Source organism: Mesoterricola sp. JemC181 (genome assembly GCF_055384585.1).
This window is the reverse complement of sequence record NZ_AP045076.1, coordinates 260,001-713,044: the sequence shown is the minus strand read 5'-3', so window position 1 is coordinate 713,044 and position 453,044 is coordinate 260,001. Positions and strand designations below refer to the sequence as shown.

General features: G+C 68.5%; 397 protein-coding genes, 2 tRNA genes, 2 rRNA genes and 3 pseudogenes (2 of these 404 cut by a window edge). 208 read left to right on the top strand and 196 right to left on the bottom strand.

The window, feature by feature from the left end:
- Positions 1-153 carry the 5' portion of a LytR/AlgR family response regulator transcription factor gene (locus tag ACZ5MC_RS03215; RefSeq protein ID WP_306598868.1) on the bottom strand. 585 nt of this gene lie to the left of the window's left edge, so the window shows 153 of its 738 coding nt (coding positions 1-153); its start codon is at positions 151-153; its stop codon lies off the left edge, out of view.
- Positions 150-1,430, bottom strand: a complete 1,281-nt coding sequence (locus ACZ5MC_RS03210) for a LytS/YhcK type 5TM receptor domain-containing protein (RefSeq protein ID WP_464517028.1) — start codon at positions 1,428-1,430, stop codon at positions 150-152. Before ACZ5MC_RS03210 ends, ACZ5MC_RS03215 begins: the two co-directional genes overlap by 4 nt.
- Before the next feature lie 197 nt (positions 1,431-1,627).
- Here ACZ5MC_RS03210 and ACZ5MC_RS03205 point away from each other — a divergent pair, with 197 nt between their 5' ends.
- A complete protein-coding gene (locus ACZ5MC_RS03205) occupies positions 1,628-2,797 on the top strand; it encodes a Fic family protein (protein WP_464517027.1) in 1,170 nt (389 codons plus the stop codon).
- Here the strand turns inward: ACZ5MC_RS03205 and ACZ5MC_RS03200 are convergent, their stop codons facing one another.
- On the bottom strand, positions 2,798-2,980 hold the full coding sequence (locus ACZ5MC_RS03200) for a hypothetical protein (RefSeq protein ID WP_306598865.1): 183 nt from the start codon (positions 2,978-2,980) through the stop codon (positions 2,798-2,800).
- 318 nt (positions 2,981-3,298) lie between these two features.
- Entirely contained in the window at positions 3,299-4,255 is a 957-nt protein-coding gene (locus ACZ5MC_RS03195) for a DUF3187 family protein (protein ID WP_306598864.1), read from the bottom strand.
- Positions 4,256-4,487: 232 nt separating this feature from the next.
- Here ACZ5MC_RS03195 and ACZ5MC_RS03190 point away from each other — a divergent pair, with 232 nt between their 5' ends.
- The 8 genes from ACZ5MC_RS03190 to ACZ5MC_RS03155 all read left to right on the top strand — a co-directional run bounded on the left by ACZ5MC_RS03190 (position 4,488) and on the right by ACZ5MC_RS03155 (position 13,685).
- Positions 4,488-5,267, top strand: a complete 780-nt coding sequence (locus tag ACZ5MC_RS03190) for a transporter (protein WP_306598863.1) — start codon at positions 4,488-4,490, stop codon at positions 5,265-5,267.
- 28 nt (positions 5,268-5,295) lie between these two features.
- Positions 5,296-5,523, top strand: a complete 228-nt coding sequence (locus ACZ5MC_RS03185; RefSeq protein ID WP_306598862.1) for a FeoA family protein — start codon at positions 5,296-5,298, stop codon at positions 5,521-5,523.
- A 4-nt stretch (positions 5,524-5,527) separates the two neighbouring features.
- Positions 5,528-7,711: a ferrous iron transport protein B gene (gene feoB / locus ACZ5MC_RS03180; RefSeq protein ID WP_464517026.1), complete on the top strand. Its 2,184-nt coding sequence runs from the start codon at positions 5,528-5,530 to the stop codon at positions 7,709-7,711.
- Complete coding sequence (locus tag ACZ5MC_RS03175) at positions 7,708-7,842, top strand: hypothetical protein (RefSeq protein WP_306598860.1); 135 nt, start codon at positions 7,708-7,710, stop codon at positions 7,840-7,842. The genes feoB and ACZ5MC_RS03175 overlap by 4 nt, the downstream gene beginning before the upstream one ends.
- Positions 7,843-7,948: 106 nt before the next feature.
- Positions 7,949-8,218 (top strand): hypothetical protein, encoded by a 270-nt coding sequence (locus tag ACZ5MC_RS03170; RefSeq protein ID WP_306598859.1) that lies wholly within the window; start codon positions 7,949-7,951, stop codon positions 8,216-8,218.
- 73 nt (positions 8,219-8,291) lie between these two features.
- Positions 8,292-9,467: a TolC family protein gene (locus ACZ5MC_RS03165; RefSeq protein ID WP_306598858.1), complete on the top strand. Its 1,176-nt coding sequence runs from the start codon at positions 8,292-8,294 to the stop codon at positions 9,465-9,467.
- The gene (locus ACZ5MC_RS03160) at positions 9,464-10,588 is read left to right on the top strand and encodes an efflux RND transporter periplasmic adaptor subunit (RefSeq protein WP_464517025.1); all 1,125 of its coding nucleotides are present in this window, start codon (positions 9,464-9,466) and stop codon (positions 10,586-10,588) included. The genes ACZ5MC_RS03165 and ACZ5MC_RS03160 overlap by 4 nt, the downstream gene beginning before the upstream one ends.
- A complete protein-coding gene (locus ACZ5MC_RS03155; protein ID WP_464517024.1) occupies positions 10,578-13,685 on the top strand; it encodes an efflux RND transporter permease subunit in 3,108 nt (1,035 codons plus the stop codon). Before ACZ5MC_RS03160 ends, ACZ5MC_RS03155 begins: the two co-directional genes overlap by 11 nt.
- A gap of 239 nt (positions 13,686-13,924) precedes the next feature.
- Here the strand turns inward: ACZ5MC_RS03155 and ACZ5MC_RS03150 are convergent, their stop codons facing one another.
- Positions 13,925-14,881 carry an alpha/beta hydrolase gene (locus ACZ5MC_RS03150; RefSeq protein WP_464517023.1) on the bottom strand — a complete coding sequence of 319 codons (957 nt, stop codon included), beginning with the start codon at positions 14,879-14,881 and terminating at the stop codon, positions 13,925-13,927.
- 240 nt (positions 14,882-15,121) lie between these two features.
- Between ACZ5MC_RS03150 and ACZ5MC_RS03145 the strand changes: the two genes are divergently transcribed.
- Complete coding sequence (locus ACZ5MC_RS03145) at positions 15,122-16,987, top strand: biosynthetic peptidoglycan transglycosylase (RefSeq protein ID WP_306598854.1); 1,866 nt, start codon at positions 15,122-15,124, stop codon at positions 16,985-16,987.
- Between the two features lie 11 nt (positions 16,988-16,998).
- On the opposite strand, the gene ACZ5MC_RS03140 is transcribed toward ACZ5MC_RS03145, so the two are convergent.
- From ACZ5MC_RS03140 to ACZ5MC_RS03115, 6 genes are all read right to left on the bottom strand, one after another.
- The gene (locus ACZ5MC_RS03140; RefSeq protein ID WP_464517022.1) at positions 16,999-18,288 is read right to left on the bottom strand and encodes an ABC transporter permease; all 1,290 of its coding nucleotides are present in this window, start codon (positions 18,286-18,288) and stop codon (positions 16,999-17,001) included.
- Positions 18,285-19,220: an ABC transporter ATP-binding protein gene (locus ACZ5MC_RS03135; protein ID WP_306598852.1), complete on the bottom strand. Its 936-nt coding sequence runs from the start codon at positions 19,218-19,220 to the stop codon at positions 18,285-18,287. The genes ACZ5MC_RS03140 and ACZ5MC_RS03135 overlap by 4 nt, the downstream gene beginning before the upstream one ends.
- A gap of 174 nt (positions 19,221-19,394) precedes the next feature.
- Positions 19,395-19,988, bottom strand: a complete 594-nt coding sequence (locus ACZ5MC_RS03130) for a hypothetical protein (RefSeq protein ID WP_306598851.1) — start codon at positions 19,986-19,988, stop codon at positions 19,395-19,397.
- Between the two features lie 10 nt (positions 19,989-19,998).
- Positions 19,999-27,060: an immunoglobulin domain-containing protein gene (locus tag ACZ5MC_RS03125; RefSeq protein WP_464517021.1), complete on the bottom strand. Its 7,062-nt coding sequence runs from the start codon at positions 27,058-27,060 to the stop codon at positions 19,999-20,001.
- A gap of 349 nt (positions 27,061-27,409) precedes the next feature.
- Complete coding sequence (locus ACZ5MC_RS03120) at positions 27,410-27,730, bottom strand: hypothetical protein (protein WP_464517020.1); 321 nt, start codon at positions 27,728-27,730, stop codon at positions 27,410-27,412.
- Positions 27,731-28,091: 361 nt separating this feature from the next.
- A tRNA-Met gene (locus ACZ5MC_RS03115) sits at positions 28,092-28,168 on the bottom strand.
- 81 nt (positions 28,169-28,249) lie between these two features.
- On the opposite strand from ACZ5MC_RS03115, the gene ACZ5MC_RS03110 reads away from it, so the two are divergent.
- Genes ACZ5MC_RS03110 through ACZ5MC_RS03085 form a run of 6 tightly spaced genes read left to right on the top strand, consistent with a single transcriptional unit; the run spans position 28,250 to position 34,032 of the window.
- On the top strand, positions 28,250-30,196 hold the full coding sequence (locus ACZ5MC_RS03110; RefSeq protein WP_464517019.1) for a M1 family metallopeptidase: 1,947 nt from the start codon (positions 28,250-28,252) through the stop codon (positions 30,194-30,196).
- Between the two features lie 48 nt (positions 30,197-30,244).
- The gene (gene pyrF, locus ACZ5MC_RS03105) at positions 30,245-30,964 is read left to right on the top strand and encodes an orotidine-5'-phosphate decarboxylase (protein ID WP_306598821.1); all 720 of its coding nucleotides are present in this window, start codon (positions 30,245-30,247) and stop codon (positions 30,962-30,964) included.
- Between the two features lie 3 nt (positions 30,965-30,967).
- Positions 30,968-31,528, top strand: coding sequence for a hypothetical protein (locus ACZ5MC_RS03100; RefSeq protein WP_306598820.1), 561 nt, complete (start codon positions 30,968-30,970; stop codon positions 31,526-31,528).
- Between the two features lie 3 nt (positions 31,529-31,531).
- Positions 31,532-32,041, top strand: coding sequence for a hypothetical protein (locus ACZ5MC_RS03095; protein WP_464517018.1), 510 nt, complete (start codon positions 31,532-31,534; stop codon positions 32,039-32,041).
- Between the two features lie 24 nt (positions 32,042-32,065).
- A complete protein-coding gene (locus ACZ5MC_RS03090; protein ID WP_464517017.1) occupies positions 32,066-33,160 on the top strand; it encodes a hypothetical protein in 1,095 nt (364 codons plus the stop codon).
- The gene (locus ACZ5MC_RS03085; protein ID WP_306598817.1) at positions 33,160-34,032 is read left to right on the top strand and encodes a hypothetical protein; all 873 of its coding nucleotides are present in this window, start codon (positions 33,160-33,162) and stop codon (positions 34,030-34,032) included. The genes ACZ5MC_RS03090 and ACZ5MC_RS03085 overlap by 1 nt, the downstream gene beginning before the upstream one ends.
- Positions 34,033-34,034: 2 nt before the next feature.
- On the opposite strand, the gene ACZ5MC_RS03080 is transcribed toward ACZ5MC_RS03085, so the two are convergent.
- On the bottom strand, positions 34,035-34,655 hold the full coding sequence (locus ACZ5MC_RS03080) for an outer membrane beta-barrel protein (protein ID WP_306598816.1): 621 nt from the start codon (positions 34,653-34,655) through the stop codon (positions 34,035-34,037).
- A gap of 162 nt (positions 34,656-34,817) precedes the next feature.
- Here ACZ5MC_RS03080 and ACZ5MC_RS03075 point away from each other — a divergent pair, with 162 nt between their 5' ends.
- Both ACZ5MC_RS03075 and ACZ5MC_RS03070 read left to right on the top strand, forming a co-directional pair.
- Positions 34,818-35,540 (top strand): Smr/MutS family protein, encoded by a 723-nt coding sequence (locus tag ACZ5MC_RS03075; protein WP_464517016.1) that lies wholly within the window; start codon positions 34,818-34,820, stop codon positions 35,538-35,540.
- 110 nt (positions 35,541-35,650) lie between these two features.
- Complete coding sequence (locus ACZ5MC_RS03070; protein WP_306598814.1) at positions 35,651-36,829, top strand: LysM peptidoglycan-binding domain-containing protein; 1,179 nt, start codon at positions 35,651-35,653, stop codon at positions 36,827-36,829.
- On the opposite strand, the gene ACZ5MC_RS03065 is transcribed toward ACZ5MC_RS03070, so the two are convergent.
- Entirely contained in the window at positions 36,819-37,373 is a 555-nt protein-coding gene (locus tag ACZ5MC_RS03065) for a 16S rRNA (guanine(527)-N(7))-methyltransferase RsmG (RefSeq protein WP_464517772.1), read from the bottom strand. The genes ACZ5MC_RS03070 and ACZ5MC_RS03065 overlap by 11 nt on opposite strands.
- Positions 37,374-37,723: 350 nt before the next feature.
- Here ACZ5MC_RS03065 and ybeY point away from each other — a divergent pair, with 350 nt between their 5' ends.
- The 3 genes from ybeY (at position 37,724) to ACZ5MC_RS03050 (ending at position 39,922) form a co-directional block, all read left to right on the top strand.
- Positions 37,724-38,368 carry an rRNA maturation RNase YbeY gene (gene ybeY, locus ACZ5MC_RS03060; RefSeq protein ID WP_306598813.1) on the top strand — a complete coding sequence of 215 codons (645 nt, stop codon included), beginning with the start codon at positions 37,724-37,726 and terminating at the stop codon, positions 38,366-38,368.
- A gap of 78 nt (positions 38,369-38,446) precedes the next feature.
- Positions 38,447-39,166, top strand: a complete 720-nt coding sequence (locus ACZ5MC_RS03055; protein ID WP_306598812.1) for a hypothetical protein — start codon at positions 38,447-38,449, stop codon at positions 39,164-39,166.
- 24 nt (positions 39,167-39,190) lie between these two features.
- Positions 39,191-39,922: a YebC/PmpR family DNA-binding transcriptional regulator gene (locus ACZ5MC_RS03050; protein WP_306598811.1), complete on the top strand. Its 732-nt coding sequence runs from the start codon at positions 39,191-39,193 to the stop codon at positions 39,920-39,922.
- A gap of 67 nt (positions 39,923-39,989) precedes the next feature.
- On the opposite strand, the gene ACZ5MC_RS03045 is transcribed toward ACZ5MC_RS03050, so the two are convergent.
- Genes ACZ5MC_RS03045 through asd form a run of 5 tightly spaced genes read right to left on the bottom strand, consistent with a single transcriptional unit; the run spans position 39,990 to position 43,912 of the window.
- Positions 39,990-40,655 carry an OmpA/MotB family protein gene (locus tag ACZ5MC_RS03045; protein ID WP_306598810.1) on the bottom strand — a complete coding sequence of 222 codons (666 nt, stop codon included), beginning with the start codon at positions 40,653-40,655 and terminating at the stop codon, positions 39,990-39,992.
- The gene (locus ACZ5MC_RS03040; RefSeq protein ID WP_306598809.1) at positions 40,648-41,418 is read right to left on the bottom strand and encodes a motility protein A; all 771 of its coding nucleotides are present in this window, start codon (positions 41,416-41,418) and stop codon (positions 40,648-40,650) included. The genes ACZ5MC_RS03045 and ACZ5MC_RS03040 overlap by 8 nt, the downstream gene beginning before the upstream one ends.
- A gap of 58 nt (positions 41,419-41,476) precedes the next feature.
- Positions 41,477-42,325, bottom strand: a complete 849-nt coding sequence (locus tag ACZ5MC_RS03035; RefSeq protein ID WP_306598808.1) for a tRNA1(Val) (adenine(37)-N6)-methyltransferase — start codon at positions 42,323-42,325, stop codon at positions 41,477-41,479.
- Positions 42,318-42,980, bottom strand: coding sequence for an SMC-Scp complex subunit ScpB (scpB, locus tag ACZ5MC_RS03030; RefSeq protein WP_306598807.1), 663 nt, complete (start codon positions 42,978-42,980; stop codon positions 42,318-42,320). The genes ACZ5MC_RS03035 and scpB overlap by 8 nt, the downstream gene beginning before the upstream one ends.
- Complete coding sequence (asd, locus tag ACZ5MC_RS03025) at positions 42,977-43,912, bottom strand: archaetidylserine decarboxylase (protein WP_464517015.1); 936 nt, start codon at positions 43,910-43,912, stop codon at positions 42,977-42,979. Before asd ends, scpB begins: the two co-directional genes overlap by 4 nt.
- 208 nt (positions 43,913-44,120) lie before the next feature.
- Between asd and ACZ5MC_RS03020 the strand changes: the two genes are divergently transcribed.
- The 8 genes from ACZ5MC_RS03020 (at position 44,121) to ACZ5MC_RS02985 (ending at position 51,237) form a co-directional block, all read left to right on the top strand.
- The gene (locus ACZ5MC_RS03020) at positions 44,121-44,693 is read left to right on the top strand and encodes a 4Fe-4S dicluster domain-containing protein (RefSeq protein ID WP_306598805.1); all 573 of its coding nucleotides are present in this window, start codon (positions 44,121-44,123) and stop codon (positions 44,691-44,693) included.
- A gap of 4 nt (positions 44,694-44,697) precedes the next feature.
- On the top strand, positions 44,698-45,552 hold the full coding sequence (locus ACZ5MC_RS03015; protein WP_306598804.1) for a CoB--CoM heterodisulfide reductase iron-sulfur subunit B family protein: 855 nt from the start codon (positions 44,698-44,700) through the stop codon (positions 45,550-45,552).
- Positions 45,553-45,562: 10 nt separating this feature from the next.
- Positions 45,563-47,554: a CoB--CoM heterodisulfide reductase iron-sulfur subunit A family protein gene (locus tag ACZ5MC_RS03010; protein WP_306598803.1), complete on the top strand. Its 1,992-nt coding sequence runs from the start codon at positions 45,563-45,565 to the stop codon at positions 47,552-47,554.
- A gap of 10 nt (positions 47,555-47,564) precedes the next feature.
- On the top strand, positions 47,565-48,002 hold the full coding sequence (locus ACZ5MC_RS03005) for a hydrogenase iron-sulfur subunit (RefSeq protein ID WP_306598802.1): 438 nt from the start codon (positions 47,565-47,567) through the stop codon (positions 48,000-48,002).
- A gap of 2 nt (positions 48,003-48,004) precedes the next feature.
- Entirely contained in the window at positions 48,005-48,796 is a 792-nt protein-coding gene (locus tag ACZ5MC_RS03000; protein WP_306598801.1) for a 4Fe-4S dicluster domain-containing protein, read from the top strand.
- Between the two features lie 6 nt (positions 48,797-48,802).
- Complete coding sequence (locus ACZ5MC_RS02995; RefSeq protein WP_306598800.1) at positions 48,803-49,804, top strand: 4Fe-4S dicluster domain-containing protein; 1,002 nt, start codon at positions 48,803-48,805, stop codon at positions 49,802-49,804.
- A 13-nt stretch (positions 49,805-49,817) separates the two neighbouring features.
- Entirely contained in the window at positions 49,818-50,657 is an 840-nt protein-coding gene (locus ACZ5MC_RS02990) for an FAD/NAD(P)-binding protein (protein ID WP_306598799.1), read from the top strand.
- 76 nt (positions 50,658-50,733) lie between these two features.
- Positions 50,734-51,237, top strand: coding sequence for a GNAT family N-acetyltransferase (locus ACZ5MC_RS02985; protein WP_306598798.1), 504 nt, complete (start codon positions 50,734-50,736; stop codon positions 51,235-51,237).
- A gap of 190 nt (positions 51,238-51,427) precedes the next feature.
- Here ACZ5MC_RS02985 and ACZ5MC_RS02980 read toward each other — a convergent pair whose 3' ends face one another.
- The gene (locus ACZ5MC_RS02980) at positions 51,428-53,536 is read right to left on the bottom strand and encodes a prolyl oligopeptidase family serine peptidase (RefSeq protein WP_464517014.1); all 2,109 of its coding nucleotides are present in this window, start codon (positions 53,534-53,536) and stop codon (positions 51,428-51,430) included.
- A 102-nt stretch (positions 53,537-53,638) separates the two neighbouring features.
- Between ACZ5MC_RS02980 and ACZ5MC_RS02975 the strand changes: the two genes are divergently transcribed.
- The 4 genes from ACZ5MC_RS02975 (at position 53,639) to ACZ5MC_RS02960 (ending at position 59,592) form a co-directional block, all read left to right on the top strand.
- The gene (locus tag ACZ5MC_RS02975; RefSeq protein ID WP_306598796.1) at positions 53,639-55,687 is read left to right on the top strand and encodes a dipeptidyl-peptidase 5; all 2,049 of its coding nucleotides are present in this window, start codon (positions 53,639-53,641) and stop codon (positions 55,685-55,687) included.
- A 176-nt stretch (positions 55,688-55,863) separates the two neighbouring features.
- The gene (locus ACZ5MC_RS02970; RefSeq protein WP_464517013.1) at positions 55,864-56,253 is read left to right on the top strand and encodes a PilZ domain-containing protein; all 390 of its coding nucleotides are present in this window, start codon (positions 55,864-55,866) and stop codon (positions 56,251-56,253) included.
- Positions 56,254-56,384: 131 nt separating this feature from the next.
- Positions 56,385-58,253, top strand: coding sequence for a molecular chaperone HtpG (gene htpG / locus ACZ5MC_RS02965; protein WP_306598793.1), 1,869 nt, complete (start codon positions 56,385-56,387; stop codon positions 58,251-58,253).
- Between the two features lies 1 nt (position 58,254).
- A complete protein-coding gene (locus ACZ5MC_RS02960) occupies positions 58,255-59,592 on the top strand; it encodes an alpha-amylase family glycosyl hydrolase (protein WP_464517012.1) in 1,338 nt (445 codons plus the stop codon).
- A 3-nt stretch (positions 59,593-59,595) separates the two neighbouring features.
- Here the strand turns inward: ACZ5MC_RS02960 and ACZ5MC_RS02955 are convergent, their stop codons facing one another.
- From ACZ5MC_RS02955 to ACZ5MC_RS02935, 5 genes are read right to left on the bottom strand one after another with little or no spacing between them, the layout of a single operon-like run.
- On the bottom strand, positions 59,596-61,131 hold the full coding sequence (locus ACZ5MC_RS02955) for a hybrid sensor histidine kinase/response regulator (protein ID WP_464517011.1): 1,536 nt from the start codon (positions 61,129-61,131) through the stop codon (positions 59,596-59,598).
- Positions 61,128-61,559: a response regulator gene (locus tag ACZ5MC_RS02950; protein WP_464517010.1), complete on the bottom strand. Its 432-nt coding sequence runs from the start codon at positions 61,557-61,559 to the stop codon at positions 61,128-61,130. Before ACZ5MC_RS02950 ends, ACZ5MC_RS02955 begins: the two co-directional genes overlap by 4 nt.
- Before the next feature lie 4 nt (positions 61,560-61,563).
- Entirely contained in the window at positions 61,564-63,525 is a 1,962-nt protein-coding gene (locus ACZ5MC_RS02945; RefSeq protein WP_464517009.1) for a PAS domain S-box protein, read from the bottom strand.
- Between the two features lie 30 nt (positions 63,526-63,555).
- On the bottom strand, positions 63,556-64,188 hold the full coding sequence (locus tag ACZ5MC_RS02940) for a CAP domain-containing protein (protein ID WP_464517008.1): 633 nt from the start codon (positions 64,186-64,188) through the stop codon (positions 63,556-63,558).
- 21 nt (positions 64,189-64,209) lie between these two features.
- Positions 64,210-64,929, bottom strand: coding sequence for a response regulator transcription factor (locus tag ACZ5MC_RS02935; RefSeq protein ID WP_306598787.1), 720 nt, complete (start codon positions 64,927-64,929; stop codon positions 64,210-64,212).
- Positions 64,930-64,988: 59 nt separating this feature from the next.
- Between ACZ5MC_RS02935 and ACZ5MC_RS02930 the strand changes: the two genes are divergently transcribed.
- The 4 genes from ACZ5MC_RS02930 (at position 64,989) to ACZ5MC_RS02915 (ending at position 69,251) form a co-directional block, all read left to right on the top strand.
- On the top strand, positions 64,989-65,951 hold the full coding sequence (locus ACZ5MC_RS02930; RefSeq protein ID WP_306598786.1) for a glycosyltransferase: 963 nt from the start codon (positions 64,989-64,991) through the stop codon (positions 65,949-65,951).
- A gap of 41 nt (positions 65,952-65,992) precedes the next feature.
- Positions 65,993-67,216 carry a response regulator gene (locus ACZ5MC_RS02925; protein ID WP_306598785.1) on the top strand — a complete coding sequence of 408 codons (1,224 nt, stop codon included), beginning with the start codon at positions 65,993-65,995 and terminating at the stop codon, positions 67,214-67,216.
- A 145-nt stretch (positions 67,217-67,361) separates the two neighbouring features.
- A complete protein-coding gene (locus ACZ5MC_RS02920) occupies positions 67,362-68,411 on the top strand; it encodes a YXWGXW repeat-containing protein (protein WP_464517771.1) in 1,050 nt (349 codons plus the stop codon).
- 63 nt (positions 68,412-68,474) lie between these two features.
- Positions 68,475-69,251: a BON domain-containing protein gene (locus ACZ5MC_RS02915; RefSeq protein WP_464517007.1), complete on the top strand. Its 777-nt coding sequence runs from the start codon at positions 68,475-68,477 to the stop codon at positions 69,249-69,251.
- 51 nt (positions 69,252-69,302) lie between these two features.
- Here the strand turns inward: ACZ5MC_RS02915 and ACZ5MC_RS02910 are convergent, their stop codons facing one another.
- From ACZ5MC_RS02910 to ppk1, 3 genes are all read right to left on the bottom strand, one after another.
- Positions 69,303-70,475 (bottom strand): ISL3 family transposase, encoded by a 1,173-nt coding sequence (locus ACZ5MC_RS02910; RefSeq protein WP_464517006.1) that lies wholly within the window; start codon positions 70,473-70,475, stop codon positions 69,303-69,305.
- A gap of 390 nt (positions 70,476-70,865) precedes the next feature.
- Complete coding sequence (locus ACZ5MC_RS02905) at positions 70,866-71,894, bottom strand: Mrp/NBP35 family ATP-binding protein (RefSeq protein ID WP_306598783.1); 1,029 nt, start codon at positions 71,892-71,894, stop codon at positions 70,866-70,868.
- Between the two features lie 51 nt (positions 71,895-71,945).
- Positions 71,946-74,081 carry a polyphosphate kinase 1 gene (ppk1, locus tag ACZ5MC_RS02900; RefSeq protein WP_306598782.1) on the bottom strand — a complete coding sequence of 712 codons (2,136 nt, stop codon included), beginning with the start codon at positions 74,079-74,081 and terminating at the stop codon, positions 71,946-71,948.
- Between the two features lie 188 nt (positions 74,082-74,269).
- On the opposite strand from ppk1, the gene ACZ5MC_RS02895 reads away from it, so the two are divergent.
- The 10 genes from ACZ5MC_RS02895 to ACZ5MC_RS02850 all read left to right on the top strand — a co-directional run bounded on the left by ACZ5MC_RS02895 (position 74,270) and on the right by ACZ5MC_RS02850 (position 82,750).
- The gene (locus tag ACZ5MC_RS02895) at positions 74,270-74,905 is read left to right on the top strand and encodes a 50S ribosomal protein L25 (protein WP_464517005.1); all 636 of its coding nucleotides are present in this window, start codon (positions 74,270-74,272) and stop codon (positions 74,903-74,905) included.
- A gap of 1 nt (position 74,906) precedes the next feature.
- On the top strand, positions 74,907-75,470 hold the full coding sequence (pth, locus tag ACZ5MC_RS02890; protein WP_306598780.1) for an aminoacyl-tRNA hydrolase: 564 nt from the start codon (positions 74,907-74,909) through the stop codon (positions 75,468-75,470).
- 100 nt (positions 75,471-75,570) lie between these two features.
- Complete coding sequence (gene rpsF, locus ACZ5MC_RS02885; protein WP_306598779.1) at positions 75,571-75,960, top strand: 30S ribosomal protein S6; 390 nt, start codon at positions 75,571-75,573, stop codon at positions 75,958-75,960.
- Positions 75,957-76,220, top strand: a complete 264-nt coding sequence (rpsR, locus tag ACZ5MC_RS02880; RefSeq protein ID WP_243329043.1) for a 30S ribosomal protein S18 — start codon at positions 75,957-75,959, stop codon at positions 76,218-76,220. Before rpsF ends, rpsR begins: the two co-directional genes overlap by 4 nt.
- A gap of 83 nt (positions 76,221-76,303) precedes the next feature.
- Positions 76,304-76,825, top strand: coding sequence for a DUF6677 family protein (locus tag ACZ5MC_RS02875; RefSeq protein WP_306598778.1), 522 nt, complete (start codon positions 76,304-76,306; stop codon positions 76,823-76,825).
- Complete coding sequence (locus ACZ5MC_RS02870; protein ID WP_306598777.1) at positions 76,822-78,012, top strand: MFS transporter; 1,191 nt, start codon at positions 76,822-76,824, stop codon at positions 78,010-78,012. Before ACZ5MC_RS02875 ends, ACZ5MC_RS02870 begins: the two co-directional genes overlap by 4 nt.
- A 30-nt stretch (positions 78,013-78,042) precedes the next feature.
- Positions 78,043-80,214, top strand: a complete 2,172-nt coding sequence (locus ACZ5MC_RS02865) for an LTA synthase family protein (protein WP_464517004.1) — start codon at positions 78,043-78,045, stop codon at positions 80,212-80,214.
- Positions 80,211-81,575 (top strand): metallophosphoesterase family protein, encoded by a 1,365-nt coding sequence (locus ACZ5MC_RS02860; protein WP_464517003.1) that lies wholly within the window; start codon positions 80,211-80,213, stop codon positions 81,573-81,575. Before ACZ5MC_RS02865 ends, ACZ5MC_RS02860 begins: the two co-directional genes overlap by 4 nt.
- Positions 81,572-82,453 (top strand): hypothetical protein, encoded by an 882-nt coding sequence (locus tag ACZ5MC_RS02855; RefSeq protein WP_464517002.1) that lies wholly within the window; start codon positions 81,572-81,574, stop codon positions 82,451-82,453. Before ACZ5MC_RS02860 ends, ACZ5MC_RS02855 begins: the two co-directional genes overlap by 4 nt.
- 75 nt (positions 82,454-82,528) lie before the next feature.
- Positions 82,529-82,750 (top strand): hypothetical protein, encoded by a 222-nt coding sequence (locus ACZ5MC_RS02850; RefSeq protein WP_306598772.1) that lies wholly within the window; start codon positions 82,529-82,531, stop codon positions 82,748-82,750.
- Between the two features lie 22 nt (positions 82,751-82,772).
- Here ACZ5MC_RS02850 and ACZ5MC_RS02845 read toward each other — a convergent pair whose 3' ends face one another.
- Together ACZ5MC_RS02845 and ACZ5MC_RS02840 are read right to left on the bottom strand one after the other, a co-directional pair.
- The gene (locus tag ACZ5MC_RS02845) at positions 82,773-83,309 is read right to left on the bottom strand and encodes a dienelactone hydrolase family protein (protein WP_306598771.1); all 537 of its coding nucleotides are present in this window, start codon (positions 83,307-83,309) and stop codon (positions 82,773-82,775) included.
- Positions 83,310-83,447: 138 nt separating this feature from the next.
- A complete protein-coding gene (locus ACZ5MC_RS02840) occupies positions 83,448-84,221 on the bottom strand; it encodes an SDR family NAD(P)-dependent oxidoreductase (protein ID WP_464517001.1) in 774 nt (257 codons plus the stop codon).
- 289 nt (positions 84,222-84,510) lie between these two features.
- Here ACZ5MC_RS02840 and ACZ5MC_RS02835 point away from each other — a divergent pair, with 289 nt between their 5' ends.
- From ACZ5MC_RS02835 to ACZ5MC_RS02810, 6 genes are all read left to right on the top strand, one after another.
- Entirely contained in the window at positions 84,511-84,714 is a 204-nt protein-coding gene (locus ACZ5MC_RS02835) for a cold-shock protein (protein WP_306598769.1), read from the top strand.
- Between the two features lie 225 nt (positions 84,715-84,939).
- A complete protein-coding gene (locus ACZ5MC_RS02830) occupies positions 84,940-85,143 on the top strand; it encodes a cold-shock protein (protein ID WP_306598768.1) in 204 nt (67 codons plus the stop codon).
- A gap of 129 nt (positions 85,144-85,272) precedes the next feature.
- Complete coding sequence (locus tag ACZ5MC_RS02825) at positions 85,273-85,476, top strand: cold-shock protein (RefSeq protein WP_306598767.1); 204 nt, start codon at positions 85,273-85,275, stop codon at positions 85,474-85,476.
- Positions 85,477-85,561: 85 nt separating this feature from the next.
- Complete coding sequence (locus ACZ5MC_RS02820; RefSeq protein WP_464517000.1) at positions 85,562-87,160, top strand: HD domain-containing phosphohydrolase; 1,599 nt, start codon at positions 85,562-85,564, stop codon at positions 87,158-87,160.
- 47 nt (positions 87,161-87,207) lie between these two features.
- Complete coding sequence (locus ACZ5MC_RS02815) at positions 87,208-87,765, top strand: type II secretion system protein (protein WP_464516999.1); 558 nt, start codon at positions 87,208-87,210, stop codon at positions 87,763-87,765.
- Between the two features lie 5 nt (positions 87,766-87,770).
- Positions 87,771-88,898 (top strand): D-alanyl-D-alanine carboxypeptidase/D-alanyl-D-alanine-endopeptidase, encoded by a 1,128-nt coding sequence (locus ACZ5MC_RS02810; RefSeq protein ID WP_464516998.1) that lies wholly within the window; start codon positions 87,771-87,773, stop codon positions 88,896-88,898.
- Positions 88,899-88,902: 4 nt separating this feature from the next.
- Here the strand turns inward: ACZ5MC_RS02810 and ACZ5MC_RS02805 are convergent, their stop codons facing one another.
- A complete protein-coding gene (locus tag ACZ5MC_RS02805) occupies positions 88,903-91,260 on the bottom strand; it encodes a PAS domain S-box protein (RefSeq protein WP_464516997.1) in 2,358 nt (785 codons plus the stop codon).
- A 329-nt stretch (positions 91,261-91,589) separates the two neighbouring features.
- On the opposite strand from ACZ5MC_RS02805, the gene uppS reads away from it, so the two are divergent.
- Genes uppS through ACZ5MC_RS02785 form a run of 4 tightly spaced genes read left to right on the top strand, consistent with a single transcriptional unit; the run spans position 91,590 to position 95,487 of the window.
- Entirely contained in the window at positions 91,590-92,276 is a 687-nt protein-coding gene (gene uppS / locus ACZ5MC_RS02800; protein ID WP_306598762.1) for a polyprenyl diphosphate synthase, read from the top strand.
- A gap of 11 nt (positions 92,277-92,287) precedes the next feature.
- On the top strand, positions 92,288-93,193 hold the full coding sequence (locus tag ACZ5MC_RS02795; protein ID WP_464516996.1) for a phosphatidate cytidylyltransferase: 906 nt from the start codon (positions 92,288-92,290) through the stop codon (positions 93,191-93,193).
- Positions 93,194-93,196: 3 nt separating this feature from the next.
- On the top strand, positions 93,197-94,366 hold the full coding sequence (gene dxr / locus ACZ5MC_RS02790) for a 1-deoxy-D-xylulose-5-phosphate reductoisomerase (protein ID WP_464516995.1): 1,170 nt from the start codon (positions 93,197-93,199) through the stop codon (positions 94,364-94,366).
- Positions 94,363-95,487 (top strand): M50 family metallopeptidase, encoded by a 1,125-nt coding sequence (locus ACZ5MC_RS02785; RefSeq protein ID WP_306598759.1) that lies wholly within the window; start codon positions 94,363-94,365, stop codon positions 95,485-95,487. The genes dxr and ACZ5MC_RS02785 overlap by 4 nt, the downstream gene beginning before the upstream one ends.
- Here the strand turns inward: ACZ5MC_RS02785 and ACZ5MC_RS02780 are convergent.
- Together ACZ5MC_RS02780 and smpB are read right to left on the bottom strand one after the other, a co-directional pair.
- Positions 95,484-95,804 carry a putative signal transducing protein gene (locus tag ACZ5MC_RS02780; RefSeq protein WP_464516994.1) on the bottom strand — a complete coding sequence of 107 codons (321 nt, stop codon included), beginning with the start codon at positions 95,802-95,804 and terminating at the stop codon, positions 95,484-95,486. The two genes, ACZ5MC_RS02785 and ACZ5MC_RS02780, sit on opposite strands and share 4 nt — an antisense overlap.
- Positions 95,801-96,256, bottom strand: coding sequence for an SsrA-binding protein SmpB (smpB, locus tag ACZ5MC_RS02775; RefSeq protein ID WP_306598756.1), 456 nt, complete (start codon positions 96,254-96,256; stop codon positions 95,801-95,803). The genes ACZ5MC_RS02780 and smpB overlap by 4 nt, the downstream gene beginning before the upstream one ends.
- Before the next feature lie 45 nt (positions 96,257-96,301).
- On the opposite strand from smpB, the gene ACZ5MC_RS02770 reads away from it, so the two are divergent.
- The 9 genes from ACZ5MC_RS02770 to ACZ5MC_RS02730 all read left to right on the top strand — a co-directional run bounded on the left by ACZ5MC_RS02770 (position 96,302) and on the right by ACZ5MC_RS02730 (position 105,285).
- Positions 96,302-96,949, top strand: a complete 648-nt coding sequence (locus ACZ5MC_RS02770) for a DedA family protein (protein WP_306598754.1) — start codon at positions 96,302-96,304, stop codon at positions 96,947-96,949.
- Positions 96,950-96,959: 10 nt separating this feature from the next.
- The gene (locus ACZ5MC_RS02765) at positions 96,960-98,375 is read left to right on the top strand and encodes a mechanosensitive ion channel family protein (protein ID WP_306598753.1); all 1,416 of its coding nucleotides are present in this window, start codon (positions 96,960-96,962) and stop codon (positions 98,373-98,375) included.
- Positions 98,376-98,418: 43 nt separating this feature from the next.
- Positions 98,419-98,700 (top strand): hypothetical protein, encoded by a 282-nt coding sequence (locus tag ACZ5MC_RS02760; protein ID WP_306598751.1) that lies wholly within the window; start codon positions 98,419-98,421, stop codon positions 98,698-98,700.
- Positions 98,697-99,785, top strand: coding sequence for a dual-specificity RNA methyltransferase RlmN (gene rlmN, locus ACZ5MC_RS02755; RefSeq protein WP_464516993.1), 1,089 nt, complete (start codon positions 98,697-98,699; stop codon positions 99,783-99,785). Before ACZ5MC_RS02760 ends, rlmN begins: the two co-directional genes overlap by 4 nt.
- 203 nt (positions 99,786-99,988) lie before the next feature.
- Positions 99,989-100,744 (top strand): class I SAM-dependent methyltransferase, encoded by a 756-nt coding sequence (locus tag ACZ5MC_RS02750; RefSeq protein WP_464516992.1) that lies wholly within the window; start codon positions 99,989-99,991, stop codon positions 100,742-100,744.
- A gap of 55 nt (positions 100,745-100,799) precedes the next feature.
- A complete protein-coding gene (leuS, locus tag ACZ5MC_RS02745) occupies positions 100,800-103,223 on the top strand; it encodes a leucine--tRNA ligase (protein ID WP_464516991.1) in 2,424 nt (807 codons plus the stop codon).
- A gap of 9 nt (positions 103,224-103,232) precedes the next feature.
- Positions 103,233-103,856 (top strand): orotate phosphoribosyltransferase, encoded by a 624-nt coding sequence (gene pyrE, locus ACZ5MC_RS02740; RefSeq protein ID WP_464516990.1) that lies wholly within the window; start codon positions 103,233-103,235, stop codon positions 103,854-103,856.
- A 7-nt stretch (positions 103,857-103,863) separates the two neighbouring features.
- Complete coding sequence (locus tag ACZ5MC_RS02735; protein WP_464516989.1) at positions 103,864-104,421, top strand: cob(I)yrinic acid a,c-diamide adenosyltransferase; 558 nt, start codon at positions 103,864-103,866, stop codon at positions 104,419-104,421.
- A 24-nt stretch (positions 104,422-104,445) separates the two neighbouring features.
- Complete coding sequence (locus ACZ5MC_RS02730) at positions 104,446-105,285, top strand: transglycosylase SLT domain-containing protein (RefSeq protein WP_306598741.1); 840 nt, start codon at positions 104,446-104,448, stop codon at positions 105,283-105,285.
- A 4-nt stretch (positions 105,286-105,289) separates the two neighbouring features.
- Here ACZ5MC_RS02730 and ACZ5MC_RS02725 read toward each other — a convergent pair whose 3' ends face one another.
- Positions 105,290-106,144 (bottom strand): DinB family protein, encoded by an 855-nt coding sequence (locus tag ACZ5MC_RS02725; protein WP_306598740.1) that lies wholly within the window; start codon positions 106,142-106,144, stop codon positions 105,290-105,292.
- A 14-nt stretch (positions 106,145-106,158) separates the two neighbouring features.
- Positions 106,159-106,566: an Hpt domain-containing protein gene (locus tag ACZ5MC_RS02720; protein WP_306598739.1), complete on the bottom strand. Its 408-nt coding sequence runs from the start codon at positions 106,564-106,566 to the stop codon at positions 106,159-106,161.
- 84 nt (positions 106,567-106,650) lie between these two features.
- Between ACZ5MC_RS02720 and gmhA the strand changes: the two genes are divergently transcribed.
- The 3 genes from gmhA (at position 106,651) to ACZ5MC_RS02705 (ending at position 109,043) form a co-directional block, all read left to right on the top strand.
- Positions 106,651-107,217, top strand: coding sequence for a D-sedoheptulose 7-phosphate isomerase (gmhA, locus tag ACZ5MC_RS02715; RefSeq protein ID WP_306598738.1), 567 nt, complete (start codon positions 106,651-106,653; stop codon positions 107,215-107,217).
- Entirely contained in the window at positions 107,198-108,364 is a 1,167-nt protein-coding gene (gene hemW, locus ACZ5MC_RS02710) for a radical SAM family heme chaperone HemW (RefSeq protein ID WP_464516988.1), read from the top strand. Before gmhA ends, hemW begins: the two co-directional genes overlap by 20 nt.
- Before the next feature lie 280 nt (positions 108,365-108,644).
- Complete coding sequence (locus ACZ5MC_RS02705) at positions 108,645-109,043, top strand: hypothetical protein (RefSeq protein ID WP_464516987.1); 399 nt, start codon at positions 108,645-108,647, stop codon at positions 109,041-109,043.
- Between the two features lie 413 nt (positions 109,044-109,456).
- On the opposite strand, the gene ACZ5MC_RS02700 is transcribed toward ACZ5MC_RS02705, so the two are convergent.
- On the bottom strand, positions 109,457-111,337 hold the full coding sequence (locus ACZ5MC_RS02700) for a DUF3999 family protein (RefSeq protein WP_464516986.1): 1,881 nt from the start codon (positions 111,335-111,337) through the stop codon (positions 109,457-109,459).
- Entirely contained in the window at positions 111,334-114,909 is a 3,576-nt protein-coding gene (locus ACZ5MC_RS02695) for a DUF2339 domain-containing protein (protein ID WP_464516985.1), read from the bottom strand. The genes ACZ5MC_RS02700 and ACZ5MC_RS02695 overlap by 4 nt, the downstream gene beginning before the upstream one ends.
- Positions 114,910-115,023: 114 nt before the next feature.
- On the opposite strand from ACZ5MC_RS02695, the gene pip reads away from it, so the two are divergent.
- Positions 115,024-115,998: a prolyl aminopeptidase gene (pip, locus tag ACZ5MC_RS02690; protein WP_306598726.1), complete on the top strand. Its 975-nt coding sequence runs from the start codon at positions 115,024-115,026 to the stop codon at positions 115,996-115,998.
- Positions 115,999-116,139: 141 nt separating this feature from the next.
- Here pip and ACZ5MC_RS02685 read toward each other — a convergent pair whose 3' ends face one another.
- The 3 genes from ACZ5MC_RS02685 to ACZ5MC_RS02675 are packed head-to-tail and all read right to left on the bottom strand — an operon-like array spanning position 116,140 to position 119,336.
- Positions 116,140-116,703, bottom strand: a complete 564-nt coding sequence (locus ACZ5MC_RS02685) for a thiamine phosphate synthase (RefSeq protein ID WP_464516984.1) — start codon at positions 116,701-116,703, stop codon at positions 116,140-116,142.
- Positions 116,704-116,710: 7 nt separating this feature from the next.
- Positions 116,711-117,688, bottom strand: a complete 978-nt coding sequence (locus tag ACZ5MC_RS02680) for an aldo/keto reductase (protein WP_464516983.1) — start codon at positions 117,686-117,688, stop codon at positions 116,711-116,713.
- Positions 117,689-117,725: 37 nt separating this feature from the next.
- Positions 117,726-119,336 carry a bifunctional metallophosphatase/5'-nucleotidase gene (locus tag ACZ5MC_RS02675; RefSeq protein WP_464516982.1) on the bottom strand — a complete coding sequence of 537 codons (1,611 nt, stop codon included), beginning with the start codon at positions 119,334-119,336 and terminating at the stop codon, positions 117,726-117,728.
- Between the two features lie 113 nt (positions 119,337-119,449).
- Between ACZ5MC_RS02675 and ACZ5MC_RS02670 the strand changes: the two genes are divergently transcribed.
- The 5 genes from ACZ5MC_RS02670 (at position 119,450) to yihA (ending at position 122,938) form a co-directional block, all read left to right on the top strand.
- A complete protein-coding gene (locus tag ACZ5MC_RS02670) occupies positions 119,450-119,917 on the top strand; it encodes a DUF6941 family protein (protein WP_306598721.1) in 468 nt (155 codons plus the stop codon).
- A gap of 65 nt (positions 119,918-119,982) precedes the next feature.
- Positions 119,983-120,984 carry a ThiF family adenylyltransferase gene (locus tag ACZ5MC_RS02665; RefSeq protein ID WP_306598720.1) on the top strand — a complete coding sequence of 334 codons (1,002 nt, stop codon included), beginning with the start codon at positions 119,983-119,985 and terminating at the stop codon, positions 120,982-120,984.
- Between the two features lie 4 nt (positions 120,985-120,988).
- A complete protein-coding gene (ftsE, locus tag ACZ5MC_RS02660) occupies positions 120,989-121,720 on the top strand; it encodes a cell division ATP-binding protein FtsE (protein WP_306598719.1) in 732 nt (243 codons plus the stop codon).
- Positions 121,721-121,992: 272 nt separating this feature from the next.
- Positions 121,993-122,289, top strand: a complete 297-nt coding sequence (ortA, locus tag ACZ5MC_RS02655) for a 2-amino-4-oxopentanoate thiolase subunit OrtA (protein WP_306598718.1) — start codon at positions 121,993-121,995, stop codon at positions 122,287-122,289.
- A 58-nt stretch (positions 122,290-122,347) separates the two neighbouring features.
- A complete protein-coding gene (gene yihA, locus ACZ5MC_RS02650) occupies positions 122,348-122,938 on the top strand; it encodes a ribosome biogenesis GTP-binding protein YihA/YsxC (protein ID WP_306598717.1) in 591 nt (196 codons plus the stop codon).
- Here the strand turns inward: yihA and ACZ5MC_RS02645 are convergent, their stop codons facing one another.
- On the bottom strand, positions 122,939-125,005 hold the full coding sequence (locus ACZ5MC_RS02645; protein ID WP_464516981.1) for an ATP-dependent DNA helicase: 2,067 nt from the start codon (positions 125,003-125,005) through the stop codon (positions 122,939-122,941).
- 156 nt (positions 125,006-125,161) lie between these two features.
- Between ACZ5MC_RS02645 and ACZ5MC_RS02640 the strand changes: the two genes are divergently transcribed.
- On the top strand, positions 125,162-126,601 hold the full coding sequence (locus ACZ5MC_RS02640; RefSeq protein ID WP_306598715.1) for a glutamine synthetase family protein: 1,440 nt from the start codon (positions 125,162-125,164) through the stop codon (positions 126,599-126,601).
- A 109-nt stretch (positions 126,602-126,710) separates the two neighbouring features.
- Here ACZ5MC_RS02640 and ACZ5MC_RS02635 read toward each other — a convergent pair whose 3' ends face one another.
- From ACZ5MC_RS02635 to ACZ5MC_RS02585, 11 genes are all read right to left on the bottom strand, one after another.
- Complete coding sequence (locus ACZ5MC_RS02635; RefSeq protein ID WP_306598714.1) at positions 126,711-127,919, bottom strand: hypothetical protein; 1,209 nt, start codon at positions 127,917-127,919, stop codon at positions 126,711-126,713.
- 46 nt (positions 127,920-127,965) lie between these two features.
- Positions 127,966-129,099 (bottom strand): methyl-accepting chemotaxis protein, encoded by a 1,134-nt coding sequence (locus ACZ5MC_RS02630; protein WP_464516980.1) that lies wholly within the window; start codon positions 129,097-129,099, stop codon positions 127,966-127,968.
- Positions 129,100-129,315: 216 nt separating this feature from the next.
- Positions 129,316-129,651: an SCP2 sterol-binding domain-containing protein gene (locus ACZ5MC_RS02625; RefSeq protein WP_306598712.1), complete on the bottom strand. Its 336-nt coding sequence runs from the start codon at positions 129,649-129,651 to the stop codon at positions 129,316-129,318.
- Entirely contained in the window at positions 129,648-131,393 is a 1,746-nt protein-coding gene (locus ACZ5MC_RS02620) for an FAD-binding protein (protein WP_464516979.1), read from the bottom strand. Before ACZ5MC_RS02620 ends, ACZ5MC_RS02625 begins: the two co-directional genes overlap by 4 nt.
- 13 nt (positions 131,394-131,406) lie before the next feature.
- Positions 131,407-131,640, bottom strand: a complete 234-nt coding sequence (locus ACZ5MC_RS02615) for a 4Fe-4S dicluster domain-containing protein (RefSeq protein WP_306598710.1) — start codon at positions 131,638-131,640, stop codon at positions 131,407-131,409.
- Entirely contained in the window at positions 131,637-132,344 is a 708-nt protein-coding gene (locus ACZ5MC_RS02610; protein ID WP_306598709.1) for a Crp/Fnr family transcriptional regulator, read from the bottom strand. Before ACZ5MC_RS02610 ends, ACZ5MC_RS02615 begins: the two co-directional genes overlap by 4 nt.
- Positions 132,345-132,351: 7 nt before the next feature.
- Entirely contained in the window at positions 132,352-132,972 is a 621-nt protein-coding gene (locus ACZ5MC_RS02605) for a hypothetical protein (protein ID WP_306598708.1), read from the bottom strand.
- Positions 132,973-133,040: 68 nt separating this feature from the next.
- Positions 133,041-133,535 (bottom strand): MarR family winged helix-turn-helix transcriptional regulator, encoded by a 495-nt coding sequence (locus ACZ5MC_RS02600; RefSeq protein WP_306598707.1) that lies wholly within the window; start codon positions 133,533-133,535, stop codon positions 133,041-133,043.
- 79 nt (positions 133,536-133,614) lie between these two features.
- Positions 133,615-134,514: a phosphate acyltransferase gene (locus ACZ5MC_RS02595; RefSeq protein ID WP_306598706.1), complete on the bottom strand. Its 900-nt coding sequence runs from the start codon at positions 134,512-134,514 to the stop codon at positions 133,615-133,617.
- A 10-nt stretch (positions 134,515-134,524) separates the two neighbouring features.
- On the bottom strand, positions 134,525-135,583 hold the full coding sequence (buk, locus tag ACZ5MC_RS02590; RefSeq protein ID WP_464516978.1) for a butyrate kinase: 1,059 nt from the start codon (positions 135,581-135,583) through the stop codon (positions 134,525-134,527).
- 3 nt (positions 135,584-135,586) lie between these two features.
- The gene (locus ACZ5MC_RS02585) at positions 135,587-138,094 is read right to left on the bottom strand and encodes a 2-oxoacid:acceptor oxidoreductase family protein (RefSeq protein ID WP_306598704.1); all 2,508 of its coding nucleotides are present in this window, start codon (positions 138,092-138,094) and stop codon (positions 135,587-135,589) included.
- Positions 138,095-138,440: 346 nt separating this feature from the next.
- On the opposite strand from ACZ5MC_RS02585, the gene ACZ5MC_RS02580 reads away from it, so the two are divergent.
- From ACZ5MC_RS02580 to ACZ5MC_RS02570, 3 genes are read left to right on the top strand one after another with little or no spacing between them, the layout of a single operon-like run.
- Positions 138,441-140,246 carry a 2-oxoacid:acceptor oxidoreductase subunit alpha gene (locus tag ACZ5MC_RS02580; RefSeq protein ID WP_306598703.1) on the top strand — a complete coding sequence of 602 codons (1,806 nt, stop codon included), beginning with the start codon at positions 138,441-138,443 and terminating at the stop codon, positions 140,244-140,246.
- Positions 140,247-140,254: 8 nt separating this feature from the next.
- Entirely contained in the window at positions 140,255-141,136 is an 882-nt protein-coding gene (locus tag ACZ5MC_RS02575; protein ID WP_306598702.1) for a 2-oxoacid:ferredoxin oxidoreductase subunit beta, read from the top strand.
- 12 nt (positions 141,137-141,148) lie between these two features.
- Complete coding sequence (locus ACZ5MC_RS02570; protein WP_306598701.1) at positions 141,149-141,676, top strand: ferritin-like domain-containing protein; 528 nt, start codon at positions 141,149-141,151, stop codon at positions 141,674-141,676.
- Here the strand turns inward: ACZ5MC_RS02570 and ACZ5MC_RS02565 are convergent.
- Positions 141,673-142,287, bottom strand: a complete 615-nt coding sequence (locus ACZ5MC_RS02565; RefSeq protein WP_306598700.1) for a MarC family protein — start codon at positions 142,285-142,287, stop codon at positions 141,673-141,675. The genes ACZ5MC_RS02570 and ACZ5MC_RS02565 overlap by 4 nt on opposite strands.
- An 11-nt stretch (positions 142,288-142,298) precedes the next feature.
- Positions 142,299-143,189 (bottom strand): LysR family transcriptional regulator, encoded by an 891-nt coding sequence (locus ACZ5MC_RS02560; RefSeq protein ID WP_306598699.1) that lies wholly within the window; start codon positions 143,187-143,189, stop codon positions 142,299-142,301.
- Between the two features lie 94 nt (positions 143,190-143,283).
- Between ACZ5MC_RS02560 and ttdA the strand changes: the two genes are divergently transcribed.
- Together ttdA and ttdB are read left to right on the top strand one after the other, a co-directional pair.
- Positions 143,284-144,183, top strand: coding sequence for a L(+)-tartrate dehydratase subunit alpha (gene ttdA / locus ACZ5MC_RS02555; protein WP_464516977.1), 900 nt, complete (start codon positions 143,284-143,286; stop codon positions 144,181-144,183).
- Positions 144,180-144,785, top strand: a complete 606-nt coding sequence (ttdB, locus tag ACZ5MC_RS02550) for a L(+)-tartrate dehydratase subunit beta (RefSeq protein ID WP_464516976.1) — start codon at positions 144,180-144,182, stop codon at positions 144,783-144,785. The genes ttdA and ttdB overlap by 4 nt, the downstream gene beginning before the upstream one ends.
- On the opposite strand, the gene ACZ5MC_RS02545 is transcribed toward ttdB, so the two are convergent.
- Positions 144,786-146,243, bottom strand: coding sequence for a glycoside hydrolase family 130 protein (locus ACZ5MC_RS02545; protein WP_464516975.1), 1,458 nt, complete (start codon positions 146,241-146,243; stop codon positions 144,786-144,788).
- Positions 146,240-148,525: a glycosyltransferase family 4 protein gene (locus ACZ5MC_RS02540; protein ID WP_464516974.1), complete on the bottom strand. Its 2,286-nt coding sequence runs from the start codon at positions 148,523-148,525 to the stop codon at positions 146,240-146,242. The genes ACZ5MC_RS02545 and ACZ5MC_RS02540 overlap by 4 nt, the downstream gene beginning before the upstream one ends.
- A gap of 347 nt (positions 148,526-148,872) precedes the next feature.
- Here ACZ5MC_RS02540 and ACZ5MC_RS02535 point away from each other — a divergent pair, with 347 nt between their 5' ends.
- The 7 genes from ACZ5MC_RS02535 (at position 148,873) to ACZ5MC_RS02505 (ending at position 156,606) form a co-directional block, all read left to right on the top strand.
- A complete protein-coding gene (locus ACZ5MC_RS02535) occupies positions 148,873-149,376 on the top strand; it encodes an outer membrane beta-barrel protein (RefSeq protein WP_306598694.1) in 504 nt (167 codons plus the stop codon).
- Between the two features lie 156 nt (positions 149,377-149,532).
- Positions 149,533-151,635 (top strand): PAS domain-containing sensor histidine kinase, encoded by a 2,103-nt coding sequence (locus tag ACZ5MC_RS02530; RefSeq protein WP_306598693.1) that lies wholly within the window; start codon positions 149,533-149,535, stop codon positions 151,633-151,635.
- Complete coding sequence (locus ACZ5MC_RS02525; RefSeq protein ID WP_464516973.1) at positions 151,632-152,432, top strand: response regulator; 801 nt, start codon at positions 151,632-151,634, stop codon at positions 152,430-152,432. Before ACZ5MC_RS02530 ends, ACZ5MC_RS02525 begins: the two co-directional genes overlap by 4 nt.
- Positions 152,433-152,605: 173 nt before the next feature.
- Complete coding sequence (locus ACZ5MC_RS02520; protein ID WP_464516972.1) at positions 152,606-153,064, top strand: hypothetical protein; 459 nt, start codon at positions 152,606-152,608, stop codon at positions 153,062-153,064.
- A gap of 9 nt (positions 153,065-153,073) precedes the next feature.
- Positions 153,074-155,074, top strand: coding sequence for an ATP-binding protein (locus ACZ5MC_RS02515; protein ID WP_464516971.1), 2,001 nt, complete (start codon positions 153,074-153,076; stop codon positions 155,072-155,074).
- A gap of 143 nt (positions 155,075-155,217) precedes the next feature.
- The gene (locus tag ACZ5MC_RS02510) at positions 155,218-155,697 is read left to right on the top strand and encodes an RrF2 family transcriptional regulator (protein ID WP_464516970.1); all 480 of its coding nucleotides are present in this window, start codon (positions 155,218-155,220) and stop codon (positions 155,695-155,697) included.
- 3 nt (positions 155,698-155,700) lie between these two features.
- A complete protein-coding gene (locus tag ACZ5MC_RS02505) occupies positions 155,701-156,606 on the top strand; it encodes a DMT family transporter (protein ID WP_464516969.1) in 906 nt (301 codons plus the stop codon).
- On the opposite strand, the gene ACZ5MC_RS02500 is transcribed toward ACZ5MC_RS02505, so the two are convergent.
- Positions 156,603-157,997: a sigma-54 interaction domain-containing protein gene (locus ACZ5MC_RS02500; RefSeq protein ID WP_306598687.1), complete on the bottom strand. Its 1,395-nt coding sequence runs from the start codon at positions 157,995-157,997 to the stop codon at positions 156,603-156,605. The two genes, ACZ5MC_RS02505 and ACZ5MC_RS02500, sit on opposite strands and share 4 nt — an antisense overlap.
- Positions 157,998-158,287: 290 nt before the next feature.
- Here ACZ5MC_RS02500 and ACZ5MC_RS02495 point away from each other — a divergent pair, with 290 nt between their 5' ends.
- The 9 genes from ACZ5MC_RS02495 to ACZ5MC_RS02455 all read left to right on the top strand — a co-directional run bounded on the left by ACZ5MC_RS02495 (position 158,288) and on the right by ACZ5MC_RS02455 (position 167,872).
- Positions 158,288-158,947 (top strand): CoA transferase subunit A, encoded by a 660-nt coding sequence (locus ACZ5MC_RS02495; protein ID WP_464516968.1) that lies wholly within the window; start codon positions 158,288-158,290, stop codon positions 158,945-158,947.
- The gene (locus ACZ5MC_RS02490; RefSeq protein ID WP_306598685.1) at positions 158,944-159,591 is read left to right on the top strand and encodes a 3-oxoacid CoA-transferase subunit B; all 648 of its coding nucleotides are present in this window, start codon (positions 158,944-158,946) and stop codon (positions 159,589-159,591) included. Before ACZ5MC_RS02495 ends, ACZ5MC_RS02490 begins: the two co-directional genes overlap by 4 nt.
- A 36-nt stretch (positions 159,592-159,627) precedes the next feature.
- Positions 159,628-159,969, top strand: coding sequence for a cupin domain-containing protein (locus ACZ5MC_RS02485; protein ID WP_306598684.1), 342 nt, complete (start codon positions 159,628-159,630; stop codon positions 159,967-159,969).
- A gap of 16 nt (positions 159,970-159,985) precedes the next feature.
- Positions 159,986-160,774 (top strand): SDR family NAD(P)-dependent oxidoreductase, encoded by a 789-nt coding sequence (locus ACZ5MC_RS02480; protein WP_306598683.1) that lies wholly within the window; start codon positions 159,986-159,988, stop codon positions 160,772-160,774.
- 22 nt (positions 160,775-160,796) lie between these two features.
- Positions 160,797-161,732, top strand: a complete 936-nt coding sequence (locus ACZ5MC_RS02475; RefSeq protein WP_464516967.1) for a 3-hydroxyacyl-CoA dehydrogenase family protein — start codon at positions 160,797-160,799, stop codon at positions 161,730-161,732.
- A gap of 45 nt (positions 161,733-161,777) precedes the next feature.
- Positions 161,778-162,962, top strand: a complete 1,185-nt coding sequence (locus ACZ5MC_RS02470) for an acetyl-CoA C-acetyltransferase (RefSeq protein WP_464516966.1) — start codon at positions 161,778-161,780, stop codon at positions 162,960-162,962.
- A gap of 14 nt (positions 162,963-162,976) precedes the next feature.
- On the top strand, positions 162,977-163,819 hold the full coding sequence (locus tag ACZ5MC_RS02465; protein WP_464516965.1) for a beta-keto acid cleavage family enzyme: 843 nt from the start codon (positions 162,977-162,979) through the stop codon (positions 163,817-163,819).
- A gap of 93 nt (positions 163,820-163,912) precedes the next feature.
- Complete coding sequence (gene gltA / locus ACZ5MC_RS02460) at positions 163,913-166,639, top strand: NADPH-dependent glutamate synthase (protein WP_464516964.1); 2,727 nt, start codon at positions 163,913-163,915, stop codon at positions 166,637-166,639.
- A gap of 357 nt (positions 166,640-166,996) precedes the next feature.
- Positions 166,997-167,872: a GNAT family N-acetyltransferase gene (locus ACZ5MC_RS02455; protein ID WP_464516963.1), complete on the top strand. Its 876-nt coding sequence runs from the start codon at positions 166,997-166,999 to the stop codon at positions 167,870-167,872.
- On the opposite strand, the gene ACZ5MC_RS02450 is transcribed toward ACZ5MC_RS02455, so the two are convergent.
- From ACZ5MC_RS02450 to ACZ5MC_RS02390, 13 genes are all read right to left on the bottom strand, one after another.
- The gene (locus tag ACZ5MC_RS02450) at positions 167,864-168,388 is read right to left on the bottom strand and encodes a holo-ACP synthase (RefSeq protein WP_464516962.1); all 525 of its coding nucleotides are present in this window, start codon (positions 168,386-168,388) and stop codon (positions 167,864-167,866) included. The genes ACZ5MC_RS02455 and ACZ5MC_RS02450 overlap by 9 nt on opposite strands.
- Entirely contained in the window at positions 168,367-169,473 is a 1,107-nt protein-coding gene (gene buk, locus ACZ5MC_RS02445; protein WP_464516961.1) for a butyrate kinase, read from the bottom strand. Before buk (ACZ5MC_RS02445) ends, ACZ5MC_RS02450 begins: the two co-directional genes overlap by 22 nt.
- Positions 169,474-169,481: 8 nt before the next feature.
- Positions 169,482-170,480, bottom strand: coding sequence for a phosphate acyltransferase (locus ACZ5MC_RS02440; protein WP_464516960.1), 999 nt, complete (start codon positions 170,478-170,480; stop codon positions 169,482-169,484).
- 143 nt (positions 170,481-170,623) lie between these two features.
- A complete protein-coding gene (locus ACZ5MC_RS02435) occupies positions 170,624-172,387 on the bottom strand; it encodes a CocE/NonD family hydrolase (RefSeq protein WP_464516959.1) in 1,764 nt (587 codons plus the stop codon).
- Positions 172,388-172,419: 32 nt separating this feature from the next.
- Positions 172,420-172,668, bottom strand: a complete 249-nt coding sequence (locus tag ACZ5MC_RS02430; RefSeq protein WP_464516958.1) for an acyl carrier protein — start codon at positions 172,666-172,668, stop codon at positions 172,420-172,422.
- A gap of 101 nt (positions 172,669-172,769) precedes the next feature.
- Positions 172,770-173,684, bottom strand: coding sequence for a LysR family transcriptional regulator (locus ACZ5MC_RS02425; RefSeq protein ID WP_306598672.1), 915 nt, complete (start codon positions 173,682-173,684; stop codon positions 172,770-172,772).
- 8 nt (positions 173,685-173,692) lie between these two features.
- A complete protein-coding gene (locus tag ACZ5MC_RS02420; protein ID WP_464516957.1) occupies positions 173,693-174,412 on the bottom strand; it encodes a DUF554 domain-containing protein in 720 nt (239 codons plus the stop codon).
- Positions 174,413-174,501: 89 nt separating this feature from the next.
- The gene (locus ACZ5MC_RS02415) at positions 174,502-176,526 is read right to left on the bottom strand and encodes an oxidoreductase (protein ID WP_464516956.1); all 2,025 of its coding nucleotides are present in this window, start codon (positions 176,524-176,526) and stop codon (positions 174,502-174,504) included.
- 10 nt (positions 176,527-176,536) lie between these two features.
- Positions 176,537-178,015, bottom strand: a complete 1,479-nt coding sequence (locus ACZ5MC_RS02410; RefSeq protein WP_464516955.1) for an FAD-dependent oxidoreductase — start codon at positions 178,013-178,015, stop codon at positions 176,537-176,539.
- Between the two features lie 24 nt (positions 178,016-178,039).
- A complete protein-coding gene (locus ACZ5MC_RS02405) occupies positions 178,040-179,323 on the bottom strand; it encodes an NADH-ubiquinone oxidoreductase-F iron-sulfur binding region domain-containing protein (RefSeq protein ID WP_464516954.1) in 1,284 nt (427 codons plus the stop codon).
- A 13-nt stretch (positions 179,324-179,336) separates the two neighbouring features.
- Positions 179,337-181,367 carry an FAD-dependent oxidoreductase gene (locus ACZ5MC_RS02400; protein WP_464516953.1) on the bottom strand — a complete coding sequence of 677 codons (2,031 nt, stop codon included), beginning with the start codon at positions 181,365-181,367 and terminating at the stop codon, positions 179,337-179,339.
- 63 nt (positions 181,368-181,430) lie between these two features.
- Positions 181,431-182,717, bottom strand: coding sequence for an MFS transporter (locus ACZ5MC_RS02395; RefSeq protein WP_464516952.1), 1,287 nt, complete (start codon positions 182,715-182,717; stop codon positions 181,431-181,433).
- 91 nt (positions 182,718-182,808) lie between these two features.
- Positions 182,809-184,062: a hypothetical protein gene (locus ACZ5MC_RS02390; RefSeq protein ID WP_464516951.1), complete on the bottom strand. Its 1,254-nt coding sequence runs from the start codon at positions 184,060-184,062 to the stop codon at positions 182,809-182,811.
- Between the two features lie 414 nt (positions 184,063-184,476).
- On the opposite strand from ACZ5MC_RS02390, the gene ACZ5MC_RS02385 reads away from it, so the two are divergent.
- Positions 184,477-185,871, top strand: coding sequence for a sigma-54 interaction domain-containing protein (locus ACZ5MC_RS02385; protein ID WP_306598664.1), 1,395 nt, complete (start codon positions 184,477-184,479; stop codon positions 185,869-185,871).
- Here ACZ5MC_RS02385 and ACZ5MC_RS02380 read toward each other — a convergent pair.
- The 4 genes from ACZ5MC_RS02380 to ACZ5MC_RS02365 all read right to left on the bottom strand — a co-directional run bounded on the left by ACZ5MC_RS02380 (position 185,868) and on the right by ACZ5MC_RS02365 (position 191,429).
- Positions 185,868-186,812, bottom strand: a complete 945-nt coding sequence (locus ACZ5MC_RS02380) for a flavodoxin family protein (protein WP_464516950.1) — start codon at positions 186,810-186,812, stop codon at positions 185,868-185,870. The genes ACZ5MC_RS02385 and ACZ5MC_RS02380 overlap by 4 nt on opposite strands.
- Positions 186,813-186,832: 20 nt before the next feature.
- Positions 186,833-188,107, bottom strand: coding sequence for an MFS transporter (locus ACZ5MC_RS02375; RefSeq protein ID WP_464516949.1), 1,275 nt, complete (start codon positions 188,105-188,107; stop codon positions 186,833-186,835).
- 270 nt (positions 188,108-188,377) lie between these two features.
- Positions 188,378-190,150 carry an anion permease gene (locus tag ACZ5MC_RS02370; RefSeq protein ID WP_464516948.1) on the bottom strand — a complete coding sequence of 591 codons (1,773 nt, stop codon included), beginning with the start codon at positions 190,148-190,150 and terminating at the stop codon, positions 188,378-188,380.
- A 22-nt stretch (positions 190,151-190,172) separates the two neighbouring features.
- A complete protein-coding gene (locus ACZ5MC_RS02365; protein ID WP_464516947.1) occupies positions 190,173-191,429 on the bottom strand; it encodes a porin in 1,257 nt (418 codons plus the stop codon).
- A gap of 239 nt (positions 191,430-191,668) precedes the next feature.
- Between ACZ5MC_RS02365 and ACZ5MC_RS02360 the strand changes: the two genes are divergently transcribed.
- The 5 genes from ACZ5MC_RS02360 (at position 191,669) to istB (ending at position 197,247) form a co-directional block, all read left to right on the top strand.
- A complete protein-coding gene (locus ACZ5MC_RS02360) occupies positions 191,669-192,667 on the top strand; it encodes an ABC transporter substrate-binding protein (protein WP_306598659.1) in 999 nt (332 codons plus the stop codon).
- Positions 192,668-192,683: 16 nt separating this feature from the next.
- Positions 192,684-193,358, top strand: coding sequence for a response regulator (locus tag ACZ5MC_RS02355; RefSeq protein WP_306598658.1), 675 nt, complete (start codon positions 192,684-192,686; stop codon positions 193,356-193,358).
- Positions 193,348-194,721, top strand: coding sequence for a sensor histidine kinase (locus ACZ5MC_RS02350; protein ID WP_464516946.1), 1,374 nt, complete (start codon positions 193,348-193,350; stop codon positions 194,719-194,721). The genes ACZ5MC_RS02355 and ACZ5MC_RS02350 overlap by 11 nt, the downstream gene beginning before the upstream one ends.
- Positions 194,722-195,325: 604 nt before the next feature.
- Complete coding sequence (istA, locus tag ACZ5MC_RS02345) at positions 195,326-196,465, top strand: IS21 family transposase (protein ID WP_464516056.1); 1,140 nt, start codon at positions 195,326-195,328, stop codon at positions 196,463-196,465.
- A 17-nt stretch (positions 196,466-196,482) separates the two neighbouring features.
- On the top strand, positions 196,483-197,247 hold the full coding sequence (gene istB / locus ACZ5MC_RS02340) for an IS21-like element helper ATPase IstB (protein WP_464517770.1): 765 nt from the start codon (positions 196,483-196,485) through the stop codon (positions 197,245-197,247).
- Between the two features lie 678 nt (positions 197,248-197,925).
- Here the strand turns inward: istB and ACZ5MC_RS02335 are convergent.
- Together ACZ5MC_RS02335 and ACZ5MC_RS02330 are read right to left on the bottom strand one after the other, a co-directional pair.
- Positions 197,926-199,032 (bottom strand): IS110 family RNA-guided transposase, encoded by a 1,107-nt coding sequence (locus ACZ5MC_RS02335; RefSeq protein ID WP_373432559.1) that lies wholly within the window; start codon positions 199,030-199,032, stop codon positions 197,926-197,928.
- Between the two features lie 380 nt (positions 199,033-199,412).
- Positions 199,413-200,729: a dicarboxylate/amino acid:cation symporter gene (locus ACZ5MC_RS02330; protein ID WP_306598656.1), complete on the bottom strand. Its 1,317-nt coding sequence runs from the start codon at positions 200,727-200,729 to the stop codon at positions 199,413-199,415.
- Between the two features lie 146 nt (positions 200,730-200,875).
- Between ACZ5MC_RS02330 and ACZ5MC_RS02325 the strand changes: the two genes are divergently transcribed.
- Together ACZ5MC_RS02325 and ACZ5MC_RS02320 are read left to right on the top strand one after the other, a co-directional pair.
- Positions 200,876-201,790: a 2-hydroxyacid dehydrogenase gene (locus tag ACZ5MC_RS02325; protein WP_464516945.1), complete on the top strand. Its 915-nt coding sequence runs from the start codon at positions 200,876-200,878 to the stop codon at positions 201,788-201,790.
- Positions 201,791-201,800: 10 nt separating this feature from the next.
- Positions 201,801-202,586, top strand: coding sequence for an SDR family oxidoreductase (locus ACZ5MC_RS02320; RefSeq protein WP_306598654.1), 786 nt, complete (start codon positions 201,801-201,803; stop codon positions 202,584-202,586).
- A 130-nt stretch (positions 202,587-202,716) separates the two neighbouring features.
- On the opposite strand, the gene ACZ5MC_RS02315 is transcribed toward ACZ5MC_RS02320, so the two are convergent.
- On the bottom strand, positions 202,717-203,085 hold the full coding sequence (locus ACZ5MC_RS02315) for a hypothetical protein (protein ID WP_306598653.1): 369 nt from the start codon (positions 203,083-203,085) through the stop codon (positions 202,717-202,719).
- 164 nt (positions 203,086-203,249) lie between these two features.
- Here ACZ5MC_RS02315 and ACZ5MC_RS02310 point away from each other — a divergent pair, with 164 nt between their 5' ends.
- On the top strand, positions 203,250-204,200 hold the full coding sequence (locus ACZ5MC_RS02310) for a LysR family transcriptional regulator (RefSeq protein ID WP_306598652.1): 951 nt from the start codon (positions 203,250-203,252) through the stop codon (positions 204,198-204,200).
- 51 nt (positions 204,201-204,251) lie between these two features.
- On the opposite strand, the gene ACZ5MC_RS02305 is transcribed toward ACZ5MC_RS02310, so the two are convergent.
- The 7 genes from ACZ5MC_RS02305 to ACZ5MC_RS02275 form a co-directional block, all read right to left on the bottom strand.
- The gene (locus tag ACZ5MC_RS02305; RefSeq protein ID WP_464516944.1) at positions 204,252-204,635 is read right to left on the bottom strand and encodes a response regulator; all 384 of its coding nucleotides are present in this window, start codon (positions 204,633-204,635) and stop codon (positions 204,252-204,254) included.
- Positions 204,636-205,007: 372 nt separating this feature from the next.
- A complete protein-coding gene (locus ACZ5MC_RS02300; protein WP_306598650.1) occupies positions 205,008-205,403 on the bottom strand; it encodes a hypothetical protein in 396 nt (131 codons plus the stop codon).
- A 156-nt stretch (positions 205,404-205,559) separates the two neighbouring features.
- The gene (locus tag ACZ5MC_RS02295; protein ID WP_306598649.1) at positions 205,560-206,315 is read right to left on the bottom strand and encodes an SDR family oxidoreductase; all 756 of its coding nucleotides are present in this window, start codon (positions 206,313-206,315) and stop codon (positions 205,560-205,562) included.
- A 109-nt stretch (positions 206,316-206,424) separates the two neighbouring features.
- Positions 206,425-209,679: a PAS domain S-box protein gene (locus ACZ5MC_RS02290; protein ID WP_464516943.1), complete on the bottom strand. Its 3,255-nt coding sequence runs from the start codon at positions 209,677-209,679 to the stop codon at positions 206,425-206,427.
- A 280-nt stretch (positions 209,680-209,959) separates the two neighbouring features.
- The gene (locus ACZ5MC_RS02285; RefSeq protein ID WP_306598647.1) at positions 209,960-211,006 is read right to left on the bottom strand and encodes a prephenate dehydrogenase/arogenate dehydrogenase family protein; all 1,047 of its coding nucleotides are present in this window, start codon (positions 211,004-211,006) and stop codon (positions 209,960-209,962) included.
- A gap of 27 nt (positions 211,007-211,033) precedes the next feature.
- Positions 211,034-211,408: a P-II family nitrogen regulator gene (locus ACZ5MC_RS02280; protein WP_306598646.1), complete on the bottom strand. Its 375-nt coding sequence runs from the start codon at positions 211,406-211,408 to the stop codon at positions 211,034-211,036.
- Positions 211,405-212,691: an ammonium transporter gene (locus ACZ5MC_RS02275; RefSeq protein ID WP_464516942.1), complete on the bottom strand. Its 1,287-nt coding sequence runs from the start codon at positions 212,689-212,691 to the stop codon at positions 211,405-211,407. Before ACZ5MC_RS02275 ends, ACZ5MC_RS02280 begins: the two co-directional genes overlap by 4 nt.
- Before the next feature lie 250 nt (positions 212,692-212,941).
- Here ACZ5MC_RS02275 and gltB point away from each other — a divergent pair, with 250 nt between their 5' ends.
- Together gltB and ACZ5MC_RS02265 are read left to right on the top strand one after the other, a co-directional pair.
- Positions 212,942-217,453, top strand: coding sequence for a glutamate synthase large subunit (gene gltB / locus ACZ5MC_RS02270; RefSeq protein WP_464516941.1), 4,512 nt, complete (start codon positions 212,942-212,944; stop codon positions 217,451-217,453).
- The gene (locus ACZ5MC_RS02265) at positions 217,453-218,856 is read left to right on the top strand and encodes a glutamate synthase subunit beta (protein WP_306598643.1); all 1,404 of its coding nucleotides are present in this window, start codon (positions 217,453-217,455) and stop codon (positions 218,854-218,856) included. The genes gltB and ACZ5MC_RS02265 overlap by 1 nt, the downstream gene beginning before the upstream one ends.
- 53 nt (positions 218,857-218,909) lie before the next feature.
- Here ACZ5MC_RS02265 and ACZ5MC_RS02260 read toward each other — a convergent pair whose 3' ends face one another.
- The 6 genes from ACZ5MC_RS02260 to ACZ5MC_RS02235 all read right to left on the bottom strand — a co-directional run bounded on the left by ACZ5MC_RS02260 (position 218,910) and on the right by ACZ5MC_RS02235 (position 224,506).
- Positions 218,910-219,347, bottom strand: a complete 438-nt coding sequence (locus tag ACZ5MC_RS02260; RefSeq protein WP_306598642.1) for a type II 3-dehydroquinate dehydratase — start codon at positions 219,345-219,347, stop codon at positions 218,910-218,912.
- 360 nt (positions 219,348-219,707) lie between these two features.
- Positions 219,708-220,157 (bottom strand): cache domain-containing protein, encoded by a 450-nt coding sequence (locus ACZ5MC_RS02255; RefSeq protein WP_464516940.1) that lies wholly within the window; start codon positions 220,155-220,157, stop codon positions 219,708-219,710.
- A gap of 102 nt (positions 220,158-220,259) precedes the next feature.
- On the bottom strand, positions 220,260-221,333 hold the full coding sequence (locus ACZ5MC_RS02250; protein ID WP_464516939.1) for an OmpA family protein: 1,074 nt from the start codon (positions 221,331-221,333) through the stop codon (positions 220,260-220,262).
- A 189-nt stretch (positions 221,334-221,522) separates the two neighbouring features.
- Positions 221,523-222,452, bottom strand: a complete 930-nt coding sequence (locus ACZ5MC_RS02245; protein WP_306598639.1) for an AraC family transcriptional regulator — start codon at positions 222,450-222,452, stop codon at positions 221,523-221,525.
- Between the two features lie 9 nt (positions 222,453-222,461).
- Positions 222,462-223,451, bottom strand: coding sequence for an aldo/keto reductase (locus ACZ5MC_RS02240; RefSeq protein WP_464516938.1), 990 nt, complete (start codon positions 223,449-223,451; stop codon positions 222,462-222,464).
- 2 nt (positions 223,452-223,453) lie between these two features.
- A complete protein-coding gene (locus tag ACZ5MC_RS02235) occupies positions 223,454-224,506 on the bottom strand; it encodes an NAD(P)-dependent alcohol dehydrogenase (protein ID WP_464516937.1) in 1,053 nt (350 codons plus the stop codon).
- A gap of 261 nt (positions 224,507-224,767) precedes the next feature.
- On the opposite strand from ACZ5MC_RS02235, the gene ACZ5MC_RS02230 reads away from it, so the two are divergent.
- Positions 224,768-225,334, top strand: a complete 567-nt coding sequence (locus tag ACZ5MC_RS02230; RefSeq protein ID WP_464516936.1) for a TlpA family protein disulfide reductase — start codon at positions 224,768-224,770, stop codon at positions 225,332-225,334.
- Between the two features lie 212 nt (positions 225,335-225,546).
- On the opposite strand, the gene ACZ5MC_RS02225 is transcribed toward ACZ5MC_RS02230, so the two are convergent.
- Positions 225,547-226,890 (bottom strand): outer membrane beta-barrel protein, encoded by a 1,344-nt coding sequence (locus ACZ5MC_RS02225; RefSeq protein WP_306598635.1) that lies wholly within the window; start codon positions 226,888-226,890, stop codon positions 225,547-225,549.
- Between the two features lie 238 nt (positions 226,891-227,128).
- On the opposite strand from ACZ5MC_RS02225, the gene ACZ5MC_RS02220 reads away from it, so the two are divergent.
- The 8 genes from ACZ5MC_RS02220 to ACZ5MC_RS02185 all read left to right on the top strand — a co-directional run bounded on the left by ACZ5MC_RS02220 (position 227,129) and on the right by ACZ5MC_RS02185 (position 235,754).
- Positions 227,129-227,461: an STAS domain-containing protein gene (locus ACZ5MC_RS02220; RefSeq protein ID WP_464516935.1), complete on the top strand. Its 333-nt coding sequence runs from the start codon at positions 227,129-227,131 to the stop codon at positions 227,459-227,461.
- Between the two features lie 74 nt (positions 227,462-227,535).
- A complete protein-coding gene (locus tag ACZ5MC_RS02215; protein ID WP_464516934.1) occupies positions 227,536-228,213 on the top strand; it encodes a pyridoxamine 5'-phosphate oxidase family protein in 678 nt (225 codons plus the stop codon).
- Positions 228,214-228,278: 65 nt separating this feature from the next.
- Positions 228,279-230,858, top strand: a complete 2,580-nt coding sequence (locus tag ACZ5MC_RS02210; protein WP_464516933.1) for a hypothetical protein — start codon at positions 228,279-228,281, stop codon at positions 230,856-230,858.
- A 120-nt stretch (positions 230,859-230,978) separates the two neighbouring features.
- On the top strand, positions 230,979-231,869 hold the full coding sequence (locus tag ACZ5MC_RS02205; RefSeq protein ID WP_464516932.1) for a pepsin/retropepsin-like aspartic protease family protein: 891 nt from the start codon (positions 230,979-230,981) through the stop codon (positions 231,867-231,869).
- Between the two features lie 67 nt (positions 231,870-231,936).
- The gene (locus tag ACZ5MC_RS02200; RefSeq protein ID WP_464516931.1) at positions 231,937-232,848 is read left to right on the top strand and encodes a maleylpyruvate isomerase family mycothiol-dependent enzyme; all 912 of its coding nucleotides are present in this window, start codon (positions 231,937-231,939) and stop codon (positions 232,846-232,848) included.
- Positions 232,849-232,852: 4 nt separating this feature from the next.
- Positions 232,853-233,563, top strand: a complete 711-nt coding sequence (locus ACZ5MC_RS02195) for a class I SAM-dependent methyltransferase (protein ID WP_464516930.1) — start codon at positions 232,853-232,855, stop codon at positions 233,561-233,563.
- A gap of 236 nt (positions 233,564-233,799) precedes the next feature.
- Positions 233,800-234,186 (top strand): BlaI/MecI/CopY family transcriptional regulator, encoded by a 387-nt coding sequence (locus tag ACZ5MC_RS02190; protein ID WP_306598628.1) that lies wholly within the window; start codon positions 233,800-233,802, stop codon positions 234,184-234,186.
- Positions 234,183-235,754, top strand: a complete 1,572-nt coding sequence (locus tag ACZ5MC_RS02185; RefSeq protein WP_464516929.1) for a M56 family metallopeptidase — start codon at positions 234,183-234,185, stop codon at positions 235,752-235,754. Before ACZ5MC_RS02190 ends, ACZ5MC_RS02185 begins: the two co-directional genes overlap by 4 nt.
- A gap of 51 nt (positions 235,755-235,805) precedes the next feature.
- Here ACZ5MC_RS02185 and ACZ5MC_RS02180 read toward each other — a convergent pair whose 3' ends face one another.
- Both ACZ5MC_RS02180 and ACZ5MC_RS02175 read right to left on the bottom strand, forming a co-directional pair.
- Positions 235,806-236,006 carry a hypothetical protein gene (locus ACZ5MC_RS02180; RefSeq protein ID WP_306598626.1) on the bottom strand — a complete coding sequence of 67 codons (201 nt, stop codon included), beginning with the start codon at positions 236,004-236,006 and terminating at the stop codon, positions 235,806-235,808.
- Between the two features lie 261 nt (positions 236,007-236,267).
- Positions 236,268-237,695 (bottom strand): tetratricopeptide repeat protein, encoded by a 1,428-nt coding sequence (locus ACZ5MC_RS02175; RefSeq protein ID WP_464516928.1) that lies wholly within the window; start codon positions 237,693-237,695, stop codon positions 236,268-236,270.
- Between the two features lie 133 nt (positions 237,696-237,828).
- Here ACZ5MC_RS02175 and ACZ5MC_RS02170 point away from each other — a divergent pair, with 133 nt between their 5' ends.
- From ACZ5MC_RS02170 to ACZ5MC_RS02150, 5 genes are all read left to right on the top strand, one after another.
- Positions 237,829-239,043, top strand: a complete 1,215-nt coding sequence (locus ACZ5MC_RS02170) for a S1C family serine protease (protein ID WP_306598624.1) — start codon at positions 237,829-237,831, stop codon at positions 239,041-239,043.
- Positions 239,044-239,202: 159 nt separating this feature from the next.
- Positions 239,203-239,715 carry a hemerythrin domain-containing protein gene (locus ACZ5MC_RS02165; RefSeq protein WP_306598623.1) on the top strand — a complete coding sequence of 171 codons (513 nt, stop codon included), beginning with the start codon at positions 239,203-239,205 and terminating at the stop codon, positions 239,713-239,715.
- Between the two features lie 10 nt (positions 239,716-239,725).
- A complete protein-coding gene (locus ACZ5MC_RS02160) occupies positions 239,726-240,412 on the top strand; it encodes a CoA transferase subunit A (RefSeq protein WP_464516927.1) in 687 nt (228 codons plus the stop codon).
- Positions 240,413-241,069: a 3-oxoacid CoA-transferase subunit B gene (locus ACZ5MC_RS02155; RefSeq protein ID WP_306598620.1), complete on the top strand. Its 657-nt coding sequence runs from the start codon at positions 240,413-240,415 to the stop codon at positions 241,067-241,069.
- A gap of 166 nt (positions 241,070-241,235) precedes the next feature.
- Positions 241,236-242,048, top strand: coding sequence for a class I SAM-dependent methyltransferase (locus ACZ5MC_RS02150; RefSeq protein WP_464516926.1), 813 nt, complete (start codon positions 241,236-241,238; stop codon positions 242,046-242,048).
- A gap of 6 nt (positions 242,049-242,054) precedes the next feature.
- Here ACZ5MC_RS02150 and ACZ5MC_RS02145 read toward each other — a convergent pair whose 3' ends face one another.
- On the bottom strand, positions 242,055-243,323 hold the full coding sequence (locus tag ACZ5MC_RS02145; RefSeq protein WP_306598618.1) for a hypothetical protein: 1,269 nt from the start codon (positions 243,321-243,323) through the stop codon (positions 242,055-242,057).
- Positions 243,324-243,486: 163 nt separating this feature from the next.
- On the bottom strand, positions 243,487-243,918 hold the full coding sequence (locus ACZ5MC_RS02140; protein WP_306598617.1) for a DUF7768 domain-containing protein: 432 nt from the start codon (positions 243,916-243,918) through the stop codon (positions 243,487-243,489).
- 70 nt (positions 243,919-243,988) lie between these two features.
- Between ACZ5MC_RS02140 and ACZ5MC_RS02135 the strand changes: the two genes are divergently transcribed.
- Positions 243,989-244,360 (top strand): metallopeptidase family protein, encoded by a 372-nt coding sequence (locus ACZ5MC_RS02135; protein ID WP_306598616.1) that lies wholly within the window; start codon positions 243,989-243,991, stop codon positions 244,358-244,360.
- A gap of 150 nt (positions 244,361-244,510) precedes the next feature.
- Positions 244,511-245,917, top strand: a pseudogene (locus ACZ5MC_RS02130) (MFS transporter); the annotation flags it as partial.
- Positions 245,918-246,413: 496 nt separating this feature from the next.
- Here ACZ5MC_RS02130 and ACZ5MC_RS02125 read toward each other — a convergent pair.
- Both ACZ5MC_RS02125 and cysK read right to left on the bottom strand, forming a co-directional pair.
- Positions 246,414-247,646 (bottom strand): ISL3 family transposase, encoded by a 1,233-nt coding sequence (locus ACZ5MC_RS02125; protein ID WP_464517769.1) that lies wholly within the window; start codon positions 247,644-247,646, stop codon positions 246,414-246,416.
- Between the two features lie 331 nt (positions 247,647-247,977).
- Entirely contained in the window at positions 247,978-248,907 is a 930-nt protein-coding gene (gene cysK / locus ACZ5MC_RS02120; RefSeq protein ID WP_306598611.1) for a cysteine synthase A, read from the bottom strand.
- A 130-nt stretch (positions 248,908-249,037) separates the two neighbouring features.
- Here cysK and ACZ5MC_RS02115 point away from each other — a divergent pair, with 130 nt between their 5' ends.
- Entirely contained in the window at positions 249,038-249,472 is a 435-nt protein-coding gene (locus ACZ5MC_RS02115; RefSeq protein WP_306598609.1) for an RrF2 family transcriptional regulator, read from the top strand.
- Positions 249,473-249,528: 56 nt separating this feature from the next.
- Positions 249,529-250,269, top strand: coding sequence for an acyltransferase (locus ACZ5MC_RS02110; protein ID WP_464516925.1), 741 nt, complete (start codon positions 249,529-249,531; stop codon positions 250,267-250,269).
- Between the two features lie 187 nt (positions 250,270-250,456).
- Here the strand turns inward: ACZ5MC_RS02110 and ACZ5MC_RS02105 are convergent, their stop codons facing one another.
- The 6 genes from ACZ5MC_RS02105 to ACZ5MC_RS02080 all read right to left on the bottom strand — a co-directional run bounded on the left by ACZ5MC_RS02105 (position 250,457) and on the right by ACZ5MC_RS02080 (position 258,990).
- Positions 250,457-252,793 carry an ABC transporter permease gene (locus tag ACZ5MC_RS02105; RefSeq protein WP_464516924.1) on the bottom strand — a complete coding sequence of 779 codons (2,337 nt, stop codon included), beginning with the start codon at positions 252,791-252,793 and terminating at the stop codon, positions 250,457-250,459.
- Between the two features lies 1 nt (position 252,794).
- Positions 252,795-255,173, bottom strand: coding sequence for an ADOP family duplicated permease (locus tag ACZ5MC_RS02100; protein WP_464516923.1), 2,379 nt, complete (start codon positions 255,171-255,173; stop codon positions 252,795-252,797).
- A gap of 135 nt (positions 255,174-255,308) precedes the next feature.
- Positions 255,309-256,634 (bottom strand): cell envelope integrity protein CreD, encoded by a 1,326-nt coding sequence (gene creD, locus ACZ5MC_RS02095; protein ID WP_464516922.1) that lies wholly within the window; start codon positions 256,632-256,634, stop codon positions 255,309-255,311.
- A gap of 78 nt (positions 256,635-256,712) precedes the next feature.
- A complete protein-coding gene (gene creC, locus ACZ5MC_RS02090) occupies positions 256,713-258,137 on the bottom strand; it encodes a two-component system sensor histidine kinase CreC (protein ID WP_464516921.1) in 1,425 nt (474 codons plus the stop codon).
- Positions 258,134-258,799: a two-component system response regulator CreB gene (creB, locus tag ACZ5MC_RS02085; protein WP_464516920.1), complete on the bottom strand. Its 666-nt coding sequence runs from the start codon at positions 258,797-258,799 to the stop codon at positions 258,134-258,136. Before creB ends, creC begins: the two co-directional genes overlap by 4 nt.
- A 114-nt stretch (positions 258,800-258,913) precedes the next feature.
- Positions 258,914-258,990: transfer RNA gene (locus ACZ5MC_RS02080), tRNA-His, on the bottom strand.
- Between the two features lie 210 nt (positions 258,991-259,200).
- On the opposite strand from ACZ5MC_RS02080, the gene ACZ5MC_RS02075 reads away from it, so the two are divergent.
- From ACZ5MC_RS02075 to ACZ5MC_RS02050, 6 genes are all read left to right on the top strand, one after another.
- Entirely contained in the window at positions 259,201-260,718 is a 1,518-nt protein-coding gene (locus ACZ5MC_RS02075; RefSeq protein WP_464516919.1) for a Do family serine endopeptidase, read from the top strand.
- Positions 260,719-260,804: 86 nt separating this feature from the next.
- The gene (locus tag ACZ5MC_RS02070) at positions 260,805-262,442 is read left to right on the top strand and encodes a response regulator (RefSeq protein ID WP_464516918.1); all 1,638 of its coding nucleotides are present in this window, start codon (positions 260,805-260,807) and stop codon (positions 262,440-262,442) included.
- 2 nt (positions 262,443-262,444) lie between these two features.
- Positions 262,445-263,734, top strand: coding sequence for a hemolysin family protein (locus ACZ5MC_RS02065; protein ID WP_306598602.1), 1,290 nt, complete (start codon positions 262,445-262,447; stop codon positions 263,732-263,734).
- Positions 263,724-264,554, top strand: a complete 831-nt coding sequence (locus tag ACZ5MC_RS02060) for an NTP transferase domain-containing protein (RefSeq protein WP_464516917.1) — start codon at positions 263,724-263,726, stop codon at positions 264,552-264,554. Before ACZ5MC_RS02065 ends, ACZ5MC_RS02060 begins: the two co-directional genes overlap by 11 nt.
- 9 nt (positions 264,555-264,563) lie before the next feature.
- Complete coding sequence (locus tag ACZ5MC_RS02055) at positions 264,564-265,562, top strand: phosphotransferase (protein ID WP_306598599.1); 999 nt, start codon at positions 264,564-264,566, stop codon at positions 265,560-265,562.
- 2 nt (positions 265,563-265,564) lie between these two features.
- Positions 265,565-266,074, top strand: a complete 510-nt coding sequence (locus ACZ5MC_RS02050; protein ID WP_306598598.1) for a GNAT family N-acetyltransferase — start codon at positions 265,565-265,567, stop codon at positions 266,072-266,074.
- A gap of 25 nt (positions 266,075-266,099) precedes the next feature.
- Here ACZ5MC_RS02050 and ACZ5MC_RS02045 read toward each other — a convergent pair whose 3' ends face one another.
- The 6 genes from ACZ5MC_RS02045 to ACZ5MC_RS02020 form a co-directional block, all read right to left on the bottom strand.
- The gene (locus tag ACZ5MC_RS02045) at positions 266,100-267,143 is read right to left on the bottom strand and encodes a PDDEXK nuclease domain-containing protein (RefSeq protein ID WP_464516916.1); all 1,044 of its coding nucleotides are present in this window, start codon (positions 267,141-267,143) and stop codon (positions 266,100-266,102) included.
- Between the two features lie 90 nt (positions 267,144-267,233).
- On the bottom strand, positions 267,234-268,715 hold the full coding sequence (locus ACZ5MC_RS02040) for a M16 family metallopeptidase (protein WP_464516915.1): 1,482 nt from the start codon (positions 268,713-268,715) through the stop codon (positions 267,234-267,236).
- Entirely contained in the window at positions 268,712-270,241 is a 1,530-nt protein-coding gene (locus tag ACZ5MC_RS02035) for a M16 family metallopeptidase (protein WP_464516914.1), read from the bottom strand. The genes ACZ5MC_RS02040 and ACZ5MC_RS02035 overlap by 4 nt, the downstream gene beginning before the upstream one ends.
- 8 nt (positions 270,242-270,249) lie before the next feature.
- The gene (locus ACZ5MC_RS02030) at positions 270,250-271,311 is read right to left on the bottom strand and encodes a TlpA family protein disulfide reductase (RefSeq protein WP_464516913.1); all 1,062 of its coding nucleotides are present in this window, start codon (positions 271,309-271,311) and stop codon (positions 270,250-270,252) included.
- Between the two features lie 171 nt (positions 271,312-271,482).
- A complete protein-coding gene (locus ACZ5MC_RS02025) occupies positions 271,483-273,033 on the bottom strand; it encodes a sensor histidine kinase (RefSeq protein ID WP_464516912.1) in 1,551 nt (516 codons plus the stop codon).
- Positions 273,034-273,059: 26 nt separating this feature from the next.
- Entirely contained in the window at positions 273,060-275,987 is a 2,928-nt protein-coding gene (locus ACZ5MC_RS02020; RefSeq protein ID WP_464516911.1) for a TonB-dependent receptor, read from the bottom strand.
- A 274-nt stretch (positions 275,988-276,261) separates the two neighbouring features.
- Between ACZ5MC_RS02020 and ACZ5MC_RS02015 the strand changes: the two genes are divergently transcribed.
- Positions 276,262-276,981, top strand: a complete 720-nt coding sequence (locus ACZ5MC_RS02015) for a response regulator transcription factor (RefSeq protein ID WP_306598591.1) — start codon at positions 276,262-276,264, stop codon at positions 276,979-276,981.
- Here ACZ5MC_RS02015 and ACZ5MC_RS02010 read toward each other — a convergent pair.
- The 4 genes from ACZ5MC_RS02010 to ACZ5MC_RS01995 form a co-directional block, all read right to left on the bottom strand.
- On the bottom strand, positions 276,942-279,284 hold the full coding sequence (locus tag ACZ5MC_RS02010; RefSeq protein ID WP_464516910.1) for an SPFH domain-containing protein: 2,343 nt from the start codon (positions 279,282-279,284) through the stop codon (positions 276,942-276,944). The genes ACZ5MC_RS02015 and ACZ5MC_RS02010 overlap by 40 nt on opposite strands.
- A gap of 750 nt (positions 279,285-280,034) precedes the next feature.
- Positions 280,035-280,496, bottom strand: coding sequence for a SprT family zinc-dependent metalloprotease (locus ACZ5MC_RS02005; RefSeq protein ID WP_306598588.1), 462 nt, complete (start codon positions 280,494-280,496; stop codon positions 280,035-280,037).
- A 141-nt stretch (positions 280,497-280,637) separates the two neighbouring features.
- Positions 280,638-281,381: a substrate-binding domain-containing protein gene (locus ACZ5MC_RS02000; RefSeq protein WP_306598587.1), complete on the bottom strand. Its 744-nt coding sequence runs from the start codon at positions 281,379-281,381 to the stop codon at positions 280,638-280,640.
- A 46-nt stretch (positions 281,382-281,427) separates the two neighbouring features.
- Positions 281,428-282,315 carry a LysR family transcriptional regulator gene (locus tag ACZ5MC_RS01995; RefSeq protein WP_464516909.1) on the bottom strand — a complete coding sequence of 296 codons (888 nt, stop codon included), beginning with the start codon at positions 282,313-282,315 and terminating at the stop codon, positions 281,428-281,430.
- 72 nt (positions 282,316-282,387) lie between these two features.
- Between ACZ5MC_RS01995 and ACZ5MC_RS01990 the strand changes: the two genes are divergently transcribed.
- The 4 genes from ACZ5MC_RS01990 (at position 282,388) to ACZ5MC_RS01975 (ending at position 285,883) form a co-directional block, all read left to right on the top strand.
- Positions 282,388-283,839 carry an MFS transporter gene (locus ACZ5MC_RS01990; RefSeq protein ID WP_464516908.1) on the top strand — a complete coding sequence of 484 codons (1,452 nt, stop codon included), beginning with the start codon at positions 282,388-282,390 and terminating at the stop codon, positions 283,837-283,839.
- Positions 283,840-284,032: 193 nt separating this feature from the next.
- Positions 284,033-284,494, top strand: coding sequence for a hypothetical protein (locus tag ACZ5MC_RS01985; protein WP_306598584.1), 462 nt, complete (start codon positions 284,033-284,035; stop codon positions 284,492-284,494).
- Positions 284,495-284,505: 11 nt separating this feature from the next.
- Complete coding sequence (locus ACZ5MC_RS01980) at positions 284,506-285,009, top strand: porin family protein (RefSeq protein WP_306598583.1); 504 nt, start codon at positions 284,506-284,508, stop codon at positions 285,007-285,009.
- Positions 285,010-285,040: 31 nt separating this feature from the next.
- Positions 285,041-285,883, top strand: a complete 843-nt coding sequence (locus ACZ5MC_RS01975; protein ID WP_464517768.1) for a DUF4339 domain-containing protein — start codon at positions 285,041-285,043, stop codon at positions 285,881-285,883.
- Here the strand turns inward: ACZ5MC_RS01975 and ACZ5MC_RS01970 are convergent.
- From ACZ5MC_RS01970 to hisS, 7 genes are all read right to left on the bottom strand, one after another.
- Positions 285,867-287,174 (bottom strand): glutamate-5-semialdehyde dehydrogenase, encoded by a 1,308-nt coding sequence (locus ACZ5MC_RS01970; RefSeq protein ID WP_464516907.1) that lies wholly within the window; start codon positions 287,172-287,174, stop codon positions 285,867-285,869. The two genes, ACZ5MC_RS01975 and ACZ5MC_RS01970, sit on opposite strands and share 17 nt — an antisense overlap.
- Positions 287,171-288,013: a glutamate 5-kinase gene (gene proB / locus ACZ5MC_RS01965; protein WP_306598581.1), complete on the bottom strand. Its 843-nt coding sequence runs from the start codon at positions 288,011-288,013 to the stop codon at positions 287,171-287,173. The genes ACZ5MC_RS01970 and proB overlap by 4 nt, the downstream gene beginning before the upstream one ends.
- The gene (proC, locus tag ACZ5MC_RS01960; protein ID WP_464516906.1) at positions 288,010-288,819 is read right to left on the bottom strand and encodes a pyrroline-5-carboxylate reductase; all 810 of its coding nucleotides are present in this window, start codon (positions 288,817-288,819) and stop codon (positions 288,010-288,012) included. The genes proB and proC overlap by 4 nt, the downstream gene beginning before the upstream one ends.
- Before the next feature lie 186 nt (positions 288,820-289,005).
- Positions 289,006-290,952: an aspartate--tRNA ligase gene (gene aspS, locus ACZ5MC_RS01955; RefSeq protein WP_306598579.1), complete on the bottom strand. Its 1,947-nt coding sequence runs from the start codon at positions 290,950-290,952 to the stop codon at positions 289,006-289,008.
- Between the two features lie 33 nt (positions 290,953-290,985).
- Positions 290,986-291,864: an MBL fold metallo-hydrolase gene (locus ACZ5MC_RS01950; protein WP_464516905.1), complete on the bottom strand. Its 879-nt coding sequence runs from the start codon at positions 291,862-291,864 to the stop codon at positions 290,986-290,988.
- A 45-nt stretch (positions 291,865-291,909) separates the two neighbouring features.
- Positions 291,910-292,380 carry a MarR family winged helix-turn-helix transcriptional regulator gene (locus ACZ5MC_RS01945; RefSeq protein WP_306598577.1) on the bottom strand — a complete coding sequence of 157 codons (471 nt, stop codon included), beginning with the start codon at positions 292,378-292,380 and terminating at the stop codon, positions 291,910-291,912.
- A 492-nt stretch (positions 292,381-292,872) separates the two neighbouring features.
- Complete coding sequence (gene hisS, locus ACZ5MC_RS01940; RefSeq protein WP_306598575.1) at positions 292,873-294,126, bottom strand: histidine--tRNA ligase; 1,254 nt, start codon at positions 294,124-294,126, stop codon at positions 292,873-292,875.
- Between the two features lies 1 nt (position 294,127).
- On the opposite strand from hisS, the gene ACZ5MC_RS01935 reads away from it, so the two are divergent.
- Positions 294,128-294,922, top strand: coding sequence for an N-acetylmuramoyl-L-alanine amidase family protein (locus tag ACZ5MC_RS01935; RefSeq protein ID WP_306598573.1), 795 nt, complete (start codon positions 294,128-294,130; stop codon positions 294,920-294,922).
- 160 nt (positions 294,923-295,082) lie between these two features.
- On the opposite strand, the gene ACZ5MC_RS01930 is transcribed toward ACZ5MC_RS01935, so the two are convergent.
- From ACZ5MC_RS01930 to ACZ5MC_RS01920, 3 genes are read right to left on the bottom strand one after another with little or no spacing between them, the layout of a single operon-like run.
- Complete coding sequence (locus ACZ5MC_RS01930; protein WP_306598572.1) at positions 295,083-296,375, bottom strand: ABC transporter permease; 1,293 nt, start codon at positions 296,373-296,375, stop codon at positions 295,083-295,085.
- A 12-nt stretch (positions 296,376-296,387) separates the two neighbouring features.
- Positions 296,388-297,614 carry an ABC transporter permease gene (locus tag ACZ5MC_RS01925; RefSeq protein ID WP_306598571.1) on the bottom strand — a complete coding sequence of 409 codons (1,227 nt, stop codon included), beginning with the start codon at positions 297,612-297,614 and terminating at the stop codon, positions 296,388-296,390.
- Entirely contained in the window at positions 297,615-298,832 is a 1,218-nt protein-coding gene (locus ACZ5MC_RS01920) for an efflux RND transporter periplasmic adaptor subunit (protein ID WP_306598570.1), read from the bottom strand. It abuts the gene before it with no gap.
- 164 nt (positions 298,833-298,996) lie between these two features.
- Between ACZ5MC_RS01920 and ACZ5MC_RS01915 the strand changes: the two genes are divergently transcribed.
- On the top strand, positions 298,997-300,220 hold the full coding sequence (locus ACZ5MC_RS01915) for an MFS transporter (protein WP_464516904.1): 1,224 nt from the start codon (positions 298,997-298,999) through the stop codon (positions 300,218-300,220).
- Between the two features lie 15 nt (positions 300,221-300,235).
- Here the strand turns inward: ACZ5MC_RS01915 and nuoD are convergent, their stop codons facing one another.
- Genes nuoD through ACZ5MC_RS01895 form a run of 4 tightly spaced genes read right to left on the bottom strand, consistent with a single transcriptional unit; the run spans position 300,236 to position 302,935 of the window.
- Positions 300,236-301,447 carry an NADH dehydrogenase (quinone) subunit D gene (gene nuoD / locus ACZ5MC_RS01910; RefSeq protein WP_306598568.1) on the bottom strand — a complete coding sequence of 404 codons (1,212 nt, stop codon included), beginning with the start codon at positions 301,445-301,447 and terminating at the stop codon, positions 300,236-300,238.
- A complete protein-coding gene (locus ACZ5MC_RS01905) occupies positions 301,440-301,937 on the bottom strand; it encodes an NADH-quinone oxidoreductase subunit C (protein WP_306598567.1) in 498 nt (165 codons plus the stop codon). The genes nuoD and ACZ5MC_RS01905 overlap by 8 nt, the downstream gene beginning before the upstream one ends.
- Positions 301,938-301,941: 4 nt before the next feature.
- Positions 301,942-302,550: an NADH-quinone oxidoreductase subunit B gene (locus ACZ5MC_RS01900; protein ID WP_306598566.1), complete on the bottom strand. Its 609-nt coding sequence runs from the start codon at positions 302,548-302,550 to the stop codon at positions 301,942-301,944.
- 1 nt (position 302,551) lies between these two features.
- The gene (locus ACZ5MC_RS01895; RefSeq protein ID WP_306598565.1) at positions 302,552-302,935 is read right to left on the bottom strand and encodes an NADH-quinone oxidoreductase subunit A; all 384 of its coding nucleotides are present in this window, start codon (positions 302,933-302,935) and stop codon (positions 302,552-302,554) included.
- Positions 302,936-303,020: 85 nt separating this feature from the next.
- Between ACZ5MC_RS01895 and ACZ5MC_RS01890 the strand changes: the two genes are divergently transcribed.
- The 3 genes from ACZ5MC_RS01890 to ACZ5MC_RS01880 all read left to right on the top strand — a co-directional run bounded on the left by ACZ5MC_RS01890 (position 303,021) and on the right by ACZ5MC_RS01880 (position 305,632).
- Positions 303,021-303,578: an SPOR domain-containing protein gene (locus ACZ5MC_RS01890; protein WP_306598564.1), complete on the top strand. Its 558-nt coding sequence runs from the start codon at positions 303,021-303,023 to the stop codon at positions 303,576-303,578.
- Positions 303,578-305,050, top strand: a complete 1,473-nt coding sequence (locus ACZ5MC_RS01885; RefSeq protein ID WP_306598563.1) for an HAD-IG family 5'-nucleotidase — start codon at positions 303,578-303,580, stop codon at positions 305,048-305,050. The genes ACZ5MC_RS01890 and ACZ5MC_RS01885 overlap by 1 nt, the downstream gene beginning before the upstream one ends.
- A 120-nt stretch (positions 305,051-305,170) precedes the next feature.
- The gene (locus tag ACZ5MC_RS01880) at positions 305,171-305,632 is read left to right on the top strand and encodes a helix-turn-helix domain-containing protein (protein WP_306598562.1); all 462 of its coding nucleotides are present in this window, start codon (positions 305,171-305,173) and stop codon (positions 305,630-305,632) included.
- 2 nt (positions 305,633-305,634) lie between these two features.
- On the opposite strand, the gene ACZ5MC_RS01875 is transcribed toward ACZ5MC_RS01880, so the two are convergent.
- The 3 genes from ACZ5MC_RS01875 to folD are packed head-to-tail and all read right to left on the bottom strand — an operon-like array spanning position 305,635 to position 308,833.
- Positions 305,635-306,675: a hypothetical protein gene (locus ACZ5MC_RS01875; protein WP_306598561.1), complete on the bottom strand. Its 1,041-nt coding sequence runs from the start codon at positions 306,673-306,675 to the stop codon at positions 305,635-305,637.
- 30 nt (positions 306,676-306,705) lie between these two features.
- Positions 306,706-307,893: a DegT/DnrJ/EryC1/StrS family aminotransferase gene (locus tag ACZ5MC_RS01870; RefSeq protein WP_306598560.1), complete on the bottom strand. Its 1,188-nt coding sequence runs from the start codon at positions 307,891-307,893 to the stop codon at positions 306,706-306,708.
- Positions 307,894-307,921: 28 nt separating this feature from the next.
- Entirely contained in the window at positions 307,922-308,833 is a 912-nt protein-coding gene (gene folD, locus ACZ5MC_RS01865; RefSeq protein ID WP_306598559.1) for a bifunctional methylenetetrahydrofolate dehydrogenase/methenyltetrahydrofolate cyclohydrolase FolD, read from the bottom strand.
- Between the two features lie 245 nt (positions 308,834-309,078).
- Here folD and ACZ5MC_RS01860 point away from each other — a divergent pair, with 245 nt between their 5' ends.
- The 5 genes from ACZ5MC_RS01860 to ACZ5MC_RS01840 are packed head-to-tail and all read left to right on the top strand — an operon-like array spanning position 309,079 to position 314,970.
- The gene (locus ACZ5MC_RS01860) at positions 309,079-309,645 is read left to right on the top strand and encodes a ribosome maturation factor RimP (protein ID WP_306598558.1); all 567 of its coding nucleotides are present in this window, start codon (positions 309,079-309,081) and stop codon (positions 309,643-309,645) included.
- Positions 309,633-310,946, top strand: coding sequence for a transcription termination factor NusA (nusA, locus tag ACZ5MC_RS01855; protein ID WP_306598557.1), 1,314 nt, complete (start codon positions 309,633-309,635; stop codon positions 310,944-310,946). Before ACZ5MC_RS01860 ends, nusA begins: the two co-directional genes overlap by 13 nt.
- 60 nt (positions 310,947-311,006) lie before the next feature.
- On the top strand, positions 311,007-314,009 hold the full coding sequence (gene infB, locus ACZ5MC_RS01850; RefSeq protein ID WP_306598556.1) for a translation initiation factor IF-2: 3,003 nt from the start codon (positions 311,007-311,009) through the stop codon (positions 314,007-314,009).
- Positions 314,010-314,062: 53 nt separating this feature from the next.
- On the top strand, positions 314,063-314,452 hold the full coding sequence (locus ACZ5MC_RS01845; protein WP_306598555.1) for a type II secretion system protein: 390 nt from the start codon (positions 314,063-314,065) through the stop codon (positions 314,450-314,452).
- 2 nt (positions 314,453-314,454) lie between these two features.
- Positions 314,455-314,970, top strand: a complete 516-nt coding sequence (locus tag ACZ5MC_RS01840; RefSeq protein ID WP_464516903.1) for a DUF4149 domain-containing protein — start codon at positions 314,455-314,457, stop codon at positions 314,968-314,970.
- Positions 314,971-315,125: 155 nt separating this feature from the next.
- Here ACZ5MC_RS01840 and ACZ5MC_RS01835 read toward each other — a convergent pair whose 3' ends face one another.
- Entirely contained in the window at positions 315,126-316,652 is a 1,527-nt protein-coding gene (locus ACZ5MC_RS01835; protein WP_464516902.1) for a methyl-accepting chemotaxis protein, read from the bottom strand.
- A gap of 230 nt (positions 316,653-316,882) precedes the next feature.
- Here ACZ5MC_RS01835 and ACZ5MC_RS01830 point away from each other — a divergent pair, with 230 nt between their 5' ends.
- Positions 316,883-318,721, top strand: coding sequence for a S53 family peptidase (locus ACZ5MC_RS01830; RefSeq protein ID WP_306598552.1), 1,839 nt, complete (start codon positions 316,883-316,885; stop codon positions 318,719-318,721).
- Between the two features lie 52 nt (positions 318,722-318,773).
- Here the strand turns inward: ACZ5MC_RS01830 and hflX are convergent, their stop codons facing one another.
- Entirely contained in the window at positions 318,774-319,910 is a 1,137-nt protein-coding gene (gene hflX, locus ACZ5MC_RS01825; protein WP_306598551.1) for a GTPase HflX, read from the bottom strand.
- A 93-nt stretch (positions 319,911-320,003) separates the two neighbouring features.
- On the opposite strand from hflX, the gene ACZ5MC_RS01820 reads away from it, so the two are divergent.
- Genes ACZ5MC_RS01820 through ACZ5MC_RS01810 form a run of 3 tightly spaced genes read left to right on the top strand, consistent with a single transcriptional unit; the run spans position 320,004 to position 324,476 of the window.
- Entirely contained in the window at positions 320,004-321,329 is a 1,326-nt protein-coding gene (locus ACZ5MC_RS01820) for a hypothetical protein (protein WP_306598550.1), read from the top strand.
- Positions 321,330-321,339: 10 nt separating this feature from the next.
- The gene (locus tag ACZ5MC_RS01815; protein WP_306598549.1) at positions 321,340-322,293 is read left to right on the top strand and encodes a DUF3187 family protein; all 954 of its coding nucleotides are present in this window, start codon (positions 321,340-321,342) and stop codon (positions 322,291-322,293) included.
- A 47-nt stretch (positions 322,294-322,340) separates the two neighbouring features.
- Positions 322,341-324,476: an NHL repeat-containing protein gene (locus ACZ5MC_RS01810; protein WP_464516901.1), complete on the top strand. Its 2,136-nt coding sequence runs from the start codon at positions 322,341-322,343 to the stop codon at positions 324,474-324,476.
- Here the strand turns inward: ACZ5MC_RS01810 and lpdA are convergent.
- From lpdA to ACZ5MC_RS01795, 3 genes are read right to left on the bottom strand one after another with little or no spacing between them, the layout of a single operon-like run.
- On the bottom strand, positions 324,473-325,879 hold the full coding sequence (lpdA, locus tag ACZ5MC_RS01805; protein ID WP_306598547.1) for a dihydrolipoyl dehydrogenase: 1,407 nt from the start codon (positions 325,877-325,879) through the stop codon (positions 324,473-324,475). The two genes, ACZ5MC_RS01810 and lpdA, sit on opposite strands and share 4 nt — an antisense overlap.
- Positions 325,880-325,931: 52 nt before the next feature.
- Positions 325,932-326,657 (bottom strand): lysophospholipid acyltransferase family protein, encoded by a 726-nt coding sequence (locus tag ACZ5MC_RS01800; RefSeq protein ID WP_306598546.1) that lies wholly within the window; start codon positions 326,655-326,657, stop codon positions 325,932-325,934.
- Positions 326,654-327,244: a peptidylprolyl isomerase gene (locus tag ACZ5MC_RS01795; RefSeq protein WP_306598545.1), complete on the bottom strand. Its 591-nt coding sequence runs from the start codon at positions 327,242-327,244 to the stop codon at positions 326,654-326,656. The genes ACZ5MC_RS01800 and ACZ5MC_RS01795 overlap by 4 nt, the downstream gene beginning before the upstream one ends.
- Positions 327,245-327,332: 88 nt before the next feature.
- Here ACZ5MC_RS01795 and ACZ5MC_RS01790 point away from each other — a divergent pair, with 88 nt between their 5' ends.
- Positions 327,333-328,247: a prepilin peptidase gene (locus ACZ5MC_RS01790; RefSeq protein WP_306598544.1), complete on the top strand. Its 915-nt coding sequence runs from the start codon at positions 327,333-327,335 to the stop codon at positions 328,245-328,247.
- Positions 328,248-329,309: 1,062 nt separating this feature from the next.
- Here ACZ5MC_RS01790 and ACZ5MC_RS01785 read toward each other — a convergent pair.
- The 5 genes from ACZ5MC_RS01785 to purH all read right to left on the bottom strand — a co-directional run bounded on the left by ACZ5MC_RS01785 (position 329,310) and on the right by purH (position 337,813).
- Positions 329,310-330,482 (bottom strand): ISL3 family transposase, encoded by a 1,173-nt coding sequence (locus ACZ5MC_RS01785; RefSeq protein WP_464516900.1) that lies wholly within the window; start codon positions 330,480-330,482, stop codon positions 329,310-329,312.
- Positions 330,483-330,848: 366 nt separating this feature from the next.
- The gene (locus tag ACZ5MC_RS01780; protein ID WP_464516899.1) at positions 330,849-332,987 is read right to left on the bottom strand and encodes a hypothetical protein; all 2,139 of its coding nucleotides are present in this window, start codon (positions 332,985-332,987) and stop codon (positions 330,849-330,851) included.
- A gap of 180 nt (positions 332,988-333,167) precedes the next feature.
- On the bottom strand, positions 333,168-333,629 hold the full coding sequence (locus ACZ5MC_RS01775) for a DUF6265 family protein (RefSeq protein ID WP_306598542.1): 462 nt from the start codon (positions 333,627-333,629) through the stop codon (positions 333,168-333,170).
- Positions 333,630-336,266 (bottom strand): alanine--tRNA ligase, encoded by a 2,637-nt coding sequence (alaS, locus tag ACZ5MC_RS01770; protein WP_306598541.1) that lies wholly within the window; start codon positions 336,264-336,266, stop codon positions 333,630-333,632.
- An 11-nt stretch (positions 336,267-336,277) separates the two neighbouring features.
- Entirely contained in the window at positions 336,278-337,813 is a 1,536-nt protein-coding gene (gene purH, locus ACZ5MC_RS01765; RefSeq protein ID WP_306598540.1) for a bifunctional phosphoribosylaminoimidazolecarboxamide formyltransferase/IMP cyclohydrolase, read from the bottom strand.
- Positions 337,814-337,943: 130 nt separating this feature from the next.
- On the opposite strand from purH, the gene ACZ5MC_RS01760 reads away from it, so the two are divergent.
- From ACZ5MC_RS01760 to ACZ5MC_RS01740, 5 genes are all read left to right on the top strand, one after another.
- Complete coding sequence (locus ACZ5MC_RS01760) at positions 337,944-338,282, top strand: hypothetical protein (protein ID WP_306598539.1); 339 nt, start codon at positions 337,944-337,946, stop codon at positions 338,280-338,282.
- Positions 338,283-338,343: 61 nt separating this feature from the next.
- Positions 338,344-339,771, top strand: coding sequence for an NADH-quinone oxidoreductase subunit G (locus ACZ5MC_RS01755; RefSeq protein WP_306598538.1), 1,428 nt, complete (start codon positions 338,344-338,346; stop codon positions 339,769-339,771).
- Complete coding sequence (locus ACZ5MC_RS01750) at positions 339,772-340,095, top strand: thiol-disulfide oxidoreductase DCC family protein (RefSeq protein ID WP_306598537.1); 324 nt, start codon at positions 339,772-339,774, stop codon at positions 340,093-340,095.
- 35 nt (positions 340,096-340,130) lie between these two features.
- Entirely contained in the window at positions 340,131-340,937 is an 807-nt protein-coding gene (locus ACZ5MC_RS01745) for a ferredoxin--NADP reductase (protein ID WP_306598536.1), read from the top strand.
- 154 nt (positions 340,938-341,091) lie between these two features.
- Positions 341,092-341,646, top strand: coding sequence for a hypothetical protein (locus tag ACZ5MC_RS01740; protein ID WP_306598535.1), 555 nt, complete (start codon positions 341,092-341,094; stop codon positions 341,644-341,646).
- On the opposite strand, the gene ACZ5MC_RS01735 is transcribed toward ACZ5MC_RS01740, so the two are convergent.
- Both ACZ5MC_RS01735 and ACZ5MC_RS01730 read right to left on the bottom strand, forming a co-directional pair.
- Positions 341,618-341,890, bottom strand: coding sequence for a hypothetical protein (locus ACZ5MC_RS01735; protein ID WP_306598534.1), 273 nt, complete (start codon positions 341,888-341,890; stop codon positions 341,618-341,620). The genes ACZ5MC_RS01740 and ACZ5MC_RS01735 overlap by 29 nt on opposite strands.
- Positions 341,891-342,076: 186 nt before the next feature.
- The gene (locus tag ACZ5MC_RS01730; protein ID WP_464516898.1) at positions 342,077-342,727 is read right to left on the bottom strand and encodes a hypothetical protein; all 651 of its coding nucleotides are present in this window, start codon (positions 342,725-342,727) and stop codon (positions 342,077-342,079) included.
- 145 nt (positions 342,728-342,872) lie between these two features.
- Between ACZ5MC_RS01730 and ACZ5MC_RS01725 the strand changes: the two genes are divergently transcribed.
- The 4 genes from ACZ5MC_RS01725 to ACZ5MC_RS01710 are packed head-to-tail and all read left to right on the top strand — an operon-like array spanning position 342,873 to position 346,716.
- A complete protein-coding gene (locus tag ACZ5MC_RS01725) occupies positions 342,873-344,294 on the top strand; it encodes a sigma-54 interaction domain-containing protein (protein WP_306598532.1) in 1,422 nt (473 codons plus the stop codon).
- A gap of 12 nt (positions 344,295-344,306) precedes the next feature.
- Positions 344,307-345,173 carry a 50S ribosomal protein L11 methyltransferase gene (locus ACZ5MC_RS01720; protein WP_306598531.1) on the top strand — a complete coding sequence of 289 codons (867 nt, stop codon included), beginning with the start codon at positions 344,307-344,309 and terminating at the stop codon, positions 345,171-345,173.
- Positions 345,170-345,961 (top strand): glutamate racemase, encoded by a 792-nt coding sequence (gene murI / locus ACZ5MC_RS01715; protein ID WP_306598530.1) that lies wholly within the window; start codon positions 345,170-345,172, stop codon positions 345,959-345,961. Before ACZ5MC_RS01720 ends, murI begins: the two co-directional genes overlap by 4 nt.
- A complete protein-coding gene (locus ACZ5MC_RS01710) occupies positions 345,961-346,716 on the top strand; it encodes a YiiX/YebB-like N1pC/P60 family cysteine hydrolase (RefSeq protein WP_306598529.1) in 756 nt (251 codons plus the stop codon). The genes murI and ACZ5MC_RS01710 overlap by 1 nt, the downstream gene beginning before the upstream one ends.
- On the opposite strand, the gene rsgA is transcribed toward ACZ5MC_RS01710, so the two are convergent.
- Positions 346,709-347,800: a ribosome small subunit-dependent GTPase A gene (rsgA, locus tag ACZ5MC_RS01705; RefSeq protein WP_306598528.1), complete on the bottom strand. Its 1,092-nt coding sequence runs from the start codon at positions 347,798-347,800 to the stop codon at positions 346,709-346,711. The genes ACZ5MC_RS01710 and rsgA overlap by 8 nt on opposite strands.
- The gene (efp, locus tag ACZ5MC_RS01700) at positions 347,800-348,375 is read right to left on the bottom strand and encodes an elongation factor P (RefSeq protein WP_306598527.1); all 576 of its coding nucleotides are present in this window, start codon (positions 348,373-348,375) and stop codon (positions 347,800-347,802) included. Before efp ends, rsgA begins: the two co-directional genes overlap by 1 nt.
- Before the next feature lie 136 nt (positions 348,376-348,511).
- On the opposite strand from efp, the gene ACZ5MC_RS01695 reads away from it, so the two are divergent.
- A complete protein-coding gene (locus tag ACZ5MC_RS01695) occupies positions 348,512-349,720 on the top strand; it encodes a serine/threonine-protein kinase (RefSeq protein WP_306598526.1) in 1,209 nt (402 codons plus the stop codon).
- Here ACZ5MC_RS01695 and mce read toward each other — a convergent pair.
- Positions 349,713-350,120, bottom strand: a complete 408-nt coding sequence (gene mce / locus ACZ5MC_RS01690; RefSeq protein ID WP_306598525.1) for a methylmalonyl-CoA epimerase — start codon at positions 350,118-350,120, stop codon at positions 349,713-349,715. The genes ACZ5MC_RS01695 and mce overlap by 8 nt on opposite strands.
- A gap of 57 nt (positions 350,121-350,177) precedes the next feature.
- Here mce and ACZ5MC_RS01685 point away from each other — a divergent pair, with 57 nt between their 5' ends.
- Both ACZ5MC_RS01685 and tpx read left to right on the top strand, forming a co-directional pair.
- Positions 350,178-350,525, top strand: coding sequence for a hypothetical protein (locus ACZ5MC_RS01685; RefSeq protein WP_306598524.1), 348 nt, complete (start codon positions 350,178-350,180; stop codon positions 350,523-350,525).
- Between the two features lie 48 nt (positions 350,526-350,573).
- Complete coding sequence (tpx, locus tag ACZ5MC_RS01680; protein ID WP_306598523.1) at positions 350,574-351,074, top strand: thiol peroxidase; 501 nt, start codon at positions 350,574-350,576, stop codon at positions 351,072-351,074.
- Positions 351,075-351,105: 31 nt separating this feature from the next.
- Here tpx and ACZ5MC_RS01675 read toward each other — a convergent pair whose 3' ends face one another.
- From ACZ5MC_RS01675 to ACZ5MC_RS01620, 12 genes are all read right to left on the bottom strand, one after another.
- A complete protein-coding gene (locus ACZ5MC_RS01675) occupies positions 351,106-351,510 on the bottom strand; it encodes a DUF2752 domain-containing protein (RefSeq protein WP_306598522.1) in 405 nt (134 codons plus the stop codon).
- On the bottom strand, positions 351,507-351,791 hold the full coding sequence (locus ACZ5MC_RS01670; protein ID WP_306598521.1) for a hypothetical protein: 285 nt from the start codon (positions 351,789-351,791) through the stop codon (positions 351,507-351,509). Before ACZ5MC_RS01670 ends, ACZ5MC_RS01675 begins: the two co-directional genes overlap by 4 nt.
- Positions 351,792-351,851: 60 nt before the next feature.
- Complete coding sequence (locus ACZ5MC_RS01665) at positions 351,852-353,081, bottom strand: MFS transporter (RefSeq protein ID WP_306598520.1); 1,230 nt, start codon at positions 353,079-353,081, stop codon at positions 351,852-351,854.
- Entirely contained in the window at positions 353,074-354,300 is a 1,227-nt protein-coding gene (locus ACZ5MC_RS01660; RefSeq protein ID WP_306598519.1) for an ABC transporter permease, read from the bottom strand. Before ACZ5MC_RS01660 ends, ACZ5MC_RS01665 begins: the two co-directional genes overlap by 8 nt.
- Before the next feature lie 34 nt (positions 354,301-354,334).
- Positions 354,335-355,828, bottom strand: coding sequence for an efflux RND transporter periplasmic adaptor subunit (locus ACZ5MC_RS01655; RefSeq protein WP_306598518.1), 1,494 nt, complete (start codon positions 355,826-355,828; stop codon positions 354,335-354,337).
- 129 nt (positions 355,829-355,957) lie between these two features.
- Entirely contained in the window at positions 355,958-357,445 is a 1,488-nt protein-coding gene (locus ACZ5MC_RS01650) for an NADH-quinone oxidoreductase subunit N (protein ID WP_306598517.1), read from the bottom strand.
- A complete protein-coding gene (locus ACZ5MC_RS01645; RefSeq protein ID WP_306598516.1) occupies positions 357,442-358,971 on the bottom strand; it encodes a complex I subunit 4 family protein in 1,530 nt (509 codons plus the stop codon). The genes ACZ5MC_RS01650 and ACZ5MC_RS01645 overlap by 4 nt, the downstream gene beginning before the upstream one ends.
- A gap of 7 nt (positions 358,972-358,978) precedes the next feature.
- Complete coding sequence (nuoL, locus tag ACZ5MC_RS01640; RefSeq protein ID WP_464516897.1) at positions 358,979-360,892, bottom strand: NADH-quinone oxidoreductase subunit L; 1,914 nt, start codon at positions 360,890-360,892, stop codon at positions 358,979-358,981.
- 7 nt (positions 360,893-360,899) lie between these two features.
- Complete coding sequence (gene nuoK / locus ACZ5MC_RS01635; protein WP_306598514.1) at positions 360,900-361,220, bottom strand: NADH-quinone oxidoreductase subunit NuoK; 321 nt, start codon at positions 361,218-361,220, stop codon at positions 360,900-360,902.
- An 11-nt stretch (positions 361,221-361,231) separates the two neighbouring features.
- Complete coding sequence (locus tag ACZ5MC_RS01630) at positions 361,232-361,720, bottom strand: NADH-quinone oxidoreductase subunit J family protein (RefSeq protein WP_306598513.1); 489 nt, start codon at positions 361,718-361,720, stop codon at positions 361,232-361,234.
- A gap of 9 nt (positions 361,721-361,729) precedes the next feature.
- The gene (locus ACZ5MC_RS01625; protein WP_306598512.1) at positions 361,730-362,293 is read right to left on the bottom strand and encodes a NuoI/complex I 23 kDa subunit family protein; all 564 of its coding nucleotides are present in this window, start codon (positions 362,291-362,293) and stop codon (positions 361,730-361,732) included.
- A 3-nt stretch (positions 362,294-362,296) separates the two neighbouring features.
- Entirely contained in the window at positions 362,297-363,349 is a 1,053-nt protein-coding gene (locus ACZ5MC_RS01620) for a complex I subunit 1/NuoH family protein (protein WP_306598511.1), read from the bottom strand.
- A gap of 184 nt (positions 363,350-363,533) precedes the next feature.
- Between ACZ5MC_RS01620 and ACZ5MC_RS01615 the strand changes: the two genes are divergently transcribed.
- Both ACZ5MC_RS01615 and ACZ5MC_RS01610 read left to right on the top strand, forming a co-directional pair.
- Positions 363,534-365,696 carry a nitric-oxide reductase large subunit gene (locus tag ACZ5MC_RS01615; RefSeq protein ID WP_306598510.1) on the top strand — a complete coding sequence of 721 codons (2,163 nt, stop codon included), beginning with the start codon at positions 363,534-363,536 and terminating at the stop codon, positions 365,694-365,696.
- A gap of 123 nt (positions 365,697-365,819) precedes the next feature.
- Positions 365,820-366,569 (top strand): transglutaminase-like domain-containing protein, encoded by a 750-nt coding sequence (locus ACZ5MC_RS01610; protein ID WP_464516896.1) that lies wholly within the window; start codon positions 365,820-365,822, stop codon positions 366,567-366,569.
- Here the strand turns inward: ACZ5MC_RS01610 and ACZ5MC_RS01605 are convergent.
- The 4 genes and pseudogenes from ACZ5MC_RS01605 to ACZ5MC_RS01590 form a co-directional block, all read right to left on the bottom strand.
- Positions 366,551-367,513, bottom strand: a complete 963-nt coding sequence (locus ACZ5MC_RS01605; RefSeq protein ID WP_306598508.1) for a hypothetical protein — start codon at positions 367,511-367,513, stop codon at positions 366,551-366,553. The genes ACZ5MC_RS01610 and ACZ5MC_RS01605 overlap by 19 nt on opposite strands.
- Positions 367,514-367,569: 56 nt before the next feature.
- Positions 367,570-369,276, bottom strand: coding sequence for a glutamine--tRNA ligase/YqeY domain fusion protein (locus ACZ5MC_RS01600; RefSeq protein ID WP_464516895.1), 1,707 nt, complete (start codon positions 369,274-369,276; stop codon positions 367,570-367,572).
- A 1-nt stretch (position 369,277) separates the two neighbouring features.
- Complete coding sequence (gltX, locus tag ACZ5MC_RS01595; RefSeq protein WP_464516894.1) at positions 369,278-370,729, bottom strand: glutamate--tRNA ligase; 1,452 nt, start codon at positions 370,727-370,729, stop codon at positions 369,278-369,280.
- Positions 370,730-371,085: 356 nt separating this feature from the next.
- Positions 371,086-371,658: pseudogene (locus ACZ5MC_RS01590) on the bottom strand (GTP-binding protein); the annotation flags it as partial.
- Between the two features lie 169 nt (positions 371,659-371,827).
- On the opposite strand from ACZ5MC_RS01590, the gene ACZ5MC_RS01585 reads away from it, so the two are divergent.
- The 3 genes from ACZ5MC_RS01585 (at position 371,828) to ACZ5MC_RS01575 (ending at position 375,137) form a co-directional block, all read left to right on the top strand.
- Positions 371,828-372,802, top strand: a complete 975-nt coding sequence (locus tag ACZ5MC_RS01585; protein ID WP_464516893.1) for an FHA domain-containing protein — start codon at positions 371,828-371,830, stop codon at positions 372,800-372,802.
- A gap of 110 nt (positions 372,803-372,912) precedes the next feature.
- Entirely contained in the window at positions 372,913-374,169 is a 1,257-nt protein-coding gene (locus ACZ5MC_RS01580; RefSeq protein ID WP_306598503.1) for a glucose-1-phosphate adenylyltransferase, read from the top strand.
- Between the two features lie 68 nt (positions 374,170-374,237).
- Positions 374,238-375,137 carry a class I SAM-dependent methyltransferase gene (locus ACZ5MC_RS01575; protein ID WP_306598502.1) on the top strand — a complete coding sequence of 300 codons (900 nt, stop codon included), beginning with the start codon at positions 374,238-374,240 and terminating at the stop codon, positions 375,135-375,137.
- 154 nt (positions 375,138-375,291) lie between these two features.
- Here ACZ5MC_RS01575 and ACZ5MC_RS01570 read toward each other — a convergent pair.
- Positions 375,292-376,203, bottom strand: a pseudogene (locus ACZ5MC_RS01570) (glycoside hydrolase family 5 protein); the annotation flags it as partial.
- Positions 376,204-376,504: 301 nt separating this feature from the next.
- On the bottom strand, positions 376,505-376,954 hold the full coding sequence (locus ACZ5MC_RS01565; RefSeq protein ID WP_306598501.1) for a single-stranded DNA-binding protein: 450 nt from the start codon (positions 376,952-376,954) through the stop codon (positions 376,505-376,507).
- Between the two features lie 198 nt (positions 376,955-377,152).
- On the opposite strand from ACZ5MC_RS01565, the gene ACZ5MC_RS01560 reads away from it, so the two are divergent.
- Together ACZ5MC_RS01560 and hrpB are read left to right on the top strand one after the other, a co-directional pair.
- A complete protein-coding gene (locus ACZ5MC_RS01560; protein ID WP_464516892.1) occupies positions 377,153-377,782 on the top strand; it encodes a gamma-glutamyl-gamma-aminobutyrate hydrolase family protein in 630 nt (209 codons plus the stop codon).
- The gene (gene hrpB, locus ACZ5MC_RS01555) at positions 377,779-380,178 is read left to right on the top strand and encodes an ATP-dependent helicase HrpB (RefSeq protein WP_306598499.1); all 2,400 of its coding nucleotides are present in this window, start codon (positions 377,779-377,781) and stop codon (positions 380,176-380,178) included. The genes ACZ5MC_RS01560 and hrpB overlap by 4 nt, the downstream gene beginning before the upstream one ends.
- A 24-nt stretch (positions 380,179-380,202) precedes the next feature.
- Here hrpB and ACZ5MC_RS01550 read toward each other — a convergent pair whose 3' ends face one another.
- Entirely contained in the window at positions 380,203-381,915 is a 1,713-nt protein-coding gene (locus ACZ5MC_RS01550; RefSeq protein WP_464516891.1) for an ABC transporter ATP-binding protein, read from the bottom strand.
- Positions 381,916-382,020: 105 nt separating this feature from the next.
- Here ACZ5MC_RS01550 and ACZ5MC_RS01545 point away from each other — a divergent pair, with 105 nt between their 5' ends.
- Positions 382,021-382,488: a peroxiredoxin gene (locus tag ACZ5MC_RS01545; RefSeq protein WP_306598497.1), complete on the top strand. Its 468-nt coding sequence runs from the start codon at positions 382,021-382,023 to the stop codon at positions 382,486-382,488.
- Positions 382,489-382,544: 56 nt separating this feature from the next.
- Entirely contained in the window at positions 382,545-384,164 is a 1,620-nt protein-coding gene (locus ACZ5MC_RS01540; RefSeq protein WP_464516890.1) for a hypothetical protein, read from the top strand.
- A gap of 95 nt (positions 384,165-384,259) precedes the next feature.
- On the opposite strand, the gene ACZ5MC_RS01535 is transcribed toward ACZ5MC_RS01540, so the two are convergent.
- On the bottom strand, positions 384,260-385,018 hold the full coding sequence (locus ACZ5MC_RS01535; protein WP_306598495.1) for an enoyl-ACP reductase FabI: 759 nt from the start codon (positions 385,016-385,018) through the stop codon (positions 384,260-384,262).
- A gap of 93 nt (positions 385,019-385,111) precedes the next feature.
- On the opposite strand from ACZ5MC_RS01535, the gene ACZ5MC_RS01530 reads away from it, so the two are divergent.
- The 15 genes from ACZ5MC_RS01530 to ACZ5MC_RS01460 all read left to right on the top strand — a co-directional run bounded on the left by ACZ5MC_RS01530 (position 385,112) and on the right by ACZ5MC_RS01460 (position 399,058).
- The gene (locus tag ACZ5MC_RS01530) at positions 385,112-386,191 is read left to right on the top strand and encodes a tetratricopeptide repeat protein (protein WP_306598494.1); all 1,080 of its coding nucleotides are present in this window, start codon (positions 385,112-385,114) and stop codon (positions 386,189-386,191) included.
- 34 nt (positions 386,192-386,225) lie between these two features.
- On the top strand, positions 386,226-387,353 hold the full coding sequence (gene rffA, locus ACZ5MC_RS01525; protein ID WP_464516889.1) for a dTDP-4-amino-4,6-dideoxygalactose transaminase: 1,128 nt from the start codon (positions 386,226-386,228) through the stop codon (positions 387,351-387,353).
- Positions 387,354-387,361: 8 nt separating this feature from the next.
- Positions 387,362-388,216 (top strand): class I SAM-dependent methyltransferase, encoded by an 855-nt coding sequence (locus tag ACZ5MC_RS01520; protein WP_306598491.1) that lies wholly within the window; start codon positions 387,362-387,364, stop codon positions 388,214-388,216.
- Entirely contained in the window at positions 388,213-389,148 is a 936-nt protein-coding gene (locus ACZ5MC_RS01515) for a lysylphosphatidylglycerol synthase transmembrane domain-containing protein (RefSeq protein ID WP_306598490.1), read from the top strand. The genes ACZ5MC_RS01520 and ACZ5MC_RS01515 overlap by 4 nt, the downstream gene beginning before the upstream one ends.
- On the top strand, positions 389,148-390,089 hold the full coding sequence (locus ACZ5MC_RS01510; protein WP_306598489.1) for a glycosyltransferase family 2 protein: 942 nt from the start codon (positions 389,148-389,150) through the stop codon (positions 390,087-390,089). Before ACZ5MC_RS01515 ends, ACZ5MC_RS01510 begins: the two co-directional genes overlap by 1 nt.
- Before the next feature lie 21 nt (positions 390,090-390,110).
- Entirely contained in the window at positions 390,111-391,637 is a 1,527-nt protein-coding gene (locus ACZ5MC_RS01505; protein ID WP_306598488.1) for an amino acid adenylation domain-containing protein, read from the top strand.
- A complete protein-coding gene (locus tag ACZ5MC_RS01500; RefSeq protein WP_306598487.1) occupies positions 391,634-392,458 on the top strand; it encodes a GNAT family N-acetyltransferase in 825 nt (274 codons plus the stop codon). The genes ACZ5MC_RS01505 and ACZ5MC_RS01500 overlap by 4 nt, the downstream gene beginning before the upstream one ends.
- On the top strand, positions 392,455-392,682 hold the full coding sequence (locus tag ACZ5MC_RS01495; RefSeq protein ID WP_306598486.1) for an acyl carrier protein: 228 nt from the start codon (positions 392,455-392,457) through the stop codon (positions 392,680-392,682). The genes ACZ5MC_RS01500 and ACZ5MC_RS01495 overlap by 4 nt, the downstream gene beginning before the upstream one ends.
- Positions 392,679-393,743, top strand: coding sequence for a 3-oxoacyl-ACP synthase III family protein (locus ACZ5MC_RS01490; protein ID WP_306598485.1), 1,065 nt, complete (start codon positions 392,679-392,681; stop codon positions 393,741-393,743). The genes ACZ5MC_RS01495 and ACZ5MC_RS01490 overlap by 4 nt, the downstream gene beginning before the upstream one ends.
- A 20-nt stretch (positions 393,744-393,763) precedes the next feature.
- Positions 393,764-393,985: a phosphopantetheine-binding protein gene (locus ACZ5MC_RS01485; RefSeq protein WP_306598484.1), complete on the top strand. Its 222-nt coding sequence runs from the start codon at positions 393,764-393,766 to the stop codon at positions 393,983-393,985.
- Positions 393,985-394,725, top strand: coding sequence for an SDR family NAD(P)-dependent oxidoreductase (locus ACZ5MC_RS01480; protein ID WP_464516888.1), 741 nt, complete (start codon positions 393,985-393,987; stop codon positions 394,723-394,725). The genes ACZ5MC_RS01485 and ACZ5MC_RS01480 overlap by 1 nt, the downstream gene beginning before the upstream one ends.
- Positions 394,726-394,734: 9 nt before the next feature.
- Complete coding sequence (locus tag ACZ5MC_RS01475; protein ID WP_464516887.1) at positions 394,735-395,583, top strand: AAC(3) family N-acetyltransferase; 849 nt, start codon at positions 394,735-394,737, stop codon at positions 395,581-395,583.
- 10 nt (positions 395,584-395,593) lie between these two features.
- Positions 395,594-396,328, top strand: a complete 735-nt coding sequence (locus ACZ5MC_RS01470; RefSeq protein ID WP_306598481.1) for a GNAT family protein — start codon at positions 395,594-395,596, stop codon at positions 396,326-396,328.
- Between the two features lie 228 nt (positions 396,329-396,556).
- A complete protein-coding gene (locus tag ACZ5MC_RS01465; RefSeq protein WP_306598480.1) occupies positions 396,557-397,054 on the top strand; it encodes a type II secretion system protein in 498 nt (165 codons plus the stop codon).
- Between the two features lie 63 nt (positions 397,055-397,117).
- Positions 397,118-399,058, top strand: coding sequence for a hypothetical protein (locus ACZ5MC_RS01460; protein WP_306598479.1), 1,941 nt, complete (start codon positions 397,118-397,120; stop codon positions 399,056-399,058).
- Here ACZ5MC_RS01460 and ACZ5MC_RS01455 read toward each other — a convergent pair.
- The 10 genes from ACZ5MC_RS01455 to ACZ5MC_RS01410 all read right to left on the bottom strand — a co-directional run bounded on the left by ACZ5MC_RS01455 (position 399,027) and on the right by ACZ5MC_RS01410 (position 413,151).
- Positions 399,027-400,883, bottom strand: coding sequence for a tetratricopeptide repeat protein (locus ACZ5MC_RS01455; RefSeq protein WP_464516886.1), 1,857 nt, complete (start codon positions 400,881-400,883; stop codon positions 399,027-399,029). The genes ACZ5MC_RS01460 and ACZ5MC_RS01455 overlap by 32 nt on opposite strands.
- Positions 400,880-401,641 (bottom strand): glycosyltransferase family 2 protein, encoded by a 762-nt coding sequence (locus ACZ5MC_RS01450; protein ID WP_306598477.1) that lies wholly within the window; start codon positions 401,639-401,641, stop codon positions 400,880-400,882. Before ACZ5MC_RS01450 ends, ACZ5MC_RS01455 begins: the two co-directional genes overlap by 4 nt.
- 78 nt (positions 401,642-401,719) lie before the next feature.
- Positions 401,720-402,154 carry a deoxycytidylate deaminase gene (locus ACZ5MC_RS01445; RefSeq protein WP_306598476.1) on the bottom strand — a complete coding sequence of 145 codons (435 nt, stop codon included), beginning with the start codon at positions 402,152-402,154 and terminating at the stop codon, positions 401,720-401,722.
- Between the two features lie 10 nt (positions 402,155-402,164).
- Positions 402,165-403,676, bottom strand: coding sequence for an Rne/Rng family ribonuclease (locus tag ACZ5MC_RS01440; protein ID WP_306598475.1), 1,512 nt, complete (start codon positions 403,674-403,676; stop codon positions 402,165-402,167).
- Between the two features lie 157 nt (positions 403,677-403,833).
- On the bottom strand, positions 403,834-405,693 hold the full coding sequence (locus tag ACZ5MC_RS01435; protein ID WP_306598474.1) for a tetratricopeptide repeat protein: 1,860 nt from the start codon (positions 405,691-405,693) through the stop codon (positions 403,834-403,836).
- A 33-nt stretch (positions 405,694-405,726) separates the two neighbouring features.
- Positions 405,727-406,134 carry an aspartate 1-decarboxylase gene (panD, locus tag ACZ5MC_RS01430; protein ID WP_306598473.1) on the bottom strand — a complete coding sequence of 136 codons (408 nt, stop codon included), beginning with the start codon at positions 406,132-406,134 and terminating at the stop codon, positions 405,727-405,729.
- A gap of 59 nt (positions 406,135-406,193) precedes the next feature.
- Positions 406,194-408,032 carry a tetratricopeptide repeat protein gene (locus ACZ5MC_RS01425; protein ID WP_306598472.1) on the bottom strand — a complete coding sequence of 613 codons (1,839 nt, stop codon included), beginning with the start codon at positions 408,030-408,032 and terminating at the stop codon, positions 406,194-406,196.
- Positions 408,032-408,913 carry a pantoate--beta-alanine ligase gene (gene panC, locus ACZ5MC_RS01420; RefSeq protein ID WP_306598471.1) on the bottom strand — a complete coding sequence of 294 codons (882 nt, stop codon included), beginning with the start codon at positions 408,911-408,913 and terminating at the stop codon, positions 408,032-408,034. Before panC ends, ACZ5MC_RS01425 begins: the two co-directional genes overlap by 1 nt.
- 9 nt (positions 408,914-408,922) lie before the next feature.
- Complete coding sequence (gene panB, locus ACZ5MC_RS01415) at positions 408,923-409,789, bottom strand: 3-methyl-2-oxobutanoate hydroxymethyltransferase (RefSeq protein WP_464516885.1); 867 nt, start codon at positions 409,787-409,789, stop codon at positions 408,923-408,925.
- Entirely contained in the window at positions 409,786-413,151 is a 3,366-nt protein-coding gene (locus tag ACZ5MC_RS01410) for an ATP-binding protein (RefSeq protein WP_464516884.1), read from the bottom strand. Before ACZ5MC_RS01410 ends, panB begins: the two co-directional genes overlap by 4 nt.
- A gap of 306 nt (positions 413,152-413,457) precedes the next feature.
- Between ACZ5MC_RS01410 and ACZ5MC_RS01405 the strand changes: the two genes are divergently transcribed.
- From ACZ5MC_RS01405 to ACZ5MC_RS01340, 14 genes are read left to right on the top strand one after another with little or no spacing between them, the layout of a single operon-like run.
- Positions 413,458-414,909 (top strand): cbb3-type cytochrome c oxidase subunit I, encoded by a 1,452-nt coding sequence (locus ACZ5MC_RS01405; RefSeq protein WP_306598468.1) that lies wholly within the window; start codon positions 413,458-413,460, stop codon positions 414,907-414,909.
- 10 nt (positions 414,910-414,919) lie between these two features.
- Entirely contained in the window at positions 414,920-416,128 is a 1,209-nt protein-coding gene (locus tag ACZ5MC_RS01400) for a cbb3-type cytochrome c oxidase subunit II (RefSeq protein WP_306598467.1), read from the top strand.
- Positions 416,129-416,135: 7 nt separating this feature from the next.
- Positions 416,136-416,300, top strand: a complete 165-nt coding sequence (locus tag ACZ5MC_RS01395; protein WP_306598466.1) for a hypothetical protein — start codon at positions 416,136-416,138, stop codon at positions 416,298-416,300.
- 9 nt (positions 416,301-416,309) lie between these two features.
- Entirely contained in the window at positions 416,310-417,278 is a 969-nt protein-coding gene (locus ACZ5MC_RS01390) for a c-type cytochrome (protein ID WP_464516883.1), read from the top strand.
- A gap of 9 nt (positions 417,279-417,287) precedes the next feature.
- Positions 417,288-417,923, top strand: coding sequence for a QcrA and Rieske domain-containing protein (locus tag ACZ5MC_RS01385; protein ID WP_464516882.1), 636 nt, complete (start codon positions 417,288-417,290; stop codon positions 417,921-417,923).
- Positions 417,916-419,490: a cytochrome b N-terminal domain-containing protein gene (locus ACZ5MC_RS01380; RefSeq protein ID WP_306598463.1), complete on the top strand. Its 1,575-nt coding sequence runs from the start codon at positions 417,916-417,918 to the stop codon at positions 419,488-419,490. The genes ACZ5MC_RS01385 and ACZ5MC_RS01380 overlap by 8 nt, the downstream gene beginning before the upstream one ends.
- Before the next feature lies 1 nt (position 419,491).
- On the top strand, positions 419,492-419,782 hold the full coding sequence (locus ACZ5MC_RS01375; protein ID WP_306598462.1) for a hypothetical protein: 291 nt from the start codon (positions 419,492-419,494) through the stop codon (positions 419,780-419,782).
- Between the two features lie 4 nt (positions 419,783-419,786).
- Positions 419,787-420,053 carry a hypothetical protein gene (locus tag ACZ5MC_RS01370; RefSeq protein ID WP_306598461.1) on the top strand — a complete coding sequence of 89 codons (267 nt, stop codon included), beginning with the start codon at positions 419,787-419,789 and terminating at the stop codon, positions 420,051-420,053.
- An 8-nt stretch (positions 420,054-420,061) separates the two neighbouring features.
- Entirely contained in the window at positions 420,062-421,294 is a 1,233-nt protein-coding gene (locus ACZ5MC_RS01365; protein WP_306598460.1) for a cytochrome b N-terminal domain-containing protein, read from the top strand.
- Complete coding sequence (locus ACZ5MC_RS01360; RefSeq protein ID WP_306598459.1) at positions 421,295-421,699, top strand: hydrogenase iron-sulfur subunit; 405 nt, start codon at positions 421,295-421,297, stop codon at positions 421,697-421,699. It begins immediately after the preceding gene.
- A 1-nt stretch (position 421,700) separates the two neighbouring features.
- The gene (locus ACZ5MC_RS01355; protein WP_306598458.1) at positions 421,701-421,835 is read left to right on the top strand and encodes a hypothetical protein; all 135 of its coding nucleotides are present in this window, start codon (positions 421,701-421,703) and stop codon (positions 421,833-421,835) included.
- 10 nt (positions 421,836-421,845) lie between these two features.
- Positions 421,846-422,019, top strand: a complete 174-nt coding sequence (locus ACZ5MC_RS01350; RefSeq protein ID WP_306598457.1) for a hypothetical protein — start codon at positions 421,846-421,848, stop codon at positions 422,017-422,019.
- Between the two features lie 9 nt (positions 422,020-422,028).
- Positions 422,029-422,214 carry a cbb3-type cytochrome oxidase assembly protein gene (locus ACZ5MC_RS01345; protein ID WP_306598456.1) on the top strand — a complete coding sequence of 62 codons (186 nt, stop codon included), beginning with the start codon at positions 422,029-422,031 and terminating at the stop codon, positions 422,212-422,214.
- On the top strand, positions 422,214-422,936 hold the full coding sequence (locus tag ACZ5MC_RS01340) for an NRDE family protein (RefSeq protein ID WP_464516881.1): 723 nt from the start codon (positions 422,214-422,216) through the stop codon (positions 422,934-422,936). The genes ACZ5MC_RS01345 and ACZ5MC_RS01340 overlap by 1 nt, the downstream gene beginning before the upstream one ends.
- On the opposite strand, the gene ACZ5MC_RS01335 is transcribed toward ACZ5MC_RS01340, so the two are convergent.
- From ACZ5MC_RS01335 to ACZ5MC_RS01305, 7 genes are all read right to left on the bottom strand, one after another.
- A complete protein-coding gene (locus ACZ5MC_RS01335; protein WP_464516880.1) occupies positions 422,933-425,131 on the bottom strand; it encodes an IPT/TIG domain-containing protein in 2,199 nt (732 codons plus the stop codon). The two genes, ACZ5MC_RS01340 and ACZ5MC_RS01335, sit on opposite strands and share 4 nt — an antisense overlap.
- A 194-nt stretch (positions 425,132-425,325) precedes the next feature.
- A complete protein-coding gene (locus ACZ5MC_RS01330) occupies positions 425,326-426,684 on the bottom strand; it encodes a M56 family metallopeptidase (RefSeq protein WP_464516879.1) in 1,359 nt (452 codons plus the stop codon).
- On the bottom strand, positions 426,681-427,058 hold the full coding sequence (locus ACZ5MC_RS01325) for a BlaI/MecI/CopY family transcriptional regulator (protein ID WP_306598452.1): 378 nt from the start codon (positions 427,056-427,058) through the stop codon (positions 426,681-426,683). Before ACZ5MC_RS01325 ends, ACZ5MC_RS01330 begins: the two co-directional genes overlap by 4 nt.
- 73 nt (positions 427,059-427,131) lie before the next feature.
- Positions 427,132-428,844, bottom strand: coding sequence for a M56 family metallopeptidase (locus tag ACZ5MC_RS01320; RefSeq protein ID WP_464516878.1), 1,713 nt, complete (start codon positions 428,842-428,844; stop codon positions 427,132-427,134).
- Positions 428,841-429,212, bottom strand: a complete 372-nt coding sequence (locus tag ACZ5MC_RS01315; protein ID WP_464516877.1) for a BlaI/MecI/CopY family transcriptional regulator — start codon at positions 429,210-429,212, stop codon at positions 428,841-428,843. The genes ACZ5MC_RS01320 and ACZ5MC_RS01315 overlap by 4 nt, the downstream gene beginning before the upstream one ends.
- 83 nt (positions 429,213-429,295) lie before the next feature.
- Positions 429,296-429,904, bottom strand: coding sequence for a Maf family protein (locus ACZ5MC_RS01310; RefSeq protein ID WP_464516876.1), 609 nt, complete (start codon positions 429,902-429,904; stop codon positions 429,296-429,298).
- A gap of 76 nt (positions 429,905-429,980) precedes the next feature.
- Positions 429,981-432,140 (bottom strand): glutamine synthetase III family protein, encoded by a 2,160-nt coding sequence (locus tag ACZ5MC_RS01305; protein WP_464516875.1) that lies wholly within the window; start codon positions 432,138-432,140, stop codon positions 429,981-429,983.
- A 185-nt stretch (positions 432,141-432,325) separates the two neighbouring features.
- Here ACZ5MC_RS01305 and nadA point away from each other — a divergent pair, with 185 nt between their 5' ends.
- On the top strand, positions 432,326-433,294 hold the full coding sequence (gene nadA, locus ACZ5MC_RS01300; protein ID WP_464516874.1) for a quinolinate synthase NadA: 969 nt from the start codon (positions 432,326-432,328) through the stop codon (positions 433,292-433,294).
- Between the two features lie 3 nt (positions 433,295-433,297).
- Here the strand turns inward: nadA and ACZ5MC_RS01295 are convergent, their stop codons facing one another.
- Positions 433,298-434,053: a hypothetical protein gene (locus ACZ5MC_RS01295; protein ID WP_306598446.1), complete on the bottom strand. Its 756-nt coding sequence runs from the start codon at positions 434,051-434,053 to the stop codon at positions 433,298-433,300.
- Positions 434,054-434,055: 2 nt separating this feature from the next.
- Complete coding sequence (locus tag ACZ5MC_RS01290; RefSeq protein ID WP_306598445.1) at positions 434,056-434,451, bottom strand: acyl-CoA thioesterase; 396 nt, start codon at positions 434,449-434,451, stop codon at positions 434,056-434,058.
- A gap of 34 nt (positions 434,452-434,485) precedes the next feature.
- Between ACZ5MC_RS01290 and ACZ5MC_RS01285 the strand changes: the two genes are divergently transcribed.
- From ACZ5MC_RS01285 to ACZ5MC_RS01275, 3 genes are read left to right on the top strand one after another with little or no spacing between them, the layout of a single operon-like run.
- The gene (locus tag ACZ5MC_RS01285) at positions 434,486-435,844 is read left to right on the top strand and encodes a lysostaphin resistance A-like protein (RefSeq protein WP_464516873.1); all 1,359 of its coding nucleotides are present in this window, start codon (positions 434,486-434,488) and stop codon (positions 435,842-435,844) included.
- A 58-nt stretch (positions 435,845-435,902) separates the two neighbouring features.
- Positions 435,903-436,304 (top strand): antitoxin Xre-like helix-turn-helix domain-containing protein, encoded by a 402-nt coding sequence (locus ACZ5MC_RS01280; protein ID WP_464516872.1) that lies wholly within the window; start codon positions 435,903-435,905, stop codon positions 436,302-436,304.
- Positions 436,301-436,909, top strand: coding sequence for an RES family NAD+ phosphorylase (locus tag ACZ5MC_RS01275; protein ID WP_464516871.1), 609 nt, complete (start codon positions 436,301-436,303; stop codon positions 436,907-436,909). Before ACZ5MC_RS01280 ends, ACZ5MC_RS01275 begins: the two co-directional genes overlap by 4 nt.
- 162 nt (positions 436,910-437,071) lie before the next feature.
- Here ACZ5MC_RS01275 and rny read toward each other — a convergent pair whose 3' ends face one another.
- The 9 genes from rny to thrS all read right to left on the bottom strand — a co-directional run bounded on the left by rny (position 437,072) and on the right by thrS (position 445,913).
- The gene (gene rny, locus ACZ5MC_RS01270) at positions 437,072-438,691 is read right to left on the bottom strand and encodes a ribonuclease Y (RefSeq protein WP_306598440.1); all 1,620 of its coding nucleotides are present in this window, start codon (positions 438,689-438,691) and stop codon (positions 437,072-437,074) included.
- A gap of 224 nt (positions 438,692-438,915) precedes the next feature.
- Entirely contained in the window at positions 438,916-439,275 is a 360-nt protein-coding gene (locus ACZ5MC_RS01265; protein WP_306598439.1) for a cell division protein ZapA, read from the bottom strand.
- Positions 439,272-439,508 carry a cell division protein ZapB gene (zapB, locus tag ACZ5MC_RS01260; RefSeq protein ID WP_306598438.1) on the bottom strand — a complete coding sequence of 79 codons (237 nt, stop codon included), beginning with the start codon at positions 439,506-439,508 and terminating at the stop codon, positions 439,272-439,274. The genes ACZ5MC_RS01265 and zapB overlap by 4 nt, the downstream gene beginning before the upstream one ends.
- A gap of 22 nt (positions 439,509-439,530) precedes the next feature.
- Positions 439,531-441,492, bottom strand: coding sequence for a phenylalanine--tRNA ligase subunit beta (locus ACZ5MC_RS01255; protein WP_464516870.1), 1,962 nt, complete (start codon positions 441,490-441,492; stop codon positions 439,531-439,533).
- Positions 441,492-442,586, bottom strand: coding sequence for a phenylalanine--tRNA ligase subunit alpha (pheS, locus tag ACZ5MC_RS01250; protein WP_306598436.1), 1,095 nt, complete (start codon positions 442,584-442,586; stop codon positions 441,492-441,494). Before pheS ends, ACZ5MC_RS01255 begins: the two co-directional genes overlap by 1 nt.
- Before the next feature lie 73 nt (positions 442,587-442,659).
- Positions 442,660-443,007 carry a 50S ribosomal protein L20 gene (gene rplT, locus ACZ5MC_RS01245; protein ID WP_306598435.1) on the bottom strand — a complete coding sequence of 116 codons (348 nt, stop codon included), beginning with the start codon at positions 443,005-443,007 and terminating at the stop codon, positions 442,660-442,662.
- Between the two features lie 88 nt (positions 443,008-443,095).
- Positions 443,096-443,293, bottom strand: a complete 198-nt coding sequence (rpmI, locus tag ACZ5MC_RS01240) for a 50S ribosomal protein L35 (protein ID WP_306598434.1) — start codon at positions 443,291-443,293, stop codon at positions 443,096-443,098.
- A gap of 25 nt (positions 443,294-443,318) precedes the next feature.
- Positions 443,319-443,933, bottom strand: a complete 615-nt coding sequence (infC, locus tag ACZ5MC_RS01235) for a translation initiation factor IF-3 (RefSeq protein ID WP_306602306.1) — start codon at positions 443,931-443,933, stop codon at positions 443,319-443,321.
- A gap of 66 nt (positions 443,934-443,999) precedes the next feature.
- On the bottom strand, positions 444,000-445,913 hold the full coding sequence (thrS, locus tag ACZ5MC_RS01230) for a threonine--tRNA ligase (protein ID WP_464516869.1): 1,914 nt from the start codon (positions 445,911-445,913) through the stop codon (positions 444,000-444,002).
- Positions 445,914-446,095: 182 nt separating this feature from the next.
- On the opposite strand from thrS, the gene ACZ5MC_RS01225 reads away from it, so the two are divergent.
- Positions 446,096-446,956: a hypothetical protein gene (locus ACZ5MC_RS01225; RefSeq protein ID WP_464516868.1), complete on the top strand. Its 861-nt coding sequence runs from the start codon at positions 446,096-446,098 to the stop codon at positions 446,954-446,956.
- A 489-nt stretch (positions 446,957-447,445) separates the two neighbouring features.
- On the opposite strand, the gene ACZ5MC_RS01220 is transcribed toward ACZ5MC_RS01225, so the two are convergent.
- Both ACZ5MC_RS01220 and ACZ5MC_RS01215 read right to left on the bottom strand, forming a co-directional pair.
- Positions 447,446-448,570, bottom strand: coding sequence for an IS91 family transposase (locus tag ACZ5MC_RS01220; protein ID WP_464516867.1), 1,125 nt, complete (start codon positions 448,568-448,570; stop codon positions 447,446-447,448).
- Positions 448,571-448,573: 3 nt separating this feature from the next.
- Positions 448,574-449,416: a tyrosine-type recombinase/integrase gene (locus tag ACZ5MC_RS01215; RefSeq protein ID WP_464516866.1), complete on the bottom strand. Its 843-nt coding sequence runs from the start codon at positions 449,414-449,416 to the stop codon at positions 448,574-448,576.
- A gap of 159 nt (positions 449,417-449,575) precedes the next feature.
- Between ACZ5MC_RS01215 and ACZ5MC_RS01210 the strand changes: the two genes are divergently transcribed.
- Complete coding sequence (locus ACZ5MC_RS01210) at positions 449,576-449,872, top strand: hypothetical protein (RefSeq protein WP_464516865.1); 297 nt, start codon at positions 449,576-449,578, stop codon at positions 449,870-449,872.
- Between the two features lie 73 nt (positions 449,873-449,945).
- Here the strand turns inward: ACZ5MC_RS01210 and rrf are convergent.
- Positions 449,946-450,061 (bottom strand): 5S ribosomal RNA (gene rrf / locus ACZ5MC_RS01205).
- A 95-nt stretch (positions 450,062-450,156) separates the two neighbouring features.
- Positions 450,157-453,044, bottom strand: a 23S ribosomal RNA gene (locus tag ACZ5MC_RS01200) (it continues 50 nt past the right edge of the window).

The window sequence follows — 453,044 nt, the reverse complement described above, 5'->3', positions numbered from 1 at the left end:
GTCGGCCCCCTCTTCTTCCAGGAAGGCCAGGGCCCGGGCCCCGTCGTGATAGACCCCCACCACCCAGGCCCACTCCTGGGCCTCCAGGAGGGTCTTGAGCTCGCCGCAGATCAGCGGCTCGTCGTCCACGATGACGGCCCGGAAGCGGCTCATGGCATGGCCTGGGCGGGGAGGGAGAGGCGGGCCACGGTGCCCCGGTCGGGTCCGGCACTGGAGAGCACCAGCCCCGAGGCGGGCCCGAAGATGAGGCGCAGGCGCCGGTGGACGTGCTGCAGGCCCAGGCCCAGGCCGGTCTCCGAAGGGGTGCCGCCCCGGAGGTTGAGGCGCTCCAGGTCCCTTTCCTCGATGCCCAGGCCGTCGTCCCGCACCTCGATCCAGGCGCCCTGGGCCTCCCGGCCCGCGCGAAGGGTGACGGTGCCCCCCTCGCGGCGGGGGCCGATGCCGTGCTTGATGGCGTTCTCCACCAGCGGCTGGAGGATGAACACCGGCAGGATCAGGCCCAGGAGCTCGGGCGGCACCTGGATGTCCCCCTGCACCCGGGTGCCGAAGCGGGCCTTCTGGAGGCTCAGGTAGAGCTCCACGGTCTGAAGCTCGTCGGCGAGGGTGGTCATCTCCTCCCCGCGGTCCAGGGACCGGCGCAGGAAGACGGACAGGTCCTTGATCACCGTGCGGGCCGCCTCGGGATCCGTGCGGGTGAGGGCGCCCACGGTGGTCAGCGTGTTGTAGAGGAAGTGGGGGTTCACCTGGGCCTTGAGCATCTGGAGCTCGGCCTGGGCCAGCAGGGCCTGCTGGGTGGCCTGGGCCTTCATCTTCTCCTGCTCCCGGTACACGTCGCGCACCACCAGGAGGAAGATCCCCACCGCCGCCGCGTTGGCGAGGATGGTGGGGATGGCGATGGTCCGCTCCAGCTGCCAGGCCTGGGCGAAGGGCTTGGACATGAGCAGGATGCACGCCTTGAGGTTGAGCTCGGCCAGCACGGCCGTTCCCAGCGCCACGGGCACGGTGATCCGCCGCGCCCCCAGGCGCCGGTAGACGAGGCCGCTGATGAGGCCCGCGAGGACGTTGGAGACCAGGGCGGCCAGGGCCGTGTAGCCCCCCATGGAATAGCGCACCGCCCCGCCCAGGAAGCCCGCCCCGATGCCCACGAGGGGCCCGCCGATGAGTCCCCCGGCGATGGGCCCCACGATGCGGGTGTTGGCCAGGGCGCCGTGCACCGGGATCCCGATGAAGTTGCCCGCCGCCGAGAAGGCCCCGAAGACCAGGGCCAGCACCAGCTGGTCCTTGGCCCGGTAATGGGAGTCGGTGATGGCCCGGCGCACGGAACTCAGCCGGGTCACCAGGTAGGCCCCGAGCCCGTTGAGGGCCAGGTTCCGGGTGATGTCCCACACCAGGGCCCCGTCCAGGAAGCCCAGCACCTTGCCGGTGGCCATGGACATCATGGCCGGCCCGGGAAAGCAAGGGGTCCGCGTGGAGGCATGTTGGATTATCCATTAAATGCGCTGGAAAATCTCCCATTGGGTTGGGCCGGGTGATTCGATTAGTGGCCAAAAACGACTCAGCATTTTACTTAAAATAAGATCGATCGCGATTCAATTAGGGGCCAGAATTGAATCAAGGCGGTTCAACCATGGCCAGGGCCAGGACCGGACACACGTTCATATGGGAGCTCCCGGGTTGGCCTGCGCTCGCGTGGGATTCCTTACGCTTGTCCGGCCCGCTGGATTCGGCCCGCCGCGCCCAGGCCGAGCTGCTGGGCGTCGTGAGGGCCATCGGGGGCTTCGCCGCGGGTGAAACGGCGGTGGAGGCCATGGCGCGGGAGGTGGTGAACAGCAGCGCCATCGAAGGTGTCAGCCTCGACCTGGAATCCGTCCGGGCCTCCATGATGCTCCGCCTGGGCGTCGCGACGAACCTCGCACAGGCCACCGGCAGCCTGCGGCGGGTCGACCCGGTCGTCAACATCCTGGCCGAGGCGGCGGAAGGCTGGCGATCGCCCCTCACCCTCGAACGGATCTTCGGGTGGCACCGGGCCCTCTTTCCCAGGGGCGTCCCGGACGGCCTCCGGACCCTCCCCGCCGGCGAGCTGCGAGGAGACTACCCCATGGTCGTGGCCACCCTCGGGCGCCGCCCGGGAGAACCGGAGACGGTCCACTTCGAGGCCCCCGGCCGCGCGGGGCTGGAATCCGGCCTCGAGACCTTCCTGGACTGGTTCAACCATCCTCCCGAGGGCCTGAACGGCCTTCTCCGCGCGGGCCTCACGCACCTCTGGTTCGTCACCCTGCATCCCCTGGCCGACGGCAACGGCCGGCTCGCCCGGACCCTGACCGACCTCGCCCTCTCCCAGGACGAGCGGCTCCCGCGGCGCTTCTATTCCCTGTCCGCCCACATCATGAGGAACCGGCAGGCCTACTATGACGCGCTGGAGCATGCCCAGCGCGGGAGCCTGGACATCACCGACTGGCTGGCCTGGTTCCTCGGGCAGGTGGAAGCCGCCACGGGCCAGGGCGTCCAGGAGGTGGGCCGGGTCCTGGCCCGGGGCCGGTTCTGGGCCGAGGTCCGCCGCCTCCCGCTCAACGAACGCCAGGAAAAGGTGCTCAGGAGCGTCCTTTTCCCCATGAGCGCCGACCTCGCCGTGAGCAACCGCCGCTACCGCGCCATCACGACGACCAGCCGCGCCACCGCCGTGCGCGACCTCGCCGCCCTGGCGGAGATGGGCCTGGTCGTGCCCTTCGGGGAAGCGCGGAGCGCCTCCTACCGGGTGGACCTGGACCGCTTCCTGCCGGAGGCGTTCAGAAGCTGATCAGACCAGCAGGCGGAAATTCCAGGCGTCCATCATCTCGGGCGCCTCGGTCTGCCGGGTGGCCGGGGACGGGGTGCGGGGGCCGGCTTCCGCCCCATCGCTTCCCGGCGTGCGGCCCTGGGAGCCCTGGCTGGCCTTCCGGGCGTCCATGGGGGCTGAGGTGCTGCGGAGGACTGGGGACATGTGAAACCTCGCTGGTGGGAATGGGATGAAAAAAAGCCCCGCGACCTTTCGGGTGCGGGGCGGTTGGGTTTCTTTCCTGTGCGTTCTAGAAAGCCCCCGCCCCGGGTCCGATAATTACGACCGTAATGAACAGGCTGGCAAGGGCGAGGACGGCCTCCGGCACGCGCGCTCCCCGGAGGCCGGCGTGAGCGGCGACGGGAGCGGAGGTGGAAGGGAGCTGCATCATGTGATTCAAGAAATAGGCCCTGCCTGGCCGCGTGTCAACGCGCGCGGGACATCCTGCGCGGAATGAATAGGTCCATAAGCAAAGCCAATGATTCAGGGCCGGAAGATGGCGAACACCGTGATATCGGGGTTGGTGAACGTGCCCGCGTCCTCGGAGAACCCGAAGCGCCACCTGGGCAGGGACCGGTGGCCGAGCACCCAGTGCTGCTGGACCCCGGGCCGGTCGATCCAGTCGACGCCCACCTTGTAGGGGCTCTGGTGGTACTGCAGGGTCACGTCCAGCGCGAAGCCCCGCCAGAAGCCCGGCCCGTCGTCCCGGAACCCGAGTCCCACCCAGGCCCGGCCCAGGGTGCGCCGGGGCATGGCCTGCCGGAAGGGGCTCCCCGCGGGCAGGCCCAGGTGCACGCCTTCGAGCTGGCCGTGCAGGGTCCAGCGGCCCCAGGCCCGCCAGCCGGCCACCCCGGCCATCTCGTTGATGCCCCCGTCCGTGGACCAGTCCCGGTCGCTGCCGGTGGGCAGCTGGACGCTGACCCCCACCCGCCCGCCGGCCTCGCGGTCCCCGAAGCCGATGGCGTAGGCCACGTCCGTGCCCAGGAGCCGGGTGGCCGGCCGCCGCAGCTCCGCCACGGTGCGCCCGTTCACCACCAGCTGGTAGTCGATGCGGTTCCGGGGCACCTGGTCCCGGCCCCCGTCGGGCAGCGCGAGGGCCTTGTGGAAGGTGGCCACGGCCTGGTCGCCGATCCCCCCGGAGCTGTTGACGCCCCTGAAGCGCACATTGACCCGTCCGGGTCCCAGGCGCCAGGCGAGGTCGGCGGTGAGCTGCCAGTCCTCGCCGTCCAGGGCCGCCCGGGACCGCCCGTCCAGGCTGGTCTCGTTTCCCGTGGCCAGGAACTGGCTGCTGGCCTCCACGGCGAACGCGTTCACGCCCTCGGGCAACGGCTCTGGGAAGATGCGGAACCACACCGCCCGGTTGTTCATGGGCGTCTCCTGTCCCGCCGCGGCCAGGCCCGCCAGGGTCAGGGCCGCAGCACGCACACAGGTCCATGTCATGGGCCACCTCCGCATCCGCCGACACCGGCCCGCGCCGGGCGTCTCGACTAGCAGGTTAACGGCCCGGGGCCGCGGATACGAACCCTCGGCGCGCCCCTTCGGGTGGCCGGGCGTGTGATTGGGAGCACAAGGCGACCTTTGGGTCTTGTATTGGAAACGGAAAGATGGTGAAGTTGAGATTCAGTCGCTTTGGCTTTCAAACACCAACCACTTTCATTCCAGGAGATGCGCCATGAAGCGCCTCGGCATCGCTCTGTCCGCGTTCCTCGCCGGAACCGCCCTGGGGGCCCAGGTCCCCGATCCCGCCCCCAAGGCCTGCCGCCCCCTCTTCAGCACGTCCGCGGGGCTCACGGACCCGGGCATCGTGGAACTGGAGCTGGGGGCCCAGCGGATCTCCAACCGGGACGGATCGGAGGACCGGTTCGTGCCGACCCAGCTGAACGTCGGGATCAACTCCTGGTTCGACCTCCGCCTCGGCTGGAGCGGACCGGCGCTGCGGAAGGACTCCCAGGGCGAACAGAAGGCGGGCGGCAGCGACCCGGTGTTCGGCGGCCAGGCCCTGTTCCTCAGCCAGGCCAGGTCCGGCGTGGACCTGGGCCTCGCCCACTGGCACAAGCTGCCCCGGGCCAGCGTGGCCAAGGGGATCGGCACCGGCAGGCACGACGACACCCTGCTCGTCACGGCCTCCCGCACCCAGGGCCGCTGGGCCCTGGACCTGAACGCGGGCGCCAACTGGATCGGGCGCAGGTCGGGCGAAGGGCGGGTCCGGCAGGCGGTCGTCTCCCTCGCCGTCACCTACGCCGCGACCTCCGAATGGAACCTCACCCTGGACACCTACGCCCTGGCGGGGACGGAGCTGGGGCCCCAGGCGCTCAGCAGCGTACTGGCGGTCAGGCGCGACCTGACGCCCAGCCTCTGCGTGGACTGCGGGGTGGAAGTGGGCCACACCCAGGGCGCGCCACGCCTGTCGCTGAACGCGGGCCTGGTCTGGCGCATGGGCAGGATTTTCTGAAGAGGATGACGTGATGGAGGTTGCAGCGATGGAACGCTTGAGCGGGTACCGGGTCGGCCAGCGGGGCCGGGTGGGCAGGGTGGAAGGGGAGGAGGCCGTCCAGAGGCGGCTGCTCGAGATGGGCTTCATCCGGGGCGAGGAGGTGCGCGTGGAAAAGCTCGCCCCCCTGGGCGACCCCATGGAACTGGTGATCAAGGGCTACCACCTCTCCCTCCGCCGGGACGAGTGCGCCTGCATCCTCATGGAAAAGGAGTAGTGGCATGGCGATCGTGGCCCTCGCGGGCAACCCCAACTGCGGCAAGACGTCGCTCTTCAATGCGCTCACGGGCGCCCGTCACCACGTGGGCAACTGGCCCGGGGTCACGGTGGAAAAGCGCAGCGGCACCTTCGACGAGGCCGGGCTGGCCATCGAGGCGGTGGACCTGCCCGGCACCTACTCCCTGTCCGCCCGCAGCGAGGACGAGCGCATCGCCTCCAGCTTCCTGGCCAACCCGGCGGTGGACGTCATCCTCAATGTGCTGGACGCCTCCAACCTGGAGCGCAACCTCTACCTGACCACCCAGCTCCTGGAACTGAAGAAGCCCATGGTGTTCGCCCTGAACATGATGGACGAGCTCACGGGCAGGGGCACGCAGGTCGACCTGGAGGTCCTGGCCGCGCTGCTGGGCGGGCCCGTGATCGCCACCGTGGGCAACCGGGGCGAGGGCATCGCGGAGCTGAAGGCCGCCCTCCACAAGGTGGCCACGGGCCAGGACCCCTCCCTGGATCCCAGCCTCTGGCCCCCCCGGGTCACCTACGGGGAGGACATCGAATGCGAAGTGCGCCGCCTGGCCGAGGAGGTGCGCCGGGATGAGAAGCTCACCGGCGACCTGCCCGCGCGTTGGCTGGCCCTCCGGCTCCTGGAGGGAACCCGGGACGGCCTCGAGCAGGCCCGGGCCAGCCATGCCAGCCAGGCCATCCAGCAGCAGCTGGACGCCAGCCGGCGCTTCCTGGAAGGCCACCTGGGCGCCGACTGCGCCACCCTCCTGGCCGAGCGGCGCTTCGGCTTCGCACGGGGGCTGATGAAGGAGGTCCTCACCACGACGGACGGCGGGAGCCGCACCCCCACGGACCGCATCGACGCCGTGCTCACCAACCGGTTCCTGGGCATCCCCATCTTCCTCGGGCTGATGGTGGCGATGTACACCCTCACCTTCGTGGTGGGCAAGATCCCCCAGGACTGGATCGCGGGCGGTTTCGCCTGGCTCCACGACGCCGCCGCCGCGCGGCTCCCGGCCGGCGAGCTCACCAGCCTCCTGGTGGACGGGGTCATCCCCGGCGTCGGTTCGGTGGTGGTCTTCCTCCCGGTGATCATGATCCTCATGGGCTGCGTGTCCTTCCTGGAGGACACCGGCTACATGGCCCGGGCGGCCTTCGTCATGGACCGGCTCATGCACCTCATGGGCCTGCACGGCAAGAGCTTCATCCCCTTGATCATGGGCATGGGCTGCAACGCCCCGGCCATCCAGGCCACCCGGACCATCGAGGCCCGCAGCGACCGCTTCATCACCATCCTGGTCTCCCCGCTCATCTCCTGTTCGGCCCGGCTTCCGGTCTACATCCTCCTGGCCGGGGCCTTCTTCAGTCCCTTCCACGGAGCCCTGGCCGTGGTGGCCATGCACCTGCTGGGCTTCGTGCTGGCGATCGTGGCGGGCAAGGCCCTGCGCATGAGCCTGTTCCGCAACGAGAACACGCCCTTCGTCATGGAGCTGCCCCCCTACCGCCTGCCGGTGCTGCGCACGACCCTCCTGCACATGTGGGAGAAGGGCTCGGTGTTCCTCAAGAAGGCCGGCACCTTGATCTTCGCCGGAGCCACCCTGGTGTGGTTCCTCAGCAACTACCCCGGCATCACCAACCGGACCTGGGCCGCCGAGCTGCGCGCCCAGGAGCAGGCCGTCCAGGCCCTGCACCTGCCCGAAGCCCAGGAGAAGGAACAGCTCGAGGACCTGGCCTTCGCCCACCATGGCCGGATCATGAACTCCAGCCTCGCCGCCCGCTTCGGCCACGCCCTGCAGCCCGTGTTCCGCCCCATCCTCGACCCCGACCGCAGGCGCCCCGAAGCCTGGAAGGACGGCGTGGCCCTCACCGCCGGGTTCGTGGCCAAGGAGATCGTCGTGGGCACCATGGCCGTCGTCCACCAGGCCAAGGCCGAGGCCCCCGAGGGCCAGGAGGGCAGCCCCCTGCAGCAGACCCTGCGGGAGCGCTCCGGCCTGACCCCCCTGACCGCCCTGGCCTTCATGATCTTCACCCTCGTCTACACGCCCTGCCTGGGAACCGTGGGCATGATCCTCAAGGAGACCCGCAGCTGGCGCTGGACCGGGTTCAGCGTCGGCTACGGGCTGGTCCTGGCCTGGCTGCTGAGCTGGGGCACCGTGGTGGCGGGCCGGGCCCTGGGGTTCGCATGAGCGCGCAGGCCCTGGGGGTGCTCCTCGTCACCGCGCTGGCTGTCCTGCTGCTCGCCAGGAAGGCCAGGCGCAGGGGATGCTGCGGGGAAGCCTGCGCCTGCGGGAAGAAGCAGGGCCGCCGGAGCCTGTGATGGGAACCTCCCCGCCCGGAAGGGACGCCGGCCGGCCTCCGTGTATCCTGGTGGGGATGGTCACGCCCTTTGGAACGCCCCGGCACCCTGCGCAGGTGAACGCGCCATGAGACGCTGGGCGGCGATCCTCCTCCTGTGCCTGGCGTCCTTCTACCTGGGCGCCACGAGCCTGGACCCCTGCGCCGGGGGGAGCGGCGACGACTGCGCCCCGGTGTGCCACATCTCCTGTCCCGACGGCTGCGCCTCCGTCCCGGGGCCGGAAATCCCCGCTCCGCAGGTCCCCGATCCCCTGCCCCGTCCCAGCTACGAGGCCGAGCGGGCCCTGGACCTGGTGAGCCAGGTCGTCGAACCCGAGAAGACGCCGCCCCGGTCCTGAACGATCCGACGCCTGAACCTGCGGCAGGGCTTCGCCCTGGCCGCGCCGTCCCATCGAACCGACCGAGGTCTCCATGCGAAAGCTGATCTTCGGGGTGATGCCCTGCCTGCTCCTGGCGCAGGCGCCGCCCCTCTCCTACCACGACATCCTCCCGCGGGCCCGGACCAGTCCCGGCCAGCTCCGGACCGAAGCCCTCCTCGCCGAGCGGGGCCGGGCCCTGGCCGGCACCCGCGGCTTCCTGCGCGAAGGGCCGGTCCTCGGCCTCTCCGCCGGGCCCCGCACGGGTCCCGGGGTCCCGTCCACCACCGACCGGACCGTGGACCTGGACCTGCCGCTCTTCCTTTCGCCCGGCCTCCGGAGCCGCCTGGAGGCGTCCCTCGGGCAGGCCGATCCCGCCCTCCGCGGCGCCGCCCGCGCCGAGGCGCGGTTCCAGCTGCGCCAGGCCTACCTGGACGCGTGGCTGGCCCAGGAGGTCCAGCGGCTCCGGGAAGCGGACCTCGCCACCGTGCGGGCGTGGTCCAAGGCCGCCCGGGCCCGCCTGGAGGCCGGCGCGGACCCGGCGTTCCAGGTGAACCTGGTCGAAGGCGAGGCGCTCCGCGCCCAGGCCGAGCTGGACGAGGCCGGACGCCAGCGGCTGAACGCGTGGGCCGTGCTCCGGTCCCTGGCCGAGGTGCCCCCCGTGCCCGCCGTGCTCGCGGCTCCCGGGGAGGTGCTCGCGCCCTCCGCGGACGGCCTGCAGGCCCGGTTCGAGGCCAGCGCCCTGCGCCGGGCCCTCCAGGCCCGCCTGGACCTGGAGGAGCAGGCCCTTCGGCTCCAGGAGGCCATCGCCACCAGCCGGTGGAGCCTCCGCGGCAGCTACGGCAGGGAGGGCGAGGAACGCGTCGGCAAGGTGGGCTTCGCCTACCGGTTCCCCCGCCCCGGCGAAACCCGCGCCGTGCGGCGGGAGACGGAGGCCGCCTTCCAGGCAACCCGGCAGGAGCTGACCCTGGCCCTCCTGGAGCTGGATGCGCGTTTCCAGTCCGCCCTGGCCCGGCTCCAGACCGCCGCGCCGCCCCTGCCCTTCACGGCCTTCGAGGCCTCCCTCGACGCCGTCAGCCTCCGGCTCAGCGAAGGCAGGGAACGGCCTTCCGAGGCCCTTCCCATCCGCCGGCAGCTGCTGGAGGCGAAGGCCGCCTCCTTCCGCCGGCTCCATGCCGCCCACCTGCTGACTGCCGAAGTCCAGGCCCTCACCGACGGGGTGAACCCATGAACCAGGTTTTTCGCTTTTCCATGCTGTCCCTCGCCCTGGTGGCCGCAGCCGCCTGCGGCCGAAAGGCCGCGGGGCCGGCGGAGGCCCACGGCCCGGAGGCCGCCCCGGGCGAAGAGCACCGGCACCTCCCGCTGAAGGACGTCCGGGGCCTGCGCTTCCTCGTCGTTCCCGAACCCAAGGCCGAGGGGGCGTGGTATCCCGCGGAGGCCATCGGCGACGAGTCCGCCCAGGCCATCCTAAGCAGCCCGGTGAAGGGCATCGTCGCGGCCATCCAGGTCCCCCCCGGCCAGCGCGTGGCCGCGGGCGCCGGGCTGTTCACCCTCCAGAGCCCGGAACTGGCCCGCCTGAAAGCGGACTGGCTGTCCGCCCGGGCCAGGCGCGACCGGGCCGAAAGCGAACGGGCCCGGGAACAGCGCCTCTACGATGCCCAGGCCGGCTCCCGGCGCGAGCTGGAAGCCGCCGGTAGCGAGGCGGCCACCGCCAGGGCCGACGAGGAAGCCGCCCGCCTGGCCCTGGAGGCCAGGGGCTTGAGCCCGGAAAGCGCAGGCGCCGTGATGCTCGTGAAGGCGCCGCAGGCGGGCGCGGTCACCGCCTACAAGATCCAGCCCGGCCAGGGCGTGGAGGCCGGCCAGGAACTGGGCAGCTTCCAGGCCGCCGCGGCGGCCATCGTCCGCCTGGAGCTGCCCCTCCCGGCTCCCGAGAACTGGCGGACCGGCGCCGTGACCGAGGCCCGCAAGGGCGACGGCCAGCGCTGGAAGGCGCGCCTGGAGGGCACGCCCATGACCCTCACAGCCGACACCCGCCGCCTCAGCTACCGCCTGCGCCTGCAGGGCGGCCCGCTCCCGATCCCCGGCACGCCGCTGGAGGTCCACGTGCCCCTGGCCAGGACGGTCGTTCTGCCCCAGAGCGCATTGCAGCAGGTGGAAGGCACCTGGGGCGTCTTCGTCAAGGTGGGGGAGGAGGCGGAATTCCGCCCCGTGCGCCGGGGCGCCGAACTGGGCACCGACGTGATGGTGCTCGACGGGGTGAAACCCGGCGAGACCGTGGTGGGCGAAGGCGCCTACCTTCTGAAATCCCTCCAGATCAAGCGCAAGAGCGGAGGGGAGGACCATGACCACTGAGCCCGGCGATTCCGCAAACGTCTATACCCCCCAGCACCGGACCCTGATCCGGCGCTGGTTCGATTGGATGCTTCCCCGCAAGGGGTGGGTCTTCGCGCTGGCCCTGGTGTGGGGGGTCGCGGGGCTGGCCACCTTCGCGACGCTCAAGCGCGATCTCTTCCCCGATCTCACCCTCCCCAGCCTCAACCTGCTCATCCAGAGCCCGGGGCGGGCCGCCACGGAGCTGGAGCTGACCGTCGCCCAGCCCGTGGAGCAGGCCCTGGGCGGGCTCCCGGGCGTCAAGCGCGTGGTGAGCACGGTGCAGGCCGAGGTCGTCCAGACCGTGGTGGCCTTCGAGGGCGGCACCGACCCCTGGCGGGCCCGCCAGCTCGTGGCCGAGCGCCTCGCGGGCGTCACCGGCGAATTCCCCGAAGGCACCCGGGCCCCCATCGTATCCAGCGCCGCCGGACGCCTGCAGGAGATCATGGAGCTCGTGCTGGAAGGACCCTCGACCGATCCCATGAAGCTGCGGGACCACACGGAGAAGGTCCTCATCCCCAGGCTCCAGGCGGTTCCCGGCGTGGCCCGGGTGGAACGCCTGGGCGGCGAGGAGCGCCAGCTCCAGGTCGTCGTCCAGCCCGAGCGCATGCGCCTCCAGGGCGTGAGCCTCGCCCAGATCCTGGAAGCCCTGGACGGCACGGCCCAGGACAGCGCCGCCGGGGTGATGGAGATCCAGGACAAGGGGTGGTTCATCACCGTGGGCAGCCTCGCGGCCCAGCCCGAGGCCGTGAAGAAGCTCCGCCTGAAGACCTCCCGGGGGACGATCCTCCTGGGCGATGTGGCCGAAGTGCGGGAGGGCGCCGGCTTCCGGCGCGGCCTCGCCCGGCACCAGGGCCACGAGGACGTGAGCCTGCGGGTCGTGCGCCAGCCCACGGCCGAGACCCTGGACGTGTCCCGGGAGACGCGCAAGGCCCTGGACGAGCTCCGCCAGAGCCTCCCCGAGGGCATGGAACTGACCCTCATGTACGACCAGGGGGGACTCGTCACCCACGCCCTGAACGGCGTGACCCTGGCCCTCCTGCTGGGGGGGCTCTTCGTGGCGCTGGTGCTCGTGCTCCTCCTGGGGAACCTGAGGGCCGCCCTGATCGTCATCGCCGTGCTCCCCCTGGCGACCCTCGGCGCGGCGATCCCCCTGCGCGCGGCGGGCATGGGCCTCAACGCCATGACCCTGGGCGGGCTGGCCATCGCCGTGGGGCTCCTGGTCGACGCCGCCGTGATCATGGTGGAGAACCTCGCCCACCGGCTGCACGAGCACCGGGAGCACCTGGAGCCCCGGAGGGTGGCCCTGACCCGGGCCGCCGCCGAAGTGGGCGTCCCCATCCTCACCGCGGTGCTCGTCATCCTGGCGGTCTTCATCCCGCTGCTGGCCATCGGGGGCCTCGCGGGCAGGCTCTACGCGCCCCTGGCCGTGGCCATCGCCACCGCGATGACCCTCAGCCTGGTGCTGAGCTTCACCCTCGTCCCGGCGCTCGTGGAGCGGTTCCTGCCGCCGGGTTCCATGCTCGAGGAGCCCCGGCCCGTCAGGGCCGTCAAGGCCCTCTACCGGCCGTGCCTGGACTGGGCCATGAAGCACGGAGTGCTGGTGCAGGCCGCGTTCCTGGGACTGACCCTCCCGAGCCTGTGGCTGGCCTTCAGCCTGGGGAGCAACTTCCTGCCCACCCTGGACGAAGGCGCCCTCCTCCTGAACAGCATCCTGCCCGCGGAAACGAGCCTGGCCGCCGTGGACGAGGCCAACTTCCAGCTGGAGCGGAAACTGGTCAAGCTCCCCGGCGTGGCCTCCGTCTATCGCCGCACCGGGCGGTCGGAACTCACCGAGGACCCCATGCCCCACACGATCTCCGACGTGCTGGTGGTGCTCGACGGGTCCCGGCGGACCCCGGAGGTGCAGAAGGAGGTCGCGGAACTGGCCGAGGACCTGCCCTACCCGGTGGAGCTCACCACGCCCATGCAGATGCGCATCGCCGAAGGCATCGGGGGCACGCCCGCGGATATCCAGGTCAAGCTCTTCCATCCGGACCTGGGCGCCCTCCAGGCCCGGCTCGCCTCCCTCCAGGAGGCCCTGGCCAAGGTGCCGGGGGTGGCCTCGGTCACGCCCGAGGGCGCCGGCTCCCTGCCCAAGTGGACCGTGGTGCCGGACGAGGATGCCCTGCGCCGCCTGGACGTGCCCCGGCCCCTGATCGCGAAGACCCTGAAGGCCGCCCTGCAAGGGCTCGACACCGCGCCCCGCTTCGACGGCCCCCAGCGCATCGAGCGCATCGTCCGCTTCCCGGACGACGGCCGCACCAGCCCCGAGACCCTCAAGCGCCTGCCCCTGGTGCTCGAGGACGGCCGCGTGGTGGAGCTGGGCCAGGTCGCCCGTTTCGAGGAGGCCAGCACGCCCAGCCTGATCCGCCGGGAGGCGGCGCAGCGGCGCCTCGCCTTGAACGTCCGCACCACGGGCGACCTGGGCGGCACCGCGGACCGCCTCGAGAAGGCCATCCGGGCCATCGACCTGCCCAAGGGCACCGTCGTCAAGCTCGGCGGCAAGATCGAGGACGCCCGCGAGACCCAGAAGCGCCTCCTGACCGCCATCGGGGCCGCCCTGGCGCTGGTGGTCGGCCTCCTCTACCTCGCCCTCGGGCGGTGGCGGGAAGTCCTCGTGGTCGTGGTCACCCTGCCCAACGCCTTCGCCGGCGGCCTCCTCGCGCTCTGGCTCGCGGGAGAGACCTGGAACATCAGTTCCATCGTGGGCGTGATCGGGCTCTTCGGCGTCGCCGTGCAGAACAGCCTCGTGCTGATCTCGCAGGCCAGGCACCTGGTGGACGCCGGGATGCCCTTCCAGGAGGCCCTCAGGGAAGCCAGCGTCGGCCGCGTGCGCCCCAAGCTCATGACGGCCGGGAGCGCGATCCTCGGCCTCATGCCCATGCTGCTCGGCATCGGCGGCAGCGAACTGGAGCGTCCCCTGGCCATCGTCATGGTGGGCGGGCTCGTCACGAGCACGCTGTTCACCCTGCTGGCGCTGCCCAGCTTCTATGCCTGGGTGGGCGGGCCGAAGGAGAGGGGGGAAGCCGCGTCCTAGGCGGCGTGGGGTCCCCGGCCCGCCGGGGCCGGGGACTCCGCGTGCCCGGTTCGCGGCGCCGGCCTTCAGCGCCCGGAAAGGACGAACGCCCCGATATCCACCATCCGGTTCGCCCCGTCCAGGCGGATGGTGGTGGGGCGGGGTTGCCCGCAAGCGAGGCCCGCAACCCGGTCCCATGTCATGGTCCTGTCGCGATCCTGTGAAGATCGGGTCAAGGCTGCCCCGGAGACGGCGGGGCTTCACCTGCCCTTGGGCCGCGGCTCATCCATGCGCGACGGGAGCGCCAGGACGCCCCACGTCTCCAGGCGGGACCGGGCCCAGGCGCTCCACCCGCCCGGAACCCCCGCCCCGGCCTCCGTGTGCCGTGCGCCATGGACGACGGTGAGGTCCGGGATGCTGGAGGCGATGGCCCGCACGCCCTCCAGGGGCGTGATGTCATCCGCGTCTCCGGCCAGCAGCGCGATGGGGGTCCTGAGGTGCCGGGAGGCGTTCAGGGGCGAAACGTCGGCGGGGCGGAAATGCGCCAGCCTCCCCGCCTTCGCGAGGGCAAGGCCCTCCCCGGGCCGCATGAGCCATTCGGCCGCCCCCAGGGTGCCCCGCAGATGGTTCCGGCCGGCCTCCTGGAGGGACTCGAACGGGGATTCCAGCAGGGCGCCTCCCAGGGGGCCTTCCGCTTCCAGCCGTTCCAGGGCCATGAGCCCCACCCCCGCGCCCTGGCTGGTTCCGACCAGGACGATCCGGTTCCGCTGCATCCCCTGGGACGCGAGGTGGCGAACCACCGCCGCGGCGTCCTCCCGTTCCCACCCCCCCAGCGTGGAGGGCGTGCCCGGCTCCAGGTCCCGGTTGCGAAACGTGAAGGTCACCGCGTCCAGCTCCGGCAGGTCCCGGAGCCGGGAGGCCCCGCCCCAGGCGTCGTCCCCGAACCCGTGCAGGAGGACGGCGACACCCGTGGCTCCAGGGCGGTGCAGGCGCCAGACGACGAGGGCCCGGCCTTCGCCCCCGGACACGACTTCCGAGGTCCAGGCGCAACCCGGCGGGCACAGCCCAGCCCGGATCGTGCTCCGCTCGGCTTCGGTCCGGGCCGGCATCGGGGCATCCAGGAGCATCGGCGGCAGGAGGGCCCAACCCACCACCAGGTTCAGGAGGATGACCCCCGCGGGGACCGAGATGCCGAACGCAAGGAGGAGGCGTTTCATGTACAGGGTTACGCGTGGGCCCGGAGGCCGCCTTAGTTCGATTCGGCCCGCCGGTTTGCGTGCTATGGTCGTCAGCATTGGAAGCGACCCCGCCCCCGTGCCGGCCTCTCCCCGCTTCGGGTCCCTCATCCGCAGAATCCCGTGCCTCACACCCCTTCCATCCAGTCGCCGCGACCTCGACCTGAACGCAGGTGGAAGCTGCGATCGGCAGGCGCCCCGAGGCCGAGGATCCAGCTCGCCGTGGCGCTGGTCCTCGGAGCCTTCCTCTACCTCTCCGTCCTGACGCTGCTCCGCTCGGCACCCGTCCGGCTTGCCCTCCGCGAACGGGTCGTCGCAGCACTCGCCGCCCGGCTCCCAGGCGCCCGCCTGGAGGGAAGGGTCTACGTCGATGCAGCGTTCCGGCTCGTGATGGGACCGGTCGTGGTCGGTCCACCCGGCGAAGGGACAGCGCTCCTCGTGGTCGACCGAATCACCGTCCGGCCCCGGCTGTGGCGCCTCGTCATCGGTCACCTGGAAGCCGGGTCGGTCACCCTGCACGGCATGCATGTCCACGCGGGCCGCCATGGGGAGCGACTCGCCGACCTCACGCGCGCCCTCCACCCGGGCAGGGCGCGAGCGGCCGGCTCCGGGCCGGGACACGATGCGCCAGCCCTGCCCGAGATCGCCTTCTCCGGGCTGGAGGTGGGTTTCGAGGGTTCGCCGTCCGGGCAGCGGCCCGTGGTCCTGGGCCCGCTGGGCGGACGCATCCGGCTGGATCGTCTCGGGGAGCGCACCCAGGCCTCCCTTGCGGCCGAGGGGCCAGGGCGATCCAGGGGCGCCATGGAGGCCGCATGGGGCGGCGGACCCGGCGCGCTGCACCTCCGCCTCCAGGGGCTGGGCGCCGAGGCGCTCCCGGAAGGCCTGCGCGCCGAGCTTCCGTTCGGGATCCGGGCCGGGGCGGTCGACCTCTCCTTCGAGGCGCCGCACCTCGAGACGCTGACCCTTGGCGAGGGCAGGCTCACGATTTCCACGCGCAACCTCGCGGTGTTCGCGGAACGCCTCGCCCCCGAGCCCGTGGGCCCGGTTTCGGTCCGCCTTGAGGGACGCCTGCGCTGGGACGCCGCCGCGGGGACCGGGGCCCTGGTGGACGCGACCCTGGCCCTGGACGACGCGGGACGGGCCGCCCTGAAGGTCGCGCTTTCGGTCGCCGCGCGCCCCGAGCCCCGCTTCGAGCTCGCGCTTCGCGCGACCTCGGTGGACTGGACGGCCCTCGCCGCGTCCCTGCCCCCGGCGCTCGCACCCCCGCGCGGGGCTCCAGGTCTCACGGGAGCGCTCGCCGGCGCGCTCACGATCGCAGGACCGCTTCACCAACCGTCCGAATGGCGGATCGACGGCGAGGTGGATCCGAGCCGCCTCGCCCCGGCACCGGCCAACGGCGGGCCCGACCTGACGCGCCCCTTCGTCTACGATGCGATCCTCGCGCGGGGCGGCAGGCGTCAGGTGACCATCGGCCCCGAGAACCCCGCGTTCGTGCCGCTGGGCGAGCTTCCCAGCCTCCTCGTGCGCGCCGTGCTTGAGAGCGAGGACGCCGGCTTCTACGGGCACAAGGGGTTCGACCTTTCCGAAATCCAGGAGGCCCTGTCCAATGGAGGCCGGCTGCGCGGCGCATCCACCCTCACCCAGCAGCTCGCCAAGAACCTCTTCCTGTCGCGGGACCGCACCTTCTCGCGCAAGGTCCGCGAGGCGCTCGCCACCGTCGCCCTTGAGGTGGCGGTGGGAAAGCGCCGGATCCTCGAGATCTATCTCAACCTTGCGGAGTGGGGCGAGGGCGTGAACGGCATCGGCGAGGCGGCCCGGCACTGGTTCGGCAAGGATGCCCGCGCCCTGAGCCCCAAGGAGGCCGCCATGCTCGCGACCGTGATCCCGAACCCCGTGCGTTATGAGATGTACCGAAGGCGGGGCGCGCTCACGCCCGCCTGGGAGGCGCGGGTGGCCGACCTCCTCGCCAAGCTCCACACCACCGGAGCGCTCGACGACGAAGGCCTGCGCGCGGCGGAGGCGGAGACGCTCACCTTCGCGTCCAGTCCGCGGGGGGCGTGGTCCAGGAGCGCGCCTGCCGGCCCCTGACCCCGGGACCTTCAGCCCTCCTCAAAGGGGAAGCGCCAGAGGGCGAGGAGGCCGAACAGGGCCGCAAAACCCAGCAGAACGGCCATGGGGCCCACCGCCGCGCCGAACCCGAGGCCGCGCCAGGTCATGGCGTCGAGGCCATCCACGGCCCAGCGGGTCGGCACCAGCAGCGTCGCCCTCTGCAGCCAGGCTGGAAAGACGAAGGAGGGGACCCAGGCGCCCCCCAGCATCACCATGATCAGCGTCCCGAAGATGGCCAGGCCCCGGGCGGCCTCCGGTGTGCGGCCCAGGGCCGCGATGAGCAGGCCGAAGGTGGCGGTCATGAGCGCGAAGGCGACGGTGACGCCCAGGAACCCCGCGAAGCTGCCCTGGATCCGCACCCCGAAGAGCAGCCGGGCCGCGGCGAAGATCACCAGCATGATGCCTGTGGCCAGAATGGCCGCGCTGAGGGCCCGGGCCAGGAGGATGCCCCGCCGCCCCAGGGGCGCGGCCCGGAGTCGCTGCCAGGTGCCGCTGCGGCGCAGGACCAGCAGGGCCACGCCCGCGTCGATGCCCATGAACAGGATGAACTGCACCCCCATGCCGCCGAAGCTGTGGGCGTAGCCGTTGTAGGCGATGCCCCTGCCGGCGGTGACCGGTTCCTCCTTCAGGGTGTAGGGCAGGCTGAGACCTCCACTGCGCTGGTTTCCGGGCGCCTCGGACTGCTTGGCGTTCCAGCGGTCCACGCTGCGAAGCAGATCCTGGAGGGGCGCCTTGTCCGCGGCGCTGACGCCGGACGTGTCCAGACCGGCAAGGGACCGCTTCACGGCGGCCCGGCCCGTATCCCCGGTGAACATCTCCCGGCTCACCACTTCCATGGCCGCCTGGGTCAGGAGCCCTCGCACGAGGCCCATCTCCATGCCGTGGGAAGGGTCGTAGAACACCGTCACCTCGGGTTTCCCGAGGCTGCTGAAGAAGGCGTTGGCGGCCGAGTCCCCGAAGCCCCTGGGCAGCAGCACCGCTGCCGTGGCCTTTCCCTTCCTGACCGATTCACGGGCCTGGGCTTCGGTTTCAGGGCGGACCGAGAGCAGCTTGTCCTCCGCCAGCCTGGCACCCACGGCGCGGCTGAGGGCGCTGCCGTCGAGGTCCACGAGGGCGACGGGGATCTTGGCGGTATCGTTCCTGCCGTCCCCGCTGAACAGGAAGCCGAAGAAGGCCCCGATGGCGATGGGCGCCGCCAGGCTGAGGATCAGCGCGCGGCGGTCTCCCAGGAACAACTTCAGATCCTTGCGGACGAGGGCCGTGAGTGCGGTGAGGTTCATGCGTCCCTCATGGTGCGGCCCGTGAGGGCGAGGAAGACGGTTTCCAGATCAGGCCGCTCCGTGTGGGCATGGGCGATGGCGATCCCGCGTGCCGTCAGCCATCCCAGGGCCGCAGCGGACCCGGGCCCCAGTTCCGCCAGTCCGAGGGTGAGCACCTCCGCCTCCAGCCGGGCCGAGACGATGCCCGGGAGCGTCGCCAGTTCATCCGCCCAGGCCCCTGGGGGCGGATCCTCCACTTCAAGCCTGAGGACGTTGCGCAGGGGAAGCCGCCGGGTGAGGCCCGCCACCGTGTCGTCGGCGATGACTTCGCCATGATCCACGATCACGATGCGGTCGCAGAGGCGTTCGGCCTCCTCCATGTAGTGGGTGGTGTACAGGAGGGTCTTGCCGCGGGCCTTGAGGGTCTCCAGGCCCTCGAAGATCGCGTTCCGGCTCTGGGGATCCACGCCCACGGTGGGCTCGTCCAGGATGATCAGATCCGGATCGTGCAGGAGCGCCGCGGCGAGGTTCAGCCGCCGCTTCATGCCGCCGCTGAAGGTCTTCACCTTGTCCTTCGCCCGGTCAGCCAGCCCCGTGAAGGCCAGGGTTTCCGCGGCGGCGCCCTCCAGCGCCGCCCCCTGGAGCCCGTACAGCGCACCGAACAGGAACAGGTTCTCCCGGGCGCTGAGATCCTCGAACAGCGCGAGATCCTGGGGCACCAGCCCGATGCGGGCCTTGAGCGGGTCCGTATCGCCGGCGAGGCTCCGGCCATCCAGTTTCACCTCGCCCGAATCGGGGGTGATCAAGCCCGCGATCATGGAGACCGTGGTGGTCTTGCCGGCGCCATTGGGGCCCAGCAGTCCGAGGGTTTCCCCCGCGCGTATGGCAAAGGAGATGCCCTTCACCGCCTGGCGGGCGCCATAGCTTTTCCGGACACCGTGAAGTTCGAGCATGGACGCCTCCCAACCCCGGGCTCGGCCCCAGGGCCGCGAGATGCCGCAGTTTACCCAATCCCTTGTCCAAGTCGACCTTTCGGATGAAGAACGGCCCGGGACAGGGGGTGCTCAGGGATCGGCTCCTTCAAGCTCTCCTCCCGTGGAGGTGCAGGGTGAAGCGTCCAATGGGGATCAATTTGCGATGAGGGTGCCGGTGGTAATGGAGATGGGCGTGGTGGCGATGGCGTTGGCGGGTGCGTTGAGGATGATGGCCTTGCCCGAGGTCAGGGTGACATTGGGGGGGTTGAGAAGCGGCACCTTGCTCTTGAGGTCGAGGGCCACGCTTGCCAGTACGGTGCTGGCGAGGACACTGGCAGCGGGCGTGGTCCCCTTTTGATAGACCCCAGCCTGGAGGGTACCGCCGCTGACCAGGCTCTTGACGATGGTGTTGCTGAAGATGCCGCTCTTGACCCTTTCAGGATCTTCAGGATCGACCAGGGTCCAGGTCACCTTGGTCTCGTCGGCAGTGAGGTAGAAACCCACACCGCTGACCTCTCCGGAGGGACCGAGGAGATCCAGGACGAGATGGCTGGGAGTGGATTTGGACCCGTTTCTCACCAGCATGTAGGCGCCGGAGGCGGGATTGGTGTAGGTGAGGGTGTCAGCGATGGTCTTGGCGGGTGGCGCGGGCGCGCTGCTGCCCCCGCCACCGCCGCCGCAGGCGAGAATGACGCCGAGGCCGAGGGCCGAGAGAAGGGGCAAGGTGATCTTGAATGGACGCGTCATGGGTCTACCCTCAAAGGCCGGCCAGGAACAGGGCAAGCTCGGTTTCGTCCACGTTGCCATCGCCATTGAGGTCCGCGGCAGCGTTCCAGTTCGGACTGGCAGGCGTCGAACCCCAGGCGCGCGCGAAGATGGCCAAGTCCAGGACATCGATAAGGCCATCTCCGGTGAGATCACGGGTCCTGACGGTTACCGTTGCGCTGTCGCTCTTGGTGCCGTCGGCCTGGCTAACGGCCGTGATCGTGGTCGTGCCAGGCGAGCCGGTTGCCGCATAGGTGATGGAACCGGGAGCGCCCGCAGACAGGGTGCCTTCGCCGGAGGTGATGGACCAGGTGACGCCTGTGTTGGCCGTGCCGGTCACACCTGCCCTGAGGATGACCTGGCCGTTTGTAACCACGGTCGCGGTCTTGGGTTCTACGGTCACGGTTATCACCGGGGCGGCAAGCACGGTCAGGGTGGCGCTGCTGCTGCTGGTGGCGGCCGAGGTCCCACTCAGGCTATTCGTCACCCGGCAGGCGTAGTCGCCTGCGTCCGTGGGCTGGACACTGGAGATGGTGAAGGTCGCGGAAAAGGCTCCACCGATGCTGCTCCCGTCCTTCGTCCATTGGTAGGAAAGGGTGCCCGACCCGGTAGCCGCCACCGTGAACGTCACTGCTCCGCCCACCGCAAGGGTCTGGCTGACGGGCTGGGTCGTGAGGGTCGGTCCGGCATTGACGGTGAGGGTGGCGCTGCCGCTGGTGGCGCTGGTCGTGGTCCCGTTCAGGGAGTTCGTCACTACGCATGTGTAGATGCCTGCATCCGGGACCTGGACACTGGGGATGGAGAAGGTGGCCGAGGTGCCTCCACGGATATCCGTTCCATTCTTCAGCCACTGGAAGGAGAGGGTGCCTGAACCGGTTGCTTCCACCGTGAAGGTTGCGGCGCCACCCACCGCCAAGGTACGGCTGGCGGGCTGAGACGTGAGGGCCGGTCCGGCATTGACGGAGAGAACAGCGCTGACGCTGTTGGTGCTGGCCGCGGTCCCCCCCAGGGTGTTCGTCACCACGCAGGCGTAGATGCCTGCATCGGAAACCTGGCCACTGGCGATTGAATAGGTGGTTGAGGTGGCTCCAACGATAGTCGAACCGTCCTTCGTCCACTGATAGGTAAGGGTGCCTGACCCGGATGCCGCCAACGTGAAGGTCGCGGTGCCGCCCAGCGCCAAGGTCTGGCTTGTGGGCTGCGTCGTGATGACGGGAGGCGCGAGTACCGTCAAGGTGGCAGGACTGGAGGTGGCAAGGGCCGTCGTCCCGCCCAGGGTGTTCGTCACCACACAGGCATAGATCCCCGCATCCGAGGCCTGGACCCCGGCTTTGGAGTAGGTTGCTGAAGTGGCTCCAGCGATCGTGGTTCCACCCTTCGTCCACTGATAGGAAAGGGTTCCCGACCCGGTCGCCGCCACCGTGAAGGTGGCCGTCCCGTTCACCGGCAGGGTCTGGCTGGCGGGCTGGGTCGTGAGGGTTGGCCCGGCATTGACGGTCAGAGTGGCACTGCTGCTGGTGGTGCTCGCCGTTGTCCCGTTCAGGGAGCTCGTCACCACGCAGGCGTAGATGCCTTCATCCGGGACCTGGACACTGGCGATGAAATAGATGGCTGAAGTGGCTCCAAGGACCGTCGAACCGTCCTTCGTCCACTGATAGGCGAGGGTGCCTGACCCGGTTGCCGCCAACGTGAGGGTCGCGGTGCCGCCCAGGGTCAGGGCCTGGCTTGTGGGCTGCGTCGTGATGACGGGAGGCGCGATTACCGTCAAGGTGGCTGGACTGGAGGTCGTACGGGCCGTGGTCCCGCCCAGGGTGTTCGTCACCACACAGGCATAGATCCCCGCATCCGAGGCCTGGACCCCGGCTTTGGAGTAGGTTGCTGAAGTGGCTCCAGCGATCGTGGTTCCACCCTTCGTCCACTGATAGGAAAGGGTTCCCGAACCGGTCGCCGCCACCGTGAAGGAGGCCGTCCCGTTCACCAGAAGGGTCTGGCTGGCAGGCTGGGTCGTGAGGGTTGGTCCGGCATTGACGGTCAGAGTGGCACTGCTGCTGGTGGTGCTCGCCGTTGTCCCGTTCAGGGAACTCGTCACCACGCAGGCGTAGATGCCTCCATCCGGGACCTGGATACTGGCGATGGAATAGATGGCTGAAGTGGCTCCAACGACCGTCGAACCGTCCTTCGTCCACTGATAGGCGAGGGTGCCTGACCCGGTTGCCGCCAGCGTGAGGGTCGCGGTTCCGCCCAGGGCCAGGGTCTGGCTTGTGGGCTGCGTCGTGATGACGGGAGGCGCGATTATCGTCAAGGTGGCTGGACTGGAGGTCGTACGGGCCGTGGTCCCGCCCAGGGTGTTCGTCACCACACAGGCATAGACCCCCGCGTCCGAGGCCTGGACACCGGCTTTGGAGTAGGATGCTGAAGTGGCTCCAGCGATCGTGGTTCCACCCTTCGTCCACTGGTAGGAAAGGGTTCCCGACCCGGTCGCCGCCACCGTGAAGGTGGCCGTCCCGTTCACCGGCAGGGTCTGGCTGGCGGGCTGGGTCGTGAGGGTTGGTCCGGCGTTGACGGTCAGAGTGGCACTGCTGCTGGTGGTGCTCGCCGTTGTCCCGTTCAGGGAGTTCGTCACCACGCAGGCGTAGATGCCTGCATCCGAGACCTGGACGCTGGTGGTGGCGCACGTGGCGGAGGTGGCTCCACTGATATTCGTTCCACCTTTCAGCCACTGGTAGGAGAGGGTCCCTGATCCGGTCGCTGCCACCGTGAAGGCCGCAGCGTCGCCCACCGCCCGGGTCAGGCTGGCTGGCTGGGTGGTTATGCTGGGAGGAGCGTTGACCGTAAAATCGGCAGCACTTGAGCCAGTCCCCCCCGGCGTCGTTACCGAGATCCTCCCCGTCGTCGAGCCTGCCGGGACCGTGGTGGTGATGGAAGTATCGGATACCACGCTGAAGCTAGCAGAAGTTCCGTTGAATCTTACGGTTGTGGCACCCGTGAACTGGGATCCAGTCAAGGTCACCGAAGCTCCGATCCGGCCAACCGCTGGACTGAAGGAAGCAATCGCAGGAGTTGAGGCGACCGTCAACGAAGCGGAACTGGTGCTGGTCCCGCCGGGCGTCGTGACGGTGATCCTTCCCGAAAGGGCGCCTGGAGGCACGGTGGCGGTGATGGAGGTATCCGAGGCCACGTTGAAGGTGGCTGGGATGCCATTGAACTTCACATAGGTGGCATACCGGAGCGCCGTTCCGGCAAGGGTCACTGGGCTCCCGACGGCAGCCGTTGCCGGAGAAAATCCAGCAAGGGCGGGTGCTGCAGGCGCGACCTGGACTCTGGCCAGGACGGATGAGTTCTGGGCATCCCGATTGATCATGGGCCAGTCGTTGAGGGACGCGTTGAACGCCCCCCCCGCACGAAGCACGGTGGCGGCACCCTGGCGTATCCAACCGCTGATGTCTCCCCCTTCCACGGTTGGATAGGTGACAGCGATCTCGGCGAATCCCTCCTTCTTGAAATCGCCCACGGCAAGGAGGGCACCGTCGATTGTTGGCTGATTCCCGGCCGCTCCCAGCGTATTCCAGGACCTCGCGATCGAACCATCCGGCCGATAGGCCACTACGGAGGGGGACCAGTAGTAGCTTCCTTCGAACATGGAGGGGCTTGTGCCGGCAGAGAAGGCTTGGGTCAACCGTTCATCGGAACCATTCCCCTGGGTTCGGAGGGATCCGGCACCAGGCACCAGATCGGGAGGACGATCCGATGCGGAATAGAGCCTGGGGTTGGACAACCATTTGATCGGGTTCCGTTGCGGGAGGATGATCTCCTGGATGCCATCTCCATCGATGTCTGCGAGGATCGCGGAACTCCGCAGTCCATCGGTCATGAGGAGCGGCCATGCGCTGGAGTAGGTGGTTCCGTCCGCGTTGAAAAGATAGATCCGGAGACCCGTCGTAACAACGATCTGTTCATGCCCTGTATGGGCAAGGTCTCCGATGGCGGCGGCAAATGCAAAGCCGACATTCCCGTTATCGATCGCCTGGGGCCATCCGGGGCGTTCCTGGCCATCCGGCTGAAAGACATGAACCACATTCCCGGAATCGATCATCACGGTTTCCAGCTTGCCGTTGTGATCGAGGTCCGCGAGGGCCAGGGCCGTCGGGCGACCGGTGAACACGGGAACGGCCCAGGGAATCGATGCGCCATCCAGGGCGAAGAGGCCCAAGGTATAGGTCGTCGAAGAGAGGCCTTCGGCAATCACGAATTCCTTGAAGCCATCCCCGTTGACATCACCCACCAGGACCCGGGGCACGCCATCGGTTCCGTACCTGATGTCCTGGTGCTGATCGGGAATGGATCCCGGCAGGTGCGGAAAGGGGGTGGAGCCATCGCCACGCCAGGCGTACAGCGAGGCCGTCCCCGCTGACCTGTCGCACCCCACGGCGACGATATCCAGAGGGGCCTCCGCCCCCTCGAGATTCGCCATGATGGGCGTTCCCGTCCAGTAATTGATGGAACCGTCGGCCGGCTTCGGCAGGAGCGCGAGGTGGGAATTGTCCCGCCGATAGGAAATCAGGAGGTTTGAGTCGGAGGTGAACACCACATCTTCACTTCCCGTTCCGGTCACGTCCCCGGCACAAGGATTGTTGTTGTTCCCGCCTCCGGCGAACCCGAGGGAACTCATCAAACTGCCATCCGGCGTAAACCTCAGGAACTGGCCGGTGGGAAAGAGCCCCGTGACGGGAGCGACCAGCGCAAGGGTGGTGTCTCCCCCGGAGGACTTCACCGGGACCAGCCCCCGGTGCCAGGAACTGCTCTGGCTTAAGGCCCGGGGCCAATTTTGAGACAGCAGGTCGGGCTCCAGGTACACAAGCGTCGAGGCGCTGCTGGTGTATCCGGAATTGACCACGGATACGCGGATCGTGTAGTAGTCCGCCTGGGCAATCGCCGCAGTGTTCCAGATGCCGAGGGTTCCGTTGGTTATGGGTGCAGCGCCGGATCCCGCCAGGGTCATCCCTGTCGTGGTCCACCCAATGCTGGGGTAGATGCCTTTGGCCCATTCGATCCTGAAGGCCTGGAAGGATGGTCCTACGGCACTCCCCGAAATGGCCATTTGGGCCCCGGGCTTCCATTCCTGGGCAAGCACAGGCACGGACGGATTCGGTGGACCTGTGATGGCGATATAGGAAACTTCCAGTTGGAGGCGTTCACTGAAGGCCTGCCCGGAGGCATTGAAGGCGGTGAGCCGGATGACATAGGTGCCATCAGGAAGAAGGAGGTAGCCGGGATCGAACGTACCCAGGGTTCCGTTCGCGACTGCCGAAGACCTGTAGGCGAACTGGGTCCAGGAAACCGGCGAAATGCCCGGGCCGTATTCCAGGACATAGTGGTGGAACGCGGTCCCCTGGGCGATTCCGGAGAGGGTGATGGGACCGTTGACGTGGGTTTGTCCCGCTGGTGATGTGAAATGGGCCTGGAGTGCATCCGTGAACGCAAGGGCGGCAGTGGCATCGACGAGCCCCGCCCCTTGTACGGGGTAGAACCCCAATCCGTCAATGTTGGCTGAAGCGCGAAGCGTCTGCCTGAGGCTCTCGATGGGGAAATCGGGCCGCTGGGAAAGGAGGAGGGCCGCCAGGCCCGACACGTGGGGTGCGGCCATGCTGGTGCCGTCCAGCCGGACGTAGCCTTGGGCATAATTCGGGTAGCCTGAGGCAACGACTGGACCAAGGGTGGTCCCTGAAGCCTGGAGTGACAATATGCCGACGCCGGGTGCTGCAACATCAACCTTTGTCCCATAGTTCGACCAGGACACCCAGTTCATGTTCGCATTGGGAGGCGGGGACGCCGCGACGGTGATGGCCTCGGGTGAATTGGCCGGAAATACGCCCCAGGCATCCACTCCGTTATTCCCCGCTGCAGCGACGAACACCACGCCCACGCTGTAGGCGAACTGGATCGCCTCCTCCAGGGCCTGATCCGAACCCAGGCCAGCGAAGGAAGCATTTATAACATCTGCGCCGTTCTTGGCGGCATAAATGATGGCTGGCACCAGGCTGGCATCCGTTCCATTACCGGAATCATCAAGCCCTTTCAAGTTCATGATCTTCGCGTTATAGGCCACACCGATGACGCCGCTGCCGTTGTTTCCCATGGCAGCAATGGTTCCGGCCACATGGGTGCCATGCCCATGAAGGTCGAGCGGATTGTTGTCCTGGTTAATGAAATCCCAGCCGCGGAAATCATCGATGTATCCATTTCCGTCATCGTCCATCCCGTTCCCTGCGATCTCCCGGGGGTTCACCCACATGTTCGCGGCGATGTCGGGGTGCGTGTAGTCCACCCCCGTGTCGATCACGGCGACGACCATGCCGCTCCCAGTGGACGTGGCCCAGGCCGCAGGGGCCTTGATGGCCCAGAGTCCCCAGAGATCCTGGTAGGCCTGCCCCCAGGAGCCCGAAGAAGCCAGGAATGGATCATTGGGCAAGTCGGTGGTGGTCACCCCATGGTTCGGTTCTGCATATTCAACATTGGGATCGAGCTTGAGCCGCGCGATGATCGATTCCACGCTCTCCGAGGCGCCTTCCTCGACCTCCAGGACGTAGGTTCTGGAGACCTCCGGGGTCGCATGGGAACGGCTCAGGTGGCCGGTCCGCTTCGGGAACGCCTGCCGGAGATGCTCGGCGATCTGGGCGTCCGACCAGCCGGTCTTCCTGCGCTGGTGAATGAGGCCAGGATGAAGGGGTGACAGTTTCTTCGGGGAATACTTCGCCAGAAAGGCATGTGCTTCGGGGCTGCGAAGGCTCGCATGCGCGATCTCACGCCCCTGGTCCGGCAGCGCCGACTCCAGATCCTTGGCCAGGGGCGCCTTCACCTTCACAAGAATCAGGCGAGGCCTCGGAACGGTGAGAGGTTGCGGATCCGCAACCCCGGCCCAGGCGGATGTGCCAAGGGTGATCAGCAGCCACGCCTGGATTGCGGTTGACATGGAATGGAGCCGAAAGGCCATGCCCTTCCGGCGGGTCGGATGAATAGACACGGTTACCCCGAAGGCTTTGAATATTTTTTCCATGTTGAGGGTTCTTATATTTTGATCTTATGGTGAATCGCCCTGTCTGTGAATGATTGAATTAATAGTATTATTTAATTTTATTGCTGATTATTTCATACTATTCCAGTCTCGGCCCCGCATGGAAACGGTAATGGAAGGAAGAGTCTGCGTCCTTATTGGGTCGAGCTCACGCACCCTGCACCTCCCAGCGCCACCTTCACGTTGTCAGCGCGGGGGACGTTCTGGGAGCCATTTCGCCCTTATCCTTGGGTCTTGTCCTTCGGTCTTTGAGAAGGGACCCCGGCAAACGTTCAAAGTGACCCGGCGCCAGGAAAGGGCGCGTTCCGGGTTCCAGTGCCTCGTTCGCGCGTCATGGAATCTCCGGATCAGCGGCCCAAACCTTCGCCCGCAATCTTGAGGCGAGTTCGTGCGCCAGACCGGCCCGGACGAAGATGAGTTGCAGGTCGCCGTCCTGGCTGAAGAACGCCTTTGCCTCTTCGGGAACCCGGTAGACGAAGAGATCGGCTGTGCATATGGTTTCCCGGTCGTCATCCAGATAGCCCAGTTCTTCAAGGAGGGCAAACCTCAGACGCTTCGATCGCATGAAATGTTCAACTTCGATCTCCCCGGCTGCTTCCCGGAATCTGATGGCTTCCTCTCGGTGGTCGAAGAACTCTGGTCCCAGGCACATGGTCACTCCAGGCTCGAGGGTGCGCCCTTGGAATGGACAGTGCTTGACGAATGCGGTCCCCGGAAGCGGAAACAAAGGCCGGAGCCCACAATGTTAGCCATCCGGTCGAGAGGCGAACTCCAAGCGGGTGAGAGCGTTTGGCGCGAGATTTCCCGAGTGCAAAACCGATGGCTCAATTTCTGCCTGAATTCACTGAAGAATCGCCGAGAACCTGGCATTGAGACGCCGGGTTCTTCAGGCAAATGGGTTGGGGGGGGCGATGTTCAAGTCCTTCTTAACCCCCCTCGTCCTGTGGGCCCGTAGAGCCTTTTGCGCTCTCGCAAGCAAACAAAAAGGCTGACTTGTAGTCAGCCTTTCCGATTGGTAGCGGGGGCAGGATTTGAACCTGCGACCTTTGGGTTATGAGCCCAACGAGCTACCGGACTGCTCCACCCCGCGCCGGAATAGTTAGCATATCACCGGCGGGGCACCAATGCAAAGACGGATTGCGCTAATCTCAAGGCCGATCCGAGGGAACACATGCAGCGACTGGTGAAAATGGCGGTGGTGGCGTTGGGGTGCTGGAGCCTGGGGGCCTTCGATCCGGGGCACTGGTTCGATAAGCCCAAGTCGTCCAGAATCGCAAATTATCGCATCGAGGCTGCGCTGGACTGGCCTGGGAAGGCGCTGGAGGGGCGGGAGACCATATCCTGGCGCAACACCGGCACGGCGCCCACGGCGGAGTTCCCGCTGCACCTGTACCTCAACGCCTTCAAGGGGCCGCAGACGATCTTCGCCAAGGAGGCCCTGGGCGATCCGGAATTCCGGGGGTTCGACGCCCGGGACCCCAGGAACTACGGATACTGCCGGCTGCGGTCGGTGGCCATGGACGGCAGGGCCCTGGACGGGCACTTCGGGGAGGACGAGACCGTCTACTGGGTGCGCCTGGGCCGCCCCGTGGCGCCGGGGGAGACGATCCGCCTGGAGGTGGCCTGGGAGAGCCGGTTCCCCAGGGCCCTGGCGCGCACGGGGTGGAGCGGGGACGGCACGGGGAACTTCCTCATGGGGGCCCAGTGGTTCCCCAAGGCCGGCGTCTACGAGGGCGACCGGTGGACCTGCTCGGCCTATCACGCCCGTACCGAGTTCTACGCCGACTTCGGCACCTACGACGTGGAGCTGTCCCTGCCCAACGCGCTCCTGCTGGCGCACGTGGGCGCCCAGACGAACTTCAGGACCCAGGACGACGTCACCCCGGACCCCAAGCGCAAGCTCAACGTCATCTGGAAGCTCCACGCGGAGGACGTGCACGACTTCGCCTGGGCGGTGATGCCCTCGCGCAGCTGGAGCTTCAAGAGCTTCGAGTACCGGGGCGTCCAGGTCTTCTGCTACTACCAGCCCGAGAACAAGACCAACCTCGAACGGCAGATGTTCGCCGCGCGGGTCGCCCTGCGCCACGGCGCCGAGTGGTTCTTCCCCTACCCCTACCCCGTGCTCACGGTGGTGGACGTGCCGAAGGAGGCCAGGGGCGCCAACGGCATGGAATACCCCACCCTGGTGACGGCCTCCTCGAAGCGCTTCGACCCCCTCTCGGTCCGGTTCGACCCGGAGATGACCACCGTCCACGAGATCGGCCACCAGTGGTTCTACGGCATGGTGGCCTCCAACGAGGTGGAGGAGGCCTGGCTGGACGAGGGGTTCACCACCTGGTTCACCCAGCGGGCCATGGAGCGCGGCTACCAGAGCATCCACAGCAGCCGCAGATTCCAGGTGGGCACCGACGCCGTCGAGCATCTCGAATACTGGCTGGAGCCGTCCATGGACCCCGTCTCCCGGCCGAGCTTCCTGACCCGGAGCTTCATGTCCTACGCGGTGGCCTCCTATGCCAAGCCCGCCATGGTGCTTGCCCAGCTCGAGGCCATGATCGGCCGGCCCCAGATGGAGCAGGTGATGCAGACCTACGCGCGGGAGTTCGCCTTCCGCCACCCCACGGGCCGGGATTTCCGGCGCGTGGCCGAACGCGTCACGGGGCGGGATCTCACCTCCTTCTGGAGGGACTGGCTGGACGGCACGGAGGTGCTGGACATCGCCATCGCCAAGGTCGAGGTGCGCGAGGTCCTGGAGGGCGGCTGGATGGATTCCCCCAAGGGGGCGGTGTTCGCCGCGCCCCAGCCCGCTGCGCCCGGAAGGCGCGGCGTGATCACGCTGGAGCGCCGGGGCGGGATCCGCGTCCCCGTCACCCTCTGGGTGCGGCTGGAGGACCGTTCCGAGCGGCGCCTCACCTGGGACGGCCAGGACCGCTGGGCGACCTTCGAGTTCGAAAGCCCCGTGACCGCCGCCGTCCTGGACCCGGACGGGAACTACCCCATGCTCAAGGACCGGCTCCATGCCAGCTATTCGGCCAAACCGCTGCGCCGGGGCTTCCACTACTGGGCCCAGATGGTGGTGGGCGCCATCACCGGGCTGCTGCAGGGGGCGGGGATCGGTTGATGCGGGCGCCGCGGGATCTGACAGAATGCTCCTAGCGGGGGTGAGTGCATGAACGTGGCCCAATCCATCATCGACCGGCTCGTCGTGGCCCTGGACGTCCCCACGGGCGCGGAGGCGCTGGCCCTGGCCCGGGCCCTCTCGGGCAGGGCCGGCATGTTCAAGGTGGGGCTCGAGCTGTTCTGCGCCGAGGGCCCGGGCTTCGTGCGGGAGGTGCAGAAGGCCGGCCCGGTGTTCCTGGACCTGAAGCTCCACGACATCCCCAACACCGTCCACCGGGCCATGGAGGCCCTGCTGCCCCTGGATCCGTCCCTGGTGACCATCCACACCCAGGGCGGCCCGGCCATGATCGAGGCGGCGGCCCAGGCCGTGAAGGCCCACCGCCAGCGCGGAGGGCGTACGAGGCTCCTGGGCGTGACCGTGCTGACGAGCCTGGACCGGGAGGCCCTGGCCCGCCTGGGCTCCACCGCCGAGCCCGGCGACCTCGCCCTGCACCTGGCCCGGCTGGCCAAGGAGTGCGGCTGCGACGGCGTGGTGTGCTCGGCCCACGAGGCCGCCCAGGTGCGCGACGCCTGCGGCGCCGATTTCCACCGCCTGACCCCGGGCATCCGCCCCGGGGGGGTCGCCACCCAGGACCAGGCCCGCGTGGTCACGCCCGCCCAGGCCCTTCGCGCGGGCGCCACGTGGCTGGTGGTGGGCCGGCCCATCACCCAGGCCCCGGACCCGGCCGCCGCGGCCCAGGGGATCCTGCTCGACATGGCCGGCGCCTAGTCCATGTCCACCACCTCCCCCCTGGTCTTCCGTCCCAGCGTCGCCCAGCGCGCCCTGGCCGTGCTCCTTTGCGCGGGGTCCTGGCTCGTGGGGCTGCGGGCCATGAACATGCTGGTGGACGCGGTGCAGGGGCTGACCACCATCCTCCACCAGGCCCTGGCCCTGGGCGAGCCCACCACGCGCATCTGGCTGGTGCTGATCATCTCGGTGCTGCTCTGCCTCCTGGGGGGGCTCCTGCTGCTCTTCTCCACCCTGGGACTCGTGCTCATCGAGGGCACCCACGTCCTGGTGGACGAAATGGGGGTCACGGTGGAGCACCAGGGGCTCCCGCGGCAACTGGCGCGCCGTCTGGGGGCAGGGCACCTGCCCTGGAAGTACGTCGCCCGCATGGAGAAGGGGCGGATCTTCTTCCTCCTCAAGGGGGGCCTGCCGCCCCTGGAGCCCCCCTCCGACCTGGCGGCGGCCAATGCCCGGACCACCCTGAAGCTGCTCATGGTCGACGAGCTGGAGCGGCTGGTCCTGGTCATCCTGGAAAAGAGCCCCAACCTGACCTTCAAGGACTAGTCCATGGACCCGATCCACCACCGCCGCCGATGGTACTACGCCCTCTGGTCGGCCCTCCTGGTCCTGAGCGCCGGGGCCCTGGCGCTGTGGGAGAACCCCTCGCGCACCGACCTGGCCTCCCTGCAGGTGGTGCTGACCGTCCCGGGCGCCCCCGGGGGGTCCCGGCTGCAGGCCTGGGCCGGCCCCCGGAAGGCGTGGCCGGGAGCGGCCTGGTCGGGCCAGGGGGCCTTCGCGGACCTTGCCCTTCCGGCCTCCGGAACGGCCACCCTGCCCCTGCTGCGCGTCCCCATCGCCCGCCGCCGGTGGATCCGCGACTACATTCCCAGGGGCACCTGGGACCTGGTGATGCTGAAGGTGGTCCCGCCCTCCGGAGCCCCCAGGTACTATGCCCTGCCCGTCGCCGAGGACATCCGGGTGGGCCTGCTGAGGCCCCGGTACCGGCTCACCGCTTCTATAGATGTTTCATGGGATAACCTCAAGGTCGATGCCGGACCGCCAAATCGGGTACCCTGATTGCTTCCCTTGATTGGAGCCCTCATGCGAATCAATCCGTTCCTGACCATGGCCCTGGTCCCCGCCGCCCTCGTGGCGCAGACCCCCGCCGCCATCGACTATGCTGCGGTCCTCAAGGCCCAGACGCCCGCCGTGGAGGACCTCCTCAAGGACTTCCATCCCGTCGAGGCGCTCCAGAAGGCCGAACCCCTCCTGCCCGCGACCCTGCCCGCCTTCGACAAGAGCGGCCCCGGCGCGGCGATGCAGGCCTCCCTCTCCTTCAGCGGCCTCACCCGCCTCTACCTCCTGAACGTCAAGGCCGCGGCCATGGCCGGGGAGTGGGAGAAGACCCTGGACTACCTCCTCAAGGCCCAGGCCTGCGCCAAGGTCAACTACGAAAGCACCAAGGAGGCCCTGACCCCGCTCCAGGCCAGCTGGACCCAGGCCATCGAGCAGGCCCAGAAGGGCGTGGCCGACGGCGCCGCCCGCATCGCCGCCATCAACGCCAAGGCCGGCCGGAACGCCGCCGAGGAGGCGGAGTACCAGGCCTTCCTGGCCAAGGACAAGGTCTACAACAACCCCAAGACCCCCGCCGAGAAGAACGAGGCCGCCAAGTACCTGAAGGCCAACCTCCCCCGGTTCCAGGAGCTGGAGGCCAAGTCCGTCACGCCCCAGGAGCAGCAGGATCTCGCGGCCTACAAGCAGTGGCAGGCCAACATCGCCAACGGCCCCAAGGCCATCAAGGCCATCCAGGAGAACATCGACGCCACCAAGGCCGAGTACGACGCCTGCGCCCCCAAGATCGCGTCCTTCCAGAAGAGCCTCAAGGACGAGTCCGAGGAGATCGCCAAGGGCGTCGCCGACGTCAAGGTCAAGGGCAAGGTCGTCAAGGAGACCAGCGGTCCCAAGTACGACGAGAAGCGCCTGACCTACTTCGAGAACGTCATGAAGACGAAGGCCAACTACGAGTCGCGGGCGTCCAAGCAGGACAAGCTGAACTTCCTCTTCCGCCTCCGCCACAACGTGATGGGCACGGCCACCGAGAGCAAGGTGAACGAGATCATCGACCGCGTCCGCGCGGACCAGGATCCCTTCCCCGCGGAGAAGAAGGCCGCCGGCAAGGGCAAGAAGGCCAAGTGATGGCGAAGGCCCAGGCCCTCCTCCCTTCCCTGCTGGCCCTGTCCCTCCCGCTGCTCGGCCAGAACCTGCCGGAGAAGTTCAAGGACAACCGCGCGGCCTGGGAGGAGAACCTGGCCAAGGGGGTTTCGGCCCCCGTGCGCAAGGCCACGGAAGCCGTCCTCGCCCAGGACGGCCCCGCCGTGAACCCCTCGGACTACAACGCCATGCACGCCATGGTGGCCGTCATGAGCCTCGCGGCCCGGTCCTGCGTCCTGGAAGGGGCCTGGGAGGACGCCGTGGGCCACCTGCAGAAGGCCTCCCGCGCCGCCGCGGACAACGTGGCGGCCGCGGAGGGGACCTTCGGCCGCATCCGCAAGCAGCATGAGGAGAACCTCAAGACCTGGCGCGCCGAAGTGGCCAAGCTCGACCAGCGCCTCGCGGACATGGACACCCTGGGCGGGCTCACCTCCGACCAGATCAAGACCCGCACCCAGATCCGGGCCCAGCTGGACGAGTACCGCAACGCCATCGCCTCGAGCGAGCGCTCCCTCAAGGAGATCGACACCCTGACCGAGCAGCTGCGCAAGGAGCAGGAGGTGTACGCCGCCTCCCTCGCCGAATGGCAGGGCTTCCTGGCCAAGGAGAAGGCGGACCTCACCCGCAAGGGCTCGGCCGAGGCCTACGTCGCCGACAAGCTGGAGCAGGTGAAGGGTGACGACGCCAAGCCGCTGCCCGAACGCCTGGCCTATGCCCGCAGGCTCCTGCGCCTGGATCCTGAGAGCAACGACTGCAAGCGGCTCGTGAACGGCCTCATGGGCAAGGACGAGGGTCCCCCCACCCCCAAGGCCAAGGCCGCGCCCCGCAAGAAGCGCAGGCCCAAGGCCAAGGCATAAAGCTAGAAGACGACCCCCGCGCCCAGTCGGATGAAGTCGGCCGCCGGCGGGTCGCCCGCGCCGGTGTCGTGGCTGGTCAGGGTCTTGTGGTAGGTGGCCTCGAAGTTCCACCGCCACCGGCCCACGTAGCGCATGCTGTGCCCGATGCCCACGTTCAGGCCCAGGCGGCTCTTGTTGGTGACGGTGTCGGCGTAGAAGCTGGGATCGTCGAGGCTGGCGGTGAAGCGCTCCAGGTCCAGCGCGAGGCCGCCGATGAGGTAGGTGCCGAGGTGCCGCTGGGCATTGCCTCCGCCCACGAAGATCTGCGCGTCACCGCCGATGCTGAACATGGCGTCCTGGGTGTTGACGCGGAACTGGCCCGGCTCGTCCACGTGGCCCGAGAAGGTCTGGCCCGAGAGGTTCAGTCGCCACGCCAGGGAGCGGTCCACGGGGAAGCTGGCGGTGAACTGCAGGCCCAGGGCCGAGTCGTATGACTCCCGGATGCCCGAGCCGTAGGTCGTGCTGTTGAAGGCGCCGGTGGGAACGCCCACCGTCACGCCGATCCCGAAATGGGGTTCCTGGGCGGCGAGGGGGCCGCCCATGGCCAGGGCGAGGGTCGTTGCTGCAGGGATCCAGAATTTCATGTGAGCCTCCAGGTGCTTAGAGCATCCAATTCCATGCCAGGTTGAATTTCCCACCAGCATTCAGGTTATCCGGTCCTCCTCCCCCGAATCCGTGGGGCATTTTGCTTCAGGTGTGGCAACTCTGCGACGGAGGGAGCTAACCTAGAAAAAATGGAGTCGGTCATGGTCTGGAAGAAGGATCTCGAAAAGCTGAAGAAATCCCTGGCGGAGGACCCGGCGCCCCCAAAGGCGCCGCCTCCCAAGCCCAAGCCGACGGAATTCAAGCCCATGGAGGAGGAGGATGCCGTCTTCCTGAGCGCCATGGGCAAGCGGCCCAAGGCCGCCCCCTCCATCACCGCCCCCGCCGCCCCGGCCCCCGCGGCCCCGCCGGCCCCGGCCGAGCCGGGCCTGGATTTCGCCTCCGCCATGGGCGAGCTGAAGGGCATGGTCGCCCTTCCGGCCAACCAGCTCGCGCCCAAACCGGCGCCCAGGCCCGAGCCGAAACCCGAGCCGCCGCCGGTGAAACTGCCCGCGCCTCCGCCGGCCCTGAAGGTGCCCGAGCCCCTGGAGACCCCGCTCCCCGAGCCCCCGCCCGCCCAGCCCGTGCAGATCAACCTGGCCGCTGGCATGGCCATCGACGTGGACGGCACCCTGGATCTCAAGGGCCACGGACGCAACGACGCCGAGGAGCGCCTCAAGGAGCGGATCCTCGACGGCCATGCCCTGGGCTGGCGCACCCTCCACGTCGTCCTGGGCCCCGCCGAGGACCTCCGGAGCATGTTCCTGGAACTGGTCGGACGCTCGGGGCGCATCGCCCGCTATGCCCAGGCGCCCATCCCCATGGGCGGGAGCCAGGCCTGGATCATCTATTTCCGCGGCCCCGGAGCCGCCCCCGAGGCCAATTGACGGTTTTTTCATTCGCCATTTTCCCAGGGGCCTGAAGGCAGTGCATAATATTAAAGGCACCAACCCATACCATGTCCTATAATCCCAACCAACCTTCCCGGGAGAACCTGATGCATAAGCGGACAAGGCTCCATGCGTTTGCGGTCATCTCTTGCCTGGCCATGGGGCTGTCGGCCCAGGAGCCCGCTGCCAAGCAGCCCGGCAAGACCACCGCGGAACCCATCAAGGTCGCCGCCCACTCCTCCCGCTGGGACTATCCCAAGGAGATCACCCCTCCCGAAGGCTTCAAGGTGCACATCGTCGAGAAGGGCGACACCCTGTGGGACCTGGGCAACAAGTATCTGGGCAACCCCTTCTCCTGGCCGCAGATCTGGGAGCTCAACAAGTGGGTCAAGGACCCGCACTGGATCTACCCCGGCGACCCCCTCATCGTCGACGCCTCCCGCTCCGCCGTGGCCCCGGGCAAGGAAAGCGACGCCGCCCCCTACGAGGTCTCCACCCTCAAGCCCGACCTGCGCAGCCGGCCCAAGCCGACGCTGGACGAGTACGCGTACTCCTTCCAGGACTTCATCCAGCTGCCCTTCATCTCCGCCAAGGGCGCCGACGCCTACTTCAAGAACGCCGGCGGCTTCCTCATCCACGGCCACCAGGACCGCACCCGCGGCATCCTCTCGGACGGCGACACGATCTACTTCAACGGCGGCTCCAACCAGGGCATCAAGGCCGGGGACAGGCTCGTGGTGACCAAGGTGCTCGCGAAGGGCTTCTACCACCCCGACGACATCACCCACCGCACGAAGATGGGCGACGTGCTCCAGCAGCAGGGGGTCATCCGCGTGACCACGCTCTACCCGGATTCCTCCGTGGCCATCATCGAGCACGCCCTCGACGGCATCTATGAAGGCGCCTACGCGGTGCCCTTCTCCGAGCCGGCCAACATCGTGGCCAACCTGCGCAAGGACGTGGCCAGTCCCGTGCCCCTCAAGGAACCCCTGGCCAAGATCATCTTCCTGCGCGAGGACCGCCCGGTCGCCGCGGCCGGGGACATGGTCATCATCGACCAGGGCGCCAACCAGGGCTTCAAGGTGGGCGACATCCTCATCACCGCCCGGCGCCGGCCCCTCGACAGCTCGACCATCACGGGCGACCCCGTCAAGGACGCGGCCCAGCCCTCCACCAACTACTTCCTGGGCCAGCTGATGGTGGTGCGCACCGAGGAGGGCACGGCCACCTGCCGCATCCTCCGCAGCAAGGAAGAGGTCTTCGTGGGCGACATCGTCACCCGCTGACGGCCCTGCGCAGCTCCAGCACCGCCCGCCGGCCCCGCGTCGGCAGGCGGTAGCCGTGCGCCGCCAGGGCGTACCCGGCCGGGGCCTCCTCGGGGGCGCCCTTGAGGGCCAGGAAGGGGGCCCCCGGGACGCCGTGGCGCTCCCACCAGCCCAGGAGGAGGTCCAGGGTGCCCACGGCCTTGGCCACGCCCAGGTGGGCGCCCAGGGGCGGGAGATCCTCCGCCCGGCCCGCCAGGGGCCGCAGGTTCGTCAGGCCCAGCTCCAGGGCCGCCTGCTTCACGAAGGCGATCTTCTTCCTGGACTTGTCCAGGGCGAAGACCGTCAGGTCGGGCCGCCCCAAGGCCAGGACGATCGCGGGGATGCCCATCCCCGTGCCGAAATCCGCGACCTTGCTCCCCGGCCCCAGGGTGTCCAGGAAGGGCAGGAGGACGGCCGAATCCAGGATCAATTCTTCAAACCGTTCTTCCATCTCCAGGGATGTCAGCGCGTGGGTACGGCTCCATCGATCCAGAAGATCCAGGTACTGTGTGACGGGTTCCTTCATCCAATCGGGGAGTAGCGGTTCCATTCCTACAAAATACACTTCTGCCTCGACACATGACCAGGATTTTGCCGTATTCACATTACTTACAGCATGGATCGCCTGGAAAATCCCTGGATAGCCCTTGGCTCATTGCGTGCGCAATTAGAGGTTTAGGTTCCCAAGATATTCAGGGGAAATTGTCAATTTCAGTGACGGTATTGACAATGGTATTAAGGGCACAAATACTGGACAGATCTTGAAGACTCTCTTTGAGCGAGGACCATATGAGCGCCGCACAAAAACCTTTTAAGATTGATTGGTCCAGCCGCAGCAAGCTCAGGGGCCCCGGTGACCGCTCCCTCGGGGATCTATTGCTCAAGCTCCGCGACCGCCTGGCACCGAAAGCCGAAGGCATATCCATCTCGTACCTCGACGACCGCGCGATGCGGAAGCTGAACAGGGAACACCGCGACATCAATCAGACGACAGATGTCCTCAGCTTCCCGGCAAACCCGGAAAAAGGCGCCTTCCAGCACCTAGGAGATCTGGTCGTCAGCCTGCCCATGGCCGAGAAGATGGCCAAGAAGCTGGGCGTCAGCCGGCGGCGGGAGGTCGAGACCCTGATCATCCACGGCTTCCTGCACCTCTGCGGCCACGACCACGAGCAGGACGGCGGCGAGATGCTGGCCCTGCAGGCCGAACTGGAGCGGGAGTTCCTGGAGGCCGAGCCCCTGCCCATGGCCGTCAAGCGCGGCCGCAAACCCGGCAGCAAGGTCAAGCGCCTCAAGGACGGCAGCCGGGTGGTGGTGACCGGCCGAGCGGCCCACGCCCTGGTCCGCAAGGAGGCCGCCAAGAAGGTCAAGCCCGCCAAGAAGGCGGAGAAGGCCCCCCGCAAGGCCGCCGAGAAGCCCAAGCGGGCCCCGGGCCGCCCCCGCAAGGCGGTCGAGGCGGCCGCGGCCCCCAAGCGGGTCGTGCGCCGCAAGCGTCCTCCCCTCCGGTCCGGCGTGCTGGGCTGAAAACCGAGCCTGGAAGAGGGCGCGGATCCCTTGTAAGATAGACGTTCGGCCGTTTTGCGGCCTTGGACTGGAGCCCCTGTGCTGAATCTTCTAATGGGCCTTGGCGCCGCCATCGGCGTGGTCCTGATCCTCCTCCCGCTCAGAGTGACGCTGTGGATCGGGGTCCCCCTGGGACTGGCGTGCGGGATCGCGCTCTTCATCTGGCGTTCGCGCCAGGTGCAGAACCAACTGGAGGCGATCTTCAACCGCGCCGGCGAACTCATGAAGAAACAGCAGTTCGACCCCGCCATCGAGGTGATGAAGGAGGGCTACGCCCTCTCCCGCTGGCAGTTCATGGTCAAGGGCTCCATCGACGGCCAGATCGGGGTCGTGCAGTACGTCCGCAAGAAGAACGACGAGGCCGAGCCCCTCCTGCGCACCGCCAGCTACCAGCACTACATCGCCAAGGCCATGCTGGGGATCCTCCAGTGGAAGCGCGGCGAGAAGAAGCTGGCCAGGGAGACCTTCACCCTGGCCCTCAAGGCCGGCAAGAAGGAGAGCCTCCTCTACGCGGTCTATGCCTACGTCCTGAACGAGATGAAGGACCGGGACAAGGCCATCGAGGTGGTCAACAAGGGCCTGGCGATCTGCCAAGGAGACGAGCGTCTCGCGGCCCAGCGCACCTGCCTTCAGAACAACAAACCCATGAAAATGAAACTCTACGGCGAACAGTGGTACCAATTCATGCTCGAGCGGCCCATCATCCGGCAGGAACCACCCCCCTTCGCCCGGATCTCCAAGCGCTCGATGAGAGGCTGACCTTTCCCTTTTTCGGAGTATTCCATGTCAGGCCACAGCAAATGGTCCACGATCAAGCACAAGAAGGGCGCCGCTGACGCCAAGCGGGGCAAGGTCTTCACCCGGATCCTCAAGGAGATCACGGTCGCGGCCCGCCTGGGAGGCGGGGATGTGGCCGCCAACCCCCGGCTGCGCCTGGCGGTGGATACCGCCAAGGGCAGCAACATGCCCAAGGACAACTGGGAGCGCGCCATCAAGAAGGGCACCGGCGAGCTTGAGGGCGTGACCTACGAGGAAGTGCTCTACGAGGGTTACGGCCCCGGCGGCGCGGCCATCATCGTGGAGGCCCTCACCGACAACAAGAACCGCACCACCCCCGAGATCCGCAGCTACTTCTCCAAGTTCGGCAACGAGCTGGGCGCGGCCAACTCCGTGTCCTACATGTTCACCAAGCAGGGCCAGATCGTCGTGGACGGCGAAGTGGCCGAGGACACCGTCATGGAGGTGGCCCTGGAGGCCGGCGCCGACGACGTGCAGGGCGAGGAGGGGGCCTGGATCATCAGCACCGACCCCGCCGCCTACCAGGCCGTGAAGGACGCCGTGGACGCCGCCAAGCTCCCCGTGCTGGAAGCCAAGATCATCCGCACCTCGGCGGTGCGGGTGGACATGAACAACGACAAGCTGAAATCCTTCCTGAAGCTCATCGACCTGCTCGAGGACAACGACGACGTCCAGAACGTCTGGACCAACGCCGACTACGACGAACCCGAGGAGTAGCGCCTACCCGCTCCCGCGCCAGGGTTCCCACGGCCGTTCCGCTTTCGCGGAACGGCCGTGGGACGTTTCAGCGTTCGGATACGCGCTGGAAGCGGAATTTCACCCGCCTTTGCAGGGCCCTGCCCTCGGGGGTGTCGGGGTTGCCTTCCAGCTGGGAGTCGCCGTGCGCTTCGGCAGCCAGGAGGGCGGGGTCCATGCCCAGGGCGACCAGGTGGCGCACCGCGGCCTGGGCCCGCTGGGAGCTGAGGTCCAGGGCGTCCTGGCCCTTGGCCCGGCCCTGCTCGTCCTGGGCGGTGTGGCCCTCGCACACAAGGGTGTAGCCGGGGTACTGGAGGGCGATCTCGGAGATGCGCTTCATCATGGGCTCGAAGCTGGGGTCGAAGGCCGATCCGCCCTCGCTGAAGAGGAGGCCTCCCCGGAAGCGCACCACCTGCATCTTCACGCCGTGGTCCTGGCCCTCGACGGGCTTGAGGTCGTTGAGGAGCTTCTCCAGGTCCGCGGCGCGCTCGGGGGCGATGCCGGTGTGGCCGGGGAGGACGCCCTCCCCCTTGGCGCCCAGCTCGTGCTGGAGGGCCAGGAGCACCTCCTGCACCTTGCGCTGGTCCTGGGAGGTGAAGGAATAGATCACGGCGAAGAAGGCCATGAGCTGCACCATGAGGTCCGCGAAGGTGATGAACCACAGGCCCTCGTAGTCGTCCTTCCGGCGCTGGGACCGGCTCAGGATCTTAGCCACGGGGGGCTCCGGCCCTGCGGGTCTTGAACCGGGGCGCCAGGGAGGCGTTGAGCTGCTCCTCCAGCTGGCCGGGGTTCATCTCGTCGGCGATGCCCAGGACGCCCTCGAGGATGAGGCGCTTGCGCTGGGCCTCCTCCCGGCTGCGGAGCTCCAGCTTGCCCGAGATGGGCAGGGCGAAGAGGTAGGCGATGACCGCGCCGTAGAGGGTGGACAGGAGGGAAAGCGCCATTCCCAGGCCGATGCCGCTGGGGTCCTTCAGGCTCGCGAAGAGGTGCACCATGCCGATGAGGGTGCCCACCATGCCGAAGCTGGGGGCGGCGGTGGCGATGAAGCGGAAGATCTCCTGGCCCAGGCCGTGGCGCTCCTGGGTGGCGAAGATCTCCTGGCTCAGCACGTCGCTGATGTGGTCCCGGTCCACCCGGTCCACCACCATGCGGATGCCGGCCTGCATGAAGGGGTCCGCGGGCATGTGCCGCTCCAGGCCCAGGACGCCCTCCCGACGGGCCCGCTGGGACAGGCCCACCAGCTCGTTGACGATCTCCTGGTGGGCGGCGGGGTGGGTGAAGAAGGCCTGGGTGGCCACGCCGAAGGCGCCGCGCACGGCTCCCAGGGGGAACCGGATGAGGGTGGAGGCGATGACCCCCCCGACCACCACGATCATGCTCTCCGGGTGGATGAAGTACCGGGGATTGGGCCCCAGGGAGATGGCCAGCACCAGCAGGCCAAGGCCCAGGAGCAGGCCGATCAGGGTTCCACGATCCATGGGGCGCCTCGGAGGGATTGATGACAGCTAGAGGTTACCAAGGAATTCCCGTGCCGTTTCACCCCAGGGCGAGGCCGGGGGGGAAGCCCATGGCCAGGCGGACCATGGCGATGGACGGATCCACGCTGCCGTCGCACCTGCGGATGGTCACGGGGGGCGCCACCACCGGGAACCCCGCGGCCTCCCCGAACCCCTCCGGCAGGTCACCTTTCCGGCACCCGGCGAACAGCGCGATGCCGTACGGCTCCCCCTCCTTGAACACCACGTCCTGCCGGCGCATGAGGAGGAGCTCCGCTTCCCGGTAGGCCTTCTCGGCGCGGTCGATCTGGTCGGAGGGGAACACGCACGCGAAGAGCCCCCCCGGCGCCAGGATGCGCGCGGCGGCCTTGGCGTAGTCCCCGATGTCCCCCCGCACCTCCAGCCGGGCCGGAATGGCCTGGGGATGCGCGGCCTCGGCCTTGGAGCCCACGGGCCAGTAGGGCGGCGAACCCAGCACCAGGTCGAAGGGTTCCTCCCCCGCGAACAGGTCCGGGTCCCGCAGGTCCCCTTCGTGGATGGTGTAGCGGTCCTGGAGGCCGTTGTAGGCCACGCTCTTGCGGGCCAGGCGCGCGGAGATGGCCTGGGCCTCCACGGTGTGGATCCGGGCGCCGGGGCAGCGCCAGGCCACGGAGGTGGCCACGCTGCCGATGCCCGAGCCCAGATCCGCCACCCGGGCCGGCCTCGGGCACCAGGTGGTGCCGTACCAGGCGGTGAGGATGTCGTCCGTGGAGAAGCGGTGGCCGCGCCGGTACTGGAAGAGCCGGTAGTGGCCGGTGATGAAGTCCAGGGTCTCGCCCTCCTCGGGCTCGACGCCCCCGGGGGGCCTGGGGCCGGGCCGGGTCCAGCCCTTGTAGACGTCGTCAGTCATCGGTCTCCCCGGGTTCTTCCTCGACGCCGTCGAACAGCCCGCCCTCGGGCAGGGGCGGCTCCAGGCGCGCCAGGGCCAGGGCCTCCAGGTTCGCCTCGCCGAAGTCCCCCAGCCGGGGCAGGTCGTTGAGGCTCCGCAGGCCGAAGTGGACCAGGAACTTCATGGTGGTGGCCCACATCATGGGCCGGCCCACCACCGCCTTGCGGCCGGCGGGGGTGATGAGCTCGCGCTCGGCCAGGCTCTTGACCTGGGTGGAGCAGCTGGTGACGCCGCGCAGCTCGTTGATCTCGGGGATGGTCACCGGCTGGCGGTAGGCGATGATGGCCAGGGTCTCGATCTGGGCGGGGGTGAGCTTGCCGCTGCGGGTGATGGTCACCAGGCGGCTGATCATCGCCTGGTACTCCGGCGCCGCCGCCAGGCGCCAACCTCCCCCCACCTCCAGCAGCCGCAGGCCCCGGGGCGGCACCAGCCGCTCCGCGAGCTTCTCCAGGCCCAGCCGGATGGTGCCTTCGCCCAGTCCCGTCAGCTCCTTCAGCCGCGCCATGTCCAGCACCTCGCCGCTGGCCACCAGCACCGCCTCCAGGGCGCCGGGCAGGTCCCCGCCGGCCTCCCACAGGGGCTCGGAATCCTGGAAGATCTCGTTGCCGTCCGTCACCGGAACAGCCCCAGGCGCTGGCCCACCCGCACCGGTCCCGCCGTCAGGGCAGGCTCCCACCGGGCCGCGCCGGGCCCGCCGATGAGCAGCACCACGGTGCTCCCGAACTGGAACGTGCCCAGGTCGTCCCCGGGGGCGCAGGGCAGGAGGTCCACGGGCAGCGACCCGTCCCGGGGGAGGGTCCGGCCGCTGAGCCACCGCCCGTCGATGATCACGCCCCCCACGTGGGTGGCGCCCACCGCCACCGCGGCCACCTCCAGCCCCTCGTCGGGGCCCGCGCCCAGGGCCACCCAGGTGGCCCGGCGGTTGCGCTCGTAGAGGCGGGGGACATGGGTGGTGCTGGCGTCGTTCACGGGCCAGAGCTCCCCCTCCACCCGGCCCACGGCGGTCACCAGCCCGCGGATGGGAACGTGGATGCGGTGGTAGTCCCTGGGGGACAGGTAGAGGGTCAGGTAGTGGCCCCCCTCGAAGCGGGCCGCGCCGGGGTCGTGCTTGAGGAGCTCGCCGATGCCGTAGGGGAGGCCCTTGGCCTGGATGGCCCGGCCGGCCTGGATGCGGCCGGAGGCGATGAGGAGGCCGTCCACGGGGCTGTTGACGCAGCCCGGGGCCTCCGGGGCCTGGGGCCTCAGGCCGGGCTTCAGGCGCCTCGTGAAGAGGGCCTGGAGGCTGGGGTAGTCGGCCAGGGGACGCTCGGCTTCGGCCATGTCCAGGCCGTAGGCCCGCACGAAGCGGCCCAGGACGGCCTCCCGGAGGCCTCCCGGGAGGGTGCGGCCGGCGGCCCACCCCGCCGCGGCGGAGCCGAGCTTCTTGGGGTAGACGCGCAGGAGGGAAAGGGAAAGGGGCCAGGAAGTCATTGCCAACCAAGTTATCACGCCCAGGGCGCAGCCCAGGATCAGGACGGCGGTCCGGCGGGACCTGGGGCGGAGCTTCATTTTCCACATAGTGACAAATTAACCTACCTGATTAGTCATGTTATATTCGATCTTTTTTTATTGATAGGGGTCACATTCCGGACTCCCGTGCCCGAATATCAGCGATAATCAAGGGTCCCCCCACCCCTTGATCCCTCATTCCCCAGGACGGATCCAAGCAGGTACTTGGGGAAAACGAAGTCATCTTCTCACGACGAAGGAGACGCCCATGTCCAGTGCTCACCATGCACCCGCCCCAGGGGATTCCCTCGCCTCCCGCCTGCGCCATGAGTTGGGCATCAACCTCAACCACTGCTACCAGTGCGGCAAGTGCGCCGCGGGCTGCCCGGTGGCCGAGGACATGGACAACACCTCCTGCCAGACCCTGCGCCTCCTCCAGCTGGAACGGCCCGAACTGGATCGCCGGGTCCTGGAGAGCGAGGCCATCTGGCTGTGCCTGGCCTGCGAGACCTGCTCCACCCGCTGCCCCCAGGAGGTGGAGGTGGCCAAGGTCATGGACTACGTCCGCGAGGCCTCCCTCGCCCTGGACCTGGCCCATCCCAGGAGCAGGGACATCCTGGCCTTCCACCGCGCCTTCCTGGACTCCATCCGCGTCACCGGCCGCCTCTATGAAATCGGCCTGGTGGCCGACTACAAGCTGCGCAGCCGCCACCTCATGAAGGACGTGGGGCTGGCCCCGAAGATGTACGTGCGCGGCAAGCTCCCCCTCCTGCCCCACTTCATCAAGGGCCGCAGCGGCATGAAACGGATCTTCCAGCTCACGCTGGGAAAGAAGAGGTGACCCCATGAAGATCGGCTACTACCCCGGGTGCTCCCTCCTCGGCTCCTCAAGGGAGTTCGACGAATCCGTCAGGGCCCTGGCCCCCGCCCTGGGCCTCGAGCTGGTGCACGTCCCCGACTGGAACTGCTGCGGGGCGTCGAGCGCCCACGTGCTGGACCACAGGCTCGCCCTGGCCCTGCCCGCGCGCATCCTGGCCCAGGCCGAGGCCGCGGGCCTCACCGAGATCCTGGCCCCCTGCGCGGCCTGCTACAACCGCCTGTCCACGGCCCGGGACACCCTCGAGAAGGACCCCGCCCTGGCCCGGGAGATCGAGGCCATCATCGAGCAGCCCGTCACCGGCAAGGTGCGCATCGTGAACATCCTCGAGGTGCTGGACCGGTTCAGCGACGTCATCCCCGGGAAGATCACGAAGCCCTTCGCCCACAAGGTGGCGTGCTACTACGGGTGCCTCCTGGTCCGGCCCCCCAAGGTGCTGAAGTTCGACCGCGCCGAGGACCCCCGGTCCATGGACCGCCTCATGGCCGCCGCGGGCGCGGCGCCCCAGGAGTGGAACTTCAAGACCGAGTGCTGCGGGGCGGCCTTCTCCGTCACCCGCACCGACCTGGTGGCGAAGATGAGCGGGAAGATCGTCGACAACGCCGTCAAGCACGGCGCCGAGGCGATCGTCGTGGCCTGCCCCATGTGCCAGTCCAACCTGGACATGCGCCGGCCCGAAATCAACGCCCACCTGGGCGCCGACCACACGATCCCCGTCCTGTTCATCACCCAGGCCCTCGGCCTGGCGATGGGCATCGACGCCAACCAGCTGGGGCTGCAGCGGCACATGGTGCCCGCCGTCATGACCCCAGCGGCCGTCTGAGGAGCCTGCGATGTCACGTATCGGCGTATTCACCTGCCACTGCGGAGAGAACATCGGCGCCACCGTCGACTGCGCCAAGGTGGCGGAGTGCACGAGGAACGTCCCGGGCGTCGTCCACAGCGTGGACTACAAGTACATGTGCTCGGACCCCGGCCAGACCATGATCAAGGAGGCCATCAAGGAGCACAACCTCACCGGCGTGGTGGTGGCGGCCTGCTCCCCGCGCATGCACGAGCCCACCTTCCGCAACGCCGTGGAGGAGGCCGGGCTGAACCCCTACCTCTGCGAGATGGCCAACCTCCGCGAGCACTGCTCCTGGGTGCACGAGAAGGTTGATGCCACCACCGACAAGGCCGCCGACCTCATCCGGGTCATGGTGGAGAAGGTCAAGCACAACACGCCCCTCCTGCCCATCCGCGTGCCGGTCACCAAGCGCGCCCTTGTGCTGGGCGGCGGCATCGCCGGGATCCAGGCGGCGCTCGACATCGCCAACGCCGGCCACAAGGTCGTGCTGGTGGAGAAGTCCCCCTCCATCGGCGGCCACATGAGCCAGCTCTCGGAGACCTTCCCCACCCTGGACTGCTCCCAGTGCATCCTCACGCCGAGGATGGTGGAGGCCGCGCGCCACCCCAACATCACCCTCATGACCTACGCGGAGCTGGAGAAGCTGGAGGGCTTCATCGGCAACTTCAAGGCCACCATCCGCAAGAAGGCCCGCCAGCTGGACGAGAAGCTCTGCACCGGCTGCGGCATGTGCATCACCAAGTGCCCCCAGAAGAAGATCCCCGACGAGTTCAACGAGGGCCTGGGCAAGCGCAGCGCCATCTACGTCCCCTTCCCCCAGGCCGTGCCCAACAAGCCCGTCATCGACAAGGACAACTGCACCTTCTACAAGTCCGGCAAGTGCAAGGTGTGCGAGAAGATGTGCCCCACCGGCGCCATCCGCTTCGACCAGCAGGACGAGCTGGTCACCCTGGACGTGGGCGCCATCGTGCTGGCCACGGGCTTCAAGGTCATGCGCACCGACAAGTTCCCGGAGTACGGCTACGGGAAGTACGCGGACGTCATCGACGGCCTGCAGTTCGAGCGCCTCGCCTCCGCCTCGGGCCCCACCCTGGGCGCCATGAAGCGCCCCAGCGACGGCAAGGCGCCCGAGACCATCGTCTTCGTGGCCTGCTCGGGCAGCCGGGACCGGGCCAAGGGCGTGCCCTACTGCTCGAAGATCTGCTGCATGTATACCGCCAAGCACGCCATGCTCTACAAGCACAAGATGCACCACGGGAAGGCCTACGTCTTCTACATGGACATCCGCAGCGGCGGCAAGGACTACGACGAGTTCGTGCGCCGGGCCATCGAAGAGGACGACGTGAAGTACATCCGCGGCCGGGTCTCGCGCATCTACGAGGAGGACGGCCAGCTCATCGTCAAGGGCGCCGACACCCTCCTGGGCGGCGAGCCGGTGGAGATCAAGGCCGACATGGTGGTGCTGGCCACCGCCGTGCAGGCCCAGGACGGCTCCGAGGAGCTGGCCCAGAAGCTCCACGTGAGCTACGACCCCTACCACTTCTTCGCGGAGAGCCACCCCAAGCTCAAGCCCGTGGAGACCAACACCGCCGGCATCTACCTGGCCGGGGCCTGCCAGGCCCCGCGGGACATCCCCGAGACCGTGGCCCAGGCCTCGGGCGCCGCCGCCAAGGTGGCCTGCCTCTTCAGCCGGGACGAGCTCACCCGCGAACCCGTGGTGGCCGTGGTGAACCGCCTTCCGGCGCCCACGTTCTCCTACTGCGTGGGCTGCTTCCTGTGCCAGAGCGCCTGCCCCTACCAGGCAATCGAGGCCGAGGAGATCCGCGGCCGGGACGGCACGCTGATCAAGACCCTCGCCAAGGTGAACGCCGGCCTCTGCCAGGGCTGCGGCACCTGCGTGTCGACCTGCCGCACCAAGGCCATCGACATCCAGGGCTTCAGCAACGAACAGATATTCGCCGAACTCATGACCCTCTGAGGGGATGAAAATGACCGAACCCTTCGAACCCAAGATCACCGCCTTCGTCTGCAACTGGTGCACGTACGCCGGCGCCGACCTCACCGGCACCAGCCGCATCAAGTACCAGTCCAACGTCCGGGTGCTGCGCCTGCCCTGCACGGGCCGCATCGACTTCATGCTGCTGGCCAAGGCCTTCTCCCGGGGCTCGGACGGCGTGATCGTCTCCGGCTGCCACCCCAACGACTGCCACTACACCTCCGGCAACTACCACGCCCGGAGGCGCTGGATGATCTACCGCAACCTCATGGACTTCATGGGCATCGATACGCGCAGGGTGACCTTCTCCTGGGTGTCGGCCGCCGAGGGGGCCCGCTGGGCGGAACTGGTGAACGAAGTCACCACCACCGTCCGGGAGCTGGGCCCCTACACCGAATACAAGGAACTCGCCCTGACCGGCGTGGAGTGACCATGGACCTGAGAGAAAAATCCCGGCAGCTCCTGGAAAGCGGCGACGTCAAGGCCGTCATCGGCTACGAGCAGGGCACCATGGGCGCCCGGCGCCCGGCCTTCGTCAAGAAGGCCGAAAAGGCCGATCGCCTCGTCTTCGACGAGGCCTGCGCGCAGAACCTCGCCACCTACCTCACCCGCCCCGAGATCAGGAAGCTCGGGCGCGTGGCCATCACCGCCCGGCCCGACACCCTGCGCGCCATCCTCCAGCTCATGGCCGAGCGCCAGGTCAAGGAGGAGAACGTCCTCGCCCTGGCCGGGGACGGCACCGTGGAGCTCGCCTCGGCCCAGGCCATCGAGGAGCACCTGGCCACCTCGGCCAAGGAGCTCCCCGCCAGGGACCGCGAGATCCTGGAGCGCCTCTCGAAGATGGACCGGGCCCAGCGCTGGGCCTTCTGGCAGGGCGAGCTGAGCCGCTGCGTGAAGTGCTACGCCTGCCGCAACAGCTGCCCCATGTGCTACTGCGGCCACTGCACCATGGACTGCAACCGCCCCCAGTGGGTGCCGGTGGCCAGCCACGCGCTGGGCAACCTGGAGTACCACATGGTGCGCGCCATGCACCTGGCGGGGCGCTGCGTGGAGTGCGGAGACTGCGGCCGGGCCTGCCCCGTGGGCATCCCCATCCACCTCCTCACCTTCAACTGCGAAGAGAGCGTGCACCACCAGTTCGGCCAGAGGGCCGGGGCCAGCTCGAAGCTGGACTACGCCCTGTCCACCTTCCGTCCCGACGACAAAGAGACCTTCATCCGGTAGGGTGCCATGGCAGACAACTTCTTCCTCCCCCAAGCATCCCTCGACACGCTGTTCGCGGCCCTGGCCAAGGACGGCCGCCGGATCCTGGCCCCCACGGACCGGGACGGGCGCACCGAACTCAATCCCGTGGACAAGCCCGCCGACGTGGCCAAGGACTACCTCCAGACCATCCTCTCCGCCAAGGAGGCCGCCTTTCCCAAGGTGGAGCGGCTCATGAGCTTCACCACCGGCTCCAAGTCGGTGGACCTGGTGGACGCCGAGCCCCATGCCCTGCCCACCGTCCTCTTCGGCGTCCGCCCCTGCGAGGCCTCCGGCTTCAGGGCCCTGGACGCGGTGTTCAACTGGGACACCCGCGACCGCTTCTTCAACGCCCGCATGGAGGCCCTGGCCGTCATCGGCGTGGCCTGCACGAGGAAGGACGACGCCTGCTTCTGCACCAGCGTCGGCGGCGGACCCGGCTCCACCGCGGGCAGCGACATCCTGCTGACGCCCGTGGACGGCGGCTTCCTGGCCGAGGTCCTGACGGAGAAGGGCAAGGCCATGGCGGCCCTGGCCCCAGAGGCCTTCAAGGCCGACCCCGGCCTCGAGAAGAAGGTCGTGGACGTGCCGGTCGCCTTCGACCAGCCCGGCCTCACGAGGCGGCTCAAGGACCGGTTCGAGGACGGCATCTGGGTCGAGCAGAGCCTGCGCTGCGTGGGCTGCGGCGCCTGCGCCTACGTCTGCCCCACCTGCGTGTGCTTCGACATCGTCGAGGAGTCCGACGCCAAGGGCGGCCACCGCCTGCGCACCTGGGACTCCTGCGGCGGCCACATGTTCACCCTCCACGCCTCCGGCCACAACCCCCGCGAGACCCAGGCCCAGCGCTGGCGCCAGCGGGTCTACCACAAGTTCTCGTACTACCCCGAGCGCTACGACATGCTCGGCTGCGTCGGGTGCGGCAAGTGCACCCGGGCATGCCCCGTGGACATGAACCTCCAGGAACACCTGGCGGAAGCGGCCCAGGCCTGAGGGAGACACGACCATGACCGACACCAACATCTACCTCCCCCACCTCATGCGCATCGCGAAGATCACGGAGGAAGCCCCCGCCGTGAAGACCTTCCGGCTGGAGTTCATGGATGCGGCCGCCGCCGCGGCCTTCAGCTTCGAGACCGGCCAGTTCGGCCTCTACAGCGCCTTCGGCGAAGGCGAGTCCACCTTCTGCATCGCCTCCTCCCCCACCCGCAAGGGCTACATCGAATGCACCTTCCGCGAGGCGGGCCGGGTCACCGCGGCCCTGGCCGACAAGGAGGAGGGCGACGTGGTGGGCTTCCGGGGCCCCTACGGCAACCGCTTTCCCATCGAGCAGTGGAAGGGGAAGAACCTGGTCTTCATCGCCGGCGGCATCGCCCTGCCCCCGCTGCGCAGCGTCATCTGGAACTGCCTGGACCTGCGGGACTGGTTCAAGGACATCACCATCGTCTACGGCGCCCGCAGCGTCGCCGACCTGGTGTACAAGGACGAGCTCAAGGAATGGGAGGCCCGTCCCGACGTGAACCTGGTGGTCACCGTGGACCCCGGGGGCGACGTCCCCGGCTGGACCGGCAAGGTGGGCTTCGTCCCCCCCGTGGTGGAGGCCCTCAACCCCAGCCCCGACAACACCATCGCCCTGGTGTGCGGCCCGCCCATCATGATCAAGCTCACGCTGCCCGTGCTGGCCAAGCTGGGTTTCCCCCCGGAGGCCATCTTCACGACCCTGGAGAACCGCATGAAGTGCGGGCTGGGCAAGTGCGGCCGGTGCAACACGGGCAGCAGCTATGTCTGCAAGGACGGGCCGGTGTATACGCTTGAGCAGTTGAACAGCCTGCCGGCCGAGTACTAGCCGCAAGAACCGGGTTGTGGACAGGTGCCACCCGCCCCTACCTTGGGAGGGCCGCCACCGGCCCGATCGGACTCCCATGACCCGCACCATCCGCCCCGCCCTCGCCACCGACGCCGAAGCCATCGCCGCCATCGGCCGCCGCAGCTTCGTGTGGGCCTTCGGCCACCTCTACCCCCGCAAGGAGGTCCTGGACCGCTATCTGGACGCGACCTACTCGGTGGCGAAGATCGCCGCCAGCCTCGCCAAGCCCGCCAACGTCTACTTCGTCGCGGAGGGCGACCGGATCGAAGGCTTCCTGAAGCTGAAGGCGGAAAGCCCGGATCGCTGGCAGACCCAGAAGCTCTACATCGATCCGGACCTCATCCAGGGCGGCGCCGGCAAACAGCTCATGGCCGCCGGGGAGGAGGCCATGCTCCGCCGGGGGGTGGCGTCGTCCTGGCTCGTGGTCTATGAGGGGAACGGGCGCGCGCTTCGCTTCTATGCCGGCCTGGGCTATGCCCCGGCAGGGACCCGGACCCTGGACTTCGAGGGGACCCTCATCCGGTTCCTGGAAATGGAAAAGACGTTCCTGGCCCCGTAGGGAAACCCAAGGAAAGGACCGGCCAGCCAGGAAGGAGAAGGCGCGCAGGCTACCTGCATTCGCCGACCCATTCCTGCACTCGCCCTGCTGAAACAGGATGAATCGGATTTAGGGGATGGATGGGGATCTTCTCGCCTTGAGCTGCCCCGTTCATCCCTTGTCCAGGAAGCCCCGGGCTTTCCAAATGGTCCTAGTTTTCCTTCACGTCCACGCCCAGCGCCTTGAGGAGCCATGCGTCCACGTCCACCGCGATGGCGATCCGGGCGGAAAGGGGGGACCCGATGCCGTGGCCGGTGTCGGCGCTGGTGCGCAACAGCACCTCCCCGCCTGGATTGGCCTCCTGCAGCCTGGCGGCCATCTTGCGCGACTGCATGGGGTCCACCCGGGGGTCGTTGGCGCCGGTGAGGAAGAGCACGGAGGGGTAGGCGACGCCGTCCTTCACGCGGTGGTAGGGGGAGTAGGCGTACATGGCCTTGAACTGCTCAGGGTCCTTCACCGTGCCGAACTCCGTCGTGTTGAACTGCCCGTTGGGCGAGTCCTCCACGTGGATCATGTCGTAGATGCCCACGTGGGAGACCACGGCGCGGAAGAGGTCGGGCCGCTGGGTCAGGGCCGCGCCCATGAGCAGGCCGCCGTTGGAGCCGCCTTCGATGGCCAGGCGCGACGGGGTCGTGTAGCCCAGCTGGACCATCCGCTCCGCGCAGGCGATGAAGTCGTCGAAGACGTTCTGCTTCCGGGTCAGGCGGCCGGCGTCGTGCCAGGCCTCCCCGAACTCCCCGCCGCCCCGCAGGGCGGTGTGCACCTGGACGACGCCCTGTTCGAGGAGCACATGGGCCAGGTCGCTGTAGTAGGGCTGGGTGCTGACGCCGAAGCCCCCGTAGCCGGTGACCAGGGTGGGAGCCTTGCCGTCCCTTCGGGTGCCCTTGGGCTGGAGGATGAACATGGGGATGCGCGTGCCGTCCTTGGACGTCGCCTCCTCCCGGATGACCTCCGCGTCGCCGAAGTCGGCCAGGGGCGTGGTCCGCACCAGGGTGGGCTCGAGGCGGCCGGCCGCGGCCCGGTAAACGAGTCCTTCCATGGGGCGGGTGAAGCCCGTCGAGAAGAAGAAGACGTCATCGCCTTCCAGGGACTGGAGCCCGGCGTTCGTCGAGACAGGGGGCGCGGGGATCGTCCCGGGGAGCTCCCGGCCCTTGAGGTCGAACTGGCGCACCCGGGAGGGGCCGCCCAGCAGTTCCGCCACGTAGACCCGGGTCCTGCCGGGGGCCAGTTCGGTGAGGATGCCCTCCTGCTGCGGAATCACGACCCTGGCCTTGGCCAGGACCGGGTTCGCCAGGGGCATGCGCAGCACCTTGTGGCGGGGCGCGTCCTTCTTGCTGAGGAGCCAGAGGGCGCCGTCGCGGCCGAACTGCGCGTCGATGATGCCGTCCTCCTCGCGGGCCACCTGGGACCAGCGCCCGGCGTGGCGCAGCCAGAGGGCGTAGTCCCCGCCGTCGCCCTTCTCCACCAGGGCGAACTGGGCCCTGCCGTCCTCGGAGGAGGCCAGGCGGGTCTCGGCGATGCGCGGGAAGGCCCTGCCCACCTCGTGGGCGTCCGCGGAATCAGCGGTGCCCAGGCGGTGGAAGTGGACCTGCTGGAAGAAGTCCAGGTCCGCGGCCGGCCTTTCCCCCTTGCGCGGATACCGGGTGTACCAGAACCCCAGGCCGTCCCTGGCCCAGGCCAGGCTCCCGCCTCCGGTCCCGACCTGGACCCGCGGGATGACGTCCCCGGTCTCCTTGCCGGTGGCGGTGTCGTACACGTGGAGCGTCCCCTCCTCGCTGCCGCCCCGGGACAGGGACACGGCCACCTTGGCGCCGTCCAGGGACGGCACGAACCAGTCGATGGCGGTGCCGCCGGTGGGGTCGAGGGCCATCAGGTCCAGGAGCACCCGGGGCTGGGCGCCCGGAGCGATGGAGCCCAGCACCACCAGGTCGGGCTGCTGGCGGTGGGCGGGGTCGTGGCGCAGGGCGAAGATGCGCCCCGGCCGCCACACCAGGCCGCCCAGGCTGGGCGGGCGGTTCATCATCAGGGCGGTGATGCGCCTGCGCAGGATCTGCACCCCCGGCAGCCCGTCCAGGACCGCCCGGGCCCGCGCGTTCCGCTCCGCGCTCCAGGCCACGACCGCGGGGTCCTGGCCGTTCTCCAGCCAGCGGTGGCCGTCCCGGATCGTCACCCCGTGAAGCGTCTCCGTGACGGCCGGAGGCGCCGAGCCCCCCCATCCGGAACCGGCAAGGAGGAGCAGGGCAAAGGCGATCGGCCGCATGGTGGACTCCGGGGAGACGGGTCCGCCCCTGGACACTGGAGCGGGAGGCCGTTCGCAGTATCATATAACGATGCCATCCCGAGGGAATGGCCAGGAGGAAGCATGCTTCGGTCGCTGACACTGTCCCTGCTCTGCGGGACCATGGCCCTACCCGCCCTCGCGGCGGGGCCCCACCCCATCACCATCCACGACCTGCTGGCCATGGAGCGGCTGGGGGACCCGCGGGTCTCCCCGGACGGGGCGTCGTTCACCTTCGCCGTGGGCACGCCGGACCTGGCTGCCAACAAGACCGCCCATGACCTGTACCTGGGCGACGTGGCCGGCACCTGGACGCGGCGCATCACCGCGCCGGGCACCTCCAACTTCCAGGCCCGCTGGGCCCGGGACGGCAAGGCGGTGTTCTTCGTGTCGGGCCGGTCCGGCTCGTCCCAGGTGTGGCGCCTCTCCCTGGACGGGGGCGAGGCCGAGCAGGTCACGAAGCTGCCCCTGGACGTGGACGCGCTCGAGGTGGCCCCGGACGGGAAGTCGCTGCTGCTGGGCATGGCCGTCTTCCCGGGGAAGACCCCCGCGGAGACGAAGAAGCTGATGGAGGCCAAGGAGGCCGGCAAGGCCTCCGGCATGGTCTTCGACGGCCTCATGGCGCGCCACTGGGACACCTGGACCGACGGCACCCGCAACCACGTGTTCACCTTCGACCTCGCCACCGGCAAGGCCCGGGACCTGATGCCCGCCCTGGACGCCGACTGCCCCACCAAGCCCTTCGGCGGCAGCGAGGACTTCGCCGTCAGCCCCGACGGCAAGGCCCTGGTGTTCTCCGCCAAGGACATGGGCAGGGCGGAAGCCTGGTCCACCAACTTCGACCTCTTCGTGGTGCCCATGGACGGCTCCGCCGCCCCGAAGCGCATCACCACCAACCCCGCCTGGGACGCCCAGCCCCGGTTCTCCCCCGACGGCAGGACCCTGGCCTACCTGGCCATGAGCCGCCCCGGCTTCGAGGCGGACCGCTTCGACATCGTGCTGCGCGACTGGGCCACGTCCAGGGAGCGCAAATTCACCCTGCGCGTGGACGCCACGGCCCAGGGCGACCGTTCCGCGGGCACCATCGCCTGGTCCCCGGACGGCAGGACCCTCTACTGCCTGTCGGAGAACCTGGGCCAGCGCGCCCTGTTCGCGCTCGACCCCGCCACGGGCAAGGCCACGATGATCGTGGGCCAGGGCACCCTGGACGCCATCGAGTTCGCCAAGGGCGGACGCATCCTCTACGGCATGAATTCCCTCAAGGGCCCCACGGAGTTCTACACCGTGGACCCCGCGGGCAGGGACATCCGCCAGGTCACCCACTTCAACGATGCGCGCATGGCCGCGGCGAAGACCGGCAGGGCCGAGCAGTTCACCTTCAAGGGCGCCAAGGGCGACACGGTCTACGGCTACCTGGTCTACCCCGTCGACTTCGACCCCGCGAAGAAGTACCCCGTGGCCTACCTGGTGCACGGCGGCCCCCAGGGCACCTTCGGCAACGACTTCCACTACCGCTGGAACCCCCAGGTGTACGCGGGCGCCGGCTACGCCGCGGTCTGCGTGGACTTCCACGGCTCCACCAGCTACGGCCAGGCCTTCACCGACGCCATCCGAAACGACTGGGGCGGCGCGCCCTTCGAGGACCTCATGAAGGGCCTGGACCACGTCCTGGCCAAGCACCCCTTCCTGGACAAGGACCGCGTCGGCGCCCTGGGCGCGTCCTACGGCGGCTACATGATCAACTGGATGGCCGGCCACACCGACCGCTTCAAGACCCTGGTGTGCCACGACGGCAACCTGGACGAGCGCATGGCCTACTACGACACCGAGGAGCTGTGGTTCCCCGAGTGGGAGCACGACGGCCTGCCCTGGGAGAACCCCGGGGGCTACGCCAAGGTCAATCCCATCGAGTTCGTGAAGAACTGGAAGACTCCCATGTTCGTCATCCACGGCATGAAGGACTACCGGATCCCCTACTCCCAGGGGCTGGCCACCTTCACCGCCCTGCAGCGCAAGGGGATTCCCTCCAAGCTGCTCGTCTTCCCCGACGAGAACCACTGGGTGCTCAAGCCGGCCAACTCCCTGCAGTGGCATGAGAACGTGCTGGGATGGCTGGACCGCTGGCTCAAGTAGCGGGACGCAGGCGGAACGGGAAGGAGGGGGCGGCCGCCCCCTCTTTTCCGTTGTGGCCATTTGCCATTGATAGCCGATTTCTTCCCATTGCCTATATTGGTACCGCGAGGTTCCACCCCCGGCGCGCACGGAAAACCGGCGGGGGCCAGGGAGCCTTGCGGGACACGGAGGCCACCATGGAGAAGAGGCTGCATCCCCGCATATCGACGGAAAACATCTGCACGGCGCGGTTCAGCCTGGGCGACCGGGGCTGGACGGACGAGGACGTTCCCGATCTGGGGTCCCGCGGCTGCGGCGTCCGGATCCCCCTGGCCGAACTGGGGCCCCTGAAGCCGGGCGCCGTGGTGGAGGCCCTGCGCCTGAGCCATCCCGGCGTGCCCCGGCAGCCCGTCAAGGGCAAGGTGGTGTGGAGCCACCGGGCCCGGCACCACGGGAAGGAGTTCATGGACGTCGGCCTGGAGTTCACGGACCTCCCGGGCACGTTTGTCGTGGAACTGGAGACATACTTGAAGTTCGCAGCGATGAACAGCACGCCGTTCATCGACATGTTCGGCATGCCCACCTGACCTGCCCTCCCTGCGGATGGACACCCGGCTCCGGAGCGGAGAGGCTTTGCCCGGACGCGCATTGATCCAACCCCTATCGAAGATTCTGCGCGATTCTGGTACAAAGAAATTTTCCCCCCGGAGCCCCCCGCATGTCCGAAAAGCACGCCTTCAAGAGCGAACTGCAGCAGATCCTCAACCTCATCACCCACAGCCTCTACTCCCACAAGGAGATCTTCCTCCGCGAGCTGATCAGCAACGCCAGCGACGCCATCGACAAGATCCGCTTCAATTCCCTGCAGAACGATCCCCTCCTGGAGGGCGACCGGGAATGGAAGATCCGCCTTTCCGTGGACAAGGAGGCCCGCACCCTCACCGTCTCGGACAACGGCATCGGCATGGACCACGACGCCCTGGTGGAGAACCTGGGCACCATCGCCAAGTCCGGCACCAAGGCCTTCCTGGACAGCCTCAAGCAGGCCGACGCCGCCGCCAAGCCCGGGCTCATCGGGCAGTTCGGCGTGGGGTTCTACTCCGCCTTCATGGTGGCCGACAAGGTGACCGTCGTCTCCCGCGCCGCCGGCGCGGCGGGGGCGATGCGGTGGGAATCCGACGGGCTGGGCGAATTCACGGTGGACCCCGCGGAGCGCGCGGGGCGCGGCACCGACGTCGTGCTCCACCTCAAGGAGGACGAGGGGGAGTTCCTGACCGAGTACCGCCTCCGCGCCATCGTCAAGCAGTTCTCCGACTTCATCGAGCACCCGGTGGTCATGGACGTGGAGAAGGGCGAAGGGAAGACGGAGGAGGAGACCCTCAACTCCCGCAAGGCGCTCTGGCTGCGCAGCAAGGTGGACGTGACCCCCGAGGAGCACGAGGCCTTCTACAAGCAGATCTCCGGCGACTTCGACGCCCCGGCGAAGGTGATCCACTACGCCGCGGAAGGCACGCTGGAATTCAAGGCCCTGCTCTACATCCCCAAGCGCAAGTCCTGGGACCTCCAGTTCGCCGAGCCCAAGGTGGGGCCCCGGCTCTACATCAACCGCGTGCAGATCATGGACCACTGCGAGGCCCTGCTGCCGCCCTACCTGCGGTTCGTGAAGGGCGTGGTGGACTGCTCCGACCTGCCCCTGAACGTGAGCCGCGAGCTCCTCCAGCACAACCCCCTGCTTGAGAAGATCCAGAAGAGCCTGGTGAAGAACGTCTTCCAGGCCCTCAACGACCTCAAGGCAAACGACCCCGAGGCCTACGAGGGCGTCTTCAAGGAGCTGGGCCCCTTCCTCAAGGAGGGCCTGGCCAGGGACTTCGCCAACCGCGAGCAGCTCTGCGACCTGCTCCTGGTGGGCACCCTGAAGACCCCGGCCGGCAAGACCACCACCCTGGCCCAGTACGTGGAAGCCAAGCCCGAGGACCAGAAGGACATCTTCTTCCTCGCCGGCGAGGACCGCGCGGTGCTCGAGCACGCGCCGGCCCTGGAGGCCTACCGCCACCGCGGCTGGGACGTGCTGCTGCTCACCGATCCCATCGACGCCTTCGTGTTCCCCACGCTTCCCGACTACAAGGGCCTGGCCTTCAAGGCCGCGGACCGCCACCAGCCGGAGCTGGAGCCCGAGGAGAAGAAGAAGGAGGAGGCTGCCACGGAGGCCTTCAAGCCCCTCCTGGGCCTGCTCAAGGGCCTCATCGGGGGCCTGCGCGACGTGCGCCTCACCCGCCGGCTCAAGGAGAGCGCCTCCTGCCTCACCGCGGACGAGGACGCTATGGACCCCCACATGGAGCGCCTGCTCCAGAAGCTGGGCCAGGGCGCCGCGCCCCAGGAGCGGGTCCTGGAGCTGAACCCGGAGCACCCCGTGGTCAAGGGCCTCCTGGAGATCTACACGAAGGACATGACCGATCCCCGCATCGAGGCCTACGGCCGCCTCCTGCACGACCAGGCCCTCCTGGCCGAGGGCTCCCGCCTGGCGGACCCCACCGCCTTCGTGAAGCGCCTCAACGACCTGATGATGAAGGACGCCCTCAGGGCCTAGCATGGACGCTCTGGCACGCCAGGTGGTCTACCAGGTCTTCCCCGAAGCCTTCGGGGGCCTGGAGGGTGTCACGGAACACCTGGACCACCTGGCCGGCCTGGGCGTGACCACGGTCTACCTGACGCCCATCGTCCCGGCACCGACCGACCACCGGTACGACGCCACGGACCTTTCCGCCGTGGACCCCGCCTTGGGCGGCGAGCCCGCCCTGGAGCGCCTCCTGGCCGGGCTGCACGGGCGGGGCATGCACCTGGTGCTGGACCTGGTGCTCAACCACGTCTCGGACCGGCACCCCTGGTTCCGTGCGGCCCTCGCCGGGGACCCGGCGTACCGGGGCTTCTTCACGTTCCTTCCGGACGGGCGGTACCAGTGCTGGAAGGGGTTCCGGGGAATGCCCGAACTGGACCTCGCCGAAGGCGCCGTGCTGGACCGCCTGTACCGGGGACCCGGCAGCGTCGTCGAGCGCTGGCTGGACCTGGGCGTGGACGGCCTGCGCTTCGACGTGGCCCAGGACGTGGGCCTGGCGGTGGCGGAGGACCTGGCCGCGCGGGTGCGGGAGCGGTGGCCCCGGTGCCTGCTGATCGGGGAGGTGTTCGGCTACGGCGGCGGCTGGTGCCGGGGTTTCCACGGCACGATGAACTACTACCACCAGAACGCCCTGCTCTCCTGGCTGAACGGGGAGATCGGCGCGGTCCAGGCCAACCGGGCGGTTGCGGACGTGCGGGAAGGGTGGGGCCTGGACGGTGCGCTCCGCTCCTGGAACATGCTCTCCAGCCACGACACGCCCCGCCTTCGCAGCGCCCTGGCCGACGCCGGCGGCATCGACCTCGCCCAGCTGGCCCAGATGACCCTCCCGGGCGTGCCCCTGGTCTACTACGGCGAGGAGGTCGGCATGGAGGGGGGCGCCGACCCCGACAACCGCCGGCCCATGGTGTGGGACCCGGCCCGCTGGGACCGCGGCAGGCTGGCCTGGACCCGGAAGCTCATCGCCCTGCGGCGGGGCAGCCCCGAGCTGATGTCCGGCGACGTGAAGGTGCTCGGCGACCGCCTGCCCGGCAACGCCCTGGTATTCCTGCGGTATACCGAACAACCGGGCGAGGCCGCCCTGGTGGTCGTCAACGCCGCCTCCGACCCCCTGCGGGCGAAACTGCTGATCCCCTATCCCCACTGGCCCGATGGGGTTCCCTTGCGGGACGCGCTGGGCCAGGCGGGCGAGGTGACCGTGCGCACGTCCAGCGTGGCCCTCGATATCGCCCCCCGGTCGGGCGCGGTGTACCGGGCCGTCGAACCTCTGGAGACGTACCGCTATTTCAAGCCCCGCAACCGGGCCGATGCATGATGTCTAGCCCACCACCCGCGAGATGTGCTCCTGCAGCACCTGCAGCGGGAAGGGCTTCTTGAGGAACTCCAGGAACCCGTACTCCCGCGCCACCTTGGTGCCGGCCTCCTCGGAGAAGCCGCTGCACAGGATGGCCCGGGCCCCGGGGTCCTCCTCCCGGATGGCGCGGAAGGCGTCGGGGCCGCTCATGCGGGGCATGGTGGCGTCCATGAGGATGAGCCCCAGGCTGGCCCGCTCCCGGCGGTGGACCTCCACCGCCTCGAGGCCGTCGCGGGCCTGGAAGACGGTGTAGCCGAGGTTCTCCCGCAGGTATTCGGCAAGGGTCTCCTGCAGGTCCTCGTCGTCGTCCACGAGGAGGATGGCCCGCTTCCCGCTGGGGGCGGATACGGCCGCGGCTTCCTGGGCCGGGGCGGCGGCGGGAGGGAAGAGGAGGCGGATCGTGGTGCCCCTTCCGGGGGAGGAACGCACCCAGAGGCCGGCGCCGTGGCCCTTGAGGATGCCCAGGGCGGTGGAGAGGCCCAGGCCCCGGCCGGGGCGGTAGGTGGAGAAGAAGGGGTCGAAGGCCCGGTCCAGGACCTCCCGGGTCATGCCGGAACCGGCGTCCTCGATGGCCAGGCACACCAGGGGGCCCGCGCTGGCGGGAAGGTGGATCCAGTGCCCGGAGGCGGGGTCGCCCTCCCCCATGTCCTGGAGCCGGGTGGAGATGCGGATGGTCCCCTCCGCCCCGCCCTGCGCCTCCCGTGCGTTGGCCACGAGGCCGTCGAGCACTTCGCACAGCTGCCCGGAATCCCCTTCGACCAGGGGGAGCCCGGGACCCGCCTCGAAGCGGATGCCCGCGCCGCCGCGGCCCGCGAGGCAGTCCTGGACCATGCGGTTGAGGTCCAGCGTGTCGGACCGGCGGAAGCCCTTGCCCGAGACGTCCAGCATGCGGTGGGCGAGCACCGAGGCCTTCGCCAGGACCTTGAGGGCCCGGGCCACGGCGGCGCGGGCCGCCCCGGGGGCCGTGGTCTCCATGGAGGCCACTTCCAGGTTGCCCTGGATGGCCTGGAAAAGGTTGTTGAAGTCGTGGGCGATGCCCCCGGCCATGCGGCCCAGGCTCTCCATCTTCTGGGCGTTGCGCAGGACGGCGTCGGCGGCCTTGAGCTGCTCCTGCGCCTCGCGCAGCTGGCGCTCCACCTCCACCGCGTGCAGGGCCCGCTCCACGGCGCCGGGCAGGGCCCCGAGGAAATGGGCGTCCTTGACCAGGTAGTCCAGGGCGCCCTTCCTCATCATCTCCACGGCGATGCGCTCGTCGCCGCTGCCGGTGGTGACGATGAAGGGGGGCATGTCGGCCCGCTCCAGGATCTCCACGGCCGTCATGTCGGGGAGGGAGAAGTCCAGGAGCACCAGGCCGGGTCGCCGGGCGGCCAGGATCTCCAGGGCGGCCCGGCCCGTGGCGGCGTGAAGGAAGTCCCACCCGCGCTGGAAGATCTCCTCCCTCACCAGTTCGGTGAGGCCCTGGTCGTCCTCCACCAGCAGGATGAGGGTTGGCTCGGTCATGGGTCGGCCACCTGGATTACCTGAAGGAACCGTCCCAGGTTGGTGAGGGCCGCGGAGAAGTCCTCGAAATTCCTGGGCTTGGTGACGTAGAAGTTGCACCCGGCATCATAGCAGACCGCCACTTCCCGGGGATCGTCGGTGGTGGTGAGCATGATGACCGGGGTCCGGCGGGTGCCCGGATCCGCCTTGAGGCGGCGCAGGACCTCCACGCCCCCCACCCGCGGCATGTTGATGTCCAGGAGCAGGAGGTTCCTGCCGGCGCGCCCGGGGCCCTGGAAGTAGTCCAGCACCTCCTGCCCGTCCCGGAAGCGCAGGATGGGGCCGGTCACCCCAGCCTCCTGGAGGTGCTCCCGGATCAGGACGGCATGGCCCTCGTCGTCCTCGGCGATGAGGATGGTCACGTTCTCGAAGGGCTGGACGGTAGGCATGGGGTCACCCGCGGGGAAGTTCGAGGAAGAACCGGGAGCCCTCGCCGGGCGTGGATTCCACCCGCACCCGGCCCCCGTTGCGCTCCGCCATCCGCCGCACCAGGGTGAGGCCCAGCCCCTCCCCCGGGACGGGACCCTGGGGGTCCAGCCGCTGGAAGATCTCCCAGATTCGCTCCTGGTGTTCGCCGGAGATTCCCACGCCGTTGTCCTCCACGCAGTACTCGCACGATTCCCCCGCCACCCGGCCGGAGACGCGCACCCGCAGCGGGCGGTCGCCGTGGCGGTACTTCACGGCGTTGTCCAGGAGGTTGGAGACGATCTGGGTGGCCTGGGCCGAGTCGGCCCTGCAGGGGGGAAGGTCCTCCACCTGCAGGGCGCCCTCCGCGCTCTCGAACTGGTAGGCCAGCGTCTTCGAGCAGGAGGCCAGCACCGCGTTCATGTCCAGGGGCCCGGTGCGGAGCACCATGCGGCCCGCCCGCGAGAGGGTGAGCAGGCCGTTGATGATGGCGTCCATGCGGATGCCGGAGGCGCGGATGAACTCGAGCGAGGAGGGCATCCGCTCCTGCAGGTGGGGCCTGGCGGCCTCGGCGAAGGCCTCCAGGGACCCGGCCCCTTCCTGGGCCTTGCGCAGTTCCTCCAGGGACCGGGCCAGGCGCTGGCTGAAGCCCTGGATGTTCACCAGCGGGCTCCGCAGGTCGTGGGAAGCCACGTAGAGCAGGGTCTCCAGCTCCTTGTTCTTCTGCTCCAGCTCGGCCATGAGGCGCTCCCGCTCCCGCTCCACCCGCTTGCGGATGGAGATGTCCGTGACCAGGATGGCCAGCGCCGAGATCGCTCCCTGGGCGTCGTGCACCGAGGCCAGCGACACCCGGGCGTCCAGGACGGATCCGTCCCGGCGCCGCAGGCCCACCTCGAAGGTCTCCGAAGCCGCCGGCTGCTGCAGGATGGCCTTCGCCGTCAGGAAGGGGAGGTGCGCCTCGGGAACGAAGGCCGAGTAGTGCCTGCCCAGCATCTCCCCGGGCGCGTAGCCCCCCATCTCCGCCAGGCGCTGGTTGCAGAAGGTGAGGGCGCCCGAGGAATCCACCAGGGCCAGGCCCTCGTTGAGGGTCTCCACCACCACCCGGTACTTCTCCTCGCTGGCGCGCAGGGCCCGGGTGGCCTCGATCTTTTCGGACACGTCGTCGCCCAGCAGCAGGAGGAGGCGCTCCCCGCGGCTCGTGAAGGGGACGAGGTGGGCGACGATCCACACCTCCTTGCCGAAGCTGGAGGTGAAATGGGCTTCCACGGTCTGGTCGGCGCCGCTGGCCAGGGCACGGTCCGCGGCCTCCCGGAGGCCGGACTCCTTCCAGGACTTCAGGCGCCTGAAGTTCTGCTTGAGGATCTCGCCGGGGCTGCCGTTGAGGATCCGGGCGGCGGCCTCGTTGGTCAGCACGCAGGCCCCGTCGGCGTCCCGGTAGAGCATGATGCCCATGGGCGAGGCGGCGATGAGCTTCTGGTTCAGGGAGAGGACCTCCGAGAGGTCCATCTGGGCCTCCACCCGGTCCGACACGTCCTCCAGGAACCAGAGGACCCCCTGCTCCGGGCGCCCCGGCGCCACCGGTCCCCCCACCAGGTAGGCCCAGAAGGGGCTCCCGTCCACGCGGCGCAGGCGCACTTCGCCCCGGAAGGCCGAACCCGGCTCCGCGAAGCCCTCGATGACCCGGCCGAACTTCCCGAAGGCCGCGTCGTCCTGGTGCCAGCCCCGGGTGTCCACCCCGGCAAGGGACTCGGCGTCCGCGCCCAGGAGCCCGGCGCAACGGGCGTTGGCCCAGACCACCTTGCGGTCCCGGATGAGCACGGCGCCCATGGCGCACCCCTCCAGCACCGCCGGGATTCCCGCGGGCTCCGCCGGGGCCCTCCTGCGGGCCAGGGCCAGCCCCGCCAGGGCCGCGCCCAGCAGGAGACCGATGACGAGGGCCAGGAAGGGCATGGACGATCCGCAGAGACTTCTACCCTACCATCAGGGCTTTTGTTTGGGCGTCAAGGCGTCGGCCAGGTCCACCACCACCATGGTGCCGTAGCCCTTGTGCTCCCCGATGGCCGCCCCGGCCACCCGGAACTTCGGGTTGAAAAGGCTGCGGCGGTGCCCGCGGTCCTTCACGCCGTCGTCGATGACCAGCTGGATCACGGTCATGCGGGGCGTCTCCAGGCCGTAGTTGATCACCTCCCCGGTGAGGGATTCGGGGTCGCCGTACCGCCTCATGCGCTGGCCGGGCCGGGACCCGTCGGTGCCGGCGTGGCCGGTCTCGCCCGTGGGCCCCTGGTCGAGCACGTGGTCCCGGGCGGCCAGGTGGAGCTCCTCGCTGTAGGCGATGAGCTCCATCACCGGCTCCACCTTCTCCAGGAATTCGGCGGCCTCGATCACCGCCGCCCGTCCCTCGCTGGTGCGGATGGGCACGTGCTCCGCGAGCCGCCAGAGGGTGCCTTCGAAGCGCAGACCCAGGGCCCTCAGATACTTGGCGTACTCCCTGGGGAACCTGCGGATCTTGTTGATCTCCCGCACCACGGCGATCTCGTCGGGAGTGGAGCGCGGGACGGGCTGGCCCCAGAGGCAGAGAGACGACAGTGTCGCGGCCGCCAGGAAACGGAACATGGTCACCCCCGTGGGGGGATTCTACTCCTCTCCGCGCCTGGGCGTGCCTTCGGGGTCGAAGAGGTAGCCCACGCTGCGCACGGTGTGGACCCACCGGGGGGCGTGGGCGTCCTTCTCCATGGCGCGGCGGATGCGGACGATGAAGTTGTCCACGGTGCGCGTGGTGGGGTAGGTCTCCTCGCCCCAGACCTTGTCCAGGATGTCGGTGCGGCTCACCACCTGGCCGGACTGCTCCATGAGGAGCTTGAGGATCATGCACTCCTTGACGCCCAGCACGAAGGAGCCGTGAGGGCCCTCCCCGCAGAAGTTCTCGAAGTCCACCCAGTACTCCCCGAACCGCTGGCGGCCGCTGAGGCTCCGGTTCCGGTACCAGTCCTCCCGGCGCAGGATCGCCCGGATCCTCAGGAGCAGCTCGGTCACCTGGAAGGGCTTGCCCAGGTAGTCGTCGCCCCCGGTCTCGAAGCCCCGGACCCGGTCGTCCTCGGTGTTCTTGGCGGTGAGGAAGAGGATGGGCGTGTAGTTCTTGGCCTCGCGGACCTTCTGGCAGACGGTGAAGCCGTCCATGCCCGGCAGCATCACGTCCAGGATCACCAGCTCGTACTGCCCGGCCAGGATGCGCTTGAGGGCGTCGTCGCCGCGGGTGACCCAGGTGCACGGAAGGCCTTCGAGCTCGAGGTTGAGCTTGATCCCTTCGGCGAGACTGAGCTCGTCTTCTACCAGGAGGATCTTGGGTTCATTCATTTCGGGCTCCTGCAGGTCCCCGGGTGTTGAGGTTAGAATGGTGCCAATCGGAGTCCCGGATGGTTTCCTATCTCAGTATCGTAATTCCCATCTATAACGAAGAAGCAAATATTACCAACCTTTGGGCGAGACTGTCCAAGGTGCTGAACGAGAACTGGCCCGGCCCCGGGAAAACCTGGGAGGTCGTGTTCACCGACGACGGGAGCCGGGACCGGTCCCTGGACATGCTCCTGGACATCGCCGCCGGGGAGCCCCGGGTGACGGTGGTGGAGTTCAACCGGAACTACGGCCAGCATTCGGCCATCTTCGGGGCCTTCGCCGTGGCCTCCGGGGAGGTGGTGGTGACCATGGACGCCGACCTCCAGAACCCGCCCGAGGAGATCCCCAAGCTGGTGGCCAAGATCGAGGAGGGCTTCGACGTGGTGGGCGGCTGGCGCCAGGGCCGCACCGACAACGACAGCTTCTTCCGCACCATGCCCAGCAAGATCGTCAACGCCGTCACCCGCAGGACCACCGGCGTGCGGCTCCACGACTACGGCTGCATGCTCCGGGCCTACCGGCGCGAGATCGTGGACGCCATGCTCCTGTGCAAGGAGCGCTCCAGCTTCATCCCGGCCCTGGCCAACAGCTTCGCCAAGCGCATCGCCGAGGTGCCCGTGGGGCATGCCGAAAGGGCCGCCGGGGACTCCAAGTACGGCTTCTGGAAGCTCATCAACCTCCAGTTCGACCTGCTCACCAGCTTCTCCCTGCTGCCCCTCCAGATGCTCAGCGTCCTGGGGGTGGCCATCTCCCTCCTGGGCATCGGCTTCGGCATCGCGCTCATGGTCTACCGGATCCTGCACCCGGAGGGGTCCGTGGGCGGGGTCTTCACCCTGTTCGCGGTGCTTTTCTTCTTCGTGGGCGCCCAGTTCCTGGCCTTCGGGCTCCTGGGCGAGTACATTGGGCGGATCTACCAGGAAGTGCGGGACCGTCCCCGCTACGTCGTAAAGAAGCAGCACCACAGGGAACCCGGCCAGGATTGACCCGCCGGGACGTCCATCAGGCTTCACGGGGAGAGGAGGGCATGGGCGAACGCAAGCGGATCCTCTTCGTCGAGGACGACCCCGTCCTCCGGGACCTCCTTCGGGAGTCCCTGAAGGACATGGCGCCCGTGTGGGCCATGTCCTTCGTGGGCAGCGGCGAGGCCGCCCTGGAGGCCTTCGAGCAGTCCCCGTTCCACGTCGTGGTCTCCGATCTCTGGATGCCGGGCATGAACGGCGCCCAGCTCCTGCAGAAGGTCATGGTGCGCTACCCCGCCACCCTGCGCTTCGTCCTTTCCTCCTGCGAGGACCGCAAGCTGACCACGGACGTCGTGGACCGGGCCCACCAGTTCCTGGGCAAGCCCTGCGACCCGGCCTTCCTGAAGTCCGTCCTGCGCCGCACCTTCCACCTGGGCTCCCAGGTGCACAACGACCACGCCAAGGAGCTGGTGGCGCGCATCGGGCGGCTGCCCAGCGTGCCCGCGCTGTACCAGGAGATCACCCGCCTCATGGGCTCGGAGCGGGCCACCCTGGAGGACCTGGGCGCGGCCATCGGCAGGGACATGGCCATGACCGCCATGATCCTCAAGCTGTCGAATTCCGCCTTCTTCAGCCTCCGCCAGACGGTGTCCACCCCCGCCGAGGCCGTCTCCATCCTGGGCATCGACCTCCTGCGCTCCCTGGTGCTGGCCCACGGGCTCTTCAGCCAGGCCGGGGCCTTCCGCTTCCCCAGCTTCGGGCTGGCCCACCTCTGGCGCCACAGCGTCGCCGTCGCCTCGGCCACCAAGCAGATCGCGGAGGCGCAGGGGCTGGGGCGGTCCGCCTCCGCCGAGTACTTCACCGCCGGGCTCCTCCACGACGTGGGGATCCTGGTGCTGGCCTCCCGGTTCCCGGACGAGTATGCCCGGGTCCTGGACCTCGGCCGCAGCGGCGGCTCGGACCTGGAGACCGCCGAGTACCACGTGCTGGGCGCCACCCACGGCGAGGTGGGCGGCTACCTGCTGGGCCTCTGGGGGCTCCCCCACGCCGTGGTCCAGGCCGCGGCCTGGCACCACCAGCCCACCCTCCAGGACACCGCCGCCTTCACGCCCGCCCTGGGCGTCCACATCGCCGACAGCCTCCTGAGCTCCGACCCCGAGCACGAGATCTTCTCCACCGCCAAGCTGGACGAGGCCTACCTGACCAGCCTGGGGCTCCGGGAGCGCGTGCCCGATTGGACGGCCGCGATCGAGCCGGACCCGGCCGGGTTGAGCGACCTCATCACCTGATCGAATTGAGAGGCGGGATCCTTCATTTCGATTGACCAGATGCGGACCAGGGCGCGCCGCCTAAACATATCAGTTGATATGGTGGGGGATCGAATCCTGGAACGGATGATGCAGCCTGGGAGGACCAAGGAGTTCTCCCGTGAGAATGCTCATCCCCGCTTCGCTCGCCTTCGCCCTCACAGCCCCCTTTGTCCTTTCGGCCCAGATCACCCTCCGGGTCCAGGTCAGCCCCCCGCCCCTTCCCTACTATGATCAGCCCCCCGTCCCCCTGGACGATTCCGTATGGACGCCCGGCTACTGGGCCTATGAGGGTGACGACTACTACTGGGTTCCCGGCACCTGGGTCATGGCGCCCGCCCCGGGCCTCCTCTGGACCCCCGGCTATTGGGGTTGGGAGGGCGGCTGGTTCCTGTTCCATTCAGGCTACTGGGCCACCCACGTGGGCTTCTACGGCGGCATCAACTACGGCCATGGCTACAGTGGATCCGGCTACCAGGGCGGTCGCTGGGAGGGCGGGCACGTCCGGTACAACCGGTCCGTGACCACCGTGGACGCCCGGCGGACCTCCCGTGTGTACAGCCAGCCGGTGCGGACGCGTACCGTGAAGACCGCCTTCAATGGCGGTCCCGGCGGCCTCCGGGCCGCACCCACCCGCCAGGAGCGCGCCGCCGGCGCCGAGCGCCACGAACCCCCCACGCCCGACCAGGACCGCCATGACAGGGGCGCCAGCCAGAACAGGGACCTCCGCAATTCCGCCAACCATGGCAGGCCCCCCGTGGCCGCCACCGGCAGACCGGCCGATTTCACGCCCGGGTCCTCCGTTCCCGCCAAGGCGCCCCCCGAAAGGCGGCCTGAGCCCAAGCGGCCCAACGCAGAACCGGCCCACGGCCCATCCCATGCCCAACGTCCCGCCCAGCCCCGCCAGCCGCCTGCCGCCCAGGCTGCGCCCCGGGAGCGCCCCGCCCTGGACCCGCCCCGGCCCCGCCCCGACCCCCCCCGCCGGGAAGCGCCCGCCCCGCCCCACCCTGAGCGCCCGGTCCTCCCCCGCCCGAATGGCCAGCCTCAGCGGGATCCCGGGCCCGCGCGGGAGCGCCCCAACCTCGACCCGCCCCGCCGGGAGGCGCCCCACGCCCAGCCCGCACCTCACCCGGATCCCGGCCACGGCCGGGAACGGGAAGATCATCCCAAGCCCTGACGCCCGCGTCCCGAGCTCCGAGGGAACCCCGCCACCTCCATGCAAGCCATAAGGAACCGAACCATGAGAATGTCCAGACTGAACCCCGCCGCCGCCATCATGGGCACCGCCGCCATCCTGCTCGTCACGGGAGGCGCCCCGCTCCTGGCCTCCGACATGGACGACAAGATCGAGGCCTCCGCCAAGAACAGCTACAACTTCAAGACCTACCTGAAGGCCGACACCATCAAGGTGGACAGCGACAAGGGCGTCGTCACCCTCACGGGCACCGTGACCCAGGACTTCGACAAGTCCCTGGCCGAGGAGACCGTGGCGTCCCTGCCGGGCGTCAAGAGCGTGGTCAACAAGCTCACGATCGCCGGTGAACAGCCCGCCGCCCGCTCCGACGCCTGGATCAGCATGAAGGTGATGACGGCCCTGGCCTTCCACACCCACGTGAGCGCCTCCGCGACCACCGTCAAGACCGAGAAGGGCGTCGTCACCCTGACCGGCAATGCCGACAACGAGGCCCAGAAGCGGCTCACCGGGGAATATGCCAAGGACGTGGACGGGGTCACCGAAGTGCGCAACGACCTGGTCGTCCTCAACACCCCCAAGGCCGCCAAGGCGACCGTCGGCGAGAAGATCGACGACACCTCCATCACGGCCCAGGTGAAGACCACCCTCCTCTTCCACAAGGCCACCCATGTCCTGGCCACCAAGGTCGTCACCAAGGACGGCGTGGTGACCCTCCACGGCGAGGCCGCCAACGACGCCGAGAAGGCCCTCGTGAGCAAGCTCGCCGAGGACATCAACGGCGTCAAGTCGGTGCACAACAAGATGACCGTCAAGAAATCCTAGCCTGGCGGCATGGGCCGGCCCCGGAACGGGGCCGGCCCTTTTTTCGGTTCTTCACGGATTTCCGGGGAAGGCCGCACGGATCTTGAGGAAGAAGTAGGCCTCATCCCGGTACCCATAGGCGATCCGCTTCAGGACCTTGATCTTGTTGTTGATCTCCTCCAGGATGCTGGTGTTCAGGTGCCACCGGCAGTGCGAGAGGATGTCCTCGATCCGCTTGGCCAGGTTTTTCGCAAAACGTACCAAAGGCGGCAGGCCGCTTGAGGTGGCCATGGCCAGCCAGTTCTCCCAGGCCTTCCGGGCCCAGCCCTCTCGCTTAAAGCCCCACAGGGCCTTAAGGGCGTCCTTCATGACGTAGGCCGTCATGAGGGCTTGGTTCGCCTCCAGGAGCGCGTTGAGCCTGGTCTTGCTCTCCCGGTTGGGCAGGTTCTCCCAGTTGCCCAGCAGGAGCCACTTGGCCCCCTTGATGAGTTCCCGGGCGGCCTTGTCGTCCCGGCACCGATTGGCCTCGTTGACCCGGATTCGGTCGAGCACCTGCTTTCCGAAATTGGCCAGGACATGGAACTGGTCCAGGACGATCTCGGCATTGGGGCAGTGTTGGCGGACTTCCGCTTCGAAAGTGGGGGACATGTCCATGGCCACCGCCGCGATCTTGCGGCACCGCCGCTTGCCGAGCCATTCGAAGAAGGGCCTGATATCCGCCTTGCCCCGGCCTTTGCCCACCCAAAGCACTTGGCGGGTTTCGGTATCGGCGAACACCGTGGCGTAGCTCTGCCCCTTATGGAGGGCGAACTCGTCCATCATGAGCAGCCGGACCTTGCCTGGTCTGGCTGGCTCCAGCGTGCGCTCCAGATAGGCCTTGTCGATGTCCTTCACTGTGCCCCAGTGGAGGCCATAATGCTCGGCAGCCCGCTTGATGGGCATGACCTTGCACATGCGGGCCACACTCTCGGCCATGCGGTTGGTGACCCGTGCATAGGGTTCCAGCCAGTCCAGGGCCTCCAGCTTGGGTCCGCAGGCAGGGCAGGCCACCCGGGCACGCCCGACCACCAACACGGTATCCGCGTCGAACACGGGCAGGTCCCGGATCTCTCGCTGGGACCAGTCGTGCACCGCTGAAACCTTGCGCTGGCAGCCGCTGCAGGTCCGAGGGTGGACACCGAAGCCGAGCAACTCGATCCAGACCTGGGCGCGGGTACCCTTCTCCCCCGGTTCGAACCTTTCCACGGTTCCGACGCGATGCCCTTTCCATCCGCCCAAACGGGCAATAAGCTCCTTGGTAGGCAGCAGCGGCCTCCTCTCATCCTGGTTTCTCGACAACTCCAAGATGCCTGAAGTCCACTGCTGCCGACCTGTTACCCGATTAATCCGGCAATCTCGATCGAAGGGCCTATCGCCGAGGCGCCGAGGAGCCGAGGATCGCCGAGGAATAAAAAGAAGATCTTTTCTCGGCGAACCTCGGCCCCTCGGCGCCTCGGCGATAAGCTTTTCGTTTCAACTTACCTGGATGACGGGCTCAGAACGGCCCCTATCGACCGGACCCGGCCTCCTCGTCAGCACCAAGCTAAAGTGAGTGTGGGTCGGCGCCACCCCTCAAATCCGTGAAGAACCCTTTTTTCATGCCTTCGCCAGGGTCCGCGCCATCGCCATGAACGCCTTGGTCTGGGGGCTGTCCGGATGCGCCGCCACCAGCGGCACCCCGGAGTCCCCGCCGATGCGGATCTCCAGGTCGATGGGGACCTCGCCCAGGAAGGGCAGGCCCAGGCGCTGGGCGGCGGACTTCACGCCGCCGTGGCCGAAGATCTGGGTCTCCACGTGGCAGCTGGGACAGTGGAAGCTGGACATGTTCTCGACGATGCCGGTGATGGGCACCTTGACGGTCTGGAAGAGGCCGATGGCCTTGCGCGCGTCCAGGAAGGCCACGTCCTGCGGGGTGCTCACGATGACCGCGCCGTCCACCTTGGCGTTCTGGATCAGCGATATCTGGGTGTCGCCGGTGCCGGGGGGCAGGTCGATGAAGAGGAAGTCCAGGTCGCCCCACAGCACGTCGCCCAGGAACTGGGTGAGGGCCTTGTTGAGCATGGGCCCGCGCCAGATGACCGGGCGGTCCTCGTCGATGAGGAAGGCGATGGACATGAGCTTGAGGCCGAACTTCTCCACGGGGATGATCTTGCCCTCGGGGGTGGCCTCGGGTCCCTCCTTGATGCCGAACATCATGCCCATGCTGGGGCCGTGGATGTCGGCGTCCAGGAGCCCCACCTTGTGGCCGAGCGCGGCCATGGCCACGGCCAGGTTGGAGGCGACGGTGCTCTTGCCCACGCCGCCCTTGCCCGAGGCGATCACGTAGCACTTCTTGACGGTGGGCAGCAGGTTCTTGAATTCGGCCTGGGGGGTGCGCTCCCACTCGATGGAGATGGTCACCTTCTCCACCCCCTCGATGGCGCCCACGGCGCCGCCCAGCGCCTGGCGCACCACCTGCTCCCGGTCCTGGTAGGCGTCCAGGAGCTGCAGGCGCAGGATGACCTCCGCTTCCTCCACGTCGATGGCCTTGACCGCCTTCAGGGCCACCAGGTTGGCGTTGGCCCCGGGGATCTGGTAGGCGTTCAGGACATCATAGATGGCGGCGCGACTGATTCTCGTTCCCATGGCGGTCTCCAGCCTATTAGACTGCCATGAAGGCCGCCCCGCGCCCAGCATTCAGATGTCGGTGTCCCTCAGGTCCGGCAGCTTCTGGGTGAGCGCCTTGATGCCGCTGGACAGCAGGCCGTGCTCGTAGCTGCGGTACTGGCTCCGGAGCGGCGGCCAGGAGGGGTCCAGCCCCCGGCGGGCCACGCTGCCGTCCTGGGCCAGCACCCGGCCCTTGATGGTGTCGTGGATCTGGAGCTCGAGCATCTCGACCACCTGGGCGGCCACCAGGGGGTCGACCAGGGGGAACGCCACCTCCACCCGGTTGTCCAGGTTGCGCTGCATCAGGTCGCCCGAGGCCAGGAGGGTCTCGGAGTCCCCGTTGTTGTGGAAGTGGTAGACCCGGGCGTGCTCCAGGAACCGGTCGATGATCGAGACCGCCCGGATGTTGTCGGAGAGCCCGGGCACCCCGGGCCGCAGGCAGCAGGTGCCCCGCACCAGGAGGTCGATCTGCACGCCGTCCTGGCTGGCCTCGTAGAGCCGCTGGATCATGGGGGGGTCCACCAGGGCGTTCATCTTGAGGACCATCCGCGCGGGGCGTCCGGCGCGGGAATGGTCCCGCTCCCGGTCGATGCGGGCGTAGAGCGCGTTGCGGAAGTACTGGGGGGCCATGATGAGCTTGTGCAGCGCGGGCGGGCGCGTGTAGCCCGTGAGCACGTTGAAGAGGTTGGAGAGGTCCTCGCCGAACTCCTTGCGCGCGGTGAAGATCCCGATGTCGCTGTAGAGGCGCGAGGTGCGCTCGTTGTAGTTCCCGGTGGACAGGTGGCAGTAGCGGCGGATGCCGTCGGGCTCCTGCCGGATGACGAGGCAGGCCTTGCCGTGGGTCTTGTAGGCGATCATCCCGTAGACCACGTGGACGCCGGCCTTCTCCAGGCGCCTCGCCCAGGCGATGTTGCCCTCCTCGTCGAAGCGGGCCCGCAGCTCCACGATGGCCGCCACCTGCTTGCCCCGCTCCGCGGCGCGCTCCAGGGCCGCGGCGATGGGACTGGTGGTGCTGATGCGGTAGAGGGTCATCTTGATGGCCAGCACCTTGGGGTCGTCCGCGGCCTCCCGCACGAAGCGCACCACGCTGTCGTCGAAGCTCTGGTAGGGGTGCATGAGGAGGATGTCGTGCCGGCCGATGGCCTCGAATACGTTGGGCGCCGTCTCCAGCTGCGGCACCGGCAGGGGCGGCATGGGCGCGTCCTTGAGGTGGGGCAGGTCCAGCTGCGCGTAGAGCTGCAGCAGGTCGGAGAAGGCCGCGAAGCCTTCGCTCGGGTAGAGATCCTCGGGGCTGAGCTCCAGCTCCTCGATGAGCATGTCCAGCAGGGTGGAGCTCAGGGCCTCCTCGTACTGGAGGCGGACCACGGCCCCGCGCCGGCGGCTGCGCAGGTGCTCCTCCACGGTCTTCATCAGGTCCTCGTTGGGGTCCTCCTCCACCGGCAGGTCCGAGTCCCGGGTCACCCGCAGGGCGTGGCAGTTGCGGATGGCGTAGCCGTGGAAGATCTGCGCGATGTGCATGCGCACCACGTCCTCGAGCATGAGGAAGGCGTGGGTCCCCGGGGCCGAGGGCACCCGCAGGAACCGGGCCGAGACCGGGGTGGGGATGGGGATGACGGCCAGTTCGGAGACCGGGAAGGCCTCCTCCTCCAGGTATTCCTCCGCCTCCAGCTCGGCCATGAGCACCAGGGCGCGGTTGCCCAGGCGCGGGAAGGGGTGGCCCGTGTCCACGGCCAGGGGCGTGATGAGGGGCAGGAGGTTGTTCTCGAAGTAGTCCTGCACGAAGCGGAGCTGCTCCGGATCCAGCTCGTCGGCCTGGAGGATGAAGATGCCCTCCCGGACCATCTGGGGCTTGATGACGTACTGGAAGAGCTCGTGCTGGCGGTGGGCCAGGTCGTGGATGCGGCGGGAGACCTCCTCCAGCATCTGCCGGGGGGTGCGCCCGTCGGCGCCGGGCTGCGTGATGCCCGCGTCGATCTGCCGCCAGATGCCCGCCACCCGCACCATGAAGAATTCGTCCCAGTTGCTGGAGGTGATGGCCAGGAATTTCACTCTTTCAAGGAGAGGAACCGTCGGGTCCTCCGCCTCTTCCAGGACTCTTTCATTGAACGCCAACCAGCTCAACTCCCGGTTGAGGATGTTTTCCGGTCGGGGCGCATGTCGGCTCATGGGTCAAATTATGCCCGGTCTCGCTCCCGGCGGCTTGTAAATTCCATGGAACGGACGGGGCCTTCCGGCACTTACCGATGGCTCCGGGGGCCGATCCAGGGTAATCTGGCCCTTCGTCCCAATCCGGGGTCCCGTCGGACCCCACCTTCCCAACGAGAGGGCCGTAGACCGGCCAGGTAGGAGGAACCATGACTCAGGAAATCATTCAAGTCGCGCTCCGCGAGAGCATCGGCAAGGCCGCCAGCAAGGGCCTGCGCAAGCAGGGCATGATCCCCGCGGTCATCTACGGCCTCAACGAGCCCCCCGTGGCCATCGCGATCAGCCCCAAGACCGTGGCCCGCATCATCGCCAGCGACACCGGCATGAACTCCCTCATCCACCTCCAGCGCGAGGGCACGGAGATCAAGCGCCACGTCATCATCAAGGACGTTCAGCGCGACCCCGTCACCCGCCGCCTGGTCCACGTGGACCTCATGCGCGTCGACCCCGACCACAAGGTCAAGGTCAAGGTCCGCATCGTCCTCAAGGGCACCCCCATCGGCGTCAAGGAAGGCGGCCTGCTGGACTTCACCCACCGCGAGATCGAGGTGGAGTGCCTGCCCAGCTTCATCCCCGCGCACATCGACGTCAACGTCGACCACCTCAAGGTGGGCGAGTCCCTGCGCCTGGACCAGCTGAACCTGGATTCCCACCTGACCGTGCATGGCGACGCGCACAACGTGATCTGCTGCGTGGTCGGCAAGAAGGCCGAGGAGGAGGTCGCCCCCGAGGCCGCCGCCGCAGCCCCCGCCCCCGCCGCCCCTGCCGCCAAGGCCAAGAAGTAGGGTGTTCGTCCTCGTCCCGCTGGGCAACCCCGGTGCGGCCTACACGGCCACCCGGCACAACCTGGGACGGCTCATGCTCCAGCGCTGGATGGAAGCGCACTGCCCGCACCCCGCGGTCGTGCACACCTTCGGCACTGGAGCATTGTATCGTCTGGGCCACCCCTTCCTGGCCCTGGTGCCCGGCACCTACATGAACCTCAGCGGCCAGGCCTGCGCCGAGGCCGTGAAGGCCGGCTTCGAGCCCGCGCGCATGGTCCTCCTGCACGACGACAAGGACCTCCCCCTGGGCGAGGGCCGGTTCCGCCTCGCCGGCAGCGACGGCGGCCACAACGGCCTGAAATCGGTGTTCAGCCACCTGGGCACCCAGGACGTCGCGCGCCTGCGCCTGGGCATCGGCCCCTTTCCCCGGCCCCTGGTGGACTTCGTCCTGGGGGAGTGGACGGACGAGGAGTGGGCGCTCATCGACCGGATGGACGAACCCTTCGCCGAATTCATGGCGATGCTGGCGGCGGCCGGGGACACCGGGGCCCTGGCCGGGCGCGCCGGATTCAAGGTTTCAGCTTGATAAACATGCCCTTTCCTGAGATGCTGATCTTTCGCGTCCCCACCTGGGGACCTCCTTGCTCCGGTACCATGTCGGGGCTTCACATCCACGAGGAGGAATGATGCGTCGCTATGAGACCATCTTCATCGCCTCCCCTACGTTGACTGACGAACAGGCTGAAGAGCTTGTGAAGCACTTCGAGGGGATCATTGCCGAGCAGAATGGCGAGCTGCTCAAGACCGAAAAGTGGGGCCGCAAGAAGCTGGCCTACGAAGTGCAGAAGTTCAGCGAGGGCTACTACACCCTGTTCGACATGAACGCGGGTCCCACCCTGATCGCCGAACTCGAGCGGCGCTTCCGCAACCACGATTCCGTTATCAAGTACCTGTCCGTCCGCATGGACGAGCAGACCAAGGCCGCGGAGCGCCAGAAGGTGCGCTACGAGCGCGAAGGCCGCCGCAAGGCCCAGGCCGGTATCAAGGAACGTTCCCTTGAAGAGGTGATGGGATGAAGCGTCGCACGGACGGAAAAGGCAAGCCCAAGAAGAAGAAGGTATTTGGCGGTCGGCGCAGCAAGTTCTGCAAGTTCTGCGTCGAGAAGTCCACCTTCATCGACTACAAGGACGTGAAGACCCTCGGCGGCTTCACCCCCGAGCGCGGCAAGGTCCTGCCCCGCCGCACCAGCGGCGTGTGCGCCCTCCACCAGCGCATGCTGGTCGAGGCCATCAAGCGGGCCCGCAACATCGCCCTGCTGCCCTTCGCCACGGACTAGAAGATCCCAACGAAGCCTCCGGGAGCCCCCGGGCGGATCCTTCCGCCCTGGGGCTCCTGGCCGTTTTCCGCTAGAATGGCCGGATGAGCGAAGCCAAACCCCTGCCCAAGCTGCCGGCCCCCCTGCGGGGCGCCAAGGCGTTCAACGCCTGCTGGAAGCCGGTGCTCCTCAACTGGCTCGTGCCGGGCCTGGGCTACTGGCTCATCGGCGAGAAGGGGCGGGCCAAGGCGCTCTTCTCCGTCACCGTCGTCTTCCTCGTCCTGGGCTTCCTGCAGCTGCAGTACGGCGCGGTGGACGGCATCAAGGGCGGCGTCTACGTGCCCCAGCTGGTGCCCCTCCAGTGGATGCCCACCCTGGGCGCGGCGGCCACGGCCGGGGCGGGCCCGGTGTACGCCGTCTTCGGCTTCCTCTTCGGCGGCGTGGGCACGGAGCCCGTGCGCAACCTGGTGCAGGAGTACGGCGCCTCGTACGTCATGGTCACCGGCCTGCTGAACTGGCTGGCCTGCTTCGACATCTTCGACCGCACCACGGGGCGCTGGGTGTGGCGCCTCCCCCAGGACGAGCAGGACGCCCTGGCCGGGAAGGACGCGCCGGACGCCAAGTGACGTCCGGGCTCTTCACCCGCCATTTCGTCCTGGTCTTCGCGATCACGTTCATCACGTTCTTCGCCGCCTTCCAGCTCTTCCCCACCGTGCCCCTGCGGCTCCTCGAGCTGGGGGCGACCATCGCGGAGTCCGGGCGCTTCATGACGGCCTTCACGGCGGGTTCCGCCCTGGGGGCGCTGTTCACGGGACCCTTCGGGGACCGGGTGGGGCAGCGGCGCATGGTCGTGGGCTGCGCCGTGGGCTTCGGGCTGTTCCTGGGCGCCTACGGGCTGCTCCACGCGCGCTGGGCTTTCTACGCCCTGGCGTTCCCCCACGGGGTGGTGTGGTCCGGGCTGCTCACGGCCACCATGGCCACACTGGGGCACGTGCTGCCCGCGGATCGCAGGGCGGACGGCATGTCCCTCTACGGGCTGGCCAGCCCCGGAGGCGTGATCTTCGGCCCCGTGGTGGGGCTGGCGGTCTACGGGCGGCTGGGCTTCCCCGCCATGACGGCGGTCCTGGCGGCGCTCTTCGTGGTGCTGGGCGTGCTGTCCCTCAGCCTGCCCCCGGACCAGGTGCGCCTCGAGCGCCGGCCGGCCTTCCAGTGGCCGGACCGGACCCTGCTGGCTCCCTGCATGGTGTTCTTCGCCACGGCCCTGGGCTACGGCGCCCTGGGCACCTATACGGCCCAGGAGGCCATCAAGCAGGGGTTCCCGCCCCTGTTCGGCGTGCTGCCCACGGATGCCGCCTTCCTCTCCTGCATGGCCGTTGGCATGGTGGTCATGCGCATCTTCATGACCCGCGTCGGATTCGGGAACCACCCCACGCGCCTCCTGCCCGGCATGCTCCTGGCCGCGGGGGCGGGCCTCGCCCTGCTCGCGCTGATGCCCGGAGGCGCCAGCCGGCACGCCCTGTCGGCCCTCCTCTACGGTGGCGGCTACAGCATGGTCCACACGCTCCTCAACGCGCACGTGCTTGAGATCACCCACCCCGACCGCCGGGGCGCGGCGTTCGGCACGACGCTGTTCTCCTTCGATTCGGGCATCGGCATCGGCTCCCTGCTCATCGGCGGCGTCATCGGCTGGGGCTGCCAGCACCTGGGACTCCAGGGCTACCGCCTCGGCTGGGCCGTGGCCGCCCTCTTCGCCCTGGCGGCCCTGCCTCTTTCCCGGCGCCTTTTGCGCGAATCCGCAGCCCTGGCGGGTTAGAATTTCCACAGCTCCAGAGGAAGGCCGTCCATGCCCCGAACCAAGCTCCGGCTCCTGGCCGTCCTCCTCGTGCTGCTCGCGGCCCTGTTCGGGCTCCTGCGCCTGGCCTTCCTGCTGCGCTTCGGGGGAGCGGAAGGCTTCGCCCCGCACGCCCTCTACATCGGCCTGAAGTTCGACGCGCGCCTGGCGGCGATCCTCCTGCTGCCCGCGCTGCTCCTCCTCAAGGGCGGCGACCCCGGGCGCCCGGCCCGCCCCGCCCTGGGGGCCCTGACCCTGGCCGCGGCGCTGTGCGTCTACGCCGGCCTCATCCTGGTGGCCATGGTCGACACCGTGGAGGCCCGGGCCTGGCTCTACGGGTTCCTGGTCCTGGCGAGCCTCCACCACGGCTTCTGCCGCGGCTACGGCTTCGGCATGAGGTCCGCCCGGCGCATCTGGGCCGCCTACGCCCTGGCCGCCCTGGTCGCCGTGCTCCTGGCCTACGTGGTCGATTTCGTGGCGTACGCCTACATCCACACCCGCCTCAACGGCACGCTGGTGATGTTCCTGGAGAACGCCGGCACCAGCCTGCAGATGGTCTGGCAGAGCTACCCCGTGGTCCGCATCGCCCTGGCCCTTGGCGCCTTCATGGCCCTGGCCGCCTGGGGCCTCCGGGCCGTGGCGCGCAGGCTGGAGCTGACGGCCCCCGTCCCCCGCGGACGGAAGGCCCTCCACGCCCTGGCAGCCTTGGGCCTCCTGGCGCTCATGTGGGGCCGCTGGTCGGCGTATCCGCTGCGCTGGGCGGAGGCCTTCGAGCTCCCGGGCGCCTTCCAGGCCCACCTGGCCCTCAACCCCGTGCTGTTCTTCCTGGAGACGCGGCGGGACATGGACGGGGGCTACGACCTGGCGAAGGTTCGGGAGACGGCGCCCGCGATGGCGGCCTACTTCGGAATCCCCGCGGCCGTGGACGCCGAGGGCCTGCCCACCCTGCGCCGGGAAGGCGTCCCGCGGCCCCTCATCGACCCGGCCCTCCGGCCCAACGTGGTCTTCATCCAGCTGGAGAGCTTCGCCTCCTTCAAGACCGGCATCCAGGGCAACCCCCTGGATCCCACGCCGTACTTCGACAAGCTCTGCAGCGAGGGCATCTTCTTCGACCGGTACTACGTCGCCATGGAGAACACCAGCCGCAGCATGTTCGCCACGCTCTTCGGCGTGCCCGACGTGAGCGCGGTGGAGAACGCCACCCGCAACCCGCTCCTCCTCGACCAGGGCACCGTCCTCTCCGGGCTGGACGCGTATTCCAAGACCTTCTTCCTGGGCGGCAGCGCCAACTGGGCGCAGATCCGCGGCGTGCTCAAGAAGAACTTCCCGGGGCTGAAGATCCACGAGGAAGGCTCGTACCGGAGCCCCGTGGTGGACGTGTGGGGCATCAGCGACGCCGACCTCCTGCGGGAGGCCGGCGAGCACCTCCGGGCCCAGCCCGCGCCCTTCTGGAGCTACATCCAGACCTCGGGCAACCATCCGCCCTTCACGATACCCAAGCATCTCAAGGACTTCCGCAAGGCCGAACGGGACGCGGCGAGCCTGGCCAGGGGCGGGTTCACCGGCAACGACGAGTTCAACGCGGTCCGCCTCATGGACTACAGCCTGGAGGCGTTCTTCGAGGGGGCGCGCCGGGAGCCCTGGTTCGCCAACACCGTCTTCGTCCTGTGGGGCGACCACGGCCTGCCCCGGGGCACCGAGGACCCGCGCTTCGACGACGCCTTCCGCAACGACGTCGACAAGCGCTTCGGCGACCTCAAGCTGGCCATCCACAACGTGCCCCTCCTCATCTACGCCCCCGGCCTCCTCAAGCCGCGGCGCGTGCACGCCGTGGCCACCCAGATGGACCTCCTGCCCACCCTGTCGAGCCTGCTGGGCGTGCCGTGGCGCACCGCCACGCTGGGCAAGGACGCCCTGGACCCGGCCTTCCAGGAGCGCTCCGCCGCGTTCGCCTTCACCACGTTCCGCAGGCCCCCCCGCATCGGGCTCCTGCAGGGCGACTGGTACCTCACCGTGGATCCCGGGGGCCGCGCGCAGCTGTTCCGCACCGACCGCAGGGACCCGGAGGACCTTGCGGCCTCCGAGCCGGGGCGCGTCGCGCGCATGCGGGAGCTGGCCGAGGGGTTCCACCAGTGGTCGAAGTTCCTGCTGTCCCACAACAAGCCCCTGAAGGAGCGGCCATGAGGGCCTGGGGACTCCTGCTGGCGCTGGGCGCGACGATCATCGTCGCCACGGGGCTGCCCCTCCGGGTGCGCCTGGACCGGCCGCGCCTGGGCACCCCCCAGGTGCAGGAGCCCGGCACGAAACTGGAGGTGTACCTGCGCACGAGCCTGCCCTGGGCCGCGCCGGCCGCCCGGCTGAGCCTGGAGGACGACGCGGGCGCGGACTTCCCCCTGGCCGCGCCCACCCGGTGGTGGCGGGGCAACATCCTCTGCCTGACGACGCGGATCCCCGACCTGAAGGACGGGCGCTACGCCCTGCGCGTGCGCACCTCCAGCCAGGACCTGCGCCAGCCCGGGGCCGTGTTCGTGCGCAGGACCTGGCCGGCGTCCTTCTTCATCGTCCAGGCCGGGGACTTCCCGCCGCCGGGCAAGGAGGACCTCCTGCCCCAGTTCATCGAGGAGATGAACCTGCTGCAGCCCGCGGCGGTGCTGGGCACCGGGGACATCTCGTACGACGTGCGGGCCGAGTGGTACGCCTTCCTCCTGGAGAACCTCGGCCGCCTCGAGATGCCCTTCCTGGCGGCGCCTGGAAACCACGAGCGCAAGGGCTGGGCCGCCTATCTGAGGGCCTTCGGGCCCGGCCCGCAGCGGGCCGACCTGGGCCCCCTGCGGGTCCTGAGCCTGGATTCCGCCCACGGACGGGACCAGTTCACGCCTTCCGAATTCCACTGGATCAGGAATGAGCTGGAGCACCTCGAAGGGCGCACCCCCGTCATCCAGGTGCACCACCCGGTGATGCCCGCGGGCCCGGCCATCCACGGCGAGGCCGGCGGCAGCGGCGGGTTCCTCAACGGCTACCGCCTGCCCTTCATGGAACTCTGCCGCCTCCACCGCGTGCCCCTGGTGCTCAGCGGGCACTGGCACTCCGACGCCATCTTCGACGAGAAGGGCGCCCTGCGCGACGACCGCGCCGACTTCCCGGGCACCCACTACGCGGTGGTGACCGCCCTGGGCAACGAGCTGAGACAGGTCACCCGCTGGCCGCATCAGTACCACGGCTACCGCATCATCCGCTTCACGGAGGGCCGCCTGGTGAGCGAGACCTACGACCTCGCGGGCACGGGCCGTCCCAACCCCGTCGCCAGCGTGCCCCTGGGCGGGCTCCACGCGCGCGCCCTGCCCGGCGGCGCCGTGGAGGCCCGCAACGACCTCAACGAGTCCTTCGAGAGCGTGCAGGTGACGCTCGAGGGCGCGACCCCCGGCCTGCGGCCCGACCAGGGCGTCCTGGTGGGCGTCCTCCCCGCCGGAAAGGCCTTCAGATACCGGGTCCGCCTTCCGCTTCCGGCGCACAGCGTGCGGACCGTCCGCCTGGAGCGTCCATGATCGCAGCATGGCTGTTCCTCTACCTTGGCGGGCTGGTGCACGGCCTGGCCGTCTATGGCCTGGAATTCCAGGGACCGCGCTTCTGGATCCTGATGATCCCCGTGGTCCTCCTGCCGCTGCCGGTCGTGCTCAAGCGCCACCGGCCCCGCACCTTCGACGCCGTGCCCACCCGGCCCCTGGCGTCCGTTGGCCTCCTGGCAGCCCTCCTGTTCATGCGGGGCCTCAACCTGGAGCACTGGAGCACGCCCGACCTGGTGCCCAGCGGCCTGGTGGCCGTCATGGGGGTCGCCTCCCTGTGGGTGGCCCTGAAGGATCCCCTCCGCGAGGACGGGGCCCTCATCTGGCTGCGCATCGGCGCCTGGCAGCTCATGGGCTTCCTCCACCCCGTCATGCCCCTGGCCGGAGCCAGCCTCTTCGCCTTCCTGGGCGCCTTCGGCTACCTCAAGCCGGTGCCCTTCAAGGCCTGCCAGGCCCCGCCCCCCCGGGCCTTCCTGGCGGCCCTGGCCCTGGGCCTGGTGCTGGCCAAGCCCTGGTGGGACTACTCGGCCAACCCCGGCTGGGCCCCGGATCTGGCCGCCTGGGGCCTGGGCGCGGCCCTCGCCTACCTCCGGCCCCTGCTGCGCCTGGGGTGCCGGATCCCCATGAAGGCCCTCTACGCGGCCCTGGCGCTGCTCTTCGTGGCCTACCAGCCCCAGTGGGGCTGGGCGTGGGGTCTCCTCCTGGGCCTGGCCTGGGGCTGGGTCTGGCAGCGCCTGGAAAGGCCCCTGCCCTTCAGGCGCCTTTCCTATGGCCTCCTGGTGGGCTTCGTGCTCTCCTTCGCCCTCCACGCCAACCTGCAGATCCCCCTTCTGCGCCATTTCATTTGGCTAGGCAATTGATTGCATTCCGAGCCATTTGGCGCGAAAATAAACAGAAAGAGGTTTGACATGGATGGAATCCGCCCTGGCGTGTGCATGATCTGGAAACCCGCGGGGGGAGGCATCTCGGCGCTGGTGACCGTCATTGGCCTCGACCTGGACCACGACAAGGCGCAGGTGCACGTGAAGAGGGCCTCCACCGGAACCTGCAAGGCGCACTGGGTGGACATGGCCGCCCTTTCGGAAGCGGCCGCGGACGCGCGTCCCTGCGGCTGCGCGGAAAAGCCCCACGAGCCCAACGAGAACCACGCGGCCTAGCTGTCCACGTGCCAGGGGCCCCCTACTTGCTCACCTGGAACGCGTCCCAGCTGGCGTAGATCCAGTCCACGATCCGAGGCATCCACGCGTCGAAGTCGTGGGTGCCCGTGGGGTCGAGGGTGACGGGAATCGCGTCGGGGAGCAGCTGCAGGTGCTGGGTGGGGGGCACCAGGGTGTCCTCCTGGCCGTGCAGCACGCGCCACTCCGGGCGGGAGGCGGCGCGCTGGATGGCGTCGGGGGTCAGCTGGGACCAGGGGCTGCAGACCGAGAGGCGCAGGGGGGACGGGGCGAAGGCCGCCAGCAGGCCTCCGAAGCTGAAGCCCACGGTCAGGTGGGGCACCCGCGTGCCCAGGAAGGCATTCATCTCATCCCAGGCCTGCACGAAGACGCGGTCCATGGGCTTGCCCTCGGGGGGCAGGTGGACGGCCTGGAGGGTGGGGCGGAGGAAGACGGCGTTCTCCCAGCCTCCGGCTTGGAGGCGTTCTTCCAGGAGTCTGACGGTTCCGAGACCGCTTCCTCCCAGGCCATGGAGAAGGAGTATGGAGGAAGGTGCCGGCATAGATCTCCATGATGGCACAAAACCGGGGCAGGTGGCCAGCATTGCCGCGCCAGGCCTCGCCGGGCATGGCCGCGCTTTGGTTAAAAGAAGCTCAAGGGAACCCGGAGGTCCCCTTTTGCCCAGACGGCCTTCCGGAACCTATGCGCGGCGGTGGATCTTCGTGCCGTTGTGGCTGGCCTGGTCGCGGCACTTGACGATGATCTGGTCGATGTTCACGTGGTCCGGGAGCGTCAGGGACCAGCGGATGCACTCGGCCACATCGTTGGCATCCAGGGGCTCCACGCCCTTGTAGACCGAGTCGGCCTTCTCGGTGTCCCGCAGGCGCACCAGGGAGAACTCGGTCACGGCCATGCCGGGGTCCACCTCGGTGATGCGGATGGGTTCTCCGCAGAGCTCCAGGCGGAGGGTGCGGGTGAGGGCCTTGAGGGCGTGCTTGGAGGCGCAGTAGGCGCCGCCGCCTTCATAGACCCAGTGGCCGGCGGTGGACCCGACGGTGAAGTAGTGCCCCCAGCCGCTCTTGCGGACATGGGGGAGGGTCGCCTTGAGGGTGCGGATGACGCCTTCCACGTTGGTGTGGAGCATGGCCTGCCAGTCCTCCTCGAGGACGGAGTCCATGCGGTCGGTGCCCCGGGCCAGGCCGGCGTTGGCCACCACCACGTGGAGCCCGCCCAGGGCCTCGGCCGCCTCGGCCACGAAGCGGTCGACGCTGGCGGTGACCCGGGTGTCCAGGGCGCCGGCGAAGGTCCGGACCCCATGCTTGGCGGCCAGTTCCTCGGCCAGGGCGCGAACCTTCTCCACGCGCCGCGCGCCCAGCGCCAGGTTGCAGCCCTGGGCTGCGAGCAGGCGCGCAGTTGCTTCCCCGAACCCGGAGGAGGCGCCGGTGATGAGGGCGATGGGATGGTCAGGACGCATGGCGGTCTCTCCGTGTCTGCAGGGGTAGAACCTAAGGATATCCCCGGGGGCCAGATATTTGGGAACCGGAGACGAAGGTGGCGCACGGGCCCCGAAAAAAAACTCAAAATTCCTGTGGATTCTTGGGGAACTTTTCAGATTCCTGGTTTATTCTCATGGCCTAATCTATTTCTCATCTCCCAACCCGGACCCCGCCGTTCTCGAACGGCTCTGTCCTGGTGCCACGGATCCTCACCTGGGAGGCGCCTGGCGATACCCCTACCCAGGATCATTTTTCTAGGAAGTTGCAATGGCTCAGGGCACCGTCAAGTGGTTCAACGCTGAAAAGGGCTTCGGTTTCATCACCCCCGATGAGGGTGGCGCCGATCTGTTCGTTCACCACACCGCCATCCAGGACCGGGGCTTCCGCACCCTCCAGGAGAACCAGCGTGTGAGCTTCGATGTCGCGCAGGGCCAGAAGGGGCCCCAGGCCACCAACGTCGTCAAGCTGTAGCCCGGACGGCCCCCCAGCGCGGGGGCCGTTTCATGTACGTTCCCTCCCCCGCCGCCGTTGAAAGGGAGCTCCCGCTGGGTTATGATCCCAGGGGTGATCCGCTCTCTGGGCGGGCCATGTTCATGTATCCCCGGGAGTTCCGCTCCCCCCGGCGCCTTGGCCTGGCAAGGACCCTGAATGGAAAACCCCAGGCGAAAAGGGGCAGGCCCCCGCAGGAAAGACACCATGTCCGAAGGCACCGTCAAGTGGTTCAACGCTGAAAAGGGATTCGGCTTCATCACCCCCGATGGGGGTGGCGCCGATCTGTTCGTCCATCATTCCGCGATCCAGGATCGCGGCTTCCGCACCCTCACCGAGAACCAGCGGGTGAGTTTCGAGGTCGCGCAGGGCCAGAAGGGCCCCCAGGCCACCAACGTCGTCAAGCTGTAGGACCGGCCGGAACATCGGGGGGGCGGCTGTGATGGCCGCCCTCTTTTTTTGGCATGAAAGTGACATTATTGAATCCGGCAGTTCGCGCCGATAGTCTTGCCGTGCGGTAGGCCCGCCGAGGAAGGCGATATGTCGTCTGGTTTCGTCAAGAGCTTCAGCGCCCAGAAGGGTTTCGGATTCATCACGCCCGACGAGGGGGGGCCGGACATCTTCGTCCACCACACCTCGGTGCAGGCGGGCGGCTTCAGGACCCTCGACATCAATGCGCGGGTCCAGTTCGAAATCACCCAGGGAGCCCGGGGGCCCCAGGCGATCATGGTGAGCCGGGCCTGAACATTGGACGCCGCCAGCCCCAGCGCGTAGGATACCGGATAACGCTTCCAGTGGCCTCCGGGCCCAAAACTCACGGTCCGCATCCATGCTGCCAAGCCTACGCAGTCTCAGCGATCCCCTCATCCAGCGGCTCGCCCAACTGATCTACCGTTGCCTGGAGGATCTGGGCAGCACGAAGGCCGCGCTCTACCTGAAGGACCCGGCCACCGGCTCCTTCGACCTGGTCAGCCACTACGGCTGGCCCCGCACCCTGCCGCCCCCGGATCGCATCGCCCCCCAGGACCCCATGCTGGTCCTGGTGGCCCGGGAACGCCGCAGCCTGGCGGTGAACGATCCCCGGAACTACCCGGAGCTCAAGCCCTTCGGCCACGGCGCCGCCCATGTGCCGCGGTTCTACCTTTCGCCCATCTACGACCGCGGCGAATGGAAGGCCCTGCTCCTCCAGCGGGACCCCTCCAAGGGCGGAGCCTACGACCCCGAGCGGCAGGACGCCGTGGTGCAGACCATCTGCACCGAGATCGCCCTGGCGCTCAATGCCTTTCCCGTCCCCTCCCCCCGGCCCGAACCCGCGCAGGAGGCCCCCGCGGTGGACGAGGTGCCGGCCCTTCGCGTCGCGGCGCCCCCATCCGGCGCCATGGTGCAGGTGGAGCGACCGGAGGCCTCGGCCCTTCCCCTGGAGGAGATGGAGGCCGTCATCCCGGAGCAGCAGACCTTCTTCTGGGAAGCCGCCAGCCTGCTCTGCCAGATGGTCCCCTCCGCCGCGGTGGCCCTGTGGCTCAATGACGCCCTGGACGCCCGGCCCCTGCTCATCTATAGCCGCCTGCCCCTTTCCGCGGACCTGAAGCAGCAGGTCGTTCGCCAGGTCCTGACCCAGGCGCCCCATGTGAAGGAAACGGAACTGCGGCTCCTGACCCGCTCGGAGTGGATGGAGCGGGAGCCCGTCTCCGGGCACTTCGCCACCCTCCTGCCCGTGCTGCTGGAGGAGGAGGCGGGCGGGGAAAACCTCCTCATGCTCTTCCGTCTGGAGGACCGCCCCTTCTCCATGCATGAGCAGGATCTCGTGCGCCAGGTCTCCCGGATGCTGGGCTTCTACCTCCAGGAAGCGGGCCTCCACGAGCGGTACCATCAGGCCTTCCTTTCCGTGAGCCACCGCATCCTGGCCTCCGCCGAGGGCCGGATCCCGTCGTTGAAGACCCATAGCATCAATACCGCCGAGCTCTCGCGGGACCTGGCCAGGAAGGTGGACCTGCCCACGTCCGCCGTGGAGGCCGTGAGCATCTCCGCCATCCTCCACGACGTGGGCACCCTCCTCCTGGACTACCGGGTGCTGGACAAGCCCCGGCTCACCGCCGAGGAGCTGGAGAAGGTGCGCCAGCACCCCCTCCTGGCCTCCACCTTCCTGAAGGACCTCTATTTCCCCTTTGACGTTCTACACATCATCCGCCACCACCACGAGCACTGGGACGGCGGCGGCTATCCGGACGGCCTGAAGGGCGAGGCCATCCCCATGGGCAGCCGCATCATCCATCTGGTGGAGGCCTACGAAATGATGATTTCCGAAACCCCCTACCGGCCGGCCAAGACCCCGGTCCAGGCGGAGGCGGAGCTGGAACGGCTGGCCGGCGTGCAATTCGACCCCCAGCTCGTGACCCGGCTCATCCAGATTCTCAAATCGCGGCACTAAAGATCGGCTGGCTGCATCCTGAGGTAAGCTGGGGGCCGGAGGTCCGGATGGCACGCGACACCACGAGGGAACGGGGCTTCATCCTGGCCATGCTGCTGGCGATCATCGTGGCCATGGGGATCCTCCTCACCGCCGCCCTGCCCTCCCTCAAGGCCGAGGTCCAGCGGGACCAGGAGGCCGAGCTCATCTTCCGGGGCGAGGCCATGGCCGCGGGCATCCGCGCCTACCGGGCCAAGACCGGCGGCTACCCCCTCAGCCTCGAGGACCTGGGCAAGATGCGGCCCCCGGTGGTGCGCAGGGTCTACAAGGACCCCATGAGCCGGGAAGGGGACTGGGACCTCATCACCGCCGTCCAGGCCGGGGCCTCCGGGGACACCACGGGGCTGCCCATCGTGGGGGTGAAGACGAAGGTCCAGGAGAACAGCTACCGGATCTACAACGGCAAGACCCTCACGAGCGACTGGGCCTTCTCCGCGGCCGGGAACCTGCTCGGGGTGCCGGGGGCCTCCGCGGCCGCCAGCGTCCTGGGGGCCGCCAACGATGCCACCAAGAAGCCCGACGCGCCCAATACCCCGGGGTCGGCGAACACCGGCACCAACCCGTAGCGCGCATGATCCGGCCCATCCTCGCCTGTCTCCTCCTGGCCCTGCCCGCGGCGGCCGACCTCCCGGCCTGGGGCCGCCGCATGGAGGCCCGGTCCGTGCGGGCCTCCGCCGGCCTCTGGGACCTGCAGACCGGCAAGCTCCTGGAGGGCTACGAGACGGACCGCGCCCTGGTGCCGGCCTCCACCACGAAGGTGCTCTCCACCTACGCCCTGCTCAAGACCTGGAAGCCGGACTACGAGATCGAGACTGAGGTGTGGGGGGATCTGCGGGGCTCGACGGTGGCGGGGGACCTCGTCTTCAAGGGCGCCGGGGACCCGCTCCTCACGTCCGAGCGGATCTGGCTGCTGGCCGAGGAACTGAAGGCCCGGGGGGTCACCGCCGTGAAGGGCCGGGTGCGGCTGGACCAGTCCGCCTTCGACGACCAGCACTACGGCAACGGTTGGGAGAACACCTCCGCCAACACCACCCCGCCGGTCCTGCCCCTCTCGGTGAACTTCAACCGGGACCGGGGGCACATGGTGTCCGAGCCGGAGCGGTACGCCGCCGACACCCTCACGCGGATCCTCAGGCAGGACGGCATCGTCATCGAGGGCGCCGCGGCCGAGGCCGGGGAACCCCGCAAGCTCCTGGGCTTCCGCTCCCCGCCCCTGCGGGACATCGTGGGCGGCATCAACAAGTTCTCCAACAACTTCATGATCGAGATGCTGGTCAAGCGCTTCGGCGGGGGCACCTGGCCCCAGGGCGTGAGGCAGATCCAGGCCTTCTATACGACCATGCTGGGCCTGGGCCCGGACAAGGTGGCCATCACCGACGGCTCGGGCCTGAGCAAGGAGAACCGCCTTTCGGCGCGCACCCTGGCCATCGTCCTGCGGGCCGCGTGGCACGACTTCGAGGTGGGCCCCGAGATGGTCGGCTCCCTCAAGATCATCGGCGGCGAGCCCTTCCGCCTCCACATCAAGGACGCCGCGCTGGCCCGGAGGATCCGGGTCAAGACCGGGCACCTCAACGGGGTCTGGAGCGCGTGCGGCTACCTGCAGACGCGGGACGGCAAGGGGCACGTGTTCGCCATCATCCTCAACGGCGACTGCGCGGAATCCGACGTGTGGGACCAGATACGCGCGTGGGCGGACTAGGCTCCTAGCCGTTCGAGGCCTTCAGGTCCGAGATGGCCTGCCTGAGCTTCTTCAGGTCGAAGGGCTTGCCCAGGTGGGGGAGCTTGGCCTGCTCCAGGAAGCTCCGGGTCTCGGGGTCGAAGGAGTCGCCGGTGGTGAACAGGATCCGGCTGGCCATGCCGGCCTGGTGCTCCTGGATCCACTCGAAGAGCTGGATCCCGCTGAGGCCCGGCATGCGGATGTCGGAGACGATGAGGTCGTAGGTGCCGCCCTGGAGCTTCTGGATGGCTTCGGCCGCCAGGGAGCAGGGAGTGACCTGGCAGCCCCAGGACTCGATGGCGTCCACGAGGCATTCCAGGAGGAACTGCTCGTCGTCCACCACGAGGATGCGGGCACCCTCCAGGTTCGCGGGGGCTGACGGGGACGGGGCTTGGACCATGGACAACTCCACCAGATATGCGTTCCCGAGTCCTTCCTGGCTGCGGACGGTGACCTTTCCGCCGTGGGCCTTCGCCACCGAGGCGACGACGCACATGCCCAGGGAGTCCACATCGGTGGCCTGGGCCAGATCGAAGATCCTGCGCGAATCGGCTTCGGAAAGGGCCGGTCCGGTGTCCTGCGCCACCAGTTGCTGGCCCGTGGCCGTCTGCCGGGTGCCCACCCGGAGGCGCCGGGCGGCGGACCGGGCCGAGGCCCGGATCCCCGTGCGGAGAAGGCAGAGGACGGCTTCCCGCACCATCCCGGCGTCAAGCGAGGTGCGCTGGAGGGCGGGGTCGAGGGACAGCTCCATCGAGACGCCGGCCGCGGCGGCTTCTCCCTCCACGCGCCGGGCGCAGTCCTGCACCACCTCGTTGAGGCTGGCGTCGTCCATCCGGGGCGAGGAGGGGGAGAAGAGCATGAACAGCGGCTTCAGGAGCAGCTGCGCGTGGTCCACTCCGGACAGGACCTTGGACAGGCGCGGCGCCATGGCGGCATCGGTCTCCTCCAGGAGCAGGTCCCGCTGGAGCACCATCGGGCTGAGCCGGTTGGCGACCTCGTTGAGCATGGGTGGCAGGATGCGGGCCAGGGCGGCCATGCCCTGCGCGTCGTTGAGCCGGGCCTCCAGGGCCTGGCGCTCCCCTTCGTCCCGGATCAGGGCGGAGTAGGCCAGCACCCGGTCGTCGCTGCCGCGGATCGGGGCATAGGTGACCCGGGCGGGGAACTCCGTGCCGTCCTTGCGCAGGCGCACCGTGGCCACGTCGCGGATGAGCTGGCCCTTCCCGACCTGGGCGATGGCCTGTTCCAGCTCGCCGGCGCGGGAGGCCGGGGCCAGCTGCTGCATGGTGCGTCCGACGATCTCCGCCCGGGCGTACCCGAAGATCTGCTCGGCGGCGGAATTCCACGTGAGGATCCTGCCGTCGGCGCTGAAGGAGACGATGGCCTCGCCCACGCTCTGGATCAGGCCCTCCAGGTAGCGGCGGGTCTTGAGGTTGTCCTGGTTGGCGCGCTCGAGCTGCCCGTAGATCTGGCGCAGCTCCTCGTTCTTCTTCTCCAGGGCGTCCTTCACGGTGCGCAATTCGGAGTAGAGCCGGGCGGTCTCCATGTTGGAGGTGAGGGCGTCCTCCAGGAGGTCCTGGGCATCGGCCACCTTGCCGGGGGCCAGGTCCGTGATGGAGACGCCGCTGTGCCGGAGCACGGTGGATTCCTGCGGGGGCGCCACCGGCTCGGAAGCCCTGGGCAGCTCGTGCATGCTGGACTTGATGTTGGAATCGATGAGATTGAGCATCTCCTCGAAGTCCTTGATCTTCTTGTCCAGGTGGTATTTCTTGAAGGTCGTGCCCACGGTCTCCCGGGCGATGGAGAGGAAGGTGTCCAGCACCCCGTCCCCGCGGTTGGCCACGGACTCGAAGTAGGGCACCGACCGGAAGTTGAGCCGGCGGTTCATGACCCCCACGGGCATGGCGTCGTCCAGGTCCCGCTTGTTGTACTGGAGGACGAAGGGGATCTGCTTGATGTTGAGCCGGTTCGCGTTGAGGTTGTGGTAGAGGTTGGAGAGCGAATCGACGTTCTCCTGCATCTTGGCTTCGCTTGAATCGGCCACGAAGACCACGCCGTCCGACCCGCCGAGCACCACCCGGCGGCTGGCGTCGTACTGCACCTGCCCCGGCACCGTGTAGATCTGGAGGTGGATGGCGTTCCCGTAGATGTAGCCCAGGTTGATGGGCAGCAGGTCGAAGAACAGCGTCCGGTCCTCCTGGGTGTTCACGGAGAACATCTCGCCCCGGTTGGATTCGGAGCACATGGCGTGGAGCGCCTGGAGGTTGGTGGTCTTGCCTGAAAGCCCCGGCCCGTAGTAGACCAGCTTCAGCAGGATCTCGTTCGCGCGCGTGTTGAATTGAACCATCAGGGGTTTCCCATTTCCAAGGAATGCTCTAGATTACCGTATCCCTGTAATTCCAACGCAACAAGCGAAGCGAATTTGTCGCCGGCTCAATCTTGGGGCGGGACCGCCCATGTTAGAATTCGCCTTACCCGTCTGCCGCGTGCCCTCCCGGGCCGCCCTTCGTGTCAATCGCCTGGAGATGCCCGGTTTGAACATCCACGTTTCCGCTCCCCGGATGACCCTGTGAGCATCCCCCGCCACGTCGCTCTAATCTTCTCGGTATCCGCTGCGCGGATACGCGAGACTTCCCACCCGGGCCCGCTCGGCCGCGGCCTTGAGGGGGAGGTCCAGTGAGCATCCCCCGCCACGTCGCTCTCATAATGGACGGCAACGGCCGCTGGGCTGCCCAGCGGGGCTGGCCCCGCATCAAGGGCCACAAGGAGGGCGTGCGCGCGGTCCAGGACATCCTGGACGCCGCCTCCGACGCCGGCATCGGGCACCTCACCCTGTACGCCTTCTCCACCGAGAACTGGAAGCGCCCCGCCCAGGAGGTGGCCGTCCTCATGGCCCTCCTGCGGATGTATCTCAGGATGTTCCTGCCCAAGCTGAAGAAGCGGGGCATCCGGTTCCACCACCTGGGGGCCCCGGAAGGGCTTCCCGAGGGGATCCTCAAGGACCTGCGCACCCTGGAGCTCCAGACCGCCGGCCACACCGGGATGGTCTTCCACCTGGCCGTGAACTACGGCTCCCGGCTGGAGCTGGCCACCGCGGCCCGGAAGTGCATCGAGGACGGGGTCCCGCCCGCGGAGATGGACGAGGCGGCCCTGGCCAGCCGCCTGTGGACCGCCGGCGCGCCGGACGTGGACCTGCTCATCCGCACCTCCGGGGAGCTGCGCATCTCCAACTTCCTGCTCTGGCAGGCCGCCTACGCCGAGTTCTACATGACCGAGTGCCTCTGGCCCGATTTCAGGGGCCCCCAGCTCCGGGAAGCCCTCGAAGCCTATTCCCAGCGCGAGCGCCGCTTCGGCGGAATCTGAGCGGAGTCCCCATGACCCCTGCCCCACCCCCCAAGCGCGCCGGCATCGACAAGGGCAACCTTGCCGTCCGGGTGGGCACCGCCCTGGTGTTCGCGATCTTCTTCTTCACCCTGCTCTACCTGGGTGCCCAGTACTGGGCCAAGGCCGTGTTCCTGGGCCTCCTGGCCGGGGCCCTGCTCATGGCCATGCACGAGTTCACCCTCATGGGCCGGAAGATGGGCTTCAACCCCTCCTTCCTCGCCGGCACCCTGGCGGGCTGGGCCTTCCTCCTGCACTTCTACCTCCTGGGCCGGGACCCCACGGACCCCCTGCCCCTGTGGCTGGTGTTGACGGGTTCCGCCCTGGTCATCCATTTCGGCGCCCTCCTTTTCGACCGGGACCTGGAAAAGGCCCTCCCCAGCCAGGCCATCACCTGGATGGGAGCCGTCTACCTGGGCCTGGGCACCGGGTTCATGATGAAGCTCTTCATGTTCAGCGAGACGACCCTGTCCAACACCGGCGGGCGCCTCGTTCTGGCCCTGTTCCTCATCACCTGGATCGGCGACACCTGCGCCTACTTCGTGGGCAGCCTCCTGGGCCGGCACAAGCTGGCGCCCCGGGTGAGCCCCAAGAAGACCTGGGAAGGGGTGGGCGGCAACCTCGCGGGCAACGTCCTGGCGGCCTTCCTCATCCGGGCCTTCGTCTGCACCGAGTGGACGCCCCTGGACGCGCTGGCCATCGGCCTCCTCCTGGGCGTGGCCGGCCTCATGGGCGACCTGGTCGAGAGCATGTGGAAGCGCAGCGCGGGCGCCAAGGACTCCAACATGGGCGGGATCTCCATCCCCGGCCACGGCGGCATGCTGGACCGGCTGGACAGCCTGGCCTTCGCCGCGCCGGTGTTCTACGCCTACATCCACTTCGTCCACGGACTGAACTGACCCATGCGCAAGGTCGCCCTCCTGGGATCCACCGGCTCCATCGGAACCTCCACCCTGGACGTGGTGGCGGCCCATCCGGACCGCCTGGAGGTCGCCGCCCTGGCCGCGGGCCGCAACCGGGACCTCCTCCTGGCCCAGTGCGAGCGGTTCCGGCCCCGGCTGGTCTCCCTCTCCCGGCCGGAGGACGCCCAGTGGCTGGCCGGCCAGCTCTCCTACCGGCCCGACATCCTCCACGGCATGGACGGCCTCCGGGCCTGCGCCCTGGAATCCGGGGCCGACACCCTGCTGGCCGCCGTGGTGGGGGCCGCGGGCCTGGCCAGCGCCGAGGCCGCCCTGCGGGCCGGCCTGCGCGTGTGCGTGGCCAACAAGGAGAGCCTGGTGGTGGGCGGCGCCCTCATGCGCCAGGCGCTGGAAGCCGGCGGCGGCGAGCTGCTGCCCGTGGATTCCGAGCATGCGGCCCTGCACCAGCTCCTGGCCGGCCACGCCCCCGGGGCCGTGCGGGAGGTGCGCATCACCGCCAGCGGCGGCCCCTTCCGGGACTGGGACCTGCAGCGGGTGCACGACGCCACCATCGAGCAGGCCCTCAACCATCCCACCTGGAAGATGGGGCCCAAGATCACCATCGATTCCGCCACCCTGATGAACAAGGGCCTGGAGGTGATCGAAGCCGCCTACCTCTTCGGCCTGACCGCGGACCAGATCGCGGTGACCATCCACCCCCAGAGCCAGGTGCACGCCATGGTGGGGTTCCATGACGGCACCTACCAGCTTCAGGTGTGCGCCAACGACATGAAGCTGCCCATCCAGTACGCCCTGCTGCATCCCGATCGCCTGCCCGGTCCGGTGCCGCCCTACGACTGGGACGCCGCCCGCGCCTGGACCTTCGAGCCCCCCGACCTCACCAGATTCCCCTGCCTCGCCCTGGCCTACCAGGCCCTCGCGGCCGGCGGCACCGCCCCCGCTATCCTCAATGCCGCCAATGAGGAAGCGGTGGCCGCCTTCCTGGACGGCCGGATCAGCTTCTGGCGGATCCAGGCCTGCTGCGGGGCCATCCTGGCCGCCATCCCGGCCGAACCGGCCCATACTTTGGATCAGGTGATGGATATTGACCGGCAGGCCCGGGTCCAAGCCAGAACCTGGATTTCTCACCACACCCGCCAAGGAAACCCATGAAGCGATTGCTCTATACGGCACCGGCCCTCCTCCTGGTCTCCTTCATTCCCGGCGCCGGCTTCTGGGGACCGGTGGTGCTCCTGGTGGGCCTCATCTTCTTCCACGAACTGGGCCACTTCCTGGTCGCCAAGTGGATGGGCCTGCCCGTGGAGGTCTTCTCCCTGGGCTTCGGCCCCCGGGTGGCCGGGTTCGCCTGGAACGAGACGGACGTCCGTTTGTCCCTCCTTCCGCTAGGCGGCTACGTTCGCCTGGCCGGCTACAACCCCGAGGAACCCGACGCCGAGGACCCCCACGGCTTCCTGGCCCAGCCCGCCTGGAAGCGCCTGGCCTTCTACTCCGGCGGCATCCTGGCCAACATCCTCATCACGGTGGTGGTCTTCTTCTTCCTGGGCGTCAACAACGCCCGCACCACGGCCGCACGCCCGCTTCCCTCCCCCCTCCTGGTGGTGGACGTGAGCTCGGACATGCCCGGCGCCCAGGGCGGCCTGAAGGCCGGCGACCAGATCACCCGCTTCGGGGAGCTGAAATTCCCGGGCAGCAGCAACGAGGAGGCCATCACGTACATCCGGGCCCGGGTCGGCCAGCCCATCGAGGTGGCCGTGGAGCGGGAGGGCATCAACCGCACCCTCACCGTGACCCCCAAGGACGTCGGCGGAGCCGGCAAGATCGGCGTGGCCTTCGAGCCCTCCAGCTGGGTCTATGACAAGCGCCCCCTGCAGGCCAGGGACCTGGGCTCCGGCGCCTATTTCGCGGTGGTGGGCAGCGCCCGCCTCGGCTGGGAGATCCTGGGGAACTTCGGCAAGCTCGTCACCCACAAGGTCAGCTTCAAGGAGGTGGGCGGCCCCATCACCATCGTCCGGGCCGGCAGCAGGGCGGCGAAGGCCGGCCTCATGCAGTTCATGGGCCTCATCGCCCTGATCTCCATGAACCTCGCCGTGCTCAACGCCCTGCCCATCCCCTTCCTGGACGGCGGCCACGCGGCGCTGCTGATCTTCGAGAAGATCCGCGGGAAGGACCTGTCGAACCTGGTGAAGGAACGGATCCTCACGGGCGGGTTCCTGTTCTTCGTGTGCCTGTTCGCCCTGATCATCTTCCAGGACATCTGGAAGCTCAGACACTAGACCGGCTTGGGTGCCTGGCATTTCCAGCAGGACTGGAACTGGGGTTCGAGCGTCTCCCCGCAGACGCAGACCCACGGTTCGCCTTCGGGCGCGGCGCGCAGGGAGGCCACGAAGGTGGCCACCAGCCGGGCCGCACGTTCCGCGTCGCCGTCCTCCAGGACCCAGACCCTGGGCAGCGTGCCGCGGATGTTGCTGAGCTCGCCCACCACGGCCTGGTAGGCGCCCCCGCGCACATCGGCGAGGATGCCCTGGTCCTCCAGGTAGGTGGCCACCATGTTGGCCTCCCGGAGATTCAACGCTTCATGAACGTCCTTCATTCCCTGTCCCCTTTCCGCACCCGGTCCATTTCCCGCTTCTGCTCCCGCTCCTTCAGGGCCTCGCGCTTGTCGCCCAGGGTCTTGCCTTCTGCCAGGGCGATGCGGACCTTGATCTTGCCCCTGGGCGTGAGGTAGATGGCCAGCGGGATCACGGTGTAGCCCTTGCGGGTGGCCCTGGAGACGATCTTGTCGATCTCGGCGCGGTTCAGCAGCAGCTTGCGGGGCCGCAGGGGGTCGTGGTTGGCGTAGGTCCCGAATTCATAAGGGCTTATGTTGGCCTGCTTCAGCCAGAGCTCGCCCCCGGTGATGTCCACGAAGGCGTCCTGCAGCTGGCCGTGGCCGCCGCGCAGCGATTTCACTTCCGTTCCCAGGAGGGCCACGCCGGCCTCCCAGGTGTCGACGATGTGGAAAGCGTGCAGGGCCTTCCGGTTGCGGACCAGGTCTTCAGTCATGATTCCAGTCTATCCAGGTTAGGCTAGAGGGTTCAGGAGACCCCTTTGCTTCATAAAATCCTTGCACCGATCATCGTCTGGATGACCGCCATGATGGCGGCCATGGGCCCCATGGGGGTCTCCCTGCTCATGGGCATCGAGAGCGCCTGCATCCCCCTCCCCAGTGAGGTGATCATGCCCTTCGCCGGGTTCCTGGCCTTCAAGGGGCAGATGACCTTCCTGGGCCTGGGGGCGGGCAGCCCGATGACCCAGGTCTGGATCGCGGGCGTCTTCGGCGCCCTGGGCTGCAACCTGGGCTCCATCCCCGCCTACGAACTGGGGGCCTGGGGCGGACGCAAGGCGGTGGAACGGTACGGCAAGTACATCTTCCTCAACCTCGACCACCTGGACCAGGCCCACCGGTTCTTCGAGAAGTTCGGCCGCTGGGCCATCCTCATCGGGCGCATGCTCCCGGTGATCCGCACCTTCATCGCCCTGCCCGCCGGCATCGCCAGGATGGACCGCAGGACGTTCCACCTCTACACCTTCGCCGGCAGCCTCCCCTGGTGCCTGGGCCTGGCCTGGGTGGGCTTCAAGCTGGGGGAGAAGTGGGACACCCTGGGCGTCTGGTTCCACCGGTTCGACCTGGTCATCGGGGCCGTGATCCTCGCGGGGATCGTGTGGTTCCTTTGGAGTCACCTCCGGAAGCGTTAATATCCTAGGCATGTTCCGAGACCTCCGCACGGCCGTGAGTTCCACCCGCAGGATCGCGGCCTTCGGCCTGCTGCTCCTGGCCCTGGGCCTGGGCGCCTACGTGCTGGGCACCCAGCACGCGCATCCCCGGTTCATCCAGGCGGCGGGGAGCCTCTTCTGGATCGTGGGCGCCTACCTGGGGATCCGCATCTTCACCTACATCCTGCTGGACCCCCTGCTTAGCAACCGGGAGACCGCGGTGCCCGGGTTCGCCCGGGACCTGGTGGTCTTCGCGCTGTACGTGGGGGCGGCGGTGCTCCTGCTGCACAAGGCCGGCGGCGTGAACCTGGGGGCCATCCTGGGCACCGGCGCCATCGCGGCGGCCGTCGTGGGCCTCTCGCTCCAGGAGACCCTGGGCAACCTCTTCGCGGGCATCTCCCTCCACCTGGACGAGGCCTTCCGGCCCGGGGACTGGATCGAAGTCACCGGCAACCTGCGCAACGCCTCGGGGCAGGAGACGTTCATCGGCCAGGTGGAGACCATGACCTGGCGGTCCGTGCAGATCGTCACGGAGAACGGCGACACCACCGTGTTTCCCAACCGCGTCCTGGCCCAGGCCGTGGTCACGAACCTCTACGCCCCCTCCGGTCTCCACCGCCGCACCCTGAAGGTGACCGTGGAGCCCCACGGCCCCATGGTCGACACCGTGGCCGCCCTGGAACAGGCCCTGGGCGGCATTCCCCACTACCCCCACCGCAAGCCCGAGGTGGTCACCCACAGCTTCGACATGGGCGGCGTGGTGCTGGAGCTGCGCTGGTGGGCCCTGGGCTGGCGCCACGGGCGGGCCGCCAACTTCCTGGCCGTGCGCCTGGCCCAGACCATCCTGAACCGCCGGGGCGTGCCCCTCCTCGGGCCGCACGGCGCCACCACCCCCCGCTCCGTCCCCATCGTCCTTCCGGAGGGGGCCGTCCCCGAGATCCTGGACCGGATCGGACTGCCCGGGGAATGGGCCGGCGAACTCCGGGAAAGCATGATCCTGCGCCGGGCCGCCCCGGGCGAGGGCGTCATCCGGGCAGGGGACCTGGGCGAATCGCTCTTCATGGTCATGCAGGGTTCGCTCCAGGTGGTGCGCGTGGACGAACGCACCGACCCCTACACGGGCCTCTACTGGGACGTGCTGGCCGAGCTGAGGCCCGGCGACTGGTTCGGGGAAGGCTCCCTGCTCACCGGCGCCGTGCGCAGCGCCACGGTGGTGGCCACGTCCCCCTGCGAACTGGTGGAGCTGCCCAAGGCCGCCTTCGAGAAGTGCGTCCAGCGCAATCCCCAGGTGGTGGAACGGCTGGTGGATCTCATGGAGTCCAGGTCCAGGCGCATGAACGAGGCCCCCAAGGCCGATTCCAGGCGCGAGGAGTGGCTCGCCCAGATCAAGAACTGGTTCCGTCTGTGACATTGCCCTTCCAGCAGGCATTACTATGGAAGCGGAGGCGGCCATGAAGATCCCAGAGAACCTTCGAGAGATCGTGGACCGCCTGGGCACCGCCATGGTCCAGGCCCTGGCCAAGGACGAGGAGACCCGGGCCCTGGCCCGGGCGATCCAGGACAAGGGCTTCGACATCGCCCTGGTGCTGGAGGCCACGGTGGCCCTGCACCGCCGGGAGGAGGAGGACGAGGACACCGCCCCCGGCTTCACCCTGCCCGCCCCCGAAGGCGACGAAGGCGCGTGGAGCGAAGCGGACAAGGCCTTCCTGCGCACCTTCCGGATCTCGATGTGACCTTCCACGAGCCCGCCCCCGAACTTGCCGCGGGTCCCCGCCCCAACGCCGCCGGCATGGACCTCCTGCGCCTGAAGGCCCTGGTGGCCTCCATGGGCGAGAGCTCCTTCCGGGCCGCCCAGCTGCACCACGGCCTCTACCGCATGCGGTGGACCGCCTGGGAGCAGTTCACGAACCTCTCCAAGGCCCTGCGCATCCGCCTGGAGCGCGAGGTGCTTCTCTCCTGGCCCGCCGTCAGCGAGAGCGTGCCGTCGGCGGACGGCTCCACCAAGCACGCCTTCCTGCTGGAGGACGGCGCCCAGGTGGAGGGCGTCCACATGCCCTACGGCAAGCGCACCACCCTGTGCCTCTCCAGCCAGGTGGGCTGCGCCATGGGCTGCACCTTCTGCGCCACGGGCCTCATGGGCATCAGGCGCAACCTCACCCCCGGCGAGATTGCCGGCCAGGTGGTGGCGATGCTCAACGCCCACGGCCACGGCCCGGACGAGGCGGTGAACCTGGTCTTCATGGGCATGGGCGAGCCGCTGCACAACCTGGACAACCTCATGGCGGCCTTCGCCCTCCTCACGGATCCCGCCGGCCTGGGCATCTCCCCCAGGCGCATCACCCTGTCCACCTCCGGGCTGGTCACCGGCATCCAGCGCCTGGCCGGGTTCAGGCCCAGGCCCCGCCTGGCGCTGAGCCTCAACGCCACCACCGACGCCTACCGCTCCAGCATCATGCCCGTGAACCGGGCATGGAACCTGGAGGCCCTGGCCGCCGTCCTGGGCGCCTTCCCCCTGGAGCACGGGGAGAGGATCACGCTGGAATACGTCCTGCTGAAGGGCGTCACCGACGCGCTGGAGGATGGGGCGCGGCTGGCGGCCTTCGCCGCGCGGTTCCCGTCCAAGGTGAACCTCATCCCGTTCAACCCCCACGAGGGCTCGGGCTTCGAGCCGCCCACGGAGGAACGGATCGTGGAACTGTGCGGAATCCTGGCGGGCCGGGGCATCACGGTCAGCGTCCGGCGGAGCCGGGGCCAGGACGTGGCCGGGGCCTGCGGGCAGCTGGTGAGGCAGGCGGCCAAGGATGACGAAGATATTTGATTTATTTATCTTTTTTATCCCCGTTCATCCCCGTTCATCCCCGGCGAATTAAGCGTTTAATTTGCCGGGGATGAACGGGGATGGACGGGGATGTAAAAAGATAAAAGATAGAAATTCATCCCTTTCATGAAGAGGCGGGGTTGACAAAGGGGTTGGGGAGACCATCTTGATTCAATGATTATTTTATTGGGTCGGATTCCATGATGATCAAGCGCCCCTTCCTCCTGGCTCCATTCCTGGTGCTTGCCGTGTCCGGCTGCAGGGCGCCCCAGGTCGCCACCCCGGCCCCCGTGATGTCATGGCGGGTGGCCACGGCCCACCTGGACGACATCTTCGAGCAGATTCCCAACGGTTCCATCGACGATTTCCGCAGGGAGACCCCGGACGAGGAACGCAAAAGGGTGAACGCCTCCCACGGCGAGGCCGGCCTCAAGGAGGACAAGGCCCACATCTACGGCGAGCCCGCGCCCGCCACCACGGACCTCATGCTCAAGCGGCTGGGGGTCGGCGAGGGCGACGTGCTCTACGACCTGGGCAGCGGCCGGGGCTACTTCCTCATGCAGGCCCTCCTCACCACGCCGCTGCGCAGGGCCGTGGGCGTGGAGCTGGCGGCCTCCCGGGTCGCGGTCGGGAAGGCCGCCCGGAAGCGGATGGAGGAGCAGGGCCTCCTTCAGGGCAGGACCCTGGACCTCCGGGAGCAGGACATGGCCCAGGCCGACTACGCGGACGCCACCGTGGTCTACATGGACTCGGTGTTCTACTCGGACGAGCTCCTGAAGACCGTGGCCGAGCGCCTCTCCCGCGCGAAGAACCTCCGCGGGATCGTGATGATCATGAAGGGCCTGCCGCCCAACCCCTGGTTCGAGGTGGAGGGCCGGGAGCGCTGGAAGATGAGCTGGAGCCCGAGGTTCGGGTCGGAGGTGATCTTCTACCGGCGGACGGCGGCGCCCGCGGCCTGACCTTGGCCATACCCCCCCCCTCCGGTAAACTAATCGTTTACCGCGAGGCTGCCCCATGCCGTTCGATCCCCTGCACCAGGAATCCCTGATCCAGCAGCGCTGGATGGAGGCGCAGGCCTTCCGCGCGCCCCGCGCGTCCGAGCTCAAGCCCAGTGACCGCACCTTCTACATGCTGGTGATGCTCCCCTACCCCAGCGGGCGCATCCACATGGGGCACGTGCGCAACTACACGCTGGGCGATGTGGTGGCGCGGTTCCGGCGCATGCGGGGGGACAAGGTCATGAACCCGCTGGGCTGGGACTCCTTCGGGATGCCGGCGGAGAACGCGGCCATCAAGAACGGCATCCACCCCGCCATCTGGACCCGGGCCAACATCCAGGAGATGAAGGGCCAGATCCAGAAGATGGGCATCAGCTACGACTGGGACCGGGAGATCGCCACCTTCCTGCCCGAGTACTACAAGTGGAACCAGTGGTTCTTCCTGAAGATGTGGGAACGCGGCGACGTGTTCCGGGCGCTGCGCAACGTGAACTGGTGCGAGGCCCTGGGCACGGTGCTGGCCAACGAGCAGGTGGTGGACGGCAAGGACGAGCGCACCGGGCACCCGGTGGTGCAGAAGGCGCTGGAGCAGTACTTCTTCGCCATCACCAAGTACGCCGACGAGCTCCTCAGCGGCCACGGCCAGCTGGACTGGCCCGAGAACGTCAAGGCCATGCAGCGGCACTGGATCGGCAAGTCCGAAGGGGCCCGCCTCACCTTCGACCTCGCCGACGGCAGCGAGGTGTCGGTCTTCACCACCCGCCTGGACACCCTGTGCGGCGTGACCTTCATGGCCCTGTCCACGGAGCACCCCTTCATCCTCAAGGCGGCCCAGTCCGATCCCGCCCTCAAGGCCTTCTGCGACCAGGTGGCCGCCATGAGCCGGGAGGACCGGCTCATGAGCGACATCAAGCTGGGCTGCCGCTCGAGGCTGGAGGCCATCCACCCCTTCACCGGGGAGAGGATCCCCATCTTCGCCGCCAACTACGTCCTCATGGACTACGGCACCGGGGCGGTCATGGGCGTGCCCGCCCACGACGAGCGGGACCATGAATTCGCCGAGAAGTACGGCCTGCCCATCCCCAAGGTCATCGAGAGCGCCAACCCCTGGGAGCCCGGGATCCTCGTGAACTCCGGCGAGTTCGACGGCCTGACCTCGGACGAGGCAGTGGACGCGATGGTCCGGAAGCTCGGAGGCCGCGCCGAGAAGGCCATCACCTTCAAGCTCAAGGACTGGGGCCTCTCCCGCCAGCGCTACTGGGGCACGCCCATCCCCACGGTGCACTGCCCCGACTGCGGCGTGGTGCCCGAGAAGGTGGAGAACCTGCCCATCCGCCTCCCCGAGGACGTGGCCTTCGCGGGCGCCGGCGCCTCCCCACTGCTCACCTCCCGCACCTTCCTGGACTGCCCCTGCCCCGCGTGCGGCAAGCCCGCGCGGCGCGAGACGGACACCATGGACACCTTCGTGGACTCCAGCTGGTACTGGATGCGCTACCTGGACCCGAAGAACGAGACCCTCCCCTTCGCCAAGGCCGAGGCCGACGCCTGGAGCCCGGTGGACCTCTACATCGGCGGCATCGAGCACGCCACCATGCACCTCATCTACGCCCGGTACTTCCACAAGATCATGCGCGACCTGGGCCTGGCCTCGGGCGACGAGCCCTTCAGGAAGCTCATCTGCCAGGGCATGGTGCTCAAGGACGGCTTCAAGATGTCCAAGTCCAAGGGCAACATCGTGGATCCCGACGAGGTGATCGCCAAGTACGGCACGGACGCCCTGCGTCTCTTCATGATCTTCGCGGCGCCCATCGAGAAGGAGATCGACTGGACCGGCTTCGAGGGCATCGAGGGGGCCACCCGCTTCCTGCGCCGCTCCACGCGCATGGTGGAGGAGCACGTGCCCACGAAGGAGGCCATCCCCGCCAAGGACCAGCTCACCGCCGAGGAGAAGACCCTCCTGGTCAAGCTGAACCAGACCCTCCACAAGGTCACCGACGACCTGGACCACCGCTACCAGTTCAACACCCTGGTATCCAGCCTCATGGAGACCTCCAACGCCCTGGCCGACCTGCCCGCGGACGCCCCGCACCGCGGCGCCGTCATGCAGCACGCGCTCGAGGTCTTCACCCTCATGCTGAGCCCGGCCGCGCCCCACCTGGCCGAGCAGCTGTGGGCGACCCTGGGCCACGAGGGCTTCTGCATGCACGCCGCCTGGCCCGTGGCGGACCCCGCGTGGCTGTCGGCCGACGAGGTGACGGTGGTGGTGCAGGTGAACGGCAAGGTCCGCGGCCGCATCCTGGTGCCGGCCTCGGCCACCGAGGAGGAACGCCGCGCCGCGGCCCTGGCCTGCCCCGAGGCGCTCCACCACATGGAGGGCAGGGAAATCGTCAAGGTGGTGGTGCCCCCCGGCGGCAAGCTGGTCAGCATCGTCGTCAAATAAGGAGCCCCCATGCTCGATCTCGCCGCAGGTCTCCTGGACGCGGGCGCCGTGCGCCTCTCCCCCCGGAGCCCCTTCACCTGGGCCTCGGGCCTGCGCTCCCCCATCTACTGCGACAACCGCCAGCTCCTGGGCTTCCCGGAGCTGCGCGGGCGGATCCGCCGGGCCCTGGCCGAGGCCGCGGCCCTGGCCGATCCCACGCTCATCGCCGGCACCAGCACCGCCGGCATCGCCTGGGCCGCCCTGGTGGCCGACGAGCTGGACCTGCCCATGGCCTACGTGCGCCCCGAACCCAAGAAGCACGGCATGGGCCGCCAGGTGGAGGGGCCCCACACCGACGGCCACCGGGTGGTGCTCATCGAGGACCTCATCTCCACCGGCGGTTCCAGCATCAAGTGCGTGGAGGCCCTGCGCCACGAGGACGCCCAGGTGGTGGAGGTGCTGGCGCTGTTCAGCTACGACCTGCCCCAGGCCGCGGCCGCCTTCCGGGAGGCCGGCGTGGAGCTGAAGGTGCTGGCCACCTTCCCGGAGCTGGCCGCCAGGGCCCGGGAGAAGGGGATCCTGGAGGAGCGCGATATGGAGTCGCTGAAGGAGTGGCGGGCTGATACCGTGGCGTGGAGCAAACGGCACGAGTGAGGTGGGGATGAAGATCTATACGCGCACCGGCGACGAAGGGATCTCGGGGCTCTTCGGGGGGGAGCGGGTGCCCAAGGACCACCTCCGCCTGGCGGCCTACGGCACCGTGGACGAGCTGAACAGCCTCCTGGGCGTCCTGGGCCTCCACCTGCCCCCGGACCTGTCCGGGCACATCCAGGCGGTGCAGCACGACCTCTTCTCCCTGGGGGCCATGCTCGCCACCCCGCCCCAGTGCGCGGGGCTCCTGGACCAGCGCATGACCCGGCGCACCTGGTCCATCGCGGAGATGGAGGCGGACATCGACCGGCTCACCGCCCTGGCGCCGCCCATGACGGCCTTCGTCCTTCCGGGGGGCTGCCAAGGTTCCGCCTACGCCCACTGGGCCCGAACGGTCTGTCGGAGGGCCGAACGTGACGTGGTTTCCCTCAGCGCCGCGGAGACCGTTCCCGCCGACGTCCTCATCTACCTGAACCGGCTCAGCGACTGGCTCTTCTCCCTGGCCCGGGCCGCCAACGCGGTCGCGGGGGTGGAGGATGTGAAGTGGATCCCTAGGCAGCAGGGTTAAACTGGGTATTGGGATTAATTGCCAATGAAACGCGCCGCCCTCGCCATCCTCTCGCTCGCCGGTCCCGCCCTGACGGGCGCGGCCCATGCGGACGGCCCTGCCAAGCGAGGCCAGACCTACCTCTACACGTACTTCGACAAGAACGGCAACACCGTCATCAACAACCTGCCCCCCTCCTACATGAAGGGCCAGGGGCTCACCCTCAAGCACGTGGGCGTGGGCCATATCCGGCTGGCCATCAGCTCGTCCGAGATGGCCAAGGTCCTCAAGAGTCCCGAGCTGCTGGCCATGGTGGACGCCATCGCCGCCACCGAGGGCGTGGACCCCTACCTGGCCCGGGCCATCATCCAGGCCGAGAGCGCCTTCTACACCAAGGCCCGCAGCCGCGCGGGGGCCCTGGGCCTCATGCAGCTCATGCCCCAGACCGCCGAGCGCTTCGGCGTCCTGGACCCCTTCGACCCCCGGCAGAACATCACCGGTGGCGTGAAGTACCTGCGCTGGCTCATGAACGCCTTCCAGGGCGACCTGCCCCGGGTGGTGGCCGCCTACAACTCGGGCGAGAACAACGTCATCAAGTACAAGGGCATCCCCCCCTTCGCGGAGACCCGTGCCTACGTGCCCCGGGTGATGAACCTCTATGCCAAGCGCCTGGTCCAGCCGGATCCCGGCGCCGCCGGCTCCATGGCCCTTCTGAAGAAGGGCCGGGGCGGCTTCGAGGTGAGCGAGAAGGCCGTGGCCCCGGACGCCGCGCCCGAGCCCCAGCCCCGCACCAGCAAGCTCTTCCAGTGGGTGGACGCCACCGGGCGCACCCAGATCAGCGACATGCCGCCACCCAAGGGCACCGCCGGAGTGAAGGTGTTCTGACCGGTCAGATCAGGCGGGCACCCGGCACGTTCTCGTCGAGCCAGCCCTGGGCCAGCTTCCGCAGGCCGGCCTCGCTGAAGGCGTGCCACCGCTGCTCCAGGTCCGGGAAGTCCCTCAGGGTGTCCCGGAAGGCCCGGAAGGGCTTGGGCAGCCGCAGGGCCCGCCCCAGGGCCCGGGCGGCCTCGCCTTCCGGCAGGGCCTCCACGAAGTCCTCCAGGATGGCGAACCGGTCGCGGGGCGCCAGGGGCTCGACGGGGAGCAGGTCCTCGCCGTTGCGGCCCTTGCCGGCCTCCGGCAGCACCTCGCCGGTCTCGAGATCCAGGAACCAGGCCAGGTCGGACCCGTTGGCCTCCAGGGCCTCCACCAGATCCGCGGCCGCCACCTCCAGGTAGGCGTACCGGCCCGGATCCTCCTCCTCCCGGGCGAAAGTGATGAACCCCACGTCCACCGGCTCCCGACCCGACTGCCGCAGCAGCAGGGAGATCTGGCCCCGGTGGTGGACGCCGTGGGTGGCCACGTGGAGGAGGATGTCCCGCAGGGGGGTCCAGAACTCCACGCCCTTGAGGTTCTCGTAGTGCACCGGCGCGGCAAGGCCGCTGGCGGTGGAGGTTCTCAGCACCTCCCGGTAGCCCGCGGCGTTGGCCTGGGCCAGGGACCTGCACTCCGCGAGGGTCAGGCCCGGCCAGGGGGCCGCCTTGGCCTGGGTCCCGCACCGGATGCGGCCCAGCCAGGTCGCCTCGGCGCCCAGGACGTGGCAGAGGAGCCGCAACGCGTCCCCCGGCGCCTCCTCCAGGGCCTCGATCAGTCTCCCGTCCGCCCATTCCAGATGGTTGAAGAGCCGGTCCAGGTGCGCGTCCACGGTTTCCTCCCGGGTCAGCCCGCCTTGCGCCGGGCCACGAACGTCTCCAGCGCCGTCACGGAATCCGCGTAGGCCGCCTTCAGCTGCTCCAGCAGGCCGGCCGCGGGCGTGTCCCACCTGCCCATGCGCCCGCCGCTCTCCAGGAGGGCGGCCACGGCCCGCACCTTGGGGGCGCCCATGGTGCCCGCGGAGCCCTTCACCGCGTGGGCCACGTCCGCCATGTCCGCCATGTCCCCGGCGGCAAGCGCGACGCCGATGGCCTCGATGCGCCCGGGGGTGTCCTCCTTGTAGAGGCCCAGCATCTCCTCCAGGAGCCCCAGCTCGCCGTCGTCCAGGCCCAGCAGCTGGTCCATGACCTCCATGTCGAGGCTGGAAAGAACAGGATCGTCGCCGTGGAAGCCGGGATCGGTGTCGGGAACCATGGGATCCTCCTGGGGGCCATTATTACATGGTGATTTGAAACGGGGCCCCCGACCCGTCAAACTTGGGCCAGCGAAAGGAAACCCATGAAGAACCTGCTCCTCCAGCATGTGGAAGAATCCATCACCCTCAAGAAGGCCTTCTTCGCCCAGGAGGCCGACCACATCGTCGCGCAGGCCGCCGACATGGCCGAGCGCCTCAAGCGGGGCTGCCGGATCCTCGTGTGCGGCAACGGCGGCAGCGCCGCCGACGCCCAGCACTTCGCCGCGGAGCTGAGCGGGCGCTACGTGAAGGAGCGCCGGGCCCTCGCTGGCATCGCCCTCACCGTGGACACCTCCGCGCTCACGGCCATCGGCAACGACTACGGCTTCGACCAGGTCTTCAGCCGGCAGGTGGAGGCCCTGGGCCGGCCCGGGGACCTCCTGGTGGGCATCTCCACCAGCGGGAACAGCCCCAACATCATCCTGGCCGTCGAGGCCGCGAAGAAGCTGGGCATGCGCACCCTGGTCCTCACGGGCCGGGACGGCGGCAAGCTCAAGGCCCTCGCCGACGACGTCCTCGTGGTGCCCAGCCCGGTGACGGCCCGGATCCAGGAGATCCACCTCATGACCTACCACTTCTGGTGCGAGGCCCTTGATACCCATTTCGACTAGCCGCCTGAGGGAGGCCGCCGCGCGCGAGCCCCTGGGGCTCTACCTCCACGTGCCCTTCTGCCGGGACCGCTGCACCTACTGCTCCTTCGTCACCACCCGGGACGAGTCCCTGAAGGAGGCCGTGCTCGGGCGCCTCGAGCGGGACGTGCGGGACTGGGGCGGGCGCCTGGGCCGGCCCCGGGTGGACACCCTGTACCTGGGCGGCGGCACCCCTTCCCTCCTGACGGCCCCCGAGCTCGCGCGGCTCACCGGCGCGGCGCGGGAGGCCTTCGATCTGCGGCTCGCCGAAGCCACCCTGGAGGCCAACCCCGGAACCCTCGACCTGCCCTGGCTGGAAGCCGCCCGGGCCCTGGGCTGGGACCGCGTCAGCTTCGGCGTGCAGGCCCTGGACGACGTCCTCCTGGAGCGCCTGGGGCGCATCCACGATTCCGCCGCCGCCCTGGAGGCCCTGGACTGGGCGCGGCGCGCCGGGTTCTCCCGGGTGAGCGCCGATCTCATGGTGGGCATCCCCGGCCAGCGCCTGGACCGGGTGCTGCAGGACGCCCGCACCCTGGTGGAGGCCGGCGCCTCCCACCTCTCCATCTACCTCCTGGACCTGGACAAGGCCTGCCCGCTGCGGGGCCAGGTGGATTCCGGAAAGCTCGCCCTCCCCACGGAGGATGAGACGGCGGACGTGTTCGAGGCCCTGCAGGCCGAGCTGCCCCGCCTGGGCCTGGCCCCCTACGAGGTGAGCAACTACGCCCGCCCCGGCCAGGAATCCATCCACAACAGCCGCTACTGGGAGCGCCGGCCCTACCTGGGCCTGGGGCCCAGCGCCGCCTCCCAGCTGGGCGACTGGCGGTGGACCGAGAGCGGCGTCATCACCGCCTGGGCCGAGGACCGGGGCCGCGCCGAGGTCCAGGAGCTGGACGCCGCCGAGGCCCTGGCCGAGCTGCCCCTCCTTGGCCTGCGCATGCACCGCGGCGTGCACTGGGGCGAGCTGCGCGCCCGGGCCTCGGCCCTGAACCTGCTGCCCCTGGCGGACGCCTGGGAAACGCAGCTGGAGCCCTTCGTGAAGGCGGGGATCCTGCTGCGGGACGGGGAGGTCCTGCGGTTCAGCGCCCGGGGGATGCTGGTTTCCAACGGGGTCCTGGAAATCTTCGTCTAGGCCGGCTGCCCATGAATCAATATATTAATTGATCATTCAACTCGCGAACCATCTGCCCTTGGGCAGGGGCGGATTGCCTGGGAGAGGTTTGAGCACCAAGGTGGGGGTCTCCCTGGTTCTCCAGGCCCGGACCCTTCTTCCAGAACATTCTCACGACCTGGTCCTCGACAACGAATGGGTTGGCCTGGGGCGTCCCGACGGTCCGGAGGCTGGGCCTTGACCAGCCTGCATAATAAATTATTATTGCCATGCTGCGGACTGGTCACAGGGAGGAAGCGTCATGGGGTGGTCTCGTCGGAACGCGTCGGCACTGCTGGTCCTGATCCTGGCTTCCTGGGTGGCCGGATACGGCAAGGATGTCATGCTGATCCAGAGTGGAGCGACGTTGCGTCCGAACTGCTCGATTAGAAACGGAAATCATATCTTCTTTTTTACAAAATTCGTTAACGAGCACTACGATGGCGGAACCTACACCGGTTTTGTCGTTGAAGTGAGAGGCTTAAATGGAAAGCGGACATTCAACAGGGCGTCTGATGGAGCAGACAATATGGTATTGAAAATGCAGGTAGATGGTAACTTGTGCTTGGGAAACGATAAGTCCAACGTTGCCTGTTTTGTGGACGGAATCAAGGGTGGTAGCTTGTATTTGCAAGAGGATGGTGGATTGGTCGTAAAATAGAATTTTGAAGACACTCTTTGATTGAAATAAATCATTCCAGCAACCTATTGATCCCCTTCCTCGGCTGACGGGATGAATGGGTTGACCGCAGGGGCCGCCAAGGCGCAGGTGCGGTGCTTGCGTCGAACCTGCGGTTATCAGAGCCTCCGGTTCCTTGCCGCCCGCCCTGGCCCCTGGGCCGCGGAATCCAGGCCCGGCGCATCCCGGGGTAGCGTGATGGCCTTGCTGGAATCGCCAGGCTCCTCGAAGGCCTGGGTGAGGCTCCCCTGGGCGTCACACGGTGCCCCGGCAGATGCCCCGATGACCCTCTGGACGGGCCGCCGGTTGTGGGCCCACGGCACCGCATCGTTGGGATCGAAGCCCACCTGGGCGGTGTTAGGGCCAACCGTACCCGGACGAGTGGTGATCCGGGCCTAGCGAGGGTCCCCGGCATCCTTGCCCAGGAGCCGGGCCAGCATGAAGAGCAGCCCCGCCACCGCGAGCACCAGGGCGCCCCAGAACACCGCCTTCATGCCCGTTCCCGTCCCCGCCGGGGCGGGTTCGGTCCCTGCGGCCAGCGCGATCTCCTGGGCCGGTGAATCCCGCAGGCGCCCGGCCAGGAGGGCCAGGTCGTAGTCCGGGGCTTCCAGCGCGCGGCCGTAGCACAGCAGGAACGCGTCCGCGGGCCGGAAGAAGCGCAGCCGCCAGGACGGGAGCAGGAGCCGCGCCGAGTCGATGGCCAGGGGCTGGTTGTCGCCCTCCTCCACCTCCACGGCGAGGTCGCGCCCCGTGGAAGGCAGCGGGATCACCAGGGCCTGGGCCGGCGTGCCGGGGTCCCCGTGGCTCCAGTCGGCCACGGCGCGCACCTGGGGAGGTTCGCCGTCCAGGACCCGCACCCGGCGCCGGAAGACGCGGGCCCCGGTCTCCAGCACCAGCCGCGAGGCGGGGAGCTCCGCCTGGGGCAGCCGGACGCGGTAGGTCGTGACGCGGTCCTTCGCGGTGCCCTTGGGCCAGGCCAGCGGCAGGGAGAGGGGCTCGTCCCGGGACTCCAGGAGGTAGGGGATCTGCCGTCCCCCGCTGTCCAGGAGGCGCAGGTCCTGGAGCCGGGGGCTGGTGGCCAGCACGTGGGCGTCCAGGGCCAGGGCGGAAAGGCCGGGGACCCCGGCGGGCACCTGGCGCCGGAAGCGGAAGCCGGCGGCGTCCAGGCTCGCGCCCACGCCGCCGTCCAGGGTCACCTCCGGCGCGGGTGGCGTTGCCACCTCCGGCCCCCAGGAGGCCCGGGCCGCGGGAACGCGCGTGAGCTGGTCCCTGCGGGCCTCCAGGTCGTAGCTGGGCGCCCGCAGGCGGGGGTCGCCGCACCGGGCGGTGAGGGGCCCGCCGTCCGGGGCCTCGAAGTAGATCCAGGGCTGGGGTTCCAGCTCGGCGCGCACGCCGGTGAGCTCCAGGCCCGGGTTGTCGCCGTCCTGCACGCGCAGGTCGATCTCGGAGCCTTCGGGGGCCTCCACCGGGATCCTCAGGTCGTAGGCCGCGCCGCCCTGGGCGCGCCGCAGCCGCGCGGCGCCCAGGGTCCGGGGGGCCAGGCTGGACGCGGAGAGGCGGGGCTCGGTGACCTGGGCCTCCCGCAGGAGGGGTCCGTCTCCGGCCACGGTGAGCACCAGGGCCCGCAGGGGGATGCGCGGCCCCGGGAGCCGCAGGGTGAAGCGGCTCACGCCGGGCTCGGAGGGGCGACGCAGGAAGGGCAGCTCGGCCACGGGCAGGACCGGGGCCGAGCGGGACTTGAGCAGGAAGGCCGCCCCGGGGGCCGGGGCCGGCGCGCTGGAGCGGTCGTCCCAAACGATGCGCAGGTAGCGGTAGTCCCCTTCGGGGAAAGTCACCTCCAGCAGCCGCAGGCCCTCGCCGGGCAGGTCGAAGACGCTGCCGGCCTTCACCAGCTCCGTCCACCGCTGCCGGTCCCCGCTGCCCTCCAGGCGGAACCGCTTCAGGAAGGGCGGGCGCAGGCCCTCCAGGCGCAGGCGGGAGGTGGCCAGGGGCGCGCCCAGGTCCAGTTCCACGCCGCTGCTGGTCTTGGTCGCGGGCAGCGGGAGCATGCGCGCGGGGACCCACACCGCGGCCCGGGGGTCCGGGGGCACCAGGACGTAGGGGATCTCCCGACCCGCGGCGTCCCGGATGCGCAGGTCGGCGAGGGCGTTGCGCGTGGCGCCCAGCAGGGCCAGGTCCACGTCCAGGCGCTGGGGCCCAGCGCCGGCGGGCCGGATCTGGCGGGTCTGGGCCGCCAGGGTCAGGCAGAGGATTCCGGAGAGGAGGAGGCGCATCATTCGGAGGCCTCCCCGCGGCGCAGCACGAACTTCTGCAGGATGACCGCCACCCCGGCAAGGCACATGGCGAGCCCCACGAAGGAGGCCACCCGGTAGAGCCCGCTGAGGCTGGAGAGGTCGTGCAGGAAGGCCTTGAGGACCGTCGCCGTCAGAAGCAGGATGGCCGCCACCCGCGACACCCGGCTGCGGGACGTGACCCCCGCCACCAGCATGAGGATGGCGAACACGGCCCAGCCGATGGTGTAGCTCAGGTCCTGGGCGAGGCTCCCGTGGGCCAGGTTGAAGGTGAGCACGGGCCCGGTGCTGAAGGCGTCGGCGATCTCGATGTTGAGCAGCAGGAACAGCAGCACCGCGCCCCCGGCGGGCAGGATGCGGGAGAGCCCGGGCATGGCGGGCAGGAAGCGGTCGTCCCGGTCCTTCAGCAGGCGCGCGGCAGCGAAGAAGCACACCGCGGGCACGAGGTACGCATAGAGGTACCAGTTGAGCACCACCATCCCGCCCCGGGGGTGGTAGGAGAACACGGCCGGGTTGAGCACCAGCCGCGCGAAGACCGCGGCGAAGAGCCCCCCGCACCACGCGAGCAGCCCCTTGTGGGGAACCCGCGTGTAGAGCCAGGCCAGGGCCGCGGCCAGGAGCGCCCAGCCCAGGGTGATCCACTCGTTGTCCAGCTGGAGGGGGATGGCCACGGTGATGAACGCCAGCGCCGCCCCCGCAACCAGGGCCAGGTTGGCCAGGGCCCGGGGCCCCTGGAGCCCGCGCATGCGCAGGACGTGGGGGGCCAGGAGGAGGGCCTGGGCCACGGGCAGGGCGCCGATGAAGCTCGCGTACCCCAGCACGCCCAGCGCGGGCCGCGCCGCCAGGAAGAACACGGCGCTGGCCAGCACCGCGGCGATCCAGGGCAGACGCGTCTCTCCGCCCTCGTCGCCCAGCAGGAGCGGGTAGACGAGTTGCATGGCGTAGAGGGGCGCGGCCACCGCCAGCAGGGCCGCGGCGTGGGACGGAAGGCGCAGGGGGTCGGCCAGGGCCAGCAGCACCAGGCCCGTGGAGCCCGCCAGGACCACGGTCCAGGCCTGCGCCCTGCCGCGCCGGGCCAGGGCCAGGAGCCCCAGTCCCAGGGCGGCGTGCACGATCACCTGGACCGCCAGGGAGGGATGGGCCGCGTGGTCCTTGTACGCTGCCATCACCAGCTGCGCGGCGACCAGGCCCAGCCCCGCGGCCAGGGTGAACAGGGCGTCCCCGCGGCCGCGGGACAGCTCGAACCAGACGTAGCCCAGGGCCGCGAAGGCCAGGGCAGTCCAGGGGGCCAGGAGCGTGGCGGGACCCGTGCGGGCGCCGCCCAGGATCCACACCCCCAGCACCCCCTGGGTGATCACGGCGCAGCCCGCGAGCAGGGCGCCCCGCCTCAGGCGCAGGGCCGCCACGCCCATGGCCAGCCCGAGGACGCCGAGCACCGCCAGGAAGGGCCAGGGGGGCTCGGCCAGGCGGTGGTCGCCGGCCACGGGCAGCAGGAAGAGGAGGCCCGTGAGGCCCATGAGGGTCTCGGGGCTGCCCTTGGCGCCCAGGGGGGAGGCTTCGAGGCGCTCCCGCAGGAACACGGTCCCGCCCAGCACCAGCAGGCTGAAGCCCAGGACCACCGCCAGGGCCGGCATCAGTTGGCCGCTCACCGGAGCGCTGGCCCACCAGGCCACCAGGGCCAGGAAGCTGAAGGCCAGTCCCAGGACGCAGAGCACGGGGCGCCGCCCCTGGCCGGCTTCGTACAGCAGCCCCAGGTTCAGCACGCCCAGGAGCGCGGCGAGCACGCCCAGGCTGTGGGGGGCCACGCCGGGCCCGGCCAGGAAGAACAGGAGCCCGACGCTGAGGAAGACCAGGATGGCCCCGCTGCCCTCGGGCTCCAGGGGCCGGCCCCGCCGCGCCGCCAGGAGGGGCACCCCCAGGAAGACGAGGCTGAAGCCGCCGTAGACGAGCAGCGCCGGCAGGAGGCTCCCCGCGTCCAGGTGGCGCATGGACCACGCCGTCTCCGCGGCCAGCGCGAAGAGGGCGGCCAGGAACCACACCGTCCCCTCCCCGAACCGGATGGCGAAAGCCGCGGCCATGGCCAGCACCAGCAGGACCGCACCGAACAGCGCCAGGGGCGCCGCGGTGGCGGGCTCCAGGAAGACCAGGGCGGTGAAGGCGCCCATGAGAAGCGGAGCGGCGTGGACGGCCAGGAGGCCCGCGCCCAGGAAGGAGCGCTTGACCTTGAGCCGCGCCTGGATCCATGGGACCGCCAGGTACAGCGCCGCGAAGAGCGCCGTGAACCCGAGGATGCCGGGCCAGGCGTCCGAGGTGTAGCTGAAGGCCAGCCAGGTGGCGAAGATGAGGAGCACGGCCGCCGCGCCCAGAGCGTGGAGCCACTCCGGCCCCCGCAGGAGGGCCACGGCCGCCAGGCCCGCGGCCACCAGGAACAGGAACCCGAACATGAGGCCGAAGTGCTGCCCGTACACCGGGTTCATGGCCATGTGCACGGCGAAGAGAACCGGCGGGAGCGCGGAGAGGGACGCCGTGTGCCGGAAGAGCGCCGGGGCCTCCCGGTCCCGGGACAGGAACAGGGCGCCCAGCCCCAGCAGCGGGAACAGGAGGAAGACCCCCAGGCCGATGCCCAGCTTGGACTCGTCCAGGAACCTCAGCACCCAGCCCAGCTGGTACAGCGCCGTGAAGGCCAGCGTGAGGGCCGTGAGCAGGGGCCAGCGCTTGCGGTAGGCCACCCACCCCAGCCCCACGTTCAGGAGCGCGAGGTAGCCGAACAGGCCGATGGGATGGTCCTCCCCCGTGGACAGCAGGAGCGGGGTTGCGAAGCCCCCCAGGAGGCCCAGGAGGGCGATGAACACCGAGTCCCTGCGGATGGAGAGGCCCACGGCCACCGCCGTCACCAGGGCCATGAGCGCGAAGGAGGCCGCCGCGGGCAGCAGGTGCCACAGGGCCGAGGCCGCGTAGAAGGTGGAGAAGAGCGTGGCGATGCCCGCGGCCGTCAGGGCCTGGGCCGTGACGGCGTACGCCCGCGCGCGCCCCGTCTCGCACCCCGCCAGCAGCCCCACGCCCACCAGGAGGCCGATGGCCATGCGCACCGGGGCCCCGAGCCAGCCGTGCTCCACGCCGTACTTCAGGAAGGCCACCGCCGCCACCAGCAGGGCGACGCCGGCGACATAGGAGAAGAGCTTGACCCCCACCAGGGACTCCCAGTCGAAGGGCTTGCGGGGCTCGGCGGGAGGAGGCGGCGGGGGGGGAGGCGGCAGGGGACGGGCCACGGGCGGGAGCGGCGGGGGCTCGGGCCCGGCGGGGGCCGGGACCGGCGGGGGTTCGGGCCGGGGCGGCGCGGGCAGCTCCCTGATCCACTGGGGCACCACCACCGGGGCGGTGTCCCCCATGCGGGCGGGACGCTCCACGGGTTCGGCCGGAGGCCGGGCGCCGCGAAGCGCTTCCAGCTCGGACCTCAGGAAGTCCAGGTCGGATTCCAGCCGGGAGACGCGGGACCTCCTCTGGAGGGTCTCCAGGAGGAGCCATACGAATGCCGCGAAGATGAACAAGGCTTCCAAGCTGCACCTCTCGCTGATCGACGGAAAATCCACTATAACCCGGCATCCCGCGCAGCCGGAAATTGCCTATAGTTGTTCAACCCGGCCCCCGGGTTCCCGACCCCTGGAGAATCCATGAACCCCCATCCCGTCAAGGACCCCCTCACCTGGCTGTATCCGCCCATCGAGCCGTACGCCACCGGCCGGCTCAAGGTCTCCGCCACCCACGACCTGTACTACGAGGAGAGCGGCAACCCCAAGGGCAAGCCCGTGGTGTTCCTCCACGGCGGCCCCGGCGGCGGCAGCGACCCCAAGCAGCGGCGCTTCTTCCACCCGGAGAAGTACCGCATCATCCTCTTCGACCAGCGCGGCTGCGGCAAGAGCACGCCCTACGCGAGCCTCGAGGACAACACCACCTGGGACCTGGTGGCCGACACCGAGAAGCTGCGCGTCCACCTGGGCATCGCGAAGTGGCAGGTGTTCGGCGGCTCCTGGGGCTCCACCCTGGCCCTGGCCTACGCCGAGAAGCACCCCGAGGCCTGCACCGAGCTGGTGCTCAGGGGCATCTTCCTGCTGCGCAAGCAGGAGATCGACTGGTTCTACCAGCGCGGCGCCTCCATCCTCTACCCCGACGCCTGGGAGCCCTACCTGGCCCACATCCCCGAGGCCGAGCGCGGCGACCTGCTCAGCGCCTACCACAAGCGCCTCACGAGCCCCGACGCCGCCGTGCGCCTTGCGGCCGCCAAGACCTGGAGCGGCTGGGAGGGCGGCACCAGCAAGCTCGTCCCCGACGCCGACTTCACCGGCCACTACGAGGAGGACGAGTTCGCCCTGGCCTTCGCGCGCATCGAGTGCCACTACTTCGTGAACAAGGGCTGGTTCGACCCCGAGGACCAGCTCCTGCGCGACGCCTCGAAGATCCGCCACATCCCCGGCGTCATCGTCCAGGGCCGCTACGACGTGGTGTGCCCCATGGAGAGCGCCTGGGCCCTGCACCGCGCCTGGCCCGAGGCCGACCTGGTGATCACCCCCGACTGCGGCCACAGCGCCTTCGACGCCCCCAACTGCAGGGCGCTGGTGGCTGCGACGGACCGGTTCGCCGGACTTTAAAAAGGCATTGGAAATCTGTTCTCAGCGATCCTCTGCGCCTCTGCGTTTGATTTTTTCCATGCCTTGCCGGCGCTTGATTTCCATGCGCGGAAGCACCCAGGAAAGGGATCAAACACAGCGGCGCTGAGAAATGAAGGGGATTCAAGTCCATGCATTCCGCAGGTCCTGGATGGCCCCCTCCGGGTCCCTGGCCATCCACAGTCCCCGGATCAGGGCCACTCCCGCCAGCCTGGGATGCCGGAGGGCCGCCGCGTTCCCGGGTGTGATCCCCCCCAGGGCCAGGGCCCGGAACGCGCCTGCGGGCATCCCGTCCAGCACGTCCTTGAGCTGACCGGCGCCCCACGCGGGCCCCTTCCCCGGCACCGCGAAGATGGGCGAGAGGATCAGCTGGGCCGCCCCGGCCCTGCCGAGGATCTGGGCGGGTTCGTGGATGGGCCGCGACAGGGGCAGGAGGCCCTCCGGCACCTCCGGATGGGCCTCGCCGGCGTGGAGGCCGCAGCCCGCGGCCAGGGCCACGTCCAGGCGCCCGTTGACCCACAGCTCAACGCCGGGGGCGCGGTCCCGCACCCAGCGCGCGGCGCGCAGGAGCGGCGCGGCCTCCAGTGCGGGCTCCCGGATCATGAAGGCGTCCACCCCCGAGGCCAGCACCCGCTCCCAGCGGGGCGGGTCGAAGCCTTCACCGGGGGAGATGGCGAGCAAGAACATGGGGACATCATCCCACGAGGGCGCGCAGTTCCTCTTCCCTCGCCCTGGGCAGGGCCAGGACGGGGAGGTTCTCGGCCACGTGGGCGGGCCGGCTCATGCCGCAGAGCGCCGAGGTCACGCCGGGGCAGGAGCTGGCGAACTGCAGGGCCCCCTGGGACGGGGTGGCGCAGCCGGGGAAGAGGGCCGCGGGCAGCCGGGACAGGATCCGGGCCTGCATGAGGCTGCCCGACACCTGCACCTTGAGGCCCGCGGCCCGGGCGGCCTCCAGGGGGGTCAGGAGCCGGCCCCCGAAGGGCTGGGTGGCGGCGGTGAAGGCCTCGGGCATGGCCAGGTTGAGGGGCAGCTGGATCCAGCGGAACCGGTGGGCGGGGCCGCCCACGGCCTCGGCGTCCTCCAGGAGCTCCTCCAGGCTCAGGTGGTCCGGGGCCCCGGGGGCGGCGCGGAAGCCGTTCCAGGTGGCGCAGCCGTATTCCGCCAGGAGCCCGCGGGCCGCCAGGTCCTCGCAGGCTCCGAAGGCCTTCCGGACGGCCTCCCGGAAGGCGGGGCGGCCGATGGCGGGAAGCTGCTGCTCGGGGTTGTGCAGGTGGAACAGGTCCACCCGGGCCACGCCCAGGGCCTCCAGGGAGACCCCCAGCTGGTGCGCGAGGTACCGGGGCGTCATGGCGTGGCAGCCGTCGACCACGTCGGCGGCTGCGAGGATCCCCGGGCCCGCCAGCACCCGCTGGAACCAGTCCCGGGGCGACTCCCCGCCGTCCCCCATGGGGAGGTACCCGGCCTTGGTGCTCACGAAGAAGCCCTCCCGGGGCCGGCCCGCGAAGGCCCTGCCCAGGGCCCGCTCCGAGCGGCCCCCCCGGTAGTTGGCGGCGGTGTCGAAGACGTTGCCTCCGCCTTCGGCGAAGGCGCGCGCCGAGGCTTCGTAGCCCGCGTCCGTGGCCGCGTCGGGCGCGCCCAGATAGGTGCCGAGGCCGATCCTGGTCAGTTCCACGTTTCCCCCCAATGGGGATTGGATGCCGCGAATCCCGTCAGGGTTGCTGGGCGAGCACCCGCTCCCGGTCCAGGGCGGGGATGATCCGCCAGTTGTCCGAGGTGCCCGGGGCCAGGGAGGGCCGGGAGAGCACGTGGGCCAGGAGGAGGTTGCGCAGGGAGGAGGGCGTGACGAGGTCGGGCGCGCCCTTCCAGCCCATGGCCTCCAGGTAGCCGCCCTCCCCCGCCAGGCGCCGCGCGGGCAGGCCCAGGGTGAAGACCTGGTCGTCCTTCACCGGCTGGCCCTGGTAGGTGAGCTTGACCACCCGGGACCCCGGGGCCCGGGAGAGGTCCAGGGCGTAGGCGCAGCCGTCCAGGGTGTCGAAGGCGTCCGGGGCGGCGCCGCGCCGGAAGAGGTCGGGCTGGTGGCTGAAGTTGAAGGTCCGCGCCGCCTGTTCCAGGTAGGCCTTGAGCTGGCGCCCGTCCACGCGGATCCGGACCACGGGCTCCTCGGTGGGGGCCAGGGCGTAGAACTGGCGCACGGAGGTGGGGCCCTTGGGGATGAAGACCTTCGAGGCCGGCGCGGGCACGGCGGTGATCTGGGCGCCGGTGGCCTGGCGCACCACGGTGTGCAGGAGGTGGGCCAGGGGGGTGTCCTCCATGCGGCACCAGCGGCCGTCCAGGTCCGTGGCCAGGTTGGTGGCCAGGGTGTTCAGGTAGGTGTCGGTGAAGGCCCGCAGGTCCGCGGTGGCCTGCAGGACGGCGGGATCCGGCTCCAGGTCGGCGGCAGGCGCGGCGAGGCGGGCCTCGCAGGCGGCCACCTCCCAGCGGGACCGGGCGCGCCGCAGGACCACCTCCGCCACGCCCAGGGCCTGCCCTCCGGTGCCGGCCTGGAGGATGGGGACCCCGTTGCGCCGGACGGCGACCTGCTGGCCGGTGTGGCCGGCGAGGATCAGGTCGATGCCCTTGACCTGGTCGGCCAGGCACGTGGCCTGGTTCTCCAGGTCCGTGCCGCAGGGCGCGTCGCCCACGCCGCCGTGGAGGGCCACCACCACCAGGTCCACCTTCTCGTGCTCGCGCAGCCGGGGGATGAGGTCCCGGGCCGCCTGGACCGGGTCCTGGAAGCTCAGGCCCTCCGTCGTCTCGCGTCCGACCAGCCTGGGAAGGGCCTGGGTCACCAGGCCCAGGATGGCCACCTGCACGCCGCCCACCTCCACCTTGAGGTAGGGCGTGAAGGCGCGCTTGTCCGTGCCGGCGAAGAAGACGTTCGCGGCCAGCCACGGGAACTGGGCCTGCTCCTCCATGGTCCGGAGGAGCTTGAACCCGTTGTCGAACTCCTGGTGCCCCACCACCATGGCGTTGTAGCCCAGGGCGTTCATGACGGCCATGGTGGGCTCCGGGGAGCCCGGCTTCAGGTGGCTCCACACGTAGTTGATGGGCTCCCCCTGGGTGCCGTCGCCGCAGTCCACCAGGATCGTGTTGGGGTTGGCGGCCCTCAGGGTGCGGACCAGGCTCCCCAGCCGGGCCCACCCGCCGGGGGCCGGTTGGAGGGTGAAGGTGTCCTGGGGCAAAACGTGCCCACGGACGTCGGTGGTGCCGAGTATCTGCAGCCGCACCTCCTGGGCATGCAGGAAGGCGGCGCACAGCAGGATTCCGACGGCACGAAGCACCATTCCCCCCAGGATTCTTGGTCTCCCTAAGATAACCGGAGGAGGCTTCCGGCGCACTTTGCTTGGAGTGGAAGCACACTGGAGGTAGACTTGCAGTTCAACCAGGAGATCCCATGCAAGAAGTTCAGATCAAGGCGCCCAAGCACGAATTCACCCTTCTTTGCGACGACATCCGGCAGGAAATGGGCGGCAAGACCTCCCTGATGGGTCTCTACGACCACCACATCGTGGTGCCCCAGATCCCCTTCGTCCTCCCCAAGGTGTGTTTCTACACCCGCTTCTCCCGCATGGACGGGATCTTCAAGTTCAGCTTCTCCATCGTCGCCCCCGGCGGCGAGCGCAAGGACATCATCCGCGACAGCGACGTCCAGATCCCCGACGGCGCCAAGGAAGGCACCTTCAACGTCATCGCCTCCCCCTTCGAAGTGGGCGGCGAGGGCGTCTACGAAGTGATCATCGGCCTCACCAAGGGCGCCGACCGCTTCGAGTACATCTACAAGTTCGCCATCTCGGACGGCCAGCGCCTCCAGAGCGATTATGAGAAGGCCATGGCTGAAGCCCAGAACGGCGCCGGCAACTAACCGAAACAGGCTCATCGCCCCAAGGGACGGATACGCATCCGTCCCTTGTTGTTTATGATGGTGGAATGTCAGAGCGGTACGCCAAGCAGCGGATCTTCCTGGGGGGCCCCGCCGATGCCCGGCTGCGGACCCGCCGCGTCGCGGTGGTGGGCGTGGGCGCCACCGGCTCGGTCATCGCGGGCTGGCTGGCCCGGGCCGGCGTGGGGCTCCTGACCCTCATCGACCGGGACATCGTCGAGACCTCCAACCTCCAGCGCCAGATCCTCTTCCAGGAAGGCGACCTGTTCCGGCCCAAGGCCGAGGTGGCGGCCCAGAGGCTCCGGGAGGCCAATTCGGAGATCCAGGTGGAGGCGGCCGTCACGGACCTCACCAGCGGCAACGCCCGGGAGCTCCTGGCCGGCTACGACCTCATCATGGACGGCACGGACAACTTCGAGGCCCGGTACCTCATCAACGACTACGCCATCCTCACGGGCACCCCCTGGATCTACTGCGGGGCCATCGGCGGGGAGGGCCTGGTCTGGCCCATCGACCCGCCCCGGACCCCGTGCCTGCGCTGCCTCATGGAGGAGCCGCCCCCCAGCGGGGACATCGACACCTGCGACACGGCCGGCGTCCTGGGTCCCACGGTGGGGATCGTGGGCAGCTGGGCGGCCCTGGAGGCCATCAAGCTCCTCACCGGGACCGAGCCCCACAAAGAGCTGGCCCGGTTCGACTTCTGGCAGAACGAGCGCCAGTTCCTGAGCCTGCCGGCCACCCGCTGCCGCTACTGCACGGACAAGGTCACCGAGTTCCTCAACGCCCGCTGGACCGTGAAGGCCTCCCGCCTCTGCGGCCTGGACGGCGTGCAGATCCGGGTGAACCCCCCGGGCGCCCTGGACCTGGAGGCCCTCCGGGCCCGCATCGAGAAGCGCACGGGCAATGCCTGGAAGATCAACCCCCTGTCCCTCTCGGGCAAGGAGGGGGACCTGAACATCATCCTCTTCCGGGACGGCCGGGCCCTCCTGCACGGGGACATCAGCCCCGAACGGGCCCGTGGCTGGTACACCGAGGTTGTGGGATGCTAGGGGCATGATCACCCTCACCCACGTGGGCAAGCAGTACGGACGCATCCATACGGCCCTGGCGGACGTGAGCTTCCACATCGACGCCGGGGAGTTCATCTTCCTCACCGGGCCCAGCGGCGCGGGGAAGTCCACCCTGCTCAAGCTGCTGTTCCGGGAGCAGGTGCCCTCCACCGGGGAGATCCGCGTGGCCGGGCACCGCCTGGCCTCCATGCCCCACAAGGAGATCGCGATCCTGCGGCGGAAGATGGGCGTGGTCTTCCAGGACTTCAAGCTTATCCGGACCATGACGGTGTTCGAGAACGTCTCCTTCGTGCTCAAGATCCTGGGCGTGAGCCACGCCGAGCAGAAGCAGCGCACCTTCCGCGCCCTGAAGATGGTGGGGCTCCAGCACAAGCTGGCCAGCTACCCCATGCAGCTCTCCGGCGGCGAACAGCAGCGCGTGGCCATCGCCCGGGCCCTGGTGAACGACCCCCTGGTGCTGGTGGCCGACGAACCCACCGGGAACCTGGACCCCGACCTGGCCCAGGAGATCATGACCCTCTTCGAGCGCATCAACGGCCAGGGCACCACGGTGCTGGTGGCCACCCACGACCGGAACCTCATCCAGCGCATGCGCAAGCGCCTCATCGGCCTGGACCACGGCCGGGTGGCCTTCGACTACCCCGCCCCGGCCAGCACGGTGGTGCTCGGCCCGCCGCCTGAGGCGCCCCGGCCGGTGGACGGACCACTGGTTTGACATAGCGTCAATTTCCGTTGGGAATTTTCAGGGGGGCCCGGGCCCGGGGACCGGTGCGTCCGGAGGCGATCTGGACACTTGGTAAAACCGTGTTTGCACATACGGAGGCCATCGACTGGAATCCCTTTGGATCCGCAAAACTTTGGGGGTTTTGGTTATCAATTTGTGCCATGATTTTCGGTGAAACCAGCTTTCCCGCAGCCGGCAGATGCCGGACGGTCTGAACGGTTGAATGCATTTGAATCAGGACAAACCTTCGTAGAGGTGATCTTGTGTGCATCGTAGCCAAAGGAACCTGGGTTGAAGTCGAGCGGGTCCTCTCCCGCCCCGGGGAGCGCCTGCCCGCCCTCCCCAGGGACGGCGCGCGGACCCCGCAGGTGGTGAGGGTTTCCGGCTTCCTGCTGGAGGACGCCGAACTGGGCCAGCACGTGCGCATCCGCACCATCATCGGCAACGAGCACGCCGGCAAGCTCCGCATCGAGAATCCCGGCTACGGGCACAGCTTCGTGAACACCTTCCCCGAGCTGCTGCGGTCCACCGCGGGCGCCAACGCGGGCGGCGCGGCCTGATCGGTTCGAGAAAAACCGCCGGATCTGCCAAGCTGGACATGGAAACGAGAGAGAAACCATGGCCCAGCCCCTCCGAGATGCGCGCTTCGTGACTTCCGCCGCCACCGTGCGGACCCTGGGGGTCTGCCACGCGGAAGTGGCCTTCGTGGGCCGGTCCAACGTGGGCAAGAGCTCCCTGCTCAACGCCCTCTGCATGCAGAAGGGCCTGGCCAAGACGTCCAAGACCCCCGGCCGCACCCGCCTGATCAACGTCTTCCTCACCGGCCCCGACCGGTGGATCGTGGATCTCCCCGGCTACGGCTTCGCCACCGGCCCCGCCAAGGAGCGCGCCACCTGGCAGGAGATGATCGAGTCCTACCTCACGGGCCGCAAGAGCCTGCGCATGGTCTACGTCCTGGTGGACGCCGAGGTGGGCCCCACGAAGCTGGACCACCAGATGGTGGAGTGGCTGCATTCCGTGGACCTGCCCTACCGCATCGTGGCCACCAAGTGCGACCAGGTGAAGCCGTCGCGCAGCCTGGCCCAGCGCCGGGACGTGGCCGCGGACCTGCACCTGGAGACCGGCGACATCGCCTGGGTGAGCGCCGAGAAGGGCACCGGCATCCCGGAGCTGCGCATGGAAGTGGCCGGCCTGCTGGACCTGCTCTAGCTAGAGGGCCCTCAGGAACGCCTCGACCTGCTCCCAGCTCCGGCTGAGGGGAAAGGGCGGCAGCGCCGCCCGCACCTGGGCGGCGTAGCGCTTGCCGCTGGGGTCCTCGTGGGGGAGCATCATGCGGGGGTCCAGGATGCACACGGCCCCCTTGTCCGTGCGGGTGCGGATGAGGCGGCCGATGCCCTGCTTGAGCTTGAGGGTCATCTGGGGCACCTGGATGCCGATGAAGCCCAGGCCCTGCTTGAGGTTGTCCGCCTCCCGCACCCGGGCCTGGAGGACGGGGTCGTCGGGGGGGGTGAAGGGCAGCGCGGTGACGATCACCAGGCTAAGGGCCTCCCCGGGCATGTCCACCCCCTGCCAGAAGCTCGCCAGGCCCAGCAGGGCGGCGTGGGGGGTCTTCTTGAAGCGCTCCATCATGGCGGAACGGGTCATGCCCTCGCCCTGCACGAAGAAGGTGATGCCCGGCAGGGCGGCCTCCAGGCGGGGGCGGAAGGCGGCCAGCATCTTGCGGCTGGTGAAGAGCACCAGGGCCCGGCCGCGGCTGGCGGTCATGAGGCGGCCCATGGCGTCCAGGCTGGCTTCCACCCAGGCGGGGTCGCCCACGGCGTCCCGGCCGGGGCGCCGGGCGGGGAGGTCCGGGGGGATGAAGAGGAGACCCTGGTTGGGGAAGTCGAAGGGGCTCTCCACGTGGCGGCTCTGGTCGGCCTCCTCCTCCGTGAATCCCAGGCGCAGCTTCAGGCCCTTGAAGCCCTTGCCGTCCCGCAGGGTGGCCGAGGTCAGGATCACCGTCTCGAAGCCCCGGCGCAGGTGCTGGTGGAAGAAGGGCCGCACGTCCACGGGGTTGGCCTTGAAGAGCACCATCTGGGGGCCCTCCCTGGAGATGGTGGAGACCCAGCCGGCGGGCTGGGCGAAGATCTGCTCCATGCGGTCGAAGGCCACGCCGATGCGTTCGGCCACCTTCCGCCAGCCGATGTCCTCGGCGTTGCCGTCCACCCGGCGGGCGGCGAGGCGCTTGGCCTCCTTCCAGGCCGCCTGTCCGGCCTCCACCCAGGCCCCCACGGCGTCCGCCAGGGGCTTCAGGTTGAGCCGGTCGTCCTCGAAGCCGAAGGTGCCGCTGTCCAGGGGCACCGCGGCCAGGAGGGCCGACCACGCGTCCTCCCAGGGGCCCAGGTGGGCGTCCATCATCGCGCCCTCGGGCTCCTTGGCGGCCTCGGCGGCGATGTCCCGGAAGAGCATCGTCATGGCGCGGTTGCTCCACTGCTCCGAGCAGCTGTCGGTGAGCTGCTCCTCGATCTCGTGGGCCTCGTCCAGGATGAGCACCGGCGCGTCGGGCAGCACCTGCCCGAAGGCCGACTCCCGCAGGACCCGGTCCGCCAGCAGCAGGGCGTGGTTGGCCACCACCAGGTCGGCCTCCAGGATCTCCTGGCGCAGGGCCGTGAGGTGGCAGTCCTCGTAGTGGGGGCACTGCCGCCCCGTGCACCGCTCGGCCCGGGCGTTGACGCGGTCCCAGAGCTCGGACTCCCCCTCCCCGTACCGGCCCAGCTCCTCCCGGTCGCCCTGGACGGTCTCCTTGGCCCAGCGGGCCATGGCCAGCCAGAGGCCGTGGTCGGCCAGGGTGAACTCCGCCGGGGGATTGGCCTCCAGGGCCTCCCAGGCGCTCTTGCACAGGTAGTTGCTGCGCCCCTTGGCCAGAACCGCCTTCACCTCCCGGCCCAGGATGCCCCGGGCCCGGGGCAGGTCCTCGTCCAGGAGCTGGCGCTGGAGCTGCTTGGTGCGGGTGGCCACCACCACCGGGCGCCGCCCGGAGGCCAGGGCCGGAACCAGGTAGCCCAGGGACTTGCCGGTGCCCGTGCCGGCCTCGATGGCCTGCACCAGGGCGTCGGGACGCGTTTCCTTGTTGCCGCCCCCGTTGCGCCAGGCGTCGAACTTCGCCGCCCCCTCCTTGATGGCGTCGGCCACGAGCTCCGCCATCTCCTTCTGCCCCTCGCGGGCCTCTGCCCCGGGAAAACAACTGAAGATGCGGCCTTCCGGAGGTGCGAAGTAGGGATCCATGGGGTGCTGCATGGCTCCAGAATGGCGGAAATTGGGCGAAACAGGAAGCCCTCCCCGACAGGACCTCTTGTCAAAGATTGTCAAATAATTTTCTTGATTTTTATTCTTAATACCAATAATTTTATTCTACAGAAGCCAAATTTTAGGCTTCGCACCGGAGAAAGCGCCATGGCCAACGACAGCCTCAGGACCTTCCTGGAGATTCCCTACGACACCCTCGAGGAGATGAACCTCCATGCCAAGCAGCAGCGCCTGGACCGGGTGCCCCTGGACCAGATCCGCGAGGAGCGCATGGCGTACCTGGCCGGCGAGAAGCGCATCAAGGCCGTGACCGTGGCCTTCACCGACATCGAAGGCCGGCTCCACATGCTGGACTACGACAAGAAGTACCTCCTCAAGTCCTACGACAACCTCACCTTCGACGGTTCCTCCATCCGCGGCTTCTCCGCCCAGGCCGAGTCCGACCTGCGCCTGGCCATCGACTGGCCCGCGTTCTACTGGCTGCCCTCGGACATCTTCGGGGCCGGCAAGGTCCTGGTGTTCGGCTTCGTCATGGAGAAGGACGGCACGCCCTACGCCTCCGACTTCCGGGCCCGGCTGCGCGACGTCACCGAGGCGCTCTACGCCAAGGAAGGCATCGTCATGAACGCCGCCAACGAGATCGAGGGCTTCCTCTTCAAGGGCCGCGACGCCGAGCGCCACTACCACGAGACCAACGCCTTCGAGTTCATCTCCACCGGCGGCTACTACCACTCCCTGCCCGGGGACAGCCTGCGCGCCTTCATCGACACCTCGGCCGAGGCCCAGCGGGCCATGGGCTTCTCCAACGAGAAGGACCACCCCGAGGTGGCGCCCTCCCAGTTCGAGATGAACTACAAGTACGCCGAGCTGAACGTCGCCGCCGACCAGGTGCAGCTCTACAAGCTCCTGGCGCGCCAGGTGGCCGCGCAGATGGGCCTCACCGCCTCCTTTCTGCCCAAGCCCGTGGCCGGCGTGAACGGCAACGGCATGCACACCAACATCTCGGCCAACAAGGACGGCAAGAACCTCTACTTCGACGCCGCGGGCCGGGACGGCCTCTCCGCCAAGGCCTGGGACTTCCTCAACCGCATCCTCGCCAACGCCGCCGACCTCTGCCTGATCCTGAACCCCAGCGTCAACGCCTACCGCCGCCTGGACCCGCACTTCGAGGCCCCCAACCAGATCAAGGTCTCCCCCACGGACCGCGGCTCCATGATCCGCATCCCCCTGGGCAACGAGCAGTCCGCGCGCATCGAGGTGCGCTCGGTGGGCCCCGACGCGAACCCCTACATGCTCTACTACGCGCTCCTGAAGACCGGCCTGGAAGGTCCCGCCGGCGAGCCCGAGGACACCACCAAGCGCCCCCGCACCCGCTTCCTGCCCGACAACATCTTCGACGCCATCCGCCTCTTCAAGGCCTCCCGGTTCCTGGCCGAGGCGCTGGGCGAGGACATCCACGCCAAGTTCGCCGAGGTCAAGCTCCTCCAGGCCGAACGCTGCCCCAAGGCCCTGGGCGCCATCGTGAAGGCCTGCGAGATCCAGTTCCACCACGAGGTGACCAACCAGCTCCTCTGGAACCAGTTCTAGCCATCTGGGCGGGGCGGCGGGGGCAACGCCCGGGGGGGAAAAGCCGCCCCGTCCCGCCCAGGCATTTGGAATCAGGAGGGGCGCCCCCGCGGGGGCGCCCCTTCCCCGTTCAGGCCCGCACGCAGAGGGCGTGGTAGTCCCGCAGCCGGGCCTCCCAGTGCCCCGGCACCAGGACGTGGTGGTTGCCCATGGGGTTCTCCAGCAGGGACGCCACGGACCCTTGCAGGCGCACCTGCACCTGGGTGCGGCAGCGCTGGGGGGAGTCGCCGTTGGCCAGGAGCTCCCCGTCGGAGACGAAGAGGCCCTCCAGGCCGGGGCCGCCGATGCGGGCCAGGGTCACGGGGCCTTCGGGCAGGGTCCCCTGGATGCCCACGCCCAGGCCGGACTCGAAGTGGGACCGCAGGCTGTAGCGGCTCACCAGGCCCCGGGGGACGGTGCAGTGGGCCAGCCACAGGGTGGAGTCCCCGGGGTCCAGGTCCTGGGGGTTGGCCATGAAGCTGGGACCGCCGCTCACGGCCTGCATCCAGAGCATGGTGAGGGCCGCGGGCACGTCGCCCTCGCAGCCCGCCACGATGCCCTGGTCCAGCAGGGCCGACAGGGCCAGGCACCCGGTGGTGGCCAGCTCGGTGACCAGGTCGAAGCACCGCACGCTGCAGGCGTCCAGGTCGTAGGCCCGCACCACGGCCCGCAGGCCCGCGCCCACCCGGGCCGCCCGTTCCAGGTCCCGGGCCGTGGGCTCCAGGATGCCGGCGGCGCCCCCGCAGAAGTCCAGGCGCAACGCCTCGGCCTCCTCCGGGTCCGCGTCCCGGATGGCGTCGCGCACCGCCTCCATGGGCACGTCCACCACCTGCGGACCCCACACGGCGGCCACCCGGGCCGGGTCGGGCATGCTCCCCACGAGCCAGTCGGAGGGGGCCCCGATGCGCCCCAGGCGGGTGGCCCTCATCTGGGCCCGCACCGCGAGATGGTCCGCCACCCGCGACAGCGCAGCGTAGCCCTCTTCCCCGTCGTTCAGCAGGAGGATCCGCCCGGCGCGCCCGTCCTGGCGCAGCCGGCAGAGCACCTCCATGGCCGCCGGCAGGGAGTTCTGCCTCGGGTGGGCCAGGAGGAGCACCGGCCCCTCCTGGCCTTCCAGGGCCTCCAGCGCCAGGTGCTCGGTGCCCCCGGTGACGATCAGCAGCGCGCTGGCCTCCCCCGGCGCCTCCAGCATGCGGTGGACGATGCCCCTCGCCTCCAGGGCGGCCCCGATGCCGGCCACGGCCTCCCGCACCTGGGCGGCGGAATGGAAGGAGGATGCGAGCGGGAGGATGGTGAGCATGGGCGGCCCCGGCATGGCGTCCGGACGTCGGGTCGCCTTGGCCAGATTATGCCACCTGGAATCGCCGGGTGAGCTCCCTCAGCTCGCTGGCGGTGGCCGCAAGGTCCTCCACGGTCCGGGCGGTCTCGGACATGGAGGCGCTGAGCTGGTGGGTGGCGGAGGCGCTCTCCTCGGTGATGCGGAGGGTCCTCGCCATGCGGTCCCGGGCCACGGCGCTCTCCGCCACCTGGCGCTCCACCGCCACCAGCGCGCCCCGGGCCCCCTCGGCCTGCCGCCGGATGTCCTGCATGAGCTCCTCCAGGCCGGCCTGGACCGTGGCCACGGAGCGCGCGCCCTCCTCCACCCGCGCCCCGCTCTCCTGGATCAGGTGCGCGATCTCCCGGGCGGCGCCCGCCGAGCGCTCCGCGAGCTTGCGCACCTCTTCCGCCACCACCGAGAAGCCCCGGCCGTACTGCTGGGCCTTGGCGGCCTCGATGGCGGCGTTGAGGCTCAGGAGGTTCGTCTGGTTGGCGATGTCGGAGATCACGGAGGTGATGGCCGAGACCCGGGCGGAGCTTTCGCCCATGGCGGCCATGGCCCGGGTCGACGCGTCCACATTGCGGCAGCTGCCCTCGCCCACCTTCAGCATCCCCGTGATCTGGACGACGTCGGCCTTGATGCCTTCGCCGATGGCATGGAGGGTGTCGGCGATCTGCAGGACGGACCCCCTGGCCTGTTCGACCTCCACCCGCTGGGAGTCGGCCCCGGCGCTGATCTCCCGGGTGGCGGCCTCCACCTGGGCCGCGGTGGCCGAAAGCTGCGTGGCCCCGGAGGCGGCCCGCTCCCCCATGTGGGAGATGGCGCCCACCTCCTCCCTGAGCTTGGCCACGGCCAGGCTCAGGTCCCGGCCCACGGCGCCCAGCTCGTCCCGGGCGTCCAGGGCGCAGGCCACGCGCAGATCGCCCGCGGCGAGGCCCCGGGCGACCTGGGCCAGGGAGCCCACGGCCGCCTCCATGTTCCGCGCCGCGAACGACGTGAGAACCCAGGCCGCCCCCGCCGAGCACAGGAAGGCCGCGCACAGGACAGGCGCACCGCACCGCGCCAGGGCGGCCGCCAGGAGCGCCAGGGCCATGAGCGCCTGCGCGCCGAACAGCGCGGCGAATTTGGTACGGATCTTCAGGTGGGCCAGCTTGTCGAACATTGGGGGCTCCGGAGGGGGCATGGGTTTCCGCGCGGACTTCTGCAGCATCCATGCCAGACTTCCGGTTGGCCTGAAACGCCCTGCCTGTGGGCCTTCCGGACCCGCCACGGGGTCCCGCGGTCCGGATAACTGTTCACCTGCCGTGAACACCTGCCCACCTTCCCTTACGCGAAAAGGGGGCGCCTGCCGCACCCCCTTCCCACGCTTGTCGGGGACCTATTCCATCATCTTGGCGAACTGCTGGCCCGCCTTGTTGTCGCCCTTGGACTTCAGCTTGCCGGTCATGAAGGCCACGGCCACGTTGCTCTTGCCGGTCATCACGTCGAAGAACACCGCGTACGTCCCGGAGACGGTGACGGTGGGGGCCTCATGGACGCCGGCCACCACGGGCTGGGCCACGCCGTCGACGATCCGGAAGTACCAGGTGCCGTTGTCGTCGGCGGTGAAATCGTAGGCCATGGTCCAGTTGATGCCCGCGAATTTGTCGGCGCGTGCGTTCACGCGATCGACGGTCGAGGAGAGGAAGGCCTGGGGGGAGGGATTCTCGCTCATGCTTGCTCCTGCTGGGGAAGGTACCTGTAGTTGGCGACGGGCAGGGGCTCCAGGGTCAGGTCCATCTCCCCGTTCTTGTCCTGCATGACGATCCACTTCATGAAGTCCTTGTCGTTCCTCGCCTCGAAGTCCTCCCGGATGTGCCAGCCGCGGGTTTCCTTGCGCTCCAGCGAGGAGCGGAAGTACATCTCGGCGCAGAGCACGGTGCTGCGGCACTCGTTGGCGGCGATGACCTGGTGGGGATCCCTGGCCGCGATTCGGCCGAACTGGGCCTTGAGCTCCAGCACCCGGTCCAGGGCCCTCCGGAGGCGGTCCTCGCGCTTGAGGCCGGTGTATTCCACGGGCTGCATGAGGCTCTTGAGCTCCCACATGTAGGCCTGGGGGCTCAGGTCGCCGCCGCTGGCCAGGGGGGCCGCGACGGTCTTCGCGAAGGTCTCGACCTGGCCGGGGTCCACCTCGCCCTGCTCGTGGGTGCTGGCGTAGGCGCCGGCGGACCCTGCGGCGATGATGCCGGTCATGACGGCGTGCATGAGCCCCGACCCGCGGTTGCGGCCCGGAGGGGTGGGCACCGCGCCGGCCCAGGCGCTGCCGTTGGCGCAGATGTCGCCGGCGGCGAAGAGGCCCTCGAGGGTGGTGGCCATGCCGTGGTCCACGTAGAGGGGGCTGCACTCGCCCACCACGCCGGGCACCACTTCGCGCCGCGTGGCGCCTTCGCCCACGGGGGCGCCCATGCGGTTCTTGTTGAAGATGACGTTCCAGAACTTCTGGGCCAGGGGGCGGTAGTACTCCTCGTCGGCGTCGCCGCCGTAGCAGCACAGGTTGCGCCCGATCCAGGAGCCGATGAAGTCGTTCTTCTCCAGGTCCTCGTAGATGGGGCCGTTGCCGTCGCGCACCTCGAGATACATGAGCACGGACTGGCCGCCGCCCAGGTCGATGCCGCCCACCACGCTCTTCATGCTGGGGGGCAGGTCCGCGCGGCTCTCCATGGTGCAGGCCCTGCCCTTGGCGTTCACCAGGGCGTCCTCGGCGCCGTAGGCCACCGTCTTGGAGGCCCGGTCCATGAGGTTCACGAACGTGCCGAACTCGGCGTTGCGCACCTTGGCGCCGGCGCGGTAGGCCGCGGCGATGCCGTCGCCCTTGCCGTTCCACATGTTCATGATCGACCAGTTCTGGTCGCCGCAGGCCAGGATCACGGCCTTGGCCTTGAACACGCAGGGCTCGCCCGTGAGCAGGCTGATGCCGAAAGCGCCCACCACGCGGCCGCCCTCCGTGAGCAGGTCCGTCATGGCCACCTTGGCGTGGCTCTTGATGCCCAGCTTGGCGGCGCGCCTGGCCATGGGGATCATGACGTCGATGTCCACCAGCGTGACCTTCCACGGGATGATCGCGTGGGCGTTGAGGGAGTCCTCGCGGCTGAGCTTGAACTTCACGCCCCAGGTCTCCCAGCGGTCCATGGTCTTCCGGGTCGAGTTGGCGTAGATGCGCAGCATGTCCTGGTCGTTGAGGTAGTCGCCCAGGTTCTCCGTGTGGTACTGGACGTAGGTCTCCTCGTCGCCCTCGGGGATGAAGGCCACGTGGCCCCCGCCCTTGTTGGCCTTGCCTCCGTAGCCCGGGAAGCACTTGTCCACGGTGACGACGCGAAGGCCGGGGTTGTCCTCCTTGACGGTGAGGGCGGCTGCGAGCCCGGCCAGGCCGTGGCCCACCACCAGGACGTCGGACGTGATGATGTTGGCTTCGTTCATGGTCTGCCCTTTCCTAGCTCTGGCCGGCGATGTAGGAGCACGGGAAGGGGATGCTGTAGTCCACCACCACCTTGACCGCGTCCTCCGTGCAGGAGATCTCGCAGAAGTTGCACACCACGCAGTCCTCCGGGTAGGCGATGACCGGCTTCCCGCGGGCCTCGTCCCAACGGATGACGTCCGCCCAGCATGCCTTGTAGCATGTCTTGCAGCCGACGCAGAGATCCTCGTCGATCAGGATCGCGTTCATGGATTTCCTCCGGGTGGATGGGTGGGTACCTGGCCCAGGAGGCAGAGCCCCTGGAAGTCGGCGATGTCGAGTTCGTTCTTGGTGAAGCGGCGGATGATCCCCTGGTCCCGGAGCCGGCCCACCGCCTTGCTGACGCTGACGCGATGGAGGCCCAGGAGCTTGGCGAGGTCGTTCTGGGTGAGGTCGGCGTTGATGGTGACCTCCTTGCCGATGGGCGAGGCCCCCTTCTTCCAGCGGACGTAGTAGACCAGGATCCTGCAGACCCGCTCGAAGAAGTCCTGGCTGAGGCTGTCCTGCAGCCAGACGCCGTACATGCGCACGATGTGGCCCAGCAGCCCGGCCATCTCCAGGAGCAGTTCGGGGTGCTCGCGGGCGATGGGGCCCTCGATGGTCTCCCTGCGGAAGAAGTAGACCGTGCAGGCGGTGTGGGCCCACACCGTGGCCTCCCCGGTGGTGCCGGTGGAAAAACAGCAGGCCTGCCCGAACAGGCAGCCCTCGCCCACGCTGTAGAGCACCTTCTCGGGGCCGTGGAGCGTGTAGAGGGCCGTGTCCACGGTGCCCTCCGCGACGTAGTAGACGCCGTCGGCGGGCTGGTCCATGTCCAGGATGAGCGCGCCCTTCGCGTAGGCCTGGCGCGTGCCCAGGTGCGTCACCTTGCCCCAGGAGGGGCACAGGTGCTCGAAGATCGGGAACTCGAATTGCATCGGGGCCTCAGGGGATGAACTTGTAGCGGGCTTCGCGGCCGCGTCCCTCCACGGAGAGGTCCGCGTAGGGGTTGTAGTCGGTGTTCTTGACGACCTTGTAGAGGGTGTAGAGCTGGGGGAGGAAGTCGCCCCAGCAGCCCACCTCCTCGGTGCAGTGCTCGGCCCAGACCAGGCCTTCGGCGCGGGTCTCCTTCCTGCGGGTCCCGATGGCGGAGGACCGTCCCACGACGCCGTAGTCGGTCTTCTCCCACTGGTGGATGCGGTAGCCCATGGGCTCGGCCTTCCGGAGGGCCTCCTCCCCCAGGCCCAGGCCCGCCACGATCACCACGTGCTCGTAGATGATGTAGTCCCGCACCTCGGGCGGCACGTCCTCGAGCTTCTCGAAGCGGATGTAGAGGTTCTGGCGGGAACCGTCGTTCCAGGTCTGGGGGGCGATATGGATCGACCCCACGGGGTTGCCGTGCCTGACGGGGACGGCCCACTTCAGGGGCTCGTGCTGGGCGGGGTGCCAGAGCAGGAAGCCCTTCTCCATGTTGGACCAGAACCAGTCGATCATTCGCGCCGTGACTTCCTCGTGCTTCCAGTCGAGGTGGGTGCCCATGGCATCCTGGACCATCGAGACTTCCATCGCTTTCACTCCTCGGGGCAGGACCTCCCCGCCCCGCAGTGCGGGTTCGCGGCCGGGTCCGGGTGGGTCTATTCGGGCTTCAGAAGGGGGTGGGTGGGGAGGTGGGGGCGGATCTCCGCGAGGACCGAGGCGAGGTGCCGCCTGGACTCCGCGGGCACCCGCGCCAGGAGGTCCGCGTAGGTCCTGACCGTGAACGCCTGCAGGTCCTGCAGGCGCTCGATGCCGGCCTCGGTGAGTTCCACGACCTTGGAGCGGCGGTCGGTGGGGAGTTCGTTGCGCTCCACCAGGCCGTGGCGCACCAGGCGCTCCACCATGCGGCTTGCGGCCGTCTGGCTCAGGGCCAGGCCCTTGGCGAGCTCGGCGATGGTCTGGGGGCCGTTGCGGTAGATGCGGTGCAGGGCGTGCAGCTGGCTGAAGGTGAATTCCCCGCCCTGGAGGGCGTAGGCCATGCGCTGGAGCACGTGGAAGTCGACCAGGCCGTGGATCAGGTCGAAGGCCCGGCCCAGCTGGGTCAGCTCGTCCTGGGCTTCATCGGGCTGGGCGATACTAATGCCTCTGTGCACTACATGCCTCCATGCATGTAATTTTGGGCGCACCCCGCTGGATGTCAAGACCCTTTGATCTTCTATTAAGGGGAAATTCTCAGGCGCGGGCCATGAGGGCGGCCATGGCCAGGGCGTTGAACTTGGCCTCGGCCGGATCGGCCCGGGAACCCAGGACGATGGGATGGGTGGCGCCCAGGACCACCCCGGCGAACTTGGCCTTGGCGTAGTGGATCAGGGCCTTGGTCACCATGTTGCCCGCCTCGATGCCGGGCATCAGGAAGATGTCCACGTCACCCGAGACCGCGCTGGGGAGGCCCTTGTGGTGGGCCGCCTCGGGGCTCAGGGCCACGTCCATGGCGATGGGGCCCTCCACGACGCAACCGGGGAAGGCGCCGGCCTCCCAGGCCTCCACCAGGGCCCTGGCGTCCAGGGTCGCCGGCATCCTGGGGCTCACCTGCTCGTTGGCCGTGAGGACGGCCACCCTGGGGGTGGCCACGCCCATGCGGGCCAGGGCGTCCAGGGCGTTGGCCAGGATCAGCTTCTTGGCCTCCAGGTCCGGCGCGATGTTCATGCCGCCGTCGGTGTAGAAGCCCAGCTTCCTCTCGCCCGGGACTTCAAGGGCGGCCAGGTGGCTCAGGAGACGGCCGGTGCGCAGGCCCCGGACCGGGTCCAGGGCCGCCTTCAGGAAGACGGCGCTGTTCACCAGGCCCTTCATGAGCACCTGGGCCTCGCCGTCCCGCACGAGGCCGGCGGCCACCAGGGAGGCCTTGTCCATGTCGGCTTCATGCACGATCCGGCTCTGGGCGCCGATCTCCAGCTTGTCCACCAGGGGCGAGATGAGGGCCTTGTCCCCCACCAGCACCGCGGTGATGAGACCGGCGCGGATGCCGGCCTGGATCCCCTCCAGCAGCTCCGCGTCCTGGGCCGCCGCCACCGCCACCCGGATGGGTCCGCGGGTGCGGGCCGCCGCGGCCAGTTCTTCCATGTTCCTCAGCATGACCAGCTCCTCAGCTATAGACCTTGGCCGCTTCCTGGCCCCGGAGCACCCGCAGGGCGCCCTCCGCCAGGGCTTCCAGTTCCTCTTCCCCGGGCATGACCCGCACCGGCGCGATGAAGGCCACCCGGGCGGTGACGTCGGCCACCATGCGTTCCGAGTAGGCGATTCCGCCCGTGATGACCACGCGGTCCACCTTGCCTTCCAGGACGGTCGCCATGGCGCCGATCTCCCGGCCGATGCGGTAGGCCATGGCCTTCAGCACCAGGTCCGCGTGCGCGTCGCCGCCGGCGGCGCGCCGCTCCGCCTCACGCACGTCCCGGGTGCCCAGATGGGCGTAGAGCCCGCCGGACCCGGACATCAGGCTCATCATCTCCTTCTCGGTGTACTTCCCGGAATAGCAGAGCTTGGCCAGCAGCATGGAGGGCAGGCCGGCGGATCTCCCCGGGGAGAAGGGGCCCTCCTCGTCCGCGCCGCTGACATCCACCATTCGGCCCTTGCGGTGGGCGGTGATGGAGACGCCGGTGCCCAGGTGGGCCACCACGAAATTGAAGTCGGCGTAGGTGCCGCCCAGTTCCTGGGCCGTCCGCCGTGCCACCGCCTTGCTGTTGAGGGCATGGGAGAAGCTGATGCGGGGCAGCTCGGGCAGCCCGGACAGGCGGGCCTCGGGTTCCATCTCGTCCACGGACACCGGGTCCACGATGAAGGCCGGAATGCCCCTGGGGGTGGCCAACCGGTCGGCAAGGATGCCCCCCAGGTTGGAGGCGTGCTCCCGGCCAACCGCCAGGTCAGCCAACAGCTTGGCGTTCACGGCGTAGGTGCCGCCTTCGATGGGCTTGAGCAGGCCGCCGCGGCCCACCACCGCATCCAGGCCGGCCAGGTCGATGCCGGCCCCGGCCAGGGCCTTCAGGATGAGGTCCAGCCGGTAGTCCAGCTGGTCGATGACCCGGGGGTAGGCCTCCAGGGAAGCGCCCTGGTGCTCCACGGCGAGGCGGAAGCAGGCGGTCTCATCCTCGAAGACGGCGAGCTTGGTCGAGGTGGCGCCGGGGTTCAGGGCGAGGACGCGGGCCACGGGCTACCTCGCTGCCGCGGGCTGGGCCGAGGAGGCCCGGCCGGCGTTGAAGGCGGCGAAGTTGGCGGCCCACACGGCGGCCTTGGGGTTCACCTTCTGCAGGGCCTTCCACCACAGCTCCACCGGGAAGCGGTCGAAGGGCTCAAGGGTGCTGAGGATGCCCATGAGTAGGACGTTGGCGATCTTGCCGGTGGGGTCGCCCAGCGCGATGGCCTTCTCCAGCAGGTCCACCTCGATGAGGTGGCAGGGCTTCAGGATCGCCTTGAGCTGCGCGTCGGTGGGGTAGGCCTCCTCCGCCATGCCCTCGGGGAGGATGCGGGTGTTGGCCAAAAGGACGGTGCCCCCGGGCCGCAGCAGGTCCAGGAACCCGGGCCGCAGGACTTCGCTCTTCTCCATGACGATCAGGCAGTCCACGGTGCCCGGCAGCAGCACGGGACTCACCACGTCGCCGCAGCCGAAGGTGCTGATGACGGGGCCGCCCATCTGGGCCATGCCGTGGGTGTCGCCCTTGACGATGTTGCGCTCGCCGTAGCCCGCGGCCATGGCCAGCTGGGTGAGGACGCGCCCGAAGAACAGGTTGCCCTGCCCGCCCACGCCGCGGATGGCCAGGGAAAGGCGCTGGGGGAGGCCCGGTGCGGGGGCGTCGGCGATCTCCGCGGGGGCCGCGGGGAAGCTGCCGCCGGCGGCCATGCCCAGGTCGTCCAGGGTCACCGCCTTCAGGACCTTGGTGGGGCACATCTGGCTGCAGGCGGGCTCGTGGCCGCCGCACCCGGAGCAGAGGTTGGTCACCTCGGGCACGCCGCTGGCGCCCTTGGCGAGGCCGGGGCAGATCAGGCACAGGTCGCACTGCTTGCAGGCGTCAGGGTCCACCTGGACCCGCTGCTTGCTGGGCTTGATCTTCTTGAGGCAGGCGCCGTCGCGCACCACGATGGTGGTGAAGGTGCCGGCGGCCGCGTCGGCCAGGGCCTTGCGCAGCGTGGCGCGGATGGTCTTGCGCTCGTAGGCGCCGATCACCTCGACCTTGGCGCCGTGGGCGGCCAGGGACGCGGGAAGGTCGAAACGGTTGGGTTGGCCTTCGAGGTTGTTGGGGGAGGTGGGGGAGGGCTGGCCGCCGGTCATGGCGGTCCACTCGTTGTCCAGGATGATCTTCACGCCCGGGACGTTCCGGTAGATGGCGTTGCGGGTGGCGTCCATGCCGGAGTGGCACTCGGTGCTGTCGCCGATGAGGCTGACGCACTTCGAGGCCTGCCCGGGCCGGGAGAGGACGTAGCCGGTGCGCTTGCCCTCGCTGGCGCCCATGGCCAGGCCGGTGTCCATGGCGTTCATGAAGTAGAGGAGCGCGTTGCAGCCGATGTCGCCGAAGATGGCGTCCACCGTGCCCTTGCTCTTGGCGTAGGCCAGCTCCTGGGCCATGAGGCGGTAGGGGCAGCCGGGGCAGATGAGGGGAGGCCGCACGACGCCGGCCACGGGCAGGTCCGCCTTGGGAACCTCGAGGCCCAGCAGTTCGGCGATCAGGGCCGGGGTCCATTCGGTCACGGGGCTGTAGGGCAGCTTGCCCCGCACCTTCAGGCCCGCGGCCTCCATGGACTCCTGCAGGTGGCGGTAGCCGTCCTCGATGACCACGACGTCTTCGACGGTGGCGGCGAAGCGCTTGATGAGCTCCAGGGGCAGCGGGTTGGAGAAGGCCAGGCTCAGGACGTCCAGGTCCAGGCCCCTGGCCTCGATGACTTCGCGCAGGTAGAGGTCGCAGACGCCGTAGGTGACCACGCCGGTCCTTCCGGCGCCCTTGTCCCAGCGGTTGAGGGGGCTGTTCTCCACCATCGCCACCAGGCCGGGCATGCGGTTGGCCATGACGTCGAGGTACGACTTGCTGCAGATGCTGGGCAGGACGTTGAAGCCGTGGAGGTCGGCGGGCATCTTCACGGGCTCGCGGGTGGTGACCGGGTTCAGGCGCACCAGGCCCTCGCTGTGGCACAGGCCGCCGCTGGGCATGACGACCACCTGGGTGTTGAAGGCCCGCGCAACGTCCACGGCCAGGCGGGGCGCCTCCAGCATCTCCTGGTGGTTGCGGGGCTCGAGCACCGGCACGAAGCAGCTCTTGAAGAGCGGGCGCGGGTCCACCAGGTGCTGGGTGGAGCTGGGGGTGAAGTCGCTGGCGATGAAGTAGACCAGGGCCCCCCGCTCCTTGATGATGCCCGAGCCGCTGGTGAAGATGTCGCCGGCCTGGAAGAGGCCCGGGATCTTCATGGTCACCACGCAGTCCCGGCCCGCCAGGGTGTGGCCGAAGCCCACCGCCGCGGCGGCGGCCTCGTTCACGGACCAGCCCACGGTGATCAGGTCCTGTACCTGGGAGAGCCCGCGGTCGATGACCTCGGAGCTGGGGGTGCCGGGGTAGCCGTCGGCGCTGTGGACGCCGCTGCGCACGCAGCCGACGGCGAAGGCGATGTTGCCCTGAAGCACCTCGGCGCGGCCTTCGGGTGCCTGGCAGAGCTGGCGGATGGAATCGGACATGGGGTTCTCCTGGCGATAAGTGATTCTTGGCCAGGACGCCCGGGCAAAACGTAGCTGGGGCTACTAAACGCTGAAAAACAACGGAAAATGGCCATCTCGTGACGTAGGTCACTCATAGATGACCGGACGATCCTTTGATTTCTGCGCCAGGCCCTCGGCTTCAAGCACAAACGCCTTTCAATCTGCTTTCTCCATGCCGAATTCCGCCCCTCCGGCCCGGCTTCCCCGGATTTGCCCGTCCCTGCCCAGATGGCCATTTCCCCGGCCGCCTCCGCTGGATACCATGGGTCGGACGCATGGAAAATCCGCAACCGATCCGACACCCCCTTTCTGAAGGGCATTAGCCATGAGCGACCAGAGTCCGGCGCACAATCTCGTATTCGGCATGGCCGGCTCCGGCGGCGACGGCATCGTCTCCGCGGGGGACTCCCTCCTGCAGGCAGCGGCCGCCGAGGGCTACCACGGCGTCATGACCAAGAGCTTCGGCTCCCAGATCCGGGGCGGCGAATCCAGCTGCCGCGTGCGCATCAGCACCGAGCCCATCCTCAACCCCGGCGGCAACCTGGACGTGGCCGTGGCCCTGAACTGGGAGGACTTCCTCAAGTTCGGCGCCGAGCTGCCCGTGAGCGGCAACACGGTGGTGATCTACGAGGCCGCCACCCTGATCCCCCCCGACCGCATCCCCCTGGTGGGCGTGGTGCCCCGCCAGGTGATCCCCGTGCCCATGACCCAGATGGCCAAGGACACCGCGGGCACCGAGCGCGCCAAGAACACCGTGGTGCTCGGACTCATCGCGGGCTGGTTCGGAATCGGCGCCGTGGCGGTGATGAAGGGCATCCGGAAGAAGCTGGCCAAGAAGGGCGAGGAGCTGGTGGAAGCCAACCAGCGCGCCTTCGACGCGGGCCGGGCCTTCGCCATGGCGAACCCGCTCCGGGTCAACATGAACATCGTGCCCTCCGAGACCAAGGGCGCCCTCAAGCTCATCACCGACGGCAACGACATGTGCGCGGCGGCGGCGATCTTCGCGGGCTGCCGGTTCTTCGGCGGCTACCCCATCACGCCCTCCACCGAGATCATGCAGTTCTTCACGGACCACGTCTGGAAGTACGGCGGCTCGGTCCTCCAGGCCGAGGACGAGATCGCCGGCATCGGCGCGGCCGTGGGGGCCTCCTTCGCGGGGGTCAAGGCCATGACCGCCACCAGCGGCCCCGGCCTCTCGCTGAAGACCGAGATGATGGGCCTGGCCACCATCGCCGAGCTGCCCCTGGTGATCGTGGACGTGCAGCGCGGCGGCCCCTCCACGGGCCTGCCCACCAAGAACGAGCAGTCCGACCTCTTCGCGGCGTGCTTCTCGGCCCACGGCGACGTGATCCGCCCGGTGCTGGCCCCCACCTGCGTGGCCGACACCTTCCGGATCACGGTCGAGGCGTTCAACATCGCCGAGTACTACCAGACCCCGGTGATCATCCTGTCCGACCAGGAGATCAGCCAGCGCAAGGAGACCCTGGACCCCATCGACGTCAGCCAGTTCGAGATCATCGAGCGCCTGCAGCCCAACGCCCACGACCTGAAGGACTACAAGCGCTTCGCCCAGACCGAGAACTTCATCAGCCCCATCAGCCACCCCGGCATGCTGGGCGGCACGTACCTGGCCTCGGGCATCGAGCACACCGAGGGCGGGGCCCCCACCAACAGCGGCACCGTCCACGCCCGCATGAACGACAAGCGCACCCGGAAGTTCGATCCCCTCAAGGACCGCAAGGACCTCTTCGAGGTGCTGGGCAACCCCAGCGCCCCCCTGGCCATGGTGGCCTGGGGCAGCGTCGCCGGCGTCTGCCGCGAGGCCCTCCAGATGGCCCTGGACGAGGGCCTGAACGTCAAGCTGATGGTGCCCTACCTGCTCTACCCCGTGGCCGAGGGCGCCTACCGGGAGTTCTTCGCCTCCGTGCGCAAGGGCCTGATCATCGAGCAGACCCACCTGGCCCAGTTCCACAAGCTCCTTCGGATGCACCTGGACCTGCCCGCGGGCGTGCGCCCCCTGGCGCGCAGCGGCGCCAACCCCTTCCTGCCCGGCGAGATCGTCGCGGCCCTCCACAATCTCCTCTCGGAACTGCAGCGCAGGCACGAGGGCAAACTTCAGCCCCAGGAGTGAGGTCGACCATGAACGGTACCGCCACCTGCGATTTCCAGCCCAAGGACTACAAGAGCGACCTCAAGCCCATCTGGTGCCCCGGCTGCGGCGACTTCGGCGTGCTGCAGGGCATCTACCGGGCCCTGGCGGCCATCGGCAGGCCCCCCCACGAGATCGCCTTCGTGTCCGGCATCGGCTGCTCCAGCCGCATCCCCGGCTACACCACGGCGTACGGCTTCAACAGCGTGCACGGCCGCAGCCTGCCCATCGCCCAGGGCATCAAGATGGCCAACCCCGACCTGCTGGTGCTGGCCGCCGGCGGCGACGGCGACGGCTTCTCCATCGGCGGCGGCCACCTGGCCCACATGGTGCGGCGCAACATGGACATCGCCTACATCGTGATGGACAACCAGATCTACGGCCTCACCAAGGGCCAGCTCTCGCCCACCTCCCACAAGGGCCTGACCACCTGCACCTCCCGGCACGGCAGCCTCGAGGAGCCGGTGAACCCGCTCCTGTACATGCTGGCCTACGGCGCGGGCTTCGTCGCCCAGGCCGCCCCCACGGACCTGCCGGGCATGGCCGCGATCATCGAGGCGGCCATCCGCTACCCCGGCTTCGCCTTCGTGAACATCCAGTCCCCCTGCGTGACGTACGGCATGGAGGAGCAGCAGCTCAAGGGCCTCAAGGCCATGCAGGAGAGCCTGGAGGGCCTGGGCCACGACTCCACCGACCGCCTCGCGGCCATGGACCTGGCCCAGCACTACGGCAGGAAGCTCCACCTGGGCGTCTTCTACCGCAACCCCGAGCCGCCGCCCACCTACGGCGACCTGGTCAAGGCGCGGCAGGAGGAACTGTCGAAGAATGCCCTCCCGGTGGAGCGCATCCTGGACCTCTTCATCAAGAAGTGAACGGGAGCCCCCATGACGATCCGAGGCATTGACCTGGCCGCGCTGTCCCTGAAGGACGCCCTCGACCTCGCCATCCTGGTGGAGGACGAGGCCATGGAGCGCTACGAGGAGTTCGCGTTCCAGATGGAGCAGCACCGCACCCCCGAGGCCGCGAAGTTCTTCCGGTACATGATCGAGAACGAGGCCAAGCACGGCCGCGACCTGAGGGCCCGCAGGGCCCTGGACTTCCGGGACGAGCCCTCCCGGGTCACCTCGGCCATGATCTGGGACGTGGAAGCCCCCGACTACGACGCGGCCCGCGCCTTCATGACCCCGCGCCGCGCCATGGAGGCCGCCCTCGCCTCCGAGATCAAGGCCCATGCCTTCTTCGAGGGGGCCCTGGCCTCCATCCAGGACCCCACGGTGGCCGCCCTGTTCCTGGAGCTGCGGGACGAGGAGCTCCAGCACCAGGCCCTGGTCAGGGCCGAACTGGCCAAGCTGCCCCCCGACAGCGGCCTGGACGACGAGGACTTCGTGGATCCCCCCGCGGGAGTGGACTAGCCCGCCATCACCTGGCGCGCGAATTTCTGGATGCCCGACAGCAGCATCTCCACGGCCATCGCCGTGAGCACCAGCCCCATGAGCCGCTCGAAGGCCATCGTCACCTGCTCGCCCAGGAAGGCGGCGATGCGTTCGGCGAACACCAGCACCACGGCCGAGATGGCCATGGCCACCCCGATGGCGGCGAGCCACTCCCAGAGGCGGGCCGGGTCGCCCGACACCAGCAGCAGGACCGTGGCGATGGCGCTGGGGCCCGCGATGAGGGGGATGGCCAGGGGCACCAGGAACGGTTCGCCCTTGCGGGCGGACTCGGCGTGGCCCTCGGGGTGGGGGAACACCATCTTCAGGGCGATGAGGAAGAGGATCACGCCGCCGGCGATGCCCAGGGAGGTGTCCGACAGGTGCATGAGCCGCAGGACGCCCTGGCCGAACAGGGCGAAGAACACCAGGATGGCCGTGGCCAGGAGCACTTCCCGGATGATCACCCGCCGGCGGCGCGCCGGGTCCACCTGGCGCAGGATGCCGATGAAGGGCGGGATGTTGCCCAGGGGATCGGTGACCAGGACCAGCAGGATGAGGGCGGAGGCGAAGGTGTTCGGGGAGGGGACCATGAGGCTCCAGTCTACCGGAACTTCGACTGCAGGAATTCCACGCACACCCGCACCTTGGCGGACTCCGTGAGGCGCATGGGGTACACCGCGCAGATGGGGGCGTCCTGGCGGTACTCCGGCAGCACCCGCACCAGGCTGCCCTCCCGCAGCCCGGCCTCCACGTCCCAGTCGGACCGGAGGATGATCCCGTGGCCGTCCAGGGCCCACTGGTGGGCCACCTCGCCGTTGTTGCAGGACAGGGGCCCCGCGGCGCGGACGGCCTCCGTCCCCTTCGGACCGGCCAGCTTCCAGATGCCGAAGCTCTGGTCCCTTTCGCGCACCACGATGCAGTCGTGCCTGCCAAGGTCCCGGAGGGTGGCCGGCGCGCCGCGGCGCGCGAGGTAGGCGGGGGCGGCGCAGAGGACCCGGGCGTTGGCGGCGATGCGCTTGACGATCAGGCTGGGATCCGATTCGCCGCCGATGCGGATGTCGATGTCGAAGCCCTCGCCGATGAGGTCCACGGGGCGGCTGAGCAGCTCCAGCTGGATGCGCAGCTGGGGATGCAGCCGGGCCAGCTCCGACAGGGCCGGCCCGATGCGCTTGCGGCCGAAGCCTGAACTGGTGCTGATCTTGAGCACGCCGCGCGGGGCGGTCTTGAGGCTGGTGACCGCCTCCGTCATCTGCTCGGCATCCTCGATGATGCGCTGGGCCCACCGGTGGACGGTCTCGCCGTCCTCGCTGAGGGTCACCCGGCGCGTGGTCCGGTGCAGCAGGCGCACGTTCAGGAGCCCCTCCAGCAGGGCGATGCGCTTGCTCACGTAGGCCGGGGAGACCCCCAGCTCCGTGGCGGTGGCCAGGAAGCTGCTGTTGCGCACCACGAAGCAGAACAGGCGGAGGTCGTCGAGGGGGGGCAGATTGTTCACGATTCGTGTTCCAAGTCTTCATGAATTATCCAATAGTTTTCGTTTCGCAAGGGATTATCTTTTGACTACCCCGACATCAGGAATGGAGTTGCCCATGAACCACGAGCAGGCAGTGAAGTCCATGACGGACACCATGTCCGCCTTCACGGACTACGTCGGCAAGCACCTTCCCGATGATGTCCTCGCCAAGCTGAAGGAGCTCCGCGCCCAGGAGGACAGCCCCCTCGCGACGGTGGTCTACGACTCCATGTTCGACAACCTGGCCAAGGCCGGGGAGCTGAACCGCCCGGCCTGCCAGGACACGGGCGTCATCCAGTACTTCGTGAAGGCCGGGGCGCAGTTCCCCCTGCTGGGCGAGGTGCGCGCGATCCTGCGCGAGGCCACCCTGAACGCCACCCGGTCGGCCCCCCTGCGCCACAACGCGGTGCAGATCTTCCAGGAGAAGAACACAGGCGACAACACCGGCGACAAGATCCCCTGGATCGACTGGGACATCGTTCCCGCCGACAGCGGCATCACCATCGAGGTCTACATGGCCGGCGGCGGCTGCAGCCTGCCCGGGCAGGGCCGGACCCTCATGCCCGCGGCCGGCTACGAAGGGGTGGTGGAGTTCGTGTTCGACGTGATGACCTCGTACGGCATCAACGCCTGCCCTCCGATCCTCGTGGGCGTGGGCATCGCCGGTTCCATCGAGGTGGCGGCGAACCTCTCCAAGAAGGCCCTGTTCCGCCCCATCGGCTCCCGCAACCCGGATGCCCGGGGCGCGGAGATGGAGCGGCTCATGGAAAAGGGGCTCAACGGCATCGGCCTCGGCCCCCAGGGGGTCTCCGGCCGGAATTCCGTCATGGGCGTCCACATCGAGAGCGCGGCCCGCCATCCGTCCACCATCAGCGTGGCCATCTCCACCGGATGCTGGGCGCACCGGCGGGGCACGATCCGCATCAACGGCGACCTCTCCTTCGAAATCATTTCCCACAAAGGGGCCCAGCTGTGAAAAAGATCCTCACCACCCCCATCAGCAACGAGGACCTCGCGTCCCTCACCGCCGGCGACATCGTCTACCTCACCGGCCAGATGGTCACCTGCCGGGACATGGGCCACCGCCGGCTCATCGAGCTGGGCATCCCGCTGCCCGTGGACCTCCAGGGCGGCGCGATCCTGCACGCGGGGCCCATCGTCCGCAGGGCGGGCGAAGGCTGGGAGATGGTCTCCATCGGCCCCACCACCAGCATGCGCATGGAAGGCTACGAGCGCGAATTCATCCGGCAGACCGGGGTCAAGCTCGTCATCGGCAAGGGCGGCATGGGCCCCCAGACCCTGGAGGGCTGCCGCGAATCCAAGGCGGTCCACGCCATCTTCCCCGGCGGCTGCGCCGTGCTCGCGGCCACCCAGGTGGAGGAGATCGAGCGCGTGGAGTGGCTCGACCTTGGGATGCCCGAGGCCCTCTGGGTGTCCCGGGTGAAGGAATTCGGCCCGCTCATCATCACCATCGACACCAAGGGCAACAACCTCATCGACGCCAACAAGGCCACGTTCAATGAGCGCAAGATCCCCATCGTCAAGGAGATCTCGGCCCAGGTCCGGTTCATCAAATAGTCAGTCCCCCAAGGCCCCCAGCAGCTCGTCGAGGTTCACCGTCACGATGGTCGAGGCCCGGTCGCTCATGGCGTAGGGCAGGATCAGGTCCCGCCCGTGGCGCAGCGAGCCGCAGCTGTAGACCACGTTGGGCACGTACCCCTCCCGTCCGCTGCCCTCGGGCGCCAGCAGCGGTTCCCGCAGGCGCCCGATCACCTTCGAGGGGTCCTGCAAGTCGAGCAGGATGGCGCCGATGCAGTACTTCCGCATGGGCCCCACCCCGTGGGTGAGGACGATCCAGCCGGCCTCGGTCTCGATGGGAGAGCCGCAGTTGCCCACCTTCACCCCCTCCCACATCTCCGCGGGCCGCATGATCACCCGGGGGTCGCTCCAGTAGTGCGGGTTGTCCGAGAACATGAGAAGGAGGTTCTCGTCGTCCTGGCGGCTCAGCATCGCGTAGTTCCCGTCGATGCGCCTGGGGAAGAGGGCCATGCCCTTGTTCTGCACGGCGGACCCGTTGAGGGTGAGGACGCGGAAATGGAGGAAGTCCTGGGTCTCGATCAGCTGGGGCAGGATGGCGTGCCCGTTGTAGGCGGTGTAGGTCGCGTAGTACGTCACCGTCCCGTCGTCGTCGGTGAACCGCACGAACCGGGCGTCCTCGATGCCGTTGCTCTCGTTGGCCGATACGGGGAAGATGACCCGCTCCCCGAGGGTGTGCCGGCCGGAGAAGTTCATCTCGTAGTTGGAGTCCGCCAGCCACTGGATGCAACGCAGGGTGGCGTCCAGGTCCTTGCCGTGGGGCCGGGTCTCCCGCCGGACCCGCTGCAGGCTCGTGGCCAGGAGACCGCGGGTGAAGCCCTCGGGAAGGACCTCCATCACGGCGTGGGCGTGTTCGTTGTCGAAGCCCATCTCGTGGAGCTTGATCAGGAAGGGGCCCTTCCGGTAGCTGGGGTCGGGGTCGATGTCGGGCTCGGTCACCATCCGGGAGACGGGATCCAGGGCGATGCCGCCGCCCGGGGCGATGCCCCCGGTGCGGAATTCGATGGACGAGATGTGCCCTTCCCCCGTTGCCCGGAGGCTCATGATGAACCGCAGGCCGCCTTCGGGAACCCCGAACTGGTCCGGGTGGGCGACGATGGAGGGGTTGAAGAGGGCCGCCGATTCCAGGGCGTATTCACCCGAGAACAGGGAACCGATGAGGAGCTTGCGGTCCCGGGAGAGGGGCTGGTCCGTGAACAGGTGCGGGGCCACCCGCCGGAAGTTGGCAAGCAGGGCCGCCTCCATGTCGAAGTGGCGGCTCTCGAACTCCTTCAGCACGGCCTCCAGGTCCCGGCCCACCTCCTCCTCGCGCAGCGCCAGGGCCCGGCCGAGGATGGCGAGGACGCGGTTGACGTTGGAGGGGATGAAGGGACGGATGATGACGCGGGCGCTCTGGGGGACCAGCGTGATGTCGTGGGCGCGGACCTTGACCCGGCTCATAGCCCGCCGCCCACCGTGTGCCGGACCACGAACTCGGATTCGCTCATCTCCGCCAGGGCCAGATGGAAGGCCAGGGTGGATTCGGCCCCCTGGTTCTCGCTGATGCGGTCCACGTGCAGGCCGTCCCCGCAGCCTCCGGTGCTGGCGTCGTACACCGGGAGCCGGAGATCGTTGCGGCCCAGGAACCATTCGAAGGCCCGCTTGGCCTCCCGGAGCCAGGCCGGGTCCTGGGTGGCCCGGAAGGCGTCAAGACAGGCCGAGACCATGGCCTGGGCCTCCACCGGCTGCTGGTCGAAATCGGCGTGGGCGCCGTCCCGGGCATAGAAGCCGTTGCTTCCGATGGGCCGGAAGTGGCCGGCCGGGGCCTTCTGCACCGAGGCGAGCCAGCTCAGGGACTTGAGGCCCACCTCCATGGCCCCGGAAGCGGCCTCGCCCTGGGCGCTGAGGATGAGCGCCTGGCAGATCCGCGCGTTGTCGTAGGTGGCGCAGGGCTCGAACCAGGGCCAGTTGTCGGTGGCGCACTCCCGCCAGAGGGTCAGGAGCCTTTCCGTAAGGAGGGTGCGCATCTCCCTGGCCTGGGCCTTGTGGGGATTGCCCAGCAGGTATTCGTGGATGCCCAGCAGCGTGAACGCCCAGGCCCGGGGCGAGATGAAGCCGGCCACCGCGCCCAGGCCCCGGTCGAAGAGGAGCGACGCCAGCTTGCGGTGGCCCGGGTTCCGGGACCGGCCCGCTCCGGTGCCCAGGGCCCACAGGGCCCGGCCATGGCTGTCCTCGCTGCCGTGGGCCTCCAGCCAGACCCGGCCGTGGCTCATGAAGTTCCGGAACCGGCCCGTCTCCCGGTTCAGCGCCGCGGAGAGGAACGCCAGGTAGCTGGTAGCCAGGTGGTCCAGCTTGTCGGAGGGGGACCCGCCGCCGCTCTCGTCCAGCAGGTTGCAGAGGATGTAGGCCCGGGCGTTGTCGTCCGTGCAGTAGCCCTCGTCGTAGTTGGGGACGTTGAAGGTGGCGTGCTGGAGCATGCCGGTGCCGTCGCTCATGCGCACCAGGTGGTCCAGGCGGACCGGGGGCAGGTCGTAGGGGCGGGTGGCCAGGGTCCACTGGGCGAAGGCCGAGCGGGGCTTGGTCCGCCGCTCCCTGCGGGCGCGCATGAAGGAATCCAGGTACTTCCGCCCCACGACGGGCCAGAGCATCTCCCGTCCCAGCGCGTAGGCCCGCTCCCGGGTGGCCAGCAGGCGCTCCGGGTCGTCCAGGTAGGCGCAGACGGCCTTGGCGATGGCCGAGGGATCGCGGAAGGGCACCAGGGTGCCCCGGTCGTCGGCGAGCAGTTCCTGGGCGTGCCAGTAGGGGGTGGAGACCACCGCCTTGCCCGCGCCGAAGACGTAGGCCAGGGTGCCCGAGGTGATCTGCGCCTCGTTGACGTAGGTGGTCAGGTAGATGTCCGTGGCGCCGATGAACTCCTTCAGGTCCTCCAGCGAGACGAACCGGTTGTAGAAGATCACGTTCTCCTTGACCCCCAGGTCCTCGGCGAGCCGCTCGAGGCCCAGCCGGTAGGTCTCCCCCTCCCGGGCCACCAGGTGCGGGTGCGTTGCGCCCAGCACGAGGTAGACCACGTCGGGGTGCTCCTTCACGATCTCCGGCAGCGCCTCGATGACGTACTCGATGCCCTTGCCCGGGCCCAGGAGCCCGAAGGTGAGCAGCACCTGGCGGCCCTCCACGCCGAACTGCTCCTTGTAGAACCCCGAGTCGACGAAGGGCATGTCCGGGATGCCGTGGGCGATGATGTCGATCTTGGCGTCGGGCGCGCGGTACGTCTCCAGCAGGATCTCCCGGCCCTTGCCCGACATCACCACGAGCCGGTCGCTGCGCTGGATGAGCTCGTCCATCACCTTGCGCTGGGCCTCGTTGGGGTCCCGCAGGATGGTGTGGAGCGTGGTCACCACCGGCATGCGCACTTCCTTGAGGAGGGCCAGGAGATGGCTTCCCGCAGGGCCCCCGTAGATGCCGAACTCGTGCTGCACGCAGAGGACGCCGGCGTTGCTGAAGTTCAGGAAGTCCGCGGCCCGCCGGTAGGAGTTCAGGTCCTTCTGGGCCAGCTCGAATCGCACGCGCGGAGGATACTCGTACCCTTCGATCCGGTCGTTCACGGCCCCCGTGAAGCAGTCCGCATCGGGCGCCGCGCCGGCGACCGCCTCGCAGACGTCGGTGGTGAAGGTGGCGATCCCGCACAGGCGCGGCAGGTAGCCGCCCAGGAATGCGATCCGCTCCAGCGGGGTGGAGTCTGACATCACGTGCCTTCCTTTCGCTCCGGCCCGCCCTTGCGGACGCAGCCGATCATCCGGTGGGCCTTCAAGGTGCGGCACCGGTTCGCCGGCCCGGCCAACCTGATGACCCCGTGCCCCGGATCCCGTTCCAACAGTTCCTCAAGGTCCAGATCGGTGGCGCGCACAGCGGATACCCAGCTTTCATTTTGAAGCATAGGCCCATTCAAATTGGATGAGGCAGGAAAGCCCATATCTCAACGAATTAATTTATCTTCAACGATTCGTTTACTAACGGAATGGCACGCCCTGTGCACTCTTAGCCTCCCAGGCCCAAAGCCCTGGGCTCATCTTCCCCACGCCAAGGAGACCTCGTGCGTTCCAACCTGTTCACGCTTCCCATCCTCCTCACCTGCCTCGCGGGCGGTTCCCTCGCCGCCCAGGACTTCCGCCTGGGAGTCCAGGGCGGGCTTGTCCTGCCCTCGGGCGACCTGTCCGATTCCGCGTCCCTCGGCCTCCAGGTCGGCGGGCACGCCCGGTGGGATTTCGGCCGCGGCCACGGCCTCATGGCCCGGGCCGACCTGACCTCCTTCGGCCGCAAGGACGGCTACGGGTCCTCCAGCCTGGGCATTGGGGCCGACTACACCTACCACTTCGACCGCGCCCGGCGCGGCGTGTACGTCCTCGCCGGGCTCTCCGCCCAGAACTACAGCCGGGACTTCCCCGACGGCACCTCGCGCGACAGTGGCCTGGGCATCGACCTGGGCGCCGGCTACGACCTGGACCGGAACCTCGGCCTGCAGGCCCGGTTCACGTCGGTCAACGCCGGGCACGACACCCTGACGGCGCTCTGCCTCGGCGTCACCTACACCTTCTGACCCGGGCGCCGGGCCTTGTGCCTGAATGCATGAAATGCATCATTTTTACAAATAAAGGGAGCGCCCATGCGGAAGGGACCTATACTTGGGCGGGACGATCTCAGCCCCTCGGCCTCGCGATCCGCAAGCATACCCGCGACTTCAACGAGGTGGCCGATGTCCGGAATCGCAGAAGACCGTCCCAGGCCCGCAGGGGCAGGCAAGAACCCGGTGGGCGCGCGCCCCCGGGGCAGCCTGCTCAAGACAGGGGCCCTCCAGAAAGCGATCTTCAACAGCGCCAACTTCTCGAGCATCGCTACGGACGCCAGGGGCGTCATCCAGATCTTCAACGTGGGCGCGGAGCGCATGCTCGGCTATGCCGCCGCGGAAGTGATGAACAAGATCACCCCCGCCGACATCTCCGATCCCCGGGAGGTCATCCTGCGGGCCCGGGCCCTGAGCCTGGAGCTGGACACCGACATCACCCCGGGCTTCGAGGCCCTGGTGTTCAAGGCGTCCCGGGGCATCGAGGACATCTACGAGCTGACCTACATCCGCAAGGACGGGACCCGTTTCCCGGCCGTGGTGTCGGTCACCGCGCTGCGTGACGCCCAGGGCGGCATCATCGGCTACCTGCTCATCGGCACCGACAACACCGCCCGCAAGCAGATCGAGGCCGACCAGGAAAAGCTCGCCCAGCGCCTGCGGGACCACCAGTTCTACACGCGCTCCCTCTTCGAATCCAACATCGACGCGCTGATCACCACGGACCCGTCCGGCATCATCACGGACGTCAACAAGCAGATGGAGGCCCTCACCAACTGCACCCGCGACGAGCTGATAGGCGCGCCCTTCCGGAAGTTCTTCACGGATCCGGACCGGGCCGACGCCAGCATCAAGCGCGTCCTCAGCGAGAAGAACATCACCAACTACGAGCTCACGGCGCGTGCCCTGGACGGCAGGGAGACCGTGGTCTCCTTCAACGCGACCACGCTCTACGACCGGGACCGCACCCTGCAGGGCGTCTTCGCGGCGGCGCGGGACATCACGGAAAGCAAGCGCATGGATGAGCTCCTCCAGGCCAAGAACACGGAACTGGAGATCGCCCGGTCCGTGGCCGAGAAGGCGAACCTCGCCAAATCCGAGTTCCTCTCCGGCATGAGCCACGAGCTGCGCTCGCCCCTGAACGCCATCCTCGGGTTCGCCCAGCTGATGGACACCGCCACGCCCCATCCGAGCGCCTCCCAGAAGGCCAGCCTCAAGCAGATCCTGAACGCCGGCTGGTACCTCCTGAAGCTGGTCAACGAGATCCTCGACCTGGCGGTGATCGAGTCGGGAACCCTCTGCATCTCGGTGGAACCTGTCTCCCTCGAGGAAGTGCTCCTCGAGTGCAGGGCCATGATGGAACCCGAGGCCATGAAGCGCTCCCTGGCCATGGCCTTCCCCGTGCTGGACCGGCCCTGCTTCGTGCAGGCCGACCGGGTGCGGCTGAAGCAGGTCCTGCTCAACCTCCTGTCCAACGCCATCAAGTACAACCGCAAGGGGGGCAGCGTCACCGTGGCCTCCACCCTGATCGGAAGCCATCTGCGCCTCAGCGTCCGGGACACCGGCTCGGGCCTGTCGCCCGAACTCGTGGAACAGCTCTTCCAGCCCTTCAACCGCCTGGGCAGGGAAGGCAGCGCCGAGGAGGGCACAGGCATCGGCCTGGTGATGTGCAAGGTCCTGGTGGAACTCATGGGCGGGCGGATCGGCGTGGAATCCATGCCCGGCGCCGGCTGCGAATTCTGGTTCGAACTGGGTTCAGCCCAACCGCCGCGCCTGGCCGAGGAGGGAGCCGACCCCATCCCGGGCGCCACCCAGGCGGTTTCCGCGGACGCGGCCCCGCGCACCCTCCTCTATGTGGAGGACAACTCGGCCAACCTCGCCCTGGTGGAACAGCTCATCGAGCGCCGCCCGGACCTGCGCCTCATCAGCGCGGGCACCGGGGCCCGGGGCATCGAGATGGCCCGGATCCACCACCCCGAGGTGATCCTCATGGACATCAACCTGCCGGGGATGTCCGGCATCCAGGCGCTGCTGCGGCTGCGCGAGGACCCGGCCACCGCGGGCATTCCCGTCATGGCCGTCAGCGCCAACGCCATGCTCAGCGATGTGCAGAAGGGGCTGGCCCTGGGGTTCTTCCGCTACCTCACCAAGCCCATCAACGTCACTGAATTCATGGAAGCATTGGACCTCGCTCTGGCCATCGAACCGGACCGGGGCCTCGGGACGGTCGGATGAAACCTTCGGACATCCTCCTCGGCAGGATCCTCATCGTTGACGACCTGGAAGCCAACGTCATCCTGCTGGAGGAGATGCTCAAGGGCGCGGGCTACACGTCGGTAAGCTCCACAAGGGATCCCTCCCGGGTCTGCGAACTCCACCTCCTGAACCGCTACGACCTGATCCTCCTGGATCTCCTGATGCCGGGCATGGACGGTTTCCAGGTCATGGAGAACCTCGCGACCATCGAAACGGAGGGCTACCTTCCCGTCCTGGTGGTCACCGCCCAGTCCGGCCACAAGCTCCGGGCCCTTCAGGCCGGCGCCAGGGACTTCGTCAGCAAGCCCTTCGACCTGGCCGAGGTCCTGATCCGGGTCCACAACCTGCTGGAGGTGCGTCTCCTGCAGAGGGAGGCGAGGGAGCTCTGCGAGCGCATCCAGACCCAGAAGGACGTGTCCGGGCACCTCCTGGCGGCCCTGCTGCCCCCAGGCGTCCCGGCCGCCCCTGCCGGCGGTCCCGAAGCCGCCGTCCGCGAGCGGATCGCGGAAGTGACGATGCTCTTCGCCAACCTCCAGGCATTCACCGCCTTCGCCGAAGGGGCCGGCGGGAAGGTGCTGAAGGCGGTCCTGGACGGCGTGTCCAGCGACTTCGACCAGGCCTGCCCCCCTGCCCCCGGCCTCCCCGGGCCCCGCGCGGACCGTGCCATGGCCGCGACGGGCGACGCCCGGGAACTGGTGGAGGCCGTGGGCCGGTTCAATGGGCACAATCCCTACCGGCTCGCCCTGCGCATGGGGCTGGACGCCGCCCCGACCTGAGCTCCCCCGAAGTGAATGAAGCGCCCTTTCATTTTGAATGGGCCGACCGGAACCGCGGCGGAGCCGGGTGGCGCCAAGGGGCACTGTCCCTGCATCCGGCGAATGGCCCGGGAAATGCTCCTTCCCGTTGGAGGCTGCCCGGATCCCCCCGCAGCCGTTCCCGGAGATCGACCATGAAATTGCACCTCCTCCCCTTCACCGCACTGCTCCTTCTGAGTCCGTCCCCGGCTCGGGCCCAGGTCCGCCTCGGCATCTCCATCGGCCTGCCCGTGGCCCCGCGAATGGAGATCATCTCCCCCGGCATCCAGGTGGTCACGGGGTTCGAGGAGGAAGTGTTCCTCCAGGGAGGCTGGTACTGGGCCCGCAGGTCCGACGGCTGGTACCGCTCGCGCAACGGGCGGGGCAGCTACGACTACGTGGAAGGCCGCCGCGTGCCCCGTGGCCTCGTGCGGATGCCCCAGGGGCACTATCGCAACTGGCACCATGAGGGCTGGGATCGCGGCGAGAGCCGGGGCCAGCGCAGGCAGGAGGAGCGTTACGGCGCGCGCGGCGAGAACCGGGGCCAGCGCAGGCAGGAGGAGCGCCACGACGAGCGCGGCAGGAAGAACGAGGGCGGCCACGGCCATCACTAGAGGTTTTCGATGACGCATGCGGAGGAACCCACCCTCAAGGCGACCCTGGAACTCGTTCAGGAGCTTCGGCTCCGCCAGGCGACCCTCGAGGCGCAGAACGAGGTCTTCCGCAGGGCCGAGGCCGACCTCAACACGGCCCGCGCCCGCTACATCGAGTGCTACGACCTGGCCCCCGTGTGCTACCTGATCCTCGACGCGAAGGGGCGGGTCCTGGAGGCCAACCTGACCTCGGCGGCCCTTCTGGGCGTCCTGCGCAGCACCCTGATCCTCCAGCCCATAACCCGTTTCATTCTCGAACCGGACCAGGACCTCTATGAAAGACAGAGGATCCAGGCGCTGAGGGACGGGCAGTCCGGACCCTTCGAGATCCGGATGAGGCGCCCCGACGGCTCGAACTTCTGGGCCCACATGACCACCATCGGGGCCCTGGACGAGGAAGGTGCCCAGGTGTGGCGCGTGGTGGTCCTGGACATCTCCGACCAGAAGCGCAGCGAGACCCTCCTTCTGAGGAGCGAGACCGACCTGAAGGAATCCCAGGGCCTCGCGCACATCGCGGGGTGGGAGTGGGACGCCGCCAGGGACGAGATGAACTGGTCCGAGGAGTTCGCCCACATTCTCGGCCTCCCCCCGGGGCGGACGTCCATGACCCGGGAGGAGAGCCTCCTGCTCTACGTCCCCTCGGCGGGTGAAGCCCTCGACGCCCTCTCGACCCGTTCGATGCTGACCGGGGAGCCCTACGAGATCATCCTCGAGGTCGCCGCCCCCGCCACCGGGACCCGCTGGGTCCTGGGCCGAGGCGAGGTCCACCGGGATGCGTCCGGCGCCATCCAGGGCCTGCGCGGCACGCTCCAGGACATCACCGAACGCAAGCGGGCCGAGACCGAAGGGGCCCGCCTTCAGGACCAGCTGCTGCAGGCCAACCGCATGGAGAGCCTGGGCAGCCTCGCCGGGGGCGTCGCCCACGACATGAACAATGTCCTTGCCGCCATCCTCAGCCTGGCCACCGTGCACCTGGAGATCCAGGCCCCCGGCAGCCCCGTGCACCAGGCCTTCGAGATCATCTCCCAGGCCGCCACGAGGGGTGGAGCCATGATGAAGCGCCTCCTGGGCTTCGCGCGCACCAGCCCGGTCGAGGTGCTGGACCTGGACATGAACGCCCTGGTGCGCGGAGAGATCGCCCTCCTGGAGCGCACGACCCTGTACAAGGTCACCCTCGCGATGGACCTCGCGGAGGGACTCCGCCCCATCCGCGGGGATCCCGCCGCCCTGAGCAACGCCCTGATGAACCTCTGCGTCAACGCCGTGGACGCCATGCCCGGCAGCGGCACCCTCACGCTGCGCACCCGCAACCTCGGCCTGGACTGGATCGAGGTCCGGGTCTCGGATACGGGCACCGGCATGCCCAAGGAGATCCTCGCCAAGGCCCTCGACCCCTACTTCACCACCAAGGACGTGGGCAAGGGCACCGGGCTGGGCCTGCCCCTGGCCTACAGCACCGTCCGCGCCCACGGAGGCGAACTGGAGATCCTCAGCAGGCCCGGCGTCGGAACGCGGGTGAAGATGCGGTTCCCCGCCTGCAACCTGGCCGCCCCGGTCCCCGTTCCCCGGGCTTCGCCGGCACCCGGGCCGGACGCGCCGTCCATGGCCATCCTTCTCGTGGACGACGACGAGCTCGTGCGCGCCTCCGCGGGCACCATCCTGGAATTCCTGGGCCACACCGCGAGGGTCGCCCCCAGCGGCGAGAAGGCCCTGGCCGAGATCGGGGCCGGCTTCCGGCCCGACCTCGTGATCCTGGACATGAACATGCCCGGACTGGGCGGCTCCGGCACCCTGCCCCGCCTGCGGGCGCTGCTGCCGCAGGTTCCGGTGCTGCTGGCCACCGGAAGGGCTGACCAGGCCGCCCTGGAGCTCATCCTCGCCCATCCGCAGGTGACGCTCCTCTCAAAGCCCTACAGCTTCGACGACCTCAGGACGCGGCTGAAGGCGGCTTCGAATCACCTCGAATCCTGAACACATGTGCGACGCATGTGTTCATTAATGTGGCCGGGCGAAGCACCGTCCCGGGTCACGAAGGTTCAAATCAACAATATAAATGGGTTAGCGGAATTCGCAAATTGGCACACTCGCTGCTTGGTGAGGGGCGGAGGCATGACATGGTTTTCTCCAAGCCCACCGGATATGCGCTTCGGGCCCTTGCGGTCCTGCCCGTGGAGGGCCCCTACGTGAGGGCCCGCGACATCGCGCGCGAAGTGGGCGTTCCGGCGCCGTACCTGGCCAAGATCCTCTACACGCTGGCCACCCGGGGCCTGATCGACTCCGCCCGCGGTCCCGGGGGCGGCGTGCGCCTGGCCCGGCCGGCCCGCCTCATCACGCTGGGAGAGGTCGCCGAGGCGTTCTTCGAGGAGACCCCGGCCGAACCGTGCTGCCTCCTGGGCCTGGACGCGTGCGGCCACCGCGACAACCCGTGCCCCCTGCGCAGGGCCTGGAACGCCCTCCAGGCGGAGAAGGCCCACGCCCTGGCCCGGGTGACCATCGAGGATCTCCAGGCCCGGAACGGGACCCGCATCGCCCGGCCGGGTTCTCCGGCCCGCCGGCGATTCGGGCGCATCCTTCCGGTGGAGACGGTAGCCTGAGGGATGACCGGAGCCGCCGCACCTTCCCGATCCACCCTATGGGCCGTGCTGCTCCTTGCCGTTCTGCCGCTCGTGTTCGGCTACAACTGGGTGGTGATGAAGCGGGTGCTGGACCATGTGGGCCCCTTCGAATTCGCCGCCCTGCGCTTCATCCTGGGCGCGGCGGTCCTCTTCGCCGTGCTGGCCGCTCGCAGGCAGCCCCTGGCCCTGCCCCACCCGGGCCCGGTGATCCTCGTGGGGCTCTTCCAGTACACCGCCAACATCGGCCTGGTGCTCTGGGCCCTGCGGGGCGGTCCCATCGGGCGCGCCGCCCTCCTGAACTACGCCATGCCCCTCTGGGTCGTCCTCATGGCCTGGCCCCTGCTGAAGGAGAGGCCCACCCGGCCCCAGTGGATGGCCCTGGGCGCGGCATCCATGGGCATCACCCTCCTGTTCGTGTCCCGGGGCATCCAGGGGCGCACCCACGCGGCCCTGCTGGCCCTGCTCTCGGGCATCTGCTGGGCCTGCGCCACGGTGCTCTCCAAGCACCTCCTTTCCCGGCTCAAGATGGATCCCCTGCTGCTCACGGCCTGGCAGATGCTGGCCGGCGGCCTCGTCCTGGCCGCGGTGGCCCTGCTCTTCCCCGGCAGGCCCACCCAGTGGGCCGCCCCCTACTTCATCTTCGCCCTGGTCTGGGAGGTGCTCCCGGCCACGGCCATGGCCTGGTTCCTCTGGAACGTCCTGCTCAAGCGCGTGGACGCGAGCGTCGCCGGCATCGTGGTCCTGTCGGCGCCGCTGGTGGGCATCCTGAGCGCGGCCATCGAGCTGCGGGAGATCCCCCGGGGACTCGAGGCCCTGGGCATGGTGCTGATCGTGCTGTCCCTGGTGTTCGTGGGGCCCCTGGCGGTAAGGCAGGTGCGTTCGAGCTAGACCGGGCTCTTCCGGATCTGGATGCCGTGCTTGCGGATCTTGCTGTAGAGCGTCGTCCGGCTCACGCCCAGGCGCTTGGCGGCCATGGAGAGGTTGAACTGGTTGCTCTCCAGGGCCTCCAGCAGGGCGGCGCGCTCGGCGCCCCCCAGGGAGGGGACGCGCAACGCGTCGCCCTGGATGTGGATGCCGGTGTCCATGGGGTCGGCCAGCACCTGGATGACGTCCTCGGGCGAGATGTCCCGCTCGGAATCCAGGAAGCTGAGCCACCGGAGGACGTTGCGCAGCTCGCGCACGTTGCCGGGCCAGTGGTAGCCCATGAGGACCTCCATGGCCCCCGACGTGAAGGACATGGAGAGGTGGGCCCTGTCGATCAGGTGGCGCACCAGGAGGGGGATGTCCTCCCGTCGGGCCCGAAGGGGCGGAACGCGGATCTCGGCGGTGCTGAGGCGGTAGTAGAGGTCGGGCCGGAATTTGCCGGTGCGGCAGCTCTCCTTGAGCTCGTGGTTGGTGGAGGCGATGATGCGGGCGTTCAGCGGCAGGATCCTGGTGCCGCCGATGTGCTCGTACTCCCCCTCCTCCAGGACGCGCAGCAGCTTGGACTGGAGGCGCAGGTCCATGTCGCCGATCTCGTCCAGCAGGATGGAGCCGCCCGAGGCCAGTTCGAACTTGCCCTTCTTGGTGCTCACCGCGCCCGTGAAGGCCCCCTTCTCGTGGCCGAACAGCTCGGACTCCAGCAGGTCGTTGGGGATGGCGGTGCAGTTGATCTTCACGAAGGGGCTGAAGGTGGAGTCCAGGTGCTCGGAGTGGAAGCCGCTGGCCAGGATCTCCTTTCCCGTGCCGGTCTCGCCCAGGATCAGGATGGGGTTCACCTTCTTGCGGGCCACGTTGCGGCAGTGGGTGATGAGCTTCTGGGTGGCCGCGCTCTCCCCGATGAAGTCGCTGAAGGTGTAGTTGGCGTCGATGCGGGCCACGGCGTTGTAGATGCGGGCGCTGTCGGCGTCCTGGTTGTCGTTGAGGCTGGCGATGATCTTCTTCAGGCGGTTCATGCTGTGGAACAGCAGCGCCCCCACGGCGCCGATGATCTCGCCCTTCCAGATGACCGGGTGCACGTCGGTCATGCACTTGCGTCCGTTGAGCACCACCAGGATGCCCAGCTGCGCCTTGCCCGTGGCCAGCACCTCCGCGAAGGGGGAGACGGCGTCCACGTGGCTGACGTGCCTTCCGATGGAGTCCGCCTGGGTCGTCCCGCCCACGTGGGCGGACTTCTTGGTGTTGTGGAGGACGATGCCGTTGGCGTCCAGGACGATGGCCCCGTCGAAGGCCTTCTCCAGGATCTCGTCGAACAGGCCGCCTCGCGTGTGCAGGTCCTTCGGGCTCATTTCAAGTGGCATGGGTGGGTCTCCGGGGGGCGGAAGGCGTGGCTGTCCATTTGGCAAGGGTAAGGATGCACACATGCGTTGGACACGTGTCCATATTTTTCTCCCGGTTGGCGTAAAGGCGCGGCGGCGATCGGATAATTAATTGAAATTATTGATCTTGTTGTTCCTGATCGCATTGGCATAGTTGCTGCTACGTCAGGGGGAAAGCTGAATCGCAGGGGGAACCCGGTTCCCCCGAATCCCTCGGAAGGCAGCCGCCTCCGGGTTCGACTCGTCCTGCACGCATGTAAAGGAAGGCCCCCGTGAACAAAGTCATACCCCTAGAGCAGGCGGTGGCCCTGGTGAAGGAAGGCGCCACCGTGATGATCAACGGCTTCATGGCCGTCAAGACGCCCGAGACCCTCATCGACGGCCTGGTGGCCCAGGGCACCGGCTCCCTCACGGTCATCTCCAACGACGCCTCGGTCCAGGGCAAGGGCGTCGGCAAGCTGCTTTCCGCGGGCCTGATCCACAAGCTGGTGGCCTCCCACATCGGGCTGAACCCCGAAGCCGCCACCCGCATGCACGCCGGCAATCTGGAAGTCGAACTGATCCCCCAGGGCACCCTGGCCGAGCGCATCCGCTGCGGCGGCTCCGGGCTGGGCGGCGTCCTGACGCCCACCGGGGTCGGCACCTCCGTGGAGGAGGGCAAGGAGAAGCTCGTGGTGGACGGCCGGGAGTACCTCCTGGAGAAGCCCCTGCGCGCGGACGTCACCCTCCTGCGGGGCTCGGTGGTGGACACCCTGGGCAACGTGTACTACCGGGGCACCACCAAGAACTTCAGCATCGTGATGGCCATGGCGGCCGACCTGGTCATCGCCGAGGCCGAGAAGCTCGTGGAGCCCGGCGACCTGGACCCGGACCTTGTGATGACCCCCAGCCTCTTCGTGGACCACATCGTCGTCGCCGGAGGTGCCCTGTGAGCGAGCTCAACGAGAAGGACCTCATCGCCAGCCGCGTGGCCCGGGAACTGGAGGACGGCTTCGTCGTCAACCTGGGCATCGGCCTGCCAACCCTGGTGGCCAACTTCGTGCCCGAGGGGATCCACATCACCCTCCAGGCCGAGAACGGGCTGCTGGGCATGGGCGCCCTCTGCGCCCCCGGCGAGGAGGACCCGGACGTCATCAACGCCGGCAACCAGTTCGTGACCTACGGCAAGGGCGCGGCCTTCTTCGACAGCGCCATGTCCTTCGCCATGATCCGTGGCGGGCACGTGAACATGACGGTCCTGGGCGCGCTCCAGGTGGACGAGCAGGGCAACATCGCCAGCCACATGGTGCCCGGCAGGATGGTGCCCGGCATGGGCGGCGCCATGGACCTGGTGGCCGGGGCCCGCAAGGTGATCGTGGCGATGCTGCACACCTCCAAGGGCGCCCACAAGATCCTCAAGAGCTGCACCCTGCCGCTCACCGCCAAGGCCAAGGTCAACCTCATCGTCACGGAGAAGGCGGTGCTCGAGGTCACACCCGCGGGCCTGCTCCTCAAGGAAATCATGCCGGGCTCCTCCCTCGAGGACGTCGTGGCCAGCACGGGCGCGGACCTCATCCTCGCCGATCACCTCACGTAGTCCGCCGGCGACCTGCCAGCCTCTGGAGAAACCACCATGAAAAAGCGCGAACTCAAGGACTGCACGTCCTACGATCCCCCCAGGCACTTCAAGATGGCCGCCCTGCGCCTGCAGGGCAAGGAGGAGTCCGGCTGCGAGAAGTTCTGGATGGGCCTGTCCCACTTCCTCCCCGGCGGCGGCGCCGAGTTCGAGGCCACCCCGGCCGAGAAGATCTACTTCGTGGTCGAGGGCGAGGTCGTCGTCACCACCGGCAACGGCGAGAAGATCGTCCTGCGCAGGACCGACTCCATCCGCATCGGACCCGACGAGGGCCGGTCGATCCTGAACGAGTCCAACCTGCCGGCTTCCATGCTGGTCGTCATCAACTACCCCGCCTGATCGAGGACCGAGCGCCATGAGCGAAATGACCGAGGATTTCATCAAGAACCTGTTCAACCTCGAGGGCAAGGTCGCCATCGTCACCGGCGGCGCCGGGGCCCTGGGCGAGAGCATCTGCGAAGGCCTGGCGGCCTACGGCGCCGACATCGTCGTCACGGGACGCACCCTCAAGACCCTCGACGAGGCCGTGGCCAGGATCGAGAAGTACGGCCGCAAGGCCGTGGCCATCCCCTGCGACGTGTCCAGGGAGGAGGACGTCGTCCGGATGGTCGCCACCGTCATGGAGAAGTTCGGGAAGATCGACATCCTGTTCACCGTCGCCGGCATCGCCAAGCGCTACGCCGCCGAGGACTTCCCGGTCGAGGAGTTCGACCAGGTCATGAACATCAATGTCCGCGGCACCTTCCTGGCCTGCAAGCACGTGGGCCGGGTCATGAAGGAGCAGAAGTCCGGCAAGATCGTCACCATCTCCTCCGTGCGCGGCTTCGCGGGCCACCCCGGAGGCTACGTCGCCTACGGCCCCTCCAAGGCGGCGGTGGACGGCATGACCAAGCAATTGAGCACCGAATGGGCGAAGTACGGCATCACCGTCAACGCCATCGCCCCCACCATCTTCTGGACCCCCCTCACCCAGCAGGTCCTGCAGGACGAGAAGCTCAAGAAGATCTTCCTGGACCGCATCCCCCTCGGCCGCGCCGCCATGCCCGCGGACATGGTGGGCATCTCCGTCTACTTCGCCTCGGCGGCCTCGGACTTCATCAGCGGCCAGATCCTCTACGTGGACGGCGGGCTCACCGCGGGCTGAAGGCAGAGAAAGGAGCACCACCATGAAGGAAATCCGGAACGTGGCCGTCATCGGCTCGGGGCTCATGGGCTGCGGCATCGCCCAGGTGTTCGCCTCCCGCGCGGACCACGCCGTGACGCTCTACGACAGTTTCACCCCCGGCAAGGCCGCCCTGGAGCGCATCCTGGGCAACCTGAACCTCCTGGAGGCCAAGGGCGTCATGACCGAGGAGGAGATCACCGCCATCCTGGCCCGGGTCGCGCCCTGCGAGACCCTGGCGCAGGCGGTGGCCGCAGCCGACCTGGTGGTGGAGTGCATCCCCGAGCAGATGGAACTCAAGCAGGACCTCTTCGCCGAACTGGAGAGGCTCTGCGGCCCGGAGACCATCTTCGCCACCGGAACCTCGGTGATGAGCGTCACCGAGATCGGCGCGAAGGTGCGCTCGCGGCACCGGCTGGTGGGCACCCACTTCTGGAACCCGCCCTACCTGATCCCCCTGGTGGAAGTCGTCCGGTCGGAATTCACGGACCCCGCCGTGGTGGACGCCACCATGGAGGTGCTCCGCAGGTGCGGCAAGCACCCCGTGCGCGTCAACCGCGACGTTCCGGGCTTCCTCGCCAACCGCCTCCAGCACGCCCTCTGGCGGGAGGCGATCTCCATCGTCGAGAACGGAATCGCCGACGCGGCCTCCGTGGACGAGGCGATCCGGCTGGGCTTCGGCCTGCGCCTGCCGATCCTGGGCCCCATGGAGAACGCCGACATGGTGGGCACCGACCTCACCCTGGCCATCCACACCTACATCCTCCCCCACCTGGAGAACGCCCCCAGCCCGTCGCCGCTCCTCGTGGAGCGGGTGCGGAAGGGGGAACTGGGCTTCAAGTCCGGCCAGGGGTTCCAGACCTGGTCCCCCCAGGACATCGAAGCCTCCCGGAAGCGCCTGATCAACTATCTGATCGACGTGCTGTACCAGAAGAACTAGCCCCCCTCCGCCTGATCCAGTCCTTTACTCCGATTGAGGTTAACCATGCGTGAAGCAGTCATCGTCAGTGCCGTCCGAACGGCCATCGGAACCTTCGGTGGTTCCCTGGCCGGCCTATCCGCCGTGGAAATGGGCAGCATCGCCGCCAAGGAGGCTCTCCAGAGGGCCGGGGTCGACCCCTCCGCCGTGGATGAAGTGATCATCGGCAACGTCCTGTCCGCCGGCCTGGGCCAGAACGTGGCCCGGCAGGTGGCCCTGAAGGCCGGCCTGCCCGGGACGGTGAGCTGCTTCAGCATCAACAAGGTATGCGGCTCCGGCCTGCGGGCCATCAGCCTCGCCGCCCAGCTCATCAAGGCCGGGGACGCCGACGTGGTCCTGGCCGGCGGCACGGAGAGCATGAGCAACTCCCCCTACCTGCTCAACAAGGCCCGTTTCGGCTACAAGATGGGCAACGACACCCTGGTCGATTCCATGATCTGCGACGGCCTGTGGGACATCTACAACGACTACCACATGGGCATCACGGCCGAGAACGTCGCCGCGCAGTACGGCATCAGCCGCGAGGCCCAGGACGCCTTCGCCCTGGTCAGCCAGCAGCGCGCCGAGGCCGCCGTCAAGGAGGGCCGGTTCAAGGACGAGATCGTTCCCGTGGTCATGCCCCAGAAGAAGGGCGAACCCAAGGTCTTCGACACGGACGAATTCCCCCGCTTCGGTTCCTCCCTGGAAGGCTTCGCCAGGCTCCGCCCGGCCTTCAAGAAGGACGGCACCGTCACCGCCGGCAACGCCTCGGGCATCAACGACGGCGCGGCCATGACCCTCGTCATGTCCGCCGAAAAGGCCCGGGAGCTGGGCCTCAAGCCCCTGGCCCGCATCGCCTCCCATGCCTCGGCCGGCGTGGATCCCTCCGTCATGGGCTACGGCCCCGTGCCCGCGTCCCGGAAGGCCCTGGCCAAGGCCGGCCTCACCGTAAAGGACCTGGGCCTCGTGGAGGCCAACGAGGCCTTCGCGGCCCAGGCCCTGGCCGTCAGCGCCGGACTGGACCTGGACCCCGCCTTCACCAACGTCAACGGCGGCGCCATCGCCCTGGGCCACCCCATCGGGGCCTCGGGCGCGCGCATCGCCACCACCCTCATCCATGAACTGAAGCGCAGGAACGCCCGGTTCGGCCTGGCCACCCTTTGCATCGGCGGCGGCATGGGCACGGCCCTGATCGTAGAGAACCTGCAGTAGCCCCGGAGGACGCCATGTCCGATCTCAGCAGCAAGGTCATCCTGACCGTCGCCCCCACCGGCGCCTGGCCCTCCAAGGAGGACACGCCCCACGTCCCGCTCCAGCCCGGGGAGATCGCCGAGGAGGTCTACGCCTGCTGGAAGGCCGGCGCCTCCATCGCCCACATCCACGTGCGGGATGACAACAACAAGTCCTCCATGAGCTTCGAGAAGTTCACCGAGACCGTGAACCTCATCCGGGCCACGGACTGCGACATCGTCCTGAACCTGACCACCTCGGGCCAGCTGGGACTGGCCGACGAGGACCGCATGAAGCACCTCATCGCCCTGAAGCCCGAGCTGGCCTCCTACGACTGCGGTTCCATGAACTGGCTGCACACCTCGGTCTTCGAGAACAGCCCCCGCTTCCTTGAGAAGCTGGGCACCTGCATGCAGGAGAACGGGGTCAAGCCGGAGATCGAGATCTTCGACGCCGGCATGATCAGCAACGCCGTCCACTACCTCAAGAAGGGCTTCCTGAAGGCCCCCCTGCACTTCCAGTTCGTGCTGGGCGCCGCCGGCGGCATGGACGCCACGGTCGAGAACCTCGTGTTCCTCAAGAGCCTGCTCCCCGCCGGCTGCACCTGGGGCGCCCTGGGCATCGGCAAGGGCCACCTGCCCATCATGTACGCCGCCCTCGCCCTGGGCGGGCACGTCCGGGTGGGCATGGAGGACAACATCCTCTACTCCAAGGGCGTGCTGGCCAGGTCCAACGTGGAGTTCGTCGACCGCACCAGGCGCATCGTCGCCGAGCTCAACAAGGAGATCGCCACCCCCGCCGAGGCGCGGGCCATTCTTGGCCTGCCCGCCAAGGCCTAGCAAGGCGAACGTTCCGCCCCGGGGATGGGAAGGCTGGCGCCGTCCGCGCCGCCCCTTCCCATCCCCGATCCATTCCAACGACCGGAGCCCCGAATGCCCCTTTCCCCTTTCGACGAAACCAGCATGGCCCCGTGGCATGCCTTCCATGCCGCGGCCCTGGACCGCCTGGATCACCTGGAGGAGGCCCTGGCCTCCCGGGACTGGCCGAACCTGACCGGCCTCCTTCGCTGGGTGGCCACCGACCTGTGCGCCCACAACCGGGCCGAGGAGCTGGAGCTCCTGCCCCTCCTGGAGGAGGTGGGGGCCGAGGCCCTGTGCGAGCAGCTCCTGTCCGACCACCAGGAGATCCGGGAGCGCTCGGAAAGCCTCCTGGCCACCGGCGGCACCCGCATTTGCCCGGAGCTCGCGCGCGAACTGCTGGGCCTGATCCGGCAGCACATCGGCACCGAGGAGCACCTCATGCTCCCCCTGCTGCGGGGGAAATCCCTCAACGGGCGCGCCGACGTGGACGCCGAGGGCTACCGGATCCTGGAGAAGCGCCTCCTGGCCCCGGAGACCTGGAGCTTCATCGTCCAGGCCCCCATGGTGGCCCGGGGCCGCAGGCCCGGCCAGTTCCTCATGGTGGCCCCCTTCGAGAAGAGCGAGCGCATCCCCCTGACCCTGGCCGACGGCGATGCCCGCGAGGGCTGGATCCGCTTCATCATGGTGGAGGTGGGCGCCACCACCCGGGCCATGGGCAGGCTGAGCGCCGGCGACCTGCTGTACGCGGTGGCGGGCCCCATGGGGGAGCCCAGCGAGCTGGTCGAGGAGGGCACCGTGGTGCTGGTGGCCGGCGGCTACGGCAGCGCGGCCATCCTGCCCGCGGCCAAGGCCCTCAAGGCCAGGGGCCAGCGGGTGATCACCATCCTGGGCGGCAGGTCCAGGGAGCGCGTGCTGCTGGCCGAGGAGCTGGAGCTGGCCTCCGACGAGCTCATCGTCACCACCGACGACGGCACCCTGGGCCGCAAGGGCATCGTCACCCATCCCCTGGCCGAGGTCCTGGAGCGCGAACCCGTGGCCGAGGTGGTGGCCGTGGGCCCCATGCCCATGATGCAGGCGGTCTCCGAGGCCACCCGGGAGCGCGGCATCTTCACGCTGGTGAGCCTCAACGCCCTCATGGTCGACGGCACGGGCATGTGCGGCGGCTGCCGGGTGTCGGTGGGCGGCGAGATGAAGTTCGCGTGCTTCGACGGCCCCGACTTCGACGGCCACAAGGTCGACTTCAACATGCTCCGCATGCGCCAGAACTGGTACAAGGAGGACGAGGCCGCCGCCCAGGACCACGTGTGCAACCTGGGCCTGTCCAGCCATCCGGTGACGGACGCGGACATGCCCTTCATCGCGCCGGTGGCCGACCTGGACTGGCAGAACCTGGACCTGCCCTCCCTCAAGCCCGCCCAGCGCATGAAGATCCCCCGCCAGGTGGCGGCCTGCCAGGATCCGGCCATCCGCGTGGGCAACTTCTCGGAAGTGACCCTGGCGCTGAACCCCGAGCAGGCCCGGCTGGAGGCCGCCCGCTGCCTGGACTGCAAGGTGCCCAAGTGCGTGGACCGCTGCCCCGTGAACATCGACATCCCGGCCTTCATCCGGGAGATCGCCGCCGGCGACCCCCTGGCCGCGGCCCGCATCCTCAAGCGGTCCTCGAGCCTGCCCGCCGTGTGCGGCCGGGTGTGCCCGCAGGAGAAGCAGTGCGAGGCCAAGTGCGTGGTGGGCATCAAGGGCGAGGCCGTGGGCATCGGGCGCCTGGAGCGCTTCGCCGCCGACGCGCTGCTGGCCGCCGAGCCCGAGACGCCGCCCATGGCGCCGGCCACGGGCCGCAAGGTGGCCGTGGTGGGCGCGGGCCCCGCGGGCCTCACCGTCGCCGGCGAGCTGGCCGGGAAGGGCCACGACGTCACGGTCTACGACGCCCTGCACCGCCCCGGAGGCGTGCTGCTCTACGGCATTCCCGAGTTCCGCCTGCCCAACGCCATCGTGGAGAAGGAAGTGGACACGCTGCGCCGCATGGGCGTGAAGTTCGTCCTGAACACCCTGGTGGGCCGTTCCATGACCCTGGCCGAGCTCCGGTCCGAAAACGACGCCGTGTTCATGGGCACCGGCGCGGGCCTGCCCGGCATGCTGGGGATCCCGGGCGAGGACTTCAAGGGCATCTACACCGCCAACGAGTTCCTCACCCGCATCAACCTCATGCGCGCCGACCTCTTCCCCGAATCCGGCACGCCGGTGACGGTCGGCAGGCACGTGGTCATCGTGGGCTGCGGCAACACCGCCATGGACGCCTCCCGCGCCGCGCGGCGCCTGGGCCCCGAATCGGTCTCGATCGTCTACCGCCGCACCATCAAGGAATCCACCGCCCGCAAGGAGGAGCTGGAGCACACCGGGGAGGAGGGCGTCCACTTCCACTTCCTCACCAACCCCCTGCGCTGCATCGGCAACGACAAGGGCTGGATCACCCACATCGAGTGCGCCGTCATGGAGCTCAACGAGCCCGGCCCGGACGGCCGCCGGGGCGTGCGCGCCACCGCCGGGACCGTGACCCTGCCCTGCGACACCCTGGTGGTGGCCCTGGGCTTCTCCGTGAACCCGCTGATCGCCCAGACCGAGGACCGCCTCAAGACCCTCAAGGGCGGCGTGGTGCGGGTGGACGAGGCCACCGGGGAGACCACGGTGCCGGGGGTCTTCGCCGGCGGCGATGTCATCACGGGCGGGGCGACGGTGATCCTCGCCATGGGCCAGGGCCGCCGTGCGGCCGAGGCCATGCACCGGTACTTGGCCAAGGTGTAACCCTTGTAGTCAATAGGCCAATTCCTGGGTACCTGTTCCTGCCCATGGGCCGCCGGCGGGTGTAATGGTTCCGGGCATAGGTGTCAGGATCCGTGACAGCGTCGGCAGGCCCTCCCGCATCAGGGTCAAACCAATTGTTTGCTTTAGCTTACCCACCGGCCACGGCCCCTCCGGATCCCCGGGGCCGCCGTTGGACGGTGTCCCTTCCGTTACGATCGGGATCCCGGTCCGGGTTCCGGTCGGGCACCTCCTTCCCTGGGATCCCCATGTTTGGGGGGTTCTGGAGCATCCCGACGATCTCCAAAGGAATTGGCCCTTATCTTGCTCTTGCCATGGCCATCCCTCCTGGAGAACCCCATGACCTCGAACCTCGCAACCCGTCTGGACCTGCGCAAGGCAACGCCCGGGGATGTGCCCGCCTGCGGCCGGATCTGCTACGAGGCCTTCGCCGCCCTCAGCCGCGCCCACAACTTCCCCTCCGACTTCCCGAGCCCCGAGGCCGCAATCGGCATGCTCGGCGTGCCGTTCGCGGACCCGGGCTTCCACTGCATGATCGCGCTCCGGGAGGGACGGATCATCGGCAGCATCTGCTTGGACGAACGCGCACCCGTCGTCTGCCTGGGGCCCATCACCGTCGATCCCGGGGCCCAGAACGCCGGGGCGGGACGCCTGCTGATGGAGGCGGCCCTGGAGCGCGAGCGCGGGCGAGGCGCCGCCGGGGTGCGGCTGGTCCAGGCCGCCTTCCACAACCGCACCATGGCGCTCTACGCGAGTCTGGGCTTCGATGTGCGGGAGCCGCTTTCCTGCATGCAGGGGCGGACCCGGACCCGCAGCCTTCCCGGCTGCACCGTGCGGCCGGCGCGGGCGGAGGACCTGGACGCCTGCTGCGCTGTGGCCCAGCGGGTTCACGGCTTTGAACGCCGGGGTGAGCTGGAGCAGATGATCCGCGCCGGTGAGGCCCGGCTGGTGTCGCGCGCCGGCCGGATCACCGGCTACGCCAGCGCCCTCGCCTTCTTCGGCCACGCGGCGGCGGAGGAGACCACCGACCTGAAGGCCCTGCTCGCATCCGCCGACGGCTTCCAGGGCCCGGGGGTGCTGGTGCCGACCCGGAACGCCGGGCTGTTCCGATGGTGCCTGGCCGAAGGGCTGCGGGTGGTGCAACCCCTGACCCTCATGAGCGTGGGCTTGTACCACGAGCCCAACGGGGCCTGGCTGCCGTCCATCTCATCCTGACCCCGCCCGGTGTTCGGATGCGGTGGCGTGGGGGTGGCCATCGAGTCGTTCCGGGCTTTCGGCTTCCGTTTCAGGCGCAGCCAGAGGATCGGGGCGGGCAGGCATGCGCTCGGCCACGGCCAGTGCCCGGATGAAAGCACCCTCATGCCAGAGTTGGAGGTGGGTCCCTCCGATACCCTTCGCCCAGGCCTGGCGCGCCAGGTGCCCCCGGAGGCTCGCGGAGGCTCCGGCTTGATTGCCAAGCACCTCGATCTCGTTCAGGCGGACCCGGTTCCCGTCCATCCCAAGGCACTTGAACACCGCTTCCTTCCCGGCAAACGAAAAGGCGAGCATGAGGACGGGATCCCCATGCTCGCCCGCCTGCACCCGTTCCCCTTCCGTGAACGTCTTCCGGTAGAACGGGTCGTCCAGGTCCCTCCCCAGGCACCTGAACCGCTCCAGAAGGAGCAGGTCCACGCCCACCCCGGCCACCTTCATGGCGGAGCCGGGGCGGATCAACGTGAGAAGTGGCTCCATACCGGGACACCCGTGTAGGTCTTGGCCTGCTCCTGGCCGGTCATGACGCGGTAGGCGCCGCTGGCCAGGGCCTCCATCTCGAACTCGCCCGGATAGGCGTGGACGGGGGCGATGTAGTTCACCCTACTCCGGATCTCGCCCACGAGGTAGTTCTCACGGGCGATGCCGCCGGTGAGGAGGATGGCGTCCACCTCGCCGCTCAGGACCGTCGCATAGGCGCCGATGTACTTGGCGATCTGGTAGATCATGGCGTCGTACACCAGCTTCGCGTAGGCGTCCCCCTTCCCGATGCGCTCCAGGATCTCCAGGACGTCCGAGGTGCCGAGGTGGTCCACGAGACCGCCGTTCTTGGTGATGCGGTCGTACATCTCGCGCTCCGTGAACTTCCCGGAGAAGCAGAGCTTCACCACGCCGCTGGCGGGGACGGCGCCGCACCGGGTCGGGGCCATGGGCCCGTCGCCGTTGATCACGTCAACGGTGTCCACCATGCGGCCCTTCCTGTGGGCCGTCACGGAGACCCCGCCGCCGATGTGGGCGATGACGAGGTTGAGGTCCTCGTAGGGGGTTCCCACCCGCTTCCCGTGCCGGATCCCGACCTCCTTCTGGTTGAGCGGGTGGCCCCGGCTCTCCCGGGCCAGGTCGGCGAACCCGCAGACCCGGGCCACCTCGTCCATCTCGTCCACGTCGGGGGGGTTGACCACGAAGGCCTGGCCGCCGTACTGGGTGGCGAAGGCGTGGGCCAGCTGGCTCCCGAGGGTGGCGGGGTGCTTCACGGTGAAGCCCACCCGGGCGTGCTCGAGGAGGATGTCGTTCACCGGGTAGGTGCCGCCCTCGAGGCCCACCAGGCCCCCGCCCCGGCCCACGAAGACGTCCACGGACGCCATGGCCAGGCCGCGCCTGGCCATCTCCGCCAGGATGGTGTCCCGGCGATAGTCGAACTGGTCGCTGATCTGGGCGAACTTCTTCAGTTCGGCGGCATCGTGGGTGACGTTGACCGAGAACACCTCGGTCTCGTTCCGGAAGAGGCCGATCTTGGTGGAGGTGGACCCGGGATTGATTACGAAGATGGTGTAGACCTTGTCCATGTCTTCCCCTATTCCCCGGCCCGGACCACGAGGATGGTCAGGTTGCCGACGATTTCGTCGATGGGCGCGCTGCGTGAAAAGTCCGTCACCGGCCTGGCGAACCCCTGCAGGAGGGGCCCGTGGGCCAGGGCGCCGCCGAACATCTGGATCAGCTTGACGCCGATGTTTCCCGCGTTGAGGTCCGGGAACACGATGATGTTGGCGCGGCCCGCGACCCGGCTGGGGCGCCGGACCTTCTTGGCGGCCACGGCCGGCTTGAGGGCCGTGTCGATCTGGAACTCGCCGTCGATGGCCAGGTCCGGCCTGCGCTCGTTGGCGATACGGACGCCCTCCTTCACCTTGTCGGTGATCTCGTGCTGGCCGCTGCCGTCCGTGGAGAAGCACACCAGGGCCGCGCGGGGTTCCCACCCCAGGAGGCTCTTCATGGTGTCCGCGGTGGTGCAGGCGATGTCCGACAGTTCCGAGGCGGTGGGGTTCTGGCACACCGCGCAGTCCGCGATGGCGAAGAGGTTCCCCTCCGAGGTCTCGAAACCGGGCGCCTCCACGACCCCGAAGCTGGAGACGGTGGAGATGCCGTCCTGGAGCCCGATGAAGAGCTGGCTGGCCAGGACCACGTCGCCCGTGGAGCAGTCGATGCCCGCCGCGAGGCAGTCGGCCCGGCCCAGCTTCACCCAGGCGGCGGCGAAATTGAGCGGGTTACGGAACTTGCGGTTCAGGGCCTTCTCGGAGAAGTCCTGGTTCAGGGCCAGGAAGGCCGGGATGAGGTAGGCCAGGACGGCCTCGTCCTCGTTGTCCACGTAGTCGAAGCCCTTGGTCGACACCTGGAGTTCCGCGGCCCTGGCCTCGATGGCGTCCCTCTTCCCGACGAGGATGGGCCGGGCGATCCCGGCCTCCAGGAGCCGCTCGGAAGCCTGGAGGACCTTCTCGCTTCCGGATTCCGGGAAGATAATGGTCTTCGGATTCTGGACGGCCCGGGCGGTCAATTGGGCGATGAATTTACTGCTCATACCAGGATTCCTTTTCATGAATTTCCCCCGGCGCCTCTGCGTTTGATTTCCTTGCCAATGCATTCCCGACGATGGGGCAATGGACAGGCGCTCTGGCCAATCCAGGCAAGGAGCCAAACGCAGAGGCGCTGGGAATAGCAGGACTAGCGCCGGGTGTACCCGCTCTTGGTCTTGTAGCGGGCCGGGATGACGGGGGCCTGCAGGTAGGACTCGTATTCCCCGCCGGTGTGGATTATATGCCTGCCCTTGTTGTCGGTCTCCCAGATCAGGGGCTCGAACCAGCCTTCGCGGATGTAGCGGCCCGCCACCTGGACCCGCAGCTGCTGGCCCTTGTGGTAGAGCTTCGAGACCGGCACGATGGCGATGTCCACGGGGACGATCTGGCCCTTGGCGAGCTTTTCCTCCTTCAACTGGGACTGCACGGGCTCGAACTTGGTGGTGAGCTTCTCGTCCAGGGCACGGCGCGATACCCGCAGCTTGCCCCAGGGGCCGGGATGGGGCTCGCCGAGGATGCTGGTGGGCAGCCAGTTGCCGTCCTCGTCGAGCTTCTGGACGTTGACCATGATGTCCATCTCGTCGTGGCCGTCGGCCTCCACCCAGAGGCGCAGCGACAGGTACCCGGTGATCTCGGTGTCCTCGTCGAAGGCCAGGTCGAAATTGGCCTGCTCGGTGGCGGGGTCATAGGAGACGCTGGACTTGACCGGCACGGGCTCCAGGGCCAGGGCGCCCTTGGCGGCATCCAGGTAGAAGCGCTTGTATTCGGTGCGGGCCAGGGGGAATTCCTTCTCCCCGCGGTAGGTCTGGTAGTCGAAGTCGTAGGCGTCCATGACCTCCAGGCGGTAGCGGGGGGTCAGCTCCCAGCCGTTGTGGATGTTCTTCAGGTACCGGTCGAAAAAGCGCTTGAGGTCCTCGATGTTGGCCGGGGTGCTGGCGTCGGGCCATTCCTGTTCCCGGTGGGCGCGCAGCCACTTCCGGGTGGACTTCATCTTGCGGAAGGAGTTGAAGGCGCCGTGCAGATGGAAGTGGCTCCAGGAGGCGCAGGCGTAGACGGGGATCTTGACGTTGGCGAAGTTGGGAATCTTGTCTTCCCAGTACTTGTTCATGAAGGGGTAGGCCTTGGCGTTGGCCACCATGTCCTCCACCAGGGAAGGCCCGGTCAGGGACGCCACGACGAACTCGTTGAAGCCGAGCGCAGGGATGCCGCCCTCGTAGATGGACTCGCGGAAGATGTCGCAGGTGGCTTCCCAGGGGGCGATGCAGGCGAGGCTGGGGGGTTGCTGGGCGGCGATGCGGATCTGGGTCATGGCCACGAAGGAGTTGCCCGCCATGCCCACCTTGCCGTTGCACCAGTGCTGCCTGGCGACCCACTCGATGAAGTCGTACCCGTCCCGTGCGTCCTGGGTGCCCATGATGCAGATGTCGCCCTGGGAGTGGCCCACGCCGCGGGGGTCCACGTTGGCCACCGCGTAGCCCTGGTGGCACCAGTAGCCGGGATCGGCGGACTCGAACTTGCTCATGGTGGAGATGGTGCCGGGGGGAACGCCCATGACCTGCCATTCCGACATGCCGTCGCCGGGGCGCTTGCCGTAGGCGCTCCAGGACACCAGGACGGGGATGTTCTCCTCGCCTTCCTTGCGGTAGATGTCGCAGTAGATCACCGTCCCGTCGCGCAGGGTCACGGGGATGTCCTGTTCGCAGAGGATGCCGTCCTCGTTCTTGTAGGTGCGCTGGTTGAACTTGGCGCAGAAGCCGTGGGCCGTGGCGGCCAGGCCCTTCTCCTTGGAGAGGTCGAGGCCCTCGGCGGGGTCGATGGGCTCGCGGGCCTTGCGGTAGAAGACCTCGATCTCCTCGCCGTCGAAGACGATCTTCTTGGAGAACAACTGCGGTGCCGGACGCTGTTCGTGCATGCGGAATGCTCCTGGTTGGGTGGGGGTTTGAATCAGCCTTCGACGAGCTGTTCGACGTAGCCGGCGGCCTCGCCAAACGTCTTCTTGCGCTTGAATTCCATGTAGGGGATCTCCACGTCGAATTCGTCCTCGAGCACGGTGGTGATCTGGACGTAGTTGGCGGATTTGGCCTGCAGGTCGGTCTCGAACGACGTTCCGGCGGAAAGGGTGGCCGGATCGACCTTGAATACGTCGGCGGCGCGCCTGATGATCACGGCCAGTGCTTTGTCTCTAACGTCCATGACGAGTCCCTCGAAGTGGAACCGCGTGGTCATCGCGCGGTCTTATGCCTCAAGTCTCGGTCCCCGCTCCCCAGGGCGGAAATACCGTCTGGACATCAGAATCATTCGTTCCGGTTATCACCCGGGACACCCGAGACCCTGTTGGTGAACAGCGGCACCACGTGGTTCAGGTTCTCCCGCTTCCAGGCCATGACCACGTCGATGGGCCTCTCGTCCAGCTCGCAGACCCGGAAGTCCTCGCTGTTGTAGATCCGGATCGTGGAGTCGAAAAGGCACACCCCCAGGCCGGATTCCACGCACATCAGCATGGATTCCACGTTGGGCAGCTGCTTGACGATGTTGGGGGTGAAGCCGTGGCGCCGGCACATGTCGATGGTCCCGTCGAAGGCCCTGGGCGATTCCTCCCGGGAGATGGTGACGAAGTTCTCGTCCTTGAGGTCCGCCAGGGTGAGCCGTTCCCGGGAGGCCATGGGGTGGGAGGCCGCCATCAGCACCACGGGCCTGGCCTGCTGGATGAAGTCGGAGAGGATCCCCAGGCAGTCCGCGATCTCGAAGGAGAGGGTGAACACCAGGTCCAGGTCCCCATGGATCAGCTTCTGGCGCAGGGTCTTGAAGGAGTGGCGCTCCAGCACCACCTTGACGCCCGGATAGCTGCTCTTGAAGTCGTTGATGGCCCGGCGCATGAATACGCCGATCTCCATGGCCTCCAGGCAGCCGATGGTGATGCTGGCGTCCTGGCCCAGGTCCGGGTGCTGGGCCTTGGCCACGGCCGCCTCGATGCGCTCCTGGATCGAGGAGAGCTCCTTCAGGAGCACGATTCCCGCAGGGGTCATGCGCACCGAGCGCTTCGTGCGCAGGAACAGCGGCACGCCGATGTCGTGCTCGAGCTGCGCCACCTGCTTGCTGATGGCGGGCTGGGACACGTAGAGGCTCTTGGCCGCCTCGGTGAAGTTCAGGTGGCGGGCCACGGCCAGGAAGTAGTCGATCTGCCGCATGCTGATCTGGTTGAGGTTCACGGATTCACCTAGTGCACAAGATACCGCGCCCAGAGGAAGGAAATGGGCATGATCAGCAGCAGGGCCGGCAGCATGTTGGCCACGTGGAAATGCTTGATGCCGGCGATGCGGAACCCCGTGGCCACCATGATGAGCCCCCCGGCGGCCGAGAAGTCCGCGATCATGGCCGGGGACACCAGGGGCAGGATCCAGATGGACAGGAAGAACAGGGCCACCTGGATGAGGAAGTTGGGGATGGCCACCGCCACCAGGGAGTAGCCCAGGGCCGTGGCGAAGATCCCCACCGAGAACAGGTCCAGGACCGACTTGACGATGATCAGGGAGGTGTCCCCGGTCATGGCCTCGTTCATGGTCCCGAAGATCCCCGTGCCGCTGGAGCAGATGAGCACCAGGATGGCCACGAACTGGTTCAGGAACTCCTCGTGGGAGAGGGCCTGGTTCTTCGGCTTGGCGATGCGGTCCACCAGGGTTCGGGTGTGGGTGGACAGCTTGATGATCCCGTCCTCCAGGTGGAGGAGTTCGCCCAGGGTGGTGCCCACCAGCAGGGCCAGGATGACCGCGGGGAAGTACTTCACGCGGATGATGGTGGCGATGCCCAGGCCCATGGCCGAGAGGCCGAAGACCATGGGCAGGCGGGTGCGCAGGTTCTGGCTGATCCTGTCGCCCAGGAAGGCGCCGGTGGAACTGCCGACGACCACCGTGGCAAGGTTGAGGTAGGGACCTATCATTCGGGACTCCAGTGTCGATTCAGGTTGGTGCCGTTCAACTTCAACTATTCCCAGCGCACGGCGGCGACCCGGAGCCTGTTCGTTGCGGGTCAGACGATGGACATGGCGGCCGTGTAGCCGTCCTGCACCGCCTCGCCCACCTTCCCGGGGCGGACGCAGTCGCCCACCTCGAACACCTGGGCCCTGCCCGCGGCCTCCCTCAGGAGCCGGGCGCCCTCGCTCCTGGCCGTGTAGCCCAGGCCGATGACCACGGTGTCGGCCGGGAGGAAGGTCTCCCTCCCTTCGGCGTCGACCACCGCGACACCGTCCTCCCGGATCTCCCTGCAGGTGGTGCGCACCAGGTTGCGGATGCCGACCTCGTCCATGCGGTCCAGGAGGGCCGTGCGGTGGATGCCGATGAACTCGGCCACCAGGCGCTCCTTCATTTCCACGACCACGACCTCGTGGCCCTTGTGGGCCAGTTCCAGGCCCACCTCGCAGCCCACGAGTCCGCCGCCCACCATGACCACGCGCCTGCCGATCCGCTCATCGGGCAGGAAGTAGGTGTCGAAGGCCTTCAGGGCCCGCTCCACCCCCGGGATGGGGGGCACGGCGGCCTCGGCGCCCAGGGCCAGGACCAGGGCGTCGGGGGCCATCTCCCGGACCACCTCGGGGGTGACCCGGGTGTTCAGGCGCACGGAGATGGCGCGCCTGCCCACCTCCCGCACCAGGAGCTCCTTGAAGTGGAAGAGGTCCTTCTTGTAGACGTCGTGGTCGGTGAGGCGCAGGGCCCCGCCCAGGCGGTCCGCCTCGTCCATGAGGATCACCTTGTGGCCGCGGTCGTGGGCGTCGATGGCGGCCTGCATGCCGCCGGGGCCGCCGCCGACCACCAGGAGCCTGCGGGACCCCTCGGGCCGGGGCCGGTCCTCGGGCAGCACCTTGTGGTGGGAGAAGGAATTCACGCTGTAGGGATTGATGGTGCAGGAACCCAGGCCGGGGAAGTGGCGGCCCGGAGGGTCCGTCTCGTGCTCGCCGGAGGGGCCGGGGTAGCAGACGCAGCAGCGCAGGCACTCGCGGATCTCGTCGCCCTTGCCCTTCACGGCCTTCATGGCGAAGTCGGGGTCGGCGATCATCTGCCGGCCCATGGAGACGATGTCCGCCTTGCCTTCGGCGATGATGCGCTCGGCGTCGGCGGCGGTGGTGATGCCCCCCACCACGGCCACGGGGATGGTCACGGCCTTCTTGACGGCCGCGGCGTAGTCCGCGTTCAGGCCGTGGGGCCGGAAGATGGTGGAGAACTCGTTGGAGCGGGCCGGGCTGTAGTAGTGCCCGGCGGAGATGTGGATAAGATCCACCAGGCCCGTGCCTTCCAGCAGCCTGCAGAAGCCCACGGTGTCCTCGAGGGTGATGCCTCCGGGCAGGTTCTCCTTCCCGCTGAGCCGGATCTCGATGAGGAAGTCCGGCCCGCAGCGCTCGCGGATGGCCCGGAGGATGGCCATGGGAAACCGCCCCCGGTTGGCGATGCTGCCGCCGAATTCGTCGGTGCGGGTGTTGTTCCGGGGGGACAGGAACTGCCCGATCATCCAGCCGTGGCCGCAGTGCACGAAGACGCCGTCGAACCCGGCGGCCTGCATGAAGGCCGCGGCGGTGGCGAAGTCGTCCTGGACCTTGGCCATGGTCCCGGCGTCGAAGGCCCGCACCGGGGTGCCGTCGGGCCGGGTGAAGGCCACAGGCCCCAGGGGCTGGATGCCGTCCTCCAGGAGCGGCTTCTCGATGCCGAAGTGGGAGAGCTCGGCCATGGCCACCGCGCCGTGGCGCTTGATGACGTCGGCGTTCTTCCGGAAGGTGGCGAAGGCCGGGGCCTCATGGTCCTTGAAATCGACCGTGAGGCGGATCATCTTCCCCTCGCCGGCCACGATGGGCCGGAGGGAGTCGTCGAAGTTCACGGAGATCTCCCCGTGCACCACGCTGGCGCACCCGCCCCTGGCGCGGTCCTCGATCATGCGGAGCACGCGCGCCGACAGGAACGGCACCAGGGTCAGGGACGAGAAGATCGTCGGCGCGGACTCGATGCGGTTGCGGAACGTGTGCTTGCCGATCCTGATGGGACTCGTGAGGTGCGGGTACGTCGTCATGGTGTCGGTCCTAGGCGTTGGCGGCGTCGGCCGCGTTCTCGCCGGCGATGCGGCCGGAATTGAGGCAGAAGCCCATGGTGTTGCCGGGGAGGATGAAGGGGTAGCTCTGGCCGTAGATGGCGCAGGCGTCCACGCCCACGGCGTAGAGGCCGGGGATCACCTTGTGGTCGTCGGTCATGACTTCGGTCCGGTGGTTGATCCTGATGCCGCCCAGGGTGCCGTAGGCGCCCACGAACTGCCGGCAGGCATAGTACTTCGGCGAACCGATGGGCTGCATGAACTGCCGGTCCTTGTCGAAGAGGGGGTCGAAGTTCTTGGCGCATGAGGCGTTGTACTCCTCGACCGTCCGGGCCAGGCCCGCGGGGTCGATGCCCATCTTCTCCGCCAGCCCCTCGATGGAGTCCGCCTCGCAGACGTGGCTGTAGCCCTCGTCGGCCGCGGCCTTCATGGCGTTGTCGAACTGCCTGTAGAGGTCGTGGGGATGGACGTGGGACTGGATGTCCGGACCGTCCTTCTTGTAGTGCTTGAGCAGTTTGGCGTCGAAGATGGAATAGGCGATGTGGTCGGGCTGGGTGGCGATGGCGTTGCCGGTGAAGGTGGTGTTGGGGATGCCGTCCTCGTTCATGAAGCGCTCGCCCAGCTTGTTCACCCAGAGGCAGGGCTGGCGGAAGGCGCCGTCCAGGACGAAGTGGTTCATGTTGTCGGGAATCTGGTACATCAGCTCCAGGTTCATGTCCGTCCTGCCCGCGCCGGCTTCCCAGGCCATGCGGATGCCCTCGCCCACCATGCCCGGAACGGCGAAGGAGAAGAGGTTCTTGCCCCACTCGTAGCCCGTGGCCTCCTGGATCATCCTGGGGTTGGCGCCGAAGCCGCCGGTGGCGACGATGACGGCCCTGCCCCTGGCCTCGATCTCCTCGCCGTTCTTGTCCACGCCGAGGACGCCCACGATCCTGCCGTCCTCCACGAGGATCTTCTTCGCGGGGGTCTCCAGCAGGATCTCGACGCCCAGTTCCCTGGCCCGCTCCGTCATGCACTTGATCATGGCGCCGGCGGCGCGGGGGCCCGGCATGCCGCCGCCGATGGGCTTCACGAGGTGCCACACGGCCTCGGAGGTCGCGTAGCCCTTCACGGTCTCGGGCGCGGCGTAGGCGGGGGACACCCCCACGAACTCGACGCCCATCTCCTGCAGCCAGCCGATGGTCTCGCCGGACTTCATGTAGTAGTCCCGCACCAGGCGCGCGTCCACCTTCCAGTGGGTGAAGTTCATGTGCTTGCGGAAGGCCTCGAAGGGCGTGATGCTCACCATCTGGTGCTTCTGGACGCTGGAGCCGATGCCCAGGGGGCCCATGCCCATGTTGGCCGCGCCGCCGGTGGTGCCGGCCTTCTCGAAGGCGACGACCCTGGCGCCGTTCTCGGCGGCGGAGATGGCCGCAGCCAGGCCCGAGAGGCCCGCGGCGACGACGATGACGTCCGTTTCGATCTGCTTCATGGGGTTGCTCCTTGGAGGTGTGCGTTAACGCTTCTTCCAGGTGCCCACGGGAATGGGCTCCCTGGGGGTTCGGGGTTTCAGTGCGCCGGCCTTGGCCACGGCGGCCGCCTCCGGGGGACAGACGTCGAAGCAGAGACCGCACCTGGTGCAGGCCCCCGGGTCGATGACATGGATGTAGTCCTCCTCGCCTTCGATGGCGCCCTCGGGGCAGACCGCCAGGCACTTGCCGCAGCCCGTGCAGGTCTCGCCCAGGATGTGGAAGGTGACGTAGGCCCTGCAGACGAGGGCCGGGCAGCGCTTGCGCTTCAGGTGCGCGTCGAAGTCCCCGGCGAAGTGCCGGAGGCCGGAGAGGAGCGGATCGGGGGCCCGGCGCCCGATGGCGCAGAGGGACCCCTCCCGCAGGGCGGCGCCGAGTTCCTGGATCAGGGCCTCGTCGGTGCCCCGGGTCTCCCCCGAGGACGCGTCGGCCAGGAGTTCCTCGAGCTGGTGGCTCCCCTCCCGGCAGATGGTGCAGATCCCGCAGTTCTCGTAGGCGGTGAGGGCGAGGGCGCGGCGGGCCTGGTCCACCACGCAGTCCCCTTCATCCCCCACGGTGATCAGGCCGATGGCCGGAACATCCAGGCCGTCCGCGGGGATGAAGCTTCCCTCCGCCAGCGCGAACTTGAAGGCCTTGGCGCCCCTCATCCCGCCGCACCGTTCGAAGATCACCGAACGCAGCGTCGTTCCGGGCGGAACCTCCAGCAGGCCGGGCCGGTTCACGGCGCCCCGCACCTGCACCAGCGAACCGGCCTCCCTCCCGGCGAAGCGGTGCGAGAGCGCGACCAGGTCCTCGATGGAGAAGACGGCCGCGGCCTTGCCGCCCAGTTCCACCCGGGGCGCCGACGCCAGGGCGGGCCGCCCTTCCAGGAGGCGAATCAGCGCCGTGTCCTCTGAGGCCATGAAGGCGCGCGGCACCACCGCCACCCGCAGGGCGGGCCCCCCGAGGCGCTCCAGGGCGGCGATCCCTTCCGCCAGTCCGGCTTCCGTCTCCACGGCAGCCACGGCCTCGGCGGCCCCCGCGGCGAAGGCGGCGAGCCACAGGCCCTCCAGGAACGCCAGGGGCGCGCGCTCCAGCAGCGCGGAGCGCACGGCGGCGCCCGGCAGGGTGTCCAGGGCCCGGGCCACCACGATGTCCGCGGCCCCGCCGCCCACCCGCGACCGGGTGGCTTCGGGCCCCAGGGCCAGGGCCGCCAGGGCGCCGGGGAACTCCAGGCTCTCCCCGGAGAAGAGGGTCGAGCCGGAGCCCGGGATGCTTATTTCCAGCGACACGTCCATACCTCGATCAGTGGTGGGGATAGGAGCTCCAGAACCGGGGCTCGGAGAGGGTCAGGCGGAGGTCGCACTGGAGGCACCGCCCGGATTCCTCCAGGGCCTCCTCGCAGCGCCCCGCCGGGGCGAAGCCGTCCTTGCGGCCCAGGACGGATCCGGCCTCGGCCACGGGCGCGAGGACCTCCTCGATGCGCCCGTCGCCTCCCAGGAAGCGGTCCATGGACGCCGCGGCGGCGCGGCCCGCCGCTATGGCGGCGATGACGGACCTCGTGCCGTAGACCACGTCGCCCGCCGCGAAGACGCCGGGCCTGGCGGTGGCCAGGGTGGCGTCGTCCACCTTGATCCGGTTGCCATGCTCCAGGGGCAGGCCGAAGCCCTCGGAAAGGTCGGGGCGCTGGCCCACGGCCGTGATGAGGGTGTCGGCGGCCAGGACGAACCCGGACTCCGGCAGGACGTCCACCTCCACCTGGCCGCCGGGGCCGAAGCGGAAGGCGCTGATCGCCTCGCAGCGCACGCCGGCGATCCGGCCGTCCTGCCCCACGAGTTCGCGGACGTTCACCGACGTGTGGATCTCCGTGCCCTCCTCCAGGGCCTCGATGATCTCCTCGGCGCTGGCGCGCATGGCTTCGCGGGCCTCCAGGCACACGATGCGCACCTCCTTCGCTCCCAGGCGCCGCGCGACGCCGGCGCAGTCGAAGGCCACGTTGCCGCCGCCCAGGACCACCACCTTCTCGCCCACGGGCAGCGGTCCGCCCAGGGCGGCGGCCCGCAGGAAGTCGGTGTTCAGGAGGATGCCCTCCAGGCCGGAACGGGTGATGGGGAGCTGGATGCCCTGGTGGGCGCCGGCGGCGACCAGCACGGCGTCGTAGTCGGCCAGGAGCCCATCCACGGACTCGACCCTGCAGCCGGTGCGGATGTCCACCCCGGCGGCGCGGATCTCCCCGATCTCGGCGTCCAGGACGCCCGGGGTCAGCCTGTAGGCCGGGATCCCCACCCGCATCATGCCCCCCGCCTCCGGCAGGGCCTCCAGCACCGTGACGGCGTGGCCCTGCTTGGCCAGGTAGTACGCGGCGGTGAGGCCCGCGGGGCCGGAACCCACCACGGCGGCCTTCCGGCCTGTGGGCGGAAGGTGGCGGGAGCCGGCCTTCCAGCCGTCGTCGCCGTGCTCGACGGCGTAGCGCTTGAGGGCGCGGATGGAGATGGACTCGCTCAGCTCGCTGCGCCGGCAGGCGCCCTCGCAGAGGTGGTCGCAGATGAGGCCCAGCACGCCCGGGAAGGGCACCTTCTCCCGGATGACCGCCAGGGCCTCTCCGGGCTTGCCCTCGTGCACCAGGCGCACGTAGCGGGGGATGTCGATGCCCGCGGGACACGCCGTGCGGCAGGGGACGATGGCCAGCTTGCGGTTCACGTGTCCGTCCAGGAGGCCCTCCTGGTCCCGGATGGCGCCCGTGGGGCACACTTCGATGCAGCTTCCGCAGAAGCGGCAGTTCGCGTCCACCAGCGACAGGCCGTCCCGCACGCCCACCCGGAGGCGGCCGTCCTTCTTCACAAAGGTGAGGGCCCCGACGCCGCGGACGTCCTCGCAGACCCGCACGCAGCGGGCGCACAGGATGCAGCGGGTCATGTCGTGCATGACCAGGGGATTGGCCTTGTCGGCGGCCACGAGGTTGGGGCGCCTGCGCAGGCGCTGGTCGGAGACTTCCAGATACTGGATGAGGGACTGCAGCTCGCAGCTTCCGTATACGGGGCAACCGGTGCAGTCCGCGGGGTGCCCCGAGAGCATCAGCTCGATGGAGAGGCGGCGCTTTTGCTTCAGGTCCTCGGAGCGGGTGGTCACGACCATTCCCTCCCGGACCGGGGTGGTGCAGGAGGCGCATTGGGCGCCGCCCTCCTCCACGATGCACAGGCCGCAGGCCCCCAGCGGTTCGAGATCCGGGTGGGAGCACAGGTGGGGGATGTAGATGCCGGCGTCGAGGGAGGCCTTGAGGAGGGACGTGCCCGCCTCGGCTTCCACGCGAAGTCCGTCAATGGTGAGTTCGATCATGGTTCACACGCGCCGGAAGATTGAAAGGGGGGGAGCGGGCCCGGAGGCCCGCTCCCGGAAGTGCTAGTGACCGCCCAGGGCGAGGCCCCGTTCGCCCTTGACCGAGTTCCTGAAGATCTCGGGGGGGTTGAGGAACAGCGAGAAGAGGAAGCCGCAGAGGGCCACCAGGGAGACCGCGACGATGGAAGCGTGGTAGAGGCCGGTCTTGTGGAGCAGGGTGGCGCCGACCACGACGCCGGCGGTGCCGCCGAAGATGCCCACGCCCATCCAGATGCCCGTCATCTTGCCCACGATGTTGCTGGGGAAGTGCATGGCGATGAAGGCGAGGGTGGTGGGGATGACCATGCCCTGGAAGAAGCCCACCAGCACGAGGCAGACGGGAAGGATGCCGAGGTTCCCGTAGACCAGGGGCGAGCGCACCGAAATGGAGAACACGGCGGCGCCGATGAAGCCCAGGCCGACCACGAGCTTGTTCTTCTCCTTGAAGACCTTGGTCAGCAGGAAGCCGCTGGCCACGGAGCCGATCATGAAGGAAACCTGCACCAGGCCCATGAACTTGCCGGCCAGGAGCACGCCGTGCCCGGCGCCCAGGGGCGACGGAGCGGAAAGGTACACCGGCGTCAGGTCATTGAAGGCCTGCATGACCCAGCTGAGGAAGAAGACGCAAAGGAGGCCCATGTAGAACACGGGGAGCTTGGCCGCGACGGCGAACTCGTGGCCGCCCCCGGCGGCTTCCGCGGCGACCTGCCGGGCGGCTTTGACGGGGGGCTTCCGGCCGAAGGCGATCGCGGCCAGGAGGAGCACGCCCACGATGGGGAAGGCCGACATCCAGGAGGCCGCGGCCAGGAAGGAACCGGTCTTGACGAAGGCCATGGGCACGAAGACGAAACCCAGGGCGATGCCCAGGGAGACGCCCATGCCCTGCACGCCCATGACGATGCCGCGTTCCTCGTGGGAGAACCACTCGACGCTCACCGCGCCCACCGAGGCCATGATGGGCCCGGCGCCGGCGCCTTCGAGGATGCGGGCCAGCACCAGCGTTCCGAAGCCGTTGCCGAACAGGGGCACCAGCAGGGTGGAGAGGGACAGGAGCACCACGCTCACGATCAGGGTCGGCACCCAGCCGAACCGGTCGCAGCAGAAGCCGCCGACGACGGCGCCGAGGGTGACGAAGAGCGTGAAGGCCACCATGAGCGCGCCCGTGGCCGCGCCCAGGCTCATGGCGTAGTGCTTGGCGATCTGCTCGAGGAGGGGGGCGGGCCAGATGAGCACCACGCCCTGGGCGACGGTCACGAAGACCAGTACGAAGAGGACGAACCAGCGGTATGCGGGATACGCGCGATCGGACATGTTTCTTCCTTTCTCGGAAGGAGGTTCGGGGAGTCCAGGGAAAGGGCGCCCGCAGGGGAGGGTTCCTCCCCGCGCAGGCGCCCGCGTTTCCCTAGAAGATGTAGAACGCGGCGCAGGTGAAGTACTTCTGGCTTTCCTTGTTCTTGGCCCCGGTCACCATTTCGACCACGGGAGCGGCGTTGGTGGGGGTCACGGAGGCGACCGCCATCAGGGCCGGCGACCCCAGGTCCAGGGTGGACCTCATGTTCACGAGCTTCATGTAGCCGGCCTGGGCCTTGAGGATGAGGCGGGGGAGCACGCAGATCTCGGCGCCCACTTCGATGCCCTTGTGGTTGTCGGCGCTGCCGCCGCCGGCGGGGGTGGTCCAGTTGAAGGGGGCGTTCCAGGTCGTGGGGGAGGCCATGCCCATGGCGTCGAAGCCCGCGTCGGCCTTGCGGAACTGCACGTAGAGGCCGCCGGTGCCGGGCATGAAGGGATTGGCGCCGAGCACCTGGGCCTTGACGAAGTAGGCCTTGGGGGCGTCGCCCTCGATGGTGGGGCTCATGGGGTTGCCCACGCCCGCGACGGGGGTGTAGGTGCAGTTGATCTTCTTGGCCATGGCGCCGTTGTTGGTGGCGTACTCCCCGGTGAGCGTGAACCAGGGGGTGTGGTTCGTCTCGTACTTGTACTGGAACCCGAAGGCGGTGGACTTGTAGAGCGCGCCGCCCAGGTGGTCGGAGGCCACGGTCTGGTCGCTGGTCTCGCCGAAGTAGGCGGCGGACAGGGTCAGGCCGGCCACGGGCGTGAGCTTGACGTCACCGGCCAGGTAGGTGTAGGAGCTCTTGTCGCCCACGGCGGTGGTGCGTTCGCCGGGGTTGCCGAAGCGGGTGAGGAAGGCCTGGGCCTTGACGTATTTGTTGCCGGTGGAGAGGTGCACGCCATCCATGAAGGGCGCGCCGCCCAGGGTGCCCAGACCCACGTCGAAGAAGAACCGGCCCAGGGCGATCTCGGATGCGCCGAACTTGGCGGCCACGTACCCTTCCTTGATCTGGAGGTCGGTCTTGGTGGTGCGGCCGCCCAGGTGTTCGGCTGCGACAATGGCGTGGAAGCGGGTCTTGCCGTCGAACTGGTTGTCGACGTTGAACCACACCAGCTCGCGGGTCTCGCTCTTGTTGTAGGCCGGGCCGTAGTTGGCGACCTGGGCGAGGCCGGCTTCCGAAGCCGTCACGCGGGGATTCTCGATGGACTCGTAGCGGAACTGCATGAAGCCCGTGAACTTGAGACCGGGAGCTTCCACGGGGGGAGCCTGGGCCATGCCGATGGCGGCGAAGCCGAGCGCGGTCAGGGCAGTGAGGGTTCTGTTCATTACAACCTCGTTGGTTGAAATTGAGTGGGGAGGGCCGGACAGGCTGTCCGGATGAGTTGGGAAGGGTGCGGGGATTCCAAGGCGGACTGGGGTGGTGCTCCTCCCGAGGCCGGAAGGCCATAGCCGGCAGGGCTACGCCGAATCGAGGGCGGCAGGCCTTCGAATTCCTGGGTCTTGAGGAGGGGTTGACAATCCCCGTGTTCAGATTTCACATTGACAATGCAGCAACTATGCCAAGTGTTTGCATATCCAAAAATCAATCAAAATCAATATTTACAAATTGGATGGGCCCACACGCGAATCGGCCGCCGGACCAACAGTGGACAATCGTTCACCGCACGTGTTCACATTCTTTACCATCTCATCGTCTTATCGGCGGGAGCGGATGGCAGCCCCCATGGAGAGACACATCCGATGGCCCTTGAACTGTCCCTCAACGACCTCAAGACCCGCGGCGGCGTGCTGGACGAGCTCCTGGAGGAGGCCTTCGACGGGGCCGTGGTCCTGGACGCCAAGGGCATCATCCTCCACCAGACCCGCAAGTCGGTGGATCTCACGGGCGACCCGCTGGAGAACACCATCGGCAGCCACATCAGCATCAAGCACCCCGCAAGCCCCTTCGACAAGGTGCTGGCCACGGGGCGGCCGGAGCTGGGCATCCTGGTGGTGATCAACGGGCGCAAGTGCATGACCGACCTCCACCCCGTCTTCTGGAAGGGCGAGGTCACCGGCGCCATCGGCACCCTCCTCTTCCGGTCCATGAGCCGCCTGAAGAAGATCATCACGAGCCTCTCCGAAAGCAGCGACGCCGAGGGCCTGGACATCTACAACGCCGTGGCCCGCATCGACTCCAACTACACATTCGACGACTTCATCGGGGAGAGCCCGGCCGCCCAGAAGCTCCTGACCCACTGCCGCAACGTGGCCCGCAAGCGGGTCCACCCCATCCTCATCCTCGGCGAGACCGGCACCGGCAAGGAGATCCTGGCCAGCGCCTTCCACTCCGGGAGCCTGGACCGGTCCTTCAGCCCCTTCGTGAAGATCAACTGCACCGCCATCCCCAACGACCTCCTGGAGTCCGAGCTCTTCGGCCACGAGAAGGGCGCCTTCACCGGGGCCGTAGCGGCCAAGAAGGGCAAGTTCGAGCTGGCGTCGGGCGGCTCCATCCTCCTGGACGAGATCGGCGACATGGACCTGCGGCTCCAGGGCAAGCTCCTGCGCGTCCTGGAGGAGGGCGAGTACGAGCGCATCGGCGGCACCCGGGTGATGCCCCTCAACGCCCGGATCATCGCGTCCACCAACCACGAGCTCAAGGAGGCCTGCCGGAGCGGCAAGTTCAGGCCCGACCTCTACTACCGCCTCAGCTCCGCCGAGATCCGCATTCCCCCCCTGCGGGCCCGGCGGGAGGACATCCCCCTCATCGCCCGCCACCTCATCGCCAAGGCCGGCCTGAACCTGTCCCTGTCCCCCGGGGCCATGGAGGTGCTCATGGGCTACCACTGGCCCGGCAACGTGCGGGAACTGCGCAACGTCGTGCGCTGGTGCAGCTTCCTGGAATCCGAGGCCCCCATCACCGCCGAGGAGGTCCTCCAGGTCCTGGCCGACCCCGACGACGACGAGGCCCAGGCCCCCCTGCCCCGGCCCGCCCAGGTCTCCCTGGGCGGATCGGAGCGGCGCGCCCTCATGGAGGCGCTGGAGCTGGACCGGTTCAACCTGACCCTGGCGGCCAAGCGGCTTGGAATCAGCCGCACGACCCTGTACAACAAGATCCGCAAGCACGGCATCCAGATCAAGAAGACCCAGCGCTAAACCTTGGCCTTCACCCGCTCGGGCTTGTAGTCCACGTACTTCTTGCGCCTCCCGTTGATGGTCTCCATGTTCATGAAGAACTTCTGCATGGTTTCCTTGATCTCGAAGAAGTGGTCCTTGGCGCCCATGCCGTTGAGCATGGAGCGCTCGCGCCCGTTGGCCTGCAGCACGAAGGTCCAGCGTCCGTCGGCGCCCTTCTCCAGGTCCCCGCCGCAGTGGCAGATGGGGCACTCGATGGGGAAGCCGCCGCCGTTCCAGAGCGGCTGGCCCAGGGACAGCACGTTGGAGTGGCACTCGGGGCACCAGCCCAGGCCGGGATCGCCCAAAAAGCCCGTGCCCTCGTAGTCCTTGATCCCCTTCACGACGTTCTCCCCCAGCTGGCGGGCCCGGAGGAGAGCCTCGTCGTCCAGCAGGATCTGGCCGGGGCGGGGCGCGCGGTTGGCCATCATCTGGTCCACCACCTTGATGTCCTGGCTCAGCATGTTGATGTTGATGCACTCCAGGGTCAGGGACATCCAGCTGCGGGTGGAGCCGCCGTTGCCGATGATGGCGCCCACCCGGTGCCGGAAGTAGGCCTGGTTGCCCACCTGCTTATGGAAGTTGGGCTCGTAGGCCAGGAAGCGGTCCGAGAAGACCCGCCAGATGCCCGCGGGCATGAAGGAGTACGCGGGCACGGCGGCGATGACGCCGTCGGCCTCCAGCCACTCCTTCATGATCGCGTCCATGTCGTCCTTGTCCTTGTTCACGCACTCGGGGGCCTCGTGCTTCTGGGTGAACTTCACCGTGCAGGACTCGCACCCGGTGCAGGGGCGAATGTCGTAGTCGTGCAGGTTGAGGATCTTGACCTCCGCGCCGAGCTCCTCGGCCCGCATCAGGGCCTCCTTGGCGAGGATCTCGCCGTTGCCGCCGCGCCGTCCTGCCAGGACCGCCAGTACTTTCATGGGTGACTCCTTGAGTTAGGTTACTGTTTCTCAGCCTGGGACGCTTCGGCGGCCACGTTGAAGCCCTTCGGGAGCCGCAGGGCCAGCACGGCCGCCGCCCCGAACAGCGTGACGCCGGCCAGGACGTTCATGGACGCCCAGTAGTAGCCGGTCTTGTGCAGCAGCGCCGAGCTGACCCCCAGGCCCACGGTGGCCCCGAAGATGGTCAGCCCCATCACCAGGCCGCCGAGGCGCCCCGAGATGTTGGCGGGATAATGCTTGGCGATGTAGCCGTAGACGGTGGGGTTCACGAAGGACGAGAAGAAGAGGATCCCGCAGGGCACCAGGATGAGCAGGGCCGTGTTGGCGGGGTGGAGGCTCCGCACCGTCAGCACCAGCAGGCCGGCGATGCCGCAGCCGAAGAAGATGGTCGGCTTGGGGTTCCCCTTGAAGATCTTCTCGGTGATCACCGGCGCGAGGAGGGTGCCGATGGCCATGGCGTACGAGGCGTAGACCAGCTTCGAACCGGCGCCCATGGGCCCCAGGCCCAGGCCCACCGGCTGGGCGACGGCGTAGAAGCCGTTGGCCATGTCGTTGTAGGCCTGCTGGCACCAGGAGTCGATGAAGCCCATGAGGCAGAGGACGTAGAAGGTGATGCAGGTGACGGCCTTCCTGAAGTCGGCGGAGGAGGCCTGCTGGCTGTCGCGTCCTTCGCAGGCCGCGCTGTTGGGCGCCTTGGGGCCGAAGTGGACGATGAGGGCGAACACCAGCCCGATGGCCGGCAGCAGGGCCGTGGCCGCCAGGGCCAGCTGCCAGCTGTGGGTGACGTTGAACACGGCCGGGGCGTAGACCACCCCCATGGCGATGCCGATGGACACCGAGAAGCCCTGCACGCCGGCCACGTAGGTGCGCTCCTCGTACTTGAACCACTGGGCGCAGCACGTGGTGATGGAGCTGGAGACGGGCCCGTTCACCAGGCCCTGCACCGCCCGCAGGGCGATGAGGCCCCCGATCGTCTTGCCGAATACGGGGATCAGGAGGGTGGCCACGATGGCCACCACCGAGCAGATGATCCACATGGGCACCAGCCCGATGCGGTCGATGATGAACCCGCCGACGAGGGCCGAGATGGCCGTGCACAACACGAAGACCAGCATCGTCGAGGCCAGCACCACGCCCAGGTCCACGTGCAGGTCCCGGGCGATCTCGCCGGCGAAGGGCGTGGGCGCGATCATGATGGAGAGGGAGGCCGCCGTCACGATGAACATCGTCACCAGGACGAACCAGCGGTACTTCGTATAGATGATCTCTGCCATGGACGTCCTCGCCGAAGGGTGGGCAGGCCTCCGCCCCGTCCGGGGGACTGTTCAGGCTCTGCTCTTGGTTTCACATATACTTAGCAATAGCCTTGCCAGTTCTCGCACTGGATATAACTACCTTCTTATCCTTTGATTACGCCATCCGCCCCCCGGCCCCGCCTCGGCCGGCGGGTGCCAGGACTGGACGAACGTAAACGACCATTGTCCAGTTTCGTTACACAAAACGGGCCGCTTGCGCGGCCCGTTCCCGTTCCGGAGGTTCCGGGGCTACCAGAGGCCCAGCACCTTCCACCAGGCGCCGCCCACGAACACCCAGATGGCGATGTTCACGAGGCTGATGATGAAGCCCAGGCGCCACCAGGTCCCGATGGGCACGTAGCCCATGCCGAACATGGCCGCGGCGGGGCCGGTGCCGTAGTGGGTCATGCTGGCGTGCAGGTTCGAGAAGAAGCACAGCACCAGCGCGGCCAGCATGGGCGGAGCGCCCAGGGTGATCGACACGCCCAGGAACGCGGCATACATGGCGCCCACGTGGGCGGTCATGCTCGCGAAGAAGTAGTGGGCGTAGAAGTAGGTGAGGCAGAGCACCAGGAACCCGAAGATCCAGCCGTGGCCGGCCATGGACGCGCCCACGACCTTGCTGAACCAGGGGATCATGCCCAGCTTGTTGAGGAAGCCCGCCATCATGATGAGGCCGCCGGTCCAGATCAGCACGTCCCAGGCGTTGTGCTCGGCCAGCACGTCGGTCCAGTGCAGGACGCCGGTGAGCAGCAGGAGGCCCAGGCCCAGCAGGGCGGCGGTGGTGCCGTCCATGCCCAGGTACTTGTCGCCGAAGACCCACAGGAGGAGGACGATGGCGAAGACGCCGGTCATCAGCCACTCGGACATGGACAGGCGGCCCATCTCCCTGAGCTTGCTGGTGGCCATCTCCACGGCCTCGGGGGTCTCGGTGATCTCGGGCTTGTAGAGCTTGTAGAACACGTAGGGAATGACCAGCAGGCCCACGAGGCCGGGCACGATGGCCGCCACGAACCAGCTGTTCCAGGTGATGGTGATCCCGAAGTCGGCCGCGAATTTTTGCGCCATGGGGTTGGCGGCCATGGCGGTGAGGAACATGGCGCTGACGATGAGGTCGATGTTGAAGCAGGTCATGGTGAGATAGGCGCCCATCTTGCGCTCGGTGCCGTCCCCTGGGTTGGAGCCGTAGGCCCGGGCCAGGCTGCGCATGATCGGCATGATGATGCCGGCGGTGCGGGCCGTGTTGCTGGGCACCACGGGGGCCAGGCAGAACTCCGTGGCGGCGAGGCCGTAGGCCAGGCCCAGGGTGCGCCTGCCCAGGAGCTTCATGAAGAAGTAGGCGATGCGCGTGCCCAGGCCCGTCTTGATGAAGCCCCGGGCGAACATGAAGGCCACGATGATCAGCCAGAGGGTCTTCTCGGAGAACCCGCTGAGGCTGTCCCCGATGGACAGGGTGCCGGTGATGGCCGTGAGGCCCACGCCGATGATGGCCACGGCGCCCATGGGCAGGGGCCGCAGGATGATGCCCAGGATGGTGGCCACGAAGATGGCGAAGAGGTGCAGGGCCCGGACCCAGTCCTCCTGGCGCAGCTTCTCGGCGGCCGCCTTGGCCTTGGCGTCGGCCTCGGCCTTGACCTTGGTTTCGGCGTCGGCCTTGGCCTTGAGGCCGGCCTCCACCTTGGCCTTCACTTCGGCCTCGATCTGGGCGGCGGCCAGCTCCTTGGCGGAGGGTGCGGGCTTCTTGACCGCCTTGTCGGCCACCGGGGCAGCGGCCGGAACCTTGGCCGCCTTGTCGGCCGGAGCGGGCGCGACGGTCTTGTCGCCGGCGGGCTTGGCGGGAGCCTTGTCCTTCTTGGCGGAAGCGGCCTTGGCTCCCGCGGAACCCGCGAAGAGCTTGGCGTCCGGCACCGGAGCGAACCGGGGCAGGACGAAATAGAGGAGGCAGCCGACCAGGACGGTCGCCAGCAGCTGGAAGGGTTTTGCGCCCTGCCATCCGCTCTTTTCGGGCGTTGGATTCGACATGTGGGTTTCCTTTCGACCGGCGCTACAGCGCGGAAATCCGGAGGCCGACGCCGTACTCGGCCTGGTTGTCCTTGAGGATGGTCGTGGACAGCTTGTAGGCGTCGTGCAGCTTCTGGTAGTCGTAGATGGCGTAGGCTTCGATCTTCCTGCTCAGGTGGCGCCGCACGCCGGCGTAGTAGGAGTCCTTGCTGCCGGTGGTGTAGAAGGCCAGGTTCGCGCCGTTGGCGAAGGCGTTGGGGATGGTGCCGATGGCGGTGGCCATGCCCGCGTGGTCGACCTTGATGGTCTGGACGCCCGCATACAGGGTCCACTTGGGGTTCACCTTGTAGGAAGCGGACAGGGTGTAGGCGTTGTCGGAGCGGTCGGGATGCGCGCCGCCCTGTTCGGCGGTGTAGTGGAAGTAGCCCGCGTTGACCTTGAGGGCCGGGGTGAAGAGGACGTTGCCGCCCACGGACATGGACTTCTGGGTGAAGCCGGCGTTGTTGGCCTGGGTGTAGAAGGCGGACATGTGCCAGTTCCTGGCGTTCCAGCCCAGGGCCACGGCCCCGGTGGAGTTCTTCACGGTGGTGTTGGTCTCGTAGTTGAGGTTGTAGGAGGCGCCGAAGCACAGGCCCTCGTCGTTCATCTTCTTCCAGACGATGCCCTTGTCCTGGCGCGTCTGGGCGGGGCCGCCGGTGGTGGGGCTGAGGCTGACGGCGCCGGCGTAGTACACCAGGGACTTGAAGAAGGAGTTGTTGGTCCAGCCGCCCTCGTCGTAGTTCACTTCGGCGTGGTTGAAGGGGTCGCAGTAGATCACGGAGAAGTCCCGGGCCAGGGTGTTCTGGCGCCCGATGGTGAGCTTGCCGATGGCCTTGCCGCTGATGCCGATCCAGGCGTCCCGGTTGAAGAGCACGTTGGTCTTGCCCTGCTCGCCGTCGAAGAGGAAGTATTCGCTTTCCAGCTTGTAGATGATGTCGAGATCCTCGACGTTGGTCTTCAGCAGGCCCTTGAGACCCCAGCGGTTGCCGCTGAAGAAGGGCTCGCCCATGTCGAACTTGTTGCGGCCGTCGGCGGTGGCGTTGGTCTTGTTGACCAGGGTCAGGTCGATGAGGATGTAGGGCGTGAGGGCCTCGGGGAAGGCGAGGGGACCGGCGGCGGGCTTCTGGGGGGCGACCTTCTTCTCCAGCTCGGCGATGCGGGCCTTCTGGGCGGCCAGCTCGGCCTGCACGTCGACGGTCTGGGCCTGGAGGCAGCCCGCCACGAGCGTGGTGGAGAGGCCGAGGATCCGGGTGAAGTTCATGGGGATTCCTTTCGGAAAGGGGGCGTTTCGGACAAAGCCCAGGCCTCCGGCGGAGGCCGGAAGGTCGGACTTCAAGGCAGACGGATGATAGGTTCTGGTATTGAATTTAGGTACCGGACCTTTCGGTCAGCTTTCAGCCGCCGTCCCTGTGACAACCATCACGCGACCCGACCCTTTCCCCCGGAAATCGGCCATCCTGGCATGGGGCCGGCCGCCCCACCCGCCCGGCAGGAGCCGCCATGGATTCGAGATTCTTGCAGTGCCTGCTCGCCCTTGCCCTGGCTGCCGGCCCGGGCCGCGCGGCGGCCGGCGAGCGCATCACCCTGATGGTGGGCGGGGTCGAGAAGATCATCTACCTGCCGGTGAAGCTGGCCGAGCAGCTGGGCTACTTCGGGGCCGAGGGCCTGGACGTGGAGCTGCGCAGCGAGTGGTCCGGCATCCACGGGGCGGACGTCCTGCTGGTGGGGGCCGTGCAGGGGGTGGTGGGCTTCTACGACCATACCCTCTACATGCAGTCCAAGGGCAAGGCCCTGGTGAACGTCATCCAGTTCTCCCAGGCGCCGGGCGAGGTGGAGCTGGTCTCGGCCAAGGTCCCGGGCAGCGTCCGGTCCATGGCCGACCTCAAGGGCTGCACCCTGGGCGTGACGGGCCTGGGCTCCTCCACCCAGTTCCTGACGCGGTACCTGGTGCTGGCCGCAGGGCTCAAGGCCGGCCAGGTGAACTACCTGCCCGTGGGCACGGGGGACAACTTCATCAACGCCATGACCCGCGGCGCCATCCAGGCCGGGATGACCACGGAGCCCACGGCCTCCCGGATGCTCAATTCCGGCCAGGCCCGGGTTCTGGTGGACCTGCGCACCCCCGAGGACACCATCAAGGCCCTGGGCGGCGTCTACCCCTCGGCCTGCGTCTACATGCAGACCGCCTGGGTGGCCCGCCACAAGCCCGAGGTCCAGAAGCTCGTGAACGCCCTCGTCAAGGCCCTGCGCTACATCCAGACCCACACCGCCGCGGAGATCGCCGCCCACATGCCCGCGGACTACTACGGGGGGGACCGGGCCACGTACGTGAAGGCCCTGGGCCGCAGCAAGGCCATCTTCATCCCCGACGGCCGCATGCCCGAGGGCGGCCCCGCCCACGTGCTCAAGGTCCTCCGAAGCACCGAGAAGAGCCTCCAGGGCAAGACCATCGACCTGGCCAGCACCTACACCCTCGAATTCGTCACCGCCATCCGCTGAAGGAGCCCGACGCCCCATGAAGATCCTGCTGGTCGAGGACAACCGCGCGCTTTCCGAATGGCTGGCCCGGACGCTCCACGCCGACGGCTACACGGTGGAGTGCACGTACGACGGCGCCGACGCCGACCTGCGCCTGACCACCGAGACCTACGACCTGGTCATCCTGGACCTGGCCCTGCCCGGCCTCCACGGCCGGGAGGTGCTCAAGCGCCTTCGGAGCCGGCGCAACCCCGTGCCCGTGCTGATCCTGACCGCCTTCGACGGCACCAGGGACCGCGTGGACGGCCTGGACATCGGCGCGGACGACTACATGGCCAAGCCCTTCGAGGTCCACGAGCTGGAGGCCCGCATGCGGGCCCTGCTGCGGCGCTCCAACCAGCAGAAGAACCCCGTCCTCACCTGCGCCTCCCTGGCCTACGACACCAATTCCCGGGTGTTCACCCTGGCGGGCGCGCCCCTTTCGCTCACGCCCCGGGAGCACTCGGTGCTCGAGATGCTGATGATGAAGGCCGGCAAGACCGTGAGCAAGCGCGGGCTGGCCGAGAGCCTCTTCTCCCTGGACGAGGACGTCAACCCCGACGCCATCGAGATCTACGTGCACCGGGTGCGCCGCAAGCTCGAGCCCGGCGACGCCGTGATCGTGACCCTGCGGGGGCTGGGCTACCTGCTGAAGCCGCGCCATGTCGATTAGACTGACCAGCCTGCGCAGCCGCATCCTGGCGTGGCTCCTGGTGCCCCTGGCGGGAAGCGCGGGCCTGGGCATCCTCCTGTCCCGCCGGGACGCCGCGGCCATGGCCACGGTCGTGCAGGACCGCCTGCTCCTGGGCTCCGCCCGCACCATCGCCCAGCAGATCAGCTACGAGGACGGCATCATCGAGGTGGCCATCCCCCCCTCGGCCCTGGAGCTCTTCCAGGGCGACACCGGCGACCGGGTCTACTACCGCATCGCCTCCAGCCGGGGCGTGCTCCTGTCGGGCTACGCGGAGGTGCCCGCGCCCCCCGGGGACCTGCGTCCCGAGGAGTCCCTGCACTTCACCACCCGGGTCCGCAACGAGCCCGTGCGCGTGGTGGCCTACGCCCAGCCGGTCTTCGGGGCACCCGGCGAAGGCCCGGTGGTCATCGAGGTGGCCGAGACCTTCCAGGCCCACGACAGCCTGGCCCAGCGGGTCTGGCTCGGCAACATCCGCCAGGAGCTGCTCACCCTGTCCCTGGTGGCCGTCCTGGTGTGGCTGGCCCTGCGGGGAGCCCTGAAGAGCATCCTCCTGCTGCGGGACCGGGTGCAGGAACGCCACGCCGGCTCCCTGGAACCCCTGGACCCCGGCCCCGTCCCCACGGAGCTGCAGCCGCTGGTGGGGGCCATCAACGGCTACGTGGAGCGCCTGGACACCCAGATGGCGGTGCGCAGCCGCTTCATCGCCAACGCCGCCCACCAGCTGCGCACCCCCTTCACCGTGCTGCAGACCCAGGTGAACTTCGGCCTGCGCAACCCCGATCCCGCCCAGAAGGACCAGGCCCTCACCGCCATCTTCCAGGGCGTGCGCGCCGGCACCCGCCTGGTGAACCAACTCCTCAGCCTCTCCCGGGCCGAAGCCTCGTTCCTCCCCTTCCGGAACCGCGTGGACGTCGCCGCGCTGGCCCAGCGGGTGCTGGAGGAGCAGGCCGCCCTGGCCCAGTCCAAGGACATGGACCTGGGCCTGGAGGTCCGCACGGACCAGACCGAGGTGCCGGGCTCCTCCTCCATGCTCCACGAGCTGCTGGCCAACCTGGTGGACAACGCCCTCCACTACACCCAGGCCGGCGGCGTCGTGACGGTGTCGGTGGACCGCCCCGGGGTGGGCCTCGTCCTGAAGGTGGAGGACAACGGCCCCGGCATCCCCGAGGCCGACCGGCAGAGGGTCTTCGAACGCTTCTGCCGCCTCCAGGTGGACGGCACCCAGGGCTGCGGCCTGGGCCTGTCCATCGCCCAGGAGGTCGCCCACGCCCTGGGGGGCGTGATCGAATTGTCGGATCCAAAGGAAGGAACCGGCCTGGTGGTCACCGTCACCTTCCCCTGATCCTTCCCCGGCGAACCTCGGCCCCTCGGCCACCTCGGCGATGCCTTCCTTTTCCTTGAACCTGCGGCGCGCATCTTAAATGCGCCGTTGAGGCTTGAAACGGAATGCATCGCCGAGGTGGCCGAAGGGCCGAGGATCGCCGAGGGAATCCTAGAGGGTGTTTTAGAAATAGAAGGCCCCGCGATGATGGCACCGTGCCCGGCAAATCAAGGAAGGCGAGGAAAACCGATGCGGGACATCGGTCGACGAGCCTGACGCAGAGTTGGCGGGCACGCTGCCATCACCCGGAGGGCGGTGCCCAGAAGCGCGCTTATCGTGCGCAATGCCCTTGAATGGATTCCCAATCCATCCTGCGGGCATTGCGCACGATAATCACGCTTCTGGACACCGTCGCGGGGCCATCTATTTCTAAAACACCCTCTGATATGTGTCGGGCGACATCGGAAACTGAGCACTTGGCGTCATAAGTTCTGACCCCCCTGAACGCCAAGGAGAGGTCATGGAGCAAATCTATAACAACCTGGGAGAGGTCTGCCCAGGAGTTCGGATGTTGGATGAATCGCAAGTAGCGCTCCTCTTCAGCTTGCATAAACGAGGCTGGAGCGTGAAAGCGATTTCCAAGGAGTGGGGCTGGTCCCGAAACACGATCCGGGGCTGGCTCGACCGCGGCCTTCCTACAAACCGGCCTGTGATGGGGCGGCCCCGGAAGCTGGCCCAGGAGGAGAACTACCTCCGCAGCGAATTCACCTGCGGGGTCCGCAACGCCGATGTCCTGCGGCAGCAACTGGCCGCAAAAGGCGTGGAGGTCGGGCTGCGCACGGTGGAGAGGGCCGTCGAGACCTGGCGGCAGGAGCATCGCGCGGCCGAAGCCGCCACCCTCCGATTCGAGACGGATCCCGGCGAGCAGCTCCAGATCGACTTCGGGGAGAAGTGGATCGTGGTGGGTGAGGCGCGGGTGAAGGCGTTCGTGTTCGTGGCGACCCTCGGTTATTCCCGCCGGACCTTCGCCCGGATTTACCCGGCGATGCGCCAGCAGCACTGGCTGGAGGGCTTGGAGGCTGCCATGCAGCACTTCGGCGGGGCCACGAAGGAGTGTCTCGTCGACAATGCCAAGGCCCTGGTCATCCACTGGAAGGACGACGAGCCGCACTACCACCCCGAGTTCAAGGCGTTCTGCGCCCACTGGGGCATGCGGCCCCGGGCCTGCCGGCCCTACCGGCCTCGAACCAAAGGCAAGGTGGAGAGCGGCGTCAAATATGTCAAAGGCAATGCCCTGGGGCGCCTCGCCTACACGAGCTGGGATGCCGTACACGCCCACCTGGACTGGTGGATGGCCGAGATTGCCGATGTGCGGATCCACGGCACTACGCAGGAGCGACCCATCGACCGTTTCGAGCGAGAGGCCGCGGAGCTACTCCCGCTGGGGAACCATGCCAGCTACCTGAAGGTCCGGCGCCTGATCCGAAAGGTCACCAGCGATTGCCGGGTGGAGCTGGACACGAACCGCTACAGCATCCCCTACGAGCTGGTCGGGCAGTCCGTGAACCTGGAAGTGGTCTGCGGCGAAATGACTGTTCTCTGGCGGGGCAAGCTGGTCGCGGAGCATGACATTCTGCCGGGCCGGTTCGGGACCATCCAAGTGCCCAGTCACCTCGAGGGCCTGGTGCGCAAAACCCACAACATGCCGGGGCCGAACGAGCTGGAGCGGTCACTCCAGGACTACACCCTGGCGGTGGGGGAATGACCATGATGGACCCCCAGATGGAACGGGTGAACCGGCACCTGACCCGGCTCAAGCTCACGTCGACCCGGGAAAGACTGGCCTCGATTCTCGAGCGCGCTGCCAAAGCCGACGGCACTTTGATGGATTTCCTGGACACCGTCCTGACTGATGAGGTGGCCTCCAAGGATGAAAAGCGGAACCGCATGGCGACGATGATTGCCCACTTCCCGCTGAAGCGCACCCTGGATGACTTCGACTTCACCCAGCAGCCTTCCATCGACCGGAAGCTCCTGCGGGAGCTGGAGACCGGCCGGTTCATCGCCAACGGCGAGAACGTACTCCTGCTCGGCCCCCCAGGCGTCGGCAAAACACATCTGGCCATTGGTCTGGGGCGGAAGGTGATCGAGCAGGGCGCCACCTGCCTGTTCGTGCCCGCCATGGGCCTCGTCGCGCAGCTGACGCGGGCCGAGATGGAAGGCCGCTTGGAGGAGCGCCTGGCCCACCTGGCGAAGCCTGCCGTACTCGTCATCGATGAGGTCGGGTTCCTGCCCTTTGAGCGTCAGGCGGCGAATCTGCTGTTCCAGTTGGTGAACCGCCGCTACGAGAAGGGCAGCATCATCCTCACCAGCAACCAGCCGGTGGGGAACTGGGGTCAGGTGTTCGGTGACAACGTCCTGGCAACGGCCATCCTGGACCGGTTGCTCCACCACAGCCACGTCATTTCCATCAAGGGCGAGAGCTATCGGCTGCGTGAAAAGCGCCTGTCCGGCTTGCTCCGCAAGGGGGAGGGGCTGGGTTCCTGAATCCCGCCGCCGACCCAGAAAGGAAACCAGGTGCGCCTGCATCGATGGCCCCAAGGCCGCGACCCACCCCCCGGGGCGGGTGCGGCGGCATGGAAAGGCTGATGGATTGCCTGATGGATTTCGCTGCGCGAAACGGGCCTCTGGCCCGCCCTCCGGGTCAACAGGCAACGCCCCTGCGGGGCGCCCTCCGGGTCAACAACCTATCCACCCCACCGGGCTGCGCCTGGAAAACGCTCTGGCGTTTCCCACACCCGCCCCTGCGCAGGACGAGCATCAGTAGCTTAATTGGTTCATTGAATTTGGGACGGCGGGCGCTGCGCTGGCCGCTTCCATTCCGGCACTTGCCGGGCATTAACACTCAAAGGGGGGGTGCTCAGAACTTATGACGCCTGGCTGCTCAATACTTAAGTCGGTTGACAATATGTATTGGCCTGTCAAGGCTGGCAGCCAACTATTTCTCTTTTCCGGCAGTGTGTAGGGAGCAGAACGGACGGCATGCCGACGGTTGATCAGTCTGATATGCGCGGGTTGGGTACCGCATGACAACGGGTTCGTCGAGGAGCTGCCTCGATCTAGTGGCGAGGGTCATTCCAGAAGCGAATGCCTCTTAGAGGGTTCGAGGATTCTCCCACCGTTGTCCGTTCTGCTGCCGACACACTGCGGCTGCACTTCAGCCAGCTAAGGCTTGGGGGTAGGCGGTGGCAGGGCCTGGCCAATGGCCCAGAGGAAGCCGGTCAGCTCGCGGGCGATGGCCGTGCAGGTCTGGACCTTCTTCTTGCCCCTGGCCTCGAACTGCCGGTAGCGTGCGCAAAGGCGCTTCTGTGCAGCCCAGGCGATGGTCTGCACTGCTTCTGGAGCACGTTCGGCCCGTCTTTGCAGGCTCGGGGTTTTCCTCGCGGGATGCCGGTAGGTCCATGCTGCCTCCACCAGGACCCTGCGCACATGGCCATTGCCGGTCTTGGTGATCCCCCCGCGGGACCGGGTCTCGCCACTGGAATGCTCGCTGGGAACCACCCCCAGATACTTCATCAACTGGGGTGCATTGGCGAATCGCCTCAAATCGCCGATCTCAGCCACGATCGTGGTCGCAGTGAGGCGGTTGATCCCGCGCAGGGCCATGTAGCCTTCGATCAGCCTGGAGAAGGCCGAACTCGATCCGGCGGTTTCGATCTGCTCGTCGAAGGCCGCAACCCGTCTGGTCATGGCCTGGACCGTATCGACATATTCCTGAAAGACGATTTGTTGGACCGGCTGGTCGAACTTCATGGTTTCCAGCCAGCGGAGATGGGCCTGGGTCCACCGGGTTTTTCCGGAATAGGTCCGCCCGTGCCGCAGCAGGAAGGCCAACAGTCGCTGCTTGGCGACGTGCTGCAAATGCTTCAGGTCCTCCCGAGCCCGGGTCAGATCCCGCAGGGCCTCCTGGGCTTCGTCGGGCACCCATATTGCCGTTAGTTCCCCGGCCCGGTGGAGCCTGGCCAAGGTCAGACTATCGCGGCGGTCGGTTTTGACCCGGTCCCCAGGTTTCCTGGGAATGAGGGACGGCGCCACAACCTGGCACTCCAGCCGTAAAGCGAGTAGTTGCCGATAAAGGATGTAACCGCAGGGGCCCGCTTCGTAGCAGAACGAAAGCGTCGCGCCATCCTTCCGGAGTTGCCTCACAAGTTTCACCACGGCCTCCGGTGTATTGGCGATCTCACCCACGTACCGAACTTCCCCTTCGTGGGCTTCAGCCACCGAGACCGCAATCGTCTCCTTGTGGACATCCAGCCCGACGTACTTGCTCACCTTGCTAGAATCGTTCACGGCCTGTCCTCCTCAATTACGGCTCTGAGCCGGTTGTGTAATGCGCACTGAGCTTAACCCGCGTCATTTAAGGACGGACAGGCCCCTTTGAGGAGCCTGGGGCCATGCCTCGGTGGGCCTTGCGCACCACCCTTTAGACAGCCGGGCGGAGGTTAGGGCTACCGCAGGGATGCGACCCGAGCGCCGACCCGGGCCCGGAAACAGGGTGGGCCGGAGTCATCCGGCCCCGTCCTTGGCAACCGCCTTTCCAACCGGCCCAGTTTCTGGGCTTCAGGCGATAAATCCCGGGGGTCTGGGGGCAGAGCCCCCGGGGATCTCGTTCTAACGGCCCGCCTGATTCGTGTCAGGCCAATACATGATGTCTAGGCTTCTTCGGGCACGCCCGCGATGGCGGGGACCCGGGACAGCTCGTACTCCTCCTCCTCCACGACCTTGGGGTTGTCCAGGAAGTATTTTGCCCGCTCCAGGTCCAGTTCGCCCTCCCACTTGGACACCACCACCGAGGCCACGCCGTTGCCGATGAGGTTGGTGATGGCCCGGCATTCGCTCATGAACTTGTCGATGCCCAGCAGCAGGGCCAGGCCCGCCACGGGGATGTTGCCCACCACGGAAAGGGTGGCGGCGAGGGTGATGAAGCCGCCCCCGGTGACGGCCGCCGCGCCCTTGGAGGTCAGGAGGAGGATGGCCAGGATGTAGAGCTGCTGCGCGAAGGTGACGTGGGTGTTGGTGGCCTGGGCGATGAAGAGGCAGGCCAGGGTGAGGTAGATGGAGGTGCCGTCCAGGTTGAAGGAGTAGCCCATGGGGATGACCATGCCCACCACGGACTTGGAGCAGCCCAGGCGCTCCATCTTCTCCATCATCAGGGGCAGGGCGGATTCCGAGGAGGAGGTGCCCAGCACGATCAGGATCTCCTCGCGGATGAAGCGGAGGAACTTGAACATGTTCAGGCCGGTCCAGGACAGCACCGCCCCGAGGATGAGCACGACGAACAGGGCGCTGGTGAAGTAGAAGCACGCGATGAGCCTGCCCAGGGGAATCAGGCTCTTGAGGCCGTAGGCGCCCACGGTGAAGGCCATGGCGCCGAAGGCGCCGACGGGGGCCAGCCGCATGACCATGGCCACCAGGCGGAAGAAGACCTTGTTCAGGCCGTCGATGACCTTCATGACCAGGGTGCCGTCGGCCTTGAGGTAGGCCAGCGCCACGCCGAAGAGGATGGCGAAGAGCAGGATCTGCAGGATGTCGCCCTTGGCGAAGGCGTCGGCCACGTCCTTGGGGATGATGTTCATGACGAAATCCACGGTGGAGAGGTGCTTGCCCGTGGTGTAGATGGAGATGGCCTTGGTGTCGAGGGTGGCCGGGTTGATGTTCATCCCGGAGCCCGGCCTGAAGAAGTTGGCCACCAGCAGGCCCAGGGCCAGGGCGACCGTGGTGAAGATCTCGAAGTAGAGGATGCCCTTGGCGCCGACCCGGCCCACCTTCTTGAGGTCGCCCATGTGGGCGATGCCCTGCACCACGGTCAGGAAGATGATGGGCGCGATGAGCATCTTCACCAGCTTGATGAAGCCGTCGCCCAGGGGCCGCATGGCGGAGCCCAGGTGGGGGTTGTAGTGCCCCAGGAGGATGCCGATGATGATCGCGGCGATGACCTGCACATAGAGACTTTGGGTAAGTCGACGCATTGGCGCTCCTGGCTGAGGCTGGAAACGTGGAGGTATCAACCGGATTCTAGGGGGGGTGCCTTTCAGTTGCCTTTCAGTCCGGCCCCTTCTCCCAGGAGGGTGGATTTCAGGGAAGTTAGGGTAGGGTTGAGGCAGGGAGGCGAATCATGGAGGACCTGATCCGCGTCGGCGACTTCACCGCGCCCCAGAAGGCGGCCATCGACCTGGAGTTCGCCTGCCACACGCCGGAGGAGGCTGGCCGGGACGCGGCCCTTCGCGCCTCCGTGCGAGGCTTCCTGACCCGCAGCAACATGAAACTTTCAACCGAGGTGCTCGAAACCCTGCCCGCCCTGAGGATCATCGCCACCTCCGGCGTGGGGTTCGACGGCATCCCCGTGGCCTGGGCCCGGGAACGGGGCATCGTGGTCACCAACACCCCGGGCGTGCTGGACGCGGCGGTGTGCGAGCTGGGCGTGGGCCTGCTGCTGGCGCTGCTGCGGGAGATCCCCCGGGCGGACCGGCACGTTCGCACCGGCGCCTGGCGCGGGGGCATCTACCCCCTGACCACCGGTCTCGCCGGCAAGCGCGTGGGCATCGTGGGGCTGGGCCGCATCGGCAGGGGCATCGCCGAACGCCTGCTCCCCTTCGGCCCCAGCCTGGCCTATGCCGGGCGCCCCCAGGCGGGCATCCCCTTCCGCCACTTCCCCGACGCCCGGGCCATGGCCTCCGAAGTGGACGTCCTGATCCTCACGTGCAAGGGCGGGCCGGACACCCACCACCTCGTCAACGCCGAGGTGCTGGCCGCCCTGGGTCCCGGCTACCTCGTGAACCTCGCCCGGGGTTCCGTGGTGGACGAGGCCGCCCTGTGCGACGCCCTCGCCCGGGGCTCCCTGCGGGGCGCGGCGCTGGACGTGTTCGAGGAGGAACCCCTCGGGGCCTCTCCCCTGCTCGACCTCCCCAACGTCCTTCTGTCCCCCCACGCCGGTTCCGCAACCCACGAGACCCGTGCCCTCATGCTTCGCATGGCCCTGGACAACCTGCATGCGGTGCTGGGCGGGGGCGAGGCTCTCACCCCCGTCTAAAGGAGATGTGATGGAATTCGGACTCAGCGGGAAGACAGCCCTGGTGCTCGGCGGCGGAGGCGGCATCGGCCGCGCCGTGGCCACGACCCTCGCCCGGGAGGGCGCCCGGGTCGCCGTGGCGGACGTGAGCCCGGAAGCCCTCGACCAGACGGTAGCGGAGATCCGTTCGCTGGGCGGCACGGCCCTGGGGATCCTCTGGGACCTGGGCGACCTGGCCGCCATCGACGCCCATGTGACGGCCCTGGAAGGCGCCCTGGGCCCCGTGGACGTCCTGTTCAACAACACGGGCGGCCCGCCGCCGACCCCCGTGGCCGGCCAGGATCCCGCCCAGTGGGCGAGGTTCTTCCAGTCCATGGTGCTGTCGGTCATCGCCATCACCGACCGGGTCCTGCCGGGCATGAAGGCCCGGGGCTGGGGCCGGATCATCACCAGCACCTCCTCCGGGGTCCTCGCCCCCATTCCCAACCTGGGCCTGTCCAACGCCCTGCGGGTCGCCCTGGTGGGCTGGTCCAAGACCCTGGCCCGGGAAGTGGCCAGGGACGGCGTCACGGCCAACATCATGGTCCCCGGCCGCATCGGCACCGGCCGCACCCGGTTCCTGGACGAACAGAAGGCCAAGCGTGAGAACAAGGCGGTGGAGACGGTCACCGCCGAGAGCACCGCCGCCATCCCCATGGGCCGCTACGGCGAGCCCCAGGAGTACGCCAACGTCGCCGCCTTCCTGGCCAGCACGGCCGCGTCCTACGTCACCGGTTCCACGATCCGCGTGGACGGCGGCTACGTGGCGGGGGTCTGACCATGGCAGCCCTGGACGTCGCGGACGTGGAACTGCTCATCCAGCGCCAGACGAAGCGCCTGCGGGAGCTTGGCTGATCCTTTCTTTTCCCGGCGTGCCTCGGCCCCTCGGCCACCTCGGCGAGGAAGGGCTAGGGCATGCCGACCAGGTCGTTGGCGGTGCATTCGGGACTGGCGGTCTGGAGCAGGTTGACGTACTTCTTCAGCCCGCGCCGGTAGCCGTCCGAAGCGCCCAGGAAGAGCACCTCGGCCTCCCGGTAGCCTTCGCGTGCCGGGCCGTTGGCCCAGATGACCCGGGCCTGGATGGACTCGGCGGGGAGCAGGGGGTGGCTCAGGGACCAGCCCTCCACCACGGAATCACCGGAAACCTTGGCCTGCTCGGGGACCTCGATGTGGCAGCCGTCCGTGCCCAGGTTCAGGATCTGGATGTTGCCGTAGGTCGTGCCCTCGGACTGGAAGCTGGCTTCGCAACGGTTCAATACGGAGACTCGGTTCGTCATTCGACACCTCGTTTACCGGCGTGTGGCCGGATGGGTTGCAGTGCGCCGGGGTCCCCCGGGGGCGTCCCCCGGCTCCTTGGCTTGCTATAGTCTCGGTCCGGTAAACCATCGGCGCCAACGAATCGATTTGATTGCTAGAATCGATTCAACCGATGAGGAGCCCCGTGGAGACCAAGACCCTGCTGACCTTCCGGACCGCGGCCCAGTCCCTCAGCTTCACCAGGACCGCGTCCACGCTGGGCTACGCCCAGTCCAGCGTCACGGCCCAGATGAAGGCCCTGGAGGAGACGCTGGGCTACGCCCTCTTCAACCGTGTGGGCAACCACCTGCAGCTCACGGAGCCCGGGCGGCGCTTCCTGGTCTACGCGGACCGGATCCTGGCGCTCACGGACGAGGCCATGTCCTCCAACATGGAGACCGAGGACGTGGGCGTCGTGCGCTTCACCGCCACCGAGACGATCGGCACCTACCTCCTGCCCCCGGTCCTCAAGGCCTTCACCAAGGCCTTCCCCAAGATCCGCCTGCAGTTCCTTCCCGGCTTCTCGCGGGACTTCAAGCGCCAGGTGCTGGAGGGCGCCGTGGACTTCGCCTTCATCCTGGAGGCGTCCTTCCCCTCCAAGACCCTTGCCGTCGAGAAGCTGCGGGACGAGGAGATCCTGATACTCGGCTGCTCCGGCCACCGCCTGGCGTCCAGCGCTTCCGTCTCCAGCGGCGACCTGGTGCGGGAACCGGCCCTCCTCAAGACCAACGGCTGCAGCTACCGCGACCAGTTCGAGCGCCAGCTCATCGCCGCCGGCGCCCGCCCCGGCAACGGCATGGAGTTCCAGCACGTGGAGACCATCAAGCGCTGCGTGGAGGTGGGCCTGGGCATCGCGCCCCTGCCCCGCATGGCCGTGGAGGACGAACTGGAATCCGGCCGCCTGGTCCCCCTGCGGTGGGACGGTCCCAGCCTTCAGGTCTCCACCTACCTCGTGTGGAACCCCCAGCGCCACCTGGACGCCGCGGGGCACGCCTTCCTGGAGCACGTGCGGGGGATGATGCACAGCGTCCGCGAACCGGCCAATGAAGATGCGCCCTCGCCAACGGCGACGTTCCGGACGCAGGCCGGGAAGTGATGAAAAAGGGAAGCAACGGCACGTGGTTGTATAAATGCTCTTAGTGGCCGTTCATCCGGCCTGACCGGGGGCCGTCCTGGCCATTTCCCGGACCGTTTCAACGAGCCCGGCCATGGCGCCCTTGAAGACGAACGCATCGGCGCCGCAGGCCGCCATCGCCTCCACCACGGCGGAGTCGCGGCTGGTGGAGATGGCGAGGATCCGAACGCGGCCGAACGTCTCGTCCCGCTTGAGGATCACCGCCAGGGTCTCGGCGTTGCAGCGAGGCAGGTGGTAGTCGATGATCGCCAGGTCGGGTGCGAATTCCCGCGCCAGTTTCAGGACCTCGAAGACGGACGCCGGATCCAGGGAGCGGACTTCGAAACCCGCCTCATCGAGGACCCGGGTGGCCAGGGTCCTGAACATGGCGTTGTCATCCACCAGGAGGATCTTCATTCCAGGCATGCCACAGGGTATCAGCTTGCATGGATCTGTCTGATAATTTAACAATATAATAAAAATTCACCGTTTATTGCAACTTGTCGACCTGGATGATTCATGGCGGCAAAATTTCGGGCGGTATCGTGATCAGGATCTTTCGTTTGAGAAATTTGAGGCGAATTTTTAATCCCGGCAAGCTGATTTCCTTATTCGGCGAACCTCGGCCCCTCGGCAACCTCGGCGATGCCTTCTGTTTCAAGCCCCAACGGCGCATTTACTATATGCGCAGCAGGTTCAAGGAAACGAAAGGCATCGCCGAGGTAGCCGAGGGGCCGAGGTTCGCCGAGAAAAAGGGATTTCAGAGGCTGCTTAGGATTCCCGGAAGCTTCAGCAGACACCCGGAAAGGGCATCCCGGTGGCGCTGCTGGAGGGCCACCAGGGCCGCGCGAGGTTGGTCATGCAGGTCTGGACCTCGCGGTGGTAGCTCTCGGTCGCGCCCAGGAACTGCACTTCGGCCTCCACGAAGCCGGCCCGGTCCGCCTGGCGGGTCTCGAGGACCCTGGCCTGGATGAGATCCATGGGCAGGAGCGGGTGGATGAGGGACCAGCCTTCCAGCACGGAGTCGCCGCTGACGCGCTCCAGGAGGTACTCGGGCATCTCCACCCGGCATCCGTGGGTGCCCAGGTCCAGGAGGCTGATGTTGCTGTGGGTCTTGCCGCCGGAGCGGACGCTGGCCTTGCAGCGGTTCTTCACGGAAACACGATCGTTCTTCTGGCTGACCATCGACTATCTCCCATGCCGGCTGGGGCCGGCCAGGTTGCTGGAAACGCCCGTGACGGGAATGCCCCGACCCCTTGGCATGTTCCAGTCTCGGCCAGGCATGCCATCGCCGCAAACGAATGGTTCTGATCTTTAGAATCGATGGAACCGATGACGCCTTCAACCCCGTCCGATGAAGGGCATCTTGGTCGCCATGATCGTCATGAACTGCACGTTCGCTTCCAGGGGCAGCTCCGCCATGTGCACGACCCCCTGGGCCACCTGCTGCACGTCCATCATCGGTTCCGGAGCGATGTCGCCTCCCGCCTGCTTCACGCCCACCGTCATCCCCGCCGTGAAGCCCGTCAGCGCGTTGCCGATATCGATCTGGCCGCAGGCGATGTCGTATTTCCGGCCGTCCAGGGAGATGGACTTGGTCAGGCCGGTGACGGCGTGCTTGGTGGCGGTGTAGGGCGCCGAATCGGGCCGGGGCACGTGGGCGGAGATGGAGCCGTTGTTGATGATGCGGCCGCCGCGGGGAGCCTGGTCCAGCATGACCCTGAACGCCGCCTGGGCGCAGAGGAACATGCCCGTGAGGTTGACGTCCACGACCCCGGTCCAGTCCTCGTAGGTCAGGTCCTCGAAGAGCTTGCCCCGCACGTTGATGCCCGCGTTGTTGAACAGGAGGTCCACCCGGCCGAAGTCCTGCTTCACCGCCGCGAAGAGCGCGGCCACGGAGTCCGGCCGGGTGACGTCGGTGGGGACGGGCAGCGCGCGCAGTCCCGCGCCGGATTCCGCGGCCACCTCCAGCAGGACTTCGGGCCTGCGTCCGGCCAGGGCGACCCTCCAGCCCGCGGCCAGCAGCGCCAGGGCGGTTGCCTTGCCGATGCCGCTTCCGGCCCCGGTGACGACGGCGACCTTGCCGGGATCGATCATGGTGGACCTCCTGTCGGTTGGGCGGCCCCGTCAGGCCGGGCCGCCGATCTTGAATGATGGTGCTCCCATTCCGCTCCTCCGGCGAAGCTTGCGCCCGAAAGGCGGTGCCTCAGGCCATCGCCTTCAGGTTCTGGAGCTTCCCCACCAGCTCCTCCATGGAGTAGGGCTTGGTGATGGCCAGCATGTGCCCGTCCCTCTCCAGCAGTTCGAGGATCCGGGCGTCCAGGTGGCCCGTGGCCAGGAGGATGGGCAGGTCCGGCCAGCGGCGGCGGATGTGCGCGTGGGTCTCGATGCCGTTCATCCCGGGCATGTTCAGGTCCAGGATCACCAGGTCCACCGGGGGGCCGGAGCCCAGGAGCACCAGGCCCTCGGCGCCGCCCGACGCGATGGCGACGCTGTGGCCGCGGGTCTTGAGCATGCTGGGCACCGCGGCCCGGATGAGGTCGTCATCGTCCACCAGCAGCACGTTCAGGGGGGCCTCACCGGGCGCCGGGCCCGGCGGACCCTGCAAGGGGGCGACATCCCCGGCGGCCGCGGGCAGGCGCAGGCTGACGGTGGTGCCCCGGCCCTTCTCGCTGCGGATGGCCAGGGTCCCCCCGTGGGCCTTGGCGGTGGCGTAGGCCATGGCCAGGCCCAGCCCCGTGCCCTTGCCGATGGCCTTGGTGGAGAAGAAGGGGTCCATGGCCCGGGCCGCCACCTCGGGAGGCATGCCGGTGCCGGTGTCCTCCACGGCGACCTCCACCTGGGCCCCAGGCAGGTTCCTTGTGCGCAGGACGAGGGTGCCGCCCTCGGGCATGGCGTCCATGGCGTTCACGCAGAGGTTCATCAGGAGGTTGGCGAGGGAGCCGCGCTCGCCCGAAACGGGGAGGAGCCCTTCCTCGAGATCGGCCACCAGCCGGTATTTCTGCAGGGTGGTGCGGTTCAGCAGATCGAGCTCGTCCCGCACCAGGGCGTTGAGGTCCAGGAGCTCGGGCTGCTGCAGGTTCTTGCGGGAGAACTTGGTCAGGCCCATGACCAGGTCCCGGCCGCGGGTGGAGGCCTTCTCCACGAGGCCCAGGGCCTCGGCCAGGGGGGCGTCCCCGGCGTGGGTCAGCTTGACGGTCTCGATGACGGCCTGGATGGCCGCCAGGATGTTGTTCATGTCGTGGGCCACGCCGCCCGCGAGGCTGCCCAGGCTGTCGAGCTTGTGGGACTGCTGGATCTCGGCGTCGAGTTTGCGCTGGAGCTCCTCCGCCTGCTTCCTGAGGCTGACGTCCCGGAGGATGTGGCTGGTCCGGGTCTGGCCGTGCTTGTCGATGAAGAGCACGGAGGCGGTCTCGCACGGGAATTTCGTTCCGTCCCGGCGGAGGAAGGTCAGCTCGCCGGTCCAGCGCCCGGTGCGCGCCCGTTCCTCGATGGCCACGGGCACCCTGGGATCGGTCATGTCGACGATGCCGTCCCGGCCCACGGCCCGGATCTCCTCCACCGTCCGGCCGAGCATGGCGCAGGCCGCGGGATTGACGTCCAGGATGGCGCCGTCCGGGGCCGCGAGCATGATCCCGTCCAGGCTCCGGTCGAAGAGCAGCCGGTATTCCGCCTCGCTTTCGCGCAGGGCCAGCTCCAGCTCCCGGTGGGCGGTGATGTCCCGCGTGATGGAGAGCTGCACCGGTTCCCCGTCCCAGGTGATGATGCGGGTGGAGACCAGGCAGGTGACAGGCGTGCCGTCCGCCCTGCGGAAGTCCAGCTCCAGGTTGTCCACCCTGCCCTCCCGGTCCAGCGCCCCGGCCCACCGTTCCCGGTCCCGGGGATCCGCCCAGACACCCAGTTCGAGGGAGGTGTGGCCCAGGACGTCGCCCATGGACCGGCCCAGCAACTGGACATAGCGCTCGTTCACCAGCAGGTAGAGACCGTCCGCCAGGCGGGTGATGGCGATGGCGTCGGGACTGGCGTTGAAGATGAGGGCGAAGCGCTCCTCGGAGCGCCGCAGCACGGCTTCGGCCTCCTTGCGGCCCGTGACGTCGTGGGCCATGCTCATGACGGCCCGGCGCCCGTCCACCAGAGGCCCCAGGGACACGGAGGAGAAGTCCCAGATCCGCGTCGAGCCGTCCCGGCACCGGATGGGGTACTCGATGCTGCCCTCCCGCCGGGGCCGGTCGAAGAGGTCGCGGGCAATCTCCAGGATGGCCTCCCTGCGGGAGGGGTGGGCCAGCTCCGCCCATTTCCCCAGGGTCGGGACCTCGGCGCGGGAGTAGCCGCTCAGCTCCGTGAAGACGCGGCTCACCATGAGGATCTCGCCGTCCTCGGCGAAGATCATCATGGGGAAGGGCACCTCCTCCACGGCATGGCGGAAGCGGGTTTCGCCCTCGCGACGGAGCCGCTCGGCTTCGAGCTGCGCCCGGAAATCATTCGCCCGTCCGTTCCGCCAGTGGGCCGCGGCCGCGCCCAGCACCGCGAGGGCCGAGGCGAGCGCCAGGAGGATCGTGTCCCTCCGCCGCCGCTCGAACAGGGCCATGGCCTCCCCTTCGTTCACGCGGACCACCAGGAACCACGGGGAGGCGGGAATCGGCCGCACGTCCGCCAGGAGCCTCACGCCCCGGTAGTTCCGGGTCTCCACGATGCCCTTCCGGCCGAGGATGGCCAGGACCGAGGCCCGCGTCCGGTCCGCCATCGGGACCCGCTCGGTGAGGGCGGTCCCGGCGCGGGTCCGCATGTCGTTGAGGACCACCGCCTCCTCCCCCTCCCGCCGCACCAGCAGGGTCTCCGCGGACGCCGAGGGGGTGGGCCAGCGCAGGACGATGGGATAGAGGGTCCGGGTGGGGTCGATGCGCAGCAGGAACAGACCAAGCGTCCGTCCCATCCGCCTGGCGTCCAGCACGGGGATGAGGAGATGCATGTGGATGCCCGGACCGTCCGCGTCCCGGGAGAGATCCAGGAAGCGCGGGCGGCCGTCGGCGAGGGCTTCCCGTGCCTCGCGTTTCAGGCCGCCGGGAAGGGGCGGCCGCCCCGGGGGTATCGCCAGGCGCTCCTCGCCCCGGGTGTCCAGCAGGCGCATCTCGTCGTACTGGCTCTGCTCCCTGAGCCAGTCCTCGAGCAGCGGCGTGGCATCCGGAAGACCTGAACCCTCCGCCGGTCCCATCAGGCGGGTGAAGGCGGAGATGCGCGAGAGGGTCGAGGCGTCCGTCAGCCGCTCCTCGCGCCAGAGGGCGATCTCGCTGGCCTTCAGCGCCCCCACGGTGGAGAGGTGGCTCTCCGCCTTGGCCCGCTCCAGGTTCCACAGGGTGCGGACATGCCGGACGGCCCCCACCGCGATGCCCGCAACCAGGAGCCCCGCCAGGACGATGAGGAGTGCCGGCGGACGCCATTTCTCTGGAGAACGGGAGGCCATGGATCGAATCTCCCACCGCGGATGTCGAATCGGGATTCCGGGTTCGTGGCCTAGGTTATCGTTTTCCCGTGGCGGTTGATGGAGATTTCAATCACGCCCCCTTCCGGGTCCGGGGCGGGATCCGCGCCTCGCAGGCGACGCCGGTCTGGCACTCGCCGCAGCCGTAGCGCGGGGTGTAGAGGCGCCGGGCGGCATCGACATGAACCTTGCATGTGGTAGTGTCCCTGCCATTGGCCAGATTGATCGCCCGGCATGGGCAGCGGGGGATCCGGGCGCCGCATCAGGCGCCTCCCGGTCCCTGCACCCGGCGGCTGGCCCTGAGGATGGCCTGGAAGACCCCCTCCACCACCTCCGGGTCGAGGCCATCGGCCTGGGCCCAGGCCCTCCGGTCCCGCATGAGCGACGCCTCCCGGCCCGGATCCAGCACGGGGGCGCCCAGCACCGCCTTGGCCCGGCCGGCCCGGCGGCTCAGCTCGGCGCGGCGGGCCAGGAGCTCCACCAGCTCGCGGTCCAGGTCGTCGATCATCGCCCGGGCCTCCACCAGGGCCGGGGACCGCTGACCCAGGTCGGGCATCGACAGCAGGGGCGGCACCTCGTCCCCGCCCCCGGGCCCGGCCAGTCCCGCGTCGATGGCCTGCAGGGCCTGGAGCAGCCTGGACCGGGCGTCCCCGGCGAAGGGGTTGAGGTTCTGGATGGACGTGAAGAGATGGCTGGCGTCCTCCCGCACCGCGTCCAGGGTGCGCTGGATGGCGTGGAAGGAGGGCGGGGCGAAGGGCAGGTCCGCCCCCGCGCCCATCTCCAGCAGGCCCTTGGCCAGGAAGAAGGTGAGGGCGTGGGTGCTGGCCATGAGCCGGTCGTGGTCCTCCGCGCTCTGCTCCAGCACCTCGCAGCCCAGGTTCCGGAAGAGCGCGGCCACCTGGTCCGCCGCGCCCTGGAACCCGGGGACGGCGCACACCACGGTGCGCAGGGGCCGCTCGGCCCGGGCGAGGCTCACGGGCCCGAACAGCGGGTGGACGCCCACGTGCGGCCCCTTGAGCCGCTCGGCCATCCATTTCGCGGGGAGCACCTTGACGCTGGCCACGTCGAAGACGATCTGCCCGGGCCCCACCCGGGGCGCCACCCGGTCCAGGGCCTCGGGCAGGGCTCCCACGGGCACGGCGAGGGCGAGGATGTCCGAGCCTTCGACCAGGGCCTCCAGGCTCGGGGCGCGGACCTCCGCGGGCACGGAGGCGACGGGATCCAGGGCCCGGAAGGCGCAGCCCCCCTGCTCCAGGAGCCCGCCGAGGGCCTGGCCGAACTTCCCGTAGCCCAGAATGCCGATTCGCACGGATCGCCCTCCAGGCCCCATTGTGACCTAGAAGGACTCCAGATGGGGATCCACGCCCACGGGCGTCACCGCCGCGCGGTCCTCCTCGCCGGTGCGGATGCGGTACACCTGTTCCAGGGGCACCACCATCACCTTCCCGTCGCCCACCTCACCCGTGCGGGCGCTGCGGAGGATGGCCTTCACGGTGGGTTCCACGAAGGGGTTGGAGACGCCGATCTCGAGGCGGACCTTGTCCGAGAGCTCCATCTTCACGGTGGCGCCCCGGTAGGTCTCCACGCGCTCGGTCTCTCCGCCGTGGCCCTGGACCCTCGTGACGGTGAAGCCCTTCACGTCCAGGCGGTACAGCGACTCCAGCACGTCGGTGAGCTTTTCGGGGCGGATGAAGGCGATGATGAGTTTCAATGGACGGCTCCTTCGGAAGGCAGAAGGCTGATCTCGACGCGCGCCCGGACATCGGGCAGCAGCAGCAGGGCGCCGTCGCCCGACGCATAGGCCTCCTCGCCGTGCTGGCTGAAGTCCAGGCCCTGGCCCTCCTCGGCGGGCGTGGCCTTCAGGGCGGCGAACAAGGCCACCAGCTTGAGGAGGGCGAGGGTGGCCAGGGCCGTGAAGGCCACGGTGGCAAGCACCGCCAGGCCCTGCACGAGGAACTGCCTCGGGTTCCCGTGGAGCAGGCCGTTCACCGGCGCGCCCCAGGCCCGGTCGGCGAAGACCCCGGTGAGCAGCGCGCCCACGGTGCCCCCCAGGCCGTGGGCGGCCACCACATCGAGGGAATCGTCCAGGCGCGTGCGGGCGCGCCAGAGGATGGCGAAGTGGCTGGGCACCGCCGCCAGGCTTCCGATGAGCAGGGCCGACACCGGCGACACGTAGCCCGCCGCGGGGGTGATGGCCACCAGGCCCACCACGATGCCCGTGGCGCCGCCGGCGGCCGTGGCCTTGCCCGAGCGCGCCAGGTCCAGGCCCATCCACACCAGCAGGGTGGCCGCGGGGGCCGCGAGGGTGTTCACGAAGGCCAGCACGGCCTGGCCGTTCACCGCCAGGGCGCTGCCGCCGTTGAAGCCGAACCACCCGAACCACAGCAGCCCGGCCCCCAGGATCGTGAAGGGCACGTTGTGGGGCAGGATGGCCTGGCGCGCGAAGTCCTTGCGGGGACCCAGGAGGGTCGCGGCCACCAGCGCCGCGGTGGCCGCGGTGATGTGAACCACGGTGCCCCCGGCGAAGTCGAGGGCCCCCATGCGGGCCAGCCAGCCCCCGCCCCACACCCAGTGGGCCACGGTGCCGTACGCCACCAGGCTCCAGAGCGTGATGAAGACGGCGTAGGCCAGGAACTTCATGCGCTCGACCACCGCGCCCGAGATGAGGGCCGCGGTGATGATGGCGAAGGTGCCCTGGTAGGCCATGAACAGCAGCCTGGGGATGGTTGCCCCCGGAGCGCAGTCCAGGCCCACGCCGCGCAGCAGGACGAAGGAGAGGTCCCCCAGCGCCTGGCTGCCCGGGCCGAAGGCCAGGGAGTAGCCCAGGAGGAACCACGCCACCCCCACGCAGCCCAGGGACACCAGGCTCATCATCATGGTGTTGAGGGCGTTCTTGGCGCGGACCAGGCCCCCGTAGAAGAAGGCCAGGGCCGGCGTCATCAGCAGGACCAGGGCGGTGGAGACAAGTATCCAGGCGGTGTCGGCGGCGTTCACGAGCCCCTCCTTGGGGGCTAATACTCATCTAATTTGGTATTATTTACATGGTTTTTATTTTTCATTTTGTATTTTTTATATCAAAATAACCATTTTTTATATTAATCGATCCGGGTCGCGTTCGATGTCCGAATCCAGCTATAACCTTTACAAATAACCGGTTCATGCCTCCGGCACCTTGCTACGGTTGAGCCATGCAGCATGAACGGGGCCATCCGGCCTCCGCACGGCTACACCCGAGGAAATCGAAATGTCGCTGCCGCCCCGCCAAGGACTCTACGATCCCTCCTTCGAGCACGACGCCTGCGGCCTGGGCTTCGTGGCCACCCTCAACCGCGAGGCCTCCCACGACATCGTGGCCAAGGGCCTCGAGATCCTCGCGAACCTCACCCACCGCGGCGCCGCGGGCAGCGATCCCCTCACCGGGGACGGCGCCGGCATCCTGCTCCAGATCCCCCACCAGCTCTACAAGGAGGAGATGGCGGCCGAAGGCGTCGACCTGCCCGAGCCGGGCGACTATGCGGTTGCCATGTGCTTCTTCTCCGCGGACCCGGCGGAATGCCGCCACCACTACGCGATCCTCGAGGCGGCGGTGATGCACTACGGCCAGACCGTCATCGGCTGGCGCACGCCGCCCACCGTCACCTCGGCCCTGGGCCCCACGGCCGTGGCGTCCATGCCCAGCTTCCGGCAGCTCTTCATCGGGAGGCGGTGCCAGCCCGAATCCTTCGAGCAGGTGCTCTGCACCATCCGCAAGATGGCCGGGCGCAACGCGAAGTTCGAGCACTTCTTCATCTGCTCCTGCTCCTCCCTCACCGTCGTGTACAAGGGCCTGATGCTCGCCGAGCAGCTGGCGGCCTTCTTCCCGGACCTGGCCGACCCCCGCACCCGCAGCCGCCTGGCCATGGTCCACTCGCGCTTCTCCACGAACACCTTCCCCGCCTGGAAGCGCGCCCACCCCTACCGCCTCCTGGCGCACAACGGCGAGATCAACACCCTGCGCGGCAACCTCGCCTGGATGTCCGCGCGCGAATCCAACCTCGCCGGACCCGCCTTCTCCCAGCAGACCGTGGACGCCTTCCGGCCCATCGCCAGGCCCGACGCCTCGGACTCCCAGGCCCTGGACCAGGTGGTGGACTTCCTGCACCAGGGCTCGGGCCGCAGCCTGCCCCACGTCATGATGATGCTGGTGCCCGAGGCCTGGACCCACGACCCGGACATGTCGCCGGAGAAGAAGGCCTTCTACGAGTACGCGGGCTGCCTCCTGGAGCCCTGGGACGGGCCCGCGGCCCTGGCCTTCACCGACGGCCGCCTCATCGGCGCCACCCTGGACCGCAACGGCCTGCGCCCCGCCAAGTACGTCGTCACCTCGGACGGCCTGGTGGTGGTGGCCAGCGAGTTCGGGGTGCTGGACCTCGACCCCGCGACGATCGTCCAGAAGGGCCGCCTCCAGCCCGGGAAGATGTTCCTGGTGGACACCCTGGAGGGGCGCCTGGTCTCGGACGAGGAGATCAAGCACCAGGTGGCCTCGGCCAAGCCTTACGCCGCCTGGCTCGCCCAGAACAAGATCGACCTGGCCTCGCTGCCCCCCGCGCCCGCGTCCAGCCCCGCCCCGGGCCCGGCCTTGACGGCGCTGCAGCAGGCCTTCGGCTACACCGAGGAGGACCTGCGCATCATCCTGGCCCCCATGGGGGCCGGCGGGGAGGAGCCGGTGGGCTCCATGGGCGTGGACATCCCCCTGGCGGTGCTCTCGGCCAGACCCCAACTGCTGTTCCGGTACTTCAAGCAGCACTTCGCCCAGGTCACCAACCCGCCCATCGACCCCATCCGGGAGGAGATCGTCATGTCCTCGGTGACCTGCGTGGGCGGCGAGGGCAACCTCATGGAGGAGTCCCCCCGCCAGTGCCGCATGCTGGAGCTGCCCCACCCCTTCCTCACCGACGGCGACCTGGCCAAGCTGCGGGCCAACCCCCTCGGCGACTTCAAGAGCGCCACCCTGCCCATGTTCTTCCACCTGGAGGGGGACCCCGAGCGCAACCTCTTCGAGGGCATCCGCACCCTCTGCCGCGCCGCCAGCCGGTGCGTGGCCGACGGCATCAGCATCGTCATCCTCAGCGACCGCGGACTGGACGAGCGGCGAGCGCCCATCCCCAGCCTGCTGGCCACCGCCGCCGTGCACCACCACCTCATCCGCGAAGGCACCCGCACCCGCGTGGGCCTCATCGTGGAGTCGGGGGAGCCCAGGGAAGTGGCCCACATGGCGGCCCTCGTGGGCTTCGGCGCGGGCGCGGTGAACCCCTACCTGGCGCTGGCCACCCTGCGGGACCTGTGTGCCCGCGGCGTGCTCGCCGAGCCCGGCCCCAAGGCCGAGGCCAACTACATCAAGGCCCTCAAGAAGGGCCTGCTCAAGACCATGGCCAAGATGGGCATCAGCACGCTGTCCAGCTACCAGGGCGCCCAGATCTTCGAGGCCATCGGCATCGACCAGTTCGTCATCGACGAGTACTTCACCGGCACCGCCTCAAGGGTGCGCGGAATCGGCCTGCGCGACCTGGCCGAGGAGACCCTGGCGCGCCACGCCGGGGCCTTCGACCCCGACGCCCCGGGCGTGCTGGAGCAGGGCGGCCACTTCCACTACCGCGTGGACGGGGAGCGCCACCTGTGGAACCCCGAGACCATCGCCAGCCTCCAGAAGGCCGTGCGCCTGGAGGACGCGGGCAGCTACGAGGCCTTCGCCCGGGCCATCAACGACCAGGTGGAGTACCCCGCCACCCTCCGCGGCCTGTGGGACCTGGTGCCCGCGGGCGACCCCGTGCCCCTTTCCGAGGTGGAGCCGGCCTCGGAGATCGTGCGCCGCTTCGCCACGGGCGCCATGTCCTTCGGCAGCATCTCCAAGGAGGCCCACGAGAACATCGCCATCGCCATGAACCGCATGGGGGGCCGCTCCAACACCGGCGAGGGCGGCGAGGACCCGGCGCGCTTCGCCCCCGATCCCAACGGGGACCTCAGGCGCAGCGCCATCAAGCAGGTGGCCTCGGGCCGCTTCGGCGTCACCGCCGAGTACCTGGCCGATGCCGACGAGATCCAGATCAAGATGGCCCAGGGCGCCAAGCCCGGCGAGGGCGGCCAGCTCCCCGGCGCCAAGGTGGACGCCACCATCGCCAAGGTGCGCCACAGCATGCCCGGGGTCACCCTCATCTCCCCCCCGCCCCACCACGACATCTATTCCATCGAGGACCTGGCCCAGCTCATCTTCGACCTGAAGAACGTCAATCCCAGGGCCCGCATCAGCGTCAAGCTGGTCTCGGAGGCCGGGGTGGGCACCATCGCCGCGGGCGTGGTGAAGGCCCACGCGGACGTCGTCCTCATCAGCGGGGACAACGGCGGCACCGGGGCCTCCCCGCTCACCGCCATCCACCACTCCGGCGTGCCCTGGGAGCTGGGCCTGGCCGAGGCCCACCAGGTGCTGGTCCTCAACGACCTGCGCAGCCGCGCGGTGCTCCAGACCGACGGCAAGCTCAACACGGGCCGGGACGTGGCGGTGGCGGCGCTGCTGGGGGCCGAGGAGTTCGGGTTCTCCACCGCGCCCCTGGTGGCCTCGGGCTGCATCATGATGCGCAAGTGCCACCTGAACACCTGCCCCGTGGGCGTGGCCACCCAGGACCCCGTGCTGCGCGCGAAATTCGCCGGACAGCCCGAGCACGTGATCCGCTATTTCTTCTACGTGGCCGAGGAGCTGCGCGGACTCATGGCCAGCCTGGGGTTCCGGGACGTGCGGTCCATGGTGGGCCGCTCGGACTGCCTGAAGCCCCGCAGGGAGGGCCTCAATCCCAAGGCCCGCAAGGTGGACTGCTCCGAGATCCTCCACCGCTCCTCGCGCGCCACCAAGCTCTCCGGCGCCTGCGCCGAGGCCCAGGACCACAAGCTCGACGACGTGCTGGACCACGAGCTCATCCGCCAGGCGATGCCGGCCCTGGAAGCGGGCACGCCGGTCGTGCTCGAGACCCGGGTCCGCAACAGCGACCGCGCCACGGGCGCCATGCTCAGCGGCGAGATCGCCAGGCGCCTGGGCGGCGGGGGCCTGCCCCCCGACACCATCCGCATCCGGGCCGCGGGGAGCGCCGGCCAGAGCTTCGGCGCCTTCGCATCCCCCGGCATGACCCTGGAGCTGGTGGGCGACGCCAACGACTACGTGGGCAAGGGCCTCTGCGGCGGCGTCGTGGCCGTGCGGCCCCACCCGCGGGCGCCCTTCAGGGCCGAGGACATGGTCATCGTGGGCAACGTGGTGCTCTACGGCGCCACCTCGGGCCGGGCCTTCTTCAACGGCCGCGCCGGGGAGCGCTTCGCCATCCGCAACAGCGGCGCCACCACGGTGGTGGAGGGCGTGGGCGACCACGGCTGCGAGTACATGACCGGGGGCCTGGTGGTGGTGCTGGGCACCGTGGGCCGGAACTTCGCCGCGGGCATGAGCGGCGGACTGGCCTACGTCCTGGACGAGGACGGGACCTTCGCCGGGCGGTGCAACAAGGAGATGGTGGAGCTCCTGCCCCTGGGCGGGGAGGACGCCCTGCGGGTGCGGGACCTCCTGGCCGAGCACGTGGAGCGCACCGGCAGCGTCAAGGCCGCGGAGGTCCTGGCGGACTGGGACACCCGGTCGGCCCCGTTCGTGAAGGTCTATCCGAGCGAGTACCGCAGGGCCCTGGAGGCCGCCGCCTCCCCCGCCACCAACGGCCTGGCCGACCTGTCCGTGGGGGTGAAGTGATGGGCAACGTCCGCGGCTTCCTCGAAGTCTCCCGCCTGGAACACGGCAAGCGCCCCGTGGCCGAGCGCGTCAAGGACTGGAGCGAGTTCGAGCTCCTGACCCCCCTGCCCCTGCTCAAGGACCAGGCTTCCCGCTGCATGGAGTGCGGCATCCCCTTCTGCCACGGCGGCTGCCCCCTGGGCAACGTGATCCCCGAGTTCAACGACCACGTGTACCGGGACCACCCGGACCTCGCGCTCGCCATCCTCCACTCCACCAACAACTTCCCCGAGTTCACGGGCCGGGTGTGCCCCGCCCCCTGCGAGGCCTCCTGCACCCTCAACCTCGAGGACCACCCGGTGACCATCAAGGACATCGAGCGCAGCATCGTCGACCGCGCCTGGGATGCGGGGGCGATCCTGCCCCGTCCCGCCCGGGCGCGCTCCGGGCGCACCGTGGCCGTCATCGGCTCGGGCCCCGCGGGCCTGGCCGCGGCCCAGCAGCTGGCCCGCAAGGGCCACGCCGTCACGGTCTTCGAGAGGGACGACCGCGTCGGCGGGCTCCTGCGCTACGGCATTCCCGACTTCAAGCTTGAGAAGACCCTCATCGACCGCCGCGTGGCCCAGATGGAGGCCGAGGGCGTGGTCTTCCGCACCGGCGTCCACGCCGGGAAGGACGTGGACGGGGCGGAGCTGCGCAGGAGCTTCGACGCCGTCCTCCTCTGCGGCGGCGCCCGCAGGCCCCGTGACCTCCCCGTGCCGGGCCGGGCGCTGCGCGGCGTGCACTTCGCCATGGACTTCCTGGCCCAGGCCAACCGCCGCGTGGCCGGCGAGACCCCGGCGGACCCGATCCTGGCCACCGGCAAGCGCGTGGTCGTCATCGGCGGCGGCGACACCGGCTCCGACTGCCTGGGCACCTCCATCCGCCAAGGGGCCGCCCGCATCCACCAGCTCGAGCTGCTCCCCAGGCCCCCCGCCACCCGCGACGCCGCCAACCCCTGGCCCGCGTGGCCCCAGGTGCTTCGCACCTCCTCCTCCCAGGAGGAGGGCGGCGAGCGGGACTGGGGCATCGCCACCACCGCCTTCCTGGACGACGGCAAGGGCGGCCTGCGCGCCCTGGCCGCCGTGCGCGTGGGCCCCGCGCCCACCTTCACGCCCATTCCCGGCACCGAGTTCGAGCTCCCCTGCGAACTTGTCCTGCTGGCCATGGGCTTCACCGGCTCGGAACGGGAGGGCCTCCTGGAGCAGCTGGGCGTGGAGATGGACCCGCGCGGCAACGTCCGGACGTCCAACTTCCAGGCCAGCGTGGAAGGGATCTTCGCCGCCGGGGACCAGGCCCGCGGCCAGAGCCTCGTGGTGCACGCCATCGCCGACGGACGCAAGGCGGCCAAGGCCGTGAACGCCCATTTGAAAATGATGAAATGACTCATTTAATCTTTTCCCGGCGATCCTCGGCGAGAAAAGATGATGAATGCAGTTCAGGCTCGGGTTGTCAGATGACCGCAGATGCCCCTGAGTGCCAATTCATATCCCGCCACCCCGAACCCCGCCACCACCCCGAGGCTCACCGCCGCCGTCTGGGTCGCCGGCCCCCTCCGGATCGGGTTGCTGATGTGCACTTCGATCACCGGGAAGTTCGCCTGCGAGAGCGCCGCCACCAGCGCGGGATACCCCGTGCCGAAGCCGGCGGGGTTGAAGATGGCGGCGTCGAAGCCCTCGCCGCAGGCGTCGTAGATGCGGTTGATGACCTCGCCTTCGATGTTGGAATGGAAGATCTCCACCGCCACGTCCAGCTCCGCCGCGTAGCCGCGGATCTTCGCGTCGTAGTCCGGCAGGGTCATGGGGCCGAAGGTCTCGAGCTGGACCTTTCCGCGCATGTTCATGCCGGCGCCGTGGAGCACAAGGATCTTGGTCATGGATGGAACCTCCACGCTCAGAATACCCAGGAGGCTCGGCTGGAATGCCATCCCCCTCTTCGCAAAGGGAGGGGACTTCCGTCCGGTCCTAGGAGCCTGTCTACGTAGTAGGAGGCCCCGCGACGGCGCCCAGAAGCGTGATTATCGAGCGCAAGGCCCGCAGGAGGATTAGGTCAATCCTTCAAGGGACTTGCACACGATAAGCGCGCTTCTGGGCGCCGCCCTTCGGGTGATGGCAGCGGGGCCAGCAACTCTGCGTCAGGCTCGTCAACCGCAGTCCCGCTGCGGCTTTCCTCGCCTTCCTTGATTTGCTAGCCCCGGTGCCATCATCGCGGGGCCTCCTATTACGTAGACAGGCTCCTAGTTCCGGTAGCTGCCGCAGCAGAAGACGAAGCCTTCGTGGGCTTCCACGTAGGTCGCCTTGGGTTCCACCTTCCGGGTGATGGGATTCACGAAGTGGTAGTCAACCCAGCCTCTGCCCTTGGTCCGGGCCACCTTGATGAACTCCCGCACCTGGTAGAGGCCCTTGGCGTCCTTCACGTCCCATCGGCTGGTGCCCACCAGCTCGGACTGGAACCCGTTGGCCTTGGCGACCCCCTTCAGGTCGTACACGAAGAGGTACAGGTCGCTGCCGCTCCCCACGTGGAAGATGCCGTGCGGCAGGTTGGTCTGCAGGATCAGCTTGTCCATGCCGTCCTGCCTGGCGTAGGCGATGGCCTTCTGGACGATCCTTTCGGCCTGGGTCCGTTCGGAAGTCTGGGCGTTCGCGACCAGGCAGGTGAGGGCGAGGATGGGGGCGGCAAAGCGCATGGTTCAATCCAGTGAGAGGCGGGATCCAGGGACCCGGAGATTGGAACAGCTTCCGGTATCAGTCTGGATCCCGCCCCTTCACATGCCCATACGGTGGATTACCTACTGGACCTTGGTCTCCTGCTTGCGGACCTCGACCTGGGCGTCGGCGACCTTGACGTCGATCTCCACGCGGCGGTTCTTGGCCTGGCCTTCCTTGGTCTTGTTGTCGGCGATGGGCTTGTCGGGGCCCACGCCCACGGTGGTGATCCGGGCTGCGGGAATCCCGCCGGCCACGAGGATCTTCGCCACGGCGTCCGCGCGGCGCTTGCCCAGGGACGTGTTCAGGGCCTTGCCGCCCACCGAGGAGGTGTGGCCGCTCACCACCAGCGTGTACTCGCCGGGGTAGGCCTTGAGGCCCTCGGCCACCTTGGCCACGGCGGCGGCGCCTTCGGCGTCGATGTCCACCTTGCCGTTGGCGAAGTGCAGCATCGCCTCATCCAGCACGATCTTCGCCGGCGGGGGGGGCGGAGGAGGAGGGGGCGGCGGGGGAGGCGCGACGGGCTTGATCTCCTCCTTGGGGGGTTCGGGAGCCGGGGGCGGGGGCGGCGGCGGTTCGGGCTTGGCCACCGGCGCGGGGGCGGGGGGCGGAGGCGGCGGAGGGGCAGGCGCGGCCTTGCGGCCACCCCACGTGTAGCCGATGCCCGCCAGCGCGAGCACCTCGCTGGAATGGCCGCCGTTGGTGTTGACCCGCAGGGCCTTGAGATCCCCCTGGAAGATGACCCGCTCCGTCAGGTGCACCATGAGGCCCACGCCCGCGTGGTAGTTGATCTTGTTCTTGTCGCCGTCCGCCAGCGGCGGGTGCAGGCGGGTCATGCCCGTGCCCGCGGCCAGGTAGGGGTACCAGTTGGGCGCGCCGGGATTGAGGTTGTAGAGCGCCGACACCAGGCCCTGGTACTCATGGGTCCCCGTATTCGTCACGCGGATGTCCTGGTTGGTGCGGAGCGCCTTCAGGTCCAGCGACCAGGTGTCGGAGAACCAGTGCCCCGCCCCCAGGCCGAAGGTGGCGCCGTCGTTGAAGTAGTTCGAGACCTTCCGGAAGGCCGCGCCGCCCTGGATGGTGCCGTAGGACTGCCCCTCCTGGGCCATGAGGCCGACCGCCGACGCGGCCAGGATGAAGAGAAGTGCTTTCCGCATATCGCCTCCTGGGATGGGTTACTGAAAATATCATACATCAGTCGCGGTTATTGCCCAGGACCACCTTGGCCGGAAACGAGAATTCCGGTCGTTCCGAAGGGCCGGCGCATGGCCCGGGCCCCCCCCGCGCCCGGTTCCGTTCGGCCGTTCCGGAAGGGCTCGTGCCTTCACGCCTCCGGTTGTGCGGACCTAGGCCTCATCCAGGCCGGGGCCCATTCCGCCTTCGCGGATGTTCGAGATGTCCCTCATCGGCGCGTTCCCGAAGAAACGGCCGTACTCCCGGCTGAACTGGGACGCGCTCAGGTAGCCCACCTTCCGGCTGGCCGTGCCCGCGTCCATCATCCGGCTCAGCATGAGCCGCCGGGCCTCGTGGAGCCGCAGGACCTTCTGGTACTGCAGGGGGCTCATGGAGGTGACCGACTTGAAGTGCTGATGGAACGTGGAGACGCTCATGTGCACCAGGGTGGCCAGCCGCTCCACGTCCAGCGGACGGTCGTAGTTCATGCGCACCCAGGAGACGGCCTTGGCCACCCGCTGCACCCGGGAGCCCTCCTGCCCGATCTGCGCCACCCGGGCTCCGATGGGGCTCCGCAGCAGGCGGATGAGGATCTCCTCCACCACCAGGGGCGCGATCCATTCCGCGTCGCCGGGCCGGGCCATGAGCTCCACCAGCCTCGCGGAGGCCGCGATGATGGCGGGATCGGCCTGGGTGACGCAGACGGCGAGGTTCCTGGAGCTCTGGGGCAGGCCGGCGGGGTACACCCTCAGGGCCAGGTCGGCCACGCGCTCCGCGTCCAGGTCCACCTTGAGGCAGAGGAAGGGTTCCTCGGCGCTGGCCCGGGTGATCTGGCCCGAGATCGGCACATCCACCGAGTAGACCAGGAGGCGTGAGGCGTCGTAGTCGAAGACCTCGCTGCCCAGGAACACCTTCTTGGCGCCCTGGGCAACGATGCAGATGCCGGGCTGGGCGACGCCGTGCGCCAGCTCCTGGCTGGCCCGGGAGGCCCGGACCACCTCCAGCCCGGGCTGGCGGAGCTTGAAGTGGCCGTCGTAGGGCGCATGGGCCCGGATGAGCCCGGCGAGCCGGGCCAGGTCCTGCGCTGCCGCCTGGGTGTCCATGGTCGCTCCTCAGCGTCCGGTCAGGCGTTCCAGGGCTTCGGGATACCGCGCCCCGTGCACGTCGATCGCCTTCAGGGCGGCCTCGAGGTCGTGGAGATCCCCGGCCGTGAGCTCCAGGTCGGCGGCCCCCAGGTTCTCTTCCAGGCGCGCCAGCTTCGTGGTGCCGGGGATGGGCACGATCCAGGGCCTCTGGGCCAGGAGCCACGCAAGCGCCACCTGGGCGGGCGTCGCCCCCTTCCGGGCGCCGATGCGGCCCAGCAGCTCCACCAGGGCCTGGTTGGCCTTCCGGGCCTCCGGTGCGAAGCGCGGGAGGCTGTTCCGGAAATCCCCGGGGACGAAGGCGGTCTTCTCGTCCAGCGCCCCCGTGAGGAAGCCCCGCCCCAGGGGGCTGTAAGGGACCAGGCCGATGCCCAGCTCCTCCAGGACCGGCAGGATCTCCGGTTCCACCCGGCGCTCCCAGAGCGAGTATTCGTTCTGCAGCGCCGTGACCTTCTGGACCGCGTGGGCCCGGCGGACGGTGGCCGCGGACGCCTCCGACAGGCCGAAGTGCCGCACCTTGCCCGCCCGGATCAGGTCCTTCACGGCCCCCGCCACCTCCTCGATGGGCACGGCCGGGTCCACCCGGTGCTGGTAGAACAGGTCGATGACGTCGGTGCGCAGCCGCCTGAGGGAGGCCTCGGCCACCTTGCGGATGTTCTCGGGCCTGCTGTCCAGGGCCGGCCCGTCCGCGGTCGGGGGAACTCCGATGGCGAAGCCGAACTTGGTGGCGAGGACCACCTTGGAGCGCAGGTGCTGGAGGGCTTCGCCCAGGAGCTCCTCGTTGACCAGCGGCCCGTACACTTCCGCGGTGTCGAAGAAGGTGACGCCCCGGTCCACGGCGGACCGCAGCAGGCCGATCATCTCCGTCCGGTCCGGGACGTTGCCGTAGGCATGGCTCATGCCCATGCAGCCCAGGCCCAGGGCCGAGACCTCGAGGGTACCGATCTTGCGCTTGTGCATCTTCAGCTCCTCAGGGACGCGATGTCGATGACGAAGCGGTACTTCACGTCGCTCTTGAGCATGCGCTCGTACGCTTCGTTGATGTCCTGCATGCGGATCACCTCCACGTCGGACACGATGCCGTGCTCGCCGCAGAAGTCCAGCATCTCCTGGGTCTCCCGGATCCCGCCGATGAGGGATCCCGCCACGGACTTGCGCCCGAGGATCATGGGCACCGAGTTCAGGGCCGGCTCCAGGCCGCCCAGGTAGCCGACCAGCACGAGGGTGCCGCTGGGGGCCAGGGTGGGCATGTAGGGATTCAGGTCGTGGACATAGGGGACGGTGTCGATGATGAGGTCGAAGCGGCCGGCGACCTCCGCCATCCGGGCCGGGTCCGTGGAGAGCACGATGCGGTCGGCCCCCAGCCGGCGGGCATCCTCCTCCTTGCCCTCGGAGCGGGTGAACAGCGTGACCTCGGAGCCCAGCGCCTTGGCCAGCTTCAGGGCCATGTGCCCCAGGCCGCCCAGGCCCACCACCGCCACGCGGCTGCCCTTGCCCGCCTTCCAGTGGCGCAGCGGCGACCAGGTGGTGATGCCCGCGCACAGCAGGGGCGCGGCCGCCTTCAGGTCCAGCCCGTCCGGGATGCGCAGGACGAAGGCGTCCGAGACGACGATCTTCTCGGAATAGCCGCCCTGGGTCTTCGTCTGGTCGTGCCGGTCGACCCCGCCGTAGGTGCCGGTGAATTCCCCGCAGTACTGCTCGTCCCCGTCTTCGCAGGGCTTGCAGTGCCGGCAGGAATCGACCAGGCAGCCAACGCCCACGGCGTCTCCCGCCTTGAATTTCGTCACCTTCGCCCCCACCTCCGTCACCCGGCCGATGATCTCGTGACCCGGGACGATGGGGTAGGTGGACCACCCCCAGTCGTTACGGGCGGTGTGCAGGTCCGAGTGGCAGACGCCGCAATAGAGGATCTCGATGACCACGTCGTCGGGACGGGGGTCGCGGCGGTCGAAGCGGTAGGGCGTCAGGCTGGACGTGGGAGACGTGGCGGCATAGGCGCGGACTGGGGTGGGCATGGGTTCCTCCGGAAGGTGCTGCACCTCTGAGTTTAGGAACCGGCGGCCGCAATTGATTGCCCAAAGATCCGGAGTTTTAGCCTGATTCTCCGGATTCCGGCCCGGGTGCGGACGGCCCGCCCCTCGCAGGAGAAGGTCCGGGCCACGTCTGCCTGCCCGGCCCGGGTGCCCCGGATCGGCCCGCCTGCGCAGAAGGCCTCCCCAGCGCGGAAGGACCCCGGCCGGCCCGATCCGGGTCAGAATGGTCCAGGGGAGGCACCCATGGCTTCATTTGGCGAATGGCTCGAGGAGAAGCGCACCGAGGGGCTGGGCACCGGACTCTCGCTCCTCTTGATCGCCGCGGGCGTGCTCGGCCTGGGCTGGATGGCCGTGCGCGCCTTCTCGGGCGGCGGGGACGCCGGGTCCGCGTTCGTCGGCCGGAACGTCTCGGCCCTCGTCCTCAGGGACGCCGAAGGCCGCACCCGCACCCTGGGCGAGTTCCGGGGCCAGGTGGTCGTGGTGGATTTCTGGGCCACCTGGTGCCCCCCCTGCCGCATGAGCCTCCCCGAGCTCGCCGCACTCCAGGCCGCCCAGGGGCCGGCCTACGCGGTGGTTCCGGTCTCCCTGGACCGCACGGGCTTCGGAGCGGTGACCCCCTTCTTCGCGGCCAACCCGTCCATGGCGCTGGCCGCCATGGTCCCGGCGGACCCGGCGCGGCTGGCCAAGGAGGTGGGGGAGATCCGGGCCATCCCCACGACGCTGATCGTGGGCCGGGACGGCAAGGTGAAGCGGGCCTGGATGGGCTTCAGCCCGGGGCGGCTGGACCGGGAACTGAAGGCCGAGCTCTAGAAAAGGTGTGCCGTCCTTGGCCAGGTAGCAGTCAGGGCAGTTCTTCAGCCGGATCGCCGCCTCCCGGTCGAACACGTAGTAGGCCCGGCCACGCACCGTCACGTGGTGGTAGAGCAGATGGTTCGTGACCTGGCGGCCCGTGACGGGGCAGGTGGCGTTGGGAGCGGCAGCGAGGGCGATGGCGAGGAGGAGGCTGAACATGGGGGTCATTCCTAGAACTTGACCATCAAGGCCAGGGTGATCCTGCTTTCCGTCTTCCTGAGGTCGGGGGACCACCCCTCGACCGCAGACCCCAGGGGGCCCTGGTTCCCTCCGGGAGGCGTCAGTCCGCCCGGGCCGGTGAAGTAGGGCACACTGGCGCCCCGGCGGTTGAACTCGGCGCGCAGGGTGATGAACGGGCTGGGCATGTAGTCGTAGGTGACGGAACCGTCCCAGGCATGGAAGGGATCGCCTGGGTTCTGGGTGAAGTAGGGGGTGCCCGAGGCGGCCGTTGCGCCGTTGATGGGGGGCATCAGCACCAGGTAGCGGCCCGGGTTGGTGATGGCGCCGCCGCCCAGGGTGACGGCGTGGCGGTCGTGGCCGAACCAGAAGCGGTTGTAGAGCATCCAGCCGGCGAAGTACTGCTTGGGGTCGGAGGCCGTGCCGCTCCGGCTGACGCCGCCGCCCTGCTCATCCCCCAGATCGAAGGTGAACGACAGGGCCATGCGGTTCAGGCCCGCGCCTGGGCGGTCGTAGTATTTGTACTCGACGCTGTTGTCCGTGTGCCTCCGCGTGCGCTTCGGGTTGCCCGGGGTGTCGGCGCCCAGGATGTAGTTGTTGGAGATGAACGCCAGGTCGCCGGTGGGCCGCCACCAGATGGAGGCTCCCACGCCCGGTGTGTTGTTGAACATGTTGTAGGACTGCCAACCGTTCGTGAGCCAGAACTCGACCTTGAGCTTGTCGGTGGGAAACACCTGGAGGCGGATGCCGTTGAAGAACCAGGGCGTGTTCGAGGAGACGTACGACGGCTGGTAGGCCCAGTTGTCGAAGTTGTAGAAGCTGAAGAGCCCGATATAGGACATGAAGATGCCCGCGTCGAGGTTGACGCCGTTCAGGGCATCCCAGTGGTAGCCGCCGTAGGCTTCCGAGACGTAGCGGTACGCGTTGTCCGTGGCCCACTGGCCCTTGGCCGTGCTGGCGTCGTTGCGCGGGGTCATCGTGGCGTACATCCCGAACTGGGTGAGGATCCGGCCCCGGACGTGATCCCAGTGGAAGTCGCCGCCGATGCCCAGCTGCTGGACCTGGACCTCTCCGGTCCGCCCCAGCTCGCTGGAGCCGCCGAGGGTGTGGTCCTTGGGGTGGTTGAAGTCGTAGACCGCGTTCACGTCCGCCCGGAATTCGCCGGTGAAGTACTTCGAGTCCAGGATCGCGTCGTTCGTCCGGGGGTTGCCGTTCAGCCATGTGAAATCGGCGAAGGCGAAGGGCTCGGCGACCCTGGGCGCCGGGGGCTTGGGAGCCTGGGCAAGGCCGGGCACGACGGCCCCGGCCGCCAGGAAGGCGGTGAGAAGGATGCGCATTTGGGCTCCAGAAGTTGCCGGATCGCCTGATCCAGGCCGCCAATGAATATGGCCTGAAGTTCATTAAGAAAAGGTTGGGAATCCAGGGTCGTCCGTCAAAGTTCCATAAAGGGCGAACCGCCCGCGGAACGGCTGCCGCAACGAAATCTTTACGGGCCGCCCGGCCGCGGGTTTGAATGTTACCGGGTTGTTACAACGTTCTGGTCCAATGAGTCGTTCCAGCGCCGAGGGAGGCCGCATGCACCTTACCCAGCACATGGACCGGGATGTCCTCGTCCTGGTCCCCGGCCAGAAGCTGACGGCCTCGGAGGGCAAGGAGGACCTGTCCAGGGCCGTCCATGAGGCCCTCGACGCCGGCGTGCTGAAGATCCTGCTCGATTGCTCCTCGGTGGAATTCATCGACAGCCTGGGCGTGGGCCAGATCGTTGCGAGTTTCGTGTCCACGCGGAACAAGGGAGGGCGGCTGATCCTGTGCGGCCTCAGGCCGCGCGTCGTGCTCGTGCTGCGCATGGCCAGCCTGCACCTGGTGCTGGACATGAGGGAGGCGGGCCCGGAAGATGTGGCCTGGTAGCTGAACGGGCTCCGCCGGTCCCGGCCGGGTCAAGGGCCGCCTGGAGACACTGCAGCCCTTCCCGTGGAGGACCCATGACCAAGGCATTTTTCCACAGGACCCTCACCCCCGCCGTGAAGGCCGCGCAGGAGCGCTACTACGGCCGCAGCCTCCCCCGGCCCGGATCGGCCGCCGGGGACACCCTCGGCGCGGATGAGATCGCCTTCATCGAGGACCGGGACAGTTTCTACCTCGCCACGGTGAACCCGGAGGGATGGCCCTACATCCAGCACCGGGGGGGTCCCCGCGGCTTCCTGAAGGTGCTGGGCCCGGCCGAGCTCGGGTTCGCGGATTTCAGGGGGAACCGGCAGCTCCTGACCACGGGCAACCTCCAGGGAGGCGCGCGCGTCTGCCTCTTCCTGATGAGCTATCCGCACCAGACGAGGCTGAAGCTCCTGGGCCGGGCGGAGGTGCTGGGCGTGGAGGAGGATCCCGCCCTGGCCGAACGCCTGATCCCGCCGGGAAGCGAGGCGGTCACCGAGCGCCTGTTCCGAATCCGGATCGAGGCCTTCGACTGGAACTGTCCGAAGTTCATAACCCCACGCTTCACGGAGGAGGAGGTCGCCCAGGCGGTCCGGCCTCTTCGGGACCGGATCGCCCGGCTGGAGGCGGAACTCGCTCGCCTGAAGGCACCTGCGGCAGGGGGAACCAAGCCCGCACCCGATCCACCGAGTTCTTCCGGGGAAGGACCCGCGGGACGCGATCCTCGCTGAAGCGTGCAAGCAACCGAAGGGACAGGGCGCCTCAACCCTTTGCCGTCCGCTGGGGTCTCATGGAAATGCGCACGCATTCGAATCCCGTTCACGCCTTGTTCAGGAAGGCGTTCTGCGTCTGTGCCCTGACGGGCTGCCTTGCCCCCCTGGCCGGAGCGCCCCCCGAAGCGCCCAAGGCCAAAGAGAAGCAGGCGGATGCCCCGACCCTGGTCGAGGCCTTCCAGAAGGGCCCGATAGCCATCACCGCGACCGTGGTCCATGCCCAGGGAACGCCCGAGGAGTCCTCCCTCCCCGTGTTCCAGGTGCCGGTCCTGAAATTCCAGGACAGGCTGGAGCTTTCCTTTTCCGGGGAAGCCTTCGACCAGCGGGTCACCCGTGCCGACTGGTCCCTGGTCGTCGTCTTCCTGCCGAAGACCGTCGCCCCCACCGACCAGGGCGTCGTCAGCTTCCGCCTGAAGCGCAAGGGCGACGAGATGATGGTGCCTTCCATCCCGGTGCCCTACGATTCCATTCCCATGATCTTCCTGGTCCCCGACAAGAACGGGCGCAAGAAGGTGCTCAAGGACCTCAACACCCACCTGGAAGCCTTCCGGAACCTCTGCGCCAGGATCTTCGAACTTTCCGAGGAGCGCGCCTCGGTGGACAGGTTCCTGGCGGACCTGGACGCCATCGACAAGAACCTCTCCCCCGCGCAGTACGACAACGCCGTGCTGGGCTTCCTCCATTCCTACGGCAACTCCGTTTCCGGGGATCTCCAGGCCTTCGTGGGGAGTTCCCGGTCCAACCTGGCCAAATTCCAGTTCATCACCCAGGAGTTCAGGAAGACCAATGTCCTCGTCCCGGAATCGGGCTCGGCCCCGGTGGAAGCCCAGGTCACGGCCGGGGCGGGCGGGAACCGCCCCATTTCGGCCTATGTCTCGATATTCTTTGACCTTGCCTCCATCATCAAGAACCTCTGGCCGGGCCACCAGTTCCAGTACCTGCCGGCCCTGGCGCGGAACTTCCACGGGGCCAGCGCCGAACTCTACTACAGCGACTGGATCCATACGACCGGCGACACGCTCGGGGCCCTCATGTGCTGTCCAGGCCAATGGGAGGACCAGACGCCCCCGTCCTTCGAGCTGGAACTGCCCGGCGGGGAATCCATCCTCAAGAACCAGGCCCTCCTGAAGGTCCGCCCCCGGGAGAAGAACCGGAACCCGTTCTCGCTGTTCGGGCACGACTGGAAGCTCCTGGTCACCGGACCCAAGGGCGAGGCCCTGCCCCCCCTGGGGCTCACCGCGAGCCCGGGCAAGGCGTCGTTCGTGGCCTCTCCGGCCCCGCTCCAGGAACCCCTGAGGAAGCTGGGCGCCGCCAAGGTGCAAGTCCGCGTGGTCGGGCGCTGGGGCTTCACCAGCATCGCCACCGACCCCCTGGAACTTCCGGTGGGCGTCGACCCGGCCTGGGCCCCGACCCCGGAGGAGCGGGCGGCGTTCCAGATCGGGAAGGGCTGCGCGATCGGGTTGCCCAGGACCTGGGCCCCCGTGGTGGAAAAGGTCGCCTTCCGGCCGGCCAAGGCCGGTTCGGCGCCCCTGACCGCGAACCTGACGGAAGGGAAGGACGGCGGCCGATCGGCCGTCTTCCAGCCCAGGCCGGACCAGGCCGGGGCCGGGGTCCTGGAGATCCTGGCGTTCGGCCAGGAAAAGCCCATGCTGGCCCTGCCCATGACCCTGCTCGAGGCGCCCCCGGAGCCCGCGGGACTCGAGGCCCGCCTGGGCGAGGACCGGATCGCGCTCAAGGGATGCCACCTGGAGGGCATCCAGGCGATGGAACTGGGGAATCGCAGGTTCATCCCCAGTGGCTCGGATGCGCCCGGCCTCCGCACCTTCCGGGCCGAGGACGGCAAGCCCCTGGACGGGACCCCCGGCACGAAGCTGGCCGCTTCCATGGTCCTGGCGGCGGACCGGAAGGTCCCCCTCGAGAACGCGGCCCTGCTGGCGGCGCGACCCCGCCTCGCCGAGGCGCAGGTCGTTCCCGTGGAGGCCAGGGCCACCCGCGTCCTCCTGACCTCCAGCCTTCCGATCGCCGCCACCGGTTCCCCGAGCCAGGTGGGCCTCATCGCGGCCAGGGGCTACCGGTTCCCGTCCGACCGAGGCTTCCACGCCGCCATCCGGAACGCCGACGAGCCCAAGGAGATCCGCGCCATCCCCCAGGCCAGGATCAAGGTCATGGGCAACAACCTGAAGGCGACCTTCACGTTCACGCCGGCCGAACTCCTGGGAGGCCGGGCTTCGGGCCGGCTGGAGGTCCAGGTCCTGGACGACCACTGCGGCGCCGGCGACTGGCTCCCCCTCCCCGCCACCTTCCTGGACCTGCCCACCATCGCCGCGGTCCAGAGGACACCCGCCGGAACGAGGCTCGTCGGGCCGTCGCTGGATGCCATCGAAGCCCTGGCGCCCTCGCCCTCCGGGCCCTGGGAGAAAGCCAGCGTGGCCATCGAGGAGGGCCACGAATCCATCGACCTGGCCTCGCCCCTCCCGGCCGGTCAAGGCTACCTGCGGGTTTTTGGCTGGCCCGACCTGGTGCTCACGCTGAAATTCCCCGCCCTTCCCCCCTCGCCTGCCGACCCGGCGCCGGCCACCGGGCCCCAGGGCCTTCGGCCCTAGCGCCGTTCCCGTCCCGCCCTGGCAGGACCGGGTGTCGGAACCTGTGGGGAAAAGCCCCTCCCTGGAAACAGGAATTGTAGAATTCGCCGCACGACCTGATTCGATACGTGGAGATGCCCGATGAAATTCCTGCGCCTTCCGGTCCTCGCCGTCCTGGCCTCGATCCTGCCCGCCGCCCAGGCCCAGCAGCCGGCCGCCGCACCGGCTGCGGTGATCCAGATGAAGCCGTGGCGCACGCGCTGGGCGATGGAAGCCGAAGTCGGCGGCAGGAAGGGCCTCTACCTGTTCGACACCGGGGCGGGGATCACGCTCGTATCGCCCGAGAGCGCCAGGCGCGCAGGCTGCGAGCCCTGGGGCCGGATCACCGGCTACGACATGATGGGAACGCGCCACGACGGTCCGCATTGCGGCGATTCCATCCCGGTCACCGTGGCCGGCATCGCCCTTGCTCCGCCGGTGCTCGGCCTGATCCGGATGGCCGAGCACAATCCCCGTGATGCGGAACTGGACGGCATCATCGGGCTGAACCTGTTCGAGGGCCGAACCGTGACGCTGGATTTCGCCGCAGGGACGCTGACGCTCGAGTCGGAGGCAAGCCGGACGGCGCGAATCGCGACCCTGCGTCCCCTGCGCATCCGGCTGAAACGCGAGGTGAACGGCTGCGCACTGGCGGTGATGGCCGCCGTTCCGTCGAAGAAAGGCACGCTGTGGTTCGAGCTCGATTCCGGCAACGGCGGCACGGTGCTCGCCTCCAAGGCGATCGCCCATCTGGTCGGCATGGACCCGAAGCAGGATGGCAAACAGCTCGCCGATTTCGAAATCCTCGGCGATATCCGCGCGACAACGCCGGATGCCTTCGCGCCGGACATGATCATGGATGGAAACCTGGGCATGCCCTTCCTGCGCAACTGGGTGGTGACGCTCGATCTGGCCAAGGGACTCGCATGGATCGGCAGGCCTCCGGCGCCGCCCAGGCCCGCCACACCGCTTGATCAGGCGATCCAGCACTAGGTAAGATGCTGGCCCAGGGCCTCCGGTCGTTGCCATTCGGACCCATCCGGCAGGCCCGGCCGCATGGATGCAGTGCCTGGCGATGCCCCTTGATCCCCGTTCCGTCCCATGTCCCACCCCTTTGTCCCACCTTCCCAATGGCGCTGGAGGGCGCATGACGGCTTCACCGATTTTCGATCCCAGACCCCTCATCGCACGTGTCCATGCCAGCCTGCTCGACCTTCTGGCCACCTTGACGCCGGAGGACTGGCGGCGGCCAACGGTGGCGCGACGCTGGTGCGTCAAGGACGTCGCCGCCCACCTCCTGGACGGGCAGTTGCGCCGTCTCGCGGTTCAACGCGATGGCTGGTTTTCGGGTCGTCCGGAGCCCGGTGAGCCGCTCGTGGCGTTCCTCAACCGCCTGAACGCCACCTGGGTGGAGGCCTCGGCGCGGCTGAGTCCGGAGGTGCTGCGTGGCCTGCTGGCCTGGACCGGCGGTGAACTGGCGGCCGCCATGTCGGGCCTCGACCTGGCCGCTCCGGCCACCTTCCCGGTGGCCTGGGCAGGCGAGACCGCATCCACCACCCGCTTCGACCTTGCGCGCGACCTCACCGAACACTGGATCCACCAGCAGCAGATTCGCCTCGCCGTCGGCGCGCCGCCCCTGGTCGAAGCCGACCTGCTGCATCCGGTGATGGACACCCTGCTGCGGGCCCTGCCCCACGCGTATCGGGGCGTTGCCTGCGAGCCGGGCGCCACGCTTCGCGTGGAGCTGACCGGGGCCGCCCCCCGCGTCTGGTGCCTGAGGCGGGACGTGGACCTCTGGACGCTTCACCTCGGCGAAGGCCCTGCCCGGTCCACGGTCGCGCTGGATCCGGAAACCGCCTGGCTTCTGCTCTCCAAGGCGCTGGGCCGGGAGGAGGCCCTGGGCCGTGTTCGCTTGACGGGCGATCAGGCGCTGGCCATGCCCCTGCTGGAGACCGTTGCCGTCATGGCCTGAACCGATGTCCAATCCCCTTGCCGCCTCCGTCATCGACCTCTACCGCCGCCACGGCGAGCACTGGGCCGCCTTGCGCCACGCGCAGCCGTTTCCGGAAACCGGCTGGCTTGGACGCTTCGCATCAGGTCTCGCGGATGGCGGGGACGTTCTCGACCTGGGCTGCGGCAGCGGCCGGCCCATCGGGGCGTGGCTGGCGGCGCGCGGATTCGCGCTCACCGGCGTCGATACCGCCGGCTCCCTGCTCGCCCAGGCCCGCGCGGCGTTGCCCGGCCAGGCGTGGATCGAAGCCGACATGCGCTCCTTGGCCCTGGGCCGGAGATTCTCCGGAGTCCTCGCCTGGGACAGCTTCTTCCATCTCGACCACGACAGCCAGCGCGGGATGTTCCAGATCTTTGCCGCCCATTCGGCCCCCGGGGCCCCCCTCATGTTCACGAGCGGTCCCAGGCACGGCGAGGCGATCGGGAGTCTCAATGGCGACCCGCTTTTCCACGCCAGCCTGGCTCCGGAGGAATACCGCGGCCTGCTCGAGGCCTACGGTTTCGAGGTTGTCGCCTTCACGCCGGAGGATCCGGCCTGCGGCTCCCGCACCGTCTGGTTGGCGCGTCGCCGGGACGGTCCAGCCCTTCCGGGCCCGGACCTTGAACAGGACGCCTCGCCCCATCGGACGCCGTCTCCATCCGGCCGGCAGGCGGCGAAGGATGGGCAACGGCCTTGAAGAAGGAACCCCGGCGTCTTCAGGCAGGTTCCGTGCACCCTTCCGTCAGGGAACGGGCTCGGGGTCCAAAGCTGCAATGAAAACCTCGATGCCTTGACCTGACACCCCCTCCTGACCGGCGGATCGCAGAATTAGAATTCGTTTTCTTTCAGCACCATGACAGGGTCCTGAAGTTTTCCCTTGCCCTCTACGAAAAAGAACGTACACATATCTTCGTAGACCAAGGAGTCCCCTCCATGAACCATCCCCTGCCCCGGCCCACCGACGGTGAACTGGCCATTCTCCGGGTGCTCTGGGATCGCGGACCGTCGACGGTCCGGCAGATCCACGAGGTGCTGGCGGGGGAGAAGGATCTGGGCTACACGTCGGTGCTGAAGCTTCTCCAGGTCATGACGGAGAAGAACCTGGTCACCCGGGACGAGCGCGAGCGGTCCCATGTGTACCAGGCGGCCCAGAGCGCGGAACGCACCCGGGAGCACCTGGTGGGCGACCTGCTGGACCGGGCCTTCGGCGGATCCGCCGCGAAGCTCGTCATCCAGGCCCTTTCCTCCCGGAAGACGTCCCGGGCGGAGCTGGATGAGATCCGGGCGCTCCTGGATGCGGCCGAAGGGAGGCAGTCATGACGCATCTCTGGGCATCTCCCCTCTTCCAGGCCCTGGGATGGACCCTCGTCCATTCCCTGTGGCAGGGCGCGGGCCTGGGCCTGCTGGCCTGGGCCGGGACCCGGCTGTTGCGGAGCCGGACGCCGGGGTCCCGGTATGTCCTGGCCTGCGCGGCCCTGGCGGCCATGCCGCTGGCGGCCCTGGCGACCTTCGCGCTGTGCTGGCCGGCGCCGCTCCCCCCGGGGGTGGTGCTGGTGGCCGATGCGCTGCGGCCCCCGGGCTGGCGGGAACTGCTGGGGCCCTATCTGCCCCAGGCCTGCGCCTTCTGGATGCTGGGGGTCTCGGTCATGGGCCTGCGGCTCCTGGGCGGGTGGTACTGGATCCAGCGCCTGCGCCGGGTCGGCGCCGAGCCCGCGCCCGGCGAGTGGATCGAACGGGCCGGTGCCCTGGCGGAGCGCATGGGGATCACCTTCCCCGTGGGCCTGCTGCGGTCCTGGACCGTGGACGCGCCCATGGTCATCGGCTGGATAAGGCCGGTGATCCTGGTGCCGGCGGCGGCCCTGGCGGGTATGGATCCCGCGGCCCTCGAGGCCGTCCTCGCCCACGAGCTGGCCCACGTGCGGCGCCACGACTACCTGGTCAACCTCATGCAGTCCATGGTGGAAGCCCTCTTCTTCTACCACCCCGCGGCCTGGTGGGTCTCCCGCCAGATCCGCACCGAACGCGAGAACTGCTGCGACGACGCGGCGGTGGAAGTCTGCGGCGATCCGATCCTCTATGCCCGCGCCCTTGAGCGCCTGGAGGATCTGCGCCAGTCCCTCGAACCCAACCCTGGCCTCGCCCTGGCGGCCAACGGAGGAATTCTCATGAACCGCATCAAACGTCTCATCCTGCCCAATCTGCCGCCCTCCCCCCTGGGGCGCGCGGGCCTGCTGGCCGTTCTGGCCGTCACCGCCCTGGGCGCCGCCTCGGGCCTGGGGCTCCACCAGGAGGCGGCCCCCAAGGCCCCCGAGGGCGCCCCGAAGGTGGAGAAGAAGATCGTCCGCATCGAGAAGCGGGGCGACCTGGACGCCAAGACCAAGGCCTTCGAGGCCAAGGCCGAAGCCTTTGCGAAGAAGTTCGAGAGCTCCCGCAAGTCCGCCAAGGCCGATCCCGAGCTGGACCGCCTCCAGAAGGAGATGCAGGAGAAGGCCAAGGAACTGGCCGCCGAGGCCCGGAAGGTCGCGCTCATCGGCCTCCGCCTGCCCCACCTCCGCGTCCTCAACGACAAGGAGATCGACCTCGCCGAGCTGGAAACCCTCCATGAACTGGAAGGCGGCCCCGGCGAGCGGCACATCGTCATCCGCAAGCGCGTCGATGGGCCCGAAGGCGAAGGCAAGCCCGGCGAGAACCGGGTGATCACCATGCGCGTGGGTCCCCGCAGCGCCGAGGTGGACGAACTCAAGGCCGAGATCGCCCGCCTCAAGGCCCGCCTCGACCGCCTGGACCAGGGCGGCCCTGCGGCGCCTCCCGCACCTCCCGCACCTCCCGCACCTCCCGCACCCCCGGCGCCCGCCGCGCCGCCAGCGCCTCCCGCGCCGGCGAACTGAGGAACGCGCCCGTCCAGCGGCCCACGGGCGTTCCGCCCGCGGGCCGCCGCTCTAGATGAACATCGCCTCGATCAGGTCGTCCTCGGCCGTACGGGTGTGGCCCCGGAACAGGTCGCCGATGGCCCGGAATTTCCGGCGGACCTCCCGGCCCGTGCGGGGCGTGGTGAAGGCCACCGCGAGGGCGCCGAGGGCGGCGCCGCCGAGGAGCGTCAGCAGCAGCTTGTCATAGGGGAGCGGGGTTCGTGAAGTCATGGGCAGGTCCTTTCCGGGAAAAGGGAATTCAGCTTACGCCTGGGCGTCGCGGCCTTGAAGGGTTCGCTGAGGGCCAATTTTTTTATATGAACGGGTTTTCCGGCGGACCGTCTGTAAATACTCGGGTCCCAAGAAGATGATGATCAACAAGCTGAGAATCAGCACTACGCCTAACAGAGCATTCATATCCATACCTCCGGGCAGGCCGCGGGATCGGTGCAGTCAAGGTGCCGCGCGCCCGCCTCAGGTTCCTTTCGGAGTTCAAAACTCGAACCGGCTCCTGGGGTAGGTCGCCTCCATGAGGGCCAGGCGCTCGGACAGGTGCTGCTCCAGGGCCGCCCACCGGAGGGTGCCGCGGGCGCCGGCCAGGAAGGGGCTCTGCTCGTACCACCGCAGGCACCCGAAACCCTGGGCGAAGGCGCGGTTCGCCACGTCCTGGGCCTCGGCGGGGCTGCCCAGGAAGCCGAAGGCCTCGGCGAGCTTGAAGGTGAACTCGCCGTCGGGGATGCGGATGGGGATGCGTTCCGCCCAGAGCCTGCGCAGCTCCTCCAGGGCCGCTTCATGCCTGCCCGCCAGGCCCAGTTCGTAGACCCCGGCCAGGTCCATGAAGGCGCGGTTGCCCCCCGGGGTGGCGGCGGCGCGGTGGAAGTGCCTCGCGGCTCCGGCGCGGTCCCCGCGCAGCAGGCGCGCGTAGCCCCGGTAGAAGTCCCGGAGGGCGTCGGGCTCCGTGGCCGACCCCGGCCCCAGGACCGTCTCGAAGCGGTCCAGCTCGCCCCGGTAGAGGTAGGTGTTCTCAGTGATGTCGGCCTCGCCGCGGCTCGGGCCCGAAAGCGCGTCCCGCCGCGCCAGGGCCCGGGAGGCCCCCTCCAGGAGGCCCGCGCTGCGGGCGGCGTAGGCCACGGCCTCGTAGAGCCTCGGGGCCCTAGGGCTCCGGCGGATGGCGTCGAGCAGCAGATCCAGGGCGGCGCGCTGGTTCCCGATCTCCGTGCGGAAGCGCCCGAAGAGGGTGGCGGCCCGGGGGCAGTCGGGGGCCAGGGCCAGGGCCGTGAGGAAGTCCTGTTCGCAGCGGTCCTGCAGGTGGGCCGGGGCCCGGTTGTCGTCCAGGATGTGGTTGTTGAGCAGCCGTGCCCGGGCGAGCCAGGCGCCTGCGCAGCCGGGCTCCTGCGCTAGGATCCGGCCGCAGACGTCCAGGTCGCCCTCGATGGAGCCTGCGGGCCGTGAAGCGGTCATGCGCGCCAGGTCCCAGAAGAAGGCCGGATCGCGGGGCAGGAGCAGGCCCCTGGCGCGGTCCTCCAGCCCCAGCCACGCCAGGGCCGCGCCCACGGCCGCGTCGGGGGAGTCGGCATTCAGGTCCCCGGTCCTCACGGGCCTGCCGGCCCGCTGCAGGACGAGGTGCATGCGGACCTTCCCCTCCGGCCGCTCCAGGGACACCGTGAGGGCCTCCTGGGGCCCGCCGGGGAGGACGGCCTCGCTCTCCACCACCGCCAGCCCCGTGCGGTACTCCAGGCAGTCCTTGAAGAGGACTCCGAACCCGCGCCGCTCAAGGGGCGTCAGGCCCTGGAACGCCGCGGCGGGGGCCAGGCGGAGTTCGAGGGGGGCCCTGGAGGAGGGCCGGAGGTTGCGCCGGTATTCCAGCACGCCCGTGACGGCGGCCGCGAGGAGGGCGAAAAGCAGAACGAAGCGTCGCATGGGGTGGTGCCATTCTCCGGGATGCCCGATTATCCGCCCCGCGGACGTTCCCGCGAGACTTATTCCGGGGCGGGTTGTGATGGGCTTGCTCCCCGGTTTGTCGCATCATGGCAAAGGACCTGGGAGGATGGACATGGACCTGAGGCATGTTGCGATGCGGGCGGCCCTGCTGCTGAGCCTGCCCCTGGCCGCCCAGGAGCCCTACGAACGCCCGCACACCAAGCTCACGCCCGCCGAGCAGGAGACCGTCGACTTCAACCGCAAGCTCGCGAAGCCCCGGGCCGCCACGCCGCGCCCCGCCCTTACCCCCGCCGAGCGCGCCAAGGCCGACGCCTTCAAGCGGGCCCGCAATTCGGTGGTGTTCATCCGCTCCATCACCAGCGGCCACTTCGAGAACAACCAGGGCGACCAGATCGCCATCCCCCCCGCTTCCGGCACGGGCTTCGTGTGGGACAACCTGGGCCACGTGGTCACCAACCACCATGTGATCACCTTCGAGGACGTGGCCGTGGGCGCCCCCCGCAGCGAGGCGGACGATCTGCAGGTGACCCTGGCCGACGGGCGCATCTTCAAGGCCGTGGTCATCGGGCGGAGCCTCGCCCAGGACATCGCGGTGCTCCACGTCTTCGCGCCCCTGGACGCCCTCAAGCCCCTGCCCATCGGCACCGCCAAGGACCTCATCGTGGGGCAGGACGTCCTGGCCATCGGCAATCCCTTCGGCCTGGACCACACCCTCACCGCCGGGATCGTCTCGGCCCTGGGCCGGCCCATCGTCACCAGCTTCGGGACGCACATCTCCGGCGCGGTGCAGACCGACGCGGCCATCAACCCGGGCAATTCCGGCGGCCCGCTCCTGGACCGGACCGGGCGGCTCGTGGGCATGAACACCGCCATCACCTCCACGTCCGGGGCCAGCTCCGGGGTGGGCTTCGCCATCCCCGTGGAGACCCTCAACCGCGTGGTGCCCCTGCTCATCGCCAAGGGCCAGACCTACCGCCCCGTCCTGGGCTTCGACACCCTGCCCTCCCACTGGGCGCCCGAGTGGGGCATCACGCGGGGCATCGCGGTGCGGGGCGTGGACGCCGGCGGCATCGCCGACAAGGCCGGCCTGCGCGGCATCACCCTCAAGCCGGGCCTGGAGAAGGCCACCAAGGTGGAGGACTGCGTCCTGGGCGACCTGATCATCGGCATCAACGGCGTGAAGATGGAAACCGACATCGAGCTCATGGACTTCCTGGAGATGATCCCCCCCGACCAGACCCTGGAGTTCGAGGTCCTGCGCGAAGGCAAGCCGATGAAGATCCTCATGAAGCCCGGCGACGCACCCGCGGTGGAGCAGAAGACCTAGGAAAATGCCGTCCGCCATCCTATGATTTAAATATAATATTTTCTCTTTTTACGGAATTTTTATATAAGATATGTGATCTAGGTACCAAGGGGTCCCCTTTATGATGGGTGATCCCCGGGACCGCCTGCGGCCGGGAGGATCGACCCCCCTGGAGGCCGTGTGCATCTCGACGAGAAACAGGAACGTGAGGCGTGGAAGGTGATGCCGGTGGCGGACCTGGTCCGGCACCTGGTCGGGACCTGCCACCTGGAATGCCGGACGGACATGGCGGACCTGGAGACCCTGGCCGAGCTCATCGCCCTGGAGGACGGGCGCCGCAATCCCACCCTGGTCGAGATCCGGGACATGATCAGCCGCTTCTGCACCACCATGCGCGCCCACCTCGCCCTGGAGGAACGCAACCTCTTCCCCTACATCCTGGCCATGGACGCCGGGACGGTCCCCGAGGGCCGCAAGGAGCACCTGGACTCGGTGAGGGCCCTCCTGGAGGGCGAGCACGAGGCCGAGGCGGGCCTGCTCCGCAGCATCCGGGGCCTGGCGTCGGCCCTGGCCGCCACCTCCTCCCCCGGAGGCCCCGAGATCCGGCTCCACGAGTGCATCAAGCATCTCTCGGGCCGGCTCCAGAAACATCTCTACCTGGAAAACCAGGTGCTTTTCCCCCGGACGCGCTAGTCTCTTACGCGTGTTCGACAAGCCCATCCTCTCCCCAGCCGAGGCAGCTTCGAAGATCCGGGACGGCCAGGTGCTCATGTCCGGGGGCTTCATGGGGTGCGGGGCGCCCCAGACGCTCATCCACGCGCTGCGGGCGAGGAACCTGAAGGACATGACCCTCATCAGCACCGACACGGCCATGCACGACCTGAAGTCGGGCCGGGTCACCGGCATCGGCCACCTCGTCCAGGACCGCGCCTTCCGGCGCATCATCGCCAGCCACATCGGCCTGAACCAGGAGACCCAGCGCCAGATGAACGCCGGGGAGACGGTGGTGGACCTGGTGCCCCAGGGCACCCTGGCCGAGCGCATCCGGGCCGGGGGCGCGGGGCTCGGGGGCTTCCTCACCCCCACGGGCATCGGCACCGAAGTGGCCGACGGCAAGCAGGTGATCACCGTCGGGGAAAGGGCCTTCCTCCTGGAGCTCCCCCTGCGGGCGGACGTGGCCATCATCAAGGCCAAGGTGGGGGACCGCGCCGGCAACCTCGCCTACGCGGGCACCGCGCGCAACTTCAATCCCATGATGGCCACCGCGGCGGACCTGGTCATCGCCGAGGTGGAGGAGCTAGTGGACATCGGCGCCCTCGACCCCAACCACGTGCACACGCCCTCGATCTTCGTGGACTTCCTCGTCATGGCCGAACGCCTGGAGATGTGAATGGACTACGTTCCCGACAAGGACGTCATCGCCAGGCGCATCGCCCGGATCTTCCGCTCGGGCGACGTGGTCAACCTGGGCATCGGCCTGCCCACGCTGGTGGTGAACCACCTGCCCGCGGGGGTCTCCATCATCCTCCAGTCCGAGAACGGGCTCATGGGCCTGGGCCCGGCGCCCCCGCCCGGACAGGAGGACCGGGACATGGTGAACGCCGGCGGAGCGCCCATCACCGTGCAGCCCGGGGGGTGCTTCTTCGACTCCGCGGCGAGCTTCGGCATCATCCGGGGCGGCCACGTGGACTACACCGTGCTGGGCGTGCTGGAGGTCGACCAGGAGGGAAACCTGGCCAACTACAAGGTGCCCGGGAAGATGGTGCCCGGCATGGGGGGGGCCATGGACCTCACCACCGGCGCCCGCAAGGTCATCGCCGCCACCCTGCACTTCGAGCCCACCGGCGCCAGCCGCCTGCGCCGGCGCTGCTCCCTGCCGCTGACCGCCGCCCGGGAGGTGGACCTGGTGGTCACGGACCTGGGCCTGTTCGAGGTGCGGGACGGACGGTTCCTGCTGCGGGAGTGCCTGGGGCCCTATCCCCCGGACTGGATCCGGGAGCGCACGGACGCCGACATCGACGTGGCGGACGGGGCCTGGCCGGCATGAATCGTCCCCTGGACGGGATCCTCCCGGGGTGCCATCCTGAGGCATCCCGGGAAGGGCCCGGACTTTTTAACTAAGTATTAATTTTAAAGAGACTTATATGGACTTTGCATCGTCGCAGGGCCTGCCTTCGGCTTTGGCCGGTGGCCACCTGTCTCCCGATTCCCCCGTGCCCTACGCCTTCGAGCGGGTGCAGCGGGACAGCGACGGCGGGGAGGTGGCCCGCCTGGAAGCCCAGAACCTGCTGTTCGAGAAGGCCCGCCCCCTGGACCAGCTGCCACCCACGCCCCCGGACGGGGCCATCCTCGACCTGGGCTCCGGCACGGGGTTCTGGTCGCTGCGGCTCGCGGCGCGGGTCCCGGAGGGGAGCATCACCTGCCTGGACCGCTCCGGGGAACTCCTGGCCCTGGCCCGCAAGCGCCTGGACCTGCCCGGGGTCCCCCGCGCGTCGTTCCTGCTCCAGGACCTGCGGGCGCTGGACCTGCCGGAGCGGGCCTTCGACCTGGTGTTCACGTCCGTCACCCTCGCCCACGTGCGGGAGCTGGGGGAGGTGCTCCCCCGCCTCGCCCGCGCCCTGAAACCGGGCGGCTGGATCGCCTGCTTCGAGCCCGTTCAGCAGGCCCGGCGGTTCAGCGACATCCACCCCCCGTGCCCGAACCTCGACTTCCTCATGGACCGGCTGCTGGACGTGGTGGAGGCGCGGGGTTCCGACCTCTCGGTGGGCCTGAAGATCGCCCACCACCTGGAGCGCCTGGGGCTGGCGGAGACCGAGCTGCGCAACTACGGTTCGGCGCTGCACGGGGAGGACGCCCTGCTGTGCATCCAGGAGGTCTTCCTGCCCCTGGCCTGGGCCTACCTGCGCCACCGGTGGGAACCGGGGCTGCTGGAGCGGCGCCTGGAAGCCGCCGCCCGGGAGGCGCCCACGCCTCACCTGTGGCTGGATTTCAGGCGGGCCGTGGTGCTGGCGCGACGCCCGGGGTGACCGGGCTCACTGCGGCAGGAGCTGGCCCCCGCCGGTGAGGGCGTAGGTGCCCGAGGCCAGGTAGCTGTTGGCGGCCAGGGCGGCGTCGTAGTAGACGTCGTGGCCGTTGCCGACGATGTTGGTGAAGGTGGAGCCGCCAAGGCCGGCGGCGTCGGAGAGGGTGGTGAGGTACGAGGTCCCGGTGACGGTCCAGGTGCTGGACGCGTCCAGGGTCAAGGCCGCCCGGTTGATGGTGCCGGTGAGGGTGGAACCGTTGTGGAGGGTCGCGCGGATGGAACTGTAGGCATCGTCGGTGACGAGGTTGCCCGTCAGGGCCTGGGCGCTGGCGGTGAGGTTCGCCACGCCCCCGTTGCTGCCCGAGGTGCCCCAGGCGGAGGTGCCGCCCGCCTCCACCAGGACGCCGGAGGCGGCCGTGGCGCTGACCCCCGTGAGGTTGATGGCCCCGGTGACGTTGGTGACCAGGAAGAGCGGGCCCGCGGTGGCGGTGAGCGAGCCGCCCGACTGGGTGAAGGTGCCCGAGGCGGTGCCGGTGCCGCTCTGGAACATGAGCACGCCCCGCTTGCCCGTGGCTGTGGTGGTGAAGCCGGCCCCGGTGGCGGTCAGGGTGCCGCCCCCCTCCACGACGGCGGCCTCCGCCCCGCTCGCCGTGTAGGTGCCGCCGGTGACCGTGGTGGTCCCCGCGCTGTGGAGGGCGGGGGAATCCACCCCCGTGGCCGACACCGTGCAGCTGGTGGCCAGCAGGGTGCCCGAGCCGCAGGCCACCGCCGCGGCGTCCGCACCGCCGGTGGCGACGGTGACGCCCGAGAGGGTCAGGGCCGCCCCCGAGGCCGCGGCCGCGCCGTGGGCCCACTGGTCCGAGCACTGGATGCTGCCTCCGGACATGCCGGCGGTGGTGCCGGACCCGGTGGCGAACACGCCGGTGGCTCCGGCGCCGGTGGTGGTCACGGAACAGTTCACCAGGCTCACCACACTGGCGGACTTCACCAGCACCGCCGCGTCCAGTCCGCTGGCGAGGCTGGCCGAGGAGGACGAGGTGTCCCCGGACGTGGTCACGGTGGAATTGGAGAGGGTGAAGGTGCCCGCGTTGGCCACGCACACCGCGGACTGGTCGGCGCCCGTGGCCGAGATGGCCTGCCAGGCGTAGGAGGCCGAGCCTCCGCTCTGGTAGTAGGTGGCCGTGGTGCCCGCGGTGGACTCGGTGCTGGTCAGGCCCGCCGCGCACCCCAGGGACAGCGCCAGGGCCGCAAGGGCGGGCAGGTGGGGATTCTTGGGCATGGCGCCTCCAGGTACACCCCAGGGTGCGGTCCGGGGGGCCCGGGTTCTGCGCCGCCGCCCAGCGGCGCGGGGGCGCCGCCGGAACGGGGCCGCGCGCCGCCTGGTGCAGCATTAGGCACCTGCCTGCAATTAAAACCAGGACGGAACGCTCCGGGACGCGGCGCTAGCCGGCCTGCAGCCGCTCCAGGGCCGGCGTCTCCGGCAGGACGAGCACCGGCAGACCGGCCTTTTCAGCGGCAGCCTTCTCCCTGGCCATGCCCGCGGTGAGTTCTCCGCCGCAGAGAACCAGGGCGTCGCATCGCAGGAGCAGCGCCTCGCAGGCGTCCAGCACCCGGGCGCGCACGCCCAGGCCCCCCGGTCCCGATTCGTCCACGAAGGCGAAGTTGGCGTGGGGGACCACCAGGACGGCCGAAGGCAGGAGGTCCTGCACCAGCCGGGCCCGGGCCAGCATGCGCACCTGGTTGCGGCGGATGGCCTCGGGGGAGCCGTCGCCCCGCAGGGGGCCGGCCAGGTAGAGCACCCAGGGGCCCTGGCCGAACCGCGCCTGGAGTTCGCGCCAGGGATCGCGACGGGGGTATGCGGGGGACGGGAACATGGGGACACCTCGCCTCCAGGATGGGGGCTCCCGCGCGACAGTCCGTGTCCATCGGGCGTACACTGGAATCATGCAGATGACCCGCCGGCGGTTCGAGCATGTGGTGGCCAGGGCCCTCGAGCTCATCCCCGAGGAGTTCAAGCCCTATCTCGAAGGCCTCCCGGTGGTGGTGGAGGATGAACCTTCCCTGGAACTCCGGGAGGCCATGGGCATTCCGGAGGAGGAGACCCTCCTCGGACTTTTCACCGGGCCTGCCCTGGATGAAGAGATGCCGGGGTCCGGTGAACTCCCCGCCAGGATTACCGTCTACCGCCTCCCCCATCTCGAGGAAGCCGATAACATCCTTGACTTAGAACTGGAGGTGGCCCGGACGGTGCTCCACGAGGTGGCCCACCGGTTCGGGATCGGGGAGGACCGGCTCGGCGATCTGGGCTTGGATTAGAAGTTCCCAAAATATTTTCTTTCCTTTGGTTGAAACCAGACTTATTCTCAGCGGCGCCATCAAGTTCTTATTGTGTTTCCGACCACCGCTCCCTCCAAACCCAATCCCGGGCTGGAGGGATTTAACGTTCACTTCCCTGAGGAGTCGCGCATGAGTGAACAGGCCGCCGCCAGTTTGGACGCCCCAGAGGTCTTCACGGACAAGGCCACCCTGCGAAGGGTGATCACGGCATCGTCCCTCGGAACCCTCTTCGAGTGGTACGACTTCTACCTCTACGGAAGCCTCGCCGTCTTCTTCGGGGGCAAGTTCTTCCCCGCCCAGAACGAGACGGCCCAGCTCCTGGCCAGTCTGGCGACCTTCGGCGCGGGCTTCGGCGTGCGGCCCCTGGGCGCCCTGGTGTTCGGCCACATCGGCGACCTCATCGGGCGGAAGTACACCTTCCTGGTGACCATGGCCACCATGGGCCTCTCCACGGCCCTGGTGGGGCTCCTGCCCACCTATGAGCACATCGGCATCTGGGCCACCATCATCCTCGTCCTGCTGCGCCTCCTCCAGGGCCTGGCCCTGGGCGGGGAGTACGGCGGCGCGGCCACCTACGTGGCCGAGCACGTCCCCGACGCGCGGCGCGGCTACTACACCAGCTACATCCAGACCACCGCCACCCTGGGCTTCTTCGCCAGCATGGCCATCATCGGCGCGACCCGCTGGATCATGGGGGAGGAGGGCTTCAAGAACGGCACCGGCCACCTCATCTCCGGCTGGCGCATCCCCTTCCTCCTCTCCTTCATCCTGCTGGCCGTCAGCCTCTACATCCGGGTGAAGATGCAGGAGAGCCCCCTGTTCGCCAAGCTCAAGAAGGCCGGTTCCGTCTCCAAGAACCCCCTGAAGGAGAGCTTCACCAACCCCGTGAACCTGCGCTACGTGCTTCTCGCCCTCTTCGGCGCCACCGCGGGCCAGGGCGTGGTGTGGTACACCGGCCAGTTCTACGCCCTCACGTTCCTCCAGGCCGTCCTCAAGGTGCACTGGCTCCCCGCCTACCTCATCATCTCGGTGGCCCTGCTCTTCGGCGCGCCGCTGTTCCTGTTCTTCGGGCACCTGTCCGACAAGGTGGGCCGCAAGAAGGTGATGCTCTGGGGCTGCCTGCTGGCCGCCCTCACCTACGTGCCCATCTACATGGCCATGCGGTACTTCGTGCCGGCCCTTCAGCCGGGCCAGAAGGTGGTCGAGCTCGCCGCCATTCCCGCCTTCAACCTGGTCATGCTCATGGGCCTGGTGTTCATCCAGATCATCTACGTGACCATGGTCTACGGCCCCATCGCCGCCTTCCTGGTGGAGCTGTTCCCCACCAACGTCCGCTACACGTCCATGTCCCTGCCCTACCACCTGGGCAACGGCTGGTTCGGCGGCTTCCTGCCCCTGATCGCCACGGCGCTGACCGCCTCGGCCATGGCCAAGGAGGCCTTCGGCAGCGGCGCCATCTACGCGGGGCTCATCTATCCCATCGGCATCGCCCTGCTGACCCTCGTGGTGGGCGCCCTCTTCATCAAGGAGACCCGGGGCCACAAGATCGACACGGCCATCCGGGTGGACGCCACCGTCCAGGAGCTCTTCGACTGGGTGGCGGTGCTCGCGGCCATGGGCATCGGCTTCATCCTGCTCCTGCAGTGGAACAGCGACTTCCTGGTGGACATCGCGGCCCGCAAGGGCATCTTCTACGCCGTGTGGAACAACCTGTGGTATCCCCTCATCGGGGCCATGGCGCTGTGGGCCCTGCCGGTGCTCTTCTTCCGGCTGGAATTCGACCGGCTGCCGGCCCTGGGCATGGTCCTGGCCTGCCAGGCCCTCACGGCCCTCTTCTCCTACCGCCTCTACCTGGCCTTCACCACCATGGGCGGCATGTGGAAGTTCTTCGCGTTCACCTTCGTGCTGGGCATCTACACCATCGTCCTGGCCGGGGGCTACGCCTTCGGCAAGGGACGGCCGAGGATGGCTTCCTGATCCATGGGACGGTACGGAAAAAGGGGCCGCTTTCGCGGCCCCTTTTTCTGGTTCTTCACGGATTTCCGGGGAAGGCCGCACGGATCTTGAGGAAGAAGTAGGCCTCATCCCGGTACCCATAGGCGATCCGCTTCAGGACCTTGATCTTGTTGTTGATCCCCTCCAGGATGCTGGTGTTCAGGTGCCACCGGCAGTGCGAGAGGATGTCCTCGATCCGCTTGGCCAGGTTTTTCGCAAAACGTACCAAAGGCGGCAGGCCGCTTGAGGTGGCCATGGCCAGCCAGTTCTCCCAGGCCTTCCGGGCCCAGCCCTCTCGCTTAAAGCCCCACAGGGCCTTAAGGGCGTCCTTCATGACGTAGGCCGTCATGAGGGCTTGGTTCGCCTCCAGGAGCGCGTTGAGCCTGGTCTTGCTCTCCCGGTTGGGCAGGTTCTCCCAGTTGCCCAGCAGGAGCCACTTGGCCCCCTTGATGAGTTCCCGGGCGGCCTTGTCGTCCCGGCACCGATTGGCCTCGTTGACCCGGATTCGGTCGAGCACCTGCTTTCCGAAATTGGCCAGGACATGGAACTGGTCCAGGACGATCTCGGCATTGGGGCAGTGTTGGCGGACTTCCGCTTCGAAAGTGGGGGACATGTCCATGGCCACCGCCGCGATCTTGCGGCACCGCCGCTTGCCGAGCCATTCGAAGAAGGGCCTGATATCCGCCTTGCCCCGGCCTTTGCCCACCCAAAGCACTTGGCGGGTTTCGGTATCGACGAACACCGTGGCGTAGCTCTGCCCCTTATGGAGGGCGAACTCGTCCATCATGAGCAGCCGGACCTTGCCTGGTCTGGCTGGCTCCAGCGTGCGCTCCAGATAGGCCTTGTCGATGTCCTTCACTGTGCCCCAGTGGAGGCCATAATGCTCGGCAGCCCGCTTGATGGGCATGACCTTGCACATGCGGGCCACACTCTCGGCCATGCGGTTGGTGACCCGTGCATAGGGTTCCAGCCAGTCCAGGGCCTCCAGCTTGGGTCCGCAGGCAGGGCAGGCCACCCGGGCACGCCAGACCACCAACACGGTATCCGCGTCGAACACGGGCAGGTCCCGGATCTCTCGCTGGGACCAGTCGTGCACCGCTGAAACCTTGCGCTGGCAGCCGCTGCAGGTCCGAGGGTGGACACCGAAGCCGAGCAACTCGATCCAGACCTGGGCGCGGGTACCCTTCTCCCCCGGTTCGAACCTTTCCACGGTTCCGACGCGATGCCCTTTCCATCCGCCCAAACGGGCAATAAGCTCCTTGGTAGGCAGCAGCGGCCTCCTCTCATCCTGGTTTCTCGACAACTCCAAGATGCCTGAAGTCCACTGCTGCCGACCTGTTACCCGATGAATCCGGCAATCTCGATCGAAGGGCCTATCGCCGAGGCGCCGAGGAGCCGAGGATCGCCGAGGAATAAAAAGAAGATCTTTTCTCGGCGAACCTCGGCCCCTCGGCGCCTCGGCGATAAGCTTTTCGTTTCAACTTACCTGGATGACGGGCTCAGAACGGCCCCTATCGACCGGACCCGGCCTCCTCGTCAGCACCAAGCTAAAGTGAGTGTGGGTCGGCGCCACCCCTCAAATCCGTGAAGAACCCCTTTTTCTACGCCTCGGAGAAGAGCGGATGGGTGAGGTAGCGCTCGCCGGTGTCGCAAACGACGGCGACCACGGTCTTGCCCGCGCCCAGTTCCCTGGCCACCTTCAGGGCCGTGAAGACGATGGCACCGGTGCTGATGCCCGTGAAGATCCCCTCCTCGCGGGTGAGGCGGCGGGCGATGGCGATGGCGTCGTCGTAGCCCACGTCCTCCACGCGCTGGAAGGCCTCGCGGTTGAGGATCTTCGGGACGAAGTTGGCGCCCAGGCCCTGGAGCTTGTGGGGGCCGGCCTTGCCCTGGGTGAGGAGCGGGGAGTCCACGGGCTCCACGGCCACCACGAGGGTGCCGGGCTTGCGCTTCGCCAGGATCTCGCCCACGCCGGTGATGGTGCCCCCGGTGCCGATGCCGGCCACGAAGGCGTCCAGCTCGGGCACCTGCTCGAGGATCTCCTCGGCGGTGGTGCGGCGGTGGACCTCGGGGTTGGCGGGGTTGTCGAACTGGCGCACCACCCAGTACTTGGGGTCGGCTGCCGCCAGCTCCTCGGCCTTGTCCACGGCGCCCTTCATGCCCAGGGGGCCGGGGGTCAGGATGAGGTTGGCCCCGTAGGCCTTGAGGATGGCCCGGCGCTCCAGGGTCATGGTCTCGGGCATGATCAGGGTGATGGGGTAGCCCTTGGCGGCGGCCACGAAGGCCAGGCCCACGCCGGTGTTGCCGCTGGTGGCCTCGAGGATCTCCTGGCCGGGCTTGAGGGCTCCGGAACGCTCGGCGTCCTCGATCATGCTGAGCGCGATGCGGTCCTTGACGCTGCCGCCGGGGTTGGCGCTCTCGAGCTTGAGGTAGATGGTGGCGCTGCCCTTTTCCGCGATGCGGTTCAGGCGGACCACGGGGGTGTTGCCGATGAGCTGGTAGGCGTAATCCACGCGATTGGGACGGGGCATGGGACTCTCCTTTCGGGGTTGGGGACCTTCGGAACCCAAGAATGGGGGATCCGGAATTAATTGTCAAGTTTATCCATGGACAATAGGAAGTATTACGTTCTCCCCCTATACTGGGACCTGGAGGCGGGCGATGAAGGTTTCCACCCGGGGGCGGTACGGGCTGCGGATCATGGTCGAGCTGGCCGTGCACCACGGGTCCGGCCCGGTCCTGGTGACCACCATCGCCCAGAACCAGCAGCTCCCGGGCAAGTACATCCACGTGCTGGTGGGGGGCCTGAAGGCCGCGGGCCTGGTGACGGCCGTGCGCGGCCCCAACGGCGGCCTGGAGCTGGCGCGGGAGCCCCGGAGCATCACGCCCCTGGACGTGGTGGAGGCCCTGGAGGGCCGCATCAGCGCAGCCGACTGCACCCTGGACCCCGAGCTGTGCGGGCGCGCCGCGGACTGCGTGACCCGGGACGTGTGGTGCGAACTGGCCGCGGCCATGGAGGCCTCCCTGCGCCGGCACACGCTGGCCGACCTGGCCGAGCGGGTCAAGGCCGGGGGCGGCGCCGCCTACGTGATCTGAGCGGCTGACAGGGCGGCCCCGGGGATGGCACGATACATCCAACCCCCGGAGTCCCCATGGCAGAGCAGGTCTGGAAGCGCAGGATCCTGACTCCGCTGCAGTTCCTTCTCTCCCTGGCGCTGTTCGCCGAGGCGGCCATCGTGCTGGGCCTGGCGGCCTTCCCCGCCATCAAGCTGGTGGTGTGGGCCCAGGGCCTGCCGCTCGCCGGCAACCTCCACGTGCTGGCCCTGGGCATCGCCCTGGGGGCGGCCTACTTCGTCTTCGGCATCACCCTCATGGTCCTGCTGCCCATCGCGCGCTGGGTCACCTTCGCCCAGGGCACCCCCGTGGGCACCTTCACGTACGTGTCCTGGGAGGGGTGGCGCTGGGCGAGCTACAACGCCCTCACCCTCTTCCTGCGCTTCTCCTTCGTGAACTGGGTTCGGCTCACGCCCTTCCTCCCCGCGTACCACAGCCTCATGGGCATGAGGATCGGAGCCCGGGTGCAGATCAACACCGCCATGGTGGCCGACCAGAACCTCATCACCATCGGCGACGACACCGTCATCGGCGGGGACGTCACCCTGGTGGCCCACGTGGCTGAACGGGGCCGCCTCTACGCCGCGCCCGTGGTCATCGGACGGAACGTCACGGTGGGCCTCATGGCCGTCATCTTCCCGGGTTGCGTCATCGGCGACGGAGCGGTCCTCGCGGCGGGGTCGGTGCTGTCCAAGGGGACCCGGGTGGGCGCCGGGGAGATCTGGAGCGGGGTGCCGGCGCGCAAGGTGGGGAGGAGGCACGGGGCCAGGCCCTCCTAGGCTGCGGTGGCCGGCCCTCCCCACGGGTTCGCAACGCTACGCCATGCCGGTGACGAAGGGGAAGACGTTGGCAGGCACCTTCAGGAACCGCGTGGGATGGTTCCCAGGGCGGGAGGGGCCGAAACCCTCTCTGGCCGGGTCGCGAGGAGGCCATTCATGGCGCAACGATCCCAATCCGGACCCGAGGCTACTCGCTCCGCAGCACCGCCCAGGGATCCACCCGCAGCGCCCTAAGCGCCGGCAGCAGGCACGCCGCGAGCCCCACCGCGACCAGCAGGAGGGCCGCGGCGCCTAGCGTGGCCGGGTCCCCGGCCCGCACCCCGTGGATCTGCGACTGGATGAACCGCCCCAGCGCCACGGCCCCCGCGAGGCCGCAGGCGGTGCCGGCCCCGATCCACCGCAGGCCCTGGCCCAGCACCAGGACCAGGATGTCGCGGGCCGTGGCGCCCAGGGCCATGCGGATGCCCAGCTCCCGCCTGCGCATGCCGGTGATGAAGCTCAGGACCGCGTAGATCCCCACCGCTGCCAGCAGCAGGGCCAGGGCCGCGAAGGCGCCCAGCAGCACGCTGCCGGCGCGGGTTGCCTGGCGGTCCTGGTCCACCAGCGAGGCCATGGCGCGCACGGTGCCCAGGGGCAGGTCCGGGTCCACTTCCCGCAGCGCCCCGCGCAGGGCCGGGGCCAGGGCCGCGGGGCCCCGAGCCACCAGGGCGAACGAACCCAGGCTCTGGGACGTGGGGCCGCCCAGGGTGAGAGGGAGGTAGATTTCGGGCTCGGGGTCCCGGGCCAGACCGTTGTGGCGCACGTCGCCGGCCACCCCCACCACGCGCAGCCACTGGCCCCGCTCCAGGGCCACGCGGCGGCCCAGGGGGTCCCCTTCGCCGAAGTGCCTGCGGGCGAAGCGCCGGCTCACCACGGCGCCGTCCCGTTCCCCCTGCTCCAGTTCCCGGCCCCGCAGCAGGGGGATGCCCATGGTGCGGAAGTAGGCGGGGGAGACGTGGTGGGCGATGGCGATGCGGCCCTCCTGGGCGGGCTGGCCCTCCACGTCGTACGAGGTGGTCCAGGTGGAGCCGGCAAAGGGCAGCGTATCGCTGGCGGCGGCGGAGGCCACGCCGGGGATGGCCTCCACCCGGTCCCGCAGGCGCCGGATGAAGGCGGCGCGGTCCTCGAGGGCGGGGTAGGCGCGGGCCGGCACGGTGAGCGTGGCCATGACGAGCTGGTCGGGCTGGAAACCGGGGTCCAGGGTGCGCAGGTGGGAGAGGCTGCGCACCATGAGGCCCGCGCCTACCAGGAGCAGGGTGGTGAGGGCCACCTCGGCCGTCACCAGGACGCCCCGGAGGCGGTTGTGCGCCGTGGCGCCGGGCCCGGGGGCCAGGCCCAGCACGAGGGCGGTGGCCACGGACAGCAGCAGGATGAACCCGGCCATGCGGAAGTCCCAGCCGGGGCGGTCCAGGTGGGCCGGCAGGGCCAGGAGTCGCACCAGGCCGGACATGGCGGCCTGGGCCGGCAGCCACCCCGCGAGGCCCCCCAGGAGCCCCAGCAGGGCGCTCTCGGTGAGGGCCTGGCTGCCCAGGTCCCAGGGCGAGGCCCCCAGGGCCGTGCGGATGGCCTGGTCCCGCTGGCGGCGGGCCTTGCGGGCCAGCATGAGGTTCAGGAGGTTGGCGCAGGCCGCCAGCAGCACGAAGGCCACGGCGCCCAGGAGGAAGAGGAGCGTGCCCCGGGCGTCGCGCACCAGCTCGTCCCGCAGGGGGACCACCTGCGCGGAACGCCGGGTGTTGGAGGCGGGATGGGCGACGGCGAGGGCCGCGGCGACGCGTGTCATCTCCGACCGGGCCCCGGCCAGCTTCATGCCCGGCGCCAGGCGCCCCACCACGCCCAGGAAGTGCCACCCGCGCCGTTCCGTCTCCTCGGCGCTGAAGGCCGCGGGCAGGATCAGGTCCAGCCGGTCCCCCATGAAATCGAACCGGAAGCCCCGGGGCATCACCCCCACCACCAGCGCGTCCGATCCGTCCAGGGAGACGCTGCGGCCCACCACGGCCGGATCCCCGCCGAACTGCCGCATCCAGAAGCCGTGGGAGAGGATCACCACCCGGGAGGCCCCCGTGGCGTCCTCCTCGGGCAGGAAGCCCCGCCCCAGGGCCGGAGCCACCCCCACCACCCGGAAGAATGTCCAGGAGGCCCGCAGACCGAAGGCCCGCGCCGGCTCGATGCCCCCGGCGACGTTCACGGAGGTGTTGCAAACCGCGGCCAGGGCGTCGAAGCCCCGGGCCTCGCGCCGCCAATCCAGGAAATCCGCGGGGGAGACGGAGGTGATGGAACCGTCGTTGGTGTGGGTCTCCCACACCGCCACGAGGCGCTCCGCGCCCGGATAGTCCAGGGGCCGCAGCAGGGCCCGGTCCACCAGGCCGAAGATGGCGGCGTTGGCGCCGATGCCCAGGGCCAGGATGAGCACGGCCATGGCGGTAAAGCCGGGGGTGCCCGCCAGGGAGCGGAGGGCCCATCTCAGGTTGGTAGCGAGCCGGTTCATGTCACTCCTGACGCAGGGCTTCCGACGGGTTCACCCGGGCGGCGCGCAGCGCCGGCAGGACGCAGGCCAGGAGCGCGGTGGGGACGAGGATGGCCAGGACGCCCAGGTGGATGGCCGGACCCGCCCCGCCCAGGCCGAAGAGCAGCGGCCCCAGGATCCTCCCGGCCTGCCACCCGAACAGGATCCCGAGGCCAAGGCCCAGCCCCACCATCGCGGCGGCGCCCCCCAGGATGCCCCCCACCACCTGGGCGCGGGTCGCGCCCAGGGAAAGGCGGATGCCGATCTCCCGCCGCCGCTGGAGGGTGATCTGCGCCAGGACCCCGTAGAGGCCCACGCCCGAGAGCAGCAGGGCCAGGAGCCCGAACGCGGTGAACAGGATGCCCGCCATGGTGCGCACGGCCATGCTCTCCTTGAGCGCTTCGCGCAGGGGCCGGGGCTCGGGCAGCGCGAGGCCGGGATCCAGGGACCGGAGTACGGCCTTCACCTGGGCGCCGTACCGGGCGGGGTCGCCCTGCACCTTCACCGCCACCACCGGGCCGCCGAAGAGCTCATGGAACTCCGCCGGCAGGTAGACCTGCGGGTCCTCCGGCCGGTCGAGGCGGTTCTCGGCCGTATCCGCCACCACGCCGGCCACCCGCTGGGGGGCGATGCCGTCGGAATACAGGGGGCGGCCCACGGCGTCCTGGCCCGGCCAGAGCTTTTCCGCCAGGCGCCTGCTGATCATGCAGGTGCCGGGGTCCGCCGGGGGGAAGGTTCCTCCCGCGAGGAGGGGGATGCCCATGGCCTTGAAATAGCCCGAGGTGACGACGTGGACCCGCACATAGATCTCCGAGCCCTGGGCCCGTCCGGGATCCGCGGTGACGCTGCCTCCGTTGGTGGCCTTGACGAAGGGGAGGGTGTCGTTGACGCCGGCGCCCCCGACGCCCGGCAGGGCCGACAGGGCGGGTTCCAGGCGCGCCAGGAACGCGCGCTGCGCCGGCAGGTCGTACCGGGAGGGCGGCAGGGGGACGTTCACCGTCAGCACCGGTCCCGCCTCGAAGCCGGGATGCACGCGCTGGAGGTTCACGAGGCTGTGGATCAGGAGTCCGGCTCCGGTGAGCAGCACCACCGACAGGGCGACCTCCGCCACCACCAGGCCCTTGAGCACGCGCCAGTGGCCGCGGGAGTGGCTGGCGCCGTACCCGGCCCGGAGCACCTCCACCAGGCGCGGGCCGCGGGCCATGAACCAGGACAGGAAGGCCAGGGCCAGGCCCGTGGCCAGGACCAGTCCCAGGGCCGCCGCCAGCAGCGCGGGGTAGACCGAGGCGGCCGGCATGGGGAGGAGGTCCTCCAGCAGCCAGCGGAGCCCGCCCTGGATGAAATAGCTCAGCGCGATCCCCGCCGCGCCGCCCGCGGCGGCGAGCATCAGGCTCTCGATCAGGAAGAGGCGCCCCATGCGCCCCCGCCCCGCGCCCAGGGCCTGGCGGATGGCCAGGTCCCGCCCCCGGCCCAGGTCCCGCACCAGCTGGAGCCCGGCGACGTCGAAGCAGGTGATGAGCAGCACCAGCGCCACCGCCCCCTGCAGGAGGAGCAGCACGCGACGGTAGTTGCTCACCGTCTCCTCCAGCAGGCTGGAGGCGCGCAGGTCGAACCGGGGATTCTGCCTGCGGGCCTCCATGCCGGCGGCGGCGGCCCGGACCTGGGCCTGGGCCTGGACGAGGGGAACCCCCGGGTTCAGCCTGCCGATCGCCAGGAAGGTGCCCATGCCGGGACTCCGCGTTCCGAAGGGGGCCGCCTCCGGCACGAACACCTGGGAGTCCGAGATCCGGCGGTGGAACCGGAAGTCCTTCGGCAGCACCCCCACCACCTGCACGGCCTTGCCGTCCAGGTCCAGGGTGCGGCCCAGCACGGCGGGATCGCCGCCGAACCGCGCCATCCAGAAATCGTGCCGGAGCACGCCCACGGTGGCGGGCAGCACCTCCTCGTCGGGGCGGAAGACGACCCGGCCCAGGGCGGCCCGGACGCCCAGGACGTCGAAAAAGCCCGCCGTGACCATCCCCACATCCACGCGAATCGGCTCGGCCAGCCCCGTCAGGGTGCGGGTCCGCGCGGTGCAGGCCGCCATGGCCTTGAAGCCTCGGCCCGCGGCCTGGAGCGCCAGGAAGTCGGGCATGGTCATGGGTCCGGTCTCACCGGTCTGGAGGTCCGCGGGATCCACCTCCACCAGCCGGCCGCTGTCCGGGAAGGGCAGCGGCCTGAGGAGAAGACGGTCCACGTGGGAGATCACCGCCAGGTTCGCGCCGATGCCCAGGGCCAGGCAGCCGGTCGCGGCGGCCAGGAAGCCCGGAGCGCGGAGAAGGCTCCGGACCGCCTGGCGGATGTCGATGAGAAGACCTGTCATGACGCTGCTCCGGGGAATCCGGTCCAGGTCAGCCAAATGGGTGCCAAAAACAAACCCCTTTATTCCGATCTCTTGGATCCCGGACCCGGGGGAACCGCGTCCCGGAATCGGGATCCGCCGTCCCACCGCCGGACATCAGTTCCCCTCCGGGGCGGGCCGGATGGCGCGGTTCCAGTCCATGCGCCGGGTCCCGAGCATCACGCCGGCCAGCAGCACGAAGAGCAGGATGGAGCCCAGCAGGAGCGCGTTGTCCTCCGACGCGAGGAGACCATACAGCGCCGCGTAGAGCAGGCCCAGCCCCCCCGTGAAGAACAGGCCCTCCCGGCGGTTCCCGAGCGCGGCGCAGAGGTAGGCGCCCAGCAGCCCGAGGTTGGCCGCCGTGGCCACCGCGTAGGCGGCGGGGAAGCCCAGGTGTTCCGAGAGGCTCAGGAGCAGGAGGAAGAAGATCGCGATGGACAGGCCCACCAGGAGGTACTGCACCGGGTGCACCGGGAGGGACCGCAGCAGCTCCCGCAGGAGGAAGGCAGCGAAGGTGAGCAGGACGAAGAGGAAGCCGTACTTCACGGCCCGCTCGGACTGCAGGTAGATGTTGACCGGATCGATGAAGGCCACGCCGAAGTCGAGCGCGGCGGACTTCGCGCCGCCGGCGAGCAGGGTGTCCAGGTCCCGACTCAGGTTGGGGATCTTCCAGAGGGCGGAAAACCCCTTGCCGGACCAGGTCCTCTCCACCGGTGCGAAGCCGCCTTCGAAGCTGGGGGCGGGCCAGGCCCCCTGGAGGCGGACCCGGGTCTCCTCCGCCACGGGGGCCATGCGGATGGCGCGGGTGCCCATCAATTCGAGCGGAATCTCGAAGGAGAGGCTCCGGGCCAGGCCCAGGTCCAGGTCCGGGAGGTCGGCGTGGACGCCCGCGGCCGGGTAGCTCCGGCGCGTGCCGGGAAGGAATTCCAGGGTCCTGCCGTCCAGCGTCAGGTTCATGCGGTTCAGGATGCCCCGGGGATCGCTGATGCCCAGGACGAGGCTGGGCACGCCCAGCCGGAGGTTCCTGCCGGGGCGGATGCCCGCGCCGGCTTCCAGGGAGAAGTGGCCCTTGAGGGGGCCCGTGAGCCGGAAGACCTGGGTCCGGTAGAGCCCCCGCCGCCGCGCCTCGATGCCGATTCCCCCGTCGAGCTCGAGCTCCCTGGGAACGATGCGGGCCTCCCCCTGCCGGTCCTCCCACACCTCCCGGGATTCCCCGGTCTTCTCGTTCCTTTCGGTCCGCTTCTCCTCCACGGTGTAGGGGATCACCAGGAGGGGCCCCACGAGGGTCTGGGGGGATGCGGTGAGGCGGGCCACCTCGGTCTCGGTCTCGCCCTGGCGCGCGTTGCGGGCCGCCACGAGCCCCTGGGTCAAGGCCAGGGGAATGAGCAGGAGCAGGGCCAGGCCGAGCACGGCCAGGATCTTCAGGACGAACGGGATGCGCATGGGAGCCTCCAGGGTGGATGCCTGGAGGATCCCCGGGTTCCGTGAAGTCCCGGAGAAGCCCTGTGAAGCGGGCGTGTGTCAGCGGGGCAGGAGGATGCGGGCCAGGGCGCCGCCCTCGGGATGGTTTTCCAGGGAGGCCGTCCCTCCGTGGAGCAGGGCCACCTCCCTGACGAAGCAGAGCCCGAGGCCGGTCCCCCGGGATCCGCCCGCGGGCCGCGCAAGGGAGAAGAAGGGCGTGAACACCTTGTCCAGGGCGAAATCGGGAAGCCCGGGCCCCCGGTCCCGGACCCCCAGCGCCACGGTGTCCGGTCCCGTCTCCAGGGTGACCTCCACGGCGCTGCCCCGGGGGGCGAAGGACAGGGCGTTGTCCACGAGGTTCCCGAGGGCCTGCTCCAGCAGGAAGGCTTCGCCGGTGATGGAGGGAGGCCGGTCCGGGCCCACCCGGAGCTCGACGCCCCTGCGCGCGGCCTCCTCCTGCCGGCCGGCGGCCACCTTCCGGGCGAGAAGGCCCGGCTCCACCGGCGCGGGCGCCTGGAGCTGCTGGCGGTGCCGGAGGCTGGCGAGGGTGAGCATGCGCTCCACCAGTTCCCGCATGCGCATTTCCTGCTCCAGGATGTTGCCGGTGAACCGGGCGCGGTCCGCCTCGGGGAGATCCTCCGAAAGCAGTTCCGCGGCGCCCCGGATGGCCGAGAGGGGGCTCTTCATCTCGTGGGTGAGGGTGTGGATGTAGTGCTCCACGTAGTCCCTGCCGTCGATGCGGGCGCGCATGGCCTCCAAGGCCTCCCCCAGCTCCCTCAGCTCGGGGGCGCCCAGGGCCGGCAGCGGGGTCTTGCCGTCCGCCCCCACCGCGCGGGCGTAGGCCTGGAGCCGGGTTACGTCCCGGGTGAGCCACCAGGTGAGGACCAGGCCGATGCCGAGGGAGGCCGCGACCAGGATGGCCCCCGCCACCCGGATGCGGTGCTCGCTGCGTCTCGCGAAGGGCTGGACGAGGGAGGTGGGGGCCACGACGGTCAACACCCCGATGAGCCTTCCCTCCCAGCGCACCGGGGCCGCCACATGCATGGCCGAGGTCGCCGGATCCCCGGGGTCCAGGCGGGTCACCCGGGCCCCGTACTGCCCCCGGAGGGTCAGGGCCACGTCGTTCCACCGGGAGTAGTCGCGGCCCACGGCCTCCCCGTCGCTGTCGAAGCGGACGATGCCTTCGGCGTCCGTGACGTAGAGGCGCAGTTCGGCGCCCCGTTTCGTCATCCACCCGATGCGGGCCTGGACGTCCCGGGCCTGGTAGCCCCGGAAGGCCTGGGCCAGCCGTCCCTGGGCAAGGGTTCCCCCGGCCAGGTCCTGGGCGGCCAGTTCCGCCAGCAGGTTGGCGGTGTCAACAAGGGCCACCTCCATGCCCTGCCGGACGCCGGGCTTCACTTCCCTGGAGAAGGTCGACAGGCCGACGTAGGCCGCCATCCCCACGATGAGGAAGACCCCGAGCAGGAGCCGGAAGCCGAGCCTCACGGGGCGTCGACGCTGTAGCCCACGCCCCGGTGGGTCTGGATCGGGTCGGCGGCGGGGTCCAGCGCGCGGAGCTTGCCCCGCAGGGTCTTGATGTGGGTGTCCACGGTGCGGTCCCCGGTCTCCTCCGAGCCGGCCCAGACGGAATCCATGAGCTCGGCCCGGGTGAAGACGCGGCCGGGGCGGGCCAGGAGGGTGCGCAGGAGCCCGTACTCGTACCGGGTGAGGTCGAGCCACTGGCCGCGGAAGGCGATGCGCCTCGACGCGGGCTCCGCGTGGAACCCCGCAGGGATGGCCGCGGGCCGGGCCCGGCGGAGGATGGTGCGGATCCGCGCGGCCACCTCCCGGGGGCTGAAGGGCTTGGTGACGTAGTCGTCCGCCCCGATCTCGAGCCCCACGATGCGGTCCACCTCGGCGTCCCGGGCGGTGAGAAAGAGGACCGGCACCTCCGAGAAGGTCCGCAGGGTCCGGCACACCTCGAACCCGGAAACGTCCGGCAGGCCGATGTCCAGGATCACCAGGGCGGGGGGGTCCCGGCGGACGGCTTCGACCGCCAGCATGCCCAGGTCCACCCATTGCGGATCGAACCCTTCGGTCCGGAGGACATACAAAAGCGTGTCGGCGATTGTGCGCTCGTCCTCGACGATCAGGATCCGGTCGGGCATGGAGGAAAGGTCCGGCGTGGCGGGAGGTGGGAACCAGGAAAGGGGCAGGCGCCCAGGATACCCGGCCCGGCGGGGAAAAGCCCCGGGGAGAAGGGCTCCACGGGGCTTTCGATCTGGGGCGGATGACCGGACTTGAACCGGCGACACCTGGAATCACAATCCAGTACTCTAACCAACTGAGCTACATCCGCCGTTGGATCTATCAGAATATCCGCAACGCGCCCCCCTGGGAAGCGGCATCTCGGGTCCCGGTGGCGAGCAGCTAAACCCGCGCCTTTTTTCCTCGTCTATACTAGTTGGCGTATGAGGTTCGCGCTGCGGAACTTATTGATCTTTTACATCATATAGCAACCAGACCCAAAACCTGGCCCGGGTCGGGCATCTCTCACGAGGGAATACCTATGAAACGTCAGATCAAGCAACTCTTCATGCTTTCGGCCTTCGCAGGCGTCTGCATGGCCGTGGGAATGGGCCTCAGCTACCGCTGGGTCGCCAGGGCCCAGGAGGAGCAGCCGGTCACCGTCGACGCCAAGGGCCTCGACCGCCTCCCGCCCATCGCGGACGTGGCGGAGAAGCTCAATCCCACGGTGGTGGCCATCACCAACACCAGCTTCGTGAAGAACCGGGGCCGCTTCGAGGGCGAGTCGCCCTTCGGCGACGACTTCTTCAACTGGTTCTTCGGGCCCCAGCGCCCCGGCACCCGCAAGCCCCAGGAGGAGGAGCAGCGGGTCCAGGCCGGCGGCAGCGGCGTGGTCATCTCCCCCGACGGCAAGATCCTCACCAACAACCACGTCATCGACGGCGTGCGGGGCGGGGACAGCACCATCGAGGTGAAGATGGCCGACGGCCGCACCTTCAAGGCCACGATCCTGGGCAAGGACAAGGAGCTGGACATCGCGCTGATCAAGATCGACGCCAAGCACCTGCCCTACGCCAAGCTGGGCGACAGCGACGCCATGCGCATCGGCGAGTGGGTGGTGGCCATCGGCAACCCCCTGGGTCTCGAGCACACCGTCACCCAGGGCATCGTCTCGGCCAAGGGCCGCCAGCTCACCGGCCCCGGCCTCGAGTCCTTCATCCAGACCGACGCCGCCATCAACCGCGGCAACTCCGGCGGACCCCTGCTCAACCTCAGGGGCGAGGTCATCGGCATCAACACCGCCATCCGCCCCGACGGCCAGAACATCGGCTTCGCCGTGCCCGTGAACATGATCAAGCGGGTCATCGCGGACCTGGAGAGCGGCAAGCCCGTGAGCCGCGGCTACCTGGGCGTGGGCACCCGCAACCTGGACAACGAGTTCCAGTCCTCCCTGGGCATCAAGGAAGGCGCCGTGGTCTCCAACGTCGACCGGGGCACCCCCGCGGACAAGGCCGGCATCCAGCGCCTGGACGTCATCACCGCCGTGGACGGCCAGAAGGTCCGCAGCGGCGACCAGCTGGTGGCCGCCATCGCGGGCCGCAGGGCCGGCGAGACCGTCACCGTCACGGTGTGGCGCGACGGGGCGTTCAAGGACATCAAGGTGACCCTGGGCGACCGCAAGGAGATCCAGAAGGGCGAGGCCCAGGACGGCGAGGAGGACGACTCCGCGCCCAAGACCGACCCCGACAACCCCAAGCAGATGAACCTCGAGAAGACCTACGGCTTCACCGTCGAGGCCCTGTCCCCCGCCAACCGTCACCAGTTCGGAGTCCCCAACGACGTCAAGGGCGTGGTCATCACCTTCGTGGCGGCCCGGTCGGGAGCCGCCGAAAAGGGCCTCCAGGCCGGCCTGGTCATCACCGCCGTGGGCCCCAAGGACATCGACGGGCTCCAGGCCTTCCAGGCCGAAGTCAAGAAGGCAGGGGGCAAGAAGCCCCTGCTTCTCCTCGTGCGGCCCCCCAGGGGCTCCTCGCAGACGATCGCCATTCCTCCGCGCTAGGAAGCCCAAGCACAAAGGCTGCCGGGATTCTTTCCCGGCAGCTTTTTTTCTGGGTTATCTTATAAGTCCATTTGCAAGGATCGAATATGGGCAAGCGTCTCCTCGTCGTGGACAGCGATCGGAGATTCATCCAGGATCACAAATCCCCGTTGGAATCCGCCTTCGAAGTCGACTTCCTCTACACCACGGAGGGGGCGCTCACGCGCCTGGAGTCGGGGCAGTACGGCGGGATCCTCCTGTGCGTGGAGACGTCCGAGAACAAGGGCTACGCCCTGTGTTCGGCCATCCGCAGGGCCCCCATGCATGCGGACCTGAAGATCGCCCTCATCAGCGCCAAGGCGTCCGAGGAGGAGTATTCCCGGCACCGGGGCACCAAGGGCAAGGCCGATCTGTACCTGCACAAGCCCATCAACGCCACCGCCCTCATCCCCGCGCTGGCCGAGCTGGTGCCCATGAAGGAGGACGATCCGGACAACCCCCTGGGCGACCTCGCCGGGGCCGACCTGGGCGACGAGTGGCTGGAAAGCCTGCGCACGGAGCTGGAGACCGAGCCGGCCCCGGCACCCCGGGCCATCGCCCCCATCCCGGGCTGGGCCGCGGAGCCGCCGCCCGCCCCCGAGAAGCCCGTCCGCAACCAGGGGGAGATCGAGCTCCTGGAGTGGCGCGTCAAGGACCTGGAACTCAAGCTCTCCGCCCAGCACGACGAGCTGGAGCGCAAGACCCGGGAGATCGAGGAGCTCATCCAGCGCAACGCCGCCGTCACCCGCAACCTGGACGACATCCAGCACAGCCAGGGCGAGGCCGAGGCGCTTCGCCATTCGCTCCAGGAGCGCACGGCGGCCGAGGACGGCCTCAGGGGCGACCTCCAGGACGCCCTGGACGAGCAGAAGCGCCTGGTGGAACAGCTCGACGAGGTCAATGCCCTCCTGTCCGAGAAGAACCAGCAGAACGCCGAGCTCATGGAATCCCACCAGCTGCTCCAGGCCCAGCTCGAGGAGGCCTGGGAGGCCGCCGCCAAGGTCAAGGACCTGGAAGCCTCCCTTTCGGAAACCCAGGAGACCCTGCGCACCGCCGGGGCCCAGGCGGCCCTCGCCGAGCAGCACAGCTCGGACCTCCTCCATGAACTCGAAGGCGTGCGCGCCGACGCGGCCGTGAAGCAGGCCCGCATCCAGGAGCTGGAAGGCGCCCAGGGCCGGGTGGCGGAACTGGAGGCCGAACTGGCCTCCGCCCGGGAGCAGGTCGCCTTCCAGGAGCAGACCCAGCGCGACCTCGCCGAGGCGCGGGCGAAGCTCCAGGCGGAGTGCGCCGCCAAGGACGACGAGCTGACGGAGCAGGCCGGGGAGATCTTCGTCCTCCAGGAGAAGCTCAGCCTCCAGGAGGCCACGTCCCGCGACCTGCGGGAGGAGCGCGACACCCTGGGCGGGCTGCGGGAGCAGCTGGAACGCGCCGCCAACGACCTCCAGGCCCGCCTGGACACCGCCGAGGCCGCCGGGGAGAGCCAGCGCAGGGAGTTCCTCGCCGGCATCGAGGAGCGGGAGGCCAACCTGGGCCGCCTGCACGCCGATCTGGATGCCGGGCAGGATCGCATCAACCAGCTGAACCGTGAAAAGGCCGACCTCGCCGCCGAGCTCCAGGGCCGCCAGGACCGCCTGGACACGATCGGGACCGTGCTCGCGGAACTCGGGGACAAGGCCCGCCAGGCCCTGGACCTCGCCAAGGGCTGAGCATGCACACCAGCGCCCTGATCGCCACCCCGGCGCTCATTCTCGCCACGGGGTTCTTCGTCTGCGCCGAGTTCGCCGCGGTGCGGGTGCGCAGCACGCAGCTGGAGGCCCGGCTGGACGCCGATCCCCGGGCGGCCCAGGCCCTGGAGGTCCACCGCAACCTGGACCGCCACCTCTCCAGCATCCAGGTGGCCATCACGCTCCTCACCATCAGCCTGGGCGCCGTCGGGGAGGACGTCTTCGTCAAGGGGTTCCAGGCGCTCTTCGGGGGCACGCCCTGGCCCCGGGTGGGGCTTGTCCTGGGCTCGTTCATGGGGATCCTGGTCATCACGCTGCTCCAGGTGGTGCTGGCCGAGCTGCTGCCCCGGGGCGTGGCCCTGCGCTCGGCCGAGGTCTGGGCCCTGCGCACCGCGGGCCCCCTCCTGTTCTGGTCCCAGGCCATCGCTCCCGTGACCCGGACCCTGACCGGCCTCACCCACGGACTGGAGCGGCTCCTGGGGGTCCCCCCCGCCGTGGACCACGCCCCCACCGAGGACGAGTTCCGCCGCATGCTCATGAAGAGCAAGCTGGAGATCTCCCGCAAGGACCTCATCGAGAACCTCTTCGACTTCTCCAAGCGCACCGTCAAGGAGGTCGCGGTGCCCCGGGCCCAGGTGGTCTACTTCGACCTGCAGCGCACCTTCGAGGAGAACCTAGCCCTGGCCCGGAGCTGCGTCAACACGCGCCTGCCGCTCTGCGACGGGGACCTGGACCACGTGGTGGGCGTCATCCACCTGCGCGACCTGCTGTGGGCCCTCAACGACCAGGGCCCGGAGCTGGACTTCCGCAGGCTGGCCCGGGCCGCGTTCATGGTGCCCGAGATGCGGCTCATCCAGGACCTGCTGCTGGACTTCCAGAAGCAGAAGCAGCACCTGGCCCTGGTGGTGAACGAGCACGGCGGCGTGGACGGCCTGGTGACCCTGGAGGACGTGCTGGAGGAGCTGGTGGGCGAGATCCAGGACGAGTTCGACCGGGAGGTGATCAACCTCCGGCGCACACGGGGCGGGGCCTGGCTGGCCCAGGGCAACGTCACCCTGGAGGAGCTGGAGGACCACCTGGACCTCCACCTGGAGGTGGAGAAGGGCTCCGTGAGCCTGGGCGGGCTGTTCCAGGAGCGGCTGGGGCGCATCCTCCGGGCGGGGGACGAGCTGCGCATCCAGGGCTGGCGGATCCGGGTGCTGGAGATGCGGGGCATGGCCCCCCGGAAGTTCCTCCTCAAGCCCGTGGCCACCGGGGAGCCCAGTGACGATTGACGGGTTCATCCTGGCGGCGGGACTGGGAACGCGCATGGGACCCCTGTCCCGGGCGCTGCCCAAGCCGGCCTGGCCCTTCAACGGCCGCCCGCTCATCGCCCTGGCCGCCGATGGCCTTCGCCGGGCGGGGATCCGGAACCTGGCCTGCAACGCCCACGTCCTGCCCGACCGCATCCGGGAGGCCGCCCGGGGCACCGGCATCGAGGTGTGCCCGGAACCCGTCCTGCTGGGCACGGCCGGGGGCCTGCGCCACGTGAGGGACCGGGCATCCAGCGAACTGGCGGTGTGGAACGGCGACATCCTGGCCGATCCCCCCTGGGAGGCGTTCCGGGAGCGCCACCGGGCCCTGGGCTCGGACCTGAGCTGGCTCCTCATCCCCCACCCCGGCGGCCCCTGGAACCCGGTGTGGCTGGACCGGACCGGCCGCATCCTCCCCCCCGGCCAGACCGGCGAAGGGCCCTACCATTTCGTGGGCCCCGCCTTCTGGAGTCCCCGGGCCCTGGCCCTCCTCCCCGAGGAAGGGCCCGCCGACGTGAAGGTCCACGTCCTGGCCAACCTGGACCGGGCCTTCGGGGTGGTGGTGGACCCCTTCCCCTTCTACGAGATCGGGTCGCCGGACCAGCTCATCGAGGCCGCGGCCCGGGTGGCCCCGGAGGCCGAGGGCCGGATCCCCGGCTGCTACGTCCATCCGGAGGCCCGGCCGGCCGGGGACCTGCGGCACTGCGTGCTGGGTCCCGGCGCCCGGCTCCACCCCGCCTTCCGGGACCAGGACGGTTTCTGGTTCGAGGAAGGGGGACACCTTGTGCGCCTCGCGCTATAGACTGGAACGATGAGCGCTCAACTCCAGTCCGTCCTCGATCGCTGGGGCTGCAGGAACCCGGTCCTCCTGAACGGGGACGCCGGCCTGCGGCAGTACTTCCGGGTGGACCACCCCCACCTGGGCAGCGCCCTGGTGGTCCTCTACCCCAACGCGGATCCCGCAGGCACCGACGATTCCTACTTCGAGTACCGGGCCCTCCAGGCCTACCTGGACCCGGTGGTGCGGGTGGCCACCATCATCCAGTACGACGACGAGCTGCGCGCCATGCTGGTGGAGGATCTGGGCTCCACCACGCTGGAGATGCGCCTGATCGCGCATCCCGAGGAGGAGCTCGCCTGGGCCCGGGACGTGGGGGGCCTCCTGGCCACCTGGCTGGGCCTGCTCACCGAGGGCGCCCCGCCCCGGGCCTTCTTCATGCTGCGCCGCTTCGACCACGCCAAGTTCCAGTTCGAGTGGGAGTTCTGCAAGCAGCACTTCTTCGCCGACTTCCTGGGCAAGGAGGCCCCCCTCTGGCTGGACCGCATGATGGAGGACGTGCACAACGGCCTGGAGTCGCGCACCCACTCCCTTTCCCACCGCGACTTCCACGTGCGCAACCTCATGGTGCACGGCGACCGCCTCGTGACCCTCGACTTCCAGGACGCCCGCAAGGGCGCCGCCACCTACGACCTGGCCTCCATCCTCTTCGACGGGTACTGGGACTGGTCCGAGGAGGCCCGCGCCATCATGATCCGCAGCGTGGAGGAGGAGACCGGCTGGAGCGAGACCCTCCTGTGGGAGGAGCTGAACCTCAGCGGCATCCAGCGCAACCTCAAGACCCTGGGCACCTTCGGCAACCAGGTGGTGAACCGCGGCAAGGCCCACTTCGCCCCCGCCATCCCCCGCACCATCCGCCATCTCCTGGGCCACTTCCAGCGCATCCACCACGGCGAGGGCGTCCTGGCCGCGGAACACTGGCTGCGCCTGGCGGAAAAGCGCCTGCTCAAGACGGCCGGGGATATCGACTAGGCATGCTCGTCCGCCTTGGCCACCCGGAGGATGTGGAACCCGTGATGGCGCTGGTCCGCCGCGCCGTGCCCCTCATGCGCCAGGCCGGCAACCTCCAGTGGGACGACACCTACCCCAACGCGGAGGTGTTCGCCGGGGACGCCGCGAAAGGCCAGCTGTGGATCGCCGAGGAGGACGGGCAGGTGGCCGGCATGGCCGCCATCACCGAGGACCAGGAGCCCGAGTACGCCGACGCCGGCCTGGATCCGGACGAACCGGCCATCGTGGTGCACCGCCTGGCCGTGGACCCCGCCTTCCGGGGCCGGGGCGTGGCGGAGGCGCTGATGCTGCAGGCGGAGGAGGTGGCCCGCGAGCGCGGCATCACCGCGCTGCGGCTGGACACCAACACGGAGAACGAAGCGACCCGGCGGCTGTTCCCCAAGCTCGGGTACGTCCTTGCGGGTGAGATCGGATTGGCCTTCAGGCCCGGCCGGCGATTCCTCTGCTATGAGAAGCGCCTGCCGGGAGTCTGATTCCCCGGCCGTGCGCCAAAAGACGTCACCCGGCTTCCTCGGAGGCACGAAGTTCCAGTTCCCCGCTCAGAGCCTCCTCGAGGTCCTCGATGGTCGGCAGGTTCCTGTCGAGGGGATCGGGCAGCGCCCGGAGCAGCTGGTATTCGGAAATGCCCAGAGGCTTCTCCATGCCCGAAAGGGCATACTCCGCGACCATGCGGTTCTTCTTCCGGCAGAGCAGGAGGCCCATGGTGGGACGGTCGTCGGAGGCCTTCACCTGGGCATCCATGGCGGTCAGGTAGAAATTGAGCTTGCCCGCGTGTTCGGGCTTGAAGTCCTTCGCCTTCAACTCGACTACGACGTAGCACTTCAGACGCGTGTGATAGAAGAGCAGGTCAAGGAGGAACCGGTCCCCGCCAACCGTCAGCGGGACTTGTTTTCCGACAAACGCGAATCCGGCTCCCAGTTCCAGGAGAAACCGTGTGATGTGCCGGGTCAGGGCATCTTCGATATCCCGTTCCTGCGCCTGCTCGCCAATACCGAGGAAGTCGAAAAGGTAAGGATCCTTTAACGCCTCCTTGGCCATCGCTGCTTCCACGGCAGGCATCCGGGCTTCGAAATTGTTTACGGTCTGCCCCTGGCGATCGAAGAGCCTGTTCGAGATGTTGGCTTCCAGGGCGGCACGCGACCAGCCTTCCTGGACGGCCCGGCAGCACAGCCATTCCCGTTCGGGATCCCGGTCGACCTTGGTCAACAAGGTCACCAGGTGGAACCACGGCAATTGGTCAGCAGCCTGCTGACCAATTCGCAGGTCGGGGCAGCATTCTGCGAAATAGCGCATGTACTTGAGGTTTGCCCTGGAAAGCCCCTTCATCCCCGGGAAGGCGGCCTGGAGATCGGCGGCCAGTCTGTCGACGACCTTCCCCCCCCAGCCCTCCTTTTCCCGGCGCACGAGGAGCGTCCGGCCGATGTCCCAGTACAGCCGGATGAGCTCAGCATTCACCGCGAGGGCCGCCCGGGATCTGGCTGCCTGGATGCGTTGCTTGATGTCTGAAAAGAGGGAAATATAGGAATTCTGGATAGGCGGCACGCGAAAGACCTCAGGATGCTTCCCTGATCTGATGCGCGAATCCGGCAGACGTTCCTTCGCAGGACGGCGCCCCTGGAGGTTCCGGAAGCGTCAGGGACCCGGCTCCATCGTCATGGCGTTCCGCAGGGGCAGCCGCGTCAGGGGCAGCGGGAGCACGTCCTTGAGGCGGCCCGGATGGTCCCGCGGCTCACCGGCCTCGGCTTCGGCGGCCTTGCCCACGACGAGCACCACCAGCTGGTCGAGGTTCAGGAAGGTCCGGGCCGCCCGCTGCACGTCCTCGGCGGTGACGGCCTCGATGCGGGCGCGGAAGTCCCTGAAATAGTCCAGGGGCCAGCCCTTCAACGTCTCCTCGGCGAAGAAGCGCACCACGGCCTGGGGATCCGACCACTGGGAGGGGAAGGACTGGATGAGGCCGTCCTTGATCGTGCGGAGCTCCGCGGCGGGGACGGGTTCCCTGCGCATGCGCTCCAGTTCGGCCAGGGTCAGGCGCAGGGCGTAGGGCACCGCGGCGTTCCGGGTCTGGAAGGAGCAGGTCCAGTCGCCCTTCCAGTGGGCCCCTTCGTCGAAGCCGGCGTAGATGCCGTAGGTGAGGCCCTCGTCGCTGCGGATCTTCTTGGTGAGGCGCGCGGTGAAGCCGCCGCCGCCGAGCACCTGGTTCATGACCAGGGCCGCGGGCCAGTCCGGATCCAGCCGGCGCAGGCCCGGCAGCTCCAGCTGGACCAGGCTCTGGGGCAGGTCCTTGTCGACGACGTAGAGGCCCGGTTTTCGCACCGGGGTGGGGGCCGGGACGGGGGGGCTCGGCAGGGCGGCGGGGCCGGGGCGCAGGGAACCGAGGGTGCGGTCCAGGAGGGCCAGCATGGAGGCCCGCTCGAAGCGGCCGGTGACCGTCACCACCAGGTTGCCGGGGTGCAGGAGCCGCCCGTGGAAGGCCTCCAGGTCGGTCCGGGTGATGGCGTCCAGGCTGCGCTTCGTGGAGAAGGCCGTGGTGAAGTGGCCCGGGCCGTTCAAAAGGAAGGCGGATTGGTAGGCGGCGATGGAATCCGCGTCGTCGTTGCGCCGCTCCATGGCGCGCCGGGCGCCCTTGAGGGCCAGATCCAGCCGGTCCTGGCGGAAGGCGGGGTGGGTGAGCACGTCCAGGAACATGGCCAGGCCTTCGGGGAGATCCTTCTCCAGCACCTCCAGGGCCAGCTCGCCCGAGGTCGGCCCGCTGTGGCTCCAGAGGGTCGCGCCCAGGAAATCCAGGCGCCGGTCCAGGTCCTCCGCCGCCATTCCCCGGGTGCCCCCGCTGCGCAGCACCTGGCCGAACAGGGCGGCCAGGCCCTCCTTGCCCCGGGGGTCCAGGTAGGCGCCGCCCCGGAACTGCACCGCGATGCGCACGAGGGGAACGCCCGCGGGATCCGGGTGGAGGAACGCGGCCATGCCGTTGGCGAGCCGGGCCTGGTGGGCCGCGGCGAGGGGAGGCGTGAAGGCCAGGGGGGCGAAGGTGAGCTGCTCGGGGCGGGCGGGGATGGCCTGGGCGGCCAGGAACGGGGCCGCCAGGGCGAGCATGAGACCCATGCGTCCGATCTTCATTTGACCTCCACGGGCTGCGGGCCCCCGGGAGCCTTCTTCCGGCTCAGCAGGAGGACCGTGCGGGTTTCGGGCGACAGGTAGGTCCTGGCGACCCGCATGACATCGTCCCGGGTGACTTCGCGCAGGCGCCGGGGCGCGTCCAGGAGGTCGGCGGCCGTGCCCATGCCCTCGGCCTCGGCCAGCGCGTAGCGCAGGCCGCCGTTGTTCTCCAGCATGCGGAACAGGGCCACCTGGGCCTGGTTCTTCACCCGGGTGAGTTCCTCCTCCGTGACCCCTCCGGTGCGGATCCGCTCCAGCTCCCGGTAGAGGACGGGTTCCAGGTCCGCGGGGCCCCGGCCGGGGGCCGGCTCCGCCAGGACGTTGAAGGTGCCGCCGTAGCGCATGCCGAAGGCGCCGGCGCGCACGGAGAGGGCCGCCTGGTCGTGCAGGACCAGGGCCCGGTGCAGGCGCCCGGAGGCGCCGTTGAGGACGCCCGCCAGCACCTGCAGGGCCGGGGCGTCCCGGTGGACGCCGGAGACGGTCTTGTAGCTCACCCTCAGCATGGGGCTGGCGTCGGCCTCGGCCACCATGCGCTGCTCGGCCACCTGGAGGGGCTCGGTGGTGATGACCGGAGGCACTCCGGCGGGATTGGCGACGAGGCGCCCGAAGTACCGCTCCACCAGGGCGAAGGCCTCCTCCGTGCGGAAGTCCCCCACCAGGATCAGCGAAAGGTTGTTGGGGGCGTAGTAGGTGGCGTAGAACCGGTCGGCCTGCTCCCGGGTGATCTGGGTGACGTCGCTGGGCCAGCCGATGACCGGCCACCGGTAGGGCAGCGCCTCCCAGGAGAGGGCGGCGAAGGCCTCCATGATCCTCCCGGCGGGAGACCCGTCGGTGCGCTGGCGGCGCTCTTCCAGGACCACGTCCCGCTCGCTGTAGAACTCCCGGAACACGGCGTTCTTGAGGCGGTCGGACTCCAGCCAGGCCCAGAGCTCCAGCTTGTTGGCGGGGACCGTGATGTGGAAGAAGGTGCGGTCCGGGGTCGTGTTGGCGTTCAGGTCCGTGGCCCCCATCTCGTCGTAGAGCTTGGGCAGCTCGTCCTTGACCACGAGGCTGCGCTGCTCGGCCACGAGGCGGTTGAATTCGTCCAGGAGCTCCTGGTGGCGCGGGCTCCGGGCGGAGGGATCCTCCAGGCTCCCGAGCCCGCCCCGGCGCTGGCGCTCCCGGAGGCGGTCCACCTCCTGCCGGATCCCGGCCCTGACCCGGTCCTGCAGGGCGTTGAGCTCCCGGTCCCGGGCGGCGTTCCGGGTGCCGATGGTGTCGGTGCCCTTGAACATCATGTGCTCGAACAGGTGGGCCATGCCGGTGGCCCCTGCGGTCTCGTTGGCGCTGCCCGCCCGGGCCACCCACCCGCAGGCGATGCTGGGCTGGTTGTGGCGCTCCACCAGGAGCACCCGCAGCCCGTTGGGCAGGGTCCGCTCCACGAGGGGCACGGTCTGCGCCGGCAGGGGCGCGGCGGCGAGGAGGAGGGCGAACAGCGCGTTCCGCATGGCGGCTCCTACTTCCCTTCCCGGTGCCGGGCGAGGTTCTTCCGGATCAGGGCGAGGTTCCCGGCCGTGGCGTGGGGGTCCTTCTCGGCCGCGGCCAGGGCCTCCTCGGCGAGGCGGATGGCCTCCTGCCGGTCACCGGAGTTGGCGTAGAGCTCGGCCTTCATGGCCGTGAGCATGTAGTTGCCCAGCCCGCGGGCCTCCAGGTCCCTGGCCAGTTCCTTGCCGAACGCGTAGGCGGCGGGGGACAGGTCGGTCTCCACCGCGAAGACGGCCTGCATCATGTAGTAGGCGCCCTGCTCGTGGTTGGACTCTGTGAGGATGTCCCGGGACACCTTGATGCCGCGATCCAGGTCCGCGTGGTAGAGCGCCACGAGGTGCTGGTAGGCGAGGCCGTACTTCAGGTTCGGGCGCTTCTCCATGGCCGCGTCGATGGCCTTGACGGCCGCGGGGTAGTTCTTGGCCGCCATCGCCTCCCCGATGGGGCGGGTGATCTCCAGCTCCGTCTCGCGCCTGGTGCGCGCCCCGGCGAGGTCGTAGGTGCCCGCGAGCACCTCCTTGAGGACGCCGTCCAGGGCCGAGGGATGACCGATCCAGGCCACGCGGCCTTCCCGGTCCACCAGGAACGCGCAGGGGATGCCGTTCTCGCCGGCCGCCTTCATCCAGGCGTCGGCGATGCGGCCGTCGGCGCCGTCCGCGGCGACCCGGTAGCCCATCTTCGCCCCCTGCGCCTTCACGAACGCCTTGACCTTGGGAAGGGTGTCGCCGCCCCCGGCCTTCTGCGCTTCCCAGATGTCCAGGCCGATCACGGTGACCTTGTCCTTGTAGGTCCTGGCCAGTTCCGTCAGGTGGGGAATGCCCTCCTTGCAGGGGCCGCACCAGGTGGCCCAGAACTCCACCGCGTAGAGCCTGCCCTTCTCGAAGGCCTTCACCGGCTTGCCCTTGATCCAGGCGGCTGAGGCGATGCCGGGGGCGGGGTCCCCGATCTTCAGGTAGGACGGCTGGGCCGCGCCCAGGCTTCCGGCCAGGGCGGCGAAGCCGCAGAGGAGAACGATTCGAAGGGTACGTCGCATGCCTTGCTCCATCGGTTGGGTGTTCGGAATTCCCGGACTGCCACGGCAAGGATCACCCCGGCCGGAGGTGCGGCCCAGTCAAGACTGGAAAGGGAACCGCCTTGTTTTAACGTGCCGCCCAGGTCCACGCGGACCCATCGGCGGCGCCACTTTCCGGATCCGGCGCCAGCGTCAGGCCGGAATCTCCAGGACGGCCGCGAAGCCCCCCGTGCCCACGGAATCGAAGCGGAGCCCCCACCCTTCGTGCACGGCCATCTGGCGCAGGAGGAAGATCCCCACGCCCTGCCCGGCCTGGGCGCCGCCCTGCCCCGGCGTCGCCAGGGCGGAGAGCTTGTGCGGGGGGATGCCGGGGCCTTCGTCGCACACCAGGATCTCCACGAGGTTCCGGCGCCGCGCAACCCGGACCCGGGTGGCGCCCGCCCCGTGGATCAGGGCGTTCTCCAGCAGGGTGTTGAGCGCGGGCTGCAGGGCCTGGCCGGAGGCGCGGAAGGCGAGGTCCTCCACCTCCAGCTCCAGGGCCCTGCCCTCCCCCGCGAAGATCGGCTCCATCTGCTCCTTGAGCCGCAGGAAAAACGCGGCGTCGATGACCTCGAGAACGGGCGGCCGGGCCTCGGGCCGCACCCCTTCCAGGCCGGCCTCGATGATCTTCACGAGCTTGTCCACCTCGTCGCCGATGCGGGCCAGCAGGGACTCCTGGACCTCCTTGGCGAGGTTCGCGTTGCGCACGGTGTCGCAGCGAAGCTTCAGGACCGTCAGGGGCGTCTTGAGGCTGTGGGCCAGGAAGGCCAGCTGGTCGGCCCGGAGCTTGTCCCGCCGGCTGATGTAGATGTGCAGCAGGCAGGCCAGGCCGAGGAGCGTCACGAAGGCGGCGTGGGCGCTCCAGGCCATGCGGGTCCAGGTGCGGACCCGGTGCTCCATGAAGTCCGCCTGGGCCTTGGTGCCCCACAGGCCCGCCACCCAGGGGTCGCCGAAGGCCAGGCTCAGGTCAGGGAACATGTAGGCGAGCGGGGCCTTCACCCGGGGGAAGAACCGGCTCTTCGGGGGCAGGGCGCCGGATTCGGTGTTCTGGCGCCCGGCCTGGGGATTCCGGTCGTAGCGGGTGATCGCGAACCGGAAGGGGGCTGCGCTGTCCATGAAGCGGCCCAGGAAAAGGTCAGTCTCCGGGGAGGAGGGGCGCCAGACCTTGAACTGCCACCAGCGCCCCGCGGACAGCGCCAGCACGCTCTCGTCAACGGCCCGCGGGTTCTCCCTGGAAGGCGGGATCCAGGTGGCCTGGGCGGAGCCCTGGGCCTGGCGCGCCCACCCGAGGAGCCGGACGCTTTCCTCGTTCCCGGCCCCGCCCGCCTTGAGGAGCCGACGGCCGTCCCGGAGCCACACGTCGCCCCGGGCCGGATCCACGAGCGCATGGAGGAGCGGGTCCCCCTCCAGCCACCGCCCCACCTCCGCCTCGTCGCCCCGGGTGAAGGCAACGGGGGGAAGCGGCTGGGTCCAGGCCTTGACCACGGCCTTGCCCATTTCGTGGGCCTGGTCCTCCCAGATCTGGGCGGCCACCGCCACGCGGTGGCCGATGAAGACGCCGGGCAGGAAGGCGCTCAGCCCCGCCGCCAGGACCCACAGACCCAGCAGCGCCGGCGGGGAAAGGAGCTTCCCGTAGCCGCGCAGGAGCCGGAACCGCCAGCGGAAGCGGCGGGGCCTGGGTCTGCAGACCTGGAGGGAGGGCATGGACATCATTCTAGCCCGGTAGGCGTTCAGAACTTGAAGCCCAGCACGGCCTGGACCATGCGGGGGAAGGTGTTGCCCTGCCCCAGCCCGTAGGTCTCGTTGGGATTGAACGTGTTGCTGGCCACGGAGCCGTCGGGTGCCCCCGGCGCGTGGGGGAAGGTCATCCCCTGGCTGACCACGGTGCCGCTGGTGTCCCGGGTCATGTACCGGACCCGGTTGAAGACGTTGATGATATTGATCTTGGCGTAGGCCGCGACCTTGCCGTAGAGCTTCTGCTCGTAGCCCGTCTGGAGGTCCATGGTCCACACTTCCGGCTGGCGCACGATCCCGAGTTCGGGGAAGTAGCGGCTGTAGGAGGAGGCGTAGCCCTGGTCCTGGAGGGCATTGGTGACATTGGCCTGGGCTGAGCGGAAGGCCACGGCGGAACCGGACTTGTAGGTGCCCACGAGGCCCAGGTTCAGGGTTCCGGAACCCAGGGTGATGCGGTAGTTGGCATCGGCGTTCACCATGATGGGAACGTCCAGGCCGGGGGCCGGGCCCATGGGGTTCAGCTGGCCGGTGGGGATGTTGCCGGTGCCGAAGTCGTTGGCCTGGGAGGCGGCGCCGCCCAGGTTGGTGCCGGCGTTCTCGAAGGTGCGGCTCCAGGTGGCGTTGCCGCCCACGAGCAGGTTCTCGCCCAGCTTGCGGCGGTAGGCCATTTCCAGGCCGTAGTAGTGCTGCCTGGCGTCGGGATCGTTCTTGATGATCACCTTGGCCTTGCCCGGGCCCATGCCGTTGCCGTAGTGGAAGTCGTCCAGGAACTGGTCGTTCCACCGCCGCACGAAGGTGACGGTGAGGTTCTGGCGCTCGTCGGTGTACGCGTAGCCCACGGTGGCCTCGAAGGTCCTGGGGGCCTTGATGTTGGGATCCACGAAGATGTTGCGCTCGGTGAGGGGATCGGAGACGTGGTTGGGGTTGGCGCTTCCGGTCTGGCCATAGTGGTTGCCCCAGGCCGCCCAGTTGATGGCGCCGCTGGGCAGGACCGCGTCCAGGCCGTTGCCCTGGTTGGGGCCGCCGGTGCCGATGTAGACGTACTCGCGGGTGATGGGCGAGGAGGTGACGGTGGCGGCGGCGAGGTTGCCCTGGTTGATCATCCCGGAGTACTGGGCCGCGCCCACATGGAACACGTGGCGCTTGTCGCCCTTGAGGTCGTAGCTCGCGCCCAGCCTGGGCGCGAAGGTCTGGAACGAGTAGGTGATGTTCTCGGGATTGTTCGCGCTCTTGTACTGGTCGAAGCGCAGGCCCAGGTTGAACGACCAGTGCGAATCCACCTTCCAGGTGTCGTTCACGTAGAGGCTGTTCACCTTGGTGTCGGCTTCGCCCTGGGTGGGGAAGTACTGGTAGAGCACCGTGTCCGTGGCGTTCAGGGGCGTGAGGACGCGGTTGACCAGGCTGGGCGTCGTCGCGCCGTCGGCGTAGTTCCGGAAGAGGATCTCGTAGTTCGAGGGCGTGGGCGAAGCGGCTCCGGTGCGGTTGTAGTGGTAGAACTGGAACCCGCCTTCCACGTCGTGGGTGCCCATGGCTTCCGTCACCCAGGTCAGGTTGATCCCGCCCGTCTTGGTGTGGCTGTCGGCCTGGCTGTCAGAGCCGTAGCCGTTGTCCAGGACGTCGCTGGATTCCATTTCCTTCCAGGTGGGCAGGATCTTGCCGCCGGTGGGACCGGTGCCGGGACCGCCGCTCCTGGAATAGGCGTCGTTGAGCTTGATGTCCAGGGCCAGGGACGAGGAGATCTGGGCCAGGTAGCCCAGGGAATGGTAGCCCTTCTTGGACTTGGTCAGACCGCTGAGCGTCTCCAGGGTCGAGACGGTGCCGTTGGAGATGCCGTTGAGGTCCTTGGAATTGGATTCGTTCAGCTCCACAGACAGCCGCTGTCCGAGGGTCATCTGCCAGTCCACCTTGGCGTCCAGCAGGTAGGAGTCCCGGACGATGGTATAGGGCACTTCCGCGCCCATGGAGGGCTGGGTCTTGGAGACGAGGCGGGTCTCGGGGCTGTTGGTCTGGTAGGCCACCGCGAAGAAGAGCTTGTCCTTGATGATCGGGCCCGTGAGGGTGTAGCTCTGCACCGTCTGGTGGTGGTCGGGAACGGGGGACCAGGTGAGGGGGAAGTGGTAGAGGTTGGAGTAGTAGTACGCCACGCCGGGCATGCGGTACTTGGAATTCCACTTCTCGTTGGTGATCTCGAAACGGCTGGTGCCCGTGAACTCGTTGGTGCCGCTCTTGGTGGTGACGTTGAGGACGCCGCCGGTGAAGCGGCCGTACTTCGCGGAGATGCCGCTGGTCAGCACCTGCACCTGGTCGATGAAATCGTTGTTCAGGGAGACGTTCTGGCCGCCGTAGTTGGCGTCCGAGGCCGCCACGCCGTCCACCACGTAGGTGTTGTGCTGGCTGTCGGTGCCGTGGATGGTGTCCATCACCGAGCCCGGCGCGCGGAAGGTGGTGGCGGTGAGGCGGTTGGTGCCCATGTAGTAGATGGGCAGCTCGCTGATCTCGCTCATGGTCATCACGATGCCGGTGGTGGCCTGGGCGGTGTCGATGGCTTCCAGGCCCTGGCTGTCCACCACTTCCACGGTGATGCCCTGGGCGCCCAGCTTGATGTCCATGCGGTTGGTCTGGTTGGCCACCACGGTGAGGGCCCCCTCGAAGGCCGCGGCCCCCTTGCTGGAAACCTTGATCCGGACGGTGCCCGGAAGCATCTGCCGGAAGGTGAATTCGCCCTGGGCGCCGGTCTTCGCTTCCTGCACGCCCCGGGACGTGTGGGCCTGGACCAGGGCGCCGCTGGCGGCCTTGCCGTCGGGTCCCTTGACGGTCCCGGTGATGTTGCCGACCGCGCTGCTCTGGCTGAAGAGCAGCCCCGACGAGGCCACGATCAGGGCGGCGATGCGCATCGTGCCCCAGGTTGTATGACGTATGGTCATGTGAAGGCTCCCGGATGAATTGTGGATTGGTTAATTGGCTTGTCTGATCCTTGCTTTCCGGGAGGACCACGTCCAGTAAAGGCGGACAAAGGAATTCTTCAATTTTAACGAAGCGGCGCGACGTATGCATTTATTATATATAGATGGGTTATGGAACGATCAGGCCTGCAGTCGAACCGAACAGTTGGAGGCCCGGGGCCGGCCTTCCGGCGGCGAACTTTTCCGGGCGGAAGAAGCGCGCGACCCAGCCGCAATGCGTCTACCATCAGGGATCATGGCCGCCAAACCCCCACCCCCGGACCGCATCCTGGTGATCGAGGACGAACCCGAGATCGCCGAGATGCTCACCCTCAACCTGGAGGCCGCCGGCTTCCAGGTGGAGGCCGCCGGCGACGGCGCCGCCGGGTTGGCGATCCAGGAGCGCCAGCCCGCCGATCTGATCGTGCTCGACCTCATGCTGCCCAAGGTCGGCGGCTTCGAGGTGCTCCACGTCCTCCGGCGGCGCCGCGACCCGGTGCCCATCCTCATCCTCACGGCGCGCACCGGGGACGCCGACCGCATCCAGGGCCTGTCCCAGGGCGCCGACGACTACCTGGGCAAGCCGTTCTCCATCCTCGAGCTCATCGCCCGGATCCGGGCCATCCTGCGCAGGACGCGCAACCAGGAGAGCCTGCCCCGGGTGCTCCGCAGCGGCCCCTTCCGCATCAACTTCCTCCAGCTGGACGTGCACCGCGGGCGCACCAACCTGAACCTGACGCTGCGGGAATTCCGGCTGCTGGAAGTGCTCGTGTCCAACCCCGGCCGGGTGAACAGCCGCCAGGAACTGCTCAACATGGCCTGGGACCCGGACGGCAAGCCCATGCCCAAGACCGTGGACGTGCACATCGGCACCCTGCGCAAGAAGCTCGGGGACACGGACCGGTCCCCGTTCATCCAGACCCTCGACCGGGAAGGCTACCGCTGGATGCTGCCGGTCTCCCCAGGGGAAGGCTGAGCCTCGCGCACCACGAAGCTCCTGCCGGTGAGCTTCTCCAGGAGCGCGATGCCGAACAGGCCATTGACCATGCCGTTGCCTTCGCCGCCGCCACCGCCCATGACCAGGTTCTCGGGAATGAGCTTGAGGCTGCTGGAGGCGATCTTGTCGATGACCCGGATCTGCCCGAAGACGTCGCGGCCCATGGCGGCCACTTCCAGCTTGTAGGCTTCGGCGGTGGAGGTGCCCTTGGCCAGGATGATCTCGGCCTCGGCGCTGCCCACCTTCTGGGTGGCTTCCGCGTTGGCGGCGGCGTTCAGCTTGGTGGCTTCCGCCTGGCCGCCGGCTTCCAGGCGCATGGCCGTGGCCTGGCCTTCCGCCATGAGGATGGCCGCCTGCTTTGAGCCTTCGGCCTCCTTGATGTGGCTCTCGGCCAGGTTCTTCTGGATCTCCACGTTGCGCTCGGATTCCACCACCTTGGGCTGCATGTTCGCCTGGGCCTTGGCGTTCTCCAGGTTGCGGCGCTCGTCCTGGGCTTCCTTCTGGGTGGCGAAGGTCTTCTTCTCCTGCTCGGCGATCTGGCGGTCCGTCACGGTCTTGGTGAGCTCCGGGGGCAGCACCACGTCCGCGATGAGGGTGTCCTTGGAATCGATGTGGTGGACCTTCAGGACCGCGTCGATGTGCTCCTTGGCCTTCTCCTGGAGTTCCTTGCGCCGCGTGTACAGATCCAGGGCCTGGATGTACTGGGCGGCGTTGCGGAAGTGGCTGCTGATGGCCGGCTCCAGCACCTGGCTGATCATGTTGTTGATGGAGCCCAGGTTGGCGATGACCTTGGGGGCGTTCTTCACGGGGATGTGGATGATGACGCTCACATCCATGTTCACGTTGAAGGCGTCCGCGGTGCGCAGGGTGATGGTCTTCAGGTTGGAGTCCAGTTCGTGGGCGCTGGAGCGGTTGTCGGCCCAGTTCAACAGGATCTGGGTGGTGGGCACGATGTCCACCTTGCAGATCTTGGTGTTGAGGGGGTGCTTGCCGGGCTGGAGGGGATCGGCCCAGATGCCCTTGCAGCCGTTGGTCACGATCTTGGCGTTGACCGCGTCGTCCGTGAGGTCGTCCCCGTCCGCGCCCACGTAGCTCGTGACCACGCCGCAGTTGCCGATGTGCACCTGGATCATGTCCACCTTCTCGATGGTGGCGAACCAGGGATTGATGGCGTAGTTGCCGGCCCGCAGCACGGGAATCTGCAGGCCCTTCTGCCCGCCGGCCTTGAGGAAGGCGTCGGCGTCCTGGAAGTTGTCGTGGGTGCCCATGGGGAGCTCCTCCGCGGCGATCTTGGAGGAATCAATGATGGGCTTGCCTTCGTTGATGGTGACGATGCCCACCTGGTCGGCCTCGATGTGGGTCCAGTCCACGATGTCGATGACCTTGAAGAGTTTGGGATTCAGGCGGTACACGCCCGGCATGAGCACGTCCAGCTGCCGGCCCTTCTCTCCCCCGTTCCTGAGGAAGGCCTCTCCGTCGAAGAAGTTGCCGTGCCCCTGGACCCGGGCCGCCAGAAGGCGGCCTTCGGGGATCTTGGCGCCGTCGGTGGCTTCCACGAGGCCCACCTGGCCGCCTGGGATCTTGGTGATGGGCATCTTCTGGACCTGGAACATGATCGTGTTGATGCGGTAGTAGCCGGGGGGCAGGAAGGCGATCTGGGGACCCTTCTGGCCGCCGTTCTTGATGAAGGCCTCGGCGTCCTGGAAGCTGTCGCACGCCACGGGCGAGCCGAAGTTGCCCCCGTCCCGGGTCACGGGCTGGCCGGCGATGGACTCCACGTAGCCCACCTCGTTGTCGTGGATCATGGTCGCGTCCACCATGGCCACTTCGAAGAGGAGGGGATTGATCTTGTACTGGCCCTCGGGCAGGATCGCCAGCTGGGGGCCCTTCTGGCCGCCATTGGAAAGGAAGGCCTCCCCGTCCTGGAAGAGGCTGCACTCCACCGACTTGGCCATGAACTGGCCCGAAGGGATGGCGGCGCCCGCCACGGCCCGCACGACGCCCACCTTGTTGGTCTGGATCACGCAGAAATCGCGCTTGCTGGTCTTGTACAGGAAGGGGATGAGGAGGTGGAAGCCCGGCCCCAGCACCCGAGCCTGGACGCCCACCTCGTGGCGCAGGGCCACGGTGCGCCCGTCCGGCATTTGCCGCCCGAACCAGCGGCGCTCCAGCACGACGATCTGATCGCCCCGGGCGATGGTGAAGGACTTCAGGAGGATCAGGAGCAGGACCAGGCCGCCGGCAGCCAGCCACAGGTAGGTGAGCGGAAAGGGGATGACCAAGGGAGCTCCTTGCATTCACAGGCGATGGGTTATCGGGATCCTTCCACTATGCTCCTTTTCGGGGGCCGCACTCAACTCCCGGATGCGCTGCAGGCCTCGCGCCTTTCCGGCGGACGGGCGGTCCTGTTCCCGGCCTCGTGCCCATGAGCATTCCAGACGGCGTATGCCTGGGGGCAGATCCTGGACATGCTGGACCCGCGACGGACGCCAGCTACGTGCGGCAGATTCCGGTTTTCCTGCAAGGCCCACCTGAGGGCGTCCACATCGTTCCCTTGCTTCAGCATGGCCCTGTCGAGGCGGGGGAGGTCCAGGTCAGGATTGGGCAGGTCGGTGCACCGGAGGACGGTGTCATTCCAGTTGCGCTGCCGCACCTTGATGAGGCGCCCGCTCTGTCCATGGCCGCCATGGCCACGCGGAGGTCCGGGGCCGGGGTGTCTCCATCGATGAAGGTCCTTGCGTCCGCCATGAGTTTCCGCCAGTCGGCTACGTCATCCTGGGGTATGGCCCCGAAGGGCTTCAGGAGGAGGTTCTCCTGTCCGTAGACGCGAATGTGGAGCGTGTCGGTGCGGTGCAACAGGCCGTCCTTGTCATTCGCCCGGACGGGCGGAGCGCAATGCGGCGCCATGGACAGCGCGAGCAGCCAGAACGGATGATGCATGGTCCTTCCCCCGGGTCGCGATCCTTGGCATTTGGTTATTAACTTCCAATATATGCGGGCCGGCCACCCGATCAGGGCGGAAATCCGGAGCCTCAGGCCTCCGTCCCGATCCCGTGGGTGATGCTCTGGTGGTTGAACGCGGCCCAGGCCAGGTCCCGGAAGCGCTCCGTGTGGCCCCAGTCCACGCCGTCCTTCCAGAGCTTGTAGTGGATGAGCTCGTGTTCCAGGATGCGGCGCACCACATCCTCGGGGTTCCGGCAGTTGCAGCCGCAGACCTGGACGGGCCAGGGCCAGTCCCGGCGGCGCAGCAGGGGCGTGGACAGGCGGATCTCCGGACGCCAGACGCCCCGCCGGTCCTTTTCGATGACGAAAAGGCCGGCGCAGCGGCTCATGCGCGGGGACCACACGATGGGACAGGGCGCCAGGTCCCAGCCGGCCTGCCGGAGGATGAGCTCCGCCTGCTGGCGGAGGGTGGAGACCCGCGGCGGTTCCGGCCGTTGGACCGGTTCCGCGAAGCCTTCCGCGTCCATGGGGGTGCCCAGACCGCCTTTCATCGGGGCCTTTCCTCGGGGAGCGGATTCGGGCGGGGGGGTCGCGTCACCTCTCCAGTCTGAGGCCATGGGAGGCCTTTACGCCACCTCCCGTGGACAACGGGTTCTCGATCCAATTGATCGCCACAGGCCCTGAAGGCGCCGCTACCGGGAGGTGAGGGCCTTCCCCTCCCCTTCCACGAAGGCCAGCAGCTTTGCGAGGCCCGGCCCGGGCGCGCCCTTGGTGAGCAGGGTGATGGGGCGCCCCACCTCCGGCGTGGAAGGGCTGGTGAGCTTCTCGGCCTTGAGGGCCGAAAGGGGGCCCAGGCCGATGGAGCCCGGGGTGGCGGCCAGGGCCTGGATGACTTCGGGCGTAGAGCCGGACCACCGGACGGCAGATGCATAGGCAGCGCCATCCATCACCTGCTCCTGGAAGATCTTGTTGGTCCCCGGCATCTTCTCCCCCAGGATCACCACCACCTTGAGGTCCGGCCCGCCCACGTCCTTCCAGTTGGTTGCCTTCCCGGTGAAGAGCGCCTTGAGCTGGGCCTTGTCCAGCTCGAAGAGGACCAGATCCCCGTGGAGGAAGACGTTGATCTTGTCGAAGCCGATGCGCCGGGCCACGAAGGCCTCCTGCCGGATCCCCTTGTGGCCCCGGGAGGCCATCAGTTCGAACCAGGACGCCGGGCTGAGGCCGGCGGCCGCGGCGTCCACCTCGCCCTTGTCCAGGGCCAGCAGGGCCACTTCGGGGCCGTTCTCCTGCAGCTCCAGGCGCAGGCCGGCGCGGGCTTCGAAGGCCGCGCGCACGGGCTTGAAGATGTTCTCCATGGGGGCGGCACCGCCGTCGATGCGCAGCGCCTGGGCGCCGAGCTGGAGGGACAACAAGGCGAGCAGGGCAAAGCGGAACATGGCACCCCCTGGGAAGATCCGGCTCTCCTGGTTTCGGCCGTTCCCGCTATATCTTTAGACCCGTCTCGACCATCCGGTGGAGAACGTCCGCGGCGGGCTGCAGCCGCCTGCCTTTGCGGCTGATCAGGCCCAGGGTGCGCGTGACGGACGGTTTCACCAGGGGCACGCCCACCAGGCCGGTCTGCGACAGGGCCGGTTCCGGCAGGGCCGCGATGCCCAGCCCGGCCTCCACCAGGGCCAGGGCCCCGGCCACGTGGCTGGCCTCGTGGAAGACCGCCGGGCGCAGGGGCACCCGGGCCAGGGCATTGTCCAGGAGGGCCCGGTTGCCGCTGCCTGAGGCCACCGCGATCAGGCGCTCTCCGGCGATGTCGCCCCACGCCACGGCCCCGCGGGAGGCCAGCGGATGGTCCCGGCGCATGACGAGGACGAAGGGCGCCTCGGAGATGGCCTTGAACTGGATTTCCGGCTCCTGGGCCCCCAGGAAATTGATGCCGAACTCCGCGGCGCCGGATACCACCTGGGCCAGCACCTCCCGGGCGCCCTCGTCCAGGACCCGGATGCGCACCTCCGGGTGGTCCGCCGCGAAGGCCGCCAGGATCCGGGAAAGCGGACGGATCGCGGAGTGGACGCAGGCCACCGTCACCCGGGCGTTTCGCTGAGCCTGCTGTTCCTTCAGTCCCCGCATCGCGGTCTCAAGTTCCTCCACTACGGTTTTGGCGTGGACGAGAAAGTGGGCGCCGGCCTCGGTGAGCGCCACCCGGCGGGTGGTGCGCTCGAACAAGCGGGCCTTCAGGGCCCCCTCCAGCTTCCCGATCCGCCGGCTCAGCGCCGGCTGGGAGAGGAACAGGCCCTCCGCGGCGGACATGAAGTTCAGCGTCTCCGCCACCGCCAGGAAGGCCTGGAGCTCGCCGAGTTCGAAATTGATCTGTTTCATGCATTGATCCATAGGAATTATGCAATTCAAAGATACTCCCGACCGGGGCCTAATGGTGCGGAAGGAGTCTCCATGTCGTCGGTTCGGCCCGCTCCCGGCTTCCGGGTCACCGCGGTCATCATCGCCAGCGCGCTCTTCATGGAGCAGCTGGACGCCACGGTGCTCACCACGGCCCTTCCGGCCATGGCGCGGAGCTTCGGCGTGCCGCCCCTGCACATGAGCGCGGCCCTCACTTCGTACCTGCTGGCCCTGGCCATGTTCATCCCCGCCAGCGGCTGGTTCGCGGACCGCTTCGGGGCGCGGCGGATGTTCCGGGCGGCCATCGCCGTCTTCACCCTGGGCTCGATGCTCTGCGGCCAGGCCCCGAACCTCCCGTTCCTGGTGGCCGCGCGGCTCCTCCAGGGCCTCGGGGGGGCGATGATGGTCCCGGTGGGCCGGCTCGTGCTGCTGCGCACCGTGGCCCGGGAGGACCTGGTGGCGGCCATGGCCTGGTTCACGGTCCCGGCGCTGCTGGGGCCCGTGGTGGGCCCGCCCCTGGGGGGGTTCCTCGTCACCTTCGCGTCCTGGCGCTGGATCTTCTACCTCAACGTGCCCATCGGGATCCTCGGCATCTCCCTGGTCACGCGCTACATCCGGGACGTGCGCGACGAGCCCCCGGGGCCCTTCGACCTGGGCGGGTTCCTGCTCTCCTGCGTCGCCCTCTCCTGCCTCATGTTCGGCCTGGAGGCGGGGAGCCGCGGCGGCGGCACGGCCCTGCCCGGAACGGCCGCCGCGCTGGCCGCGGGCGTGCTCGCGGGGGCGGCCTACCTGCGCCACGCGGCCGGAGCCTCCCACCCCATCCTGGACGTCTCCCTGATGCGGGTGCGCACCTTCGGCATCTCCGTCGTCGGCGGTTCCCTGACGCGCATCACCAGCGGGGCCCTGCCCTTCCTGCTGCCCCTGATGCTCCAGCTGGGCTTCGGCCTCTCCGCGGCCCGCAGCGGCCTCATCACCTTCTGCACAGCCGCGGGCTCCATCCTCATGAAGATGGTCACGCCGCGGATCCTGCACCGCTTCGGCTTCCGGGCGACCCTCACCTGGAACGCCATGATCGCCTCCTCCTTCCTGGCCGTGTGCGCCACCTTCCGCCCCGGCTGGCCCGTGCTCTGCATCAACGCGGTGCTCCTGGCGGGGGGGTTCTTCCAGTCGCTGCAGTTCACCGCGCTGAACACGGTGGCCTATGCCGACATCCCCCAGGCGCGCATGAGCGCGGCCACCAGCTTCTACTCCACCTTCCAGCAGCTGATGCTCTCCATGGGCATCTGCATCGCGTCGGCCGCGCTGGCCCTGTCCATCCGCGTCTCGGGCCACGCCGGTCCGCAGCTGTCGGACTTCTCCGCGGCGTTCCTGGCGGTGACCGCCCTCTCCTTCCTTGCGGCCCCCGTGTGCGCGCGCCTCCCGGCCGATGCCGGGGCCGGCATGACCGGGCACCGGCCGCGTGAAGCGGGTGTCGGGGAAATGTCGCGGGGCGCGTCCCGCGCCTGAGCCGTTCGGCGGCCGCCGGAACGTTCACCCTCCCTCCCGTGACGTCCGCCATCCCCCGCGCGCCGCTGGGCGGGGGCCCGCCCGGAGTCCCGGGGGCGTGGCAGGCCCCTTGCTGGAAAGGGGACAGGAGCCGCGCTCCGCTTGAGGAGATGGGAACATGGAAAGGCGCACAGGAACTGGCCCCAGGAGGGCCTTGCATCGTGCCGGCATCGCAGGGCCGCTCATGGTCCTGGCGGGGTGCGCCCTGCCGGTGCCCGCGACCATCAACATCTACGATCTCTCCGGCTCCAACCTCATGCGCTGCGAGTCCATCACGCGGGACCCGGGGCGCACCCGGGGCATCCTGCAGTGCAGCGCACCCGGCGGAGAGAAGTTCCAGGGCGAGTGGGTCACCATGGCCCGCACCGCGGAAAAGGCCACCGGCGCCTGGGCCTCCCTGCCCTCCACCTCGGGCGACGCGCTCGCGGCCCGGTGGAGCTGGGGCGCGAGCTACGGCGTGGACCTGGAGTCCCTGGCGGGGAACTACGGCATGTTCCTCCTCTACGGCAGCAAGGGCACGGTCATCGACGGGGTGTTCCTCTTCCGCGGCGACCGGGCCGGGATCATGGGCGTCGCCACGGACAACAAGGGCCACCGCTACAAGGTCATGGGCTGAGGAGCTTGGGCATGCGCAAGACGATGATCGCATTGGCCTGCGCCGCCACCCTGGCGGGAGCGGACCTGAGGGTGCAGCTCCAGGTGAGCTCACCCCAGGGCGGACTCAGGGACGTGGCCGGAGGACGGCTGGGCTACGGCCTGGGCGTCCACACGGAGATCGCCCTGGTCAACGGCGACACCCTGCGGCCCCGGGCCGACCTGAGCTTCTTCCCGGTGCTCAAGCTGGCGGGAATCGAGAACAGATACTCCAGCCTGGGCCTGGGCTGCGACTACCTCCACCACCTCCCGGGGCGCCTGGATTCGTTCTACCTGGTGGGCGGGGCCTCCGTCCTGCGCTGGTCGACGCAGACCGTGGGCATGGGCTCCGGGGACACCACCCGGCTGGGCCTGTCCCTGGGCGCGGGCGTGCGCGTCACCGCCTCGCTCGGGTGGGAGGGCCGGTACAGCTACTCCCCGCTCAGCCAGGACATCAAGGCGCGCACGCTTGGCATGGGCTTCACGTACCGGTTCTAGCTATCATCTCCTCCAGGAGGCCGGCTTGGACGTGGCATGGTACTACTCGACCGGAGGGCAGGACAGGACGGGCCCGGTGGCCTGGGCGGACATCGAGGCCGCCTACCGCAGCGGCGTCATCGGCCCCGCCAGCCTGCTGTGGGCCTCCCATCTCGCGGGCTGGGTCCCGGCGGCGACCCTCCTCGACGCCCCGGCGCCGCCGCCCATCCCCGAAGCCGCGCCGTCCCCCGCGCCGGGGGCCCGGGCCGCGTTCCACTGCGGCCTGTGGTCCCTGCTCAGCATGTTCCTCTGCTTTCCCGTGGCCCTCGGCCTGGGCGTCGCGGCCATCGTCCAGAACCAGAAGGCCCAGCGCCTGGCGCGGGAGAACCCCGGCGCCTACCTGAAGCCGGGCAGCGGCGGGCTGGTGATGGCCATCATCGCCCTGGCCATCCTCCCCCTCCTGGCGGTCCTCGGCATCGCCAGCGCCATCGCCATCCCGGCCTTCCTCGGCCAGCGGGACCGGGCCCGGGACAAGGGCGCCGTCGCCAACCTGAATTCCGGACTGTACGCCCTCGCGGGCGAGTGCGACCTGCTCAAGGGCCGCTCTCCCCAGGAGGTCAAGGCCGGCCTGGAGGCCGCCCTGCGCAGGGATGCCTCCCGGAACCCCTGGAGCCCCCAGGGGCCCGCATTCACCTACGCCGTCGAGGTGGTCGGCGGCCAGGACGGGGACGGCTTCAAGGAGGCCGCCCGGGCCGCGGGCGGCGCCCTGGGGGAATGCGCCTACGTCGTGCAGCTCCCCGCGGAGCGCCAGCCCGGCATGCTGGGCGGCGCGGTGCGCCTGAAGCACCCGGTCGCGGGCTCCACCTGGTACGTGAAGGTCATCCCCCTGGACTGAGGAGGTCCTCGTGGCGGAAGGGCCTGGCGCCGGGCCCCGCGTAGTCGGCCACGACCTGGCCGCTGCCGCGCAGGAGGTACTTCACGGTGACCAGGCCCTCGATGCCCACCGGGCCCCGGGCGTGGATGCGGGAGGTGCTGATGCCCACCTCGGCGCCGAACCCGTAGCGGTAGCCGTCCGCGAAGCGGGTGGAGGCGTTGTGGTAGACGCCTGCGGCGTCCACTTCGCGCAGGAACCGCTCGGCCGCCTCCGGGTCCTCCGTGACGATGGCCTCGGTGTGGCCGCTGCCGTGGGCGCGGATGTGGGCCAGGGCGGCGTCCAGATCGTCCACGATCCGCAGGGCGAGGACGGGCGCGCCGTACTCCGCGTCCCAGTCCGCTTCGGTGGCGGGGACCAGGTCCGGAACGAGGGCGAGGCAGCGCGGGCACCCGCGCAGCTCGGCCTCCGGCAGGCTGCGGGCCAGGAGGGGCAGGATGGCGGGGGCGCAGGCCCGGTGCACCAGCACCGTCTCGACGGCGTTGCAGGCGGCGGGGTACTGGAGCTTGCCGTCCCGGGCCAGGGCCACGGCCATGGCGGGGTCCGCGGCGGCGTCGATGAAGAGGTGGCAGATGCCCTCGGCGTGGCCCAGCACGGGGATGCGGGTGCGCGCCTTGATGGAGCGCACCAGGGCGGACGACCCCCGGGGGATGACCAGGTCCACGTCCGCGTCCAGCGCCAGGAGCTCGTCCACGTCGGCCCGGTCCTGGAGGAGCTGCAGGGCGTCGGCGGGAAGGCCCCCGGCCTCCAGGGCCCCGCGCAGGAGCCCCACCAGCGCGCCCACCGACGCGGCGGCCTCGCTTCCCCCCTTGAGGAGGGCGGCGTTGCCGCTCTTGATGGCCAGGGCGCCGATCTGCACGGCGGCGTCGGGCCGGCTCTCGAAGATCACCGCCAGCACGCCGAGAGGCACGCTCACGCGCTCCAGGAGGAGGCCCTCGTCCAGGAGCCTGCGCAGGTCCACGCGCCCCAGGGGGTCCTTGAGCCCGGCCACGGCTTCCAGTCCCAGGGCCATCTCCTCCACCTTGGCGGCGTCCAGCTTCAGGCGCTGGAAGGCCGAGGCGTCCAGTCCGCCCGCGGCCAGGAGGGCGCGGGCCGCATCCAGGTCCAGGGCGTTGGCCGCGAGGAGGGCGGGACCCGACGCCCTCAGGGTCTCCGCGGCGCGCCGCAGCGCCCCGTTGCGGGCCTGGACGGAGGCGGCGCCCAGGAGGTTCGAGGCGGCCCGGGCCCGCCGGGCCTTGTCGCGCACGGTGGTCATGGCCGCTTCTCCTTGAGCCAGGGGCCCAGGGGATCGCCCTTGGGCCGGGGACCCGCCAGGAAGCGGGTGCATTGCGCCTCGCCCGACACCACGCGCTCCAGGGTGCCGCTCCCTTCGCCCCGGGCGATGACCACGGCCACGCCGGACTCCATGCAAAGGCGCGCCGATTCCAGCTTGGTGGCCATGCCGCCCCGGCCCCGGGCGCCCGAACCCTGGGCCCGGGCCAGGATCTCCGGGGTGATCGCCGCAACTTCCCGCAGGAGCGGCGCCTCGGGGTCGTGCTGGGGATTGCGCTCGTGGAGGCCGTCCACGTCCGACAGGATCAGCAGCAGATCCGCGCCCAGGCCCGCGGCCACCAGGGCCCCCAGCTTGTCGTTGTCCCCGAAGACCTTCATGCGGCCCAGTTCCAGCGTCGCCACGGTGTCGTTCTCGTTGATGATGGGGATGACGCCCATCTTCAGGAGCTTTTCCAGCGTCGCGCGCAGGTTGGAGCGGCGCTCGGGGTCGGAGAAGTCCTCCTGCGTGAGGAGCACCTGGGCGCAGACCGTGTCCAGGCGCCCGAAGGCGGACTGGTAGAGGGCCATGAGCTCCCCCTGCCCCACCGCCGCGCAGGCCTGCTGGAGGGAGAGGGTGCCGGGCCGCGTGGGGAGCCCCAGGCGCCGGGCCCCCAGTCCCACGGCGCCCGAACTGACCAGGAGCACGTCCCGGCCCTGGCGGCGCAGGGACGCCAGGGACTCCACCAGGGCGAAGATCCGCCCCAGGGAGGGAAAGCCGTCTCCGGAAAGCAGCACCTGGGTGCCCGCCTTGACCACGATGCGCTGGGGGGCCGCCCTTTTCATCGGCCCAGCCCGCTGGCCACCTGGGAGGCGCGCTCGATGCCCCGGGCGATGACGGAGCGGATGCGCCCGTCCTCCAGGGCCAGGAGGCCGGCGATGGTGCACCCGGCGGGGGTGGTCACCTCGTCCTTGAGGGCCGCGGGGTGGCGCCCGGTCTGCAGCACCATGGAGGCGGCGCCCACCGTCATGCGCGCCGCCAGCTCCACCGCCACGCCCCGGGGCAGGCCGCACTGCACGCCGCCCTCGGCCAGGGCCTCGAGGATCACGAAGATGAAGGCGGGGCCGCTGGCCGACAGGCCCGTGACGGCGTCGAAGTGGTGCTCCTCCAGGTCCAGCACGGCGCCCAGGGGCTCGAAGAAGGTGCGGGCCAGGGCGAGGTGCTCGTCCCCCGCGTGGGCGCCGGGCGCCAGGACGATGGTGCCCATGCGGATGCTGCAGGGCGTGTTGGGCATGGCCCGGATGACCGGGGTGCCCGCGGGGACCCGGGCCTCCAGGAAGGCCAGGTCCGTGCCGGCGGCGATGGACACCACCAGGGGCCTGTGGTCCAGGGCCCCGGCGGCGGCCAGGGTCTCCAGGAGCGGGCCCAGGTCCTTGGGCTTGACGCACAGCAGGACCGCCTCGGCCCGGCTCGCGGCCTCGGCGGCGGTGGCGGCCCAGCCGACGCCCATGGCCTGGGCCCGGGCCCGGGTGCCCTTGCCCTTGTCGGTGGTGACGATCGCGCCCGGAGGGAAGCCCGAGGCCTCCACCAGCCCGCCGGTGATGGCCTGGCCCATGGTCCCGAAGCCGATTACGGCAAGCTGGGTCGTCATGATTCCCTCCGGATACGAAAAAGCCCCCGGGGTTTGGGCCGGGGGCGGGTGGAAAGCGGTTGGGGTTGCGGTTCAGCCGGCCCCATGGCCATCACCCGCCTCGATAGGGCGCGGGGAATGGGCGGGGTTGAAGGCGAAGGATCGCATGGACGGAAGTATGACCGGGGAGGTCATGACCCGCAAGGGTCAGAGGCGGGTGGTCTCGACCTTGACCACTTCGCCGTCCAGCACCAGGGTGCTGGTGGAGGTGGGGGCGTTGGCCGTGAGGGTGCGCAGGGCGCCCAGGGGGGCCTGGTATTCGGCGGGCACGCTCTCGAAGAACATGACGCCGGCCTTCCACTGCTGGGCCTGCTCGATCTGGATGCGCAGCTCCTTGAGCTGGCGGGGGTCCACCGGGGACGGGGCGCTGGTCATGAGGCAGCGGGCCTGGGCGGTCTTGGGGAAGGCGATGACCTCCCGGATGTTGGAGGCGCCCACCAGGAGCATCACCAGGCGGTCCAGGCCCAGGGCGATGCCGCCGTGGGGCGGGGCGCCGAAAGACAGGGCGTTGAGCAGATAGCCGAACTGCTCCTGGGCCAGTTCCACGCTCATGCCGATGGCCTTGAACATGCGGCTCTGGGTCTCGGCGTCGTGGATCCGGATGGAGCCGCCGCCCAGCTCGAAGCCGTTGAGGATGACGTCGTAGGCCTGGGCCCGGCACCTGCCGGGATCGGTTTCGAGGAGGTCCAGGTCGTCGGGGTGGGGGCTGGTGAAGGGGTGGTGGCAGGCGATGAAGCGGCCGGCCTCCTCGCTCCACTCCAGCAGGGGGAAGTCCACCACCCACAGGAATTCAAACTTGGATTCGTCGATGAGCTCCAGGGCCCGGGCCAGGCGCAGGCGCACTTCGCCCAGGACCTTGGAAGTCTGGTCGTCCGGTCCCACGGCGAAAACCGCCAGGCCTTCGCCCGTGACGCCCAGGGCCGACCTGAGGGCCTCCTCCTGGGCGGGGTCCACGAACTTCTTGAAGCTGGAGCCGAAGCCGTCCTTGCCCCACTTGGCGTAGGGGAGGCCGCCGGCGCCCAGGTGCTTGGCCACGTCCTGCAGTTCGTCCAGCTGCTTGCGGCTGTAGGCGCCCGCCTGGGGCCCCTCGAAGAAGAGGGCCCGCACGCGGCGCTGCCCATTGCTTTCGGAGGCCGCCCGGAAGAGGTTGAAGCCGCTCTCCGCGAAGAGCGCCGTCACGTCCTGGATGCGCACCTTGCAGCGGGTGTCGGGCTTGTCGGAGCCGTACCACTCCATGGCGTCCTTGTAGGGCAGCCGGGGGAAGGGGGCCTCCACCTTGCGGCCCACCAGGGCGGCCAGCTCCACCAGGAGCGGCTCCATGATGTCCTGGATGTCCTGGGCCCGCACGAAGCTCATCTCCACGTCCACCTGGGTGAACTCGGGCTGGCGGTCCGCCCGCAGGTCCTCGTCCCGGAAGCAGCGGCAGATCTGCACGTAGCGCTCGAAGCCGGCCACCTGCAGGAGCTGCTTGTAGAGCTGGGGGGACTGCGGGAGGGCGAAGAACTCGCCCGGGTGCACCCGCGAGGGGACCAGGTAGTCCCGGGCCCCTTCCGGAGAGGACTTGCCCAGGATGGGGGTCTCGACTTCCACGAAGTCGTTCCTGCGGAAGTAGGACCGGACGATCTGGGTGACCTCGCTGCGCAGGATCAGGCTGCGCTGGAGGCTCTCCCGGCGCAGGTCCAGGAAGCGCCACTTCAGGCGCAGGTCCTCGTTGGCCTCCGCGCTGTCGTCCAGGGGGATGGGCGGGGTCTGGGCGGTGTTGAGGATGCGCAGGCTGGTGAGCCGCACCTCGATGTCGCCGGTGGGCATGTTGGGGTTCTTCTGCTCCCGTTCGGCCACCACGCCCTCGGCGGCCAGGACGAACTCGCTGCGAACCTCCTTGAGGCGGGCCAGGAGCTCGGGGGGCACCTCGGTCTCGTTGGCCACCAGCTGCACGAGGCCCCAGCGGTCCCGCAGGTCGAGGAAGACCAGGGAGCCCAGGTTCCGCACCCGTTTGCACCAGCCCAGGAGCCGCACCTGCCTGCCTGCGTCCGGGAGGCGCAGGTCGCCGTTGCGGTGGGTACGTTGGAAGTCGCCGAGCCGATCGAGTTTCATAGCCTATTAGAATCGCACCCGGAGCCCGGTTTCTCAAGGCTTGGGTACGCGCCCCGGCCCCTTGCCGCTGGCCCCCGCGAACAGGGATTCCCAGGATACGAAGCCGGGGCTGGGCTTGAAGTCCGCCCAGGCCGCCGTGTCGAAGCCCGCCGCCAGGGCCGCCGGCGCCAGGTCGGGATGGGCCTTCACATGGGCCTGGAGGGCCCGGAGGAAGTCCCGCAGGCGAAGCAGGTCCTTTTTCGCCGCCACGGGGCCGTGGCCGGGGATGATCTTCGTGCCGTCCGGCAACCAGGTCGCGAGGTTGTCCAGGGTGGCCACCAGGCCGTCCAGGCTCCCGCCGCTCTGGGTGTCGATGAAGGGGAGGGCCCCGTTGAAGAAGAGGTCCCCCATGGCCAGCACCAGCTCCTGGGGGTAGCCGAAGATCGTGTCCCCGTCCGTGTGGCCCGGGGCCAGGTGGAGCAGATGGAACTCCGAGGCGCCCAGGTGCAGGTCCATGCGGGCGCGCAGGGCCGGGTTCTCCTCGCCGTAGCAGATGGCGGGCAGCCCGGCCTGCTGGGTCCTGGCCAGCCGGGCCCGGACGTTGGCGTGGGCCACCAGGGTCACCCCCTGCTTCTCCATCCAGGCGTTGGCCCCCACGTGGTCCCGGTGGACGTGGGTGTTCACGAGGTACCGGACGGGCTTGTCGGTGACGGTGCGCACGGCCTGCAGAAGCCCGGGCGCGCCCGCCTCGAAGCGGCCGTCCACCAGGAGGGCCGCGTCGGCGGCCACGAAGAGGCCCACGTTGCCCCCTTCCCCGAAGATCGCGTAGGCATGGTCCGTGAGCTTTTCCACCCGTTGGGGCGCAGGCTCGGCCGCTATCAGGGGGACGAAAGCCAGGGCCGCCACGAGGGCCCAAAGGTTCGCGAATCGCATAACGCCTCCGGAGCGGCCATTATAAGCCGGTCCGGAGGCGGGGGACTACGAGACGGAGGGGAGCTTCCCGGGCCCTTCGACCGCGTGCTGGGGCCGGATGGGTACGCCGGGCAGGTCGTTGGCGACCATCACGTCCAGGTTCCGCATGTACTTGCAGAGCAATTCCCGCAGAGCGGAGGTCTCCTCCTCGGTCATGTTCCCCTCGGCCTGGGCGCGGAGCCCCTCGCCGATGCCCGCGAGGTTCTCGCAGAGGGTGACGCCCTCCGGAGTCAGCCGGATGCGGATCCGCCGGCCATGGTTGGGGTCGGGTCCGACCACGAGGTACCCCCGCTGGGTCATCTGCTGGACCATGCGGGAGACGGTGGGGTTGTCCATCCACATGGCCCGGGCCAGTTCGCCCAGGGACAAGGGCGCCGCCTTGGAGATGACCAGGAGCATCCAGAAGTGGTGCGGAGTCAGATCGAGGGGAACGACCTTGCCCGCCACGAGCTGTCGGATGGAGCGTCTGGCCGCCACGATCAGCATTCCGATATTTGAAACCGCCAATCCGACTTCCGATGAGTTAGACATTTCCCAAACCTCCCGTTGATGAGGGATCCAACGTAGTAAATTGTCTTCCCAAACGAAGGCTTGTCAATGAAATTTTAATGACAAATTTTACCCGAATCGCAAGAATGTCTCATGGCCAAAATCACAAAGAGCATTAACCATATTGAAATTAACAATGATTAACAAACTATTTTGGATTGCCTAGTGCTATGTCCAGGCGCTTTTGATTAATATTGAGTCTCATATCTAATGTAATTTTTAGAATATTTCATTTTGCAAAACTCATGCGACCTCCCGGCCAACGGGTGGCACGAATGTTGAAATCGCGATATGCCTATATTATTTAATAAATTTTTTATTTAACAAAATTTAACAATTCGAGGCGAGGACCTTCCCGGGCCTCCGGCGTGCCCCATTGTGACAATTAACCTGCCATTCCTTCGGGCGCTGGGTGCGGCGTCAGCCGCGGAGGTCCGCCAGACGCTCCTGGACCGTGTCCAGGGCCCAGGTCTCCTGGGTTCCGGCGGTCAGGTCCTTCACCGCCACCATGCCCTGGTCCAGCTCCCCGTCGCCCAGGATCAGCGCCAGGGGCGCCCCCTGGCGGTTGGCGGTGGTGAGGGCGGTCTTGAGCTTCACCCCCCGGGTCTCCAGGACCACGTCGAGACCGGCGGCCCACCAGCCGCGCGCCAGCTCCAGGGCCTTGAGGGTCGCCACCGGGCCAAGGGGGATGAGGACGGGCGGGGCCTGCCGGGGGGCCTTGCCGTGCAGCTGCTGCATGAGGGTCACCAGGCGGTCGAGACCGATGGACCAGCCGAAGGCCGCCACCTGGGGGCCGCCCAGCTGCTTGACCAGGCCGTCGTAGCGCCCGCCTCCCAGGAGGGCCGACTGGGCCCCCAGATCCGTGGAGAGGACTTCGAAGGCCGTGCGGGTGTAGTAGTCCAGGCCCCGCACCAGCCGGGGGTTCTCCTCGAAGGGAAGCCCCAGGGTGGTGAGGATCTCCTTCAGGCGCACGTGGTGCTCGAGGGAGGCCGGGTCCAGGAAGTCCACCAGGACCGGGTGGCCCTCCAGGGCGGCCTGGCACCGGGCGTTCTTGCAGTCGAGGACCCGCAGGGGGTTCTCCTCGATGCGGCGGTGGCAGTCCTCGCAGAACTCCGCCTCGCGGGTGCGGAAGAAGGCCCGGAAGGCCTCGTGGAAGGCCGGCCGGCACTCGGGGGTGCCCACGGAGTTGATGCTGAAGGTCAGCTGGGCCAGGCCCAGTTCCCGCAGGAAGTCGTAGAGCATGACCAGGGACTCGGCCTCGGATTCCGGGGTGGACACCTGGAAGCTTTCGGCGCCGATCTGCCAGAACTGCCGGTATCTTCCCGCCTGCATCCGCTCGTAGCGGAACATGGGGCCGATGTAGTAGAGGAGCTGGGGGTCGCTGGTGGCCAGGAGCTGGTGCTGGATCACGGCCCGCACCACGCCGGCGGTGTTCTCGGGGCGCATGGCCACGTGGCGCTTGCCCTTGTCGAAGAAGTCGTACATCTCCTTGTGGACGATGTCGCTGCTCTCGCCGACGCTGCGCTTGAAGACCTCGATCTCCTCGAGGATGGGGGTCCGGATCTCGGAATAGCCGTGCCGGTGGAACGACCGCCTTACGGTATCCTCGATACGCTGGAACCAGTCCAGTTCGCCACCAAACAGATCACGAGTGCCTTTAACGGATTGGGCCATCTTGAAACTCCACGGAATCCTGCCGCTTCTCTTTCCTAGCCTACTGGCACTGGCGCAAACTCCCAAGCTTCCTTCCGGGGAGGGCCGCCTCCTGGTCTACGTGGACCCGGGCCACGGCGGCGAGGACGTGGGCGCAAAGGGGGCCAAGGGGCTCAAGGAGAAGGACGCGGTGCTGGACCTCGCGGAGGCCCTGGTGAAGGAACTGGAGCAGTGCGGCATGGAGGCCCGGCTCACCCGCGGGGACGACACCTTCGTGGGACTCTGGGACCGGGCCCGCATCGCCAACCAGGCCGGGGCCGACCTCTTCATCAGCCTCCACCTGAACGCCGCCCGGGCCCGGCAGGCCAAGGGGTCCGAGGTCTATTTCCTGACCCTGGGAGCAGGGGACGGGGAAGCGGCGGAGATCGCCGCCCAGGAGAACGGACCCGAGGCCCGCGCCGGCCACGCCAACCCGGACAACGTGGTGGCCGGCATCCTGGACACGCTCAGCCAGGAGGCCTTCCTGCGGGACTCCGAGCGTCTGGCCGTGGCCATCCAGGGCCAGCTCAACAAGCTGGGCGGGATCAAGCAGCGGGGCGTCAAGCAGGCCCCCTTCGTGGTGCTGCGGGGCGCCGCCATGCCCGCGGTGCTGGTGGAGACGGTCTTCATCTCGAATCCCAGGGAGGAGGTCAAGCTGAGGGACCCCGCCTTCCTGCGCAAGGCGGCGCAGGCCATCACCCAGGGGGTGCGCCACTATTTCGCCGGCGCCGACGGCACGCCCAGGCGGAATTCCGTGGAGGGGGCCAGGCTGCCCTAGAAGGGGAATGCCTCGGGTCCTTCCCCGGCGAACCTCGGCCTCTCGGCCACCCCGGCGAGGCCGTTCTTCTCATTGCTCTTGCGGCGCATGGATTACAATTCGCGGAAGTGGCATGCAACAAGAGGCATCGCCGAGGTGGCCGAGGAAGATGACGATTTGGCTATTCGTACCTCAGGGCCTCGATGGGGTCCTGCTTGGCGGCCTTGAGCGCGGGCCACATGCCGAAGCCCAGGCCGATGGCGGTGCTGATGCCGAAGCCCAGGACCACGCTCCACAAGGGGGCAGCGGCGGGGAAGTCGAAGGTGAAGCGCACCAGGAAGGCCACGGCGAAGCCCGTGGCGATGCCCAGCGCTCCGCCGCAGCAGGTGAGGGTCACGGCCTCCACCAGGAACTGGGCGGCGATGTCCTTGCGGGTGGCGCCCATGGCCTTGCGCACGCCGATCTCCCGGGTGCGCTCGGTCACGCTCACCAGCATGATGTTCATGATGCCCACCCCGCCCACCAGGAGCGCGATGCCGGCGATGAAGATCATGGCGATGGCGATGGATCCCGTGACCTGCTGGAAGGTCTGGAGGGTCTCCTCGCTGGTGAAGATGGCGAAGTCGTTGGCCTGGTGGGCCCGCAGCCCCCGGTGCTGGCGGAGGATGGCCACCTCCTGGTCGGTCATGTCGTGCACGAAGGCCGGGTCCTTGGGCACCGTGGCGATGTGCAGGGTGTCCCCGTTGCCGTTCTTCACCTCTGGGAACATCTCGTCGAAGACCGACAGCGGGATGAGCAGGAAGTTGTCGGCGCTGCCGCCCATCTGGGAGCCCTTCTTCTCCAGCACCCCGATGACGTGGAGCGGGACGCCCTGGAGCAGGACCTCGCGGCCCACCGGATCCCGTCCCGGAAAGAGGGCCTTGACCACGTCGTACCCGATCACACAGGTGTGGGAGGCGTGGGAGACGTCGGTTTCCGAGAAGAAGCGGCCGTCCTCCAGGGTGGAGTTGTTGGCCAGGAGGTAGTCCGGGACCACCCCGGCGATGGTGGGGCCGTTGGCCTCGGCGCCCTCGCGGTTCTTCACGGAGGTGGTGGCGGTGGCCGCGCCCAGGTAGCGCTCCGGGGACACGGCGGCGGCGAGGGTGGCCAGGCGCTTCAGGGCCGCGGCGTCGTCCAGGGTGAGGTTTCGCCGGCGCCGCTGCTCCTCGGGGATCAGCTCGGGGGGCCCGCCGAAGCGCGGTTCGAACTTCTGGAACTGCACGAGGGTGGTGCCGAAGGTGGAGAAGGCGCCGGTGATGGCCTCGTTGAAGCCCGCCACGAAGCTGACCATGGCGATGACGGTGGCCACGCCGGCCACGATGCCGAGCAGGGTCAGGAAGCTCCGCAGCTTCTGGGTGATGATGGCCCGGAAGGCGAAGAGCATGTTCTCCTTGCCTAGGGCGTGGACGAGGGCGCTGTTCCTGATGAAGTCCATCCTGGGCCCCTCCTATTCGGCCCGGAGGGCGTCGATGACGGGCAGGTTCGAGGCGCGCCTGGCGGGCAGGAAGCCCGCGGCCAGGCCGATCAGGGTGGAGACGGTGACGCTCGAAGCCACGATGCCCAGGGTGATCTGGGCCGGGAAGCCCCCCACGGTGCGCACGAGCCAGGCCACCAGGGCCCCCGCCATCACCCCCACGACGCCCCCGCACAGGCTCAGAAGGCAGGCTTCCAGGAGGAACTGCCTCCGGATGTCCCGCTTGCGCGCGCCGATGGCCATGCGGATGCCGATCTCGGTGGTGCGCTCCACGACGCTCACCAGCATGATGTTCATGATGACGATGCCGCCCACCCCCAGGCTCACGGAGGACACCAGCAGCATGAGCACGAAGGCGGCCTGGCTGATCTGCTTCCACAGTTCCTGCAGGGAGTCCTGGGTCATGATGCCGAAGGGGTCCGGGTCCCGGTAGGCGGTGTGGCGCATGGCCCGCATGAGCGAGCGCACCTCGGAGACCGCGTCGTCCAGGTCCGCCACCCCGCCCCGAGCCTCCACCTGGATGTTCAGGGAGTCCTTGGCGCCCATGAAGTTCTTCCGGTAGACCTGGATGGGCAGGCACACGATGCTGTCCCGGCTGAAGCCCAGGGAGCGCCCCTGGCGCGGGAACAGGCCGATGATGCGGAAGGGGAGCCCCCGGATGAGGAGGGTCTTGCCCATGGGGTCGACGCCGGGGAACAGCTCCTCCCTCACGTCCATGCCGATGACGGCCACGTTGGCGGCCAGGTCGTTCTCGTTCTCGTTGAAGTAGCGCCCGTCCTCGAACTCGAACTTGAAGAGCCCGGCGAAGTTCGCCGTGGAGCCCACCACCGTCACGTTCTTCAGGTGCCGGGGTCCCGAGTCCACCCGCAGCGACTTCACCGCCCGGGTGCTCACCCGGGACACGTGGGGCAGGTTGGCCCCCGAGATGCGCTCGAAGTCCGTCCAGGTGAGCAGGGGCCGCTTGAAGGCCAGGAGGAAGTCATGGCGCGACTGGATGATCCCGAAGCGGTCCACCATGAACACGTCCGGCGCCAGCCGGATCACCTTCTCCTTCACGTAGGTGTCCAGCCCGGAGATGACCGCCACCACGCCCACGATGGTGGTCACGCCGATGATGACCCCCAGGAGCGTGAGGAAGCTCCGCAGCTTGTGGGCCCGGAGGGCCCGCAGGGCGGAAAGGAACAGCTCGGTGAGCTGCATTCAGCTTTCCTTCTTGTCGGTCTTCTTCTTCTTCTCGACGCGGATGTCCTCGCCGCCCTTGAGCTCGCGCAGGGCCTTGAAGGGCCCCGTGACCAGGCTCTCGCCGCCCTTCAGCCCGGAGATCACCTCCACGTTCAGCTCACCCATGAGGCCGGTCTTGAGGGGCCTGAAGGCCGCCTTGCCGCCCTCCATCACGTAGACGCCCTCCTCCTCCCGGGGGGCGCCCGGCGCGAAGGTCTCGCCCTTCTTCAGCTTGATGTCCCGCATGACCAGGGCCTGGAGGGGGATGGCCAGCACCTGGTCCCGGTTCCCGGTGAAGATGTCGGCCTGGTTCGAGAGGCCGGGCTTGATGGTGGAGGGCGGATTCTTGATCTGCACCTTCACCTTGAACTTGATCGCCTCGTTGACGTTGGTCTGGACGATGGGGGAGCCGCCCACCTCGGTGACCACGCCGTCGAACACCTGGTTGGGGTAGGCGTCGATGCGCACCTGGGCGGCCTGGCCCGTCTTCACGGTGGGGATGGAGGCCTCGTCCACCTCCATCTCGGCCTCCACCCGGCTCATGTCCGAGATGGTGACCAGGACGGTGCCGGGCTGGTTCTGCAGGCCGATGACGGCCGTCTCCCCCAGCTCGATGCGCTTGGCGGTGACCACGCCGTCCATGGGCGCCAGGATCCGGGTCTTGTTCAGGGCGTCCTGGCCCCCGGCGAGGTCGGCCCGGGACTGGGCCACCCGCTGCTGGGCGCTGTCGAAGGCGGTCTGGGCGGTGCGCAGGGCCGTGGAGGCCTGGTCGAAGTCGCTCTGGGAGGTGATTCCGGCCTTGTGGTTGGCCGAGGCCCGGGCGAAGTCCTTGCGGGCCTGCTCCAGGCGGGCCCGGGCGGTCTCGAAGTCGTGGGCCATGGCCTGGGAGGCCGAGCGCAGGCTCTCCACGGCGGCCTTGGAGCGGATGTTGTCGATCTCCAGGAGCAGGTCCCCCTTCTTGACGACGTCCCCCTCCTTGACCTTGAGGGCCGTGACCTGGCCCATGACGTTGGCCGTGATGTCCACCTTGACCACCGCCTGGATCTTCCCGTTGGCGCTGACCTTGGCCTGGATGTTCTCCCGGGCCACCGTGGCCACCTGGACCGGAACGCCCTTGTCGCCGCGGCTCGCGGCGATGCCCACGGCCACGATCACGGCCAGTCCCCCGCCCAGGATCCACATCTGCTTTGGCTTCATGTATACGTCCTCCTGGACCAGGGCCCACCTCTAGGTAACGCCCGGACCGCATCTTCCGTTTAGTTAATCATGCTCCAGGTTCTGCCCCGGAGGGGAGCCCCCGAATAAAGCCCGGTTGGAACCTTCGTCACTCTATAATTTAGGAATCACCGCCCTGGAGCCCCATGTCCCGCCTGTCCGAGTCGCTCCGCTCCCTGGGGTTCCGCAATTTCCGGCTCTTCTTCACGGGACAGCTGGTGTCGCTGGTGGGCACCTGGATGCAGAGCGTCGCCCTGTCGTGGCTGGTGTACCGGCTCACCGGGCAGGCCACGCTCCTGGGGCTGGTGGCCTTCGCCAGCCAGGCCCCCATCTTCCTCCTGGGCAGCTTCGGCGGCGTGCTGGCGGACCGGGTGGATCCCCGGCGCCTCCTGGTCTTCACCCAGGCCCTTCAGATGGTGCAGGCCTTCCTCCTGGGCTGGCTGACCCTGGCCGGCCGGGTCCGGCCCTGGGAGATCATCGTGCTGGCCGTGGGCCTGGGCATCGTCAACGCCTTCGACCTCCCGGCCCGCCAGGTGCTGGTGGCCAGCACCGTGGACCGGGACCACCTGCCCAACGCCATCGCCCTCAATTCCTCCATCTTCCACGGCTCGCGCGTGGTGGGGCCCGCCGTGGCCGGCCTGATGGTGGCCGCCATCGGGGAAGGCTGGTGCTTCCTGGTCAACGGCGTGAGCTTCCTGGCGGCCATCACCGGCCTGCTCATGATGGACCTGCCCCCCTGGGTCTCCCGCACGGACCACCCGCCCGTGCTGGACCACATCGTGGAAGGCGTCCGGTACGTCCACGGGAACCGGGAGCTCAGGCTCCTGTTCTTCCTCCTGGGCGTCGTCTGCCTCCTGGGCATGCCCTACGCCGTGCTGATGCCCATCTTCGCCGACGGGATCCTCCACGGAGGCCCCAGGGCCCTGGGCCTCCTGATGGGCGGCTCGGGGGTGGGCGCCGTCCTGGGCGCCGCCGTGCTGGCCGGCCGCAGGAGCATCCACGGCCTGGAGCGCATCGCCTACCTGGGCGCCACCGCCGCCGGCATCGCCCTGGCCGCCTTCGCCTACTCCAAGGTCCTGTGGCTGTCGCTGGTCCTCATCGTCCCCGTGGGCGGCGCCATGGTGGCCCACATGACCAGCAACAACACCCTGGTGCAGGTGTTGATCCCCGACGAGATGCGGGGCCGGGTCATGGCCTTCCACGCCATGGTCTTCACGGCGGCCATGCCCATCGGCGCGCTGCTGGAGGGCCTCCTGGCCAACCACATCGGCGCCCCCGCGACCGTGGCGCTGGGGGGCTTCGGTTGCGTGATCGGAGCGTGGTTCTTCGCCGTGCGGTTCCCGGCGGGGAAGTTCGAAGGCAGGGCCTGAGAAACGGACGGGCCGCTACCGGTCCAGCTCGCCCGCGATGATGTTCATCGCCCCCAGGATGGATACGGCATCGGCGATCAGCCTCCCCTTCACCTGCTCGTCGAAGCTGCTGAAGATGGGGAAGCAGGGCGGCCGCACGTGGATCCGGTACGGCGCCTTGGTGCCGTCCGACACCAGGTAGAACCCCAGCTCGCCGTTGGCGGCTTCCGTCGCGCTGTACACCTCGCCCACCGGCATGTCGATGCCGTGCATGATGAGCTTGAAGTGGTGGATCAGGCTCTCCATGCGGGTGTAGACCTTCTCCTTGGGAGGGAGGGCGATCTTGTAGTCGTCGATGATGACGGGCCCCGGGCCGATCTCCTTGAGCTTCGCCAGGCACTGGCGGACGATGCGGAAGGACTGGCGCATCTCCTCGGTGCGGACCAGGTAGCGGTCGTACACGTCGCCGGTGGTGCCCACGGGCACGTCGAAGTCGTAGGTCTCGTAGTCCAGGTAGGGCTGGGCCACGCGCAGGTCCTGGGCGACGCCGGCGGCGCGCAGGCAGGGGCCGGTGTAGCCCCAGCTGATGGCGTTCTCGGGCGTGATGGCGCCGACGCCCTTGGTGCGGTCGGCCCAGATGGGGTTGTGGGTGAGCAGGCGCTCCATCTCGTCCACGGCCCGGGGGCAGCTCTCCAGGAACTGCTCGCACAGGGGCTCGAACTCCGCCGGGATGTCCCGGAAGAGGCCGCCGATGCGGGTGAAGCTGGAGTGGAGGCGCTGGCCGGCCATCATCTCGAACAGGTCGTAGATGGTCTCCCGCTCCTTGAAGAGGTACAGGAAGGCGGTGAAGGCCCCGATGTCCACGGCGTTGATGCCGATGCACACCAGGTGGTCCCCGATGCGCGCCAGCTCGGAGCAGAGCACGCGCAGCACGCGGCTCCGGGGGGGATCCTGGATGCCCAGGAGCTTTTCCACCGCGAGGGTGTAGCCCACGTTGTTCATGAGGGAGCTGCAGTAGTTCAGGCGGTCCGTGAGGGGGATGAACTGCTGGTAGGTGAGGTTCTCCCCCAGCTTCTCCACGCCCCGGTGCAGGTAGCCGATCTGCGGGGTGGCCTTGACGATGATCTCGCCCTCGAGCTCCAGGACGATGTGCAGGGTGCCGTGGGTCACCGGGTGGGAGGGGCCCATATTGACGATCATGCGATCGCTGTCGGAGGTGCGGGTGGGTTCCACGTTCAGCTCAGCCATTGAGGGATCTCGCGTCGGGGGCGTAGGACACGCCGATGTCCTGGCTGCAGAAGGCGTCGCCGCCGTCCAGGGGGTAGTCCTTGCGCAGGGGGTGCCCGGGGTAGTCCTCCCACATGAGCAGGCGCCGGGGGTCGGGATGGCCGTCGAAGGGGATCCCGAACATGTCGGCCACCTCGCGCTCGGACCAGTCGGCGGACTTGAACCGGGCCGTCAGGCTGGGCACGGACTCCTGGTCGGCCACGCGCACCTTCAGGCGCAGGCGCTCCTGGCTGGCGAGGTTCAGCAGGTGGTAGACCACGTCGAAGCGGGGGTCCCGCTGCCCGCCGTCCACCGCCGTGACGTCCATGAGCTGCTGGAAGCCCTCCCGGTAGATGAAGTCCACCACCTCGAGCAGGCGTTCCCGGCCCACCACGATGGTCTGGTCGCCCCGGAAGGCGTGCCGGTCAAGGATGGCTCCGGGGAGCTGTTCGTCGATGCGTTCGATCACCATGCGCTCACCAGATCTTCTGTTCGCCGTTCTCGCCGGCCGCCAGCACCATCTCCCGGACCACCTGGAAGTTGGTGAGTCCGCGTTCCAGCTGGAGCTTCTCCTGCCGGTCCATGGACGCGTAGAACTGCTCGATGTGCTCCCGGCGGCCCATGAGCGTCTCCTTCTCGATCTTCTTCTGGAGCTGCATGGCGCCGAAGATGATGGACTCGGGACGGGGGGGGCAGCCGGGGACGTACACGTCCACGGGGACCACCCGGTCGATGCCCTGGAGGGTCGCGTAGGTGCGGTACATCCCCCCCGAGGAGGCGCACACGCCCACGGAGACCACCCACTTGGGTTCGGCCATCTGGGCGTAGACCTGGCGGAGGATGGGGGCCTGCTTGTTGGTGATGGTGCCCAGCACCAGGAGCATGTCGGACTGCCGGGGGGAGAAGCGCAGGGCCTCGGCCCCGAACCGGGAGAAGTCGTAGCGGGAGGCCATCATGGACATGAATTCGATGGCGCAGCAGGCCGTCCCGAAGGGCAGCGGCCAGAGGCTGTTCTTGCGGGCCCAGTTCACCACCGCGTCCAGGCGGGTGGTCATCACCGTATCGTCGAGGTTGATGGCCGCCATGTCAGCGCTCCCAGTCCAGGGCGCCCTTGCCCCAGGCGTAGACGTAGCCCACCAGGAGGGTCCCCACGAAGCTAACCCCCGCCCAGAAGGTCCAGAGGTGCGCCTTGTACTGGACCGCCCAGGGCAGCAGGAAGGCGGCTTCCACGTCGAACAGGATGAAGAGCATGGCCACCAGGTAGAACTTGACGCTGTAGCGGTGCCGGGCCCCCGCCTGGAGGGGGGGCGCCCCGCATTCGTAGGGGGTGAGCTTGTGGCCCTTGGGGTTGTCGGGCTTCATCAGCCCGGGCAGGATCCAGCCCGACACCACGAGGATCGCCGCCCCCACGATGGCCGAGAGGATGAGCAGGAGCAGGATCGGCAGGAAATAGGATACGGGTTCGGTCATGGTGGGTTCCGGGGCGGCGTGGCGCCTCAGAGATCATAGCGTCATCCTCCGGATATTGGCTCCGGTACTCGTTATAATCCCCCCCATGGCCGTCCGCGATTCCCAGACCGTCGTTTTGAGCCGTCAGGCCATCCTCCTGGTGACCGCGGTGGGCGTGGGCCTCCTGACCCTGTGCTACGTGCTGGGGGTCCAGGTGGGCAAGCAGAGCGCCGCCCTCCGCCGGCCCCTGTCCCGGGACACCGGGGAGGAGCTGGAGGAACTCCCCGCCACCATGGCCGAACAGCTCAAGGCCCTCGAGCAGTCCGGCTCCGGCGCCGGCTTCGAGAAGCCGCAGGAGCCCAAGGCCCCTGAAGCCCCCAAGGCCAAGGCCCCCGAGCCTCCCAAGCCCGAGGCGAAGAAGCCCGAGCCCCCGAAGAAGGAGGACGGCCGCTGGACCCTCCAGCTGGTTTCCACGCCCGACGCCGCCGAGGCCCGGACGGTCGCGGGCAAAGCCAAGGCCGCGGGCTTCAAGACCGAGACCCTTTCCGAGAAGGGCCTCTTCAAGGTCCGCCTGGCCACCGCCACGAAGCGCGACGCCGCCGACGTCTCCATGCAGAAGCTGAAGAACCACGGGTTCAAGCCTTTCGCCATCAAGGTGGACTGATGAAGAACATCATCCCGTCCCTGCTCCCCATTCCGCGCTTCATCGAACAGGGGGAGCAGGTCCGGCTGCCCCATGCCCGGAAGGTCTTCCCCTTGCGGAACATCCACTTCCGGGACGTGCGGGCGGTGGGGTTCGACATGGACTACACGCTGAGCCACTACAAGTCCCCGGAGATCGAGGAACTGGCCTACTGCCATTCCGTACGCCTCCTGGTGACCGAAAAGGGCTACCCGGCCCGGCTCCTGGACACCCACTTCGATCCCGCCTTCGCCATCCGCGGTCTGGTGCTGGACGGCTCCCGGGGCAACCTCCTCAAGCTGGACAGCGCCCGGCAGGTGGTGCGGGCCTGCCACGGCAGCCGGCCCCTTGGGCGGGAGGAGGTGGACGCCATCTACGGGAGAAGGCGGCTGGTGTCCCGCGCCGGGGCCTTCCGGAGCATCGACACCCTGTTCGAGATCCCCGAGTGCCACCTCTACGCCGTGCTGGTGGACGCCCTGGACGGGGGAGAGCTCCCGGGGCGGGACTACCTCCAGGTCTTCCAGGACGTGCGCTGGGCCATCGACTCCGCCCACCGCAACGGGGTCATGAAGGCGGAGATCCTGGCCAACCGGGAACTCTTCATCCTCCGGGACCCGGACCTTCCCACCGCGCTGGACCGCTGGAAACGGGCGGGCAAGAAGCTGTTCGTGGTGAGCAACAGCGAATGGAGCTTCACTGAGGGGGTGCTCAGCTTCCTCCTGGACGGGCAGGATCCGGCCCGCCCCCTTTGGACCGACTACTTCGACCTGGTCGTCGTCAGCTCCCGGAAGCCCGTTTTTTTCCTGGAAACGCCCCCCGCCGAGCCGCTCCCCGGGCAAAAGGCCGCCTATTCGGGGGGTAATGCGCTATGGATGGAGGAGTTGCTGGACGCCAGGGGGGAGGAAATCCTCTACGTGGGGGACCATATCTACGGCGATATCCTCCGGTCCAAAAAGAATGTTTCCTGGCACACCATGCTGCTCATTCCGGAGCTGGCCTGGCAGCTTGAGCAACTGGAAGAACAGGCAACCGAATTGCAGGATTTCCTTCGTCTGGAGTCCGCCCGGCGGAAATCGGAGATTCGGGCCTCCCTCCTTGAGAACTTATATAAAAGAAATAGGGAACATCGGCACCTCCTGGCCCCCCGGGTTTCCCATGAAGCCCTCCAAGCCTTGGACTTGGAAGCCAGGGCCATGAAAGACGAAATTGACGCTTCACGAACCGCCACCCAGGCCCAGGCCCTGGAAATCGCAAGTCTGGATGCCCGGCTGGAATCCACCTTCAATGCCCGATGGGGGTCCATTTTCCGCGATGGGTATGAACAAACCCGTTTCGCGGATCAAATTCAAACGTATGCTTGCGCATATACCGGGCGAATCAGTAATCTGTACCTGGTAGATCCCTCTACGGCTCTTTATGCACCGGTGCCGACACTCCCGCACGAACGGATCTGACTTCTTTTTCACAGTCAAGTTCCTGGCCGGCCTTGGAACAAAGCTCCATCTCTTTTCATCAAAGGGTCGTGCCGTTGCATATTGTGGGGCATTTAAGTCAATCTTAGGACGACAGTAGGAGTGATCCAATTGAAGCGATTCGATTCAAATTCCGACGCCCCACTCTCCGTCTCCTCGTTGGGAGACCGCATCAAGGCGGTTCGTCTCACCTGGCGATGGTCGCAGGAGGAGATGGCCGAGGCCCTGCGCGTTGATCAGGCCTCCATCTCCTTCTGGGAGCGGGACAAGATCAAGCCGTCCGGGTCCGCCATCGTGGCCCTGGCCTCCCTTTTCCGAACCAGCACCGAGGCCCTGGAGGAGGGCACGGGGTTCCGCATCCCCGATCCCCCGTCCCATCCCGAATCCGCCAAGGTGGACCGGGAATTCCCCCGGAGCGTCAGCCTCCCCGCCGGCAGCGAGGATGTGGTGATGGTCGTGGATCTGGCCGACGGGTCCTCCAAGGGCAAGCAGCTGTCCGAAGCCATGATGAGCCTCGTCCAGGGCGTCAAGGACAGCCGGCGCGTCTGGGTGGTCCTGGAGTAGGGCTACTGCATCTCGGCCTTGAACTCTCCCAGAAGCCTCGGGAGCCAGCGTTCGATTTGCCGGCGGAACTGATTCACCATGCCTTCCGGGGAATCCCCCTGGACGATGACGATGGGCACGGTGCGGGTCAGGGGGGCGCCGCCCCCTTCCGTGAGGGTCAGCTTGGCCTCCATGCGGTAGGTCACGCCGCTGTAGATGTCCAGGTCCGTGAAGATGAACTCCGGCCCCCTGGCGCCGCCCGCGAAGGCGAGGTCCAGCACCAGATCCGGGTCCATCTCCCGGGCGATGAGCCCGCAGGCGGTCACCTGGGTCTTCAGGTAGGACTCCACCCCCAGGGGAAGGTCCACGTTGGAGCGGACGGACATGGCCGTCTTCGAGAAGTCCACGGGGGGAAGGTCCGCCTGGTTCAGCTGGTCCATGCGGAGGTCGACGGCCGCGCGCTCGGCTTGGAGGGCTGGCCGGAGGTCCGCCCCCACCCCGGTCACGGCCAGGAGGGCGATGGACTCGTCCAGCCTGTCCAGGTCGAGGGTCATCTTCCGGAACTTCCACAGGGCCTTGCGGCTCAGCTCCCGGCCCAGGCGGGCGCGGCTCTGCCCGACCCGGTCCAGGCGGCTGGCCAGGGTGGTGCGGGCCAGCGACAGGTCCAGGTAGGCCAGGGCATAGACGGTACGGGCGCCGGGGTCGGTGAAGGTCTGCTCCACCACCAGGCCGGGCAGATCCTCCGCCCGGGCGCCCACGCTCACGTCGTCCCGGACCACACGCTCGCCTGACCCCACGGTCGCAAGGCCTTCCCGCTTCAATTCGGCGGTGCGGGTGGCGACGCTGGTCTGCCCCTTGACCGTGGCCCGGAGGCGGGTCACCACCTCCAGGCGCGCGCGGTCCGAGGCCCGGGTGATGGACTGGCCCTCCCGGGCGCCCAGGTCGGCGGTGCCCATGGCGTACAGGCGACCGGGTGCCTCCGGCAGCCGCCCCACCCAGTCGGGGCGGGCGGAGGGGGCGGGCTGGAGGGACAGGGCGGCGGAGAGGAGGAGCGCTGGAAACATGGCCATCTCCCAGATTGTCGGTCGTTCGGCCTAGTTTGCCAGCACGTGCCGGATGGCCGCCACCACCTGGTCCTGGTCCGCTTCGGTGAGGCCGGGCCAGAGGGGCAGGCTCATGAGGCGCTCGCCGCTCCACTCGGTGTGGGGCAGGCCCTCCGCGGGCAGGGCGTGGGCGTGCTCCCGGTAGAAGTCCCGGTAGAAGCTGTGCACGTGGGCGGGGCGGTAGTGGATGCCGGTTCCGATGTTCTCGTCCTTGAGCCGGGCCACGAATGCGTCGCGGTCCATGCCGGCCACTTCGGGCCGGATCCGCGCGACGAACAGGTGGAAGCAGTGCTGGTGGACCTCGTCCCCGGGCACGGGGAGCACGAGGGCCTCCACGTCCCCGAGCAGCTCGAGGTAGCGGCGGAAGAGTACGCCGCGGCGCTGGTTGAAGCCGTCCAGCTTCTTGATCTGGTGGAGGCCCATGGCGGCCTGCAGGTCCATGAAGTTGGCCTTGCGGGCGGGTTCCGTGACGTCGAAGTGGGGGCTGCCCTCCTTGGACTGGCGCTTCCAGGCGTCGCGCTCGATGCCGTGGAAGCGAAGGCGCTTGATGCGGGCCTCGAACGAGCCGTCGTGGAAGGCGATGCCTCCGCCCTCGCCGGTGGTCATGTTCTTGTTGGGGTGGAAGCTGTACACGGAGAAGACGGAGCGGGGGTCTGAGCCGATCCTGCGCCCGCGGTAGGCGGCGCCCATGGCCTGGGCCGCATCCTCCACCACCCAGAGCCCGTGGGCCTGGGCGATGCGCCACACCTCGTCCATGGGGGCCGGCAGGCCCGTGAGGTGCACGGGGATGATGCCCCGGGTGCGGGGGGTGATGGCCGCCTCCAGCCTGGAGGGATCCAGGTTCAGGGTGACCGGGTCGATGTCCACCAGCACGGGCACGCCCCCCTGCAGGAGGACGGTGCTGAGCGTGGACACCCAGGTGAGGGCCGTGGTGATGACCTCGTCCCCGGGCCGGATGCCCAGGCACTGCATGGTGATCTCCTGGGCGGTGGTGGCGCTGTTCATGACGAGGCAGTGGGGAACGCCGTTGTACTCCTGGAGGGCCTCCTCGAAGCGGCCCGACTTGGGCCCGGTGGTGATCCAGCCGGACTCGATGGAATCGATGATCTCTGCGATCTCCTCCTGGCCCACCATGGGCCGGGTGAAGGGGAGGAACGCCTCCCTGCGGACATAGGACATGACGGCTCCGTGAAGGTGAAGGGTGATTCTAGCGGGCCTCGCAGGCCTGGAGGGTGTTGGCCATGAGGCCGGCGATGGTGAGGAGCCCCACGCCGCCGGGCACGGGCGTGATGGCGCCGGCCACGGCCGCGGCTTCCGCGAAGCGCACGTCCCCGCAGAGAACGCCGCCCTTCTCCTTCAGGATCCGGAGCTTGCCGGGGTCCGCCGCGAAGATGGCCTCGCCCAGGGCCGGGTCCTCCACGCGGTTGATGCCCACGTCCAGGACGACGGCCCCGGGCTTGATCCAGGAGCCCTCCACCATTCCGGGCCGGCCCACGGCGGCCACCAGCAGATCGGCCTCCCGGCAGAGCGCGGGCAGGTCCCGGGTGCGGCTGTGGGCCATGGTGACGGTGGCGTGCCGCTCCAGGAGCATGAGCGCCATGGGCTTTCCGACGATCTCGCTGCGGCCCAGGACGACGGCGCGCATGCCCTTGAGGTCGATGCCGTAGGTCGCGAGCATGTTCATGCAGGCTGAGGGGGTGCAGGGGCGGAGCCCGGGGAGGCCCTCCAGGAGCAGGCCCTGGTTCAGGGGGTGCAGGCCGTCCACGTCCTTGGCGGGATCGATTCCGTGGGTGGCCCGCCGCGCGTCCAGTCCCGCCGGGAGGGGCAGCTGGACCAGGATGCCGTCCACCAGGGGATCCCGGTTGAGCCCGGCGACCACCGCCTCCAGCTCCTCCTGGGAGACGCCCTCCGGGAGGCGCCGTTCCACCGAGCGGATGCCGGTGCGGGCGCAGGCGGCCACCTTGCCACGCACGTAGACCTGGCTGGCCGGATCGTCGCCCACCAGCACCACCGCCAGGCAGGGGGCGCGCAGCCCCCGGGCCGCCCGGGCCTCCACGGCCGAGGCCACCTCGCCCAGCATGCGGTCCGCATGGGCCCTTCCGTCGAGAATCGTGGTCATGATGGCGCTCCCGGAATCCATGGTGCCCTCAATCGGCGACCTTGTCTTGGGGCGGGATGGTTTGTGCCTCAAGGATATTTCGCTTGTTATGCGGCACGAAGGACGATATTCTTCTCCGTTGAATTCGGCCTGGATTTTTCCGGGCTCCAGGGCAATCGGTGGAACCCGGCCGCTGCACCCAGAGCTTTGGAGAGCCTTGTCGGGTGGGTTCAGCCCGCCCCAACAGCTTTTAAGGTTTCCCCCCCATGGATGTGAAAAAACTCAAGGACCCCGTCGAACGGCAGCTGGCGCTGCTGGGATTCGAGCTGGTGTGCCTGGAGACCGCCAAGGAAGGCCGGGACGACATCCTGCGCCTCTACATCGACCACCTGGACCGGGGGCCGGAGGGCGACCGGGCCATCACGCTCGACGACTGCGTGGCCGCCAACGACGGGCTCGTCACCTGGCTGGACGTGGAGTTCCCCAACCTGCGGGAGACCATGAACCTGGAGATCTCCAGCCCGGGCATCGAACGCCCCCTCACCAAACCCGACCACTTCCGCCGGTTCCTGGGCAGGCTCTGCCGCGTGCAGACCGCGAGCCCCATCAACGGCCAGAAGCGCTTCAAGGGATGGATCACCGAAGTCACGGAGGAGGCCGTCGTCCTGGAAGAGGACAACGCCCTCAAGACCGTGCCCTTCGAGTCCGTCCAGAAGGCCCGCCTCGCTCCCTTCGACGAGGACAAGGCCCCCAAACCCCGGCACGTGCCGGAACAACCGACAGCTGCCCGCGTAGAGAAAAGCGCCGGCAAGGAGACCGCATGGCACTCGTAGCAACCAGTTTCTTCGATTCCGTGAAGATGATCGCCGCCGAGAAGGGCATTCCTGAAGAGGACGTGTTCAAGGCGGTGGAGGAGTCCCTCGTCAAGGCCGCGGAGAAGTACTTCCAGAGCTTCGACTTCTACGGCAACTTCCAGGCCCAGATGGACCGGGAGACCGGCGAGTTCCACGTCTACGCCCTCAAGATGGTCGTGCCCATCGTCGAGGAGGAGGACCTGGAGATCAGCCTCGAGGAGGCCCAGGCCCTGAACCCCGACGCCGCCGAGGGCGACACCCTCTGGCTGCCCCAGGACACGAGCCAGCTGGGCCGCATCGCGGCGCAGGCCGCCAAGCAGGTCCTGGTGCAGAAGGTGCGCGAGGCCGAGCGCGACCGCATCTTCACCGACTTCGCCGACCGCATCGGCGAGGTGGTGGTCGGCGAGGTCAAGCGCTTCGAGAAGAGCGCCATCATCCTCGAAGTGGACCGGGTGGAGGCCATGCTCCGGCGCTCCGAGGCCCTGCGCGGCGACCGCTTCGACAAGGGCCAGCGCATCAAGGTCGTCATCTCCGCCGTGGACAAGTCCGCCAAGGACCCCCAGGTGCAGGTGAGCCGCACCGATCCCCGGCTCCTGATCAAGCTCTTCGACCAGGAGGTCCCCGAGATCCACGACGGCACGGTGGTCATCCGCTCCTGCGTGCGGGAAGCCGGTGACCGCGCCAAGGTCGCCGTGCACTCCCTGGACCCCGACGTGGATCCGGTGGGCGCCTGCGTGGGCCTCAAGGGCAGCCGCGTCCAGGCCATCATCCGCGAGCTCAAGAACGAGAAGATCGACATCGTCCGCTTCGACGAGGACAGCAGCCGCTTCATCGCCAACGCCCTCAACCCGGCCAAGGCCCTGCGCGTCACCGTCACCGACCTGGAGCACCGCCGGGTGGAAGTGGTGGTGGACGACGAGCAGCTCTCCATCGCCATCGGAAAGCGGGGCCAGAATGTTCGCCTCGCCGCCAAGCTGACTGGCTGGAACATCGACGTTCGCAGCGAGGCCGAGAAGCGCCGCGACACCGAGGCCGCCATGGGGCAGGCCCTCTCCGAGGCCCCCCTTGTGGAGGAGGCTCCCAAGTCCAAGATTCCCGAAGAATTGGGAGCAGTCGAAGGCCTCACCGAGGCCATCGTGGAAAACCTCGCCGCCGCCGGTCATCTGGATATCAAATCCCTGTACACTATGACCGTAGAGCAACTGCTCGCCATCGAAGGCATGGATCAGGACTTGGCCTTCCGTCTCATCGACGCCGTGCACGCCCGGTTCGGAGAGTAGACCCTGGGCCCCTCCCGGTTATCTCCTCCGCCCCTTCCACCTATCGAGGTAAGCCCCTTCATGCTGCGCATCAACCAATTAGCAAAAGAGCTTGGCGTGAGTAATCACGAAGTGATCGACGCCCTCGAAAAGCGCCTGAACATCCAGGGCAAGAGCCACAGCTCCAACCTCACGGACGACCAGGTCCAGTCGGTGCGTCGCGTCATTGAGAACAAGCCCCGGACCCACGAGGAGCCCGCGGTCCAGCCGCGCCCCGTGATCCAGACGCCCGTGCGGGTGGTGAAGTCCGTGACGCCGGCCCCCGCTCCCGTCCCCCCTCCGCCGCCCCCGGCGCCGGCCGTGCTCATCAAGAAGGCCGAGCCCGCCGTTCCCGCTCCCGTGGCCGAGCCGGCGCCCGTGGCCGTTCAGCCGCCCGCCCCCGCGGAATCGCCCGCCCAGGCCCCCGTGCCGGTGGAAGTGCGCGCCTCCGAGCCTGCGGCCGAGCCCGCCAAGGCCCCCGCCCAGGAGACCTTCAGTCGTCTGCGCGTCTCCCAGGCCCCCGCCCCCGTGGCCAAGGCCCAGGAACCCGCCCGCTACATCCAGCTGCCCCAGCCCGCCCCGCCCCGGATCCGTCCGGAAGCCGGCGCCCGGCCCGTGATCCAGCGCCCCGGCCAGCAGCCCCAGGTGCAGCGCTCGGGCCAGCCGCAGCCCGAGAAGACCGTCCTGCCCATGGCCACCAACACCGGCAAGGGCGAGATCCGCCACGAGCCCACGGCCCCCGCCCCCTCCCGGCGTCCCTTCATCCCGCCCTCGATCACCGAGCTGCGGCCCGAAGGCGGCTTCACCCGCATCAAGATGTCCGACACCCCGGCCCCGGCCCCCAAGACCACCGAGCCGGCCCGGTACATCCAGCTCCCGCAGGCCCGTCCCGCGGGCGGCGCCCCCCGCCCCGGCGGCCCCGGCGCGCGTCCCGGCGGTCCTTCCCGGCCCGGCATGGGCGGGCCCTCCCGTCCCGGCATGGGCGGACCATCCCGTCCCGGCGGTCCCGGAGCCCGCCCAGGCGGCCCCGGCGGTCCCCGTCCCGGAGGTCCCGGCAGGCCCGGCGGCCCCGGCCGCGGCCCCTCGCTGCCCGCCACCACCGCCATCGACCCCAACGCCCAGAAGGGCCCGGGCCGCGGCGGCCACTTCACCGGCAAGAAGAAGGACGACAAGCGCAGCAAGGCCGAGCGCCTCGCCGAGGAGCTCGAGCTCAAGCTCAGGCAGCCCCGCAGCCGCGCCCAGCAGATCGCCACGGAGTACGTGAACGACGAGATCGGCATCGTGATGCTGTCCGAAGGCGTCTCGGTGAAGGAACTGGCGGAGAAGTGCAACCGCCCCGCCAAGGACGTCGTGGCCAAGCTCCTGCACCGCGGGATCTTCGCGACCATCAACCAGCCCCTGGACACGGAGCTGGCCAAGGAGATCGCCCGGGAGTTCGGGTACCTGGCCGACATCGTCTCCTTCGAGGAGGACGTGCAGATCGCCGCCGAAGAGGGCAGCGACGTGCAGGGCGAGAAGCTTCCCCGGCCTCCCGTCGTCACCATCATGGGCCACGTCGACCACGGCAAGACGTCGCTGCTCGACGCCATCCGGAAGAGCAAGATCGCCGCGGGCGAAGCCGGCGGCATCACCCAGGCCATCGGCGCCTACCACGTCAACGTCAAGGACGGCACCGAAGGGGCCCGCCGCCAGGTGGTCTTCATCGACACGCCCGGCCACGAGGCCTTCACCAAGATGCGCGCCCGGGGCGCCAAGGTCACCGACATCGTCATCCTGGTGGTGGCGGCGGACGACGGCGTCATGCCCCAGACCATCGAGGCCATCAACCACACCAAGGCCGCCGACGTGCCCATGGTCGTGGCCATCAACAAGATCGACAAGCCCGGCGCCAACCCCGAGAAGGTCGAACAGATGCTCCTGCAGTACGGCATCCAGACCGAGGCCTTCGGCGGCGAGATCCCCTGCGTCAAGGTGAGCGCCAAGACCAAGGAAGGCCTGGATCTCCTGCTGGAGACCCTCCTCCTGGTGGCCGACCTCAAGGACCTCAAGGCCGTCTACGAGTGCGCCGCGGCCGGCTCCATCCTGGAAGCCCGGCTCGACCGCGGGCGGGGCCCCGTGGCCACCGTCCTCGTGCAGCAGGGCACGCTCCACGCCGGCGAGATCTTCGTGGCCGGCGCCACCATGGGCCGCGTGCGGGCCATGTTCAACGACCGCGGCGAGAAGGTGACGGAAGCCACCCCCTCCATGGCCGTGCAGATCCTCGGTTTCGAGGCCGTGCCGGTATCCGGCGACAACCTCCAGGTGGTCGAGGACGAGGCCAAGGCCCGCAACATCGTGTCCTTCCGGCAGGAGAAGGCCAAGGCGGCCGCGCAGATCAAGCAGCGCGTCACCCTGGAGAACCTCTTCTCCACCCTCAAGGACGGCCAGATCAAGGAACTGCCCCTCATCATCAAGGCCGATACCTCGGGTTCCGTGGAATCCCTGGTGGGCAGCCTCGAGCGCCTCTCCACCGAGAAGGTGCGCGTGCGCATCATCCACGCCGCCGCCGGCACCGTCACCGAGAACGACGTCCTGCTGGCCGAGGCCTCCAAGGCCACGGTCATCGCCTTCTCCGTGAAGGCCGAGCGCAAGACCGAGGAACTCGCCCAGGAAGAGGGCGTGGACATCCGGTTCCACGAGATCATCTACAAGGTCACGGAGGAGATCACCGCGGCCATGATGGGCCTGCTGGACGCCGAGGAGCGCGAGACCATCCAGGGCCTCGCCGAGGTCCGGCAGATCTTCCGCGTGGGCAAGTCGGTCATCGCCGGCTCCTTCGTCACGGAAGGCAAGGTCCAGAAGCCCTTCAAGGTCCGGGTCAAGCGCGGCCCCGACACCCTCTGGGAAGGCGGCATCAAGACCCTCAAGCGCTTCAAGGACGACGTCCACGAAGTGAAGAACGGCCTGGACTGCGGCATCGACCTGGACGGCTACACGGGCCTGAAGGAAGGCGACCTCCTGGAGTTCTTCACCCGGGAGAAGTTCGCCGCCACCAGCCTGGGCTAGAATTGTCCTGAACCTGGATGCCGATCGGCGCACAATCCTGGTAGGGTCCATCCATGCGAAAACAGCGCGGCTTCACGCTACTTGAACTTCTCACGGTGATGACCATCCTGGCCATGCTGGCCACGGTGGGCATCGTGGGCTACCGCCGTCACACCAAGGCCGCCAAGGAAGCCGTCCTCAAGGAGGACCTCTTCCAGCTCAACCACTGCCTGGAGCAGTTCCGGGCGGACAAGGGCAAGTATCCCACCGCCCTCGACATGCTGCGGACCCAGGGCTACATCCGGGATATCCCGGTGGACCCCATGACCCAGTCCAAGGACACCTGGGTGACCGAGTTCGAGACCCCCGACACCGACAGCCCCGACGCGGAGGTGGGCATCTTCCGCATCCGCAGCGGGTCCCAGGACCTGGGCGAGAACCAGATCCCCTATAACGAATGGTGAGCATGAAACCCCTGGTCCGCACCGACGCCGCAGCCGCCGGCATTCTCATCCTCTGGACCGGCATGGTCCTGGGCTTCGCTTTCCTGGTCGCCCCCCTGCTCTTCTCGATCCTCCCCAGCCGGGACGTGGCCGGCCATATCGCCGGTCGTGTGGTAGGCCGCCTGGACTGGATGGCCTGGGCCGCCTTCGGCGTCGCCGGCGCCCTGGCGCTCTTCCCCCGCTGGCTGAAGGAGATCCGCGAGGATCAGCCCGTGGGCCCCCAGCGCCTCTGGGCCGCCACGCTCCTGGTGACCCTGCTCATGTGCTTCACCAGCCAGTTCATCGTCAGCCCCGGCCTGGAACGCATCAAGGCCCGCATGGACGGCCCCGTGGAGGCCCTGGCGAAGGAGCACCCGGACCGGGTGGCCTACCAGAAGGCGCACGGGATCTCCCGGCAGTTGATGTTCATTCGCCTGCTGCTGGCCCTCGGCCTGGCCGCCGGAGTGGCCTGGCTGCCCAGGGAAGCCAAGGAATCCTGAGCTCTTTTCTCGGCGAACCTCGGCCCCTCGGCTACCTCGGCGATGCCTTCTTTTCCCAAAACCTGCGGCGCAACCGTTCAATGCGCCGCAAGGTCAAGAAACTGAATGCATCGCCGAGGTAGCCGAGGGGCCGAGGTTCGCCGAGGAAGAATGGGCTACAGCTTGAACCTGCTCACGAGGTTCTTCAGGCCTTCCGCCACGGAGGCCAGGTCGTCCGAGGTCCTCGCCACCTCCCCCACCGCCGTGGACAGCTGGTGGGCCGCGGTGGCGTTCTGGTCCAGCTGGCGGGCCGTCGTGTCCATGAGGTGGCCCACGCGGCCGCTGGTCTGGGCCTGTTCCCGGCTCAGCGTGCCGATCGTCCCGATGCGGCCGGCGATGCCGGAAATGCGGGCGCGCACCGCTTCCAGGTGCTCCAGCGTGATCTTCACGCTGGCGCCGCCTCCGGCCACGGCCTCCTCCGTGAGGCGGAGGATCCCCTCGATCTCCCGGGCGGCCTGGGCGCTGCGTTCGGCCAGCTTGCGCACCTCCTCGGCCACCACGGCGAACCCCTTGCCGGCGTTGCCGGCCTTGGCGGCCTCGATGGCGGCGTTCAGGGACAGGAGGTTGGTCTGCCGGGCGATGCCCTGGATCGCCTGGACGGCGGTCACGATGCGGGTGGTGGCCTCCTGGATGGCCCGCATCCCTTCGGCGGTGCCCCGGCCCTCCCGGGCCCCCTTGTCCGTGTCCTCCACGGCCGCGCCGGCTTCGGTGCCGGTGTGGCTGGACTGGGCAGCCATGGTCTCTGCGTTCTCGTCCAGGATCCGCAGGGCATCCTGCACGCCGCGGCCGGCGTCCCTCAGGCCCGCGCTGACATGGGCCACCTCCCCCACGGACTGGGTCATCTGCTCGGCGCTGGCCGCCAGCTCCATGCTCCCGGAAGCCACCCGCTGGGAGGCCAGGTTCACGTCCAGAAGGGCCCGGTTCAGTTCTCCGGCCATGCGGTTGAAGGCCCCTGCCAGCTGCCCGATCTCGTCCCCCGTAAGCACTTCGGCCCGGGCGGTGAGGTCCCCCCCGGCCATGCGCCCGAAGGCGGCCGAGAGCCCCAGGAGGGGCGTCAGGACGTTGCGCCGCACGGAGAAGGTGACCATCCAGCTCACGACGGCCAGGAGGGCCAGACCGGCCGCCGCGGTCACCAGCCGGGTGCGGGCCACGCTGCGCTCCAGGTCGCCGGTGGGCACGGAGACGCCGAAGGCCGCCACCAGGTCGCCGGGCTTGCGGTCCTTGAAGGCGTCCATGCCCACGGCGCCGTGGCACAGGATGCACTCCTCCTTCAGGCGCGCGGGGGCGAGGGTGTACTTGAAGTCCTTCCCGTCCTCCTTCAGGTTCCCCTTGCGCAGCTCGAGGCCGGGGTCGGCGGCGAAGGCGTCCATGGACGCCCGCTCGAAGTCGCCCGCGACGCCCGGGGCGTAGCGCCCCGGCTCCACCCGGTGGTAGGCCATGCCGTGGGCCGCGCAGTAGGCCTGGGCGGTGGCGTGGAACATGTTCCGGGAAGCCACGGACATGGTGGTGAGGTTGTCGTCGAAGGCCCGCTCCATGAGGGTGGACTCCTGGGAGCCCACCACCCAGGCCGCCACCAGGACCACCAGGGCCAGGACGACCCCCACCGACAGGAAGATCTTGAAGGACAACTTCGTGTTGTTCATCGCGGGGACTCCGTGGAACCTGCTTCCTGATCGGTTCGGAGCGGAAAATAGTTGACTATTGAACTACGGATTTGGTTCGGGCCGATAGCCCTTTCTCGGCTTAATGTTTTTTAACAATTCATATCTTGACCCGGGTTTTGCAAACGCCAATCATGACCTAAATCCCAACCGGGCGTCCGGAACGCCTTTCAGCCCATTTCCACGCCATTTCCCCACCGAAGGAGGGAGCAATGCGTCTTCGCCACCACCTCTCGCTTGCCGGCCTCGCCCTGATCCTGGGCGCCGGCAGCATCCCCGTCCTGGCCGACACCCCGGTCGCAGTCGCCCCCGAGGAACCCCAGACGGTCTCCCTGGTCTTCAAGCTCCGCAACACCCAGCTCCTCGAACGCTTCATCGAAAACAGCGTCGATCCCGACCACTGGGGCTTCCGCCATTTCCTCTCCACCCGTGAGTTCGCAGAAAACTTCGGACCTCTGGACTGGCAGTTCCACGAGGTGCTCGCCTTCATGAAGAAGAACGGCATCACCATCAACGAGATCTACGACAGCCACATGATCGTGCGAGCCACAGGCACCGCCTCCCAGTTCAGCGCCCTCCTGTCCACCGACCTCGTGACCTGGAAGGAAGGCCGCCACCGCTATCAGCGGCCCACCCGCAGGCCGAAGGTCCCCAAGGAGATCGGGGACATCGTGCTGATCGTCGCGGGGCTGGACACCGAGCCCGCCGTGCATTCCCACACCGTCACGACCGCCCGGGCCCAGGACGCCGCCATGGGCGAGGCTGCCACGCCCCTGGTGATGCCCGTTCCCGGCACCCTGGCCACCAACACGCCCGGCAGCTACACCGTGGGCGACGTGGCCAACTTCTACAACATCAACCCCCTCTATGCCCGCAACATCACCGGCAAGGGCACGACCCTGGGCATCGCCACCCTGGCGACCTTCAACCAGGCCGACGCCTACAAATACTGGTCGGCCATCGGGCTGCCCGTGCTGGCCAACCGCATCACGGAAATCCCCCTGGACGGCGGCACCGGCACCGACGGCTCCGGCGAGACGACCCTCGACGTCCAGCAGTCCGGCGGCATCGCCCCCATGGCCAGGATCCTGGTCTACGAGGCCCCCAACACCACCTCCGGCTTCATCGACCTGTTCTACAAGGCCGTCTCCGACAACAAGGTGGACTCCCTCTCCGTGAGCTGGGGCTCCGCGGAGGTCTACCTGGACGGCGACACCGCCACCGCCTACAAGCAGGTGATGATGCAGGCCGCGGCCCAGGGCATCCCCGTCATCGCCTCCTCGGGCGATTCGGGCGCCTTCGACCTGAACCGCAACTGGTTCACCCCCTACTACTCCCCCATCAACTCCGTGAACCACCCCGCGTCCGATCCCTACGTCACGGCCGCAGGCGGCACCACCCAGGCCGTGGTCATCCCGCGCGCCCACGGCACCGTGACGGTGCCCCAGGAGCGGCCGTGGGCCTGGAACTACCTCGAGGAGTACTACGTCAAGTGGTTCGGCCAGTTCTACTACGACTACAACCTGTTCCCCGTGGGCGGCGGCGGCGGCGTGAGCTGCTACTTCGAGGCTCCCCACTACCAGCATGGCCTGGCCGGCAGGCAGCGCACGCCCGCGGCCTTCAACAGCCTCTTCTTTTACCCCAGCTACCCCAGCCAGACCGGCGCCGAGCTGTTGCTCACCATCGACCCCGGCTACGCAGGCCGCAACCTGCCCGACGTCTCGCTCAACGCCGACCCCTTCACGGGCTACATCACCTGCGAGGGCGGCCTCTTCTATGCCGGCAATGGCGGGACCAGCTTCGTGGCGCCCCAGCTCAACGGCATCGCGTCCCTGCTCACCCAGGCCGCAGGCCACCGCATCGGCTTCCTGAACCCGCAGCTCTACGATATCTACAAGAAGCACGGCTACGGCGCCAGGAGCCCCTTCAACGCCATCACCACCGGCGACAACCTCTACTGGAAGGCCATTCCCGACTACAACCCGGCCTCCGGCATCGGCACGCTGGACGTGACCCGGCTCGAAGGCCTCATCAACAAGCGCCGCCACTGAAAGGCGGCCCCGCCCCGGCCCCCGGTCCCCTGGACCGGGGGCCGGTCCCGTTTCAGAGCTCCCACGCCTCGGGGGTGCGGGGCCGGGGGGGGCCGGGAATCAGTTCCAGGAGCCACTCGCGGATCTCCTCCACCCCGTCCCGGGTGAGGGCGCAGGTGAGGACGGCCTCGGGGTGGGCGCGCTTGAGGTCCAGGCGCCGGGGACGGGTGAGGCGGTCGGCCTGGTTGAGCACCAGGAGCCGCGCATGGTCCTCGCACCCGATCTCCTTGAGGGTGGCGCCCACGACCTTCAGGTGCTCCTCCAGGTCCGGGCTGGAGGCGTCGGCCACCACCAGGAGGGCCTCGGCGGTGCGCACCTCGCCCAGGGTGGACCGGAAGGCGGCCACGAGCTGGTGGGGCAGCTTGCGGATGAAGCCCACGGTGTCCGAGACCAGGGCCTGCCGGGGCTCGCCGGTGGTCTCGTCCACGCCCAGCCAGGCCTTGCGGGTGGTGGTGTCCAGGGTGGCGAAGAGCATGTCCCGGGGCTCCCCCTCCCCGGTCAGCGCCTTCAGGATGCTGGTCTTGCCGGCGTTGGTATAGCCCACCAGGGCCACCCGGGGGGCCTTGGGGCTGCGGCCCTGGCCCTGGGTCTTCCGGACCCGCTGCAGGTGCTCCAGCTCCTTCTTGAGCTGGCTGATGCGCAGGCGGGTCATGCGGCGGTCCACCTCGATCTGGGTCTCGCCGGCGCCGCCCCGGACCCCAACGCCGCCCACCTGGCGTTCCAGATGGGTCCAGGCGCCCTTGAGGCGGGGCAGCTCGTACTCGTACCGGGCCAGCTCCACCTGGGCCTTGGCCTCCCGGGTCTGGGCCCGCTGCTCGAAGATGGCCAGGATCAGACCGGTGCGGTCGAGGCAGGTCATGCCGGTGGCCTTTTCCAGATTGCGGATCTGGCTTCCGGAGAGGTCGTTGTCGCACAGCAGCAGGGTGGCGCCCAGGTTCCGGGCCTTCTGGGCCACCGCCTCGATCTGGCCCTTGCCGTAGAAGGTCCGGGATTCCACCGTCGCCCGTTTCAGGCGCTCGCGCCCCGCGGGCTCCAGCTCGCAGGCCCGGGCCAGTTCTTCCAGTTCGGCCAGATGCACTTCGATATCATTATCCCGGTCCTGGGGTCCTTGGTGGGCGATCAGGAAACATCGGGGAATGAGCTCTGGCATAGGCAACGAGGTTACCATCAATTTCTGAGTTCACTTCAGTTCAAGGGCAGGTTCCGGCGGGCCGATGCTAGCATCAGGAAACCGTGAGGGCATATGGCCATTTTTGGCTTCGGCAAGGACAAGAAGGACGGCGGGGGTTCCCAGGAACTGGTTCTGGCCTATCTGGAGGACGCCCAGCGCGTGCGGGCGCCCTTCACGCTGTCCGGGCCCCGCAAGGCGGAGGTGTCGGCCATCCTCCAGGGCATCGACGAATCCGAAGGCACGGCCACCTTCCAGACCACCGGGCCCCTGATCGCGGAGAAGGGCAACGCCGTCGAGCTGATCTTCATCCAGGAAGGGCTGCGCATCGGGGGCTCGGCCCGCCTCCTGGAGACCCGCAGCGGCGTGGCCGTCCTGGAACTGCCCGACGCCCTGGAGCTGAAGGAGCGCCGGGGCGCGCCCCGGGCCCGGCTCAACCCCAAGGAGGGCGCCACGATCACGGCCCTCACGGGGCTCTTCGACGGCGTGGGCATCACGGGCGTCATCGAGAACATCTCCGAGACGGGCGCCCGGGTGCGGGTGGAGAAGGGCATGGCCATCAAGGGCGAGAAGCGGCTGCCCCTGGGCACGGCGCTGGTGCCGGTGGGCCAGCCCTTCATGCTCATCAAGCTCAACAAGCTCCCCAAGTGCCCGGCAGCCATGGAGCTGGAAGGGAAGGCCGTCTACCTCGACGCCGGCGGCGGCGGACTGACCATGGGCTTCTCGTTCTCCCGGCCCAAGGCGGACGTGGCCGCGGCCCTGCGGGGCCTGGTGGCCTCCCGCACCTCCTCGGTCCCCTCGTCGCTGCCGGCCAAGTCCCGGCGCAAGGCCGAGGCCGCGGCCTCCGGCGCGCTCGCGGACGAACCCCTGGTGCGCCCCAGGCCCCCGGAAGAGCCCAGGCCCAGGCCGGTGGAGGCCAAGCCCGAGGCGCCCAAGGCCGAGGCCCCCAAGGCCCCGGAACCCCCGCCCCCCGAGGAGGAGGCCCAGCCCGCCGCCAAGAGCGACAGCCTCGTGCGCCTGAAGAAGCGCAGCCGGGCCGTGGTGGCCCTTTCGCGCACCGCGGCCTTCGACGACATCCTCAGGAGCTTCCTCCAGGAGGACGGCTACGGGCGGGTGCTCACCACGACCTTCCCGGAGGAGGTCTTCGAGCTCCTGCGCCAGCCCAACCTGGGGGTCCTGCTCCTGGACGGGAACATGTCGGTCGTGGAGTCCCTGGAGTTCGTCAAGCGCCTCCAGGGGGCCTGCGAGGACCTGCCGCCCATCGTCCTGGCGGCGGAGGACATCTCCACCGCCATCGTCCTGGCCGCGCGCAGGAACGGCGTGGCGCAGCTGGTGGTGAGGCCCTACGCGCTGGACGCCACGTTCTCCGCCCTGCTGAGCGAGCAGGTCACCTTGAAGTAGAGGAGCCGCCATGCATCCGCGACGCTGGGCCGCGCTGCTCGCCCTCCTCCTCCCGCTCCAGGCCCAGGAGACGCCCCACCCCAACCGGCTGGCCTGGCTGATGATCTTCCCGGAGCCCCTGCCCGAGGGGGTCACCCAGTTCTCGCTGGAGGCCACCAACCAGTTCCTGCGGTCCGACCGCCGGGACATCACGAACAACGGGACCACCCACGCCCATCTCCAGGGCGAGGAATGGCAGCTCACGTCGGACCTGGCCGGGGGGCTGGGCCCCGGGCGCTTCAATGTCCGGACCCGCCTGGTCTACCGCTCCTCGGGCCTCGCCTCCCGGGCGATCATGAACTGGCACGACCTCCTGGGCGTGGAGCAGGGCGGCCGGGACCAGGACCCCACCTTCGACGACCGCTACCACCTGGAGCGCAACGGGGTCACGGTCTTCGACCTGGAAAGGCCCCGGCTGCAGGTGCAGGGCGTGGACCTGGGCTACGTGCTGCCCTGGGGGGACCGCCGCCGGGGCGGACGCGCCGGCCTCACCGCCCAGGTGCCCACCGGGCACGCCTCCGAGTTGCAGAGCAGCGGCGGCACCAACTTCCTGGCCGGCGCTGCCGCCTGGACGTCCTTCGGTCCCTTCCGCGCCTGGGCCCAGGGCGAGGAGATCTGGATCAGCCTCCCGCGGCACAGCCCCCTGCGCACGGTGGTGACCCGCGGCCAGTTCTGGCGGGCGTGGGCCGGCCTGGCCTGGCAGGGCCCGGGCGGCTCCTTCTGGAAGGGCTTCGGCCTGGACCTCTCCTTCGCGTACAACGAGACCCCCTACCGCACCCACCTCACGCGGGTGGACAAGTACGGGCTGCAGCAGACCTGGGTCTTCAGCCACGAGCGGCTGCCCCGCTGGCGCTTCGGCTTCACGGAAAAGGGAGGGACCTTCGCCACCCCGGAGATCACGGGGTTCGTCACCTTCAGGCCGTAGGGAACCCGCATCCCGGAGGCCACACCTAGACGGCACGGAGGTGGGCCTTGAGGCGTTCGCTCGCAAGCGCGGTCCTGGCCGGGGTTCCGGGCCTGGCCCAGGTGCAGGTGACCCCGCCGGCGGTGGTGCTGGGATCCGGCCAGACCTGCGCCTTCCGGGCCACCTTGGCCCAGGCCCCCGGCGCCGTGCCAACCAGGTCCCCGTCCTGGGCCCGGGCGGCCCAGGATCCCTCCCAGTGGCGCTGGACGCTCCCGGACGGGGGCCGGGGCACCCTCGACGGGCGGGGCGTCTTCATGGCGCCGGCCGAGGGGCGGCCCCACCGCACGCGGGTCCGCGCCACCCTCGCGGGCTGCCCGGACATCTGGGGGGAGGCCGTGGTGACGTCCCTCCCCCTGCCCGAAGTCCCCGTGGACCTTGTGGGGCAGGTGCTCGGCCCCGACTGGGCGTCCCCCTACACCGCCGCCCTGCCCTTCATGGACTGGGACACCCGCCGGCGTCCCGGCGCGGCGCTTCCCATGCGGGACACCATCCGGGCCCAGCCCCTGGAGGTGGGCTATGGCCTGCCCGCGCAGCTCACGTGGAAGCCCCGCCCGGTTTCTGCCGGCACGCTGCTCACCTGCCGGCAGGGCGCGGAGACCGTGCGGCGCGACGTCTCCGGGCAGGACCGGGCGGTCCTCACCCTGAACGCCTGGGCCGACCTGTGCCGGGTGGAGTCGCTCGTCCCGGACCCGGACACGGCCTGGGCCAGCTGCGTGGAAACCCGGCCCCTCCTTCCCCGGGGCCTGTTCCCCTGGCCGGGCCGCCCTGAAACCCCCTCGGCCGGGTTCAGCGAGCCCTCCGGCCTGGCCGCCCTGAAGCCGGGTCACGGCCCCCAGGGCGCCGCCCTGGTGGCCGATGCCGGGGACCATGTCCTGCGGGTCCTGGACGGGGAGGGCGAGGTTCGGACCTGGTGCGGGGAACCGGGCCAGCCGGGCCACCTGGACTCGCCCGTGGCCCGGAGCTGCCTGGGCCGCGCGCTGGCCTTCCTGACGGGGGCCCGGAAGGGTCCCGTCCGGTTCAACCGGCCCACCTTCCTGACCCTGGCCCGGATGGCCTGGGGGGACATGCCCTGGCGCCTGCTGGTGGCCGACAGCGGCAACCACGTCATCCGGACCGTGGCGGCCGACGGCACCGTCGGAACCCTCGCGGGCATGCCCGGCGAAGCGGGACATGCCAATGCCGCCGACGACCCGGGCCTGGCCCGCTTCAGCACGCCGCTGGGCCTGGCCTGGAACCGGCTGGACGCGACTCTGTACATCGCGGACCAGGGCAACGCGGCGGTGCGCAGGCTGGACCTGTCCGGCCGGGTCTCCACCTTCGCCGGCCAGCCCGGCAACCCGGGCACCCGGGACGGCCTGCCCCGCACGGCCCAGTTCACCAACCTCAAGGGGATCGTGCTTCCTCGTCGTTTGGCCGACCGGACCAGGCTCTATGTGCTGGACGGCCACGCGGTGCGGGAGATCAACCTGGGAAACGGCAGGGTGACCACACGCCTCGGACAGGTGGATGCCCCGGGCTTCCGGGACTTCGGCCCGGCCCCGGAATCCCGTCTCGTTCCCTGCCTGAACGACCCCTGGGACATCAAGGCGTGCCACCCCGGCTACCTGATCGCCGACCGCGGCAACAACGCCGTGCGCCTGTGGCAGCCGGACCAGGGCACCCTCACCACCCTGGCAGGCGACCCCGCCCTCGGGGTCACGCGCTGGGGCCTGCTCCGGGACGGCATGACCGTGCCTCTGGACGAGGCCTATGCCGGCATGGACGGACCACGAGCGATCCTGCCCCTTTCGCGGAGCCGCTCCCTGGTCGCGGCGGGGACGGCGGTGGCAAGCCTCGGCCTGGGGGGCCCGCCCCAGGCCTGGAAGGTCGCCCTGGAGTGCGCCGTGGACCCCCGGGGCGGAACCTGCCAGGCCCGCTTCACGATGCAGGGCGGCCCGAACGATATCCTGCCCGTCGCCTATACGGCCGACTTCCTGGAGCCCGACGGTACCCTGGCCGAACGGCGCACCGGCGACGGCTTCACCTGGCAGCCCATCAAGGCCGATGGCGTTTTCGCCCAGTCCGGTACCGGAACCGTCGTGGTGCGCTGCGTGACCCATCAGGGCCGCTCCGCGGGGGCGAAGGCCGATGTGGTGATTCCCTAGGCGTTCAGGGCCCGGCCGTACACGGCGCGGGCCGCCTCGGGGAAGGCCTCGTTGAGGGTGGGGTGGGGGTACATCGTGTTGATGAGCTCGTCCACGGTGAATTCGCCGCCCAGCAGCGCGAGGCTCGAGGCCACCAGTTCCGTGGCCTTGGGGCCGACGATGTGGATGCCGAGGATCTCGCCGTACGTCTTATCGGCCACGATCTTCACGAAGCCGTGGGGCTCGCCGATGATGTTGGCCTTGGCCAGAGGCATGAAGGGGAAGGAGCCCACCTGGACGTCGTAGCCCTTGTCCCGGGCCTGGGCCTCGGTGAGGCCGATGCAGCCCACCTCGGGGTCGCAGTAGGTGACGCTGGGCACCCGGTCGTAGTTGATGGGGTGGGGGTGCGCGTCCCTGCCCAGTTCCTTCGCGGCGTGCTCGGCGGCGACGATGCCCTCGTCGGAGGCCACGTGGGCCAGCATGGGGGTGCGCACGATGTCGCCGATGGCGTAGAGGCCGGGCTCGGCGGTGGCGAGGAAGGCGTCCACCTCCACGAAGCCGCGGTCCACCACGGCCTTGGTGGCTTCGAGGCCCACGCCGGCGGTGACCGGGCCGCGGCCCACGGCCACCAGCAGGTGGCTGCATTCCACCACGCCGCCCTTGTCGCCCTCCAGGCGGCAGACGACCTTGTCGGGGAAGCGCTCGATGGAGGCGATCTTCGTCTTCACCCGAACGTCGATCTTGTCCTTCTTGGCCAGGATCTTCGCCAGCTCCTCGCCCATGGCGGCGTCCTCGATGGGCAGGATCCGGTCCATGAACTCCACCAGCGTCACCTTGGAGCCCAGCCGCGCGAAGACCGAGGCGAACTCCACGCCGATGGCGCCCGCGCCCAGGATCACGAGGTGGCTGGGCAGCTCGGTCATGTCCATGAGGTGGTCGCTGTTCACCACGCGCACGCCGTCGGTCTCCATGCCGGGGAGTTCCTTGGGCACGGAGCCCGTGGCCAGGATGATCTTCCGGGCCTCGTGCGTCTCCCCCGCCACGTCCACCTTCCCGCCGCCCAGGAGCCTGCCGGCGCCCTTGAGCACGGTGACCTTGTTCTTCTTCATGAGGAACTCGACGCCCTTGCCGTTCTTCATGACGATGCGGTTCTTGCGCTTCACGATGGCGGCAAGGTCGGCCCTGAGGGCCGAGACGTCCACGCCGCCGATGCCGTACTCGGCGAGGTCGGACATCTGGTCGTACCGGTGGGCCGTCTCCAGCCAGGTCTTTGCGGGAATGCAGCCCCGGCGCAGGCAGGTGCCCCCCAGGCCCGCGGGATCCTTTTCCACGATGGCGGTGGCCAGCCCGAGCTGGGCGCCGCGGATGGCCGCGATGTAGCCTCCGGGGCCGGAACCGATGACGATGAGGTCGAATTGGGCCATTGCCGCACTCCTGGAAGGTCAGAAAGATCCAACCCCCATGTTCCCACCCTCGCTACCCTTTGGCCACCAGCGCTTTCACGGCTTCCCGGGCCGTCTCCCTGAGGAGGTCCAGGTCCTCAAAAGCGGAGGGATGGATGGGCCGGCCCACGTGGATGCGGAAGGTGCCCGGGGTCACCCGCCATCCGCCCGCGGGGAGCATCCCGAAGCCGCCCGTGAGGCCCAGGGGCACCAGGGGGACGTCGGCGTCCTGGGCGAGGTTGAAGACTCCCTTCTTGAAGGGCAGCAGCTCCCCGTCCCGGGTGCGGGTGCCCTCGGGGAAGGCGGCGACGGTGGCCCCGTCGTGGATGAGGCGCGCGGCGCGCTTGAGGGACGCGATGGCCTTGGGCCGGTTGCGGCGGTTGATGAAGATGCACCCGCCCATCCAGCAGGCCGGGCCCAGCACAGGGATGAGCAGCATCTCGATCTTGGCCAGGTACACCGGATGGTTCGGCAGGTTGCAGGTCAGCATCATGGCGTCCAGGTAGGACGTGTGGTTGGCGATGTAGATCACCGGCTGGCGCCCCTCCCGGATGTCCTCGGGCAGGTCCTCCCACCCGTCGACCTCGTGGCGCACCCCCCAGATCCGGCCCATGTGGGCGAAGTAGATCTGGGCCACCCTGCCCATGGCCCGGCGGCCGCCCATGAAGGCCGCCATCAGGAAGCCCGCCACCGTGAAAACGAAGAGCATCAGGAAGGCGTACATCAGCACCAGGAAGGGCTTGAGGAAAGGCCTTTTCATGGCGCGGCGACCACCTCGGCCGACTTGATCCTCACCGCGTATTCAGGGACGTTCTGCATGCCCTTGCGCATGATGGTGTTCACCTTCTCGATCTTGTCCACCGCCTCCATGCCCGCGACCACCCGCCCGAAGGCGCAGTAGCCCGCGCCGGCCGCCGTGGCGTCCTTGTAGTCCAGCATGGCGTTGTCGGCGGTGTTGATGTAGAACTGCGCGGTGGCCGAGCCCGGGTCCTCGGTGCGGGCCATGGCGATGGTGCCCCGTGTGTTCTTGAGGCCGCCCTGGAGGGTCGCGGCCGCCTCGTTGGGGATGGGCTCGTGGACGGGCTTTTCCGTCAGGTCCGGCAGCATGCCGCCGCCCTGGATCATGAACCCGGGGATCACCCGGTGGAAGACGGTGCCGGCGAAGTGGCCCTCCTGGACGTACCGGAGGAAATTGGCGACGGTCTTGGGCGCCAGGGCGGGCTCGAGCTCCACCACGAGAGGACCGTAGCTGGTGACGATCCGGACGCGGGGCTTGGCCGGCGCGTCCGGGGCCTGGGCCAGGGCCGGGAAGGCGCAGAGAAGGGCGGCGAGGAGGAAGGCTTTCATGGTCGACTCCAGTGGATATTCTAAGTGATTTATTCGTTATGGATGTCAACGAAGGGTCCCAGGTTCCCCATCTTGCTATGCTTTTCGCATGCCGACCTTCGATTTCCCCACGTGGTTCCTTTCGGCGATGCTGGCCCCCTTCGGGCTGGTGCTGGGTTCCTTCGCCAACGTGCTCATCCACCGCCTGCCCCAGGAGGCCGAGGCCGACCGGGACGTGGTCAGGCGCCCCAGCCACTGCCCCAGTTGCAAGGCCCGCATCCGCCCCTGGCACAACATCCCCCTCCTGGGCTGGCTGTGGCTGCGGGGCCGCTGCGCCAGCTGCGGCTGGCGGATCCCGGTGCGCTACCCTCTGGTGGAGCTCCTGGGCGGAATCATCCTGGCCGGATCGGTGTGGGTGTTCCCCTTCGGCACCCTCATCTGGCTCAAGGGGATCGTGTGCGGCTTCGCGCTCCTGGTGCTCTTCTTCACCGACATCACCGAGTTCATCCTGCCCGACGCGGTCCAGTTCCCGCTGATGGTCCTGGGGATCCTCTTCACGATCCCCCAGCTGATCTGGCCCCTGCACCTCACCTCCGTCTGGGCCCCCGGGCTCACCATCCTCCGCGTGGACACCTTCGCCAACGCCCTCCAGGCCGCCCCCTGCTGGAGCCTCATGGGCCAGCGCGTGACGTGGCAGGACAGCCTGCTGGGCCTGGCCATCGGGTACGGCGTGCCCTGGGCCCTCAACCTCGTCTACCGCCTCATCCGCAGGACCGACGGCATCGGCATGGGCGACTTCAAGATGCTGGCGTGGCTGGGGGCCTTCTGGGGCTGGGCGCCGATGCTGGGGATCCTGTTCGGGGGGGCACTCCTGGGGAGCGCCGTCGGGGTGCCGCTGCTGCTGATGAAAAAGGCCAAGGCCCAGACGATGCTGCCCTTCGGCTGCGGGCTGGCGCTGGCGACGCCGGTGGTGGTGTTCTACGGACCGGCGCTGTGGATGGCCTACATGGGGATGGTGCGCTAGCTGTGCAGCATCCGGCGAGGCAACCCTGCTTCCAGCGCGACACCCCGGCCGCGATGCTCGATCCGCTTGTGGTCCCAGGGCTGTAGGCCTGGGGTAGAAGGGGCGGGGCTCGCCGCATCGAATTGTCCATTCTCCACGGGCGGCCCGTTACCTGCCCTGTTATTTGTCGTTCTGGAGAAAGAACGATGGGCAAACGAGCCTAGAGATTGATCCAACAACCCAACATTAAATAAGATAAAAGCCGCACTCAATTGAAATGACCAATAACGACTGCGCGAAGAATGGAAGTCGCCAAAAACAATGCCCCATACCAATACAATTAATGAATGGAAACCCACCGCCCGTAACGATAGAGATAATTGTCAATTGCTTGATTCTTGACCTGCTTATGGACACGTCATTCCTTCCCGATCGGGTAATTTATCACTTCCGGCCGTGCCGACCCGCGGCCGCTACCCGCCTTGTTCATTATTATAATTTTGTGAAATTAATTTCAAAATCATTTTAACTATACACTCCAAAAGATCACAAAGCCCACACACAATCGTAATACCTAGAATTACCTGCTTATACAATGGAAGAACAAGATAACAATGGGCCAAGCCTAGAGCACCCATGTAGGCTTGGTAACCGCCTGCAGCTATTGCTATGATTGCAAGCTGTAAAATACGTGATCGACTTATGGCCATTCGACACTCCAAACCATTTGATTTCCCATGCCTGGTTGGCACTAGACCATTGCGCAAAAAAACCATGGGCAATTCGTTTCAAAAAGGCATAAATGAAATATTTTAGATGGCGATGTGTTCATGATATTTCGACACGGAGCCTAATACCTGACTTCGGGTTTTGCACCTACGCAGGAAATGTCTGAATAATTTTGAATCGCGCGGTGGTTTGTTTTCCAATTTTCTTCGTTTTTCCGAAAAGCGTCCCTAAGTGATACCCCTCCAGCCACGGAAGTCGGCACGAGCCCTGCAAATCCCCCAATGACCGCTCCGCCGAGTGCACCTGCGCCCAAGGCCGTCGTGGCCCCCACCGGGCCCCCAAACAATGGGTTCTTCACGGATTTCCGGGGAAGGCCGCACGGATCTTGAGGAAGAAGTAGGCCTCATCCCGGTACCCATAGGCGATCCGCTTCAGGACCTTGATCTTGTTGTTGATCCCCTCCAGGATGCTGGTGTTCAGGTGCCACCGGCAGTGCGAGAGGATGTCCTCGATCCGCTTGGCCAGGTTTTTCGCAAAACGTACCAAAGGCGGCAGGCCGCTTGAGGTGGCCATGGCCAGCCAGTTCTCCCAGGCCTTCCGGGCCCAGCCCTCTCGCTTAAAGCCCCACAGGGCCTTAAGGGCGTCCTTCATGACGTAGGCCGTCATGAGGGCTTGGTTCGCCTCCAGGAGCGCGTTGAGCCTGGTCTTGCTCTCCCGGTTGGGCAGGTTCTCCCAGTTGCCCAGCAGGAGCCACTTGGCCCCCTTGATGAGTTCCCGGGCGGCCTTGTCGTCCCGGCACCGATTGGCCTCGTTGACCCGGATTCGGTCGAGCACCTGCTTTCCGAAATTGGCCAGGACATGGAACTGGTCCAGGACGATCTCGGCATTGGGGCAGTGTTGGCGGACTTCCGCTTCGAAAGTGGGGGACATGTCCATGGCCACCGCCGCGATCTTGCGGCACCGCCGCTTGCCGAGCCATTCGAAGAAGGGCCTGATATCCGCCTTGCCCCGGCCTTTGCCCACCCAAAGCACTTGGCGGGTTTCGGTATCGACGAACACCGTGGCGTAGCTCTGCCCCTTATGGAGGGCGAACTCGTCCATCATGAGCAGCCGGACCTTGCCTGGTCTGGCTGGCTCCAGCGTGCGCTCCAGATAGGCCTTGTCGATGTCCTTCACTGTGCCCCAGTGGAGGCCATAATGCTCGGCAGCCCGCTTGATGGGCATGACCTTGCACATGCGGGCCACACTCTCGGCCATGCGGTTGGTGACCCGTGCATAGGGTTCCAGCCAGTCCAGGGCCTCCAGCTTGGGTCCGCAGGCAGGGCAGGCCACCCGGGCACGCCAGACCACCAACACGGTATCCGCGTCGAACACGGGCAGGTCCCGGATCTCTCGCTGGGACCAGTCGTGCACCGCTGAAACCTTGCGCTGGCAGCCGCTGCAGGTCCGAGGGTGGACACCGAAGCCGAGCAACTCGATCCAGACCTGGGCGCGGGTACCCTTCTCCCCCGGTTCGAACCTTTCCACGGTTCCGACGCGATGCCCTTTCCATCCGCCCAAACGGGCAATAAGCTCCTTGGTAGGCAGCAGCGGCCTCCTCTCATCCTGGTTTCTCGACAACTCCAAGATGCCTGAAGTCCACTGCTGCCGACCTGTTACCCGATGAATCCGGCAATCTCGATCGAAGGGCCTATCGCCGAGGCGCCGAGGAGCCGAGGATCGCCGAGGAATAAAAAGAAGATCTTTTCTCGGCGAACCTCGGCCCCTCGGCGCCTCGGCGATAAGCTTTTCGTTTCAACTTACCTGGATGACGGGCTCAGAACGGCCCCTATCGACCGGACCCGGCCTCCTCGTCAGCACCAAGCTAAAGTGAGTGTGGGTCGGCGCCACCCCTCAAATCCGTGAAGAACCAAACAATGTCCCAAGAGTCCCAAGGATTTCTCCCCCCTTCACGGCACCACCCCCTGCACCTATCAGTACCGCTGCCCCAATCGACTTCAGATAGCGGTTAAGTGCTTCACAGTCAGCCTTGTTCTTGCCAGCATCATTGGCAATCGCCAAGTTATTGATGATCTGCCTATTTGCTTGCGCCTGCGCGTCCACCTGACCCGAACCGTCGTTCAAGCCACCGTGGTTCCCCATGGGATCAACGCCACTCACCCACGTTCGGACGATCTCACACCTTACGCCTGTGCCGGCACTTTCGGTTCCGTGCTCACGCCGCCGTTCAAGCTCCGATTGAGCCTCGGCTTCATTTGTGGTGGCCATGGTGACTTGGCCCCGACAGACGATCTTGTATACCCAGAACCCACCGGGAGCAAATCGAATGGAATCCCCCTGGAGAAGTCGGTGGCCCTCTGCGCTGGCCGATGGGTCGGAGGCGAACGTCGTCGTCCAGGCCTGCGCTCCCTCCGAGGCGATCGTGATCTTCTGTACCCTCGAAAGGGTTGCATTCACCCCGCTTCCTTCGGGACTCCACTGGATGGACGTCGAAATCAAGGTCTTCCCCGAACCGTCCTCCAAGACATCCTGTTGAGGAACCCCGTTGCCGAAATTCAAGGCGTCCGCCGGAAGGGTGATCAGATGAAAACAATCTGGGTGCCCCGTGTCCAAATCCCACCGGTTCTCCACCTTGATGGTCATGGGGACTGAACCATCCGGAAAAGCCCGCATCCAGCGTATGGATCGGTGATTCGAGTCGGTGTCCACCGCGCGGACTTCGGAAACCCCCCTTACGTAATTCGTGGCGGCGCTGTAATACGTGGAATACAGGAAGGAAGTAACGACTCCCATCGGGTCGGTGATCGACTTCAGTTCGGCTGCGTTGTCATCGTAGGTGAAACGCCATGTACGGTTGGGGGAGTCGGTGATCCAAGCCTCCGGAGAAACAGTTGGGGTCACGGATGGCGAGCATCCGGAATCCGCCCAGCTTGGCTGGGGCAACGCAGCGCAGCTTCCGATTGCCAGGGAACCCGGCGTGCATAGAAGGCCCGCATCCATCTGGCCGACAATGAAAAGGCGATCATGGGCGGGGAGCGAAAATCCTGCAGGACCGCGGGAAGGCGGCCCCCCGTAACCCTGGATCAAGGCCGAGGGGGCATGAACCCCAACGAAATCCACGCGGCAGAGGTCCGAAAGGAAGGTGATGCTCCCGGGGTCGGCCCACCTCACGACCACGCCCTGGGAATGCTGATTCAACGCGGTGACCTTGGTGATGGACTTGAAGCCGGGCGGTATGCCGGTCGTGGAGCGCTCCCATTTGAAGGTGACGCAATGGCCGGACCGGTCTGTCCAAATCACCGGCAACCATGCCCCCTTTTCCGCCGCGTAGCAATAGACACGGGCGAGACGCTCATCCAGCACGATACGGAAGGATCCCAGATGCTCACCCTGCCCGCCGAATCCCGAGGGGGCCAGCCCTGGCATCAGGTTCTGGCACTGCGCTCCGAGTCCGGCCTCGCTGGTCGTGCATTGTAGACAGGTCGCGGTGGAATCCACTCGGACGCCTTGGAGGGCGGCCGACGCAAACCCGAAGGCCTCGGGCAGGTTCAACGCGGCGCCCAGGCCGGGGTCGCCCGCAAGGGCCGTCCATCGGGGATCCGGGATCTGCTTCCCGGTCTCCAGAACGACCATCCCCCGGCCGGAAGGGGCCCCGGGCATGGACGAAACCGGAGCGTCGCCGTAGAGATTGTCGGTCAGATAGCCGAAATGGATTCCCGCGGAAATCGGCCAATCCATCCGGCACCGGACGACCCGGGCGGCGCAGCGTTCCCCTTCGTTTTCCGTGTGCCCCCACAGCCTGGCCTGCCACGTCGCGTCGAACCCGAAGCTTACAGGAATCGGCACCTCCCCTGGAACGGCGGAGATGGGCATTGCGAACGTCAGATTCCCATTCTGGAGCGTGGTCCTCCACCCGCTTGCCCGAAGGTCGACTTCGGCCGGCATGATGCCGTTGGCGGACACCTGGGCGACCAGATTTCCCGTTGTTAGAAGCATATAGAAAGAAAATAAGTCTATTAAATATTTGTTCATTCTAAAATCCAGTGCGTGTTTTTCACAAACCAGTCTAGCTCCCTCCAAACCTTTGGCAAGGGGTTATCGGCGATCTGGTTCGATCACCGTTGCACCTTGTCGATGCGGAAACGTGCCGCAGGAGCCCGGCACCCTCGCGAGGACCCTTGACCCTGGGTCCCCAAGGAAATCCGCGGCGCGCTAGCTTTGCTTCCGCCGGAAGACGAACGTCTCCACCCGGCTCCCCTCCTTGCGGGGGATCTCCAGCCGGACCCGCATCGTATCGCCGTCCCGGACGTAGTCCAGGGTCGCGCCGCCGGGTTCGTTCACGAAGCGCGCCCGGCCGGGGGCGGCCTCGGCCACGCGCCAGCGCAGGGGGGTTTCCTCCCGGGGCTTCAGGCCCGGTCCGAAGTGGCGCATGGTGAGCCAGGGGCCGTCGGCCTCCTCCGAGAAGGAGAGGAGCTCCATGACCAGGATCCGGCCGCCCTTGAGCTCCCGGTACATGCCCTGGAGGTTGCCCTGCGCCGGGGCGCTCCAGGTCTCCTCCTGGAGGACGCCGTCCGCCTCGCCCACCCAGGCGCCCTCCAGCCACGCCAGGCGCGGCAGGGAGGGCGCCTGGGCGGCCAGGGCCGTGGCGAGGAGGAGGGCGGGAAGGAGGCGCATCTAGGCCAGGGCGGCCCTGAGGGCGGCGAAGGCTTCGGGCAGGCCCTGGGGCTTCGTGCCGCCGCCCTGGGCCAGTTCCTTCTTGCCGCCGCCGCGGCCGTCCACGAAGGGGGCCATGGCCTTCAGGAGGGCGCCGGCGTCGGCGCCGCCCACCAGGTCCAGGGACACGCTCACCAGGATGGCCAGCTTGTCCTCGGCGAGCCTGGACGCCAGGGCGATGACGGCGCTGCGGTGGCGGGTGCGCACCTGGTCCATCATCTCGCGCAGGGCGGGACCGTCGATGCCCTCCACGGAAAGGGTGACCACGGTGCGGCCTCCCACCTGCTCCACCTGCTCGGCGGCGCCGCCGGAGCCGGCGGCCTTGAGCTTGGCTTCCTTCAGCTCCCGCTCCAGCTCGTGGATGCGGGCCTCCTTGGCGGCGATGACGCCGCCCAGGGCCTCGCGGGGGGTGTTCACCTGGCGGGCCAGGGCGCCCAGGAGGTGCTCGTCCTCCTGGAGGCGGTGCAGGGCCGCGGCGCCGGCCACGGCCTCCAGGCGGCGCACGCCGGCGGCAACGGCGCCTTCGCTGACGATCTTCACCAGGCCGATCTCGCCGGTGTTGGCGACGTGGGTGCCGCCGCACAGCTCCCGGGAGAACCCGGGCACCGAGACGACCCGCACGGTGTCGCCGTACTTCTCGCCGAACAGCGCCATGGCGCCGGCGGCCAGGGCCTCCTCGATGGGCATGACCTGGCTGGTGGTGCGGTAGGCGCCCAGGGTCTGCTCGTTGACGAGGCGCTCGATCTCCAGCACCTGGTCGGGCTCCAGGGGGGCGAAGTGGTTGAAGTCGAAGCGGAGGCGATCGGCGTCCACCACGGAACCGGCCTGCTTCACGTGGGTGCCCAGCACGTCGCGCAGGGCGGCGTGGAGCAGGTGCGTGGCGGTGTGGTGGGCCCGGATGCGGGCGCGGCGCTCGGCGTCCACGGTGGCCAGGACCGTCTCGCCCTCGCGCAGGGCCCGGCTGCCGGAGACCGCCACGTGGTGGAGGTGGCGGCGGGGGGCCGGCGCCGTGGTATCGGTGACCTGGCAGGTGACTCCGTCGGCCCGCAGGACGCCGGTGTCCCCCACCTGCCCGCCGCTCATGGCGTAGAAGGGGGTGTGGTCCAGCAGGACGAAGCCCGTGCCGGTGAGCTCCTTCACGCGCCGGCTCCCGGCGTCGAAGAGGGCCACCACCTTGCCCTGGGCCTCGGTGACGTCGTAGCCCAGGAAGGCCGTGGCGCGCAGGTCGGCCAGGGCGGCGAGGTCCCCGCCCAGGCGGATGTCATGCACCTTCATGGCCGCGCGGCCCTTGGCCTTCTGCTCGCGCAGGGCGGCGTTGAAGCCTTCCAGGTCGCAGGCCAGCCCCCGCTCCCGGCACCAGTCCTCCACCAGGTCCACCGGGAAGCCGAAGGTGTCGTAGAGCTTGAAGATCTCGGTGCCGGGGATGGCGCCGGAGGCGGTGTTGAGCGATTCCAGCTGCTTGAGGCCGGTGGTGAGGGTGAGGCTGAACTGGTTCTCCTCGCGGGCGAGGGTCTTGGCGATGCGGCTCAGCTCCCCTTCCAGCTCGGGGTAGGCGTCGCCCATGGCGGCGAAGACGGAAGGCGCGAGTTCGGCGAAAAAGCGGCCCTCGATGCCCAGCTTGCGGCCGAAGCGCAGCGCCCGGCGGATGATCTTGCGCAGCACGTAGCCGCGGCCCTCGTTGCTGGGCACCACGCCGTCGTAGACCATGAAGGTGGCGGCGCGGATGTGGTCGGCGATGACCTGGCTCGCGGTGCGGTTGGTGGTCTCGGCGCGCTGGGCGGGATCGACCTTGGCGCGCTTCCAGATGGCCTCGAAGATGGGCCTGAACAGGTCGATCTCGTAGTTGCTGTCCACGCCCTGGAGGATGGAGGCCACGCGCTCGAGGCCCATGCCCGTGTCGATGCTGGGCCGCGGCAGGGGCTTGAGGTTGCCCTGGGCGTCGCGGTCGTACTGCATGAAGACGAGGTTCCAGATCTCCATGACCCGGTCGCCCTCGCCGTTGGGGAGGTCGTCGCCGGCGTACTGGGGTCCGCGGTCGTAGTGGATCTCGCTGCACGGGCCGCAAGGGCCGGTGTCGCCCATCTGCCAGAAGTTGTCCTTCTTGCCGAAGGCCAGGATGTGGTCGCGGGGCACGCCCGCCTTGGCCCACATCTCCCGGGCCTCGTCGTCGGCGGGGACGCCGTCGGCGCCTTCGAAGACGGATACCCAGAGGCGCGAGGCGTCCAGGCCCAGGCAGCCCTTGTCGACGGGCCCCGTGACCAGTTCCCAGGCGTAGGCGATGGCGTCGGCCTTGAAGTAGTCGCCGAAGCTGAAGTTGCCGAGCATCTCGAAGAACGTGTGGTGGCGGGCGGTGAAGCCCACCTGGTCCAGGTCGTTGTGCTTGCCCCCGGCCCGCAGGCACTTCTGGGAGGTGGCGGCCCGGGTGTAGTCGCGCTTCTCCTTGCCCAGGAAGAGGTCCTTGAACTGGACCATGCCGGCGTTGGTCCACATCACGGTGGGATCGTCGGCGGGGCCCACCACGGAACTGGAGGCGACCACGCGGTGGCCGCGGGAGGCGAAATAGTCCAGGAAGCGCTGTCGGAGTTCGGAGGTTTTCATGATCCCACTTTCTAGTGACGGAAATGCCGGGTGCCGGTGAAGAAGAGCCATACCCCCAGGCGCTGGGCGGCCTCGATGACGTCCTTGTCGCGCAGGGAGCCGCCGGGTTCGATGATGGCGGAGACCCCGTGCGAGGCGGCCAGTTCCAGGCCGTCGGCGAAGGGGAAGAAGGCGTCGGAGCCCAGGATGGAGCCCCTGGCGCGGTCGCCGGCCTTGCGGCAGGCGATCTCCACGGAGTCCACCCGACTCATCTGGCCCGCGCCGATGCCCACGGTGCCTCCGTCCCGCACCAGGACGATGGCGTTGGACTTGACGGCCTTGGCCACGGTCTGGGCCAGGATCATGTCCTCCACCAGGGGCTTGGGGCCCCTGCCGGTGGCCTTGACCTGCCACTGCTCGACGGGGGTGAAGGCGTCGTCGGGGCGCTGCACCAGGAAGCCGCCGCCGATGCTGCGCAGGTCCAGGCCGTGGGCCGAAAGGGGCCAGGTGGCGGGGGTTTCCAGGAGCCGCAGCTGCTTCTTGGCGGCGAAGAGGCCGAGGGCCTCCGGGGAGAAGGCCGGGGCCATGACCACTTCCCAGAAGCTCTGGACCATGGCCTGGGCCACCTCCACGCCCACGGGGCGGTTGAAGGCGGCGATGCCCCCGAAGGAGGAGACGGGGTCCCCCGCCTGGGCCTTCAGGAAGGCCTCGAGCACGTGGGGCCCGCGGCCCACGCCGCAGGGGTTGTTGTGCTTGACGATGACGCAGGAGGGGGCCGCGAACTGGAAGACGGTGCGGGCCGCGGCGTCCGAGTCCAGGAGGTTGTTGAAGCTCAGCTCCTTGCCCTGGAGCTGGCGGCAGGCGGCGATGCCCTCCTCCGGGGCCCCGGGGCGCACGTAGAAGGCGGCGGGCTGGTGGGGGTTCTCGCCGTAGCGGAGGGTCTGCTTGGCCTCCAGGCCGATGCTGAGGCGCTCGGGCAGGCCCTCCCCGAGGGCGCCGGAGGCCATCCAGGCGCTGATGGCGGCATCGTAGGCCGCGGTGCGCTGGAAGGCGGCCAGGGCGCAGGCCCGGCGGTCCTCCAGGGACCAGGTGCCTTCGGCCAGCTTCGCCAGGAAGGTCCCGTACTGGGCGGGATCGGTGAGGACGGTGACGGTGGCGTGGTTCTTGGAGGCGGACCGGAGCATGCTGGGGCCGCCGATGTCGATCTGCTCGATGCACTCCTCCGCCGTGGCCCCGGCCCGGGCCACGGTGGCCTCGAAGGGGTAGAGGTTCACCACCACCAGGTCGATGGGGCCGATGCCCAGGCGCTCCGCGTCGGCCGCGTGGGCCGGGTCGTCCCGGCGGAACAGGAGGCCCCCGTGGATCCTGGGGTGGAGGGTCTTCACCCGGCCCCCGAAGGCCTCGGGAGCGCCGGTGTAGTCGGCCACCTCCCGCACCGGCACGCCGGCGTCGGCGAGGGCCTTGAGGGTGCCCCCGGTGGCCAGGAGGTCCCAGCCCTGGTTCACGAGGCCCTTGGCCAGGGGCAGGAGACCCGTCTTGTCGTAGACCGAAATCAGAGCCGTAGCCATGGCATTCCCCGGAAAGATCCATTCTTTCACGGAGAAGCGAAGGGGAAAACCCCGGAAGGGCGATAGGATGCAGGGCAGAGTTAACGGAATTAGCCAATCCGGCCGATCAGGATCAAAAAAGGAGGTCCCCGTGGACGTTCAGGTGGAGGTCCAGTTCACGATCCAGCACACCATGGAGGAGCTGAAGGACCAGTTCGTCCGCCGCGGGCACATCCCCGACTGGCACGTCATCGACGCGGAGACCCGGCCCCAGCTCTTTTTCGAGACCCGCATCGTCTCGTTCAACCTGTCCTCGGAGGAGGACCGGCGGGCCTGGTTCGTGTTCAGCCTGGAGGCCTGCGGGGAACTGCGCAAGCGGGTCCACATCCGTAATGTGGTGCCTTCAGGGGTGACGATCGACATCCCGAACTTGGTGGAATTCCTCAACTTCTGCCGAAATTGCCTGATCGCCACCCCGGGCGCGCCCTAAAGCACCCCTGGTCCGTTCCACCCCTTTGCCTCATGCTTGAAGGCCTGACTCGGGAAAAGCCATGCCGACACTTAAAATCAACGACATCGAGGTGAAGGTCGAGCCCGGGACCCTGCTCCTGGACGCGTGCGCCCAGGCCGGATACCCGGTGCCCAGCTACTGCTACCACTCCGCCCTGACGCCCGTGGCCACCTGCCGCATGTGCCTGGTGGAGATCAAGGGGCAGCCCAAGCTCGCCACATCCTGCACCACCGTGGCCGGGGACGGCCAGGAGGTCTTCACCAACTCCAAGGCCGTGGCCGACGGCAGGGCCGGAGTGATGGAGTTCCTGCTCATCAACCACCCCCTGGACTGCCCCATCTGCGACCAGGCCGGGGAATGCAAGCTCCAGGACTACAGCTACCAGTACGGCAGCGGCGACAGCCGCATGGTCGAGCCAAAGCGCCGCTACCGCTACGAGGACCTGGGCGCCAAGATCGTCATCGACAAGAACCGGTGCATCCACTGCACCCGTTGCGTGCGCTTCACCAAGGAGATCTCGGGCACGGGCGAGCTCATCGTGGCCAACCGGGGCTCGGAGCTGGAGGTCACCACCTACTCCGGGCGCACCATGGACGAGAACCCCCTGGCGGGCAACGTCGTGGACCTGTGCCCCGTGGGGGCGCTCACCAGCCGCGACTTCCGCTTCAACAAGCGCGTGTGGTACCTCAAGCCGGTGCCCACCATCAGCCGCCACTCCCCCATGGCCAACCCCATCTGGGCCGACGTGGACCAGAACCGCCTCTGGCGCTTCCGTCCCCGCCCCCAGGGGACGAAACTCTCCACCCAGTTCATGCTCGACGCCGAGCGCCTCGCCTGGCACCGCTACGACCTGGATCCCGCGACCCGCCTCGTCACGCCGCTCCTGGGCGGCGCGCCCGCCCCGGCCGAGGCCATCGCTGCGCGCCTTCGCGAGGCGGGCTCGGTGGCCGTGGCCGGCCAGGGCACCTTCGGCTGCGACGCCGCCCAGCGCCTGGGCGACCTCGCCTCCAGCCCCGACCTGCGCTACGGCACCGGCGACCGCCTGGAGCAGGTGCAGTTCCCCGCCCTGCAGCTCAGCGGCGACGGCATCTTCAATCGCCGCGGGTTCTCCGAGCGGGGCTTCCGCTTCGGTCACCTGGACGAGCTCCTGGCCCGGGTGAGGAGCGGCGAGGTGAAGGCCGTGGTCCTGCTCCACGACGCCGAGTTCTCCAGCCGCGCCGAGACCGCGAAGCTAGCCGAGATCCTGGAGGCCGTGCCCTTCAGCCTCCTCCTGGAGCCCATCCCTTCCGACCTGCACGGCTCCGCGCGCCTTCCGGTGGCCACCTACCTGGAGGAGAGCGACTTCGTGATCAACCACGAGGGCGAACTGCGCCGCTACCAGAAGGCCCTGGAACCTCCCAGGGGCGTCAAGACCCTCCCCGCCTGGGCCCGGGAACTGGCCGGCGCGATCCACGGAGTCAACGTCTAAGTGTCCGGCATTCTATTGATGGTCTATGACGCCGAGGACCACCGGTGCCGCCGCATGGTGGACTGGGTGGGGCGGCATGACCGGGACGGCCTGGTGGTGACCTTCCCCTACCAGAACGGCGAGCTGGTGCGGGTGGCCCCCGAACTGGCCGGCCTGGAGTTCCCCGGGGAGGTCTACACCCTGGACCTGGACAGCCGTGTGGTGCGCGGAGGCGCCGCCATGGCGCCGGACCTGCTCCGGCGCCTTCCGGGATGGTCCTGGGCCCAGGGGCCCGCGCGGATTCCCTGGGTGGCCCGGCTGATCATCGGGATCATTCGCCGCTGACGGCGAGGCGATAAATTGGATATCCTTTCACCCTCGTGAAAGGCTTCGCCATGCCGGACCTCAACGCCAAGGTCACCCAGCGCAAGGATCTGGCGCCGGGCCTGATGATCATCCGGGTGAAGCCCGACGGCTGGGAGCTGCCCCCCTTCAAGCCCGGCCAGTTCGCGGTGCTGGGCCTGCCCGCCGAGGCCCCCCGGAGCCCGGGCGCCCTCCCCGAGGAGGGCAGGGACGCCTTCCCGCGGCGCGCCTATTCCATCGCGTCCTCCTCCCTGGACCGGGACTTCCTGGAGTTCTACATCGTGGAGGTGCCCGGCGGCGCGCTGACGCCGAGGCTCTTCGCGCTCCAGGAGGGCGACCGCCTTTGGCTGGGGCCCAAGCTCACCGGGCTGTTCACCCTGGACCAGGTGGCCCCCGGGCGGAACCTGGCCTTCATCGCCACCGGCACGGGCCTCGCCCCCTACATGTCCATGCTGCGCACGCACCTCGCCTCCGAGCCGGACCGGAAGTTCGCCGTGGTCCACGGCGCCCGCTACGCCAGCGACCTGGGCTACCGGAACGAGCTGTTCCACCTGGAGCGGGACCACGCGAACTTCACCTACCTGCCGGTCCTCTCCCGCCCGGAGTCCGGATGGCAGGGCTTCAGGGGCCACCTGCAGGACTTCTGGGCCGGCGGCGACCTGGAGAAGGGCTGGGGGCTCAGGCCCGCGCCCGGGGACACGGACTTCTTCCTCTGCGGGAACCCGGGGATGGTGGAGGCCATGCTGGGCATCCTGCAGGCGGAGGGCTTCCGGGAGCACACGAAGAAAGAGCCGGGACAGGTCCATTTCGAAAAGTACTGGTGACATCGCCCAAGGGGCGGATGCGGCGCCTTGAGGCGCTTTGTGGCACTTTGCCGTTTGCCGTCCCGGGGCCTTCCCTGGAAGAGTGGGCGTGTTCCAAAAAAACGGCTGACCGGCCCTGTCCGCAATCATTTTTACCTCAGAAAGGAGGACTCCCATGCGGAGGTTGTTCATCGTGGTCTTCCTCGCCTTCGCGGCGCTTTTCGCCGCCTCGGCGACCCAGCCCCCCAGCACCCTCCAGGTGAAGGGGATGGGCTGGGGCAAGTGCCCCTGCGACATCGTGCTCAACGACGGCGACTACTGGGGCGGTTCGATCTGGCTCACGCTGGACGGGAAGGAGTTCCTGGAAGGCGTCTGGTCCGGGCAGGACGGCACGGACACCTGGGCCGGGCCCGGCGAAGCCTTCGGAACCGGGAAGAACGGCGTCTATACCTACGCCTTCAACAAGCTCCCCGACGGGACCTACGCGGACACCTTCGTCGCGCACATCCCCATCGCGACCTTCTCCCTCCCTCCGGGCCTCATGGGCTTCGGAACCTACCAGGGCCCCCACCACATCGTCTCCGGCACCGGGCGCTTCAAGCACGCCAAGGGGATGATCGCGGTCAGCGGCACCTACGTCTGGGGCCCCGCCGCCGGCGGGACCGTGGAGGTGGGCTACTTCTCCCCTGAATACACAGGGTTCATAAACAACGTCCTTCCGGCGAAATAGGCTCCCGCAGGTCAGGAGGAACCTCCCGGCTCTCCAGCCACCGGTCGATCTCGACGGCATATGCGTAGACCGATCCCTGTTTCCGGTGCATGTGGCGGTGCACCGGGAGGTTCTCGCTCTTTTCCCACCGCTGGGCGGTGGCGACGCTGACACGGACGTAACTGGCGATCCCCTTCCAGGAATCCAGGCAATCGCCAGGGTGCCGCGCTTTCACGACGAGCGCTGCCTGCGTTTCGGGGGGCATCGGGCCTCCTCGGAAGGGCCATTGCAATAAATGCTGCATTGCTTTTATACCTGCAAAGATTGGCTTCGCCCGCCTGCCTGTCAAGGGCGCAAAAAACCGGTTGATGGGTTTTTGATGAACGGGAAAAACGGGCGCCCGACCAGGCTATATCTGGGGAAACACAGCCAGCCCCTGATCCAGCCCCCCCTAGAAGGCGACGCCCACCCCGAACGTCCACATGCGCTGGAATTCCTGTCCCGACCCCTGGGCGCCCAGGTAGCCGGCGACGTCGCCCACGGAATTGATGTTCACCGGCTTGTCCTTCGTGATGGGCTGCTGGTAGCTGGCCGCGAAGTAGGGATTGATCACCGGCAGCGGCAGGCTGTAGCGGATGCCCACGCGCAGCCAGGGGCGGGCGAGGTTCTTCGTCTGCTCCGCGCCGGCGAGGGTCAGCTTGTAGTTCTGGAAGCGCTCCATGACGCCCAGCTCCCCGGCGAGACCCGTGAAGGGCACCCAGAACTGGGCGTTGAGGCCCAGGCCCAGGCCCGACTGCTTCAGGCGGCTGTCCACGGTGGCGGCGCCCTGCTGGACCTGGCCGTCGGCCTTCCACTGGGAGAACTCGGCGCCCCACTCCAGCTTCAGGACGGGGCCCACCCGGACGATACGGTGGCTGGCGGTGAAGGTGAAGCCGCTGCCGGTGTCCAGGCTCTTCTGGCGGATCAGGGTGCCGGTGCCCTGGATGAGGGTCTGGGGGAGGTTCTGGCCCTGGGGGAAGGGCACGTCCAGGCGCAGATCCCAGGCCTGGGCGGAAAGGGGGAGGGCCAGGAGGGTCAGGGCCAGGGTCTGGGTCAGGTGCATGGGGGCCTCCGGAAACGCTTCCCTAGGATGCAGCAAAGGGGGTGGGGCTGGAAGTTTCTTGAACAATTCGCATGAAAGGGTGTCATGTTTTTGACTTGACCCTTTTCCCACACCATCTAGGCTATTTACAACTCAGAAAGTCCTGATGACCCCACTCCCCCGCCTCCACTGGTCCACGCTCGGCGAGCCCACCCTGGGGCTCGAGAACCGCTGGGCCGGCGCATGGGAAATCACGCTGGACCGCGCAGGCGCGCCGGCCCTGCCGCCCCGGGAGACCGATCTGTGGGTCATCACGGCCTCCGCCCCGGAACCGCCGCCCGCCCTGGTGAGGGCCGGCGCGGAGGCGGGGGCGCTGCCCATCCTCCTCCTGCTCCCGCCCGGGACCGACGGCGTGCAAGCCCCTTCGCTGTTCCATTGGAGCGCCCTGGGCTCGGTGCGCTGGGGGCCCATGCAGGACCTTCCTCCGGTGCCGGGGCTGCGCCCGGCCACCCTGCCTCCGCTCAACCTCACGGTCACCCAGGCCCTCGCGCTCGGCCTGGTGGGCATCGGCGCGGCCATGCAGGAGGTGCTGGCCAAGGCCAAGGCCGCCTCGGCCACCCGCGCCACGGTGCTCCTCCAAGGGGAGAGCGGCACCGGCAAGGAGATCATCGCCCGGGCCATCCACTCCATGAGCGCGCAGGCCGACCTGCCCTTCGTGCCCGTGCACTGCGGCGCCATCCCGGACAACCTCATCGAGTCCGAGCTCTTCGGCTACACCAAGGGCGCCTTCACCGACGCCCGCAAGGACGCCCCCGGCAAGTTCCGGGAAGCCACGGGCGGCACCATCTTCCTGGACGAGGTGAGCACCATGCCCCTGGGCGCCCAGGTGCGCCTGCTGCGGGTCCTCCAGGAACGGGAAGTGCAGCCCCTGGGCGGCGGAGGCCCCGTGAAGGTGGACGTGCGCGTGGTGGCGGCCACCAACTCCGACCTGTGGCAGCGGGTGCAGGAGGGCTCCTTCCGGGAGGACCTCTTCTACCGCCTGGAAGTGGTGCCCATCACCCTGCCCCCGCTGCGCGCGCGCCGGGAGGAGATCCCCTTCCTCGCCCAGCATTTCCTCAACCGCAAGGCCCGGGAGCACGGCCTCTATCCCAAGGCCATCCACCCTTCGGTGGATTCCCTGCTCATGGCCATGCCCTGGAGCGGCAACGTGCGCCAGCTTGAGAACGCCGTGGAGCGGGCCATCGTGCTCTCCGCGGGGCGCCCCGTGCTCACGCGGGAGGACTTCACGTTCCTGGCGGACCGCATCCCCGAAGGCCGGGAGATCGTCCAGTCCCTGCCCCCCATGGAGTCCTACGCGCCTTCCGGCGTGGTGTCGGCCGCGCAGTCCATGGACCTGCCCGCCGAGGGGGTCGACCTCAACCAGGTGGTCTCGGACGTGGAGAAGAAGCTCATGCTCCAGAGCCTCCAGGTGACGCGGGGCAACAAGAAGCGCGCGGCCGAGCTCCTGGGCCTCAAGCGGACCACGTTCCTGGAAAAGATGAAGCGGCTGGACCTGGAGGACGTCGCGCCGGACGGTGCCGAGGCCTGATAACCTAGTCGGATGGATCATGCATCTCCCCACACCCGCTGGCTGCTCGAGGTACCGGGGGCCGCGGAGGACCGCCTGGGCGACTGGCTCACCGAAGGGGGCGCCACCGCCACCTACCGCGAGGCGGACCCCCCCCACACCTTCTTCGCCTATTTCCCTCCGGGCCTGACCCCTCCCGACGCCGGAGGCCTGGCCGCCTTCGGCGCGCGCCTGCTCCGCGAGGAGCGCTTCGAGGACGAGGACTGGCTGGCCAAGAGCCGGGAGGGCTTCGGCCCCATCGAGGTCGGCCAGGGCTTCTACATCCGCCCGCTTTGGGACGCCAGCCCGGCTCCCGGCGGCCGCACCCCCATCGTCGTGAACCCGGGCCTCGCCTTCGGCACCGGCGGCCACGAGACCACCCGCCTGTGCATGGCCCACCTCGAGGAGCTGGCCGCGGCGGGCCGGCTCCAGGACCCGGTGCTGGACATCGGCGCGGGCACGGGCATCCTGGCGCTGACCGCCTGGCTCTGCGGGGCCCGGCGCATCGCGGCCCTGGACAACGACCCCGACTGCGGCCCGGCCATGGACGAGTTCATGGTCCTGAACGAGGCCGTCCTGGGCGGCGCGCGCCCCTTCACCCACTACGTGGGCCTCCTGGACGACCCCAGGGCCGACGGCCCCTGGAACACCCTCCTCGCCAACATCCTCCTGGAGACCATCCAGGACCTGCTGCCCCGCATGGCCTCCATCGCCGCGCCGGGAGCCCTGCTGGTGGCCTCGGGCATCCTGGCCGAGCGCCAGGACGAGGCCCTCATCAGCCTCGCGGCCTACGGCTTCCGGCCCCTGAAGGTGACCACCGAGGGCGCCTGGGTGGCCATCCTGGCGGAGAAGCTCCCATGAACCGTCAGGACCAGCCCATCGGGGTCTTCGACTCCGGCATCGGGGGGCTGACGGTGGTGCGCGCGCTGCGCAGGCTCCTGCCCGAGGAGTCCATCGTGTACCTGGGCGACACCGCCCGGGTGCCGTACGGCAACAAGTCCCACGCCACCATCGAGCGCTATGCCCTGCAGGCCGGGACGATCCTGGGCCGCCACAAGCCCAAGCTCATGGTCATCGCCTGCAACACCGCCTCGGCCCACGGCCTCGGGGCGCTGCAGGCCGCCGCGCCCTGCCCCGTCATCGGCGTGATCGAGCCGGGGGCGGAGGCCGCGAGCCTGGCCAAGGGGCCCGTGGGCGTCATCGGCACCCTGGCCACGATCCAGTCCGGCGCCTACGACGACGCCATCCGCCGACGGAACCCCCAGGCCGTCATCCACAGCCTGCCCTGCCCCCTCCTGGTGGGCTTCGCGGAGGAGGGCTGGCTGGACGACCCCATCACCGACGCCATCTGCCGCCGCTACCTGAACCAGATACCCTTCGAGGTGCGCACCATCGTCCTGGGCTGCACCCACTACCCCACCCTGCTGCCCAGCCTGAACCGCACCCGCCCGGACACCACCTGGCTGGACAGCGGCGAGCTCGCGGCGAAGGCGGTCGAGGACCTCCTGCGGGGCTCCCTGGGCTTCCGCACCGCCAGCGCCCGGGGCGACCTGAGGATCCTGCTCACGGACGCCGGCACCCGCCTCCAGGAGGTCGGTGAGCGCTTCCTGGGCGAGCCTCTGGACTCCGTGGAGCTCGTGGAGCTCTGATGCTCCTCCAGGACTCCCTGTCCCGCGCCCTGGTCGAGTACCTCACGGGCACCGTGTCCAGCTACCAGCGCCGGGTCCCCAACGACCCGGAGCTGCTGCGCGCCGTGCTGCGGCCCGGGGACGTGATCCTGGTGGAGGGCGACACCCGCATCAGCCAGATCATCAAGTACCTCACCCAGAGCTCCTGGAGCCACGCCACGATGTACATCGGGGACGCCCTCCTGCGCTGGGGCGGACCCGAGGCGGACCGGGCCCTGGACCGGTACGGCCCGGAGGCCGCGCGCCTCCTCATCGAGAGCGACCTGAAGGACGGCGTGCGGGTCGTGCCCCTGGCCATGTACCTGGACTGCAACCTCCGCGTCTGCCGGCCCCAGGGACTGCGTCCCGGGAGCCTGGACCGCGTGATGATGGAGCTGCTGACACACCTGGGCGTGCGCTACGACCAGCGCAACATCTTCGACCTGGCCCGGTACCTCTTCCCCTTCCATCTCGTGCCCCGGCGCTTCCGGCCGCGCAGCCTCTACCTGGGCAGCTCCAGCAGCCGCGAGGTGATCTGCTCGGCGCTCATCGCCAAGGCCTTCTACCGCGCCGGCATCACCATCCAGCCGCCCCTGGGCGAAGGCGCGGGGCCCCAGGTCCGCCACCCCAGCTACATCATGCCCCGGGACTTCGACCTGTCGGCCAACTTCCAGATCCTCAAGTTCGGGCCCCCGCGGCCCCTGCTGGAGACCGCGGCCCCCTGGGACCTCACCTGAAGACGTTCTGGTTCGGGTTGCGCTCGTCCATCTCCAGCCACAGCCGCTGCATGCTCAGGAGCCGCTCCGGGTAGTCCAGGCCGAGGGCCTCGTCCTCGGGGTCCAGGGCCATGGGATCCTCGATCCACTCCGGGGGGAATTCGGGAAAGATGGCCGGGAGCAGGGTGCGCGGGAAGCCGCGCACGCTCAGGTTCCGGATGCCCGGGGTGTCGATGAGGGTGCCGCCGGTGGCGCAGGGCAGCCACCGCGCGCCGGTGGTGGTCTGGCGGCCGGTGCCGTAGCGGCTCATGTCCCCCGTGCGCTGGTTGAGGCCGGGGGCCAGGGCGTTGATGAGGGTGCTCTTGCCCACGCCGCTGTGGCCCACCAGGGCCACCGTGCGGCCCTTGAGGAGCCCGGCCAGTTCCGGGAGGCCCGCGCCCGTCACGGCGCTGGTCTCGATAATGGGCAGGTTCTGGGCCCGCAGGGGGTCCAGTTCGGGGAGGGTGTCCTTGCTGGAGGCCCGGTCCCGCTTGGTGACGATGATGCGGAAGCCCAGGCCCGAGGCCAGGGCCAGCGTCTGGGCCCGCTCCAGGAGGCCCGGGCGCAGGGGCGGATCGACCACCGCCGCGCACACCCAGAGCTCCTCCGCGTTGGCGCAGATGAGCTGCCAGGGCTCCCGGTCGTCGATGCCGCCGCGCTTGAGGAGCGTGCGCCGGGGCAGCACGGCCACCACCTGCACCTGGGGGAGGTCCGGGTCCTGGGCCTCCAGGGGCACCGGGGAGAAGCGCACCCGGTCGCCCACCACCAGCTTCACCCCCTTGAGCTTGCCGGCCAGGGTGGCGCGGATGGGCGTGCGGTCGTCCAGCTCCAGGTCCACGATCTGGCTGTGGCGCCACACCAGCGTGGCGGCCTCCAGGTGGGCCCAGGGGGCCGCGTCGGGCAGCAGGAGCATGGAGTCGGAATCGTGGGATTCCGCCTCGGTGGTCAGGCGCTCGGCGGACTGCTGGCGGCGCTTGCTCTGGGCCTTGCCCTCCCGCGCGTAGGCGTCGGGGCTGTCCAGGTCGTGGGCGTCCCGGCTCTGGCCCAGGCGGTACTTGCGTCCCATCAGGCCCGCCCCGCGAACTCCCGGGTCTCCACGGCCACCTTGACCTTCTCGCCCTCCTTGATGAAGAGGGGCACCTTGATCTCGATGCCCGTCTCCAGCTTGGCGGGCTTGAGGACGTTGCCGCTGGCCGTGTCCCCCCGGGCGCCGGGCTCGGTGTAGGTGACCGAAAGCTCCACGTGGGTGGGCATCTGGAGGCCGATGGGATTGCCGTTGTACTTCTGGATCTGGATGATGGCGCCCTCCACCAGGAAGTCCAGGGCGTCGCCCCGCATCTCGTCATCCAGGGTCAGGGTCTCGAAGGACTCCTGGTCCATGAAGTGGGATCCGTCCCCGTCGGAGTAGAGGTAGGAGGCCTGCACCATCTGGAGGTCGGGCTCCTTGAACTTGTCGCCGGCCTTGAAGGTCTTGTCGAAGACCGCGCGGGTGAGGAGGTTGCGCATCTTGAGGCGCACCAGGGTCTGGCCGCCGCGGGCCGTGGGGGTGGAGATCTCCACGTCCAGGCAGTGGAAGGGGGTGTCCTCGAATTCGAAGAACATCTTTCGTTTTACGGCGATCGCTTCGATCAGGCTGGCCATGGCTTCCTCGGGGATAAAGAATTTCACATTGGCGCCCCCGTCGACAGACCCGTCCCGGAGACCGCTCAAGGGGAAATAGTGCCATGATCCGGGCAAAACCCCCAATTCCTGTATCATGGGGGGCAGGAACAACGTAATGGCGGATCTTCCAAAGAGCATAGGCCGGTATCTGGTCAAACGGGCCATTGGCCAGGGCGCCATGGGCGTGGTCTACCTCGCGGAGGACCCCCTCCTGAAGCGCCGCCTGGCCCTGAAGGTGGTCCGCGCCGCCGGCGAGGAGCGGGAGCAGGCCCTGGAGCGCTTCAAGCGCGAGGCCGAGATCTCCGCCCAGCTGAACCACCCCAACATCGTCACGGTGTACGACGTGGGCGACGAGCCCGCCATGGGCCCCTTCATCGCCATGGAGTACGTCGAGGGCAACAGCCTGGGCAAGTTCATCCGGGACAATTCGCTGGAACTCGAGACCAAGTTCGGGATCCTCATCCAGGCCATGCGGGCCCTGCGCGCGGCCCACCGCCACGCCATCGTCCACCGGGACGTCAAGCCCGACAACATCCTCGTGGCCGAGGACGGCCGGGTCAAGCTCATGGACTTCGGCATCGCCAAGACCATGGCCCCGCGCCTCACCAACGCCGGCGAGTTCCTGGGCTCGCCGGCCTACAGCGCCCCCGAATTGCTGCGGGGCGGCGACCCCACCCCCAGCTCGGACCGGTACGCGTTCGCCGTGACCTCGTTCGAGCTGCTCACGGGCCAGTTGCCGCACCCGGGCACCAACGTGGCCGCGGTCATCACCCACATCCTGACGGAGCCGCCGGTCTTCCCCGCCGGAATGTCCGGCGACATGACCAAGGTCTTCCGCCAGGCGCTGTCCCAGGACCCCGAGGAGCGCCCCGGCTCCCTCATGGACTTCCTGCTGCCCCTCGTGGACGCCTACCCCCTGGATTCCAATTGCCGCGCCCGGGTCAACGAGCTGTTCCGCCACGACGACCACGCCGGGGACATCGTGCCTCTCCGGCGCCTGCGCCCCTCGTCCGCCATCCCCCCCGAGCCCCCTTCGAGCGCCACCTCCACCGGCAGGACCACCGCGGGCCTGGGCGGCGTGCGGGCCACCCCGGTGCGCCCCATCCCCTCCTACACGCTCCCCAGCCCCGTCAAGATCGAGCTGGAGACCGAATCTCCCACGAGCACGCGCCCCCCCGGCCACGGGCAGGGCCCGGACCGCCGGCAGGGCGCAGACGAGGTGACGCCCCTGACCATGGTCAAGTGGTTCATCGCCATCCTGGTGGCGGGCCAGCTGATCTGGTGGCTCTACCGCCTCGTGAACAGCTCGGCGCCCCCTACCTAGGCGATTGGCAGAGCTCCATGAGGACCCCCCCCGTCTCCGCCGGGTGGATGAAGGCGATCCTGCAGCCGTGGGCTCCGGCCCGGGGCTCCTTGTCGATCATGCGCACCCCCTTGGCCAGGAGTTCCTTCACGGCAGCCTCCACATCGTCCACCTCGAAAGCCACATGGTGGATGCCGGGCCCCTTCTTCTCGAGGAACTTGCCCACGGGCCCCTCGGGGTCGGTGGACTCCAGGTACTCCAGCGTGCTGGGGCCCACGGGGAAGAAGGCGGTGCGCACGCGCTGTTCGGCGACCTCCTCCACGTGGTCGGCCTCCATGCCGAAGAGCCTGCCCATGCGGCCCATGGCCTCGTCCAGGGTGGGGGACGCGATGCCCAGGTGGTTGATGCGAAGAATTTGCATAGTGCCTCCTGACCCAGTTTACGGGAACCCGGAGGCCCGCGGCCGCATTCTGGATACATGCTCCCCGTGCTCCTCGCCCTTGCCCTGACCCCCTCCCCCGGGCCCACCCTCCCCGCCGTCCAGGGCCTGCGCAAGCCCCTGCCCGTGGCCGCGGACGTGGCGGCGTTCGTGAAGTGGTCCCTGGCCGAGGTGGGCCAGGCGGTGGTGGTGGTGGAGGGGGAATACGCCCTCCCCCTGCCCAGGGTGTCCACCGGCATCCGGATCCTGGAGGGGAGGATGCGCCTTTTCAGCGTGAAGATGCCCAACCCCGCCGACATCCCGGCGGCCCCCTGGATGGACACGAACACCATCCGATCCGGGGGGAATGTCGCCCAGAGAATATATCCGATGGGGTTGGGATATTAAAAAGGAGTGATAATGGGGCATGGGCTTTTCGGCCCGCAAGGAGACACCATGGCCCAGATCACCCTCAAAGGGAACCCCATCCACACCGTCGGCGACCTGCCCAAGGCCGGCAACCCCGCCCCGACCTTCACGCTGACGCGCAAGGACCTCTCCGAGGTCTCCCTGGCGGACTTCAAGGGCCAGCGGGTGGTCCTGAACATCTTCCCGAGCATCGACACGCCCACCTGCGCCACCTCGGTCCGCACCTTCAACGCCCAGGCCTCCAAGGCCGCCAACACGGTGGTCCTGTGCGTGTCCGTGGACCTGCCCTTCGCCGCCGGCCGCTTCTGCGCCGCGGAAGGCCTGGACAACGTCGTCCCCGCCTCCGCCTTCCGGACCCCCGAATTCGGCAAGGCGTACGGCGTGACCCTCATCGACGGCCCCCTGCGCGGTCTGCTGGCCCGCGCCGTGGTGGTGCTGGACGAGACGGGGAAGGTGGTCCACACGGAACTGGTCCCCGAGATCGCCCAGGAGCCCAACTACGAGGCCGCGCTCAAGGTGCTGAACTAGGGGCCGAGGTTCCCCGAGGAAAGAGGGCTTGTCAGATTCCCCTGTGGATCAGGTAGGCCCAGTTGGCCAGGACGGCGGCGGCGAGGCCGCACAAGGCCAGCCTGCGCTCCGTCCGGGTCCATTCGAAGCGCGGGGTCAGGCCCGTGGCGGCCCTGAAGGCGAACCACGCCACCGCGGCCAAACCCGCGGTCATCAGCAGGGGGTTCCAGAGGAAGGCCCGCCAGGGATGCCCGTTCAGCAGCGCCAGCGCCCCCCGGGTGGCGCCGCAGGTGGGGCACGGATGGCCCGTGAGGCGCTTGAACATGCAGGTGGCCACCTCCACCCCCCAATGCCGTTCCAGGAGCGCCTCGACCCCGGCCAGGGCGGAGAATGCCAGGGCCGCGGCCAGGGCCCAGACCGGGACCCGGGGGAACCTGGGGGCGGGCTCGAGCCTCACATCCGGTGACTGAGGAGGAACGGGATTGCGATGGCGGCGATCACGCCCAGGAGCCCGAGGATGCCGAGGATGGTCGCGATGATGCCCAGGATCCACCCGGCCCTGGTCTGTCCCTCTCCGGAGCGGTCCATGCGGCCCGCGGCCATCTCCTTGAGGTCGGAACCGCCCATGACCCAGGCGAGGATGGCGAAGACGAAGCAGCAGAGGAAGCCGACGATGCCGAAGGCGAGGATCATGCCGCCGCGGTGCGGCCTGGGGCCCTGGGGGGCGTACTCGTTCATGCGGGCTCCGGGAAGGGGACTACCCCATGGTGGCCGCGGGAGCCGGCGCGATCAATCCCTTCAGCCGGCGATGCGCTTGAGGCGGCGGAGCTCGGGAACCCTCCAGGCGATGGCCCCCACGACGCCCAGGGTCATCAGGCCCCCGAACACCACGGAGGGCACCACGCCCAAGAGGCGCGCGGCGAGGCCGGACTCGAAGCTGCCCAGCTCGTTGCTGGAGCCGATGAAGAAGCCGTTGACGGCCTGGACCCGGCCCATCATCTCGGGCGGGGTGCGGGTCTGCACCAGGGTTCCGCGAAGCACCATGCTCACGCTGTCCATGGCGCCGCTGGCGGCCAGGAGGATCAGGGAGACCCAGAACACGCTGGAGAGCGCGAAGCCGATCCAGCACAACCCGAAGCAGCCCACGCAGATGAGCAGGATCGTGCCGGCGTGGTTGCGGGGCGGATGGTGGGCCTGCCAGAAGCCCATGGCCACGGAACCCACGGCGGGCGCGGCCCGGAGGACCCCCAGGCCCTGGGGGCCGACCCGGAGGATTTCGGCCGCGAAGACCGGCAGCATGGCCACGGCGCCGCCGAAGAGCACCGCGAAGAGGTCCAGGCTCAGGGCGCCCAGCACGAGGTTGTGGGTGAACACGAACGTCACCCCTTCGCCCAGGTTCTGGAGGATGGGCGTCTTGGACGGCGTGCGGGGGTGGGGCAGCACCTGGAGGATCATGACGAGGGCCAGGCCCATCAGCAGGACCTCCACCTGGTAGGCCAGCGCGGCGCTCCCGAAGCTGTACAGGAGCCCGCCGAACGCGGGCCCCGTGACCTGCGCGAGCTGGAAGGAGGAGCTGCGCCAGGTCGCGGCGTTCTGGTAGGCCTCCCGGGGCACCAGTTCCGTCGCCAGCGCCTGGGAGGCGGGCCGGAAGAAGGCGCGGCCCAGGCCGGCCAGGGCCTGGATGGCATAGAAGGGCCAGGCAGCCTGGGGGACCCTGCCCGTGTTCATGGCCAGGAGCAGGAGCCCTCCCGTGAGCATGACGGCCATGGACAGGAGGGAAAGCGTCCTCCGGTCCCTGCGGTCCGCGGCCCAGCCGCCCACCAGGGTGAGGGTCAGGAAGGGGATCGCCTCCGCCAGGCCGATGAGGCCCAGGGACAGGGGGTCGTGGGTGATGTGGTACACCTGCCAGGCCATGGCCAGGGTCTGGATCTGCGTGGCCACCGTGAACGCGAAGATCCCCCCCAGGAACCAGCGGTACTCGGGGTACCGCAGGGACTGGTAGGCATCATGGCCCGGATCACTACTCATATCTGAGCGCGTCGATCACGTTCAGGTTCGCGGCCTTCAGCGCCGGGAGGAACCCGGCGACGATGCCCACCACCCCCGAGAAGCCCAGGCCCAGGGCCACGGCCCAGGGCTCGGCCACGGCCGGGAGGACCGCGGTGAACTTGAGGATCCAGATGATCAGGTAGGCGATGGCCACCCCCAGGAGGCCGCCCAGGATGGACAGCACCACGGCCTCGGTGAGGAACTGCATGAGCACGCTGTGGCGGGTCGCGCCCAGGGCCCGGCGCACGCCGATCTCCCGCGTGCGCTCGGTGACGCTCACGAGCATGATGTTCGAGATGCCGATGCCGCCCACGATGAGGGAGATGCTCGCGGCCATGGCCAGGAAGGTGGTGAGGACGCTGGCCTGCTGGTCCTGCATCTTCACCCAGTCGTCCTGCTTGCGGATCATGAAGGGGTTCTCGTCCTTGGGCGTCAGGCGCAGGCGCTGGCGCAGGAGCGCGGTGATCTCCATCTCGGCCAGGTCCGCCTTGCCCTCCTGCGCACTCACGAGGATGTTCTGGATGCGGTCGGTCCCGACGATCTTGTGCATGACCGTCGTGTAGGGGGCGACCACGATGTCGTCCTGGTCGCCCATCATGCCGGCGCCCTTGGACTCCAGGATGCCGACGACCTCGAAAGGCAGCGCGGCGATGCGGATGATCTTGCCGATGGGCTCCTCGCCGTTGGGGAAGAGCGTGTCGCGCACGGTGGTGCCCAGGACGCAGACCTTGGCCTGCCCCTTGGTTTCCTGTTCCGTGAAGAACCGCCCCTGCTGCACCTCCCAGCCCCGGATCTGGATGAACTGGACGCCCGATCCCTGCACGGTGGAGACCGTGTTGTTGTTCTGGTAGATGATGGCGCGGTTGGCCCGCACCTGCGGCGTGGCCGCGACCACGGTCGAACCGGAGAGGTCCCGCTCGATGAGCCCGGCGTCCTCCTCCAGGAGGATCGGGACCGAGCCCATGCCCATGGGGCCCCGGGCGCTGTTGGAGCTGCCGCCGCCGTTGAAGATGGTCAGCATGTTGGAGCCCATGTTCTGGATGATGTCGATGGAGGCCTTCTTGGACCCCTGGCCGATGCCGATCATGGCGATGACCGCGCCCACGCCGATGATGATGCCGAGCATGGTGAGGAAGGCCCGGGTCTTGTTCCGGGTGATGGCGAACAGCGCCAGCTTGATGAAGTCGAGAACGTTCATGACCGGGTCTCCGGAAGGATGGGGCTGCGCCGCATCAGCGGCGCATGCCGCCGGGAGCGCCGATGGGAGCGGCGGTCTGCGCCGACTTCTTCAGGTCCTCGACGCCGGTGAGCACCACGATCCCCTCCGTGACGCCTTCGCCGCTGACCTCGGTGAACATGCCGTCGCTGGCCCCCACCTTCACGGGCAGGGCCTTGGGCTTGCCGTCCACCAGGATCCAGACCCGGTCCTCCCGGCGGGACACCATGCCCTTGCCGGAACCGCCCGGACGGGCGCCACCGCCGCCGGGGCGCTGCTGGCCACCGGCCTGCTGACCGGCTGCCGGGCCGGCGCCCGGGGTCTTGGGCGCCGCGTCCTTGAGGAAGGCCGCGGGGTTGAACCGCAGGGCCGCGCTGGGCACCCGCAGGACCTGGTCCCGCTCCTTGGTGACGATGGTGCAGTTGGCCGTCATGCCCGGGAACAGGGCCAGATCGCCCCGGTAGACCGGGCTGCCCGGCAGGATGTAGCGGGCCGTGCTGGATTCGAGGTCGGCCGTCTGGGGTTTGCCCATGAGGACCGGCTTGCCGGCAGGACGAGCATGGCCGCCTTCCTGGCGCATGCCGCCGGGACGCCCCTCGGCGCCATGCCAGCCAGCAGGGGAGGGAGCGCCCCCACGCGGGCCCTGCTGGCCGCCCGCCCTATCCCCGCCTTCCCGCTTGAGCCCCTCGGGGGCCGCGTTGCGGGGTTCGTTGTTCACTTCCATGACCACCAGGTAGGTGACCACGTTCTGGTTGACCACGGGATTGAGCTGCACCTGGCTCACCACCCCCCGGAACTGCTTGTCGGGATAGCTGTCCACGGTGAAGAAGGCCCGCTGCCCGACCTGCACCTGGCCGATGTCGGCCTCGTCGATGGCGGCCTGGACCTTCATCTTGGACAGGTCCTGGGCGATGGTGAACATGTTGGGGGTGCTGAAGCTGGCCGCCACGGTCTGGCCCACGTCCACCAGGCGGTTCACCACGACGCCGTCCACCGGCGCCCGGAGGGTGCAGTAGTCCAGGTTCGTCTTGGCGCGGACCACGCCGGCCTTGGCGGAATCCAGGTTGCCCTGGGCGGTCTTCAGGACCAGCTCCTTGGCGTCCAGGTCGGCGTCCGACAGGAGCTTCTGCTCGTGGAGCTGCTTGTTGCGCTTGTAGTCGATCTGGGCGTTGAGGAGCGAGGCCTTGCAGCGGTCCAGGGTGGCCTGGGCGTCCTGGATCTGGGTGAGCCAGGGCGTCTCGTCGATCTTCCCGATGACCTGGCCCTTCTTGACGAGGCTGTTGAAGTCGGCGTAGATGCCCGTGACGACGCCCGAGACCTGGGTGCCCACCGGCACCTGGATGAGGGCGTTCAGGGTCCCGGTGGCGCTGATGCGGGCCGTGATGCCGCCCTTGTCGACCTTGGCCGTGCGCCACTTGATCTCTTCCTTGGGGCCCTTGATGAGGTAGGCGGCGCCGGCGCCCACCAGGACCACGGCCACAGCGGTGACGATCCAGACTTTTCGACTCATGATTACCTCGAAGCCAAGGGTTCAGATACCTCTACCTTGCCATGTGAGGCACGGATCGGCAAAAAGGTTGAGCCCGAAGGCCGAATTGTGACCGGATCTCAGAGGGTGTCTGCAAAAGGGGAGGCCCTCTCAGCGCAGGAAGGGGAATGTGTCCGTCACCACCCGCCATGCGAAGGCCGTGTAGAGGGTCCCGGGGAAGAGTCCGATGACCACCACCAGGATCCCGCACACCAGCACCGCGGCCCCGGCCAGGGGGGCCCGCAGGGCTGGGCGCTCCGAGGCCTCCCGTTCGGCCTTCTCGGTGGGCTTTTCCAGGAACAGGGCCACGGGAAGGCGGAAGTAGTAGTACACGGACACCAGGCTGGCCAGGACGCCGGTCACCGCCATGGCGACATGCCCCTGGAGAATCAATTCCTTGAAAATCATGTACTTGCCGTAGAAGCCGGCCATGGGGGGGATGCCCGCCAGACCGAAGAGGCACAGGCTCGCCGCGATGGCCAGGTCGGGCCGCTTCCAGCCCATCCCCTTCACGTCGTCGAAGGTGGTCTTGTCGCCCACCAGGCCCAGGCAGGTGAGGATGCCGAAGGCGCCCATGTTCATGACGAGGTAGGACACGAGGTAGAAGATGATTCCGCCATAGGCGGCGGGGGTGCCGGCCACCAGGCCCAGGAGGATGTAGCCGGCGTGGCTGATGCTGGAATAGGCCAGCATCCGCTTGATGTTGTTCTGGGCCAGGGCGGCCAGGTTGCCCACCACGAGGGTGAGGATGGCCACCACGGCCAGGGCGGCCTGGATGCGCAGGGAACCGGGCGCCGGGATGCCGGCGCCCAGCACCCGCAGGAGGGCCAGGATGGCCACGCCCTTGGTGGCCACGGACATGAAGCCGGAGATGGGATGGGGAGCGGCCTCGTACACGTCCGGCGTCCACTGGTGGAAGGGCACGGAGCTGACCTTGAAGAGGAAGCCCATCATGAGGAGGGCGGCCCCGGTCAGGGCGATGGCGTCGGGGGTGCGGGAGGCCAGGGCCTGGCCCACGGCGACGATCTCCAGGGAGCCCGTGACGCCGTACAGGAGCACCGAGCCCATGAGGAAGCTGGAGGCGGCCACGGCCCCGGTGATGAAGTACTTCATGCCTCCCTCGAAGGCCTTGGCGCGGGTCCGCACCGTGGCGGTGAGGGCGTACAGGGGCAGGGAGAGCAGTTCCAGTCCCAGGAACAGCAGGATGAGGTTCGAGGCGGCCACGAAGAGGATCATGCCCACCGCGGAGAAGAGGAGCAGGCTCAGGGTCTCCCCCTTCACCCAGCCCTCCTGGTGGAGGTGGTCCCACAGCTGGAGCACGGCCAGGGCCGCGGCCACCAGCACGAAGATCCCGGCGAACTGCGCCAGGCGGTCCATGTGGATGGCGCCGTAGGCCGGCTGCGCCCCGGTGGCCCACAGGCGGGTGATGTAGAAGAAACCCCCGGCCAGGCAGAAAAGGGCCATGAAGAACATGGCGCCCCGGACCCACTTGACCGTGGCCTGGTCCTTGTCCAGCGCGGCCAGCGGCAGGAGGCACGCCCCCAGGGCCGGGATGAGGAGCGGCAGGATGGCGGAGAGTTCGCTCGCGGTGATCATCATCGCTTCACCTCGCCACCGGCGGTCTGGAGGAGGGCCCGGGACACGTGGGCTTCGGACTGGCCGAGGAAGGTCTCGGGATGGATGCCCATCCAGAAGATCAGGACCACCAGCGGCAGCAGGACCGCCACCTCGCGCAGGTTCAGGTCCGCGTGGAGGTGGGCCGTGCCGCTTTCGGGATCCGGGTTGGCCGGTCCCCAGAAGACGCGCTTGACCATCCAGAGCATGTAGGCCGCGCTGAGCAGCACGCCCAGGGTCGCGACCACGGCCGCGGCCTTGCCCCAGTGGAAGCCCGACAGGTACGTGCCGTTGAGGATGAGGAACTCCCCGGCGAAGCCGTTGGTGAGCGGGAGGCCGATGCTGCTGAGCGTCACGATCATGAAGAACGCCGTGAAGACGGGCATCTTCAGCGCAACTCCGCCGAAGTCGGCGATGCGCCGGGTATGGGCCCGGTCGTAGAGCATGCCCACCAGGATGAAGAGGGCGCCCGTGGAGATGCCGTGGTTGAGCATCTGGAGCATGGCCCCCTGGGTGCCGATGACGGTCATGGAGGCGATGCCCAGCATCACGAAGCCCATGTGGCTGACGGAGGAGTAGGCCACCAGTTTCTTGATGTCGGTCTGCACCATGGCCACCAGGGCGCCGTAGATGATGGCGGCCACCGACAGGCCCGCCAGCAGCAGCGAGAAGTGGCGCGCCGCGTCCGGGAAGATCGGGAAGGCGAAGCGGAGGAACCCGTAGGAGCCCAGCTTCAGCAGAACGCCGGCCAGGATCACCGAGCCCGCCGTGGGCGCCTCGGTGTGGGCGTCGGGAAGCCAGGTGTGGAGGGGGAAGAGCGGAACCTTGATGGCGAAGGCCAGCGCGAAGGCGATGAAGAGCGTGCCCTGGGTCTTCCCGGGCAGGGCCTGCACGGCCTGGGCCATGACGCCCGGGGCGAAGCTGCCGGCCTTGCCGGCGGTGTAGAGCAGGGCCACCAGCCAGAGCAGGGAGCCCGAGAGGGTGAAGAGCAGGAACTTGGTGGCCGCGTAGCGCCGCTCCGCGCCGCCCCACACGCCGATGAGGAAGTACATCGGGAGCAGCATGGCCTCCCAGAACAGGTAGAACAGCAGCAGGTCCTGGGCCACCAGGGCCCCCAGCATGCCGGACTCCAGCATCAGCAGCAGCGCGAAGGCGGTTCCGGGGCGGTTCGGGAGGCTGTTCCAGGTGCCGAGCATGGTCAGCGGCACCAGGAAGACGGTGAGGATCACCAGCCAGAGGTTGAGGCCGTCCGCCGAGAGGTGGTACTCCACCGGGATGCCCACGGCCGAGAACCAGTGGAAGCGTTCGACGGCCACCTGCCCCAGGGCGTCGGGCTGGCCCCGAAGGAGCTGCGCGGCGGCCACGGCCAGGACGCCCGCGGCGCCCAGCACGGCCAGGAGCTTGACCAGGGGCGCCTGGCGCTCCGGGAAGAGCAGCAGGAGGGCGCCCCAGGCGAAGGGGGCGAAGACCAGGAAGGTCAGCAGGTGGGAGTTCATCCAGGGCGTGATCACGGGGCGGCTACCTCAAGAAGATCCAGAGCAGGAGCACGGTCCCGAAGGCCATGCCCAGAGCGTAGTTGCGCACCCGGCCCGTCTGGGTCCGAGCGGTGAAGTCGCCGGCGATGCGGGCCAGGGCCCCGGGAAGGTTCACGCCGACGCCGTCGATGAGGATGACGTCGAAGAATTTCCAGGCGAGGTTGGCGATCCAGCGCACCGGGGCGAGGAGGCCCGCCTCCACGCCCTCGTCCACGAAGTACTTGTTGGCGAGCACGCGGTACAGGGCCGGGTTCCGCTCGGCGAAGGCCTCCTCGGAGGCGGTGCCCTTGCGGTAGATGAGGAAGCCCGCCAGGCCGCTGGCGAGCGCCAGGGTGGTGCTCAGCGCCATGAGGCCCCACGCCAGCGCGTGGCTGCCGTGCTCGGCGGCCCCGGGCGCCTCGGCCTTGCCGAAGGCCAGGGCGGGCTCCAGCCAGCCCTCGATGGCGAAGGTCCCGCCCCAGATCTTCGGGAGGCCCAGCAGGCCCGCCAGGAGCGCGCCCGCGGCGAGCAGCGCCAGGGGCAGGGTCATGGTCCAGGGGCTCTCGTGGGCATGCTCATGGGCGTGGTGGTCCCGGGGCTTGCCCCAGAAGGTCAAGGCCATGAGGCGCCACATGTAGAAGGCGGTGCACACGGCGCCCAGGAGGCCGACGACGTAGAGCGCGGGGCTCTTGAGGAAGGCCAGGTAGAGGATCTCGTCCTTGCTGAAGAAGCCCGAGGTGCCCGGGAAGCCCATGATGCAGAGCGTCGCGATGAGCATGGTCCAGAAGGTCACGGGCATCCTGTCCTTCAGGCCGCCCATCCTGAAGAGGTCCTGCTGGTGGTGCAGGCCGTGGATGACGCTGCCGGCGCCCAGGAAGAGGAGGGCCTTGAACCAGGCGTGGGTGAACACGTGGAAGAACCCGGCGGCGAAGCCCGCGGCGCCCAGGCCCAGGAACATGTAGCCCAGCTGGCTCACGGTGGAGTAGGCCAGCACCTTCTTGATGTCGCGCTGGAAGAGGCCGATGGTCGCGGCGAACAGCGCCGTGATGCCGCCCGTCCAGGCCACGATGGTCATCGTCGTGGGGGCCAGCTCGTAGAGGGGCGCCAGCCGGCAGATGAGGTAGATGCCGGAGGTGACCATGGTGGCGGCGTGGATGAGGGCGCTGACGGGGGTGGGGCCCGCCATGGCGTCGGGCAGCCAAAGGTACAGCGGTATCTGGGCGCTCTTGCCGGTGGCGCCCACGAACATCATCAGCGTGGCGAAGGTGATCACGCCGAAGGAGGCCTCGGGGGCCAGGTGCCCGGCCCTGCCCAGGATGTCGCCCACGGTCAGCGTGCCGAAGGCCGCGAAGAGCGCCATCATGCCCACGATCATGCCCAGGTCGCCCACGCGGTTGAACAGGAAGGCCTTCAGGCCCGCCGCCGAGGCGAGCTCGGTCTCGAAGTAGTAGCCGATGAGCAGGTAGCTGCAGAGGCCCACCCCTTCCCAGCCCACGAACAGGAGCGGCAGGGAGGAGCCCAGCACCAGGGTGAGCATGAAGAAGACGAACAGGTTCAGGTAGCAGAAGTACCGGGCGTAGCCCTCCTCCTCCCACATGTAGCCCACGGAGTAGAGGTGGATCAGCAGGCCGATGCCCGCCACGACCAGGGCCATGACGGAGCTGAGGGGGTCGAAGACGAGGCCGAAGGGAACCCGCAGGTCGCCCACGGCCATCCAGTCGAAGTAGACCAGGTCGAGGCGGTGCCCGGGGGCGGCCTTGGCGGCGAAGAAGAGGGCCAGGGCCAGGGCGAAGGAGGCGCCCACGGTGCCCAGGGCCACGGCGGTGACGGCGGCCTTGCCCGCCCTCTTCCCGAGGAGGCCGTGGAAGGCGGAGCCCAGGAGGGGCAGGACGGGGATGAGCCAGGCGATTCTCTGCATCATGCCCTCACAGCTTGAGCGCGTCGGCGCGGTCGGTGTCGGTGGTGGTGCGGTGGCGGAACAGGCCCACCACCAGCGCCAGGCCCACGGCGGCCTCGCACGCGGCCACCGCGATGATGAAGAGGTAGAAGACCGTGCCCTGCACGTCCCCGCCCCTCGCCCGGGCGAAGGCCAGGAGCGCGATGTTGGCGGCGTTGAGCATGAGCTCGACGCCCATGAACTGGACCAGGACGGTGCGCCGGCTCAGCACGATGAAGAAGCCGATGACGAAGAGCAGCAGGGCCACCAGGACGTAGCCCTGGAGGCTGCCTTGAAGGAGGGTGGTCACGGTCGGCTCCATCACAGGTCCCTCTTCACCAGGACCACGGCCCCGACCATGGTCGCCAGGAGCAGCAGCCCGACGATCTCGAAGGCGGCGAGGTGGTTGTTGAACAGGGCGTTGCCCAGGGCGTCGAGGTTCATGGGGGGCGGCACGCCCACGGGCCGGGGCGACCGGAGGATGCCGGAGGCCAGCACCACCTTCACGGCCCCGCCCGCCAGGGCCAGGGCGGCCACGACCGAGCCCCAGCGCTGGATGGGATGGGCCTTCAGGGCCTCCTCCTCCTCGTGGGCGCTCAGGAGCATGATGACGAACAGGAGCAGGACGACGATGGCGCCGGAGTAGACGATGACCTGCAGGGCCGCGGCCACGGGGTTGGCCAGCAGCAGGAACAGGCCCGCCACCCCGAAGAAGGTGAGCACCATGCAGAGCCCGGCCACGACGAGGTTCTTCTGGAAGGCCAGGGAGAGCCCGCCGAGCAGGGTGATGAGGGCGAATATCAGGAACATGGGCGGGTCCTACAGCGAGGTCGGATTACGGGGGACCGAGGGCGTGGGATCCTGGGTGATCCTGGCCTTGCCGTCCTTGTCCGCATAGGTGTTCATGAGGTCCCACTTGCCGAACTGCATGGAAAGCCGGTCGTAGGACGCCTGTTCGTAGTCGCCGCGCAGCCAGATGGCGTCCTTGGGGCAGGCCTCCTCGCACATGCCGCAGTAGATGCACCGGAGCATGTCGATCTTGAAGACCGCGGGACGCTTCTCGTCGAAGCCCTGGGACTTGTTGAGGTCGCCGTAGGCGTCGGCCTCGATGGTGATGCACCGGGCCGGGCAGGCCTCGGCGCACATGAAGCAGGCCACGCACTTGATGGACCCGTCCTCGAAGCGCTTGAGCTCGTGGAGGCCGCGGTAGCCCGGGCCCACTTCGCGCTTCCAGTCGGGGTACTGGACCGTGAACCGGTCCCGGCTCCGGGTGAAGATCTGCTTGAGGAAGTGCTTCATGGTGATCGCCATGCCCTGGAGCACGGGGATCACGTAGGTGCGGTCCACCCAGGTGAGTTCGACCTTCTTGACGATGACTGCCATGGTTCAACCCCGCCTGTACATGAGGAACGCCTGCACCATGAGATTGCCCAGACTCAAGGGGAGCATCACCTTCCAGCCCATGAACATCAGCTGGTCGAACCGGAAGCGGGGCACGGTCCACCGGATCCAGATGAAGACCCAGCAGAAGAAGACCAGCTTGAGGACGAAGGCGGCGATGGAGAGCGAGACGGAAGGCGCGGCCACGAAGGGCACCTGCCAGCCGCCGAAGTAGAGCGTGACGATGAGGGCGGCGGCCGTGACGATGTGCACGTACTCCGAGAGCTGGAGCAGCGCGAACTTCATGGAGCCGTACTCGGTGTGGAAGCCGGCGACGATCTCGCTCTCGCCCTCGGCGAAGTCGAAGGGGAGCCGGTTGGTCTCGGCGAACATGCACACGAAGAACACCAGGAAGCCGAAGAACTGCGGCACCACGTTCCAGATGACGGCCTGGTGATTGATGATCTCGTGGGGATCGTAGCCCCCGGTGCGCAGGAAGATGGCCACCACCGCCAGGCTCATGGCGAGCTCGTAGCTGACCATCTGGGCCGAGGCGCGCATGCCGCCCAGGATCGACCACTTGTTGTTGCTGGACCAGGCGGCGGTGAGGATGCCGTACACCGCCACGGAGCCGATGGCCAGGGGGTAGAGCATCCCCATGCCGTTGCCGGGCTCCAGGAGGCTCATGTGGTAGGTCTGGCCGCCCGACACCAGGGCCCGGCCGAAGGGGATGACCGCGAAGCCCATCATGGCCGGCACGAAGGCCATGAAGGGGGCCAGCCAGAAGAGGAGCTTGTTGGCGTCGGTGGTGACCAGGTCCTCCTTCAGGAAGAACTTGATGCCGTCCGCGGCCAGCTGGGGCAGGCCCAGGAGGCGCCAGCGTCCGAAGAGCAGGGCCCGGTTGGGGCCGATGCGGTCCTGGATCATGGCGCTGCCCCGGCGCTCCACCCAGGTGAGGATGGCGGCCAGGGTCAGGGGACCCGCGAAGACGATGATCACCTTGGCGATCATCCAGAAGGTCTGGGGCTGGAGGTGCAGGAGTCGGGCTAGGAATTCCATCGGGCAGCTTTCCGGCAGGCTTCCACTGGGAAGCCCGGCTCTTCCAAATTACCAGGGGGATCATATAAGAACAAACGGCGTGGTTGTTAGCATACCGGGTTCCGGGCGAGGAAAAAGAGGGTCCCTTGACCCGGATCAAGGCGGGGGCGGGCCGCGTCCTCCAGGCTGGTCGCTGGAGGTAGTCATGAAACAACGTTGGCTCATTCTTCTTCTGGTGCTCATCGCCAGCTTCGGGGTGCTGGGCATCGGGGGCAGGCAGATCGCCCTGAACGCCCCGCCCATCCCCGCCAGCGTGGTGGGCCCCGACGGGGGCGAACTGGTGGGCGCCGGGCAGATCCTGGCTGGCCAGAAGAGTTACCTGGGCCACGGCGGCCAGCACATCGGGTCCGTGTGGGGCCATGGGGCCTACCTGGCCCCCGACTGGACGGCCAAGGCCCTTCACCGCTGGGCCGAGCTGACGCTGGCCCAGGCCCGGGCCGCCGGCCTCTCCGACGCCGAGGCCCGGGCCCGCACCCAGGCCGCCTTCCAGACCAACACGTTCAAGGACGGGGTCCTGACGCTGGACGCCGCCCGCGCCTCGGCCTACGTGGCCACCCGGCAGGAGCTGGCCCGCACGGTCTCCGAGGGCGACAAGGACGCTTCGATCCCCGCCCGGTGGATCCCCACGAAGGCCGAAGGGGAGCGGGTGGCCGATTTCTTCCTCTGGACCGCCTGGACCGCCGCGGCCCGCAGGCCGGGGGAGGACCATTCCTACACCCAGAACTGGCCCCAGGAATCCCTGGTGGGCAACCAGATCACCCCCATCAGCCACCTGTGGAGCATCCTCTCCATCGTCCTGCTGATCCTGGGCGTGGGCCTCATGGTCTGGTTCCAGGCCTCGCAGCCCGAGGAGGCCTTCCCGGACCCCAAGCCCATGGTCCCCGCCCCCGCCACCCCCAGCCAGCGCTGGTCGGCGATCTACTTCGCCGTGGCCATGGCCCTCTTCCTCGTCCAGATCTTCATGGGCGTCCTCACCGTCCACTTCGGCATCGAGTCCAACGCCGTCTACGGCGTGGACCTCTCCCGCATCCTGCCCTACGCCGCCACCCGCACCTGGCACCTGCAACTCGCCGTGTTCTGGATCGCGACCTGCTGGCTGGCCACGGGCCTCTACCTGGGCCCCAAGCTCGCCGGCCGTGAGCCCAAGGGCCAGTACCTGGGCGTCGCGGGCCTCCTCCTGGCCCTGGTCGTGGTGGTCGTGGGCGCCCTCGCCGGCAGCCAGCAGGCCATCCTGGGCAAGCTCAGCGGCTCGTTCATGCTGGGTCACCAGGGCTACGAGTACGTAGAGCTGGGCCGCCTCTGGCAGATCCTTCTCACCGTGGGCATGGTGGGCTGGCTCGTGCTGGTCGTGCGGGCCCTGCGCCCCGCGCTCGCCGAGGAGAAGGGCCGCCTGGGCCTCCTGAAGCTCTTCCTCCTGGCCGCCGTCGCCATCCCCCTCTTCTACTCCGCGGGCTTCATGTACAACCGCGAGACCAACCTCGCCCTGGCCGAGTACTGGCGCTGGTGGGTGGTCCATCTCTGGGTCGAGGGCTTCTTCGAGGTGTTCGCCACCGTCGCCATCGCCCTGCTCTCCACCCGCCTGGGCCTCCTGCGCGAGAAGACCGCCCTGCGCACCGTGAACCTCAGCATGGTGCTCTTCCTGGGCAGCGGCATCATCGGCACCTTCCACCACCTCTATTTCACGGGTTCCCCCGCCTTCATCTCGGCCCTGGGCTCCATGTTCAGCGCCCTGGAGATCGTCCCCCTCACCATCGTCGGCTTCGAGCTGGCCCAGAGCCTGCGGGCCGGCCGCGCCCTGGGCAGCGGCTACGAGTGGCCCTTCAAGTATTTCGCCGCCGTCTGCTTCTGGAACCTCATCGGCGCCGGCGTCTTCGGCATGCTGATCAACCCCCCGTCCATCCTCTACTTCGGCCAGGGCCTCAACACCACGCCCATCCACAGCCACGCGGCCCTCTTCGGGGTCTACGGCTTCCTCGCCATCGCCCTGATGCTCTTCGCGCTGCGGGGCATGACCCCCGACCGCGCCTGGGACGGCAGGCTGCTGAAGGTCGGCTTCTGGGGCCTCAACCTCGGCCTGGTGCTGATGCTCGTCATGAGCCTCATCCCCAGCGGCCTCCACCAGATCGTCCAGAGCCTGCAGCACGGCACATGGTACGCCCGCAGCGCCGAAGTGGTGCAGAGCCCCCTCATGCGGGCCTTCACCTGGCTGCGGCTGCCCGGGGACGTGCTGTTCGGCATCGGCGCCCTGGCGGTGACGGCGTTCACGGTCAAGGCCGTGGTCGCCGCCTGGAAGTGGCGCAAGGCCTAGAACCCCTGCATGCCCGAAACGGCCTGCCCTCCGGGGCGGGCCGTTTCCCTTTCCGGGTACCGCGATATCCTTCAGGCACAGCCCACGGAGGTCCCCGTGCCACCCATCGCCCGAGCAGGATTTATGGGCCTCCTCCTCCTGGGTTCCCTGCCGTCCTTCGCCGAGTCCCCCCGGACCTACCGGATCACGGCCCGGAGGCTTTCCAGGGAGGCCCTGGCGACACCCCCCCAGGAGCTGCGGAGCCTGGAAGAACGGGGGAAGTCATCGGTCGCGGTGGTGGACGTCCCCGACACCCGGGAGGGGCCGCCCGGCGACGGGGTCCTCGACCCGCGCTTCCGATACGACCCGGCCGTGGCCCGGTTCCTCCTTCCCACGGACCGGATCCAGTGCGGCGACCCGGGGATCGCGAGACTCGCGGCCGCCCTGCCCGGGACCCGCACCCTCGAGGTCATCCGGGCGGGCCTGGCCCTCGTGTCGCGGTCGGTGACCTACGATCCGGTCCTGGCCAAGGCCATCTCGGAAGGGACGGCGTCCCCGAAGGACGCGCTCGCGGTGCTGCGGGAGGGCACCGGGACCTGCAGCGAATACGCGAGCCTCTTCGTGGCCCTGATGCGGAGCCGGGGGATCCCGGCGCGGTACGTCGTGGGCCTCCTCTACGCGCCGGAGAATGACGCGGACCTCGTCCATGCCTGGGCCGAGTGCTACCTGCCGGGCCACGGCTGGCTTGGCGCGGACCCCCAGGCCGGAAGCCTGGGGCTCGCGCCGGACCACATCAGGCTGTTCCTCGGGATGGACTACCCGGACTGCGGCGCCGGGCCGCTGCCGCAGCTGTGGCCGCTGAAGGCGGTCCGGATTCAGTCCCGGCTTCCGTAATAGGTCCACGACCACAGCCGGATCGAGGTCCCCTCCACCGGCCCCCGCTGGTAGAGCCGGATCCAGCCCGCCGGCTGCGCGCTCCATTTCACCAGGAGGGCCTGGTTGTCGGCGTTCTCCCCCAGGCCGGAGGCGTCGACGAGATAGGTGGGGTAGCCGGGCTCGGGGAAGGCCACCTGGATCCAGTCGCCGCGCCGCTCCAGGGGCGAGACCACGATGTCCCGCACCTTGCGGGGGGTGCGCTGGACGTCCAGGTCCTCCTGGCTGTGGGGGGGGGTGTTGCGGCCGGGGGCGAACTCCCGGGGGGCGGAGGTGCGCCACAGGGCCTCGCCCACCATGCGCCCGTCGGGGAAGCCGCTGGAGGCGTAGGGAGCGTCGTCCCGGGGTTCCGTGCGCACGGGCTGCAGGGCCAGGCTGAGCATGAGGCGGTTGTGCAGGGTCCATCCCTCGTGGCTGGTGCGCTCCTTCACACAGACGCGGGAGTTGGCGAGGATGGCCTCCAGATGGCTCTCCAGGGTCGTCACCTGGGCCCGGCTCGCGGCCAGGTCCACCCAGCCCCAGCCCAGGGGGCCGCCCCACACCAGGGCACGCCCCTTGTCCAGGGCGAAGACGGCGGGGTGTTCGCTGGGCTCGCCCGTGACCAGGGGCCCGGAGAGGCTGAGGCATTCCACGGCCATGACCTTCTCGGGCTTGGGGCCCTTGAACCAGTCCAGGAACTCCAGGCCGGGAAGGGTGGTCCCCCCGCGGGCCTTGACCCAGTAGACGGTGAAGTCCTGCTGGCCCTTGCCGGGGCCGTCCAGGACGCCCATGGCGCCCTCCTCGGGGGGCTGCCGGTCCAGGTTCAGCCAGGCGGTGACGGGGGGCGCGGCCTTCTTCCGGCGGCAGCCGGTGCCGAGGCCCAGCCCCACGACCAGCCCAAGCATCAGTGCGACTCGGAGTTTCATGGTCCTGCTCCCGTTGTCCCGTGTGAACGTGGCACCAGGATAGCGGAAATACCGGGCTACTTGGCTTCCGCCTTGGCCCAGGAATCCTTGAGGCTCACCGTGCGGTTGAAGACCGGGTTCCCCTCCCGTCCGTCCGGGTCGGCCACGAAGTAGCCCAGCCGCTCGAACTGGAAGGCCTGGCCGGGCTTCGCCTTGGCCAGGGACGTCTCCACCTGGGCCGATGCCAGGATCTCCCTGCTCCCGGGGTTCAGGAAGTGCCGCCAGTCCTCGCCTTCGGGCACGTCCATGGGGTCCTTGGCGGTGAAGAGCCGGTCGTAGAGCCGCACTTCGCAGGCCAGGGCGTGGGCCGCCGATACCCAGTGGAGGGTTCCCTTGACCTTGCGGCCGTCGGGGGCGTCCCCGCCCAGGGAGGCGGGATCCCAGGTGCAGCGGAGCTCCGTGACCTCGCCCGCGGCATCCTGCACCACGCCCGTGCAGCGCACGAGGCATGCGTTCTTCAGGCGCACTTCGGCCCCGGGGGCCAGGCGGAACCATTTCTTGGGGGCCTCCATCTGGAAGTCCTCCCGCTCCACGAAGACTTCCCGGGAGAAGGGGACCTTGCGGCGGCCCAGGGCCTCGTTCTCGGGATGGTTGGGCACGTCCAGCCAGTGCACCTCGCCCTCGGCCAGGTTCTCGATGACCAGCTTCAGGGGGCGCAGTACGGCCATGGCGCGCGGGGCGCTCCCGGCCAGGTCCTCGCGCACGCAGTGCTCCAGGAGGCCCACGTCGGCCACCATGTCCCGCTTGGCCACGCCCACCTTGTCCGCGAAGGCCCGGATGCTGGCGGCGGTGTAGCCCCTCCTGCGCAGGCCGGTGATGGTGGGCATGCGGGGGTCGTCCCAGCCGCTGACGAAGCCTTCCTTCACCAGCTCCAGGAGGCGGCGCTTGCTCATGACGGTGTAGGTGAGGTTGAGCCGGGCGAACTCGATCTGGCGGGGGTGGGGCCTCGAGAAGAACTTCCCCTCCGTGTCCTGGGCCAGGAACCAGTCGTAGAGGGGGCGGTGGTCCTCGAACTCCAGGGTGCAGATGGAGTGGGTGATGCGCTCGATGGCGTCCGAGATGCCGTGGGCGTAGTCGTACATGGGGTAGATGAGCCAGGCGTCGCCGGTGCGGTGATGGTGGGCGCGCTTGATGCGGTACATGAGGGGATCCCGCATGTTCATGTTGGGGCTCTGCATGTCGATCTTCGCGCGCAGGACCTTGGCGCCGTCCGCGAACTCCCCGGCGCGCATGCGCCGGAAGAGGTCCAGGTTCTCCTCGGGGCTCCGGTCGCGGAACGGGCTGTTTCGCCCCGGCTTGAAGAAGTTGCCCCGGTAGTCCTTGATCTCCTCTTCGCCCAGGTCGCACACGTAGGCCCTGCCCTGGCCGATCAGGTACTCCGCGTAGTCGTACAGGAACGGGAAGTAGTCCGAGGCGTAGCGCTCCCCGGCCCAGTCGAAGCCCAGCCAGCGCACGTCGTCGCGGATGGAGTCCACGTACTCGACGTCCTCCTTGACCGGGTTGGTGTCGTCGAACCGCAGGTTCGTGGTGCCGCCGTACTTCCCGGCGAGGCCGAAGTTGATGCAGATCGACTTGGCGTGGCCGATGTGGAGGTAGCCGTTGGGCTCGGGGGGGAAGCGGGTGCAGATGCGGCCCCCGTGCTTGCCGGAAGCCCCGTCGGCCTCCATGATCTCCTCGATGAAGTTGAGGCTGCGGGTCTCGGGGGCGGGGGTCTCGTTGGTCATGTCAGATCCATTTTTCCAGGCGGGCGCACACGTCCCCGCGGCCCAGGAGGGCCATGGTGTCGAAGATGGGGGGGCTCACCAGCCTGCCGGTGAAGGCCAGGCGCAGGGCCTGCGCCAGGTCCTTGAGCTTGAGGCCGTGCCGGGCCAGGATGGCATCCACGTCCGCCTTCAGGGTGTCGTGCTCGTAGTTTTCCAGGGCCAGGACCTCCCGGAGGGCTGGACGCACGGCGGAGGTCAGGTACTTGGCCACGTCCGCCTCGGCCGGCTCGGCGGCCCCGGAAAAGAGGAACGCGAGGGTGTCGGCCATCTCGACGAGGGTGGCCCGGTTCTTGTTGCAGCCGATGGCCAGGGCCTTCCATTCGTCGGACCGGGCGTCCCAGGCGGCCTCCAGGCCCCGCATCTGCCACTGCCAGCGCAGGTGCGGCGCGATCTCCGTCCAGTCCAGGCGCTGGATGAACTTCTGGTTGATCCACTTGAGCTTGTCGATATCGAAGACCGCGGCGGCCTTCTGGATCTCGCCCAGGTCGAAGTTGTCCATGAGCTGCTGGTCGGTGAGCAGCTCCTCCTCGACGCTCTCGGCGGCCTTGCCGTCCACCTTGGGCGTCCACCCCAGCTTGGCCAGGCACAGGCGCACCGCCACGGGCAGGTAGCCCTCGTCCCGGAACTCGGTGATGCTGGCGGCTCCGTGGCGCTTGCTGAGCTTCTGCTTGTCCTTGCCCAGGATCATGGGCACGTGGGCGAACCCGGGCAGGTCGTAGCCCAGGGCCCGGTAGAGGACGATCTGCTTGGGGGTGTTGGCCACGTGGTCGTCGCCGCGCACCACGTGGGTGACGCCCATGTCCACGTCGTCCACCACCACGCAGAAGTTGTAGGTGGGGGTCCCGTCCTGGCGGGCGATGATCCAGTCGTCCAGGCTCGAGGCGGGAACGGCGATGCGGCCCTTCACCAGGTCCTCCAGCACGATCTCGCCCTCGTCGGGCATGCGCAGGCGGATGGCGCTGGGCACGGAGGCGTCCAGGTGCTTGTCCCGGCAGCGCCCGTCATACATGAAGGGGCGGCCCTCGGCATCGGCCTGCTTGCGGCGGGCGTCCAGGTCCTCCCGGCTGCACTCGCAGCGGTAGGCGAGGCCCTTGTCCAGCAGTTCGGCGATCTTGGCCCGGTAGAGGTCCATGCGCAGCATCTGGCGGTAGGGGCCGTGGGGACCGCGGTAGGCGTTGGGGTCCCCGGGGACGGGACCCTCGTCCCAGTCCAGGCCCACCCACTCCATCCCCTCCTCGATGATCCGGATGTTGTCGTCGGTGCTGCGGGTGAGGTCGGTGTCCTCCACCCTCAGGATGAACGTCCCATGGTGCCGCCGGGCATAGAGCCAGCAGAACAGGGCGGTGCGGACCCCCCCGATGTGGAGCATGCCGGTGGGGCTGGGGGCGAAGCGGGTTACGACGGGTTTTTGCATCTAGACCTCGGGCCTGAACCTTATAGTCTGCCCGATGCGGCCCGAACCCCCAAATCCTACTTGAGGTACAGCTTCAGGCGGATCTCCACGGGGCCGGAGCTGCTGAAGAGGCTGCGGTCCAGGACCACGGGCACTTCCACGACGCTGGTGCTGGGGTGGGCCCCGGGTTCCCCGGTGGGCATCCCGCCGGCTTCCGTCACGGGCAGCTCGTCGATCTCCTCGAGCATCTCGCCTGCGCCCAACTCCTCTACTTCCAAAGGCATACGTTCCTTGGCCGCCTCGGCGCGGGCGCTGGGGCGGGCGGGGAACATGTCGCGCTGGGGCTCCGCGGGGGCGCCCCCGCCGTATTTCTCCGTGAGGTGCTTGAGGACCAGCCTGGCGACCCCGGACAGGGTCTCCCGGACCCCCTGCCCCCGGGTGGCGCAGGCCTCGAAGGTGGGGACCCCGAACCGGTTGATCTCCCGGTTCAGCACGTCCGTGGGCAGGGCGTTGGGCGTGTCCCGCTTGTTGAACTGGATGACATGGGGGAGTTTCTCCAGCTCCGACCCCTGCTCCCGCAGGTTGTCGATAAGGTTCTGGAAGCTCTCCTTGTTGCCCTCCAGGGCCTGGGCCTGGGAATCGGCCACGAAGACCACGGCGTCGGCCCCCCTGAGCACGAGCTTGCGGGTGGCGTCGTAGAACACCTGGCCGGGCACGGTGTAGAGCTGGATGCGGGTCTTCATGCCCCGGATCGTCCCCAGCTCGATGGGCAGGAAGTCGAAGAAGAGGGTCCGGTCCGTCTGGGTGGCAAGGCTGAGCATCTTCCCCCGGCCGTCCTGGGGAAGGGAATCATAGACATGCTGAAGGTTGGTGGTCTTGCCACAGAGGCCGGGGCCGTAATAGACGATCTTGGCGGTCAGCTCTTTGGTAGCTGCGTTGAAAAGGACCATGCGGCCTCCACGGGGGAGAAGGGATGCCAGATTGGCTGAATCCAGGGGGTCAGGTCAAGGTTGAAGCCCGTCCGGGGCAAATTAGCCGGGCCCGGGGGGGTTGACTGTTTGCATAACCCATAGGACACCACTAGACTGCTCAAGAGATCCAGAAAATAAAGGGGAGACCATGGCAAAACTGCTCGTTCAAGAGAGTAATGGAGCCCGCGAATTTGAATTGGTCGACAATGAGGTGAGCATCGGGCGGGAGCTGGACAACACCCTCCGCCTGGCCGACCCCAGCATCTCCCGTCACCACGCCGTGCTCCGCAGGACCGCCACGGGCTACGAGGTCCAGGACCTCGGCAGCAGCAACGGCGTCCTCATCAACGGGATCAAGGTGGAGACCGGATCCCTGAAGGACGGGGACCGCATCACCCTCGGCCAGATGCAGCTCACCTTCGTGGACCCCCGGCCCGTGGAGGACGTGAACCCCCTGGGCACCGTCCGCATGAACCTGGACGAGATGGCCAAGATCCAGGGTGGAGCGCCCGAGCCGGCCCCCATCGCCCTGGAGCCCCCGGTGCCACCGGCGCCCCAGGCGCCCCCGCCCCCGCCCGCTCCTCCCCCGCCCCCGGCCCCCCGTCCCATGGCCCCCCAGGGCGACAACCCCGCCCCCGCCTTCCTGCAGCCCTACCTGCCCGGCGTCCCCGACGACGCCCAGCCCCTGATCTACGGCGGCGCCATCGAGCGGGGGGATTTCGGCACGCGGTTCGTGGCCTACCTCATCGACGTGGGCATCTGGCTGCTCCTGTTCGTCGTGTTCATCGTCGCCTCGGCGGTTCTGGGCGCGGTCTCCCACGGCATCACGGTCCTCTTCAGCTGCCTCCTGTACCCGTTCCTGGGGCTGGGCTACATGGTCTTCATGCTCTGGAGCATGGTCAAATTCAGGGCCACCATCGGCAAGAAGATCATGAAGCTCCGCGTCGTCCCCGAGATGAACCCCGCCGGCAACATCGACTGGGGCCAGGCCATCCTCCGCCTCGTGGGCCACTGGGTCAGCGGCATGCTGGCGTGCCTGCCCTACCTCCTCATCCTGGGCGCGGACCGGAAGGGGTTCCAGGACATGTTCTCGAACTCCATCGTGATCAAGGTGGACCGCTAGGACGCTTTTCATCACAATGGCTCATTCCGGCCCCCCAGGGGGCCGGTTTGGGCTTACTTTGGATATACCGATCCAGTTCGCCTTGCCTCCGGCCTTAGACAGGAGCACCCATGCCCAAGCTGAACAACGTCCTCGCCGTGATTCTCGGAGGGGGCCGCGGCGCGCGGCTCTATCCGCTCACCAAGATGCGCTCCAAGCCCGCCGTCCCCATCGCCGGCAAGTACCGCCTCATCGACATCCCGCTGAGCAACTGCATCAACTCCGGCATCTTCCGCATGCACGTGCTGACCCAGTTCAATTCGGTCTCGCTGCACCGGCACATCTCCGAGAGCTACAAGTTCGACGTGTTCCACACCGGCTGGGTGCAGGTGCTGGCCGCGGAGCAGACCCCCACCAGCGAAGGCTGGTACCAGGGCACCGCCGACGCCATCCGCAAGCAGCTGTTCCAGATCCAGGTGGTGGGCACCGAGCACGTGCTCATCCTCGCCGGGGACCACCTCTACCGCATGGACTACGCCCCCATGGTGGCCCACCACATCGCCAAGGGCGCCGACATCACCGTGGCCGTGCAGCCCGTGGCCAAGGACGAGGCGGACCGCTTCGGGCTCCTCAAGCGCACCCCGGACGGCAGGATCGTCAACTTCGTGGAGAAGCCCAAGACGCCCGAGGCCCAGGAGGCCATGGTCAGCCGGGACGACCCGGAGCGCCCCTTCCTGGGCTCCATGGGCATCTACCTCTTCAAGACCGAGGTGCTGGTGGACCTCCTCACCAGCCACCCGGACTTCGACGACTTCGGCCACCACGTCATCCCCTTCGCCATCAGCCGCATGAACGTCTCCGGCTTCGACTTCGACGGCTACTGGCAGGACATCGGGACCATCCGCTCCTTCTACGACGTCAACCTCGAGCTGACCCGCCCCAACCCCGAGTTCAACCTCTACGACGCCCACCACCCCATCTACACCCACTCCCGGTTCCTGCCCGGCTCCATCTGCTCGGACACCAAGCTCAAGGACGTGCTGCTCTGCGAGGGCTGCGTCATCGAGGGCGGCGGCGAGATCACCCACTCCATCATCGGCGTGCGCAGCCAGATCGGCCCCGGCACCCGCATCCTGGACAGCATCGTCATGGGCGCCGACTACTACCAGCGCCTCCACAAGGAGGTGCCCCTGGGCATCGGCCCCGACTGCCACATCGAGGGCGCCATCCTGGACAAGAACGTGAGCATCGGCGCGGGCGTGGTCATCAGGCCCTTCCCCCGCGGCACGGAGCTGGACGCGGGCGACTACGTGGTCCAGGACGGCATCGTCGTGGTGCCCAAGAACACCGTCCTGTGCGCGGGGACGCGCATCGGGCCGGAGGCCTGAGACGAGCCGTGGCCTGCGCATTCTGTGGAGGAGGACCCCTGGAACCGTGGAGGCCCGGCGAGCCCGCCGTGGTCCGGTGCCGGGCCTGTGGTGGCGCCAGCCTGGATCCCCTGCCCGAACCCGCGGCGCAGGCGGAACTCTACCAGGAGGACTACTACCAGGAGGACTCCGGCGGCCGGTTCCTGGGTCTGGCGGAGGCCCTGGTGGTGGGCCTGAAGTCCTCAAGGTACCGGGCCGTCGCGGCAAGGTGCGGGGGCGGGAACTCCATCCTGGACGTGGGCTGCGGCCGCGGGGACCTGCTGGCCCTCTTCAAGGCGAAAGGCTGGACGGTGAAGGGCACCCAGGTGTCCCGCACCGCGGCCGAGGCGGCGCGGCGCCTCAGGAACATTGATGTCGCCGTGGGGGAGCTGCCGGACCTTGGCCTGGAACCGGCCTCCTTCAATGTGATCACGTTCTTCCATGTGCTCGAGCACCTCGCGAACCCCAGGGCCTACCTGGCCTGTGCCCGGGATCTCCTTGCCGACGGGGGACTCCTGGTGGTGGAGGTCCCCAACTTCCGCACCTGGGGATTCAGGCTCCTGGGACGCCGCAACCTGTGCTTCGACTACCCACACCACCTCCATTTCCTCACGCCTGCGGCCCTGGCCGGACTGGTGGAGCATTGCGGCTTCAGGGTCGAGGAGCGGACCTGGTATTCCCTGGAATATTCGGCGTTCACGACCCTCCAGAACTGGCTCAACCTCCTCCCGGGCGAACCCAGCCGGCTGTACCGGGCCCTCATGGGCAACCCCGCGGGCATCTCCCTGCGCCGAAGCCCCTGGACCTGGCTGCACCTCCTCCTGGGGACGCTTCTTGGTCCCCTGGCCTTCCTGGTGTCCGCGATGAGCCTGGCGCTGCCCATGGGGAACACGATCCGTTTCTACTGCAGGAAGGTGCCGGGCGCGAGGGCCTTTCCCTTTCGGCCTTGAGGCGGCGGGCGATGGGTTCATAGAGAGACGTCGTGGTCCGCTCCCATTTCCAGGGCCGGCCTTTTTTCTGGGCCTGCCAGAAGGCCCAAGGGGCCTTCCAGGTGCCCAATTCGTAGCCGAAACCGTCATACGTGTCTTCCCGGAACGCGTAGAAGGCCCAGTGGGACCCCTGCCCTTCCACCACCGAGAGCACGTCCTCCAGATAGGTGGCGCACCCCGGCGAGAGCCGGTGGCAACCGAATTCGCCGACCACAATGCGATGGGCCGGGATCCCCTGTTCCCTGGCCCAGTCGTAGGCCGGCTGCAGAAAACGGGCTATCGCCGCCCGATCCCATTCCTGCTCCCGCCCGGAAACGGAAGGAACCGGGCCGGGGTATACCCACGGTTCGGCCCGCCGGAAATTCGCCGGACTGGACCAAGGGTAGGGTTCATACATGTGGAAGGCGTAGAGCGTCTTTTGATCACCCACCGGATCCGGCCAGTACGTGAAACCCGTGGCCCGTGCGTACCACCCCGAATCCAGCAGCACAGGCATGTCAGGGTCAACCCTCCGGACGGCGGCCAGGACCAGCTTGTAGAACCCGGGAAGATCGCAGGCGGACCCTTTCACGGTGGCGTACCACGCTTTCAGTTCCTCCGGCGAAGCATCTTCCGCTGCGCCGCCCTCCCGTTCAGGGGCGGGTTCGTTGACCAGGTTGTACCCTGCCACGGCCGGGTGGCCCTTCAGCTCCTTGGCGAGGTCGCCCCAGAACCTCGCCGATTGTCTCCACCCTTCCTTGTCCCGCCAGATCCGTCCGTCGAATCGGGCGCCGTTGTTCTGGCTCCAGCGCATCCCGGGCAGGGAGAGGGGCACCACCACGACCTTGATCCCTTCCGCATGGGCGCGATCGAGGGTGGCTTTGAGCGTTTTCAGATCGGCCGCCACCAGTCCCTCGTACCGGCTGGCGTCTCCCAGCAGGAAATCACGTCTGGCTGGTTTCCATTTGTCGTAGGCCAAGCGGAGCCATTGGATGCCCTGCCTGCGGGCTTCCTTGAAATAGGCCCTGGATGGAGGGCTTCCGTTCATGCAATTGGCACCACACCGGGGCCGGCCGGTCCAGAACTCCATCCCTGCACCTGGCGCCACCGAAGCTGGGGCAGCCCCCTGCGTCTGGGCGTGGAGGCCCGCCGCCGCCAGGAGCGCCATCAAGAGAAAGAACGACCGCATCATCGGGGCACTTCCATCGTTACCCAATGTCCGGGAGTGCCCGATGGTTCCCGGGATGGTAGGGCGACCCCAGCCTGGACTCGAGGCTTCAATCATGAAAAAAGCCCATATTCCTATGGGCTTTTTTCAAATCAAGCTACACGGTCGGCTCCGGCACCCCTCAGAACGGGATGTCGTCGTCGTAGACCTGACCGCCGCCCGAAGCGGGAGCGGGCGCACCGGTGGGCTCGTACTCGTCGGCGCCGCCGCCGCCGGAGGGCCGGCCGCCGCCTTCCTCAAGCCGGCCGAGCATCACGAAGTTGTCGCAACGGATGTCGCAGGCCGTCTTCTTGACGCCCGCCTGGTCGGTGTACTCACGGTACTGGATGCGGCCCTCGATGAGGACCTGCTTGCCCTTGCGCAGGTACTTCTCGGCGATCTCCGCCTGCTTGCCCCAAACCACGATGTTGTGCCACTCCGTCTTGGTCTGCTTCTCACCCTGGGGGTTCTTCCAGGTCTCGGTGGTGGCCACGGAGAAGCGCGCCAGGGCCTGGCCCGACGGGGTCATCTTGAGCTCGGGATCCCGGCCCAGGTTTCCGATCAGCATCACTTTGTTCAACGATCCGGACATGTTCTTCCTCCTTGTAGGTGGCGGAGCTCTCCGCCTCACCGAATGCCTCAGTCCGTCTGAGCTGGTGGTAGGGTGACAATGATGATAGCGGGAGTTTTCGTGTCAAGCCTTCTCATAACCTGCCGAGACAAGTCATCCGCGGGCCGACATTACGTTCCGGCGGTCCGGGCGGGGGGCTGGGAGGGGGAGATCCTCCTTGTGGGCCCCGGGGACCCGGTCCCCCCCCTGGAGGGCTTCCGGGGGGTGCTCCTCACCGGCGGGGACGACATCCACCCCGCCAACTGGGATCCGGAGGAGGCCGTGCACCCCGAGGCCGAGCCGGACCCTGAACGGGACGCCCTGGAGATCCCCCTGGCCCGCCGGGCCTGGGACCTGGGCCTGCCCATCCTGGGCATCTGCCGAGGGGAGCAGCTGCTCAACGTGGCCCTGGGGGGCAGCCTCGTGCAGGACATCCCGGATCACTACGGCTGCGGGCCGGAGCGTCACTGCCTGGGTTCCTCCAGCCTCCCTCCCGAACTCGCCCACTGGGTGATCGTGGACCCCGCCTCCCGGCTGCGCGCGCTGGTGGGGGCCGAAGCGGTGGAGGTCAACAGCCGGCACCATCAGGCCGTGGGCCGCCTGGCCCCGGGCCTTCGGGCGGTGGCCTGGCACGGCACCGCCAGGGACGGGCGGCCCCTGGTTGAGGGCCTCGAGGCCGCCGACACCTCCCGGTGGGTGGTGGCGGTCCAGTGGCATCCCGAGAACCTGGTTGCCATGGACCATCCGGCGGCACTGAGCGCCCTGGGGATCTTCCGGGGCTTCGCCGAGGCGCTCCGGGAGCGGTCTTGACCCTTTCCCCCCTGCCCATCGACCCCTTCCTCCCGGCGATCGTCGAGGCGCTGCGCGACCGGGGCTGCCTGGTTCTTGGGGCGGAGCCCGGCGCGGGCAAGACCACGCGCGTGCCCCGGGCCCTGCTTGATGCGGGGATGCTCGCCGAAGGCGAGTGCTGGGTGCTGGAGCCAAGGCGCCTGGCGGCGCGCCTCGCCGCGGCCCGGGTGGCCGCGGAACTGGGGGAGCCGCTGGGCGGCGCCGTGGGCTACGCGGTGCGCTTCGAGCAGAAGGTCTCCCGCGCCACCCGCGTGCGCTTCGTCACCGAGGGGCTGCTGCTGCGCAGGCTCCAGGACGACCCCGCCCTGCGCGGCATCTCCACGGTCCTCCTGGACGAGTTCCACGAACGCCACCTGCAGACGGACCTGGCCATCACCCTCCTGCGCCGGCTGCGGAAGGGGGCGCGCCCGGACCTGCGGCTGGGGGTGATGAGCGCCACCCTGGACCCCGGGCCCATCTCGGCCTTCCTGGAGGCCCCCGCCCTGGCCTGCCCCGGGCGCCAGTGGCCCGTGGAGATCCGGCACCAGCAGCGGCCCGAGTCCGCCCCCCTGGAGGACCAGGTGGCGGGTGCCGTGGACCGGCTCTACCGGGAGGGCCTCAAGGGCCACACCCTGGTGTTCCTCCCCGGCGCCGGCGAAATCCGCCGCTGCCTGCGCAGCTGCGCCCGGACCGCCGAGACCCACGGGCTGCGGCTTCTGCCCCTGCACGGGAGCCTCCCGTTCGATGCGCAGCAGGAGGCGGTGTCCCCCAGCGAGCGATTCAAGGTCATCCTCAGCACCAACGTGGCCGAAAGCTCCGTGACCTTGGAGGGGGTGGGTGCCGTGGTGGACTCGGGCCTGGGGCGGGAGGCCTTCCACTCCCCCTGGTCGGGCCTGCCGGGGCTGCGCACCGTCCGCATCAGCCAGGCCCGCTGCGTGCAGCGCGCGGGGCGGGCCGGGCGCACCGGGCCCGGGGTCTGCCTGCGGCTCTTCTCCCTGGCCGAGTTCAATGCCCGGCCTCCCTTCGATGCCGCCGAGCTCCTTCGCACGGATCTGGCCGAACCGCTTCTGGCCCTGGCCGACCTGGACATCGGCGCCGGCCTGGAGTGGTTCCAGGCGCCCCCGGCAAAGGCCCTGGAGGCCGGCGGCAAGCTCCTGGAGAGCCTGGGGGCCATGGAGGACGGTCGGATCTCGGCCCTGGGCCGGCGCATGGCGCGGTTGCCCCTCCACCCCCGCCTGGCGCGCCTGGTGACCGCCGGCGAGGACGCCGGCATCCCCAACCTCGCAAGGCTCGCGGCCGTGCTCCTGGAAACCGGGGACCTGGTCGCCCGCAAGGACCTGGCCCCCCGAGGCGCCCCCCAGGGCCATGCGCTGGATTCCGATGTCCTCGCCCGCATCGACCATTACCTGGAGCCTGCGGGCACGGATCCTGCGGCCCTGCGCCAGGCGCGGCTGGCCTTCAGGGCCCTGGGCGGCGGCGCCCTGGAGGAGGACGAGGAGGGGCTCCTGCGCGCCATGGTTGCGGCCTACCCCGACCGCATCGCCCGGGTGGGCGGCAACGGCACCTGCACCCTGGTGGGCGGGGGCGGCGCGCGCCTCGCGCCCCAGTGCCGGGTGCGCCGGGCGGGGTGGATCCTGGCCCTGGAGGCCGACGGCGTGGGCGGGCAGATCCAGGTCCAGGCCGCCTCGCGCCTGGAGCCGGACTGGCTCCTGGACGCGTTCCCGGACGCCATCCGCGACACCGAGGAACTGGCCTTCAACGGGGGCACGGGCCGCGTTGACCTCTATTCCCGCCTCTGGTTCGAGGACCTGCTCCTCATGGAGAGCCGGCGCCCCGCGCCTCCCGGCCACCCCGGCGCGGCCCAGGTGCTGGCCCGGGCCGCCACGGGCGCGGCCCCCCTGGAAGGCCTTCTGCCCCGCCTGGCCTTCCTGGCGAGGCTGCGCCCCGACCTGGCCATCCCGGACGAGACCGGTCTGCGCGAGGTGCTGCTCACCGGCGCCTGCGAGGGCCTCGCCAGCCTGAAGGAACTGGAGGCCGCGGACTGGCCCGGCGCCGTGCGCCGTGCCCTGGGGGCCGAGACCGCGCGGCTCCTGGACGCCTGGGCACCGGAATGGATCCAGATCCCCCGGCGCCGCCTGCGCGTGAACTACGGGGACGGCGCCCCCTGGGTGGCGTCCCGGCTCCAGGACTTCGTCGGCCTCAAGAAGGGTCCCGCCATCGGCGGGGGCGAGGTTCCCCTGGTGCTCCACCTCCTGGCCCCCAACAACCGCGCCGTGCAGGTCACGACGGACCTGGCGGGGTTCTGGCAGCGGGTCTACAAGGAGATGAGGCCGGGGCTGGCCCGCAGGTACCCCAAGCACCACTGGCCGGAGGTCTAGGGTGTTTTAGAAATAGAAGGCCCTCTAGGAAGCCGCTTCGCCCAGGATCTCCCGCTCCAGGCTCTGGAGGCGCTTGATCCGGCTGTAGTGGCCGGGCTCCTGGGCCAGCTCCTGGGCGGTTCCGCGCTGAACGGCATGGCCGTCCTCCAGCACCAGCACGTGGTCGCACAATTCGGCCACGAAGACGCGGTGGGTGGCCAGCACCAGGGTGGTGTCCACCAGGAAGGTGCGCAGGTTCTCCAGGATCCGGCTCTCGGTCTCGGAATCCACGGCGCTCAGGGCGTCATCCAGGAGCAGCAGGCGGGGCTTGCGCAGGAGGGCGCGGGCCAGGGCCGTGCGCTGGCGCTCGCCGCCGGAGAGGACAACGCCCCGCTCGCCCACCACGGTGTCCAGGCCCATGGGCAGGCGCCGGATGAGGTCGTCCAGGCACACCACCCGGGCCACCTCCCACAGCTCCTCCTCGGAGGCGCCGGGACGGCCCAGGGCGAGGTTCTCCCGCAGGGACAGGCTGAACAGGAAGGCCTCCTGGGGCACCCAGCCGATGCCGGCCCAGTGCTCCCGCAGGAGGCCCTGGTCCAGGACCCTGCCGTCGAGGGTCAGGGTGCCCTCCTGGATCCCCCTCAGACCGGCCAGCACCTGCAGGAGGATGGTCTTGCCCGAGCCGATGCCGCCCACCACGGCCAGGCGCGAGCCGGGCGGCAGTTCCAGGTCGAGGGGGCCGATGCCCCGGCCCGAGTCGAAGCGGTGGGCGGCGGCCCGCAGCTCCATGGCCGCGGGGCCGGAAAGGGGGGTCAGGGGCGCGTGCTCCGGCAGGACACCGCCGGGATCCTGCAGGACCTGGTCGATGCGCTCCTGCCCGGCCTTGCCCCGCTGGAAGAGGTTGGCGGACCAGCCCAGGCTCATGATGGGCCAGGCCAGGGTGGCCAGGTAGCCCGTGAACGCCGTGAGGTCGCCCAGGGTCAGGTTGCCGCGGAGCACCAGGCTTCCGCCGTAGGCCACCAGCACCAGGGCCGCCAGACCGGCTGTGAAGGCCGACAGCGGCATGTAGGCGCCGAAGAGGATGGTCTGCTGGATGCTCATGCGGGCCTGGGTGCGGCTCAGGCCCTCGAATTCGGCCACCCGCAGGTCCTCCAGGCCGAAGGCCTGGACCACCTTCTCGCCGGAAATGGTCTCGTGGCTGAAGGTGTTGAGCTGGGAAGTGACCACCTGGATCTTCTGCTGGATCCGGTGGCTCCACTTCCCGATGAGGTAGAACCCCGCGGCCAGGAGGGTGAAGGGCATGATCACGGCCATGGCCAGGCGCGGGCTGGCGTGGAGCATGAGGACGAGGGTCATGGGCAGCAGGCTGGCGGTCTGCAGGAGGCTCATGAGGCCGGGACCCGTAGCCATGCGCACGGTGTTCACGTCGTCGCCCATGCGGCTCATGAGGTCGCCGATCCGGCTCTGCTCATAGAAGGAGAAAGGCCGCGCCAGGAGCGAGTCGTAGAGCTCCTCCCGCTGGCGCTTCTCCACTTCGCGGCTCAGGCCGATCAGCGTGTTGCGCATGAGGTAGCGCCCCAGGCCGGCGAAGACGGTGAAGCCCAGCATCCAGAGGAGGTCCTGGCGGCTGGCGTGCCACTGGCGCAGTTCCAGGGCGTGCACGGCCCGGCCCGACCAGAAGGGGACCCAGGCCGCGGCGAGGCTGCAAAGCACCGAGGCCGACAGGCCCAGGAACAGGATCTTGCGGTGGGGTGCCACCAGCTTCCACCACCAGGGCTTCCAATGTCGGGGGGATCGGTCCAAAGCGCCTCCAGACAGAATCCTACCAGGGTGCTAGCCTTTTCCATCTGCGTGGAGGCATCCTTGAGTCCTGTCGGCAAACCCCTCCCCCCGTTCTCCCTTGTGGATCACCTGGGAAATACCGTCACCAACGCGACCCTCGCCGGTCACTGGGCGGTGATCTATGCCTATCCGAAGGATTCCACGCCGGGCTGCACCACCGAGGCCTGCGATTTCCGGGACAGCTGGACCCGCCTGCAGGCTGCAGGCGCCCTCGTGTATGGAATCTCCCGGGACTCCCTCGCCTCCCATGCGAAGTTCGCCGGGAAATTCGAACTGCCCTTCCCCCTCCTCTCCGACCCGGACAAGCTGCTCCTCGCCCCCATGGGAGCCTTCGGCAAGAAGGTCATGTACGGCAAGGAGATGGAAGGCATCATCCGGTCCACCCTGCTCGTGGACCCCAAGGGCGTCGTGCGCAAGGCCTGGCCCAAGGTCAGCGTGAAGGGGCACGTTCAGGAGGTCCTGGCGGCGCTGGAAGCCCTGGGATGCTAGGGGCGCCCTCCCAGAAGGGCCCGCTCCGTTTCTGGTTGGCCGTTCTTTGCGGCCTCATGGCCCTGTCCTTCGCCCTGGCCATGACGCGGGTCTACCAGGTCGACGAGGCCCAGACCGTGTACATGGCCACGGTGCTTGCCAAGGGCTGGACGGGGTCCCTTTTCACCAGCGGCCAGCTCCATCTCCATCCGCTTTCGCTCCTGGCCCACATCGGCTCCACCTCGGCGACCACCTTCCTGGTCTTCCGGGCCTGCTTCTGGGCCCTGTTCTGGGTGAACGCGGCCCTGGCGGTGCGGGCCTCCGGCATGCGGGTCCGCAGCCTTCATGGAGCGAAGGGCCTGGTCCTGGCGGGAACCCTGGCCACATGGTGGGCTTACGCCCTCGAATGCCGCCACGACAACATCCTGATCACCGGTCTCCTGGTCCTGTGGATCCTCGCGCGGCGCACCCGCTTGCCGAGGGACCTGGTCTTCCTGTCCCTGGGGTTTGTCTCCCTCCTGCTCCATGCCTGCCTGTTCAAGTCCATCGCCGTCTGGGCGCCCTTGACCGCCCTGCTAGTGGGCCTGGAGCCCGGCGGCTGGGCAACCCGGGCGCGACGGGCCGGGTGGTGGCTCCTGGGAGCCGCCGGGTGCTACCTGGCCTGCTGGGCGCTCAAAGCCCACGCGGGCATCCAGTCCCTGGGCGCCAACGGTCAGAACGCCCTTCGTGTGGCCGTGTCCTCGGAGCGGTTCGCGCCCTGGCATACCTTGCAGATGCTCCTCGGGACGTCGCCCCTTCTGGTCGCGGCCATGGGAGGGCTCGTCCTTCTCGGGGCCGCGCAGCTCCGCCGCCGGGGGCTGCGCAAGGCCTGGGAGGAGGAGGCCGGGTTCCCGGAGGTGCTGCTCTTCGTCTTGTGCGCCTTCGCCTTCCTCGCCAACCCCACGCCCTTCCCATACAACCTCGCCACGCTCAGCGCCGGAGCCCTGGTCGCCATCCTGGCCCTGGGCCGCCCCTGGCTCGAGCCCGGGGCCTTCCGGGAGGCCCGGGGCCTTCCTTTCCTCGTCTCCCTGGGTCTCCTCCTGCACCTGACGCCCTGGGCCATGCGCGTGGCCGAGCTGTTCTCCATGCCCAACGACCGGCAGGAGGAGATCATGGCCATGACCGAGGCATTCACGGGCCCGGACGACCCGGTGTACGACGGCATCGGGATGGTGCCGACCCGGAAGGCCCCGACCTATGAATGGGTCATCAATTGGGCCAACCAGGGCCAGTTCCATGAGCGCCCCCTTTTCGCGAACCTGGGTGACCGGGTTCCCCCCGTCGTGCTGCCCAGCTACCGGCTCAACTACCTGCCCCCCGCCGACCGGGCCTTCCTGGCCGCCAACTACCTCCTCCTGCACAAGGACTTCTGGGTCCTCGGGGCCTCGCCCAGGACGAGCGCGGAGCCGGGAACCTGGACCTGCCTCCGGTCCGGCAGGTACGCGCTGATCCCCCTCAAGCCCGATCCCGGCCCCGTCACCCTGGACGGGCAGATCATCCCTCAGGGCATCACCTGGATCGCCAAGGGGACACACCAGCTGGCCATGGACCCCGCCTCGCCCAGCGCCCTGTCCTGGGTGGGGCCCACCGTCCAGCGCGTCCCTGTTCCGGGCAACGACGGCGCGCCCTCCCTCTGCCCCGTGCCTGGGGGGTTCTAGACCATTGTTCACGGAACGGCTTGAATCTACGGCCCACAACGCATGAGGGGCCGCAGGTCAGACGGCGAGGTGCCCTGTCTGCCTGGGCACGGCCCCTAATCGCCCATGATGCTGAAGCCGCCGTCCACGTAGAGAACCTGCCCCGTGATGCCGCGGGCCATGTCGCTCAGCATGAAGAGGGTTGCGTCCCCCACCTCGGCGGCGTCCGTGTCCTTGCGCAGGGGGGCCCGGTTCCGGTGGTGGCGCTGCATTCCGCCGAAGCCGGCGATGCCGGAGGCCGCCAGGGTCTTGATGGGGCCTGCCGAGATGGCGTTCACCCGGATCCCCATGGGCCCCATGTCCGCTGCGAGGTAGCGCACGCTGGCCTCGAGGGAGGCCTTGGCCACGCCCATGACGTTGTAGTTGGGCACAACGCGGGTGCCGCCAAGGTAGGACATGGCCACGACCGAGCCCCCTTCGCCCATGATGGGCGCCGCGCTCTGGCACAGGGCCGCCAGGGAGTATGCGCTGATGTCGTGGGCGATGCGGAAGTCCTCCCGGCTCGTGGCCAGGAACTGGCCTTCCAGGGCCGCCCGGGGGGCATAGGCGACCGCGTGGACGATGAAGTCCAGGTGCCCCCAGACCCGCTTGAGCAGCTCGAAGGTCATGAGGATCTGCTTGTCCGAGGTCACGTCCATGGGGATGAGGATGGGATCCTTTAGGTCGGCCGTGAGTTCCCTGACGTTCTTGCCCAGGCGGTCGTTCTGGTAGGTGAAGGCCACCTCGGCCCCCTCCGCCAGGAGCCGCTGGGAGATGCCCCAGGCGATGGACCACTTGTTGGCTACCCCCACCACCAGCCCGCGTTTGCCCTTCATGAGCATGGCCACCCCCCTTCTGTCGAAATCTGCGACAACCTCTCAAATTAGCCCAAACGGCGCGTGACCGCCACCGTGTCCTATACTCGGACCATGATTCTGCGGGCCGTACCCTTTTCCATCCTCACCCTCGCCCTGGCGGCCGGGGGCTATTCCCCGCGCCCCGACCTGGACGCCGGGCACTACCTCAAGGCCTTGGCCGCCGCTGACGCAGAACTGAAGGCCGACCCCGCCAACGCGTTGGCCCTGGCGGCCCGGTCCCAGGCCCTCACCGCCATGATGCGCCTGCCCGAGGCCCTTGCCGCGGGCCGCAGGGCCGCCGAGCTCAACCCCCGCCTGGGGGAGGCTCTTCTGGCCCGGGCCCTGGCCAGGGCCGGCACCGCCATCCAGCAGAAGAACCTGGGCAGTCTCCGGGGCGTGTCCGCCGCCATGGACGACCTCCGCGGGGCGGTGAAGGCTGAACCCGGCCTGGTGGCGGCCTGGATGGCGCTGGGGCTCGGCTACGAGCAGCTCCCGGGCATCCTGGGCGGCTCCACTCGCCGGGCCCTGGAGTGCGCCGAAGTCGTCCGTAAATTGGACCCAGGCAAGGGTTCGGCCCTCAAGGGCACGATCCTGTCCATGGAAGGGGAGTGGCCGCAGGCCGAGGCCGCCTTCGGGACGGCCCTCGCCATTTCTCCGAAGGATCCGGAAGTCACCATGGCCTACCTGGACGCCCTGGGCAGCCGGGAGACCCGCAAGGACCTCGGTGAAGAGGAACAGAAGCGGCGCCTGGCCCGGGAGGCCCGCAGGCTCCTGCCCGGTGCCAGGGGCAGCGCCCGTGCCCTGTGCTCGGTCTGCGACGCGCTGATCGACGCGGGCATGGGCGAGGAGGCCTGGAACGCGGCCCTTGCCGCCCTGCCGGCGGTGGACGCGCCCAGCCTCATCCAGCTTGAGCTCGGCAAGATCTCTGCCCGGACCGGCGTCCACGCCGACCAGGGGTTGGCCTTCCTGGACCAGGTCCTCAAGGCGCCCCTGGAGGGCGGGTCCGGCGGCTACGGAACGGCCCACTGGCGGCGAGGGCAGATCCTCAAGAACCTGGGCCGCAAGAACGAAGCCCAGGCCGCGGCCAGGGCCGCCCTGGCCCTCGACCCCAAGGACGCCAAGGCGTCCAGGCTTCTGGAGGAACTACGCTAGGTTCGCTTCCCGCCGCCATTCCCCAGGAGATTCGATGATCCCCTTCAATCGGCCCCACTTCACGGGTAGGGAAGTGGAGTTAATCCAGCAAGTTTTCGAAAGCGGCAGGACTTCAGGCAATTTTGCGTTCACGCGGCGGTGCCAGGCCTTTTTTGAGCAGCGCTACGGTCTGCGGAAGGCGCTCCTGACCACGTCCTGCACGGATGCCCTGGAACTCGCCGCCCTGGCCTGCGGCATCGACCCCGGGGACGAAGTCATCCTCGCGTCGTACGGCTTCGTGTCCACCGCCAACGCCTTCGCCCTGAGAGGCGCCCGCCTGATCTTCGCCGATTCCGGTCCGGACCATCCCAACATGGCCGTCGCCAGCATCGCCGACCGGGTGACGGAAGCCACCCGCGCCATCGTAGTGACGCACTACGCGGGCGTCGCCGTGGACATGGACCCCCTGCTCGCCCTGGCAGATGTCCGGGGCATCCGGGTGATCGAGGACGCCGCCCAGGGGGTCGAGGCCACGTACAAGGGAAGGCCGCTGGGCAGCCTGGGGCACCTGGGCGCCCTCTCCTTCCATGAGACCAAGAACATCCAGTGCGGCGAGGGCGGCCTCCTGATGATCAACGCCGCGGAACTCGCCGCCCGCGCGGAGATCATGTGGGAGAAGGGGACCAACCGGGCCGCGTTCTTCCGGGGCGAGGTGGACAAGTACACCTGGGTCGACCTGGGGAGCAGCTTCTCCCCGCCGGAAATCACGGCCGCCGTGCTCTGGGCCCAGCTGGTGGACCTGGACGCCATCCAGGTCCGGAGGATGGAGGTGTGGAACCGCTACCACGCCGCGCTGGCCCCTCTGGAAGCGGCGGGCCATGCCTCGCTTCCCCGCATTCCCGCCCATTGTGTCCACAACGGGCACATCTACTACCTCGTCCTGGACAGCCTCGCGACCCGCACCCGGCTGATCGAGCACCTGAAGGCCCACGGGGTCAATGCCGTATTCCACTACCAGTCCCTCCACCGCAGCCCCTATTTCGCCCCCCGCCACCACGGGGGGCCGCTCCCCAACTCCGACCGCTACAGCGACTGCCTTCTTCGGCTGCCGCTCTGGCCGGACCTGGGCCCCGCGGACCAGGACGCGATCATCGGGGCCGTCGCGGGGTTCTTCGGCGCATGAGGCGCTGCGTGAGATGCTCCGCTCCCCTCGCCGAGCCGGCCTGGCGCTGCGCCGCCTGCGGCTGGGCCGCGGAGGTGCGGGAGGGCATCCCCATCCTCTACGGGGAGGTCCCCGACGGAGAGGGGTTCTCCAAGGCGGCCTTCCAGGATCTGGCCGGCCAGGAAGCCCGGCATTTCTGGTTCAGGAGCCGGAACCGCCTCATCGCCTGGGCCCTGGGCAGACACGCCCCCCGTCCCGGGACCTTCCTGGAGGTCGGCTGCGGCACGGGGTTCGTGCTGCAGGGCCTCGCGGCCCTTTTCCCCTCGACCCGCTTCACCGGGGCCGAGTTCCACGTCGAGGGCCTGCCCTTCGCCGCCAAGCGGGTGCCCGGGGCCGACTTCCTTCAGCTCGACGCCCGGAGGCTGCCCTTCGAGGCGGAATTCGACGTGATCGGCCTTTTCGATGTGCTGGAGCACATCCCCGAGGACGACCAGGTCCTGGTGGCGGTCGCCGCGGCCGTCAAGCCCGGAGGAACGGTCATGGTCACGGTCCCTCAGCACCCGTGGCTGTGGAGCGTGGTGGACGAGAAGGCGTCCCACGTCCGCCGGTATACCCGCGCCATGCTCCTGGACAGGCTGGCCGGAGCCGGGCTGCGGCCCGTCCTTGCCACCTCCTTCGTATCCCTCCTCCTTCCCCTGCTGGTACAGGTCCGCCGCCGCCGGGACAGGGAGGCGTTCGAACCCCTGGCCGAATTCGAGATCGCTCCCTGGAAGAACACCCTGCTCGCGCTCGTGATGGCTCTGGAACGGCTGCTCATCAAGGCTGGCGTGCGCTGGCCCTGGGGCGCCTCCCTGCTCGTCGTGGCCCGGCGCCCCGGCCCATGAGGCGCCCCGGGCTCCCCGCCCTCCTCGGCTGGGCCCTGGCCGTCGGCTTCCTCGTCTGGGTCGGCCTGACCTTCGAGTGGCAGAGCGCGTGGGGAATCCTCCTGAAGGCCCGGTTCCTGGTCTTCTTCGGGGCCACGGCCGGCACCCTCCCGCTGTTCTTTCTCATGCGGACCTTCAGGTGGCAGAGCCTCCTTCCCGACCAGGCCCGCTCCGGGTCCCTGCTGGACCGGTACCTCGCCATCGGGATCGCGGTGGGACTCGGATCCGTCGTCCCGCTCCAGGGGGCGGAGATCCTGAAGGTCGAAGCCGGGCACAGCGGTTCCGGGCTGGGCCGCAAGCGCGGCTATTCGGCCCTCCTGCTGGAACGGTGCCTGGATCTGGCCTCCATCCTCCTCCTCTTCTTCCTGTGCTACCCCCGGTACCTGCCGGCCCAGGGACGGATGCTCGCCGCCGCCCTGCTCTCCATCGCCCTGGCCGGACTTCTCCTCGCGCCATGGCTGGGCAGGATCCCCGGCACCGGCCGGTTCGAGGCGTGGGGAACCGGCTTTCGCAACCTGGTGGCTTCGCCGGGCCGGCTCACGGGGGCGCTGGCCTCCACCGCCGCGGCATGGCTGCTAGTCCTGGCCGGGTGGTACGGGGTCCTGGCCTCGCTGCAGATCCACCTGCGTCTCCCGGATCTGGCCGCGCTGATGTCCGGGATTGCCCTGCTGGGGATCTTCAGCCTGATTCCCGGCGGGATCGGCATCTGCGAGCTGGGCATCACCGGCATGCTCGTCCTGGCGGGGGTGGAGCCGGCACGGGCCCAGGGCGCCGCCCTCCTTCTTCGCGGCTATTCGCTGGCTTCGGCGGCATTGGGGCTGGCGTTCCTTCTCTGGCAGCGGTACCGGGCGGCCTCCAATGGGGGTATTCTCGGAACATCCCGGAGGCGTTGATGGTGCACATTTCGGTTGTGACTCCGGTCTACAAGGCCGCCAGGATCCTGCCGGAACTTTACCGCCGACTCAGGCTCGCCCTGGAAGCGATCACCCCGGATTTTGAGATCCTCATGGTCAACGACCACAGTCCAGAGAACGACTGGGACGTCATCGGCGAGCTCGCCCGCACCGATCCCCGGGTCAAGGGCCTGGATCTCTCCCGGAATTTCGGACAGCATTTCGCGATCACTGCAGGTCTCGACCATGCCCAGGGGGAGTGGATCGTGGTCATGGATTGCGACCTCCAGGATCAGCCTGAGGAAATCGCGAAGCTCTACGCGAAGGCCCAGGAAGGCTATGACGCCGTGTTCGGCCGGCGCCACGCGCGCAAGGACGCCTTCCTCAAGAAGGCCATGTCCAGCGCCTATTACCGGCTATACGAATACCTAATTGATGAAACGATTGACGGCTGCGTGGCCAACTTCAGCATCATCTCCCGGCAGGTCGCCCAGAGCATCGGTGAAATGCGGGAGCAGAACCGCTCCTACGGACTGTTCGCGAAGTGGGTCGGATTCCGGACCACCGCCATCGACATCGACCATGCGGCACGCTACGAGGGGCTGACGTCCTACACCTCCGGACGCCTGATCCGGCTGGCCGTCGACAGTATCGTCTCCCAGTCCAACAAGCCGCTACGGCTGTTCATCCGGCTCGGCTTTCTGATCGCCCTGGTGTCCTTCGCGTTCATCATCTACATCCTCTACCGGCATTTCTTCGTCGGAATCAGGATCGAAGGCTGGGCGAGCGTGATGGTCTCACTCTGGTTCATCAGCGGCCTGCTGTTCATGAACCTGGGGATCCTGGGACTCTACATCGGCAAGACCTTTGACGAGGCGAAGCGCCGACCGCTATATGTCATCCGGGACCGCATCGGCCTTTCCGACCGCCCCCGGAAATGAAGCACAGGAGGGGCCGGGACCATGCAACTCAATCTGCTGGACTACTTCTGGAACGGCGCCCTGCGGACCCACCCCGCCAAGGTGGCCATCGAGGACAACGGGACGGCCACCTCGTTCCAGGAGCTCCGGCAGCACGCCTTGCGTTGCGCCGCCGCTATCCAGGCCCGAACCGGGTCCCTCAACGAGGCCATCGCGGTCCTGCTGCCCAAGGGGACGGCGACGATCGTCGCCGATCTGGGCATCCTCTGCAGCGGAAACTGCTATACGAACCTCGATGTCAAATCGCCTGCCCAGCGCATCCGGAACGTGGTTGAAAATGTCGGCCCGGCCCTGCTGATCACGTCCCGGGATCTGGCGGAGGCCGCGGCCGGACTCGGCGTGGCGCCGGACAGGCTCCTGTTCGTCGAGGACTTTCCCGGCGCCGCCTACGACGCCGAGGCCATCCTCTGCCGCCTGGAAAAGGTCATCGACACGGACCCCGCATGCATCATCAACACCTCGGGGTCCACGGGCACCCCCAAGAGCGTCGTCCTCAACCACCGGAGCATCATCGACTTCATGGACTGGCTCTTCGGGAGGTTCGGGTTCGGGCCCGAGGAGCGCATCGGCAGCCTCTCTCCGTTCCACTTCGACATCTATACCCTGGAACTCTGGTACACCCTCGCCAAGGGCAGCACCTTCGTCATCATTCCCGAGCAGCATGGCATCTTCCCCACCAGGCTCGTGGAGTTCCTGGCATCGGAACGCATCTCCTTTCTCTTCTGGGTCCCGACGGTGATGGTCAACATCAGCAACCAGGACACCTTTGCCGCCGCCAAACCCAAGGCGCTGCGGAACGTGCTGTTCGCCGGCGAGGTGTTCCCCACCCGGCACTTCAACTACTGGCGCCGCCATTTCCCGGAGGCACTGTTCGTCAATCTCTATGGTCCCATCGAGATCACGGTGGACTGCACCTACTATGCGGTGGACCGGGAATTCGCCGACGAAGACCCGCTCCCCATAGGCTTCCCCTGCCGGAACACCGACATCCTGATCCTGGATGAGGACGGTCGTCCGGCCCCGCCGGGAACCCAGGGCGAGCTCTGCGTGCGCGGGACCTCCCTGGCCATGGGCTACTGGAACGACCCCGAGAAGACCCGCAAGGCCTTCGTCCAGAACCCCCTCAATACCCGTTACCCCGAGCTGATCTACCGAACCGGGGACCTCGTCCACCTCAACGCCGCGGGCGAGATCCTGTTCGACGGACGCAAGGATTTCCAGGTCAAGCACCTGGGCTACCGCATCGAACTGGGGGAGATCGAGCACGTCCTCGTCAACTCGGTGGAGGACATCGCCAACGCCTGCGTCCTGTACGACCGGGACCGGAAGGAGATCGTCCTCGTCTTCGAAAGCGCACGGCAGGTGACGCCAGCGGAGATCCGCAAGAGGCTCCAGCAGGTCCTGCCCAAGTACATGCTGCCCACCGTGTTCCATCAGGTTGAGGCCATGGTGCGTAATCCCAACGGCAAGATCGACCGGAAGCGGCTTCAGGAGGAGTTCCTCGGATGAGCGGCTTCGCGCGGGTCCACGGCCTCGAAGCCCTCATGGCCGCAGTGAACTCGGTCAGGGCCGGGGCGGGAGCCTTCGTCACCAACCTCTACCTGGATCCCGAGAAGGCCCGCGAATGGATCGCGCGCGGGGATCTCGCCTGCCTGGAGACCGGCGGATGCGCCCTGTTCCTGCGCAGGGACCGGTGGTTCCGGCATGTCCATTTCTGCGCCGCGGACCCCGCGGCCCTGGCCGGTTCCCTTGGCCACCTCGAGGGGGAGGGACCCCTGACCCTGGATCTCCTGGGCCGCCCGGACCGGGTCGAGGAGATGGGTGGTTGGTTCCATGCCTCCGGTTTCAGGACCTATTCACGCCTCACCCGGCTGGCCCGGATCGCGGTCCCTGGCGCTCCGCCCGCACCCGCGCCACCCGCGGAGACCGAGACGGCGGTGGCGGCGGACGTCGACGCCCTGCTCCGGGACCTTGAGGCCTGCTTTGATCCCCTCAAGGAGCACCTCCCGTCCCGCGGGGAGCTGGACCTGGCGGTGGCGGCGGGCCGGGTTCGGCTGGTCCGCAGCGGAACCGGAATCGCCGGGTTCCTTTACTGCGATACGGTCGGCGCCAGTTCCACCCTCCGCTACTGGCTGGTGGACCCCGGCCACAGGGACCAGGGCATCGGCGCTAGACTGATTCGTGACTACTTCCACAGGAACCCCGCCGTAAGGCGCTACCTCCTGTGGGTGCTCGATTCCAACGCAGACGCCATCGCCAAGTACGGCCACTACGGCTACGCGCCGGACGGCCTCGTGGACCAGGTGATGATCAGGGGGGTACCGCAATGAAGCTTGTCCTGGACATCCTGAACGAGATCCGGCCTGAATTCGATTTCTCCACCAGCCAATCGTTCATCGCGGACGGGATGCTGGATTCCTTCGACCTGTTGACCCTGGTCGGGGCTCTCGAAGAATCCTTCGGCATCCGCATTGACGGCCAGGACATCGTGCCCGAGAATTTCGCCAACCTCGCCACCATCGGACACCTGATCGAGAAGAGCCAAAAGAAATGAACCTGACCTACGAAGGGAAGAAGATCTCCGGGATCCTCACGGTCCTGCCGGCCAACGTCTCCAGGTTCGACGACGAGACCGGCAACTACACCTTTCCCAAAGAGAAGACCCTGAGGCTCAAGCCGCTCATGGGCTTCGACGAGCACCGGATCGTGGAGGACGGCGTCTGCGTCTCGGACCTGTGCGTTTTCGGGCTCAAGGACCTCTTCGCCCGGGGCCTGCTCCGGAAGGAGGACATCGACGCCCTGGTCCTGGTGACGCAGTCGCCCGACCAGTTCATGCCTCCGACCAGCAACATCATCCAGGGCCTGCTGGAACTGAAGCGGGACATGATCTGCCTGGACATCAACCAGGGTTGTGCCGGCTTCGAGATCGGGCTCCTGCAGGCCTTCGCCCTCCTGGACCAGCCGGCCATCCGCAAGGTGGTGCTCCTCAACGCCGACGTCCTCAGCCGGAAGACGTCCCGGCAGGACCGGAACAGCTTCCCGCTCATCGGAGACGGGGCTTCCATCACGGTCGTGGAGAAGGACCCGGAGGGCGGCCGGATCCACGCCAACATACAGATGGACGGGACGCTGCGGAACGCCCTGGCCATCCCCGCCGGCGGCTTCAGGATGCCGTCGACGCCGGAAACCGCGGCCCCCGTGGACGACGGCACCGGCAACCTGCGGGCCAAGGACCATCTGGTCATGAACGGCCAGGACGTGTTCACCTTCGTCATGACCGAGGTCCCCCCCATGATCCTCTCCCTTGCGGAGACCGCCGGGATCGGGCTCGCGGACATCGACTGGTTCCTGTTCCATCAGCCCAACAAGTTCATGATCCAGAAACTCGCCGAGAAGCTGGAAGTCCCCCCGGGGCGGATGCCCGGAAACGTCGTCGAGAAGTTCGGCAATGCCAGCGGCGTGACGATTCCCACGAACGTCTGCCTCAACCTGGGCGAAAAGCTGAAGGACCAGCGCTTCACCGTCTGTTTCGCCGGGTTCGGGGTCGGATTGACGTGGAGTTCGATTCTCATGACCATTGGGAACATGGAATTCTGCGAAATTGTGAATTACTGATGGAACCGGGAGAAGTGCCCATGGACGTTTTCTACCAGAAGCTCCGCGAGATCCTGGAGTGCGAGGACGTCCGCCGGGAGTCCGACATCGGCGACTTCGAGAACTGGGATTCCCTCGGGGTCCTCACCATCCTGGCGATGATCGATTCCGTCTACAAGGTTCCCGTCTCCTCCGAGGAGTTCCTCAAGGTGCGCAAGGTCGGGGACCTCGAGGACCTGCTTCGGGCGAAGCTGGGCAGGTGATGGACGCCCCGGCCTGCACCCTGGTCACGGGCGCCTCCTCAGGGATCGGGCGCGGCGTGGCCCTGGCGCTGGCCGAAGACCGCAGGCTGATCCTGCACGGGCGGGACCGGGAGCGTCTCGAAGCGGTGCGTAGCGCCTGCCCGGGGCGGGACCACCTGGTGTGGACTGCCGATTTCGCGCGGGCAGAGACCCTCGCGGAGGACCTGCGCGGCTTCCTTCAGGCCTCCGGCACCCGCGTCTCCGCGCTGGTCCACTGCGCGGGGGAGGTCAGCGTGAGGCCCACCCGGCTCGACGCCTACGAAGACAGTCTGCGCGCCATGAACGTGAACTTTCTTTCCGCCGCCGAAATCATCCGGGTCCTGCTCCAGGCTGCGCCCAACGGGAAGGCGCTCCGCGACATCCTGCTGATCTCAAGCATCTACAGCCGCCTGGGCGCCAAGGGCCAGGGCATCTATTGCGCCACCAAGGGCGCTGCCGACGCCTATGTGAGAGCCCTGGCCGCCGAGCTCTCGCCCCGTGTGCGGGTGAATTCCCTGTTGCCGGGAGCCGTCCTCACTCCGATGACCGAAGCGCTGCCGGCGGCCTACCTCGACCGGTGCCGGGAGGCGCACCCCCTGGGCCTGGGGGAGGTGGCCGACGTGGCCAGCTACGTGAAGTTCCTCCTTTCGGACGGGGCGCGGTGGGTCACGGGACAGAACATTGTCGTCGACGGGGGCTTCAGCGCCTGCAAGGGACTCTAGGAGGTTGGGATGGCCAGCGACTGCAGACTGTTCCGCGCCGGCTCGGGGGAGTGGGTCACCCGGGCCTCCCTCGCCGAAGGGCTGCGCCAGATCGGCGCCTGCGGCCACCAGATCCTCTATGTCCACACGGACATCTCCTTCGGCCAGCCCAACTCCGACCTCGGCCGCGATGGCCTCCTGGGCGCGCTCCTGGAGACCCTCCTGGACCTGGGCGCGGGCACCCTCCTGGTTCCCACCTTCACTTTCAGCTTCTGCAACGGCGAGGACTTCGATGTCCGCCATTCCCGCTCCCACATGGGTGCGCTGAACGAATACATCCGCAAGCGGCCGGAAGCCCGGCGCTCCGTGGACCCGCTCATGTCCACCGCGCTGCTCGGAGCCAGGCCCTACCTCGTCACCGACGTGGGCCGGAACTCCGTGGGGGAGGGCTGCACCTTCGACCTTCTCCATCGCGAGCGGGATGCGCACTTCCTCTTCCTCGGCGTGCGCCCTTCCAAGTGCTTCACATTCTCCCATTTCGTGGAGGAGCGGCTCCAAGTGCCCTACCGCTACCCGCGCCCGTTCACCGGGCTCATCACCGAAGCCTCGGGCCGCGCCTACGAGGACACCTACACCCTGTACGTGCGCCACCAGGACGTCGTCCCCGCCTCCAACGGCGCCTTCGAGGCCGAAGCCGTGGCCACCGGCCTGATGCTTCAGGCGCCCTGTGGGGACGGCTTCCTGTCCGCCATGGACGAGAAGGCGGCGTACGACCTCTATGCGGCCCGGATCCAGGGGGACATCAACTACATGCTCGAGCGGCCCTACCCCGAGCAGCTGGTTGAAACGTTCCACGCGGACCACATGATCGCTCTCTGAAGGCCCCCCCATGTTCGTCGAGAAGATCGCCATCGATTCGCAGGCCCTGGGGCGGACCGTCCTGGAGTTGCGGGACCCCTCACCCCACGCGGATTTCCCGTCCTTCGAAGCCGCCTACCGGACCCAGCACGACCCCCGCTACTGCGTCTGCAAGGTGCCCATCGAGGACCTGGAAGGCATCCATCACTTGGAGGAAATGGGGTTCCGGTTCCTGGAGCTGCAGCTCAAGCTGGTGGGCCGGCCCCGGGAACGGGACACGTCGGCCTTCCCCTTTGAATTCTCCCCGGTGGCCGGCGAGGCGGAGCTGGCGGAGGTCCTGGCGATCGCCGGATCCACGTTCGTCGCCGACCGGTTCAGCGTGGATCCCATCCTCAGCGTCAGCGATCCGGGGGTCTCCGGGCGCCGATACCACCTGTACGTGGAGAAGTCTTACCGCATGGCGGACGAGCGGCTCTTCAAGCTCGTCAACCGGGAGTCCGGCCGGATCGTGGGGTTCAATACCCACAAGTACCTGGGAGCGGACGAGGTGCTCATGTTCGTCGGTGGCGTGCTCCCCGCCCTCAAGACGACTGGACTGGGGGCGATCACCGACTTCTTCCTGATAAATGAACTGAAGCAGCGAGGGGTCCGGAAGTTCTACACCCATGTCTCGGCGAGAAATTATCCGGTCATGAACCTGGAAATCGCCGGTCTGGGCTTCAAAGTCTTGCAGAACTTTGCAATACTTAGGAAAATTTACCCCTGATCCCTCCTTGGAAACCCGACGCCCCCCCCCTCTGGACGCCTTGCGTCATCCCGGGTGACGCGGGACGGCACACAGCGACCCGATCCCAGAGCGAAAGATTACTTTTTCCCAACCTTCCCGCTTTGCTCAACTGATAATATGCTATAGGCCGCCTCACCCCAACCTCCCCCCCCTCCCTAATGGCACTGGAATTGCTTGCATTAGGGTCCATCTCACGAAGGAGATCTTATGAAGAGACAGTCCGGCTTCACCCTCATCGAATTGCTCCTGGTGCTTGCCATCATCGGCATCATCAGCGCGATCGCCATCCCCGCCCTGCTCAGCCAGCGCGCCCGCGCCCGCGACAAGACGGCCATCTCCAACATGGAAGGGCGTGTCGGCGACCTCATCGGCCAGTACGACAAGTACAAGGAGATGGGCCTGACCTCCACGCAGATCACCACCAGCCTCGGCAAGTACCTGGCCCAGACCGGCGGTTCCGACAAGAACCCCTGGAACGGCTCCCTGCAGGCCTTCGACTCGGCCGTGAACGCCGCCGGTGGTCTTGGCACCACGCAGTCCGCCGCCATCTCCAACATCAAGGCCCTCGCCACCGTCCAGGGCCAGGCCAAATTCGCGATCCAGTACCCCAACGGGACCACCCCCGGCTGGCTCGGCGGCGCCGTCCTGATCAATGGTGTCGTGGCCAATTCCAACCACGTCGCCAAGGTTTCCGCCATCGAGTAATGGGCAGGGAGCTAAATTGAAAGGAGGAGCTTTCCGGCTCCTCCTTTTTTTTCGGAGAATCGCATGGGCCACAAACTTGGACGGTGGGCCGCGCCGCTGGCGGCGGGGCTCGTGGCTCTGCTGGCGCTCGCGATCGCCATGGCGGTGCGCATGCGGAGCGCTGAAGCCGGGTTGACCTCGGTGATGACCTCCGGGTTCAGCCTTCCTCCCGTCAAGCACTTCGCTTTCCGGTTCGTGACCCGGTTGCTGCTGCCCTTCTACCTGGGGGCCGCCCTCCTGCTGTGGGGCTCCACCCTGGTCCTGGCCAACGCCTTCCAGTCTGGCTGGTCCAAGACCTGGCGCCCGCTCGAGGGCTTCCTGTTCACGCTTTCGGCCCTGGTCTGGGTGCATCTCATCCTCTGGTGGCAGGTGCCCTCGACCCTCTGGCTCATCCCCGGCATGCGCCTCCTGCCGTTCTGGGTCGACTACCCGCTGCTCCTTGCGGCCTCCCTGGCCTACCCCGTCCTCTGGATACGGAAGCACGGCCTGGGCTGGCTCAAAGGAACCGCGTTGACAGCGTGCCTCCTGCTGGCCTGGTCCCTCCTCCCCTGGGCCCCAGAGCGGCTGCCCCGCTTGCTCACCACGAGCCTGGGCGGCACCGACAAGACCCAGGTCCTGCTCATCGGCCTGGACGGGTTGCGCGAAGACGTCGGCCAGGCCGCCACCACGGACTGGAAGGGGACGTCCTACACCAACGCTTACACGGTGATACCTGCCACCCGGCTCCTCTGGCACATCCTCTGGGGCGGCGATCCCCTCTTCTACACCATCGGCCACGCGCCCCCCACCCGGGAGGAGCTCATGGGCCAGCAGCCCCTGCCGGTAATTGACCAGGCATTCAAGAAGGCTTGGCGGCCCCGGTTCTACATCGATGATGGCGGGACCATCGGCCTCACCGGCAAGGTGGCGAGCTTCGACGACGTTGTGATGCCGGCTCCCGGGTGGGAGAACTTCGTCAACTCGAACCTGAGCTCGGCCTTCCCACTTTTCGCCGACTGGGAGAACTGGGGCCGCGCCTTCCCCACCACCAATCCCTGGGCCCCCCTGGACGGCGGCCTGAAAGAGGCCATCCGGCTGGGCCGGGGCGCCAAACTCGTGATGTTCCATTCCTGCCTCGCCCACCAGCCCATCTTCCTCAACCGGGAGGAACTGGCTGAGCTGCCCAGGTGGTGGACCATGGTCCCCCGGAACCTGGAGCCCTACCTGGCCCGCCAGCAGGTCACGGTGGCGCGCGCGGCCAATTACGACCTCCGCCGGGACCCCTTCACGGCCTACCGGATCCGCATGCGGAGCGTGCTCCGGGCCTGGTCCGGCATCTGGAACAACCTGGACCGGGACCCCGACTACGGGGGCGCCACGAAGGTCCTCTTCTCGGACCACGGGGAGCGGTTCTACCACGTGACCGAGACCATCCGCCTGGGAGGGGTCCACGGGTACGACATCGATCCCTGGGAGGCGCGGATCATGCTCAAGGTGGACGGCCCGGAATTCAAGGCGGCCCCCGGCGCGCCGCCGGTGGCCTCGACCGTCAGCGTCCTGTCCATCCGGGACGCCCTGGGCGAGGCCATCGCCAAGGACCGGCCCCTGTCCCGCCGGACCCTGGAGACCAGCTACCCCACGGCGCCCCTGCGGTACCAGACCCTGGGCCGGGACCTGTTCACCTCCGACCAGATCGGCCTGTACCGGGAGATGACGGTGGAGCGCCTCGCCATGCAGACCGCGGTGGCCCCGGACGGCATCTGGTTCGTGAACACGGATTCCACCGCAAAGGAACGGGCGGAGGAAGTGACCGTGGCCTTCGCCCGTGGCAGCGACCTGGAAGTGATCAAGCCCCTGAAGGCCGGCGGCGCCAACAAGCTCTTCTACCAGGGCTACCAGCTGAAGGCCGTGGACACGGTGCCGGAGGCGGACTACACGGCGGCCAAGGAGAAGGTCATGAAGATCCTCGCGCCCCCGGCGCCATGACCCTGCCCGCCCGTTCCTGAAGTGCCTGCAGGCGGCGGCAGGCTTCGCCGTTGCCCGGTTGCAGCACCAGGACCCGCTGGAACCAGGCCCGGGCCTGGGGGGCGTCCCCGGACGCATCCAGCGAAATGGCCAGGTTCAGGGCGAAAGCCGGGCTGGAGGGATTGAGCTGGGCGGCGGCCTTGAAGTAGGGAACCGCCTCCGCGTCCCGCCCCAGGGTTCGCAGAAGGAGGCCCAGGCGCATTCGCGCGTCCTGGGACTTGTCCAGCTGGCGGAACGTGTCGGGATCGTCCCGCAGCCGGACCGGCTCCAGGGCGAGGATGCCCAGACAGTACGGGATCGCCTCCTCCAGCCGCCCCATGGACAGGAGAAGGTAGGTGATGTCATCCATGGCCTGATGGTCCTGGGGATGGACCTCGATCCAGCGCCGGAAGCCGGCCAGGGCCTCCTCGTTCTGCCCCGACCAGGCCAGGGCGCGGGCGAGGTTGATCTGGGCCATGCGGACGCCCGGGTCCATGGCCACGGCCGCGCGGTATTCCACGATGGCCTCCTGCGCCCTGCCCCGGGAAAATAGGGCCTGCCCCAGGTTGTTGCGGGCGACCATGTTGTCGGCGGCGACCGCGCGTTCGTGGCGGAACAGGGTGAGGCTGTCGTGCCAGTGGGCGGCCTGGACCCGGGCCTGGCTCATCAACAGGACCGTTGCGAGCGACCCCAAGCCCCACGTGATCCAGGGCCGGACCCGTAGTCCGGCCGCCAGGTCCCGGCCGCCCCAGGCGATGGCCAGGAAAGGTCCCAGGAGGGGGATGTACGTGTAGCGGTCCGCCATGCTCTGGGAGCCCACCTGGATCAGCCCGATGACCGGCAGGAGGGAAACCAGGTACCACAGCCATCCCGCCAGCAGGTAGGGCCGGCTGCGCCTCTCCCGGAAGGCCAGGATGGACAATGCCAGGAGGGCTGCCCCGGCAAGGAGGCTGTTCCAGATCCGGATGTCGGCCGCGATGATCGGGTAGAGCGGCGCCAGATCGTAGGGCCAGACCATTTTCCGGAGGTACTTGGCATAGGCGAGCAGGGCGTTGCCGACCCGGTAGCCCAGGGGCAGCCGGGCCATGGTGATCACGGCCCCGCCGCTGTGCTGGACGAGAAAGGTCACCAGCGAAGAGACGGCCGCCAGCCCGAACAGCGGGAGCTTCTCCAGGACCAGATCCTTCCAGGGAGCGGCCCTGCGCAGGGGCCAGCGATCCAGTATCAGCAGGAGCACGGGCAGCGTGACCAGCATGGGCTTGGCCATGAGCCCCAGGACGTAGCAGGCCAGGACCGCAGGCCGGAACCGCCGGTCCGAGCAGCTCCGGTGGTAGGCCGCGAGGGTGAGGAGCAGGAAGAACATGCTTAGCACGTCCTTGCGCTCGGCCACCCAGGCCACGCTCTCCACGTGCAGCGGGTGCGCCGCGAAGAGGGCCGCCACGAAGGCGCTGGGCCCGAGATCCCCGGTCATGGCCTTCAGGAGGAGAAAGAGCATCACCGCGTTGGCGGCGTGGAAGACCGCGCTGGTCACGTGGTGCATGCCCGGGTCCGGCCCGAACAGCGAGAAATCGGCCATGTGGGAAAGCCAGGTCAGGGGATGCCAGTTGGCCGCCGCCCCGGAGGTCAGGGCCCAGCCCAGATTGGCCCAGGTCAGTCCCTTTGCCGTGTGGAGATTCCCGGCCACGTACAGGGGATCGTCGAAGTTCAGGAACTCGAAGCCCCGCACCTGTCCGAAGATCACCCAGACCACAGCCAGGAGGGCAAGGGCCACGCCCGGGACCGCCAGCCTGGAGGCGCCGCTTCTCATGCGGGCGTGCGTCCGGCCCGGAAGCGCGGCGACCGGAACAGGCCCAGGCGGGCCATCCGGTAGTGGAGGGCGGTGGCAAGACAGCCGAAGCCGTAGCGCACGCTGCGCCGGAAGTTGATGGACGAGGCTTCGGCGAAGTAGCTGGCCGGGCAGGTGACTTCGGCGATGGTGAACCCGTGCCAGAGCACCTGGGCCAGCATCTGGTTGTCGAAGACGAAGTCGTCGCTGTCGGGGGCCAGGTCGATGGTCTCCAGTACCTGGCGGGAGAAGGCCCGGTAGCCTGTGTGGTATTCCGACAGCTTGGCCCCCATCATCAGGTTGCCGAACATGGTGAGGAAGCGGTTGGCCAGGTACTTCCACCCGGGCATGCCCTGGGCCATGGCACGTCCGCCCAGGATTCGGGAACCCAGGACGCAGGGGTAGAGGCCGTTGGCGATAAGCGAAGCCATGGCGGGAAGGAGCTTGGGGGTGTACTGGTAGTCCGGGTGGATCATCACCACCACATCCGCACCGGCCTCCAGAGCCAGCCTGTAGCAGGTCTTCTGGTTGCCCCCGTAGCCCACGTTCCGTTCGTGCACGTGCACCAGCGTGTTCGGCAGGCTCCGGGCCAGGGTGGCGGTCCCGTCCTGGCTGCAGTCGTCCACCAGGATCACCAGGTCCACGATCCCCTGGTCCATGACCTCCTGATGCGTCCTCAGGAGGGTGCGTTCCGCATTGTAGGCGGGCATTACGACGACGAGCTTCTTGTCCTTGATCATCGGTCCTTCCGGGAGCCAGGGTGGGTCCTTCCCAGCATAGCCGGGACATGCAAGGTCCGCGCCCCTACCCTGGCCGGTTCAGCTCGAGGGATCCACCTGCTCCCAGGTCACGCCGAAATGGGCGAGGATCCCCTGCCGCTCCTGGCGCTCCTGGTCGGCGATGCTCGCGTAGGGACGCAGGAAGACGACCCTGCGCACCCCGCGGCGTACCAGGGCCCGGGTGCAGGTCAGGCACGGCTCGTCGGTCACGTAGGCCGTGTGCACGGGGCCGTCGCAGAATCCCAGGGCGTTCTCCTCGGCATGGCTGGTATGGAGGCAGCGCGTTCCCGGTCCGCAGGTGTCCGGCGTGCAGTGGGGCATGCCGGGAAGGGCGCCATTGTAGCCGCCCGAGGCCAGGCCGCCGTCGGCCCTGAGCAGGACGCAGCCGACCTTCAGCCGGCAGCAGGTCCCCAGGCGGCTCAGCTCCAGCGCCATGCGGAGGAAGACGTCGTCCTTGAGTTCGGATCGGCTCATCGGCAGACTCCTAGCGGCCTGGCACCACTTCAATGTCTATCTGATGCACGGGGCCGTCGCCGCGTTCCTGCCAGAGGATATGGGCCCCCAGGGCCCGGGCAAGCTGGTTGACGCCCTCGCGGGTCTCGGGCTGCAGGGCGTTCTTGAGCTCGGAATGCAGGGTTAGCCGGAGCTGGGCGCCCCGCAGGCGCTCCCCCTGGCGGGCCATCTCCCGGTAGACGCCCAGCACCACGGTCTCCGCGCTCTGCCTGCGGCCCGAGCCCTCGCAGTGGGGGCAGGCGCTGGTGAGGAGCCGCTCCAGGCTGGGGCCGGTGCGCTTGCGGGTCATCTCCACCAGCCCGAAATCGCTGATCTCCACGGCCCGGGCGTGGTTCCGGTCCCGCTCCAGCTCCTCCTGCATGCGCTTCATGACGGCCTCGCGGTGGGCGGGGTCCATCATGTCGATGAAGTCGATGACCACGATGCCGCCCAGGTTGCGCAGGCGCAGCTGGCGCACGATCTCGGGGATGGCCTCCATGTTCGTGAGGAAGACCGTCTCCTCCAGGTCCTTCTTGCCCACGAACTTGCCCGTGTTCACGTCGACGCTTACGAGGGCCTCGGTCTGGTTGATGACGATGCTGCCGCCGTGCCGGAGGAAGACCTTGGGCTGGCGCGCGGCGTCGATCTCCTTCTCGATGGCGAAGGCCTCGAAGATGGGCAGGTCGGAGGTGAAGTGCTTGATGCGGCCCACCCACTCCGGGTGCAGCCGGCTCACGAAGTCCACCACTTCGCGGTAGGTGTCGTCCCGGTCCACCCAGAAGCTGGCCACCTCCTCCCGGAAGAGGTCCCGGAGGACCTTCTGGAGCAGGCGGAAGTCCTTCCACACCAGGCTGGGGGCCTGGAGGTGCTGGCAGCTGGCCTGGAGGTCGGTCCACAGCTCGCGCAGGTAGGCCACGTCGCTGACGAGGTCTTCGTCCTTTTCGCCGATGGCCGCGGTGCGCACGATGAAGCCCTCGCCGGGCAGCGCGTGGCCCTTGATGAGGGCCCGTAGCCGCTCCCTTTCGGCGGGGTTGGTGATCTTGCGCGAGATGCCCACGTGCTCGATGCCCGGCATCAGCACCAGGAACCGGCCCGGGAAGCTGATGTGGCGGGAGAGGCGGGGCCCCTTGCTGCCGATGGGATCCTTCACCACCTGGACGAGGATCTCCTCGCCCTCCTTCACGGGGGGCAGGGTCACGGGCAGAGCGGGAAACTCCAGGACCCCCTCGCCCCCCTCCTCCTCCTCGACCACCTCCTCCGAAGGCAGGCGGTGGGTCTCGGGCTCGTCCAGGTAAAGGAACCCGTCCTTGGCGCCCCCGATGGCCACGAACGCACTCTGCATGCCCTGCAGGAGCTTGGCCACCCTCCCCTTGTACACGTCCCCCACCTGGCTGACCTGGGTGGTTCTCTCGATGAACAATTCGCAGAGCTGGCCGTTTTCCAGTAGGGCAATGCGCATCTCCAGCGGGGTCGCATTGACCACGAGGGACCGTCGGACTTCCATGGCTTACACCTCTCAAGAATTCGGCGGAAACGCCTCGCGCGGTTCCCCAGTTGCTCCTGGTCCTGCCTGGCCAGGGGCTGACACTCTTTTAGCAAGTCTAAGGAATAATGGGAAGCTCGATTAGAAAAATACGCGTCCCGGGGTGCCGGAGGCGTCCTCATTCGCGGGCGCCGAGGGATCGTGCGACCTGGATCTCCCGGGCGGCCTCCTGGACCCGGCCGGCAAGTCCAAGCTCCCTGCCGAACTCCAGGTGCGCGGCGGACGAAGCGGGAGCCAGGGCCACGCAGCGACGGAACTGTTCGAGGGCATCCTGCCGTCGGCCTGCTTCCCGTAGGGCCAGGCCGAGATTGAGGAGCAGGCCCGGCTCCTGGGGATCGGCCTGGACCGCCGCCTGGAGTTCGGCACAGGCCTCCTCTGGCCTGGCCAACTGGCGCAGGATCAGGCCCAGCATCCGCCTCGCTTCCCGGGTTCCCACCTTCTGGGCCCTGGCGTCGGGTTCCTGCTCCAGGCGCCGGGGTTCCAGTGCGATGTAGGCCCGGAGGGGCGCGATCGCCTCCCCGTAGCGTCCCTGTCGCATCAGGATCGGGCCCAGGCGCAGGATGGCCCGGTAGTTTTCCGGTTCAAGGCTCCAGACGGCGCCGAAGGCCTGCCGCGCCTCATCTTCCCGCCCCAGCCCCAGCAGGGCCTCCCCCATCCAGTACCAGGCCAGGCCATGGCCCGGGACCAGGGCCACGGTCTCCCGGAATTCCCGCACGGCCTCCTCCCTGGCCCCGTCCCGGTACCAGCCTAGGCCCAGGCAGAGGTGGGCGACCGCGTTGTTCCCCACCACGGCCAGATCCCGGGTGAAGAGCGTCCGGTCATCCTTCCAGTAGCCGGCCTCCACCCAGCTCCTGGCCATCCCGGCCGCGGCCAGGAGGCCCAGCAGCGCGGCCGCCAGGCCCCGCGGCACCCGCCACCGTCGGAGCACATCGGACCCGAGCCAGGACAGGGCCGCGAAAACGCCCACCAGGGGCAGGTAGGTGTACCGGTCCGCGATGCTCTGGGCGCCCACCGGCAAGAAACCTGCGACCGGAACCAGGGCGACGAGGAACCAGGCCCAGCCCGCGAGCAGGTAGGGCCGCTCCCAGGCCTGGCGAAGGGCGGCCCAGGTGAGGACCACCAGCGCCGCCAGGGAGACCGCAGCCAGCCACGCCAGCCTCCCCGGGGGAAGCGCGGGGTAGAAGGCGGCCAGATCCATGGGCAGGAGCGTCATGCCCAGGTATCGGCCATAGGACGCAAGGGCGTTGAGAAGGTTGTGCCCGAAGGGCGACTCCGTGGAGGTTACGCGGCTCCCGGCCTGGGAGACCACCGTGATGACGCAGACCGCCGCAGCCATGAGCAGGAACGGTCCTTTCTCCCAGACCAGGCGGGCCATGGATCGTCCCCACGGCCTGCAGGTCCGCCCCAGCGGCCAATGATCCAGGCAGATCATCAGGATCGGGAGACTCACCAGCATGGGTTTGGCCATAAGCCCCAGGGCATAGAGGAGAAGCGTGCCGGCCAGCCACACCCGGGACCTGGAGCGCGTGTACCGGACGTAGGCCATGAGGGTCAGCAGGGCGAAGAACATGCTCAGGACGTCCTTCCGCTCCGCGATCCAGGCCACGCTCTCCACGTGGAGGGGGTGGATGGCGAAGAGCATCGCGGTCGCAAGGCTCGGCCAGAAGGCCTTCGTGGTGTCCTCCAGCAGGAGCAGGAGCAGCATGGCGTTGAGTCCATGCAGGACGACGCTGGTCAGGTGATGCCATCCCGGCGCGGCACCGAACAGGGCCACATCGGCCATGTGGGAGAGCCAGGTAACGGGGTGCCAGTTGGCGTAATGGGCCTCCGTGAAGGCCCACCGGAGGTTGTCCCAGGTGAGCCCGTGGAGGACGTGGGCGTTGAGGACATACTGCGGATCGTCGTAGGACAGGAAGCCGGCCCCAAGGAGGCGGCCGAAGGTCGCGAGAACCACAAGCAGGAGGAAGGCGCAGGCCAACCCGTTCCGCCTGGGTCCCGGGCCGGCCTCCACTCAGGCGCTCGTGTGGCCGGCGAACGCCAGGCGATCCGGGGTCCGTTCCCGGTCCACGGTCTCAAGGATGCGGTTGTGCGCGTCCACGAAGACCACCCTGGGTTTCCGGGCGGCGGCCTCCTCCTCCGTCATCCAGCCGTAGGCGGCCAGGATGACCAGGTCACCGGCCCTCACATGGTGCGCGGCAGCGCCGTTGATGCCGACCTCGCCGGACCCCTCCGTTCCAGGGATCACATAGGTGCTGATCCGGGAACCGTTGGTGACGTCGTAGATGTCGATCTTCTCGTTCTCCAGGAACCCGGCGGCCCGGATCAGGACCGGATCGAGGGTGATTGAGCCGACATAGTCGAGATCGGCCCGGGTTACTACGCAGCGGTGGATCTTCCCGAGCATGAAATTCCTGAGCATGGCTTCCTCCGGTCCAGGCCCGAAAAGGGGGTCCCGGCCAGCTATGAATAATGGGGCCCTCAGGGCTTTCCGTCCAGCGTTGAACCGCCAACCGCTACGTTTCCCAGCCGCTCCAGGCCGGATCGGGCCTCGGCGTTGCCGGGATCGGCCGCCAGGACGCCTCGATAGGCCTCCCAGGCTTCCGGCCAGCGTCCCGCCCGCTCCAGAGCGGCCCCGTCCGCAAGGCCGAAGTTGACCCGGGCCGTCCGGTTTCCGGGATCGGCCAGCAGGACCGCCTCGAAATGGCCACGGGCCTCCTGGGGCCGGTGAAGGCCCGCCAGCAGCAGGCCGGCGATCATGTGGGCATCTTCGACCATCCCCGAAGCCGGGTCCACTCCAGCCAGGCCCAGGAATTCCTGGAACCTCGCGAGGGCCTCCTCCCGTCGCCCAAGGGCCGCCAGGGCGCGGCCAAGGCGGTAGAGGGCCTCGCCTCCCGGGCGGAGCCGGTGGGCCTCGCGGAAGGAAGCCAGGGCCTCCTCGCGGCGCCCGGCGCTCCACTGGGCCTTGCCCAGCCCCGCGTACGCCTGGGCATCGCCCGGCGACATCGCCAGAGCCCGCCCGTACTCCCGGACTGCATTTTCGGCATCCCCTTCCAGCAAATAGCCCAGGCCAAGGTTCTTTCGCACAAGCGCACCGTCATTGCCCGAGTCCACCGCATGCCGGAAGAGCGCGACGCTGCTCCGCCACGTGGACGCCTGGGCCCAGGCCAGGCAGGAGAGGACGGCCACCACCGCCGTGGAGGCCGCCATCATCACGCGCGGCCGGGTCCGGGCCACCTCCTCCCCGGCCCAGGCCGCCATGCAGAACGGGCCGACCAGGGGGAGGTAGGTGTAGCGGTCGGCCATGGCCTGGATCCCAACCTGGACCAGTCCGATGACCGGCAGGAGGGTGATCAGGAACCAGGCCCAGCCCATCCAAAGGTAGGGCCGCGCCACGCGCGCCCGGAAAGCCGTGGCCGTCACCGCACCCAGGGCGGAAAGAGCCAGGGCGCCCTTCACCGCCAGCCCACCCAGGGGCGGAAAGGGATGGAAGGCGGCGAGACCGGAGGGCCACACCATCATCCGGAGGTACCCCACCCCGGCGAGTCCCGCATTGGCCAGCCTCACCGGCAGCGGATGGGCCTGGAGGCTGGACAGGCTTCCTCCGGCCCGCTGCGCCACCACGGTGATGGCCGCCATGCACCCCGCCGCCAGGAAGAAGGGCCATTTCTCCCTAATCCGGTCAGCCCACGGCGTGACCGTGCCGCCCCTGCGCAGGGGCCAGGCGTCGAGCAGGAGCATCAGGACGGGCAGGGTCACCAGCATCGACTTGGACATCAGGCTCAGAAGGAAAGCCCCGAAGCTCACCTTGAGCCATGGTCCGCCGGGTTGCTTGCCATGCCGCACATAGGCAAGCAAGGCAAGCATACCGAAAAAGGTGGAGAGGACGTCCTTCCGCTCCGATACCCAGGCCACGCTCTCCACATGGAGGGGATGGATTGCGAACAGGCAAGCTACCAGAAAGCTGGGCCGGGCCTCCGCGGTCATGCCCTCCAGGAGCCAGAACAGCAGGACCGTGTTCGCGGCATGGATCCCGGCGCTCACCAGATGGTGGGCCCCGGCGTTCCGCCCGAAAAGGGTCACGTCCGCCATGTGGGAGAGCCAGGTGAGGGGATGCCAGTTGCCCCCGGTCCCGGTGCCGAAGGCCCACCCGAGCCCGCTCCAGGACAGGCCCCCCAGGACCTTGGGGTTGTCCGTGACGTACAAAGGATCGTCGAAGTTCACGAAGCCGAAGTGGCGGACCTGCCAGTAGACCGCCATGACCAGGAAGACCAGGGCGACCGGACCGAGCCAAGAGGATCTCGGCCAGGTCCGCTCCATCAGGCTTCCAGGTGGCTGATGAACTGCATCGGCTCGCCCGACGGCGTGAGGAGCACGTTGTCGATGAGCCGCGTGCCCCCGACGACCACCGCCGCGCAAAGCGCCGCGGGCCGGAGGACCATGCCCGCGATGGGATCGAGGCTGGAGGGGTCCACCACCTGGCAGTACTGGATCTCGCCCGCGCCCTCCATGCCCTTGCGGGCCAGGGCGGCCAGCGCCGCGGCGTCCCGCTGGCCCCCGTCGAAGGCGGCGGCCGCGGCGAACAGGCCCCGGCTGATGCCCAGGGCCCGGGCCCGCTCGGCCTCGGTGAGGTAGGCGTTGCGGGAGCTGAGCGCGAGCCCGTCGGCTTCCCGCACCGTGGGGGCCACGAGGATGTCCACGGGCAGGTTCAGGTCCTTGACCACCCTCCGGATGATGGCGGTCTGCTGCAGGTCCTTCTGGCCGAAGAAGGCCAGGTCGGGCTGGACCATGTTGAAGAGCTTGGCCACCACCGTGGCCACCCCCCGGAAGTGCCCGGGGCGGAACTCGCCGCACAGGGCATCGGCGATGGGGCCCACGGAGATGGAGGTGCAGAAGCCCGTGGGGTAGACCTCGGCGGCCTCGGGCATGAAGAGGATCGCCACGCCCAGGCGCAGGCAGAGGTTCTGGTCCCGCTCAAGGTCCCGGGGGTACCGGGACAGGTCCTCGCCGGGGCCGAACTGGGTGGGATTGACGAAGACCGAGACCACCGTGGCGTCGCACCGGGCGGTGCTCTGCTTGATGAGCGACGCGTGCCCCTCGTGGAGGTAGCCCATGGTCGGCACGAAGCCGATGCTCTTGTGGCTTTCGCGGAGCGCCTTGAGGGCGACCTTCAGTTCGGAGATGGTGCGGATGATGCGCATGGCTGAAACCTAGCGAGTGGGCTTCCAGGCCCTGACCTGATCCCGTGCGGGTTCTGGAAGCATATAGGACTCTTGGGGTCCTGGGAACCTTCCGGCACGCACATCCTCGCCCCAATGGACCATGGCCTCCGTCAACTTCTCGAAACCATTCATGTATGTCCTGACGAATTTTGCTGAAGGCGTTGGTAGGAGGCCGAGAATATCATGGAATACGAGTACCTGACCGGAACAGCCCGGGCCGGCGCCGATTCCGATCGTTGGAATTGACAACTCCTGGGTGATCCGTTCTGCCAGTTCGGCCGGTATGCCCTCCAGCACCACGCTGAAGCAGCCGGCGTCCTGGATCCGCAGGGCGTCCTCCAGCAGCTCGACGGCCGCCGACGCTTCCCGCCCCTGCACCTTGAAGCCGCCCATGGCGTTCAGGCTCTGGGGGGTGAGTCCCAGGTGGCCCATGACCGGGATCTCCGCCTCCACCAGGGCCCGGATGACCGGCACCCGGCGGGCCCCGCCCTCCACCTTGACCCCCTGGGCCCCGGACCGGATGAAGCCGCCGGCGTTGCGCAGGGTGTCCTCTGCGCCCAGGTGGAAGCTCAGGTAGGGCATGTCCACCACCAGCAGCGCCCGGGGCCTGGAGCGGACCACGGCCTCCAGGTGGTGGGCCATCATGGCCATGGTGACCGGCAGGGTGTTCTCGAAGCCCAGGCAGACATTCCCCACGCTGTCGCCCACCAGCACCACGTCCACCCCGGAGGCGTCGGCGATGCGCGCGGTCACGGCGTCGTAGGCGGTGGTCATGACGATCCGGTCCCCCCCGTCCCGCATGCGCTGCAGGTCTGGGACGGTCACGGAACGGCTGGAGGCGGGGGCATGGCTCATGGGTTCACTCTGGGGTTCGGCACCGGGGGCAGGTTGGCCTGGGTGGGGCTCCAGTCTGCCAGATGATCGGATCTGGGAGGCAGGGTGAAGCGCATCCCCGTGGCCTCCAACGCCTGGCGGAAGGCGTGGAGGTCGGGCCGGGCCAGGAAGCTCTCCTCGTATGGGGAGGGGAGCCGGGACCACAGCTCCTGCAGGCTGGGCAGGGCGTCCTGGATGCGGGACCTGGCGCCCAGCCGCTCCCCCCGGGCCAGGAGCAGTTCCGAGCTGCGGGTCTCGGCCTCCAGCACCTGCGCGTGGAACTTCAGCTCCCGGGCAAGGGCCACCACCTCGCCCCAGGCCAGCAGGGCCTCCGAGATCACCGCCTCCCCCGTGCCCGACCGTGACAGCAGCAGCGCATGGGCCCGGTGCCACTCCAGCTCCAGCCAGCGCGAGCCGGTGCCCTCGACCGGACCCTTGAGCCGCTCCAGGTGGACCCAGGCCGATTCGGGAGCCAGGGGGCCCGCCTCCAGGGTCTCAGCCTGGATGTAGCGCAGCCGGGACAGGCGCTCCCGCCAGACGTAGCCCGCCTCGCCGAGGCGGTTGGCGGCCTCCAGGTACAGGCGCCGGGCGTCGCGCCAGGATTCCCTGAACGCGGCGATCTCTCCGCCCAGGAACACCGCCTCCCCCAGTTCCAGGGCCGTGGCCGCCTCCAGGGGGCCCTCCGAGGCCTTGACGAGCAGGAACTCCGCCTGGACGAAGTCGCCCAGGGCCGCCAGCGTCCGCGCCTTCCACGCCAGGGCCCGCGCGGCCAGGGGCCGGTCGCCCATGGCCTGGTACCGGCGCAGGGCGCTGTCGATGTGGGCCAGGGACGGCCCCAGCAGCTGCTGGCAGCTGCGCAGCATGCCCAGGTCCAGGTGGCAGGCCGCCTTAAGCCCGGCGTCGTCCAGGGACCGGGCGAGGCCCAGCGCATCGTTGAAGTACTGCCAGGCGGCCTCCATCTGGCCGAGGCCCAGGTGCGCCTGGCCCAGGGCCTCGGCGACGCCCGCGAGCCTCCTGTGGTCCCCCTCGTGCTCCAGGAAGCGCTTGCCCGCGCCCAGGGAGGCCACGGCGTGCTGGAACTGCGCCCGGTGCCCCTGGACCCGGCCCAGCTCCAGGAGCAGCGCCACATGGTCCTTGTGCCCGGCGCCCGCGCCCTTCTGGGCCAGGAGCGAGAGCCCCTCCTCCATGGCGCGCACCGCCTTGGTGCCCGCGCCCTGGGCCACGTGGAGCCGTCCCAGGGCCAGGCGGAGCCGGGGCTGTTCGGCATGGAAGGGATGGTCCGCAAGGCACGCCGCGGCCATGCGGATGGATTGGTGCGCGTCCCGGAACCTCCGCAGGCGTATCTCCAGGAAGGCCTTCTTGCGATGCAGCCTTGCGGCCTGCTCCTCCTCGTCGGCGCCCGGGCCGGGCTCGCCCAGGGCGCGGATGGCCCGGTCCAGGGCCTCCCAGGCCAGCTCGTACGGCGAGCGCTCCCCGGCGGACTCCCAGGCCACGTGCTCGCCCCCGGGGCCCAGGGTCCACGCGTCGGAGAGGAACTCCCAGAGCCTGGCCTGCTCGCGCGGGTCCGGCCCCAGGTCCAGGGCCTCGTTCACCACCTCCTGGGCCTCCAGGGGGCCCGGCAGTTCCCGCTCCACGGCCGCGAGCACCTGGGCCAGGGCCGTGCCGCGGTCCTGGGCGCAGGCCTGGAGCCGCACCGCGAGCACGGGCCTGCGTCCCTCCTCCTCCATGGCCCGGAGCAGGGCGCGGGCCAGCCTCGGCAGGTCCCCTGCGTGGCCCAGGACCAGATCCCGCACCTGCGGGCCCGGGATGCGGTAGCGCCCCTCCGCCAGCAGGGCCAGGCGCGCGCCCACCAGCGTCCCCAGCGGCTCCTCCGCGGTGTCGGCGTCCAGGCCCAGGGCCCTGACGAGGGTGGCCTGGTCCAGGGGCGCGTCGGCCAGGGCCAGGGTGCGGACCGCGGCCAGAGCCTCGGGCCCCAGCCGCTCCAGCCGGCCCGCAAGGATGGCCTGCTTGCGGCCCTCCTGGGTGTCCAGCGCCGGGGCCTCCCCCCCGGGGCAGGTCCAGCAGCCGCCTGCCCACACCAGGCGCCTCTGCAGGATGGCCATTTCGAGGATGCCCTGCAGCAGTCCCGGGTTGCCCAGGCAGGCCTGGCAGGCCTCCGCCACGAAAGCCGCGGGAAGGGCGTGGGGCCCCAGGAGGTCGCCCAGGATTTCCGGGAGCCGCGCATCCTCCAGGCGGTCCAGGAAGACGGTGGCGGCGGTGTCCTGGTTGCGCATGGACTCCAGGTAGGACTTCAGCCCCTGGCAGCTGCCCGCGCCCCGGAAGGAAAGGAGCCAGGGCATCCTCGAATGCCCCACCAGGCCCCGGAGCAGGTCCAGGATCTCCGGCGTGACCAGTTCCAGGCCCCTCACCTGGATGAGCCTCGGGTGGTTCGCGTGGGCGTAGTCCAGGGCCCCCACGGCGGCCTCCACCTCCTCCACGTCCAGCTTCCTTTCCGCGAAGCCCGGCCTGCGCCCCCCGCGCAGGAAGGCGAAGGTGGCCAGGCGGCGGGAGAGGGCCTTGGCCAGGGCAGGCTCCGCGGCGTAGAGGTCGGCCTCGAGGCCGGCGATGGCCTCCTGCAGGAGGCGCCCCAGGAATCCGCCGGCCCTTTCCCCGGGCAGCAGCTCGGTGGTGCACACCCAGATGCCCTCGGATTCCGCCGCGGCCGCGGTCCAGTCGCAGAGCCGGTCCTGGCCCAGGCCCTCCTCGCCCTGCAGAAGGAGGACGCGCTCCATGGGCACGCTGGAACCCAGGCCGAACATCAGCGACTTGGTGTAGGTGAGCTCCTGCGAACGCCCCCGGATGGGGCAGCCCGAGGCCTCCACCAGCTCGGGCGGCTGCTCCCAGATGCGCGGGTTCCCGACCCTGCGGGCAGGCACGTCGGGGAGGGCCACCAGCCCGTCGTGCCCCCAGGGCGCCGTGCCCAGCACCCGGGGCACCAGGATGCGCCCCGGCTTCACGCCGATGACCTCGGGTGCCAGCAGGCGCGGGAAGCGGGACCGCCCCATGGCCTCGCGAACCGTTTGGACGAGGCTCTCCCGGCCCGCTTCGTCCTCATCGCCCCAGAGCCGGAGGAAAGGGACCCCGTCCAGCCCCTGGAGGAACCAAGCCGCCTTGTCGTCGAAGCCCAGATGGCAGACCGGCGGATCCGCCGGTTCCCCGAGGCTGAAGCGCTCCAGGAACCCGGCCTTGATGCTGTCCAGGCCCTTGGGGCCGGGCAGCGGTTCCCAGAGCTGGAGCAGGTTGCGGGGACCGTCCCCGTCCCGCCGCACGACCCACCACGTGCAGCCCTGGCTCCCTTCGGGCACGGGCAGCTCCTGGACCGCCTTGTACCAGCGTCCGTCAAGCCTCCAGCCCCGGCTCACCGGGACCTGCCGCGCAAGGTTGGGGTGGGGAGGGCCATGGGCGGATTCTACCCCGGGCCGGGTGCAAACACGATGGCGGCATCGTGTTTGGACCCGCGCCAGACGCGGCGTTGCGGGCCATTTTTCCTTTGACGGATATGCGAGTGATACGCAGAATCAAATTCATTGCGTGTCACAAGAATGGTTTCAATGTGGCATTAAGTTCCTATAGTTGTGGTACCGAAACCTGGTCATTGCGGAGCGTGCTAGATGGCACAAAGCGTTGAACTTACCAAAAACTGGGACAGCCGGCTGGCCGCGTGGGCGGACGAGGAGCACAGCGCCTCCAGGCGCTTCCTCATCAGCGCCGCCGTCTGGGTCCTGGTGGGAACCCTGTTCGGCCTTGTCGCCGCATCGGAATACTACTGGCCCGACCTCGTGCACAACCTGCCGCAGCTCCAGTTCGGGCGCCTGCGCCCCACCCACGTGAACGTCGTCGCCTTCGGCTTCATATCCATGGCCAACGTCGGCGCCATCTTCTACGTCATCCCCGAACTGTGCCGCACGAGGCTCTACAGCGAGCGCTGGGGCAACGTCCTCATGGTGGCCTGGAACGCCGTCATCGTCGCGGGGATCCTCTGCCTCACCAACGGCATCACCGAGGGCCGCGAATACGCCGAGCTCCCCTGGTTCCTGGACATCGCCATGATGGGCGCCCTCATCCTCTACATCGTCCTCGTGTGGGGCACGGTCCTCAACCGCAAGGAGAAGCAGCTCTACGTGTCCATCTGGTACATCGCCGGCACCACCCTCTGGTTCCCCGTGGTCTACCTCATCGGCAACCGGGTGTTCTTCGCCGTGCCCGGCATCGGCGACGCCATCGCGAACTGGTTCTACGGCCACAACATCCTGGGCCTCTGGTTCACCACCAACGGCATCGGCCTGCTGTACTACTTCCTGCCCAAGATCACCCGGAACCCGCTCTACTCCCATCTCCTGTCCATCGTGGGCTTCAGCACCATCGCCATGTTCTACACCCCCACGGGCACCCACCACCTGCTCCAGAGCCCGGTGCCGGAGTGGCTCAAGGCCGTGGCCGTCATCTCCTCCGTGATGCTGCTTGTGCCGGTCATGAGCGTGCTGGTGAACTTCTTCCTGACCATGAAGGGGAAATGGTCGATGATGGCCACCCACCTGCCCCTGCGGTTCTTCATCACCGCCCTGGGCTTCTACCTGCTGACCTGCTTCACGGGCCCCTTCCAGGCCACCCGGTGGATCAACTGGTACCTCCACTTCACCCACTGGGTGGTGGGCCACGCCCATTTCGCCCTGCTGGGCACCTTCGGGTTCGTGGGCTGGGGCGCCATCTACTACGTCGCGCCACGGGTCTCGGGCCGGCAGTGGTACTCGAGGCGCCTGGCCAACGCGCACTACTGGCTCTCGCTCATCGGCACCATCCTCATGATCGTGGCGCTCACCGTGGGCGGCCTCATCCAGGCCTCGGCCTGGGAGGAGGGCATCCCCGTCTACCGGGGCGTGATCATGGTGGCCCCCTTCATGCTGATGCGGGCCTTCTCCGGGCTGCTCATCGTGCTGGGCCAGGTGCTGTTCCTCTACAACGTGGTCAAGACCCTGGTGTTCGCCGAAGCCTCGGTGGAGGGCCCCCTGGAGGAGCCCGCCACCCTCGCGCCCGCCACCGCCACCGCCCGCGTGCAGAGCTAGGAGTCCATACATGACCACGCAGCGAGCCAACTACCTCTACCCGGCCCTCGGGCTCACCCTCATCATGGCCTCCATCATCTTCGTTGTGGTCCTGGTGCCCCGGTGGACCTTCAAGCCCCCCGAACCCAGGGACCTGCGCGACTACACCGCCCAGGAGCAGCGGGGCCGGGAGATCTACAAGCGCGAGGGGTGCTGGTACTGCCACTCCATGGTGAGCCGCCCCCAGGACTGGGACCACGGCCGCCGCTCCAAGTCCTCCGACTACTACTACGACGCCTACCACCTCCTGGGGTCCGAGCGCACCGGTCCCGACCTGGCCAACATCGGCGGGAAGTTCCCGGACCAGTACCACATGCTCCACCACAAGAACCCCCGGTACGTGAAGCCGGGCTCCATCATGCCCCGCTACGACTACCTCTCCGAGCAGGAGCTCACGGACCTCACGGCCTTCCTGCAGAGCCTGGGCCCCAACGGCACCCGCGCCCTGGACGTGAAGGACGGCAAGGCGAAGTACGAGGCCACGGGCGAGACGAAGTGGGCCAAGGTGCGCGACTACACCTGGGAGGGCGGCGACCTGAACGGCGTCACCGAGAAGGTGGCCATGTGGAAGCTGGACGTGGCCCAGCAGCGGGCCCTCAACGAGGAGCTCTACGGCGAGCACTCGGAAGTGCCCTTCAAGTACACCGCCGAGATCGAGGAGCTGATGTACGGCTCCAGCCACGAGGCCGCCAACGCCAAGGGCGCCCTCCAGGGCCTGGCCACCCCCGCCTTCCCGAACAAGGAGGCCCTGGACGAGGCCCGCAACCTGGACCCCGAGGCCCGGGCCTGGGTGGAGAACAGCTTCAAGGAGGGCCAGATCTCGGACAAGAACCGCCTCCTGGCCAACTACGGCAAGGGCCTGTTCAACAACCAGTGCTCCCCCTGCCACGGCGTGGCCGGCAACGGCAAGGGCCAGGCCGCCTTCACCATGACCAAGCGGCCCGCCAACTTCGACGAGGACAAGTTCGCCACCTACACCACGGACGCCTGGTACTGGCGCATCAGCCGCGGCGTGCCCGGCACCCAGATGCCCCGGTGGGAGTACACCCTGGACGCCAACCAGCGGCTCACCCTCACCGCCTTCCTCAAGTACGTCGCCCAGAACAAGGGCCTGGGCAAGCTGCAGGGCAACGAGAGCGACTACGAGAAGGCTCCCGTCCATGCCGCCCCGGCCAAGTGAGGTGCCCATGACCAACGAACCCGGCAAGGACAACCAGGAAGACGAGGACCTCATGGAGGAGGTGTCCGGCACCAAGGTCGGCCACGGCAAGGCCCCCTTCGCCCTCGTGATCATGTACCTCGTCATCCTCATCTGGGCCGTGCTGGCCTGGATCCGGCCCAGCGGCACCTAGGAGCGGTTGATGCGAAAATACCTCCTCCTCCTGCCCATCCTCCTCCTGGCCTGCGCCGACAAGGGCCTGTCCACCCGCCGCGGCGCCGGCAAGGACGTCGTCCTCTCGGCTTCTGCCGCCCCCGCGGGGCTGGAGCCCGGCGCCGAGACCCCGTACCCCCTCGGCCTCCCCTCCGCCCTCAAGGGCAGGGCCACCTACACCGCCAACTGCGCCTCCTGCCACGGCACCCTCCTCACGGCCGCCGAAGCCGCCGACATCCGGAAGCAGGCCGCCCTGCCCCCCACCCACGCCGACTACGGCGCGAAGGTGAAGGAGCTCGCCGCCGAGGGCCGGTGGCCCGTGGTCCCCCCCAAGGTCGGCCCCGACTTCACCAGCCGCGCCTGGCGCTTCCAGCGCACCCCCAGCCAGCTGTACCGGCTCATCGCCCACGGCCGCGCCCCGAAGATGGAGGGCGACCCCTCCCAGGGATTCTTCGAGCACCCCGGCCCCGGCGGCAAGCCCGGCGAAGGCTGGATGCGCGCCATCAAGGACCTGCGGGGCGACCAGCTGGTGGCCACCGGGGACCCGGTCCCGGTGTGGAACGCCGTCTACTATGTCTGGAGCCGCGCCATCGCCGCCGCGAGCCCCACCCAGTTCAAGGACGTGTGGGACCTGTACGGCCAGAACTGCTCGGTCTGCCATGGGGACACCGCCCAGGGCAACGGCCCCCTGGCCCGGACCCTCAACCCGCCGCCCTTCGACTTCTCCAACCGCAAGGCCCTCGCCCAGAGCACCGACGCCTTCCTCTTCTGGCGCATCTCCGAGGGCGGCCAGTTCAAGACCATCCCCGCCTCCGTCCGGGCCTCCATGACGCCCGAGTCGCTCCAGCAGTTCGTCCACCAGTGGTCCGCCATGCCCAGCTGGCGCGGCGTCCTCACCGAAGACCAGCGCTGGATGCTGGTGGACGGCGTCCGCAGCCGCACCTATGAGCACGAATAGGAGATTGTGATGAAGGAGAACCAGCGCCGGCTCTTCCTGAAGGCCATCACGAGCATCCCCATCCTCGGGGGCGCCGTGCTGGCCGCCAGTGCCCTGATCCGGTACTTCAAGCCCACCACCGTCGGGGGCGTCAAGGGCCTGGTGGCCCCCCCCGACGAGGCCGGCAGCAGCATCCAGATCGTGGCCGCCCTGAGCGAACTCACCCAGCCCTGGGACTTCAAGGAGTTCATCTACATCCGGAAATCCGTGGAGTACTCCAGCCGCAAGATCCAGGGCGCCAAGATACCCGGCTTCGTGGTGCGCCTTCCGGACGACCTCGCGGATCCGAAGGATCCCAAGTCGAAGTTCGTCGTCGTGCAGCGCATCTGCCCGCACCTGGGCTGCACGTTCAACTTCGTCCAGAGCCCCGAGGAACTGGCCGGCGGGTACAACTACAAGCCCCCCGCACCCACGCATCCCTACTTCGCGTGCCCCTGCCACCTCTCGGTGTACGACCCCACCCGCAAGACGGAAGTCAACCTCCAGGGACTGCTGCCGGGCAAGGTGGTCTCGGGCCCGGCGCCCCGGCCCCCGCGCACCATGTCCTTCGACATCAAGGACGGGCAGATCCTGATCACCGGCACGGAAGGAGGCGGCGTTGGTTAAGGCCATTCCCTATCTCATCCGGGGCCTCTTCGACGCCCCCGCCACCTTCCTCAAGTGGTTCCAGGAGCGGTGGACGAAGATGGAGCTGTTCGACGAGGGCCGCACCGAACAGGCCAAGTCCAATCCCTGGTACACCCTCGGGGGCATGTGGTACTGGGTCTGGATGCTGGTGATCCTCAGCGGCGTGGTGCTGATGATCTACTACGTGCCGGTCACCGACCAGGCCTACCACTCCATCGAGCGGATCCAGCACAACTGGCGCTGGGGCCCCGTGCCCATCGGCTCCCTCACCCGCGGCCTCCACAAGTACGGGGCGGACGCCTTCATCATCCTGGCCACCATGCGCGTCTACCGCATGTGGTTCACGGGCGAATACAAGCAGGGCAACGAGTTCACCTTCATCATCGCCCTGCTGCTGCTGATCATCGGCATGTATTCCGGCCTCACCGGCTACCTCCTCATCTGGAACCAGCGCGCCCTGTGGGCCACCAAGGTCATGGCCACCTTCCCCACCTACCTGGACCAGAACCCCAGCTGGCTCCCGGGCGGCGATTTCATCAACTGGACCAACCAGGGCAAGACCACCGCCCAGATCCTCCTGGGGGGCACCAGCATCGGTCCGGCCACCGTGACCCGGTTCTACGCCTTCCACTTCATGCTCAGCTTCATCCCGATGATCTTCTTCGAGCTGCGGGTGTACCGCCTGGGCTTCAAGCGCATGAACATCAGCCACTGGGCCAAGCTGGCGGTCTTCGGCGTGATCCTGGCCATCGCCATCATGATCCCCGCGGCCCAGGGCAGCCCCGCCAACCCCGAGGTGACCCCCAACCCCATCCTCTCGGACTGGTACTTCCTGGCCATGTATCACTTCCTGAAGCTCCAGGATCCCTACCTGGCCACCGTGCTCACCGTGGCGATCCCCTTCCTGGTGCTGGCCTCCATGTTCCTGGACCGGCGGCCCGAGCGGGAATGGGGCAAGCGCCAGATCTTCAACTGGATCGGCATCGGCGGGCTCATCTATTTCATCGTCTTCAGCTTCCTCATCCTCAACGGCATCGCCGACCTGCACCGGGACGCGCCGCTGTGGTACTTCTCCATGGGCGGCTTCCTCCTGGCGGGCTACCTCCAGGACTGGGCCTACGTCATGCGGCGGGACCAGAAGCGCTGGTGGGAGACCTTCCACCTCTTCTTCGTGGCCTTCATCCTCGTGTGCATGTCCGCCAACACCCTGTACCACTACTTCGGCGATATCCGGGAGTGGAACGTGCTCGGCAAGACGGAGATGCCCAAGGTCCTGGCCCGGCTGCAGCAGGCCAACCCCCTGGCCACCCCGGACATGGCCTTCGAGTGGCTGGAAAAGAACCGCCCCGGCCTGAACCTCTGGCTCACCAGCAAGAAGGGCCCCGGAAAGCCGCCGGGCATGGAGCTGTGGCTGGTGCACGTGGCCGCCTGGCTCGGGATCATCGCCTCCGGCATCTATATCGGCCTGGGCCGGTGGGGGCGCCGCAAGAAGGCCGAGGAGCTGGCGGCCCTGGCCAAGGCCAAGCCCAAGGCTGCGGGGGCCTGACATGTATTCCCTCCGGCAGATCCAGGCGTGCAAGTGGACCGGGACGGTCCTGGCGGTGGGGGTGCTCAGCGCCACCTTCAGCCGGTGGAACGCCTTCAAGGCCACCCCCACCCCGGGCACCTACGCCGGCATCCTGGCGGCCCTCACCGGCTTCCTGCTCCTCATGATCTCCCTGGCCGTGGTGGTCTACGCGGAGGAGAAGGCGCGGGGGCGCATCACCCGCCCCCGGCCCCTCCTCGATCGCATCGCCGACCGCCTTTTCCTGAAACGCGACGAACATGACCAAGGTTGAGCCCATGCGCAAGCGACCCATCTTCGGTGTGATCTTCCTGCTGACCGGCCTCGGCATCTTCGGGTACTTCATCCTGCACAGCGTGCTCACCGAAGTGGGCCCGCCCCCGGGCGTGCCGGTGCCGGCGCAGATGCGCCTGGAGACCACCAACAAGGAACCCTTCCGCGAATTCGACGTGGTCAAGTGGCTGGGCTGGGCCTTCGTGGTCGCGGCCCTGGCCGAAGTGGGCGCCGCCTACCTGCGCAAGCAGAGCACCACCCTGGACCAGTAGGGGACGACATGTACCGCAAATTCCTGCGCCTCACCAAGAGCCTCACGGTCAGCTTCGAGAAGCTGGTCAACTTCCTCACCACCCAGGAGCACAACCCCCTGTACTTCCACGGGGCGCTCCCCCTCTACACCTTCTGGTTCCTCATCTTCTCCGGGATCCTGCTGTGGATGTACTACATCCCCACCCTGGACAGGGCCTGGTCCAGCGTGAACTACATCTCCGCCCTCCCCACCCCGGGCGATCCCATCAACCTGGCCGCGGGCATCCCCTACGGCGCCGTGGTGCGCGGCATCCACCGCTGGGGCGCGGCGGCCATGATGATCGTCACCCTCCTGCACATGTTCCGGGTCTACTTCACGGACCGGCACCGCGCCTGGCGCTGGCTGCCCTGGGTCACGGGCGTGGGCCTGCTCATCTTCGTGCTCTTCGTGGGGCTCACCGGCTACCTCCTGGTGTGGGACGCCCGGGCCTACTACATCGTCGTGGCCACCCAGCACCTCTTCGACGGGGTGCCCGTCATCGGCGCGGCCCTGTCGAGCTTCCTGGTGGGCGGCGAAGGCATCACGGACTACACCCTCACCCGTTTCCTCTTCTTCCACGTGGGCGGGGCCGTGTTCATCTTCTTCCTCGTGTGGATGCACTTCATCCGCCTCAAGGAACCCGTGGTCACCCCCAGCCGGGCCACCAACTTCCTGCTGCTGGGCTTCATCCTCCTGGCCGCTGGCACCCTGCCGGCCATCAACATCACGCACGAGCTGCTGGCCAAGTACGGCCATGACCCCCGCATCGCCGCGCAGGCCGCCTACATCGCCAGCGACGCCCCGGCCCAGATCGGCACCCTGGTTGAGACCATCCGCTACGACGCCTGGTACATGTTCCCCTACTGGCTCATCCAGAACGTGGGCACCACCTGGACCTGGCTGATCCTGGGCGGCTCCACGGTGCTGCTGTGCGTGGCGCCCTTCTACCCCAAGGACCGCCGGGCCAACATCGCCGAGGTCATCGAAGCCAAGTGCACGGGCTGCACCTTCTGCAGCCTGGACTGCCCGTTCGAGGCCATCACCATGGTGGACCGGGCCCCGGGCAGCAAGTTCAAGCAGATCGCCGTGGTGCAGGCGGCCCGGTGCAGCGAGTGCGGCATCTGCGTGGGGGCCTGCCCCTTCCAGGCCATCGAGCTGCCCGAGCTGCACTCCAAGACCCTGGAGGCCGATCTCCTGGCCCTCGTGAAGAAGGGAGCCTGAATGTCAGAAACCAAGCGCACCATCATCGGTTTCGTGTGCGAGCGCAGCCTCCCCGTGGAGCGCATGCTGGACGCGAACAAGGCCCTGCTGGACGACCCGGAGACCAAGTTCGTCATCGTGCCCTGCTCGGGCATGGTCAAGCCCACGCTCATGGAGGCCGCCCTGGCCAACGGCGCCGACGCCACCTTCGTGTGCGGCTGCGCCATCGGGGACTGCCACTACCGCACCGGCAACCTCATGATCCGCGAGCGGCTCGAAGGCAAGCGCAACCCCAAGCTCCGCAAGACCACCGACCGCCGCAAGGTGGGCATGTTCTTCGTGACCATGAAGGACCGGGTGGCCTTCCTGGAGGCCCTGGCCGCCTTCAAGGCCGGCCTGGACGTCAAACCCGTGCTGGAGGACTAGGATGGCCACCCCCGCCAAGAAGGCCGAGCCCCAGGCCAAGGACTACGTGGTGATGCTCCGCTACCTGCTTTTCTACCTGTTCTTCTTCGGACTTCTCTACCTCGTCGCCCTTTTCGGCGAAGTGGCCGAGAAGTGAGGAGCCGCCCATGACCGAACCCCTCGAAACGCCCCGCCCCGAAGGCGAGGAGCCCCCCGTATCCCTCCTCAAGATCCTCCAGGAGAACCCCTTCCTGGTGAAGATGCTCGTCTTCTTCTTCCTGATGCTCTTCGTGCCGCTGGTGCTGGCCTGGAAGTTCGACCTGTTCCTCGTGGCCAATTAAGGAACTCCCATGGACCATCCCAACTGGACCCTCATCATCGTCTTCACCGCCGTGGGCATCGCCTTCGCGGCGGGCTTCGTCCTCTTCGCCCTGTGGGCCATCCGCGACGGCCAGTTCAAGGATGTCGAAGGGGTGAAGTTCCGCATGCTCGAGGACTTCAATCCCAAGAAGGGCAAGCGCGAGGCCAAGGACTGATGTGCCTCATCCTCGTCGCCTGGCAGGCCCACCCCCGCTTTCCCCTGGTGGTGGCCGCCAACCGTGACGAGTTCCACGCCCGCCCCAGCGCCCCGGCCGCTCCCTGGCCGGAGGACCCCCGGGTGACGGCCGGCCGGGACCTCGAGGCCGGTGGAACCTGGCTCGGCATCCGGGAGGACGGCCGCTTCGCCGCCGTCACCAATGTCCGCGAACCGGGCGTGCCCAAGGGCAGCCTCTCCCGGGGCCACCTCACCCGCGACTTCCTCCTGGGCGACCGTTCCCCCGGCGATTTCGCCGCCGCCATCGACGGCTCGCTCCACTCCGGCTTCAACCTCCTGGTGGCCGACACCGGGGAACTCTGGTACCGCTCCAACCGCGACGGCGCTCCCCGCAGCCTGGAACCCGGCGTGTACGGCGTGTCCAACCACCTCCTGGACACCCCCTGGCCCAAGCTGGCCACGGCCCGGAAGCGCTTCGCCCTGGCCCTGGCCTCCCTCCCCGCGCTGAACCCCTGCTTCGACATCCTCGCGGACCGGGAGATCGTCCCGGACGAACGCCTCCCCGCCACGGGCGTCCCCCTGGAGTGGGAGCGCCTGCTCTCCGCGGTCTTCGTTCAGTCCGAGGCCTACGGGACGCGCGCCTCCACCGTGCTGGCCCGGGACAGGGCCGGCGCCTTCCTCTTCGAGGAGCGCCGCTTCGGCCCCGGGGGCGAACGGATCTAGGAGCCCTCCCCGCCCAGAGGCGTGGTGACGGTGCAGATCCAGGGTCCGCCCCCCATGTCGGGGACGGTCGCGAGAATGAGGTTGTCGCCAAGCACCTTGAAGATGATGGCGGGAACCGCTCCCAGCCGCACCCTCGTGGCGCCCGTGAAGCCCGAACCCGTGACGAGGAGATCCCGGTGGCCGGAGAAGGCCGGGCCCGCGTGGACGGCGGACACCACGGGCCTCATCAGGGCCGTGAGCTTCTGGGCGGCCGGATTGCCGGGCATGGTGGCGGCCGTCCAGAACAGCTTCCGCACGGAATTCGTTGTCTTCGCGCGGGCATTCATGACCATCTGGTCGGCATCGTTCAGGAACAGGTGGAGGGTAGCCGCCGCCCGGTCCCCAAGCCGGACCAGGGTCCAGAAGGCCGCGGTGGTGGTGTGGTCCAGACCCTCGAGGTTCATGACGGCAGCCGGTGAGGACAGGACAAAGCGGCCGTCGTCATGCACGTGCACGGGGCCCGGGAAGAAATCGTCCGGTCCGTGCCCCTGGAAGTGGAAGGCCGGGGCGGCGTCGAACAGGCCCACATCCACCGTGCGGTTCTCGTTGTAGGCGCCAGGGGCCGTCACGGTGGCCGGGGCGTCCGGGTCCGTCCAGTAGTGGGGCCGGAACAGGTAGCCGGCGTCATCCAGGTACGGCATGTCCTGGCTCACGCAGTAGAGGTCCACCCGGTCCTCCGCCAGGCCAAGGGCATGGACCTTGTCCCGGAGCGTCCGTGGCACCGCCTCCAGGAAGGCCTGGGGCAGCTTCAGGGCGAGGGTGCAGAAGGTCCCGGTGTGCCTGCCCGGGCGGACGTTGTCCAGGTAGGGATCGTAGTTATGGAAAAGGGGTGCCTTGGGGAAGTTCAGGACCCCATACTGCTGGGTTCGCATCCCCGCCGGGAAATCCAGGAGGTCGAAGCCCGGATTCGTGGGGTCCAGGAACGGCATGGCCCCGGGCTGGACCCGCTTTGGAGCCAGGGGGGTGTCCAGGAAGGCCACCCGCTGCGTGGGCGGGGCGGTGACCGTGAACGCCGGGGTCGCGGGCACGGTGCCGTCGGACAACGCCCGGAACGTCAGCGGGCCACTGGCCATGCCCGGCGGGATGGGGACGTGGAGCGTCGTCCCGTCCACGAGCAGCTGGTTCGGGATCTCCACGCCGTCCTTCATCAGGGGGCCGGCCCGGTCCAGGTCCTTTCCCCGCAGGGTCACCACCGTCCCCGGGGGACCCGCCAGGGGGCTCATGGCGTCCACCCGGATGTCCAGCAACCGCGACACCAGGAACGGCCTGCTTTGCGCGAGACCCGTCAAGGTCTCCACTTCGATGGGCGCGAGGGTCGCCGGGGCCGCCGGCGGAATCCGCAGCAGGATGCGGTCGGGTCCGGCCACGGTGTAGGAGCCCGGGGGCAGCGGGATGCCGGCGAACCTGACGGCCTTGACCGAGGTGAAGTCGGTCCCGGTCACGACGACGTCGGCACCCACCGGTCCCGTGAGCCGGTTGAGCCCGGTGATGGTGGGAGCGGGTGCAGGAGGTGGGGTCGGAGCCGGTGTCGGTTTTGGCGTCGGCGTCGAAGTCGGGGTTGGCGTCGGAATCGGGGTCGGGGCCGGCGCCGGAGACGAGGTTGGCGTCGGAGTCGGGGTCGGAGCCGGCATCGGAGACGAGGTTGGCGTCGGAGTCGGCGTCGAAGATGGGTCAGGCGCCGGAGCCGGAGCGGGCGTCGAAATCGGGTCGGGGGTCGGAGCCGGAGTGGGGGCCGGCGTCGAAGTCGGGTCGGGGGTTGGTGCCGGGTCCGGCGAGGCCTCCACCGTGAAGTCCATGCCCTGGGTGGCCGCGCCCTGGTCGTTGCGGGCGGCGATGGTGACGGTGCCGCTGGCGCCGGCGGGCACCACCACCACCATTACCGTGTCGGTCCGGGTCCGGACCACGGCCTCCCCGCCGCCGAAGGTCACCTTGGCCCCCAGGAGGTTCCTTCCCGAGATCCTCACCAGGTCGCCGGGCTTTCCCTTGCCGGGGGTGATGGAGACCAGTTCGGGCACCCTTGAGCCGGGGGCCACCTCGGGCACGGCGGCGGCGCCCCCCTTGCCCGAGCCGCCACCGCAGGCGAGCAGGAGGGTCAGCCCCGCGGCGGCGGGAACCAGATCCTGGAGGAATTTGGAAATATTAATATTGCTGCACATAATTACAGAGCTCTCTCCCGTCCGGAAGGTGGGACCTCCGGACCGGAAGTTCCCGCGGGGGATCTTCTACGCCCCCGGCATGGACTTCATTTTCGAAACCTCCTTTCGGAACCCCGGAGGGCCGCGTGGCCCTCCCGGCATCCGCGCGCTGGAAGGGTTCCACGTGGGCGGAGACCTGTGGATCGGCCTGACACCTAGAGCACCCGCCGCACCGCCGCGGTGGTCACGCCCTCCAGCCTGAAGCTGCGGCAGGCCGCCGCTTCCTTTTCCGTCATGCGTCCCCCGGGGAAGTCCCAGCTACCCCCGAAGCGGCCCTTGCCCTGCTGGTCCTCGGCCAGGAGGTCGATCCTGCGGAGGACCTCCTGGATTTCGCCCTGGGTCAGGTTCTTCACGACGATCACGGCCAGGGTTCCCTCCTTCCACTCGAAGAAGGCTTGCCGGGTGAGGTAGCTCTCCCGCGTGCTCCCCGGGGCGGCCTCCGGCGCTTTGGGGGACGCCTCTTCCCGCGGGGCCGGACGGACCGGGGCAGCGGGGGCCTTCTCCGCCTTCACGGGGACCGCTTTCGGTGCGGCCCTGGGGGTCTCGGCGGTGCGGGCCCAGAGGCCCGCCCCGCACATGACCGACAGCGCCGCCCCGCAGAGGAGCGCGGCCCAGGGGATCCGCGCGGGATCGGGGCGGGGAGCGAGGAGCCGCTTGATTCTCAGCATCACGTTGCCTCCTCCGGCAGCCAGGGCCGGGGCTGGAGTCCGGAGATCGTCCAGACGGTTCAGGGTGCGGGCATAGAACTCAGGGTCACCCCCGAAGGCCACCGCGGCGTCGTCGCAGCAGAGCTCCCGCTCCGCGCGAACGCGGCCGGAGATCCACCACACGCACGGGTGGTAGAAGAGCAGGACCTCCACGGCGCCCTGCGCCAGGTTGACGAGGTAGTCGTGGCGCCGCACGTGGCACAGCTCGTGCACGAGGATGAGGTCCAGGGCAGCGGGGCTCAGTCCGGTCACCACTGCCGCCGGCAGGAGGATCAGGGGGCGCAGCGCCCCCAGCACCACGGGCATCTCCACCCGGGAGCTGATGCGCAGGCGCACCGGGCGCCCCAGGCCCAGCACCCCCGCCAGGACCTCCACCCGGTCCTGCAGGTCCCTGGCCAGGGAGAGCCCCGTCCACCGGAGCCGCTGCACCCGGACCCAGCCCCCGGCCAGGCGCAGCCCGAGGACCAGGGCCCCCGCCGCCCAGGCCGTGAAGAGCGCCGGCAGGTGGGGCAGGAGCCGGACCTTGAGTCCCAGGGGCCAGGTGGGCGCCGGCACCAGGGCCTCCGCCGCGAGCCGGATGGGCTGGGCCGGACCCGCCATGGGCCCTCCGGGCAGCCCCAGCAGGAAGGTCGCCAGGGGCCATGCCACGCAGGCCGCCAGGCCCAGGCAGGCCAGGACGTACCGCGCCCTCGGCCCCCGCGCCAGGCGCAGCGCCAGGGCCGTGGCGGCCCAGATGACCAGGCCCTGCCAGAGGAAGTGCAGCAGGGCCCACGCCAGGCTCTGCAGCTCCGGGCCCAGGGTCCTCATGGCTTCCTCCCGTCCAGGAGCCTCTGGATCTCCGCCTTTTCCGCGGGCTTGAGCTTCCCGGCCTGCAGCGCCAGCATCACCAGCTCCCGCGCGGAGCCCCCGAAGGCCCGGTCCAGCAGGTCCCGCAGCAGCCCGCGCTGGGCCTGGGTCCGCTCCAGCGCCGCGGCATAGACGTGGCTGCGTTCCGTGTCGTCCCGCACCACCAGTTCCTTGTCGAACATCGTCTGGAGCATCTTCAGGACCGTGGTGTAGGCCACGTCCTTGCGGGCGGCCAGCACCTCGTGGACCTGGCGCACCGTGGAGGGACCCCGGTCCCACAGGACGTTGAGGATGGTCAGTTCCACATCGGTGGGCTGGGTGGAGGCGTGTCGCACGGATCACCTACATTTTCTTTCGTAGTATCAATCTACGAAAGAAAATGTAGATGTCAAGCTCCCGGCAGGATTTCTAGGGACGGGCCTCCATGCGGAAGGCGAAGGTCTTCCAGGCCGCGTCCAGGGGGATGCGGACCTCGCCGGAGGCGCCTCCCGAGGCATCCGTGCAGCGTACGCGGACCGTGGTGCCGCCGCGCAGGTCCATGACCACGCTGGGGCGCGACTCGGTCCAGGCGTCCCGGGGCTCCCCGCCGCCCGCCTTCACCGTGCCGTACGGCTTGCCGTCCGGGTTATCCGGCAGGAACTCCAGCTTCAGGCCGCCCCGGTGGCTCACCCGGGTCCACACGGTCCAGGTGGATCCCGTGCGGCGCAGGGTGCCGTCCACCCACCCCTGCCCCAGGGGCGCCGCGGGCTGCACGGCCCGGGCCTTCAGGAGGTCCAGCACGAGGCCGCGGTAGTTCTCGGCCTCGGTGCCGGCGCGTCCCGCGTCCAGGGCCTCCTCGCCGCAGTTGTAGGCCGCTACGGCCCGGGCCGTGTCGCCCTGGTAGCGGTCCAGCAGGAACTTCAGGTAGCGGGCGCCGGCGGCGGCCACCTCCGCGGGATCCGCGAGGTTCCGGGCGCCGAAGCGCGTGGCGGTGGCTGGCATCACCTGCAGGATGCCCAGGGCCCCGAGGGGGCTCTTCGCCTTGGGATTGAGGCCGCTTTCGGCCCAGGCCACGGACCTGAGCAGCTGGGGATCCAGGCCCTCCCGCGCGGCCAGGGTGTCCAGGCCGGCGATGGCGCCCGGATCGGCGTTGATGGGTGGAGCCGCGGGAGCGCCCGCGCGCAGCGCCAGGACGGCGAAGGGCGCAAGCAGGAGGATGGCGGGCCCCGGCGACCACGACGAGGTGGCTGGGGGCGGGTTCAGGAGTCGGCGTATGCGTTCGTGCAAGATTCCTCCGCGGGCCGCGAGGGCCATTGAGGTGAGGTTGGGCTGGACGTCGTCCAGCGCGTCGAGGGCCAGGGCCAGGCGCCGCGGATCGCCGATGGCCCTGACGGCCAGATCGTCGCAGAGGTGTTCCCGCACGGTCCGGATCCGGCGGGACAGCCACCACACCACGGGGTGGTGGAAGCAGAGCACCTCGATGACGCCCTGGATGAGGTTGACGAGGTAGTCGAGGCGCGCCACGTGGGCCAGCTCATGGGCCAGGAGCGCCTCCAGGTAGGCTTCGGGCAGGGCCGTGAAAAGGGCCGCCGGCACCAGCACCACGGGACGCCAGAGTCCCACCGCCACGGGCGTGGCCACCCGGGCCGAGGCCAGGAGCAGCACCCGTCCCCGCACGCCCAGGGCCCGCGCGAGGCCCGCGAAGCGCCCCTGCCAGGCATCGGGCGCCGGACGCGCCCGGCGGCGCCAGGCCACGGTGGTCAGCCAGCCCCCTCCGAGCCGCGCGGCCATCCCGGCCACGCCCAGGCTCCAGGCGGCCGCGACCCAGCCCAGGTGCCCGGCCACCCAGGCCAGGCGCCTCCCGGATTCAGCCACGGGAGGAGCGGCCTGGAGGGCCTGCAGGGCCGGTTCCGTGCCCGCGGGCCCCGGCATGGCCTCGGCGGCCACCGCGAGCCCCTGGGCGAAGCCCAGGGCCGGCAGGACCAGGCACAGCACCAGGGCGCCCAGGGCGATGCCGTACTGGGCCCGGGGCCGCTCCGGTCCCGCCACCCGCAGCATGACCGCCGCGACGGCCCCCACCGCGGCGAGCTGCCATACGGAATGGACCAGGGCCCACCCCAGCGCCGGCGCCGCGCCGTTCATTTCGACGTCCCCAGCAGCCGCCGGATGCGGGCCTTCTCCTCGGGGGAGACCGATCCCGCCTGCAAGGCCGCCTGCACCAGCGCCAGGGCCGACCCCCCGAAGAGCCGGTCCCGCAGGTCCGCCACGAGCCCCTGCTCCATGGACTCCCGGGGATGGGCCGCGCGGTACACATGGGAGCGCGCCGACTCGTCCCGGGCCACCAGCCCCTTCTCCAGCATCACCTGCAGCATCCGCAGGGCCCCGGTATAGGTGTACTCCTGGTGGCAGGCCAGGGCGGCCTGGACGTCCTTGACGGGCACCGGCCCCAGGTCCCAGAGGATCCTGAGGATCTTGAGCTCGGCTTCGGTGGGGCGGGGGGGGTGGGTCATGGGGGCCTCGACTACTCAAATTGGTCTACTCAATTTGGTGTAGTTTGGATCGCCCGTCAAGGGGGAGTTTCCAGAGGGGCCTTCTAGGGCATCCCGACCCAGAGCCCCAGCAGGCCCAGCCGGCGCGCCAGCTCCGAGAAGCGCTCCACGGGGAAGCCCATCACCGTGGCGAAGCTGCCTTCGATACGCTCGATGAACAGGGCGGCGATGCCCTGGGCGGCGTAGCCCCCTGCCTTGTCCATGGGCTCGCCGGAGGCGGCGTACCATTCCGCCTGCTTCTTCTGCAGGGGGCGGAGGAACACGTTGGCGGTGTCCACCAGGGTGTAGACCTCGCTGTTGCGGCGCAGGCAGAGGCCGGTGTGCACCTGGTGGCTGCGGCCCTGGATGAGCATGAGCATGCGCACGGCGTCGGCCTCGGACGCGGGCTTGCCCAGGATGTGGTGGTCCACGGCAACGGTGGTGTCGGCGGCGATGACCCAGCGGTCGGGGTTCACGATGCCCACGATCTCGGCCTTGGCCTGGGCCAGGCGGACCACCATGGACTCGGGATCCTCGCCCGGGCGGGGCGTCTCGTCCACTTCGGGCGCCCACACCTCGTAGGGGATGTGCAGCGCCTCCATCCAGTGGCGGCGCCGCGGGGACACCGACGCCAGGATGGGGGGCGGCACGTGCAGGGTGATGTCGTCGGGCATGGCGGACCTTCCGGCCGGGAGAGGCCAATCTCCGAGTCTCCCATCAACCGTCCGGGTTTTTGATCGAAAATGCGTTTCAGATAAGGGGCGCCAGCAGTTCCCGGTAGACAGGGATGGGCCACCGGGCGGCGCTGCAGTCCTTCTCCAGCTGGTCCAGCACGTCGCGCAGCAGGTCCTGGGCGTGGCGCACGCTGCCCCCGTAGGCTTCGGTGCGCGCGTGGTGCGATTCCAGGGCCTCGGCCGCCACCATGGCCGCCTTGAGGGCCACCAGGCGCTCCTGGGCAACCCCGGCGAGCCGGGTCTGGGTCTCCAGCGCGGCCTTGAGCGGGGCCGGCACGGGGATGCCCACCGCGGCCAGCTTGCCGAGGGCGTCGGCCCGGGCCCCCAGGTCCTCGACGATGGCCGGGAGGAGCAGGGTCTCCGCCATCTCCCGCAGCACCTGCGCCTCGATGGACAGGGCCTTCTGGTACTGCTCGTGCCGGATGTGCAGGCGGGCATCGCACTCCCCGGCGGTGAGGATGCCGCTGCGGCTGAAGACCTCCTTGGACTTGGCCTCCTCCCAGATGCGCAGGGCGGCGACGGTGTCCCGGGCGTGGGGCAGGCCCCTGCGCTCGGCCTCGACCGTCCATTCCTCGGAATAGCCGTTGCCCTCGAACCGGATGGCCCGGGTCTCGATGATGGCCTCCCGGATGACCGCGATGGCGGCCGCGCGGGTGCCCTTGCCGGCGGCCATCTCCTCGTCCATACGCGTGTTCATGGCGTCCAGGGCCTCGGCCACCGTGGCGTTGATGACCGTGAGCGGGAAGGCGATGGCCTGGGAGGAGCCCACGGCGCGGAACTCGAACTTGTTGCCCGTGAAGGCGAAGGGGCTCGTGCGGTTGCGGTCCGTGGCGTCCTTCTCCAGGGCGGGCAGGCTCCCCAGCTTCAGGTCCAGGAGCTGCTTCTCGCTGGCGTCGGCCACGTCGCCGCGTTCGATGGCCTCCAGGATGTGGTTGAGCTGGGAGCCCAGGTAGGCGCTCATGATGGCCGGGGGGGCCTCGTTGGCCCCCAGGCGGTGGTCGTTGCCCGCGAAGGCGATGGAGGCCCGCAGGAGCCCCCCGTGGCGGTGGATGGCCTTGAGGGTGGCGCCCAGGAAGTACAGGAACTGCAGGTTCTCCTCGGGGGTCTTGCCGGGGTCCAGCAGGTTGTGGCCCTCGTCCGTGGCCATGCTCCAGTTCACGTGCTTGCCCGAGCCGTTGACGCCGGCGAAGGGCTTCTCGTGCAGGAGCACCGCCAGGTTGTGGCGCTCGCCCACGCGCTTCATGATCTCCATCAGGAGCTGGTTGTGGTCCGAGGCCAGGTTGGCGGGCTCGTAGATGGGGGCCAGCTCGAACTGGTTCGGGGCCACCTCGTTGTGGCGGGTCTTGGCGGGGATGCCCAGCTTGAAGCACTCCAGTTCAACGTCCTGCATGAAGCCCAGGACCCGCTCCTTGATGCTGCCGAAGTAGTGGTCCTCCAGCTCCTGGCCCTTGGGGGGCCGGGCGCCCTGGAGGGTGCGGTTGGCGAAGATGAGGTCGGGCCGATCCCGGGCCAGGTCCAGGTCCACGAGGAAGTACTCCTGCTCGGGCCCGCACTGGGGCACCACCTGGGTGGCCCGGCTCTCGAAATGGCCCAGGGCGTGAAGGGCGGCCGTGCTCACGGCCTCCATGGAGCGCAGCAGGGGCAGCTTGTTGTCCAGGGCCTCGCCGTGGTACCCCACGAAGGCGGTGGGGATGCAGAGGGTCGTGCCCAGCGGGCTCTCGATGAGGAAGGCCGGGCTGGTGGCGTCCCACACGGTGTAGCCCCGGGCCTCGAAGGTGGCCCGCAGCCCCCCCGAGGGGAAGGAGCTGGCGTCGGGCTCGCCCTGGATGAGCTGGCTGCCGCTGAACTTCTCGATGACCACCCCCGCCTCGTCCCAGGCGATGAAGGCGTCGTGCTTCTCGGCGGTGGCGCCGGTCATGGGCAGGAACCAGTGGGTGAAATGCGTGGCGCCGTGCTCCAGGGCCCACTCCTTCATGGCCTGGGCCACCCCGTGGGCCGTCTCCGGGGACAGGGGCTCGCCGCGCTTGAGGCTGTGGCGGAAGGCCTTGAAGACCTCCCGGGGCAGCCGCTCACGCATGGTCCGCTCGTTGAAGGTGTTGCAGCCGAAGAAGCGGCTCACCTTCATCTCGTCGAGGCTGTGGATGTCGGAACCTTTGATCGTCTGGGCGTTGGACATGATCCCTCCTCGGAATGGGAAAAGCGAGCCGCCGGGGACGGGGCCCGGGACCTTTCTAGGGGTGTGACTCACGTCACAGGATAGGGAGTCCCCCATGCCCCCTCAAGCGATTCGTGTAAATCCAACTATCTAATATGATTAGTGGTTGTAAAAAATAAATTTCGACAGTGCGGTAGAATCACCCCATGAGCGCGCCCGCCCCCTACGTCCCCGACCTGGAAACCATCGACCCCGCCCTGGACCTCCTGGCGGAGATCGCCCGGCTCCGGAAGGAGCGCAACGCCGTGCTCCTGGCCCACTACTACCAGGAGCCCGAGATCCAGGACCTGGCGGACTTCGTGGGCGACAGCCTCCAGCTGGCCCAGGCCGCGGCGCGCACCGAGGCCTCGGTCATCGCCTTCTGCGGCGTGCATTTCATGGCCGAGACCGCCAAGATCCTCAACCCCGGCAAGCGCGTCGTCATCCCCGACCTGGACGCCGGGTGCAGCCTCGCGGACCGGTGCCCCGCCGACGCCTTCGGCGCCTGGCTGAAGGACTACCCCGACCACGTGGTGGTGAGCTACATCAACTGCTCCGCCGGCGTGAAGGCCCTCTCAGACATCATCTGCACCAGCTCCAACGCCGTGCGGGTGGTGGAGAGTATCCCCGGGGACCGGAAGATCGTCTTCGCCCCGGACCGCCACCTGGGGCGGTGGGTCATGCGCCAGACGGGGCGGGACATGGTCCTGTGGCCCGGATTCTGCATCGTCCACGAGCAGTTCACCGCCACCCGCCTGGCCCAGCTCAAGGCCCGCCACCCCGCGGCCAAGGTCATCGTCCATCCCGAGTGCGACGCCACCGTGAGCCGCATGGCCGACTTCGTGGGCTCCACCGCGGCCCTCCTGAAGTTCGTGGAGAAGGATCCGGGCACGGAATTCATCGTGGGCACCGAGGCGGGCATCCTCCACCAGATGAAGCGGCTCCGGCCCGAAGCCGAGCTCGTCCCCATCCCCGCCGACAGCGGCTGCAACTGCGCCCTGTGCCCCTACATGAAGCTCAACAGCATCGAGAAGCTCTACCTCTGCCTGCGGGACCTCAAGCCCGAGATCCTCCTGGACGAGGACCTGCGCCGGCGCGCGCTGGGGCCCGTGGAGCGGATGCTCGCGCTGGGCTAGGGGCTACTGCAGGGTGGGATGCACCAGCGACTCCGCGAGGCGGAGCGTGAGGGTCTCCAGGGGCGACGCGATGCGCGCCACGCCTCCCGGCTGCTGCGGGAGCGCGCGGAAATGGGGCGGAGGCGCGAGGACCACTTCCGCCGGCCGCGGATCCCGGGGCTCCAGGTCCCGCCAGGTGTCCAGGGGCACGCGGCGGCGCCGGCCCCCGAGGCCCAGCTCCAGGGCGCCCGTCCAGTCCATGTCCAGCTCCAGCCAGGCCCCCAGCACCACGCCCGGGGCGTTGTCCAGGGCGAGGCAGCAGCCCGCCACGGCCCCGCCAAAGAGGCCCACCCAGGCCAGGGTGGGCGTGGGCGGCTGGCCCAGGATGCCCCCGGGGCCCTGCACCGCCAGATGGTCCAGGAAGGTGCCGTCCCAGCGCCGGACCGCCGCGGGCCGCGGCAGGCAGGGCAGCAGCTCCACCTGGGCCGCCAGGGGCGCCAGGGCCTCCGGCAGGCCCTGGCGCCCCTGCCACTTCTCCGCGTAGGCCACCACCTGCCGGGCCCGGTTCAGGGCCCTGGCGCCGCCTTCCAGGAGCTGACGCAGGCTGGGGGGCACGAGCTCCGCGGCCAGGGCCTCGGCCCGGCCCTCGCCAAGCTTGGCCAGGCGCAGGCGCTCCAGCCGGTTGAGATCCACGACCCGGGCGGGATCGCTGGGCAGCTGGGCCACCAGGGCCCGGCGTTCCGTGGGGCCCTCGGCCCAGCAGGCGGTTCCGAGCCTCATGCCTACTCCTGCGTGCGAAGCCACGCCTGGGTCTCGGGCCGCAGCGGCCTCGGGCGCCCGGTGGCGAAGTCCATCATGACCTGCACGGTCTGCCCTTCGGCCAGCACGACGTTGTCGGTGGCGCGCACCACCTTGTAGGCCAGGGAGAAACTGGTGTTGCCCTGGTGGGAGCAGCGCAGGTCCACCCGCACCGCGTCCCCCAGGAGGATGGGCTTGCGGTAGTCCAGCTCCACTTTGGCCACGACGAAGCCCTCCTCCTGGAAGGGACGGCCCGCCAGGAGCCTTGCCCACCAGCCGACGCGGGCGCACTCCAGGTAGGTGACGAAGGTGGCGTGGTTCACGTGCCCGAGCGCGTCCAGGTCCGCGAACCGCACGTCGATGGACTGGGAAAAGGCCATGGGGACTCCTGCTGACAATGTATCATCCTGGGTCATGGACAGTCGCGGCCACGAGCCCTGGAACCCTGACCGGACGTGGGCCGATCCCTTCATCGCGACCCTCGCGCTGCTGGTCGTGCTCGCCGTGGGCTTCAACGCCGGCGCGCGCCGCGCCAGGCCCGCGCGCCCCTCCACCCGGGTGGAGCTCCAGGGTCGCATCGCCGACGTGACCCTGGCCGCGCCCCGGGTCCTGGGCGCCCTGGCCGGCACCGCCCTGGGCTCGGGGGAGGCCCTGGGCAGCCTCGAGAAGAGGACCGCCCCCGGCTGGGACCGCGCCATCCTCGCCGTGCACGCCGCGGAGCGCGGCGACCTCGCCTCGGGCGCGCGCCTTTCCGGCACGGTCCCCGACGCAACCTTCCGGGAGATCTGGTCCTGGGCCTATCAGGGCGCGGGGCGCGCGCCCCTCCCCGGGGAGCTGGCCGGGGTCCTCCGGGCCCTGGGCGAGGGCTATGCCGCGGGGATGCTCGAGGCCCGGTGCGCGGCCCGCGCCGGCGGCGATCCGAAGCCCGCCGAGGCCCGGGCCTCGGCCTGGGTGCTGCCGCGGCTGGCGGCCCTGGCGGCCGCCGGGCTCGCCGCCGCGGTGCTGGCGCTGGGCGGCCTGGCCATGGCCATCTTCCTCGCCGCGGTCCCGGCCCGTCCCCACGCCCCGCCCAGGTTCGCCATGTCGGGAAGGGCCCTGCTCATCGTGCTCCTGGGCTGGTTCCTCACGCACCTGGGGGCCGGCTTCGTCACCGGCACGGCGCTGATCCTCCTGCCCTTCCTGCGCCCCGCGGCCCTGCCTCTCACCTACGCCCTCCACGCCCTGCTGGGCACCGCCTACCTCTGCTGGGCCGAAGACATCGGACCTCGCGAACTGGCGGCGCGGGTGGCGCCGGGTCGCGCGGGGCGCGCGCTGGCGTCGGGCCTGGGTTTTTTCGCCCTGGCCTTCGCCGCCGTCCTCGCGGTCTCCGTGGCCCTCAGCCCCTTCCTGCACGCCGCCGAGCCTCCCCAGAAGGACCTGATGGACCTGCTCTCCCGCATGCGCGGGCCGCTCTCGGTCGGGCTCCTGTTCCTCACGGTGGCCGTGGTGGCGCCGGTCTTCGAGGAGCTGCTGTTCCGGGGCCTCCTGCTGCCGTGGCTGGGGGAACGGCTCGAGGCGCGCCTGGGAAGGCGCCCAGGCTGGCTCCTGGCCGTGGCCGTCAGCGGCCTGCTCTTCGGCGCCATGCACCTTCAGCCCCTGGGCCTGCCCACCCTGGGCACCCTCGGCATCGTCCTGGGCTTCGCCTTCCTGCGCACCGGCAACCTGCTCACCAGCATCCTCGTGCACGGACTCTGGAACGGCGGGATCTTCCTCTTCATGAGGTTCTTCGCCTGAAGGCCACTATTGTTGCTTCGGGCCATTATCGGCCTAATCTGGGGGGAGGAGGATCTCCATGTCCCGGAGTCCGAACACCGCCCTTCCCGTCCAGGACGACCCCTCGGCCCTTGCCTTCCGCACCTTCCTGGCCGTGGCGGAGCGCTGGGGCCTGCCCGTGAAGGAGCGCCTGGCCCTGCTGGGCATCGCCAAGAGCACCTACACCGTCTGGCTCAAGCGCCTGGAGACCGGCGACCTGCGCGACGTGGACGGCGACAAGGTGGACCGCATGGCCTACGTGCTGGGCATCTACGAGCTGTCGGGCAGCGTCTTCCCGGACGGCGTGGCCTGGACCACCCGGGCCAACCAGGCGCCGGTCTTCGGCGGAAGGCGGCCCCTGGACCGCATGCTGGACGGGCGCATGGAGGACCTCATCGAGACCCTGGGCTACCTCAAGACGGCGTCCATGGGCCTGCTGTGAACCACGTCCACTTCCTCAGCCATCCCTGGCACCAGCTGAAGTTCCTTTCCGTCTCCCCCCTGGCCCAATTGGTCCCGCCCGGGGACCGGCCCGAACTAGCCGCCCTGCTGGCCCGGGCGGGCGTTTTCAAGTCCTGGCCCTCCGGCGCCCGCAGGCCCGACCGCCTCCCCCAGCTGCGGGCCTACCTGCAGATGCCCGGCCGCGGCCCGGCCAGCCGCTTCTGCGACGGCACCTTCCGCGCCGTCTACGCCGGAGGGACGCCCGAGACCTGCGTGGCGGAAATGGCCTACCACCACGGGCAGGCCCTGAGGGACAGCGGGGAGCCGGCGGGCGCCGCCCGCATCTTCGAGTCCCTGGCCCTGCGGGTGGGCGGCTCCTTCGCGGACGTTCGGAAAGGGCGGGGGGAATTGCGCCGGAAGGACGACTACGGGCCTTCCCAGGCCTTCGGCGCCGCCTGCCGGGCCGGGGGGGAGCCGGGCATCCTCTACCGTTCCGTGCGGCGGAAGGACGGCGAGTGCCTCGCCATCTTCCAGGGTTCAAGCGTCAAGGCATGCAGCCTGAAGGAGGTCATCGCGCTGCGGTGGGACGGGAAGAAGCTGGGCTGACCCATCCCAATTCCTCGGCGAACCTCGGCCCCTCGGCTGCCCCCGCGATGCTTTCTGGTTCAAGCCGTTGCGGAGCACAGAACCTTTGCGCCGCAAATCATGGAAAAGAAAGGCATCGCCGAGGCAGCCGAGGGGCCGAGGTTCGCCGAGAAAAGAGGGGAGCTACCTTGCGTATTCCACAGCCCGGGTCTCGCGCATGACGGTGACCTTGATCTGGCCGGGGTACTGCATTTCCCCTTCGATGCGCTTGGTGACGTCCTTGGCCAGCCAGAAGGCCTGGTCGTCGTTCACCTGGCCGGCGTCCACCATGATGCGGATCTCGCGCCCCGCCTGCATGGCGAAGCTCTTCTGGACGCCCTTGTAGCTGTTGGCGATGGCCTCCAGGGCCTCCAGGCGCTTGACGTAGGTCTCCAGCATCTCGCGGCGGGCGCCTGGGCGGGCAGCGCTCAGGGCGTCGGCGGCGGTGATGAGCATGGCCTCCACGGTCTTGGGCTCGAAGTCCCCGTGGTGGCAGCTCATGGCGTGGATGACGGGGTCCTTCTCGCCGAAGCGCTTCAGGAGCTCCATGCCGATCTCGATGTGGGTGCCCTCCACTTCCCGGTCGATGGCCTTCCCGATGTCGTGGAAGAGGCCGGCACGGCGGGCGAGCTTCTGGTCGGCGCCCAGTTCGGCGGCCATGTACTCGGCGATGCGGGCCACCTCCTTGGTGTGCTCCAGGACGTTCTGCCCGTAGCTGGTGCGGTAGTTCAGGCGGCCGATGAGCTTGTGGAGCTTGGGGTGCACGTCGGGAAAGCCCAGGGAGATGGCCGCGGCCTCGCCCAGTTCCTTGAGGTGCTGGTCCATGTCGATCTTGGTCTTCTCAACCACCTCCTCGATGCGGGCGGGGTGGATGCGGCCGTCGGCCAGGAGCTTGAGGATGGCCTGGCGGGCCACCTCCCGGCGGATGGGGTCGAAACTGCTCACGACGATGGTCTCGGGCGTGTCGTCCACGATGAGGTCGCAGCCCGTGGCCTTCTCCAGGGCCCGGATGTTGCGGCCCTCGCGGCCGATGATGCGGCCCTTGAGGTCGTCGCTGGGCAGCTGCACGGAACTCACCGCGGCCTCGCTCACCACGTCGGAGGCCAGGCGCTGGATGGCGGAGACGATGGTCCAGCGGGCCTTCTTCTGGGCCTCCTCCACGGCTTCGTCCTCGATGCGGCGCACCAGCTTGGAGGCGTCCATCTTGGCGGTGTACTCCAGCTGGCTCACCAGTTCGAGCTTGGCGTCCTCCCGGGTGAGGCCGGCGATGTCCTCGAGCTTGCGGGCCTGCTCCTCGGTCAGGCGCTTGGCCTCGGCCTGGAGGGCGGCCAGCTTCTCCTGCTCCTCCTTGACCCGCTCGGTCTTGGCTTCCACGTCCTTCTGCTTCTGGTCCACCTGGGTGAGCTTCTTGTCGAGGCTGTCCTCCTTGCTCTGGAGGCGCTGCTCCTGCTTCTCGAGGGTCTGCAGCCGCTCGTTGGCGAGCTTCTCCGCCTCCTGGCGGGCCTGCAGGGCCTGCTCCTTGGCCTTGAGCTCGGCTTCCTTGCGCAGGGCGTCCGCCTCGCGCTGGCCCCGGTTGATGACCTTCCCGGCCTCCTTCTCGGCCTCGGCCAGCAGGCGGTCCCGCTCGGCCTTCAGTTCGGCCTCGGCCTTGGCCGTGGCCTTGGACACATCCACCACGGCGGCCTGGGCCTTCTTCATCTGGAAGAAGAACCCCACGGCGGCCAGGACCGCGAGGGCCAGAAAGACATAATCCAATGGGTTCATGGGACAACTCCTAGGGGGGGTTGGAGGTGTCGGCTTCAGAACCCATGGACGATTGAGGATCCCCGCTCGGTCGTGGAGGCTTGCCGTGTTCCCTAGCAAGTAGGGGGGCTACCAGGTTCCCAGTTTAAGGCGCGCCGTCGCGCGGAACGCACAAGGCTGGGGGGAAGGTCTCCCGTGGCGTAATACGGAACAAGCGCTTGGCCGTCTCACGGGCCTCGCAGGGATCAGATTCCAGCTTCCTCTTCCGTCCCCTTGAAAAGGGGGCCGACCGAGGGATTCTCTTCGTCCGGAACATCGTCGAGTAGCTTGGAGAGGGTCAGTTCCAGGTCCTGTGTCTGCCGACTTTTATCCTGTTCCAGTCGCGCCACGCGGTGCGCCAGGTTCAGGGCCCCCATCAGCAGCCATGTGGATGTGTCCAGCGCTGATGGTGGAACACCCCATCTTAGCTCATAGGCGCGTTCCATGTCGCGGAAGGTGTCCTCAAGAATGGAGGTGGCCCGGGGCAGGTCCTCGGGACCCGCCGTGGAGTGGATCCGGATGGACCGGCCCAGAACCTCCAGCTGGACCTCCTTGGGTGGGGTCATTCGATGCCCTCGACCATCTTAAGAATTGATTCCACTTGCTTCCTCACGCCGTCCCTTTCCTTCTGCCAGGCCGCTTGGTCGGCCTGGAGGTCCTCCAGGCGCCGCCGCAGGTTGCGGAGCTCCTCGTCGCTGCTTCCCATGTCCGCCTTCAGGGCGGCCAGTTCATCCCGGTACTGGTTCCGCTGCTGCACCAGTCCCTGAAGCTTCGTCTCGAGCTGTTTCAGAACGTCCATGGGGGCCTCTTTAGGATTTATTCTAGCCCCGAAGTTGGACTCCGAGGCCCTGGGCGGCGTTCAGGGCCGAAAGAACCCAGGTTTCCACCTCCTCCCCGGTGAGGGTGCGGTCCATGGCCTGGAACCTCAGGCGCATCAGCCAGGCCTGCCGGCCCGGGGGCAGGCTCTTGTGGCGGAAGACGTCCACGCAGCGCAGGTCCTGGAGGGGGGTGGCCGCCAGGGCGGCCTCCATGGCTGCCGTCAGGGCGCCGTAGGGCTGGTCCAGGCCCACCAGGAGGGACAGGTCCCGTTCCACGGTGGGGAAGCGGCTGAAGGGGGCGAAGCGGGGGATGACCCGTTCCCCGGCGTCGGGGATGGCGTCGATGGGCAGCTCGAAGTGCCAGCCCAGGACCGTGCCGCCGCCTTCGGTGAATTCCCACCGGCCGAAGGCCTCCATCTCGGCCCGGGGCACGCCCAGGGCCTGCAGGACGCCCTGGAGGTGGCTGCGGCCTTCGGGGCCGGAGAGCTTCCGGGGCGGGGTGAGGGGGTCCTCCCCGCCCATCTCCCCGCCCCACACGAGGCCCAGGGTCCAGGTCTCCTTCAGGGGCTGGCCGGGCCGGGCCTCGAACACCGGGGCGATCTCGAAGAACCGCACGTCCCGGGCGCCCTTCTCCAGGTTCAGGCGGGCCACCTTGTCCAGGTCCCGCAGGAGGGTGCCGCGCATGAGGGAATAATCCTCTCCCAGGGGATTGGCCAGGGTCCGCCGGGCGGGCCCGTCGCCCAGGACGTCCTCCTGGGGGTCGCCGAAGCCCAGGGTGACGGTCTGGAAAAATCCCAGGTTGGCCAGGCGGGAGGCGAGCTTGCGCCGCTTGAGATACCCGGGGGCCAGGGGTTCCGGGCTGCTCTCCAGGGGGGGAAGCACGGAAGGGATGCCGTCGTAGCCCAGGAGGCGCAGGACCTCCTCGGCCAGGTCCTCGGGACAGGCCAGGTCGTGGCGCCAGGTGGGGGGCGTCACGCGGGCGCCTCCGGGGACCGGCTCCAGGGCGCAGCCGAGGGCCCGCAGGAGGTCCGCGGCCCGGCCGGGATCCACGGGGTGCCCGGCGACCCGGTCCACCATGGCCCAGGGGAGCGCCACGGGGGCCTTGGGGGTGGGCAGCGCGCCCACGCTCCAGGCCGACTGCAGCGTGGCGCCGGCCCAGTCCCGCAGGCGCAGGGCGAGCAGGTCGCGGGCCGGCACGGCCATGGCGGGGTCCGCCCCGCGGCCGAAGCGGTGGGAGGCGTCCGTGTGCAGCCCGTGGCGGTGGGCCATGGCGCGCACGGTGCGGGGATCGAACCAGGCGCTCTCCAGCAGGACCCGGCGGGTGGCCCCGGTGACCTTGGTGGCGTCGCCGCCCATGACGCCCGCCAGGGCCACGGGGCCGGCCCCGTCGGCGATGAGGAGGTCCCTGGGCGTGAGCTTGCGCTCCACGCCGTCCAGGGTCACGAGGGTCTCGCCGTCCCGGGCCCAGCGCACCGCCAGGAAGCCCTGGATGCGGTCCGCGTCGAAGGCGTGGGTGGGGTGGCCGTAGCGGTGGAGCAGTTCGTTGGAGGCGTCCACCGCGGGCATGTCCTTGGCGGAGGATCCCAGGGCGCCCAGGAAGGCCTTCACCGCGGCGGGGGTGCCCTGGGCCCTGCCCAGCTCCAGCACGGCCGTGGCGTAGAAGGGGCCGGCCTCGCCGGCCTCCAGGCGGACCGGGAGCTGGGGCTCGCCCGGGGCGGGCGCCTGGACGGGGAGGGCCGTGAGGGCCGCGCCCAGCTTGGCGGCCAGGTCCCGGGCGATGCCCCGGTGGGACTGGGCGTCGCCGCGGTTGGCGGTGATGTCCACGTCGAGGACCGTGGTGCCGTCCACGGTCTCCACCCCGTCCACGGGGAAGCCGAGGCCCGCGAGCAGCTCGCAGAGGTCGGGGGTGGACGTTCCCGCGAGGGCCGGGAGCTCCTGGTGCAGTGCGCCGCGTTCGATGAGCATCAGTCCAGCCCTCCCATGGTCTTGAGGAACCTCTGGTCGTTTTCGAAGAAGAGCCGGAGATCCGGGGTCTGGCTCACCATCATCGCGGTGCGCTCCACGCCCATGCCGAACGCGAAGCCGCTCCACACCGCCGGGTCGATGCCGGCGTAGGCCAGCACGTTGGGGTGGATGAGGCCGGAGCCCAGGAGCTCCACCCAGCCCGAGCCCTTGCAGACACGGCAGCCGCTCCCGCCGCACAGGGGGCAGCGCACGTCCATCTCGGCGCCCGGCTCCACGAAGGGGAAGTAGCTGGGCCGGAACCGCACCTCGGCCCCGGGCCCGAACAGGGCCTTCATGGCGTAGGCCAGGGTCCCCTTCAGGTGGTGCATGCCGATGCCCTTGCCGATGAGCATGCCCTCCACCTGGTGGAACATGGGGCTGTGGGTGGGATCGATCTCGTCCTTGCGGTAGACCCGGCCCGGGGCCAGGAAGCGGATGCCGCCGCTGCGCTCGAGGGCGGAAAGGCCGTCGGGGCCCTTCTCCGCGATGCGCTTGAGGACCCGCACCTGCACGGGGCTGGTGTGGGTGCGCAGCAGGAGGCCGTCGGCGTCCCTGAAGTAGAAGGTGTCCGCGCTGCCCCGGGCGGGGTGGTCCTCGGGGATGTTCAGGCCGTCGAAGTTGTGCTCCTCGGTCTCGGCCTCGGGCCCCTCCTCCACGTGATAGCCCAGGGGGCGGAACACGTCCACCAGGCGGTCCATGAGGCGGTTCAGGGGGTGGAGCGCCCCCTGGGCCGGCAGGGGCGGCGGCAGGGCCGGGTCCCAGGCGTTGGCCAGGGCGGCGGTGGCCTTGCGGGCCTCCTCCAGCTCGGCCTGGCGGGCCTTGAGCCCTTCCTCCCACCGGGTCTTGAGGGCGTTGGCGGCCGCGCCCAGCTCGCGCTTCTGGTCCTTGGGGGCCGCCTTGAGCAGCTCCATCAGGCGCGCGGCGTGGCTGCCCTCGCGTCCCACATAGGCGCCCTTCAGGCGCAGGAGGGCGTCCAGGTCGGCGCAGGCGGCGAGGGCCTCGGGGAAGATCCGGTGGGCCTCTTCGATCTCGGGTGGCAGCAGGGAGGTTTCCATGGCGTTTCCTCAAAACAGAGGAAGGCCGCATATGCGGCCTTCCGGTCTGTTGCGATGGTGGAGATTGCTTCGCTCAGCCCTTGGCCACGGCCACGAGCTTGGTAAAGGCCTCCGGATTGCGCACGGCGAGGTCGGCGAGGATCTTGCGGTCCAGGTCGATGCTGGCCTTCTTCAGCCCGCCCATGAAGCGGGAGTAGGACATGCCGTTCTGCTCGGCGGCGGCGCCGATGCGGACGATCCAGAGCCGGCGGAAATCGCGCTTGCGCACCTTGCGGTCGCGGTACGAATAGAGGAGGGCCTTCTCGACGGCTTCCTTCGCGCTCCGGTAGAGGCGGGACTTGGCGCCGTAGAAACCCTTGGCGAACTTCAGCATCCGCTTGCGGCGCTGAACCCGCTTAAAGCCACGTTTGACTCGAGTCATCTGTTCTTCCTTTCCTTGTGGCAATCCCGGAGGATTTTGAAGGCCACTGCGGGGGCGGCGTCAGCCGCCGGGGTCGTGGGTTTCCTGATCAGGCGTAAGGCAGCATGGCGCGGACGCGTCCGAGATCGGACTTGTCCACCATTCCGCCCATGTCCAGCTGGCGCTTGCGCTTGCTGGACTTGCTGGTCAGGATGTGGCGCTGGTGGGAACAGCCGCGCTTGAAGAGACCGCTGCCGGTCTTCTTGAAGCGCTTCTGGGCGCCCTTGTGGGTCTTGAGCTTGGGCATGACATACCTCTAGCGGGTGAATGGATCAGAGCGATCCGGCTACCTTCGCCCCTTCTGGCGTGGAACCAGGTTCGTCGGCCGCGGGGGTTGGGGGTTTGGTGGGCTTGACCTTCTTGATCAACTGCTCGACCGGCCTGGGGATGATGATGGCGTGCATGTCGCGGCCATCGATTCCGGCGGGCTTCTCGACGATGCATCGCTCGCCGATCCGGGTCAGCACGTCTTCAATGATCCGGTAGCCGATGTCCCGGTGGACCACTTCGCGGCCCCGGAACATGACGACGACCTTCACCTTGTCCCCCTCTTCGAGGAAGCGGAGGATGTGCTTGACCTTGAAATCGAAGTCGTGGTCGTCGGTGCGGGGGCGGAACTTCACCTCCTTGACCACGATGTTCTTCTGCTTCGCCCGGGCGGCGTGTTCCCGCTTGGCTTCCATGAACTTGTACTTGCCGTAGTCCATGATCCTGCAGACCGGGGGGTTGGCGGTGGGGGACACCTCAACCACATCAAGGCCTTTGGCCTCAGCGACTCTGACGGCCTCATGCGGGGTCATTACACCCAGCTGGGTTCCATCCTCGTCGATGACTCTGACCTCCGCTGCGCGGATGCCATCGTTGATTCTCGTTTCGTTAGCTCGGATACGTTCCTCCCCATCATTGCAAGGAAAGTGATGTTATCAGTCATTTCCCAAAAAATAAAGCAAAGATCACCGCGCCCTCGTCCGGATCTCCTGGATCAGGCTCTCGAAAAACCCCTCCAGGGGCTGGGCTCCCAGGTCGCCCCGGTGGCGATGCCGCACGGAGACCGTGCCGGCGGCGGCTTCCCGGTCCCCCAGCACGAGCATGTAGGGAACCTTGCTCAGCTGGGCGTCCCGGATCTTGGCGTTGACCTTCTCGTTGCGCAGGTCCAGGTCCACCCGCACGCCCAGGTCCAGGGCCCTGTCCCGGATGGTGCGCGCGAAATCGTGGGCCCGGTCCGTGATGGGCAGGATGGCCACCTGGACGGGAGCCAGCCAGGTGGGGAAGGCCCCGGCGCAGTGCTCGATGAGGATCCCCATGAAGCGCTCGAGGCTGCCCAGGATGGCCCGGTGGAGCATGACGGGCTGGCCCTCGGAGCCGTCGGCCTTGACGTAGATGAGACCGAAGCGGCTGGGCATGGAGTAGTCCACCTGCAGGGTGCCCAGCTGCCAAGGCCGCTTGAGGGCGTCGAGCACCTGGAAGTCGATCTTGGGCCCGTAGAAGGCGCCGTCGCCCGCGTTGATGTTGTAGGGCATGCCGGCTTCGTCCAGGGCGGAGGCCAGGGCCCCCTCGGCGTGGTCCCAGATCTCATCGCTGCCCAGCCGGCTCTCGGGCCGCGTGGACAGGTTCACCCGCAGCTCGTCGAAGCCGAAGGTGTGGTAGACGTTCCGGATGAAATCCAGGAAGGAGGCCATCTCCTCCTTCATCTGCTCGGGCATGCAATAGATGTGGGCGTCGTCCTGGCAGAAGGTGCGCACCCGGGTCAGGCCGTGGGTGACGCCGGAGCGCTCGTACCGGTGCAGCCGGCCGAAGTCCGCGTACCGGATGGGCAGGTCCCGGTAGCTGTGCCGGCCGTTGCCGTAGATGAGGCAGTGGCTGGGGCAGTTCATGGGCTTGAGGGCGTACTCCCGCTCGTCCACGGTGGTGAAGTACATGTTGTCCACGTAGTGGTCGTAGTGGCCGCTGGTCTTCCACAGGGCCACGTCCAGGGCCTGGGGGGTGATGACCTCGGAATAGCCCTGCCTGGCGTACAGGGCACGCATGTAGTTGACCAGCTCGTTGTAAACGATGGTGCCCTTGGGGTGGAAGAAGGGCGAGGCCGGCGCCTCCGGGTGGAAGGAGAACAGGCCCAGCTCCTTGCCCAGCTTGCGGTGGTCCCGGGTGCGGGCCTCCTCCAGGAGGCGCAGGTGCTCCTCCAGTTCCTTGGCCGTGTGGAAGGCCGTGCCGTAGATGCGGCAGAGCTGGACGTTCTTCTCGTCCCCCTTCCAGTAGGCGGCGGCGGTGTTCAGAAGCTTGAAGGCCTTGAGCTTGCCCGTGTCCGGCACGTGGGGGCCGCGGCAGAGGTCATAGAAGTCGCCCTGGCGGTACCCGGAAATCCGCTCATCGGCCGGAATGTCCGAAACCAGTTCAACCTTGAGCCCTTCGCCCATTCCCTGGAACAGGGCCACGGCCTGGTCACGGCCGAGTTCCTCGCGCTGCACGGGGACGGCCTCCTGGCTGAGCCGATGCATTTCCGCTTCGATGGCGACGAGATCCTCGGGAGTAAAAAAGGGATCAACCATGAAATCATAATAAAAACCATCCTCGATGACCGGGCCGATCCCGACCTTGGCCTTGGGAAATAGCCGCTTGACCGCCTGGGCCAGGAGGTGGGCCGCCGAGTGGCGGATCACATCGAGGGACTCCGGATCCTTGTTGGTGACCACGGCGACCTTGGCGCCCTCGGTCAGGGGGGCCTTCAGGTCGGTGAGCTTGCCGTCCACCCGCAAGGCCAGGGCGGCATCAAGCAGGCGGGGGCTGATGCTCAGGGCAAGGTCCGCGCCGGTCGCCCCATCCGGCAGTTCGCGGATGGAATCATCGGGAAGACGGACTGAAACTGCCATGGCGATCCTCGCGTCAAACCTCAAGCTTACTCCAAACCCGCACACCGCGCCCGCTCCAAGTGTCGCGGCGTCCCCGGAAGCGCGTTGGCGCCGGGTTTCCCGTGCCATCGCCATCCTGCCGGGGAACCTCGGGGCGCTTCAACGAACTATTAATCAATCTGACGCGGGGGAGGGGGAAGGTGTTGGACATTCTCAAAGGAGCTCTCGTTGCGGGCACGCTTGCCGCAACCTCGGCCGGCGCCACCCCGACGGACGCGCAGGTCTGGGCCCAGTGCATGGAGGCCCGGGCCGCCCTGGAGGCCTGGCGGGCCAACCCGGATCACCGCGGCAAGGTCCAGCTCGTGCTCGGAGCGCGCACGCAGGAGGCCGCCCGTTTCCAGAAGGCCTCCCACCCTCCCGCATTCGCTCCCAAGTGGATCTTCGTGAGCATCGAGGCCCATGACCCTTCGGCCGAGCCCCATGTCCAGCTGGACTTCAACCAGCCGAGGCACCTCGGCTACCTGGCCAGCGCCCTGGCCGGAAAGGTCGACGCCGTCCTCTTCGATCATTCCGTGGTCAAGTTCACGGAATGGACGACGATCCACTACGTTTTCATTAATAAGTTAATGAGCGAACACGGCACCTTTTTTCTGCCCCTGGAGAGCTGGGGTGCCCTCGCCTTCGGAACCGACCCCGGGAACCCCAATGAGCCCTTGAATTTCCAACGACCAACCGGCGATCGCGACTACGATGCCAGGCAGTTCGGCCGGACCCTGCATCTGGCCATGCTCAAGGCCGACGCCAAACGGAGCGAAGGCGGAGGCCTCCAGCCCTGGTTGCCAGGCATGCTTCATGTGCCCATGAATTGGCTGAGCCTGGACGGCGCGACCCGGGCAGGCGCCCTTGCGTTCTGGAAGACGACCTACCTGGTACCGGAACTGGAGGCGAGCCTGAAGTACCGGGCAGGATTCAGGACGGTCACCCGCGTGAGGTTCACACCGACCTTCCTCAAAGGCAATTCCGAGTGCGCTGGCGGCGTGGATTACCTCGCCTGCAGGCGCTGAACGCCGCCGCGGAAGGCGGAGTGCCGGGAGGGAAGGGTCCCGGAGGCGAGCGGGGCCCGACCTTGACGTGGTTCATATTTTATTTATGCTTTCATTGCCGATCAACCCCATCCAGCGCGTTCCCTGTGACGGCCAGGAGCACCCACCTCGGAAAGGAATTCATCCGTGAGCAGCCATCTCAAATAGTTAGTAAATCGGGTTCGCGGAACCAGAGCGCCGGCGTGGGTCGGTGCGATCGTGCGCAACCCGATTTACGGTCTTGAACTTGCCCGGAGCGGCAGGGGCCGGCGCGATTGGGCTTCTATGGGCAAATCGGGCGAGGTCGGGCGCTGGAGGCCAGCCAGGATGGCTCGGCTTGCGGCTCCAGGGCAACCGATTTCCGCCCTCCTGTGGCCTGGTGCCGTTGCTTTCCGGCGCGGACGCAGACGGTCCCTGGCCTGGCTTTGGGACAGGTTCTGGCGCGGGACATGATGGGCGTTGTGGGGACGGTCAGCATAGGGGCTCATAATCGGGTGGTGCCCGGGAGGCGGCAGGTTTCAGGAGGGTTCGGTGGAGCATGCCCCCACAGACTGGGCAGGCCTTCATCTGTTGCTCCAGCCACGAAACCGGCGAGGCCGATGGCTTGGCCTTGGCATCGCCGAGAGCCTCCCGGGCCTGGTCCAGCAAGCCACCTTCTTGGGCGGAGGCGTAGAGCCCGGCGTGCCGGATCTTTCGGAACCCTGGCGGCAGCACGTGCTGGACCAGGCGTGCGAGAAATTCGACCGGCTCCAGGGTGGCGGTACGGCCGAATTTGGTGCGGAAGGTCACCTGCTCATCGGTGACCTCCAGCATCCGGGAGTTGGCGATGCCCACCCGGTGGGTGTAGCGCCCGAGATACTGAAGGACGTGGCTGGACTTTCGGAACGGCTTCTTGACGTGGGCGACCCAGTCCTTGTCCGCCACGGACGCCACAAGCCGGGCATAGTTTGCGCCCTCCCATTCCGGAAAGCCGCCCCCGTCCCGATGGACCCCCAGGGCGGCCAGCAGCTTGCCGCGGAACACGTCGCCCAGCATGGCCCCCGGGAACAGGAAGCGGTGTTTGAGACGGATGAATCCGCCGCCGTCGAGAGCGAGGCCTCCGGCGCTGACCAGGACGTGGACGTGGGGGTGGAAGGTCAGCTCCCGGGTCCAGGTATGCAGAATCAGGGTCAGGCCGAAGGTCAGACCCTTGCGGGTCCGGCCCAGTTCCAGCAGGGTTTCGGCCACGGTGCGCAGCATCGCCTGGTAGACCACGGCCGGGTAGAGCCGGGCCAGAGCCCGCAGTTCCGCCGGGAGGGTGAACACCACGTGGAAGTGGCCGATGGTGAGGATCCGTTTGCTGCGCGCGGCGATCCACTTCTCCTGGGCCAGGGCCTGGCACTTGGGGCAGTGGCGGTCCCGGCAGGAGTTGTAGGCGATCCGCTCGTAGTCGCCGTGTTCGCAGACCAGCTTGTGCCCGCCGAGGGCGGCGGTGCGGCAGCGGCCGATCGCAGTCAGCATCTTCTTCTGTCCTGGGGCAAGGCGATGCCTTGCCTCCAGGTCGGGGCGGTGCTTGCGGACGATTTCGCCGATGTCGAAACGGGGCCGGGGCCCCACGCCTCAATCCGGCAGGTCCTCCAGCGGACTGCGGATGGCGGCGATCTGGCTGGGGGAGACCTGGGTATAGATCTGGGTGGACCGGATGCTGCCGTGGCCCAGCACAACCTGGATCCGGCGCAGGTCCTCCCCGTTCTCCAGCAGGTGGGTGGCGAAGGCGTGACGGAGCATGTGCGGACCCACGATCTTGCCGATGCCGGAGGCTGCCGCCGCGCACAACAGCGCCCTGCGGGCCGTCTCAGGGCAGATGGCGTTGCCGGACTTGGAGGCGAACAGCCAAGGCTTGGGAGGCTGCTCATGCTTGTAGTAGGCCCTCAGCAGGCCGTAGAGCTTGCCATCCATGGGCACCATCCGCTCCTTGCCGCCCTTGCCATGGCGTACGTGGATCACCTTCTGCATGGAATCGATGTCCCGGGTCTCCAGCAAGCTCGCCTCACTGATCCTCAGGCCGGTCGCGTAGATCAGGGTGAAGAACATGCGGTACTTGGCGGTGGTGAACCCGTCCAGGAGACGCTGGATCTCCGGCCGGCCCAGGATCGAGGGCAGGTGCGCCTTGGCCTTGGGAAGGGTGATCCAGGCGACCTTGTCCGGCTGACCCAGGGTCCTGGCGTAGAGGAACTTCAGAGCGGCGTAGTGCTGCCCAAGCCGGGAAGCTCCGACCGCCTGGCCACGTAGGTGGTCCACCCACCGCCGGACGGTCTCCTGGCTGGCATCGGCCAAGTCCTGGCCGAGGAAGTCCTCGAATCGCCGGACTGACCCGACATAGTTCTCGATGGTTCTTTCCGCCCGACCCGCCATTCGGAGATCGCCGGAAAATCGGGACAGAGATACACTATCTGCACGCATGCAGTTCCTCCTTGGTTATGGGGACGGTGCTGTCACACCGCCATAACCAAGGAGCCTGCAATTAGCAGTTTCCGCAAGTCCTCCTGGTCGATCGGGCTGGACGGGCGCTGGTCACCCCTGCCGCGGAGCGGCTAGGTTCAAACCCTCCTCCTGCCGGCCTTGATCCTGGCAGCTGCCTCCGCCGCCTGGGCTGGCTCCTATTCGGTGCGGAACGATTCAGGATCCGACGCCATCTTTTTCGTCGACAACTGGGTTCATTCGGCCCAGTTCGTTGCCCCGGGAAAGACCGCCAATTTCAAGTCGGGCCCGTTCCATTCCGTGACGATGGTGATCAACAATGGCAGCAAGCCCGTGCTGATCCAGACGCCCTACAGCGAAATTCGTCACGGCGCCCAGGTGTGCAACGGAAATGATAATTTCATATTGACCGCGAAGGGTGTGATCCTCTGGAGGTGACCTTCCCGCCACCCCACCCCAGCGAACCGGACAAAAAAAAAGCCCCCCATCGAATGGGGGGCTTTGGATTTTAACGTCGCGGCGACCTACTTTTCCACCTGTGTGCCAGGAAGTATCATCGGCCCTCTGGAGCTTAACTGCCGTGTTCGGGATGGGAACGGGTGTGACCTCCAGGGTAAAGCCACGACGAAGGGGTCAGACTTCGAAGTGTTGAAGCGAAGGGTGAGGCGAGACGAGCCTAAACATAAGCATTGTCTCATTGATTGGATGCAATTGATTGATGAAAAGTCAAGCCAGTGGACCAATTAGTATCGCTCAGCTCAACGCGTTACCGCGCTTACACATGCGACCTATCAACGTCGTGGTCTACGACGGGTCTCGTGGGGAGATCTCATCTTGAGGGGTGTTTCGCGCTTAGATGCTTTCAGCGCTTCTCACTTCCCGACATAGCTACCCAGCATTGCATTTGGAAACACAACTGGAACACCAGAGGTCAGTCCATCCCGGTCCTCTCGTACTAAGGACAGGTCCTCTCAAATCTCCTACGCCCACACTAGATAGGGACCGAACTGTCTCGCGACGTTCTGAACCCAACTCACGTACCGCTATTGATCGGCGAACAGCCGAACCCTTGGGACCTGCTTCAGCCCCAGGATGCGATGAGTCGACATCGAGGTGCCAAACCTTGCCGTCGATATGAACTCTTGGGCAAGATCAGCCTGTTATCCCCGGCGTACCTTTTATCCGTTGAGCGATGGCCCTTCCATGCGGAACCACCGGATCACTATGACCTGCTTTCGCATCTGCTCGACGTGTGTGTCTCGCAGTTAAGCTCCCTTATACCATTGCGCTCTGCGGCTGATTTCCAAACAGCCTGAGGGAACCTTTGCACGCCTCCGTTACTCTTTAGGAGGCGACCGCCCCAGTCAAACTACCCGCCTGACACTGTCTTCCACCCGGATGACGGGCGTGAGTTAGAGATCAGCATTGCGCAGGGAAGTATCTCAACGACGACTCCACCGACCCTAACGAGCCAGTTTCAAAGTCTCCTTCCTATCCTGCACAGCACAATGCCAACCTCAATGTCAAGATGTAGTAAAGGTGCACGGGGTCTTTCCGTCTAAGTGCGGGTAACCGGCATCTTCACCGGTGCTACAAGTTCGCTGAGTCTCTGCTGGAGACAGTTTCCAGATCGTTACGCCATTCGTGCAGGTCGGAACTTACCCGACAAGGAATTTCGCTACCTTAGGACCGTTATAGTTACGGCCGCCGTTCACCGGGGCTTAAATTCGCAGCTTCGCTTGCGCTAACCGCTCCTCTTGACCTTCCGGCACCGGGCAGGCGTCAGCCCCTATACCTCCTCTTTGGAGTTTGCAGAGACCTGTGTTTTTGTTAAACAGTCGCCTGGAACATTTATGTGCCACCACCTCGGGCTATGAACCCTACCGTGGTACCCCTTCTCCCGAAGTTACGGGGTTAATTTGCCGAGTTCCTTCAGCAGAGTTCTCTCAAACGCCTGAGGATTCTCTCCTCGACTACCTGTGTCGGTTTGCGGTACGGTCACACGTGGCTCTCCTTAGCAGCTTTTCTCGGCAGTGTAGGATCAGGACTTTTCGTCAGAGCGCTTGGGCTCATGCCCACCGGACTTCCCTGGCGGACACCCTTGCGAACTTTCGCAGCACATTCCATAGCGCTGCGTCCCTACCTTCCTGCGTCCCTGCATCGTACAAACGAACCACACATGGTGCGGGAATATTAACCAGCTTTCCATCGCCTACGCCTTTCGGCCTCGGCTTAGGGACCGACTAACCCAACGCGGATTGACCTTGCGTTGGAAACCTTAGTCTTACGGCGGACGGGGTTCTCACCCGTCTTTACGCTACTTATGCCGACAGAGTCTCTTCCCATGTCTCCAGCTGTCCTTACGGTCAACCTTCACAGACGTAGGGAATGCTCCCCTACCACAAAGTTCGCAGCTTCGGTACTATGCTTGAGCCCCGTTGAATTGTCGGCACAGACCCGCTTGACCAGTGAGCTATTACGCTTTCTTTAAAGGATAGCTGCTTCTAAGCTAACCTCCTGGCTGTCTAAGCACATCCACATCCTTTTCCACTTAGCATAGATTTTGGGACCTTAGCTGGCGATCTGGGTTCTTTCCCTCTCGACTACGGATCTTATCACCCGCAGTCTGACTGCCGGACTTCACGGCGTGCCATTCGAAGATTGGTTGGATTCAGTAAGCTGGTAAGCCCCCTAGTCCATTCAGGTCTCTACCTGCACGACGAAACATCCGACGCTAGCCCTAAAGCTATTTCGGGGAGAACGAGCTATCACGGAATTTGATTGGCCTTTCACCCCTATCCTCAACTCATCCAAGCGGTTTTCAACCCACACTGGTTCGGACCTCCATTCGGTGTCACCCGAACTTCATCCTGGTCAAGGATAGATCATCCCGTTTCGCGTCTATTCCCAGCGACTGTTCGCCCTATTCAGACTCGGTTTCCCTACGGCACCGCCTCATCGGCTTCGCCTCGCCACTGAAAATAACTAGCCGGCTCATTATGCAAAAGGCACGCGATTCCCCTGGTTTACCATAGGGGTTTCACTGCTTGTAGATTGACGGTTTCAGGTTCTATTTCACTCCCCTCATCGGGGTTCTTTTCGCCTTTCCCTCACGGTACTGGTTCACTATCGGTCTGATGGACCTATTTAGCCTTACGGCATGGTCGCCGCAAATTCCAGCAAGGTTTCTCGTGCCCCGCTGTACTTGGGAACACCAACCAGAGGCGCATCGGATTTCGCGTAAGGGGCTATCACCCTCTATGGCCGGCTTTTCCAAACCGTTCCACTATCCGTGCACTTTGTAACTCTGCACCAGTCATGCGTGACTGGCATGTGGGTCCCTCGACCCCCCCTACGCAACGCTCGCATGCTTACACGTAGGAGGTTTGGGCTCTACCGGGTTCGCTCGCCGCTACTTCCGGTATCACTGTTGTTTTCTTTTCCTGTGGGTACTGAGATGGTTCACTTCCCCACGTTCGCCTCCCAAAGCCTATGAATTCAGCTAAGGGATTGCCAGGCTTTCACCTGACAGGGTTTCCCCATTCGGACATTCCCGGATCAATGTTCGCGTGCAACTCCCCGGGACTTTTCGCAGCTTACCACGTCCTTC

Coding starts and splice junctions, on each gene's coding strand:
- ACZ5MC_RS02730 (WP_306598741.1), top strand. CDS start 104,446: ATGAAACGCGCCGCCCTCGCCATCCTCTCGCTCGCCGGTCCCGCCCTG.
- ACZ5MC_RS02175 (WP_464516928.1), bottom strand. CDS start 237,695: ATGCGACGCTTCGTTCTGCTTTTCGCCCTCCTCGCGGCCGCCGTCACG.
- ACZ5MC_RS01870 (WP_306598560.1), bottom strand. CDS start 307,893: ATGTCCTATGTCCGCAGGGAGGCGTTCCTCCCCTTCACCCGGCCCATG.
- ACZ5MC_RS02750 (WP_464516992.1), top strand. CDS start 99,989: ATGATCAAGCGCCCCTTCCTCCTGGCTCCATTCCTGGTGCTTGCCGTG.
- ACZ5MC_RS03015 (WP_306598804.1), top strand. CDS start 44,698: ATGAAGATCGGCTACTACCCCGGGTGCTCCCTCCTCGGCTCCTCAAGG.
- ACZ5MC_RS02075 (WP_464516919.1), top strand. CDS start 259,201: ATGAAACGTCAGATCAAGCAACTCTTCATGCTTTCGGCCTTCGCAGGC.
- rffA (WP_464516889.1), top strand. CDS start 386,226: ATGATCCCCTTCAATCGGCCCCACTTCACGGGTAGGGAAGTGGAGTTA.
- ACZ5MC_RS01775 (WP_306598542.1), bottom strand. CDS start 333,629: ATGCGCCTCCTTCCCGCCCTCCTCCTCGCCACGGCCCTGGCCGCCCAG.
- ACZ5MC_RS02860 (WP_464517003.1), top strand. CDS start 80,211: ATGAGGGCCTGGGGACTCCTGCTGGCGCTGGGCGCGACGATCATCGTC.
- ACZ5MC_RS02260 (WP_306598642.1), bottom strand. CDS start 219,347: ATGACCAAGATCCTTGTGCTCCACGGCGCCGGCATGAACATGCGCGGA.
- ACZ5MC_RS03200 (WP_306598865.1), bottom strand. CDS start 2,980: ATGTCCCCAGTCCTCCGCAGCACCTCAGCCCCCATGGACGCCCGGAAG.
- rsgA (WP_306598528.1), bottom strand. CDS start 347,800: ATGGGACGCAAGTACCGCCTGGGCCAGAGCCGGGACGCCCACGACCTG.
- ACZ5MC_RS02510 (WP_464516970.1), top strand. CDS start 155,218: ATGGTTTTCTCCAAGCCCACCGGATATGCGCTTCGGGCCCTTGCGGTC.
- ACZ5MC_RS02190 (WP_306598628.1), top strand. CDS start 233,800: ATGAACCATCCCCTGCCCCGGCCCACCGACGGTGAACTGGCCATTCTC.
- ACZ5MC_RS02015 (WP_306598591.1), top strand. CDS start 276,262: ATGGCCGCCAAACCCCCACCCCCGGACCGCATCCTGGTGATCGAGGAC.
- ACZ5MC_RS01845 (WP_306598555.1), top strand. CDS start 314,063: ATGCGAAAACAGCGCGGCTTCACGCTACTTGAACTTCTCACGGTGATG.
- ACZ5MC_RS01660 (WP_306598519.1), bottom strand. CDS start 354,300: ATGAACGTTCTCGACTTCATCAAGCTGGCGCTGTTCGCCATCACCCGG.
- ACZ5MC_RS01305 (WP_464516875.1), bottom strand. CDS start 432,140: ATGTCCAACGCCCAGACGATCAAAGGTTCCGACATCCACAGCCTCGAC.
- ACZ5MC_RS01290 (WP_306598445.1), bottom strand. CDS start 434,451: ATGGCCTTTTCCCAGTCCATCGACGTGCGGTTCGCGGACCTGGACGCG.
- htpG (WP_306598793.1), top strand. CDS start 56,385: ATGTCCGAAAAGCACGCCTTCAAGAGCGAACTGCAGCAGATCCTCAAC.
- ACZ5MC_RS02785 (WP_306598759.1), top strand. CDS start 94,363: ATGAAGCGATTGCTCTATACGGCACCGGCCCTCCTCCTGGTCTCCTTC.
- ACZ5MC_RS02540 (WP_464516974.1), bottom strand. CDS start 148,525: ATGTCAGACTCCACCCCGCTGGAGCGGATCGCATTCCTGGGCGGCTAC.
- pyrE (WP_464516990.1), top strand. CDS start 103,233: ATGCTCGATCTCGCCGCAGGTCTCCTGGACGCGGGCGCCGTGCGCCTC.
- ACZ5MC_RS01540 (WP_464516890.1), top strand. CDS start 382,545: ATGGCCCTGTCCTTCGCCCTGGCCATGACGCGGGTCTACCAGGTCGAC.
- creD (WP_464516922.1), bottom strand. CDS start 256,634: ATGCGCATCCCGTTCGTCCTGAAGATCCTGGCCGTGCTCGGCCTGGCC.
- ACZ5MC_RS01735 (WP_306598534.1), bottom strand. CDS start 341,890: ATGCCCCCCGAAACGCAGGCAGCGCTCGTCGTGAAAGCGCGGCACCCT.
- ACZ5MC_RS01535 (WP_306598495.1), bottom strand. CDS start 385,018: ATGAAGGGCAAACGCGGGCTGGTGGTGGGGGTAGCCAACAAGTGGTCC.
- ACZ5MC_RS02220 (WP_464516935.1), top strand. CDS start 227,129: ATGCACCTTACCCAGCACATGGACCGGGATGTCCTCGTCCTGGTCCCC.
- ACZ5MC_RS03010 (WP_306598803.1), top strand. CDS start 45,563: ATGTCACGTATCGGCGTATTCACCTGCCACTGCGGAGAGAACATCGGC.
- ACZ5MC_RS01445 (WP_306598476.1), bottom strand. CDS start 402,154: ATGAGCCGATCCGAACTCAAGGACGACGTCTTCCTCCGCATGGCGCTG.
- ACZ5MC_RS02225 (WP_306598635.1), bottom strand. CDS start 226,890: ATGCGCATCCTTCTCACCGCCTTCCTGGCGGCCGGGGCCGTCGTGCCC.
- ACZ5MC_RS01625 (WP_306598512.1), bottom strand. CDS start 362,293: ATGGCAGTCATCGTCAAGAAGGTCGAACTCACCTGGGTGGACCGCACC.
- ACZ5MC_RS03155 (WP_464517024.1), top strand. CDS start 10,578: ATGACCACTGAGCCCGGCGATTCCGCAAACGTCTATACCCCCCAGCAC.
- ACZ5MC_RS02565 (WP_306598700.1), bottom strand. CDS start 142,287: ATGGTCCCCTCCCCGAACACCTTCGCCTCCGCCCTCATCCTGCTGGTC.
- ACZ5MC_RS01280 (WP_464516872.1), top strand. CDS start 435,903: ATGTCCCGGAGTCCGAACACCGCCCTTCCCGTCCAGGACGACCCCTCG.
- ACZ5MC_RS02370 (WP_464516948.1), bottom strand. CDS start 190,150: ATGTCGAATCCAACGCCCGAAAAGAGCGGATGGCAGGGCGCAAAACCC.
- proC (WP_464516906.1), bottom strand. CDS start 288,819: ATGACGACCCAGCTTGCCGTAATCGGCTTCGGGACCATGGGCCAGGCC.
- ACZ5MC_RS01665 (WP_306598520.1), bottom strand. CDS start 353,081: ATGAGTAGTGATCCGGGCCATGATGCCTACCAGTCCCTGCGGTACCCC.
- alaS (WP_306598541.1), bottom strand. CDS start 336,266: ATGAAAACCTCCGAACTCCGACAGCGCTTCCTGGACTATTTCGCCTCC.
- ACZ5MC_RS02595 (WP_306598706.1), bottom strand. CDS start 134,514: ATGCTGAGGAACATGGAAGAACTGGCCGCGGCGGCCCGCACCCGCGGA.
- ACZ5MC_RS02035 (WP_464516914.1), bottom strand. CDS start 270,241: ATGCGGAACGCGCTGTTCGCCCTCCTCCTCGCCGCCGCGCCCCTGCCG.
- ACZ5MC_RS02410 (WP_464516955.1), bottom strand. CDS start 178,015: ATGAAGCAGATCGAAACGGACGTCATCGTCGTCGCCGCGGGCCTCTCG.
- ACZ5MC_RS02625 (WP_306598712.1), bottom strand. CDS start 129,651: ATGAGCGAGAATCCCTCCCCCCAGGCCTTCCTCTCCTCGACCGTCGAT.
- ACZ5MC_RS02635 (WP_306598714.1), bottom strand. CDS start 127,919: ATGCTCACCATCCTCCCGCTCGCATCCTCCTTCCATTCCGCCGCCCAG.
- ttdA (WP_464516977.1), top strand. CDS start 143,284: ATGAACCACGAGCAGGCAGTGAAGTCCATGACGGACACCATGTCCGCC.
- ACZ5MC_RS02950 (WP_464517010.1), bottom strand. CDS start 61,559: ATGCCTACCGTCCAGCCCTTCGAGAACGTGACCATCCTCATCGCCGAG.
- ACZ5MC_RS02835 (WP_306598769.1), top strand. CDS start 84,511: ATGGCTCAGGGCACCGTCAAGTGGTTCAACGCTGAAAAGGGCTTCGGT.
- ACZ5MC_RS02670 (WP_306598721.1), top strand. CDS start 119,450: ATGCAAGAAGTTCAGATCAAGGCGCCCAAGCACGAATTCACCCTTCTT.
- ACZ5MC_RS03140 (WP_464517022.1), bottom strand. CDS start 18,288: ATGAACCTCACCGCACTCACGGCCCTCGTCCGCAAGGATCTGAAGTTG.
- ACZ5MC_RS02865 (WP_464517004.1), top strand. CDS start 78,043: ATGCCCCGAACCAAGCTCCGGCTCCTGGCCGTCCTCCTCGTGCTGCTC.
- ACZ5MC_RS02295 (WP_306598649.1), bottom strand. CDS start 206,315: ATGATCGATCCCGGCAAGGTCGCCGTCGTCACCGGGGCCGGAAGCGGC.
- ACZ5MC_RS01620 (WP_306598511.1), bottom strand. CDS start 363,349: ATGGAATTCCTAGCCCGACTCCTGCACCTCCAGCCCCAGACCTTCTGG.
- tpx (WP_306598523.1), top strand. CDS start 350,574: ATGGCCCAGATCACCCTCAAAGGGAACCCCATCCACACCGTCGGCGAC.
- ACZ5MC_RS02805 (WP_464516997.1), bottom strand. CDS start 91,260: ATGGTTCAATTCAACACGCGCGCGAACGAGATCCTGCTGAAGCTGGTC.
- infB (WP_306598556.1), top strand. CDS start 311,007: ATGCTGCGCATCAACCAATTAGCAAAAGAGCTTGGCGTGAGTAATCAC.
- ACZ5MC_RS02470 (WP_464516966.1), top strand. CDS start 161,778: ATGCGTGAAGCAGTCATCGTCAGTGCCGTCCGAACGGCCATCGGAACC.
- ACZ5MC_RS03135 (WP_306598852.1), bottom strand. CDS start 19,220: ATGCTCGAACTTCACGGTGTCCGGAAAAGCTATGGCGCCCGCCAGGCG.
- ACZ5MC_RS01510 (WP_306598489.1), top strand. CDS start 389,148: ATGGTGCACATTTCGGTTGTGACTCCGGTCTACAAGGCCGCCAGGATC.
- ACZ5MC_RS01695 (WP_306598526.1), top strand. CDS start 348,512: ATGGCGGATCTTCCAAAGAGCATAGGCCGGTATCTGGTCAAACGGGCC.
- ACZ5MC_RS02170 (WP_306598624.1), top strand. CDS start 237,829: ATGGACCTGAGGCATGTTGCGATGCGGGCGGCCCTGCTGCTGAGCCTG.
- ACZ5MC_RS02850 (WP_306598772.1), top strand. CDS start 82,529: ATGATCTGGAAACCCGCGGGGGGAGGCATCTCGGCGCTGGTGACCGTC.
- efp (WP_306598527.1), bottom strand. CDS start 348,375: ATGGCCAGCCTGATCGAAGCGATCGCCGTAAAACGAAAGATGTTCTTC.
- ACZ5MC_RS02440 (WP_464516960.1), bottom strand. CDS start 170,480: ATGAGCAGTAAATTCATCGCCCAATTGACCGCCCGGGCCGTCCAGAAT.
- ACZ5MC_RS02500 (WP_306598687.1), bottom strand. CDS start 157,997: ATGCCACTTGAAATGAGCCCGAAGGACCTGCACACGCGAGGCGGCCTG.
- ACZ5MC_RS02300 (WP_306598650.1), bottom strand. CDS start 205,403: ATGGTCAGCCAGAAGAACGATCGTGTTTCCGTGAAGAACCGCTGCAAG.
- ACZ5MC_RS02795 (WP_464516996.1), top strand. CDS start 92,288: ATGACCCCTGCCCCACCCCCCAAGCGCGCCGGCATCGACAAGGGCAAC.
- ACZ5MC_RS01340 (WP_464516881.1), top strand. CDS start 422,214: ATGTGCCTCATCCTCGTCGCCTGGCAGGCCCACCCCCGCTTTCCCCTG.
- ACZ5MC_RS03065 (WP_464517772.1), bottom strand. CDS start 37,373: ATGAAGGAACCCGTCACACAGTACCTGGATCTTCTGGATCGATGGAGC.
- ACZ5MC_RS01720 (WP_306598531.1), top strand. CDS start 344,307: ATGGATCATGCATCTCCCCACACCCGCTGGCTGCTCGAGGTACCGGGG.
- ACZ5MC_RS02255 (WP_464516940.1), bottom strand. CDS start 220,157: ATGCGCTTTGCCGCCCCCATCCTCGCCCTCACCTGCCTGGTCGCGAAC.
- ACZ5MC_RS01600 (WP_464516895.1), bottom strand. CDS start 369,276: ATGACCAACGAGACCCCCGCCCCCGAGACCCGCAGCCTCAACTTCATC.
- pheS (WP_306598436.1), bottom strand. CDS start 442,586: ATGGAAACCTCCCTGCTGCCACCCGAGATCGAAGAGGCCCACCGGATC.
- ACZ5MC_RS03090 (WP_464517017.1), top strand. CDS start 32,066: ATGCGAATCAATCCGTTCCTGACCATGGCCCTGGTCCCCGCCGCCCTC.
- ACZ5MC_RS01950 (WP_464516905.1), bottom strand. CDS start 291,864: ATGCGATTCGCGAACCTTTGGGCCCTCGTGGCGGCCCTGGCTTTCGTC.
- yihA (WP_306598717.1), top strand. CDS start 122,348: ATGGCCCAGCCCCTCCGAGATGCGCGCTTCGTGACTTCCGCCGCCACC.
- ACZ5MC_RS01505 (WP_306598488.1), top strand. CDS start 390,111: ATGCAACTCAATCTGCTGGACTACTTCTGGAACGGCGCCCTGCGGACC.
- ACZ5MC_RS01310 (WP_464516876.1), bottom strand. CDS start 429,904: ATGCCCGACGACATCACCCTGCACGTGCCGCCCCCCATCCTGGCGTCG.
- ACZ5MC_RS02315 (WP_306598653.1), bottom strand. CDS start 203,085: ATGACGAACCGAGTCTCCGTATTGAACCGTTGCGAAGCCAGCTTCCAG.
- ACZ5MC_RS02985 (WP_306598798.1), top strand. CDS start 50,734: ATGACCCGCACCATCCGCCCCGCCCTCGCCACCGACGCCGAAGCCATC.
- ACZ5MC_RS01860 (WP_306598558.1), top strand. CDS start 309,079: ATGGATGTGAAAAAACTCAAGGACCCCGTCGAACGGCAGCTGGCGCTG.
- ACZ5MC_RS03175 (WP_306598860.1), top strand. CDS start 7,708: ATGAGCGCGCAGGCCCTGGGGGTGCTCCTCGTCACCGCGCTGGCTGTC.
- ACZ5MC_RS03085 (WP_306598817.1), top strand. CDS start 33,160: ATGGCGAAGGCCCAGGCCCTCCTCCCTTCCCTGCTGGCCCTGTCCCTC.
- ACZ5MC_RS02605 (WP_306598708.1), bottom strand. CDS start 132,972: ATGGAAGTCTCGATGGTCCAGGATGCCATGGGCACCCACCTCGACTGG.
- ACZ5MC_RS01585 (WP_464516893.1), top strand. CDS start 371,828: ATGGCAAAACTGCTCGTTCAAGAGAGTAATGGAGCCCGCGAATTTGAA.
- ACZ5MC_RS02205 (WP_464516932.1), top strand. CDS start 230,979: ATGAAATTCCTGCGCCTTCCGGTCCTCGCCGTCCTGGCCTCGATCCTG.
- ACZ5MC_RS01650 (WP_306598517.1), bottom strand. CDS start 357,445: ATGATGATCACCGCGAGCGAACTCTCCGCCATCCTGCCGCTCCTCATC.
- ACZ5MC_RS02450 (WP_464516962.1), bottom strand. CDS start 168,388: ATGGAGCCACTTCTCACGTTGATCCGCCCCGGCTCCGCCATGAAGGTG.
- ACZ5MC_RS02180 (WP_306598626.1), bottom strand. CDS start 236,006: ATGACTTCACGAACCCCGCTCCCCTATGACAAGCTGCTGCTGACGCTC.
- gltX (WP_464516894.1), bottom strand. CDS start 370,729: ATGCAAAAACCCGTCGTAACCCGCTTCGCCCCCAGCCCCACCGGCATG.
- ACZ5MC_RS01345 (WP_306598456.1), top strand. CDS start 422,029: ATGGACCATCCCAACTGGACCCTCATCATCGTCTTCACCGCCGTGGGC.
- ACZ5MC_RS01900 (WP_306598566.1), bottom strand. CDS start 302,550: ATGGCGGCCATCAACCTCGACGATACGGTGATGACCACCCGCCTGGAC.
- ACZ5MC_RS03080 (WP_306598816.1), bottom strand. CDS start 34,655: ATGAAATTCTGGATCCCTGCAGCAACGACCCTCGCCCTGGCCATGGGC.
- rpsF (WP_306598779.1), top strand. CDS start 75,571: ATGCGTCGCTATGAGACCATCTTCATCGCCTCCCCTACGTTGACTGAC.
- ACZ5MC_RS03020 (WP_306598805.1), top strand. CDS start 44,121: ATGTCCAGTGCTCACCATGCACCCGCCCCAGGGGATTCCCTCGCCTCC.
- ACZ5MC_RS02735 (WP_464516989.1), top strand. CDS start 103,864: ATGAAGATCTATACGCGCACCGGCGACGAAGGGATCTCGGGGCTCTTC.
- ftsE (WP_306598719.1), top strand. CDS start 120,989: ATGATCACCCTCACCCACGTGGGCAAGCAGTACGGACGCATCCATACG.
- ACZ5MC_RS02020 (WP_464516911.1), bottom strand. CDS start 275,987: ATGACCATACGTCATACAACCTGGGGCACGATGCGCATCGCCGCCCTG.
- ACZ5MC_RS02505 (WP_464516969.1), top strand. CDS start 155,701: ATGACCGGAGCCGCCGCACCTTCCCGATCCACCCTATGGGCCGTGCTG.
- ACZ5MC_RS02360 (WP_306598659.1), top strand. CDS start 191,669: ATGGATTCGAGATTCTTGCAGTGCCTGCTCGCCCTTGCCCTGGCTGCC.
- panD (WP_306598473.1), bottom strand. CDS start 406,134: ATGCTCAGGAATTTCATGCTCGGGAAGATCCACCGCTGCGTAGTAACC.
- ACZ5MC_RS02640 (WP_306598715.1), top strand. CDS start 125,162: ATGGCCAACGACAGCCTCAGGACCTTCCTGGAGATTCCCTACGACACC.
- ACZ5MC_RS02140 (WP_306598617.1), bottom strand. CDS start 243,918: ATGTTCCCGTCCCCCGCATACCCCCGTCGCGATCCCTGGCGCGAACTC.
- ACZ5MC_RS02305 (WP_464516944.1), bottom strand. CDS start 204,635: ATGAAGATCCTCCTGGTGGATGACAACGCCATGTTCAGGACCCTGGCC.
- ACZ5MC_RS02455 (WP_464516963.1), top strand. CDS start 166,997: ATGACCTCGAACCTCGCAACCCGTCTGGACCTGCGCAAGGCAACGCCC.
- ACZ5MC_RS01565 (WP_306598501.1), bottom strand. CDS start 376,954: ATGTCCGGATCGTTGAACAAAGTGATGCTGATCGGAAACCTGGGCCGG.
- ACZ5MC_RS02005 (WP_306598588.1), bottom strand. CDS start 280,496: ATGAAAGGCGGTCTGGGCACCCCCATGGACGCGGAAGGCTTCGCGGAA.
- pip (WP_306598726.1), top strand. CDS start 115,024: ATGAACCCCCATCCCGTCAAGGACCCCCTCACCTGGCTGTATCCGCCC.
- ACZ5MC_RS01390 (WP_464516883.1), top strand. CDS start 416,310: ATGCGAAAATACCTCCTCCTCCTGCCCATCCTCCTCCTGGCCTGCGCC.
- ACZ5MC_RS02970 (WP_464517013.1), top strand. CDS start 55,864: ATGGAGAAGAGGCTGCATCCCCGCATATCGACGGAAAACATCTGCACG.
- ACZ5MC_RS02050 (WP_306598598.1), top strand. CDS start 265,565: ATGCTCGTCCGCCTTGGCCACCCGGAGGATGTGGAACCCGTGATGGCG.
- ACZ5MC_RS02265 (WP_306598643.1), top strand. CDS start 217,453: ATGGGCAACGTCCGCGGCTTCCTCGAAGTCTCCCGCCTGGAACACGGC.
- ACZ5MC_RS02845 (WP_306598771.1), bottom strand. CDS start 83,309: ATGCCGGCACCTTCCTCCATACTCCTTCTCCATGGCCTGGGAGGAAGC.
- ACZ5MC_RS02980 (WP_464517014.1), bottom strand. CDS start 53,536: ATGCGGCCGATCGCCTTTGCCCTGCTCCTCCTTGCCGGTTCCGGATGG.
- ACZ5MC_RS03100 (WP_306598820.1), top strand. CDS start 30,968: ATGTCCACCACCTCCCCCCTGGTCTTCCGTCCCAGCGTCGCCCAGCGC.
- ACZ5MC_RS03050 (WP_306598811.1), top strand. CDS start 39,191: ATGTCAGGCCACAGCAAATGGTCCACGATCAAGCACAAGAAGGGCGCC.
- ACZ5MC_RS03040 (WP_306598809.1), bottom strand. CDS start 41,418: ATGGATCGTGGAACCCTGATCGGCCTGCTCCTGGGCCTTGGCCTGCTG.
- ACZ5MC_RS01740 (WP_306598535.1), top strand. CDS start 341,092: ATGCGGAGGTTGTTCATCGTGGTCTTCCTCGCCTTCGCGGCGCTTTTC.
- ACZ5MC_RS02520 (WP_464516972.1), top strand. CDS start 152,606: ATGAAATTGCACCTCCTCCCCTTCACCGCACTGCTCCTTCTGAGTCCG.
- ACZ5MC_RS01460 (WP_306598479.1), top strand. CDS start 397,118: ATGGGCCACAAACTTGGACGGTGGGCCGCGCCGCTGGCGGCGGGGCTC.
- ACZ5MC_RS01800 (WP_306598546.1), bottom strand. CDS start 326,657: ATGAAAAGGCCTTTCCTCAAGCCCTTCCTGGTGCTGATGTACGCCTTC.
- ACZ5MC_RS02975 (WP_306598796.1), top strand. CDS start 53,639: ATGCTTCGGTCGCTGACACTGTCCCTGCTCTGCGGGACCATGGCCCTA.
- ACZ5MC_RS01475 (WP_464516887.1), top strand. CDS start 394,735: ATGGCCAGCGACTGCAGACTGTTCCGCGCCGGCTCGGGGGAGTGGGTC.
- ACZ5MC_RS02665 (WP_306598720.1), top strand. CDS start 119,983: ATGTCAGAGCGGTACGCCAAGCAGCGGATCTTCCTGGGGGGCCCCGCC.
- ACZ5MC_RS02250 (WP_464516939.1), bottom strand. CDS start 221,333: ATGCGGAAAGCACTTCTCTTCATCCTGGCCGCGTCGGCGGTCGGCCTC.
- ACZ5MC_RS03190 (WP_306598863.1), top strand. CDS start 4,488: ATGAAGCGCCTCGGCATCGCTCTGTCCGCGTTCCTCGCCGGAACCGCC.
- ACZ5MC_RS01355 (WP_306598458.1), top strand. CDS start 421,701: ATGGCCACCCCCGCCAAGAAGGCCGAGCCCCAGGCCAAGGACTACGTG.
- ACZ5MC_RS02760 (WP_306598751.1), top strand. CDS start 98,419: ATGAAGATCCCAGAGAACCTTCGAGAGATCGTGGACCGCCTGGGCACC.
- ACZ5MC_RS03195 (WP_306598864.1), bottom strand. CDS start 4,255: ATGACATGGACCTGTGTGCGTGCTGCGGCCCTGACCCTGGCGGGCCTG.
- ACZ5MC_RS02355 (WP_306598658.1), top strand. CDS start 192,684: ATGAAGATCCTGCTGGTCGAGGACAACCGCGCGCTTTCCGAATGGCTG.
- ACZ5MC_RS01685 (WP_306598524.1), top strand. CDS start 350,178: ATGCTCCCCGTGCTCCTCGCCCTTGCCCTGACCCCCTCCCCCGGGCCC.
- rplT (WP_306598435.1), bottom strand. CDS start 443,007: ATGACTCGAGTCAAACGTGGCTTTAAGCGGGTTCAGCGCCGCAAGCGG.
- ACZ5MC_RS01890 (WP_306598564.1), top strand. CDS start 303,021: ATGGCCGTCCGCGATTCCCAGACCGTCGTTTTGAGCCGTCAGGCCATC.
- ACZ5MC_RS02215 (WP_464516934.1), top strand. CDS start 227,536: ATGACCAAGGCATTTTTCCACAGGACCCTCACCCCCGCCGTGAAGGCC.
- ACZ5MC_RS02070 (WP_464516918.1), top strand. CDS start 260,805: ATGGGCAAGCGTCTCCTCGTCGTGGACAGCGATCGGAGATTCATCCAG.
- feoB (WP_464517026.1), top strand. CDS start 5,528: ATGGCGATCGTGGCCCTCGCGGGCAACCCCAACTGCGGCAAGACGTCG.
- ACZ5MC_RS02700 (WP_464516986.1), bottom strand. CDS start 111,337: ATGATGCGCCTCCTCCTCTCCGGAATCCTCTGCCTGACCCTGGCGGCC.
- ACZ5MC_RS02055 (WP_306598599.1), top strand. CDS start 264,564: ATGAGCGCTCAACTCCAGTCCGTCCTCGATCGCTGGGGCTGCAGGAAC.
- ACZ5MC_RS01885 (WP_306598563.1), top strand. CDS start 303,578: ATGAAGAACATCATCCCGTCCCTGCTCCCCATTCCGCGCTTCATCGAA.
- ACZ5MC_RS02030 (WP_464516913.1), bottom strand. CDS start 271,311: ATGCGACGTACCCTTCGAATCGTTCTCCTCTGCGGCTTCGCCGCCCTG.
- ACZ5MC_RS01710 (WP_306598529.1), top strand. CDS start 345,961: ATGCTCCTCCAGGACTCCCTGTCCCGCGCCCTGGTCGAGTACCTCACG.
- ACZ5MC_RS01670 (WP_306598521.1), bottom strand. CDS start 351,791: ATGAACGAGTACGCCCCCCAGGGCCCCAGGCCGCACCGCGGCGGCATG.
- purH (WP_306598540.1), bottom strand. CDS start 337,813: ATGGCTACGGCTCTGATTTCGGTCTACGACAAGACGGGTCTCCTGCCC.
- ACZ5MC_RS02920 (WP_464517771.1), top strand. CDS start 67,362: ATGCTCATCCCCGCTTCGCTCGCCTTCGCCCTCACAGCCCCCTTTGTC.
- ACZ5MC_RS01375 (WP_306598462.1), top strand. CDS start 419,492: ATGTATTCCCTCCGGCAGATCCAGGCGTGCAAGTGGACCGGGACGGTC.
- murI (WP_306598530.1), top strand. CDS start 345,170: ATGAACCGTCAGGACCAGCCCATCGGGGTCTTCGACTCCGGCATCGGG.
- ACZ5MC_RS01830 (WP_306598552.1), top strand. CDS start 316,883: ATGCGTCTTCGCCACCACCTCTCGCTTGCCGGCCTCGCCCTGATCCTG.
- ACZ5MC_RS01790 (WP_306598544.1), top strand. CDS start 327,333: ATGCCGACCTTCGATTTCCCCACGTGGTTCCTTTCGGCGATGCTGGCC.
- ACZ5MC_RS02935 (WP_306598787.1), bottom strand. CDS start 64,929: ATGAATGAACCCAAGATCCTCCTGGTAGAAGACGAGCTCAGTCTCGCC.
- rny (WP_306598440.1), bottom strand. CDS start 438,691: ATGAACCCATTGGATTATGTCTTTCTGGCCCTCGCGGTCCTGGCCGCC.
- ACZ5MC_RS01405 (WP_306598468.1), top strand. CDS start 413,458: ATGGCACAAAGCGTTGAACTTACCAAAAACTGGGACAGCCGGCTGGCC.
- ACZ5MC_RS01440 (WP_306598475.1), bottom strand. CDS start 403,676: ATGGAAGTCCGACGGTCCCTCGTGGTCAATGCGACCCCGCTGGAGATG.
- smpB (WP_306598756.1), bottom strand. CDS start 96,256: ATGACTGAAGACCTGGTCCGCAACCGGAAGGCCCTGCACGCTTTCCAC.
- ACZ5MC_RS02290 (WP_464516943.1), bottom strand. CDS start 209,679: ATGGCCTCCCGTTCTCCAGAGAAATGGCGTCCGCCGGCACTCCTCATC.
- asd (WP_464517015.1), bottom strand. CDS start 43,912: ATGAAGCTCCGCCCCAGGTCCCGCCGGACCGCCGTCCTGATCCTGGGC.
- ACZ5MC_RS01425 (WP_306598472.1), bottom strand. CDS start 408,032: ATGGAGCGGACCTGGCCGAGATCCTCTTGGCTCGGTCCGGTCGCCCTG.
- ACZ5MC_RS03070 (WP_306598814.1), top strand. CDS start 35,651: ATGCATAAGCGGACAAGGCTCCATGCGTTTGCGGTCATCTCTTGCCTG.
- ACZ5MC_RS02245 (WP_306598639.1), bottom strand. CDS start 222,452: ATGGACACCCAGGCGGCAGCGCAGGACCTGGCCCGGCTCGCCGGGCTC.
- ACZ5MC_RS02185 (WP_464516929.1), top strand. CDS start 234,183: ATGACGCATCTCTGGGCATCTCCCCTCTTCCAGGCCCTGGGATGGACC.
- panB (WP_464516885.1), bottom strand. CDS start 409,789: ATGAGCCATGCCCCCGCCTCCAGCCGTTCCGTGACCGTCCCAGACCTG.
- ACZ5MC_RS02380 (WP_464516950.1), bottom strand. CDS start 186,812: ATGAAAGTACTGGCGGTCCTGGCAGGACGGCGCGGCGGCAACGGCGAG.
- ACZ5MC_RS02895 (WP_464517005.1), top strand. CDS start 74,270: ATGACTCAGGAAATCATTCAAGTCGCGCTCCGCGAGAGCATCGGCAAG.
- folD (WP_306598559.1), bottom strand. CDS start 308,833: ATGACCACGATTCTCGACGGAAGGGCCCATGCGGACCGCATGCTGGGC.
- ACZ5MC_RS02465 (WP_464516965.1), top strand. CDS start 162,977: ATGTCCGATCTCAGCAGCAAGGTCATCCTGACCGTCGCCCCCACCGGC.
- ACZ5MC_RS02810 (WP_464516998.1), top strand. CDS start 87,771: ATGATCCGGCCCATCCTCGCCTGTCTCCTCCTGGCCCTGCCCGCGGCG.
- ACZ5MC_RS02930 (WP_306598786.1), top strand. CDS start 64,989: ATGGTTTCCTATCTCAGTATCGTAATTCCCATCTATAACGAAGAAGCA.
- ACZ5MC_RS02530 (WP_306598693.1), top strand. CDS start 149,533: ATGTCCGGAATCGCAGAAGACCGTCCCAGGCCCGCAGGGGCAGGCAAG.
- ACZ5MC_RS02990 (WP_306598799.1), top strand. CDS start 49,818: ATGACCGACACCAACATCTACCTCCCCCACCTCATGCGCATCGCGAAG.
- gltA (WP_464516964.1), top strand. CDS start 163,913: ATGCCCCTTTCCCCTTTCGACGAAACCAGCATGGCCCCGTGGCATGCC.
- ACZ5MC_RS01465 (WP_306598480.1), top strand. CDS start 396,557: ATGAAGAGACAGTCCGGCTTCACCCTCATCGAATTGCTCCTGGTGCTT.
- ACZ5MC_RS01450 (WP_306598477.1), bottom strand. CDS start 401,641: ATGATCAAGGACAAGAAGCTCGTCGTCGTAATGCCCGCCTACAATGCG.
- ACZ5MC_RS03150 (WP_464517023.1), bottom strand. CDS start 14,881: ATGAAACGCCTCCTCCTTGCGTTCGGCATCTCGGTCCCCGCGGGGGTC.
- nuoL (WP_464516897.1), bottom strand. CDS start 360,892: ATGCAGAGAATCGCCTGGCTCATCCCCGTCCTGCCCCTCCTGGGCTCC.
- ACZ5MC_RS02580 (WP_306598703.1), top strand. CDS start 138,441: ATGAGCGACCAGAGTCCGGCGCACAATCTCGTATTCGGCATGGCCGGC.
- ACZ5MC_RS01920 (WP_306598570.1), bottom strand. CDS start 298,832: ATGAAGCCAAAGCAGATGTGGATCCTGGGCGGGGGACTGGCCGTGATC.
- thrS (WP_464516869.1), bottom strand. CDS start 445,913: ATGGCAGTTTCAGTCCGTCTTCCCGATGATTCCATCCGCGAACTGCCG.
- ACZ5MC_RS01365 (WP_306598460.1), top strand. CDS start 420,062: ATGTACCGCAAATTCCTGCGCCTCACCAAGAGCCTCACGGTCAGCTTC.
- ACZ5MC_RS02115 (WP_306598609.1), top strand. CDS start 249,038: ATGAAGGTTTCCACCCGGGGGCGGTACGGGCTGCGGATCATGGTCGAG.
- ppk1 (WP_306598782.1), bottom strand. CDS start 74,081: ATGAGCCGACATGCGCCCCGACCGGAAAACATCCTCAACCGGGAGTTG.
- ACZ5MC_RS01285 (WP_464516873.1), top strand. CDS start 434,486: ATGGACAGTCGCGGCCACGAGCCCTGGAACCCTGACCGGACGTGGGCC.
- buk (WP_464516961.1), bottom strand. CDS start 169,473: ATGGACAAGGTCTACACCATCTTCGTAATCAATCCCGGGTCCACCTCC.
- ACZ5MC_RS01395 (WP_306598466.1), top strand. CDS start 416,136: ATGACCAACGAACCCGGCAAGGACAACCAGGAAGACGAGGACCTCATG.
- ACZ5MC_RS01515 (WP_306598490.1), top strand. CDS start 388,213: ATGAGGCGCCCCGGGCTCCCCGCCCTCCTCGGCTGGGCCCTGGCCGTC.
- ACZ5MC_RS02620 (WP_464516979.1), bottom strand. CDS start 131,393: ATGAACGAAGCCAACATCATCACGTCCGACGTCCTGGTGGTGGGCCAC.
- ACZ5MC_RS03125 (WP_464517021.1), bottom strand. CDS start 27,060: ATGGAAAAAATATTCAAAGCCTTCGGGGTAACCGTGTCTATTCATCCG.
- ACZ5MC_RS02960 (WP_464517012.1), top strand. CDS start 58,255: ATGGACGCTCTGGCACGCCAGGTGGTCTACCAGGTCTTCCCCGAAGCC.
- ACZ5MC_RS02820 (WP_464517000.1), top strand. CDS start 85,562: ATGCTGCCAAGCCTACGCAGTCTCAGCGATCCCCTCATCCAGCGGCTC.
- ACZ5MC_RS02480 (WP_306598683.1), top strand. CDS start 159,986: ATGAGCGAAATGACCGAGGATTTCATCAAGAACCTGTTCAACCTCGAG.
- ACZ5MC_RS02815 (WP_464516999.1), top strand. CDS start 87,208: ATGGCACGCGACACCACGAGGGAACGGGGCTTCATCCTGGCCATGCTG.
- ACZ5MC_RS01335 (WP_464516880.1), bottom strand. CDS start 425,131: ATGTGCAGCAATATTAATATTTCCAAATTCCTCCAGGATCTGGTTCCC.
- ACZ5MC_RS02105 (WP_464516924.1), bottom strand. CDS start 252,793: ATGAACCGGCTCGCTACCAACCTGAGATGGGCCCTCCGCTCCCTGGCG.
- ACZ5MC_RS03120 (WP_464517020.1), bottom strand. CDS start 27,730: ATGTGCCTGGGACCAGAGTTCTTCGACCACCGAGAGGAAGCCATCAGA.
- istB (WP_464517770.1), top strand. CDS start 196,483: ATGGAACGGGTGAACCGGCACCTGACCCGGCTCAAGCTCACGTCGACC.
- ACZ5MC_RS02585 (WP_306598704.1), bottom strand. CDS start 138,094: ATGTCCGATTCCATCCGCCAGCTCTGCCAGGCACCCGAAGGCCGCGCC.
- ACZ5MC_RS01265 (WP_306598439.1), bottom strand. CDS start 439,275: ATGACCCCACCCAAGGAGGTCCAGCTGGAGGTTCTGGGCCGGTCCATC.
- ACZ5MC_RS01350 (WP_306598457.1), top strand. CDS start 421,846: ATGACCGAACCCCTCGAAACGCCCCGCCCCGAAGGCGAGGAGCCCCCC.
- ACZ5MC_RS02320 (WP_306598654.1), top strand. CDS start 201,801: ATGGAATTCGGACTCAGCGGGAAGACAGCCCTGGTGCTCGGCGGCGGA.
- ACZ5MC_RS01925 (WP_306598571.1), bottom strand. CDS start 297,614: ATGCAGCTCACCGAGCTGTTCCTTTCCGCCCTGCGGGCCCTCCGGGCC.
- ACZ5MC_RS02545 (WP_464516975.1), bottom strand. CDS start 146,243: ATGAGCCGGGTCAAGGTCCGCGCCCACGACATCACGCTGGTCCCCCAG.
- ACZ5MC_RS01995 (WP_464516909.1), bottom strand. CDS start 282,315: ATGAAACAGATCAATTTCGAACTCGGCGAGCTCCAGGCCTTCCTGGCG.
- ACZ5MC_RS02195 (WP_464516930.1), top strand. CDS start 232,853: ATGTCCAATCCCCTTGCCGCCTCCGTCATCGACCTCTACCGCCGCCAC.
- ACZ5MC_RS02155 (WP_306598620.1), top strand. CDS start 240,413: ATGGACTACGTTCCCGACAAGGACGTCATCGCCAGGCGCATCGCCCGG.
- ACZ5MC_RS02610 (WP_306598709.1), bottom strand. CDS start 132,344: ATGCAATTCGAGTTCCCGATCTTCGAGCACCTGTGCCCCTCCTGGGGC.
- ACZ5MC_RS02875 (WP_306598778.1), top strand. CDS start 76,304: ATGAGCGAAGCCAAACCCCTGCCCAAGCTGCCGGCCCCCCTGCGGGGC.
- ACZ5MC_RS01970 (WP_464516907.1), bottom strand. CDS start 287,174: ATGACCACCGTGCGCGACAAGGCCCGGCGGGCCCGGGCCGCCTCGAAC.
- ACZ5MC_RS02040 (WP_464516915.1), bottom strand. CDS start 268,715: ATGAAGATCGGACGCATGGGTCTCATGCTCGCCCTGGCGGCCCCGTTC.
- pyrF (WP_306598821.1), top strand. CDS start 30,245: ATGAACGTGGCCCAATCCATCATCGACCGGCTCGTCGTGGCCCTGGAC.
- ACZ5MC_RS02375 (WP_464516949.1), bottom strand. CDS start 188,107: ATGGCAGAGATCATCTATACGAAGTACCGCTGGTTCGTCCTGGTGACG.
- ACZ5MC_RS02420 (WP_464516957.1), bottom strand. CDS start 174,412: ATGATAGGTCCCTACCTCAACCTTGCCACGGTGGTCGTCGGCAGTTCC.
- ACZ5MC_RS02915 (WP_464517007.1), top strand. CDS start 68,475: ATGAGAATGTCCAGACTGAACCCCGCCGCCGCCATCATGGGCACCGCC.
- ACZ5MC_RS01930 (WP_306598572.1), bottom strand. CDS start 296,375: ATGGACTTCATCAGGAACAGCGCCCTCGTCCACGCCCTAGGCAAGGAG.
- ACZ5MC_RS02485 (WP_306598684.1), top strand. CDS start 159,628: ATGAAAAAGCGCGAACTCAAGGACTGCACGTCCTACGATCCCCCCAGG.
- proB (WP_306598581.1), bottom strand. CDS start 288,013: ATGAAAAGGGCGGCCCCCCAGCGCATCGTGGTCAAGGCGGGCACCCAG.
- ACZ5MC_RS01480 (WP_464516888.1), top strand. CDS start 393,985: ATGGACGCCCCGGCCTGCACCCTGGTCACGGGCGCCTCCTCAGGGATC.
- ACZ5MC_RS01385 (WP_464516882.1), top strand. CDS start 417,288: ATGAAGGAGAACCAGCGCCGGCTCTTCCTGAAGGCCATCACGAGCATC.
- ACZ5MC_RS02995 (WP_306598800.1), top strand. CDS start 48,803: ATGGCAGACAACTTCTTCCTCCCCCAAGCATCCCTCGACACGCTGTTC.
- ACZ5MC_RS02390 (WP_464516951.1), bottom strand. CDS start 184,062: ATGAACAGAACCCTCACTGCCCTGACCGCGCTCGGCTTCGCCGCCATC.
- panC (WP_306598471.1), bottom strand. CDS start 408,913: ATGCGCATCATCCGCACCATCTCCGAACTGAAGGTCGCCCTCAAGGCG.
- ACZ5MC_RS01615 (WP_306598510.1), top strand. CDS start 363,534: ATGAAACAACGTTGGCTCATTCTTCTTCTGGTGCTCATCGCCAGCTTC.
- ACZ5MC_RS02365 (WP_464516947.1), bottom strand. CDS start 191,429: ATGAACTTCACCCGGATCCTCGGCCTCTCCACCACGCTCGTGGCGGGC.
- ACZ5MC_RS01580 (WP_306598503.1), top strand. CDS start 372,913: ATGCCCAAGCTGAACAACGTCCTCGCCGTGATTCTCGGAGGGGGCCGC.
- cysK (WP_306598611.1), bottom strand. CDS start 248,907: ATGCCCCGTCCCAATCGCGTGGATTACGCCTACCAGCTCATCGGCAAC.
- ACZ5MC_RS01980 (WP_306598583.1), top strand. CDS start 284,506: ATGCGCAAGACGATGATCGCATTGGCCTGCGCCGCCACCCTGGCGGGA.
- hflX (WP_306598551.1), bottom strand. CDS start 319,910: ATGCCAGAGCTCATTCCCCGATGTTTCCTGATCGCCCACCAAGGACCC.
- ACZ5MC_RS02475 (WP_464516967.1), top strand. CDS start 160,797: ATGAAGGAAATCCGGAACGTGGCCGTCATCGGCTCGGGGCTCATGGGC.
- ACZ5MC_RS02430 (WP_464516958.1), bottom strand. CDS start 172,668: ATGGACGTTAGAGACAAAGCACTGGCCGTGATCATCAGGCGCGCCGCC.
- ACZ5MC_RS01485 (WP_306598484.1), top strand. CDS start 393,764: ATGGACGTTTTCTACCAGAAGCTCCGCGAGATCCTGGAGTGCGAGGAC.
- ACZ5MC_RS01320 (WP_464516878.1), bottom strand. CDS start 428,844: ATGAACGGCGCGGCGCCGGCGCTGGGGTGGGCCCTGGTCCATTCCGTA.
- ACZ5MC_RS03000 (WP_306598801.1), top strand. CDS start 48,005: ATGGACCTGAGAGAAAAATCCCGGCAGCTCCTGGAAAGCGGCGACGTC.
- ACZ5MC_RS01455 (WP_464516886.1), bottom strand. CDS start 400,883: ATGAGAAGCGGCGCCTCCAGGCTGGCGGTCCCGGGCGTGGCCCTTGCC.
- rpmI (WP_306598434.1), bottom strand. CDS start 443,293: ATGCCCAAGCTCAAGACCCACAAGGGCGCCCAGAAGCGCTTCAAGAAG.
- ACZ5MC_RS02000 (WP_306598587.1), bottom strand. CDS start 281,381: ATGTTCCGCTTTGCCCTGCTCGCCTTGTTGTCCCTCCAGCTCGGCGCC.
- ACZ5MC_RS02325 (WP_464516945.1), top strand. CDS start 200,876: ATGGAGGACCTGATCCGCGTCGGCGACTTCACCGCGCCCCAGAAGGCG.
- ACZ5MC_RS01315 (WP_464516877.1), bottom strand. CDS start 429,212: ATGACCCACCCCCCCCGCCCCACCGAAGCCGAGCTCAAGATCCTCAGG.
- ACZ5MC_RS03185 (WP_306598862.1), top strand. CDS start 5,296: ATGGAACGCTTGAGCGGGTACCGGGTCGGCCAGCGGGGCCGGGTGGGC.
- ACZ5MC_RS03205 (WP_464517027.1), top strand. CDS start 1,628: ATGGCCAGGGCCAGGACCGGACACACGTTCATATGGGAGCTCCCGGGT.
- ACZ5MC_RS02065 (WP_306598602.1), top strand. CDS start 262,445: ATGCACACCAGCGCCCTGATCGCCACCCCGGCGCTCATTCTCGCCACG.
- ACZ5MC_RS01725 (WP_306598532.1), top strand. CDS start 342,873: ATGACCCCACTCCCCCGCCTCCACTGGTCCACGCTCGGCGAGCCCACC.
- ACZ5MC_RS02645 (WP_464516981.1), bottom strand. CDS start 125,005: ATGCAGCACCCCATGGATCCCTACTTCGCACCTCCGGAAGGCCGCATC.
- ACZ5MC_RS01875 (WP_306598561.1), bottom strand. CDS start 306,675: ATGTTTCCAGCGCTCCTCCTCTCCGCCGCCCTGTCCCTCCAGCCCGCC.
- ACZ5MC_RS01360 (WP_306598459.1), top strand. CDS start 421,295: ATGTCAGAAACCAAGCGCACCATCATCGGTTTCGTGTGCGAGCGCAGC.
- ACZ5MC_RS02940 (WP_464517008.1), bottom strand. CDS start 64,188: ATGTTCCGTTTCCTGGCGGCCGCGACACTGTCGTCTCTCTGCCTCTGG.
- ACZ5MC_RS02525 (WP_464516973.1), top strand. CDS start 151,632: ATGAAACCTTCGGACATCCTCCTCGGCAGGATCCTCATCGTTGACGAC.
- ACZ5MC_RS01215 (WP_464516866.1), bottom strand. CDS start 449,416: ATGCGTGCAGATAGTGTATCTCTGTCCCGATTTTCCGGCGATCTCCGA.
- ACZ5MC_RS03165 (WP_306598858.1), top strand. CDS start 8,292: ATGCGAAAGCTGATCTTCGGGGTGATGCCCTGCCTGCTCCTGGCGCAG.
- ACZ5MC_RS02230 (WP_464516936.1), top strand. CDS start 224,768: ATGGCTTCATTTGGCGAATGGCTCGAGGAGAAGCGCACCGAGGGGCTG.
- ACZ5MC_RS01795 (WP_306598545.1), bottom strand. CDS start 327,244: ATGAAAGCCTTCCTCCTCGCCGCCCTTCTCTGCGCCTTCCCGGCCCTG.
- ACZ5MC_RS01500 (WP_306598487.1), top strand. CDS start 391,634: ATGAGCGGCTTCGCGCGGGTCCACGGCCTCGAAGCCCTCATGGCCGCA.
- ACZ5MC_RS02825 (WP_306598767.1), top strand. CDS start 85,273: ATGTCGTCTGGTTTCGTCAAGAGCTTCAGCGCCCAGAAGGGTTTCGGA.
- ACZ5MC_RS01820 (WP_306598550.1), top strand. CDS start 320,004: ATGGCCATTTTTGGCTTCGGCAAGGACAAGAAGGACGGCGGGGGTTCC.
- hisS (WP_306598575.1), bottom strand. CDS start 294,126: ATGGCCCAATCCGTTAAAGGCACTCGTGATCTGTTTGGTGGCGAACTG.
- ACZ5MC_RS01730 (WP_464516898.1), bottom strand. CDS start 342,727: ATGCACCTGACCCAGACCCTGGCCCTGACCCTCCTGGCCCTCCCCCTT.
- ACZ5MC_RS02855 (WP_464517002.1), top strand. CDS start 81,572: ATGATCGCAGCATGGCTGTTCCTCTACCTTGGCGGGCTGGTGCACGGC.
- gltB (WP_464516941.1), top strand. CDS start 212,942: ATGTCGCTGCCGCCCCGCCAAGGACTCTACGATCCCTCCTTCGAGCAC.
- ACZ5MC_RS02685 (WP_464516984.1), bottom strand. CDS start 116,703: ATGTTCTTGCTCGCCATCTCCCCCGGTGAAGGCTTCGACCCGCCCCGC.
- zapB (WP_306598438.1), bottom strand. CDS start 439,508: ATGGACGTTCTGAAACAGCTCGAGACGAAGCTTCAGGGACTGGTGCAG.
- nusA (WP_306598557.1), top strand. CDS start 309,633: ATGGCACTCGTAGCAACCAGTTTCTTCGATTCCGTGAAGATGATCGCC.
- ACZ5MC_RS02570 (WP_306598701.1), top strand. CDS start 141,149: ATGACGATCCGAGGCATTGACCTGGCCGCGCTGTCCCTGAAGGACGCC.
- ACZ5MC_RS02240 (WP_464516938.1), bottom strand. CDS start 223,451: ATGCACAAGCGCAAGATCGGTACCCTCGAGGTCTCGGCCCTGGGCCTG.
- ACZ5MC_RS01255 (WP_464516870.1), bottom strand. CDS start 441,492: ATGCTCATCGAACGCGGCGCACTGCACCAGGAGCTCCCGGCCCTCGCG.
- ACZ5MC_RS02630 (WP_464516980.1), bottom strand. CDS start 129,099: ATGTTCGACAAGCTGGCCCACCTGAAGATCCGTACCAAATTCGCCGCG.
- ACZ5MC_RS01530 (WP_306598494.1), top strand. CDS start 385,112: ATGATTCTGCGGGCCGTACCCTTTTCCATCCTCACCCTCGCCCTGGCG.
- ACZ5MC_RS01655 (WP_306598518.1), bottom strand. CDS start 355,828: ATGAGTCGAAAAGTCTGGATCGTCACCGCTGTGGCCGTGGTCCTGGTG.
- ACZ5MC_RS01815 (WP_306598549.1), top strand. CDS start 321,340: ATGCATCCGCGACGCTGGGCCGCGCTGCTCGCCCTCCTCCTCCCGCTC.
- ACZ5MC_RS03075 (WP_464517016.1), top strand. CDS start 34,818: ATGGTCTGGAAGAAGGATCTCGAAAAGCTGAAGAAATCCCTGGCGGAG.
- ACZ5MC_RS02905 (WP_306598783.1), bottom strand. CDS start 71,894: ATGGGAACGAGAATCAGTCGCGCCGCCATCTATGATGTCCTGAACGCC.
- ACZ5MC_RS02395 (WP_464516952.1), bottom strand. CDS start 182,717: ATGTCCGATCGCGCGTATCCCGCATACCGCTGGTTCGTCCTCTTCGTA.
- ACZ5MC_RS01400 (WP_306598467.1), top strand. CDS start 414,920: ATGACCACGCAGCGAGCCAACTACCTCTACCCGGCCCTCGGGCTCACC.
- ACZ5MC_RS03210 (WP_464517028.1), bottom strand. CDS start 1,430: ATGGCCACCGGCAAGGTGCTGGGCTTCCTGGACGGGGCCCTGGTGTGG.
- ACZ5MC_RS03095 (WP_464517018.1), top strand. CDS start 31,532: ATGGACCCGATCCACCACCGCCGCCGATGGTACTACGCCCTCTGGTCG.
- mce (WP_306598525.1), bottom strand. CDS start 350,120: ATGCAAATTCTTCGCATCAACCACCTGGGCATCGCGTCCCCCACCCTG.
- ACZ5MC_RS02330 (WP_306598656.1), bottom strand. CDS start 200,729: ATGCGTCGACTTACCCAAAGTCTCTATGTGCAGGTCATCGCCGCGATC.
- ACZ5MC_RS01630 (WP_306598513.1), bottom strand. CDS start 361,720: ATGTTCCTGATATTCGCCCTCATCACCCTGCTCGGCGGGCTCTCCCTG.
- ACZ5MC_RS01755 (WP_306598538.1), top strand. CDS start 338,344: ATGCCGACACTTAAAATCAACGACATCGAGGTGAAGGTCGAGCCCGGG.
- ACZ5MC_RS02145 (WP_306598618.1), bottom strand. CDS start 243,323: ATGCCCAAGAATCCCCACCTGCCCGCCCTTGCGGCCCTGGCGCTGTCC.
- ACZ5MC_RS01490 (WP_306598485.1), top strand. CDS start 392,679: ATGAACCTGACCTACGAAGGGAAGAAGATCTCCGGGATCCTCACGGTC.
- ACZ5MC_RS03110 (WP_464517019.1), top strand. CDS start 28,250: ATGCAGCGACTGGTGAAAATGGCGGTGGTGGCGTTGGGGTGCTGGAGC.
- nuoD (WP_306598568.1), bottom strand. CDS start 301,447: ATGGCTGAGCTGAACGTGGAACCCACCCGCACCTCCGACAGCGATCGC.
- ACZ5MC_RS02945 (WP_464517009.1), bottom strand. CDS start 63,525: ATGCCCTTCCTGGCCCTCGTCATCGGTCTCCTGCTGGGCGCGGCCCTG.
- ACZ5MC_RS02575 (WP_306598702.1), top strand. CDS start 140,255: ATGAACGGTACCGCCACCTGCGATTTCCAGCCCAAGGACTACAAGAGC.
- ACZ5MC_RS02925 (WP_306598785.1), top strand. CDS start 65,993: ATGGGCGAACGCAAGCGGATCCTCTTCGTCGAGGACGACCCCGTCCTC.
- nadA (WP_464516874.1), top strand. CDS start 432,326: ATGAGCGCGCCCGCCCCCTACGTCCCCGACCTGGAAACCATCGACCCC.
- ACZ5MC_RS02720 (WP_306598739.1), bottom strand. CDS start 106,566: ATGGTTCCCGACACCGATCCCGGCTTCCACGGCGACGATCCTGTTCTT.
- ACZ5MC_RS02830 (WP_306598768.1), top strand. CDS start 84,940: ATGTCCGAAGGCACCGTCAAGTGGTTCAACGCTGAAAAGGGATTCGGC.
- ACZ5MC_RS02765 (WP_306598753.1), top strand. CDS start 96,960: ATGTTCCGAGACCTCCGCACGGCCGTGAGTTCCACCCGCAGGATCGCG.
- ACZ5MC_RS01895 (WP_306598565.1), bottom strand. CDS start 302,935: ATGACCGAACCCGTATCCTATTTCCTGCCGATCCTGCTCCTGCTCATC.
- ACZ5MC_RS03130 (WP_306598851.1), bottom strand. CDS start 19,988: ATGACGCGTCCATTCAAGATCACCTTGCCCCTTCTCTCGGCCCTCGGC.
- ACZ5MC_RS01905 (WP_306598567.1), bottom strand. CDS start 301,937: ATGGTGATCGAACGCATCGACGAACAGCTCCCCGGAGCCATCCTTGAC.
- ACZ5MC_RS01915 (WP_464516904.1), top strand. CDS start 298,997: ATGTCCCGCCTGTCCGAGTCGCTCCGCTCCCTGGGGTTCCGCAATTTC.
- ACZ5MC_RS02615 (WP_306598710.1), bottom strand. CDS start 131,640: ATGAACGCGATCCTGATCGACGAGGATCTCTGCGTCGGCTGCAAGACA.
- ACZ5MC_RS03005 (WP_306598802.1), top strand. CDS start 47,565: ATGACCGAACCCTTCGAACCCAAGATCACCGCCTTCGTCTGCAACTGG.
- ACZ5MC_RS01835 (WP_464516902.1), bottom strand. CDS start 316,652: ATGAACAACACGAAGTTGTCCTTCAAGATCTTCCTGTCGGTGGGGGTC.
- ACZ5MC_RS03170 (WP_306598859.1), top strand. CDS start 7,949: ATGAGACGCTGGGCGGCGATCCTCCTCCTGTGCCTGGCGTCCTTCTAC.
- ACZ5MC_RS02135 (WP_306598616.1), top strand. CDS start 243,989: ATGCAGATGACCCGCCGGCGGTTCGAGCATGTGGTGGCCAGGGCCCTC.
- leuS (WP_464516991.1), top strand. CDS start 100,800: ATGCCGTTCGATCCCCTGCACCAGGAATCCCTGATCCAGCAGCGCTGG.
- gmhA (WP_306598738.1), top strand. CDS start 106,651: ATGAAGAACCTGCTCCTCCAGCATGTGGAAGAATCCATCACCCTCAAG.
- aspS (WP_306598579.1), bottom strand. CDS start 290,952: ATGAAACTCGATCGGCTCGGCGACTTCCAACGTACCCACCGCAACGGC.
- rpsR (WP_243329043.1), top strand. CDS start 75,957: ATGAAGCGTCGCACGGACGGAAAAGGCAAGCCCAAGAAGAAGAAGGTA.
- ACZ5MC_RS01605 (WP_306598508.1), bottom strand. CDS start 367,513: ATGAAACTCCGAGTCGCACTGATGCTTGGGCTGGTCGTGGGGCTGGGC.
- ACZ5MC_RS02025 (WP_464516912.1), bottom strand. CDS start 273,033: ATGCCCTCCCTCCAGGTCTGCAGACCCAGGCCCCGCCGCTTCCGCTGG.
- creB (WP_464516920.1), bottom strand. CDS start 258,799: ATGCCCGACCGGATCCTGATCGTCGAGGACGAGCGCACAATCGCCGAC.
- ACZ5MC_RS01610 (WP_464516896.1), top strand. CDS start 365,820: ATGGGCCTCCTCCTCCTGGGTTCCCTGCCGTCCTTCGCCGAGTCCCCC.
- ACZ5MC_RS02435 (WP_464516959.1), bottom strand. CDS start 172,387: ATGCACGAACAGCGTCCGGCACCGCAGTTGTTCTCCAAGAAGATCGTC.
- ACZ5MC_RS02840 (WP_464517001.1), bottom strand. CDS start 84,221: ATGCGTCCTGACCATCCCATCGCCCTCATCACCGGCGCCTCCTCCGGG.
- dxr (WP_464516995.1), top strand. CDS start 93,197: ATGCGCAAGGTCGCCCTCCTGGGATCCACCGGCTCCATCGGAACCTCC.
- ACZ5MC_RS02235 (WP_464516937.1), bottom strand. CDS start 224,506: ATGCCCACCCCAGTCCGCGCCTATGCCGCCACGTCTCCCACGTCCAGC.
- ACZ5MC_RS02200 (WP_464516931.1), top strand. CDS start 231,937: ATGCAGTGCCTGGCGATGCCCCTTGATCCCCGTTCCGTCCCATGTCCC.
- ACZ5MC_RS02415 (WP_464516956.1), bottom strand. CDS start 176,526: ATGACGACGTACCCGCACCTCACGAGTCCCATCAGGATCGGCAAGCAC.
- ACZ5MC_RS02705 (WP_464516987.1), top strand. CDS start 108,645: ATGGGGTGGTCTCGTCGGAACGCGTCGGCACTGCTGGTCCTGATCCTG.
- ACZ5MC_RS02100 (WP_464516923.1), bottom strand. CDS start 255,173: ATGACAGGTCTTCTCATCGACATCCGCCAGGCGGTCCGGAGCCTTCTC.
- ACZ5MC_RS01495 (WP_306598486.1), top strand. CDS start 392,455: ATGAAGCTTGTCCTGGACATCCTGAACGAGATCCGGCCTGAATTCGAT.
- ACZ5MC_RS02400 (WP_464516953.1), bottom strand. CDS start 181,367: ATGATCGAACTCACCATTGACGGACTTCGCGTGGAAGCCGAGGCGGGC.
- ACZ5MC_RS02515 (WP_464516971.1), top strand. CDS start 153,074: ATGACGCATGCGGAGGAACCCACCCTCAAGGCGACCCTGGAACTCGTT.
- ACZ5MC_RS01330 (WP_464516879.1), bottom strand. CDS start 426,684: ATGAGGACCCTGGGCCCGGAGCTGCAGAGCCTGGCGTGGGCCCTGCTG.
- ACZ5MC_RS01840 (WP_464516903.1), top strand. CDS start 314,455: ATGAAACCCCTGGTCCGCACCGACGCCGCAGCCGCCGGCATTCTCATC.
- ACZ5MC_RS02955 (WP_464517011.1), bottom strand. CDS start 61,131: ATGACCGAGCCAACCCTCATCCTGCTGGTGGAGGACGACCAGGGCCTC.
- ACZ5MC_RS02780 (WP_464516994.1), bottom strand. CDS start 95,804: ATGAAGGACGTTCATGAAGCGTTGAATCTCCGGGAGGCCAACATGGTG.
- ACZ5MC_RS01295 (WP_306598446.1), bottom strand. CDS start 434,053: ATGAGGCTCGGAACCGCCTGCTGGGCCGAGGGCCCCACGGAACGCCGG.
- ACZ5MC_RS02110 (WP_464516925.1), top strand. CDS start 249,529: ATGGCAGAGCAGGTCTGGAAGCGCAGGATCCTGACTCCGCTGCAGTTC.
- ACZ5MC_RS02385 (WP_306598664.1), top strand. CDS start 184,477: ATGGCCCTTGAACTGTCCCTCAACGACCTCAAGACCCGCGGCGGCGTG.
- ACZ5MC_RS01780 (WP_464516899.1), bottom strand. CDS start 332,987: ATGAACAAATATTTAATAGACTTATTTTCTTTCTATATGCTTCTAACA.
- ACZ5MC_RS02210 (WP_464516933.1), top strand. CDS start 228,279: ATGCGCACGCATTCGAATCCCGTTCACGCCTTGTTCAGGAAGGCGTTC.
- ACZ5MC_RS01370 (WP_306598461.1), top strand. CDS start 419,787: ATGCGCAAGCGACCCATCTTCGGTGTGATCTTCCTGCTGACCGGCCTC.
- ACZ5MC_RS02350 (WP_464516946.1), top strand. CDS start 193,348: ATGTCGATTAGACTGACCAGCCTGCGCAGCCGCATCCTGGCGTGGCTC.
- lpdA (WP_306598547.1), bottom strand. CDS start 325,879: ATGGCCCAATTCGACCTCATCGTCATCGGTTCCGGCCCCGGAGGCTAC.
- ACZ5MC_RS03035 (WP_306598808.1), bottom strand. CDS start 42,325: ATGACTGACGACGTCTACAAGGGCTGGACCCGGCCCGGCCCCAGGCCC.
- ACZ5MC_RS01990 (WP_464516908.1), top strand. CDS start 282,388: ATGTCGTCGGTTCGGCCCGCTCCCGGCTTCCGGGTCACCGCGGTCATC.
- ACZ5MC_RS01470 (WP_306598481.1), top strand. CDS start 395,594: ATGTTCGTCGAGAAGATCGCCATCGATTCGCAGGCCCTGGGGCGGACC.
- ACZ5MC_RS03160 (WP_464517025.1), top strand. CDS start 9,464: ATGAACCAGGTTTTTCGCTTTTCCATGCTGTCCCTCGCCCTGGTGGCC.